The sequence below is a fragment of the Novosphingobium sp. FG137 genome (assembly GCF_057809735.1).
Genome location: NZ_JBMDKN010000002.1, coordinates 273,901 through 730,216 on the forward strand (window position 1 = coordinate 273,901; position 456,316 = coordinate 730,216).

Below are 456,316 nucleotides of genomic sequence, written 5' to 3' on the forward strand. Positions count from 1 at the left end.
CCCTTCCCCGCCGCCGCGCCCGGGATGGCATCGGTGCCATAGAGCGCATCATAGAGGCTGCCCCAGCGCGCATTCGCGGCATTGAGCAGGAAGCGCGCATTGAGGATCGGCACGACCAGCTGCGGCCCCGCCGTTACAGCCAGCTCGGCATCGACATTCTGCGGCGCAACGGTGAACGGCGCCGGTTCGGGCACCAGATAGCCGATCTCGCTCAGGAACGCCTTGTAGGCCTCGACATCCTGCGGCTGGCCAGCGCGCGCCTTGTGCCAGGCATCGATCTTCGCCTGCAGGTCCTCGCGCTTCGCCAGCAGCGCGGCGTTGCGCGGCGCGAACTTCCCGAGGATTTCCGCCGTCCCGGCCCAGAAGGCATCTGCCGCCAGCCCCGTCCCCGGCAGTGCGCGCGTTTCGATGAAGTCCGCAAGAACTCCCGCCACCTGCAGCCCCGAACGCTCGACATATCCGCTCATCGCACCGACTCCCAAAATCCGATGCCCCTCCCCTAGGCCCCGCTGCCGTCTTCCGGTAGAAGGAAATAATTCAATGCAGCTTCTCCCACAGGGAAACAATGTTCGATCCCGATTACGATCTCTTCCTCGCCATCGTCGAAGCCGGATCGATCTCCGCCGCAGCGCGCGCGCAAGGAGCTTCCACCGCCGCGCTGTCCAAGCGCCTAGCCCGGCTGGAAGAGCGCCTTTCCGCCCGCCTCGTCCACCGCACCACGCGCCGCCTCGCGCTCACCCCGGCGGGGCAGGATCTGCACGATGCGCTGCTCCCCCTGCGCTCCACCCTCAAGGCCGCCGAGGAACGCGTCAGCGGCCGCCACACCCATGTGCGCGGGCCGCTCGCGGTCACCGCGCCAACTTCGTTCGGCCGCATGCATGTCGTACCCCACGTGCCCACGTTCCTCGCCGCCCACCCGGACGTGCGCCTCCAGCTCGATCTCTCGGACGAATTCGCCGACCTCCTCGATGGCTCCTGCGATCTGGCGATCCGCATCGGCGCCAAGATCGGAACCGGTCTTGTCGGACACCGCCTCGGCACCAGCCATCGCGTGCTCTGCGCCGCCCCCGCTTATCTTGCCCAATTCGGCACGCCCGAAACGCTTAGCGACCTCAAGCACCATCGCCTTCTGGCCACCACCAGCCAGCTCCCCTGGCAACTCGATGGCCCGGAGGGCACAGTCACCCATCAAGGCCAGAGCCACGTGCGCACCAATTCCAGCGAAGTCGTGCGTGAACTCGCGCTCGGCGCCTGCGGGATTGCGTTGCGCTCCTTGTGGGATGTGCATGAAGCGCTCGGCTCAGGCGCGCTCGCCCGCGTCCTGGCGCACTATCAAGGTTCGCAGGATGTCGGCATTTATGCCGTCCATGCCCCCACGCCCGCGCTCCCTGCGCGGATCGAGGCCTTTATCGCCCACCTCGGCACCCACCTCTCGGCGGGCAGCGGTCTCGTCTAGGCGCTTACCCGGATGCAAGCGATGCCCCGCGCCGCCAGCCGTCCGCAGATCGCATGGGCATCCGGCCCCGAAGCGCGCAAACGGTAGACCTGCATCTGCCGCACCACCGCCGGGATGATCACCGGCTCCAGCGCTTGCAGCTCGGGCTCGCTCGCCGAAAGCTCCTGCCACAGCGCATCCGCCCTGGCGACATTGGTTGCCGCCGCCAGCTGGATCGTCTGCACAGCGCCCGGCATGGGCAACTCCATGGACATTGCGGATGGCGGCGGGTGCGGCGCATAGGCCTGCCGCACCGGCGCCGTTTGCGCGGGAGCAGGCAGCCCCAGCGCCGCGCTTTTCGCCGCCTCGGCATAGTCCAGCGGCTGGCGCAGGATCACCACCGAGGTCGAAGCCGGATTGGTCAACGCATAAAGCTGCCGCGCGAAATCCCACGGCAGGCGGATGCATCCATGCGAGGCCGGCGCTCCCGTCACCCGTCCGGCGTGAAGCGCCACACCGCTCCAAGTCAGCCGCTGCATATAGGGCATCGGCGCGTTGTCATAAGTGCGCGAGCGGTGCTTCACGTGCTTCTGCAGGATCGTGAAGGTGCCCGCCGGCGTGCCATAGCCGCGCCGCCCGGTCGAAACCGTCGTCGATCCCCATTCGTCGCCGTCCCGAAACACCCAGAGCCGCTGAGAGGGGATGCTCACCACGATCAGCACGCCCTTGCGGGCAGCTGAAACGGGCGTGGGCGGGGGTGGCCCCTCCGGCTCACCATCAAGCGCCGGATCGGGCGCACATTGCGCCGCGGCCGAAGCGAACTGGACCGGCGCAGGGGTTGGCGCCACCCGCTCGGCAAAGGCCGCACGGGCGAGCACGCCGCATCCCAGCAGCGCCAGCACCATTCCCGCCAAAACAGAGACTCGTCCCGAAGCCCAACCCATGCAGTATGGTTAACGGATCGTTACCTAACGTGACACTGCTTTCTGGTCCGTGATGAGCCGCAACAGGCGTCCCTCAACGGGACGCTGCGAGCCGCTCGCCACCCGCCTGCCAGCCGCCGCCCAGCGCGCGAAAGGCAGTGACGCCCGCGCGCGCCGCCTCGGCACGGGCAGCAATCGCCTCATCCTCGGCATCGAGCCGCTGCCGCTCGATCGCCAGCGCCTCGATCCGGCTTACCACACCGGCCTGAAACGCCGTCTCGATCCGCTGGCGGCTATCCGCCAGCCGCGCCGCGACCGTGGCCGCCGCGTCCGCCTGCTCGCTACGCTTGGTCAGCGCGAGCAGCGCATTCTCGCCCTCCGCCGCGGCCTGCAGCGCGGTCTGCCGCCAGTTCGCGACAGCTTCCTTCAGCCGCGCTTCCGCCGCCGATTGCTGCGCCCGCAGCCGCCCGCCCGTGAACAGCGGAACGTTGAACCCGCCGCCTGCACCGGCCTGCACCGCGCCGCCGGTGAACAGGTTGCCCATCCCGTTGGCGAGGAACCCGGCAAACCCCGAAATCGTGAAGCGGGGATAGCGCGCCGCGATCGCCTCGGCCACACGCGCATCGCTCGCCGCTACCAGCCGCTCGGCCGCCACCACATCGGGCCGCCGCGCCAGCAGCGAGGCCGGGCCATCGGGCACCGCAGGCGCGCGCACGGCCGGAATGCCGCCCCCACCCATTTTGGCCCCTCCCATCTCGGCCGCGACGTGCCCGGGCGCACGGCCCATCAGCACATCGAGCCGGTTGCGCTCCACTTCCAGCGCGGTCTCCAGCGCCGGAACGGCCAAGGTTGCCCCGGCCAGCTCCGCCCCGCTGCGGTCCGTCTCGGTCAACGCCGCCACGCCGCGTTCGGCCCGCTGGCGCAGCAGGGCGTCAGCATCGCGCGCTGCCGCCACGCGCGCGTGCGCCACCACGAGCCGCGCCTCGATCGCGCGCACGTCGATATAGGTGTTCACCACTGAGGCCGCGATTGTGAGCCGCGCGCCGGCCAGCCCCGCATCCGCGGCGCCCGCCTCGGCCCGCGCCGCGCGGGCGCCTGCCGAAAGGCGCCCAAACAAGTCGAGCTCCCACGAGGCCGCGCCGTTCAGGCCATATTGCTCGACCGTCCGCTGGAATCCGGGAAAGCGCGAGAAGGCTCGGCCCTGCACATCCTCGATCGATTGCCGCTTGATCCCGGCCGAACCATCAAGCGATGCCTGCGGCATCAGCGCGCCCTTGGCTGCCTTCAGCCCTGCCGCAGCCTGCTCCAGCCGCGCCGCAGCCGCTGCGAGATCGAGATTGCCGGAAAGCGCCGTGTCCACCATGCGGTCCAGCACCGGATCGTCGAAGCCCTTCCACCAGCCCTCGGTCAGCGGCGCGGCATCGGCCGCAGCCGGCGCATTGCGGAAAGCACCGGGCAGCACCGGCGCAGTAGGCCGGGCATAAGGCGTGGCCTGCGCGGCCTGCGCTGCCCCGCCGAGCACGAGAACGGCCGCAGCTCCGGCAAGAAAGGTCCACATCGGAAGAGTCCTTGACCTATGAATGATGAAAGAATATATCCTTTTTCATGAAAATCAACCCAGCCATTTCAGAAAAGCGAAAGGCAGGCCGGCCCAGCGTGGACCGGCGGGACGAGATTCTCGACGCCGCCGAACGCCTCTATGACGCGCTCGGATTCGAAAAGGTTACGGTGACCGACGTTGCCCGCGCGCTCGGCATGTCGCCCGCCAATCTCTATCGCAGCTTCGCCAATCGCCAGGCCATCGACGAGGCGGTGACAAGCCGCGCGTTGACCGGCGTGGAAGACGCCGCATGGCGGGTCGCGCGCGGCGCCTCCGCCGATCCGATCCGCACCTTCGAGCTGCTTTGCATGGATATCGCTCTGAAAATGCGCGATCTTCTTTTCAAAAGCGGACGCTCCAGCGATCTGTGCCTCGCCGCCACGCGCGGCAATTGGCCGCCAGTGCAGCAGTTCATGGATACGCTGCACGGCCTCATCCGCCATGTCATCGCCGAAGGCCAGCGCCAGGGCGTGATGCGCGCCGATCTGCCGCTCGAGGAAACCTCGGCCGCCACCTTCACCGCGATGGCCAAGGTCTGGCACCCGGTCATGCTCGATACCTTCGGCGTGGCCCACCTTGAAAGCGAGACGGCGGGGATCACGCGCTTGGTGCTTGAGGCGCTCAAAACGAAAAACTGAAAACAGAAAGTATTTTTCATCTTTTCTGAAACGTCAGCCGTGATTATAGGGGAGTCGAAAGTCCCCCCAGGGGCTCGGAGGCTGACATGCAACGCCGCGCCATTTCCCGTTTCCCGCTCCTCGCCGCGCTCGCCGGCACCGCGCTCCTCAGCGGCTGCTCCGGCACCGCGTCAGACCAGCCGGCCGAGCCGCTCGTCGCCGCCGCGCTGGTGCAGGGCGAAGGTGGTGGCGAAAGTGGGGGCGATGCCTATACCGGCACAGTCCACGCCCGCACCGAAAGCACGCTGGCCTTCCGCGTCCCCGGCAAGATCACCGCCCGCCTCGTCGACGCTGGCTCGCAAGTCCGCGCCGGGCAGCCGCTGTTCCGGCTCGATGCCCGCGATCTCGGCCTCGCCGCGTCCGCTGCGGCAGACAAAGTGCGCGCTGCCGAGGCCGATGCCGCACGTACCGCAGCGGACGAAGCGCGCCTGCGCCCGCTCGTCGCCACCGGCGCCATCTCCCCCTCCACTTACGACGGTGCCCGCGCCGCGCGCGATGCCGCCGCCGCCACGCTCTCCGCCGCGCGCGCCGCCGCCGCCAATGCCGCCAACGAACGCGGCTATGCTGTGCTCGTCGCCGATGCAGACGGTGTCGTCACCGAAGTGCTGGCCGAGGCGGGCCAAGTGGTCGCCGCCGGCACGCCCGTCCTGCGCCTTGCCCGCAGCGGCGCGCGCGAAGCGCTCGTTGCCGTCCCCGAAACAGCGCTCGCCGCGCTCCCCAAATCAGCGCAGGCCACCGTCTATGGCCGCGCCGCGCCCGTCACTGCAACCTTGCGCGAAGTCGGCGGGGCCGCCGATCCGCTGACTCGCACGTTCGCTGCGCGCTATGTCCTGTCCGGTGCACCGGAAGACGCCCCGCTCGGCGCCACCGTCACCGTGCGCCTGCCCGGCACCAGCGTCGGCAGCAGCCGCGTCCCGCTCGGCGCGCTCGTCGATCTCGGCAAAGGGCCGGGCGTGTGGGTGATTCAGCCGGATCGCAGTGTCCGCTTCCAGCCCGCGCAGCCGCTGCGCCTTACCGAGGAGGAAGCGTTCCTCCCCGCCGCGGCGCTGCCCCCCGGCACCCGCGTCGTCGCGCTCGGCGGGCAGTTGCTCCACGCCGGCCAGAAAGTCCGCCCGGCTGAAGGCGCGGCCCGGTGAAGGGCCCCAACCTCTACGCGATCGCGGTCAAGGAACCCTCGGTCACGCTGTTCCTGCTGCTCGCCGCGATGGCTGCGGGCATCTTCGCCTTCTTCCAGCTCGGCCGCGCCGAAGATCCCAGCTTTACCTTGAAGGTGCTGACGGTATCCGCCGCATGGCCCGGCGCCACTGCGCAGGAAATGCAGGATCAGGTTGCCGATCGGCTGGAAAAGCGCCTCCAGGAACTGCCCTACTACGACCGGATCGAAACCCAGACCCGGCCCGGCTTCCTCACCATCACCATCCTGTTCGGCGACAAGGCCTCGCCGAAGGACGCGCCGGAGCTGTTCTATCAGGCGCGCAAGAAGATGAGCGACGAGGCGATCAATCTGCCGCGCGGCGTGATCGGCCCGATCGTCAACGACGAATACTCCGACGTCTATTTCTCGCTCATCGCGGTGCAGGCAAAAGGCTTGCCCCACCGCGCGCTGGTGCAGCGCGCCGAAGCCATCCGCAGCGAGCTCCAGCGCGTCGAGGGCGTCAAGAAGGTCGCGCTGTTCGGCGAACAGCGCCCGCGCATCTACGTCGAGCTTTCCAACCGCAAGCTTGCCACGCTGGGGCTGGGCGCCGATGCCGTGCTCGGCGCGCTTGCCAATCAGAACCTGATCCAACCCGCCGCCCAGTTCGAAACTTCCTCGCGCCTCGTGCCCGTGCGGGTCACGGGCGGCTTCGACGATCTCGATGCCGTGCGGGCCACCCCGATCAGCGCAGGCGGGCGCGTGGTGCGCGTCGGTGATATCGCCGAGGTCCGGCGCGGCTACGAAGACCCGCCCAGCTTCCAGGTCCGCCATGAGGGCGGCGAGGCGGTCATGCTCGGCGTCGTCATGCATCCGAACTACAACGGCCTCACCCTCGGCCGCTCGCTCAATGCCAAGCTTGACGAGATCCGCACCCGGCTCCCCCTCGGCATTACCGCCGCCGAAGTCGCCGATCAGGCCGCCAACATCGCCGAGGCCTACGGTGAGTTCATGCTCAAGTTCGCGGTCGCGCTCAGCGTGGTCATGGTCGTCAGCCTCATCGCGCTCGGCTGGCGCGTGGGCATCGTCGTCGCGCTCTCCGTTCCCCTCACGCTCGCCGCCGTGTTCGTGATCATGCTGATGACCGGCCGCCAGTTCGACCGCATTACGCTGGGCGCGCTGATCCTCAGCCTCGGCCTCCTCGTTGATGATGCGATCATCGCGATCGAAATGATGGTGGTGAAGCTCGAGGAAGGGATGAGCCGGATCGAGGCCGCCACCTTCGCCTGGGGCGCGACCGCCGGGCCAATGCTCGCGGGCACCATCGTCACCATCGTCGGCTTCCTCCCTGTCGGCTTCGCGCGCTCCACTGCGGGCGAATATGCCGGTAACATCTTCTGGATCGTCGGCTTCGCGCTCCTCGTCTCGTGGATCGTTGCGGTCTATTTCACCCCCTATCTCGGTGTGAAGTTGCTGCCCGATATCAAGCCGGTGGCTGGCGGGCATGATGCGATCTACGCCACGCCCCGCTATGAACAGCTGCGCGGATGGATCACCCGCAGCGTGGCGCAGCGCGGCCGCCTCACCCTCGGCGTGCTCCTCGGCATGGTGCTCGCCGCCGTGCTGCTCGTCGTCGCGATCCCCAAGCAGTTCTTCCCGATCTCGGACCGGCCCGAGCTGCTGATCGAGGTCTACAACCCGCACGGCTCCAGCCTTGTCGCAACACGCAGCGTGGTCGAGAAGATCGAGCATGATCTGCTCACCCGGCCCGAGATGAAGGCCGAGATCCGCTACGTCGACAGCTACCTCGGCGGCGGCGCCCCGCGTTTCTTCCTCTCGCTCAATCCCGAGCCCGCCGATCCCTCCTTCGCCAAGCTCATCGTGCTGACCCACAGCCCCGCCGCGCGCGACCGGCTGCGCCTGCTCGTCCAGAAGCTCGCCGCCGAGGGCCACTACCCCGGCGCCCGCGTCCGCGCGCTCAGCCTGCTGTTCGGCCCGCCGGTGCCCTATCCCGTCGCCTTCCGCGTCACCGGGCCGGAGCCGGACCAGTTGCGCCGCATTTCAGCCCAAGTCGCCGAAGTGGTCCGCGCCAATCCCAACACGGTCGCGGTCAACACCGACTGGGGCGACCGTACCCCCGCCGTCACGCTCCAGTTCGACAACGACCGCCTGCGCCTGCTCGGGCTCGATCCCGCCAGCGTCGCCCGGCAGGTCTCCGCGCTGATCTCCGGCACCACGGTGGCACAGGCCCGCTACGGCGACCGTACCACCGATGTCGTCGTCCGCACTCCGGGGGCTGAACGCCACGCGCTCGGCGATCTCGGCAGCCTCGTGATCGGCACCGTGAACGGCACCGGCGTGACGCTTGCGCAAGTCGCAAAGATCGTGCCTTCCAGCGAAGACCCGCTGCTGGTGCGCCGAAACCGCGTGCCGACGATGACCGTGCGCGCCGATATCACCAAGGGCATCCAGCCCGCTGACGTGACTGCCGCGATCCTGCCCAAGCTGCAGCCCGTGATGGACAAGCTGCCCGCAGGCTATGCGATCATCGCCGCCGGCTCGGTCGAGGAAGCCGGCAAGGCCAACGCTGCGCTGGCGCCGCTTTTCCCCATCATGATCGGGATCATGCTGCTCGTGCTCATGCTGCAAACGCGCTCGTTCCGCATGACCGGTCTCGTCTTCGCGACCGCGCCGCTGGGGCTGCTCGGCGCAATCCCCTCGCTGCTCATCACCGGCTTCCCGTTCGGCTTCAACGCGATCCTCGGCCTGATCGGGCTTGCCGGCATTCTCATGCGCAACACGCTGATCCTTGTCGACCAGATCGATTCCGAACGCGCCCGCGGCCTCGGCCTCGAAGCCGCGGTGATCGAGGCGACCGTGCGCCGCGCGCGCCCGGTGCTGCTCACCGCGCTTGCGGCGGTGCTCGCCTTTTTGCCGCTCACGCTGTCCAGCTTCTGGGGCCCGCTTGCGGTCGTGCTGATCGGGGGCACGCTCGTTGGCACCGCGCTGACGCTGTTCTTCCTCCCTGCGCTCTACGCGCTGTGGATGGTGCGGCGCGCGGCGTAGGAGGTTTCTCGCAGAGCACGCAGAGGGAAAGAAGATTGCAGAGAGGCTGTACCTTGTGGCGCAGTCGCTTTCGATCTGATCGGGAGGGCATCAATTTCCGGCTCTGCCGGAAGCGACCTCTCTGCGATCTCCGCTTCCTTCCTGATCTCTGCGAGAAACCCCTTCTTCAAGCCCTCACCAGGTCCCGGTGTTCTCCATGCTCGCCCACGGTTCGGCCGGTTCAAGGTGCCCGTCCTGCAGCAGCTCGATCGAGATGCCGTCCGGGCTCTTCACGAAGGCCATGTGGCCATCGCGCGGGGGGCGGTGAATGATGTGGCCCGCCGCCTGAATCTTCGCGCAGGTCTCGTAAATATTGCTCACCCGGTAGGCGAGGTGGCCGAAGTTGCGTCCGCCGGTATAGACTTCGCCCGCGCTGCCATCCTCTGGCGGCCAGTTATAGGTCAGCTCCACTTCCGCGATGCCCTCTTCGCCGGGCGCCGCGAGGAAGATCAGCGTGAAGCGGCCCTTGTCGCTCGAAAAGCGGCGCACTTCCTTCACCCCGAACAGCTCGAAGAAGGCGATCGTCGCCTCGGGATCGGTCACGCGGATCATCGCGTGGAGAAACTTGGTCACGGGGAGCAGCTCCTTTGGCTATTCAAACTCAGTTCATCGACAGAATTGCACATTTCACCGCAGGGCGAAGAGCCCGACAGGGAGACCATGCCGTGACGACTACCGATAGTGAGCCTGCCGCCGATTCCCAATCGTTTCTTGCCCGCCTGACCCCATCGGGTCTTCAGCGCCCCCTGCTTGCGGCCGCTGGTGTGCTCGCCCTTGGCATGGTCGCGGGCGGCTATCTCCTCGGCGATGGCCTCAGGCGCAGCCGCGAGGCGGACCGCGCCGTGACCGTGCGCGGGCTGGCCGAACGCGAAGTGACCGCCGACCTCGCCACCTGGACCATCGCCTATTCCGCCACCGCCGAAGACATGGGCAGCGCGCAGGCCAGCGTCGATCACGACAGCCAGGAAATCCGCGCCTTCTTCGCCGGCCTCGGCTTCCCCGCAGAAGCGCTCCAGCCCACCGGCGTCAATGTCAGCACCAGCACCGATAACGGCGTGACGCGCTTCACCGTTCGCCAGCGCATGGCGCTGCGCACCACCGACATCAAGCGCGCGCAGGATGCCGTGCGCCGCCAGTTCGATCTCGTGCGGCGCGGCGTGATGCTCGAGGAAGGTTCAGGCATGGCCTACACTTTCACCGGGCTCGACAAGATCAAGCCCGCGATGGTCGCCGCCGCCACCAAGGACGCGCGCCGGTCCGCCGAACAGTTTGCGCAAGATAGCGGCACCGGCGTCGGCGGGATCAAGAACGCGACGCAAGGCTACTTCGAAGTGACCGCGCGGGACGGCGATGGGGGCGGCGGCTGGGGTGTTTCGGACACGCCGTTCAAGAAGGTCCGCGTCGTGACAACGATCGACTTCTACTTGCGGTAAAGGTCTTTGCGCTGCGTCAGCGGCAAGAAAGGGCGCACCGCTCGGCGGCGCGCCCTTTCCTCCTGCAACAGGATGGGATCAGAACGATGCGGTGAGCGAAACCACGCCGACCGGCTTGGTCGTGCGGTAGAACGAATTCGCGCACACATCGACCGCCGTCAGGCTTTCGCCGCCGCCGGCGCCGCTGCACAGGCCGCTCTGGGCGAAGTCGCTGCGGTGCATATTCGTACCGACCACTGAGGCATCAAGCGCAAGGTTCTTATACTTCGCGGTAATCCCCACGTTGTAATCGAAGAACGGCTTAGGAAGGTCGAAGCCGCCGCCGGTGTGCGCGAGGTGCGAATGGATGCTCAGCGGAGTGCCCGGGATCGCCCCCCCCAGTTCGCCGTAAACGTAGAGATTGCTGCGATGGGTCGAGGTGAAGTTGTAGTTGAACACCTTCTGCGCTGGCGCAAAGTTCGCGCCAACCTTGGCCGTCACCGGGCCCAGCGTCTTGGCCACCGAACCGTAGACTTCCCAGTAGTTGCCGATCGTCGCGCCCGGATAGATGTAGCCATAAAGGCCGCCGTCGATCGTGAAGCCGGTGTTGCCGATGCCGTGGGTGTAGCCGCCGTAGATGTCGATCTCGGTGCCGCCGATGTTGATCGGGCTGTTGCCTGCCGAGGCGCTCGAACCCCAGGTCGAGATGTAGAAACCGGATTTGTGCGCGATCGTGAAGGTGCCCTGCACGACGGGCTTGTTGTCCGACTGCGCGACGCCGCGGAACCGGTACTGGCTGGCGATCGTCGCCGCGCCCGTCACCGTGATGTCGCTGGGCGGGGCAGTTTCGTCGGCAAGCGCGGGTGCAGCAGCGGCGAAGCTAAGGGCAGCAAAGGTTGCGGCCACGAAGGCCTTGCTGGACGTACGCATGGGGAATCCTTTGTTTTTGGGTTCGCGTCGTCCCACCTGCACAGGCCGTGGCGACTCGATTTTTGCGGTCAGCCTTCGTTCTGTAACTTTTTGTTGCCGGATTATGTTGCGTCGCACAAGAGCGTGCCAACGGCTGGTCGCGGCTTTCCCACGCTCTGTTGCAATTCCGCACCATCCATGCCGCGCGCCTTGTAATGGACGCTGTCAGGCCCATATTACTTTGGTAAGGCCCCTCTTTGATGCTGAAGCTGCTGCGTTCCTTTCTTGAATCCCGGTCCGAGCCAGAGGTGATTCCCGCGGTTCCGGAGGGTCAGCGAGTCTATGCCATCGGGGACATCCATGGCCGATACGACCTGTTGTGCCGCATGATTGCGCGGATCGAAGCGGACGAAGCGGGCCGTTCCCCTGCCGATACCACCGTCATCCTGCTGGGCGATCTCGTCGATCGCGGCCCGGACAGCGCGAGCGTCATTGCCACCGCGCGCGAATGGGCAAAGCGCCGCCGCGTGCGCATGCTGGCCGGCAACCATGAGGAAATGTTCCTCGGCAGCTTCGAGCGCGACGATACGCTGCGCCATTTCCTCCGCCATGGCGGGCGCGAAACATTGCTGAGCTATCCGATCGAGCCTGACGTCTACAGCCGCGCCACGCTCGAGGAGCTGCGCGCGATCATGCATGATGCGGTCCCGGCCGACGACATCGAATTCATGAAGTCGATGGAAGACAGCATCCAGATCGGCGACTACGTCTTCGTCCATGCCGGGGTGCGCCCGGGTGTCCCGCTCGAGGATCAGAAGATCTCGGACCTGCGCTGGATTCGCGGTGAGTTCATCGAAGGCCCCGAAACCCGCGATTTTGCGGTTGTCCACGGCCACACCATTCTCGAAAGCCCGCACGTCTCGCCGCTGCGCATCAGCCTCGATACGGGCGCCTATGCCTCGGGCCTGCTCACCGCGATCGGCCTCGAAGGCACTTCGCGTTGGCTGATTTCAGTGCAGGGCGAACCGGCCGCCGAAGCGGCCTAATCGTCGAACAGCACCGTGCGCATCGCGCCGTCCTCGCGGTAGACCGGCCCATCGCGGCCGACCTCATACATCCGGTTCCACAGCGCAGTCGGCCCCAGCCCCACCATCGTGTCACGCATCGCGGCGTAGCAAGGGTGCTGGAAGTGCGCGACGAGCGAGGCGTGATCCTCCCACAGCTCGTGGATGGTTACCCGGTGCGGAATGCAGGGATCGGCGGCGAAGCAGTACTCAAGGCAGCCCGGCTCCTCGGTGCGCGATGTCCATTGGATCGGCGCCGCGAGCCGCACCGCCTCGTCCCGCACGGCTTGATCGGCAAATTCGATCCAGGCGTGAATGATCACCTGCGGCATGGCTGGCTCTCCCTTGGCCCCGCTCATGCCGGGCTTGATTGACCAAGCCAGTCAAGCACACCCCGTCGCGGGGCGCCCCTATTGATAAACGCAGGTGTCGTAATCCGCGCGCACCGTGTTCACCCGCGCCGCGATCACGTTGCCGTGCCTGCGGGTAGAACCCGTCGCACCCGTCACCGCGCGCACCTTGGGCTGCGGGAACGCCGCCGCGATCCGCGCCGCCTCGACCCGGCTCAATTGCGCCGCCGATTTCTTGTAATAGCGCTGCGCCCCCGCCTCGACGCCATAGGTGCCGATGCCCGTCTCGGCGACATTGAGGTAGACTTCCATGATGCGCCGCTTGCCCCAGATCGTCTCGATCAGCACGGTGAACCAGGCTTCCAGCCCCTTGCGCAGATAGCCGCCGCCTTGCCACAGGAACACGTTCTTGGCGGTCTGCTGGCTGATCGTGGAGCCGCCGCGGATGCGTCCGCCTTCCTGATTGCGCTCCCACGCCTTGAGGATCGCATCCTGATCGAACCCGTGATGCTGGCAGAACTTGCCATCCTCACCCGCGATTGCTGCGTCCACCATGTTGCGATCGATCTTCGAAAGCGGCACCCATTCCCGGGTGATGCCGTTGGGATCGAAGATCATCGACAGCGTCACCGGCACCGGCACGAAGCGGTAGACCACCACCATGAACACGCTCAAGAACAGGAACGCCGCGACCAGCCGCGCCAGCAACCAGCCCGCCTGATGCAACAGGCCGGGCCGGCGCGCCCGCATCACTTGCGGGTTCTTGAGCTTGAGCAGTTCATCATCCATGCGCCGACGATATTACTCGGCGGCGCGCGGCTGGCAATCGGGAGCTTGAAACCTTGCACCGGTCCCTTCGCGCCTTCCCTGCGGGCCGCGTAGTTGCCGCGATCCACCGCAAACAGGAACGGCCGGGAGATCACCCCCGGCCGCCCGTACATTCACCAGGAACCGGCCGTTCAGGCCGTCAGCAGATGCCGCTCGCCGGCAATGCGCTGCATCGCCTTTTGCAGCTTCTCGAAAGCGCGCACCTCGATCTGGCGCACGCGCTCGCGGCTGACGTTGTAGACCTGGCTCAGTTCCTCGAGCGTCTTGGGCTCGTCGATCAGGCGCCGGTCGGTCAGGATATGCCGCTCGCGGTCGGAAAGGCCGTCCATCGCCTCGACCAGCAGGGCGTGGCGCAGATGCGCTTCCTCGGCGTCGGCCACGGTCTCATCCTGCAGCGGGCTGTCATCGACCAGCCAGTCCTGCCACGAACCCTCGCCGTCCTCACGCACCGAGACGTTGAGGCTGGCATCGCCGCCCATCATCATGCGCCGGTTCATGTTGACGACTTCGGTCTCGGACACGCCAAGATCGGTTGCGATCTTGCGCACGTCTTCCGGATGCAGGTCCGAATCCTCGAATGCCTCGAGGTTCTTCTTCATCCGCCGCAGGTTGAAGAACAGCTTCTTCTGCGCCGCGGTGGTACCCATCTTCACGAGGCTCCACGACCGCAGGATGTACTCCTGGATCGAAGCCTTGATCCACCACATCGCATATGTCGCCAGACGGAAGCCGCGATCGGGCTCGAACTTCTTGACTCCCTGCATGAGGCCGATGTTGCCTTCGGAGATCAGCTCGCTCACGGGCAGGCCATAGCCGCGATAGCCCATGGCGATCTTCGCCACGAGCCGCAGATGGCTCGTCACCAACTGCGCAGCGGCCTGCGGATCGGCATGCTCCTGATAGCGCTTGGCGAGCATGTATTCCTGCTCGGGCGCCAGCACCGGGAACTTGCGGATCTCGGCCAGATAGCGGTTCAGCCCCGCCTCACCGCCACCAAGGGCGGGGACCAGCGCTGTCGATTTCTTCTCAGACACCTGAACACATCCTTTCGCCGCGCCCGATTGCAGGGGGCGCGAACCTCACAGGCCTGTGTCGCGAGACGTTCGCGGCTTGTTCCGGTATATCGGAGAGCCCCGAGTCTTGCCACACAGCAAAACTATTCGCCCACGTAGCGCCATTCGATACAGCGCGTTTTTGGGGCATTGCACCTTTTATCCATAGGCTGCCGTCAGCCACCATGCCCTCCCAGTTCGATAATGAGCGTCCTGAGATCGACGGGCGTCGGGCTGGCAAAGCGCACCGACTCGCCGCTCGCCGGATGGATGAAGCCAAGCTCGGCCGCGTGGAGCGCCTGACGGCCGAAGCCGAGCCGGGCAAGCAGGGGCCGATGCTGGGATGACGTGCGTCCATAGACTGGATCGCCCACTAGCGCATGACCGATTGATGCAAGGTGAACGCGCACCTGGTGGGTTCGCCCGGTCTCGAGCCGGCACTCGATCAGCGCGGCGCCCTGCAGAATCTCGATCGTGCGGTAATGCGTGACGGCATGCTTGCCGCGCCCGTCAGCGACCAGCGCCATCTTCTTGCGATCCCGCTCGCTGCGCCCGATCGCGCCGCGCACCGTGCCCGCCGCAGGCACCGGCACGCCTGTCGTCACCGCCTGATAGACGCGGTGGATCGAATGGTCGGCAAACTGCCGCGCCAGCCCCTCGTGCGCCGCATCGGTCTTGGCGACGACCAGCAACCCCGAGGTATCCTTGTCGATCCGGTGCACGATCCCCGGCCGCGCCACGCCGCCGATACCCGAAAGCTGGCCCCGGCAATGGTGCAGCAGCGCGTTGACCAGCGTCCCGTCGAGGTTCCCAGCCGCCGGATGCACCACCAGCCCCGCCGGCTTGTCGATCACGATGAGATGCGCGTCCTCATGGACCACGCGGAGCGGAATATCCTGCGCCGCGGCTTCAGCCGGTACGGCCTCCGGCACGCGGATGGTGAAGGGCGTGCCTTGCGCCGGCTTGAGCGAAGCCTGACCGGCAGGCTTTCCGGCGAGCGCCACGCGCCCATCGTCCAGCAGCGCCTTGATCCGCTCGCGCGAGAGGCCGGAGACATCGGCAAGCGCCCGGTCGAGCCGCAGCCCGCCGGTCGGGATGATCCCTTCGATGATGGTCTCGCATGCCCCCATGGTCGGTTGGATATGGGAACGGCGCGGCGGGGCGGCAAGGGTGGGGCACTGGTCATCGTAGCGCCAGCATCCTTCGACCAAGCTCAGGATGAGCGGGGTTAGGAGATTACACAAGTATCCGGACAATCTGGCTAAGGAATTCCGCTCGTGCTGAGCTTGTCGAAGCACCGCGCACCACGCTAGCCCAGCACCATGGACTTTAACGCTTACCTGCTACGCTGCTCCGATGGCTCTTACTATGTAGGCCACACGGACAACCTCGAGCAGCGCATAGGACAGCACCAGACAGGTATGTTGGGTGGCTACACTGCGCGCCGCAGCCCGGTCACTCTCGTTTGGACAGAACGCTTCGCCACCCGCGACGAAGCCTTTGCTGCCGAACGAAAGCTAAAAGGCTGGAGCAGAGCCAAGAAAGAGGCTCTGATCGCAGGCGATTGGATGCGGGTGTCAGAACTGGCCCGCAATCGGCAAGGCAGCGCCAGCATCCTTCGACAAGCTCAGGATGAGCGGGGTGGGGATGTGAACTCGATTGATATGCCGGACCCAGGCAACAAGGAAACCGCTCGTGGTGAGCTCATCCTGAGCCCGTCGAAGGGCGAACCACCAATCACAGCGTCAGCGACACAACGAATGACCCTCACCCCACGGGCCCACGCCGCCATCCTCGCCGCCGCCGCACAGGCCGCGCCCCACGAAGCCTGCGGCCTCCTCTTCGGCTCCGGAAACCACATCGAAACCGCCCAGCCCGCCACCAATGTCCACCCCGAACCCACCCGCCATTTCGAGATCGATCCCGCCGCGCTCATCGCCGCGCACAAGGCGGCGCGGGCGGTCAAGGCTTCGGGCGGGCCGCAGCTGATCGGCTATTTCCACTCGCATCCGAACGGCCTTGCCCGCCCTTCCGCCACCGATGCTGCCAGTGCCTCGGGCGATGGCCGGATCTGGGCCATCGCCGCTGCCGGCGCGGTCAGCTTGTGGCGCGATGCGCCATCAGGGTTCGAAGCGCTTTCCTACGCGATCAAGGAGAGTTAAGGCAGGTTGGTGACGTCACGCCCGACCCTTCCTTGTGTGCTTCGCGACCGCTGCGGCAGGGCCCCATCCCGGGCAGCGCAGGTTTCCCTCAGGACTGTGTCAACTGTGTCAACTTATTCAGCGAAAAGGCCTGAATTCTGAACATGAACACCGATTCGCTCGATCTCGCCAGCCTGCTCTGCTCGCGCCTGTGCCACGACATGCTCTCCCCCGTCGGCGCGCTCACGAATGGTCTTGAACTCCTCGCCGAGGAGAAGGACCCCGAGATGCGCCAGAAATGCTTCGAGCTGCTTGAGCAGAGCGCACGCATTTCCGCCGACAAGCTGCGCTTCTTCCGCCTCGCCTTCGGCGCCGCTGGTGGCTTCGGTGAGATGGTCCCGCTTGCCGAGCCGCGCGCGCTCATCGATGCGCTGGTCGGCAACAACGGGCGCATCCAGGCCAACTGGGCGCTCGCCGGAGACAGCCTGCCCAAGCCTGCGGTCAAAACGCTGCTCAACCTCGCACTCATCGGGATCGAGGCGCTGGTGCGCGGCGGCACGCTCGATATCGCGGCCGAACTCAGGACGGATGGCGCAAAGCCCTGCAGCGAGATCGTGATCCGCGCGACCGGTGCCCGCGTCGTGTTCGATCGCAACGTCGGCCTCGCGCTCGAAGGCGCGCTCTCGGGCGAGGAACTCTCCAGCCGCACCGCGCCCGCCGCCATGCTGCGCCAGCTGGTCGATGGCCTCGGCGGCACGATCCAGTATCACGCCACGCCCGAGGCTCTCGTCATGGGGGCCATGCTGCCCGTGTCTGCCTGAAGTGTCGGGGCCTGATCTGCCATGAACCGCTGGCTGGTCCACCGCGAGGTTCCCTCGCCCAACTGGAACGAGCGCAAATCGCGCGTCTCCATGGTGGTCCTGCACTACACCGGCATGCGCACCGCCGCCGAAGCGCTCGAAAGGCTGTGCGATCCGGCGGCCGAAGTTTCGGCGCACTACATGATCGACGAGGATGGCACCGTCATCCGCCTCGTCGATGAAGCCAAGCGCGCCTGGCATGCGGGCCGGTCCTACTGGCGCGGCGAAACCGACGTGAACTCGGCCAGCATCGGGATCGAGCTCGTCAATCCCGGCCACGAATTCGGCTACCGCCCGTTCCCCGAAGCGCAGATGGAAGCGCTGATCCCGCTGCTCGCCGATATCGTGAAGCGCCACGATATTCCCCGCGCCAATGTCGTCGGCCATTCGGACGTCGCTCCGGCGCGCAAGCAGGATCCGGGCGAGCTGTTCCCCTGGGACCTCCTCGCGCGGTACCGCATCACGCTGCCCAAACCGCAGCTCACCATGCGCCTGATCTACGACAACCCAAGCGCCTTCTACCTCGCGCTAGAGCGTTTCGGGTATGACATCACCGATCCCGAAGCCGCCGTCCGCGCCTTCCAGCGCCGCTGGCGCCCCGCGCGCATCGATGGCGAAATCGACGGACAGATCGGCGCACTGCTGTTCGAGCTTTTGTTGGAACGCGACACCGGGCGTGCTAGGTGACCCCTCGCCAGGGGGCCGGGCAGCCGCGTTCCCGCTCATCCTGAGCTTGTCGAAGGGTGGCGGGACCGAGGAAAGTCCGGGCTCCACGAAACAAGGGTGGCGGGTAACGCCCGCCGAGGGAAACTTCAGGGAAAGTGCCACAGAGAGCAGACCGCTAACCCAGCGTGTTGAAAGACATGGGGGGCAGCAAGGGTGAAAGGGTGCGGCAAGAGCGCACCGCGCGACTGGTAACAGAAGCGGCAAGGCAAACCCCACCTGGAGCAAGACCGAATAGGGACTGCGCGCTCCTTTACGGAGCAGGCCTGTTTCGGGCCAGCAGTCCGGGTTGGTCGCTTGAGCGCGCCCGGCAACGGGCCGCCTAGAGGAATGGCTGCCGACGCGGATACGGTCCACAAGTGGGATACCGTCCGCGCCACAGAACCCGGCTTACAGGCCCCCTGGCAATTCGGGCCCCAATTCGGGTACTGCAATCAAAGCGTTTTCCTACCCGCCATGAAGGCGCTAGGAAGCGGCGCATGTCCGGCGCGCACCACCATCACCATGGTCACGACCACAGCCATGCGAGCACGCATGGTCACGGGCACAGCCATGCGCACTCGCATGGCCACGGGCACAGCCACGCCCCCGCCAGCTTCGGCCGCGCCTTTGCCATCGGTATCGTGCTCAACAGCGGCTTCGTCCTGATCGAGGCGGGCTACGGTATTGCCGCAGGCTCGATGGCGCTCGTCGCCGATGCGGGGCACAACCTCTCGGACGTGCTGAGCCTTGCCGTCGCCTGGGCGGCCAGCGTGCTCGCCGCGCGCCCGCCTTCGTCGCGCTTCACGTATGGCTACAAATCGAGCTCGATCCTCGCCGCCCTGTTCAACGCCGCGCTGCTGATGCTGGCGCTCGGCGCGATCCTCGTCGAGACGATCCACCGCCTGATCGCGCCGGAACCCGTCGCAGCCGGCCCGGTCATGGTCGTTGCGGGGATCGGCATCGCGATCAACACGCTCACCGCGCTGCTCTTCCTGCGCGGGCGCGAGCACGACATCAACATTCGCGGCGCCTATCTCCACATGGCGTCGGACGCAGCGGTTTCCGCCGGCGTGGTCGTGGCTGGCGCGCTGATCGCACTCACCGGCGCGTGGTGGATCGATCCCGTTACCAGCCTGGCGATCGTCGGCGTGATCGCGTGGGGCACCTGGGGCCTTGCCAAGGATTCGCTCAAGATGGGCCTCCACGGCGTTCCGGCCTCGGTCGATGGGCACGCCGTCGAACACCACCTTGCCGCTATGCCGGGCGTCAGCGCGGTCCACGACCTTCACATCTGGCCGATGAGCACCACCGAAACCGCGATGACCGCGCATCTCGTGATGCCCGGCGGCCACCCGGGGGATGCCTTCCTGCACGACCTATCCCAAACGCTCGCCCAGCGCTTCGCGATCTGCCACGCCACGGTGCAGATCGAGACCACCGATCTTGCCGAACTTGCCCACCATGGCTGCGGAAACGGACGCTAAACTGACGCACCAGCCATTTGGCCCTTAGGGGTGCCTGCGCGCGACCATCGATGACCCCTATAGCGCTGCCAAGAGCGCTCCTGAGGGGAATCGATATGCTTCGTACGGAATTGAAGATTGCCAGCATTTCGATGGCCGCCGCCGCCGCTATTGCCGCCACTGCCCTGGCTTCTGGCCTCGCTGCGATTATCGTCCCCGGCACCGCTCCTGCCTCAGGCTTCACGGTGGCCAGCGGCAAGATCGTGCTGACCGACGCCAGCTCGCGGCCCAACTGATCGCAGGGACTCACAAAAAGGGGGCGGCGGCCGGACACGGCCACCGCCCCCTTTTTGCGACCTGCCTTCCCGGCAGATGGACAGCGCTGATTTCCTGACCACAATGGCCGAAGCCAGTTCAAGGAGTCGCACCCCATGCAGATCGATCGCCGCACCGCCCTTACCGCTGCCATGACCGCTGCCGCGGCCGGAGCTATCCCAGCCGCCGCACAGACCGCCGCCGCGCCTCCCGCTCCCTCGGGCCCGGTCTTCGCGCCCGCCCCGGCGCCGCTGCCCTTCGATCCCGCCACGATCCCCGGCCTTTCCGCCAAGCTCCTCACCAGCCATCACGACAACAACTATGTCAGCGCGGTGAAGCGCATCGGCGCCATCAAGGGCGAACTGGCGAAGCTCGACATGGCCACCGCTCCCGGCTTCATGCTCAACGGCCTGAAGCGCGAGGAACTCATCGCGTGGAACTCGATGCTCCTCCACGAAGTGTATTTCTCGTGCCTCGGAAGCGGCGGCAAGCCGGGGGCCAAGCTCGGCGCTGCAATCGAGCGCGATTTCGGCAGCTTCAGCCGCTGGGCCGCGGAATTCTCCGCGATGGGCAAGGCGCTCGGCGGCGGCTCGGGCTGGGTGCTGCTGCAATGGTCCCCGCACGATGGCCGCCTCACCAACCAGTGGGCGAGCGACCACACCCAGACCCTCGCCGGCGGCACCCCGATCCTTGCCATGGACATGTACGAACACGCCTATGCCATGGACTACGGCGCGAAGGCCGCCGCCTATGTCGACGCCTTCATGGCCGCCGCGACATGGGGCGCGGCAGACGCACGGTTTGCCAAATTGGCGGGGTGATAGGAGTCCTCCACGAGAATAGCGCGGCGCAGTTTGGGCAGCGAAGCCCGGTGCATACCGGGCCGACTTGCGCAAGCTTGTCTCGGCACCTCGACGGGGTAATCTGCAGCTGTAACTCGTGGTCTCTATGGGAGCGGACATGCCGGTAATCGCCTACCAGTCGTTCAACGCCAATTCGAGCACGACGCACGGCCTCGCCTCGATGTGGCAGCAGCCGTTGACCCGCGCTGCGGCGCGGCGGGTGGCCGGCGCCGGGCATCAAGCGCTCGTCCTGCCTTCACTCGATAGCGAGTTCTCCCTGCCCGTTGAAGGGCCGGCGAATCTGCGCCCGATCCAGGCGCTGGGCGGCGCACCGACCCAGGTCGCCTTCGGCACGCAGATCGCGCTGATCTATCAGAACATCTACCGCGCCATCGGCACGATGCCAGACCTGCTCGTGTGCGGCGAACTCGATGTGAGCAATGCCGACTTCGCAGGCCTCCGCCAGAGTTCGGGTCTGCTCGCGAATGTCACCGGCAATGCCAAGGCATGCCAATGCTTCACGGCATTCGCTCAGGCTGGCGTCGCGGGGCAGATCAAGCTGCTGGCCGAGGGGCTGGGCTTCGTGATCTACTCGATCAATGGTCTTTCCGTGCTATTCGTCCATGTGCCGAACGCCATCGCGACCAACGCGGCGAAAGTGCAGGACTTCTACGCCCAGCTCAACAACCACCTCGTCACGATCGGAAGCGGCCCGATTGATCTGGTGATCGGCGATACCAACCAGAGTTCCAGCAATTTCACCCAGAATGCCCTGCCCCAGGGCTTTGCCAACGCGCACACCAGCACCGTGGTCTCCCCTTTTGATAACTGGAACGTCAAGCAGGGGGGAACCAACAGCGCGGGCTCGAAGATGTTCGATGTCGCGGTCTACAACACCACGACGATCAATCTGGAGGCCGGACCGGTCTATCTTTCCCAGTCCTCTGGCGCGGTGACCGTGACGGACCACTGCGGGCTAGCGGTCAAGGTCAGCCGCAAGGTGGGGTGAAGCCCAAGGAAACGGGCCCGGAAGTGCGCTTCCGGGCCCGCTTTGTTTCAGTTCCGAAGCGGTGCCTTGCTCAGGCCGCTTCTTCCTTGCCCTTCAGAACCTGAACCGGCTCCTTGCGGCCGTCGACGACATCCTTGTCGACCACCACTTCGGTCACGCCTTCCAGCGTCGGCAGATCGAACATCGTATCAAGCAGCAGCCCTTCAACGATCGAGCGCAGGCCGCGCGCGCCGGTCTTGCGTTCGATGGCGCGCTTGGCAATCGCTTCAAGCGCGTCATCAGTGAAGGTCAACTGCACGTCTTCGAGGTCGAACAGCTTCTGGTACTGCTTGATCAGCGCGTTCTTGGGCTCGCGCAGGATCTTGACCAGCGCCTCGATATCGAGGTCATTCAGCGTGGCAATCACCGGCAGACGACCGACGAATTCGGGGATCAGGCCGAACTTGAGGAGGTCTTCCGGCTCCGCCTTCTGGAGCAGTTCGCCTACCTTGCGCTTGTCCGGATCCGCGACATGCGCGCCGAAGCCGATCGAGCGCTTCTGCAGGCGGTCCGAGATGATCTTTTCAAGGCCGGCAAACGCACCGCCGCAGATGAACAGGATGTTGGTCGTGTCCACCTGCAGGAATTCCTGCTGCGGATGCTTGCGCCCGCCCTGCGGCGGCACCGAAGCCGTGGTGCCTTCCATCAGCTTGAGCAGTGCCTGCTGCACGCCTTCGCCCGAAACGTCGCGCGTGATCGAGGGGTTCTCGGCCTTGCGGCTGATCTTGTCGATCTCGTCGATGTAGACGATGCCGTGCTGCGCCTTTTCGACATTGTAGTCGCTCGCCTGCAGCAGCTTGAGGATGATGTTCTCGACATCCTCACCCACATAGCCGGCTTCGGTCAGCGTCGTCGCATCGGCCATCGTGAAGGGCACGTCGAAGGTCTTGGCCAGCGTCTGCGCGAGCAGCGTCTTGCCCGAGCCGGTCGGCCCGACGAGCAGGATGTTCGACTTCGACAGCTCTACATCGCCGCCCTTGCCGCTGTGCTTGAGGCGCTTGTAGTGGTTGTGCACCGCGACCGAGAGCACACGCTTCGCGCGGTCCTGACCGATCACATAGTCGTTCAGTGTCACGAAGATATCGCGCGGTGTCGGTACGCCGCCATCCTTCTTTCCGGCGAGACCAGCCTTGGTCTCTTCGCGGATGATGTCATTGCACAGTTCCACGCATTCATCGCAGATGAACACGGTGGGGCCGGCGATGAGCTTGCGCACTTCGTGCTGCGACTTGCCGCAGAAACTGCAGTACAGCGTGCTCTTGGTATCCGATCCGGAAAGCTTGGTCATTCTTACATCCCAGACGCCCCTCCACGAGGGGCGGGCCCGGTTATCCTACTACCCGGAGGGCATTAATCAACCGGACACGAAAATAGCGAACAAATCCTGATCCAGCACCCTGCCATTTTAGGGCAAAATGCTGGGATCAGGCCGAAATCATGCCGATGGCGCGCCGCCTGAACCTTCTTCGCCGCCCATCTGGTCACCTTCTGGACGCGATTCGTACACCTTGTCGACGAGTCCGAACTTCAGTGCTTCGTCGGCTTCGAGGAACGTGTCACGGTCCATCGCCTTCTCGATTTCCGCGAGCGTGCGGCCGGTGAACTTGACGTAGAGGTCGTTCATCCGCGCACGCATGCGCAGAATCTCGCGCGCCTGGATCTCGATGTCGGAGGCCATGCCGCGCGCGCCGCCCGAAGGCTGGTGGACCATGATGCGGGCATTGGGGAGCGCGATGCGCATGCCCGGCTCACCCGCAGCGAGCAGGAAGCTGCCCATCGAGGCAGCCTGTCCGATGCACACGGTCGAAACGCGCGGGCGGATGTACTGCATGGTATCGTAGATCGCGAGACCCGCCGTCACCACGCCGCCGGGCGAGTTGATGTACATGGCGATGTCCTTCGACGGGTTCTCGGATTCGAGGAACAGCAGCTGCGCCACGATCAGCGAAGCCATGTTGTCCTCGATCTCGCCCGTCACGAACACGATGCGTTCGCGCAGCAGGCGCGAGAAGATGTCGAAGCTGCGTTCACCCCGGCTGGTCTGCTCGACCACAACCGGAACGAGCGCCCCGGTGATGGGATCGTGGCTGAATTTACCCTGGTTTCCGTAAGCCGATGCGCCGTGGCCGCCATAAAGATCGAGCATAGTGTCCTCTTGGATGTGCAGGGCCTATGTCGCGTGCCACGACGGGATGTTCAAGGGCGTTAACCGCGCATCCGCGCTGTCAGCCATGAAAAGTGGTGCAATATCGGCAAAATCCGCCTTGTTTGCCCATCGATGCGCTTGCGCGGCGTCAAGCTTGGCCGCAGCTTCCTGACAAATTCATCAGGGGGTGATCCATGTTCCGCCGTGCCGCCAAGTCCGTTTCCGCCGTTCTGCTTGCCGCGACAGCGCTCCCCGGCAGCGCTTCCCATGCGCAGGAAAGCGTCGCCACCTATCTCGCGCGCATCAAGGCGCTCGACAAGGCGGGGCCGAAGATCAACGCCGTGATCGCGCTCAATCCTGATGCCGCAAAGGCCGAAGCCGCCGCGAAGGGCGTTGCCGGGCCGCTCGCAGGCAAGGTTATCCTCGTCAAGGACAACGTCGAGACCGCCGATCCCATGCCGACCACAGCGGGCAGCCTGTTGCTCAAGGACAACCGCGCCGGCCGCGATGCACCCTTCATGATCGGGCTGCGTGCGGCAGGCGTCGTCGTGCTCGGCAAGACCAACCTCTCCGAATGGGCCAACATGCGTTCGGGCCAGTCCTCCAGCGGGTGGAGCGCGGTCGGCGGGCAGACGCGCAATCCCCATGCGCTGGATCGCTCGCCCTGCGGCTCCTCCTCGGGCAGCGGCGCGGCGATTGCCGCCGGCATGGCCTGGGGCGCGATCGGCAGCGAGACCGACGGCTCGATCACCTGCCCCGCCTCACTGGGCGGCATTGTCGGCTTCAAGCCCACCGTCGGCATGATCAGCCGCACCCATGTCGTGCCGATCAGCCACAGCCAGGATACCGTCGGCCCGATGACGACGAGCGTGCGCGATGCCGCGCTGATGCTCACCGCGATGGCCGGCAGCGACCCCGCCGACCCGGCCACCGCCGAAGCGGACGCGCACAAGACCGATTTTTCCGCCGATCTTTCCGCCGCCAGCCTCAAGGGCGTGCGGCTCGGCGTGCTGCGGCGGGCCGTGGGGAACAACCCCAAGGTGATTGCCCTGTTCGAGAAGGCCCTCGCCGATCTCAAGGCCGCGGGCGCCACGCTAGTCGATGTCGATTACACCCCGCCAGAAGAGATGGGCCGCGATGAATACACCGTGCTGCTCTACGAGCTGCGCACCGATCTTGCCGCCTATCTCCAGTCGGTGCCCGCGTCCTCGTTCAAGGATACGCCGCCCGCGCGCACGCTGGCCGATGCGATCGCCTTCAACAAGGCGCACCCCGAAGAACTGAAGTGGTTCGGGCAGAACGAGTTCGAAGAAGCCGAGGCGATGACCGACACAGCGGTCTACAGGAAGGCGCGCGCCAATTCGCTGCGCCTTGCCGGCGTGGAAGGCATCGACAAGCTGCTGGCGGAGAACCGCGTCTCGTTCCTGATCGCCCCCACCGCGCCGCCCGCCTGGGCGATCGACCTTGTTACCGGCGACCACAGCATCGATGTCGGCATGGGCAGCCTCGCGGCAATTGCGGGCTATCCGCACCTCACCGTGCCGATGGGCGCGGTCGAGGGGCTGCCGATGGGCCTCTCGTTCATGGGCACCAAGTGGGACGACAAGCGCGTGCTTGAAGCCGGCGCGGCCTACGAACGCGCGCGGACGGTTCCGGTGCCCAAGCCCTCGCTGAAGCGCTGGGGGGAGTAAAGCCGTCTAGACTTCCGCGCGCCGCAGCGCGTCGAGCGCCTCCAGTTCGCGCTGCAGATTGATCTGCTGCGCTTCAGCCTGGCGCAGCGCGGCGTGTTCGGCGCGGGTCTTGTGGCGGCGTGCCGACCAGCGCGCCAGCCGCCGCCCGGAGTCGCGCAGCAGGAAGGCGATCACGTCGATCAGCCCCTGCCGCCGCGCCGGAACCAGCGCCCGTGCGCGCGGCAGCGGCGTTTCGGCCAGCGCCGGGGCCGTTCCTGGCTCTAGCGCGACCACGGGTTTGATGGGCTCTGCAAGCGTTTCGACTCGCGGCTCAGACCGAACGGGCAGGGTTGGTGGCGGTGCGGCGAGCAGCTTGACCGGCGAACTGTAGGTCCCTCGCACCGCATTCGCGGCGGGGATGGCGGGAAGCTGCTCGGGGCGGGGAACCTCGGGAGGCTTCGGACGCGCCTTGCCCTTTTTCGCGGGCGGCTTGGCACGCCGCGTCGGGACGGCGACGCCGTACCCTGCGGGTTCCACCAGCGCTTGGGCTTCTCGGGCAGAAGCGAGCCGCGCGGCGGCCTTGCGCGCTTTCTTGCCCTTGGCATTGCGCCGCTTCTGCGGACGCTCCTCGATCAGGCCGCTTTCATCCTGAATGACCAGTGGCACGGCCATCGAGCCGCGCCCGATATATGCCGTATCGTGCCGCTTGGCGGCAAGGCTGGGTACTTTTGGCAGGGCCGCAGGGGGCACAGCCACCGGAGGCCGCGAAGCTAAGCGATTGCGAACGGTATGCATCGGGTGTCCCTCCCAGGAGCCGATCCTGCCCGAATGTCTCATGCACCGATTCGTGGGGTCAATTGCGGGCGAATACGGATGCCGCCCACATGCAAGAAGGGCGCCCCGTTGCCGGAGCGCCCTTCTGCGTTTTCAATGCCTTGCGGCTGGAATCAGGCGTCAGCGGCCTTCTTCTTGGCCGGGGCCTTCTTCTTGGGAGCAGGCGCTTCTTCGGCCGGAGCAGCTTCGGCGGCCGGGGCTTCCTCAGCAGCCTTCTTCTTCGCCGGAGCCTTCTTGGCGGGCTTCGCTTCGGCTTCAGCCGGAGCCGCTTCCTCGGCCGGAGCCTCTTCCGCGACTTCAGTCTTCGCCTTCTTGGCCGCCTTCTTCGGCGCCGCCTTGGCAGGCGCGGCCTCAGCAGGCTTGCCGGTCTCGTCGGCTTCGATCACTGCCTGCAGTTCCTCGCGGGTCACGCTGCGCTCGGTCACTTCGGCCTTGTCGAACAGGAAGTCGACGACCTTGTCCTCATAGAGCGGCGCGCGCAGCTGGGCAGCGGCGAGCGCATCCGAACGGATGTAGTCGATGAAGCGCTGGCGGTCCTGCTCGCGGTACTGCTGCGCGGCCTGGCGCATCAGCATTTCCATTTCGTTCGCATTGACCTGCACGCCGTTGGCCTGGCCGATTTCGGAAAGCAGCAGGCCCAGACGCACGCGGCGCTCGGCGATCTTGCGGTAATCGTCCTTCTCGCCCTCGATCTCGGCCAGTGCGGCGGCGGGATCTTCTTCCTTGGCCGCTTCGGTGGTCAGCTGCTGCCAGATCTGCGCGAACTCGGCTTCCACCATCGAGGGCGGAACCGCGAAATCGTGGCCGGCGGCGAGCTGATCGAGCAGCGAGCGCTTCATCGCGGTGCGCGTGAGGCCGCCGTTTTCCTGCTCGATCTGGCCCTTGATCAGGCCGCGCAGCTGCTCGATGCTCTCGAGGCCGAGCGACTTGGCGAAATCGTCGTCCGCGGTGAATTCAGCGGCCTGCTTGACCGCCTTCACGGTGCACGCGAACTGGGCGTCCTTGCCGGCAAGGTTCTCGGCCGGATAATCAGCCGGGAAAGTCACGGTGATGGTGCGCTCATCGCCCGCCTTCACGCCGACCAGCTGCTCTTCGAAGCCGGGGATGAAGCGGCCCGAGCCAAGCTCGAGCGGCTGATCGGTGGCAGTGCCGCCATCGAAGGCAACGCCGTCGACCGACCCTGCAAAGTCGATGATCAGCTGATCGCCATCGGCGGCCACAGTGCCCTCGGGCGCGTCGTTGTAGCGCTTCTGCCCCTGCGCGATGCGGCCAACGGCCTCATCCACTTCGGCATCGCTCACTTCGACGATCAGGCGTTCCAGCTTGATGCCGTCGATGGCGGGCGCGGTGATCTCGGGCAGCACTTCGAGCGCGACGGTGAGCTCGGCGTCCTTGCCTTCCTCATAGCCCTCGGCCAGCGAGACGTCGGGCTGGGTCGCGGGGCGCAGGCCCTTTTCGGCGACGAGCTTGTCCATCGCCTCGCGGATCGAGGTTTCCAGCGCCTGCTGGTGCAGCGCGGGCCCATGCATCTTGCGCACGAGATTGGCAGGCACCTTGCCGGGGCGGAAGCCGGGCATGCGGACCTGCGGCGTGATCTTCTTGACCTCACCCTCGACAAGCGCGGCGATATCATTCGCGGCGATGGTCAGGGCATAGGCGCGCTTGAGGCCCTCGTTGCTGGTTTCGACGATCTGCATCTGTGATCCAACTTTCTCGTACGACGTCGTGGTGCCCATGCGGGCTTCATCAACAATTCTGGCCGCACCATGGGAATGGTACGGCCAAGCTCCCGGTCGGGCCGGGCGGGTCTGGTGCGGGCGAAGGGACTCGAACCCCCACATCTTGCGATACTGGAACCTAAATCCAGCGCGTCTACCAGTTCCGCCACGCCCGCGTCCGGCGAAATGCGAGCGCCGCCCCTATCGCAGCGCTGGGCAAAGGGCAAGCCTTGCCAAAAGGTGTTACCGGGAAGCGGTTGTCCCTATCCGGCAATCCGCCCGAGCAGCGCCAGCCAGGTGTTAGCCGGAGGGGTGGCCACCGGCTCCGCAGGCGGCGCCATCCCGGCACATTCAAGGCAGTATACCTGCGCCCCGGTCCCGCCGAGCAGCCGTGAAAGATCGCCCAGAAGCTGCTGCGCGAGTGCGCCCTGCCGCTGGGCCGCGAGCGCTGCAAAATCGCTGGCGCCGCCTTGCGTGCCAAGCACATGCGCGCTGTCCGCCTCGCTGTCGGCCAGTTGATCGAGCAGCGCGCCGAACGGATCGGCTGCGGTGCCGAGGTAGACGGGATGCCAGCTCGTCGCCCCCGCCGCCTTGGCCGCCCAGGCCAGCGCCGCATCGATCCCGCCGAACTCGTCGACAAGGCCAAGCTGCCGCGCGGTGCCGCCGTCCCACACGCGCCCCTGCGCGATTTTGTCGATCTCCGCCGGGGTCTTGTGCCGCGCCTCGGCAACGAGCCCGACGAAGCGCGCATAGCCCGAATCGATCTGCTGCTGGATCACCGCCTCGGCTGTGGGCGAAAAGCCGCCGAACACATCGGGCTGGCCCGAAAGCGCCGTGGTCCGCACGCCATCGGTGCCGATCCCGGCCTTGCCCAGCGCTTCCTCGAAGCTCGGGATGATCGCGAAGATACCGATGGAGCCGGTGATCGTCGCCGGCTCGGCAAACACGCGGTCCGCCGGTGTCGAAACCCAGTAGCCGCCGCTCGCCGCAAGGCCTGCCATCGAAACTGCGACAGGGATCTTCTTCGCCTTCATCCGCGCGATCGCGGCGCGGATACGCTCCGCCGCAGTCACCGATCCGCCGGGCGAATCGACCCTGACGACAAGCGCCGCGTAGTCCCCGCTAGCCGCTGCCTTGTCGACAAGCTCGGCGATCCGGTCACCGCCTGCGCTGCCCGGCCCTGCATCGCCGTCGACGATATCGCCCGCAATCGTCACCACGGCGATGGCCTTGCCATCGGTCGAGGGCGTCTGGTCGGCGAGATAGGTGGCGAGGGCGGTGCCCTTGAACGCGCCTTCACCGCCAGCCGTATCCTTGCCGACGATCTCGGCCACGCGGTTGCCGAACGCCACCTTGTCACCGATCCGGTCAACCAGACCGGCGGCCACTGCCGCCTTGGCCGCATCGCCGCCCGATGCCGCGATCCACTTCACCGGATCGCTTGTCACCAGCTGGATGTCGGCTTTGGGCCGCGCTTTCTTCACATCGACCTGCCAGGCCTCCCACAGCGCGGAATAGACCGCGCCGAGTGCTTCTTTCGCCTCGGGCGAGGCGTTTTCGCGGGTGAAGGGCTCCACCGCGCTCTTGTAGGTGCCGACCTTGAAGACGTGCGCCTTGATCTTGAGGCGGTCGAGCAGCGCCTTGAAATAGAGATTGCTGCCGCCCGGCCCCGCCACCAGCGCGCCGCCCAGCGGATCGACCCAGGCCTCGCTCGCATGCGCCGCGATCTGCACGCTATCGTCGGTATAGAGTCCCGCTCGGACCAGCACCGGCTTCTTCGCCGCACGCACCTTGTCCATCGCCGCGCCAATGCGCGTCATCGCCACCTGGCTGCCGCCGCCAAAGCTTTCAAGATCGAGCACGACGGCCTTGATCCGCTCGTCACCCGCTGCCGCCTCGATCGCGCGCACCACATCGCGCTCCTGCACCGCCTTGGAGGGCCCGCCGCCCGAAATCAGCTGCATCGGCTTCAACCGCGCACGTTCCTCCACCACCGGGCCTTCCAGCGCGAGGTAGAGCGCGCCGGATTGCACCGCGCCGGGCGTCGGCCGCAGCGTCAGCAGCGCATAGAGCGCGCCAAAGAACAGCAGGAGCAGGAGCAGCACGAGGCCGTCCTTGATGGCGACGAGGATCTTCCAGACCGAGCGGGCGAATTTCATGGGGGATATCTAGGTCTCACGAGGGGCGGATGCCAGCCGAAACACTTGAGCGACCCCAAGAGGCGCACTAGGGGCATGGTTTCGATGATGGAATCGAACCAAGTGGCCAGCCCAAGCGCGTATGGCCGATACCCCGCAGGCGGCCTCGCCTTCCCGCACCGTGATCTCACCGGCATTGCGCACCTCGCGCGGCACGAGATTCTCTACCTGCTGGACGAGGCCGAACAATGGCTTGCGCTCAACCGCCAGCGCCACAAGCGCGCAGAGGTGCTTTCGGGCCTCACCATCATCAACGCGTTCTTCGAAAACTCGACACGTACGCTGCTGTCGTTCGAGATCGCGGGCAAGCGCCTCGGCGCCGACGTCGTCAACATGCATGCCGCCACCAGCAGCGTGAAAAAGGGCGAGACGCTGATCGACACGGCGATGACCCTCAACGCCATGCGCGCCGACGCCATCGTGATCCGCCACGCCAGTTCCGGCGCGGTGCAGCTCATCGCCGACAAGGTCGATTGCCCGGTGCTCAATGCGGGCGACGGCAGCCATGAACACCCGACGCAGGCGCTGCTCGATGCACTGACCATCCGTCATGCGCTGGCCCTCGCGCCCAGCAGCGATCTCAATGGCCTCAAGGTCACGATCTGCGGCGATATCCTCCACAGCCGCGTCGCGCGTTCGAACATCCTCTCGCTGACGGCGCTCGGTGCTGACGTCACCGTCTGCGCCCCGCCCGCGCTGATGCCCGCCGAAATCGCCGCGATGGGGGTGACGCCGAGCCATGATTTCGACGCGGCGCTCGAAGGCGCGGACGTCGTGATGATGCTGCGCCTCCAGCAAGAGCGCATGTCCGGCCAGTTCATCCCCTCCCCGCGCGAGTACCGCCACCTCTACGGCCTCACGCTCGAACGCTTCGGGAAGCTGCCGCCCCATGTCTTCGTCATGCATCCCGGCCCGATGAACCGGGGGATCGAGATCGACAGCCAGGTAGCCGACCATCCGACGCGCAGCCTCGTCACACGCCAGGTCGAAAGCGGCGTCGCAATCCGCATGGCCTGCCTCGATGTGCTCACCCGCCGCGCGCGGGGCGTGCCCGGCTGGGCTTCGGCGGAAGGAGCCGCGACATGACCCCCGGTCCGCTCACTATCACTGGCGGCAGGCTGGTCCTCCCCACCGGCGCACCGCAGGCAGGTGCCTTGCGCGTCGCGGATGGCCGCATCGTCGCACTCGGCAACATCAGCCCCGAACCGGGTGACGACGTGCTCGATGCTCGGGGCGCACTAATCACCCCCGGCCTCGTCGATCTGGGCGTTTTCGCCATCGACAAGCCCGCCTTCCACTTCGGCGGGATCACCCGCGCCGCGCTGATGCCCGATCAGGGACCGCCGCTCGATCACCCGGCGCGCGTCCGCTTCGCGGCGCAATCGGGCAAGCCCGATATGTGGGTCCACCCCCTCGCCGCCGCGACGCGCGGGCTTGAAGGCATCGAACTCGCCGAAATCGCGCTGATGCGCGATGCCGGGGCCAGGGCGGTCGCCACCGGGCGGCGCTGGATCGCCGATTCGGGCGTAATGCACCGCTTGATGAGCTACTGCGCGATGCTCGGCCTCGTGCTCGTCACCCATGCCGAAGACGCCGGGATCACCGGCCACGCCGTCGCCACCGCCGGTGAAATGGCGACCCGGCTCGGCCTGCCTTCCGCCCCCGCCGAAGCCGAGTCGCTGGCGGTCGCCCGCGATATCGCGCTCGCCGAACTCACCGGCTGCCGCCTCCACCTCAGGCAGGTCACGACCGCCGCCGCGCTCGACCTTGTCCGCGCCGCCAAGGCACGCGGGGTGCGAGTGACGGCTGGCGTCACCCCCGCGCACTTCATGCTCTCCGATCTGGAACTGGCGCATTTCCGCACCTTCTGCCGCCTTTCACCGCCCTTGCGCAGCGATGCGGACCGGCAGGCGGTGATCGCTGCGGTGGCCGATGGCACGATCGACGTCATCGCCTCGGGCCACGATCCGCGCGGGGCGGAAGACAAGCGCCTGCCTTTCGCCGATGCGGAACCGGGCATGGCGGGCGCGGAAACGCTGCTGCCGCTGACGCTCACGCTGGTGCGCGATGGCAGGATCGATCTGGCACGCGCCTTCGCGCTCCTCGCGGGCAATCCCGCCGCGCTGCTCGGGGTTCCAGCCGGGCGGCTGGAGGTCGGCCTTGAGGCTGATCTGGCGCTGGTAGAGCCCGAGCGGCCGTGGATCGTTGATCGCAGCAAGATGGCGGCCACCGCAGGCAACACCCCGTTCGATCGCCGCCCGGTCGAGGGCCGCGTCACCGCGCTGTTCAAGGGCGGCAGCCGCATCGCCTAAAAGGAAACCGGGCCTAAAGCGAACCGGGCCTGAAACGCAACCGGCCCGCCCCCGGATGGGGAGCGGGCCGGCAACAACGCAAATGCGTGACGGTCAGCGCTGCGCCATACGCGTCGGCGTCGGGCGGCCCTGCGGCGAAACCATCGCCGGGTCGGCCATCACGAGGCAGACGCCGCCCTTGGCCTTGACCGACTGGCACATCTGCCGCGCCGACGCGAAGCCGGTGAAGCCCACCGCCTGCACCCGCCAGAATTGGCGGCCGTTGACGGCAACCTGCGTGACCTGGCTGTGATAGCCGGCCAGGCTGCGGTTGCGCGCGGTGAAGTGACGCCAGGCGCGCTGGGCGCCGTCGGAGGAGGCGAACGAACCGAGCTGGACGACATGGCTGCCCTTTGCGCTGGGGGAAGCCTGCGCGCTGCGAGCAGCATGCACCGGCTGGACCACCGGGTGCGAAACCACTTGCTGCGGCGCCGGGGCAGCAACAGAAGCGGCCGAAGGCGGCAGGTCGATTGCAGCGATCTTCGCCTGCGTCGGCGCGCTTGAGGCATCGGCCAGCGTCGGCTGGGGTGCCGCGGCATCGGCCTGGGGCGCAGGCATTTCCGTCGCGGCTGCCTTGGCGAGTTCCGCCGCATCACCGCTTGCCGCCTGCTGGGTTGCCGACATGGCCACCGCTTCCTCGGCCAGCTTCTGCGCCTCGGGGAAGTTTGCCAGTGCGAGTGCAGTCGGCTGGCCGCCATCGGCATTGACCGGCGCGCCGAGCAGGCTCGCCACGCGGCGGCGGGTGTCTTCGGGGCGCGCCATGAAGGCCCAGGTCTGCAGGCGCTCAGCCAGCTTGTCCGCCGGGACATCCTGCTGCGCCATCAGCTTGGCTTCGCTCCAGCTGCCATCAAGCGCATAGGCATAGGCAAGGTTCTGGCGCACCTTGGGGGTGTTCTCGCCGCCGCGCAGCGCATCGGTCAGCGCGGCGATGCCGGTCTGGGTCTGCCCGGCCATGGCCATGGCAAGGCCGTAGTCCGATGCCGGAATGCTGTCGCGATAGGTGTTGAGCGTATCGACCGCCTCGGTGCCGCGCCCGAGCGCGATATCGGCCAGCGCGAGGCTCAGCGCAGCCTTGCCGCCGTCCTCACCAAGCTGCATCGCCTCGTCGAACGCCTGACGCGCTGCCTCGAAGCGGCCCGCGCGCAGATAGGCAGAGCCCAGCAGCGTGCGGTAGGCCGCATTGCGCGGGCTGGCGAGCACGGCCTGTTCGGCCAGCCCGATCGCCTTTTCCGTGCTGCCCTTGCCAAGCGCGGTCTGCGCATTGGAGGCGAACTTGGCGTGGTTCGGTCCGCCTGCGGCGCAACCGGAGAGAAGACCGGCCGCCAACGCGGTGGTCACGCAGATCCGGGCCATCCTATAGGCGGATTTCCGGTCAGTCTTGCTGTCGTGTGCGGTGGTCATGGCGTGAAGTCCCGGTTGAAATGCTTGCGTCAGGAACGAAGGGCACGGCGAGCAAGGTCGTCGAGACCGGGCTTCGCTTCGAGGAAACGGTCGAGAGCCTCGACCACGATTTGCTGGGCGCTGCGGTTATCCAGCGTGCAGGCAAGGCGCAGGCGCAAGTGGCGCGCCGCATCGAGCCGCAGCGTAAAGGCCGCCTTGCGCCCTTCCTTGAGCGCAGTGCCGCGTTCTCTGCGGTGTGCGGAGGCCGCCGGAGCCGGCACCTTCAGCATGTCGGCCAGCGTTTCGATCTGCCGCAACACTTCGGGCTGCGAAGGCTCGGGAACCGCATCAGCGGCAATCGCGACAACTTCGCCAGCCGGCGCAGCCGGGGCGAAGCCCTCGCCATGATCGTTCCAGCCCAGATCATCGGCATCAGCGGCCGGGCCGAAGCCCATCCACTGGCGGTCTTCCGCTGTCAGGGGGAGGAGTTGTGGACGCATCGCAGGACGGGCCGCGCCCTTGCGGGCAAGCAGGCTCGGGCTCAGCGAGGCGAAAGGCTTGGGTTCGCTCATGCTTCGGCGTCCTTCGCTCAGGAGCCGATCACGCGGCGGCCGAAACCACCTGCGCCGCGCGGTGCGCCGGACATGGAGTGCGCGGCATGGCCGGGCTGCGGCACCGCGAACACGGTGCGGCGGAAATTCTTCTCGAGCCGTTCGGAAACATAGGTCCACAGCGCCTCGACTTCGGCGGCCGATTTGCTGCGCGGATCGACTTCCATCACGGTGCGGCCATCGATCATCGAAGCGGCGAAATCGGTGCGGTGATGCAGAGTGATCGGCGCGACGGTGCCGTGCTGCGAAAGCGCGACAGCGGCTTCCGATGTGATGCGCGCCTTGGGCGTTGCAGCATTGACCACAAAGATCAGCGGCTTGCCCGCACGCTCGCACAGATCAACTGTAGCACCCACGGCGCGCAGGTCGTGCGGGCTCGGCCGCGTCGGCACGACAATGAGTTCGGCGACCGAGATCACCGACTGGATCGCCATGGTGATCGCGGGCGGGGTATCGATCACCGCCAGCTTGAAGCCCTGCTGGCGCAGAATGGCCAGATCGCTGGCCAGGCGCGCCACGGTGGTCTGCGCGAAAGCGGGGAATTCGGCCTCGCGCTCGTTCCACCAGTCAGACAGCGAACCCTGCGGATCGATGTCGATCAGGACGACGGGGCCGGCGCCCGCGCGCTGCGCCTGCACGGCAAGGTGACCGGACAAGGTCGTCTTGCCGGACCCTCCCTTCTGCGATGCCAAAGCCAATACGCGCACTGTACCCCCCTATGGGCAAGACGAACAAACGGAACGGTCTCTTGCCCGGGGATCGCAGAAGACCCTCAAATTTTGGTTAACATCGCGGCATCCGATGCACGTGATTTTGCGCAAGGCACCCCCTGATCCGGCGCCAAGATGCTGTCTTTTCTGTATTAACCATCTACGCTAATTACCTTAGATGCAGTAGGGCGTGATGAGCATCCGCGGTTGTTCTTGCGCACTGCAATGCAGCACGGCATCGTTAACCCTGCTTTTCAGGCAACGAGTTCCTAGGGAGAATCGACCGGACATGCGCGGATTTGCTCTCCTTGTGGCGGCGACACTCGGCTTCTCGGGCATGATGCAGCCCGCTTCGGCTGCGCCCGCCGCGCAAGGCCTGCCGCAAACGGCGCCGACGCCGCCCGATACGGCCAGCGCGGCGGCGGTGCGGGCCGGAGTGGATGCGTGGTCAGCCGGAAATTACGAAGCGGCGGTAAAAGCCTGGCAGGCCCCTGCTGCCAAGGGCGATGCCGATGCGCTGTTCAACCTCGGTCAGGCCTACAAGCTCGGCCGCGGGGTAAACAAGGATCTCGTCAGGGCTGAGGCCTATTATGGCAAGGCCGCCCGCCTCGGCCACATCGCGGCGGCAGACAACTACGGCATCCTGCTGTTCCAGACGAACCGTCACGAGGCAGCGATGCCCTGGCTGGAGTCCGCCGCAGATCGAGGCGAACCGCGCGCGATGTATGTGCTCGGCATCGCCGCCTACAATGGCGACTATGCGCCCAAGGACTGGGTGCGCGCCTATGCCCTGATGACGCGGGCGGCTGCTGCCGGTCTCGCGCAGGCGACCGGCAGCCTTGCCACGATGAACCAGACGATCCCGCTGGCACAGCGCCAGATGGGCGTCAGCCTCGCCAGCGAGCTGGAACGGAAGGCCGCCGATGCGCGCGGGCGCGAACTCGCCGCAGCAGACCTTGGCGGGCAAGGCGCACCGGTGCGGACGGTGCCTGCGCCAAAGGCCCCGCCGGGCGCCATCGAGAAGGTCGATCTTCCGCCCTCTTCCCACTCCGAACCTTCGGTGGCTTATCTGCCGCCACCGATGGAGCCCGCCGCCACGCCAAAGCCAAAGCCGGTGCCGGTGAAACCCGCTGCGCCAAAGCCCGCGCCGCCCAAACTGGCGCCGGCTGCTGTGGCATCTGCCTCCGGCAATGGGGCCTATCGCATCCAACTCGGTGCGTTCGGGGTGAAGGCCAATGCCGATGCGCTGTGGGCGCGCGTGCGGGGGCGGCCCGAGATTGCCGGCCATGCCCGGCAGGATCTGCCCGGCACAGCGACACGCCTGCTGGCCACCGGCTATTCACAGGACGGCGCGGTGCGCGCCTGCGCCGCGCTCAAGGCCGGGGGTTTCGCCTGCCTCGTGGTGGCGCCCTGACGTCACATGCCCGAAAGGATCGGCGCACTTGATTTCGTGCGCGGGGTTGCCGTGCTCGGCATCCTCGCGATCAACGTGACCGGGTTCTGGGGCCCGCTGCTTGCCACCTTCAGCCCCGCGATGCCCCACTTCGAAAGTGGCGGCGCATTGTGGTTCATCGCTGCCTACGTCCTGTTCGAAGGCAAGATGCGCGGCCTTTTCACGCTGCTGTTCGGGGCAAGCATGATGCTGTTCGCCGATGCGGCGGAGCGGCGCGGTGCCAATCCCGACCTCATGCAAGTGCGCCGCCTGATCCTGCTGATGCTGTTCGGCTATGCACACTACGCGCTGCTGTGGTGGGGGGATATTCTCCTGCCCTATGCGGTTTGCGGCATGCTCGCCTTTGCCTTGCGCCGCCTCGCGCCCGAACCGCTGGCAGCGAGCGCGCTCCTCCTCTTCCTCGCGAGCCATGGGCTTGAAATGATCGGCGATATCGCCGCAATCGCCACCGAAGGCCGCGTGCTGGCGGGCCACGGCTCCCCCGCCGAAGCCGCCGAACAGACCGCGATGATGGGCCGCATCGCCGCCTCGATCGCCGCCGACAACCAAGTGCTCCACGCCCCTTTCCTCGAAGCGGTGCGGCTTCGCCTCACCACTGCTCCGTTCTTCCCGCTCGCGAACCTTGGCGCGACCTTCTTCGAAACCTTCCCGCTCATGCTGCTCGGCATGGCGCTGCTGCGCATGGGGCTGTTCACCGGCGAATGGACGCAAGCCACGCTGCGCCGGATGGCGGTGATCGGCATCGGCGGCGGCGGCACGATGAGCGCCGTGCTGATCGGCTGGGCCGCGCTACACGGGTTCCCGCCCGGCGCGATGTTCGCCATCATGGGCTCGCTCGCCGCGATCCCGCACCTTGCGATGACGCTGGGTTATCTCGCTGCCTTGCTGCTGCTGTGGCCCCGCCTGTATCAGAGCGCTGCCGGCACGCGCCTCGCCGCTGCGGGCCGCTGCGCCTTCACCAACTATCTCGGCACCACTTTCGTGATGAGCGCGCTGTTTGCCGGCTGGGGCTTCGGCCTTGGCGGCGTGCTGCCCCGCGGCGCACTGCCGCTTGTGGTGCTGGCAGGCTGGGCGCTGATGCTCGCGTGGCCGCGCTGGTGGCTCGCCCGCTTCGGGCAAGGCCCGCTCGAGGCGCTGTGGCGCAGGCTTACCTGGCTGGGGGTTCCTCGCTCGCCGATTCCACCTGCGGCCGATGCGGCGTAAGGATCAGCACGCCGTCTTCCACCCGCCAGCCCTTGAGGCGCGTGAGGAAGTTCATCCCCAGCACGTTTGGCCCGCCCTCCGCTGGCATGACGATGGCATCGAGATCGCGCGCCACCACTGATCCGAAACGCAGTTCATCGATCCGTGCGGGAGACGCGGTGACGCTGCCGTTCGCGGTTTCCACCGACGCTTGCGGGCGCATCATATCGGGCTCGACCCCCGCTGCCGCCGCCACATCGCCCGAAAGCGCCGTCACCGTAGCGCCGGTATCGACCATCAGCCGCAGCGGCACCCCGTTGAGCTGCGCCTTGATCCAGTAGTGCCCATCGGCGGCGAGCGGAATGCGCGTCTCCCCGCCTGATACGGTCTGAGCCGGCCCGCCGATGCTGTGGAGCGCCGCATCGAAGCTGGGGTCCATCCGCACGAAGCGCATGACCGCGAGGGCGAACACCGCCAGCATCAGCAGGTTGCCCGCAAAGCGCACCGCCCCGCCGATCCTCCCCCCGCGCGAGGCCAGCGCACCGCCCACGGCCACCAGCGCAAGCGCCGCACAGGTCGCGGCAAACAGCGGCGAAAGCTGCCCCAGCCAAGGGGCACCCCGCTCCAGCCAGGCATAAATCTGCGTCATGCGGAACCCATTACCCACGCGAACCTTTCATCATGCTGAAACCCGTCCTAACCACCAATGCGCTGCGGCCATCACGGCCTCGCCCCGGGCACCCCATGCACCTTTCCATCACGACCCTTATGACCTGGCACTGCGCAGAGCCGACTGACAGCCTTCTCCAGATCGAAGCCGCCGCGACGGCCGACCAGCGGCTCCTCGCGAGCACGCTCGATAGCACACCTGCGGGCCATTTTTCGCGTGTGCCCGCGCAGGACGGGATTGGCGAACGGATCTGGCTGCATCAGGAAGGCGATTGCACGGTGACCTATGCGGCTCAGGTCGAGGTGCTGGGCCGCCCGGTGCCGCTGGAAACGCTCGCCGCGCTGCCACCGCACCGCCTGCCGGGCGAGACGGTACCCTATCTGATGGACTCGCGCTATTGCCCGGCCAACCGCTTCTCACCATTCGTTGACGAGGAATTTGCCGCGTTCGAAGGCGGCGCGAAAGTGGCGGCGATGCGCGACTGGATCGCGGCGCACTTTCGCTATGTGCCCGGCGTGAGCAATGCCTCGACCACCGCGATCGACAGCTTTGTCGAGCGGCGCGGGGTGTGCCGGGATTATGCGCATACGCTGATCTGCTTCGCCCGTGCCGCCGCAATCCCGGCGCGCTTTGCCAGCGGATACGGGGCCTGGGTCAAGCCTCAGGATTTCCACGCGGTGGCGGAAGTGTGGCTGGCGAATGCGGAAGGCGCGGGGGGCTGGCATATGGTTGATCCGACCGGCATGGCCGACGCCGCCTCGTTCGCGCGGATCGCGGTGGGCCGCGATGCGGCGGACACCAGTTTCCTCACCAGCTTCGGCCAGGCCGATCTGCGCCAGCTGGCGATCGAAGTGCGCGCAGTAACGGCAGGTTAACCACACTCCTTAAGGGCGGCAGCCTGCGCCGTCCCTAGGCGGGACGCGGCTGGAATGGCGCTCGCCAACCCCTTCGTTTACGCTATTTGGGGACGCGAAAGGAGCGTTGTCCCAGATGCCTGCGTCGTCGTCCGCCAAGAGCCTGATCGATCTGCTGCGCTCCCGCTGGGTCAGCGCGCCGCTCGGCTTCATCGCGATGTCGCTCGCCTCGCTGCTCGCATTCCATGTTGGCAAGGACGTGGCGCAGGTTCTGTTCGGCGGATCGCAGGCCGAAGCCCATGTCGCCGCCGCCCCGGCAACTGCGCCGCTGGCCAAGCCCGCCACGCTCGCCCCCGCACCGGCTCCCGCAAACAGCGCTTTCGTCGTCAAGTCGATCCTCAAGATCGATGAACCGATCAAGTTCGGCCAATATTTCTGGGACGAACGCGCCGCCGCGACCGGACCTGTCGTCGTCACCGTCGATCTTGAGGCGCGCACGATCTCGGTCTTCCGCGATGGCCACGAAATCGGCGCTGCCGCCATCCTCAAGGGCTATGGCAACAAGCCCACCCCCACCGGCGTGTTCCCGATCAGCGAGAAGGACGCCGACCACGTCTCCAGCATCTACGATGCGCCGATGCCCTGGATGCTGCGCCTCACCAATGACGGCGTCTCGATCCACGGTAGCAAGGTCGAACGCGGCTATGCCACCAACGGCTGCATTGGCGTGCCCGATGGCTTCGCCAAGCGCCTGTTTGGCGTTGCCACCCTGGGTGACAAGGTGATCATCACCGATGGCAAGCGCCTCGGCGTTGGCCAACCGATCATCGAGAACCAGGCCGCTGCGCCGACCGGCCCCTCCGTCGCCGCGAGCCGCGATTCTTGATCTGAATCGTTTTTCTCCTGTCCCAGCAGGTCCATGAGGGCCATGGACGGGTTAAGGAGAAAGCGCATGCGACCCCACGATGAACGCCACCTTGTCAGCCGGATCGGCTGGCTGCGCGCCGCCGTGCTCGGCGCCAACGACGGGATCGTCTCTACCGCCAGCCTGATCCTCGGCGTCGCCGCCTCGGGCGCGGAACGGCAGGCGCTGCTGGTCGCAGGCGCAGCCGGCCTTGTCGCGGGCGCGATGTCGATGGCGGCGGGGGAATATGTCTCGGTCTCCAGCCAATCCGATACCGAAACCGCCGACCTGGCGCGCGAACGCGCCGAACTCGCTGCCGATCCGGCGAGCGAACAGAACGAACTTGCCGCGATCTACGAGGCGCGCGGCGTCGATCCGGTGACCGCGAAGGAAGTCGCCCGCCAGATGATGGCCAAGGACGCACTTGGCGCCCACGCGCGCGACGAACTGCACCTCAATGAAACGACCGCCGCGCAGCCCGTTCTCGCCGCGATGGCCTCTGCGGCCATGTTCACAGGCGGCGCATTCCTGCCGCTGCTGCTGGCCGCATTCCTGCCGCTGGGGCTCATGGTGACCGGCACGGCCGCCGGTTCGATCCTGTTCCTCGCGCTCCTCGGCGCGTTCGGCGCGCGCGCGGGCGGCGCGGCGATGGGGAGACCGGTGCTGCGCGTCGTCGTGTGGGGCGCGCTCGCCATGGCGATCACGGCGGGGATCGGCCGATTGGTGGGCACGGCTGTCTAGGTGGCAGGAACACTCGACCTTACCGGCTTCGCGCTCGCGGTCCTGCTCATCGAGCTGACCCCGGGCCCCAACATGGCATGGCTCGCCGGCCTCGCCGCGACTGAAGGCAGGCGCAGCGGCCTCTCCGCCGTCGCTGGCGTCGCGCTGGGCCTCCTTGCCAACGGGGTGCTCGCCGCACTCGGCCTCGCGACCTTGCTCACCGCCATGCCCGCGCTGCTCCACGGCCTGCGCATCGCCGGGGCGGCGATGATGGTCTGGCTCGCGATCGAGGCCTGGCGCGGCGCGGAGAAGGCCCCGCCGCCCACCGCCACGCGCCGCGCCTTCGCCACCGGCGCGCTGCTCAATCTGCTCAACCCGAAGGCCTACCTGTTCTTCGTGGTCGTCGCGCCGGAGTTCCTCGGCGGCCGCACGCTTGGCCTCACCGAAGCGTTGACCCTTGCGCTTGTCAGCACCGGCATCGCCACCGCGATCCACCTCGCCATCGTGCTCGCTGGCAGCCACGCGCAGGCCTGGCTGGCAGACCCCGCACGCACCAAGTGGGTGCGGCGGGGCTTTGCCGTGGTGATGCTGGGCGTTGCGGCCTCGTTTCTGGCGATCAAATCAGGCTAGGCCACAACACCTCCTCACCTTCGCCACGTGCTCGACACGAGGTTGGGCTCTTCTTCCAGCGCCGCGCCCGAAAAGGAAGCCAAGGCCCGTGTCAAGCACGGGCCGACGGGGAGTAGCGGGTGGGTTAGCGGTGCCTTAGCGGGGCGCCATGCGGATGCCGCCATCCAGCCGGATCGCCTGCGCGTTGAAGTAGGAATTGCGCACCAGCTCCATCGCAAGGCTGGCGAACTCTTCCGGCAGGCCAAGCCGCTTGGGGAACGGCACCGAAGCGTTGAGCCCTGCGCGCACCTTCTCTGGCACGCGGCCCAGAAGAGGCGTATCGAAAATGCCCGGCAGGATCGCGTTGACGCGGATGCCAAGGTCCATCAGATCGCGCGCCATCGGCAGCACGAGGCCGACCACGCCCGCCTTCAGCGAACCATAAGCCACCTGCCCGATCTGCGCATCCTGCGCCGCGACCGAACCTGTCAGGATGATCGTCCCGCGCTCGCCGTCCCCTTCAAGCGGCTCGGCATGCGCCATGCCCAGCGCCGAAAGGCTCGCCACCCGGTAGCTGGCGATCAGCACGCCGTTTGCGGCAAAGGCATAGTCCTCGGTCGAAAGGCGGGTGAACTCGCCAGTTTCCTTGTTGCGGCCCACGGTCTTGCCCTTGCGGTGCACCACTGCGCAGTGGACGGTGATCCGCTCCTGCCCATGCGCCCCGCGCGCCTTGGCAAAGCCTTCGACCACCGATTCCTCGCTCGTGATATCGACATGGCAGAACAGCCCGCCAATCGCCTTGGCCACTTCCTCGCCCGCCTCAGCGTTCACATCAAAGATGGCAACTTTCGCGCCCGCAGCCGCCAGCGCATAGGCAGTCGCCCGCCCCAGACCCGAAGCCGCGCCAGTCACGACGGCAGCCATACCCTGTTCGATCTTCATGGCATCGTTCTCCTTTAACCGCGCGATTAAGCCGCTGTGGGAGACGGTGCAAGTATCACAACCGCTAAAAGCCCTCTCCCCTTCAGGGGAGAGGGTTGGGAGAGGGGAATGGCGGGCTTGGCCGCGCAGTCGTTGACTCGCTGAAGGCCCAGTGCCCGGATACGCCCCATTCTCCCCGCTCGTCATTGCGAGCGCAGCGACGCAATCCAGAACCGCGCAGAACCGCCCTGGATTGCTTCGCTGCGCTCGCAATGACGAAGCAAGGTGAAGCGTTTACGGCACATGCTGGTTCGGGAATGCACTGGGCCGCCAAGACAATTTTGAATGACGAATTGCGCCCAATTGCAGACATTGTTGCGCGCGCTGTATGCTAGGCCGATGAAAACAATCGCCCAACCGATTGATCGATTCTGGATAGCTCCTTTTGTCCTCGACGGTGAGTTGCTGGGCGTGGGCGAATGGCGGTTTGAGGACCTGTCTTCTCGCTGGATCGAGGTCTGCACGTCTCTCATCGAACATTACGGCCCGGTCTTCGATGAGCATCTTCAAGGGCCACTTAGCCACATTCGTATTCGGTGCACGGCTACCGGTAGTGGAGCTATGGTTATCCTCTATGCCCACGATTTAGCCGCCTCATCGTCCGTAGTCGTGTTAGGAACGGCACCTGCTGCTGAGGCTCAAATGTTGGCGATGTTCGCCGAGAATATTTGCGCTTCAACCCTGCGCTATCAAGTGTCGGGTTTAAGCAAACCTTTCGATGAAATGACCACACTGCCTCAACGTCCAATAGCCATGGTCGTGCCTTGGGCACAGTCTTCGATTTCGGAGCAAGACCACGATCTTGTAACTGAGCTTACGCGGCATCTCGCCGCCGCGCTCATACTAAAACTAAGCGAATGACTGCGTCCCACCAATTCCGGCGATCAACCGCAAATCGCGCGCCCCCCCCCTAAAGCACATCAAACTCATCCCCCAGCGCCGCCCGCAGCTTATCCAGCGCCTGCGCCTTCAGCTGGTGCACGCGCGGCACGCTGACGGAGAGGACCTCCGCGATCTCCGCAAGGTTCAGCTCCTCCACAAAATAGAGTTGGATCACCATCTGCAGCCGCTCCGGCAGGCCTGAAATCGCCGCCACCACCGCCCCGCGCGTCTGCTCGTCGGCCAGCAGTTCGAAGCTGTCGGGCCGGTCGTCGGCGAAGGCCATGTCGCTGTCCGTATAGGTATCGTCGATGGGCTCGAAGCGCATCGGCTCGCTCGCGGCGCGCAGTTCGCCGAGCGCGGCGGTGGTCATGCCCATTGCTTCGGCCAGTTCGTCCTCGCTCGGCGGGCGGCCCAGCGTGGTTGTAAGCGCCTGCGCCGAGCCTGCCAGCAGGCGCCGCCGGTCGCTGGCGCTGCGCGAGAGCGGGGTGGAGCGCCGCACCAGATCGACCATCGCGCCGCGTACGCGCAGCTTGGCATAGGCGGCAAAGCCGTCCTCGGTCGGCGCGCTATGCTTCTGCGCGCATTCGGTGAGCGCGACGAGCCCGGCTTGCACCAGATCATCGATCTCGATCCCGGCGCGGCCCGATCCGTGAACGTGCCAGGCAAGGCGGCGCACCATTGGCAGGAAGCGGCGGATGCGGTCCGCCGTGCCGCCCTGATAGGCGCGCGCGGCGGCAAAGCTGCGGTGGTCGTGGCTCATGCGGCAAGATCCTGTGGGGGATGTGCGGATGGGTCTTCAGCGGCGCCCACCACTTCGATCACTTCGATCGGCTGGCTGGGCGGCAGTTCGGAAATCGAAAGCACCGCGCAATGCGGCGCGCGGCTGCGCAGCAGCGCGGAAAGCGCGCGGCGGGCGCGCGGCTGGACGATGAGGGCAACGGGCGCGGCGGCTGGCCCCCGCTCCGCGATGATCGCGGCGATCCGCTCGCCGATGGAGCGCGCCAGATCAGGCTCGATCACCGGCTGCCCGGTGACGGGATCGTGCATCCCGCCCACGATCATCTGCTCCAGCCCGCCATCGAGCGTCAGCACTGCAAGCCGCTCGCCCGGCCCGCAGATGCGCGCCACCAACAGCCCGCCCAGATCGGCGCGGACAAGGTCCACCAGCCGCTCGTGATCGGTCGTCTGCAGCACCGCTTCGGCGAGCGCGGACAGGATCGGCAGCGGGTGCGCGATGCTCACCCCGTCTTCCAGCAGCGCATGCAGCAGCCGGGTCATCGCCCCCAGCGTGATCGGCGCGGGATGCACCGTCTCGACCAGCCCCGGCGAACGCTCGCGCACGCCTTCGAGGATCGCGCGCACTTCATCCGGCCCGAGCAGCGCCTGCGAGCGTTCGCCCAAAAGCTGGTTGAGATGCGTCGCGACGACCGTGGAGGCATCGACGGTGAGGAATCCCTCGGCAATCGCGTGGTCGCGCTGGCCAGGTTCGATCCACAGCGCGGGGCAGCCGAAGCTGGGATCGGTGGTCGCCTCGCCGCGCAAGCTGTGATCGGGATTGGCCTCGCCCGCATCAATGGCGAGGACCTTCTCGGCCTTGATGCTCGCCCCGCCCAGCGCCACGCCGCCCAGCACGATGCGATAGGCATCGGGCATCAGATCGAGGCTATCGCGCACGCGGAATTGCGGCACCACGAAGCCGAAGCTCTGCGAGAGCTGCTTGCGCACTCCGGTGATGCGCGCCACCAGCGGCGCACCGCGCTTCTCGTCGACCAGATGGACTAGGCCGTAGCCCAGCTCGATCGTCACCAGCGTGTGGTCGGATACCTCCTCCAGCGTGATCTTCGCCGGGTCCACCGCTTCCACAACCACCGGCGGCGGCACGGCAAGACGCGCCTCGCGCTTCTTCAGGCTCCACCAGATATATCCGGCCAAGCCGGCAGCGGGCAGGAACACCATCTGCGGCATAGCCGGGATCGTCCCGATGGCGCCCATGATCACCGCAACCGGCAGCCAGGTGCCGGGCGCGGCAAACTGGCCGCCGATCTGGCCGGCAAGATCGCGCGTATCCGAAACGCGGGTCACGATCACAGCAGCGGCGATGGAGAGCAGCAGCGAAGGCACCTGTGCCACCAGCGCATCGCCCACCGCGAGGGTGATATAGCGCTGCGCTGCTTCCTGCGCGGTCAGCCCGTGGCTCAGCATGCCAAGGCAGAAACCGGCGATGATATTGACCCCAAGGATCAGCAGCGCGGCGACCGCATCGCCCTTCACGAACTTGCTGGCACCATCCATCGAGCCATAGAAATCGGCCTCGGTCGCCACTTCCCGCCGCCGCGCCTTGGCTTCGTCGGCGGTGAGCAGGCCTGCCGCGAGGTCGGCGTCGATGGCCATCTGCTTGCCGGGCAAGGCATCGAGGGTGAAGCGCGCCGAAACTTCCGAAACGCGGCCCGCGCCCTTGGTCACCACCATCAGGTTGATGATCATCAGGATCATGAACACGAACAGCCCGACCGCGAAATTGCCGCCGATCAGGAACTCGCCGAAGCTTTCGATCACATGCCCCGCCGCCGCGCCGCCTTCGTGCCCGCGCACCAGCACGATGCGGGTGGAGGCGACATTGAGCGCGAGACGCAGCAGCGTCGCGAAGAGCAGCACCGAGGGGAACGAGGAGAAGTCGAGCGGCTTCAGCGCATTCATCGCCGCCATCAGGATCGCGACCGAAAGCGCGATATTGAGCACGAAGAACCCGTCGAGCAGGAACGAGGGGATCGGCATGATCATCAGCGCGATCAGGATCAGGATGCCGCCGGGAAGCGCCAGCGCGCCGGGCTGGCCGAAGCGTTTCAGCATGGCCGGTCAGATCCCCAGGCTGCGCAGCTGGCCATAGGCCGCGCGGACATGGGCGGGAGCCGCGCCCGGCTGCGCAAGCGCGAAAGCCTCGCGCAAGGTATCGGCCATCGAGCGCGTTTGCGGGCCATTTGCCGCATCGAACGCCTGCTGGATCGGCCCGCCGCGCGGTGCTTCGGATGCGGTGGCATAGGCGGGCAGCGGGCCATCCGGCGCGTTCATCGCCGCTGTCATCCGCCCGCGCAGCAGGTCCATCACCTCGCCCACCGAACGCGCGCCGGCAGGCCCGAAGAAGATGCCCCGGTTGGCCGCCGCCGCCTTGGGCAGCAGCGCTGCCGCGCTCTGCGCCGGGTTGCTCTCCAGTGCGCCGAGGAACCGCCCGGCTCCTTCCGCGCCGAGAAAGTGCGCCAGATAGAGTTCGCTTGCATCGGGATCGCGGCCGAGCATGCCGGAGAGGAAATCGCGATTGTCATTGGCAAGCTGCCCCGCCATCAGCGCGGAAAGTTCGGGGTCGGAGCGCAGCGCAAGGAGCTGCGCGCGCGAGGACGCATCGCTCCCGCCGGAAATCCCCAGCGCAGCGCCATGCTTGTCGAGCATCGAAAGCCAGGTCTGGCCGGTGAACTGGTAGAGCCCCGCCGCGCTCGAAGTCGCCGCGCGCGCCTGCGGATCGAGCCCGGATTCGAGCCGGGCCTGCGCCATGAGATAGGAGAAGTCGGTGCCGGTCGCCGCCGCCGCACGCGCAATCGCGCCCCTCACATCGGGCGCGGGACGCGGCACTGGCGTTGTGGCAATCGTCGAAGGCTCGCTCACTTGGGTCCCTTTCCGCACTGCCGTCACACGGCAGCCGGAAGGTCTTAAGCAAGCTGCGTGCCAAATCAGCGCGCGCGGATGATCCGCGCATGGGGCGCCTGCGCACGGTAGAGCGCCGGCTGGCCAGTCAGCGCATCCAGCCGCGCCGAAACGTTGGCCGCAATCAGGTTGCGCACGCGGCGATTGGCCTCGTTCACGCGGCGCGCGGCTTCCAGCAGGCCCCGGCATTCCTCGTCGATCGCCTCGGGCGCGGTCGTGTCGAGGCGTCCGCACAGAGCGTTCTTGTCCACCGCGCAGCCCATGATTGCGTCGACGTCGAGCCCGGCAAGCGCCTGCCGCTCGTCCTCCAGAACGGCCAGCATCTGCCGCAAGGTATCGCGCAGATCGATCGGACGACGGATCGGCTGCACCGTATCGACAACTGCACTCACTTGGGGCTCCTCAGCAGCATCCCGGCCGCAATCATCGCATCGGCTATCTTGGTCGGGAGCACGGGGTATGTACCGGTCTCGATGGCATGGCGGATCGTCGAGACCCGCTCCTGGTCGACCGGGGCAGCGCCCGCCTTCACCGCATCGCTGGTTTCCACCTGCGGCGCAGCTGCGGCGGCAGCCGATGCCGGTGCCCTGGGGCTTTCAGCCGTGGCTTCGGTCTGGACGGGCTTGCTGCCGGTCCCAACACTAGTGACCTGCCCTGCAACTGGCACCGCGCTGACCGGGCGCGCTGCACCGATTTCAAAGGATGACATGGTCCGCTCCTCGCGTTTCCTGCAAACCAGAACGGCCGTTGCAGGGAGAGTTTAAGCGGGGGCGGAAAAATTTTGCAGGATGCGGCAGCAAGCGGCAGCGCTTCGCCGCCTCGGCCCTCAATCCACCGGCAGCTCGACCAGCCCCGGCCGCACCACCCGGGCGCGCAGCGGATCGGCCTTGGCTGCGGTGCGCACGCGAATCCACGCGCCCACCGCACCGGCTTCGAGCGCCTCGCCCGGCTGCGAGACGGTGAAGCCATCGCCCTGCACGCTCACCGTCACGCCCTCGCCGCGCATCACGGCCATGGCTGCGGGCGCCGCCGTCGGCACCGCCCGCGCCGCGCTTACCGGCACGAAAACGCGCCAGCCGCCTGCGTCGGGGCAACGCACCAGCACGCTCGTTTCCGCCGAGCCATACCAGGACAGCGCCAACGGAGCGCTGCACGCCGCCAGCCGCAGCCGCCGGTCCACCGGCTGCGCCGCGCCGCCCGGCACGCCGATCTGCTGCCCGGTAAAGGCTGCAACCGCCATGTCGATCGCAGCAAGGTCGGTGAGCGGTGCCGCGAGCGCCGGAAGCGGGGCCAGCATCAATGCGGCAAGGAGAGCAGGTCGAAGAGCGGCCATCGCAGAGGGCTTTCGCAAGAGGGAGCAAGGCCCCCATCGCTGCAATCATCATGCCACCTCACTCCGCATCATAGGCCAGCACGACGCTTGCGCCGTCCTCGCCGCCCGGTTCGATCACGATCCGTGCCCCCGCGCCGCGCGCACCCGCCTTGGCCATCAGCGCTTCGGCCCGCGCCAGCGCTGCCCGCTCGTGACCCGGCACATGGCGCACGAGGATTGAAACCCTCAGCCGAGGGTCGCGCGCCTGCTGCGCCAGCCATTCGGTGAGGCCGGGCGATCCCGGCCCATCGCGCCACACGCCGACTGGCTCACCGCGCGCAGACGGCGCAGGCGGGCGCAGCTGGGGCACCGGCTTCGGACCGTTCGGCAGCAGCGGCCCATCGGGCGCATTGGCCAGCGCGGCCGCCGTCATCATGAACAGGATCAGCGCCAGATCGGCGAGGATCGTCTGCCACGGCATCGCAATCGGCGCGCGATAAAGCCCGTGCGGTGGTGCAGTCATGGCACCTCGCGCAAGTAGGCGCGCCTGGCTGCGCCGCCACCCGCCTGCACCGGCGGACAAGCCGGGGCGAACTTCGCGATCAGCCAGTCGGCGATCTCGCGCCGCGCCGCTTCCTCCGCTTCGACCCGACGCTCCACCGCGCGCGAGAGCGGCGCAAGCACCAGATTGCCGAGCAAGAGGCCATAAAGCGTGGTGAGAACCGCCATCGAGATCGCGCCCATGAAGGCCCCGCGCGCGAGGCCCTCGGCCGGCAGCTGGCTGAGCGAAACGAGCGTTCCGGCGAGGCCGAACACCGGGGACAGCTCCGCCCCCAGTGCCAGCGTGCGCACGGCGCGCAGCGCGCATGCCACGCGGGTTTCGCGCGCGGCATCATCGCTGCTCACGAAGGCGGCAAGGCTGCGGGTCTGGATGAGCGCGGCCAGCGCCGCATCGATCGCGCCATCGCCGCTTGGCCTCAGGCTTGTCCGCAGCAAGCCCTCGCGCTCGGCCTGCGCGACCGTCGGCGCGAGCGCGCCGCGCACCAGATCGCCGCGAAAGCGTGGTCGCTGCAGCGCGCCCAGCGCCGCCAGCGCGGCCTGGCAATCCGCCACGCCGCTGCGCAGGGCGGTCGCCCCCAGCGTTCCGCCGATGACAATACCCGCCGCCACGGGGTCGAGCATATGCGCCAAGTCCATCGCTGCCTGCCTCGCTCCTTCGCCATCCCAGAACGGCAGCCCGCGTCCGGACTTCAGAGCGAGGGGAAGCATTTTGCCGCCACCCGGCAAGCGCTTGCCGGTCAGGCACCGGCTGCCCCCGCCAACCGCCAGCATTTGCGCGGTTGGCACGCCCCTTGCTGATCCCATGGCAGGAAAAACCGTCTTCTAGGCCACAGACCATGAGCGACACTCTCTTCGGCATCCACGGCGCGGCGCTGACCTTGCGCTCGCAGCGCATGGGCCTCCTCGCCTCCAACCTCGCGAACGCGGGCACCCCCGGCTACAAGGCCAGGGACATCGATTTCACCGCCGCGCTGAAGGCGCGCACCGGCGGCGCAAGCGAGACCCAGGCCCTGTCGGCCGCCACGCGCTACCGCATGCCGGTCATGCCCAGCCTCGATGGCAACACGGTCGAGATGGCCACCGAGCAGACCGCCTTCGCCGAAAACGCAGTGGGCTATTCCGCCACGCTCTCCTTCATTCGTGGCCGGGTCGAAACGCTGACCCGCGCGATCAAGGGCGAATGACGATGGCAGCAAGCGGTCAGCCCCTCTCGCTGTTCGACGTCACCGCGCGCGCCATGTCGGCGCAGCTCGTGCGGATGAACGCCTCGGCCTCCAACCTTGCCAATGCCGGCAATGTCGCCGCCAGCCAGGACGCGGCCTATCGGCCCTTGCGTCCGGTGTTCGCAGAGGAACTGGACCGCTCGAGCGGCCTCGCCACCGTGCGCGTTGCGGGCGTCTACCGCAGCGATGCCGCCCCGGTGCGCATGCACGATCCCGATCACCCGCTCGCCGATGCCAACGGCGATGTCTGGGAAGCTCCAGTCGATGAGAACGCCGAGCTGGTCGAGATGATGGAAAGCGCCCGCCAGTACCAGAACGTGGTCGAGGCCATGCAGACCGCCAAGCAGCTGATGCTCGAAACGATGAGGATGAAGTGATGACAGCCGTGAACCCCTACGCCGCCGCAAGTGCGACCACCTCCGCCGCCAAAGCCACCACGACCACTGCCAAGAACTCGTGGGGCTCATTGGGCGCCAACGATTTCATCAAGCTGCTCACCGCGCAGCTGCAGAACCAGGACCCGACCGCGCCGGTCGACAACAGCCAGATGATCGCCCAGCTCGCCCAATTCTCCAGCCTTTCGGCGGCGAACAGCACCAGCGACACGCTGAAATCGATCGAAGGCAAGCTCGACAAGCTCAGCGGCCTGAAGCTCTGACCCTGCCAACCGAAAGGACCCTGTAAATGTCGTTCTACACCTCGCTCAACGGCCTCAAGAACGCCCAGACGGATCTCGGCGTGATCAGCAACAACATCGCCAATGCCGAAACCAACGGGTTCAAGAAGAGCAGCGTCGCCTTCTCCGATATCGTCGCGGGCAGCGCCTTCACCAATCCCAAGCTTCTGATCGGCATCGGTGCCACGGTTGAGGCGATCAACCAGAACTTCAAGCAGGGCCCGGTCGAGCAGACCGGCAACGCGCTCGATCTCGTCGTGAGCGGTGACGGCTTCTTCACCACCACCTCGGCGGTCTCGGGCGATACGCTCTACACCCGCAACGGCAGCTTCGAGATTGACGAGAATGGCTATCTCGTGCGCGGCAATAGCAACCGCCTGCAGGCCTTCCCCACCGACGCCGCCGGGGCCGTTACCAGCACCACCCCTGGATCGGTGCAGATTCCGGCCGCCAACACCGCAGGCGCGCAATTTGCCGGCGTCGCTGTCGGCAAGAACGGCGTGATCACGGCCTCTTACGCCGATGGTAGCAACGTTGCAGTCGGCAAGCTCGCGCTTGCCACGTTCCTCGCACCGGGCGGCCTTCGCCAGGAAGGCTCGGCGAGCTGGAGCGCCACCGGCATTTCCGGCACCGCCACCTATGGCGAACCTGATTCGGGCTTCTACGGCGGCATCCTTTCGGGCGCGCTCGAACGCTCGAACGTCGATCTCTCGGAGGAACTGGTCGGCCTGATCACCGCGCAGCGCAATTTCCAGGCCAATGCCAAGGCGATCGATACCGCCACGCAGATCTCGCAGACCATCATCAACCTGCGCACCTGAGGCTGATCTGAAATGGACCGCCTGATCTACACCGCCTACTCCGGCCTCACCGGCTCGATGGTCACGCAAGCGGTGATCGCCAGCAACATGGCCAACGCGCAGACCATCGGCTTTCGCGCCGAGATGCTGAACGCCGATCCGATGACGCTGAAAGGCCCCAGCATCGAAGCGCGCGCGATGACGCGCGGCGAAGTGCGCGGCGCCAGCATGAAGCAGGGCGCGGTGATCGAGACGGGCAATCCGCTCGACGTCGCGCTCACGGGCCGCACCATGCTGGCCGTGCAGGGCGCGGACGGCGAGGAAGCCTATACCCGGCGCGGCGATCTTGCGGTCGATGCCACCGGCGTGCTCACCAATGGCGATGGCCGTCCGGTTGTCGGCGATGCGGGGCCGGTCACCGTGCCGCCCGGCGCGAAGATCACCATCGCTCCCGATGGCCGCGTGCTGGCCGCCTTGCCCGAAGCACCCGACCAGCCGCCGCAGGAAGTCGGCCGCCTCAAGCTCGTCAGCACCGCTGGCTCGCGCATCGAGAAGGGGCTCGACGGCCTCTTCCGTGTGCCCGGTGGCGGCGCGCTTCCGGCGGATGAGGAAGCCCGCCTCCAGCCCGGCAGCCTCGAGCAGTCCAATGTCGAGCCTACCCGCGTCCTCGTTGAAATGGTCGAGGCGCAGCGCCTGTTCGACATGCGCACCAAGCTCATCTCCACCGCGCGCGAGCTCGATGAAGGCGGCGCCGGCCTCATGCGCCTCACCTGATAGCCCCCGCAAAACCAAGGACCTGACCCAATGCCTTCTTCCGCCCTTCACGTCGCCCGCACCGGCCTCGAAGCCCAGGACACGCGGATGCGCGTGATCGCCAACAATCTCGCGAACGTCGGCACCACCGCCTTCAAGCGCGATCGCGCCAACTTCGCGACGATGGCCTATCAGGATGCGCGCACCGCCGGGCAGCAGTCCTCGGGCGAGACCGCCTATGCCACCGGGCTCAATCTCGGCACCGGTGTCGGCATCCAGTCGACCACGCGGATCGCCACGCAGGGCCAGCTGCAAACAACCAGCAACGCGCTGGATCTCGCGCTCGATGGCGAAGGCTATTTCCAGGTCACGCTGCCGGGCGGCCAGCTCGCCTATACCCGCGCGGGCAATTTCAGCCGCTCCGCCGAAGGCCAGCTCGTCACCGCGCAAGGCTATGTCGTGCAGCCGCCAGTCACGATCCCCGAAGGCGCGGGCTCGATCACCATTGCGCCCGATGGCACTGTCTCGGCCACGTTGCCCGGCGCGGCGGAACCCTCGCAGCTCGGCCAGATCACCATCGCCAGCTTCGCCAATCCGGCGGGCCTTGCGGCGGGCGGCGACAACTTCCTCACCGAAACCGCCGCCAGCGGCGCCGCGCAGATCGGCGTGGCCGGCGAAGTCGGCCGCGGGCGCATCCGGCAGGGCTTCCTCGAAAGCTCGAACGTCAATGTCGTCGAGGAACTGGTCGACATGATCGAGACCCAGCGCGCCTATGAGGTCAATTCCAAGATGATCTCGGCGGTCGACGAAATGCTCAAGAACGCCAACCAGACTCTCTGACGGACAACCTCATCATGATGGACTCTCCCTTCGAAGCTGCCTTCCGCGCGTCTGTCGATGGCAAGCCGCTCGGCCTGCGCCTGCTGGTGTGCCTGCTGGTGCCGCCCGCCGTGGTGATCGCCGCCATCGCACCCGCCAGCCACGCGCATGGCCGCCCCACGCGCCCGGCCGAAGGCTTCGCCCCCGCGCTGCCCCAGGCGCCCGCACCGCGCCCGGCAGACGGTGCGATCTTCAACGTTTCGACCGGCTATATCGGTCTCGTCGAGGGCCGCCGCGCGCATGCCGTGGGCGATCCGCTGACGATCATCCTCACCGAAAACCTCAATGCGTCGAAGACCGCCGCTTCGAAGACACAGAAGAACGGCGCCTTCAACGTGGTCCCGCCCAGCGCCGGGCCGCTGTCCTTCCTCGATCCCAACGCCCTTAAAGCTTCGGGCGGTTCGTCGTTCAACGGACAGGGGAATGCCACGCAGACGAGCACGCTCGGCGGTGAGGTATCCGTCACCATCGCCGAAGTCCGCCCCAATGGCACGGCGCTCGTTGTAGGGGAAAAGCGCTTGCTGCTGAGCCAGGGCCAGGAATGGGTGCAAGTTTCCGGCATCGTCCGCCTCGGCGATATCGATGCGGACAACCGCGTGCGCTCCACGCAGGTTGCCGATGCGCGCGTGACCTACACCGGCAACGGCTCGATCGGCCGCGCCAGCCGCGAAGGCTGGCTGTCGAAGTTCTTCAGCGTGATCAATCCGTTCTGACCATGGCGCGCGCCTCGCTCCTTCGCGGCCTCGCAGCCCTCCTCGCGGCATTGCTCCTCGCCCCCGTCCCTGCGCATGCAGACCGCGTGCGCGATCTCGGCGCGTTCCAGGGCGTGCGCACCAACCAGCTCACCGGCTACGGCGTCGTCGTCGGCCTGCCCGGCACGGGTGACGACAACCTCGAATACATCACGCAGGCGATGCGCGGCGTTTCGGGCCGCCTTGGCGTGCAGCTGCCACAGGGCATCTCCCCCGGCCTCAAGAACGCCGCCGCCGTGATGATCACCGCCGATCTCCCCGCCTTTGCCAAGCCCGGCCAGCGCATCGACGTCACCATCTCGACCATCGGCAAGGCCAAGTCCTTGCGCGGCGGCGCGCTGATCCTCGCCCCGCTCTACGGCGCGGACGGGCAGATCTACGCGATGGCGCAAGGCAACCTTGCCGTCGGCGGCCTCGGCATCACCGGCAAGGATGGCAGCCAGCTCACCGTCAACGTCCCCACCGTGGGCCGCATCGCTGAAGGCGCCAGCGTCGAACGCGCGGTCGCCACCGGCTTCGACAGCGGCGACGTGCTGCGCTGGAACCTGTTCAATGCCGATTTCCTCACCGCCAGCCGCGTGCGCGATGCGGTCAACGCGCGCTTCCCCGGCGCCGCCACGGTGGAGGATGGCATCACCCTCGCCATCCGCCTCCCCGCGGCGACCGATACCCGCGCGACGATGATGGCCTCCATCGAGATGATCGAGGTCCAGCCGGCCGAAACCGCCGCCAAGGTCATCGTCAACAGCCGCACCGGCACGGTCGTGATCAATTCAGCCGTCCGCCTTTCCCCCGCCGCGATCAGCCACGGCAAGCTCGTCGTGAAGATCGACGAGAAGCCGCAGGTTTCGCAGCCCGGCCCCCTCAGCCGCGGCCAGACCGTGGTCACCCCCGCAAGCCAGATCAACGCCGAGGAAGGCCAGGCCCACGTCGCGCTGTTCAAGCCCGGCGCCTCGCTCTCCAGCCTCGTCGATGCGCTCAACAAGCTCGGCGTTACCCCGTCCGATCTCGTCGCCATTCTCGAGGCGCTCAAGCAGGCTGGCGCGCTGCGCGCCGAGATGGAAGTGATATGAGCCCGCTCACACCTGTCACCGCGCCCCAACCGGCCTCCGCCACTGACCACGCTGCGCTCAAGAAGGCGGCGCAGGGCTTCGAGGCGATCTTCGTGCGCCAGATGCTCGCCGCCGCGCGCTCCACCAGCCTCGCTGGCAAGGACGACCTGTTCGGCGGCCAGGCGCAGCAAACCTTCGCCTCGATGCGCGACGAACGCTTCGCGGACATCGCCGCGCAGACCGGCGCCTTCGGCCTCGCCAAGCAGCTCGAAGCGCAGTTCGCGCGCCTGCTGCCGTCTACGAATCCGGCCGGAAAGGACTAAGCCAGATGGCTTCCGATCTCCTTTCCATCGGCCTCTCCGGCGCCAAGGCTGCACGCACCGCGCTCGATGTCACCGCGCAGAACATCACGAACGCGGCGACGGAGGGCTATGTCCGCCGTACGATCGGCCTCACCGAAGTCGCCTCCACCGGCTACAACCAGAACGTGCGCGACGTCTCGCTTTCGGGCGTACGGGTGGAAAAGATCCTGCGCAACGCCGATGCCTTCCGCCAGAGCGAAGTGCGCCGCACTGGATCGGACACCGCGCGCGCCAATGTCGAGGTGAACGGACTCGGCAACATCGAATCCGCGCTCGAACAGTCCGGCGTCTACCCCGCGATCACCGGCTTTGATGCCGCGCTGCAGAAGCTGCAGGAAGACCCGGTCGATACTTCGCTCCGCGCCTCGGTGATAGAGGCCGCGCGCACGATGGCTGCCACCTTCCAGATCGCCTCCAAGGAGCTGGACGCAGTCGGCAAGGGCCTCCAGTTCCAGGCCGCAGACGGCGTCACGCAAGTGAACCGCATCGCCGGCGAACTCGCGCGCACCAACTTGCGCCTTGCCCGCGCGGCGGACGCGAGCTCCGACCAGACCGCGCTCCTCGATCAGCGCGACAAGCTCCTCGGCGACCTCAGCCAGTACGGCGATGTGAACACGACCCTCGCGCCGGACGGCAGCGTCACGGTCACGCTCGGCAGCACGGCCACCAATGATCCGCTCGTCAGCGGCGGTGCCACCCGCACCCTCGCCATGACCACGGCTTCGGACGGTACCGTCGCCTACACGCTCGATGGCGCGGCGCTGACGCTCGCGGGGGGCTCGCTCGCCGGCCAGCAGCTTGCGCTCGGCAAGCTGGCCCAGCTTCACACCGATCTCGATGATCTTGCCGATACCATCGTGACCAAGGTCAATGCTGCGAATGGCGGCGGCACCGATCGCACCGGTGCTGCGGGCGCCGCTCTCCTCTCCGGAGGCAGCGCCGCGACCATCGCGCTTGCCACCAGCGATCCCGCAAAGATCGCCACCGCCCCCGCCAGCGCGCCGAAGAACAGCCGCGATGCCAGCAATCTCGATGCGATGCGTTCCTCGCTGGCAGCTGCCGATCCGGCGGGCCGGATGGATGCGATCCTCTTCGATATCTCGGCCACCGTCTCCGGCCGCACCGTCACGCGCGATGCGCTCGCCACGATCTCGGACGCAGCCAAGACCGCGCTGTCCGCCCAGACCGGCGTCGATCTCGATGCCGAAGGCGTCAATCTCGTCCGCTACCAGCAGGCGTTCCAGGCCTCGGGCCGGGTCATGCAGGTAGCCGCTTCGATCTTCGATTCGCTGCTCCAGATCCGGTAGGCACCTCATGAGCATCTTCGCCACCAGCACCTCGGCCTTCTATGAACGTTCGACGCAGAACCTTTCGGCGCTGCGCGGACAGGCGGAAGAGCTGCAGAACCAGATCAGTTCGAACAGCAAGATCACCCGCTCGTCCGACGATCCGCTGGCGGCCTCGCAGCTGCGCGCGCTCGCCCGCGCCGAAGCGATCGGCACTATCGATGCCGACGCCACCAACCGCGCCACGACCGATCTCAATCTTGCGGATACCGCGCTGAACCAGTTCGCGACCTACGTCTCGCGCGCGCAGGAACTGGCCACGCAGGCCGCCTCCACGCTCCTGCCTGCCGCGCAGCGCGCCAGCATCGCCTCGGAGCTTGGGCAAATCCACAAGGGCCTCGTCGGCCTCGCCAACTCGCGTGACAGCGCGGGCCGCGCCCTGTTCGGCGGTGACAGCGCGGGCGATGCCTACCAGATCAACGCCTCCACCGGCGCCGCGCAATATATCGGCAGCGGCAGTGCCGGGCAGCTTTCGCTCGGCGATGGCCAGACCGTCAGCCGCAGCCTCACCGGCCCCGAATTCCTCTCGTTCAAGGACCCGGCGGGCAACCAGACCGACCTCATGACGGTCATCAAGTCGCTGTCCGATGCGCTTGCCGGGGGCGCGGCCAGCACCGCCGCCACCGCGCAGACCGCGCTGGGTTCGCTTGCCAATGGCCTTGATGCCATCACCACCGCGCAGACCGTGGTCGGCTCGCGGCTAAGCTGGATCGACATGTCGACCGAACGCCAGCAGGCGATGAGCGAGGCCCGCGCCTCGCAGCAAGAGGATATCGGCGCGCCCGAACTGGGCTCTGCGCTTGCCCGCCTGCAGCAGCTCTCCACCGTGCTCGAAGCGAGCCAGGCCAGCTTCTCCAAGCTCGCCAATCTCTCGCTGTTCGATTTCCTGCGCTGATCTTCAGCTCTTCGGGACCATAAACCGCCATGTATGCTGCCATCGGTATCGTCATTCTCCTCGTCATGGTGTTCGGGGGCTTCGCCATCACCGGCGGCGCGCTCGGCCCGGTCATGGAGGCCATCCCGCATGAAATGCTGATCATCGGCGGCGCGGCGCTCGGTGCCGTGGTAGCCGGCAATTCGCTCCATGAACTGAAAGCCATCGGCGGCGGGCTCGGCAAAGTGTTCAAGGGGCCCAAGCACACCAAGCAGGATCACGTCGATGCCATCGTTCTGTGCACGCGGCTCATGAAGATCCTGCGCAGCGACGGCCCCGTCGCGCTCGAAAGCCATGTCACCGATCCCGCCAACTCGCCGATCTTCGCCGAGTTTCCCAGGATCCTGGCCAACAAGCCGCTCGTCGGCCTGATCTGCGATACGCTCACGCTCATCGTCGTGTCCTCGGGCACGCTGGAGGTCCACGCTGTCGAGGATGTGATGGACCACGCGATGAAAACCCATTTCCACGAAATGAGCGAGCCGCAGCACGCCCTGCAAAACCTGGCGGACGCGCTCCCCGCACTCGGCATCGTCGCGGCGGTGCTCGGCGTGGTGAAGACCATGGGCTCGATCGACAAGCCGCCTTCGGTCCTCGGCGCGATGATCGGCTCGGCGCTCGTCGGCACGTTCATGGGCGTGCTGCTCGCCTATGGCATCGTCGCGCCGCTGGCGGGCCGCCTCAAGCAGGTGCTCGATCAGGATGAGATGATCTTCCAGGCGGTCAAGCAGGTGATCATCGCCAGCTTGCACGGCTGGCCGCAGCCCCTCGTCGTCGAAAGCGCGCGCTCGGGCCTCGGTCATTCGTTCCGCCCCGGCCTTTCCGAACTGCTCGACGCGCTGCGCGGAAGATAGCCCGTGGCACGATCTCCCAAGGGCAAGAACGAGCCGGTTCGCCCGATCATCGTCAAGAAAGTCACCGTCGTCGCGGGCGGCCACCACGGCGGCGCGTGGAAGGTCGCCTATGCGGACTTCGTGACCGCGATGATGGCGTTCTTCCTGCTCATGTGGCTGCTCGGCGCGACGACCGAGAAGCAGCGCAAGGGCATCGCGGATTACTTCACCCCCACGCTGGTGACGATGAAGAAGGGCAGCGCGGGTTCCTATGGCCTGCTCGGTGGTTCCTCGCTCACCGAAGCCGACAGCTACCAGTACCGCGCCGGCCAGACCGGCACCAAGACGCTGACGATCCCGCGCGATGCCACCGGCGGCCCCAAGGATGGCGGCACCAAGGCCAAACGGACCGCCAGCCTTCAGCAGCGGCTCCAGCAGAAGCTCGCGGCGAACGCGAACTTGCGCAAGCTCGCCAAGCAGGTCCACGTCAGCCAGACGCCCGAAGGCATCCGTCTCGATCTGATGGACGATGCCAATTTCTCGATGTTCCGCCTCGGCACCACGATCCTCACCCCCGAAGCCGCCGAACTCGTCCGCGCGATCGGCCAGGCGCTCGGCCCCGACGCGGGCGGCCTCACCGTGCGCGGCCACACCGATGCCCTGCAATGGCGCCCCGGAGACCCCGCCAACAACTGGTCCCTCAGCGCCGGCCGCGCCGAAGCCACCCGCCTTGCCCTGATGAAAAGCGGCGTCACCGAAGGTCGCTTCCGCCGCATCGAAGGCGTCGCCGATCAGGAACCCCTGATCGCGGATAAACCCACCGACCCGAGGAACCGGCGGATGAGCATCCTGCTGATGAACTGAAAGGTCCTCCCCATTTTTGCGCAGCACAAATGGGGAGGTGGCATAGCGAAGCTATGACGGAGGGGTAATTCCTCCCAGCGCTTGCAGGCGAATTCGTCTCGTTCGCTTGCAACCAGCATGCATGAGGCGCAATACTTGTGAATGCTCGCCCGATCCCTACGCGCAGTTGCAATCCTTTTCGGGGTGCTTCTCTTCGTTTGCGCGGTGATGTTCTTCCACAATCGGCCAGCGCTTTACTACGCGGCATGCAAGGTCGGGCTTCCCAATGCGACCCGCCCGGCCGAGTTGTCCGCGAGCCAGCTCGACTGCACGATACTGGGCGACAAAAAGGTTTATTCTGGGGTGCTCTTCTCTGGATACCATGGCAGGGCAGTGCGCCTTGCGGACGGAAGCGGCGCCGCATTCCATTGCGCGGAAGGCGGCTGTGGCCCATTGACCGAGAGGCAGCTTGCACGCCCGAAGGTGCCTAATTGCCCCAAGTTTCCTTATCCAGGCATGGCCAGCGTAGAAGTCGAAGGCTGGCGATCCTTATACCCAACCGGATTTGGGGAGATGAATAGGCAACCAACGGAAATTTACGCGAGTCGAATTCTGAAGGTTGGCCCACCACCCACGAGTGAAGTCGATGGAATGGAAGCAGCTCTGAGAAAAATGCACATGTGCGACTAGCATCGCATGGTGACGAGAACTGGTGTTGACCCGACTCAACTGACATCCACCCCCAAACCCCTTGCACCCCGGCCCCCACCCCGCCTAGCCTGTACCGGGGCTCAGCAGGGGGAACATGGCAATGCGGACAGGATTTGCGAGGGCAGCCATCGCCGCCCTACTGGCGCTGGCATCGCCCGCCGCCGCATCCACGCTCATCACCGGCGCGGCCGTATATGACGGAACCGGCGCGCCAGCCCGCAAGGTCTCCGTCCGCATCGATGGCGACCGCATCCTCGCTGTCGGCGCGCTGAAGCCGCGCAAGGGCGAAACCGTGATCAAGGCACAGGGCCTCGCCCTCGCGCCCGGCTTCATCGATGCGCACAGCCACCACGATAGCGGTGACTACAAGGATCGCAGCATGCCCACGCTGCTGGCCCAAGGCGTCACCACCATCGTCGTCGGGCAGGACGGCGGCAGCCACGGCCCCTTTGCCGAGCTCGCCGCCAAATACGCCGCCCGCCCCGCCGCGATGAATGTCGCCGCCTACACCGGCCACGGCTGGCTGCGCGATTCTGCCATGGGCGCGGACTACAAGCGCACCGCGCGCCCGGCCGAACTCGCCAAGATGCAGGCCCTCCTCGCCGCCGATCTCAAGGCCGGCTCGCTCGGGCTTTCAAGCGGGCTTGAATACGATCCCGGCATCTATTCCGATCACGCCGAACTCGTCGATCTCGCCCGCACCGCGGCAGCGGGCGGCGGGCGCTACATCAGCCACATGCGCAGCGAGGACGTCGCCTTCGATGCCGCGCTCGATGAACTGCTCGATATCGGCAAGCAGACCGGCATCCCGGTGCAGATCTCGCACATCAAGCTCGGCATTGCCGACCGCTGGGGGCAGGCCAAGGCCGTTCTCGCCAAGCTCGACGCCGCCCGCGCGCGCGGGATCAACGTCACCGCCGATATCTACCCTTACGAATACTGGCACTCGACGCTGACGGTGCTTTTCCCCAAGCGCGATTTCACCGATCTTGCCGCCGCGCGCTTCGCGCTCCAGCACCTCACCACGCCCGAGGGGATGCTGCTCGATTACTACGCGCCCGAACCCGCGTTCGAGGGCAAGACCATCGCCCAGATCGCCGCCCAGCGCGGCGAGGAACCCGCCGTCACCTACCTCTGGCTCATCAACCGCGCGCTCGATTGGGAAAAGGCGCACCCCGATGCAGGCGGCGGGGAATCGGTGATCGGCACCGCCATGGCTCCGGCGGACGTGGCCGCATTCCTCGCGTGGAAGCACAGCGTGGTCTGCTCTGACGGCATGATCGGCTCACGCCACCCGCGCGGCGCGGGCGCAATGGCCAAGATCCTGCGCCAGTATGTCCGCGAGCAGCATGTCCTGACGCTGCCCGAAGCCATCCACAAGATGACCGGGCAGACCGCCGAGCAATTGGGCCTCGCCGGGCGCGGCGTGATCCGGGCTGGCTACAAGGCCGATCTCGTGCTGTTCGATCCCGCCACCATCACCGATCATGCCAAGGTGGGCGATTCCGCCGCGCTCGCCACCGGCGTTTCACGCGTCATCGTGAACGGCAAGCTTGTCTACGCCGATGGCAAGCCCACCGGCACCTGGCCCGGCCAGTTCCTCAAGCGGGGTCAACCCTGATGCAACGCCGCGCTTTTCTTGCGTCCGGCCTCGCCGCCGGAGCCGCCGGCGCCGTGCTTGCCGCCACCCGCGCCGCTGCCGCGCCGATCCTCTCCGCCACGAACTTCGGCCTCACCCTTGCGCAGGCGCAGCGGCGCAATGGGTGGATCGAAGTCGATGCAGCGGCTTTCACGGCCAATATCGCCACCTTGCGCAAGATCGTCGGCCCTTCGCGCATCTGCGCGGTGATGAAGGCGGACGCCTACGGGAATGGCATCGCGCTCCTCATCCCCTCGGTCATCAAGGCCGGGATCACCGATGTCGCGATCACCTCCAACGACGAAGCCCGCGTCGCGCGCCAGCTGGGCTATCGCGGGAGGCTCTACCGCATCCGCCTCGCCGCGCCGGAGGAAATGGAAGATGCCATGGGCACCGGCCTTGTCGAGCTGATCGGCAATGCCGAAGCCGCCGCCCGGCTCGAAGCGCTCTGGCGCCAGCGCCGCCCGCGCTTCCCGCTCCCCGTCCACCTCGCGCTCAATGCTGGCGGCATGTCGCGCAACGGGGTCGAGCTTTCCACCGATTACGGCAAGGCCGATGCCCGCGCCATGCTCGCGCTCAAACGCCTGCGCATCGCGGGCGCGATGACGCATTATCCCAGCGAGGAAGCGGCAGACATCCTTGGCCAACTCGCCCGCTACAAGGAAGACCTCGCCTGGTTGCAAGGCGAAGGCCTGAAGACGGAAGGGTTCACGCGCCACACCGCCAATACCTTCGCCACGCTCACCCAGCCCGATACCCGGCTCGACATGGTCCGCGTCGGCGGCGCGCTTTATGGCGATCTCGGCTCGGTCAAGACCAGCGCTTTCGTCCCCGTCTCGACGATCAAGTCGCGCATCGCTGCCGTAAACCATTATCCTGCCGGCCAGACCGTGGCGTACGATCGCACCTTCCGGCTGGAGCGCGAGAGCTGGCTGGCGAACGTGCCCATCGGCTATTCGGACGGCCTTCGCCGCAGCTTCAGCCATTCCAACCGGCCCGAATTCCCGGCGGAAGGCAAGAACCACACCGAAGTCCTCATCCGCGGCCGCCGCGCGCCCGTCGTCGGGCGCGTCACCATGAACACGCTCATGGTCGACGTCACCGAGCACCGCGACGCGCGGCTGGACGATGAAGTCGTCCTCTTTGGCGCGCAAGGCGCAGACCGCATCACCCACGCCGAGTTCGAAGCCAATTCGAGCACCTACATCTCCGAAATGCTCAACGTGCTCGGCGCTGCGCTGCCACGGGTGCTCAAGCCCCGCTGAACACCAAGAACCCGGCGATCCGCGCAGGGATCGCCGGGCAAGGTGCGCACCCGGTGGAGAACGGGCGTGCTGGAAGAGCGCAAGCTTAACGCAGCAACGAGAGCACGTTCTGCTGGCTCTGGTTGGCCTGCGCGATCATCGCGGTCGAAGCCTGGCTCAGGATCTGGGCCTTGGCCATCGCGGTCGTTTCAGCCGAATAGTCGGTGTCCTGAATGCGCGAACGCGCGTCCGACAGGTTGGTGATGTTGTCGTTCAGGTTGTTGACGGCCGATTCCAGGCGGTTCTGGCCGGCACCGAACGTCGCACGGGTCGAGTTGACGTTGGCGAGCGCGGCATCGACGTTGTCGATCGTGGTCGAAGCATTGGCCGCCGACGAAACATCGAGCGCCTGGGTCGTCGAGGCCGAGTCGTAGGACGTATCCGTGCCGCCAAACAGCTTGGTGCCATCGAATGCCTTCGAAACGATGTCAACGGTGTCGGAGGTATTGGCGCCGGTCTGGATCGAGACCGTCTTGTCGTCTGAACCGTCAGCTGCCGGCGCTGCGCCGACCACCGAGAACACCGCGTTGCCGTTGAACTTGGTGTTGTTGAGCACGTCCGAGATCTGGGCGTTGAGGTTGCCGACTTCCGACTGCATCGCGTCACGGTCGGACTGCTGGTAGGTGCCCGACTTCGACTGCACCGCCAGTTCGCGGACGCGCTGCAGCATGTTGGTCACTTCGTTCAGCGCGCCCTCTGCGGTCTGCGCCATGCTGATGCCGTCGTTGGCGTTGCGCACGCCCTGGCTCATGCCCTTGATCTGCGAGGTCATCGTCGTTGCGATGGCGAGGCCTGCAGCGTCGTCCTTCGCGCCATTGATGCGCTTGCCGGTCGAAAGGCGCTCCATCGCCTGACCAGCCATCTTCGAGGCGCTGTTCGAGGCGTTCGCCGCCTTGATCGCGCTGATGTTGGTATTGATAACCGCCATGGTCTGTCTCCGTTAAGAGGGGTCGTTCCCCGGTTGACGCCGGTCGGGGATCGACGCGGCAGCCACGGCAAAGACCGGCAAAAGCCTGCCGGGTTTAAGGGGGGCGTCGGCAGCGATCTGCCGGATCCAAGTAGTAGCCCTTAGGGCGTGCGCGGAGCTTAAAGTTTCGCAGCGCTTGACGTTTTCGCGCGAAAAACAGCCCATCACGATGGTTAAGACGCCAGCACGAACAGGGTTTGGAAACATGAACATTCAGCAGGCAGCGCGCAGCAATGGAGGAAGCGCCGCCATCACGCCCGCCCCGCACGCAGCCTTGCTTGCACGGGCCCGCTCGGTTCTGGGCAGCTTCACCCCTGCCGGAACCTTCACCCTGCGCGGCGCGGAAGAGCCGCCCGCCCCCGGCCTGTTCGATCGCACCGTGCTGCTCTCGCGCGCTGCCGGCAATGCCATCACGCGCGGCCACGGCGGCCGCCACGATCTTGCTTATGCAGACAGCGCCGATCCTGCCGTGCTGGCCGCGCTGATCGCCTGTGCCGCGCCCGTCGGCAGCCCCGTCGCCGCCGATCCCGAAACGCTCTCGGTCCTCGCGCTGGCCGAACGCCTCGCCCAGGCCGAGATCCCGGTGCTCATCAACGGCCCCACCGGCACCGGCAAGGAAGTGCTCAGCCGTTTCATCCATTTGCGCTCGCCGCGCGCCGCCGCGCCGTTCATCGCGATCAATTGCGCTGCCATGCCCGAGACGATGCTCGAGGCCATGCTGTTCGGCCACCAGAAGGGCGCGTTCACCGGCGCGAACGCTGCGGCGGAAGGCTTCTTCCGCGCCGCGCATGGCGGCACGCTGCTGCTCGACGAAATCGCGGAAATGCCCCTCGCGCTGCAAGCCAAGCTCTTGCGCGTACTGCAGGAAGGCGAAGTCGTGCCGCTCGGCGCCACCAAGCCGGTCAAAGTGGACGTGCGCGTGATCGCCTGCGCCAACCGCGATCTGCCGAGCGAAGTCGAGGAAGGCCGTTTCCGCGCCGACCTCTACTACCGCCTCAACGTCTTTCCCTTGGAACTCTCCGCCCTGCGCGATCGCCCCGCCGACATCGCCCCGCTCGCGTTTGCGATGGTGTTGCGCCATGTCCCTGCGGGCCGGACAGTTCCGTGGATCGGCGAGGCTGCGCTGGCCATGCTCGAGGCTCACGCCTGGCCCGGCAACGTGCGCGAACTCGAAAACGTCATGCGCCGCGCGCTGCTTCTGGCGGGCGACGCCCCCGAGATCGGCATGCAGCACATCGTCTTCGATCGCCCGGTGCGCGTGGCAAGCGATCCCGTCGCCACCGACCCAGCACCCGGCATGACGACAATTCCGGGCGGCAAGCTTTCCAACATCGTCCAGCTTTCCGAAACCCGCGCCATCCTCGCCGCGCTCGACAGCTGCGGCGGCAGCCGCGTCGCCGCCGCGCGCAAGCTCGGCATTTCGGAACGCACCTTGCGCTACCGCCTCGCCGAATTCCGCGAGAACGGCATCGCCGTGGCCGGTAGCCGGCGATGAGCGGCATCGGGGGCATCAATGGAGCTGGGGGGCTCCAGCAGATCATGGCGCTGCGCCAGCAGATCATCGATCGCTCGCAGCTTCTCCAGCAGGTCCGTACGCCCGCGGCCAGCGCGCCCGAAACCGTGCAGGAAGCGCCTGCAAACGGCTTCACCTCGGCGCTCAAGTCCGCGCTCGATAATGTGAACGCGTCGCAGGAAAACGCCTCGAAGCTCAGCGAAGGCTACGACAAGGGCGAGGTGACCGACATCGCCAAGGTCATGCTCGCCAGGCAGGAAGCCGGCGTCGCCTTCGAGGCCACGCTGCAGGTGCGCAACAAGCTGCTCACCGCCTACCAGGACATCATGAGGATGGGGGTCTGATAGATGACCGATCCAACCGCACCCAGTCTCTCGCTCTTCGCCCCGCTGACCGATCCGGCGGGCGGCGGCATGCTCGCGCGCACCGGCGCGTTCCTTGGCCAGCCGCCGATGCGCCGCGCGCTGCCATGGTTTGCGGGCGTCTCTGCCGCCGGCCTCACCGCGCTGCTCTACATGACCATGGCCCCCGCGCCGCAGCGCATCCTCTATAGCGATCTCAACGACAGCGAGCGCGCGCAAGTCGTCGCCGCGCTGGACAAGGCCTCGATCGCCTACACTATCGACAACGCCACCGGCGCGGTCACCGTGGGCGAGAACGACCTTTACAAGGCGCGCATGGTCGCCGCCTCCGATGGCGCGCTCGCCACGCCTGAAACCGGCGCGCAGATGCTCGACAAATTGCCGATGGGCGCCAGCCGCACGCTGGAGGGCGAACGCCTCCTCGCCGCACGCGAACGCGAGCTTGAACTCACGGTCATGCAGATCGACGGCGTGGAGGCCGTCCGCGTCCACCTCGCCGAACCGGAAAAGTCCGTTTTCGTCCGCGATAACGCCGCCCCCACCGCCTCGGTCATGGTCAAGCTCGCGCGAGGACGCCAACTGGCCGACAGCCAGGTCAGCGCCATCGTCAACCTCGTCGCGGGCTCGGTGCCTTCCCTGTCGGTCGATGCGGTCAAGGTAATCGACCAGCACGGCCGCTTGCTCTCCTCGGCCAAGCCCGGCGAGACCGACCGGCTCGATCTGCAATCGCGCATGGAGGAAAAGCTGCGCAGCCAGGTCTCGCAGCTGCTCACGCCGATGCTCGGCGAAGGCAACTTCTCCAGCGAGATCCAGGTCGATCTCGATATGGACCAGCTCACCTCCGCGCGCGAAAGCTATGACAAGCAAGGCGTGGTCCGCTCCGAAACGCAGTCCGCCTCACAAGGCGCGGGCGCGGGCACCGCAGTTGGAGTCCCCGGCGTCCTGTCCAACACTCCGCCGCCGCCGACCACCGCCCAGCCCGGCGCGCCCGGTGCCACGCCCACCCCGGGCGCAAGCCCCACGCCTGCTCCCTCACCGTCCGCCACCGGCGAAAGCTCCTCCGCGCGCACTTACGAACTCGGCCGCGAAGTCGCCGTCACCAATCAGACGCCCGGCAAGATCAAGCGCCTCTCGGTCGCCGTCGCGCTTTCGGGCGCGATCATGGCCAAGGCCAAGCCTGCCGAGATCGACCAGATCAAGCAACTCGTTGCCGCCGCCGTCGGTGCCGATACCGCGCGCGGCGATCAGGTCGCGGTCGTGGTGCGCAATTTCAGCCCTGTCGCCGTCACCCCGCCCGCCTTCTGGGAAACCCCGTGGTTCGCGATGATCGTGCGCAATGCCGTGGCGCTCCTCGCCGTGCTGCTCACCCTGCTGCTCGGCGTGCGCCCGCTGATCAAGGCGCTGAAGCGCGATCCCGCGCCCGTCATCGTCAAGGATAACGCAGACTCCGCCGGCACCAGCGAAGGCGAGGAAAGCGAGGCCCTCGAAGAGGGCGACAACGCCGAAAGCCCCGCCCGCCGCCGCCGCAAGAAGATCCAGCGGATCGAACCGATCGTCGATCCCGAGACCGGCGAGATCGATCCCGATGCGCTCAGCCGCCAGGTCGGCGTCGCCCAGCGCATCGTGGTCCAACAACCCGAAAACGCGCTCAACGCGCTGCGCCAGCTGCTCAACGAACCCGCACCCGAGGGAATGGAATGACCACCGAGGCCCAGGCCCAGACCGGCGGCGAAATCAGCGGCCCTACCCGCGCTGCCGTCATGATGATGCTGCTCGACGATGATCATGCCGCCGCACTGCTTGCCCAGCTCGAACCCGCCGAGCTGCGCCTGCTCGGCGCGAAGATGTGCGAGATCGGCGAGATCGACGCCGATGCGATCACGCAGGCCCTGCAGAGCTTTGTCGACAATGCCGCGCAGGTCACCATCGGGGCCAACGACCGTGTTGGTCAGGTGCGCCAGCTGATGATGCATGCGGTGGGCGACGTCAAAGCCGACAACCTCATGCAGCGCATCGCCCCCGATGCGCCGCGCCCCGGCTCCAGCCTCGAACTCGCGCGCTGGCTCACTCCGCATGCGCTCGTTCCGCTGGTGCAGGGCGAACATCCGCAGGCGCTCGCGGTGCTCCTCGTCCAGCTCGATCCGGATGTCGCCGCCGGCGTGCTCCATGCCCTCCCCGAAGCGCTCCAGCCGCAAGTGGTCCAGCGCATCGCCACGCTCGGCCCCGTCGCGCCCGAGGCCATCGCCATGCTCGAAGACCTCCTCGCGCAGCGCATCACCGAATGCCACGGCAGCGCCGCGCTCAACATGGGCGGCCCGCGCGAGGCGGCAGACATCATCAACGCTTCGGCCCGCACGGTCGAGAAGCGGGTCATGCCCGAGATCGCGCGGGCAGACAAACAGCTCGCCAAGGCCATCGAGAACGAGATGTTCAAGTTCGAGCACCTCTTCGTGCTCGACGACAAGTCGATGGGTTCGCTGCTCCGCGAAGTCGATTCCGATACGCTCATCGCCGCGCTCAAGGGCATCGGTGCCGAACAACGCGAGTGCTTCTTCCGCGCCATGTCGAGCCGCGCTGCCGAAGGCGTGCGTGATGAGATCGATGCGCGCGGCCGCATGAAGATGGCCGAAGTGGTCGAGGCGCAGAAGGCCGTGGTCACCGCCGCCCGCCGCCTTGCCGCCGAAGGCACGATCGTGTTCGGCGCGGGCGACGACGACTATGTCTGAGGCCGCCCCGGGCACGATGGTCCGCGCGCTCTCGCTCGCCGAACTCGGAGGCGGGAGCACCGGCTTCCTGCGCCGCAGTAAATGGGGACAGTCCCCCATTTTTGCCGAGCCATCCGAACCGCCCCCAGCCGAGCCCGAGGAAGATCCCGAAACGCGCGCTTTTGCCGCGGGCTATGCACAAGGCGCCGCCGATGCCGAAGCCGCCTTCACCGAAGCGTTCGCCGCGCAAGATGCCGCCCGCGCCAAGCTTGAGCTCGCCTTCGGCCGCCTCGATGCAGACCTCACGCGCGAGCTCGAAGCGCGCCTGCGCGATACGGTCCTCGCGCTCTGCGCCCCGCTGCTGGGTGAATATGCCGCCGATGCCGATGCCCTCGCCGCCCGCGTCACGGTTGCCGCCGGCATGCTCGCGCGCGCGGCAGACGAGCGCGTGATCCGCCTCCACCCCGAAGACCTCGCGCTGCTCGCCGCGCGCCTCCCCGAAGACTGGCACTTCGAGCCCGACCCCGCCCTCGAACGCGGCGCGCTGCGCATCGAGGGCAGCGCGGGCGGCGTCGAGGACGGCCCCGGCACATGGCAGCGCGCCCTCAGCGATGCGCTTTCCTCATGCTAAGCACCATAGTCCCCCTCCTCGCCCGCTGCGAGGAAGCCCAGCCCGATTTCGCCCCGCGCCGCTACGGTCTCGTCACCGCCTGCGATGGCGGCCTGCTCGAAGTCAGTGGCCTGTCGCTCCCCATCGGCGCGCAATGCCGCATCGCGCACGGTTCCGGTTCGCTCCTCGCCGAAACAATCGGCTTCAGGGCCGGGCGCATGCTGATGATGCTCCTCGGCGATACCGTACTCCTCCGCCCCGGCGCGCGCGTTCGCCCCGAAGGCAAGCCCGGCATGCTCCCGGTCGGCGAGGCCTTCCTCGGCCGCGCGGTGGACGGCGAGGGCCTCCCCATCGACGGCGGCCCGCCCATCGCCGCCCGCGCCGAATGGCCTTCGGGCGGCGTGCGCACCAGCGCGCTGGACCGCGCCCCCGTGCGCGAAACCTTCGATGTCGGCGTCCGCGCGCTCAACGCGCTCACCACCTTCGGCGTCGGCCAGCGCATCGGCGTGATGGCCGGCTCGGGCGTCGGCAAGTCGGTCCTGCTCGACATGATCGCGCATGGCACCGAAGCGGAGATCGTCATCGTCGGCCTGATCGGCGAACGCGCGCGCGAAGTGAGCGATTTCGTTGAAAAACACATGTCCGGCCCCCGCCGCGCCCGCAGCGTTGTTGTCGCCGTGCCCGCCGATCATGCGCCCAACTTGCGCATTCGCGGCGCCATGCTCGCCACCTCGATGGCCGAATACTTCCGCGCCGCCGGGCATCAGGTGCTGCTCATCATGGATAGCCTCACCCGCGTCGCCCACGCGGGCCGCGAGATCGCGCTGCTGCTCGGCGAACCCGGCGCCGCGCGCGGCTACCCGCCTTCCGCGCTCGCCACGATCACCAAGCTGGTCGAGCGCGCGGGCAATTCGGCGGCGAGCGGCGGCTCGGTCACCGGCCTCTACACCGTGCTGGCAGATGGCGACAATCAGGACGACCCCGTCGTCGATACCGCCCGCGCGATTCTGGATGGTCATGTCGTGCTCTCGCGCGATCTCGCCCAGCGCGGGCAATACCCCGCCATAGACATCGCCGCCTCCCTCAGCCGCGTGATGAACGATATCGTCGATCCGCTGCACCAGGCCGATGCCCGCGCCTTTCGCGCGCTGATCGCCAACTATGAGGCGAACCGCGATCTCGTGCTCATGGGCGCCTACCGCGCCGGGGCCGATCCGCAGCTCGATCGCGCCATCGCCATTCACGGCGCGCTCACCCAGTTCCTCAGCCAGCCCCAGCGCGAGGTCGTCCCCATGGACCGCAGCGTGGCTGAACTTGCCGAACTGATGGCCGCGTGAGCAGCGCCGACCGCGCCAAGCTCAAGCGCCTGCGCAGGCTCGAACGCCTGCGCGGCATCGCCCGCCAGACTGCGCTCGGCGAAGCTGCCCGCGCCGAAAGCGCCCTCGCACAAGTCGCCAGTCTCGAAGCGCGCACCGCCGCGCTGATCAAGGCCTATCGCCTGCGCAGCGATGCGCGCGATGGCGGCGAACTGCGGCAGACGCGGCAATTCGTCGCCGGCCTCACCCGCATCGCCGATGCCACTGCAGCCGATCTCGTCCGCGCGCGCGAGGCCGCCGATGCCCGCGCCGCCGAAGCCGCCGAAGCCGAACGCCGCCGCGCTGCGGTGGACGACCGGATCGAGGCCGCACAGCAGCGCATGGCCCGCAAGGCTGCGGAAAATGCGCATCCCTCAGCACCGTCCGGTCCGCTTGGCACGCCTCTTGAATAGCAGCCGTTAACCAAGCCTCTCGCCAAGGACCGCCGCCCGCCATGACCGCGCCTGCCTCCGCCCTGCCTTCCAGCGTCGCAGCAGCAGTCCCCACCCACGGGGCCGCTCCGGCTGCAGCAGCATCCGGCGCGCAGGGCGCCGAAACGCCCGGCTTTGCGGCGCTTCTAGCGCGCGAAGTGCCAGCTTCCGCCGATCCGCAGCTCACCGCCTCGCTGACCCTCACCGCTCCTGTCCAGGCCCCCGCATTGCCAACCGAGGTGGCCATCACGCCGGATACCCCGGCAGAACCCGGCAAGACCTTGCCGCCCGCCCGGCAGGCGCTTGCCGTATCGCCACTCGCGTTCACGCTTGTCGCCGCGCAAGTCCTCAGCGCAGCCAAGCCCGCCGCAAGCGAAGCACCAGAGCCTGCGGAGAAGACCGCCAGCGACCAGCCCCAGACTGTAACCACCACACTCGTCCTCGCGCTGACCGGCGCGGCGTTTCCCCAATCCGCTCCTGCCGCTGCTCCCGCCGCCGCGGCAGCATCGACCAAGCCCGCTCAAACCGTCGTGCCCGCACAGGGCCTCACTCCAGCCACCCCACGTGCCGCCGATGCCGCAGCGGCTCCGGTTCCCGCCGCGCAAACCACCCACCCAGCGGCCTTCGCCGTCGCCAGCCTCGTGTTCGAAAGCGAAGCAGCAGCCGTCCCCGCGCCGCAGCAGCCCGCCAGCCCGGATCAAGCCGCGCCTGAAACCGCCGTGCAAAACACCGCCCGCGCGCAGCCCTCGACGCTCGCCGCGCTGACCGGCACCCCCACGCCTGATCGCCCCGCAGCGCGCAAGCTCCGCGCCGAGGCCGAGCCCGCGCTCCCTGCCGCAAAGATCGCGGCCCTCCCGGCGCCTGAAACCGCCGCCGCGCTCGCGCAGGCCCAGCCCACGTTCGCGCCCGCCGCCACACTCACGGCGCCAGCCGCCACCGGAGCGCAGCCGATCAGCTTCGACCAGCTCGTCGATTCCATCGCCCGCGCGCGCGATGGTCTGGAGCCCGCTGGCCCTGTCGCTGTCGCCATGCGCCACGCCGAATTCGGCCGCATCTCGCTTCGCATCGAGGGCGATGCCACCGGCCTCTCGGTCGCGCTGGCGAGCCCCGATCCCGCCTTCGCTCCTGCTGTCGCCGCTGCTCATGCCGCTGCCTCGGCGGAACCCGCGCGCGTGGCCTCCGCCCCCGAAACGTCCGGCCAGACCCTGACTCAGGGGCAAGGGCAGGGGCAAGCGCAGGGGCAGGGCCAGCCCGGCACCGGCCACCAGCGCCAGAGCGCCTACACCTCCGCCTCCCAGCGCCCCGCCGCCAACCCGGCCCGCTCGCCCGCATCCACTGACGAACGCCGCGGCGGCATCTTCGCCTGACCCCATTCAAGAGACCCGTAAGGACCACCGATGAGCGAGAAGAAGGACAAGGACGCCAAGCCCAAGAAGAAGGGCGGCGGCATGATGCTGAAGATCGGCGCTGCCGGCGCGCTGCTCGCCGTGGGCGGCGGCGGTGCCTACGGACTCGTCGCTGCCGGGATCATCGGCGGCAGCGGACACGAAAACGAGCATGAGGACAAGAATCCCAAGCTCATCAAGAAGGGCGAGGAAGACCCCTATGCCCCGGCCGCCAAGGAAGGCGAGCACGGGGGCGAAGGCGGCGGCGGTCACGAAGTCGATGGCGAAGGCGGCAGCGAATACCGCACCGCCTATTTCAGCTTCACCGATGATTTCACGTCGAACATGAAGGATTCGGACATGCTGGTGCAGGTCAGCATCGCCTGCTCCACCCACCGCGATTACCGCGTGATCCTCTGGTTGCAGAAGCACGAGCTCGCCATACGCTCGGCCCTGCTCACCGCAATCGCCGATACGCCGGGCGCGGACGTCCAGTCCGCCGAGGGCAAGACGCACCTGCAGAAGCGCCTCGTCGCCACGATCAACAAGGTGCTCACCGATACCGAAGGCTTCGGCGGGGTGGATGCCGTCTACTTCAAGACCTTCATCGTCCAGTAACGTCGGCCCGCTGCCATGAAACCGCAACGCCCTCTCGTCGCCCAGCGGCCGCTTGCCCGGCACAGCGAGGCGCTGCTCCGCCCGGCCCCCGCCGCGGCCGAGCTGCTGCCCGTGCTGGCACGCGCGGGTGAGAGCCTTGCGCGCAAGCTGCGCCTCGCGCTCGCGCCGATTCATGGCGGCGAGGCGGCCATGGTCGAATGCAGCCCGCCGGCAGAGATGACCGCAGGCGCGTTCGCACCGCCCGGACTGGTCGCGATCAGCCTCCTTGCCGCAGGCGCGGCAGGCCACCCCCTGCTTTCGGCGATCGAGGGCGATACGGTCCTGCGCCTGCTCGACCTCGCGTTCGGCGGCCCCGGCGAGGCACCCTCACCGCTCCCGCGCGAACTCCCGCTGTCTGCCGAACTCATGGTCCAGCGCATCGAAACGCTGATCGCCGCCCCACTGGCCGCTGCGCTCGGGCTGGAAGGCGGCATCCGGCCATCGCACCGCGCCGCCACCATGGCCGAGCTTGCCGCGCTGGCCGAGGATACCCCGCTCGCCGTCCTTACTTTCGCGATCCGCGAAGGCGCGCGCCCGGCGTGGTCGCTGCGGCTCGGCTTTCCCATGGCCTCGCTCGCTGATCTCACCGGCGCTGCGCGCCCGGCCCTCGGCCCCGCGCGGGCTGCTGCCCCTGCCGATCCGCGCGATCCCCCCTTCGCGGACATGCCGCTCACCGTGCGCGCAGTGCTCGTCGATGTGCCGCTCCCGCTCGCAACGCTCTCCGCGCTCGAAATCGGGCAGGTCCTCGCCGTCCCGGTCGCCCGCAGCGTGCCCTTGCGCATCGGCGAGGCGCTCGTGGGCCACGGCACCGTCGGCGCGGTGGACGACCGCGTCGCCCTTCAGTTCACCCAGCTCGCCTGATCCGGCGACCCATCCCAGGATGCCCTCATGACCTTCCAGACCCGCGGCTTCGAATTCCTCAAGGATGTCGACGTGCGCCTCACCGTCGAACTTGGCCGCACCGAGATGAAGCTCAAGGACGTGCTCTCGCTCAGTGAGGAAAGCGTCGTCATGCTCGACCGCCTCACCGACGAGCTGCTCGATGTCATGGTCAACGGCAAACTCATCGCGCGCGGCGAAGTGGTGGCGCAGGGCGAACGCTTCGGCCTGCGCATCGTGGAGCTCGTCGGGCAGGAGGCGCAAGTCTGATGCTCTGGTACCTCCTCAAGCTCGCCATCGTCCTGCCGCTGATCGCCGGGCTCGCCTGGGCCAGCCTCAGGTTCGCCCGCCGCATGGAAAAGCGCTTCAGCCCCACCGGCGGGCAGCGCAGCGTCAAAATCATCGAGACGCAGTGGCTCGGCCCCGGCCAGCGCATTGCCGTGCTCGAGTTCCGGGGGCGCGAGATCCTCGTCTCGGCCTCGAAGCAAGGCCTCGTGCGGCTGGCCGAAGTGCCCGCGCGTGCAGCCGGCGAGGATTGATCCGGTGAAGCTCATCCACCTCCTGATCCCCGCTGCGCTGGTCGCGCTGGCCATGGCCCTCCCGGCCCACGCCGCCGATCTTGCCGCCGCCGCGCCCGCTGCCGCCCCCACTGGAACCGCCATCCCCGGCGCGCTCGATCGCGCGTTTGGCCAGATCGCAGGCGCGCAGTCGAACGGCAGCCTCTCGCTCTCGCTCCAGCTGCTCCTCATCATGGGGCTGCTCACGATCCTGCCCAGCCTCCTGCTGATGATGACGAGCTTCACCCGCATCCTCGTCGTCCTCGCGATCCTGCGGCAGGCGCTTGGCCTTCAGCAGTCGCCGCCCAATCAGGTGCTGATCGGCCTTTCGCTGTTCCTCTCGCTGTTCATCATGGCCCCCACGCTCGACAAGGTGAACGCGAACGCGATTGCGCCCTATTCCGCCGGCACCATCAACGCCGAGCAGGCCGTCACCGTCGCCGGGACCGAATTCCACGCCTTCATGATTCGCCAGACGCGCGAGCACGATCTCCAGATGTTCGCCGCCATGGCCAAGGCCCCCAAGTTCGCGAAGACCGCCGACGTCCCCTTCTCGATCCTCCTCCCCGCCTTCGTCACCAGCGAACTCAAGACGGCATTCCAGATCGGCTTCATGCTGTTCCTGCCGTTCCTGGCGATCGATCTCGTGGTCTCGTCGGTGCTGATGAGCCTCGGCATGATGATGATGTCCCCCACCATCGTTTCCCTGCCGTTCAAGCTCCTGCTGTTCGTCCTCGTCGATGGCTGGGCGCTGCTGATGGGCAGCCTCGCCGCGAGTTTCGGCTGATGAACGACACCGCCGCCCTCCTTGCCCTCGCCGACCGGATGCTCTGGGTCACCGCGCTCGTCGCCGCCCCGGTGCTGCTCGCCAGCCTGGCCGTCGGCCTCGTCGTCGGCGTGGTGCAGGCCGCCACCTCGATCAACGAGCAGACGCTCACCTTCGTCCCCAAGCTCGGCGCGATCGCGCTTGTGCTGGTGCTGCTCGGCAGCGCGATGATGGGCCTGATCGGCGATTTCCTCGTCGAGATCTTCGCCCAGATCGCGCAGACCGGGAAGTGAAGGCCGGGAAATGATCGCCACCGCCGTAAGCCCCATCTGCAAAAGCCCCTCCCCGATGGGGAGGGGTTGGGGAATGGTATCCCCCGCCAGCGCTGTACCCCCTCCCCCAGCCCCTCCCCACTGGGGAGGGGGGGAAGCCACATGATCGCCCTCCACTTCGGCTTCGGCGCGCTGGAGGCCGAATTCTGGCGCATGATCTTCGTGATGACGCGCATCGGCGCCGCGCTCCTCGCCGCGCCGCTATTCGGCGCGAACTCCGTCCCCATGCAATTGCGCGTCAGCCTTGCCGGTGCCGTCGCGGTGCTGGTCTGCGCCTGGACCCCGGTCGCCGCGCCGCCCGCGCTGTTCACGCTCTCAGGCCTCCTCATCACCGCGCAGGAAATCCTCATCGGCCTCTCGCTCGGCTTTGTCCTGCAGTGGAGCTTCGCCGCCCCGCTCATCGCCGCCGAAATGATCGGCGGCTCGATGGGCCTCAGCATCGCCTCAGCCGCCGATCCCGTCAGCGGCGCGCATTCGCCGGTGCTCGGCCAGTATTTCTCGGTGCTGCTCACCGTGCTGTTTCTCGGCCTTGGCGCGCACCTCACCTGGTTTGCGCTGATCGTCGAAAGCTACAGCGCGTTTCCTCCCGGCTCTGCGTGGTTCACGCCTGATCGCATGATGCTCGTCACCAGCTTCGGCGCGCAGATGCTCACCGCCGCCATCGCCATCGCGCTGCCCGTCACGCTGCTGCTGCTCCTCGTGCAAGTGATGACCGGAGTGATCAGCCGCTCGGCCCCCAGCCTCAATCTCTTTTCCTTGGGCCTGCCCGCAGGCGTCCTCGCCGGCATCGCCGCGCTGATCCTCACCGCCCCGCTGCTGACCGACCGGCTGAGCGACCTCTCGCTCGCCGCCGTCACCCAGGCCGCCCAGCTCGTAAGCGCCAAGCATGGCTGAGGAAACACCGGGCGAAAAGACCTTCGCCCCCACCGAAAAGCGCCGCACCGACGCCGCCAAGAACGGCGACGTCCTGCGCCCGCGCGAACTCGGCATCGCGATCAGCGTGCTGGGCGGCGCGGCCTGGCTGCAATTCGCCGGGCCGTGGGTGCTCACCAGCCTCCAACGCATGGCGCGCATCGGCCTCGTGTGGGACCGCGCCAGCCTCGAACGGTTCGACGCTGCCCCGCTGATCCACGCCGCGCTGCTCACCGCGCTGCCCCCGGTGCTCACCCTCGGCGGCCTGCTCATGGCCGCCGCATTGATCTCGCAGCTCGGCCTTGGCGAGGGCCGCTGGGTCGGCGGCAACCTCGCGCCCAAGGCCTCCCGCCTCGATCCCATGAGCGGCCTCAAGCGCATGTTCGGCCCGCAAGGCTGGATCGAACTCGCCAAGGGCCTCGCAAAACTCGTGCTCCTCGGCGCGATCGCTTACGTCTGGATCAAAGGCCGCATCCCCGCCATCGTCGGCCTCGGCGGCGGAGAGCTGCGCGGCCAGCTCGCCTATAGCTGGGACACGCTCCTCGCCCTACTCTACGCGCTCGGGGGCGGCCTCGTCGTCATCGCGCTCGTCGATTATCCCGTGCAGTGGCTGCGCCGCATGATGCGCCTCAGAATGTCGCTGCAAGACCTCAAGGACGAGAGCAAGGAAAGCGAAGGCTCGCCCGAACGCAAGGCCGCGATCCGCCAGCGCCAGCGCCAGATCGCGATGGGCGGCCTCGCTTCGGCGATGAAGGAAGCCCAGTTCGTCATCACCAACCCGACGCATTTCAGTCTCGCGCTTGCCTACGATCCGGAAAAGGCCCCTGCCCCCGTCGTGCTCGCCAAAGGGCGCGGTGAAAAGGCGCTCGCGATGCGCGAAATGGCCGCCGAAATGGCCGTCCCCACGCTCTCCTCGCCTGCGCTCGCCCGCTCGGTATACTTTACCACGCGCGAGAACCAGATGATCCGCGAGGAGCTCTATGCCGCCATCGCTGCCGTGCTCGCTTTCGTGCTGGCCCTGAAGCGAGGCGACGCCCCGCCTCAGCCCCAGGTCGATGTCCCGCTAGAACTTCGTTTCGACGCCGAAGGCCGCCCCGAGGCGGCTTAACCGCGCGCCCTTTTCGCCGTTCTGGAAAGCATGGCTACCACCTCCGCCACCTCCTCGAACTCGGCCACCTCCAATCTGGTGTCGACGCTCGGCGGGGGCAGCGGAATCAACATGACCCAGCTCGCCGAGCAGCTGGCTGCCGCGCAATACGCCGCGCGCCTCGATCAGATCACCGCGAAGACGGACCGGATTGCCTCCCAGATTTCCTCCGCCTCCACGCTGAGAAGCATGATCACCAGCCTCGCCTCCTCGCTGGGCGACCGCGTACGCACCGGCGATCTGGCCGCCACGCCGCAGATCGCAAACAGCACCGTCGCACAAGTCAGCAAGGGCGCCGCCACCGGGCGCGGCACCTCCACGCTCGAGGTCACCTCGCTCGCCAAGGCGCAGACCCTCGTCACGCCTCCGCTCGCGTCCAGCACCACCCCCGTCGGCGCGGGCACGCTCACCCTGCGCTTCGGCACCGTCAGCGGCGGCACCTTCACCGCAGATACGGCCCGCGCCGCAGTCGATATCACGATCCCCACCGGCGCCACGCTCGATACCGTCGCCGCCGCGATCAACGGCAGCGGCGCGGGCGTCACCGCCTATGTGGCCACCGGCACCAGCGGCGCGCAGCTCGTGCTCAAGGGGCAGGACGGCGCAGCCAACGGCTTCGTCCTGGAAGCCACGGAAAGCCCGACAGAACCCGGCCTCGCCGCCCTCGCCTGGAGCCCTTCGGGCGATGCCACCCGGCTCAAGGCCCCCGCGACCGACGCCGCCTTCGTCCTCGATGGGGTCGCGCGCACCTCGAAGACGAACACCATCGCCGATGCCGCCCCCGGCCTTTCGCTCAAGCTCACCGGCACCAACCCGGGCACCCCCACCACGATCAGCTACAGCGAGCCGGGCGGCGCGATCACCACCGCGATGCAGGATCTCACCGCCGCGCTCAATGAGATGGTATCCGAACTCAACAAGGATACGGATCCCACCACCGGCGCGCTCAGCAACGATCCCGGCGCGCGCGCCCTGCGCCGCCAACTGACCACCTTGGCCAGCGCGGAGGTCATGCCCGCCAATGCCACCGGCGCCCCCACCACGCTCGCCGATCTCGGCCTCAAGACCAACCGCGACGGCACATTCGCGCTCGATACGACGCGCCTCGCCGCCACGGTGAAGCGCGATCCCATCGGGACGGCTGCGATGTTCACCACCGGGCTCTACGGGGTCTTCGCGACCTTCGACAAACTTGCCCGCACCGTCAGTTCCAGCACCGACACGTCCACGCTCGGCGGCTCGATCGCGCGGCTCACAAAGCTGCAGACCACGCTCGGCACGCAGAAGAGCACGATGGAAACCAAGCAGGAAGACCTGCGCCAGCGCCTCGTCTCGCGCTTCGCCAAGCTCGATACGAACATCAATGGCTCAAAATCGACGCTGTCGTTCCTGCAGCAGCAAATCGACGCCTGGAACGGGAAGAACAACTGATGCAGCTGCGCAAGGACCCCGGAGAAACCTACCGCCGCGTCGATTTCGACGCACGGGTCAAGGGTGCCAGCTCGCTCCAGCTCGTCGCGCTGTGCCTCGAACAGGCCGCAGGCTCGCTCGGCCGCGCGATTTACGCGCAGGAGCATGGCGACAATTCTGCCAAGAGCGCCGCGCTCACCCGCGCCGTCGCCGCGATCACTGCGCTCGAACTCGGGGTCGATACCGCAAACCCCGTCAGCCAGCCGCTGCTCCAGCTCTATCAGGCCGCGCGCCGCACCATACTCGACAATGCACTACGCTTCGATGCCCGGCAGCTGGAAACGATCCGCACCGATCTCCTCGATATCCGCGAGGCGATGCTCGGCACCGCGAACTGAACCTTAGTTCGCGGTCTTCAGCGCCATTTCGTCAAACAGCTTCTGCGCCATCAGCACCGCCGCCGGCGCATTGATCGCCGTGCCGTCTGCGCCCACTTCCAGCGCCAGCGCGGGGTTGGCAGTGAACACCGGGCCGCCGACCATGACGCCGATCATCTGGTTGCGCGATTCCCGCCTGATCAGCCGGATCGTTTCCTCCAGCGCGGGGAGCGAGCGTTCCGAACCGACGGTCAGCCCCGCCACGGCATACCACTGCGCGCTCGCCGCCTTGGCGATTTCGGCGGCGCTACGGTCGAACGCGGATTCCACGTCCCAGCCCGCACCTTCCAGAAATCGCCGGACCATGCTCGCACCGAACGAGTGCTGGTCCCCCGGAGTCATCGCCATCAGCACGGTGCGGCGCGTGTCGAGCCCCGGCAACAGGTGCGATCCGTTGAACATGGCCAGCAGCTTCTGCAGCCGCGCCACGCCCAGCGTCACGTCGATGAAATCGCACTCGTCCTGGTCCCACAGCTGGCCCAGATGGCGCGCTGCCGGTTCCAGCAATTCGAGGAACAGCGTATCCAGCAAAAGGCCGCGGTCGCGCAGCACGAGGATGTAGGAAACCGCCGCCTCCAGATCGCTCCCCAGCACGATATGCGCGAGGCCCGAGATATCCGAACTGCTGGGCGCCAGCACCTCGACCACCAACTCAACCGGCGGTGCATCGGGCAGAACTTCGGTGTGGAGCCGCAGCAACTGCGGAATGATCCGCTCCGCCACAACCTCGGCCAGCCGCGCCTGCCGGATGGCAACGTCATCGCGGCGATAGACTTCAGGCGAGACGAAATGCGCCTCGAGCCTTTCAATTCCCCGCCGATCAATTGCCGGCATTGCAACCCTGGCCGCCCGTCCCATGGCGAAAATTCCCCCAACGCTCACAACCGCTTACGAGTCGTTAAGAGCTAAGACACCACATCCGCCCCACCCTGTCGAGGGATGTTTCAGGCTATCCCCCGCCCTTAAGTGTCAGAGATTCTGTGCTTCGTCGCGTCGGGCGGGGCGGCGGGCCGCCTTAGGCACCGGAGTCCGCAGGATACCGGGCCTCTCGAAGGATGGAGGAGCCGTCAGGCCCCTCCATCCGACCTTTGCGCAGTCGGGGGGGAGTCTGCGCATCGAAAGGTTTTCCCGGCTAGATCAGAAGTTGATCGATGCCTGCACGCCGAAAGTGCGCGGCGGGTTGAAGTTGGCGTAATCCCCCAGCACGCCGGAATAGTTCAGCGAACCATCGTTGTTCACGGTCGGGGCGCTGTTCGCGTTCGAGCGGCGATAGATGTGGTCCTCGTTGAAGAGGTTGCGCGCCCAGGCGCTGATCGTCGCCTTGGTGCCGTTCGTGGTCAGCGGAATATCCGCCAGCGCCAGCCGCGCGTTGACGATGAACGCCGATTCCGTCTGCACGTTCTCGTTCTGGAAGCTGTAGGTCGGATCGGAATAGTTGGCATCCATGTGCAGCATCACCGCCATGCCGCCGGACCCGATCGGCAGTTCATAGTCGAACGAACCCGATGCGGCGTTCTTGGGCGTGTAGACCGTGAACACCTGATAGGGGATCCCGAACAAGGGCCCCGCCAGCGGGTTCGGCGTCGCCGGCACCTTCACATCGGTATAGGCATAGCTCGCGCCCAGCGTCAGGCCCGCCATCGGCTTTACGGTGAGTTCAGCCTCAAAGCCCCGGATCGGCGAATTGCCCGGCGCGTTGGCGGTTTCCTCGGTGTGCTTGTTGAAGAACGGATTGGGCGTCACGCCGTCGCTGAGGAACCGGTTGGTATCCACGAAGTCGAAGTCGATCTGGGTGCCCTTGCGGTCCATGATGTACCCGGCAAGGTTCAGGCGCACGTGGTGATCGAAGAAATCGGTCTTTGCGCCGATTTCGTAGGACTTCACCGCTTCGGGCGCGAACTGGCGGAACGAGCCCGAGCGTGAGTTGGCACCGCCCGCGCGGAAGCCGGTCGAGTACTTGGCGTAGAGGTTGATCCCCTCCGCCGCGTCCCATGCCAGCGTCACCATCGGATCGAACCGGCTGTTCTTGTAATCGAGGTTGCCGCCAAGGAACGGCGCGTTGTTGATCACCGTCAGCGCGCCCTTGCGGGTCTCGTGCGTATAGCGCCCGCCAGCCGTCAGGTGCAGCACATCCAGTCCGGCCGGTGTCCATGTCGCCTGCCCGAACGCGCCATAGCTCTTGCCCACGGCCTCGCTGTCACGCTGGATGAACCAGTAGGCCCGGTCCCAGCCCTGATTGCCCGAGGTGATCGGCGCGTTGGGATTGGCCGGAACCTGATTGACGAAGGTGTAGCCGGTGCCATCCGCGTTCCACTGCATCGGGTTCGGCGTCGCCGCGCGTTCGTTAACATGCTCGTTGAAGTAGTACCCGCCGAGCACGAAATCGATCTGCGGAATGCTGCCGACGAGCTGCAACTCCTGGCTGAACTGGTGCTGGAACAGCTCGGACAGGCTGTAGCGGCCAAACTGGCCGTTCGGCGCGAACGTGCTGCGATGCGCACCGGCCGAACCGTCCCACTGGTGCGTCTCGACCCCGCGCCACGCGGTGATGGAGCGCAGCTCGATGTCGGGGGTCAGCTTGTACTTGATGTTCGCGCTGAAGCCGTGCGTCTCGTCGATGCTGGGCTGCTGGATCACGCCGAGGTCGGCGACCGACACGCGGTGGTTCCCGCTCACCTGCACCAGCGGTGCCTTGGGGGCGATGCAGGGGGCGCTGCCCGGGCACACCAGCTTGCTGCCGACGAAGCTGCCGACATCGTATCCGTTCGGATTGAAGTTGATCAGCTGGCTGTAGAACGGCGTGTTCTCGTCCTTCGCCTGATCATAAGTGAGGTCGACCGTCAGGCCGTCGATCGGCTTCCACTCGCCGGCAATGCGGCCGCCCACGCGGTTGTGGTAGTTCCAGCCGTACTGGCCGCTGGCCGGGTTCTTCGTGGTCGCGTCCTGATGATCGATCAGGCCGTCCACCTTCACCGCGAAGTTGGCAAACGCCGGCAGGTTGATGTGGAACGCGCCGTTGTACGAACCATAGTTGCCCACACCGGCCTCAACGCGCCCGCCGAATTCGCCCGTAGGTGCCTTGGTCACGATGCTCAGCGCGCCGCCTTCGGTGTTGCGGCCAAACAGCGTTCCCTGCGGCCCGCGCAGCACTTCGATCCGCGCAACATCGAACAGCGCGGCATTGAGCCCCTGCGAGCGGCCAAGATAGACACCGTCGATATAGACGCCGACGCCCGGCTCGCGCGCCACCTGGTTCTGGTCGAACGGCACGATACCGCGGATGCCGACCGTCAGCGCCGACTGGCGGGCTTCGAACGTGGCGACGCGCAGCGAAGGCACGCCGCCATCGGCAAGGTCCATCAGGCTCTGGACATGGCGCTTTTCGACAATGTCGGCGCCGATCACCGAGATCGAGATGGGCGTCTTCTGGAGGTTCGTCTCGCGCTTGGTGGCGGTGACGACGATCTCGGTCAGGCCCGAGCTGGTGCTGCCTTCAGCAGCGGGTTGGTCGGCTGGCGCGGGGGCCGCAACCGGCGCGGTTTCGGCCGCATGGGCGGAACTCGCCAGCGCCAGACCGGAAGCAGCCAGCATGAGCGTCCATGGCTTGCAGATCATCATTCGTAAGGTCCTCCCTGGAAACGGGCGGAGCCGCAATGATCGCTGCCCCATGCACCGTCTGACCGGGGCGGACTTGACTTTAGTTAGTTACAGAACCGAGACATATTACAGATTTTTGATTAACTTTTGTACATGTCAACCTCATCACGCCAATCCAGGACGCCTGTCGGTCAATGCGCGTTGCGAGCCTTCACCCGATGGCCTCAGGCTGGTTTCGATCCGCGATCGCCCTTTGGCCTTCGCCAGAAACAGTGCCAGTTCGGCCTGCTGGACGGTGTTGTCTGCCGATAGCGAGATCCCGGCGATGCCGACGCTGGTCGAAACGGCGTAGGTGCCGCCCAAGGTCGCGCGTCCCGCCTCGGCAAAGGTTTCCACGATCGGCGCGCAGGCTGCCGCCGCCGCCTCAGGCAGGAGTCCCGGCATGATCACCCCGAAGCGCTCACCCGATACGCGCGAGATGATGTCGTCGCTGCGCGTCATCGCCCGCAGCAGCCCGGCGAAAGCCACCAGCAGATCATCCCCCGCATGCTGCCCGAAGCGCATGTTCAGCCGCATGAAGTGATCAATGTCGAACAGCGCAAGCGTGGCCTGGTGCGGCTTGGAAACCACATGGTCGAGCATCGCGACGAAGGCGATGCGGTTGGTAAGGCGAGTCAGCGGATCGGTGAACTCGGCAGCGAACAGCCGCTCTTCCAGCGATTTGCGCTTGGCGATGCAGCGCATCACCACCAGCGCGCCATCGATCCGGCCGCTCTGATCGGACATCGGCCTCACCTGAAACTCGAACCACCGCCCCTTGCGCTCCTCGCGGGCCGCGCGGATTTCAAGCCACGCGTCGCTGCCCTGCCCGGCTATCGCGAAGCGGTGTTCCTCTTCGATCAGATCACGGTAGTCGGGGTGAACAAGGTCCCGCACATGGGGCCCGATCAGCATCGCCGGCAGCGCCAGACCAAGCTGTTCAAGCGCTGGCGAGGCGGCGAGCACAAAGCCCCGGCAATCGGTCTTGAGGATGATATCCGTCGAACGGTCGGCCAGCAGGCCATAGGCCGCCAAACGTTCTCTCGTCGTGAATTCCGCCCGCATGCACCCTTGCCCCGTCAGGACCGCACACCCGGCCGCGCAGCCAAGACCCCCCTGACCCGCCCGAGCGAAACGATCGCCTCAATCCATGATCCGCCCCCTCGTGAGCGGGCGGCCAAAGTTAGGCGAGTTAGCTAACAGGACTAATTTTTGGCCGTTAATTCAATTAGATAACGGCGAATCATCACGATGAAAAGTGGTTAATTCAGGGTAAAGCGAGTCTTTCGTGCACTCCCGCGCCTAAAGCTCGATCGACACTTTCACCCGCGCCGGATCGACGCCAAACGCCTCGGCAACCACCTGGCGCGCCTGGTTCAGCGCCTGCGCCAGCGCATCGCCATCGCGCCCGGTCAGGAGTTCGTCCTCATCCACCCCGAGCAGCTTGGCGAGCGCGGCGATTCGTTCGGGAGTCGGCCGCGTCTTGCCTTGCTCCCACGCCCAGACCGTCGGCTTGCTGACATTCACGAGCGCGGCCAGCGCTTCGAGCGTCAGCCCCTGCTCCTTGCGCAACCGCGCGATCCGGACCGGCAACGTATCAGCCGACTCGCTGGGGGGGGCCTTGCTGATTACCCTTGAGAAGAGTTCCAGTGTGCCCAGTGCGCTCGCGGGCAGCGGCGTTTCGAACCGGCACCCATAGAAGCTCTCGCTTATCCAGACGACATGGGCCGCGGCATTGCCAACTTCGGGCAAGGCCAGCTCGATCCGTTCGTCCTCGGCCAGCAGAACGGCGCTTTCGATCAGCAGTCCGGTGGTCGAGATGTTGTGGATCAGCACCCGCGCTGTCTCGCCGGAGGCGGTGGAACCTTCCGATTCCAGCCGCAATTGCCGCCGCGGAGCGCGCGGGCGCTGCGGATCGAACGGAAGGTCTTCGAAATGGGCAGGGATCGGCATGATGGGGGGCATTCTCCTCGTGCCCAGATCGCTGCCAAAGCCGTTAAGATCGGGTTACCGGCGCAGCGCCATGCGGTGCTCCGGGCAAATATTCCGGCATAATCTCTGCGTCAGGCTCACGCTTGCAGACCCGGTCGCCACAGAAAAAAGCCCGGAACCGCACGCAGCGGCTCCGGGCCACAGTCAGGCATTCCAGGGGGGAGCGGGAACGCCTCAGGGGAAACAGGCAAGGCGCCTCAGCCGATGCCGCAGGCTTTCAGCACGGCGGCGCCAAGATCGCTGAGGCCAACCTCTCGCGCGGCGGCGCCCAGTTCGATCGCGGCGGAGGGCGCTTCGGCCACCATCGCGGTCGCACGGTCCTGCACCAGAGTATGCTGCCCCGCGTCGCGCATCAGTTTCAGGCCGCGCGCGCCGTCGGCGCCCATGCCTGTCAGCACCGCGCCCACCGCTGGCACGGCACCGCGCGCAATCGAGCCGAACAGGAGGTTCGCCGAAGGCCGCACGCCGTCCACCGGATCGCGCTCCATCAGGCGGATGCGCGCGGGCTGGCCGGGTTCCACCACCACGTGGCGATCGGGATCGGCGGCAATGTGGATCGTGCCCTGCGCCAAGTTCGCGCCGTCCCTGGCCGCGCGGACGTTGCACTTGAGATCGGTATCGAGCCGCTTGATGAAGGTCTCGACCACCATCGGTTCGGCCTGCAGGCACACCACCGTCGGCGGGCAATTGGCGGGAAACTGCGAAAGGATCGTCGTCAGCGCGTCGATCCCGCCCATCGAGGCGCTGAATGCCGCAATATGGCCGTTCCACGCGAAGGGCACATCAGCCGTCGCCTTCTGCTCCGCCCGCGCCTTGCGGTCGTGGACGTTGCTGTTCGCGGCGGCGAGCACGATCTTGCCGAGCTTGCCCACCGTCTTGCTGAACTGTTCCGGCGTCGCTTTCAGCGGCTTGGGGAAACATTCCACCGCGCCCAGTTCATAGGCCTTGAGCGAGGTTTCGGTCCCCGCCTGCGTGAGGCTGGAAAGCATCACCACCGGCAGCGGATTGGTTTCCATGATCTCGGCCAGGAACTCGATCCCGCTCATCCCCGGCATCTCCACGTCGAGCGTGATGACATTGGGTTTGAGTTCGGCGATCTGATCGCGCGCGGCGCCGGCATTGGCCGCTACACCCACGACGCGGACGTTCTTCGCCTCGTCGAGGATATCGGAAAAGAGCGCGCGCATCGCGGCGGAATCATCGACCACGAGGACCCGGGCTTCGTGCATGGGGAGGCTGACCTTCCTGTTGGCGCGCCGCCAGTGGGCGCTGCTTGAGCGGGTTGATACCTTCCAGTCTCCCTGAAATTTCTCCTCGCGCTGTTAGGTATCTCACCTTAAGTCCCGGGCAAGGCGACCTTTGCCGCTTCCCCGCTAAGCCAGCGGTGAAAGCGTGCCCCCGGATGCGGGGCCAGCGAGGGAAGCCGCCTCTATGCCAACGATCACCCTGCCCCCCCGGTGCGACCGCGCCGCAGCCGAGGCCCTGCTGCCTGAAATGGTGGCCGGGCTCGGCTCGGGCGCGCTCCATATCAATGCGCGTGATTGCACCCAGATCGGGCAGGCCATGCTCCAGCTCCTCGTCAGCGCGCGCCGCACCGGCGATGGCGCGGTGATCGAGCCTTCCGCCCACTTGCGCGAAACCGCCCGCCAGCTCGGTCTCGAAGCCGAACTCTTTGACGGAGGTCCGGCATGACCTCCGAGGAAATCCAGGCCATCTTCTTCGCCGAATGCGAAGAATCGCTGGCAGCCGCCGAATCGGGCCTCGCCGCCTGCAAGGCCGGCACGCAGGACGGCGATACCGTCAACGCCGTGTTCCGCGCGGTCCACTCGATCAAGGGCGGCGCAGGTGCATTTGGCTATGTCGCGCTTCAGGCCTTCACCCACACGTTCGAAACGCTGCTTTCCGATGTGCGCGAAGGCGCAGTCCCCATCACCGAGCCGCTGGTCGACCTCCTCCTGCGCGCGCTCGATACGCTGAGCGATCACGTCGGCGCCGCGCGCGGCCTTGCCGAAGTGCCCGATGACGTCGGCCTCCTCGCCGAACTGACCGCCGCGCAGGCAGCCAATGCAGGCGCATCTCCGTCCCCCGCGCCCACCGCGCCCGCCGCGCCCGAACCCGTCGCCACCGCCCCCGCTACCACCTCCGCAGACGAAGACACCGGCGGCGATCCCTTCGATCTCGATGCCATGCTCGATGACATCACCGGCGCGATGGATGCCCCCAAGCCCGCGCCGGACGCTGCCACCGCTCCCGCGTGGCTGCTCAAGGTCCGGCCCCACGCCGGTGCCATGCGCAATGGCGGCGAGCCGCTGCTGCTCCTGCGCGAACTCGCCGCACTCGGTGCGCGCTGCATCGAATGCGATTGCGGCGCCGTCCCCCCGCTCGATACGCTCGATCCCGGCACCGGCTATCTCGGCTGGGCATTCGCGCTCGATGCCGATGTGAGCGAAGCCTCCGCGCGCGATATCTTCGAATTCGTCGGCGATGATTGCGGCCTTGCCATCGGCAGCGATGCGCCGATGCCCGCCGTGCGCCCCGCCCCGCCTCCCGCCCCGGTGGCCGCCCCGGCCGCGCCTGCCCCCGCCGCCGCGCAGCCTGGCGCCGCAGCCACCCCGGCCGCCGCCCCCCCTGCCCCGCCCGCGCCCCCCGCGCTCGGCCAGTCGATCCGCATCGAACTCGGCAAGCTCGACAAGCTGATCGATGCGGTCGGCGAACTCGTCATCGCGCAGGCGATGATGGCACAGCGCCTTGCGGGCGATGGCCTCGCGGTGAAGGAAGAACTCACCATCCTCGAAGGCCTGACGCGCGATATCCAGGAATCGGCGATGTCGATCCGTGCCCAGCCGATCGGTTCGGTGTTCAGCCGCGTGCCGCGCATCCTGCGCGAGCTCACCACCTCCACCGGCAAGCATGTCCGCCTCGAAGTCTCGGGCGAAAGCACCGAGCTCGACAAGACCGTGATCGAACGCCTCGGCGAACCGCTCACCCACCTCATCCGCAATGCGGTCGATCACGGCATCGAAAGCGCCGAAGCGCGCATCGCCGCAGGCAAGCCCGCCGAAGGCACGCTCACCCTTTCCGCCGAGCACCGCTCGGGCCGCATCCTCATCCGCATTGGCGATGATGGCGCGGGCATCAATCGCGAGCGCGTCTTTGCCAAGGCCGTCGAAAAGGGCCTCATCGCCCCCGATGCCCAGCTCTCGAAGGAAGAGATCGACCACCTGATCTTCGCCCCCGGCTTCTCCACCGCTGCCACGATCACCAATGTCTCGGGCCGCGGCGTGGGCATGGACGTGGTGCGCCAGAACGTGAAGGAACTCGGCGGCCGCATCACCATCGACAGCGAGCCCGGCAGCGGCACCACCTTCACGCTCACCCTGCCGCTCACCCTCGCCATCTCGGATGGCATGGTCGTCAACGTCGGCGATCAGACGCTTGTCGTGCCGCTCGCCAACGTCGTCGAAAGCCTGCGCCCCACGCAGACCGAAGTGCAAGGCCTCGGCGCCCACCGCGCGATGATCAACGTGCGCGGCAAGTTCATTCCCGTCCTGCCGCTCCACGCCGCTGTCGGCGCGCAGGGCGCGATCGAGCAGGCGCATGAAGGCGTGCTCATCGTGGTCGAAACCGAAGGCGCCGGCCGCGCCGCGCTTCTCGTCGATGCGATCTGCGATCAGCGCCAGGTCGTGATCAAGAGCCTCGACACGCACTACCGCTCGGTCGAAGGCGTCTCGGGCGCCACCATCCTCGGCGATGGCATGGTTGCGCTCATCGTCGATGTCGACAGCTTGGTCGCGCGCAGCCTTTCCGGCCAGAGCCCCAGCCCCTTGTTGGCCGAGGCGGCATGAGCGCCACGCTCGCCCTTCCCGAAACGCTGCCCGGCATCAGCCCCGGCGTTTACAGCGCGGCCGATTTCGCTGCGGTGAGCGAGATCGCGCACCGCGAGGCAGGGATCGTGCTCGCCGAAGGCAAGGCGATGCTGGTCTATTCGCGCCTCGCGCCGCTGGTGCGCGATTCGGGCTGCGCCACCTTCGGCTCCTACATCCTGCGCATCCGCGAGGACGCCGCCGAGCGTAACCGCGCGATCATGGCGCTGACCACCAACCACACCTTCTTCTACCGGGAGGCGCACCACTTCGAGCATTTCGCAAGCGCGGTCCGCCCCGGCCTGATCGAAAACCTCGCACGCGGCGGCAAAGCACGGCTGTGGTCCGCCGGCAGCTCGAGCGGCGAGGAAACCTGGTCGCTGCTGATGACCCTGCTCGGCTCTGATCGCGCAGCGGGCGATCGCATCGCGCGCGGCGATGTGCGCCTGCTCGCCAGCGACATCGCCGCGCACGCGCTGCGCAAGGCGGAGGCCGCACGTTATCGCACCGAAGAGCTCAAGGCCGTGCCCGAGGCGCTCACGCGCGCCTGGACGGTGCCCGGGGGCGAGGAAACCGAAATCGCCCCCACCGTGCGCTCGCTCGCCCGCTTCCGCACGCTCAATCTGCTTGGCCAGTGGCCAATGCAGGGCAAGTTCGATGTGATCTTCTGCCGCAACGTGATGATCTATTTCGACAATCCCACCAAAGAGCGCCTCGTCGCGCGCTTTGCCGAAGCGCTTGTTCCCGGCGGCTGGCTCTATGTCGGCCACAGCGAACGCGTGACCGGTCCCGCCCTCCAAATGCTCGCCACTGCGGGCCCCACCATCTATCGTCGGAGCGAGGCATGAGCCGATCAAGCAAGCCGATCCGCGTCGTGATCGTCGAGGATTCGCCAACGATGCGCGCCATTCTCCAGGCGCGGTTCGAGCGCGAGGACGATATCGTCGTCGTCGGCGCGGCGGCCAATGCGGCGGAAGGCCGCCAGATGATCCGGGAGCTCGATCCCGATGTGGTCACGCTCGATGTCGAGATGCCCGGCATGAACGGGCTCGATTTCCTCGAAAAGATCATGGCGCTGCGCCCCACGCCCGTCATCGTCGTCTCCGGCTCCACGCACGAGGGCGCCGAAACCACCGCCCGCGCGCTCGCGATCGGCGCGGTCGGCTGCTACGCCAAGGGCGGAGGCTCCAACGGCTACGCGTTCGATGACGAAGGCAAGCTCGCCGATCTCATCCGCGATGCCTCCAAGGTGCGCTTCGTCACCCGGCCTGCACCACCTCCCCCCACGCCGCCGCGCACCTCGACCGCGCCCCGCAGCCCGGCGCTGATCGAACGCCCGCGCCTGATCGCTATCGGCTCCTCCACCGGCGGCGTGGAAGCGCTGCAGGTCCTGCTTGGCGGCTTTCCCGCCGATTGCCCGCCCACCGTGGTCGTCCAGCACATTTCCGCACGCTTCGCCCCCGCCGTCGCGCGCACGCTCGATCAGTCCTGCCCGCCGAAGATCGTGATGGCCGAGCCGGACCTGCCGCTGCTCGATGGGCACGTCTACATCGCGCCGGGCGATGACCGCCACTTCTCCGTCGGCGGCCGCAGCGGCCATCTCTACCAGCGCCTGCGCCGGGGAGAGCCGGTGTCCGGCCACCTTCCCAGCGTCGACGTGCTGTTCCATTCGGTCGCCGAAGTGGTCGGCGCCGGTGCGGTCGGCATCCTCCTCACCGGCATGGGCACCGATGGCGCAGAGGGTCTGCTCGCGCTCGCCCGGTCAGGCGCGCGCACCATCGCGCAGGACGAGGCGACCAGCACCGTGTTCGGCATGCCGCGCGCTGCCATTGCGCTCGGCGCCGCCGGGGTTGTCGCGCCGATCGGCACGATCGCCCGCCACGCCTTCAGCAAGGCGGCCTGATCCGATGTTCGAACGCCGCATCCTCGAATCCCTTGATCGCCCGATCGAACGCGTGACCGTGATGCAGGGCCAGGCGCTGGTCAGCTGCGATTTGCAGGTCGAATTCTCGACCGTGCTCGGCAGCTGCGTTGCCTCGTGCCTCTATGATCCCGAAGCGCGGGTGGGGGGCATGAACCACTTCCTGCTGGCCGAGCCGCCCGCCGGGCTTGCCGGCACCACCGCCGTCGATGAACACTACGGCGTCTATCTCATGGAATTGCTGGTCAACCAGATGCTGGGCATCGGCGCGCGCAAATCGCGCCTGCGCGCCCACCTCTATGGCGGGGCCAACGTCAACCGCAACATGATGCGCATCGGCACCGCCAATGCCGAGTTTGCGCAGGCCTTCCTCCAGCGCGAAGGCATCATCGTGATGCGCGAGGACCTTGGCGGCACCAACGCCCGCCGCGTCGATTTCCGTCCGGCCTCCGGCCAGATCCGCTGCCGTACGGTCGAGGATCGCCTCGCCCCGCCGGTCAATCCCACCACTCGTCCGGAACGCGCGTCCGGCGATGTCGAACTCTTCTGATTGCAACAAGCGAGCCCCAGCATGACCCAAACCACCCGAATCCTGACTGTAGACGACAGCCCGAGCATGCGGGCGCTGCTGAACCATGCCCTCTCGACGCAAGGGTTCGAGGTGGCGCAGGCCGAAGACGGCCTCGCCGCGCTCGATTGGCTCGCGCTCAACGAGGTCGATGTCGTCATCACCGATATCAACATGCCGCGCCTCGATGGCTTCGGCCTGATCGAGCGCCTGCGCGAAGGCACCCGCCATCGCGACCGGCCGATCCTCGTGCTCACCACCGAAAGCTCCGACGAGAAGAAGGCCCGCGCCCGCGAAGCAGGGGCTACCGGCTGGATCGTCAAGCCTTTCGATGCCGCAAAGCTCGTCGCTGCGGTGCGGCGCGTCGCGCACTGATCCCCTTCGCTCCCAAGGAACCCCCACGATGATCCGCGAACTCATCACTTTCGAGGTCGAGGGCCAGGTTTTCGGGCTCGACATCATGTCGATCCGCGAAATCCGCGCCTGGACGCCAACGACACGCCTCCCGCGCGTGCCGCATTATGTCGCGGGGGTCGTCAACTTGCGCGGCACCGTGCTCCCGGTGGTCGATCTCGCCGCCCGCCTCGGCTGGCGCGCTACCGAGCCGACGCCGCGCCACGCGATCATCGTCACGCAGCTTGGCGCCCAGGTCGGCGGCTGGATCGTCGATTCGGTCAGCGACATCGTCACCGTGCCCGATCAGACCCTGCAGGCCCCGCCTCCGGGTGTCGGCAACGATAGCGTGGTCCCCTTCCTCGAAGGGCTTGCCGCGATCGAGGACAAGATGGTGATGGTGCTCAACCTCTTCGCGCTCAGCGACGGGGCGCAGCTCGCCGCCGCCGCCTGATCCCGCATTTGTCCTCCATCAAGGGAAACGCCGCAATGGCCTCCACGGCCCCCGCCAATACGGCCTCGCATCGCCAGATCGCGCTGGTGCTCGAGGAACTGTCGCAGGAAGTCGAGGCGCTCGGCGCTTCGCTCTGCGGCGATATGGACGTGGCCATGCGGCACATGGACAGCCTGCAGGCCATCGATCTCATCGCGCAGAAGCAGCGCAGCCTCGCCAAGTTGCTCCACGCCGATTGCCTCGAAACCGAAGTCGAACGCATCGGCCTCGATATCCTGCGCGAACGCATGCGCCTGCTGCGCTGAGCACAAAAAATAGGGACAGTCCCCATTTTTCGCAGTCCCTATTTTTCGATGTCCCGGCGCGAGACGGCCGAACGCCGCAACACAATTGGGTTTGCCATTCTCGCGCGCTTCCGCACAATGCAAACGGTCGCGAAGGAAATGCAGCAAACATGGCGGTCATCGCAGTCTACAGCGTGAAGGGCGGCGTCGGGAAAACCACTCTGGCGGTCGACATGGCCTGGCGCGCCGCCGCCTGTTCCCATCATGCCACGCTGCTCTGGGACCTGGATCCGCAAGGCGGCGCGGGCTGGCTCCTCGGCTTGCCTGACCGCGCCGAAAGCAACGCCGCCGCTGTGTTCCGCAAGGACAACAAACCCGCCGATCTCATCGTCCCCAGCCGCTATCCCGGCCTTGCCGTGCTGCAGGCCGATGAAAGCATGCGCAGTCTCCCCGCCACGCTCGCGCGCATCGGCAAGCGCAAGCGCATGGCCCGCACCGCAGCCCTGCTCTCCGCCGATTACGCCCGGATCATCGTCGATTGCCCGCCGGTGCTGAACGAGATCAGCGATCAAGTTTTCGCCGCCGCCGATCTCCTGATCGTGCCGCTGCCGCCCTCACCACTCTCGGCGCGCGCGCTGCCGATGATCCAGGCCGAAATTCTCGAGCGTCACCCGCGCCATCCGCCGATCCTGCCGGTGCTCTCGATGTACGATGCCAGGCGCAAGCTGCACCGCGAAGTCCACACCGGCTTTGCCGCCGGCTGGCCGGTGATCCCCATGGCCAGCCAGATCGAGCAGACCGCAGCCCGCCGCGCACCCATCGGCACCTTTGCCGCATCGAGCGATATCAACGCCCGCCTCCAGCGCCTGTGGGACGGGATCGAAGCCAAGCTTGCGATGCAGCAAGCGCTCAGTTCATGAAGGCGTCCAGCTTCTCGCCCGCCTCGATCCAGCGCGCTTCCGCCGCCGCAAGCTGATCCGCCACCTCGCGCCGCTGGCGCCCCAGCTCGGCCATGCCCAGCCCGGCCAGATCAGCCGCCGGCTTGCCGGCACCTGCCAGCGCCGCATCGATCGCCGCCAGCCGCGCTTCCGCCTTGCCGACCGCGCTTTCGGCCTCGCTCACCGCCTTTTGCAGCGCCTTCATGTCCTCGCGGCTCTTGGCACCGCCCTTGCCGGAACCCTTGCCACCCTTGCCCGCATCGCCCTTCGGCTGGTTCCGCCCCAGCACGAAGTCGATGTAGTCCTCGATGCTCCCCGGATAGTCCTTGGCCGTCCCGCCATCGACGAGCACCAGCCGGTCCGCCGTCAGCTCCACCATATGCCGATCATGGCTGATCAGGATCACCGCACCGGCATAATCATTCAGCGCCTGCACCAGCGCCTCGCGTGCATCGACATCGAGGTGGTTGGTCGGCTCGTCGAGGATGAGCAGATGCGGCGCATCGCGCGTCACCAGCGCCAGCGCCAGCCGCGCCCGCTCGCCGCCCGATAGCGTCGCGGTCTTCGATTCGGCGCGAGGACCGGAAAAGCCGAAGCGCCCCAATTGCGCCCGCACCGCCGCCGGGGTCTTGCCCGGCATCGCCCGCGTCATCAGCTCCAGCGGTGTCGAATCCGAAGGCAGTTCCTCCACCTGATACTGCGTGAAATAGCCGATCTTGAGCTTGCCCGAAGCGGTCATCCCGCCTTCGCTCGTTGCCAGCTGGCCCGCCAGCAGCCGCGCCAGCGTGGTCTTGCCATTGCCGTTGCGCCCCAGCATCGCGATGCGGTCGTCCGGATCGATGCGCAAGTTGAGCCGCCGCAGGATCGGCTTCTCCGCGCTATAGCCCGTCGCCGCCAGATCGAGCGTGATCAGCGGCGGGCGCAGTTCATCAGGATCGGGAAATCCGAAGCTCAGCGTCGGGTCTTCCATCATCGCGGTTACCGGCTGCATCTTCGCCAGCATCTTGGCGCGCGACTGAGCCTGCTTGGCGGTCGAAGCCCGCGCCGAATTGCGCGCCACGTAGTCCGCCAGCTTCTTGCGCTGTGCATCCTGCGCGGCCTTGGCCGCCGCCATCTGCGCCGCCCGCTCGGCCCGCTGCCGCTCGAACGCATCAAACCCGCCCGCGTAGAGCGCGATCTTGCCCCCCTGCAGATGCAGGATCGTATCGACCACATTGTTGAGCAGATCGCGCTCGTGGCTGATCACCACCATCGTGCCGGGATAGCTCTGCAAAAAGCTTTCCAGCCACAGCGTCGCTTCGAGATCGAGGTGGTTCGAAGGCTCGTCGAGCAGCAGCAGGTCGGGCGCGGAAAACAGCAGCGAGGCGAGCGCCACGCGCATCTTCCACCCGCCCGAAAAGCTGTCGAGCGGCATCGCCTGCATCGCCTCGTCAAAGCCCAGCCCGATCAGGATGCGCGCCGCCCGCGCATCCGCCGTATAGGCATCGATCGCTATCAGCCGGTCATAGACGGCCCCGAGCCGGTCAGGGTCCTCGCAGCTCTCTGCCTCCGCCATCAGCGCCGCGCGCTCGGTATCGGCGGCCAGCACCGTCTCGAACGGCGTTGCCGCCCCCGCCGGGGCAGACTGCGCGATATAGCCCAGCCGCGTGCGCTTGGGCATCTCGATCGCGCCGTCGTCGGGCTCAAGCTCGCCGATGATTGCCTTCATCAGCGTCGATTTGCCCGCGCCGTTGCGGCCGATCAGCCCCACCTTGGAGCCCGGCTGGATCGTCGCACTGGCGCGGTCAAGAATGGTGCGCCCGCCCAGCCGCACGGTGAGGCCCTGAATTGTCAGCATGGCGCGCCCCTAGCAGGCCAGGGCTGTGCGCGAAACCCGGCGAGTAAGAAGAAGAGGGTTTCGCGCAGAGAGCGCAGAGGCCGCAGAGACGCGGAGGGGTTGTGACGGCGGCGAAGCCGCTCTCTTGCGGATGACGGTGTGCGAAACGCGTCATCAGGATCCGAAAGCGGCTTCGCCGTGATCACTCCATCTCTGCGCTCTCTGCGCTCTCTGCGCGAAACCCCTCTCCGCGCCTCTGCGCGAAACATCCTTCCCTCCCCGACTTTCCTCCGGAAAATCAGCCAGCCCGCAGCCGCCCGCACTGGACTTCGCCATGCCCCGGCGTACATGCAAGCGAACCATGTGGCAGATTTATCAATTCCCGCTGTGCCCGTTCAGCCGCAAGGTGCGCCTGCTCCTCGCTGAAAAGGGCGTGGCCTATGAACTCATCCGCGAAAACCCGTGGGAGCACCGCGACGAGTTCGGCAAGCTCAACCCGGCGGGCCGCACGCCCGTGCTGCACAACCCCGAAAAGCAGATCACCCTGATCGACAGCCGCGCGATCTGCGAATATTTCGAGGAAACGGTCGACAAGGCCCCGATGATCAACGGCACCGCCGCCGGCCGCGCCGAAATCCGCCGCCTCGTCGCGATGTTCGATGAAAACTTCTTCGCCGCCGTCACCCAGCCCCTGCTGGAAGAGCGCATGAAGAAGCGCCTCGTCTACCGCCAGTCGCCCGATAGCCGCGTGCTGCGCGATGCGATGCGCCTCGCCAACGATCACCTCTACTACATCGACTACCTGATCGATAACCGCCCCTGGCTCGCGGGAAGCACGATGAGCCTCGCCGATCTCACCGCCGCCGCGCAGATCTCGGTGGCCGATTACCTCGGCGGGATCGATTGGTCGCTGCACGAACAGGCCGCCAGCTGGTACTCCGTGTTCAAGAGCCGCCCCAGCTTCCGCCCCCTCCTCACCGAACGCATGGACGTGATCCAGCCGCCCTCTCACTACGCGGATGTAAACGCGTAAGTCGGGCCAAAATCGATCGACAAGATGCCTGACAACGCACGAGCGGCGTGGTAATCACACGCCAATGCTCGCGCAGTTGCTTTCGCCGCCCTATCTGCCGTTCGCGCTCGCCTTTGTCGTGATGATCGGCATCGGCCTCATTGAAGCTTTCGGGCTCGGCCTCGGGCATCTTGATCTCGGCACCGATATCGATGGCGATGCGCATGTCGGCCTGCTCGATTGGCTCGGACTGGGTGAGGAGATGCCGGTGCTGATCTGGCTCACCTCGCTGCTCGCCTGCTTCACGCTGGTCGGCCTTGCAATCCAGCAGACCGCGGGCTCGCTTGCCGGATCACCCCTCCCATGGTGGATGGCCTGCGCGGGGGCCATCGTCGCCGCAATCCCGCTCAACACCGTGGCCGCCAATGGCCTCGCGCGCGTGATGCCCGGGTTCGAGAGCACTGTGGTCTCGGCCGACGATCTTGTCCGCCTGCGCGGCACCGTTCTCGAAGGCACCGCGCGCCGCGATGCCCCCGCACGTACCAAGGTGGTGGACGCGCACGGCCAGGCCCATTTCATCCTCGTCGAACCGCACGACGCATCCGAAGCCATCGCGGCGGGAGAAACCGTGCTGGTCGTCCGCCGCGAAGGCCCAGTCTATTTCGTCCTGCCCGAGCGCAATACCCTTCTGCGTTCGATCTGATACACCACACCGCTCAAGCAAACCGGAGCTGACCGTGCCTGATTCCCTGATCAATATCCTGATTTACGCCGGCATAATCCTGCTCGCGTTCGTGGTGATCGGGATCATCCTCACCCGGCTCTACCGCCGCGCGACCAAGGACGTCGCGCTGATCCGCACCGGCTTCGGCGGCGAAAAGGTCGTGCTCAACGGCGGCATCATGGTCATTCCCGTGCTGCACGAACTGATGCAGGTGCGCCTGACGACGGTGAAGCTCGAAGTCTCGCGCCTCAACAAGGATGCGCTGATCACGCTAGACAAGCTGCGCGTCGATGTGGTCGGCCTGTTCCACATCAAGGTGAAGCCCGATGCGCAGTCGATCGCCGCCGCTGCGCAGACGCTGGGCGATTCGGTCAACAGCCCCGATGCGGTGAAGTCGCTGCTCGATGGCAAGCTCGTCTCGGCGCTGCGCTCGGTCGCCGCAACGATGACGATGGAACACCTCCACGCCAACCGCGCCGATTTTATCCAGAAGGTCCAGGAAGCGCTGATGACCGATCTGGATATGAACGGCTTCCAGCTGGAATCCGTCAGCATCACCCATTTCGACCAGACCGCGTTCGAACATTTCAACGAAAACAATGCCTTCGACGCCGAGGGCCTGACGGTACTGACCCGCACCATCGAAGAGCGCAAGAAGATCCGCAATGATATCGTCGCCACCAACCGCGTGGAGATCGAGCAGCGCAACCTCGAGGCGAACAACCAGTCGCTCGAAATCGCGCAGGCCGCCGAGCAAGCCCGCCTGAGCCAGGAGCAGACGCTCGCCGCGCTCAGGGCCGAGCAGGCGACCGCCATCGCCACGGCAGAGGCTGAGCAGACCCGGCTTGCCGAGATCGCCCGCATTACCGCGCAGCAGGCGCAGACCGTCGCCCAGACCGAGGCGGACAAGATCATCCAGACCGCCACCATCGCGCGCGATGGGGCGATCCAGACTGCGACCATCGAACGCGACCGCACGATCGAGATCGCCCGCATCACCACCGCAGTGCAGACCGCGCAGAAGTCGGAAGAAGAATCAACCGCCACCGCGGCGGCCAACGAAGCGCGCGCGCTCGCAGTGCGTGCGGAGGAAAGCGTTGCCACCGCCAAGGCGACCGAAATCGCCAACCGCAACAAGAACGTGGCCGTGATCGCCGCCACGCAGCGCGCACAGGAAGAGGCCGTCGGCATCACGGTTTCCGCCACGGCCGAAAAGGAAGCCGCCGAAGCCCGCGCCGCCGCGCTGCGTACCGAAGCCGCCGCTGCCGCCGAGGCCGAGAAGCTGCGCGCCGATGGCCGTGAGGCCGCGTTCCGGGTCGATGCCGCGGGTCAGGCCGCGCTGAACGAGGCGACCAATCTCCTCGGCGAAGCGCAGACCAACCTGCTGCTGCGCAAGGCCATCCTCGAAGCGCTGCCTGCCATCATCGCGGCGGCCGGCAAGCCGATCGAGAATATCGACAAGATCAGCATCGTCGATGCGCGCGGCCTCCACGGCAATGCGGCAACTGCCGAGGGCGGCAGCGAACCCGGCAATCTCGCGGACGCGGCCGTGGCCGCCGCGCTCCGCTACCGCGTGGGCGGCCCGCTGATCGATCAGCTCCTCGGCGAACTCGGCATGAACGGTGCATCGATGGGCGGCATGCTCGCCGGCGGCGCCGCACTCGAACCGGCCCCTTCAGCCCCAACGAATCCCGACTGAGTCCTCACCCGGAACCAAAGTTCGCCAGATTTAGCCGCCATCAAGCGCAACGCATGGCTCCCGTCGCAAAGAGCCACAGCGCAATCTCGTTCCCCTCGCGAAAGGTCTGGCCCTCCGTGAAATTCCCCGTCATCTGCCTTGCGCTCGCAGCCATCGCCGCTCAGCCCGCACCAGTCTGCGCCGAAGCCGCTGCCCTGCCCGGATCAGCGCCCGGATCAATGAGCGTGGCCACCTTCCTCGCCAAGGTCGAAGCGCTGAAAGCCAAGGGCCTGATGGCGGCGTTCTCGTCGGATGTCGGCCTGCTCAAGGGCGAAGTCACCGGCTCTGCCCAGGCTTTTCGCCGCCAGCTCAAGGCAGAGGCCGCCACCGGCAAGCCCAGCGCCTGCCCGCCAGAACGCGCCGCTCTCAACAGCGACGAGCTCATCGCGCATATGCAAAGCTATCCCGTTGCTGCGCGGCCCCGCATTCCGGTTTCGGCAGCAGTCGGTGATCTCTTCCGCAAGCACTTCCCCTGCCCGGCGCGTTGACCGTTCCCCCTCTCAAGGCGCAAACCCGTAAGGCGTGAACCGCTCCGCTATCTCCGCATCGACTGCCTTTGCCGCCGCAAAGTCCGCCTCCGCCTGCTTCAGCTTCTCGGCATCCCCGTTCGCGGCGGCGCGCCGCGTCCAGCCGCGCATATAGAGCGAGGCCGCCTGCTTTGGTGCCTTGGCCAGCGCATCGTCATAGTCGGCCAGTGCTCCGGCAAGGTCGCCCTGCCGCACTTTCACCATGGCCCGGCTATCGATGAAGGCGGCAATCGGGCCATTGCGCTTGATCGCGCTGTTGCAGTCGGCCAGCGCCTTGGCGAGTTCAATGTTGGCGAGTGCCCGACTGTAGCAGCGCGTATTGAGCAGATTGCCCAGTTCGTTGTCGCTCTTGTGCAAGGCGATGATCGGGTCGATCAGCGCCAGCACACGGTCTGCCCGGTGGAGCCGGTCGAACAGCGCCACCGCCGCCAGCCGCTCGAGCGAGCCTTCGTGATAGCCGGCCAGCGCCGCTTCCGCATCGGCCAGCGCGCCTTTCTCGTCGCCCTCCCGCAGACGCAGGAAGCCGCGCTGGATCACCAGATCGGCGTCATTCGGTGCCAGCGCGATCGCCTTGTCGAAATCGGCCCGCGCCCCGGCATCATCGCCAGAACGCCACCGCGCATTGGCCCGGCTCTGCCAGTACGCCGCCTTGCCGGGTTCGAGCTTGATCGCCTGGTCATAATCCGCGCTCGCGGCCTTCCAGTCCCCGCGCGAGGCGCGGGCGCTGGCGCGCTGGGCAAAGCCTGCCGCGTCCTTGGGCGCTTCGGTGTTGTCCATACCCCAGCCGCCCTCCGCCCGCGTCGAACGTGCACCGATCTCGCCATCGGTCGTCATCGAGAAGATCGGCCCGCCGTTGTATGTCAGAAAAACGTGCCGCCCCGCCGGTGAGACGAACAGGCGGTGCGAGAGGAAAAAGTCCACCCCCACCAGCACATCGTAGTTCGGGCTGTCCCCCTTGTTCTCGATCACGCGGATCGGCGTGTTGCGGATTTCCTCGCCGCCGATCCCGAAGGTCTTCAAGGTCACGATCCAGGTGCGGCGATAGCTCTTGCCGAAGCCCGATGTGGATTCCGATTGCACCACGCCGGGCGCGCTGAAATCGATGCCGATCCGCTCGGCAGCGGAGCGATTGAGGTAGCTCGCCGTGGCACCGGTATCGAGCAGAAGCGTGACCGGTTTGCCGTTGATCTCGCCCTTCACGCGGATGTGGCGATCGAGCTCGTTATCGGATTTGAACATGTCCGCCATGGCGACGGGCTTGCCCTCGGCCCAATAGGCCAGGTTCACGTCTCGGCAGTCCTTGGTCTGGATCAGGTTCACGTGGCCATTGGCAAGATCGTACTCGGTATCGAAGGCTGAAAGAATGTTCTGCCCGATCAGGGCGTTGCCCGCATCGCTGCCGCCGACAAGGAACTCCAGGTTCTTGAGCTCCTGCCCCACGATCTTGAACGATTTGACCGTGGTCACTCCGGCAGTCGCATCGCCGCCGATGCCGCTGATATAGAAACCGGGCGGCATGCTCGTCGTCTTGAGCCCCAGTTCGGCCGCCCGCGCCTTCGACATGATGCTGTAGAACGCCCCGCTGTCGAGCCAGAAGTTCGTCGTCCTGCCGTTGACCTCGACCGGGACAGTCGCGCGCGGCCCCTCCATCGTCACCGGAAGCCGCGCCACCATGCCAACCGTGCACTTGGCGAAAACCGGCTGCGCCAGACCGCACAGGCCTGCGATTGCTAGGCCCCAAAACATACGCCCGATCCGCTGCACCGCTACCCCCGGACAAGATTGCCGAACCATCAGGTCGCCCCGGCGCAGGCTGCCACACTTGGCCGCCTAGGATAAGCCCATTCCGCTCCATGATGGCAGCTTCACGGGATGCGGGGGTGCGCGGCGCTTTCCTACATCGCGCATATCTGCGACTCTCGGCGGTCAGCTCCCCTTCAGCGAGATCAGCCCCAATGCCCGGAACCGCAGACACACGTCCGCTGCCTTTTAATCGGCCCAGTCGATCAAAAGCGTGAAACTGATCGAATGCAGTTATTCCTCAGGACAGTGTCAACTGTGTCAACCGTAAGGAATCCCGACAGGCCATGCCCGCCGGCTGCGGCAATCGATCAGGCTGCCTTGGTCCGCGTCCCGAATCGGCCATGCTTGCGGAAGCGCACCATCCAGCGATCGAGGAAAAGCCCCAGCGGCCGCGCCTGCACGCCCAGCTCGGCAAGGCCCGGCAGCGTCCCGCTCGCCACATTGCCCTGGCGCAGCAGGGTCCACTGGTCAAGGCTCATCGGAGCGCCGGGCAGCCAGCCGGTCAGCGCGGCAAACGCCGCCGAGATGCCGTCGGGCAGTTCGAGGAACCGCGGCGAACGGCCAGCCGCCTTGGCGATGCGGCGGTTGAGATCGCCGATGGTGATCACGTCCGGCCCGCCCAACTCGAAGGTCTTGCCCGCAAACTGCGCCGGAGCCGCCAGCGCATTGCCAATGGCATCGGCCACATCGTCGACAAACACCGGCTGGAAGCACGAATCGGCGGCGAACACCGGCATGACCGGCGCGCTGGCGATCAGCCCCGCGAAAAGATTGATGAAGGCGTCATCCTCGCCGAACACGACCGAGGGGCGCAGCACGACTGCTTCGGGAAACGCGGCGAGCACCGCCACTTCACCCGCCGCCTTGCTGCTGGCATACCCCACCGAAGATGCCGCATCGGCCCCGATCGCGGAGACATGGACGAAGGCCTTGGCCCCCTTGGCCCGCGCGATTTGCGCGATCCGGCCCGCGCCGCTCCCCTGCACCGCGTCGAGCTTGCCCTTGAACACGCCGACAAGGTTCACGACCGCGTCGCAGCCGGTCAGCGCGACTTCGAGCGTATGCGGCTTGGTCACGTCGACCGCCACGAGCTGGATCTTGCCCAGCCCGCCCAGCGTCTTCAGCCGGTATCCGCGCTCGGGATGCCGGCTGCACACGCGCAGCCGCGCACCGCGCGCCAGCAGCGCCTGAGCGACATGCGTGCCGATGAAGCCGCTGCCGCCCACGAGCGCGATCAGCTGCCCTTCGAGATCGTGCGCGATGTCCTTGCTCATGCGTCGGGTTCCATTTCCAGTCCGCGCGCCCCTTGCCACACCCGCGCCCTCCGGTTCAATGGTTTACGTGCAAATGCAAACCCCCGGTTGACTCGCGCCAGACCGTGCCTTATCGGCGCCCTCCTACCCGGCGAACGGCGCACTTGTCGCTCGCTACCGTGCCCAGATGGCGGAATTGGTAGACGCACCAGCTTCAGGTGCTGGCGCTCGCAAGGGCGTGGAGGTTCGAGTCCTCTTCTGGGCACCATTTTGCCTTCCGCGGCGGTCCGCGGAAGGTTGTTAAACCCCTCAAAAACTGCGATAAATGGCACTCCGGCCTCCGCCGGGGTTCGCTGCTGTTCACCGCATTCCGGTGACCATTGGGGGCCAAGAAGGGGGCCAATCGTTTCAGCACCAGTTTGTGGCCCCCAAGACCATGCCTTTGACCGATGCCAAGATTCGCGCTCTCACACCTGGCGACAAGCCCATTAAGGTGGCCGATGAAAAGGGTCTGTTCCTGCTCGTTTCCCCTGCCGGCGGGAAATCCTGGCGACTGAAGTACAGGATCGGAGGCAAGGAGGGAAAACTCGGGCTTGGCCGTTATCCCGATGTATCACTCAAGGAGGCCCGCAGGCGCCGGGACGAAGCTAGGCAGAAGCTGGCCAACGGTATCGATCCAAGCGAGGAAAAGAAAGCCACCCAAGCTGCGGCTGCGCTGGCTGCCGCAAACAGCTTCGGCGCGGTGGGGGTTGAGTATCTCGACAAGATCGAAAAGGAAGGCCGAGAGGCGGTCACCATCAAAAAGTCGCGATGGCTCCTTTCCCGATTTGGCGACGCCTTCAATGATAAGCCATTGGACAGGATAACACCCAGCGACCTTCTCGCGCCGCTAAAGGTGGTCGAAACTGAAGGGCACTATGAAACCGCTCGGCGGATGAAATCGCTGGCAAGCAGGATCTTCAGGTATGGCGTTGCTACGGGCCGCGCGACCTCTGATCCCTCCACCCTGCTAAAGGGGGCCTTAGTGGCCCCCAAAGTAAGGTCCCACAGCGCAATTCTGGCCCCAAAGAAAGTCGGCCAGCTTCTGCGCGCCATCGACGCATATGATGGGCAACCTTTGACCAGGCTGGCTCTACAGCTGACACCACATGTGTTTGTCCGACCGGGAGAACTGCGTCAGGCCGAATGGCCGGAATTCGATCTGGAGGCCGGAAAGTGGACCATCCCAGCCGAAAAGATGAAAATGCGGCGCCCTCATGTCGTGCCATTGTCAAGACAGGCGATTGACCTGCTCAAATCAGCCCACGTACTGAGCACCGGGCAAAAATATGTATTTTCATCACGCTTCCCAGGGACGCGCCCGATGTCAGAGAATACGATCAATCAGGCACTACGGCGCATGGATTACTCCGGCGAAGAAATGACGGCCCACGGCTTTAGGGCAATGGCCAGCACATTGCTGAATGAGTCAGGAAAATGGAGCCCGGACGCCATTGAGAAGGCCCTTGCCCACGACAACAGCAGCACCGTGCGTGGGACCTATCATCGGGGCGAACATTGGGTAGAACGTGCAGCTATGGCTCAATGGTGGTCGGACTACTTAGACCAGCTTCGCGCTGGTTGAGAGCAAACGAGCGGCACCATCGCTACTCATCACACCGGTTTGGTAACAGTCGCGCCCATTATCTTTTCAAGCACTAAGTTGATCAAATGGGCGCCTCTATGAAGGTTGAATTGTACGTCGGCGCACTGTCCCTCTCGTTCTCGGGCGTTAGGCCGCTCTCGAGACCACGTGCATGCTCTGGCTTAAGTGGTTCGGTGCGAAGGTCAGCTGGACGACAAATTACAGCAGTTCCCAGTTGTCACACGAACGTCCGGATCAGACAGGTACTGCCATCAAGCGCGATTAAGTAGTCAGAAGGTAGCCGCGCCTTACATGCCGTTCAATCAATTAACATGGATTCCCGAGATCAGCCTTTCCGGGAATGCGCGACCGTCCCATATCTCAATCTCCGCTTTGGCTAGAAGCCAAGCGCACCAGTAGCGTGGCAGGAAGTGTGCAAAAAGGGGGTGCTGGCGGAGGGAAGCTCGCTCACCTCGGGCGTCGCGGACATTGCGCCCTAAAGCAATTTTATCGGGCTCTGCTTTCCGCAATGGCGGTCGGCAAAGGATTGGATTTTCAGAGCGGATGAAGAACCCGATCGCCCGGTTCGCCGCCTTGGAGAAATGATCCATGACCACCTTGGAAATTCTGCTGCAGGGCGAGGCCATCCAGGATGTGCAGCTCGTCGTGCTCCCGGACGGCGCCGGCCATGTCGAGATCCTCGCGGCCGCCGCTCAGTTCCGCGCGCCCGGTCTCGAGGGCGAGTTCCTGATCTTCGTCCAGGAGAGCGACGCTCCGCTGAAGTTCGGGCAAACTCTGCCGCACCCGCCCCGGGGCGGGCCTCTCGGAGTTCACGTGCATCGCTCGCGCCTGATCAAGGTCGAGACCAACTTCAACGGCCGGACCAGGGATATCAATCTCAGCCCCGCGCGCATCGTCGGCACGGTGAAGACGCTGATTGCGACTCGGCTGTTCGGCATGACACCCCATGATGCCGCCGAGCATGTGCTCCAGGTGTCGGGCACGACCGACCGTCCGGACATCGACACCCATCTAGGCACCCTCGCCCATCATGGGCGGGTCTGCTTTGACCTGGTTCCCCTGGTTCGGGTGGAGGGCTGAGCGCATGACGGCCCTCGACCCGCTTCGCCCTGACGAGGTCGCGCTCAGGCGCGACCTCGGCTCCGGTCGCTTCATGCTCGGTATTGTGTCGGGACGCTGGCGTCTCCTCGACGCAGCCTTTCCTTATACGCTCATCGCCTTGACCGCCTCAGATGGGACGGAGCTTGCGCTTCGCTTCGAGTGCGGCGGCTATCCGCGCGTCGCTCCGACCGCCCAGCCGTGGGACCCGTCGACCAACCAGCCCCTCGCTCGCGGACAGTGGCCGCGGGGCCGGTCGCTCATTCCGCTGGCGTTCAACCCGGACTGGAAGGGTGGGACCTGCCTCTACATTCCCTGTGATCGTCAATCGATCGAGGGCCACGATCACTGGCATAGCCAGCATCCGGCGCTGCTCTGGGAGCCGGCGAAAGGGATCACGAAATATCTCGGCATCGTCCACCAGCTCTTGAACAGCGCCGACTATGGAGGGCGCCTTGCTGCTGCGGCCTGATCCCGAATTGCATTTCGCTGCGCGGACATGGGTCACCATGTGCGACGCCCTTCATGCCCGGACGGAAGGTCACCACGAAAGCGGCGCCTTTCTTCTGGGCAAGGTCGCCGGACGCAGACGACTGGTGGAGGAGATCGTCTATTATGACGAGCTCGATCCCGATGCCTATGCGTCCGGTGTCGTCATTCTTCATGGCGCGAGCTTCAGCGTGCTCTGGTCCCGCTGTCGCCAGGCGGGTCTCGAAGTCGTAGCCGACGTCCATCTCCATGGAGGAGACGCCTTCCAGAGCAAGGAGGATCGCGAGCACCCGATGATCGCGCAGCCGTGCCACCTCGCGTTGATCCTGCCGGGCTTCGCCGCTCCTTCAATGGCGACCGAAACGATCGGCATGTTCGAATATCGGGGAAGCCACCGCTGGCGCAACCTCGGTCACTGCAGCATCCGCCGACACCTCAAGATTGGGATCTGACCCATGACCTTCCTCGACACTAAATCGCTGGGCGATGGCCTTCACCGGCTCGCCAAGCTCGCACTCGACAGCGGCGAGGCCGCCTCCATCGAGGACGCGCTCGCGCTGTTCCAAACCTACGCGCTACACATACATGTCGGTGACGAGATCGCGGACGACACCAGCCAGCAGGCTGCTTTACTCACCGCCGCGAACTGCGCGCGGCGAGCCCTGCTGGGCGGCGTCACCGTAAGCGGCGCACTCGATACGCTGTGCTGCCTCCCAGGCTGGCGAGGACGTGACCTCGCCAATGCCATGCTAACGCTGGGTGCCCGCATCACACCAAGTAGCTCCCACACCCCCATGATCCAGATCGGGGCGGGTTCGGCACCGGACAATGTGATACTCAAGACGATTACCAGCGGCTGGAGTGGCGGCTGCGTCCCTGGCTACGTCGACATGCCGCCTGACCGCGACGCGTTCGTACTGGCTGGCGTTGTCGCCGGCGCGCTTGCGGTCTCCGAGATCTTCCAGCGCCTGCGAGGTAGCAACCCTGCTGCCGGGCGGCGCAGCGTCGGGCTCTCGCTCTGGGATCTCTCTGCCGATTGGGACGATGACATCCAGTCCCACCGTCTGCCCGGCCTCCTGCCAAACTCCGTTTGGCTCATCGGACTTGGCAATCTTGGCCAAGCTTATCTCTGGTCGCTCGGCCTTCTCCCCTATGCCGAGCCCGCCGAGGTCACCCTGACCTTGCAGGATTTCGATCGCATAACCCCCTCCAACGACAGCACCTCTCTCCTCACCAGCCTCGACATGGTCGGGCGGCCCAAGACACGCGTGATGGCTGGATGGTCCGAAAGCCGCGGCTTCCAGACCCGGATTATCGAGCGCCGCTTCGCCGCCGATTTCAGCGTGACGTCGGAGGAACCGGCAGTCGCTCTATGCGGCGTCGACAATGCCCTTGCCCGCGCCGCCCTTGAGGACGCCGGCTTCGAATATGTCATCGAGGCCGGGCTGGGCGGTGGCTCCGACTTCCTTGCCATCCGCCTCCACTGCTTCCCCCAAGTCCGGCGTGCGCGCGATATCTGGTCATTGGTGCCCCAGGCGGAGGCCGATCTCCTCGACATGCCGGCCTATCGACGGCTTCTCGCCGATGGCGCCGACAAATGCGGACTGGCGCAGCTCGCCGGACGAACCGTGGGCGCGCCGTTCGTGGGAGCAATCGCCGGCGCGCTGGCGATCGCGGAGCTTGTCCGCCTTGCGAACGGATGGTCGACCTCCGCCGTCGCCGATCTTCACCTGCGCAGCCCCGGGCAACGCACGGTGATCTGGCAGCCCGACGGGCTCGTTTGCAACCCGGGAGCATGCGCCAGCCGCTAGCGCCGTCTCCCGCTCCGTCGCGATAGCCTGCCCGGCATTTTTGCTGGGCAGGTTTTTCGGCGTCTGGCAAACGAGGATGCAAGCCGCTTCAGGGTTCTATACTCCCCTGACGGGATCGTTCGAGGAAAACCATGACCGGCAGCTATCCGCAGATCACCGCGCATGTCACTGTCGCCGAACGCGAGAAGTTTGAGGCCTATGCTCGAAAGTTCGGCCTCGACGCTGGCAACCTTCTCCACCTACTCTGGCAGCGAGAATTGCGAGTCGGTAGGCTCGATGTAATCGACGGCGCCTTCCAAGAACCGGGCGGCATGCACAATGGCAAAGGACTGAATTCAAAGGTGACGACCCATCTCAGCGCACCATATCTTAAAGATCGCGTCAAGGAACGAGCGGCCGCTGCCAATCTGCCAGTTTCGCGGGCCGGCGCCATGTTGCTGCGCGACGAAATGAAGACGCGCTGGCTGCAAAGCGCACTCGATCTTGGTGACTCAAATTGAGTCGCATGGGAATCAACGCTGTGTTAGGTTTCTTCCAGCAGAATGGCTGGCTCGTGGGGTGGAGCATATGACTATCGGAGCACGACTCTCGAAATTCAAAATCGGCGACCTCGCCCTCCGCTCCGCCTGGGAGATCGAACGAGGTCGATCGAACATGGCGTTCGATCCGACGCCGCTTCGCGATCTCGCCCAGGCGCTTGAGAGTTCCTCCGACATCGGCGCTCCTCAAGGTAGCGTGACCTACATGCGGCCAGGCTATTTCGAGCCGCTTGAAAAGGTCTACCATCTTCGGCACCCGCGCGATGCCGACACGCCAGAAAGCGTCAAGGAGTTCATCAAGGAAGCCACCGTCCGTCTTAAGTCTGTGGCAGACATCGGCACTAGCGAAAGGGACAGCGAGTTGGTAGGTTTCTGCCTCGAGCTGCATCGTGCGTTCATTCGTCGCATGCCGGCGGAGGGGAGGCATGAGCATAATATCCGCAGCATCCCGGCTAAGGCTGGCGTCCGCTAGACGCCGGATCGCCTCCTTCATTGAGCAGATCGATCTTCTCGCAGAGTCTAGTTTTCCGCACGATGACGGAAAGCAGGTTCTGGAGAAGATCAAAATGCAGTTCGAGGATCTCCGTAAGCTTCTCGAACTGCCTCCCACGGCCGATGATGACTACGCCGACCAGGTTTGCACCGACGTTGCATGGAAGATTTCGGATTATACCGATATCCTCGGCTTAGTCCTGCGCTCGACAAATGTCCGCAATGCCTTCGAGCTCCATCATGTGCTCAAGGGTTTGGTCGAGCGCATCTTGGGTCAGCCGACCGACCTGCTGATCTCGTCGGAATGGGCCTTTGTCCCGTTCACCTATCCCGTAGGCATCGACCTCCTTCCGAGTGTCGTACTGATCGGAAGTCCGGCGCCTGAATCTGAGAATGCTTTAATCGTCCCGCTCGCAGGGCACGAGATTGGTCATTCAGCCTGGCGCGTCGCCGACGTCGCCCAGGCGATGACTGCCGATCTCTATACCGCCGTCGATGCCGCCATCGCCGCCAACAGCGCGATCGCGCCGGGCGACGACGATCTCTTCGTGCATTCGAGTGCGAACGTCTATCGAGACCGATGCGCCGAATATGCGATGCGCCAGCTCGAAGAAATCTATTGCGACCTTATCGGCCTCTACATGTTCGGTCCGGCATATCTCTACGCATTCGATTACCTGCTCGGGCCCGGAGGTTTTGACCGCTCGCTCGACTATCCCAGCGATGCGCAGCGGATGGCCATTCTCGCCGATATGGCGGACCAATTATCGATCCACGTCGATCCGGCACTTCGTCATCAGTGGAGCAAGCCGACGATCGACTTCGAGTACAAGCGGCTAATAGCAATCGTCGATAAGGCGGTCATGGATATGGTCGAGCCTTTGAAACGCGTGGTCAGCGACTTTGTCGCCAGTAGCGGTCTGAGCCCGCCGGCCGCCGCCGAGATCGACAGTATCTTTGTCTCGTACGAGCGAGGCCAACCCTATGCGGGGAGCGCCTCACTGGGTGCGATCATCTCTGCGGGGTGGAAGCTGCTGCGCGAGAAGGAAGATCTTTGCACCGAGGCACAGCGCGACGAATTCAAAGTGCTGTGCGATCTCATCTGGAAAACGATCGAGGTGACAGAGTATCTCGAAAAGGGGTCGCTTCCGGATGCTTAACTGTGATGAGATTGCACGCCGTATTGATCTTAATCCGAAGGACGCAAAGCGGATTTCGATTGTTCCTAAGCCGGAGCTAGATCAGCTCCGGCAACGAGGTGGCACATCCATCGACTTGCGTCTCGGGCGGTGGTTTCGCTCGTTCAAGCAGTCGAAAACCAGCCATTACAGCCTTGTTGACGAGCTCGTTGCGGGCCATGGCCAGCAGACCCAGATCAAGACCAACGAGCATTTCGTCCGATTCGGTGCCGATTTCATCCTTCATCCCGGCCGCTTCGTGCTCGGGGTGACGATGGAATGGCTTACCTTGCCGAACACGATCTCTGGCTATGTGACCGGAAAATCCTCTCTTGGTCGCCATGGCCTGGTGATCGAAACGGCGGCAGGTCTGCACCCAAACTTCACCGGCTGTCTGACGCTGGAGCTCGCCAATGTCGGCGAGGTCCCGCTGGCAATCTCGCCGGGCATGAAGATATGTCAGATCTTCCTCCACGAGGTCGAGGCATCCGGAGCGATGGACCGAGGCACGTTTTCAGGGCAGCGCAAACCGACTGTCGCGCTCGGCAAGGTCGATCCGATATTTGCCCGCCTGAAGACCAAGAGGCCCTAGGACCTAGCCCGCTTGGCCACATGGAATGTAGCTGGCCGGCAGTTCGTTGGCACCTCTGATCAGACGCGCCCCAGCAGTTTTTGCCGCTCCTCAGCCGTCAGCGTGGATTGCGCGACTGCGATCTCGAAATGCTCTTGATGCGGCACGACCGGTGATCGACGCGCATGAAAGGAAAGGGCGAGCGCGTGCGGTGCGCCGCTCCAGCTCGCCGCCACCTGATCATCCGACAGTCCGAGGAATTGCGCTATCACATGCGTGACCCGTGAGGGGATGGAGTCCGACCGAATCCGCTTGGCATTGAGCTTCGTGATCAGGCCATGATCAAGTCCCGCGGCCAGCATGACATCGCTTAGCGTTTTGCCGGCGCGCTTGGCTAGGTCGCCGAGTGAAATGGGCGTGCCTGCGACGGCAATCGGGCGCATGTCCTCGTAGGCTAGGCTCTGGAATGCGCTCTGGGCACGCGTGAAAACGAGATCCTCCTGCTCACCGCTCAGCATCGCCGGTGCCGGCAAATGCGCTTCCTCGGCCCAGTCCGAGGCAAACTCCATCAGTTCGGAGCGATAGGCAGGAAAGCACCCGGCATATTCGGCGACCGCATCGGAAGTGGGTTCACCGTATGCGACGAGCATCATGTCCAGCACATCCTCCAACGTGGGCTGATTGGGATGGGTCATTGATCGTCCTTCCAGGTTTCAAACATCATTGCGTAAGCGCGAGCAAGCCGGTTTTGGATCGTCCGCGGCGTGACGTCGAAGCGCTTCGCGAGCGTCATGCGCGTCTCGTCGCTGCTCTGATTGCGCTCGTCACCGATCTGCCAGCCACCAAAATAGCGCAAGATGACCAGTTCACGAAGCGCCTCGGGAAGCGCGGCAACAAGCTCGCGGACGCGCGCGCGGTCCGCGGCCGCCAGATCCTGCTCGTGGCGGTGGTTTGCGACGAAGGCATCGGCGGCGTCATCATCCACGGCGATGTCGCCGATGAGCGGAGCGCGATACAGTTTCTGGCGCATCCGCCCTCGCGCCAGAGCCGTCTCCCGCTTGAGGTAAGTGAAAAAGCGGCACTCCAGAAAATCACCGCGGTCGTCGTCCACCAGCAAGAGACGGGCGAGGTCCATGAGCACCTCCTGCTGAACGTCCATCCGCGCCTGCGGATCAAAGCCGCGCACCGCTCCGCGGAAATAGACCTGGCAGCGCGCCGTCAGCAGCGCGAACAGGCGATCCCTTGTCGACGTCTCGCCACGGCGGTGGGCCAGACGAGTGAAGAAGACGAGCGCCTCGGCGGTCCGATAGCCGGGCTGTCCCTCCCCTACAGCAAATGCGGCCAGCAGGTCCGTGGGTCCTGTCCCGATGAGCGCCAGAATATCGCGTTCGGCCGCTTCGCCACGCGTGTAGCCGTTGTGAGTGAGCGCCGGCAGGAACCCGCTGCTGTCGCAATCGCGCGGCTCGGCGGTATTGGATTGCGACAACTCGACCTCCTGAGAATCTGTCTCTCACTAAATCGACTCCCCGTCACCCGAACAATGCTGAAAGCCTACCCAAAATTTTTTTCAGAAAGCGCGCAGAATCTGTTTCCTCAGATGGGTGGCGGCTCGTTGGCGGCGCGCGCGTTCAAGATCGAAATATAGCTCAACCTCGCCTGAGGGTGTCAGTTCGCAAGCCACCGCTCGCACCTGGCTTAGAACTAAAGTACGAACGCCTGCTCTCACTAAATGGGGTTTTCGCCAATACCATCGTCTATATCCGCTAAGTCCCATTTGGCACCCTTCGGGAGAGCTGGCAGCAGTCGACCAGATATTGCCATTCACCAAATGTGGCGTGAACGTCCTGATCGGACTGAACCTGCCGGACAGTCAGCGATCAAAGCCAGTCGTTCGCTGGTTAAGAACGAGCGCGATTTTCGGTCGCCGTTGCAGGGTCATCTGCTAAGGCCGGTCATTACATGTGCGCTCGAGCGCTTCTAAAAAGAGGGGGACACTCTGCCTGCGAATTCCGTAAACCAGACAATGGGTCTCCTGAAACGTTGGGCGGTCGGCATCAGTGATGAGCTTGCTCCCGCAGGCGTCTACGTGTTCGGAAGTCTAATCTATCGCGAAGGAGAACAGTTCGGCGAGAAAAGCGATGTCGATCTCCTCGTGATCATGCCTGAGTTGCCGGACGCGGTAGATCGGACTGAATGGGTTGAGCGGCTGCTGGCGAGAAAGATCGAGCTAGAGGATCAGCTTGGGCGGGTCTTGCGGCGGGATCGCAAGGAGTTGATCTGCAGCGTAGTCGCGGCGACAGCGCTTGAGGTCGCGGCAGACGCGCATAAGGACGGGGCTCCAAATTTCTTTGCCTCTAACTCATTTTACAACCTCCTTTCGGGCGACCGCGTTGACGGTCTTCCGAGTGCTGGCAGCCGCGCGATTGCCGAGCGCCTCGTCCTAGGATGTGTCCGCTTCGCGCAGAAGCAGCGCAACACATACCTGGGAGCGAACGCGTTGGGGGATGAGACGCTCAAGCCTTTTGAAGATGAGGACGATCCCGCTCCCAAGGCTATCATGCGTCACGCGGCGATGGTGCAATATCTCGAGGATGACGGCGACGCTGACCCCGGAGCAGAGTTCGACGTGAACATCGGCGCCGACTTCTTGACCGTTATGCTTCGCGACCGTCGTGCTCGTCTCGGCGAGCTTAGTCGGCGCTTCGCAATTCGTCGCGGCGGTCGCGGCGAGCCGGCGCCGCTAACATCGAAAGATCAGCTGATTCTCTCCGAGTTGATACTCGACGCTGCCATTCAGCTCGAGGCAAAGGCAGCTGCTGTGATAGCCGAGCCCAAGCGACCTTCGCTCAAGGGGGAGCACAGCACCGTTCTCTTCGCGAAGAGATTTTCCGCCGCCTTTCCCGGGGTCAGAGGTATCAAGTGGTTCGAGGATCCGGATGACATCCGCGACCGGCTCGAAGTTCTGCTTGAGGAGCCTCTCGAGTACGAGGACGGAGTGCCGATCTGGTGGACGCGCGGGCGGGCCAACTTGCAGATTAGTAGCGCCTCAATGTCCAAGGGTGTGCTGGAGATTAACGACGACGAAATGAAGATTCGGCGCATAGCTGCGGTCAGTCCGGGCTCATACAAGTATAGTTTCGTCATGCTGGACGTCGCGCCGCTACCACCGATCGGAATCTATGAGCACACCGAAGGCCGCATAGCCGAGGTAACGCGGGGCGAGGGCCCATTTCCCTATTATTGGGAGGAATTCGGTCTCGTCGATGGAAAGCATGTGATTACACGCGGCGAACTAGATGATGGCTCCGCAAAGATTGATGGAAAGCTTCAGTCGGTCGCAAACCGCGTGTCTTATCGTGGCCGCTACGTAACGGATTACAACTGCATCATTGCTGGAGGCGGCTCACCGGTCATGAATTCCGACTACGATGAAAGGTTGGAAACGCATTTGAACGCAATGCTGCATGGTGAAGATCGACTTGAGGATATTGCCAAAGAGATCGTCCGACTTCCCACAGGTCGGTTCTAAATTGTTGCTATCTAAATAATGTTGTGGCCAGTCGCTTACAGCCCATTTCTGTCGATTTGCGATGATGGCCAAACGACCGTTGAACGTACGCTCTTGGCGAAAGCTACCGTTCGAATCATCGCGCTGGAAAGGCAGCTAAGTCCCAAACCCAGTCGATCATTGCACCTGCTAGTTTGATGATAAGTGGCCAGGTCCGTGGAGGCTAATTTTGCCATTAAGTGGCCGCATTGATCGCTTTGGGTGAATTGGCAGCCTTGCATGCCGATTTTGCAGTCATTGTGGGCGTCGAGCTCCAGTACACGGTTAAGTTGTTTTTCGATCTTGTGCCAACGATTGATCTGCGCGCCGTAAATTTATATTATCGTAAGACCTATATCTCTCTCGAATGATAGCGTTGAGCCCTTAGCCAAATGAAATAGTAAAATAATGGCAAATATTCAGCTTCCGCCGCTCAATAAGTTATTCTGTCAATTTATTGGTTAGAATTTTCTTCACAATGTCGTCGCCTTGAAGATATCAACTTTGGTCTCGAGACACTTACGCAAGTTGAGATCATGGGCCCCTACTTCGAACCACGTTGACGGCCTTTGGTAAAAGTCTAGACCCCGCCCAATCTTTATGACCCAGCCATTGTCTATCCTGATCTCTCGGTCATGGATGGTGGTGTTGAGCACAATTTCAAGCTCGGTGTCTAACTCGAGGAGGCTTTGTTTGAGCTCATCAAGCTTTTCAGACATTTCGGCGATTTGGGTTTTCTCGTCATATCCAGTAACGAGAGTAATTTTTCGAACTGATCCTGCCTTCAGCACAGTTTCGCAAAAGCGAACGAAGTTTTGGATCTGGTGGTTGGCCCGAATGTACGGGTCCTCGATTATTACACTTTTGGCACCTCGCAGGTATGGACCTATAATCGACTCATAGCTGTGGCCCGTATCGCCATATAGGATAGTGAAGTGTTGTTCTCTCAGGCCAGCCACATCTGGCATGCTCGGAACAGGTGCCGCAGAATGTGGGACTTCAGGCGCTGCACCTGCGACTGAAACCGGCGCCACCCGCTGCTCAACAGGCGGCACATGTTCGCTGTCGCCAGATTGCGCCCCCGGCCCGTCCAGCTTTCTGCGTGCCGGCTCTTGTGTCGCAATCGCATCTTTCGATTCCGGGCAATAAACAACGACCTCTTCGCCACCGACATTGAAGTAGGATAGCCCGATGCGCGCAAACTCATCATCCGGCTTGCGCTTGTTCATCTGCTCTTTGACGCGTCGCCGGCACTCAGTGGCATATGCCACGTACTCTTCGAACTCGGCGTCGGTTGGCGCGCCGTTCGGGTGCAAGATCTTCAGGAATGCGCAGACGGTTTTCTTGATGCCCTTTTCATCACGCCCCTCGATGGCGGCCCCTAGCCGGATGCGCTTGCTGACTTCCTCATACCGGTTGGTGTGCTTGAACTGGTAGTGGAATGCCTCGGCCAGATAATCGGTGATGAAACCGTAGTTGCTCGTCAGGAATTCACTGCTGTTTTTCGGCATCTCCCAGCCGGGGATATAGGCCGCGAAGCGATCCATCACGGCCAGGTCAAGCTCTGCCGGCAATGGCTGAAACAGGTCAAACTCGCGCGAATTCACCACATCCTGCACAGAGACGTCGATGTTGCCGACAAAGCTAAGGCTGGCATCAGCGATCACCTCGGCGCCTCGTGAAAAGCGCCCGTTGGCCATGAAGTCCTTCATGATCTGGATGGTGTCGGGATCGCGCACCTTGATCCCACCGACCTCGTCAAAGGCAACCGTGTCCCAATAGCCCACCAACCCGACCTTGCGTCGGGCGTTGTTGTAAAACAGAGTGGCCTTGGTCGCCTGGCCGCCGGAAATCAGCGTGGCGTAGGGCGAAAATTCGCTGAAGAAATAAGATTTCCCGGTGCCGCGAGGGCCCAGCTCTATGTAATTGTAGTTGGGCTCGACCAGAGGGGCCAACCGGGCGATGAAGTGCATCTTTACCCGGTGCAACAGCTTCGTCGGCTCCAAGCCGACAGACCGCAATACTGCCGCCAACCAGTCATCGCGGGTGAAGGCTGCTCGCCCCTCGGCATACCGACCGAAATCAAATCGCGTGAGCTGGATTGGCCGAAGTTCCTCGATCAAAAATGCATAGTCGTCTTCGTCGATATCGTTGTGCGCCAGGGTCACTTCGGCCCAGATGCCGCCCTCTAAAAGCCGCTCGTTGTCGCGATAAAACTTCTCGCCGATGGCGATGCGCTGGGAGTTAAAGTTCTCCAATGACGCCCAGTGGCGCTTTTCCTTTTCGACATAGCGAACGTGAACTTTGTCGATGAAGCGGTGCTTGCCCACCGTCGCGACTTTGGATTGCGCCGCGTTGGCCTCGTCGGGGCGGACATAGTTTTCCTGCAACGACGACAGGACCGCTTCCATGCCGGCATCAAGCTCGGCCTGGTCATTGCTGGCGCAATATTTGGCGAGCAGGAACTCCAGGACAAATGTCGGAACGTTGGTGCCCTTTTTGATCCGATGGAGCAGATCCTTGCGTAACACCTTGCCATCGAAGGTCTCGTTCAGCTTTTTGTCGAGTTCGTCCATCTGGTTCACTCTGTGTAATCGGTTTCGAGCGACAGCTCACTGCCCTTCGATGCCAGGGCAAGCGTCGTCGGATTGAGCGCCTTGATGGTAAACTTGCCGCGAAACGCATCATCCATGCGCAACGCGATCTGCTTGCGCTGCCCGGGCGCCAAGGTGAGCGTCCGCGTTGCGGGATTGACCTCACCGCCGGCGCGCGGCTCGCCCACGACGTTGCCCTTGCTGTCCTGCGCTTCCAGCAAGATTTCCAGGCTGATGTCTCGCGAAAACATATCGTCAGAAATGAGCGTGACTTCGATCACCGGCAGCATTGTCGTGATCCGCTTGGCGCCGTTCTTGTAGGTCAGCTCTACCGTCACTTTGCGCGGATCGGCATTGGCGGCGTTGTCGAGGCGAGCCACCAGCACCGGGACGACAGCTTCCGCCAGCGACGCACCGCCATGAAAATACAGATGGCCAGAACGATAGGGCGCCATGCTGCGCGGCATGGCTGCTTGCGTAAAATCGCCCCGGATGCCTACCTTTTCCGCACCGATCACCAGGCTGTGGCTGTCGGCAGAACCATAGCCCAGCATCAAGCGGTCATGCGCATTGATGGTCCATGCGCCCTGGGGCTTCACGCAGACATCGCCCGCCTCTGCGTGGGCGTTCAAGAAGAAGCCGTGGTCCGTAACAATTACAGCGTCATTGAATCCCAACCCGCGCAGCTTATGGAGCGCGACGCGGATTAGCTTCAGGGTGTCAGGTATAAGGCCAAGTGTGGTCTCTGGATTGCTTTCGAGTTGGCTGTCGATCTCGGTTGACCGCAACACCAGCAGATCGACGGTCTCCGCGATCTTTGGCTTGCCGCGAACAAAGTCATTCAGCAGCATTTCCGCAAACCGGTCGCCGTATCGCTTGGACAGAACACTCATGCGCTGTCCAACGTTGGCCACCGACACGCCACCTAGTTTGGGCACCAGCGCATCGTTCTCTAACGACAGCGTCAGATCGGTACGCGCTCCAGGCAACAGGCTCGCCATGCCCACCAGCGTTATGGTTGGCAGTTGGGCGTAGGCAGCTTGCAGCTCAACGGGACCGTCCTCAGCCAGCTGCCTTTCAAGCGACACACCAAGTTCGTAACGCAGCGCATCGACCAGCAAATAGGCGACTTTGCGACCACTTTCCTTCAGGCGATCCGCGACCAGACGATCGAAAACGTCTGCATTGGCCAGGCGGCCAGTGGGGGGCCAGCCGACGGCGTCGATGTGCTTCACAAACACGCTTTGAACCTTTTCGGCCAGTCGCCGATAGCGCGCTCGGGCTTGCCCAACCAGATCATGCATCAAACCATGCTGATCGAAGAAGTCACCCGCGGCCTGTTCAAATTCGCGCTGCAGGCGATCCGCTTCGCGCAGGCTGCTCAGGTAGAAATCGATCAGATCTGTCTGCGATCGAGAATGGTCTGGCAGCTGGCGGTCAAAATCATCGCAGGCCTCAACCAAGTTCAAGCCGGCTCGCACCAGATCCCATTGCGCCTGGCTTTCACCCATCCCCAGCCATATGGAGTCAATCTGTCGAGCCAAGATACGTCGAGTAACATCCGTATCGCCGTTCGCAATTCCCCTGATTGCCGTGCGCAACACGGTTCGTTCTTCAAAGGGGAACGTGTCGCGTTCGCCAAGATCATCGATAGCGCCGCAGAGATCAGGCAAATCGAGCTCCGTCTCAATCGCTGCGGCACGTTCAATATAAGTAGCACGCGACTGATACGCGGTGCGCAACCGGTCACAAACGTCATCCACGACCTGTCTGGCCTCTGGCGGCGCATGCGGCACACCCTTTAACGAGTCCGGTACATCCCCTGGCAGATCAAACAGGAATTCACTGAAGAGGACAAAGCGCCACAGCTCATCTGCCAGGGCGGACCAGGTTTTGCCCCGGGTCTTCAGATTTAGACCTAACGTTGCCCGTAGGAAGTCGCGCGCCTCTTGCACCCAACCTTCCTGCGACTTCAGCGCGTCAGCTTGATAGGCGTTCGGCGCCAGCAGCGCGGTCAAAATCTCGCGCCCGGATTCAACATCCAACGTCGCGCGCAACTGCGGCCACCGCACACCGCCACCGATGGCATCGATCACTGCAAATGCCGGACTACCGGCCGAAGCGGCAAAAACTTGACGGATTTGGGTCGTATGATCTGGCTTAGCGCGCAGACACAAGCTTAGATATTCATCCCCGTCGTCTTGCGGAAACACCGCCCCGCATGCGGCATAGATGGCAAACGGATCCGCCTGTTTTTCCTCGTCGGTTACAGGCATTGGGGCTGGCACATAGATCAAGAGCCCCGCCAGCGACGCATTGGGCTGCCCCACTTCTCGCAGCGCAGAAAGTGCTGCTTCACGGCTTTCGATGCTGCTAATCGTCGCGTCGACCACGCGGACATTATCTGCGGCAAGGTCAAAGCATTGTTCGCGATAACGTTGGTCTCCGTCATAGACGACCAGCGCACCAGCCTGCTGCAAGCGCGGGCGCAGTACACTTTCGCGAATGAATTCAGCAATCGTCATGCGTTCGCGTCCGTCTTGCGGCCGCGCGCCTTCGCAGCCTTCGGTTCGGGCTCGATGTAAAGCGCCTCCAGGTCATGGGCGATGGCAAGCGACTTATCGGTCTTGCACTTCTCGCGCACACGGTCGGGCCAATAGGACAGGGCCAGATGCGCCCAATCGTAGTCGCCCTTTTCCAGCTTGGCCCAAGTGTCCCTCAGGATCTTCTGCCAAGGCTTGTGCCGGAAGAGCGGCCAGAGCGGGGCGGCAGTGATCTGAACGCCGTCGTCGTGGTTGGGCTGATACGTCGGGGCAATGTGCAGCAGGGTGTCGCGCAGCTCGATGAGTTCCAACTCAAGCGCCTGGAGTGCCTCGAACGCTTTCTCGTCGTCGCTCGAGCGAGCGCTACCCTTGTCGCGCAGCGTGGCGGCGTCGCGGCCTACTTGCTCCAGCTTCGGCTCTACGAAGTCGTTGACGGCGGTGTAGAGCGTTTGGCTGGTTAGGCTGGGGTAGTAGAGCCATAGGGTGTAACTACCCGAACTGGTCGAGAGCGGCCAGTAGATCGGGGCCTTGCGACGGCTCTTGCAGTACTGTTTCAGGTGTAGGGGGAAGAAGTCACGCTTAAGCCAGCGGCGGACGTCGCTGGGGGCCTCGGCATCGACGCGCGTAAGAACTTCTTCGATCAGCCGGGGCAGATCATGTGGGTAGCCTTGATCATCCACAAGGATGCCATCGTGCGCATGGAACGGTGCAGCGCCTTCTGGCAACATGCCGGGGCTTTGGGTTGGGAGCGGATCGAAGGGGGCTGGCTCCGGTGGAGCCTCGCGCTCGCCGGTGGCGAGACGCCAGTCGAAGCGAGAGAATGCGACGCCGACTGCCCAACTGAGAAGGCTGTCAGTCTGCTCGATCGCTTCGACGACATCGTCGTCTTCGCTATCGTCAGCACCCTCGGCGTCGTCGCTGTCATCTTCGTTGTCCGTCAAACCAGACGACTCGAGCGCTGCAGCGCGGTCTGAGCCGCTGAATCCGTAGAGATCAAATGCTAAATTATCGATCTCGATCTGAATATTAGCCAAATCTTCTACAATCAATGTTTGATCGTAATCTTCTAGACGTACACGAAGTGCGGCCGGCAATAAAAAGGCGTGGGAGATTTCATCGACTGAATTGAGTCTGCGCTGCAGCGACCAGCCGCGTTTTGCCAGGTTGCTCAGCTCTTTCGCGTCGCTATCACTTAAGTCAGGGATCGGAACCTTGTTTAAGGTCCCAACCAAAAATTCAGGGTAGCCAAATCTACCGAGCGCAACTTTGAATAGGTAGTCAACTGCTGCACTATTTAGAACCGCCAAGCGAGACGCGAGCTCCTTTGCCGGAAAAAAAGCTGCGAACCCCCTGTCGGAAAAGATGCACCCGCCTGGCATTGCTTGCGGCGCAAAACGGCGCGCTCGCTTTGGCCATGAGACGCCCGCATCGAAATAGTAGTCATGTCCATTTAACGCTGCGCTCCACTGGTAGCCCCATCCGCGAGATCCGCGATATTCGCTTATGGCTGCCTTGAGCTCTGCGCCATCATCTTTCCAATTGAGCACTACTCCAACGTCTCGATAGTACGGCGACTCATTTCCACCCATTGCGAATGGTACCCACGGATATTCAAAAGTTAACTGCCTTGACCCACAAGTGCGGTTTCTGTCTACTTCGAGCCAGAGCCTGGTGTACCTGAAGTTGTCTTTTGTGGATACTCCCACACTCGCCGTACCAGTGTTGTAGAAAAGGCTTCCCTCATTAGAAAAAAGGGAACGCACTTCATCACTTACCCAATACGAGAAAGGACTTCCTGGAACTGTTCTGAAGGACTCCGGATCCAAGATATAGATATCTTGACCTTTCGCGTGCACGCGAATTCTTGCGCATGCTTCGCTCAGCGCGAACCCTTTATCTTGCTTGGCCAGCAACCGTAAAAAGGTTGTCACGTCCTCTTCTCCAGAACGTAGGCAGCAGCCTCAACCATAGCATCGTCCATCACTCCCAGGCCAAGATCGGCAATGACTTCCGGTGGAGCATTTTGAAGCAAGATTTCTTCCCGCCATTTTCGAAAGCTCGAAAGAAAGAAGCAGGTGCGCGACGTAATCGCGCCCATTCTGCCTTCCTTACGCAATACCTCTAATCCTCGTTCCACAAAAATCGCTAAGAGGTCACTTTTGCTCCTGGGATATGCTTTGCCCAATGGTGTCTTGGTGTTCGCAGGCAGAGCGCCAAAAGGAGGATTCATCACAACCACATCGAAAACCTCGCGGCAGTGGTCGATCATCCGCAGCCCCTGCAGCGCATCACCAGCAAAAAGGCGCCCCTGATAAGAAGAACGTGCAGCGCCCGCAAAGTGTGTCAGAGCTTCACGTAGCCGCACTTCAGCCTTTTGCCACTGCACCAGATCCTCCTCCCGGAAAAGATCACCATGTTCGCCGAAGACCTTGCGGATCAGCGCGGGCAGTTCCTTTTCGATCTGCAGCAGCACGCCAAGCTCGGGCAGGCCTTTGAGCAGAAACAGAGTCTGCTCGAACAACTCCGCATCGAGGAAATCGAGTTCCTCCATAAACTGCTTGCGCAAGTCCACCTCAGCCGGGGGTGCGACTGCTGCCACAACCTGGCCCTGGCCCACTTGTGGCCGATCCTTGGCCTTCAAGCCCGCCAGATGCCAAGCGCGCTGAGCCCGCAGCCACAGTGCCAGTGATGCGATCTGCGCCGCACGCGGGTCGATATCGACGCCGTAGATGTTATTCTCGACAATCAGTCGCGGCACATCGCACAGAAAGGCGTCCTGATCGGCATAGGTTTCCAGGAGTGGCTTCAGGTCGGGGCTGACCCCGGTTTCGCGGTCCAGCGCCTCGGCACCCTTCGCCTGCTCCCAATCCCAAGCCTCGCGGTAAATCACCTCGAATAGATCGAAGGCGTAGAGCCCAAAATGCATCGAACCGCAGGCAGGATCGAGCAGCTTGATCGTCCGCGGATCGCGCAGGCGCGGCGCGGGTTCGGGCTGCTCGTCCGGCTTGACCAGCAGATACTGGCAGCGATCGCGCAGCGTAGTCTGCCCGCCCATCCAGTTGAACCAGAGGCGCCCGAGCGTGTTATCGACCAGAAACTCGACGACATAGCGCGGCGTGAAGAACTGGTTGCGTACGGCCAGTTCGCGGCTGTTGCGCGGCGCCTGCGACGCATCGCGCATCGCTTTGCGCTCTTCCTTGGAATTGAAGTACTGATAGATCCAGCCGATCGTCTCGTCCTCGGCCCAGAGCGGATCGATCTCGCCGTGGTTGATTAGGGCCAGGACCTGAAGCAGCGCTGTTTCGCGAGGGAAAAGACGTCCTTGCGGGGAAAAGCGATCGAACAAGCCTGGAAGATCGAGCGAGAATTCGTCGAACACGCTCTGCAAATAGACGCAGTAAGCATCGCCTGTTTCGCCATGGCCCGCTCCGGCAAGGCGGGCGTAGAGCTGAAACCCCTTTGCCTGATAGCCGCTGCCGACGGATTCGATCAGCAAGCCGCGCGCCTCTGCCATACGCAACGCAGCTAGGCGGTTGAGTACGGTAAACGCCTGTTCGCGGACAATGCGATCAAGCCCCTGGGTAGCGTTCGTGTCACCTCTGGCGGTGTAATGCGCCAAGGTGTCGCGGAGAATGCGCGCGGTTTCACGCTGCGCGTCGTTGATATGTCGCAGGGTGGCCAGATCATCCACCCTGCCCGAAGAGGGATCCATGCCATAGTCGTTCTGGAGCTGGCGGGTGAACTCTTCCTCCAGCACGCGGCGGGCGTCGTTGACAAAGCGCTGCAGGCGATTGCGAGTGGATTGGTCAAACGCCATGATTATCGGGCACCGTCTTGATCGACCTGGAAGGTCACTTCCATTTCCGCATATAGGCTGAGCTGAGCCTTGATCTCGTGCAGTTGCTGAATGAGGGCATCGATGTCAGCTGCCGTGGTCATTTTTGCCGGCACAGCGATCGATCGAGATAGCCTGGACGGGCCAGTGTCGCCACCAACCTTACGCTGTTCCTCGATCCGCTTCCGCAGGCGGTCCTGGCCTTCGCGCTGGATTGAGCGCTTCAGATCTTCAATCGTGCTGTTGATGTCGTAGTCGCGGGCGATCAACTTTTTAAGGCCGCCAATGTCCTGTGCAGCGTCTATCAGCAGCCCATCCAGACGGCTCGCAGCATTGCCGCGTTCCTCCTGGGTAAGCTCCTCCCACTCTGGGATGCGCTGGAGGTCTTCAACACCCTCTTTCACACGCTGCTTTTGCTGATCCGAAAGAGTGATGACGGCTTCGCGCACCCTGCCCTTCACATGAGTAAGCTGCGTGTTGAAATCCGCGACATGCCTATAGAAATCTTCGGTCGCGAGGCGATCTGACATTGCGGCAAGATCTCCGGCCAGTTCGCTACGCAATGCGCCAGGAACACCGGTATCGGGCAAGGCGCCAATATCGCGACGATGCGCCTGAAGATCGCGCAAGGTTATCTCGAGTCCGTTTTCCAGCGCACGCTTGACCTCCAATGCCCATCTCAGGTTGTCATAGATCGCGGACGTTTCTGCCCCCAGACGTTGGGGCGCATCAGAGGCATCGGTGAACAAGACGGCAGCAAGGTCTAGATTCAAAGCGGTCACTCGGTCAGCCCCCGCCAGGCCAAGCCCATGCAGCTTCTCAGACAGCGCACCATAGTCGTGTTGAAAGCGCGAGAAATGCTTGGCGGCGGCCTTGCTGATCTCTTGCTCCAACGGAATGACCAGATCTCCGACCAATTCGGTCAATCGTTCCGCTGCACGAGCAAGGGTGTCCATCGATGGACGCCCATCGCGCAAGGAAACGCCGATTTGCTTGAAGGAATTGTTTGTTTTCAGCGCATCGATCGCCTGCTGACCAGCGGTCGTAACTTCCCGGCCTGATACCTTGAGCTTGATTTCGCCCGCGACCAACATGGCTGCGACGATGTAGCGCGTGGTATCCTGTGACCATCCGAATGGCGCGCTGTTGAAATCGTCGAGGAGCTTCTTTCCATCAACCGTCCCGCGGCGATCGATGTAATCTCGGATGCTGATTATCGCCTTGTGGTCGGTGTTGAATGTTGATCGCCCAGCCACGGTTTGGACTAGGCCCAGAGGGTCCAGGCTGCTGTTGATGGCGGCTGGATTTGCGACCTTGAGGAACCTTTCTGCAACGTCGGTAGCGGCACGCACGGGAGCCTCAGAATACCGATCGAAGACTTGATCTGCCACGTCGGACAAAAGCTTCTTTGCGGCCTCGAGTAGATCCGGGCTGAGCGCGGTGACCGCAGTCGCCTGCCCGCGGAACACGAAGGAGCCTGCCTGTAGGGTCTGCTTGATCTTGCTTTGCAGCTGAGCCGCAATCTTGGCTGCGCGATCGAGCTGGCTCGAGCAATAGTCTTTGACCTCTTGATCGGGTTCGTTGCGATGCAGCTCGGCAATGCGTTGGCAGCGATAGATCTCGCTCGCCAGGTCATCAAGCTCTGTGCTCGTCCGCGCCAGCAGCCCAATGATGTTGCCGCCAGCACGGCTGCGCGATTCATCGAGCATACGGTTCTTGGTAGCCTCGTAATCGCCGGCTGGGACCAGTTCGACAACCGTCTGAACGGGGTTTTGATCGCCGGCCAAACTGGTGGCGGTGCTGCCCGTCTGAGCCTTCAGCCCGGTCACAACCGCCATTGTACCGTGCAGACTGACTCGCGGCAGCGGGTCATAAGTTTCGCGAAGCGCCTCGTTGAAAATGCGCTTCACATCAACCGAACGCAGCGCGATCGCTCCACGTTCCTGCTCAATATCGCGCAGCCGTTCGCTGAGGAAGACGAGGCTGCCGTCCTTTTCGCCGAGAGGTACGAACTTATCGGCCAGCATCTCGTCGACGGCCTTCCGCACTGACTCAAGCTTCGATGTGGCCGTGATTGAAGGATGCATCAAACTGGCCACATTCTGCACAGTCACCGGCAGGTTGCCGAGGATTTGCAGCACCGCGATCGTCTTTGCGATGTTCAAATGCAGCGCGGAATCGTGGAACCGGTCTCCAACTCCCCTTGCCACGGACTGGTGGATTGAAGGGAATGCTCGGCGGATGTCCTTTTCGAGCTCGTCATAGAGCGTGACAGTTGTGGCGAGCCAGCCAACGGGCTGATCTGCCATCGCCCTTGAGCCGCCCTCACCCTTCAAAACGTCCTGAATCACCTTAATTGCAGATCGCAAGCCGATGCCGCCAGTTGATTTGGCGAGGGCGCCTAGCAGGTGGAGCAAAATGTCGAAATGCGCTGGGAGGAACGGGTAGAGGTTGGTGAAGCTCTCTTTGCTGAAGTCCGCATCGTAGTATTTTGCATCTTGGAGCTTGGTATTATGGCGTAAGGCCTGGCCGTAATCGTCAAACAGATTGCCCAGCTCAGCTTCGCCCGTAGGTGATTTGCCCAACAAGCGTCGATAGCAGATCTCTTTGATATCGCTGGATTCGAGATCGATTTGGATCGGGAAGCGGTCTTTGAGCTTAAACAGCTTGCCCGAGTTCAGCGCAGCGCGGGGATCATCCTCGGTCAACGTCTGCTGAGCTGTTGAAATGATCCAGACCTTGCCGTCACCCAAACGTTTGAGATTTTTGGCAAGGCCATCGATGTTGAGAATCAGATTGTCGCGTGAGGCAACGTACTGCCCGACCTCGTCCACGATGAAGATGATGTTTTGTTTGCCGCTTTTTTCTCGAACGATATCGATCATTTCCTGCACACGCTGGTCTTCGAATTGAAAGAACCCATCGGTGCTGGACGAAAAGGCTTTGGCTTCCGGGAACAGCGCCGGATACATCTCGTGTGCGATCTTGGGAATCAGCCCGTCAATCGCCAGCGGATTGTTTTGAATGCGACTCCAGGTCACGCCAGGCATTGCGTTCGCCACACGATCATGCAGATCGGCTGTACGCCCATCTTTTTCGACCATTCGTTCGAAGGCTGCGACTTTCAGATTCCGGGAGTACCCGGCCCATTGCAGCACTTTGAAATAGAGAACGGTGGAGACGTCCTCCATAGAGGCGCCCGCAAGCATTTCGCTGGCTAGATCAAGCATGACCACCGCGGCTGGAAACCGTTGCGCTACAGTTCGCAGCAGAGCCTTGGTCTGAGACTTGTGCAGGCGATCTTGGAGATGGGTAATAAACGGTGTGCCGTCGATCGTGTGCCGATCATCAAATGCCAGCCCCAGGTATTTTGTGAACGAGCTTTTCCCCGAACCGTAGAACCCCGAAACCCACACGCCGATTTCGTTTTCTCCGCCGGCTTCCATCGCATGCTGCATGCGGTCAAGGAGCTTGCGAAACTGCTCCTCAATGCTGTCTGTTACCACATACTCGGAAATCTCTGCCTTCAGGCGACCTTCCTCTGACGCACCATAAGTGATGACCTTCTCGATCGTCCGGTAGATGTCCTTACTGGGGTCGAAAAGTGAGCGGATAAGCATCAAATATTTCCTGCGTTCTCAGATTGGTCAGCCGCCGACGTGGACCGAGCGATAGTTGCCGTCTTCCGGATAAAAGCCCAGAAATTTCAGGCGCGTTTTCCCGGTTCTGACGCCGGGATAGAGAAATATCGTAGGCACGTGAAATTTGCCCTGGAGCTGGCTTTCGATGGCGCCGATCCGCATAAATGGATGCAACGCCTCAACATCGGTGACCAGCAGCAACGCGTTGTGCCGGCCCTCTAATTCTTGCAAGGCACACTCTAGCCGCGTCAGCAGGCCGCCTTCCGAAGTCAGAATGTCAGCCAACGCCTTGTTCGTCCGCGACCAGTTAAGCGGTGCCGTCTGATCTTCGAGAACGCAGAGCGACCAAAGCGGGTCAGCTTTGAGCAAGCTCCAGATATGCTCGGCGATCGAGAAGGTTTCGACGTTCCAGCCCTCCTGATGCAGCTTTGAAATCCAGGCGGGCGTCTGACGTTTGACCTCGAGGATCTGCTGGGGTGCGAAGACCAGATAATAGATCGGTTCAAAACTCGCATGGCCGAGTTCGCGCCCATGACGAATGCGTTCCCGCAATTCGTCAAAGTCAGCCTTGAGCGAGGACATCGCAGAGCGCCTCCAAATCTTTTAGCTTCCAACTGATCGAAACCACATCACCGGCAGCCTGCACAATGAGCATCCCGCGTAGCGACAGACGTTTGATTTCATCGAGCACGTCTTCACGCGCAAGGCCAAAAAGTTGCCAATCCGTATGGCCGAGCAAGGCGTTGTCGCCGATGCCTGCGAAGTGCAGTTCATAGGCTAGATAGGCAGTAGCCACGGGGGAAATGCGGAATGGGATGATCCGCCGGGTTGTTCGCAGGCCACGCTCAAGCAGCCCATAATCGGCACAACATCCGGTCAGATATGCAGACACTCGCCTAACAGTGGCCTCAGCCCAGCGCTTTCCTGTCCTGCCGTCGTCGATGGCACGCTCCACGAACGCTCGCGCGTCCTCACTTGTGATCTGGGTATATCCGCCAGCGTACCGAGCCCAATATATTTGGCGTAGAAAATCGCCAAGAATGGGGTTGGCGCGACAGGTGAACACCAGGAGCAATTGCTCCAGATCCGCAGTCGGAATTTTTCCAACCAGGTGTTTCAGATGCCGAGCAGGCAAACCCCCATCAACCAAATACCGCGGCGCGAAGCATTCGACGATAATGTTACGGAGCCGGCGAGCTGTGACAGACGGAAACCGGCCCGATTCCAGTGCAACCTGATGAAGCTGACTTGCTGTCATGCCAGGCAGCCACAGCTCCAGGAGGGTCTTGGTCTCATTAACTAGGCCAAGGCCAGCCTGGAGCTGCGTCGTGTAAGTCCTTCCCTCGGGCACGCTCAGGCCACCAGGTACGGATAGGTTTTGACGTCGTGTTTGAACGCCCAATTATAGGCCGCGGCAATAGATTGCACAGTTTTTGGTGCATTTATGGAAGCCAACGCGCCAACCCCAATCGGCCCCACACCATTTAATAGGACCCCGCCAGCCAACTCCCCCAGTGCGTTTAGCGCGGCATCTCTGCTGCTCACCGACTGAAGCAGATATTCGGCCGCCGAAGAGGCTTGCGCTAGGATATGCAGATCCTGCTCCATCTCCTCCGGCAAGCGGAATAGATGGTAACTACCAACGCTCAGGTGCTCATCATGAAGCCGACGGGCGGCCTCGAGAACGCCGTGATATTGCGCGAGATCGGAGGTCTTGGCTAGCACAGGCTCGAGAAACAGACGGCTGGAGGCCTCATAAAAAGCGGTCGGCCACCAAGCAAATTGCGCTCGCTCGCCGAGATAGCCGACGAGCAATCGAGCTTCTAGGATCGGATACAAACTGCGTTCGGCCATGAAGATTCCCAGTTTTCAGCGTTAGTGGTCGACTCAGAAGTCCCGGCATTCAGATTGCGACAGACATCGAAACCTGAGATTCAAAGGGGTCAAATGCATCCATCCCTCGTTGGCGACACCCTATCGCGGCATAGCGTTCAGGTTCTGGATTTGCACGAGTTGAGCCGAAAAATCGGTGGGTTAGCAAGGCGGCGCAAGCTTCGAATCCTGATAAGTAGCCAGGTGCCTTGCAAAAAGAGCCGGCGAGTTACTAGACCAAAATCAAGGGCAGCAGGCCGGACTCGACCGCAACATCAAGCCGAACCGGATATTGAATGCGCCAACCAGGTCGAACTCGCACGCGGCTATGGCTCTCTGCAGGCAATCATTAAAGTTCAGTGCATCACTATCGCAAAGTTTGTCGCGGGCAGTCATCCTCTCCGGCCAGCTCCGAGCTCAGCCGACAGGGGCTTCGAAGGCAAACTTTTATGACTTTCTGCTGTTTCTTAAAGTCTTTAGGTGAGAAATGAAAAACACAGCGACCACATTATAGTCAGGGCTTCGGTTCTGTTGCGGGTTAGCTTTGGCCCCAGTACCAAACGGATCGACAAAATTCTGGTAAAAGTAGATAAATGGATACGCCACGGATCGCTTCTGTTCGAAATGGTTCGTGGGGGTAAAATATGTCTGGGCTTGCGAGCTCAATGCTACGGATTGGCGGATAAAATGAGCCGCCACATTTTTGACTTTCGCTCACCGGTTAGAAAATCACTCCCAGCTGGCAGGAGGGCAATGCCGATGAATCGCGGCTTCGATCCACTGTTTGGTCAGCCAACACCTTCTGGTTTCCATTTTTCTGGCGAGCCTGCGTGGGCGAGGGCCGCAGCAACGCATCACTGGCCGCATCGGACCAAAATAGGACTTGACATTGACAGATATTCTGGCAATATAGAGACATCTTAAGTGTCAGAAGGCTAATATGAACTCAAACCCAGCACCCACCTCCGCAAAAAACGGGCCTACGCTTGTCCCTCACGACCGCCTTATCCGCCTGTCTCAGGTCAAGGAAATCGTGGGCTTCGGCAAGACCTGCATCTACGCCATGATTAAGGCTGGCAACTTCCCTGCGCCATGTAAGCCCTGCGGAGCCGCCTCGCGCTGGAGTGAGAATGCCGTGATGGCATGGGTGGCAAGTTATACAAGCCCTTCAGTTCACTGAGGGATTTTGTGAAAACATAGGCGCCGATATCAAAGGGTTATCCAACCTATTCGAATTTACAAAGGGTTGCGACTAACCGACCCATTACATCAATGCTGCCAGATTTGATGGTTCGTACTGCACCGTGACCGTCAATTATCTCCAAATCCGCTTCGTCTCGCACCAGAGATGGCTGGCCACGAACTAGCATTGACCCAGCAGAGCCATTTACGGCGTAAACTTGGCCGTCGGGCTGAATAATTTGCGCTCCAACATCAAGCAGTAGGAAATCCAACGCACGAAAACCAAAATGAGGCGCATCGACTGACAATTGGACAAGGCTAAGTGGCATTCCGTTGGCTGAGAATGCCGCTAGCATGCCCCTCGGCAAAACAGCGTGCTCGATCACGTTAGGTTCGCGAGGGAAATATACTGGAATATGTTGCCCCTGCGCTGACTGGACCAGCGGGTCCTGGCTCCCCCCAAAGGCAAGATATCGAGGATCCTCACCCAAAATTAGAGCAAGGTCTTCGATGACCTGCAGTGGTGGTAAGTTCCCGTTTTCCTTGTCTTCATATTGAGCGATCGCACCACGGGTCTTCCTGCGCTCAGCAGGCATCGCGTTGGCTAGCTCCTGCTGGGACATCCTAGCACGCTTCCTAGCGTACCGAATTCGCCCGCCGACATACGTCAGGTCGCGATCTTCCTCAGCATCAGCGTCCCACTCCGCCATTCGGCCCATTTACCCACTCCAAATGTAACAGAGGATCTCATAGCATGTAATTTAAAGTGACATCAAGCCCTAGCTGCTGAACGTGCAGCTTCGAAGGCACGCAAATCTCCGCGCTCAGCCGTAATCGCCGATCAGGCGCCGTTCGCGAGCCCATACTCTCCCTCAAAGCCTAAGGCCTTTCCATGCTCCAGAATGCCTTGTCGCGCCTGTTTGCAAACACGCACGGTGACATCTACACCTATGACCCCAAGCTGAATGTCGCGCTTGAATGCCGTGATTTCGACGCTTTGGCGTTATTCATTGAACACGCTGAATGTCCGCTTATCGATCTTGTCACTTCTAAGGGTGAGGCTGCTGGCACCTTTATCTCGGGCTATGGCCTTGCGATGTTCCCGCCACCGAGTATTCCATTGGAAGAGGGCGGGATTTACTTCACTGATGGCAACCCGATTTTGGGCAAGGCTCGTGACCGGCACCATATTACCCCAGAACTTCTGAACTATTTTGACGATCTTTTTAAGTATGCGCTTGACGAACTCGACGTGAAGCACATTCCTGCGCTGGCTAAGCCGAATAAGTCCCGTGGACCTGTCGACGCTTCATTGCTTTTTGATAGGACTGAAGAGGAGAAAAGGCACTTTCGCGAATTGAACGAAAGCTGTGCTGTCACTTTCATGGGGAACCAGCTTCGCGTTATCTGGCAGCCTGACAAGACGAAGCCCGCTAAGTTCATCACTGTTAAAGATGCTGCCGCTCGGGAATCTACTCGCATCGTTGAAGTGAAGTCCGATGGGGGTGGCACGAAGAAGGTGCCAGCGTTTACCCGTTGGATGCAGTGGCCCGGCCGCATCGCCTATGATGAAGTTGGATTCGCGCCCGGCAGTCGTGACCCCCGCATTTTTAATCTTTTCGATGGATGGGCAGTTACGCCAAGGGCTGGCAATTGGTCGCGCCTTCATGACCATATCCGGGATGTGATCTGCAGGGGCGATGATGAGCAATTTTGCTGGCTGATGACGTGGCTGGCGCACATGTTCCAACGTCCCGGTCAAAAGCCTACGGTTGCGATTGTGATCAGGGGCATGAAAGGGACCGGCAAGTCGATCTTATTCGATTTCATCCAGCGCCTGATGCCACACTATTTCTATAAGGTTGCTGACGGGAAGCGGGCCCTTGGAAACTTCAACGCACAGTATGAAAGCACGCTGTGCTTGCTGATGGAGGAGGCGCTCTGGGCTGGTGACCAGCCGAAAGAATCGATCCTCAAGGATATGATCACGAGCCCGACCATCGCGATCGAGCGCAAGGGCATCGATCCTTACATGGCCAAAAACTACATGCGCGTTGCCATGGTATCGAATGAGCGTTGGGTTGTGCCGGCGACGCATGAAGAACGCCGCTTTGCGGTATTCGACTGTGGGAATGAGCATCGTGGAGACACAGATTATTTCAATGAGATGAGTGCGCAAATGAACGCTGGCGGCCTCGCTGCAATGCTATTTGACTTGCTGACATATGTGCCCGCACAGGGCTGGGATATGCTCCGCAAGCCTCCCATTACCTCAGGGCTCAAAGAGCAGGTTGTTGATTCGTTGCGTGGCGCGGAGCGTTTTATGCATGAACTGCTTACTACCGGCGCCTATGAGTGCGAACAGCTCGATGAAGGCGGGATTTTCCTCTCAGAAGATCGGGAAACGCACGTCAGCATGAGGGATCTTCGCATCGCTGCAAAGGACTACCTCGCTGACCATCATTCTAGCCAAAAGGCCGCCAACTACGGACTTCTCCGCCGTGCGGTGACGGAGTGGTTCGGCGCCGAGATCGAGACCCGGCGTACCAAGCAGAATGCGGTTTCATGGGTGGTATTCCCGTCGCTGCGTGAGTGTCGGGAGCACATTCGCCGCACCAAGGGCATCGAGATCACCGCACCGACTGCGAACTGAACCACCCCGCCATCGCAGCAAATACGAGGGGCTCCCGTCAGGGGGCCCCTTTCACACATATGCCCCTGGCAAACTGACGCTCTCTGGACCTACCAACTGCGAGCGGAACCTATACTCTATTGCGTTCGCACCATGCGCTGTGTTTTCAATCGCCGAGGGATACCCCCTCTGGGTCCCCCCTCCCATCTAGGGAATATTCGAACACCGCACCCACCGCGGGCCAAAATGACATCGGCTGTTCACTTAGTTCCATGGAAAATGGGGCTGGCCGCAAACGGCATCAAATCCGACTGGCTGGACGGACGCTCTACGCACCTAGGCAGCGACAAATTTCGACGCGGACAGCTCGCTTTCGCCATCAAACCGATAGCACGCCAACGGACCACCTTTGCCGGCGCTGTAATCGACACAAGCCACACGATTGGAGCGCGGCTTCATAGGTTCGCGGGGGTTCAGCCAATAATGGCCGATGAAAGTTGGCCGGTCTGTCTCGGGGATTACTTCCCGCCCAACGATCGCAACATCTGGCACATCCTCAGGGCGCAGCCCGATGCTGGCATCCCGATATGTCGTCAAATGCGGGTTCCACCACTGCGTGCGAATTTCGTGGCGCTCGTGCCCGTCCTTGTCGTGGAATGACACCCCTTCTGGCAGAGCGATCTCCTCACCCTTCAGCAGCGTCTCGAGCGCAACGTAAGCGTCAGTACCCCGCTGGCTGGCGTTCTCAATCAGTTCTTCGGTCAAACGAGCACCATCTGCGAGGTGGGGCTTGAGCGCTTCGGCATGTCGCGGGCTCCAGCACGCATGAACAACCCGCATTCCTGGCTCTTCAATCCAGAGCGGCAATTGCTTCATCCATTCGATCCACGCCTTGTGCTCGGCCGAATCCTCTCCGACATCGGCAAGGAAGGCGTGATGCTGGCGTCGGTTCTTCTGCCCTGTATGGCCAGTCCTTCGCCGCAAATGCTCGCCTGGTTCGTGCCTGTCGGGCGTGGCCCAGGCGATTGCGTTGAATTCATGGTTACCCATGATAGCCCTGGCTGTTCCAGCCTCAACCATGGCCCGGACAATCCGGAGAGTCCGAACTTGGTGCTCCCCCCGATCGACCAGATCCCCAACAAATATCGCCTGCCTTTCAGGATGGCGCCGGACACCGGCCCGATGGCTATAGCCGAGCTTGTGCAGCAGTGCCTCAAGCCGATCGGCGTGCCCGTGGATATCGCCGATTATGTCGTAGGCTACGTCCATTCCTATCTCCTAACCGTCTGCACCGTTTACTTTGCACCATCAGTCATCATCGGGCCCGAATGCGCCTACCACCGAGCAGCAAGCGCACGAGTCTGATTTCTCTAGACTTCTTAGCAAAATGAAAAAGGGGCGTGGTTGCCCACGCCCCCACATCCGGACTGCCGATGCCGATCAGGCGTGACGGCTCGGCAGGCCAAGCTTGAAGCGGATCATATCCGCGATTACCGGGTAGACGTCGTTGTGCTTCACCGAGAAGGTGAACCGGCCGTTCTGGTACGAGCCCAGATCGCGTTCGAGCACCTTGCCGTTTTCGTCCTTGGCCAGGTACGCCTCGATCCCGTTGAAGATTTTGAGCTGCGAGCGCTCTTCCTCAGGCATCAAGAAGTACTGCCACAGCTTGTTCTCGTGGCTGAAATCGACGTCGTTGAGGTTGTTGAGGATCGTCTGCAGGTGTTCTGCGTCGCTGGGCTGGATCGACCGGGAGAAGCCGAAATCGTAGACCAGCTTGGCCACGGCCTTCTGCACCACGATCTGCCGGATGACGGTCGCTTCCATGTCGGGGTAGCCTTCCACCTCGCGGATCGCATCCCACATCATCTTCACCACGTCCTTGCGCTCGGCGACCTGCGTGGGGATGGCGCCCCTCACGTTGGTCTTGTTCTGGAAGGCAATGGCGTTGACGCTGGCCAGTTCGGTCAGGGACAGACCGCCATCGTCTTCGACACCGACAACGCCGGCGAGTTCGTCCTGGATGAAGACGATGATCGGGTTGGCCCGGTCATACTGGTATGACAGGTCCGTCGCGACCTTGCGGGCCTTGTTGTTCAGGTCGGCGAAAATCTGGCGCTCTTCCTCGACAGACAGGCCGATGTGCAAATCGATCGTTACGGTCATGCGGAGCAAGGACTCCCGCGCATCACTCCAAAACTGCTTCTGGGCATCAGGGACCGTGCCCTTCAGGCCGAAGAAGGAGCGCTTCCCCTTTCCAGAGGGGTAGGTCCCAGTCGTCGCGACATAATCGAGAAACGCCCGGGCACGGTCCAGGCCAGCCCTACGGTGCTGGCCGTCGAGGAGAGACCAGTTGACCGAGGTCCGCAGCCAAGCCTTGACCACATTGACGCCGTTGATCTTCGCCAGCGGCTCGAACCGGAGGGCGTTCGCGTCATTGCGATCGACGCCGCGCAGATTCGCGGTCCAAGGCGCAAGTGCGAACACTTCCTGCGGCCCCATCAAATCGATGAGATGCTTGTACTCTGCGGGGACGGGCAGCTTGCGGCGCTCACGATCTTTCAGCCCCGCAACAGCCGCCGCCTGAAGGACATAGGCGGCCAGGCCATTTGCGTGTGCTTCACTGAGTTCGCGCTGGGCAGTCTCATCTTCATCGTTCGGGTCATTGTAGACCGTAGTGGTTTCCACGGCTTCGAACGCGGGCAAGTTGATCACGAGAACAGGGTGCCCGGAATTGCTGCCCAGCAGGCAGGCAAACTCCCGCGTGACACTGTCGGTGCCGGCGAGAAGATCGTCGAGGCTGGTCATATCGGTCTCCGTGGGATGGTCGAAATTGAACATGTGTGAACTCCTGTAACTGAGAAAAGTGCCTGATGGAACCCAGATACCGACTCGAATCGATTCGAGTCAATAGCCTGGATTCTTTTTTTATCTCCCTGGGATGTATATTTCTATTCCTGGATTAACGTTAACGCCGTGTCGGTGGCCTGCTCCCAGTTTTCCGCTGCTGCCTTGTAGCGTGATGCATGGAATCAATCCGCAGGCCGGCGCGGCGCCGCGTGCAATCGAAAGTCTGGGCTGAAGTGATAGAGCTCGCTGGAATTCTCGGACGCGTGCCTGAAATCGAACGAGGCAAACTGCCGGCAGCGCATTTTACTCAGGCCGCGCGGCCATCGATGATGGTGCGCCGCCCAACTGAAGCGCGGTCAGATGTCCAGAAAATGCACTAGTGCCGCCCGACTCGCACAGCTGGGGGTCGCCCGAGCGTTGCGGGGCCGGGGCACACACCATGCGCCCAGACCCTGAAAAGGATGAGCGCCTTGGCCATCATTGCGATAGAACCTTGCCAGGGATTGCATGACGCTCGATTCGGCATTTTCGATGCTAGTGGCCGCCATCGGCCACACTAGTTCGCGCCAATCCACACCACTTCGGGGGCCATTTTGGGGGCCATTTCATTTTTCGAATTCAGGTTCTCTTTATTTTACAGCCGTATGGTGGCCTAAATTGAGTCCTCTTCTGGCACCATTTTCCTGTATCAGATTGCCCCTCGGGGCTCGCCAAACCCCCAGAATTCTGGCATTTATTGTCCCGCGTTGTCGCTGGACGGTTTCTGGCATTCCCCCACAATCCGCGGGAATTGGGGGCATCAATGGGGGCACTTCAGGCATTCGGCATCGCTTTGACGAAAGGCCTTGCCCCCAGATGCCTCTGAAGGACGCAGAGATTCGCGCGTTTCGAGCGATAAACAAGCCGTTCAAGAAGCCCTCGCCACCGCTCGTCTTGGTTGCGCCCTTTTCGAAGGCGAACCATTCCCCCTTGGGATCGGCGGTGATCGGATCGAGAATGCCGAGCAGCGCGCACAGATCGTTGAAGTGGCTCTGCGATGCAGAGCGCTCTTTCAACTCGGTGTTGCGCCACTTTGCAATGAAACTCTGAGGGGTCATGTACGGCCTTGATGTCTAGGAGAGTGTGGTTGGGCTTCGGTTTCAAGCCGCTTCCTCAAGCTCCTCTTCGCCGTAGTACTCATCTTCCTGCCCCATAGGCTGGGTGCTCTCGCGGACAGCTTCCTTGCCCATGGCGGTCTCAATCAACGAGAGCAGTCTGGCACGGCGAAGCTCCATGAAACCATTGAAATCGTCCGCAGCGAGCAGATCTTCATCGATCTCATGGCTCGTCAGGATGGCTGACAACCGATCGGCAGCTATCGGCGGGTTGCTGTCATTCCCCTTCGGCAGGCGACCAAGGTACGTTGAAGGTGCAACCCCGCCGAGCATCCGATTGGTAGCAGAGGCGAGCCGCGTCTTGTTGACAATGCTGTTGTAGATCGCGGGTTCGATCTTCTGGTTCTTGCACCAGGCCTCCGGGAAGATGTGGTGGATATCGACGTTTTCGTCGAAGAACACGGTCTGGTCGTAAGGCTGACCAGATTTGAAGTCCTCCGCACCAGACTTCATAAGCAGGGCGTGGACGCCCTTGTAAGCGGCGGATAGACGCGATCGCAGGGTGCGAAGTCGCTTCTCTTCAAAGCTGGAGCGCTGAACAGTCTGCGGTTCTGTTCCGCCGCTGACCCATGGCGAAAAGTCCCGAATATCGAGCGCGAAGCGGCTCTCGACGGCGGACCCGTAAAGTTCGCCAAAGACCCCGCACCAGTACCACTTCGCCAGCTTTTGCCGGATCGCATCATTTTCCCATGCCGGGCCAAGCTCCGCGAGGATCGCAACGAGTGGAGCCGTTCGAGGGTCGCGCGAACATCCATGGCATTGCGGCCTAGCCGGTCGAGCTTGGTGACGATCAGGACGTCATCCCAGTCGAGCCGATCGATCAGCTTGCGGAAGCCTTGTCGCTCCATCGCTGGCGTCGAGCCCGATACCTTCTCGGTGATGACCCGTCGTGGTTCAAGTTGGAAGCCTGCCGCTTGGATTTCGAGGACTTGGTTTTCGGGGGTTTGATCAACTGTGCTGACGCGGCAGTAAGCAAAAACTCGTGGCATGGCGCACCTGTATCGAAACCGTGTACCAAATTCTGTACTGTATCGAAAACGACCGTTTTCAATGCAAGCAGACGTTCGAGTCTGGTGAGGAGCACGTAGTCGGTTTGCTTGATTGCAGCCGGCGAAAACCGACCAAACTAGGTCAATTCAGCCATTCCAACCTTAGTCTGCTTTCGCCGATAACGGTCATCAACGAATGGCGCCCTTATGACCGCAGGCCGTCCATCCGCCGTTGCCGATGGAGAGATCGTCGCTCAAGAAATGAGAACACCCATTCTAATAGACCCGGATCATGTAGCATCACGTCACGGACGTTCCCCCAACGATGCGAATCCGTTTGCCCTCAAACTGCCCTGTCGGCATCGCATTCCTACTTAATGGATGAGTGTAGCTCCTATCCGGGCACCCATGCCTTGCACGTAGGCCAACTGTACCAACAGCATGCCGAGCGGCTCGATATAGCGGCCGAGCGAAAGCGGTCCGGCGTCCACAGCGGCAGCTGGAATGTCGCCGATCAGGCCGACGATAACCGAGCGGGCTTCTGCGTCGTCGCCGCAGACGAACACCCCGGGCAGCTGACCGTCGATTTCCATTGACTGGGAATGCAGCATCTCGGCGAAGGGAGGCACGGCTTTGACGACACGTGCACCAGACGCGACATGGGCGACCTCCTCGCCGCCACTCGTCGTGGTGCCGATTTCCAACCCACTCATGTCAGCCTTGAGTGGATTGGTCGTATCCCACAGGATCTTTCCGGCAAGCAGCGGAGCGATCACGCGTACCACAGCAAGCGTCGCGCCCCAAGGCGTGGCCATGATGACCACGTCACCATGCCGAGCCGCCTCTTCCGGCGAACCGGCCCGGGCGCCAAAGCCGATCGCCGCGGCTGCAGACTCGACCTTGTCCGGGCTGCGGGCGAAGCTGACCACGATGTCGTGGCCTTTGGCCGCCAGACGCTTGCCAAGTCCGGTTCCGACATTCCCGGCACCGATGATTCCGATCTTCATGCTCGTGCTCTTTCAGATGGTCCCGGCCGAAAGGCCAAGTGTTGCGCGCACGGCTGCCGCCGTCATGGATTTTGCATAGATCGGGCTGCCGGGATCGAGGTCGATCGAGCGGTCGAGGCCGCCGACCACGACCGGATCGAACCCGGCGTCTCGAGCAAGACCTGCGGCAATCACCACTGCTTCGGCATGATCGCCCGCGATGGGCATGGCCAGCTTCTCGCCCGCCCTGCCAGCCTGGTCGCGCAGGTCGATCAAGTAGATGGTATTGAACGCCTGCACTACGTGGCTGTCCGGCAGCAGTTCAGCGACATAGGTGGCCGAACCCTTGCCAGCCGCAACCACCTCCTGGGCCATCGGGCCATCACGGTCCGGATAGGGATTGGAGGCATCGATCAGGACTTTGCCCGCTAGTGTAGCAGCGTTGTCCCGCGCGAAGTCGGGCCAAGCTCCGAACGGCCCGGCGAAAATGACCACTTCGCCGAAATCCGCCGCTTCGGCGGCGGTTCCACCCGCAGCGCCGACTGCGGCGGCGCTGCGGGTGCCATAAAGGATCTCGTGCCCTGCACCTGATAGTAGATGGCCAAGCGTTCCCCCGATGTGGCCTGCACCGATAATGCCTATTTTCATGACTTGTACTCCGTCTGTCGGAATGACGGGCCGTGTTCGGCACCGCGCGGGTTGGCGGACATGGCGCTGCCCTTCATGATTGCTGCAGGCTGGTTCGGCGTGTCTCGGCATCGTCGACCGGATAGCCGTAGTCGCCCCAACGCTCCTTCACCTGCGCCTGAAGCTCGGCCGGGTAGGCGAAGCGGAACGACGAGCGTTTGGGTAGCTTGCCGCCAAGATGCTCGGGATCGAGGCAGTTGTAAATGACCTTGGTGGTGCGCAGCGACGCCTTCTCGGCATTGTCGATATAGGCCACCAGTGGATTGGTGTTCTCGTCGTTGTAGACAAGCGCGCCCCGGCTGCCGGGATGGTTGCGCGTGGCGAATGCCCAGACGAGCTCCTGCGTGTTCGAGATGTCGATATCGTCGTTGACCACCAGATACTTGGGTGTGCCCATTCCGCCTTTCTTCTCGAACAGGATCTCGGCAACCCGGCGGCACAGCTCGGAGGAGCGCAGGCCGGTCTTGGCGCGCCAGTCGCGTTCGACGCTGATCGCGAACCAGTGGTTGGTGCTCTCGAACGGCGACCAGGCGGTCGCCACCGGGAATCCGGCCTCACGAAGCAGGAAGACGATCTCGCCGGCATTGGGAATGCCCCACGCGGTATGGTTCTCTTCCGGCGGCTCACCAGCAACGCTGATCGGCAGGATCGGATTGTCGCGATGAGTGACTGCGGTCACATTGTAGACGGGCTTGGGGCTGGGAGGGCCTTCCCAGAGATAGCCGGCGTATTCACCCATCGGCCCTTCCGGCGCGGTCTCCGTCTGCGAGACATGGCCCTCGACGACGATCTCTGCCGTGGCGGGAACCAGCACATCGACCGTCTCGGCGCGCACCACCTCCATGCCTTCGCCCAGGATAGCACCGGCAAATTCGACCTCGCTCATGAACTCGGGAAGCGGCATGCCGCCCACGTAAGGGAGCACGGGTGGTCCGCCGAGGGCGAGCGCGAACGGCATGTCCTTTCCGATATCGGTCCAGGTCTTGCGGACCATGCCGATGTGCTGGTTAGGCGCGATGATCCCGGCCATGCGCTTCCCGTCGATCACCATGATCCGCGCGATCGACCAGCTGCGCCAGCTCTTGTCCGGCGTTTCGCAGCAGATGATGCCGAAGGTGTTGAGATAACGCCCGCCGTCGCCGTCGTGGAGGAGCGGTGCGGGCAGTTCCATCAGGTCGACATCCGTGCCGATGTGGATGTTCTCCTTGCACAGTCCGGTCTCGGTGATGCGGGGCGGCACGAGTGGGCGGGCGCGGGCGGCTGCAAAGGCCTCGACGATGTCGCGGCTGCTGGCCTCTGCCGGCAGCCCGACCGCAGTGGCGATGCGCGCTAGCCATTGGCCCGGGCGCGAGGACACGCCGCCGGGTGCGCCGAGCACGCGCATGCCCGGGCGCTCGGGAATGTTCTCGAAGAGCGGCGCGGCCTGTCCGGTCTCGCCTGCGCGCCGGCTGACAGCGCCGATCTCGAGGTCGAGTGCGACCGGGCGCGTGATCCGCTGCACTTCGCCGATCGATTCCAGCGCATCGAGATAACTGCGCAGGTCCATATGGTGGGTCATGCCTGTTGCTCCGCCAGTTCAGCGGCCAGTGCCGCCGCATTCATGTCGACAAGGGCTTCGAGCGGCCAATCCTCACGTCCGGCGAGCGTTGCTGCACGGACCGCGGCAAGGCCAGCCGTGTCGAGGACGCCGCCCCGCGCATGCTGCGCGACAAGGGCCTGCTGCTCGCGAATGTAGCGGCGTTGCAGGTCGAACAGCGCTCGGCCGCCGGCAATCCCGTGGCCGGGGAATATGTGAAGCGTATCGGGGAACATGCTCTCGACCCGATCAAGCTGATCAAGCCAGGCATCGCTGCGATGTTCTGCCAGCCAAGGGTGGCAACCGTGATAGACAAGATCCGATACGATCAGCGCATCGGCATCAGGCACATGCAGCACCGTGATATCACTGCTCTCGCCCGGCCCAAGATCAACGACGCGGATCACGATCCCGCCGATGGTCCATGTCTCGTCGCTGCCCGTCACCTGATCCGGTAGCGCATCCAACGACGGGTAGTCGTCGCCGTAGATAGGCGTCCAGGTGGCCCGCTTCGACGCCTGCGTCTCGGCGATCCCATCGATCGTCGTCCTGGTGGCATAGACAGGGACACGGCCCAGCCGATCGAGCAGGATCGGAAGACCATTGAAGTGATCGGGGTGCGGATGCGTGATCACGATACCGGCGAGCGGCTTGCCGAGGCCAGCGACCTTGTCCGCCAGTGCCTCGGCGGTTGAAACGAGAAACTGGGTATCGACGAGCACCAATGCCGCTTCGCCCTCGATGATGAAGCTGTTCACGAAGAACTTGTCTTGCGGAGCAGCGAAGACGTGAATGAGGGGAGTCACTCTGAGCTCCTTTCAAGGGGCACGACGTCTGCAGACGGGCGGCTGGGCAGTTCTCCGGTCCAGCGGTCGACGAGACCGGCGTCGAGATCGAACAGGTCGAGCACGCGGCCGATGGTGTGATCGACCATGTCGGCCAGGCTCTGCGGCCGGGCATAGAAGGCGGGCACCGGCGGGAACATGATGGCACCCGCCTCGGTCGCGGTGAGCATCGCTTTGAGGTGGCCGATATGCAGCGGTGTCTCGCGCACCATCAACACCAGTCGGCGCCGTTCCTTCAGGCAGACATCGGCGGCCCGGGTCAGCAGATTGGATGATGTGCAGGCCGCGATCTCGCCCACCGTGCGCATCGAGCACGGCGCTACCACCATGCCCATCGTCCGGAAGGAACCCGACGAGATCGCGGCGCCGACATCGCCGATCGCATAGCTGAAATCGGCCATGGCCCGCAGCTCGCGCGTGGCGAGCTCCGTCTCATAGGCCAGCGTCATCTCACCCGGCTTGCTGATGACGAGATGGCTCTCGATGCGGAGATCGCGGAGCACCTCAAGCAATCGAATGGCGTAAACAACTCCGGTTGCACCCGAGACCCCGACAATCATGCGACGGGGGGGCGTCATGATCCGGCCCTTGCTCGCTCGTTGGCGATCGCGAGGGCGAGGGCGTGTGGCTCGGCTTCGGGCAGGACCTGCGACCAAGGGCGGATGGTAACCTCCTCGAAGACCTTGCCCGACGCGTTATAGGGCTCCGCCGCGATGAAGGCCTCGGCATGGGCGGCGTCGGTATCGCTCAGGACGATCATCATTGTCTCGGGCTGACCCTGCCCGTCGCGGGTCGGGCCGCCGAACAGGATGCGATCTCGATGCGCCGCGATGTATTCGAGATGAGCGAGACGCAGCGCCATGAGATGAGGTAGGGCGCCGGCTGCGATTCTGCAGGCAACGAGGTGGCTCATGACGGCCGCCTGCCGGCTTCAACCAACCCGATGAACGCGCGGCCTGCGGCAAGGCCGGACTGCGGATTCTGGCCCGTGACCAGCAACCCGTCGATCTCAACATGCGGCTGATGCGCGGGGCTCGACACGAAGTTCGCGCCCTCTTGCTCCATTCGGTCTTGCAAGGAGAAAGGCATGTGCGCGAACAGCGGGTCTTGCGCATCCTCCTCGCGGGTGAAGCCCGTCACTCGCCGCCCGCGCAGAAGGGTCGTTCCACCGGGCAGGACCACGTTGAGCAGCGATGCCGGGCCATGGCAGACCGAGCCGACCGGCTTGCCCGCGCTCCAGAAAGCGGCGATCAGCGCTTTCAGCTCTGCATGGGTGGCAAGGTCGAACATCGGCCCGTGTCCGCCGGGCATGAAAATACCGTCGAACCCATCGTGGGTGATCCCTGCCAGTCGCTGGGTAGCGTTGAGACGTTCAAGCGCGTCGCGATACTCGGTGATCTCCGCAGCCGCCGGGTAGCCGCGCGGATCGACCGGCGCGGGGCCGCCGCGTGGGCTAGCCACCACCACATCCATCCCGTGCGTGATGCAATGCGCATAGGGTTCGGCGAACTCGCTGAGCCAGATGCCGGTGGTGGGCATGCCGCCGACATCGCCATGGCTGGTGGTGACAAACAGGATTTTCGTCATGCCGGTTCCTCGGGAAAAAGGGGCGCGCCGGTTGCGCCAAGGGCAAGGCGGACAAGCCGCGCCGGTTGCAGCGCGCCGCCGACCGGGCCAATAATACCGCCAGTCGTGGTTACGTAGAGCGCGCCCGCATCGGCAGGGGTGATACCGAAAGCGCAGGCGGTGGAACCGGCTAGGCCGTGGTCAGCACCAGCGAGCGTCACCCGCGTGCCGTTCTGCGCCAGCCGGTCGAGGCTGTGGCCGATATGCGTCGCGATATAAGCATTCCCGGCAGTGTCGAAGGCGAAGTCGTCGCCCCGCAGCCGCTCGGCGACAACTTCCAGTATCCCCGCTCGGTCCCCGACTATTGGTGCGCGGCAAAACAGGGCGCGGCCGTTGGAAGTGATCCATGCGTAGCCGTCGTGCAGTTTGAGCCCGTTCGCCCCGGGCAGGAAAGGCGCCTTCGGCGCTGGCAGAAGACGCTCGTCCTCAAGCCAGATTGTGGAGGCGCGAGCGCCGAGATCAACGCGCAGGACGCGCCCATGCACCGATTCGTTGGCAAGCAGGACACTCTTGGAGAGCGCTGCCATCCCATTGAGGAACACCGCGCCCGCGACCTCCAACAACTGGGTCGCCGCACCGCTCGCGAGGTCGATCGTCCAGATCGACCACGGTGCCTTCTCGGGTACGCCGACCGCCGCGAATAGCGTGCTGCCGATCCGAACGAGGCCGGTGACCGGGAGCGTCAACTGAACCAGTGTCGCGCGCCGCCCGTCCGGCCAGACGCGGTCGATCCGCGCCTCGCTCAGCACCGAGACTGCGAAGGAACCGTCGGTCAGCGGCACCAAATTCTCGACGAAGGTGCCTACCGGCCATTCGCAGATTGTTCGAGCCGGAACATAGTGGGGCGGCGCCGGATCGTGTGGCGGCAGGTCAGCGGGAAGATCTAGGATCGGGTCCATGCCGGTGCTCTCCTTAACCTTAATTCGCCCGGATCGTTGTGTACCGGCTGCAGTTCTCGAGAGGCTCGGCCCCCTGTTCGCGGCCGTGGCCCGAGATCCGGTAACCACCGACGGGCACGTCAAGATCGTATTTGTGCGAGGTGCTGAGCCAAACCGTGCCCGATTTGATGTGGTCTGCCAGACGCAGCGCGCGGCCGTTGACGATCCAGCGATCAGCGCTGGCCGCGTCGAACTGCGAAACGAAGGCGCCAACCTCGTCCATGTCCAGCCCGGTGCAAAAGGTCTCCCCGGTTCCATCGACGATCACGACCGGTGTCTCGCGGTCAGTCGCGACATCGCGCATCAGCCGCGCAAGCGTATCCTGCGAATTCTGGTTGAACGCCCAGTCGCCGCCGTTGGTATGGAGTTTGATGGTCAGAACCCCGCCCCCGCGGGGCAACGCGGCATAGGGATAAGCGTCGCAATAGGCTTCGAGTGCGGGCATTGGCGATCTCCGTTTTTGTCCTCTGGCGGCAGGTATTGCGGGCCGGGCGTGAAGCGGGCGTCGGTGCGCCTGATGTCCGGAAACCAGATCAGATTGGGTCGCGAAATGGCCTGGGGTACGTGGCGGCTCGATGCTCACCAGTCATGGCAAGACTTGCCGCTTGATCTCGTCAGAGTAGATCATCTCCCATTGGAGAGGATTCAGGGCGCCGACATAGTTCTCAACGATCTTGCCGCCGCGCACGCACATCAGGTGGGTTTCCGCGAGCGTAAGTCGGCGATTGGTCGCAGGCACGCCATTCAGCGAACCGACATGGTCCGCATGGGCCACAAACCGCACGATCACCCTGCCGTCCTGCGTCACCAGGACTTCCTGAATATCCAACGTGGCGTTTGTCGATGAAAGCGCGACACCCAGCGTGCCGGCGACGACGCGTTTGTATTCCTCCCGGCTCGTTATCGGCGCGTCCGGCTTCAGGCCTGTCGAGACCCAGACATCGGGGGCCACGTATCGGTCGAAGGCCGTCAGATCGCCGCGGCCCAGACCTTGCTCGACAAAACTGCGGACCACGGCTGCATTGGCCCTTTGCACAGCCCGCGACACCGGCATTCCGTTAGTGCAGGCCGCACGCCGGAAGCGATCGCCGACCGTTTCCTGCGCGCTGGCCAAGGTCGCCGGAAGCGCTGCGAGCGCCAAGACTACAAGAGCTGCATATCGTCTGCCGGTGCTCATCTGCACATGCCTTGCTTGAGGGAAAGTGTAGCGGCCCCCTGCGGGGAGGGGGGTGAGGTACGGAGGGGGCCGCAGATCCGGGCTGGCTGCAGGGTCAAGCCAAATTCGCCCAGATCGTCTTGTACTGGCTGTAGTTTTCGAGAGCCTCGGCTCCTTGTTCGCGGCCGTAGCCCGACATCCGGTAGCCGCCGAAGGGCGCGTTCGGATGGTATTTGTGCCAAGTGTTGAGCCAGACGGTGCCCGCCTTGATGCGGTCTGCCAGACGCAGCGCGCGCCCGATGTCGCCGGTCTGAATGCCTGAGGCGAGGCCGTAAGGCGTGTCGTTGGCCAGGCGGATTGCCTCGTCCTCGTCTTCGAACGGGATCACCGGTACGACCGGACCGAAGATCTCCTCGCGGCTGATGACGAGATCGTTGGTGGCGTGCGCGAACACCGTCGCCTCGATGAACAGGCCCTTGCCGTCGATCTGGCGGGTGCCACCACCGGCGGTAAGGCGCGCCGACGAGTTCTTGCCCGCCTCCACATATCGCAGCACCTTGTCATATTCAGCGCGGCTGGCAATCGGACCGATCTGGGTCGCGGGATCGAGCGGATCGCCGAGCACGGCCTCGCGCGCCATGCGCGAAAGGCGCTCGACGAACTCGTCGTAAATCGCCCGCTCGACCAGAATGCGGCTCCCGGCGACGCAAACTTCTCCCTTGTTCCAGAAGATACCCCAGAACGCAGCCTGAAGCGCTGCCTCCATGTTCGCATCTGCAAAGACGATGTTGGGCGACTTGCCGCCCAGTTCCATCGTCAGGTGTTTCATCGTCTTCGCGCCATTGCGCATGATGCCTTGGCCGACACTGGTCGAGCCGGTGAAGGCGATCTTCTCGACCTTGGGGTTCTTGACCAGCGCATCGCCGAGGCTGCCACCCGGACCGGTTATGAGGTTGTAGACCCCCTCCGGCACGCCCGCATCCAGCGCCACCTGGGCAAGCGCAAGCGCGGTCAGGGGCGTGTCTGATGCGGGCTTGTGAACGATGGTGTTGCCTGCCGCCAGCGCCGGTGCGATCTTGGAAGCAGACAGAGCCAGCGGAAAGTTGAACGGCGTGATCGCTGCCACCACGCCTAGCGGCTCGCGCCGGGTGAGGATGCGGACGTCATGCTCGTAGCTTGACCGGTAGCCGCCGTTCATCGCGCTCATGGCAAGCCCGCCGAAAAAACGGAACAGGCCGGAGCAGTGCGGCATGATGATCTCGCGGAAGTCCTTGTAGGGCATCCCCATATCCATCGCCTCGCGGATCGCGAAGTCATCGGCGCGCTCGTCCATGAGGTCCGCCATACGAAACAGGATCTTGGCCCGTTCTTCGTGATGCATGCGGCCCCATGGGCCATCCTCGAAGGCTTCGTATGCGGCATCGACGGCTTCGTCAGCTTCGGCGACGTCCGCCTTGGCGATGGTCGTGGTGATATCCTCGGTAGTTGGATCGATATTATCGATCGTCTCGCCCGATGCGCTTTCACGCCATGCACCACCGATCAAGAGCTGGCCCTTCGGCAGAACCTTGCGGCGAGGAGCTGTGGTCGCAGATGTGTTCATTATACGGACCTCGCCAATTGCTGACTGCGTTGCAAAGTTAGGCAGAGATCCACTGGCGGCGTTAGGACGCGATTATGTAACTTGGACGGGATTGATGCGGAAGTTGGCGGGCGCTGCCGCTCACCCGAAGCGGGGATTGAATTGCCTTGCCTGCACCGCCTGCGTCGCTGGCCTTGTCTGTCACGACAGCCCGCCAACGCTGAATTCTTATTCTCGATACATTCCCCGCAAGCGCAACATCAATTCGTCACGAAGTGTGTCCATCATCGTTTAAGCTAGGACTTGAACAACAAAGTTGGTAAGATCGAACGTATTGAAATACTTTGGATTAAAACTGAATTCTGCGGTGCTGGCGCATTCCGGTCGGTACCTCTGGATGTAGGCAGGGATCAGCGTGACGACGCCGGAACATCGTGCAGCGCCCTCAACCGAGATGGCATCGCATAACAACGGACCTGTCGACTGGTTCGGACTGGAACCAGCAGCTTGGGCTCGATCACCGGAGCGAGAGGCATCCATTGCGCTCTGGCGTCTCGAACAGAGCAAACCCACCGGCTTCAGAGCAGAGCCTTTGGCCGATGCACATATGATCTGCGTACATCTCAGCGGATCAATGGAATGGTCGTTGAAGGCCAATGATCGCAGCTATCAGGCACCATGTGACCCGAATACTTTCTGTCTCGCACGCGCAGGTGAAGCGGCAGATGTTGAATTCGCCAACGCCCGTGTGAGCTTCGCACATTTCTATCTTCCAGTGCGTTGGTTCGAAAGCGACATGGTCGACGCGGCGAGCTCGCGCCGCGGTAGCACCATCGAACTCGTCGATCCCATGAATGCGACATCGTTCAAGGTTGCCGGCATCGCCCGCAGGGCAATCGGCGCGATGCGGAGTGGAGGACCATCTGCGCGACTGACGATCGATGCTGCTTTGATTGAACTCGCTGCAACCCTTGTGAAACACCATTCGACAGCTGTGTCGGCACGGATTGCGAGGGGCGGACTTGCCCCGGCCATAATGCGCCGCGTAGTGGACTATCTCGTCGCCAACCTGGCTGAACCGGTGTCGCTTGCCGAACTGGCAAGCCTTGCCGGAGTCTCGGCGCCGCATTTCTGCCGCGCCTTTGCTGAATCGTTTGGCGTGCCTCCGCATCACTATCAGATCGCACTTCGGATCGATAAGGCTGCGCAGCTTCTGGCCTCGTCAGACTTATCGATAGCAGATGTCGGCATCGCCGTCGGTTATGATGACCCAGCCTACTTCAGCCGTATCTTCTCACATCAGACTGGTCTTTCTCCCAGAGCCTGGCGTGCGGTACGAACTACCTAGACACTGATGTGAGGTCGTGGACGACCTCACGCTTGTGAACCGCGCCGGGATTGCCGAAGGCCCTGACTCCTGAGAGGAAGAGTCTACGATAAGCAAGACGACGAACAAGTTTGCGCCGAAGGTTCGTAAGGCGGTCCGCATAGTGCTGGGCCACGATAACGATGACCGTATCCCACGCGCGACCCACAGTTTCAGCCTAATCAGCGTTTGAGCGCGTAAACGAGACTTGTGATATTGGCTAGAGGCTGAGGCGAGTTTCATTCGAGCCCGCTCGGCCATCAATGATGAGATCATCAAGCGGTTCGCCGAACGCGGCATCTAGCGTCTGAACTGCACTGCGAATTCAGTTGGCGGCGTTTCACCCTGTTTTTTCTCAGTTAATGCGAACGGAAGTGAGGAAGGTTGATTGTGGCGTTGCGCCGACTCTCGCCTTAGGCGCCACGCACCGGGAGCCTGCGGTTTCCGTCTGCGGGTGGCAATCGGCTATCGCTTGAATGAACTGCCTCCGCTTTTGGCTCGCTGCGACGCTCCTGCCGTCCAGCTCACATCACTTCATGCGCACAGCCGATTGCCCGCGAACGACTTGCCTGGCTGCTCTGCGGCTGTGATCGACGGTTCGCTTTGCCTTGCAGAGTGCCCGAAGGCCGACTGTCTGTTTTCTGCCCAATCTCTGCAGTTCTGAAGTCTCGCTTGGGCAAATGCCAAATGTCCGCAGTTGGCAAGACCTGCCACTCAGCCAGCCGCGAGGGAACGGCATAAAAGTCCCATAATGCGGCCTTTCGCTTCCGTCGGCAATCGACCAGACCTGGTCGTTGGCGGCCACCGCGTTGAACGACTGGTTTCGCCAAAAGCCGCCGGGCTGCTATTGGGATCGCCGATCGGCCACGCTTATGACCGAAGCTGGGTGGTATGCTGTCCGTCCGCTGTCTGCCCGGAAAGTGGCAAGCTCGGCAAAGAAGCTTGGCAAGGCTGAGCTGAAGTGCACCACCTTCGGCTGCTCAACATGGCACTTCAGTGGCGTGGAAGCGGCCAGTCAGTCAGCATGGGTTCAAGGCTCGGATCCATTAGCGCAACACGCGCCGATTTTCCGACCGGCGTCGTGAATGAGGGACCAAGCAAGAACATCGTCTGTCGAGCAGGGCGTTGCGATTTGCCTCGACCAGCGGCAATCTACCGTCCGGAGAACACTGGATTGCGGCGTTGCATCATGGCCGTTGCACCTTCCAGAGCGTCGGCACTCCGCGCAAGAGCAGCTTGTGCAGACGGAAGTGCTTCAAACGCCTCCCGTTCGCCGTCCGCCAAGTAGCGCAACGCGGATGCTTTCGTAGCTTGCACGGCCAGCGGGGCGTTATGTGCAATGGCTGTCGCGATCGCTGAAGCGCGCCCAAGTTCCGAGCCCGAAGCTGTGACCTCCTGCACGAGCCCTATCCGGAGGGCCTCCTCGGCACTGAATTTCTCGGCCGTAAGCAGATAACGCATGGCGTTGCCCCAACCGACTTGCTGAATCCAGCGGACCGTGCCGCCACCAGACACCATGATCCCGCGCGACGTTTCGAGCTGGCCGAAAACACAATTGTCCGCAGCGACCACGATGTCGCAGGCGAGCAGAAGCTCAATGCCGACGGTGAATACGAAACCCGACACGGCAGCGACAAGCGGTTTGTTCAGCCTCGCCTTCAGCTGGAGCGGGTCGATCCCTTGGTAGCTTGGCGCAGGCTCAGCGCCCGACATGATTGGCACAAACTTCAACAGATCAAGACCGGAAGTGAAGTTTCCGCCCTCGCCATAGAGAAGGCCGACGCGCAGTTTGGGGTCCCCTTGCAAACGATCAAAGGCATCCGCCAGCCCGCGCATCATCGCCGGGGTGAGACTATTCCGCTTGTCGGGCCGCGATATGCCGATGTGCAGCACATGCCCGTCCACGGTCTGGTTGATCTGTCCGTCTTCCATCATATTGCTTCCATTTTCGTATCGATACGGCGCTACTACAGTGATATGAATTTGGAAGCAAGATGCCGGAGCACGCAAAATGACTCAGCCGCCACGTATCGCCCATCTCGATCCACCCTATGGCGAAGCCGAGGGGCAGGCGCTCGGCCGCATGATGCCAAAAGACAGCCCGGTCGAACCGCTCAAGCTTTTCAGGACTTTCGCCCGCAACCTTCCCTTCGCGACGGCCATGGGACCGCTGGGCGGATACATGCTGTCACGCGGCAGGGATGGCGGCGCGGGCTATGATGTCCGTTCACGCGAGCTGGTGATTGATCGCGTCACTGCGCGCTGCGGATGCGAGTATGAATGGGGCGTCCACATCGCCAGCTACGCACGCCGGGCAGAGCTGACTGACGAACAGATCTACGCCACCGTGCATGGTGAACCGGGCGAAGCCTGCTGGGACGATCGCGACCGCACTCTCCTGTCGATGGTGGACGAGCTCCATGACACCGGCTCGTTGACTGACGCTACCTTCGATGCGCTTCGGCGTCACTTCGATGAGGATAAGATCATCGAGCTCTTCGCGCTCGCCGGATGGTATCATGCGATTTCCTATATTGCGAACGGCTCCCAGACCGAACTGGAGGACTGGGCGCCGCGCTTTCCGGTGCGCCGCGCATGACACCAGCGCACACGCCGCTCGCTGGGGTGCGGGTGCTCGACTTCGGTTGCTACATCGCAGGGCCACTCGTGGGTATGTTGCTCGCCGACCAGGGTGCCGAGGTGATAAAGGTCGATCCACCCGGCGGCCCGGTTTTCGAACACGACGTGAACGCCGTATTGAATCGCGGAAAGCAGCGCGTTTCTGCAGATCTCACCGACCCGGCAGACCAGGCGCGCATCGCCGATCTGATCAGGGGCGCGGACATCGTGATCGAGAACTTTCCGCCAGCGACCCGCGAAAAGCTGCGGCTGCGGGCACAGGACGTGCACGCGATCAATCCTGATGTCATCCACGTTTCCCTGCCGGGCGCGGCCGCAGACGATGACCTGCTTGGCGGCGCTGACGCCTTTGAAGGGATCGTGGCGGCGGTTACGGCGCAGTTCACCAACATCCACGCCGTTCGCGAGCCTTTTGGTCTTGACCCGGTCTACACGCCTTTACCGATCGCATCGGTCTACGCTGGCGTTCATGCCGCAACGGCTGTGGTGGTTGCGCTAACCCGGCGAGCAGAGGGCTACGCAAGTGCATCGATCGAGGTGCCGCTGGTCAACGCGGCCCTTTCTGCGATGTCGAGCCTGCATCTCAGGGTCGAGCGCCAGCCGGAACGCTATGCGGCGCTGCGATTGCCGACGGCACTTCGGTCAATCGCCTTGCCCATGATGCGGAGGTGGGCCCAGATCGGTGGCGAGCCCGCACAGACCAAGCTGCTGGCGATCGCTCGCAAATCGTATCCAGCGTTGATGACCAGCTATGAATGTGCCGACGGAAGACATCTGTATCTGTTCGCCATTGATAACGGGAAGATCGCGCGCGCTGCGCTTGAGGTGCTCGGCTTGCTCGATACGGTGTTGGCTGAAGGTTTCGTATTCGCCGAGCCCTATGCCGCCGGAGACCGGCGCGACAATCTGAGCGAGGCCAGTAACCTGTCGCGCACCCGCCAAGCGCGGCTCAAGGCGCTGATCGCCGGGGTGCTGCGCTGCCGCTCAGCGACCGAGTGGGAGGCCATGCTGAACGCGCGCGGCGTGACCTGCGCTGTGCAGCGAACCACGTCGGAGTGGCTGATGCTGCCCCAACTCGAAGCGGCGGGGTTGGTATGCCAGCTGGATGATCCTGAACTTGGCCAAATGCGGCAACCGGGACCGCAGGCGATGGTGACTGCCGGTCCGCGCCGCACGCGCGCGCCGCAACCCCGCTATGCAAGGGTGGAATTGGCGCAAGCGCGCTGGTCGGATCGTTTCTCAACGCCAGGACCTTCATCACACAGTCTGGACGAGATGCCGACAGCCAAGTGGCTCCAGAAACTCCTCGTCGTTGATCTGTGCTCGATGGTTGCAGGGCCAGTCGCTGGGCGGGTTTTTGCTGAATATGGCGCGCGCGTGATCAAGGTGGAGCCGCCGCTACCGAACCACGGCCCGCGCCTGACCGCTTGGTATGGGCTCGACGTCAATCAAGGCAAAGAGAGCGTGTGCCTTGACCTCAAGAGCCTCGGCGGACGTGACGTGCTTCGCCGATTGCTTCAGCGCGCCGATATTCTGGTCACCAATCATTCGCCCGAGGCAATGAACGTCCTCGGCTTTGCCGAGGATGCGCTGCGCGATCTCAACCCACGCCTGATCACCTGCCGCATCGGTGCATATAGCGGTCCATACGTCGGGCCGTGGGAAACGCGCGTCGGCTACGATCCTGTGCTTCAAGCAGCTGCAGGGATCATGATGCGTTATGGCGACCCGAATAACCCTGAACTCCATGCGATCGCCTCCTGCGTTGATGCACTGACAGGTTACTCGGCGGCATTTGGGGCGGCGGTGGCGCTGTATGCAGGCGGCGGATCGGGTTGTTCAGTCAAAACGTCGCTCGCTGCGGCGGCGACGCTGGTTCAGCTGCCCTTTGCTTTCGAACACTCCGCCCTGACGCGCGCGGAGGCCGCCGGACAAACCGCGAAGGGCGAGAGCGACGCCTACCGCCTGTACCGGGCCAAGGATGGTTGGATATTTCTTGCCGCCCCACGCTTCGGCGCTCGTGCAGTGGCAGCGGCACTGGGCGTGCCAGACACAAACCTTGTCACCATCGAACGTGCCGTGGCCCGCAGCTCGGTCGAAGCTGCGCTCGAAGTTCTGCAAGCCGCCGGAATATCGGCCGTCCGAGTGGAAACGATCGCTTCGCTGGCGGCAAGGATTACCGGCAGAATCGGTCAAGGCATACGATTGGAAAGGCATGACCTCCCGGATCTGGGCGCAGTAATCGTAGCGCAGGGTCAGCAGGTAACGAGCGGTGGTGGGCTAGCTCGGCTTTCGCCCGCGCAGAAGCCTGGCACCAGCACCGAACGGATTATCCGCGAAGTTGGTCTCGATCCGCACGTGCTGTTCGCTTGCGGGGCAGCTGCTCGCGAGATCTCACGTGATTATCTCCCGGCTTGAGGTTAGTGCGATGGAATTCGTCATCAGCAAGGTTGCCCATGTCAGAGAAGCAGGCGGACGAACATCTCGGGGCGAGTGTCCGCCGCCGCACCCCGATGCCCGGTCAAGCGGTGCGAGGATCGCAGAGCGGACGGCCGATCATGGCTGCGCTCGACCTCCTCAGTCGCCGTTGGGTGCTGCGAATCCTCTGGGAGCTCCGACGCGGCCCGCGCGGCTTCAGGGAAATGCAGGCCCTTTGCGACCAGATGTCGCCCAACACGCTTTCCACGCGACTGGCCGAGCTCAAGCAGGCGGGCATCGTCGCCCACACCCCCGAAGGCGACTGGGCCTTGACGCCCCTCGGCCACAAGCTCAGCCCTGCCCTTATGGCTCTGGACGATTGGTCGAAAGCCTGGGAGCGAACGCTCAGGGCTGGAAACAAGACCGACTGACAACGGATGGTCTGCTAGCAGGGGGAAGCGCGGATGCCGCTTGATCCCGCTCAATTGAAGAAGCTGCACGTCCGGTATCCGTTGCGGCGTGCCGTGATCACCGGGGCGGGAAGCGGTCTAGGTCAGGCGTTAGCACTGGAGCTTGCCGGTCAAGGCTGGACCCTCCTCCTCAACGACAATGACGAATCCAGGCTTGAGTCGATCGTGACGCGCTGCAGAGCGCATGGTGCAACAGTCCATGCAGCGCTCTTCGACGTCGCCGACCTCGATGCCCATCGCTCCTTTGCCGAAGCGTTCCTCCACGACCACGGAGGCTTCGATCTGGTTTTTACCTGCGCCGGGATAGGCGTCGGAGGCAACTTTCTCGATGCAGCGCCTGGTCATCTGCGGGAAGTTGTCGATGTGAACCTGATCGGAACGATGTGGGCGGGGAAGATCTTCCTGCCGGCGATGACCGCGGCCCGTGCAGGACACTTCATCACCATCGCAAGCGCGGCAGCCTATCATGGCCTGCCGAGCATTGCAGCCTATGCCGCAACCAAAGCCGCTGTAGTCCAGCTCTCCGAAACTCTCCGCTCTGAACTGAGATCATCAGGTGTCGATGTGACCGTCAAGATGACCACCTTTTACACGTCCAACATCGCCGACTTTACAAGGGGCACCGTTGCCGATCGCGAGAAAGCACGCTCCCTTGTCGAAATGGCGCCATGGACAGCGGAAGCTGTAGCGGACGCGCTGCTTCTCGCTGTCCAGAGACGCAGATTCTATATGGTTGCGCCGGGCCAGGCTCGCTTCCTGTGGCGCTTCAAGCGCTATCTGCCGGATCTCTACCTTCGCCTGGTCCCCGCTCTGTTCCCAAAACTCGAAGCCAAGTTGCTGGCTAAGGCAGCCATGCGAGGATCGCTGTGATGGCCGTTTTTGAGCGTGGTCCAGACGCCAGTCATTATGCAGCAACGTCGGCCGCCGCTGGCCCCTGGTCGCGAGATGCCTGCCATGGCGGCGCCCCTTCAGCGCTCATCGTGCACACAGCGGAAGCTGTTCCGACATTGGCCCCGATGGACGTGGCGCGGGTCACGGTCGAGCTACTCAGGCCCGTCCCGATCGGCGCCCTTGCAGTTCGCTCGAACATCCTTCGGGAGGGCAAGAAGCTCCAGCTGGTCGAAATTGCGATATCAGCAAACGACGTCAATGTCGCCAAAGCAACGGTGCTGAAGCTCCGGCGAGTGCCCCTGTCGCTTCCGGCCGGAGCCCAACCGCCGCCGTTCGATCGGGCAATGCCGGACGCCGGACAGCCGACCTCGAGCCGTGTCCGCGATGGCTTTGTGGATGCTCACACCACGCTGGCCGTAAAGGGAGGCTTCTTACAGCCCGGCCCTGCCGCGGTCTGGTTCAAGCTTAATCACCCCTTGGTTGAAGGCCAACCGACCAGCGGAGCAATGCGGGCTGTTGCAGCGGCCGATTCCGGCAATGGTATTTCCGGCGTGCTCCCGTTCGATCGCTGGAGCTTCATCAACGCCGATCTCACGGTGAGTTTCTTTCGCAACCCGATCGGCGAATGGATCCTTGTCGATGCGGAAACAGCGTTCGGGCCAGACGGTCGTGCCCTGACACGCTCCCGGCTCGCAGATCGAGACGGTTGGTTTGGGGAGGCCAGCCAGACGCTGCTCATCGAGAAGCGATCAATCTAGACGGGCAACTAGCTGGGCTTACGAGGCAGAGGCGATAAGCGCTTTGTGGATGGTGGCCAGCTAGTAGCTCATTGGTTTGCAATCGGCGGCCGTCGACCGATGCTGAGTGCTTTCGGCCCACAGCTGGAACGGATCATTAATCTGTTCCACCAAGCCGGAACCGCGCCTTCAATGGAGCGGTTACTTCAATGAGTGGGTTTACTGCGGTGAAAGCATGCCAAAAGGCCGCCGCTACAACTCGGCGATCTTCAACTCGATCTGTCTGATTTCATTATCGAGAGATCTGTCCTGAGCCTCATCGAGTGAATCCCTTGCCGTCAGCAATTCAGTTTCTGCAAGCTTTTTCAGGGCTTTGGATTGAAAATGGGGATCTTGGAATTGCTGAATCTCGATCTTGAGCAGGTAGGCGCGTGCGCGTAGCAGCCGTGCGCTGCCCGTTGTGGGGCCGTAGCGCAGATGCTCTGCCCGTTCCGCGCAGTCCAATGCGTGTGCCAAGGCGGCGTCCACATCGCAGATAGCCTCGCGGAACCTTTCTTCCGCCAGATGATCTGTCGCGCATCGGATTCGTATGCTGGCCAGTGCTGCCAGCACCTCAATTCGCCCGCTCGAACTCACACTGCCAGTGAATGCAAGCTCCTCGGCGCGCTCGGCCGACTGCAAGGCAGGTCGGGTCTTCCCGACTGCAAGCTTCAACTTGGCATGATCAACTAGAACCCCGACCCTATCTCCACCGGAGAAACGGCGCAGCCGCGAGGCATTTACATCCAGTAGGGCGAGAACCGTCGCGATCGCCTGGGGGCGGATCAGGTTGCCGGGATCGTCAGATTCCAGATTTCTGGTGCTCAACAGAAAATGGATATAACGTCGGGCGACACGCCCGCTGAGCACAACTGGATCATGATCACTGATCTCACCGATGATTGCGTCATCAGATTCTTTGTACTCGATGGCTTGGTAGAGTGTGCGCGCGTTCGCTGGATCCGGATCGGTCATGCTCACCAGCTCTGCCTCGCGTGCCAGAAGCCGCAACCGCCCCTTGGCGTTCCTGAACCGGTCTGTTGCATGTTGATCGACTGGCTGATCGTTAGACTGCGCCGAGGGGTCCGTAAACTCGTGCTTGCTCAGGAGAAACCGGACGTAGTCGAGCGCACCCAGCAGGCCTGCACGCAGTTCGGGGGCGGCGGTTGCGATTGGTTTCGGCGCATCGCCGCCCGGATTGGCGGCATCGCTGGGGGCAGCCATACCGATCGGCACCGGCGCCTCGCCGCGCAGAACGGCTGCATCGATGAGGCAGCAATAAATGCGAGCAAGCCTGTTAGCGTATTGGACACGTGCCGGATCGCGCACGTACCTGTCCGCGAGGCTGGCCACCTCCTCGACAACATCGTAGCGTTGAGCGTGAAACGCGGAAAGTGCCACCGTCGTCATCAGTTCGATGACTTCGACAGGAGAGAACGGCCCATCCGAATCCAGATGCCGGGGCAATTTGTTCGGGAACTCCAGCACGCCCAGCACTGGTTGATGCACGGTGCCCAGTTCGAGAAAGATGCGTTGGTAGAGTTCAAGCCGCAAGGCATCTTCATCGAAAACCATAGTAAGCCGGAAGTCTCTATCGATATCCTCTTGAAGCAAGCACTTCACCGCAAACTTCAGCGCACGCTTTCCTGAAAAGATGTCATCATCAGTGCTGAAAATCTCCTCCTCGCTCAGCCGAAGCGGTGGTCCGTGAACACCGATTTCTTCACTCCCGTTGTAATTGATCCCAGCCAGAAGCGCGACGAATGCCTGAATATCCCTAGAGGCATCTTCGGACACCCGATTGCCTATGGGTGAGCTCATTTTGGCCTTTTTGATCTGGGCGCGATCCCGCGCGAGCCTTGCAACAAGCCGGTGGCTGCCAAGCGCAAAAGCAGGGTGCAGTTCGCGCAGCGCGCGCTGGAAGCTGGCGGCGATCGGCGCGTCCATCTGCCAGCTTTTCTCATCCTTGTCGGCATCCTCGTCGAAATCGAACTCGTCCGGATCGAACCGCACGACCGGAAGCCGGCGCAGAAATCGTGTGCCCACAATCGTCATGAAGTTGATGAGCGCGCTATCGATGTCCTCAGGCATGTCGATCGTGTCGCCAAGGGTTTGACGCCAGCTCTTGAGCAGCCGACGCAAGCTGTCGGTCCGCAGGCCATCTCCGCTTGCTGAAACAAGGGCTATGGCTGGCAAGAGGTGCGCATCCTTGATGGCGGTGAACAACCTTCCATAGAGGGTCAGACGCTTTTTCTGGCGTTCGGCTTTCGGTGCCCGGAGGAAGGTGGTTATCTGATCCTCGGCCAGCGGACTTTTTTCGTGCAGCAGACTGACAAGGGCGGCGAGTGCAATCAGATCATCCGAGCGCATCCCGGTCTTGGCAAAGCTCGGCTTGAAAGTGACTGACGAAGAGCGATGCTTGATCGAGAGGAATTGCCTGAGATCACCCAGCTTGGGCTCTGGAATGAAGTGTACGTCAAACTCCGGAAGATCCAGTGATATTGGAATATGCCCTGCAACATCTTCGGTGATCGAAGTGGTTATCAGGATACGCGTTTCGGGACAGGCTCTTACGAGGGCAGTGATCAGCCTCGTGATGCCGGAATCGCGCACAGCCTTTCTGCTTCGGTCGACATTGTAGATGTCTACGTCGTTGAAAATGAAGAACGCCGGCAGGTTCTGGTAGTTTTCCTGGATGAACGAGATCGTGCGGTCCAGCGTCATGTTGGCGGGCGGCGTCCGCCGTACCGGGCGATCGGCCAAGCCGGAACCAGCTGCTCTTGCATCGACCTTGCGTTGATATTCATCGAGGAAAGCGAGCACGTCCTGGGCGAGCGCCAGATAATCCATGTCGCTGGCCATCCAGCTTCGCACCGGCAGGTGGATACTCTCGCCGTCGATGCGGCGCCTCACCGGGCTCCTGCGCACCAATTCGAGAGCAAGATTCTCGAAGCCGAGTGAGAGCTGGACAAGGAGCTTTCTCACTGCGCTCTTCTTGCCATGGAACGGTTGGCCCGCAACGATGGTGAGCGGTTTGCGATTCTGGACGAGGTCGAGCAATTCCAGCACCGCTTCATCGGGCTCGGCGATTTCTTCTCCCGCGCTCAGCAACGTGTTGCCAGTGCCCGGCTCGATCACGCGCAGGCCAAGAAGGTCGTCGATCTTGCTGAGCGATGCGGCAAATTCCCTCTCGTCGAGGGAGACAAATGCCGCGTCCGGATCTGGATCGACTGCCAGAAGGGCCACGATCTCGCCATAAGCCGTCGCGAGGTTGGTCCAGGGCCTCGCGATGATGGTGCTGAATTGCTCCAGCTTGTGGGCCGGCAGGCCGTTATCCATCAGATGGCTAGCTGTGTAGCTCTTCATGATCTCCAGAAGGGCTGGCGCTTCGTCGACGTCCTTGGGGCATCTACGCTTCTGCTGACCCGAAATCAGATCGCCAAGATTGGTCTGAAGAGTTGCATGACGCTTGTCGTACCATTGAATGTAGATTTCGGTCTGGTTATCGCGAGCCCAAGCACTGACCTTTATCGCAATCTTCGACGCCCTGCCTTCGATCCCCGCTCGGCAGACCAGCAGGAGCGCCATGACCCAGATCTTGCCCCTGATGCCGACAACCGCCATCTCGCCAGATGTGGAGCCGGACGGTGGAGGCTCTCCCCAGAATTCTCTCCACCGGTCCTTCCCGAAGATCGAGAATAGCACCGGCCGCCCATCCACAAACGCAGAGTAAGTAGTATGCAGTAGCTGCAGGGCGGCGTCAGAATCGCCGTTTGTCAGGTAAGATTGTTCCTTTGCCACGCCCACCCCTGTGCGCAAGGGTCAGGCCCGGGGTCGATCCCCGGCAGCCCCCACCAGCAGTAAAAGGATGGCAGGTGCACTCGCAGTGCACTAGCGGTTTTTTGCAGTGCACTTGCCGACAGCAACGCTGCAGTTGACTGCACCTTGACCGCCGCTTGCTGCCGCAGATTAACGCCGGATTCACCACATATCGCTCGCTGCACCGGCGGGCTTTGCCTCATTCTGGGCCAGCAGAACAGCGATCCAGCTGCTCCGCGGAAGGAGGCCGTGCCGACGTCTCCTTCGCGTGATGCTTCGGCATTCGACAGGACTCTGGTATGGAACACTCGACTGGCACGCAAGGCGCCGACCGTCCCGCTCGCATGTGGCAGCGTGGCTGGTGGACCTCGGCTTCCCGCCGACATGTCTACATCGTTTTGGTTGGCGCAGGCCTGAACTTCACGTTTGTCTCGATCGGCTTCAATGGTGCATTCGGCGCCAGTTGGCCGCTGGCGTTCGCGATCGCGCTTATCGCCATTTCCATCCAGACCGTGCTTTATGAAGAGCTCTTGAACAACGGTCTCCTCGGGTTTGTCTTCGGCATTGGCTTCTGCCTTGCCGCGATCAGTGGCAATGTCGTGCTCGCCGCAGGTGGCATTACCGCAGCCTTCGGCGCCGACAACCTCGGCAGGGCAAGCTTCACGCAGGCCGTTGGTGAGCAGCGGCGCGCAATTCAGGCCTTTGTTTCCAGCATCAACGCATTCGCCCAGGCTGCCGATGGCGTGGCGCGCCACAGCAGCGAACAGTATCTTGTCGAGGGCCGGCAAGGCGGCACTTGCGATGCGAGCCCGCCCGGCTCCAACGGTCCCTTCAGCCGTCTGCGCCAGCAAGACGCCGAGCAGACGAAGCAGGTAAACGCCGATCTGATGGCCGTCGTGGCGGAAGCGAATGCGCTTGATTCTGCGATCGATACGGCAATCGCGAACTACCGCGCGTCGCAGCATGCTAAGTCCGTAAAGGTGATTGGCGATGCCACGATCCGGGCTGGCATGCTCGCCGGCGATGCTCGCGTTGCCGCCGCACGCCAGTTCTTCGAGACGCGTGCGGCACAAGTCCGCAACGGCCGCCCCGATAGCAAGAATCCGGTACACCTTGTGTTCTGCCCGCGCGATCAGGCACTGGCTGGCTATCTGAAGGCAGCACTTGATCAGCCTCTGCCAGTCGCGCCGCCGCGCTTCGAGGCTCCGCCGGTTCCGACCGATGCCACCTCGGTGCAGGGACTGTTCTCCGCCCTTGCCGCGAAGGCGCAATGGAAAGAAGCCGATCTCGGTCCGTGGCTTGCATCGCTGTGGATCGCGCCGGCGCCCGATGGTCTGTTCCTCTATGGGCTTTACCTGCATCGTCGCCGCCGGAATCGGGAACGAACGTTGCGCGGGCGCCAGGCCGAACGACTGGGGATCGATGGCGATTTCGATGCGACCATGCAGCGCGTGCGTGACGATACGCGGCTCAAGGACCTGCACGCCAGCCACATCCGCGAGCACTACTGGTTCGTCGTGAGCAGCGACTGGCTCGCCATCCCTGCATCGGACTGGCAGCGTTGCCACTGGGCCAGTGGCCTTGTCGATATCGGCGAAGCCTTTGATGCGGGTTTCCGTCTCGGCCGCGAATTGCCGAAGGGCGCGCAGGGTTTTGATGCCGCCACGACCTACCGGGTGTTTGCACTGCGCAAAGAGGTGTGGAGCAAGCTCGAGATCGAGACGATCCGCAGCATCATCGGGAACCTGAATCCTGAATCGCCCCCGCCCGAACAGCCTACGTCCAACCGCCCCGAACCCGATCAGGCAAAGGATGCAGCATGAACACCTTGCGCTTCATTCGCGTGGACTCAAATCTCGCGATCCAGCTTAGAGTGGCACTCTTGCGGCGCTCGTGGCTGTCCTCGAGCAGCACAGCAGCGACAGAGGCAGCGCGGCAAGCGGCCAACGACCAGAACGAAACCGCGCAGCCGGGCGCCGAAAATCATCACGCTGCGCCGCAGGATTCTGCGGCGCACCCTGTGCGGCAACCAGAAACGCGCCCCGCAGGAGCACAAGGCGGCCTGACGCTCGCTTGGAGCAGCGATGCAGCGTCCGACCGGGCTGAGCTGGTACAAGACGATGGGCAGCAGTCGTTCGACTTCGGGGATCACGGGGTCGTGGTTCCGATCTTCTCCCGGAGCGGCCCGGGCGGCGACAATCTTCGCAGCGACGGCATCAGCAAACCGGGCACGGCGCCGGTTCAGGGAGCGCCGTATGGGAACTCCCGGCGTTTCGCGCTTCGCTTCGGCTTTTGGACCGGTCTCACGCTGACCGGGCTGGCAGCGGCTGCGACGATGGCTGTCCCTGCCTACTCCCTGGCGACCAAGGACGCTGCCGAACGCAAGATGCAAGAGTTGACCGCTGCCCGCACCGGCGTGATCGTCCTCGATGCTGATGGAGCTGAGCTTGGTTTGTTGCCGCAACCTCACGGTGATCCGAATCACGTCGCCTGGCCGCAGGAAGGCCGCAATCGCGACTTGATGAGCGGTCTGACGAGGCTCGAAAGCAACTGGGAATACTTCGGGATTTCGCCGCTGCGCGCTGCGATGGCCATGGGCTGCTTTGCGACCGTTGCACCGCTGCATGGCAGCAGCGCCGCAAAACGTAGCTGCGGCGGCGGCTCGACCTTGCTCATGCAGGCATCCACGCTCGCGCGGGGCGGCAAGCGGGGGCGCAGTCTGGGCGAGCGCAAGGCGACCGAGCTCTCCGACGCGGTCGGCCTCAGCTGGAACATGACCCCCGGGTCCGAGGCACGCGAACGCTTCCTGCTGACCAACCTGCCATTCGGCGATGCTGGCCTGCCGATCGCGGGTGTTGTCAACGCCGCGCATGTTCTGACTGGGCGGCGGTTGGAGGATCTCGAACTCGCCGATTCCCTGATTCTTGCAAGCGCAGTCAAGCGCCCCATGGCATTCTATTGCCGTGATGTGACCTCGGCGGAGCGAGAGGATATCCGCATGCGGTGGAGGCAGCTGCGCAACCGCGCCATCTATGCGCTCGACAGGGAGTTCTCTGCCCGGCCAGACTACCGCACGATCCGGACGAAGCTTCTGTCGATGCCGGATCGTTTTCGTCCGGCAGATTTGCCCGCGAACCTCGGCACAGGGCTTTCGCCGCGCAAAGCCTGCCTCGCCTCGGCCAACCCGTTGCAAAAATTTGAGATTTTGGACTCAAGCATTCGTAACGTTGCTGTCGATGAAATCTTGGCGCTTCCGGTCATTGCGGGGCACCCGATCACCGGCGTGCGTCTGGGGGCGCGGCTTGCCGACCAGCGCGGTTTCAAGGCCGACGTTGAACAGACGCTCGCCGGCATGCAGGCAGCTAAAAACGAGGGGCAGTGGTTGCGCAATCTCGTTCCCGGCAACAATCCATCGTTGCCTGGAGCAGGCCCCGCCGATGTGCTGGCGTTTACAACCGACAAGGCGGGGGTTCTCCAATCGCTCTACACCTCCAATGGCCGCCCCCTGCTGTTCGAACAGCGGCGACTTGGCTCGGTGTCAAAGCTGGTGGCATTGCTTGCGCTGGCACGTGCCGGACGAACCGTCGACACCGTCTTGTGCAACCATGCATACCGCGGGCTTCAGAATGCGGGCGGCGACAGGGGCTTTGCGGACTGCAGGGATCCGCGCGCGAGGACTAAGATTGTCGATGCCTTTGCCGAATCGAAAAGCCTTCCGATTCTTGACGAACTGCGCAAGGTCGATCCGCGGCTCCTTGCCGAGACCGCCAGGCTCGCCGGTTTGCGCGATCCAGGGAACGACTTGCCCTATGCGCTGGCCTTCGGAGTGGCCGAAGGTCGGCCTGCAGAGCTTGCCGCATTGGCATCCGCAATGGCCAATGGCCTTGCAGGGCAAAGTCCGGCAGACGCGCAAGCTGCGGTGCCACATGCCATCAGCAGCTATCGCCGTGACGGCAGCTGGCATCGCTTTCCGGCAAGGACAATCGATCTTTCAAACTATTTCGCCAGCTCGACGGCCAGGACATTGATAGCTGCGGCGGGAGGTGCGGCGCTTCGCTCTGGCCGTGGCACCTTGCGAGCGGCGGTCGGAAATGTGCCTGCGGGCCGCTTCGAGATTGCCAAGTCGGGCACAGATGCACGTGAGGGCTTGAGAACCTACGCAAAGACTGCGTTGGGCAGTCGAGACGGGTTCGGGTGGATGGCTATGGTTGCAGCGGACAAGGGACCCGTCGGCGAATCCAGGGTTCAAGCGATTCCATTAGTCAAGCTTACCCGCGATCGTGCAGCACGCATGCAGGGCGATTCGCCATCAACGGTACTTAAGCGATCGACTGCCAAGACCACCGAATGATCCCCCAACCTGGCACACCCAAGGGCTGAGTCTTCCACATGTTATGGATGCAGAGACTAAACGCTGCCCCAGTATCGGGACAAGACATTTCCTTATTTCAATTAGAGCCAGCCGTTCCCGTTTGCTACAGAAAGTGCCGTGTCCTGCCGAATGCAGTCATTCAAGCGGCGAACCGGGAACGGCAGCTTAGTCCCAGTTCGCGTCATTCGTAATGCAGCGTTGGCACAGTAGCGTACAGGGTTGCGACAACGCGTCGTACCAGCAACCCGACCGCTCTGCTGAAGGGCGCACTGATCACGCCCAAGTCCAAGCACCATTCCGCAATTCCGGATCCCAAGGAACTTGGGGGTCTGCTACGCAACCGTCCCAATGGCGCTCGCAATCCGTGCCCAGCGCGCAGGCGGCCCAACGGCGGGGTTTGGGAAGACTCGCAGGCCTGGCGGTCATTCGTCTGGCCGTCCCGGCTAACCAGCTTCTGACCCAGAGGCGTTCGTCGCGTGAGCAAGTTGTCGGCCTCAGCGCGGACGTGCCATGCGGCGTATAGCCTGTGGTGGCTGCCCATAGCGGGTCACAAAGGCCCGCCTCATGCGCTCCGTATCGTTGAAGCCGACGGCCCGTGCGATGACATCCACTGGCTCAGAACCGTCCTGCAGCCGCAGATAAGCCGCTTCGGTGCGCAGTCGCTCGATCGCCTTGGCGGGCGTCTCCCCGGTCTCCTTCCGAAACGCGCGCCCGAACTGGCGCGGGCTAAGCCTCGCGGTCTCGGCCAGCCTCTCGACCGGCAGCGGCTCCGACAGGTGCTCGCGCGCAAAGGCGAGAGCGATCCGAATCCGGTCTGAGTCGGGCTCAAGCTGCGACAGTGCAGAAAACTGCGATTGGCCGCCCGGTCGTCGATGATAGACGACCAGCTCGCGGGAAATCTGGCGCGCCAACTCAACGCCGTGATCGGCCTCGATCAACGCCAGTGCCAGGTCAATGCCGGCAGTAATGCCCGCCGAAGTCCAAATCCGACCATCGGCGACATAGATGCGATCCATCTCTACCGACACGGCCGGGAAGCTCTCCTGCAGGTCGCGCGCGCGTGACCAATGGGTCGTTGCCCGCCTGCCGTCCAGCAACCCTGCCCCGGCGAGCAGGAAAGCACCGGTGCATATGCTCGCGATCCGGGTGAGGCCGCTTGTCAACCGCCGCACAGTCGCGATCTCATCCTGACAGCGCATGGCGTCGATCGCTCCGCCGATCACCAACAGCGTGTCGAATGCGGTATCGTCGGCTGAGGCCGTCTCGATCCGCAAGCCCGCACCGCTCGTCATCGGCCCGCCCGTCCGCGACAGAATGAGCCAGCTGTAGAACTGCCGCCCAGCCGCAGCATTGGCCGCCTGGAAGGCGTCCAGCGGCCCTGCCAGGTCGAGAAGCTGAAAGCGGGGAGGGATATAGAAGCCGATGCGATGAGCCATGTCTCTTTTTAAGGGATCATTGTCCTTTGCGCCAGTGGCGCCGTCGCTAAGATCGCGCGCATTACCTTTTCGAGGGACAAACCAAATGCTGCCGACCAATGCCACCCTGCTCGTGATCGACGTTCAAAAAGGCTTTCTGGAGGCGTCTTGGGGACCGCGCAACAACCCGGACGCTGAAGCCAACATTGCAGCGCTGATAGCGGCTTGGCGCAATGACGGCCGACCGGTCCGGCACATCCACCACGCGTCCCGATCGCCTGCGGGTTCCTTCTTCCGCGGCACGCCCGGCCATGATCCCAAACCCGATTTCGTGCCCGCGACTGGGGAGCCGATACACGTCAAAGATGTCAACAGCGCGTTCATCGGGACGAGCCTGGAACAGGATCTGCGCGATGCCAGCGTAGACACGCTTGTCGTGGTCGGATTAACGACGAACCATTGTGTGTCTACCACGGTTCGCATGGCGGGTAATCTCGGCTTCACCGTCTACCTAGTCGAGGACGCAACCGCGACTTTCGACCGGATCGGGCTGGACGGGAAGATGCGCCCTGCAGCAGAGGTCCACGCCGCCGCGCTCAGCGACCTGTCAGAGGAATTCGCGACGATCGTCAAGACCGATACTGTGTTGCGCGCCTTGGGCGCAAGCGAGCCGCCTGTCGCTGCTTAGCTTCGTGACAATCAACCTCTACCTTGCCTTTGTTGCCACGAACGCTGTCAGGATCGTGGCCCCTGGCTCGACTCGTGCTTTCCGACTTGCTGCTAAGGATCGCGATGAGCAAGGTCCGAAGCCACTGATGCGCAGGGTCCGATTTCAGCCGCGAATGCCAGGCAGCGCTGACAGGGAGCTCAGGCAACTCCAACGAAACCGCGAACAGCGCAAATCCAACATGACTGCAAGATCTTGCACTATGACACTTGGCGCACAAGCAATCAGGTCTGAACGCTGCGTGGCGATGGCAGTGGAAAAGATACTCGGCGTTTCGAGGCGAATTTCTCGCGCCTGACTTACAGCTGCCAGAGCCCGGCGCTTTGTTGCTGGAACCTGAGTCTCGCAGATGGTCTGCGATTTTTGGAACGGCGGATCACGCAGCGACCATCGCTTGAACAGGCGACAAAGTGAAAAACCGATATTGATTCTGTTTTTTGTTGACCACCTCGGGGGATGACGTAGCTTGCCATGGTTTGCGGCCGCAAAGCGCAAGCCTGCAAGGAGGTACCCCTGCTCATCCCGCCATCTGAAGAACCCGCTCGGCTCACTGGATCCCTCGGCCCGTGGCAGTATTTTGCCCTTGGCTTCGGCTGCATTGTCGGTTCAGGCTGGCTGATCGTCGTCGGGCAATGGCTTGCGCTTGCCGGCCCGGGGGGCGCGGCGCTGGGCTTTCTGATGGGCGGCGCGATGATCGCCGTGATTGGCTGGAGCTATGCAGACCTGACGCGCGCGATGCCCGAAGCCGGTGGCGATTTTCTATATGCGCTCAACAAGCTCGGCCGTTTTCCGGGCTTCCTCGTCGGCTGGTTCCTGCTGCTTTACTATGTTGCCACCTGCGCATTCGAAGGTGTCGCCTTGGGCAGCGTGGCGCAGATGTTGGCCCCCGGATTGCTGGCGGAGCCGCTTTACACCATAGGCAAGACCGGGGTCTCGCCTATGGCCATCCTTGTGGGCCTGACAGCGGGGTCCTCGATCTTCATACTTAACAGCTGGGGCATCCGCGCTGCTGCCCGGTTTCAGGCGATCGCAACATATGGCTTTCTCGCAGTCGCCATATGCATTCTCGCTCTTGTCGGCCTACACGGGCACGCGGCCAATCTTTCGCCATTTATCGTAAGCCAAGCAGCAGCCGAGCCGTGGCAGGGCGTCCTGACGGTCTTCGTCATCAGCATCTTCATGATGGACGGCTTTCAGGCCGTCGCGCAGGCGGTCGAGGAACGGTCGCCCCATGCCCCGATGCATGTCGTCAGCCGCGGGATTGCCCTTTCGATCCTTGCAGGGACGCTGTTCTACGTCTTTGCCATCCTCGCGAATGGCCTAGCCCTGCCCCGCCCCCAGATTGCGGGAAAGCCGCTTGCGACCGCCATCGCCGCCCACGCACTGCCCGGTGGCTCGCTTCTGGTAACGGCATTGCTGCTCGCCGGCATGGCATCGCTGCTCAAGACATGGAACGCGATGACGATCATGGCCGTGCGATTGCTGGTGGCGATGAGCCGGCATGGCTTCACGCCGCGTGTCTTTGCCCGGCTTTCTGGCCCCGGCCAGGTTCCCTTCGCAGCGATTGCCGTGGTTTCAACCTGCAGCCTGGCAGGCCTCATGTTCGGACGAGCAGCGATTGATCCGATCATCGCGATGGCATCGATCACGCTGGGGTTTGTCTACGGCGGGACGTGTCTGGTCGCGCTGCGCCTTCGCTTTCACGCAGGTCCCCGGGCCTTTGCGATGCCGGCCGCCGGTATCGGCGCATCAACGTTGATCATCGGCATCGCCATTCCCGAGCCGTTCCGCCACAGCAGCGGCCTTCCCGTGGAATACGCAATCCTCATTGGCTGGCTGATTGCGGGACTGGCCTACTGGATCATGGTGCAGCGGCGTCGGCCCGGATGACACTGGGGCGCTTTTGGCGGCGCTGCACGATAGCGATCGTCAGCAGCGCGCCGGTAAAGCCTATGGCCGCGTTAAGCAGCAAGGGCAGCACCAGAGCCGGCATGCCGAACGCAGCAACGACGATGAAGATGCCGGTCTCCTCCTGCCGCACCTGATGGGCCATCAGGATGGCCACACGCCGCTCTGCCGAAGCGCGGGTCAGTGAAGCGATCGTGAGGCCGAGAGCTGCTGCGGCCACATTGTAGGCCAGCACCGGCACGAAGGCATTGCCCAGCGCGGATATGAGGGAGGCGCGTTCGGACAGGATGAAGCTGCTGAAGATGAGCAGCACTACGATCCCGCCGACTGTCTTGACGCGGCGATGCCACACCAGCGCCCGCAAACCAATGGCACGGCGCACCACCATGCCCAGGCTCACGGGCGCGGCAACGACCAATCCGACCCGCGCCACAGTCTGTCCCCATGGCAGTGCGACTGCCGTCTCATGCACTCCGGCAATGGGGCCGAGCACTTCGAGTGCAGCGGGTGTCACCAGCACAGAAAGCAGGCTGGTCATTGCCAGCAACAGCACCGAAAGCGCGAGATCAGCTCGGCCCTGCGCCGCCAGGACAGTCGAAATCGCACCGGCCGGGCACGATCCGATCAGCAGCAACGCCAGCCGGATATCGAGCGGCGCCTGGCACACGCTACCCACCACGATGGCGACAAGCGGGAGGCCCACCGAAACGGACATCAGGTAGCCCAGCATTCGCACGGGCTCCTGCCGCAAGGCCGCAAAGGCTGACGGGGTAAGCGCAAGCCCCATGCCGAACATCAAGGCCGCGAGTGTCAGCGGCAGTGCAAGCGCGGCTAGCACCGTACGGCCTCAGCCGGGCAGCCGTGGTTCGCAATTTCGCTTTTTCTCATTTCGGGCGTGCTTTTCCCGATGCGAGCCGTGCCAGCGTATGAGACGGATCCGTGCCGATGACCGCCCGGTACCACAAGGTCGCCTGCTGACGGACAAAGACGTCCGGCCCTGCGGCAACTTCGGCGAGATCCGTATTGCCCTTCGCGATGAACACCGACCAGACGAAGTCCTCTAGGCTGGAGAGGAGCCAGTGTGCGGTGAACACTGCCGTCGGCCCGTTGGTAACTTCGCCTGCCAAACTGCGCGCGCGCTCGATAGCCTTTTCGAGGCTGCCGCGCAGGATCTCACGGTTCTCGCGCCATGCACGATAGGCCGTCGATCGGCGCATGATCACGGTATAGATCAGCCGGGTCAGCAGCGGATTGCGGACGTAGCTCTGATAATAATTTTCGATGATCTTGTAGGAAATCTCGAAGAAATCGCTCTCCCAATCGATATTCCCGACAATTTCCTCGTGATAGCTGCTGCTGGCTTCCGCGGCCATCTCCTCAAGCAAGGCATCCTTGCTCTCAAAGTGGAAATAGAACGCGCCGATCGTCAGGCCGCTCGCCTGGCAGATCTCCTCGAGCGTGATGCCCTTCCAACCAAGCCGACCGTATAGCCCAAGGGCGGCATCCTTGATCGTCGCACGGGTGCGGATGCCCTTGGGCAGCATGCGTTTCTTGCGGACAGGTTCATTCATGCAACGGCGGCCTTGATTCAAAGACGGGAGCGCACAGCGTCACGGCAAGTCTGCCGCACGCAGGCGTAGCGCAGCGCGATCAACCTTGCCAACGGGCAAGATCGGCAGTTGATCGGTCAGTGTGTAGGATTTCGGCAGTTTGTAATTGGCTAGATACCTGCGGGCATGCTCCCTGAGCATGGCTTCGGTAAGCACGGCCCCGGGCACAGGAACCACGAAGGCATGGCCGACTTCGTGAAACATGGGATCGGGCCTGCTGACGACGACCGCCACGGCGACGCCGGAGTGTGCTTCGAGCGCGGCTTCGATTTCAAGCGGATAGACATTGTAGCCACCCGATTTGAACATTTCCTTGGCCCGACCGTGCAAGTGGAAGCGCCCCTGCTCATCGCGCAGGGCGAGATCGCCGGTCTTGAACCAGCCATCATCGGTAAAGGCGGCCTTCGTGGCCTCGGGCGCATCGAGGTAGGAGTGCAGCACGCCGGGCGAGCGGGTCTGGATTTCGCCGATCTGGCCCTCACCGCAGATCGTGCCATGATCGGGATCGGCGATCCTGACCTCGTAGCTCGCTTCGGCATGGCCGACTGTCTCGACCAGTTCGTCAAGATCGGCATCGGGCGCGGTGAAGCAGATGCTGCCGGTGGTTTCGGTCATGCCGTAGAAGTTGTGCATCGGCAGCCCAAAGTCGGCCAACTGCTCCGCAACGGCGCGCGGCATCGGCGCGCCGGACCACAGGATGCGGCGCACATGAGCAAAGCGCGCCGGATCAAAATCGGGATGCGCCATCAGCATCTGCAGCATGGTCGGCACGCCGCCCCAGACCGTGATCCGCTCGCTTTCATAGGCCGCGAGCAGGCGATCCGGATCGAACGAGTCGACGAAGATCTGCGTTCCGCCCTGAACCAGAATCGTCGTCGCCGTATCGCAGATAGAACCGACGTGGTTGATCGGGAGCGGATTGAGTGAGCGCCCCGCATCCATGCCATAGTGGTGCGCCTGAACCCGAGAGCAGGCAATGAGGCCCGATTGCCGCAGCAATGCCCCTTTCGGCTTGCCTGTCGTGCCCGATGTATAGACCAGCAGGCAAGGCTCGGCCGGGTCCGGATCAGGGCCAGAGAGCCGCGCGCGTGATTTGAGCAAGACATCGTGGCCCGGGAACGAACCACGCGGGCCATCAAGCAGATACGCGCCGCAAGGTGCAGGAAATTCGGCCTGCAACTGCTCCAGTTCGGGCAGGAAATCGCGATCGCCAATCGCGCCGCGCGCGAGGATGAGTGCGGGTCGGGCGTGCCCGACAAGATAGCGCAACTCATCCATCGTATAGCGAGGGTTGAGCCCGACCCAAACCGCCCCGGCCTTGACCGCGGCGAGGAAGGCGATCCATGCGTCGGTATGCGGCGGCGCGAGCGTCGCCACCCGGTCACCCGGCTTGACCCCGGCCTCGCGCAGCCCCGCCGCCAGCATATGGACCCGCTGCGCAAGCGACGCATAGCTGTAGCGCGCACCGCCGAGATCGGCGGCCGCTTCTCGATCGGGATCGATTTGCGCGAAGTGATCCAGATAGTCGATGAGCCGCGGGAAATCGGGGACGGCCGCGCGCTGGGTGGGGTTCCAGGTGGGCAGTCTATTCATAGACGAGCACCAGCCACTGCGCTGTCATGGCCGGCTTTTCGTGGCCTTCGCTTTCGAGCGTCACGTCCCAGGTCAACATCACACCGTTATCAGGGCGAACCTTGGCATCCTGCAACACAAATGCAGCACGGATCGTTTCGCCGACCAGCACCGGACGGATGAAGCGGACCTTGTTGAGACCATAGTTCACATGCTGCGTGATGGCGGGATGGCGCGGCATCTGCTCGATGAAGTGCGTGAGCAGCGATAGCGTCAGGAAGCCCTGCGCAGCGGGCTTGCCGAACGGACCATGCTGCGCCTGCCGGGGATCGATGTGGTGCGGATCGAAATCGAGTGTGACCCCGCCAAATGCGGTGATGCGGTCCTGCGTCATGGTGAACCACGTGGTGTGCCCCACGGTTTGTCCGATCTGGCCGGCGAAGTAGTTGGCAGCCTGCATTACAATATCTCCGCGAATGATGACTTTGAAAGGATCTGACGGCCTGCTTCAGCGCGCGGCCAGCTTGTGTGCCGGCTCAAGGCGCAGACGCTGCATCAGGAACGCGGCCTTGAGCGCTGCCGAACCGTCGTATCCGGTTGGCACGTCAGCCGTGTAGCGATTGACCGCGATAGAAAGCTGCTGCGCGGGGCAGTAGTACATGCTCGAACCCCAGAAGCCCGAGTGGCCCCAGCATTCCACGTCATCGACCACCACCTTGTGGATGCCCAGCGCATAGGACGTTGGTGTTCCGTCCAGATCGTTGACCGCCGGAATGGCCTTCATCAACTCCAGCGTCCTGGTCTTGTGGAAGACCTTGCCGGTCATCAGCGCGCTGATGAAATGGGCCTGATCTTCCAGCGTCGAGATGAGGCCGCCGCCGCCATAAAGATCGAACGAGGGATCGACGCCCGAGACATCCTGCCCGCCGATCGATTGCCCGGCCCGCGGCGGAGCGCCGGCGGGTACAGGTTCCAGCGTTTCGAACCAGGTATTGCGCAGGCCAAGCGCGGCGTAATCGATCAGGCTGGCGTAGGCCGCAGCTTGCGTCTTGCCGGTGGCGCGCTCGATGATATCGCCCAGCAGCACATAACCCGTATCGCTATAGCCATACTGCGCGCCGGGCGCGCCGAGGGGCTTCATCTTCATGCCCCATTGCACTTGCTCAAGCCGGGTCCAGCGCTTGCCCGGCTGGGCTGCGACTGCGCCCTGGTAGGCCGGATCCATGGCGTAATCCGGCATGCCGGACGTGTGATCGAGCAGTTGGCGGACCGTGATCTGGCCCGCGGGGTAGCCCGTGCCGGTCAATGCCGCCTCGAGTTCGGGCGAAATCAATCCCTTGATCGGCTGATCGAGTTGCAGCTTGCCGTCTTCGACAAGGCGCAGGATGGCAACGGCCGTGAACGTTTTGGTCTGGCTGGCGATGCGGAAGGTTTCGCGCCCATCAAGCGGCTCGGGCGAACCCAGCTTGCGCGTGCCGGCTGCCACAACGCCCTCGACGCCGATCTGCGGCGCCATCACATAAGCCGCGCGCGCGGGCAGGCCGAACTTGTTGACGGCATTAGCCACAGAGGCCTGGACAAGCTCAAGACCCGGTGCCGCACCCTTGGTATCGGGAACCCAGACGGGCTCAGGCACCGCCAAGACGCAGCGCTCATCAAGCTTGGCGCCCGGCGCGCTGACGAACTGCGCGAGCAGATAGGCAAAGCAATTGGTCTGATCGAGGCTGACCGCGTGCTCGGTCCACGGGAACACAATCATGTGCGCCTTGCTAAGGCTGTTTTCGGCAATCCGCCCGTGGAATGGCGGCGCAACCGAGTCATGCTCGCCATAAAGCAGCAAGGTCGGCGCATCGCCCTTGGGCGGTTGCCCCTGCGCGGGATCGACACGTGCGAAACCCCATTCCTTGCACACCTTGCGCTCGAGCAGTTCCTCACCGCGAACAACGCCGATTGTCGTCTTGCCCCAGCCATCGCGGATTGCAGCCTTCATCGCCGCATCGCCGGGATGAGTCGCCACCTCTTCGGCGCAGAGCATGCCGACCTGCTGCGCAATGTGGCCGCTGGTGCCCGGATACCGCGGATCGTGCGCCTCAGCCACGGGCGCCGACTTCGCATAAATCTCGCGCGTGGCGAGGATCGGGCCGAAATCGCCTCGGCCGGCCGCCATCACAGCCGCCGGCACGCGCGAGAACCCGTCGATGCCGGGATGATAGAGCGACCATGCAACAAGGCCCATGAATTCACGGGCGTCGAGCGTGTCGGGCTTGCCAACGGTGGTGATCTGCACCGGCTTAGCCGCAAGGCGCGCGATGGTGGCCTCATAAGTCGCGCGCAGATCCGGGAACTGCTTGCCGCACCGCTCGGCCGCACGGCACCGCGCGAAGAAATCGCTCACTGCGCGCAGGCGGTCCCAGCCGGAAAAATGTGCGCCGGTGATCTGTGCGGAATCGAGAATCATCGAGCGCATCGCACCCGGATCCTTGCGGAGCAGCGTGGTCGCGACCCGGCCGCCGTAAGAAACGCCATAGACGTTCCAGCTCGCGACCCCGAGGGCCTTGCGCAGATCAATCAGGTCATCCGCCGCCGCTGGTGTCATGTAAGAATTGAGATCGGCGCCCCGCGCCCGGATCTCGGCCTTGCAAGCCGCGACCGATTTGGGTCCGGTATATTCGGGCACCGAAACCCAAACGAGATGATGCGGCTGGTCGGTATAGGACGGCACACTCTCACACCCGAAGAAGGGCTTTGCCAGCGGATTGCCGCGCTGCTCGACCACGATCACATCACGGCCCAGGACCATCGGTAGCGCGCCGAGGCCGCTGACAACCGAAAAGCCGGCCCCGGTCCCGCCCATGAGGAAGAGGAACGGATCCTTCGCCTTCTTGGCCTGATCTGGCGCAGGGATCACGGCGACCGGCACACTGATCAATCGCGTTGCCCCACCGTCACGGCGTTCGGGCACCTGCAGTTCGGCGCAGCGCGTACCAGCCGGAGCGCTGACCGGGCAGGCGTCCAGCCATTTCAGCGATGGAGCATGAACCTGGGCAGGAGCGGCAGACGCAGAAAAGCCGCCCGTCAAGGCAAGCAGGCTGGCGCCGATCCAAGCCCCGACTCGCGTACTGTAATTCGTCATTCGCTTCTCCTCCGGCATCGGGATCGACCTGAATTTTGCAACGCGAACGCCGCTTAGCCGCCCGAGTATGGACGAGTCATATTCCGAACCTAATTCGGTTACAAGTGTTCTCAATCTGATGACGCACCCTGATTACCGGGCATAATTTGTCTGTTTTTCAATATATAAGACATATTTTTGACCGGGCATCGCTTTCTTGACAGTTTAAAAATTCTAGATAGATTATCTTTTTATCCGCTCATCCCTGGGGGTAGCGGAGCAAAATTCCAGACAAAGGGGGGCTTCAAAGATGGGTGGAAAGTCATGGGCGCGGCAGCGGACGATTTATCTGGTGGGCGTTGCCGCGATCGCACTTGGTTCAACACCCGCCCTGGCGCAGGCGCCGGCAGTTGACGCACCGTCCTCAGCGGGAAGCGAAAGCCCAGAAATCGTGGTCACGGCGGCCAAGCGCGCCGAGAACATTCAGGATGTGCCCATGGCAGTCTCGGCCATCAGCGGCGATGCGCTGGCCGCAACCGGCATAACCGACGTCACCGGGATTGCGACCAAAGCTCCTGGCCTTTCCTTCCAGCGTGCTGACCGTTCGCAGAACCGCCTGTCGATCCGCGGGCTCACCAGCCTTTCCGGCACCGTCTCGGAATTTCCGATGGTCGGCGCCTATGTCGATGAAGTGCCGATCAGCGAAAACGCCATTCCCGATGTCGGACTCGTCGATCTGGAGCGTGTCGAAGTGCTGCGCGGACCGCAGGGCACGCTTTATGGCGAAGGCTCGATGGGCGGTACGGTGCGCTTCATCAGCCGCAAGCCGAACCTGACCAAGATTGAAGGCTTTGCCACGGGCGAAGTTTCCGGAACCCGCGGCGGCGGAACCAGCTACTCAGGGTCTGCCGCGATCAACCTGCCGCTGGTGACTGACAAGGCAGCGCTGCGGGTCAGCGGCTTCTATCTCGATGATGGCGGCTTCGTCACCAACGTGGCGAACGGCGCGCGCAACGCCGATGCCTTCCACCGCTACGGCATGCGCGGAACCCTGCTGCTGAACCCGGTCGAACGCCTCTCGATCACGCTGTCGGGCGCCTATCAGCTCTTCAAGGGCGGGCTCGCACCGGCGGTGTTCCTCGAAAAGCTCGACGGCGTCACTCCGTCACTGCTGACCACTTTTGGCGGCAACGTAGCCTATCGGCAGGCCCCCACCTTCTCGCGCGACGAACTCTACATCGCCAATGGCGTGGTCACCTACGATCTTGATTTTGCGACGATCACGTCCTCGACTTCGTACTACAACCGCAAGAACAGCGGCGCGCTCGATGAAACGCAGACGGCGCGGATCGTCGAAGCGGGCTTTTCCCCGGTCACCCAGGCGCTTGGGCTGGGGCCGCTGAAACTGACCCAGGGCGTGCAGACCAAGTATACCGGCCCGAACGAAACCTTCGCGCAGGAACTGCGGCTGTCGTCGAATGGGAAGACCCGGCTGCGCTACACGCTGGGCGCCTATTTCCGTACCCGCAACGTGAGCTTCGGCAACGACACGCGGGCGCCGGATATGATCGCGCTCAACCAGATCCTGCTCAATGTCCCGCCCGCCTTCGGTGGCCCCCTCTCGTCCAATCCCACCTATCAGGGCGAATTGCAGATCGCGAACGCCGATGTCGCCTATCGCCAGATCGCCGTGTTTGGCGAGGCGACTTACGGGCTGACGGACAGCATCGATCTGACCGCCGGCCTGCGCTACGCCAACGAGCGGGTGCGCGGCAGCCAGTCGCTCACCGTCCCCAACTTCACGTTCGGGCCGGGGTTCCTTGTCCTCAATTCGGTGAGCTTCCCGAATATCAGGAAGACCGAGAGCAAGGTGCTCTGGAAGGTCGGCGCATCCTACAAGCCGTCGAAGGACGTGCTGCTCTATGCGCAGGCGGCTACCGGGTTTCGGCCGGGCGGCGTGAACGCCCGCGCCAATCCCGCACCTGGCGCGGATTCGCCCGTCACGTTCGGTTCGGATTCGGTGACCAGCTATGAAATCGGCGCCAAGACCGAGTGGCTGGACGGCGCGCTGACGATCAATCTGGCTGCCTACCTGTCCAAGCTCAAGGACGCGCAGTTCAGCGATGTCCGCAACACGCTCTTCCCCGTCATCCGCAATTCGGGCGGCGCGGATACCAAGGGCATCGAGCTGGAACTGACCGCGCGTCCCACCCGCAACCTGACGTTCGGCGTCGCCGCCACGGTGATGAAGGCCACCTTCTCGCAGAACGCGCTGCCGTTCGATCCGGGCAATGGCACCACCGCCTACGTGATCAACGACGGGCAGCGCCTGCCGACGGCGCGGGACAACTCGCTCAACGCCTACGCCGAATGGCGCTACCCGATGACGGATACGCTGCGACTGGTGACCTATGCCGATGTCACCACTGTCAGCGATACGCCCGCCAACACCGTTCGGCCCGATACCGGCGCAGTCGGCACCTTCTATGTGCTGAAGGGCTATACGCAGGCCAACGCCCAGATCGGGATCGAGGCAAGCCGCTTCGCGATCACCGCCTTCGTGCAGAATGCGTTCGATACGCTGGCCCAGTTCGGCGGAACGCAGGCGTTCGGCATTTCGCGCAACAAGCCCAGAACCTTCGGCCTGCGCGCACGCTTCGATTTTTGATCAAGCCAGAGCGCAGACGCTCGGGGATCGCACTCCGAGCGTCTGCGCCGCGCCTTTTGCAGCGCCTGTCAGACACTGGAGTATTCCCATGCAAATTCTGAGGACGCCGGACGACCGCTTTGCGGATCTGTCCGGCTGGACCTTTGCGCCGCATTACGCGGCAATCACCGATCCCGATGGGACGGTGCTGCGCCTCCACTATGTCGATGAGGGGCCGTCCGATGGCCCGGTCGTGCTGCTGATGCATGGCGAACCGACATGGTCCTACCTCTACCGCAATATCATCCCGGGCCTCGTGGCCCGAGGCTGCCGGGTGCTGGCGCCCGATCTCATCGGTTTTGGCCGCTCCGACAAGCCGGCCAGCCGGTCAGACTATACCTACGAACGCCATGTCGCGTGGATGAGCGACTGGTTGACCGGCCAGAACCTGAACAACGTGACACTGTTCTGTCAGGATTGGGGCGGACTGATCGGCTTGCGGCTGGTCGCAGCCTTTCCCGATGTTTTCTCCGGCCTCGTGATCTCCAACACCGGCCTTCCCATCGGCATCGGTTGGAGCGAGGATTTCGCGGCCTGGCTCGAATACAGCCAGAATGCGCCGGAGTTGCCGATCGGCAGCATCGTGAACGGCGGGGCGATACGCGAGCTGAGCCCGTCCGAAGTCGCCGCCTACGATGCGCCCTTCCCCGATGAAAGCTACAAGGAAGGGGCACGGCAGTTCCCGGCGCTGGTCCCCGTCACGCCGGAACATGCCTCGGTGGCGGAGAACATCGCCGCATGGAAAGCGCTCGCCGGCTTCCACAAACCGGTCCTCACCGCTTTCAGCGATAGCGACGAAATCACCCGCGGCGGTGATGCCATCTTCCAGTCGCGGATGCCCGGTGCCGATGGGCAGGCCCACGTGACCTTGCGCGGTGGCCATTTCGTGCAGGAAGACAGCCCCTACGAAATCGTCGATCTGATCCTGAGCCTTGCCGCGCGCTGAGCGCGCCTGACCGATTGGCTTATCCCGGCCCCCGAACAGTCGTGACTGTTCGGGGGTTTTTCTTGCATAATGTCAGCCGCGCCAACCTTTCGATATGATTTCAGGATCGAAGACCGCAAAATATTATATTGGACCAAATCAGTGCACTCGGTCACCTCTCAGCCGGCGGCAGACAGGTTGCCGTGCGACCAGAGGAGCGAGAGGAATTGCGCCTGACGGACGGGACCACGGCGGCAGACCAGCGTGCGGAGCGCGCGACACCCCTCGCCTTAATCGAAGACCTTTGCCGGTCAGCGTGGGGCGTCGAGGGGCGCTTCACGACCATCGCATCGGAGCGTGACGAGATCTACCGCGTGGATCAGGCTGATGGCAGTACTCTCCTCCTCAAGCTTACCAATCCGCAGGAATCGGCCGAAGCAACTGCGTTCCAGACCGCAGCCATGCTGCACGCGGGCGCGCGTGATCCAGCCTTGCCGATCCCGCGACTGATCCCCGATCGCCTCGGACGTCATGCATTCCGGCCGGATTGGGATGACGACCACTGCCCCACCGCGCGCCTGATGACCTGGCTGCCCGGGCTGCCGGCCGCATCGGCGCAGACCGGGCCGTCTATGGCGGCCGAAATGGGCAGATTGCTCGCCCGGCTCGGTCTGGCGTTGGCCGATTTCGATCATTCCGGTGCGGATCACGATCTCGTGTGGGACATCTGCCGCGCATCCAACCTAACGGGAACGCTTTCCGGCATTCCCGATCCCGCAATGCGCGCGATTGCGCAGAACGCCTTCACCCGGTTCGAATGGGAAACCGCGCCGTGCCTTGCGGGGATGCGCCGGCAGATCCTCCACAACGACTTGACCCCGCACAACACGCTCGTCGATCCAAGGAACCATGGCCAGGTGGTCGGTATCATCGATTTCGGCGATCTGGTGCGCACGGCGCTGGTCTGCGATCCGGCCATCGCTGCATGCTATCTAATGGGTGAAGGGGACGATGCCATGGCCCTGCCCCATGCGCTGGTGGCCGCCTATCACGCGGTACGACCGCTGGAGCGAGCGGAGATCGAGCTCATCCCGCTGCTCATGGAAGCGCGCCACGCGATGACCGTGGCGATCACCGAAAACCACGCGGCGCGGCGCCCCGAGGCGCGCGACTACATCACCAAGAACACCGCCACCGCCCGGCGGGGATTGAACCTTTTTGCAGGAAGGCCGCCCGAAATGTGGGTGCCCGGCTTCCTGTCATGCTGCGCAATGGAGTCCTGAAATGCCGAACCAGCCTTTGATGGTGAATGCCTTCGATCCTGCACGGGTCGACGGCCTGAGCGAGGGGATCGCAACCCTGATCGCACGCCGCAATTCCCTGCTAAGCCCCTCGTACAAGCTATTCTACGAAAAGCCGGTGCACTTCGTCCGCGGCGAGGGCGTGCGGCTCTATGATGCGGACGGCGCTGCCTATCTCGATGTCTACAACAACGTGCCCACCGTCGGCCATTGCCATCCCCGCGTGGTGGAAGCGCAGGCGCAGCAGGCCGCGCTGCTCAACACCCATACCCGCTATCTGTCGAACGTCGTGCTCGATTATGCCGAGCGGCTGCTGGCAACCTTTCCGCCGGCTCTTGCGAATGTAATGTTCACCTGCACCGGCAGCGAGGCCAACGATCTCGCGCTCAGCATCGCGCGGTTCCACACAGGCAATACCGGCGTGATCGTGACCGCGAATGCCTATCACGGCAACACGTCGGCCGTGGCAGCGGTCTCTCCGTCGCTTGGCCGGGGCATGCCGCTGGGGCACCATGTCCGCACCGTCCGCGCACCCGATGCGGCGCGCGCCGGGGAACAGGGCGCAAGCCAGCAGTTCCTTGCCGATGTCTTGGCCGCGATCGACGATCTGGCCCGCCATGGCTTCGGCACCAGCGCGATCCTGTTCGACACGATCTTCTCGAGCGACGGGATCTTTGCCGATCCGCCGGGCTTCATCCATGATGCAGTCGAGGCTGTGCGCAAGGCTGGCGGCCTTTTCATCGCCGATGAAGTGCAGCCGGGCTTTGGCCGGACCGGTGATGCGATGTGGGGCTTTGCCCGCCACGGCGTGGTCCCTGATCTCGTCACTGTGGGCAAGCCGATGGCCAATGGCCTGCCGATTGCCGGCCTTATCGCGAAGCCTGAACTGCTCACGGAATTTGCGCGATCCACTCGGTATTTCAACACGTTCGGTGGCAATCCAGTGTGCTGCGCTGCCGCTCTCGCCGTGCTCGACGTGATTGCGGACGAAGGCTTGCAGGAAAATGCCCGTATGGTCGGCGCTTGTCTGCAGGACGGCTTGCGCGCGCTGGCCGCCAAGGACGCACGCATTGGCGAAGTGCGCGGCGCCGGGCTGTTCATCGGCGTCGATCTTGTGCGCGACGGGGCCTCGCGCGAGCCCGATGCCGCGCTTGGCCTTGCGCTGGTCAATGCGCTGCGCGAGATGCACGTGCTGATCAGCGCCTCGGGCCCGCATGGCCATGTACTGAAGATCAGGCCGCCCCTGCCCTTCTCGGTGGCGGATGCCGACGCGTTTCTCGATTGCCTCGGCCGCGCGCTGACGAAAGTCTAGCGCGGGCCGACCACCGGCAGGATCACACGAGAGGGATAGCGTACGTCCAGATGGACCGCATTGTGCGCGATCCGGGGCTTCGCTTCGCTGACGTTCGGGCCGCCGGTATTCAGATTGCGGTCGAAGCGGGGGAAGTTGCTGCTGCTGATTTCAAGCCGGATCCTGTGCCCCGCAAGGAACCGGTTGCTGGTCGCCTGCAAGTCGATGCTCACCTTGTAGACCTTGCCCGGCATGAGCCGCGGGGCCTGCCGGGCATATCCGCAGCGCCAGCGCATGCGGGTGATTCCTTCGACAATGTTCCAGGCCCGGCCCTCGGCATCCACGTCGACCAGCTTGGCGGTGAAATCGGTATCAGGCGCATCGGACGACACGAAGAGCTCGGCGCGGATCGGGCCGGTTACATCGACGGCCCGCTTGAGCGGAGCGGTGGAATAGACCAGCACATCGCGCCGATCCTCTACCGCGGTCTGATCGAATGAGCCTGCCGGCGATCTGCCGTCGCTGGTGGGCAGGCAGCACAGCGGGCCTCCGATCGAGGGAACCGGAGCGGCCGGGTCATAAACGAAACGATCCGTCCGCCCACCACGCTGCGGCTGGGCTTGCAGAACGCCATCACCAGCGCGCGATTGCGCACCGCGCCGGCTGCCCAGATAGTACGATATCTCGCGGCTGCCCGGAACCGGCCAGGCGGAGGCATCGCGCCAGCGGTTCTCGCCCATGTTGTAGTATTGCACGAGCGGCATGCGCTCGGCGCCGGTATCCTCGCCGCGCAGCCAGTGGTCGAACCAGGTGAAATAGAGCTGCCAGAAGTCGAACCGCGCATCGCCTACAGTGCGGTCGCCGACCACTGTCGGATTGCCCTGGAAATGCTGATCGCAGTGGGTCGACGGATCGATGACAATGCGGTGCGCGGCCCCGAATTTGCCCGAATGCCGCTGGAAATAGGCGAGCTGCGAGAAGGCGACGGCGGGTGCATAATCGTACCAGCTATCGATGAACAGCGCCGGCACGGCGACGGCATCGCCTTCCTTCAGGTAGGGAAACTTCGCCCAGAAGGGATCGCCCGGGGGGTGCTCGATGAAATCCCGGTAGTCCGATGCCGGGATCGCGGGATCGTCCAGGGCGGCGTTGACCGGCAGATGCTGCATCGTCCGCCACACCTCGCCCTTGTAACCGGGCTTGCCATCGCTGCGCTCGGGCACTTTGCGGCCGAACTGGGCGAACCAGCCAGCGCCGCTCGCCAGTTCGAAGGCGCCGCCGTTCCAGAAGGCGAATGGCAGGTTCCGCCCGGCCGCGCCGCCACTTGCCCCGGTCGAGGCCATCGGGATCGCGGCCTTCCACGCGGGATGGCGCAGGCGCGAGGCAATGACCTGCGCCTCGCCCAGATAGGAACAGCCATATGTCCCGATCTTGCCGTCGGACCATGGCTGCTTCACGATCCACGACATCGTGTCGTAGCTGTCGATATCATCCGTAAGGCTGGGGACGAACGTGCCATCGGAGCCGAACTTGCCGCGAACGTCCTGCACGGCAACGGCATAGCCGTGGCCGACAAAGGCGCCCACACTGCCTTGAAGGGACCGTTCGGGCGAAAACGAGGCCCTGTCGTAAGGCGTTCGCATGAGGATCAGCGGCTGCGGACCGGGTCTGTCGGGCAGGTAGATATCCGTCGCGAGCTCGGTGCCATCCCGCATCACGATGCGCTGCGTGCCAAGGCGAACAATCCCATACGTGCCCTTGGGTCGCGGCAGGGGCTTGTCACCGGCGAAGGGCCCGGAAAACCGGCTGGCCTGCGCATTGAGCGGGCCAAGACTGTTGCCGCACATCGCGATCGAAGCGGCCACGCCGAGCGCGAGGCGCGCGCGAGATCGGTTCCGAAACAGGGTCATGCGGGTCGCGCTCCAGACCGGATTTCCACCCGGCGGTGGCTTGATCCATCAGCCGTTTTTCATGTCTCTTGCAGATGTTTGTCTAATATATTCTTCGGCTGCATCTGATTGCAAAAGCCTATGAAAAGCGGGCTGCTCAGGGTGCCAGGATCGCTTGAACCAGACGCTCGAGCGCAGGGGGCAGACGGCGATCATGGTGCACCAGCGTGTGTTCGAGGCAGTAGTCCCCCGCGAAGGGAATGGCCACCAGTCCGGCCAAGTCCTTGCTAACCGAGAACTCGCTGACAACCGCGATCCCCATGCCCTCGCTGGCAAGTCGGATCGCGATCGAAGTGTCGACAGTCTGATGCCCGGCGCGCAAGGAAACGCCCGCGTCGCTGAACAGACGGGCGATCACCCGCGTGAAGGGCAGGCTGGTGGTGAGCGGCATGCAGATCAGCGCTTCATCGGCAAGGTCATGCGGGGTCAGGCTGATATGCGCGGCAAGCCGATGCCCTTGCGGCACCAGCGCCAGAACGCGCGAGGGCGGCAGCGCGTGCTGCACCAGCGCGCCCTCATGCGGCGCGAGCGGCAGGTTGGTGAGGATGAGATCGAAGGCATTCTGCTCAAGCTTCACCACAAGGTCGCTCGATGTGCCGACATAGGTTTCGATCGAGATCTGCGGATTGTCCCGGCTGAACTGCAGCACGCGCGCAAAAGTGGGGCCGAAGATGAAATCGTCCGCCAGCCCGACGCGGATATTGCCGAAGAGGCCACGCCCCACGGCCCGTGCCCGTTCAAAGCTGCGGTTGGCTGCGGCAATGATATTGCGCGCATCGTCCAACAGTTCGAGCCCCGCCGCGGTCAGTTCGATCCGCCGCTTGCTGCGATCAAACAGTTCAACACCGAGCACGCGCTCCAGCGCCTGAATCTGCTGGGTCAGTGGCGGCTGCGACATATGCAGCGCCTCAGCCGCGGCGCGAAAGCTGTTCGCTTCGGCCACGGCGATGAAATAGACCAGTTGGCGCATACTGACAGCAGCGATCAGCCGGGACATTAGCGGATTCTCCCTTCCCGACGTTCGATACGAAAACCATATCAAAATGCAAAGTAATTAATAATGGACATATTGATCCGCGCGGTCATTTGCTAAGCTTCACCGCGTGGGGCGCATGATGCAGGTTATCCGGTTTTTGTTGTTCTGCCTCTTGTTGCTGTCCCGCCCGGCCCTGGCTGCGGACTTCAAGCGGACTGATCTGGCCCAGCTTGGCGCAGCCGCCGTCGCCAAGGAAGCCTGCTCGGCGGTCTTCATCTCCAAGCGCAGCGTCAAGGACTATCTCGCGCTGGCCTCGAAGTTCTGGATGCTGCCCGAAGACCGGAACCGCATCGCGAAGGTTGCAGTAGATGCAAGACATCGCCGCCTGACGCTGACCATGGCCACCGGGGTCAAGGGTGTCGCCGTGTTCAACGGCGCCAGCGGCTGTGTAGCGCTGGGCCCCGATGGCGCCGAACCCCGCATTCCCTACACGCCACTGCCGCCGGTCACGCTCCGGTCCGGGCTTGCGTGGCCGCTCGGCGATGCGCTTCCGGCGGATGCCTTGCCTGCGGACGTCGATCAGGCCGCGCTGAACCACGCAGTCGATCTCGCCTTTGCCCCCGATGCGCATACGGCGGCCTATCTCGTGCTCTACAAGGGCCGCATTCTTGCGGAGCGCTACGGCGCCGGCATCAGCGCGACGACGCGGCTGCAAGGCTGGTCGATGACCAAGACCGTGCAGGCAACGATGGTCGGCGCGCTGGAGCAGGAGCGGCGCCTCAATCTCTTCGCGCCGGTCCCCATTGCCGCATGGGCGGGCCCGAACGATCCGCGCCGCTCGATCACGCTGGCGGACCTGCTGCGGATGTCGGCCGCCATTTCCTGCGGCAACAGCCAGAAGGGCTGGTTCGATTATGCGGCATGGCGGCGGGATGGCTATCCCGAAAGCCTCTACGTGTTCAACGGCCCCGACGATGCCTATGCGTGGTCGGTCGCCCGGCCGCCGCTCGCACCGGGCGAGCCGCGCGGCGTCTACACCAATTGCCAGCCCCACATAGTCGGGCAGGTCGTCGCGCAAGAACTTGGCAAGACCGGTGAGACGATGGCCGGCTACCTGCACGCGAAAGTGCTCGCGCCGCTTGGCATGCATTCGATGGTGGTCGAGCCCGACCGCGCCGGCCATCTCGAGACCGCAGCCTACAGCTACGCCACGGCGCGGGACTGGGCCCGGCTGGGGCTGCTCTATGCCGATGACGGGGTCTGGCAGGGCAAGCGAATTCTCTCTCCCGAATTCATGGCCTTTGTGCGCGCCCCGGCGCCGTGGTGGTCCGCGCCTGCCTATGGCGGCCAGGTCTGGCTGAGCCAGGCGACTTGCGATCCATGGCCCTGCGATACCTTCCAGATGCAGGGCATCGAAGGCCAGCGCGTGACGATTGTCCCCTCGCTCGATCTGGTCGTGGTGCGCCTTGGCCATGGCATCGGCGATGATCCTGCCGATCCGAATGTGCCCCACGCCGCGACGCGCGCGATGGCTGCTGCGGCCAAGGCGCTGGTAGGCGCCATTCACCGGCCGGTGCCGCCCGAGAACAAGGCCGTCGAAGCGGTGCTGAAGGGCTTCTTTGCAGCGCTGGGCGCGCATGATCGCACCGCGCTCAAGGCCACCGTCTCCCCGGATTTCGTCCTCTATGAAGATGGAAGACTGATGACGGCGGATCAGATTTTCGATCTCGTTGCGGGAACGCCCGTTAGCCGGCGTTGGACATTGACGCAGGCCAGAATCGAGACCGGGGGCGATCTCGCCACGATCACCTATCGCAACACCGCCTCGTTCGGCGAAGGCGCGGAGCGCCGCGTGCCCGAATGGACCGAGACGGCGATCCTTCGGCGCAGCGGTGAAAGCTGGCGGCTGATCGCCCTGCATTCGACCCGCATTTCCCAGCTGGCACCCTGATCCCAGAGCAGGAGCAAAACCCCATGACCGTGCTGTCCCGACTGATCCTCACGGCAACGCTGCTTGCCCCTCTCACGGTACAACCGGCGCGGGCGCTGGACCGGCCGCCCGAGAGCGCGGCGGCTCAAACCGGGCCTGCAGAGGCCGGCGACATACCGCCCGACTTCGATTTTCCCGCCGCCACACGCGATTTCGACAAGCGCGATGTGATGATCCCGATGCGCGACGGTGTGCGGCTGCATACGGTGATCTACGTGCCCAAGGGCGCGAAAGACGCGCCGATCCTGTTCACCCGCACGCCTTATGACGCGAACAAGTCCGCTTATCGGTCAAAGTCTCCGCACATGCTCGCCGCCTTGCACCGCGCGGATGAAGGCTTTGTTCGCGCAGGCTATATCAGGGTCTATCAGGACGTGCGCGGCAAGTATGGCTCGGAAGGGGTCTATGTCGTCACACGCCCGGTCACCGGGCCGCTCAACCCCGCCCCGACCGACCATTCGACCGACGCCTGGGATACGATCGACTGGCTGGTCAACAAGGCCAACCTGCCGGAATCCAACGGACGCGTCGGCATGATCGGGTCATCCTACAATGGCTTCGCAGTGGTCATGGCCTTGCTGAAGCCGCATCCCGCGCTGAAGGTCGCAGCGGCGGAAAGTCCGATGGTCGATGGCTGGATGGGAGACGACTGGTTCCACTTCGGCGCATTCCGGCTCGCCAATATCGACTGGATCGGCTCACAGACCGGCTACAAGGGCGATGGCAAGTCGCTGCCGACCGGGGGCTGGGACGACTACGACAACCTGCGGACCGGAACGCTTGCCGACTGGGCGCAGCGCACGGGTTACATTCAGCTGCCGTTCTGGCGCACGCTGACCGAGCATCCCGCCTATGATGCGTTCTGGCAAGGGCAGGCGCTCGATCGGCAGGTCGCCGCCAACCCATCGAATGTGCCGACGATCTGGCTGCAGGGCCTGTGGGATCAGGAGGATATCCGCGGCGCGATCACCACGTGGGAGGCGCTCAAGGCAAAGGGCCGGGCGCAGAACAACGTGCTGGTGATCGGTCCGTGGCGGCACAGCCAGATCGTGGGCGATGGCCGCAGCCTCGGGCCCTTCAACTGGAACGGCGATACTGCGCAGCAAGCCCGCGACACCATGATCCTGCCGTTCTTCAACCGCTATCTGAAGGACGGCCCGGCGTTTGAGCCCGCGCCTGTCACGCTTTACAACAGCGGCGAAAACCACTGGGACCGCCTCCGCGAATGGCCGCTGGCCTGCGAAAGCGGCTGCGCAAAGCCGCTCAGCCCGCTGTTTTTGCAGGATGAAGGCGGCCTAGCTCTGGCCAAGGGCAAGCCGGGCGAGGACAGCTATGTTTCCGATCCGGCAAAGCCCGTGCCCCACCTGCCCCGCCCCATCAATCTGACCGACGGACGCTGGCGCGAATGGCTGGTGCAGGACCAGCGCTTTGCCGATGGCCGCCCCGACGTGATGACCTATCAGACGCCGGTGCTTACAGAAGCGATGCGGGTTTCGGGCATCCCGATGGCGGATATCTACGCGCGCACCACCGGCACCGACGGCGATTTCGTGGTCAAGCTGATCGACGTCTATCCGCCCGAAGACCCGGTCGATCCCAAGATGGGCGGCTATCAGCTGGCCGTCAGCCTCGACATTTTCCGCGGGCGCTATCGTGAAAGCTTCAGCGCGCCGACCGCCATCCCTGCGGGCAAAGTGCAGCGCTACAAGTTTCGCCTGCCGCCGGTGAACCATGTGTTCCTCCCCGGCCACCGCGTGATGGTGCAGATCCAGTCGTCGCTCTATCCGGTCTATGACCGCAATCCGCAGACGTTCGTGCCCAATATCTTCGCGGCGAAGGCTGCGGACTTCCGGAAGGCAACGATCACACTCCAGCGCGGCGGCGATGCAGCCAGCGCTGTCTGGCTGCCTGTCGTGACGAGCGAAGCGGTGGCCGCGGCCACCATTGCGGGGCAATAAGGCATGTCTGGCCCAGACCGGCGCCTCGTGCTGAAATCTGCGCTGGCCGCGATGGTTTCCAGCCCGGCCCTGGCGCAAGGCTATGGCCAGGCCGGGAATGTAACCGCCCTGTTTCCGCCGGTCACTGCGCGGACCGTGTGGCTGCACGGCGATGATGCGCCCCCCGATCCTGCAGCCATGGTTCGGCAACTCGCGGGCCTGCAAGGGACGGCAGAGGCAGGCGGAGGCTATCTGGCGGGTGGCGCGGTGGCCGAGCTCGAACGGCGCTTTGCCGTCCTGCTCGGCAAGGAGGATGCGGCGTTCTTCCCCACCGGTACGCTCGCCAATGGGGTCGCCATCCGCCTGCTTTGCGGCGACGCGCGGCGGGCCATCTGCCAGTTTGACAGCCACGTCTACCGCGATGAGAGCGACGCGGTGCAGCGGCTATCCGGCATCAATCTGGTGCCGTTGACCGAAGGGCGCATTCCCCAGCCCGATGACCTGGCGAAGGCCATTTCGTTCGCAAAATCCGGCCCCTACCCGGTGGCGACCGGCGCGATCACACTGGAAAGCCCGGTGCGCCGCCTCAAGGGCGCGATGATTCCGCCTGAATCCATTGCGGCCATGGCGTCGCTGGCCGCGAAGGAGGGCATTCCCATGCACCTCGATGGCGCGCGGCTGCTGCTGGCGCGGCCTTCGCTCGATATCCGGGCTTATGCGGCACCGTTTCGGACGGTCTATGTCTCGCTCTACAAGTACCTTGGCGCGCCGTTCGGTGCGGTTCTGGCCGGCCCGCACGATCTGATCGCAGAGGCGCGCGAGCTGCGGCACATCTTCGGCGGCACCATCTATCAGGGCTGGGCCCCAGCAATGCTCGCCCTGCGCTCGCTCGACAGTTTCGCGGCCGAAATGGCCCGCGCCCATGAGGCTGCCGATGCGCTGGTGGACGGGCTGATCAGGCGCGGCGCCGTTCTGCGCGGACCGGACATGCCATCGAACATCCGCCTCATCGAGATGCCGCGCGAACACGCCGATGCGGCGTTCGAGCGTTGCCGGGCCGCGGGAGTCCATCTCGCACGCTGGGCGGACGGAGTTGTGCCGATCGCGGCCAACCGCACGATCCTGCGGCGGCCGGTAGCCGAATATCTGCAGTTGATTGCCGGGTGAGCATTGTCGGTGGGGCAAGCGTGACCCGCTGAGAGGCAACAAACTGATTTGGAAGGGAGTAGCGAATGTCGGTGACCGCGTATGATGAAAGCCAGGCAGCCAAGCTGTCCGAGCCGCAGGGCTGGATCAGGCATTGGCCGTTCCTGCTTTATGTCGCGCTGGCTTTCGGCATTCCCATTGCGCTTGTTGCCTCAATGCTGGCGACTCCGGGCTTCTGGAATTGGTTGCACGGCGGCCCGCTCGATTACTGGACCGAGTTTACGGCGATCAAGGAAGGCCTCGGGCTGGCGGACTTGCCAGCCAGTTCGCTGTACCTTTGGGTCCGAGTGGCCCTCGTCGATCCGATCTTCCTGACCGGCCTTGTCTATGCCGCAGCGCCGCTCATTGCCGGCCTGATCGTCGCCGCGGCCAGCGGCGTGAACGGCGGACTTCGCGGCTATGCCCGGCGCGCGCGGATCAGCAATGGTGTAGGCTTGCGGGAAACACTCGGCTGGTACGCCGCCGCATTTGCCTTGGTGGGAGCCTGCAACCTTCTCACGCCGCTCCTTGCAGGATGGCCTGCCCAGCCGCTCAGCCACTATACCGCCGCTGCCTTCCCGCTGATGCTCCTGAGCGGCATGTTCCTCGATCAGGGCGGCACGCTCGAAGAAGGCGGCTGGCGCGGATTTGCGCTGCCCTATCTCAGCCGCTTCATCGATAGTCCGCTCAAGCTCAATATCCTGCTCGGCGTGATCTGGAGCGTCTGGCACATCCCGCGTGACATCGCCGGCAGCACCGACATGCAGAATTATCTGGTCGATGCCCTCCTGCCATTCACCCTGATCTCGATCGGCCTTGGCACGATCATCGCGTTCTTCTTCTACCGCGTTGGCGGCAGCCTCTGGATCGGCATCATGATCCACTGCCTTTCCAACAACACCGCCGCGGTCGGCTGGTCCCAGACGATGTTCGCGCACCAGCAAGTGTCCAGCTTTCTCTGGACACGTGCCGCCATCTACATCGGCATCGTGATCGCAATCCGGCTCTATTTCGGCAAGGATATGGGCCTGCGGCGCAACAGCGAAGGCAAGCCGCAGGTCTAGAGCCTATAGCAGTCCGTCGCGCAGTGCCCGCAGGACAGCCTTGGTCCGGTCGCTGGTTTGCAGCCTGGCGAGGATTACGGAGACGTGGTTCTTGATCGCCCCTACCGAGAGGCCGAGGGCATCGGCAATGGCGAGATCAATCGCATCGCCCGCTTCACCGGGACCGCTGCGCAAGCCGCTGACGGTGGAGCGGAGCGGGGGAGCATCGCGGCTGCTTCGCTCTTGATCGCGGCCACTTGCCCACGCGATATGTGGCGACCTTGCCGAACGGAAGGTCGAAGCCGTCAGCCCCGGCAGATAAAACCGCCGGGTGAAGATCGAACATGACCGCGCCCTCTACAAGCAGCGCAACCGCATCGAGCGCATGTTCGGCCAGCTGAAGTTCAACCGCGCCGTAGCAACCCGATACGATCAACTGGCGAATAGCTTCCCCGGCATGGTCCATCTCGCCACCGCCAGATACTGGCTCAAATTTGTCTACGCCGCCGAGCAATTGCGCCGCTTGTGCGAAGTTCAAGCCCCTAAAAACACATTGAACCAATAGCTTAGGTTTCTAGTCGGGCCTTTTTGCGGGCCTGGCTAAACACCACATCGATGAGCACCATGATATAATTGTACAAAATTTTCCGATGTGGGTCCTCTTCTGCGCCGCAGCCCATTAAGCATCTGAAATGATAGGATATTTTTTGCGAGAGCGCTCGACCTCACTCAACAATCGTGTCTGGGAAATCGGCGTCCGGCCCTTCCATTCCTGTGGGATAGCCGGGCCCACAGGAAACGGCACCTCAAGCATTGGCTCTTCTCGTCGATTGCCAGGGCGTACCCGATCGACACCCCCCAGCCTCTTGCGCAATCCCGTATACTTGTAATCGACAATCTCCTACCGACCATGCGTTTGCTCGGTGGAGAAGTGTGATGGCGCTGACGGATAGTGTACCTGGTCTCCTCAACGGAGAAGTGGCCGTTGTAACGGGCGGGGGCCAAGGAAATGGAAGGGCAATTGCGCGCGGACTCGCACGGTCCGGTGCGTTCGTGTGGGTCGGGGATATTGATCTGGCAATGGCGCAGGAGACGGTAGCGTTGATCCAGCAAGACGGACACCGTAGCGCCGCGCTTGCATGGGACATCAGCGATCCTGACCAATCAATAAAGGCGGCAAAGGCAATCCGAGCCGCTGGATCGCCAGCATCCATTCTGGTGAACAACGCCGGGATCGAAGCGCGCGGAAGTTCTGGCGAAGGCGATTATAAGGACGTCTGGGCCAAGGTGCTGGATGTCAACCTCAATGGCACGATGCGGGTAACTGAAGCGCTTGTCGATCAGCTGGCCGAGCGGCGGGGTAGCATCATCAATATCGTTTCAGTGCAGGCGCTTGTAGCTTTGCAAGCGCATGCGTCGGCCTATGCCGTATCGAAGGGTGCGATTGCGCAATACACTCGCTCACTTGCGATCGAGCTCGCGCCATCAGGCATTCGGGTCAATGCGATTGCGCCTGGCTTTTTTGAGACCCGGATGACCGCGGGCGCACGGTCAAATCCGGAAGCGATGTCGAAATTTCTGGCGCGTATACCCATGCAGCGGTTTGCTGATCCGGCTGAGTTGGCAGGCCCGGTGCTGTTTCTGGCATCCGCTCTATCCAGCTATATGACCGGCACAGTGCTCGCTGTGGACGGCGGGTTGCTGGCAAATTGAGGGCATGATGCCGCCAATGCCCTGACCGCCAATGATTGGCAGACCTATCCGAAAACAGTCCTGTGTGGTTATCCTGCGTAACAGTCCGTTGCGAGCGGATTCGTCCATGAAGAAAGGGAAGCAGCCTTGGCCAACGTAACGCGGGAACCGAAAGGATCGAAGCCCCGCTCCGCCCCGCGATCCGCAACGACGCCTGGCGACGGGCCTTCACGCGGCTTTAGTTCGGTCAAGGTCTACGAGGCTTTGCGCAAGGATATCCTTGAGCTGAACATCCAGCCAGGCACCCTGCTTGACGAGACCGAGCTTGCGGAGCGTTTCGGCTTGTCGCGCTCACCGGTGCGCGAGGCGCTGGTGCGGCTTTCGGCCGAAGGTCTGGTCAAGGTCCTGCGCAATCGCAGTTCGATTGTGGCACCGTTCGATATCACCACCGTGCAGCATCACCTGACCGCCATCGACCTGCTCTATCGCGCTACGGCGCGGCTTGCAGCACTCAATCGCACGCAGGCTCAACTCGAAGCCTTGCAGGCGATGATCAAGCGGCATGCAACGGGCTTTGGCAGCTCCGATGGCCTGCAGCTTGTTCAGAACAATCGGGAGTTTCATGTCGCAATCGCGGAAGCCGGCGGCAATTCCATCTTCGTCACCTGGATCGCAACGCTGCTGGACCAGGGGCAGCGCCTTATGGGAATGTACGCGACCGATGTCGGGCCTGAGCGCCCGGATGCCCTGCTGGACGATCACAGAGCAATCGTTGCAGCAATCGCGGCCGGCGATGCCGATGGCGCGGAAGGCGCCGCGCGCCAGGATGCGGCCGTCCTTTCAAGCCAGCTGAAGGCGCATATGTTCCGCCAGCAATTGGCCGAACTCGACGTCGGCAAGCGCTAGCCGCACCTCCCAAGGAACCGCTTGGCCGACTGCGGCCGCGTCGCAATTTTTTGCGAATTGGCCCTATCCATAACGCATCCAGAATTGTATTTATGTTGGATGCAAGTTGTCGACAAATGCTCAACGACCAGTGAATCTGCCACGTCGGATCGCTCGCTCCGGGGCCGGGTGAACTGCCATGGATGAGGCGTTCGACGTCCTTGTGGTGGGATCGGGCGCTGGCGGGCTGGCGGCCGCTGCCACCGCCGCGCTGATGGGCGCGCGCGTGCTTGTGCTCGAAAAGGGAGACCGGATCGGGGGAACCTCGGCGACATCCGGTGGGGAAATCTGGATACCCCGCAGCCGACAGGCCATCGCAGCCGGCATCGCGGACGGCGCGGACGCCGTGGAGACCTATATCCGGTCGGTAGCGGGAGACGGCTTCAATCTCGCGCGCGCGCGCCGCTTCATCGACGCCGCGCCCGATGCCTTGGCCTTCTTCGAGCGCCATGCCGATCTCCGCTATGCCCTGATGCCCGGCTCGCCCGATTATCATTCCGAACGCCCCGGCGCCTGTCCTGGCGGGCGCTCGCTCGCGGCGGAGCCGTTCGATGGGCGGCGGCTCGGCGCATCGTTCGAACTGGTACGCAGGCCGCTCGAGAACGCCTTGATCGCGGGCGGAACATCCGTCTGCACGCGGCTGGATGTTCCGCGCCTGATCATGGCGGGAAAGCGGCCCCGCGATGCGATCTATGCGGCGGGGCTTGTCGCACGCAGTTGGCGTGATCGAGTGGCGGGCTACAGTCGCGGCACCCGGATGACCAATGGCAATGCGCTGGTAGGCCGATTGCTGCTGAGCTTGCTGGAAACCGGAGTCGAAATCCGGCTCGGCCATGAAGTGACAGGCTTGCACATGGTGGACGGCCGCGTGGATGGCGTGGACGTAAGCGCAGGCGGGCGCATGGCAAGTCTGCGCGCCAAGCGGGGTGTGATCCTCGCTGCCGGTGGCTTTTCCCATAGCGACGTGTTGAAAACGCAGCTCTTTCTCCATGTTGCGCGGGGGCAGGACCATGAATCCCTCCCCCCCGCGACCAACACCGGCGATTCCATCAGGATCGCAAAGCGTGTCGGAGCGGGCGATCCCGCCAGCATGAAGCAACCGGCGGCGTGGGCCCCCGTTTCCCGCGTTCCCACTGCCGAAGGCCGCACCGCGCCATGGCCGCACTTCGGCGACAAGGGCAAACCCGGTGTGATCGCGGTAGACTGGCAAGGCCGGCGCTTCGTCAACGAGGCAGACTCCTACCACGCCTTTGTCGCCGCCATGCTCGCTGCAAGTAACGCATCATACGCCCCCGCCGCGTGGCTGATCGCCGATCACCGGGCCTTGCGCGCCTATGGGCTTGGCGCGGTCAGGCCCTACCCCTGGCGCCTTCAGCCTCACCTCCGGTCCGGCTATCTGCAGCAGGGCGGAACGATCGCGGAGCTCGCGTCGCGGATCGGTATCGATGCTGCCGCGCTCGGGAGAACGATTGCCGATTTCAATCGCCATGCCGCCGATGGTCGCGATCCGCAGTTCGGGCGCGGAGAAAGCCTGTTCAATCGTCGCAGCGGTGATCCTGCATGGACCCCGAACCCGTCCCTCGCCCCCCTGGACAAGGCACCCTTCTACGCGCTGCGGGTCTTGCCTGCCGATATCGGAACCTTTGCGGGCTTGCCGACCGACGAACATGCCCGCGTTCTGGGCACTTCGGGCGCACCGGTCGATGGCCTTTACGCAGTCGGCAACGATGCGGCGACACTGTTCGGCGGTGATTATCCCGCCGCCGGGATCACGCTGGGGCCAGCCCTGACATTCGGCTATGTCGCCGCCCGCCATGCGCTCGGGGCCGGTTGGCCGGCGAACGACGATTGGGGCTGATCGGGGCCCTTCAGGCGGTCTGACCGGCAACCCAGCGATCAACACTGGCGGCGAGGACCGCAAGCGGGGCGGGCCCGACTGCCATGAGGCAATCATGGAAATCACGCAGGCGAAACCGCGATCCCAGCCGCCGCGCGGCATCATCGCGCATCTGGCGGATCGACACATTGCCGATCTGGTACGACAGCGCCTGCCCCGGATAGCCGATATAGCGATCCACTTCTGTGGCGAGCGTTTCCTCCGGCAAGTTCAGATGGCCCATCATGTAGGCGACCGCCACCTCGCGGCTCCAGCCTTTCCAATGAATGCCCGTATCCACGACCAGCCGCACGGCGCGCCACAGCTCTGACTCGTAGACGCCGTAGCGCCGCGCGGGTGTGTCATAGAGATCGATATCGTGGCCAAGGCTCTCGCTATAGACCGCCCAGCCCTCGACCGAGGCCATATTGCGGTATGCGCCGTGGCGGCGGAACGCGGGCAATCCGGGAATCTCCTGCGCTAGCGCCACGTGCATGAGATGGCCGGGCCACGCCTCATGCAGCGCGAGCGGAATGTGCATATAGGCCGGCAGCCGCTCCGGCAGCGAGGTCACCCAATGGACACCCGGTGCGGACCGGTCCGCGGGCGCGGGCTGCGCATAAGCAGGCGGGAGGCGCACCGAGAGCGCCTCGGGAATGCTCTTCACACCGTAAGTGGAGCGGGGCACTCGCCCGAACAAGTCCGGAATGCGGCCGTCGATCTGCTTGGAGAGGCATTCGATCCGCTCCCTCAGCGCGTCGGCGCTCGGCGCGATCTGGGCCGGGTCTGCCGAAAGCGCCTGTCGAAACCCGGCGAGATCACCCGCAAACCCTGCATCGCTGGCGGCCTCAGTGCAAAGTGCGGTCAGGCGGGCGACTTCCTCCAGCCCCATCGCATGGATCGCATCGGGCTCGGCATCGGTCGAAGCGAAATGCTCGATCAGATAGCGATACCAGCCTTCACCCGCAGGCGCGTCGGTACAGGCGATCGTCTCGCGCGCGAAATCGCCGCCAAGCTCGTCCGCCATGAACCGCGCGAGGTTGGCGAGCGCCGGGTGCACACAATCCTCAACCGCCGCGAGCGCCCGCGCTGCTTGCGACGTGCAGGGGTCTGGCCGGCGTTCAATCCGGCGAAACGGGGCCATGTAGCTACTGTCACCCGGCGCGGCGGAAATGGTGCCCGCAATCTGGGCCATGGCCCGGTCGATCACGATGCGCGGCCAGCGAATGCCGAGGTCCCGTCCCGCCCGGAGCGACTCCTTGATCCCCTCCAGCGCCGCTTCCACGCCCAGCAGGCGGTCTACGTACCGCTCGGCGCTGTCACTGTCCGAAAGCGAGGTGGCGCCCAGCGCAGACCCCAGCGTAAATTCGATGCCGAGAGGATAGAGCGAGGGCCTGAGATCGGCATGAACGGCGAGCGCATCGTCCAGCGCTTTGAGATCGCGGGCCAGCATGTCGCGCGTGGCCTGTTGGGTCGGATCGAGCTCGTCCTGCGGAATGGCGGCCAGTTCGGCTAGCATCGCTCGCGCCGTACTGGCGCGGCGCACATGATCGGCAGGAGCCTCGCGGAAGACGATGTCGCTTTCGACCGTCGCGCCGCCCATCACGGCGGCGAGCGGGCGTTCCTCGCACTGGAAATCCCAGTATCGCGCGCAGAGACTGTCGAGCGCCTGCGGGGCGTCGGTTTGCTGGGAATCAGGCAAGATGTCCTCCGGCGACCCCGGTCCGGCGCGGGTCGGTTGTCGCGGCCAGCCTGTCGCCTTCGCGCCAGCAGGCTTGAATCGACCCGGTGTGCCATTCGAGCCCCGCCATGGCGCGCATCCGCACGCCCATCGCTGCCAGCCCCGAAACTGCGTCGCTACTGATCCGGTCTTCGGCCACGAAGCTCTCCTGATCGTCCATCATCGAACAGCGCGGAGCATCGATCGCGGCCTGCGGATCGAGCCCGAAATCGAGCATGTTGGAGAGGATCTGCGGCACCACCAGGCAAGGCGCACCCGGCGTGCCGAGTCCCATGCGGGGTTTGCCATCCTCCAGGATGAAGGTGTGACCGACAACCCCGCGCGCCCGCACCCCGCTCACGAACTTGGCATGGAAAACGGGCTGCAGCGCGCTGAAGCCATAAGCCGAGCCATGCATCGGTACGCCGCCGATAACCTGCCCGGGAATGCCCCCCGCCGCGCAAGTGGTCATCAGTTGAAGCCAGTTGCCTTGTGCATCCACGATCGAGAGCTCGCAGCTGCCGGAACGGGGGCCGAAGGCCGCCGCCTCATGGGGCGTCGGTTCACCGATTGCGTTGGTGAAACCCAGCGGAAGATCGCCGACAGGTCCGCGCAGCGCGGTATGGCGGGTGAGGTCGATCTTTGGCCGCAGCCCGTTCAGCAGGCGCGCGAACTGGGCCTGCATTGCGCCATCCAGCAGGGGCGCCCAATCATAACCGCACACATCGGGATCGCCGATGTAAACGCATTGCTGAAAAGCATGCCGCAAAGCGTGCGACAGGTGAAAGAGATGGTCGGCGGTGAGGTAACCGCCCGATTCAACCTGCTGGTGCCGCATGATCCCCAGCGCCAGAGCCGACATGACCCCGCTCATCTGCGGCGGCGCAGGCGCGACGATCTCGTGGCCGCGATGGTTGAAACGCAGCGGTTGCAGCCAGCGCGCGGGCACCGCCATATCGGCAAGCGTGATGCGCCAGCCGATGCGGTTGGCCTGCTCCACAAATGCGCGCGCCCAATCGCCGCTGATCATGTGCTCGGGGCCGATCTCGGCGAGTTGGCGCAGTGTCTGAGCGAAGGCGGGATTGCGCAGCCGCTCGCCAACATTGACCGGCAGCCCACCCGGACGGAACAGCGCGCGCCCCGCAGGCGATGCGGTGATGACGCTCTGATATTCGACCAGAACGCCATATTCGAAGCTGGAGACGACATGCCCCTCCTCGCTCCAGGCAATCGCATCGGCGCACAGTTCCGCCCAAGGCAGCGTGCCGAACCGCTCGTGCAGCGCTTGCAAACCGGCAATCGAACCCGGGATCGAGGCGACCGAGCGCGCCCCTTGCGCCGGCAAGGGGCTGAACGCGGGCAACCCTTCCGGCATGGTGCCGGTCGATTCCAGCTGGTGGTATTCCCCGGTGCGGGCAACGTAGAGCAGCCCAGTCAGCGCACCGGCGAGGCAGGTCAGGTGCGGGCTCACCGCGCATTCGGTCAGCGCCCCCGCAATCCCGGCATCAAAGGCATTGCCGCCCATGTCCAGAATGCGCCGCACAGTCGCGCCGACCGCGCTATGGTCGACGCTCCACGCGGCTGTCAGCCCGGTGACCGGCCGGCGCGGGCCGGGATTGATGATCTGTTCCGCACCCGGCACCATACGCCTGCTCCCCAGCCTCTTGTCCGCCGCGCCGCGCGATATCAGTTCGCGGGAGCGGCGGGCGCCACATCTTCGGGACCGTAGCGCGGGCTTTCGACTTGCGCACCGTGCGCCTTGAACCAGTCGATCATGGCGACCGTCACCTGTGCCTGATGGCTGGGATGCACTTCCAGCCCGTGCGGCTCGTTGGGGAATGTGACCAGCCTTGCATCGACGCCGTTCATCCTGAGCGACGAATAGAAGGCGACAGCCTGATCCGGCGGCGTGATGCGATCATTGTCGCCCACCATCACGATCGTTGGCGTGTGCACGTTTCCGGCAAATGTCAGCGGCGAGCGCCGGGCGTAATCCTCCCGATCTTCCCACACCGGTTTGTCAAACAGGAACGGGCGCATGTACGAGATACTGGTGACATAGTATGTCCCCCAGTCGATCACCGGATAGAGCACGGCCGCCGCCTTGAACCGGTCCGAATGCCCCACGGTCCAGGCGGTCAGAGTGCCGCCCGCGCTGCCGCCCGCCAGATAGACCTGATCCGGATCAGCCTCGCCAGCCGCGACCATCGCATCGATGGCGGCCACGGGATCGGCCTCCACCCCGATCGGGAACTTGCGATTGACGATATTGGAGAATGGCTCGCCATAGCTGCCGCTGCCGCGATAGTTGATGTAGGTCACGATGAAGCCGTGAGCGGCGAGCGTCTGGTAGCCCAGATCGAACCCCGGCCCGAAGTCGCTGCTCACGCCGCCATGCACATCCACGATCATCGGATAGCGCTTGCCCTTCTGGAAATTGGGCGGGCGAACAACCCAGCCCGCAATGTCCATGCCATCGGCCGCCTTGAAGCTGATCGGCTGCACGCTGCCCAATTGGCGCTGCGCGAGGAAGGCGGTATTCAGGTTGGATACGACCCGCACCGGCTTGCCGGGTTCGGCAATCGCGATCTCGCTAGGCTGGTCGCCTTTCGACTGGGTGAAGGCCACCGTGCCGTTGGCGGCAACCGAGAAGCCGCCCTCATCGGCATAGGCGGTGAGCCTGCCGCCCATGGTATCCGCCAGGATCCTGCGCGAGCCATCAAGGCCGAACAGGCCCAGCTTGTGGGCACCGCGATCGACATAGGAGGCCACCACCGCCTTTTTGCCGCTCCACGCGACATGCGAGAATGGCCGGTCCAGATCCGCGCCGAGCACGCGGACATTGCTGCCCTCGCGGTCGCTGATGGTCAGTTCCTGCCTGAAATACCACTGCGCCTTGCGCACCTGGTCGGAGATATAGGCCAGCTTGGTGCCGTCCGGCGATACGCTCATGCCATAGTCAGAGCCGCTGGGCGCAGTGAGGGCGCGGATGGCCCCGGTGTCGATGCGGATCTCGTAGAGCGTATACTGCCAGATGTTGCGCCAGAATTCGGTCGCGCGGTTGGCCGAGACAATCAGCGAGGACCCGTCACGTGACCACTGCACGCTCGCACCGCGCGGCGGCATCGCGTCCTGGCTGAAGGCGATGCCGGCAGGATCGCCCACCGTGGGCTTCGCCGCATCGATAACCAGTGCCTCGAGATGGGCGGGCCGGTTCTGGCCATCGGAGGGGCCCTGAAAGTCCAGCCGGTCAGCAATCCTGGCGGGCGGTTGCCGTTCGGCTCCGGCCGGGCCCTTCAGCACGACAGTCTTCTTTTCGAAGACCTGACGCACCGCCGCAAGGCGCGAACCATCGGGCGCCCAGGATAGTGCCATCAGCGGCATCCTGCTTGTGCGCAAGGTGCGCTCCGTGCCGTCAGCCAGATTGCGCACGATCAGCGAAAAGCCCTCGGCCCCGGCGGCCTGATAAGCGAGCTGCTTGCCGTCAGGCGACCACCGCGGCAACGAATCGTTGCGCGAACCGGTCGTCAGTTCGCTTTCGCGCCCTTGCTTCAGGTCGATCAGCTTCAGGCTCGAATGGCGCGCGTCGGTCTTCGCATCGGCCGTCTCTGCCACATAGACCACGCGCGATGCATCGGCGGAAATCTGGGGGTCGGATGCAAATGCGATTTGATAAACGTCGGTAATGCGCAAGTTTTCACGCGCCGCCAGCGGCCCTGCGAAAACCATGGCCGCCACCACGAGGGTAGCTCCGCCGATGCGGCCGGCGCTGGCGATCCCGCGGTCCCAAACCAATCCTGCCTTCATCTTGATCTCCCTATCCAGCCAGCGCGTCATTCAGCGAAGGAAATGCGACGGCTTCTGCGTCCGCCCCGTCCGGAGCGAGTCGGGAAACAGCTGCACCAAACCCTTATCTTCCTTCTTGAACTTTGCTTCGATATTTGCATACAACTTGTCGGCAAGTTTCGCAATCCCTGCGAAAGATGGCGCCCGAAATGTGTTGCCACTCGCGCGCAACAGGCTCTTTGCAGGAGATTTCGTGACCGATCAGATTGACCGGATCCTCTCGGACACCGAATTGCGGCAGGATATGCAAGCCTGGCGCCACGATCTGCATCGCCACCCGGAGCTTGGCTTCGAGGAATCCAGAACGGCGGACCGGGTCGCGGACCTGATGCAGCAATGGGGCATCGAAGTGCATCGCGGGCTCGGCGGGACCGGGGTGGTTGGGGTCATTCGCGGAGAGCAGGGCTTTGGGCGCCGGATCGGGATCAGGGCTGAGCTCGATGCCCTGCCGCTCGAGGAAGCCAACGGCTTTACGCACGCCTCGATCCATCCCGGGGTGATGCACGCTTGCGGCCATGATGGCCACGCAGCGATGCTGCTAGGCGCGGCCCGCTGCCTTGCGGCGGATCGCAGGTTCAGTGGCACGGTCCATGTGATTTTCCAGCCAGCCGAAGAACTGCTGGCAAGCGGTGCGCGGCGCATGCTGGCCGATGGCTTGCTCGATCGCTTTCCTTGCGATGCCATCTATGCCGTCCACAATTTCCCCAGCCTCGCGCCCGGCACTGCCGGCATCCGAACCGGGCCGATCACCGCCGCGGTAGACAACTTCGAAATCCTGATCCGGGGGCGCGGCGGCCATGGCGGGATGCCGCACTTGTGCATCGATCCAGTCATTCCGGCCTGCGAATGCGTGCTAGCGCTGCAACGGATCGTATCGCGCTCGATCGATGCGACCGACGCCTGCGTGCTCAGCGCAACCATGCTGCAGGGCGGCGATGCGCCCAATGTCGTGCCCGATATGGTACGGATCGGCGGAACGGTGCGGACGCTGCGCGAGGAAGTGCGCGATCACGCGGAAACCGAACTGCGCCGCATCGCAGGCGCAGTGGCGCTGGCGCATCGGTGCGAGGCGGACGTCCGCTATGTGCGAGGCCACCCGGCAACCACCAACAGCCCCCACGAAGCCTCGCTCGCCGCCGCCGCGCTGGAACGGGTGCTGGGGCATGGCCAGGTCGACACCCAGTTCGGGCCGGTCATGGGCGGGGAGGATTTTTCCTACTTCCTGCAGCAGATGCCGGGCGCCTATGCGGTGCTGGGCCAGGGTGGCAGCGCGATGATTCACAATCCATCCTATGATTTCAACGACGCCATTCTCCCTCTTGGCGCAGCCTTCTTCGTGGCCGTCATTCACGCGGAACTGAGCGGAACGCACGCCCCATGACCCAGCACGCCACTAACCCGACCACCAGCGCAGCCGGGCGGCTTGCCATCGGCACGCTTGTCCTTTTCGCCCTGCCCTCGATGACCCTGCAACTGATGCGGGGCCCGGCATTTGGGATTCTGCCGTCGCTCTATGCCGAAAAGTTCGGTCTCTCGCTCACCTCGATTGCAGGTCTCCTGCTGATTTTGCGACTGATCGACGGGGTTACCGACATCGGGATAGGCTATGCCTCCGATCGCACCCAGGACGGCTTTTTCGGACGCAAGGCCTGGATGCTGATCGGCACGCTGCTGACAGCTGCCTCGATCTTCATGCTCTATGTGCCGCCCGCCGGAGCAACGCTCACGTACCTCTCCGTCTGGTTCTTCCTCGCTTACCTCGCGTGGACACTGATCGAGGTGCCCTATAGCGCCTGGGGCACCGAACTGACCCGCGACTACCGCGAGCGGTCTCGCCTTGCAGTTGCCCGCCAGGTGTTCACGGTCGGCGGGTCGGTGCTGCTGATCGTCATCCCGCTGCTGCCGTTTCTGCCCAGCCGCAGGATCACGTTCGAGACGTTGCATGTGGTCGCGTGGACCGTCGCCATCATCCTGCCGCTGTCGGTTCTGGCGGCTGCCCGGTTCGTCCCGCGCGGGCAATCGCTGGAACGCAACCACTCCCACACTCTGCGGGAGTTATGGCTCAGTGCGCGCGAAAGCCCCGCTTTCCAGCGCTATCTGGCTGCCTACGCAATTCAGGAGTTCGGTGTCGGCGCGTTCGGCGCGCTGGCCTTCATCTATATCGATTCCTACCTGGGGATCGGAATCTACATATCAGCTGCCTATGCCATCACGATAATCGGCGGATGGGCCGGTCTGGCCTGGTGGGGGCGCGCGCTCGGCAAAGGAGAGAAGCACCGGATCTGGGCGCTCACCGCCTTTGCGGCGGGCGGACTGCATATGCTCAATGCGCTGCTGACCCCGGGCACGGCGCTCATGTTCATGGCTATCAGCCTGGTCTTCCAGTTCTTCGTCATGGCCTGCGAGGCGGTGCCGATGGCGATCATCGGTGATCTGGTCGATCACAATCTGATGCGGCGCGGTGCAAACCGGGCAGGGCAATACGCAGCGCTGGCCATGGCCGCGCGCAAGGCCTTCCTCGGTCTTGGCGCTGCGGCGGGCCTCGCGATCGCGGGTTGGTTTCATTTCGCGCCCGGCCAGAAGCTCTACTCGCCCGAAGCCGTGATCGGCGTCAAGCTTGCCTATGTAGCCCTGCCTGCCCTCAGTCTGTTCGCTACCGGGCTGATCATGTGGAACTTCCCCCTCAACGCTCGGCGGCAGGACATCATACGGCGCCGCATCGCGCGGAGGGGATGACTTGGCGGTTGGTCGCCTCGTCAGGCCGGGTTGACGACCGCGATTTCGATTTCCCGCACGATCAGCCGTTCCAGCCGTGAAACGTGGGCCAGCGTATCCTGCCGCACACTGCCTGCCACGGGGCGGCTATAGGCCGCGTTGAGATCGTCCTCATTGGCAAACCACTGCTCGGCCACACCATCCCATTCCGTGTCGCCTGCAGGCTTGCCTGCGAGCAGATCGGGCTTCTGCGCAATGTTGACGACATAGCGGACCAGCCGGGGCGCTGCTGCGGCGATGGGCGCGTGGCTTTCCAGCCACCAGCGCTGGAACTCTGCATCGCTCAGATGCTCCGCCTTCCGCAAGAGCCAGACGATCTTGACCATTTTCTACCCCTGTACAGCTTCCCGGATGCAATACGATGTCGACAATTTGAATGCAATGACATCCATATCCTCGGGAGTAGGCCGCCAGAAACAGCCATATAGCTGGGAAATGGCAGGACATAAGGTCGTAGCTTGTTTTATTTTGCACACAGCTTGCATCCAAGATGAACAATCAGCACTATGGGGCAATGAGGGAAGACGCTTCGGCAAAAGCCGGCGATTCGAACGGAGAAGCATGATGCAGAACATCAGGGGGCAACGACGCAGCCGGCTCGCAGGTCTTTTCGGATCTACCGCTGCGGCAGTGGCAGTGCTCGGCGGAGTTCCGGCCTACGCACAAGATCGACCTGCAACGGCCAGCGCGACGTCTGCGGCAGCAGGAGAAGGCCAGGACGCGGCTATCGTGGTGACAGCGCGCCGGCGTGAGGAAAGCCTTTTGGCGGTTCCCATCGCAATCAGCGTCGTCGGCGGAGCCCAGCTGGACCAGGACCGCATCACCCGCGCTGAGGACATTCAGTTCCTGGTCCCCGGCCTCAGCGTCGTTTCCTTCCTTGGCGGCGCGAATCCGTCGCTGCGCGGTGTCGGCACCGGCCAGAACGTCAGCGGCACCGACGAATCGGTCGGCGTCTATCTCGACGAAATCTATCAGGGCGTCGGCAGCTCTGCCTTCAGCCGGGTGTTCGACGTGTCGCGGGTCGAAGTGCTGAAGGGTCCGCAGGGCACGCTTTACGGTCGCAATGTCACCGCCGGCGCCCTGAGCGTCGTCACGAACGCGCCCGTTCTGGGCAAGCTCACCGGTAACGCCGATCTCTCCTACGGCACTTATGAAACGGTGCGCGCCAACGGAGCGATCAATGTGCCGGTCGGCGAAAAGGCAGCGCTGCGTCTTTCCGGCACGTTCGGCAACAGCCGCGGCTTTGTCAAAAACGTTGATACGGGCCAGTATCTCAACGGCGACGATTTCTACGGCCTGCGCGCACGCCTGCTGGTCGAGCCCAGCAGCGACCTGACGATCGACGCCGGCATCCAGTACATGAAGGACAACACGCCCTTCGTGTGGGAAGCGATGGACAACAGCCCGTTCTTCCTCGGCTATGGCAAGGTGATCACGCCGAAGGGATTTTTCTATTCCAACGACGAAACCATCAACGCCAATGTGCGCATCACCGCGCGCCTGAGCGACACGCTCTCGCTGCGCTCGATCACCGGCTATTTCCGCCAGAAGGGTGAGACGGGGCAAGGCGGCCCCCCGGAAACGCGCGATCCGCTGAACGCCGGGTTCGTTCAGGTCGACATGACCAACTACAAGCAGTTCTCGCAGGAAATGCAGCTGCAATGGCAGAGTGGCGGGAACAACGCGGTTCTGGGAGCGTACTACCTGGACGCCAAGAACAACAATCAGCGCCCGACGAGCGCCAACATCTACGGCATCCCGGTCTATCAGAACGGGATCTATCGGGATACCAACAGGGCCGTGGCCGTGTTCGGAGAAACCCAGATCGGCCTGACCGATCGCTTGTCGGTGATTGCGGGCCTGCGCTACAATCACGAAAAGCGCAGCCTCGCCGGCCGGGCTGGCGATCCGCCTGGGCTGATCGATCCGGTCGCACCCTATTTCGGCGAGCGGAACTTCTCGGCGGTTTCGGGGCGCTTTGGCCTCACCTACAAGGCAAGCGCGGACACATTCCTGTTCGCCACCGTTTCCAAGGGCTTCAAGTCCGGCGGCCTGCAAAGCCTGAGCGACGGGACAGTCGGATCGTTCGAGCCGGAAACCTTGTGGTCCTATGAAGTCGGCGCGAAGCAGGCCCTTCCCAAGGGCGGCAGCCTTGAGCTGTCCTTGTTCAACTACAACTACAACGCGCTGCAGGTTCTGCAGGTCATCAACATCGCCGACTTCCAGGTAGTGAACGCGGCCAAAGCCCGGATCCGGGGTGCAGACCTGAATGTCCGCCTGCGTGCAGGCAACAATTTCGGCTTCAATTTTGCCGCGACCTACCTCGATGCCAAGTACCGGAATTTCAACTTCCGCGGGCTCGGCGGAGCAGATGTCAATCTGAAGGGCTTCCGGCTGGCGCGTGCGCCGGAACTGAGCCTGACCACCCAGCTCGTCTATGACCGTTGGGCGGTGGGCAGCCGCTGGGAAGGCTCTGCGCGGGCCGAACTCAACTATCGCACCAGCCAGCTGACCACGGTCGGCGCGCCGGCTGACATGCTGCAAGGCCAGTTGGCCGCACAAGCGCTGGCCAATTTCGTGCTCGATTTCACCCCGGTCGACAAGAAGGGCTTCGGGCTGTTCCTCAACGCCCGCAACCTGTTCGACAAGCGCTACTACGAATACCGGGGTGACGGCGGGCTGCTGGGCGGCACCATCGCGCGCGGGCGGACCTTTGAGGTAGGTATCCGTGCCAGCTTCTGAGGTTGGCAGCTCCCTTCCCGGCCATACGGCCACGCATCGCAGGCCGCGGGGTTTTCCCCTGCGGCCTGTCGCATTCGTGGCGGTGCTGGCCTGCACGCAATCGGCCATAGCCGCCGACAAGCCAATCCGGCCTGATATCCTCGCGGTCAGGGCGCAGCACCCGGGCCTCGCCGCCCAGATCGACAGCCCCGCCTATCGCGAGGCGATCCCCAATCTCCCACGCCGCCCGCATGCGCGCTGGACGATCCACGATTTCGCCCGGCCACAACCGCCAGTCGTAACGCCCCCCGCTGCGGCCTGCGCCGAGCCGCTGACCGCGCCCTCCGATGCCGTGGATCTGCTGGCAGGCGGCCTCAAGGATTGGACCGGCGAGCGCATCGCAGACTGGACGTTCGCGGGCGGCATCCTGCAATCGGGTGGCAAGGCGCTCAACATGATCGCCACGCGCGCCGCATTCGGGGATATCCAGCTGCACACCCGTTTCCGGACCCCCGATGGCCCGGACAAACCCTATGGCCAGCACCGCGGCAACAGCGGCATCTTGTTCATGGGGCTCTACGAACTGCAGATCCTCGATTCCTTCGACAACCCCACGTATCCAGACGGCATGGCCGCCGCGATCTATGGCCAGACCCCGCCCCGCGCCAATGCCGCGCGGCGACCGGGCCAATGGCAGTGCTACGATGCCGTATTCCGCGCGCCGCGATTTTCCGGCGGCAAGCTCAAGAGCCCGGCCCGCATCACCGTGTTCTGGAACGGGGTGCTGGTCCAGGACGCGCAGCCCATCTTTGGACCGACAGCAGCCGCCGCGATCCTGCCTTACAAGCCGCATGCCGCGCAGGCGCCGTTGCTCTTGCAGGATCACGGCGATCCCACTGGACGAGTGGCGTTCAGCAGCCTGTGGGTGCGCCGATTGAAGCCGGAGCCCAAGTGACCGCCAACGACAGATTGCTGATGAGCGAGCACGACGTGATCGTCGTGGGGTCCGGGGCCGCCGGCGGCATGGCGGCCTATGCGCTGACCCATGCCGGCGCCAAAGTGCTCATGCTCGAGGCCGGGCGCGATTACGATCCGCTGACCGAAACCCCGATGTTCAACCCTCCCAGCGATGCCCCGCTGCGCGGTGAGGCGACGCCAGACAAGGAGTTCGGCTTCCACGATGCAACCGTGGGCGGGGGCTGGGAGGTCCCGGGCGAGCCCTATGTCGTGGCCAGCGATGCCAAATTCAAATGGTGGCGCGCGCGCATGCTGGGGGGGCGGACCAACCATTGGGGCCGCCTTGCGTTCCGCTTCGGGCCGCATGATTTCAAGGGCTATTCCGCCGATGGTCTGGGCGTCGATTGGCCGGTCACTTATGAGGAGATGGCGCCGTGGTATGACCGGGTCGAGCGGCTGATCGGCGTGTTCGGAGCGGCCGAGGGCATCGAGAACTCTCCCGACAGCCCGCCCGGCATTCTCCAGCCGCCACCAAAGCCGCGCGCCTATGAAGCGTGGATGCAGATGGCGATGGGCAAGCTCAACGGCATTCCCGTCGTGCCCGCCCATGCCGCCGTGCTGACCAGGCCCTTGGGCGATAGACCGGCCTGCTTCTATGCCACCGACTGCTGGCGCGGCTGCGCGATCCGGGCCAATTTCCAATCGACCACGGTGCTGCTTCCGCCTGCCCGCTCGACGGGTCGTCTGACCGTCAGGACCGAGGCGATGGTGTTCAAGGTGCTCCGCGACAGTCAGGGCAAAGCGGCAGGCGTTCAGTTTGTCGATCGCAAGACCGGCGCCATCCATCAGGTCCGCGCCCGCGCGGTCGTGCTGGGCGCCAGCACGGGCGAGACGGCCCGCATCCTCTTGCAGTCTGCCGATGGCGGGCTGGCAAATGCTAGCGGACAGGTTGGCCGCAACCTGATGGACACCGTGGCCGCTGTGGTCGGAGCCGAAGTGCCGCAGCTGCACGATCTGCCGCCGTTCAACGATGACGGGGTGTCCATATCCCATGTCTACGCGCCGTGGTGGCTGCACCGCGAACAAGTTGCGGGGAAGTTGCCCTTCGCGCGGGGCTACCACATCGAATTCGGCGGCGGACGCGGCATGCCCTCCATCGGGAGCATGAGCGAGCTGGTTTCGCTTTCGCAAAAGCGGGGTGCCGACCTGCATGAAGACATGCGGCGCAAGTTCGGCTCCACCGTCTACATGGGCGGACGCGGCGCGATGTTGCCCAATGCGCAGAGCTTCTGCGAACTGGACAAGGACGTAAGGGATCGCTGGGGGCTACCTGTCCTCAAGTTTCACTTCCGCTGGGGCGCCGAGGAGATTGCGCAGGCGGCCCATCAGCGCGACACGTTCCACGATGTGTTCGAGGCGATGGGCGGGCGCGTCCTGACCGACCGATCGGTCCCGATCGAGGATGCCATGGGCAAGGGCGGCGAGACGAACCATGAAGTCGGCACGGCACGGATGGGGTCCTCGCCAGCCGTTTCGGTGCTCGATCCGTGGTGCCAGACCTGGGAGGTGCCCAATCTCTACGTTGTCGACGGCGCGGCCTTCGCGACCAGCCCGGACAAAAACCCGACCCTCACGATCCTTGCGCTGGCCATGCGGGCGATGGACCATCTGGCAAACCGCCTGAAGCGCGGTGACGCATGAGCAGGTCGCCCGACTTGACAGAAACGGACCGGCGCGGCGCGATGCGCCTTGCGGCGATCACCGCGGTTGGCGGTGCAACCGGGCTGGGTTCGATCGGCTCGGCGCACGCGGCCGAGATTCGCGGCTACGGCAAGGATCCGGACTTGCTGAAGCCGGCCCGCTATTGGCCGCCAACATTGACCACGCAGGAGCGCGAGAGCCTTGCCTTGCTGGCTGACCTCCTGCTGCCAGCACAAGCCAACCTCGCTGCGCCCTCCGCCCTTGGATTTGCCGATTTCATCGATGAATGGATGAGCGCGCCCTATCCCGCACAGCAGAATGATGCCCGCCGGTTTCGCGCGCTGCTCGCGGCGCTCGGCAGCGAAGTGGGCCAAAGCGGCTGGCTCGATGCCGATCCCGTGGTCAGGGCCCAGGCATTGCTGCGGATCGAGCAGCGCGAGCCAGCCAACGAAGCACTGAACGATCTGCGCAAGCTGGTGGTTGGAGCCGTCTACACGACACCCGAGGGCATGGCCGCCATCGGCTATCGCGGCAACGAGGCGTTGGAAAGCTTCGCGGGGCCTCCCGACGAGGTACTCGCCCGGTTCGCCGCAGAACTCGCCAAGCTGACCAACGCATAGCTCCGGTATGCTGGCACCCGGTTTACCGGGCGGGCCACCTGGGGCGGAGCACTGGGCGCGCTGCGCGATCTTTAGAGGTTCTGAGTCCCCCCAAAAGGCATCGAACCAACATCTTGACTGCGGCTAGCGGGCATTTTTGCGGGCCTGGTCCGCCCCGAGCCGCGCGATCCGGTGGAGCCGGGTCACTTCCGCGCCGAATGCGGCAACGATCGCTGCGAGCCCGGCTTCGGCATCGACATCCTGTCCGCACACGAACAGATCCACCGCGGCCACGGCGGTTTCAGGCCAAGTGTGGATGGAGATATGCGATTCGGCGAGCAGCGCCACGCCCGTTACGCCCATGCCCTCGCCAAAGCCGTAGACGTTGACGCTCAGCAGCCGCGCGCCCGCCGCTTCTGCCGCACGCCGCAGCGCCCCCTCAACCCGCGCGACATCGTCGAGTCCGCTCCCGCCTTGGAGATCGGCGATGAGGTGGATGCTGGTGCCGGGAAGGTGCGCCATTCAGACAAGGCTTTCGAAACGGTGGCCAAGGTGGGCAAGCGCCGCCTCCGCCGCCACGACGCCGCGATAATGCGCTTCCTCGAACAGCGACAGGCCCGACAGATCGGAATGCGCGAAGAGCACCGGGGGCCTTGCCGCAATGGCCGCCAGCCGCGCCGGATCGCTGAGGAAACCGGGCGCCGGGCTCACCATCGCATGGCCCCAGCGCCACACGTCGATCCGCTCGATCGCACCGGCGAGATCGGGGTTCATCGTCAGGAGATCATCCGCCACGATGCGTTGCCACTCCGCCAGCGGCCGCGTCGCCAGCAGCTTGCGCGCGGCCACGGGTTCCTCGCGCGAGAGGGCCATGTACCAGGTGAGCACGGTCGGCCCCTCCCCCGCGCTCGCGCTTTGGTGCGTGGCCACGACATAGCCGAGGCTGTCGCTTCCGGTGGAGACGTTGTCCCACGCCAGCGCCGAGCCACGCCCGCGCGGCTGGCGATTGACCGTCACGTTGGCGACGACCCACGGCGCATAGCGCAGCGCCCCCTTGATCGTCTCCGCCGGCGCGACGCGCGCTGCCACGAAATGCGGCATGGCCATGATCACGGTGCGCGCACGCCACTGCCTGCTCGCTCCCGCGCCGTGATCGAAGGCCGATACCAGCGCGCCCGCATCCCCCTCGCGCGCCACGCCGAACACGGTGTGGCCAGAGCGGACATGCGGCGCGACCGCCTTGCCCATCAGCGTGACGAGGCGGCCATTGCCTTCGGGCCAGGTCAGCTCGCGATCGCCGTCGTCGTGCGCCGCCCAGCCGCGCCGGCCGGCGAAGTAATGCACCCCGGCCCAGGCCGAGATATGCTCCGGCTCGGTGCCGTAATCATCCCGGCAGCAATAGCGCAGGTAGGCCCGCAGCACCGGCGAGGTAAAACCGCGCCCATCAAGCCAGCGCGCGAAGGACTGGCCATCGAGCGCGGTAAAGCGGGGATCGGCGCTCGATCCGGCGCGCGGGATGGCAAAGGCAGGCTTGCCATCAGCACCAACCGCGCCGCGATACTCAGCCATCTCGCGAAAGAAGCGGTCGCGCTGCACGATGTCCGCCGCGCCCAGACCACTCGAGGGATAGAGCCCTTCCTGCCAGCTGCCACGCCACAGCAGGCGTTCCTCAAGATCGGCGCAGAGCTGGTAGGGATCGTAGACCGGGACGCCGTCCTCCTCGCCCGTGATCATGCCGAAGCCCTGCAACATGTGGCGCAGCGCCCGCGCTTCGCGGTTTGGCACGGGCAGATAGTGCGCGCCGAGCGGATAGGCGCTCACCGCATTGCGGCCTGAGCGTGCGTTGCCGCCCACCGTGTCCTCAAGCTCAAGCAGCACGAAATCCTCGAAGCCTGCGTCCTTCAGCCGCCAGGCCGCTGCGAGCCCCGCCGCGCCGCCGCCAGCAATCACGATTGCCGCTTCCTCGGCCCTGCCCTGCGGTGCCGGAAACCCGCCGTCGCGCACGCGGTGGCCACGCTGCCAATCTGCTCCGCCGAGCGTGCCGGGAAAGCTCTGCGCCGCGCAGCCCGGCAGCGCCAGCGCCCCTGCACTGGCGGCGGCAGCGCCTTTCAGCACCTCGCGCCGGGTCGGCTCAGCCATCGTAGCGGCCCCACTCCTCGGCAAAGCTGCGCACCAGCGCCTGGTTGTCGAGCCGGTTCACCGGCGTCGGCCGCCGCGCCATGTCGGGCGGGAAATCGAACATCGCCCGCTCGCTCGCCTGGCTGAGGAAGCGTAGCCCCGCCGGCAGCCGCACCGCATCGCCCGGCGGCTGATGCGCGGCCATGGTAAAGCCCCATTCGCCAAAGCTCGGCACATAGGCATGATACCCGCGCGCCTTCAGCCCCGCCGCCTCCAGCGTGCTCGCCACCGTCCAGTACGAGCGCGGCGCAACCAGCGGCGAAGTGCTCTGCACCGTAAGCACGCCAGCCGGCCCCAGCAGCCGCGCCACCTCGCGGTAGAAGCTTTCGGTATAGAGCTTGCCGAGCGAGAACTCGGTCGGATCGGGAAAGTCGATCAGAATCGCATCATAGCGCCCCCGCGCCTGCCGCACCCAGCGGAAGGCATCGCCGTTCACCACCGTCATCCGCCGCGAACCAAGCGAGCCGCCATTGAGCCGGGCGAGCGAGGGCTCGTCGCGGAACAGGTGGGTCATCTCGGGATCGAGATCGACCAGCGTGACATGCGCGACGCGGGGGTCTTTCAGCACCTCGCGCGCGGCCAGCCCATCACCCCCACCCAGGATCAGCACCTCGCGCGGGTTCGCCACCCGGCCCAGCACTGGCCAGACCAGCGCCTCGTGATAGCGATACTCGTCGCGGGTCGAGAACTGGAGGTTGCCGTTGAGATAGAGCCGCAGATCCTCGCCGCGCCGGGTGATCACGATGCGCTGATAGGGCGTGGAGCGCGCATAGATCACCGGCTCGCCATAGAAGGCGACCTCGGACCAGCGCTGGATATGGTCCGCCCCGGCCAGCCCCGCGACCAGCGAGAGCATCACCGCCAGCGCCGCCGCCAGATCGGCGCCGATCTTCTGCCGCCCGCGCAGCACCAGCAGCAGCGCGATGGCCACCGCCACATTGGCGAGGCCAAAGGCGAACCCGGTGCGGATCATGCCCAGCCGCGGCACCAGCACGAGCGGAAACAGCAGTGAAGCGATCAGCGCGCCGATATAGTCATAGGTCAGCACATTGGAGACGAGATCACGAAAGGCGAAGCGATAGCGCAGGATGCGGATGAGCAGCGGAATCTCGAGCCCGACCAGCACGCCGATGGCCACCACCAGCCCATAGAGCGCGATGCGGAAATCCTCGACCAGCGGGAACAGCAGAAACAGCCCGGCTGCCGACCAGCCGCCCAGCGCCGCGATCAGGATCTCCACCCGCACGAACACGCCGATCTCGTTCGAACGGACGTGGCGCGAAAGGTAGCTGCCCACCCCCATCGCGAAGAGATAAGTGCCGATGACAGTCGAGAACTGGGTGACGCTGTCACCAAGGAGATAGCTGGCAAGAGTTCCGGCCAGCAGTTCATAGACCAGCCCGCAGGTGGCGACGACCAGCACCGAGACCAGCAGGATCACCGCCAGCGATGCGGGCGTGCCGTCCTCGCCGCCGCTGACCGGGACGCCCTGCACGCCTTCGGGTTCAACCATGCACGGCAGCGGCGATGATATTGGAAATGCCGATGGCAACCGCGCCCGCCAGCAGCGCCACCGCCACGTTCTTGCGCTCGATGATCTCGCGCCACAGCTCGCCCGGAGTCAGCCGGTCGACCAGCACGAAGCTGAGGATGAAGATGACAATGCCAAGGCCCGCATAGAGCACGGTGGCAAGGAAGACATCGAGGGTGATCATGGGCGGAACTCCTGCGGAAGCGGTGGGATCGTTCGGTCAGCAAAGGCAATCATTGGCGGGCCTCACTTGTGGGTTGGCCCGCGATAGGACGTGGATGAGGAACGCTCCTCGTCGGAGAATGGCGTCCAGGCAAACCAGGTCGAGACGGCGGAGGTCATCACCAGCAGCATGCACCAGGCGGCAAACAGGATAAGGCGCTTGGTCATGTCAGCCCTCGTGCCTCCACCAGACGATGATGACCGGCACACTGAACAGCAGCGCAGCCATCAGCCAGAACATGCCCCACGAGAAGCCGCCGGTGCAGGAGCGAAACCACAGCGCCACCGTATCGGTATTGCCCCAGGGGTTCGCGGGGTCGATCGATCCCGGCTGGGGGTCGCTGGGCCAGCCATGGGCCCCTACGTCAACGAAGACGTCATATGTACCCTGCGGCACGCTGGAAAACAGTGTCTCGGTGTGGTGGCTGCCTTCGCTCCACGGGCCGTCGCTGTCCGTGCCAGTGTAGAACTCGACGATCCCGTAGGCATCGATCGATTGCTGCGTCTTGCGGTTGACGAGGCTGTAGTCGAGATCGACCCAGCGGTTGTGGAAACTGTCACTGTCCACCGCGATCGTGACGAACTGCCAAGGGCGCCGCACCTCGATCGTGCCGATGGGCTGCGTGCTGGTCGGTGCCCCGACCTCCACAGTGGCCCTGCCGTCGGCGCAGACCTGAGGGCCGCTCAGAAAGGTTTGCACCGCCATGATCATCAGCAGCGCAGCGAGCGCCATGAGCAGCATGGCCGGCAAGTCGCCCTCGTCCATGGTCGGGGCCTTGATGAAGCCTTGCTTCAGGCCCTGCCCGCGCAGGCGCGGCGGTCGCGACCGGTTCTTCTGCTTGACCACGAACGCGTCGCTGATCCACTCCGCGCTGACCGCGATGAGCTGGGTCCAGGTCACTTCATCGGCGCTCGTCTCGCGCGAGAGCACTTCCCGGCCGCGCATGAACGTGGCGCCCTGTACCTTGTCCCCCCGCCCGGCGCGCCAGTAGAATTCGCCGAGCACCGTCGTCGTCTCGATCTGGACATCTTCATCCAGCGCAAAGGACTGGCCGCGCCATGTCACCGAAAGACCGTCATCCTCCGGCCGGTCGAGCAGCATCGTGCCGAACTGCCACTCGCCCTCCGCCTCCACCAGCCAGCGATAGCCGGCATAGGGATTGAACAGCAGGAACTCCTGCCAGACGGCGCTGCCACTGCGCCGCCGCATCGCCCCGAGAACTTCCCACTCGACATCGAACAATGTCCCGCGCGTGCCGAGCGCAATCGCCAAGTCCTTCGCCACGCGGCGATAGGCCTTGATCAGCCGCACATCCTCGTGCGCGACATCGAGCACCGAGCCGCAATAGCGGCACGCCAGTGTGACGGTATAGCCCGCCGCGCGGATCTCGATCGATCCGCCGCAAGAGGGACAAGTGACCGCGCGCGGCTGCGTCACGCGAGAGCCCCCGGCTTGGTCCAGCCTTCGATCTGCCGCAGGTTTCCGGGCTTGAGACCGGCGAGATCGCTCCACTCGCCGAGCCAAGCGGTGGTGCCATCGGCATCGCGCTGGACGGACAGGGCATCCCCGGCGGCGTTGCGTAAATCGACGTTGGTCATCGTCCAGCCGGGCAGCGTCGGGAACGGCAAATCACCTTCACTACCGAGGCATGCGGCCTCCTTGATGTCGGTCGCCGTCAGCCATTTGCCCCCGGCCTTTACGGTGCAGTCCCTCGCCATCGGGTTGCCATCGGCAAAATTGCGGACAGCTGGCACGGCAAGCACCGCCGGATACGCGCTGGTGAGCATGAACATGCCCATCGCCTCGCCCAGCCAGAACGCCTGCCCGTCCGCCGCGCGCAAAAACCATTCGTTCCACGATCCATCGGACCAGCCCCAGCGCACCCGCCCGACCACGGTGCCTGCAATCCCGCCGCGGTCCACGGTGGTGCCGATCTGGATGGGCGATACGTCGGCCGGCAGCGCCGCAACCGTTCCCACCGCTTCCACGCTGCCCGCCGCGCGCCGCACCAGGGTCTGGCAATAGGCGCAGGTCGAATAGGGCAAGCCCGGATCGCGCACAGGCAGCGCCGCCCCGCACGAAGGACACGTCAAGCTCTCCATAGCCCCGATCCGCGCGCGATCAGCGAATGCGGCCGAGCAATTCGGCTTTCTTGGCGTCGAACTCTTCCTGACTGAGCGCGCCGATCGTCACCAGCTTGTGCAGCTTCTCGATCATCGCCACCGGATCCTCGGCGGGCGTGGCAGCCGGGGCCGCTCCCAATCCCTGCGTCCCCAATCCCTTCGCACCCAATCCCTGCGCCCCCAAACCCTGCGCCATCGCGCCACCCAGGGCAGTCGCTGCGGCCATGCCCGCGCCAATGCCCGCCATGCCGCCATCGTTGCCCGCCGCCTGTTCGATCGCCTCGGCCGCCTGAAAGCGGGTGTAGGTGCCAAGATCGCCCAGCACGCGCATCGAGCTAGCCTTGTCGAGGTGCGCCTGCACTTCGTCCGGCAGCGAAATGCTTTCGACGTAGAATGACAGGCAGGTGAGGCCCCACTGCGCAAAGGCCTTGTCGACCTCAGCCTTGATGCGGTCAGACAGTGCCTGCTGGTTCGCCGCCAGATCGAGAAACGCGATCCCGCTGCTGCCAAGCGCTGCCGCCAGCGAGGTCTGGATCGCGGCGCGCAGCTGCGGCTCGAGCGAGGCGGCCGTCACCCCCGGCATGGTGCCCAGCACGCGCGAAGCGAACGGTGCCACTTCGTTCAAGCGATACGAGCACGAACCGAACGCCCTCAGCCGCAGCGCCCCGAATTCGGCATCGCGCACGGTGACCGGCTGCGCGGTGCCCCACTTCAGCCCCGGCTGCTCCTTGAGCGAGAAGAACACGACATCGGACTTGAAGGGTGACCGGAAACCTTTGTCCCAGTTCATCAGGTTGGTCAGCAGCGGCAGGTTCGCGGTCTCGATCGTGTGCAGCCCCGGCCCGAAATAATCCGCCAACGTGCCTTCGTTGAAGAACGCCGCGATCTGCCCCTCGCGTACCGTCAGCTGCGCGCCGTGCTGGATCTCGTGATCGGCGAAGGGCACCCGCCACGCGATGTCACCCGGCTGCTCCAGCCATTCGATGACATCGACGAACTGCTTCCTCAGAAAATCGAACATGGCTGCCAGCCTCCCCGCGAAGGAATGCACACTACTACAATCAGCGCCGGCAACAACGCCTTGGGGCCGATGTGGCCGGAAAGCTTCAGGGGCCCGAGGGGATCAGGGTCAGGCTGGTCTGGCGTCCATCGATGAAGCGCACGGTTTTGCCATCGAAGAAAGCATTCTCCTCCGCCCGGAAATCGACGCGCTGGCCGCCCCATTCGGGCACGGCGGCATAGGACGTCAGTTCGATCGACCACGCCGTGTTCGCATGGATCGCCGCATCGCCGCGCGGATCGGCGTTCTGGTTGTCCCAGAAGCCGATCGATGGCCCCGCGCCGTGCCCATGCAGGCCGATGGGATGCGAGTAGATCGAGGGATCGAGGCCCGCCGCAATGGCCTCCGCACGCGCACGGGCAAGTGCCTCGTTGCCGCTGCGACCGACTACGAACTGGCGGGTGAGGAAATCCTGCACGCGGTTGGTGTTCGCCAGCCCCTGCCTGAGGCCCGCCGGTGCCTCCGTCTCGCCCGGCTTCAGCACATAGGCGAGATGCTGGGTATCGGTGTTGAGCCTGAGGTACGTGATCCCGAAATCGGTCCACAGCAGATCACCGGGCCGGATCACTTCGGCGCCTTCGAGCATGCCCTTCGCGCCCTGCCGCTGGATGGCGATCGAGGGGTGAAACCACGCATCGAGGCCAAGCTGCAGCAACCGGTCGCGGTACCACCACTGCACCTCCTCGGCCGTGGTGACGCCGGGCGTGATGACCTTGCGCGAAAACGCCTCGCCGATAACGGCATGGGCGATGCGCTCGATCGTCGGGTAAAGCGTCATCTCCGTGGGCGTGCGTGTCTCCAGCCAGCGGATGGCGAGCCCTTCGCCGCTGACCACGCGCTGGCGCAAGGCCGCCGGCAGCGCGGCGGTAAACTTGTCGTACTGGCTCACCGTCATGCCGTCGGCAAATTGGTGTAGGTCGGAAATGTTGACCGCGATCTTCGCCGGATTGCGGGCAGCGATGATCTCCGCCACCGCCTGCCACTGGTCGGGCTGCTTCGCCGGATCCCATGCCGGCTGGAACAACCCGCCGAGGCCATAACGGCTGACCGTGAGCCGCTCGACCGGCTTGCCGCCGCCCGGATCGTGGCAGATCAGGATCGTCCGCCGCCGCGCATGCATGTTCTCGGCATCGAGCATCGAGGCGACCACTGGCTCCTCGAAATACTCGCGCGCCACCAGCAGCCACAGGTCGATGCCTTCCGCGCGCATGATCGCTGGGATCACCGTATCGAGCCGCTCGGCGAGAATGCGGTTCTCGGCCTCCGCCCGCTCGCGCGCCGAGAGAATGGGCGGCACGGCAGGCGCCTGCTGCTCGGTCTCGCTCATGCCGATGGGCGCGGCTGCTGCCGGTGCCGCACATAGCGCCGCCGCAGCGGCAAGCAGATACCTCATCCCGCCCGTTCCAACGCAGCGCGGATCGTTTCGGCAATGCGGCCCATATGGTCGGGCTCGATGATCAGCGGCGGAGAGAGCGCGATGATATCGCCCGTCACGCGGATCAGCAGGCCGGAACGGAAGCAATCGGTGAACACGTCATAGGCCCGCGCGCCCGGTGCGCCATCGCGCGAAGCGAGCTCGATCGCGCCGACGAGGCCGATGGTGCGCACGTCGATCACATGCGGCGCATCGCGCAAGGCATGCAGCGTATCGGCCCAGAGCGGCGCAAGGTCGGCCCCGCGCGTCAGCAGCCCCTCGCGGGCATAGATATCGAGCGTGGCGAGGCCCGCCGCGCAGGCGACGGGGTGGCCGGAATAGGTGTAGCCGTGGAACAGTTCGATGAGGTTTTCCGGCCCCTGCACGATGCCATCATGCACCGCGCGGCTGGCGAAGACCGCGCCCATCGGGAGCGTGCCGTTGGTGATGCCCTTGGCGGTGGTGATAAGATCGGGGGTGACGCCGAAGTAATCCGCGCCGAACGGTGTGCCGAGGCGGCCGAAGCCGGTGATCACTTCGTCGAAGATCAGCAGTATGCCATGCCGCGTCGCGATTTCGCGCAGGCGTTCGAGGTAGCCCTTGGGCGGCGGCAGCACGCCGGTCGAGCCCGCAACCGGCTCGACAATCACCGCAGCGATGGTCTCCGCACCGTGGAGTTGCACCAGCCGTTCGAGATCGTCGGCCAGCTCCGCGCCGTGATCCGGCATGTCGCGGGTGAAGCGGTTGCGCGCCGGATCGTGGGTGTGGCGCATGTGATCGGTGCCGGGCAGGCTGGTGAACACGCGCCGGTTGTTGAGGATGCCGCCGACCGAAACGCCGCCGAAGCCGACGCCGTGATAGCCCCGCTCGCGCCCGATGAAGCGGGTGCGCGTGCCTTGTCCGATCGCGCGCTGATAGGCGAGTGCGATCTTGAGTGCGGTATCGACCGATTCCGAACCGGAGCCGGTGAAGAACACGCGGTCGAGCCCGGCGGGCGCGATTTCGGCGAGGCGGGTCGCGAAATCGAAGCCGATGGGGTGGCCCATCTGGAAGGCGGGCGCGAAATCCATCGTGCGGATCTGGTGCGAGACCGCGTCGGCAATTTCCTCGCGCCCGTGGCCGGCGTTGACGCACCACAGGCCCGCCGTGCCATCAAGGATCTCGCGGTCGTCGGCCGAGCGATAGAACATGCCGCGCGCTTCAGCGAGGAGGCGGGGCTGCGATTTGAACTGGCGGTTGGCGGTGAAGGGCATCCACCAGGCGGCAAGATCGGGCGTATTCATCGGGCGAGGCTTTCCGGACGCGGTAAAACAGACCTGTGCAGCGTGGCACGTTCGGCGCGCTGGGGAAAGCCTCAGACCAGCTTGAAGATCGAGAGGTGGACGGAAGGAACCTTGCCATCGCCCGGCGTGACGGTGCCGGCGAAGATGAACTGGTTCAGCCAGCCGTACTGGCCCATCGGCGCCTCGAAGCGCGGTGTCGTCATCGCATAACGCCTGCCGTCTGCCGCTGGCAGGGTCTGAATCAGGCCGCGGTTGGTGACCTTGATGAGCACCTTGTCGTCGGTTTCCATGTAGTAATCTGCGACGAGTTCGAGGTAGCTGTCAGCGCGAAGGAGCTGCCAGTCCGCACCACCGGGAAGGATGCGGCCGCGCAAGTCCGGCCCTTCGAAACTGCCGCCGATGATCGGCACTCGAAACCGCTCACCATAAGGCGTGGTGCCGTGGGGGACGCGTTCTTCCAGCAGGGCGACGGCGGTGTAGGCAAGGACCGAGCGCGGGCCGGCGGGCGGCTCGGCAGCGGAGGCCGGAGCGCCCGCCGCCAGCGCTGCTCCGCCTGCCGCCAGGGTGCCAAGCAAACCTCTCCGATCCATCAGGCCACTTCGCGCAGCGCCGGCAAAGCGCAGACCGCATCGAGACCGAGGACGTGGGCCACGCGCCCCAGCCCCATCCACACCGCGACGCAGAAGGCGAGATCGACGATCTCCTCATCCGTGAGCGCGGCCTTGTAGCGCGCCCAGAAGTCCTCATCCGCCGCGAGGCCCTGCGGATCGAGGCCAACTTTCTCGGCATATTCGATGGCGAGCTTCTCGCGCTCGGACAGGACGGACGAGGTGCGCCATTTGTGGACGGCGGCATAGAACGCCTCGTCCGGCGCTGGGCCATTGTTGTGCTCGATATCGGGCCGATCGCGCAGCACGCGGAAGTTCTGGCAGAGCTGGCATCCGTTGATCAGCGCCGTGCGCATCCGCGCGCCTTCGAACAGGCGGGTGGGCAGCTTCGACATGCGGTAGGTGACATCGGAAAAGCCGAAAGCGGCGTTCACGATCTCGGGCGCATAATGCTCGGACAAGTGGCCGAGCGGGTTCTGGTGGTGAGCCTCTGGCAGAGCAACACGCATGGCATTCTCCCTATCTTATCCCGCCCATGAAACGCGCGGGGGCGCGGCTTGCCCACTCCTCAATCTGACAGGCGGCGCGGGGTGAAGTTGACACAGTTGACAGTGTCCTGGGGAATAATTGCAATCGATCAGTGCGGCGGATTTGATCGACTAGGGCGATCAATGACTGGCGGGACAGGGCGGTGCATTGCAGCAAAACGGACGATTCCGGCTTGGGGAGTGGACGCGCCGCATCTTGCCGCATGGAGGTGGCTGTAGGACAGCGATTTATAAATAACAGACGCGTCTGTTATTTATGCGGAAGATTGGGAGATGGCGTAAGCGCGACGAGGTTAAGCGTACGGCGCACTAGCGCATTTCTCCAACCTAAACCGCGACCAGCCCGTTGTCCTAAGGCATACTTCTGATATCCACGGCGACCTTACCGGGGAGCGTGATAGGCATGGCGAGAGGTCTCTTCGTCCACCGGACTGACTCGATATACGATGACAGCCCGGCTGAACGATATCAGTTCCCTCGTCAGTATCTCAGTCGCGTCAGCGCCTGCGTAGGTGACTGGGTCATCTATTATGAGCCGAGCAAAGTCCGTGAGTCGCGAGGATACTTTGCCACGGCCAAGGTAATGCAAGTAGTGCCCGATCCGACTGCCAAGGACATGTATATCGCCCTGATTGAGCCCGGCACCTACCTCGACTTTCCTAATCGTGTTCCTTTCAATGGCCCTCTAGGGCTTGTCGAACGGGGCGTTCTGAACGCTCAAGGCAAAATCTCAGGCCGGGCACAGTCCGCAGTCCGGCCCTTGTCGATCGAGGACTTCAATCGCATCATTGAGCTTGGACTAGCGGAAGATGACAACTTTCTTCCACGGATCGACGAAACTTCCGAAAATGCGCTGCGCGAAGAGCGCATCCCATTTCAGTTCGAGATTGAACGGGCCCGAGCGGCAAATCTAGGTTCGCGGCTTATCCGAGACCGATTGTTCCGCCGCCGGGTGGTCGACGCCTACGATGCTCGCTGCGCAATAACTGGTCTGAAACTGATAAATGGTGGAGGCCGGGCGGAGGTGGAAGCAGCCCACATAAGGCCGGTAGACCGAGGTGGACCCGATATTGTCACAAACGGAATAGCCCTGTCAGGAACAGTGCATTGGATGTTTGATCGGGGACTAATCGGCCTCGATGATGATTTGGCAATTCTTGTCAGCCGGCAAGCCAATGACCCCGACAGTATCCGCTCCATGATCAATAAGACAGGTTACGCCATCCCACCGAAGCGTCCGCTTGAACGGCCGCATCCGGCGTTCCTGGCATGGCATCGCGAGCACTGCTTCAAGGGGTGACAGTACCTGCGAAAGTATCGCTCTGGATTGCTGCCTCCGGCAGAAGGCCTGGCTCGGGATGCTAGCCCCTCTCCCGACCCATCTCCCTGAAGGAGAGAGGGCTTTTGGGAGCTGGGCCGGCAGCCCCTGCACCGCCCTCTTTCGTTGGGGGAGGTTTTTTGCCCCTCCGTCATCAACTTTATCAATGCCCCCCATTTGTGTCCCCCAAAAATAGGAACGAGGGTTTAGAGCACTTCACTCAATCCCAGAATTCCAAACGGCCGGACAAGGCGGTCACATCAAGGGCGACCCGGCATGTTTTCCATCATATCGCCGTGACGCAGACAAGGTCTGAATCAGCTAGATCGATATCAAGACTGGACTGACATGCCGCCGTCGAACACGCCGTTGTTTTCGGTCAGGCTGCCCTTCTCATCCCATCTGTTGAGAACCTTGAGCAGCGCATTGCGCTTCTTGTTCGACATGCCCGATTCCAGCGTGGGCCGCTGGCGCAAGTGCATTTCTACCAAGGTCAGATTCGACTTGAGCAGGCCGTGGTTCGAACCTGCACCGCCGCCGCCCTGGTTCGTCTCGGGAATCTTGTCGTTTGGCGCGCCGACCCAGTACCAGGTCTTGGTGGTCGGGTTTCTGTGCAGAGTATAGTGCCAGTAGTGCGAGCAGGCCTTGCCAAATTCCGCCTTGAAGTGAAAGTTCTTGGATCGGGTCGAATTGCGATCATCTTGCGGGCTCATCATGGTCAGATGCCAGTTTGGCGGCGTGCCACCGCCCGATGCATGCTCGTGATCCCTCCAGACGTCCTGGACAAGAATGGCCACGATCTGGAACGGATTAGCCGAGTCAATGCTCGTTGCGCCGCACGCTTTCATCCACTTCTTGAACAATTCGCCGGTGATCTGAACGAGAGCGGCACCTTGCGGTGCAGCAGGATTGTCGAGCATCGCCAAATCCCCTCTTCAAGACAATGCAGTCAGCCGTTCATCAGAACAGACTCGCACTTTTCTGTTCGAGAGTACTGGACGCCGAGATCCGGTCGCAAGCAAAATAATCGTGGGGCACGGCGGAAAAGGCACCATAGTCGTTTGTATTTACTGGCCTCTACCCTGCCAGAGTGCGGGTCGACGCGACACGAAGATTGGCTGCGTTAACCGCTCTGAATAACGGCGACAGTTGGGATGACGGTGACAGTCGCAACAATCGCTAAACTCCGGGGCATTTAGCAAGGTTGTTTGTTCTCAGCGTGTGCGTTGGCAGGATGGACCGCGCGTATGGCAGGAGAAGGGTTTGCGAGTTTGGGGGTTGCCGCAACTATAACCACAATGGCGCAATATTGGCACCGTAATTGCATCCGCTTAACTGTCGCCATAATGGCTTAATCTGCAATAGTATCATCTTGATGCAGCCCTTATCAGCCCCTCCCGAGTAACGATCCGCTCCTGGATCGCGGTTGTTGGAAATAGGCACATGGTGGGTGTTCAGAAGCTGGGCGGTGAGACTTTGGTCAACACGCAGACGCGGGGTGGCCAGTTTGTCGCGGCGCTCAACAACCAGTCCAAGTTTCTCGCGGCGCCGACCGCCGGCAGCGCGCCCGTGATCACGTCCGACGGCGGCGGCGGCGTGGCGGCGGTCAGCATTGTCGAAAACCGGAAGGAAGTGACGAAGGTCGTCGCGACAGATCTCGATCCGGGCAGCGTGATCAGCTACAGCATTGCAGGCGGCGCGGATGCGGCGCTGTTCACCATCGATGCCGCGACTGGCGTGCTAAGCTTCAAGGCTACGCCCGATTTCGAAAGGCCCACCGATGTGGGCTCAAACGGGATCTATGATGTGATCGTCCGCGCGAGCGACGGATCGCTGACCGATGATCAGGCGATCGCGGTAACGATCACCAACGTCAATGAGGCGCCGGTGATAACATCGAACGGCGGCGGGCCCACGGCGACTGTGAAAGCGGACGAGAACCAGACGGCGGTGACGACGGTGGCGGCGACCGATGTCGATAAGGGCACCGCGTTCACCTACAGCATCTTCGCTGGCGCGGATGCTGCAGCGTTCACAATCGACGCCCGGACCGGCGTGCTGAGCTTCAAGGCCGCGCCCGATTATGAAAAGCCCACCGATGCAGGCGCGAACAATGTCTATGACGTGATCGTGCGCGTGAGCGACGGCACGCTGACCGACGATCAGGCGATCGCGGTGGCAGTCACCAACGTCGTCGAGGTCCCGACCAAGAGCTACCTTGGCACCGCTCTGGGGGACACCTTCACGGTCACCGATGGCAATGGCTGGAGGTTGTCGGGGCTGGACGGCAACGACACGCTGACCGGCGGCGCGCTGGAAGACGTGCTGATGGGCGGCAGGGGCGATGACAAGCTGGACGGCGGCGCGGGTGACGATATCTTCCGCGTCGCCCTAGGCGAAGGGATCGACAGCTTTGTCGGTGGCGCGGGCTATGACAGGATCATCGCCAACAGCAATGGCACGCAGATCGGCATCAGCTTCATGTCCGGCATCGAGGAGATCAGCGGCAATGACCTTTCGGGTGTCGCGCTGATTGGCACCGCGTCTGCGGATGTGATGAACTATACGGGGATCGCGCTGACCGGCATCGCGGCGATCAATGGCGGCGCGGGCAACGACACAATCACCGGATCGGCGGGCAATGACATCATTGTTGGCGGCACCGGCGATGACGCACTGGCCGGCGGTGCTGGCGCGGACACCTTCCAGGTCTCCACCGCTGGTGGCACGACGAGCAATGGCGACGGAGCCGACCGCTATGATGGCGGGGCCGGCATCGACAGGATCGTCGCCACTGCCGCCAACACGCAGATCGGCATCGCCACCATGACCGGGATCGAGCAGATCAGCGCGGGCGGGTATGTGGGCGTCGGGATTGTCGGCACGGGGTTTGCTGACACGCTCAATTTCTCGGCTGTAACGCTGACCGGGATTGTCAGGATTGATGGCGGTGCGGGCACTGACACGATCACCGGATCGGCGGGCGCGGACACGATCATCGGCGGCGCGGGTGCGGACAAGCTATGGGGCGGGGCCGGCGCGGACCAGTTTGTCTATAAGAGCACGGCCGATTCGACGACGGCGGCGGCCGCGGCCGACGTGATCGGCGATTTCCAGACTGGCGCTGACCGCATCGACGTGTTCGCGATCGATGCGAATACCGCCGTGACGGGCGATCAGGCGTTCACCTTCGTCGGCACCAGCGCGTTTTCCAAGGTGGCGGGCCAGTTGCGCATCGATAGCAGCGTCGCAGGTGTCACCGGCATCATGGGCGATGTCAACGGCGACGGCGTGGCCGATTTCCTCATCAAGCTCACCGGCAACATTAACATTGCCCAGACTGATCTGATCCTGTGACGCGTCGGGATTGCGCATTGCGGTAACAGTTGCAACAAACCCAACGCCCTCATCCAGAGAGGAGGGGGCTTTTCTGCGCTGGTGGTGTTTCTTGCGTCAGGTGTGCGGCAACCTGCCCCTCCACCATTCGCAAAGGCCCCCCTTCCCGGTTCGGGGAGGAATTACCCCTCCGAACCGCTGCTCGGGCAACCTCCCCATTTGTGCCTCGCAAAAATGGGGAGGATCAAGGGCGATCAGGCGCGGGTTTTCAGGCGCAGGCTGTCCCAGCTGATATCGCCGGTCCAGCCGCCGTCTACGGGGAGGCTGACGCCGTTGATGAAGGAGGCGGCGTCGGAGGCGAGGAAGGTGATCGCTTCGGCGATGTCTTCGGGCTGGGCGAAGCGGGCCATCGGCACGCGGTTCACGATATCGGTATCGTCATAGGCGCCCGAGCCCATGTCCTTCACGTCCATCTCGGTCTTGATCCAGCCGGGGCAGACGGCGTTGACGCGCACGCCGCGGCCGCCCCATTCGCCCGCGAGGGTGCGGGTGAGGCCGACGAGGCCGTGCTTGGAGGTGTTGTAGGCCGAGCGGTGGATCACGCCGCCAAGGCCGGCGACCGAGGCGACGTTGACGATGGAGCCCTTGCCCGCGCCGAGCATCTGGCGGCCGAAGGCGCGGCAGAGGAGGAAGGGCCCTTGCAGGTTGACGGCCATCATGCGCTGCCACTGATCCAGCGTGGTATCTTCGGCGGGCTGGATCAGGCTGATCCCGGCGTTGTTGACGAGAACCTGCGCGCCGCCGAAGTCGCTGGCGATCCGGGCGGCCATGTCTTCGACGAAGGCTTCGCTGGATACGTCGCCGCTGATGCCGATGGCCCCCGCGCCGATGGCGGCGGCCTGCGCGGAAACATCCTGCATATCGGTCAGGACGACGCGGTAGCCGGCGGCGGCGAGGCGGCGGGCGGTGACAAGGCCGAGGCCCTGCGCGGCGCCGGTGACGATTGCGGTGTTCATTGGGGTTCCTTTGCAGGTGTGCCGAAGAAGGCGGGATACTCGGCGCGCCAGAAATCGCACTGGTATTCGGACCAGAGATCAAGCGGGCGGACGGCGCCGGGTTCGAAGCGTGTGACCCTGGCTGCGGACCATTCCCTGCCGAGCGGCTTGCCGCGGATGAAGGCGGCCCATGTGGCCAGGATGCGGTCTGCCAGCGCTTGCGAGGCGGGGGCGAGATCGGGGGCGTCTATGGCCGAGGTGTTGGAGAAATTGGGGAAGAGCGCGTTGAGTTCGGCCGAATGGACCGCGCCGAGGTTGAAGCCGGGTTCGGGGCTGATGGGGATCGAGACGCCGCGCACGGGTGCGGTGCGGTCCGCGTATTCCCACTGATATACCGGTGTGTATGCCGCGAGCAGGCGGCCGCTTTCGATTTCGAGGCAGTGGGTAATGCCAAGGCCAGGCATGAAATCCGTCATCAGCGAGCCGAGCGTTTCGGCCGGGTGTTCGCCGGGTTTGAGGGGGTAGCGGGCGAGGACCTTGTCGGCCTTGTTGCCATAGATGGCGCGGACGGCGGCAGAGTAGGTTTCGGGCGTGACCTTTGCGCCGGCCTGCACATCATAGCCGACGTAGAGGCGCATCTCGTCACGCGTGAAGCCATTGAGCACGGGGACGCGGAGGAAATCACCGGCAGTGAGGGCATCGAGCGTGGGGCGCGGGACCGTCGGGTTGCCGGTGAAGGGGGCGAAGGCGAGGAGTTCGCCGCTGGCGGCGCGGGCTCCGGCGGCGATCAGAGCTTGGGGCGCGATGGCCTTGAGGCAGGTGAGAGCGTTCGCAGGATCGGGGCAGCCCGCTTCTTTCGCGACTTTGGCGGCGAACATTTCGGCCTGCGGGAGGGTGCGCAAGGGGGTGCCGCAAGCGCCGCTCTGGATGATGGCGCGGCGGAACAGGCCTTTGTTGGCCTCGGGCGCCATGAGCTGCATGCAAACCGAGGCGGCGCCGGCAGATTCGCCCGCGAGGGTGATGTTTTCCGGATCACCGCCAAAGGCCGCGATGTTGGCCTTGACCCAGCGCATGGCGAGGCGCTGGTCTTCGAGGCCGAGGACGTGGCCCGCGCCGGTGGTGCCTGCGGGCGGGGCCATGAAGCCGAACACGCCGAGGCGGTAGTTCACGCTGACGATGACGGCGTCCACGCCCTTGGCAAGCCGGTCCAGCCGATAGAGCGAGGCCGCGCCGCCGACGAAGGCGCCGCCGTGGAGCCAGACGAGGACAGGGCGCTTGGTGGCGGTTTTGGCGGTGGGGCGGCTGATGTTGAGCGTGAGGCAGTTCTCCTCGTCGCTGCGTTCGGTGAGGCCGTAGCGCGCGGCCTGCGGGCAGGCACCGCCGAAGTGCATGGCGGGCAGGACGCCAGTCCACGCGGCGGCGGGCTGCGGCATGCTCCAGCGCGCGTCGCCAGCGACGGGGGCGGCATAGGGGATGCCGCGAAATTCGAGCGCGCCATTGCGGACAAAGCCTTCAACCTTGCCCGAGGCGGTGGTGACGACCTCACCCTGCGGTGCAGATTGGGCGGCGAGGGGAGCGCCGAAAAGGAGTGCGGCGGCGGCGAGGAAGGCGCGCCAGATGGTCCGGTTCATGTGCTGCTGTTCCCCCTTGGCGCGGCCTGGCCTGTTCGTACGCGAGGGGGCCGGAGTTGCAAGCCTTGGCGGTTTCGCCAGCAGACGTGCTCTCATTTTTGAGGGCCGCAAAATTGAGGCAGGTCAAAGCCCGCGCGGGGTGTGCTGCTTCATCATCCATATCGGATGAAGATGGGCTGATGGGAGACCCCGCAATGGAAGCGCTGGAACGGATCGACGCGACGAGCCCGGAGACTCTCCAGAACCCCTACCCCTACTACGACCGGCTGCGGCGCGAGGCGCCGGTGTTTCGCGATCCCAAGACGGGGATCGTCTCGGTATCGACCTACGAGCTGGTGCTGGAGGTCAACAAGAAGCCCAAGGTCTTCTCGAGCGACTTTTCGACGCTGCTGAGTTCGGGCGGTTCAGGCGCGTTCGATGCAGAGGAGACGGCGATCCTCAATCAGGGGATGCCGCGCCGGAACACGATGCTGACCGCCGATCCGCCGCAGCACACGCGCTACAAGCGGATCGCGATGCATGCGCTGCCGCTGAGCCGGGTCAATGCGATGGCGCCCTATGTGGCGGAAGTGACCAATGGCCTGATCGACCGGTTCATCATGGACGGAGCGGTCGAGTTCAAATCGCAGTTTGCCGAGATGCTGCCGGGTATCGTGATCGCCGACGTGCTGGGCGTGCCGCGCGATGATATTCCGATGTTCCAAAACTGGGTGCGCGCGGCGATCCTGCGGCTGAACGGCAACGCGAAGCCTGAGCAGCGCGCGGACCTCGCTCGCAGCGAGATCGCGATGCAGGGCTATTTCCGCAATATCATGGCGGAGAGGCGGGCGGAGCCGGGGACGGATGTGATTTCCGACCTCCTCGCCGCTCGGCTGCCGGAGGATGACGGCTCGGAACGGCCCCTGGACGATGCCGAAATCTATTCGATCGTGCAGCAGATCTTCACCGCCGGGCAGGAAGCGACCGCCCATGCGCTGGCCTATGCGCTGGCGCAGCTCCTCGCCAATCCGGAGCAGATGCGCGCGATCATAGCGGACGAGAAACTTGTGCCGAACTGGGTGGAGGAGACGGCGCGGCACCTCTCACCGTCCCACAACATGTGGCGGGTGGTGAAGGAAGACACGGTGCTGGGCGGGGTGGCGCTGAAGGCAGGCGAGCCGATGCTGCTGCGCTATGGCTCGGCCAACCGCGATCCGGCAGTGTTCGAGAGCCCCGACAGGTTCGACGTTGCGCGGGCCAATGCGAGCAAGCATGTCGGCTTCGGCGCGGGGGTGCATACCTGCCTTGGCATGCATCTGGCGCGGGTGGAGATGGTGACGGCGCTGCCGATCATCCTGCGGCGGCTGAAGAACCTGCGCTTCGCCAATCCGGACAATCCGTTCCAGTTCGCCGCCAGCAATATCCTGCGCGGGATGCAATCGCTGCCGCTGCGCTTTGATCCCGCCTGAGCAGACACAGGGAGAAGACCCATGGTCGAGACACTTACCGGCACCAACCGGTCCAAAGGCATTACTTATGACGCACTGCTGGACATGGATACGCACCGCGTGCCGCCGCGTCTGCGCGAGGAGTGCCCGCTGCCGCCGGGGCCGACGATTGTCGATCCGAGCATCTACCATTCGCGCGATTTCTTCGATCTGGAGGTCGAGCGGCTGTGGAAGCGGGTGTGGCAGATGGCCTGCCATGAGGACGACATCCCGAACGTGGGGGACAGCCATGTCTATGACATTGCGCACCTTTCCTACATCGTCGTGCGCACTGCGCCGGACGAGATCAAGGCCTTTCCCAACGCCTGCCTTCACCGCGGGCGCGCGCTGCTGACCGAGGACAGCAAGGGTCTCCACGGGTTCCGCTGCCCGTTCCACGGCTGGAACTGGGGCATCGACGGGGCGCTGAAGGAAGTGCCGTGCCAGTGGGATTTCCCCTCTGTCAGCGCGAAGACGCACAGCCTGCCGCCGGTGCGCACGGGGCGCTGGGGCGGCTGGGTGTTCATCAATCCGGATGACAACGCCGAACCCTTCGAGGACTTCCTCGGCGATATCGACCGGCACTTCCAGCCGATCCCGTTCGAGCGGCGCTACAAGGCGGTGCACGTGGCGAAGAAGCTGCGTTGCAACTGGAAGGTGGCGCAGGAGGCCTTCATGGAGGCCTATCACGTGGTGGCGACGCACCCGACGCTGTTGGATGTGATGGGGGACGCGAATTCGAAGTATGACGTGTTCGGCAACATGTCGCGCGCGATTTCGCCAAATGGGCTGCTCAGCCCGCATGTGAACCCGGCGTTTGTGGCCGAGCCGCTGGAAGGCGCGAAGACTTATGCCAAAGTGCGCCACGCGCTTTCGGGCAATGTCTATGAGCGGCTGGGCGAGGACCGCGTGAAAGTGACCGCGCGCGATGGGCAGACGGGGATCTTCGATCACCAGGCGCACCATATCGAGGGCGCGCTCGATCATGCCGATGTGCAGCTGTGCGACTGGGTTGGCGGGCGGCTACCCGAAGGATGGGAGCTGGAGGAAGACCGCACCTCCACCGGCCCGGTGCAGGACCGCCGCAAGGCCATGGCGAACGAGGCGCGCGAGCGCTGGCGCAAGGTGCTGGGCGACGAGGTTGACGGCATGTCCGACGCCGAATTCGTCGACACGATCTACTACAACCTCTTCCCCAACATCAGCCCGTGGGGGTGCCTCAACCCGATCTTCTACCGGTTCCGCCCGCTGGGCGACAATCCGGAGGAGTGCATCCACGAGACGATGTTCATGATGCCGGTGCGGAAAGGTGAGCAGCGCCCTGCCCCGGCCAAGGTCCACTGGCTCGATTTCGACGACGACTATTGCGACGCCGAGGAGCTGGGCATGCTGGCCAAGGTGTTCAACCAGGACGTGGTGAACCTGCCGCACGTGCAGAAGGGCATGAAATCGATCAAATCGAAGGAGATCGTGTTTGCCAACTATGGCGAGACGAAGATCCGGCATTTCCATATGCTGCTCAACGCGCAATTGTCGCGTTAGGCCGCACCAAGCAAAAATGACAATTGCAGGCAGGGCTGCCGGGGATCACTGTTGGCCGGAAAAGCCCTGCACCGGGAACCGAGGATACAACCATGTCACGTGAACAGCTGATCGAAATGACCCGTTCGCTTATCGCCCATGGCGATGCCGGGACGATGGAACTCGCGGACGAAGTCGTGCGCATTCCCGCCTCGACATATACCGACGAGGCGCTGTTCGAGCGCGAGAAGAAGCAGATCTTCCGCCGCCTGCCGCTGATGGTTGCGCCTTCGTGCGAAATCCCGCAGCCGGGCGATTACAAGGCGATGGACATTGCGGGGGTGCCGCTGCTGCTCACCCGCCAGCGCGATGGCTCGGTCGGCGCGTTCCTCAACATGTGTACGCACCGCGGCAACCCGGTCGCCTCCGGCAGCGGCAACGCCAACCGCTTCACTTGCGGCTATCACGGCTGGACCTTCAAGAACGACGGCGACCTGATCGGCGTGGCGAGCCCGCAGGATTTCGGCGCGGTGGACAAGGCGGCGCTCTGCCTGACGCGCTTCCCGGTCTATGAAAGCGCCGGGCTGATCTGGGCGACGCTGGACCCCAATTCCAAGCTTTCGATCGCGGATTACCTGTGCGGCTATGACAGCCTGCTGGAGGCCTTCGGGTTCAAGGACTGGTACCTTTTCAGCCAGCGCACGCTTTCGGGGCCGAACTGGAAGACGGCCTATGACGGCTACCTCGATTTCTACCACCTGCCGGTGCTCCACGCGAACACGTTCGGTTCGGATTTCTACAACCGCGCCAACTACTTCGAGTTCGGGCCGCACCAGCGCCTGTCCACGCCTTCGAAGTTCGCGATCAAGGTTTCCTCGGGCGATGACCGCCAGATCGACCTCAGCCAGCTGAACGACGACGAGATTTCCGACGACGTGCTGGTGCAGGGCGTGTGGACGATCTTCCCGCACATCTCGATCGCCAGCTTCTACGGCGGCGGCCTGCGCGGGGCGATGATCAGCCAGCTTTTCCCCGGCGACAAGGTGGGCGAAAGCTATACCACCCAGTTCTACGTGATGGAGAAGAAGCCGAGCGACGAAGTGGCGATCAAGGCCGCGCACGAGCAGTTCGACTTCCTCGAGATCGTGGTGCGCGACGAGGACTACAAGACCGGCAAGCGCCAGCACGTGGCGCTGCAGAGCGGACTGATGAAGGATGTGCTGTTTGGCCGCAACGAGCGCGGGGGCCAAGTCTTCCACACCTGGGCGGCCAAGCTGCTCGAAGCCACCGACGACGAACTGGTCGAGATGTTCGCCCGCGAGGCACAGCGCGAAGCCGCAGAGTGAACCTGATGGCTGCGGCGTGATTGCGCCGCAGCCGATGCAGGCATAGGCTGCCCCTCCTCGGCGGACGAGGGGGGGATATCATGCGCATGTATCGGGTGCTGGCACTGGCCTTGCTGGCGGGCGGGGCGGCGACGGCGGCGACCACGCTGCACCGCGCGCCTTCATCCGATGTGGCGGCGCTGGCCATGCTCGATCCCTCGCGGCTGGCGGCGGCGGCCTGTGCGGAGAAGGCGCGGGCCAGCACGCCGATCCTGCTGCGCCGCTTGCAGCAGGCGGCAGCGCTGATGGGGCCGGTGGTGCCGGGCAAGTTCCCGCTTTATGGCGGCGTGCCGCGTTCGGCGCTGGAGCCGGGCGGGCTGACGGCAGAGGCGCGGCCGTGGTTCGATCAGGGCATCGAGATGGCATACAACTTCAACCATGCGGCAGCGGTTGCCTCGTTCCGCAAGGCGCAGGCGCTCGCGCCGGGGTGTGCGCTATGCTTCTGGGGTGAGGCCTTGGTGCAAGGGCCCAACATCAACGCGCCGATGGAGGCGAAGGCGTTGGCGCCGACTTTGACCGCGCTGGAGAAGGCGCAGGCTTTGGCGGGGAATGCGCCCCCGCTCGACCGGGCGCTGATCGGGGCGCTGGCGGCGCGCTATTCGGCTGATCCCAAGGCGGACCGGGCGGCGATGGATGCGGCTTATGCCGATGCCATGCTGGGGCTGGCGGCGGCGCATCCGACCAATGACGAGTTGGCCGTGCTGGCCGCCGAGGCTGCGATGGACACGAGCCCGTGGAACTACTGGCAACCGGGCCGCAGCGAACCGCGTGCGCGGATCGACAAGGCGGTAGCGCTGGTGGAAGACGTGCTGGCGCGGCATCCCGGGCACCAGCAGGCAGCGCATCTCTACATCCACCTGATGGAAAACTACGTCAGCCCGGAGCGCGCGGAAAAGGCGGCGGATGCGCTGGCGCTGAGCGCGCTGCCCGAGGCGGGGCACCTCGTCCACATGCCGGGGCACATCTATTACCGCATCGGGCGCTACAAGGATTCGATCCGGGCCAATGTGGCCGCCGCGAAATCGGACGAGGCCTATCTGGCGCGGGTGCCGGACGACGGGATGTATCGCTACGGATACTATCCGCACAACGTCCACTTCATCGTGACCTCGGCGCAGCAGGCGGGCGATCTGGAGCTGGCAGTGGCGCAGGCGCGCAAGCTCTTGCGGATCATCCCCGAGGACAAGGCGGTGGAACTGGGCTGGATTCAGGCGGTGGTCGCCGCGCCCTCGTTCGCCTTTGCGCAAGGAGGGACGCCGGCGCAGATCCTTGCCCTGCCGAAGCCGACGGCGCGGCTGCCCTATGTGCTGGCGATGTGGCACTATGCGCGCGGGGTGGCCTTTGCGCGGCTCAACCGGCCCGCCGCGCTGGATGCAGAGTTGAAGGCGATGGACCAGCTGACCGCCGATCCGGGGATCAAGGTGCTGGAGGGCACGGGTGTGCCGGGGACGGACCTCATCCATCTCGCGCAGCACGTGATGCGCGGGCGGATGGCCTTTGTGCGTGGGGACTTTACGGCGGCGGCAGAGGCCTATCGCAAGGCGCAGGCGATCGAGGGGACGATCCCTTATCAGGAGCCGCCCTATTGGTACTACCCGGTGGGCCAATCGCTGGGCGCGGCGCTGCTGGCAGGCGGCAAGGCGGCGGAGGCGCGCGATGCGTTTCATCAGGCGCTGCTGGTGGCGCCGGGCAATGGCTGGGCGCTGTGGGGGCTGGCGCAGAGCGAGGCCGCGCTGGGGCATAAGCTGGAAGCGCGCGCGGCAGAGGCGGCGCTGGGGCGGGCGTGGCTGGGGGATCGGCGGTTGTTGACGCTGGATCGGTTGTAGGCCCCTCCGACCCGCCTGCGGCGGGCCACCTCCCCATTTGTGCTTCGCAAAAATGGGGAGGATCAGAAGGCTCTAACCGTCCTTGTAATAGTAGCTGTAGCCGTTGATCGCTGGGGCGCCGCCGAGGTGGGCGTAGAGGACGCGGGAGCCCTCAGGGAAGAAGCCCTTGCGCGTCAGGTCGATCATGCCCTGCATCGACTTGCCCTCGTACACCGGGTCGGTGATCATCGCTTCGGTGCGGGCGGCGAGGCGGATGGCCTCGTTGGTTTCGTCTGACGGCACTCCATAGGCCGGGTAAGCGTAGTCCGGGTTGATGACGATCTCGTCTTCGCGGATCTTGCGGCCGAGGCCGACGAGCTGCGCGGTGTTGTCGACGATCATGCGCACCTGATCGCGGGTCTGCTCAAGCGTGCCGGAAGCATCGATGCCGATGACGGTGTGGGCGCGGTCTTGCGCAGCGAAGCCGACGATCATGCCGCCCTGCGTGGAGCCGGTGACGACGCAGACGACGATGTAATCGAACTTGAAGCCGAGTTCGGCCTCTTGCGCCGCGACTTCCTCGGCGAACCCGACGTAGCCGAGCGCGCCGAACTTGTGGACCGAGGCGCCGGCGGGGATCGGATAGGGCTTGCCGCCGGCGGCCTTGACGCTCTCGATGGCGTCTTCCCAGCTCTGGCGGATGCCGATGTCGAAGCCGTCTTCCACGAGGCGGCTGTCTGCGCCCATCAGGCGGGTGAGCAGGATGTTGCCGACGCGGTCATACACGGCGTCATAATGCGGCACCCATTTTTCCTGCACGACAACGCACTTCATGCCGAGCTTTGCGGCGGTGGCGGCGACCATGCGGGTGTGGTTGGATTGGACGCCGCCGATGGAAACCAGCGTGTCGGCGCCCGAGGCGATGGCATCGGGGACGATGTATTCGAGCTTGCGCAGCTTGTTGCCGCCGAACGCGAGGCCCGAGTTGCAATCATCGCGCTTGGCCCAGATCTCGACCTTGCCGCCCAGCGCCTCGCTGAGGCGGGGGAGATGCTCGATTGGGGTGGGGCCATAGGTGAGCGGGTAGCGTTCGAACGGGGTGAGGAGGGACATGCGGGCTCCGGCTTCGGGTGTGATTCGCTGCGGAAGCTAATGCAAACTGCGTGGAAGGTGCTTGCAATCTTGGGGGCCTGACTGGCTTTGATCGTTACTGAATGCCTTTCAGTTTCATTGATCATCCGGTAGATCGATATCCTATGAAAGAACCTTCCATCGAGCTTGACCGCATCGACCGCAATCTGCTGCGTCTGCTGCAGGCGGACGGGCGGCGGTCCAACCAGGAACTGGCCGAGGCCGCGAACGTGAGCCCGGCGACTTGCCACCGGCGCGTGGCGCGGCTGGTGGAAGCGGGCGCGATCACCGGGTTCAGGGGGGCGGTCGATCCGGGCGTGGTTGGGCTCGGCACGCTAGTGATGGTGGGCGTGGTGCTGGACCGCTCCACGCCCGAAAGCTTCGCCGCGTTCGAGGGCGCGGTGGTGGGGATGAAGGAAGTGCTCGATTGCAATCTGGTCGCGGGGGACTTCGATTACCTGCTGAAGATCCGCGTGCGTGATATTGCCGATTTCAACGCGCTCCACGGCCAGCGGCTGCTGACCTTGCCGGGGGTGCGGCAGACGCGGACGTTCTTCGTGATGAAGGAAGTGAAGGAGAACGCGCCGCTAGGGTTTTGACTCTTACCCCTCCACCACCCGCTACGCGGGCGGTCCCCCTCCCCATTTGTGCCTTCGGCAAAAATGGGGAGGATCAGGGAAGCACGTGGGGTTTGACAGCACCGCAGCGCCGCTTATCCCTACGCGGGGTCAAGCAAAGGGGAATGGCGTGGGCGCAGTGGGGATCGCAGAGGCAGGACAGGCAGGCGGCGTGGAGCTGAGCCGTACGCTGTTGCCGCGCCACGTTTCGATGATTGCGATTGGCGGGATTATCGGTGCGGGGCTCTTTGTCGGATCTTCGACGACGATTTCGCTGACCGGGCCGGCGGCGGTGATTTCCTATCTGATCGCGGGGCTGCTGATCCTGCTCGTCATGCGGATGATCGCCGAAATGGCCATCGTGCTGGAAGGCGTTTCAAGCTTTCCGGACTTTGCGCGCGCAGGGCTCGGGCATCTGGCCGGGTTCCTTTCGGGCTGGCTCTACTGGTATTTCTGGGTCGTGGTGGTGGCGGTTGAGGCGATTGCCGGGGCCAAGATCATCGGCGGCTGGCTGCCGGGCGTGCCGGAGTGGGCCATCGGCGGGGCGCTGACGGCGCTGATGACCGGGGTGAACCTGCTATCGACGCGCAGCTACGGCGAATTCGAGTTCTGGTTTTCCTCGATCAAGGTGGCCGCGATCCTCGTGTTCAGCCTGATCTGCGGGCTGTGGGTGTTTGGCATCACGGCGCCGCAGGGTTTCTCCATCGGCAACCTGACCGCGCATGGCGGCTTTGCGCCGCATGGCTGGGGGCCGGTGCTGGCGGGCGTCGCCTCGACCATCTTCTCGCTCTGCGGCGCGGAGATCGCGACGATTGCGGCGGCGGAATCGCCTGATCCGGCCAAGGTCATCGCGCGGATGACCGTTTCGGTCGCGCTGCGCATCGTGATTTTCTACGTGCTCGCCATCGGGCTGATCGTGGCGGTGGTGCCGTGGACGCAAATCGTGCCGGGGCATTCGCCCTTCGCCACGACGCTGGCGGCCATGCATATTCCGGGCGGCGAGACGATCATGAGCGCGGTGGTGCTGGTGGCGGTGCTCTCGTGCCTCAACAGCGGCCTCTACGTGACGAGCCGCGCGCTGTTCGGCCTTGCGCGGTTTGGCGATGCGCCGGACTGGCTGGTGCATGTGAACGGACGCGGGGTGCCGGCGCGGGCGATCATTGCCGCGAGCCTCTTCGCCTATGGCGCGCTGGCGGCGCAGTGGCTTTCGCCGGGGACTGTGTTCAGCTTCCTCGTCAATTCCTCGGGCGTGACGATGATCCTGCTCTACATGCTGGTCGGCATCGCGCAGCTGAGGGAGCGCAACCGGGCCGAGCGCGAGGCCCCGGAGAAGCTGACGCTGAAGATGTGGTTCCACCCCTATGGCACGCTGGTGGCGCTGGCGGCGATGCTGGCGGTGCTGGTGTTCATGGCGCTGCAGCCGGATCTTGCTTCGCAGCTGTGGATGAGCCTGCTGGTGGCGGGGCTGTTTGCCGCAGCGTTCTGGCTGCTGCGGACGGGAAAGCGCGCCTGATATGCCGCAACTGATTACGGCAGAGGAAGCCGCCAAGCTGGTCAAGTCCGGCATGTGGCTCGATTACGGATTTGGCGCGACGCAGACCGAGGCGTTCGACAAGGCGCTGGCTGGGCGGGTGCACGAGCTGACGGGCGTGAAAGTGCGCAGCTGCCTGACGACGCGGCCGCGCGCGTTTCAGGAGGCCGATCCCGAAGGCGCGCACATGCTTTCGGCAAGCTGGCATTTCAGCGGATACGACCGGCGGCAGTTCGATGCGGGGCGCTGCACTTATATCCCGCTCAATCTGGGCGAGTGGCCCGATCTCTATCGCCGCTTTGTGGAACGCGTGGATATCGCGGTGTTCCAGGTCTGCCCGAAGGATGCGGACGGCAATTACAACTTCTCGATTTCTGCCTCCTATTTGCGATCACTGGTGGAACGCGCTGACGTGGTGATCGTCGAGGTCAATCCGGCGCTGCCATACTGCTTCGGACCGGATAACGCGGTGCACGAGAGCGAAGTGGACTTCGTGATCGATGTGCCCGCGCTGCCCGCTCCCGAACTGCCGAGCGCGATTTCGAACGAGGTGGACCTTGCCATCGCGCAGCTGGTGGCGGCGGAAATCCGCGACGGGGACTGCCTGCAACTGGGCATCGGCGGACTGCCCAACGCGGTCGGGCGCGCGATTGCCGGTGCCGGGGTGAAGGACCTTGGCGTCCACACCGAGATGATGGTCGAGGGCCTCGTCGAACTGGTGAAATCCGGCGCGGCAACCGGCGCACGCAAGCAGATCGATCCGGGCAAGGCAGTCTATGCCTTCGCCATCGGGACGGCGGACATCTACGCGGCGCTCGATCGCAATCCGGCGTTCGAGGCACGGCAGGTGGACTATACCAACCTGCCGAAATTCGTGGCGCGCAACGACAACGTGTTCTCGGTCAACAGCACCGGGCAGATGGACCTGCAGGGGCAGGCGGCATCCGAAGCCGACGGCTACCGGCATTTCAGCGGCACAGGCGGCCAACTGGGTTTCGTGCGGGCGGCCTATGAATCGGAAGGCGGGCGCGGCTTCCTGTGCATGCCATCGACCTACGAGAAGCACGGGGTGCGCAAGAGCCGCGTGGTTGCGGGGCTGGCGCCGGGGACAACCGTGACGGTGCCGCGCACCGACGTGATGCATGTGGCGACCGAATACGGGATGGTCTGCCTCAAAGGCCTGCCGGTGGCGGAGCGCGCCAAGGCGATGATTTCCGTCGCGCACCCCGATTTCCGCGAGGCGCTGGAGCGCGAAGCCTATGCAAACGGACTGATTCCGAAGCATTATTTCTGAGTGTGAGGCTAAGCTTGAAAGCGGTGTTCAAATGGACCGGCCTGTTGGTGCTCGGCCTTGTGCTGGGGATCGTGCTTGCCGTCTGGCAGATCAGGAACAGCGGCCTCGGCAACGATGTGCGCGTGGGGCCATGGACCACCGGCCGCGACATCGGCACCGCCCATGCGGACATGAAGACGCGCGCGGTTGTCGCGCTGCGCGGCTTGCTGGCGCTGCCGGCGCAGGAGGCCCGCTATTTCACCGCAGCGACAGATAGCGCCGGTGCGCCGCTTTCAGGCAAATGCCGCTATGCCTTGACCGGCGGCATGATAGAGGCGCGTTGGTGGAGCGTGACCCTGTATGATCCGGGCGGCTGGCTGATCCCCAATCGGTGGAACCGGCATTCGATCGGCAGCGGGCGCATTCCGGTGGGTAGGGCGGGCGGCTGGGCAGTGCTGATCGGCCCGGAGGAGCAGCCCGGTCTGTGGATACCGACCGGCACAGACGGCGCGTTCGAGCTCACGCTTCGCACCTATCGTCCGCATGGGACACTGGCGCGCGATCCCGCGCGAATCAGCCTGCCGACAATCACAAGAGGGGAGTGCCGCCCATGATCCGCCGCCTCGCCTCCCTCGCCGTGATCGTCGCGGCAGCCCTCGGCAGCTACTACGGGACGCTGGCGACGGCGCCCTACGGCCTGATGTGGCTTGCCGAAGCGAAGCTGGCGAAATCCGGCCCCGTCAACCACTTCACCCACACGCCGCCGGTTCGCGCCGAGCGGCAGTTCGTCGTGCGCCCCAGCCCGGACCTGCTCTATTCCGTATGTCCTTACGACCTGACTGCGGGGCCGCTGGAAGTGACCGCAGTGCCGGTACCCGGGCGTTACAGCTCGATCAGCGTGTTCGATGCGCGAACCGATGTCGCCTTCGTTCGCAACGACGAGCAGATGGGCGGTGAGCCGATGCGGGTGGTGTTGGCGCTGGAAGGGCAGCAGACGCCGGCAGGGATCGACACCGTGCGGGTACGCTATGCGACGGGGATCGTGCTGCAGCGCGTCCTGCTGGCCGATCCATCCGAGGCGGCCGCGATCGATCCGATCCGCAGCAAAGCGCGGTGCCGGACGCTGACCGGGTAGAACCGCGCGCTGGTGCTGGCCACGACCCGGGCTGGCGGCCTTGGCGGTGATCGCGGCGCGGCGGAGATCCTCATGATGCCGGGGATTTCATCACGTCGGAGCGCGCGGGAACCCGCAAATTCCTGCGCAGTTCAGCAAACGGGCTTGCGCGCCTTGTAGAATACCGTCCGGAAGGGAGAGCGGCCGGGCATTCGCAGCAGGAGCTGGCCGCGCAGGGCGTGTTTCACCGCTGTCTTGAGGCACCAGACCAGCCCATCGACCGGCTGTTCCTCATAGCGTTCGAGGTTGAGGCCGATCCTTTCGAAGGTCATGCGCATCTGGGGCGGGGCGGCGAAGACCAGGTGATCTGGAAGGTAAAGCATGTCCGGAAACGCATCCCGGCTGGCAAGATCGGCTGCGTTGCCGGTCTCCAGAAACAGCACGCCGCCGGGCCGCAGCCGGGCCGCCAGCGCGGCGCCGAAGCCCAGGAAATCGGGCACGTGCGAGTAGACGTTGATGAGCGAGATCACGTCGAATTGCCCCGGAATGTCGTCCAGCGACTGGCTCGTGACGGGCAGGCCCAGCTCCTGCGCCTTGCGGACCTTAGGCTGCATCGGTTCGATGCCGTGGACCTTGCTGCCGGCTGGTGCGGTCTGGCGAACGGCGGCCACCACCTCCCCGTAGCCGGCGCCGACATCAAGCCAATGGATCGGCTTGCCATCGGCCCAGTCCGCGCCGAAGAGTTCGCGTATAACTTTCGAGTAGTGTGCGGTCTTCGACGCCTTATACCGCGTGCGGACATCGAGCGCGCCATCTTCACCGCGGTGGACACCGACCTTGTTGGCATCGCTGATATCGGCATCCGAGGGCCGTGGATTCACATAAAGGAGCCCGCAAGCACGGCATTTTCCCATCGCGAAACCATTCTCTCGCGCCCAGGGGGCGGCGTCATCGTTTCCACACAGCGGGCATGGCGTCTGCATCGCGGCTTACCTTCGTGGCTGACAGCTCGGATAAGGCGGGTTAGGCGGAAAATCTGATCCGGAGCATGGCCGGAATATTAACTTACTGTAGTTCTTTTTATAACGTTATGATAGGGTCTGCTCTGGCAGATCGAGGCCGGAATGCGCGGCGGCAGGGAGTGAGACGGGGTCTTGCGGAAATGCATCCAGCGGCGGCGGCGGCACTCTGCGCCAAGCGGGCCGCGGCATAGGCAAGGCGGCAGGCAGGGTGCGAGTTTGACAACGCCCTCCGAACACGGAAAACGTCGCGCGCCGCTGTTGGCCGAACTGGCACGCCGCGGCGTGGATGGTGGCGCTGGTCAGCGCGCGGCCTTGGGAACGCGGTTCGTGAAAGTGCTTGTTGTCGAAGATGACACTGCCTTGGGCGAGGCCTTGCAAGCGGCCTTTGCCGGCGCGAACTTCAATGCCGAAATCTGCGCATCGGGGCGCAGTGCCGCCGAATTGCTGGCGCTCTATCCCTTCGACGCTGCGGTCATCGATCGCGGGTTGCCGGACATGGACGGCCTGGATCTCGTCAGCAGCCTGCGCCGCAGCGGAAACCGCATTCCCGTCATCATCCTCACGGCCCAATCAGATGTCGGCTCGCGGATCGACGGGCTGGATGCGGGTGCCGATGACTATCTGGGCAAGCCCTTCCTCTTCGCCGAACTGAAGTCCCGCCTCAACGCCGTGGTGCGGCGGGCGGAGCACCGCATTTCGAATACGCTGGACTGCGGGAATCTGTCCTACGACGTGACCAGCCATGTCGTGAGCATCGATGCGGCGCCCATCAGCCTTTCGCCGCGCGAGCGCAGCCTGCTCGAGATCTTTCTGCGCTCGCGCGGGCGGCCCATCGATACGGCTCGCATGGAGGATCTGCTCTGCGCAGCGTCACAGGCGCTTTCGGCCAATGCGCTGGAGGTGAGCATTCACCGGCTGCGGCGCAAGCTGGCGGCAGCGGGCAGCACGGCCGAGATCGTGTGGCTGCGCGGACAGGGCTATTGCATGAAGGCCGACACCATGAAGGCGGGCAGCATGAAGGCCGGGCGGGCGTGATACGCAGCCTGTGGCTGCGGCTGGTCCTCGCGCAGGTTGCCATCGCGTTCGTTCTGGCGCTTGGCCTGCCCTTCATTGTCAATCGCACGATCCGCGAGATCGGCGATGACCTGACCCAGCGCCTGCTGAGCGGCGAGGCGGCGGAATACCTCGCCGCGCAAAGGGCGGGTACTGTGCAGCGGGCGAACAGCCCGAAGGCAGGCGCGATCGCGCTCTACATGGCGCAAGGCTCCCGCCTGCGCAGGCTTTCCGGGCCGGATATTCCTGACCTCTCCGCGCTCACGCCGGCACGGCTATCGCGGGAGGGGTTTTACCACGGCCCGCATTCCGATTTCCTGACACGGCCGATCGGGCCCGGCCAGACGCTTGTTGTCGCGGAAGACCGGCAGCATCCGGCGGTGCTGCACGACGATATCGTCGCGTACTTCCTCGACCGCTTCATCGTGATCGTGCCGATTGCGCTGGTCTGTTCGACCCTCGCGAGCCTGTGGGCGCTGGCGCGGGCGATCAGGCCGATCAAGCAAGCGGCGAGGGATGCGCGGGCGCTCGATCCGATCCGCCCCGGGACGGCGCGCCTGCGCGAGGATATCGTGCCGACCGAGATCGAGCCGCTGGTCCACACCGCCAACGAACTGCTGGACCGCGCCGTTTCCGGCTACGAGCGCGAACGCGTGTTTGCGGCGACAGTTGTCCACGAACTGCGCACCGCGCTTTCGACGATCAGCCTGCGGACCGAGCTGCTGCCGGGCGGAGAGCCGCGCGACAAGGTGGTCGAGGCGGTGGCGCACGCCAACGAGGTGGTGACCCAGATGCTGGGGCTCCACGGGCGCGAGGAAGAACTGATCCGGGGGAAGCCGCGCGCGGTCTCAGCCGCAGCGCAGGATGTAATCGACGATCTTGGCGGGCTGATCCGGTCTTCCGGCCATGGCCCGGTCAGCCTGCGCAGCGTGGACAGCGGACCGGCCCGCCTCGCACCGGATGCGCTGGTCCGGATCACGGTTGCCAACATTGTCGAGAACGCCTTGCGGCACACGCCGGCAGGCGCCGGGATCACGATCCTGTGCGATGATGCGGCTGGCACGGTGGTTGTGGCCGATAGCGGCCCCGGCATCCGGATGCGCAGCGGATCGGACGGGCGCAAGATCTATTCACGCGCGGACGGATCGCCATCGCGCGGTTCGGGTCTGGGCATCGCGATTGTCACGCGGCTGATCGAAACGGCGGGCGGCTCGATCGCATTCGGGACGAGCGAAGCAGGCGGAGCGGCGGTTACCCTGTGCTATCCGGCGGCGCAGGAGCGAGGCTAGCGGACCTTCTGGCCCTGCACATCATCGGATTGGCCATCATCGGACTGGCCATTGGCCTGATAGAGCGCAACCGTATCGACCAGCCGCGATGCCCATGCTGCCGTGCGCTGCAGACGGGCCTGCTGGAGCGCCGCCTGTGCCTGCAGGAGCGCGAAGGTGCCAACCTCGCCAAGCTGCTGCTGGCGCTGCGTGAAGACATAGGACTGTTCGGCTGCGGCAAGCGCCCGCACCGATGCGTCTTCGGTCCGCGCATCGGCCTGCAGGCCGTTGATCGCATCCGACACATCGACAAAGGCCTGCAGCACCACCGAGCGGTATTGCGCCTTGCTTTCCTCGAGCAGGGCCTCGGCAGCCTGCTGCTGGCGGCGCAGCGCACCGGCATGGAACACCGGCGCCGTCACCCCGCCGACCAGCGACCAGAAGGCGTTCCCATCCTGAAACATGTTGGAAAAGGTCTGCGCGGCGCCGCCGGCGCTCGCCGTCAGCAGGAACGAGGGAAACCTTGCGGCGACCGCGGCGCGGGCGTCTGCGGCGGCGCCTTCCACGGCGGCAGCGGCGGCCTGCACATCGGGCCGGGCCTGCACGACAGCGGCTGGCAGCGCGACGGGGACATGCGCGGGCAGAACGAAGCAGGTGCTGGAGGGCAGCGCGGGCAGATCCTCGCCCGGGGCGCGGCCGAGTAGCGCGGCAACCAGCGCGCGCTGGTGTGCTTCGCTGCGCTGCAAGGCCGGGAGCGTGGCTTCGGCGGTGGCGAGCGCGGCTTCCTGCGCGGCGACGTCCGCATCACCGGCTTCCCCCAGCGCGCGGCGCTTGCGCGTCATCTCCAGCATCTGCCGGGCCGATCCGATCGAAACTTCGGTCGCCGCGATCTGATCGGCAAGGGCCGCGCGGCTGACCACAGCGACCACGAGATTGGCGGCAAGGCTCTGGCGCGCAGCGAGGAGGTGCGCGGCGGCGACCTTGGCCGCAGCCCGCGCCGATTGGCGCCGCGCGCGCAGACCGCCGAACAGATCGAGCGGGTAGCTCACCGTCACTTGCGCGGTGTGCAGCGAGTAGAGCGTCTGCGAAGCATCTGCGAGGGGCGATTGCAGCGAGGCGGGGCTTTGCGCGCGCTGCGCGGAATAGGACACGTCCACCCCCGGGGCGAGCGCCGCGCCGGCCACCCCCGCCTGTGCCCGCGCCGCGCGCAAGGCGGCATCGGCGGCGGCGATATCGTTGCTGCCCGCGAGGCCTTGATCGACGAGCTGGTCCAGATCGGAGCAGCCGAATGCCTGCCACCACGCGCGCGGGGTCGTCTCGCCCACGGTGAAGGTCTGGGCCGGAACCGCATTGCCGACCGTGGCCGACGTGGGGGCGCCGGCACCGGCCACCGCAGGCAGGCGGGCGTGGGGATCAGCATCACCGATCCCCGTGCAGCCAGCCACCAGCGTGCAGACGGCCACAGGTAGGGCAAATCGCAGGCGGGCGTTCATGCCGGCTCCCCTTCTTCGGAGTAGTGGCCGATATCGCGCCCGTGCGGCCCGCGATCCTCAGGCGGCAGGTGGAGTGAGAAGCGCTCGACGAGGGCGGGCAGGACCAGCAGGATCAGCAGCGGTGCAAGCGCCATGCCGCCGACGACCACAAGCGCCAGCGGTTTCTGCACCTGGCTGCCGATCCCGTTCGACAGCGCCGCTGGCAGCAGCCCGATGGCCGCGACAAGGCAAGTCATCAGGACAGGCCGCATGGCGTTTGCCGTGGCGCGACGGACCGCGACGTGCCGTGTCGCACCATCATCGACGACCTGGTTGAAGGTCGTGACGATGAGGATCCCGTCCATCACCGCGATCCCGAACAGCGCGACAAAGCCGATCGCCGCAGAGATGCTGAACGCGGTTCCCGTGAGCGCCAGCGCGAGGACGCCGCCAACGATCGCCATGGGGATGGCGGAAAAGGCGAGCAGCGTATCGCGGATCGAGCCGAAGTTGGCGTAGAGCAGGATCAGGATGAGGATCAGGCTGATCGGCACCACGATTTCGAGCCGGGCAATCGCGTTCTGCAGATTGTCGAGCTCGCCCGCCCATTCGAGGTGGTAGCCCGGCGGGATCGTGACATGCGCCTTGATCCGCGCCTTCGCCTCCGCAACCACGCTGCCGAGATCGCGTCCGCGCACGCTGAACTTGATCGGGATGTAGCGTTCCTGATGCTCGCGGTAGATGAACGAAGCGCCGGTGGTGAGGTGGATGTTCGCCACTTCCGACAGGGGAACCTGGATCATGCCTTTCCCATCAGGCGATGGTGCGCCCACGGTGATCTGGCGGATGGCTTCGAGCGAGTTGCGCTGGTTGGCACGCAGGCGGACGACAATCGGGAAATGCCGGTCGGTTCCGGGCTCGTAGAGCTGGGCCGTGCTGCTTCCGCCGATGGCGGCGGCCACGGTCTGGTTGATATCGTCGGGCGTCAGGCCATAGCGCGAGGCGCGGGCAAGATCGACGTCGATCCGTACCGTAGGCTGGCCGAGGGACTCGAACACGCCGAGATCAGCGATGCCCTGGACCTTCGCCATTTCGGCCTTGATCGCCCCCGCCGTCTTTTCGAGCGTGGCGAGATCGGGGCCATAGAGCTTGATCGAATTTGCGCCCTTCACGCCGGAGGCGGCCTCTTCCACGTTGTCTTCGATGACCTGCGAGAACGAGAAATCGACCCCCGGAAAGCGGCTGTGGAGATGGCCCGACATGTCTTCGACCAGCTTTTCCTTGGTCATGCCTGCAGGCCATTCGCTGCTCGGCTTGAGCGGGACGAAATACTCGGCGTTGAAGAAGCCGGTGGCGTCGGTGCCGTCGTCGGGCCGGCCATGGGCCGAGAGAACCGATTCGATTTCAGGATAGCGCGCAAGATCGCGCCGGATGGCGTTGACGACCGGCTGCCCCGCCTCAAGGCTGATCGAGGCGGGCAGGCTGGCGCGGATGTAGAGGTTGCCTTCCTCCAGATGCGGCAGGAACTCGACGCCGAGCGCCCTGACGCCGAACCCGGCCAGCAGCAGCGCGATGGCCGCACCGCCGAAGGTGAGCACGCGGTTGGCCTGGGCAAAGGCCGCAGCCGGTTCGTAGATTCGCCGCAGCCACGCGACCAGCTTCGTCTCGACCTCGGACAGGCGGTCCGGCAGCAGGATGGCGGCGAGGACCGGGGTGACCGTGAACGTGGCAATCACGCCGCCGGTGATGGCGTAGGCATACGTCTTCGCCATCGGCCCGAAGATGTGCCCTTCGACGCCGGTGAGGGTGAACAGCGGGATGAAGCTGGCAATGATGATCGCGGCGGCAAAGAAGATCCCCCGGCTCACTTCGGACCCGGCGTGGAGGATGGCGCTCAGCCGGCTTGCAGGGCTGAAGTGGCCTTGGCCGGCTTCCACCGCGACGGATCGCTCCACCATGTGGCGGAAGATGTTCTCCACCATGATCACGCTGGCATCGACCACGAGCCCGAAATCGAGCGCGCCAACCGAGAGCAGATTGGCGCTTTCGCCTTGCGCGACGAGGATCAGGACCGCGATGGCGAGCGCGAAGGGAATGGTCGCCGCAACGATGAGCGCGCTTCGCAGGTTCCCCAGAAAGATCCACTGCAGCGCGAAGATGAGCACGATCCCCGCCATCAGGTTTTCGAGCACGGTGTGCGTGGTAAGGCGGATGAGGTCCGACCGGTCGTAGACCCGTTCGAGATGCACGCCGGGCGGAAGCACGCCCGAGGCATTGATCTCGGCCACTTCCTTCTGCACCGCCTCGATCGTCGGCATGGACTTGGCACCGCGCTGCATCAGGACGATGCCTTCCACGATATCATCGAGCCCGTTGTACCCGGCGATGCCCAGCCGGGGCTGATTGCCGATGGAAACCCGCGCCACATCCTTGAGCAGGACCGGCGCCGAGCCCGCCATGCCGACCAGCACGTTCTCGATCGCCGAAGGGGACTGGATCAGCCCGACGCCGCGAACGATCGCGGCCTGCGACCCGAAATTGATCGTCTGCCCGCCGACGTTGCTGTCGCTCTTGGCAAGAGCGGACATCACTTGCGCCAGCGTCACGCCGTGGGCGACCAGCCGGTCGTTATCGACGGTGACATCATAAGTGCGCAGCTTGCCGCCCCAGCCGGTGACGTCGGCAACGCCGGGAATCCGCTTGAACCGGCGCTGGAGGATCCAGTCCTGCAGGGTCTTGAGGTCCATCGGCGAATAGCCATCGGGCGCGACGATGCGGTAGCGGTAGATCTCGCCGATCGGGCTCGTGGGCGACAAGGTCGGCTGGGCGCCGCCGGCCAGCGGGGGCAGCTGGGCCAGCCGGTTGATCACCTGCTGCTGCGCTTCCTGATAGGTCAGATCATAGCTGAACTGCACCTTCACATCGGACAGGCCGAACAGCGAAATCGCCCGCACGGTGGTGAGGTGCGGAATGCCCGCCATCGCCACTTCGATGGGCACGGTGACGTTGCGCTCCATCTCCTCGGCCGAGAGACCCTGTGTCTGGGTGACGATCTCGACCATCGGCGGGACCGGGTCGGGATAGGCCTCGATATTGAGCGCGGCGAAGGCAAACCCGCCCGCGACCAGCACGGCCACGAACACCGCAACGATCAGCAGCCGCTGCCGCAGCGCGAAACGGAGCAGCCGGTTCATTGCCCCAGCCCCGCCTCGTTCACGAAGATCGCGCCGGCCGTGACGATGGTCTCGCCCGGGCGCAGACCGCGCAGGACTTCGACGCGGCCGCCGAGTTCCTCACCGGTCTGCACCTCGCGGCTCGCCAGGCGCCTGTCCGGCCTGCGCACCCAGACGCGCGCGGTGTCTCCCTCATGGATCACCGCCGCCGCCGGGACAATGATGCGCGTACCGGGGCTGACATGATGGATCGAAAAGCTCGCGAACATCTGCGGCTTGAGCGCGCCATCGGGATTGGCGATGGTGGCGCGTACGGGCAGGCGATGGGTGGTGGGATCGAGCCCGGCACCGACCATGTCGATCACCGCCGTGAACCGGCGCCCCGGCCAGGCCGGCGTGACCACATCGACCTTGTCGCCAACGTGCACGCCCGAAGCATCGCTTTCCGCGATCTGCGCCTGCAGCCAGACGCGCGAGGCATCGGTGATCGTGAAGAGGGGCTTTTCGCCGCCAACGCCGACATATTGGCCGGGGGAAACATCGCGCAGGGCAATCGTGCCGCCGATGGGCGCGTGGAAGGTGGTAACCTCGTGCAGCCCGCTGATCTCTCGGGCGGTCTCGAGCCGCCGAATCTCGCCAGCCGATTTGCCGAGGATCGCCAGCTTGTCACGCGCGGCGCCCACCGCCGCTTCGGCGCTGCGCGCCTGCGCTTCGCTGGCTGCCAGTTCGGTCTGAGCCTGCTGGTAATCCTTCCGCGCGCCGCCCGCCGTCTCGGCCAGAGCCTTGGCACGTTCAGCGTTGCGGCGCGCATTGAGCAGGGCGACCTGACTGGAGCGCATGTTTGCCTCGGCCGAAAACAGGCTGTTGCGCGCATCGACGAAATCGCTCGTCCGGATTGTCAGCAGCGGCTGGCCGGCGGTGACGATCTGGCCGGCATCGACCAGCACCTGCATGACCTGCCCCGAATAGGGCAGCAGCACCGGCGTGCTGAGATCGCCGTCCGCCTCGATCGAACCGGAAGCGGTGGTCACCTGTTCGGCCTGACCCGCACCCACCTGCTCGAACGAAAGGGTCGCCAGCTGCGCATCGGTGGGGCGGAACGTTCCGGGCGGATCGGCGGGCAGCTCGTGCGGGACCGGCCGGAGGAGCCACGCCCCAAGCCAGCCGGCGAGCGCCAGTGCAGCCAGCGCTGCCAGCGCGAAAGCCAGCAGGCGCGCCTGTTGGCGGACTGTAAGCCTCGGCACAGGCGGATGAGCGTTTTGGGGATCTGTATCAGCCATGTTTGCGTTACCCGATTGCGGGCCGCGCCTATAAGCGACGGCGCTTACATGCGCCTTACAGGTCCCACTTTGGCTGCAATCGGCCGGATATCTCACCACCGATGGCCCCATCCCGCAGATGGAGGCTAAGGGAAGGAAACACCTCGACAATGATAGAGCTGGTGCAATCCCGGACGGAGACCGCAAGGCCGCGCCTCATTCACCGGGCGCGGCAGAAACTGGAAACATCCAGAAAGATATGGTGAGCCCTGCTGGGTTCGAACCAGCGACCTACTGATTAAAAGTCAGTTGCTCTACCGACTGAGCTAAGGGCCCCCCGCAGACGGGTGAGCCTCACCTAGGGGTGGGGCGGGGCCGGGTCAAGCGGGCGTGGAGGTGGCGGATGGTGCAGGTTCCTGGTGGATCGCGCCAGTCCGGGGTGACCGTCGCGGCGGGGCCGAGGACGAATGGGCGTGTCCGGAAGCGGGGGTGGGGGACGGTGAGCGTCTTGCTGTTCCAGGGGCCGCCGCTCCACAGCACGATGTCGAGATCGAGTGTGCGGGCGCCCCAGCGCTGGCCGCGGCGGACGCGGCCGAAGCGGGTTTCGAGGGACTGGAGCAGGGCGAGCAGCGCGGGCGGATCGAGCGGTGTGGCGATCCGTGCGGCGGCGTTGGCATAGCGGCGGCGCGAGGGGCCGATGGGGGCGCTGGCGATGATCGGCGAGATGGCTTCAACGACAAGGCCCGCCCCCGCTATGGCGGCGAGCGCGGCGCGCAGGACCTGCGGAGGAGGACCGTGACGCGGATGGCGCTGGTTGGAGCCAAGCGCGATCAGGTAGCCCCACTCCAAACCGGGATTCGGTTCAGATATCTTCGGCAAGGCGGGTGTAGAGCTGCGGGCGGCGATCGCGGAAGAAGCCCATGCCGGCGCGGTGGCGGGCGGCTTCGGCGAGATCGAGCGTGGCGGTGAGGATACCGGTTTCTTCCGCGCCATATTCAGCGAGGAAATCGCCCCATTGGTCGGCGATGAAGCTGTGGCCGTAGAAGCGCTGGGGCGGGGTGCCGCCCACGCTTTCGCTGCCGATGCGATTGGCAGCGATCACCGGCATGCAGTTCGATACCGCGTGGCCGATCATCGCGCGGCGCCAGACGCGGCTGGTATCGAGGCCGGGATCGTAGGGCTCGCTGCCGATGGCGGTGGGATAGAACAGGACTTCCGCGCCCATCAGCGCCATCGCGCGCGCGCATTCCGGGTACCACTGGTCCCAGCAGACGCCGATGCCGATGCGGGTGCCGAAGACATCCCATACCTTGAAGCCGGTGTTACCGGGGCGGAAATAGTACTTTTCCTCATAGCCCGGGCCATCCGGAATGTGGCTCTTGCGGTAGGTGCCCATGATCTCGCCGTCGGGGCCGATCATCGCGAGGGTGTTGTAGTAGTGATGCCCCTCGCGCTCGAAGAAGCTGTTGGGAATGGCGATCTTCAGGCTGCGCGCGAGCGTCTGCATGGCCTTGACGGAAGGGTCTTCGGCCAAGGGATGCGCGAGGGCGAAGAGGGCTTCGTCCTCCACCGTGCAGAAATAGGGGCCGGCGAAGAGTTCGGGCGGGAGGACGACCTGCGCGCCCTGCTGCGCGGCCTGTTCGACCAACGCGCTGACGGCGGCGATGTTGGTCTGCGCATTGGGTGCGCCGAGCGCGAGCTGGAGGGCGGCGACGGTGAGCTGGGTCATGGGCGGGAAGTGGTGGGTCTTTGCGGGAATGTCAAAGGGGAGCGCCGGAGTACCACCACTGCCAACCCCCTCCTCTGAAGAGGAGGGGGCTTTCAGGATCAGGGCCGCTTGGCGAAGAGCAGCGTCATGCGGTCGCTTTCGCCGATGGCTTCGTACTTCGCGCGGTCCTTGTCCTTGAGGGTGAGGACGGGGGGCAGCGTCCAGACGCCGTCGGGCCAGTTGGCGGTGTCTTTCGGGTTGGCGTTGACTTCGCTCTTGCCGACAAGGCGGAAACCGTGGGCTTCGATGAGCGCGATGACATCGGCCTCGCGCATGTAGCCCATGGTGCCCTGGGTGTAGGACGCAGGGGCATCGGCCTTGGCGCGGTGCTCCTCGATGCCGAGGAGGCCATCATCCTTGAGCAGCGAACGGATCGCGGCGAGATCGTTGAAGAGGTAGCCATCGGGCCACATGTTGTGAACTTCGCGCATGATCATCACGCGGTCGACCGTGCCCTTGCGCTCGGGCGGGATGGCATCGAGCGTGTAGGCGGGGATGCGCGCTTCGGGAACGCCGGTGCAGCTGGCGGCCTTGGGCGGGAACTGGGCGGGGAAGGCAGCGAGGCGGGTCCTGGTATCGCCCGAGGCAGCGGCGAGGCCAGCGGTGATGCCGATGTACTGGCCCTTTTCGCCCAGATAGGGGACGAGGATGCGCGTGTACCAGCCGCTGGAGGGCATGTAGTCCGCCACGGTCATGCCCGGCTTGATGCGGAAGAACGCCAGCGTTTCGGCCGGGTGGCGGAAGGCATCGCGGACGCGGTCCTTGTCGCGCCGGGGATCGGCGAGCGCCGTGGCCATGGCGGGATCGGCGGCGGTGGCGGCTGGGCCTTCTGGCGCGGCATGAAGCACTGCGGGAACGGACGCAGCGGCAGCGAGCAGGAGGGCGGAGAAAAGGGCAGCTTTGCGCATGAAGTAACTCCGGGGGCGATTCGAGCGAAGGATAGCCTAAGCGGGCAGGAGGCGATGACAACCGGGTCATTCGTTCCTATCTGGCCCTCATAGCTGACTGGGCATGACATCGGGGGCATTTCCCCCGGAAGCAAGGAACAAGTGAATGGCGCAGGCAATCATGGCGGGCGGGTGCTTCTGGTGCACCGAAGCGGTGTTCCGCGACGTCGTAGGCGTGATCGAGGTAGAGAGCGGCTATATCGGCGGGACGGGCGCGAACCCCACCTACAAGCAGGTGTGCAGCGGGACGACCGGACACGCCGAGGCGATCCGGGTGACCTATGATCCCGAACTGCTCTCGCTGGACGACCTGCTCGATATCCACTTTGCGACGCATGACCCGACGACGCTGAACCGGCAGGGCAACGATGTCGGCACGCAGTACCGCTCGGCGCTGTTTCCGGTCGATGACGAGCAGCGCGCGGCGATGGGGGCGGCAATTGCGCGGGCGGCTGCGGCCAATCCGAAGCCGGTGGTCACGACGATCGAGGGCCCGGCCACGTGGTATCCGGCGGAGGACTACCATCAGGAGTATTGGCAGGGCGAAGGCCAGCGCAATCCCTATTGCCTCGCGGTGATCCCGCCCAAGCTGCAAAAGCTGCGCAAGAGCTTTGCGGCGAAGGTGAAGGGGTAAGCGCGGGCCCCTCGTATTTGCATCCTTCGACAGGCTCAGGATGAGCGGGTTGGGGATGTGGGCGCGGGAAGAAAGGGGACTGTCCCTATTTTTCCCACATCGCGGCGAAGAAGCCGTCAATGCCGCCGGATTCGGCGAGCATGCCGGGATCGCTGCGGAACCAGCCTTCGGGCGTGGGCGTGAGGCCGGCGGGAAGCTGATCGGCGGTGATGGGGACAGGGCCGAGCGCCTTGACCCATTGCGCCTGCGCCTCCCCTTCCCCTGGCTCCAGCGAGCAGACCGCATAGACGAGGCGGCCATCGGCGCGAATCGCGCCCGAAGCCCGCTCAAGCAGGCCGCGCTGGAGTTCTTCCAGGGCGGTCTGGTCGATCAGGCGGTGGAGCACGTCCGGGTGGCGGCGGCAGGTGCCGGTGGCGCTGCACGGCGCATCGATCAGCACGGCATCGTAGAGTTCGGACGGGCGCCACTGCATGGCGTCTGCGGTGACGACTTCGACTTCGAGGCCGACACGCGCAACGTTTTCGCTCAGGCGTTCAAGACGGCGGGCAGATTTGTCGAGCGCGGTGACGCGCCAGCCGGCGGCGGCGAGCTGCATCGTCTTGCCGCCGGGCGCGGCGCAGAGATCGAGGACGCGGCGCCCCTCACCCGGCCCCAGCAGGCGCGCAGGCACCGAAGCGGCGAGATCCTGCACCCACCACGCGCCTTCGGCGAAGCCTTCGAGGCTTTCGATCGGCCCGCCACGCGCAAGGCGCACATGACCGGGCGCGAGCGATGTGCCGCCGAAGCGTGTCGCCCATTCATCGGTGCGCGCCGGATCGCGCAAGCTGAGATCGAGCGGCGGGGGGACGGCGAGTCCGGCGGCGATGGCATCGACGCGGGTGGGCCAGGCACTGGTCCACCGTTCGAGCGTGGCGGCGGGAAGCGTGGGTCTGTCCGGCAAGCCCTCTGCGCGCAGCACGGCGGAAAATACGCCGTGGGCGAGGCGGCGCGGGCCGCCGACAAGCAGCGGCAGCCCGGTGGCGATCACCGCATGCGGCGGCAGGCCGAGGCGCAGCGCCTGCGCGAGCATGAGACGCAGGACGCTGCGCGCCTTGGCATCCTCGGGGAGAATCTGGCGGGTGGCGCCATCGATCAGCCGATCGAGATCGGGCAGCCAGCGCAGCGCTTCGGCCGCGATGGCCAGCGCGAGGGCGCGGTCATCGCCGCGCTCGATGGCGCGCAGCACCGGCGGAGCAGCCTGATCGAGCGGATCGCCCCGGCGCAGCACGGCATCGAGGAGGCGCAGCGCAGCGCGGCGGGCGGGAACACCGGGAATATCGGCTTCGGCAGCTTGGGGAGAACGGGCCATTGGCCAGCCTATCGCGCGTGGTGCCCATCTTGGCAATTGCGCTTGCGCGCGGACTTGGGCAGGCAGACCTGATGGACAAGCCGATCCCCCGCGCGACAACCCGCCCCGCAGGCTTTACCCGGCCCGCGCACTGGACCAACGAACCCGCCCCCGTGCCCGCCCCGGCCAAGCAACGCGACGATCCCGACGGGCTTGATCCCACGCGGTTTGGCGATTGGGAGAAGAACGGGATCGCGATCGATTTCTGAGGGTTTGCTGCGGAGGCCCCTCATCACTTAGGCAGCGCGGCCAGCGGCGGCAGCGGGTGCCAGCCCCAGACATTGAGCGCGAAGCCGCTGACGCCCGAGCGCACGAGCGACCAGCGCAAGGGCCGCGCGATGGGGATATAGGCATTGGCGGCGGTCATTTCGGCCTCGGCCTGCCCCAGCAGGCGCGCGCGCTCGCGCAAGTCCGCGGTCTGGCGGGCATCGGCGAGCAGCGCATCGCCGGCCGCGTTGCAGGCGGGCTTGTGGACCGAACAGGCGAGCTGGTTCAGGAACCACGAGGCGCGGCCATAGCGCGCGGTGGTATCGACCAGGCGCAGGTCGGCGGGCTTGTCTTCCGCAACTTGCACCGCGACCACGCCGATGGCCTTGAAATCGGCTGCGATCAGATCGATCACCCGCCGCGTGCCCGGTCCGTTGGGCGCGGCGATCCGCACCAGCGGGGCGGAGTTGCCGCTGGCCATGAAGCGCGTGACACGCTCGGCCGCCAGCGCCCGGCGCGCATCGAGCGCGACGCCGACCCAGCGCTCGCCCACGGTGCCGGCATCGCCTTCGACCCCGGCGGAGACAACGCGGGTGGTGGGCTGCCAGCCGGCGATGTTGAAAGCGGCGATGATCGCATCGCGATCGATGGCGAGCGCCAGTGCTTCGCGGTTGGGCGCTTCGGCAAGGAAGCCTGCCTCACTTTCGATGAGGAGCCCGAACATGCCGATCACCGGATCGAGCTGGATATTCCCGCGCGCGAGGCCGGTCTGTTCGGTGAGCGGGAGCGAATCGATGCGCCCGCCAAGAACAAGATCGGCGGCGCCATCGTTGAAGCGGTCCACCGCCTTTTTCGCAGGCAAGAGTTCGACGACAAGATTGCGCGCGCGGCTGGAAAAGCCTTCCTCCGGCACGAGGCCGCGCTTTTCCGGGGGGATGAGAGACAGTTCGAGCCCGCTGCCGCGCCGGGCAAGGCCCATCGGACCGGAACCGCGGCGGGCATAGGGCAGGCCGAGCTCGGGCTGGGCCAGCAGCGTGAGCAGATCGGGGACGGGCGCAACGAGATCGATCTCGATCACCCGGTCCGCCATGACGCGGACCTGCTCGATCGCGGCAAGATCGAGCCCGAGCGCGGTGCCTTTCAGCAGCGCGAGCGACTTGCGCAGCGCGGCGGCGGCGGTTTCTGCGGTGATGCGCGCGCCGCCCGGCCAGGTGCCGTCGCGGAGGCGGAAGATGTAGCTCTGCCCATCATCGGTGATAATCCAGCGATCCGCGATGGCGGGGACGACATGGCCTTCGGCATCGAAAGCAACGAGGCCCTCAACCGTTGCGCCGCGTATCGTGCGTGCTGCGGGCGACAGGCGCAGGCTGCTGGTATCGAGCGCGGTGCGATCACCGATGAGGGCGATGGGAAGCGGCCCCTCGCTACGCCGTCCGCAGGCAGAGACGCCCAGCACCAGAGTACCGAGCCCGGCGAGGGCCAGGGCGGCAGCCATGGAAAGGCGGGAGGCACGCACCATCAGGAGCCGTGCTAGCACGCAAGGCCGCAGCGGTCAGCGCCGGAAGGGCCGCATGACCGCGAGAATCAGCAGAAATTTTTGCGTTTGATCAGATCTTGCGCAGGCGGGTCGGGTCAACCATCGCGAGCACCGGCTTGACGAAGCGCGGCGTCTCGTCGGACCTGGTGACGATCGGTTCGCGCGCGAGCTTGGGATCGATGTCCTCGACGAAGGCGATGCCGAAGCGGTTTTCCTGAATCCAGGCGACGACGCCTTCGACCCAGCCGATGTTGCGCAGATTGATTTCAAGCTTGGCGCCGCGGGTGACCTTTACATGGCCTTCGGCCATCATCCCCCCGCCCGAAAGGTTGCGGACCTTGACGCGGTGCTCGTCGCCCGCCCCGGCCAGACGCACGTCTGCCATGAGAAACAGGCTGTCACGCCCTACTTGCCGATGATCGAGTTCAGTCACGCCCGGTTTCCGTCTCATCTGCCAAAGAAGGCCCCAACGATCAGCGCGATGAGCCGCACTGCACGCCACGAGGAAAGTCGCAAAACTTTCTCGCGGATTGCTAAGCGAGGCTGGCTAACGGAATCTTAAATCGGCGCGGCGTTAACGTGTTTTTGCTTAGGCTGTGCCGGAGCGGGACACTCTCCGGACAGAGCGTTTAACGCTGCCGATCCTACATATCGCGCGAGATTTTCTCACGCCGTTCATGTGCTTCCTGCGCTTCAACGGTCATCGTGGCGATCGGACGGGCGATCAAACGGCCCAGCCCGATGGGTTCGCCCGTGACTTCGCAATAACCATATTCACCTTCATCGATCCGGCGCATTGCGGAATCGATCTTGGCGATCAACTTGCGCTGGCGATCGCGCGTGCGCAGTTCGATGCCCCATTCGGTCTCGCTCGAAGCGCGGTCGTTGAGGTCGGGCTCGCGGATCGGGCCATCCTGCAGCGCGGTGAGCGTGCCGGCCGATGCCGAGAGAATCGATTTCTTCCATTCGAGCAGCAGGCGGCGGAAATAGTCCTGCTGCGCCTCACCCATGTAGGGCTCATCATCGGAAGGAATATAATCGCCGGGCATAGCCCGACGCGCTTTGGCCAGAACGTCGATCTCGTCACTCAAAACCCCAGCCATCCGGCCCTCCAAGCTCATGCTCTTGCGACCCCCGGCCGCCGCGACGCCCGCGGAAGGACACCTGTGGCTCCCGGTTTGGCGGGCCTATAAGCAAGTGGCGGAATCCGCACAAGGTTTTCCTAAGGGGCAATGCCAAGTTGTACCCAACCCGGACAAATGCCGCCTTTTCTTCGACGTTAACCAATTGTTGACCAAGATTGTTGACTTTGTCCCTGCCCGGCCAAGCGTCATCACGGTTCGGGGGGACAGGGGAAACGTTTATGGCACAGACATGGATCAAGCTGGTTTCCGAAACCGAAGCTTCCGCCGCCGCCGCCCTCGCAGGCAGCGACAGCAATGCCACCGATACGCTCGTCGCGATCTGCCTTGCTGCTGCGGCGGCAGGCGACATGGATGCGCTGTTCGACCTTGGCGTCGCCTATTCAACCGGCAGCCACGGCGCGCCATGCGACCTGATCGAGGCGCACAAGTGGTTCAACCTGGCCGCAGTGGGCGGGCACGAGGAAGCGGCGAACTGCCGCGCCGAGGTTTCGGACGACATGACCGCGCGCGAGATCGCCGAAGCCCAGCGCCGCGCCCGCGAGTGGCTGCGCATGATGCGGACCGACAGCCGCGCGGCCTAAGTATCGTCTGGAAGCGAGCTCGGTTTGGATTGTGAACTCGGTGTCGCCACAGTCCGCTTGTAGCGCGCAATGATATCATCGGCGGTCAGCGTAACGTAGGTATCGGCTGGAGCTGCGAAGGCTTGCTGCAAGATAGCCTTCAAACGTTCGAACTGACTTTCCGTACGTTCTCCAGTGAAGGCGCGAGCCAGCGCCTTTTTACCCCTCCACCACCCTTCGGGCGGTCCCCCTCCCCATTTGCACTTCGCGAAAATGGAGAGGAACTGCCGCCCTACCCCTTCTTGAACGGCGTCCTCTCGCCCAGCCACATCTGTTCCTGCGCCACGCCGCGACGTTCGCGTTCGAGGAAATCGGCGATGGCACTGCGGAAATTGGGGTCCGTGATGTAGTGCGCCGACCAGGTCGGCACCGGTTTGTAGCCCCGCGCCAGCTTGTGCTGGCCTTGCGCGCCCGCCTCCACCCGCTTGAGGCCCAGTGCGATCGCGGCGTCGATTGCCTGATAGTAGCACAGCTCGAAATGCAGGAAGGGCTTGTCGACCACGGCCCCCCAGTAGCGCCCGTAGAGCGCTTCCGAGCCGATGAAGTTGAGCGCGCCGGCCACCGGTTGATCGCCGATGAAGGCCATGACCAGCAAGATGCGGTCGGCCATGCGCTCACCCATCAGGGTGAAGGCCTCACGCGTGAGGTAGGGGTGGCCCCATTTGCGTGCGCCGGTATCCTGATAGAACACCCAGAACGCGTCCCAGTGCTCGGGGCAAATAGCCTCGCCGGTGAGCTGGCGAATCTCCACCCCGTCCTGCGCCTTGGCGCGCTCCTTGCGCAGGTTCTTGCGCTTTTCCGAGGAGAGCTGGCCCAGGAAATCGTCGAAGCTGGCGTAGCCCTGGTTGTCCCAATGAAACTGCGTATCGGTGCGCAGGAGCCAGCCCGCTTCCTCGAACAGCGGCAGCTGCGCAGGCTCGATGAAAGTGGCGTGGGCGGAGGAAAGCTGGTTCTGCGCGCAGATCTGCTCGGCAACGCGCAGCAGGGGCAGCCCAAGGGCCGGATGATCGCCCGTCAGCAGGCGCGGTCCGGTGGCGGGGGTGAAGGGCACGCTGATCTGGAGCTTGGGGTAATACTGCCCGCCCGCACGGTGCCAGGCATCGGCCCAGTTGTGATCGAAGACATATTCGCCCTGGCTATGGCCCTTGAGATATGCGGGCAGCGCGGCGGCGGCGATTCCGGCGGCATCCTCGATCACCAGCGGAAGCGGCGACCAGCCGCTGCGCCCGCCGACACTGCCCGATTCCTCGAGCAGTGTGAGGAAGGCGTGGCTGGTGAAGGGGTTGCCGGCACCGGCCAGCGCGTCCCACTCGGCGGCGGGAATCTCGCCGACAGCGTGGTGGACGCGCGCGGTCACGCTCACGGGCGGGCGGCCTTTGCCAGCCCTGCTCCTTCCGCAATCGGACCATCGCCGTGCTTGAGAGCGCGCTCCATCAGGCCGGGCGTGTTGACCGTCCACGTGAGCACGGGGAAGCCCCGGCGGCGCTGCGCGCCGGCAAAGCGGCTGGGCATGTCGGTAATGTCGTAGGCGAGGAAATCGGGCTGCGCGCGCCAGAGTGTGATGTGGCGGCGGGTGCGCGCGAAAAGTGTGCGATTGCCTTCTTCCATCATCACGATACCGCGGACGATGTGGCTGGAATGCCGCGCGAACCAACGCGAGACGCGCGGATCGAAGCTCATCACCGCAACCGGGCCGCGATAGCCTTCGAGCATGCGACGCACCGCGAGGCAGATCGCGGGAATGCGCGTAGAAGGCCGCGTCTTGACCTCGATCAGCAAGGGCACGCGGCCCGCGACGAGATCGAGCAGTTCGCGCAGGGACGGGATCGTATCCGCATCATTGCCGATGATGCGGATCTGGCCCAGCTTGGCCGCGCTGCGTTCGATCACGAGACCGGTCTCGGCGGTCAGCCGGTCCAGCTCCCAATCGTGGAAGACCATGGCCTGCCCGTCGCTGCTGCGCTGCACATCGCATTCGATGCCGAGCCCGGCCTCGATCGCAGCGGCGAAGGCCGAAAGCGCATTCTCGGGAAGCCCGGGGCCGTGGAGCCCCCGGTGCGCATAGGTCACGCCCTTGAGCCAGGCCACCTTATCGGCCTGCGGGGGCGGCGCCAGCAGGCGATCAAGCAGGATGGAGAGCAAATACAGCATCGATTTCCACTGCGCAGCCGAGGGGGAGCGAAGGCACGCCGACGGCGCTGCGACTATGCTTGCCGGTTTCGCCGAACACCGCGACCATGAGTTCCGAGGCGCCGTTGGCGACCTTGGGCTGATCGGTGAAATCGGGGGTGCAGGCCACGAACGCACCGAGCTTCACGACGCGGGCGACCCGGTCCAGCGAGCCGAGCGCGGCCTGGGCCTGGGCGAGCAACATCAACCCGCAGCCCTGCGCGGCGGCAAAGCCCTGCTCGACCGAGAGATCCGCGCCCAGCTTGCCCTTGACCAGCGCGCCATCGACGAACGAGACCTGCCCCGAGACATAGAGAAAGCCGCCGGCCTCTACCGTGGGGACATAGGCGGCGACCGGTGCTGCCGGAGCAGGCAGGGTGAGGCCGAGTTCGGCAAGCCGTGTGGCGGGGTTCTCAGTCATCGTCGTTCACTCCGTGGATACGATCCATAAGCCAGGGCAGCGCGTGCTCCCACTGGTCGATACGGGCATGGGCGTGGCCCTTGACATGCGCGCAATCGATGTGGCGCGCGATCATCGGTTCGCCGCACAAATGCAGGCGGCCGACATGGGGGGCAATCTCCATGACCGAGCCGTGGTGCTGCGGCAGATCATCGATGAACACCGCGCGGCTGGGCTGGTATTCATCGAGAATGGCCTTGAGCGCAGGCCCCTTCGGCCCCTGATTGGTGAAGACGCGCGCGTTGATGCCGACATCCATGAGCTGGCGGGCGCGGGCATCGCGGCGATCGTCGTTGAGGTTGGTGAGGATCACCACATCGGCATGCCGGGCGAGCGCGTTGATTCCCTCGACCGCGCCCGAGATCGCCTGCTGGCGGTGCATCTCGGTATCGAAGAACAGGCCGAGCAGGCGCCAGATTTCCGGCCCGGGGACGGGATCACCCGTTCCGGCGTAGCGCATGGCCTTGCCGAAATCGCTGTCCTCCATCACGAAATCGATACCATGCTGCTCGCCCAACCAATCGCGATATGGCGCGACCATGTGCAGCAGCACTTCATCGCAATCGCTGATCACCAGCGGCTTACTCATCACAATCTCTCCCGGGTGGCGGCGAGCGTGGCCGGGGCGAGGCCCAGCGCATCTGCCGCTGCAATCAGATCCGCCTCATGCCCGCAGAGGAATTCGAGCACCGCGCTCTGCACCGCCGGATCGCCGAGACCGGTCCGCAGCTCGTCAGGCGTCAGACCGGTGAGGGACAGAAAACGCTCCGCACGGCCAGCATCACCGAGCACCCAGCCAAGCGCCTGCAGCGCCGTGGCGGCAGGATCGGGCAGGGAGGCGGATGCGCGGGCGATTGTCAGGGCCTTCCGGGGTGACTAGGCAGGTGTCTGGGGTGGTATGAGGATAATGGGGCTCAGTGGCAAAAAGAATACTGGTTGTCGAGGACAACGACCTCAACCGTAAGCTGTTCTGCGATGTGCTGAAGGCAGGCGGCTTTGCGGTGGAGCCGCTGGCAGACGGGCGCGATGTGCTTGTTCGCGCACGCGAATTCGTGCCCAACCTGATCATCATGGATATCCAGCTGCCCAACATTTCGGGCCTCGAGCTGATCGAGGCCCTCAAGGGCGATCCTGGCCTGAGGCCCATCCCGGTGCTGGCGGTAACTGCCTACGCCGGCAAGGGCGACGAGGAACGCATCCGCGAGGCGGGGGCGGAAGGCTATCTCGCCAAACCGGTATCGATCGGGCCGTTCATGATGGCGGTGAAGGCGCTGGTTTAGGGGCTTATCCAGAGGCCAGACCCATGATATGATTACACCTGATTGCAGGAGGTTTCAGATGGCATCAACAGAGCCGATCACCGTCAGGACCAGCAAGGAAATGGTTGCGCGGATCGATGCACTTGCCGCCGCAATGGACCGCTCGCGCAACTATCTCGTCGGTCTGGCCCTTGAGCAGTATCTTGAGCGCAACGCCTGGCAGATCGAGCGGATCGAGGCAGGCATAGCTGCGGCCCGCGACGGTCAGGTTGTTCCGGCTGATGCCGTTTATTCACGCATTGCCGCAAGGCAAGGCTGGAACCAATAGGTGCGCCTCGTCTTTGCCGAACCGGCAGCGAATGATCTGGAAGATATTGTCGAATACGTCGCGCTTGACGACCGGCGCGCAGCGGAAGCAGTCTATCGTGCTATCGTGGCGGCGACAGAACTGTTGCTTGCGTTTCCGGCGCTTGGCCATCCCGGTCGACTGCCAGGAACGCGGGAATACTCCATCACCGGGCTGCCCTATATCGTAGTCTACGAAGCCGACACCGCCGCGGTTACCGTGCTGGCAGTATTCCATGGCGCGCGCGATCTTCGCCGGGCGCTGGCCACGCGGCGCAAGGACAGCAAGGGCTAGCCGGAACGTCGTCGGACTTTGATCTGGGGCATGATCTCGATGCACGAAAAGCCAGCCGCGCTTGACAAGCGGCGCAGCTGGCCGCTTTTCAGCCGCATTCTTGGGGCAAGGGCGCCTCAAAGCCGGAGAACACATACCATGGATCGCGCCGCTATCGCCGCCCGCATTGCCGAAGTGATCGAACCGTTCAACAAGAACGCGGTTCCGATCACCGAAACCACCTCGTTTGCCGGGGATCTCGAATGGGACAGCCTCACGGTCATGGATTTCGTGGCCGCCATCGAGGACGAATTCGACATCATCATCAGCATGAACCAGCAGGCCGAGATCGAAACCTATGGTCAGCTGATCGATGCCGTGACCACGATGCAGGGCTGAAGCCATGAACGACATGACCCCTCCTGAGATGCCGACCACCGACCTCTTCTCGAAGTTCGACCCGCTGATCGAGACGCGCCGTTCGCTGCTGGCGACGGGCGTGACCGATCCGTTCAGCCTCGTGATGGAGAAGGTGCTTTCGCCCACGACGGCAATCTGCAGCGGGCGTGAGACGATCCTGCTCGGCACCTACAACTACATGGGCATGACCTTCGACCCCGACGTGATCGCGGCGGGCAAGCAGGCGCTCGACGATTTCGGCGCGGGCACCACCGGCAGCCGCGTGCTCAACGGCACGTATGCAGGCCACCGCGCGGTGGAAGAGGCGCTCAAGGAATTCTACGGCATGGACCATGCCATGGTCTTCTCGACCGGCTATCAGGCCAACCTCGGCATCATCAGCACGATCGCGGGCAAGGGCGATTACATCGTGCTCGATATCGATAGCCACGCCTCCATCTGGGACGGCTGCAAGATGGGCGACGCCGAAGTCGTGCCCTTCAAGCACAACGATATCGAAGCGATGGAAAAGCGCCTGAAGCGCATTCCCGAAGGCGCGGGCAAGCTGGTGATCCTCGAAGGCGTCTATTCGATGCTGGGCGATATCGCGCCGCTCAAGGAAATGATCCGCATCGCCAAGGAAAACGGCGCGATGGTGCTGGTGGACGAGGCCCATTCGATGGGCTTTATCGGACCGAACGGACGCGGCGTGGCCGAGGATCAGGGCGTGCTGGATCAGGTGGATTTCGTGATCGGCACATTCTCCAAATCGGTCGGCACGGTGGGCGGCTTCTGCGTTTCGAACCATCCTAAGTTCGAGATCATGCGGCTGGTTTGCCGCCCCTATGTCTTCACCGCGAGCCTGCCGCCGAGCGTGGTGGCGACCGCGGCGACCTCGATCCGCAAGCTGATGCACGCAGGCAACAAGCGCGCGCACTTGTGGGAAAACTCGCGCACCTTGCACAAGGCGCTGACGGACCTGGGCTTCAAGCTGGGCACGGCGGAGCCGCAGAGCGCGATCATCGCGGTGATCATGCCCGACCTCGAGCGCGGGGCGATGATGTGGGAAGCCCTGCTGCACGAGGGGCTCTATGTAAACCTGGCCCGCCCGCCCGCAACGCCTGCGGGGATGACCCTGCTGCGCTGCTCGCTCTGCGCCGAACATACTGCCGAACAGGTGGGGATCATCACCGGCATGTTCGAACGTGCGGGCAAGGCCGTGGGGATCATCTGATGCGGCGGGGCATGGCGGCAGCGCTGGCGATCTGGGCCGCGCCCGCACTGGCCCAGACGGCAGCGGCGCCGAGCTTCCCGCCCCCCTCCCCGCCCGTCACTGCGCCGGGCGACGGGATGCTGGACAAGCCTTGCCCTGATCAGACCGGCCTGTGGTTCGGCCACCCTTATGTGAAGGCCAACGACTGGGCCTGGGAATGCAAGTACGCCGAGGCGGAAAAGCAGGTGGCCGCGCCGCCGCGTGTGGTGTTCATCGGCGATTCGATCACCGAAGGGTGGGTGCCGCTTGCGCCGAAGCTGTTTGCCGGGGGTGCGGTGGGGCGCGGGATAAGCGGCCAGACGAGCCCGCAGATCCTCGTGCGGTTCTATCAGGATGTGGTGCGGCTGCGCCCGCGCGTGGTGCACATCATGATCGGCACCAACGATCTGGCAGGCAATACCGGACCCAACAGCCCGGAGATGTACAAGAACCACGTGATGGCGATGGTCGACATCGCGCGCGCCAACGGGATCGGCGTGGTGCTGGCAAGCATCCTGCCCGCCGCGAAGTTCCCATGGAAACCCGCGCTGGCCCCGGCCGGGCAAGTTGTCGCGCTCAATGGCTGGCTGCATGAACTCGCGCGGGTGCGGGGCGCGGTCTATGCCGACTATTATGGCTCGCTGGTCAACGCCGAAGGCGGCATGAACCCCGACGTTGCGCCCGATGGCATCCACCCCAATGCCAAGGGCTATGCGATCATGGAGCCGATCACCCGCGCCGCAATTGCCGAAGCGGAAAAGACCGCCGCACCGCAGCGCTAAAGATTGCCAGACTGGGCCGCCCGTGCCAGCCTTGATGCTGGCAAGGGGGGCAAGTCTTTGAACAAGGCCGTATTCCATTCGATCGTCAGTGCGGTTCTGCTGGGACTGGCTGGACCGGCGCTCGCGCAAGCGGGCCACGATATGGGCAGTCATGACGTGTCTGGGCACGACATGCCGGCGCCCTCCACCGGCAAGCCGCTGAGCGAGGCGCAGACTGCCGAGGGCGCGGCCAAGGCGGCCCAGCCGGGGCATGGCGATCATGGGGGCGATCATGGGGGCGATCATGCGGACCATGCCTCGCATGACGACAACACCGTACCCAAAGTGCCGACGCTGCTCACCGGCTATGGCAACGGCGGCTTTACGATCAGCACCACGGTCCCGGCGGCGCAGGCGTTCTTTTCCAACGGGTTGGAACTGGGCGCAGCCTTTGCGCACAAGGCAGCGATCGCCGCGATGGGCGAGGCGGTGCGGCTCGATCCGGGCTGCGCGATGTGCCTGTGGGGCGAGGCGCTCGTTTCAGGCCCCACGATCAACTATGGCAGCGACGCCAAGGAGCGCGCGCCGCTGCTCGTGATGGTGCGCAAGGCCAAGGCGCTGGCGGCGAAGAATGGCACCGCGCGCGAGCGGGATCTGATCGACGCACTGATCCTGCGCTATCTGCCGGACAAGAACGTCCACGCACGCGATGTGGCCTACGCCGCAGCGATGCGACACGTGGCCGCGCGCTACCCGGCGGACAACGAGATCGCGGTGCTGACGGCGGATGCGCTGATGGTGTCCTCGTTCGTGGAGGACGCCGAGGATTTCGACCACGGTGCCATCGATGCAGCTATCACGCTGCTGGAGCAGGTGCTGAAGCGCGCGCCAGAGCATACCCCGGCGATCCATTTCTATATCCACGCCACTGAAGTTTCCGGCGAGCCGGCCAAGGCCGAGCGCTATGCCGACAAGCTGGCGGACCTGGCGCCCAATGCCAGCCATCTGGTCCATATGCCGAGCCACACGTTCTTCTGGGTGGGCCGCTATCAGGATGCCGCCGATACGAACTGGCGCGCGGTGGAGATCGGCAAGGCCAATGCCAAGCGGCTGGGCCTGCCCGAGCCCAAGGGCGTGTGGGATCTGCCCTATCACGCGCACAACGTGATCTTCGGGCTAGGCGGGGCGATGATGGCAGGTGACGCGCGCACCGCGCTCAATCTGGCACGGCCACTGGTCGAACGGTCCGCCGAGCGCGAGAAGGCGGAGCCATTTTCGCAGATGCTGGCCGCAGCGGGATACTTCGCGATGGCGCGCTTCGATGATCCGGCGGCGGTGCTGGCGCTGGCCGAGCCGAAACTACCCTACCTCAAGGCGGCGCGGCACTATGCGCGCGGCGAGGCGATGGTCTGGCTGCGCGATCTTGCGGGGGCCAAGGCGGAGCTGGCGGCGATCCCGGCGCAAGTGGCGGAGGGCAAGATAGACCGCGACCACCGCGCGCCCGAGCAGATGCTGGGCATCACGCGCGGCGTGCTGGAAGGCCGCATCGCCATGGCAGAAGGGCGCTACAAGGATGCCGTGACGGCATTCACAGCGGCGGCGGATATCGAGGAAACCAAGGATTTCATGCAGTTCTCCGACCCGCCCGCGTTCTGGTATCCGGTGCGGCGCGATGTTGCGGCGGCGCTGCTGGCTTCAGGCGATGCGGCAGGCGCGCGCACGGCAGCGGAGGAATCGCTACGGCTTCGGCCGAGGGATGCGGCGGCGGAGGATGTGCTGCGGCGCGCCGAGGGGATGGCAGTGCGGGTGCATTGAGGGTTTCACCCCTCCACCACCCGCTGCGCGGGCGGTCCCCCTCCCAATTTGCCCCTTCGACAAGCTCAGGGGAAAATGCGGAGGAATAAGAAGATCCTCCCTGTTTTTGCGAAGCACAAACGGGGAGGTGGCAGCCCGAAGGGCTGACGGAGGGGTTCTTCAGCCTTTCACCAGCATCAGCGCATCGAGCGCGACGACGCCCTGGCCCTTGGCATGCAGGATCACCGGGTTGAGATCGACTTCTCGGATCGACGGTTCGGCGCGCAGCACGCGGCCAAGCGTGACGATCAGCTGCGCGAGCGCGGGGACATCGAGCGCCGGGGCGCCGCGATAGCCTGCCAGGATCGCCGCGCTCTTGAGCTTCATCAGTTCGGCCTCGACCGCCTCCGCCGTCATGTCTGCGGCGAGCAGGCGCACGTCGCCAAGGATTTCGGCGGTGACACCGCCAAAACCGGCGAGGAGGACCGGACCCCATTCGGGATCGTTCTTCGCGCCGACGATCATTTCCACCCCGCGCGCGCCCATGCCCTCGATCAGCACGCCATCGAGCGTGATCGCGGCGGAATAGGCGGCGACGCTGGCGTGCATCTTGTCCCACGCGGTGCGCACCGCGGCGGCATCGGCCAAGTTCAGGATCACACCGCCCGCATCGCTCTTGTGGCTGAGCGCGGCGGCCTGCGCCTTCATCGCGACGGGATAGCCGATCGCTTCGGCAGCGGCGACGGCGGCATCGGCACTTGCCGCAAACGCCCCCGCCGGGAAGGGAATGCCGAGTGGGCCGAGCAGCGCCTTGGCCTGATATTCGGGGATGACGCCGGCGTGATCGGCAAGGCCGGGCACGGGTAGCGGCGCCTGCGTTGTGGTGGTGGTATCGCGCGAAGAAAACTGCGTGAGGCGGGTGATCGCCCGCAGCGCGCGCTCGGTGGTGGGGAACCACGGAATGCCGGCGGCGCGCAGCGAAGCGATCCGCTCGGGCGGAACGGCGGCCCCTTCGTCGAGCCCGGCGAAGATCAGCGGCTTGGTGAGGGTCTTCGCAGTGGCAGCAGCAAGGATCGGCGGGAACTTGATGGCACAAGTCACCGCCTCAGCCTGGATGATCCCCGCGAGCACGGTGCCGACGCGCGGATCATCCAGCAGGGCTTCGAGGCAGCGGGTGTAGATCGCCGGTTCGGAAAGGCCCTGTGCGGTGATATCGAGCGGGTTGCTGACCGGCACGAACGGCGGCAGCGCAGCGCGCAGGGCGGGCGAATCCGCATCGTGCAGCGGCGCAAGCGGGAGGCCGAGCGATTCGGCCAGATCGAGCGTGAGCGCCTTGAACGCGCCCGATTCGCCCAGCACCGCCGTGTGCCCCGCAGGCAGTGCCGGGCAGCGCAGCGCGATCTCGGCGATGTCGCCCAGTTCTTCCAGCGTTTCGGCCATGATCACCCCGGCGCGGGTCACCTTGGCGCGCATCAGGGCATAGTCGCCCGCCATGGCGCCGGTGTGCGTCGCGGCGGATTCGCGCGCGGCGCTGGAGGTGCCGGGGTGGAGCAGGACGATCGGCTTGCCCGCAGCCGCCGCCCGCGCGGCAGCGGCAAGGAAGCGCTCCGGCTTGCGAAATTGCTCGACGATCATCGCGATGACTTGCGTATCATCCTGATCAATCAGCCAATCGACATAGTCCTCGACACCGCTCGCCGCCTCGTTACCGGTCGAGACCGAGTAGGACACGCCGCAATCGCGCGCGAGGAGCATGGTGCCGAGCACGGCGGCCATCGCGCCCGATTGCGAGACGACCCCGATCGCGCGCTTGCCCGCCGGGGGCCGTGCGTCGGTCTCGACGAAAGTGAGCGGGATGCGGTCGACGTAGTTGACGAGGCCGAGGCAGTTGGGGCCTTCGACGACCATGCCGGCCTCGTGGGCAATGCGCGCGATCTCGCGCTGTTCGGCAAGGCCTTCCGGCCCGCCCTCGGCAAAGCCCGCCGCGAAGATGACCACACCGCCAACCTTGCGCGCGGCCAGCGCCTTTACCGCATCGAGCACCCCCGCGCGGGGAATCGCAAGGACGGCAGCATCGACGCCCTCGGGCAGCGCCTCGATCCCGGGCAGGCAGGTGCGGCCGCCCAGGGTCTCGCGTTTGGGGTTGATCGGATAAACCGCCCCGGCAAAGCCATTGGCATCGAGATTGGAGAGCAGCGTGGTGCCGAGCGCGCCCGGCTTGTCCGAAGCGCCGACCACCGCAACCGAGCGCGGACGCAGCAGTCGCTCGAGCGCCGGAAGGACAAGGGCAGTGTTGGCGGTATCGGGCACGGCGCTCTCCGGATTAGGTTATACTATATAACAATAGCCGCTGCAGGCGCACAGGGCAAGGCTGCCCGGATGGACAGCTACTGGAGAGACTGACCAAAGCCTGGCAGGCCAGAGGTTGACGGGCGGGAGGACGGCGTGGCAATGCGAGTGCGCGACGCGGGTATAGCTTAGTGGTAAAGCACCAGCCTTCCAAGCTGGCTATGCGGGTTCGATTCCCGCTACCCGCTCCAGTCCTCCCGCAGAGTCAGCCCAGCAGATCCTCGATCTGGCTGAGGCGTTCCTTGCCGAAGAACATCTCGCCATCCACGAAGAAAGTGGGGATGCCGAAGGCGCCGCGATCGACGGCGGCCTGTGTGTTGGCAGCGAGGCGGTCCTTTACGGCAGCGGACTGGGCGCCCTCTGCCAGCGCGGCGGCGGGGAGGCTGGCGGCGGCGATGACGGCATCGACGGCGGCCTGGTCCGCAGGATTCAGCCCGTCTTCCCAGATTGCGCGCAAGAAGCTGTCCGCAAAGGCTTCACCGCAGCCGAGATCGATGGCGGCAAGGAGCAGGCGCAGGAGTTCGACCGAGCGGAACGGGAACGCCGGGTTCATGCGGAACTTCGTGAGGCCGTGGCGGGCGATGAAGCGCTGCATTTCGAGCTGGGCATAGGCGTTCTTGCCCTTGATTTCGGCATCGCGCATGAACGGCGGAGCGTTGCCGGTGAGTTTGTGCATGCCGCCCAGCAGTGCGGGCGTCAGCGTGATCGTTGCGCCCTTGCGCGCGGCTAGAGCCTTGAGCGGCCCCCACACGAGGTAGCCATTGGGGCTGACGAAATCGAAGATGAACTCGATAGTCCGGGTCATATCAGAAGCGCTCCTGCCATGGGCGTAAATCAAGCTCGTGCGTCCAAGCCGAGCGGGGTTGCTGGTGCAGCCAGACGAAGGCCTGCGCGCGATCGTCCGCCCGCGAGCGCGCTAACACGCCGTTGGTGGCTGGTTCGCTCACCCTGCTCTCCCTCTGCTTTGCTGGCGCACCTCGTACCGCGCCGAGCGTGCAGTTAGCAATCGCCCGAGCGCAGGGGCGCTGCTAGGCTCGGCGCATGAGCAGTTCTCCCTTTCGCGCCGCCGTTGTGCAGGCAGCATCCGACCCCGCCGGCAGCGCGGCTTCCGCAGCCAAGGCCGCCCGCCTGATTGCCGAGGCCGGCGCCGCCGGCGCAAAGCTCGCCGTGTTTCCCGAGGCCTTTATTGGCGGCTATCCCAAGGGCGCACGGTTTGGCGCGCCGATCGGGCTGCGGCTGCCGGAGGGGCGCGAGGCCTATGCGCGGTACTACGCGGCGGCGGTGGCGCTGGACGGCCCGGAAATCGTGGCGGTGCGCGAGGCTGCTGGCACTGCGGGGATGGTCGTGGTGATCGGGGTGATCGAGCGCGTGGGCTCAACGCTCTATTGCACCGCGCTGATTGTCGACGGGACGGCGGGAACCATGGCGCACCACCGCAAGCTTATGCCGACTGCGGCCGAGCGGCTGGTCTGGGGCTTCGGCGATGGTTCCACCCTGCCGGTGGTGGAAACCGCGCTCGGCACGGTGGGCGCGGTGATCTGCTGGGAAAACTACATGCCGATGCTGCGCATGGCGATGTATGGCCAGGGCGTGACGCTCTATTGCGCGCCGACAGCGGACGACCGCGACGGCTGGGCCTCCTCGATGCGGCACATCGCGCTGGAAGGGCGCTGCCATGTGCTTTCCGCCTGCCAGTTCCTGCAGCGGCGCGATCTGCCCGAGGGGCAGGAATGCGTGCTGGGCGATGACGCGGACACCGTGCTGATGCGCGGCGGGAGCCTGATCGTGGGGCCGCTGGGCGAAATGCTGGCAGGACCGGACTACAGCGGCGAGACGGTGCTCTATGCCGAGATAGATCCCGCCGAGATCGCCCGCGCGCGCTATGATTTCGATGCGGTGGGGCATTATTCGCGGCCCGATGTCTTCCGCCTCACGGTGGACCGCCGCGCCAAGCCGGCGGTGGCGTGGATCGAGGACGACGCCTGATGCACCTCAGGATGGACGAGCTCAGCGGAGCCGAGCGCTACAAGCTGCTGGCCGGGACCGTGGTGCCGCGGCCGATCGCCTGGGTATCGACGCTTTCGGCGGCAGGCGTGGGCAATGTCGCGCCCTACAGCTTCTTCAACATGATCTCGGCCGCGCCGCCGCTGGTGGTGCTGGGCGCGATGCGCAGCGCGAATGGCGGCCTCAAGGATACGGCGACCAACATTCTGGAAACGAAGGAATTCGTCGTCAATCTGGTGAGCGAGCCGATGCTCGAGGCGATGAACGTGACTTGCGTGGATGCGCCGCCCGAGATCGACGAGGCGATGCTGGCCGGGCTCGAGATGCTGCCGAGCGAACTCGTCGCGCCGCCGCGCATCGCGGGCGCGCCGGTGAGCCTCGAATGCCGGCTCTATCAGGCGATCGACGCGCCGCCGGGCAGCACGATCATTCTGGGCGAAGTTCTGGCGTTGACCATCGACGACCGGTTCGTCGATGCCGCTAGCCTGCGGCCCGATCCGGTGGCGATGCAGCTCATGGGCCGGGTTCACGGCGTGGGCGGCTATACCCGCATCCAGACCGACCGGACGCTGGAGAGGCCCGTCTATCGTCCCGGAACAAATTGATTCACTCGATTGAATCATTCTGTCACCTAAGCTAGACGGGCACAAAGGCTCCAGCGAGAGTCGTGCGGGAGAGAACCGTTGGACGTGACCAAGCCTCAAGGAAACGAGCGGACCCCGGCGAAGCACAAGCCGATCCTGTCGCTGATGCGCGTGATCGAGATGAATCTCGGCTTCCTTGGCCTGCAGTTCAGCTTCGGCCTGCAGCAGGGCAACATGGTGCCGATTTATTCGTGGCTCGGCGCGGATGAATCGAATCTCCCTATCCTGCAACTGGCCGGGCCGATGACCGGCCTCCTCATCCAGCCGCTGGTCGGCGCCCTGTCCGACCGCACCAGTTCACGGTTTGGCCGCCGCACGCCCTATTTCCTGATCGGCGCGGTGATGTGCAGCCTGGGCCTGCTGTTCATGCCGTTTTCCGCGAGCATCCTGATGGCGGCGAGCCTGCTGTGGCTGCTCGATGCCGGCAACAACATCACGATGGAGCCCTATCGCGCCTATGTGAGCGACCGGCTGGACGAGAGCCAGCACGAGATCGGCTACCTCAGCCAGAGCGCGTTCACGGGGCTGGCGCAGTGCCTTGCGTTCCTTTCGCCCTCGATCCTCGTCTACTGGGTGGGGATCGACCGCAATGCGGTGGATGCGCACAATATCCCGACGATCACGCATATTTCATTCATGGTAGGCGCGGTGCTTTCGATCACCACGATCCTGTGGTCGATCTGGCGCGTGCCCGAATTGCCGCTGAGCGAGGACGAAAAGGCGCGCATTGCCGCTGCGCCCAAGTCTGCGGGCGCAACGCTGGGAGAGATCGGCCGCGCGATCGTGGAAATGCCCCAGGCAATGCGCAGCATGGCGTGGATGAGCCTGTTCCAGTGGTACGGCTTCTCGATCTACTGGTCCTACAGCGCGCTTTCGATCGGACGATCAATCTATGGCACGGCCGACAAATCGAGCGAGGCATTCCGCGCGGCTGTGCTGACGACGCAGCAACTGGGCGCGTTCTACAACCTTGTCGGCTTTGCCGCGGCGCTGGCGATGGTGCCGATCTCGCGCGCGCTGGGGGCATCGCGGGTGCATATGGCATGTCTTGCTGCGGGTGGGCTCGGCATGGTGGCGATGGCGCATGTTGCGGGCGCGCCGAGTGCGCCCGGGCCGGTGTTCTCCGCGCTGGCGATGCCCGACCTTGGCAGCCACACGCCGCTGCTGCTGATCGCGGTGACGCTGGGCATGTGCTGGGCGAGCATCATGGGCAACCCCTACATCATCCTTGCCGGCTCGATCCCGCCGGAGCGGACGGGGGTATACATGGGCATTTTCAACATGATGATCGTGATCCCGATGCTGCTCAATGGCCTGACCTTCGGCTGGATCTACAACCATGTGCTGGGCGCAGACCCGCGCAATGCGCTGAGCTTTGCCGGTGCGCTGCTGGTGATGGCGGCGATCACCATGCTGCGCGTACGCGATCCGCGCCGGGCGGCGGAGCTGGTGCATGCCTGACATGGGCGTTCCTGAAATCATCGCGCTGGAAAGCCCGGGCTGCTCCGCCGTTTGGGAGCTGCCCCCCGGCGAGGCACCGCTGTGGCGATACTGGGGGCCGCGCCTGCCCGAAGGCGCACGGCCTTCCGCAAGCCTGCGCAGCGAGCGGCCCGAGCCCAGCTTCTCGCTCCACTTCGATCAACCGCTGACGGTGTTTCCCGGCTTCGGCATGGGCTGGTTCGGGCAGAGCGCGCTGCTGGCCGACCGGGGCGGGCGCGACTGGTCGTTTCAGGCGGGCGAATGCAAGGTCGAGCGGCCGGATGCACAGACCGTGCGCTTCGTGCTGCATGATGCCGTGGCCAGAATCGCAGTGACGACGAGCTTCACGCTCGATCCCGCGACCGACGTGATGACCGTGCGCACCGCGCTTTCCAACGAAGGCAATGCGCCGCTGCATGTGCACTGGCTGGCCGCCGCCGCGCTGCCGCTGCCCGAAGATGCGGCGGAGGTACATTCGCTGGCCGGGCGGCACAATTCGGAATTCGTTCCGGTGCGCGACCCCCTCACCCGCAGCATATGGCGGCGCGAAAACCGGCGCGGGCTGACATCGCACGATTGCTTCCCCGGCGCGGTGGTGACCTGCGGCGATGGCAGTGCCTATGGCGCGCAGATCGCTTGGTCGGGCAATCACGCGCAGACGATCGAGTGGATCGACGACGGGCGCTGGCAGTGGCAGCTGGGCGAATGGCTGGCGCCGGGCGAGGCGATCATCGCACCGGGCGGCGTGCTGCAGAGCCCGGAAGTGCTCGCGACAGCTTCTGCCGAAGGCCCCAACGGGGTGGCGCATGCGTTCCATCGGGGCATCCGGGCAAGGATGACCTGGCCGGGCGGAGCAGAGGGCGCGCCGAAGCGGCCCGTGCACATCAACACGTGGGAAGGGTTCTACTTCAAGCACGACGAAGCCGCCCTGATGGATCTGGCGCGGGCGGCCGCCAGCATCGGGATCGAGCGTTTCGTGCTGGATGACGGCTGGTTCGGCAAGCGCGACGACGATACCTCCTCGCTGGGCGACTGGACCGTCGACAAGCGCAAATACCCGCGCGGGCTGGGGCCGCTGGCGAAGACGGTCACGGACCTCGGCATGGAATTCGGCCTGTGGGTCGAGCCCGAGATGGTCAACCGCAACAGCGAGCTCTATCGCCGCCATCCTGATTGGGCCTTGCACGTGGATGGCCGCCCGCTGCTCGAGGCGCGCAACCAGCTGGTGCTCGATCTCGCGCGGCCCGAGGTGAGCGCCTATCTGTTCGATGCGATTGCCGCGCTGCTGCGCGAGCTGCCGATCGGCTACCTCAAGTGGGATCACAACCGCGATCTGGTCCATGCCGGGAACCTGCCGCACTACCGCGCGCAAGTGCTGGCGACATATGCCTTGATGGACCGGCTGCGGGCAGCGTTTCCGGCGGTGGAGATCGAAGCCTGCGCCGGCGGCGGCGGGCGGATCGACGCAGGGATCATCAAGCGCACGCACCGCTTCTGGACCAGCGACTGCATCGACGCGGTTTCGCGCGCGGGCATGCAGCGCGGGTTCCTGCAATTCATGCCGCCCGAGGTGATGGGGAGCCATGTGGGCGCAAGCCCGGCGCATTCGACCGGGCGCTCGCAATCGATGGCGTTTCGCTGCGGGGTGGCGCTGCCGGGGCATTTCGGCGTGGAGCTCGATGCACGCAAGCTGGGCGAGACCGAGCGCCGCGAGCTCATGGCCGGGATCGCGCGCTACAAAGCCCTGCGGGAACGCCTGCATGCGGGCCGCGTGTGGATGGGCGAAGTGGGCGACGGGGTGGTGTGGCAGGCGCATGGCTCGGCCGAGGATATGGTCGTGCTGGTGACGCGGACGCAGCCCACGACAATGCGCCACCAGCCGAACCTCAGGCTGCCGATGGCGCTGCCGGGGCGCACGTATACGATTGCGTCCGAGAACGGCGAGCTCGCGCGGATGGACGGTGGCTGGCTCGCGCGCGTAGGCATGGCCGTCCCGCCGCTACCGGGCGAGGCTGTGCTGGTGCTTGAGGTGCGTTCATGAGTTTCGATCCTGCCGAACATCCCCATCGGCGTTACGATCCACTGAGCGATACCTGGCTGCTGGTTTCCCCGCACCGCGCCAAGCGGCCGTGGCAGGGGGCGGAGGAAGAGCCGGACAGGGCGCGCCCGCCTGCGCATGATCCCGGCTGCTATCTCTGCGCCGGGAACACGCGCGTGAACGGCGAGCGCAACCCGGACTACACCGGGCCTTACGTGTTTCAGAACGATTTTGCCGCGCTGCTGCCCGATACGCCGGCACCGGAGGCCGGAAACGGATTGTTCCGCGCGGAACAGGCGACGGGCGAAGCGCGGGTGATCTGCTTCTCGCCCGATCATGGCCGCACCCTGCCCGAGCTTTCCACCGCGGAACGGCGCGCGGTGATCGACACCTGGTGCGCCGAGGCAGCGGATCTGGGCCAGCGCTACAGCGTGGTTTCGATCTTCGAGAACAAGGGCGCGATGATGGGTTGCTCCAACCCGCATCCGCACGGGCAAGTCTGGGCGACGAGCCATGTGCCGCGGCTGATCGCGACCGAAGACCGCACGCAGGCGGCATGGCTGGCAACCACGGGCCGACCCATGCTGGCGGAACTGGTGGAAGCCGAGGCGGATGGCCCGCGCGTGGTCTGCGCCAGCGAGCACTGGCTGGCGATCGTGCCGTTCTGGGCGGTGTGGCCGTTCGAGACACTGCTGCTGCCGCGCGGCGATGTGGCGCGCCTGCCCGACCTTTCGCACGATCAGCGCGCCGATCTCGCCGCGATCCTTGGCGATCTCACCACGCGGTACGACAACCTGTTCCAGTGCTCCTTCCCCTATTCGATGGGCTGGCATGGCGCGCCCTTCGGGCATGAGCCGAGCGAGCACTGGCGTCTGCATGCGCATTTCTATCCGCCGCTGCTGCGCTCCGCTTCGGTGCGCAAGTTCATGGCGGGTTTCGAGATCCTGGCCGAGACGCAGCGCGATCTGACGGCCGAGCAGGCGGCAGAACGGCTGCGCGCCTGTGGCGGCCCGCATTTCCGGAGCGCCGCATGACCCTGGCAGAACAGTTCGCGCAAGCCTTTGGCGCAGCTCCCGCAGTGGTCGCGCGGGCGCCGGGGCGGGTGAACCTGATCGGCGAGCATACCGACTACAACGACGGCTTCGTGCTGCCGTGCGCGATCAGCGTGGAAACGCGGATCGCAGCCGCGCCGCGCAGTGATGGCCGGATTCGCGTTGTCGCCTGCGATTTCGGCGGGGCCGTGGCGGAATGGCCGCTCGATGCGCCCCATGCCGCCGATCCCGCCAATCCCTGGGCCGATTACGTGCGCGGCATGACCACCGCGATGATCGAGCGCGGCCACGCCCTGACCGGAGCGGACATCGCCATGACCGGGACCGTGCCGAAGGGCGCCGGGCTGTCCTCCTCCGCTTCGCTGATGGTCGGCATCGGCACGGTGCTAGCGGCGCTGGCAGGGCTGGCGATTACCCCCGCCGACATCGCGCGCATGGCGCAGGCGGGCGAGTGCGATCACGTGGGCATGCGCTGCGGGATCATGGACCAACTGGCCTCGGCCGCCGGGGTTGCCCGCCACGCGCTGATGATCGATTGCCGTTCCCTGGCTGTGACGCCGGTGGCGATGCCGGGGGACGTGCAGATCCTGATCGTCCATTCGGGCGTGGCGCGCGGGCTGGTCGAAGGTGCCTACAACGAGCGGCGCATGCAGTGCGAGGTGGCGGCGGCAGCGATCGGCGTGCCCGCGCTGCGCGATGCGGACATGGCGATGCTGAACCGTGCCGGGCTCGATCCGCTGACCCTGGCGCGGGCGCGGCATGTGGTGACCGAGAACGCGCGGGTGCTGGCGGCGGCGCAAGCGCTGGCGGCCGGCGACCTCAGAGCGACCGGCGAACTGATGGCGGCATCGCACGCCTCGATGCGCGACGATTTCCAGATCACCGTGCCGCCGGTCGATGCGCTGGCGGCAGAATTGCAGGCGCTGATCGGCCGCGAGGGCGGCGCGCGGATGACCGGCGGCGGCTTTGGCGGCGCGGTCGTGGCGCTATGCCGGGCGGACCGCGCCGACGCGGTGCTGGACGCCCTCACCTACCGTAGGCCCGACGGCAGCGCGCCGCTGGTGCTGCGCGAAGCGGCCTGCGACGGGGCCGGCCTCATCATGAGGTAAGCGCGCTGTTCGTCCCTTTTTCGATGGCCGTGGCCAATTCCAATCGATTGCTTCAGGATACTTGTTCGATGTCCGTACTCACTTCCCCGACAACGCTCTGGACCCGCGAGCACCTGCGCGCGCTTAGCATCGAGCCTTGCCACCAGATTCCGCTCGTGGATGGCAAGCGCCTGCAGCACCCGCTGCCGGGCTTTGACCTGTGGGATCTCTGGCCGCTGCAGCTGGCGGACGGCACCACGGCAGTGGTCGAAGGCTGGACGCTATGGTTCGTGCTCTCCGCCCCGGCGGGCGAGGACCCCGAGGCGCGGCATGACTTTGTGCGCATACGGCTGATGGCGGCACGCGGGGGCGAATGGCGCGATCACGGCAATGCCCTGCCTGACGACCTCAATCCCGGCAGCCGCGAATGGGCGGGCTCTGCGCTGTATGATCCCGAAACCGGCACGGTGACGCTCTACTGGACCGCATCGGGGCTGCGCGGGGAAGAGCCGCGCACGTTCGTCCAGCGCATGTTCGAGACGACCGGCGCCCTGACCGGGGACGCCAGCGCCTTTGCCGTGGAGGACTGGAGCGAACCGCGCGAGATCGCCGGCGGGCCGATCCCGCACTATGTGCTGGTGACGGCGGCGGAAGGCGTGCCAGGCATGATCAAGGGCTTCCGCGATCCGGCGCATTTCCGCGATCCGGCGGATGGCGCGGACTATCTGCTGTTCACCGGATCGCTCAAAGGTTCGGCGAGCCCGTGGAACGGCTGCATCGGTCTGCTGCGGCGCGAAGGTGAGAGCTGGGCGGTGCTACCGCCGCTGCTGAGCGCGGACGGGCTCAACAACGAGCAGGAACGGCCGCACATCGTCTTCCACGCAGGGCGCTATTACCTGTTCTGGTCCACGCAGCGGAAGGTCTTTGCGCCGGGCGAGCCCAATGGCCCCAACGGGCTTTACGGCATGGTCGCTGAGAGCATGGACGGCCCGTGGCTGCCGCTCAACGGCAGCGGGCTGGTTGCGGGAAATCCGCCCGAAGCACCAGTGCAGACCTACAGCTGGTGGGTGACGCAGGAGCTCACCGTGCATGGCTTCGTCGACTATCCGAACTCGCTGAAGGGCAACGACCATGGCGATGCGGCCTGGCGGCGGGCGCATTTTGCAGGCGTGCCGGCGCCGGTGTTTCGCCTTGTCCTTGACGGCGCGCGCGCGGGGATTGCGGCATGAGCGCGGCGCGCTATGGCCTGATCGAGGCGGGCGGCACCAAGTTCGTGCTGGGTGTGGCGGATGAGGCACGCACGATCTATGCGCGAGAACGCATCCCGACGACGACGCCTGAGGAAACACTGGGCGCGGCAGTGGAGTGGTTCGCGGCGCGGGGAACTGACTATGCCGCGTTCGGCATCGCCTCGTTCGGGCCGCTCGACCTTGAACCCGCCTCGCCCGGCTATGGCTGCGTGCGCCCCACACCCAAGCCGCACTGGAGCGGGGCGAGCCTGATCGCGCCGTTCAAGGAGCGCTTCGGCGTGCCGGTGGCGATCGATACCGACGTCAACGGCGCTGCGCTTTCCGAAGCGCTTTGGGGCGCGGGAGAAGGCCACAGTTCGGTGCTCTACCTCACCATCGGCACTGGCATCGGCGGCGGTTTCTGCAGCGATGGACAGCTGCTGCGCGGGCTTTCGCACCCGGAAATGGGCCATATCCGCATGCCGCGCCATCCGGAGGATCTGGACTTTGCGGGCACCTGCCCGTTCCACGGTGATTGCCTCGAAGGCCTTGCCTGCGGCCCGGCAGTGATCGCGCGCTGGGGCAAGTCGCTTTCGGAGCTGCCCGAGGGGCACCCCGGCAAACGCATCATCGCCTGGTACATCGGCCGCGCGCTCGCGACATTCCAGACGGTGATGGAACCGGCGCGCATCGTGCTGGGCGGCGGAGTGACCGCGACGCCGGGGCTGCTCGACCTGATCCGCGCCGAAGCACTGGCGGCGAACGGCGGCTATACCGTGGGAAAGATCGACGAACTGATCGTGGCGCCGGGGCTGGGCGACAACGCGGGGCTGCTGGGCGCGCTGGCGCTGGCTCTGGCGCTCAGGTAGATTCCCGGATCAGCAAGCGCGGCTGGAGGATGACCGAGTGGATCTCCTCCCCGGCGATGCGCTGGATCACGCTGCTGACGAGGTTCTCCGCGCCCTGTTCCAGATCCTGCGCGATCGTGGTGAGCGGGGGCATGGTGTGTTCGCCCAGCGGCAAACCATCGTAGCCAATCACCTTCACGTCGCCGGGCACCGCGAGCCCCTGTTCGGCCAGCACGCGCATGGCGGTGACGGCGATGACGTCTGACGCCGCGACCACGCCGTCCGGCCGATTGGTCTCGGTGCGGAAATACTTGCCGATCTCACTCTGCGCTGCATCGGCAACAAGGTGCGTGGGCACGACGCTGAACCGCGCGCCGGAACGCTCCACGACCGAGCGGCACCCTTCGAGGCGCTGGCCGATCTCGATCGCGCGGGCATCGCCGAAGAACACGATGTTGCGGCAGCCGCGCTCCAGCAGGTGCTGCGCGGCGAGCGCGCCGCCGCGGAAATTGTCCGAACCGACCGAGCAATGCGCCTGCCCCGCAATGTGCGAGCCCCACGCGACGAGCGGGCGGTAGAGTTCGGCAACGCGGTCGAGCACGGCGGACTGGTCTGACTGGCCGATCACGATGATCCCGTCCGACTGGCCGGAGCGGGCAAGCTTGAGCAGCCAGTCCTCGTCCGTCGGCACGACGCGCGAGAGGAGGAGGCTGTAGCCCCGGCCTGTCAGCTTGTCCGCTAGCAGGCCGAGCATGGTGATGAAGAACGGATCGGAAATGTTCTGCCGCACTTCATGACCGAGCGGGATGACCACGCCGATCGTGTTCGTCTTGCGCATGCGCAAGTTGCGCGCGGTGGCATTGGGGGTGAAACCATGCTGGCGCGCAAGGGCGACGATCATGTCGCGCGTGGCAGGGGTGACGAGGCTCGAACCCGAAAGCGCGCGCGAGACAGTGCCGCTGGTGACACCGGCGATCTCGGCGAGTTCCTTGAGGGTCTTCGGGGCATTCATGGTTTCGAGGTGTCCTCAGGCAGAGGTGGGAACCACATCGAAGGCGATGTTGAGCCGTTCACCCGCCGCGAACGGATGGGTGCCATGCCACAGGATCGACGGGAAGACCACAAGCTGCCCTACACGCGGTGGTATTACGGCATATGGGGGAAGGGCAATTCCCAGCTCCGGCGGCGGTGCGCCGAGCTGCAAAGCACCCGCCGGAGCCGGGCCGGGATCATCCGGCAGTGCGACATAGAGCACGGCTGAAAGCCAGCCGACGGGATGGCTATGCGTGACGTTGAAGCCCCCTGCCCCGAGCCGTACGGACCAGCTGCCGGAAATCTGCAGGCCGCCGCGCGGCTTACCGAGGAGCGGATGGCGCGGATCAGGCGGCGGCAAAGTGCTTACGAAATCGCGCAGCGCTTCCATCAGCCGCGCGCGGACGGTGCCCAGCAGCGGTTCGTGACGGAGGAGGACCGAGCGATCGGTCTGCGTGCCGTGGCGCACCGATTGTTCGGCATAGGGCAGCGAGGCCGTGTGCAGGTGGCGCAGCAGTGCGGCGAGTTCGGCAAGCTCGGTGGTCGAAAGGCCGGGATCGAGGACGCCGTGGAGAACCGGATCGCCGTCCAGCCACGCGGCGAGTGGATCGCCAAGCATGCGCCAAGCCGTCGAGAGATAGGGCCAGACCTGCCCGGCCAGACGCGTGGCGGTGAGCGGCAGGGCGAGGTCGCGCGCCGCAGCGGCATTACCGGCGCGCAAGGCCGTGCGGATGCGGCACAGGACAAGGAATTCGTCATCCGCGCCGGTCAGCGCGGCAAGGCGTGTCTGCGCTTCGGCGAGGTTGCCGCTTTCACTGGCGAGGAAGGCGCGGGCGACGGCCAGCGGGCGGGTTTCGCCGAGCTGCGCGGCGGCGGCATCGAGGATGCGGCGCGCGGCGAGCCAATCGCGCTGCTGCGCGCGCAAGGTGAACCAGCCGAGCCAGAGGCCCTGATGGCGCGGCTGGCCCCGCACCGCCTCCGCAAAGCCTGCGTCATACGTTTCCGCATCGCCATGGCTGAAGCGCAGGCTGGCGAGCACGCGCTGGCCATCGAGCCAATCGGGCCTTGCCGCCAGCGCGCGGGCGAGCACGGCTTCCGCCTCGGCCAGCTGGCCTTCGGACGCCAGTGCGAGGGCGTGGTTGCGCAAGGCATCCAGGTTTTCGGGCCAGAGCCGCACGGCTTCGGCGAAGAGCGTGGCGGCCGGGTGGCCGAGTTCGTAGGCCGATTGCGCGCGCAGGAATGCGGTCAGCGGATCGGTCGGAGCAAGGCGCGCGGCTTCGGCGATCGCGCGATCGGCTCCAGCCATATCCTGCACGGCGCGCGCGGCGCGGGCGCGTTCGCGCCAGACCTCGGCCTCGAGCAGATCCGACACCTCTTCAGGCCGCAGCTGCGTTGCCGGTGAGGCCGGCGATATAGGCCTCATGGCTGGGCAGCTTGGCCGCCTCGGCCGCCATCGCGGCGCGCAGCTTGGCAAGGTAATCGCGCGCGTCGATCCCGCGGTGCTCAATGAGGGGATCGAGGCCTTCGGGATAGTTGTGCTGGCCGATGTGGACCGCAAGCCATGAGGGGGGTGCGAACAAGTCCATCTCGCGCGCGATTAGCCGGCCGTGGCGGCGGAAGTGATCCATTTTCAGCGCGAGCGTATCGGGCACGTCCATCGCGGAAACATAGCGCCAGAGTTCGTGATCCTGCCGCTGGGTGAGCTTGTAGTGGAGGATCAGAAAATCACGGATGCGGTCGGTTTCGGCGTGGGCGATGCGGTTGAATTCGGCGATCGTGGCGGGATCGAAATCGCGGTCCGGGAACAGGCCGATGAGCTTGGAGATATTGGCCTGAATGAGGTGGATCGAGGTCGATTCGAGCGGTTCGAGGAAGCCGCTGGAAAGCCCGACCGCGATGACGTTGCGGTTCCAGTGCTGCTTGCGGCGGCCGGTGCGGAAGCGCACGAAGCGCGGATCGCCCAGCGCCTCGCCATCCAGCCGCGAGGCGAGCAGGTCTGCAGCTTTCCCGTCCTCAATGAACTGGCTGGAATAGACGTAGCCGTTGCCGATGCGGTGCTGCAGCGGGATGCGCCACTGCCAGCCAGCCTCGCGCGCAGTGGAGCGGGTGTAGGGCGTGGGCGCACCCGCGCTGGCGCAGGGCATGGCCACCGCGCGGTCGCAGGGGAGCCAGTGGCTCCAATCCTCGAACCCCGTTTGCAACGCGCCTTCGATGAGCAGCGCGCGCAGGCCCGAGCAATCGATGAAGAGATCGGCCTCCAGCTTCTGCCCGCCTTCCAGCGTGACGCTTTCAACGAAGCCGGTTTCGCCATTCAGCGTAACGTCGTCGATCTTGCCTTCGACGCGAGTGACGCCCCGCGCCTCGGCATGGCGGCGGAGGAAGGCGGCGTAGAGCGAGGCATCGAAATGGTAGGCATAGTCGAAGGTGGAAAGCAGCGAGCGCTGATCGGGCACCGGGCGCGCCATGCGGCCGGCGCGCGCGATCTGCCAGGCCATCGAGAGGTCTTCGAGCGGGAAGGCCCCGGGTTCCTCGCGCGTCTTCAGCCAGTACTGGTGCAGCGGCACCATATCAAAATTGCGCCCGTGCGGGCCGAAGGGATGGAAATAGCGGGTGCCGACGCTGCCCCAATCGACGAATTCGATGCCCAGCTTGAAGGTGCCGCGCGTCTCGCGGATGAAATCGGCTTCGCTGATGCCCAGCGTCTCGTTGAACAGGCGGATCGGCGGGATCGTCGCCTCACCCACGCCGACGATGCCGATTGCGTCGGATTCGACGAGCGTGACCTTGCAATCGCGCTTGAGCATCGTGGCCAGCATCGCCGCCGACATCCAGCCGGCCGAGCCGCCGCCGACGACAAGCACCGAACGGATCCGCCGATCGCCTTCGTTCACGCTGCAAACCCCTTCCACAGTGCCCTGCCGTTTTCGGCCAGGGCTGATCCTTACGCAAAAAGGGGCGGGTGCGGAACCATCCGGCCGCGCCCCCCCCTCTTGCATGTGCCTGCCCTTTGGGGGCTGCTCAGCCCATCAGAAGCTGAAGCGGACCGAGGCGTTGATGTTGCGGCCCAGAACCGGCGAAATACCGCCGACGAAGGTGCCGTTGCCCGGCTGGAAGTCCGTTCCGGCCGGCCCGAGCGGGGTCAGCTTGTTGAACAGGTTGTAGGCATTGAGCCCCAGTTCGAGGTTCTTGACCGGGCGAACCTTGAGGTTCGCGCCGAACACGCTGCCGCCCGGCCACTGGTTGCCCGCACCATCGAGCGTGCTGGTCACACCGGTGATGTTGGCACCCAGCGCGATCATGTCGCTGAAGTCATAGTTGGCCGCGAAAGTGTACGACAGATCGGGAATGTTGTTCGAGCGCGAGAACACCGAACCCGGCGCCGAGGGCTGCTTCTTCGATTTGTTGTACGTCATGTTGGCAAGGAGGCTGAAGCCGCCCGCGCTGAGCGTGCCGTAGAACTCCGCACCGGTCGTCTTGTACTTGTCCGAGATGATGCAGGTGAACTGCGTCGGATTCCCGGTCACGATCGGGCAGATCGTCTGGCTGAGCTCGAAGGTCGTGATGTTGAAGTGGCTGTGATAGCCCGTCAGCTCGACCGTGTAGCGCGCGCCGCCGATGTTGCCGCGGTTCTTGAGGCCGATTTCGTACTGATAGACGTTGTTCGAAACCGCCGTGTTGCCCTTGGCGTTGAGCGTGCCGTCAGCGTTGAAGTAGCCGCTGAAGGTAAGGCGATCCGCGTTGGCGCGAACACCCTTCGAAGCGCGGACGAACAGGTTGAGGTTGTCCGCCGGCTTGAAGCTGGCACCCACCGACCACGAGGTGGTTGCCTTGGTGTAGTTGATCGTCTCCCGCGCGCCATCGGGCAGGTAGTAGGGCAGGCTGACCGACTGCGAAGCGCCCGTAACCGGGTTCACCGCGTTGGTGGTGATGAAATGCGTCACCGCATCGCCCACTGCCGGGTTGGCGTTGATGCCCGAGCCGGTGCCCTTGTTGATATCGTGGCGGACCGATGCGTCGAGCTCGAACTTGCCCACATCGAAGATGAAATCGGCATAGGGCGCGTTATCGGTGAAGGTGTAATCGTAGGTGCGGGCGCAGCAACCGCCCCAGTTGTTGTTGTAGCCGGTGAAACCGTTGGCGCTGAGCAGGTTGCCGGCCGCATCGAGCAGGTCGATCGGCGAGGCCGCCGGGGTCAGCGAGCCGTTGAACTGGTTCGGATGCCAATCCATCGCGACCTTCTGGTTCATGTAGAACCAGCCGGCGGTGAGGTTGGCCTTGATCCCGCCGAGATCACCCTGCCAGTTGAGCTTGGCATCGTTGACGAAGCTGCCGACGTCGCGGATCCGCGTGTAGACCGAGACGTTGTTGTTATAGAACGCTTCGGCGACGTCCTTGCCCTTGTTCGGGCCAGCCGAATAGACCGCGCGGGCGACCACGCCGCCGTTCTTGGTCGAACCGATGAGGCCCGAGAGCGGCGAGACGCTGAGGAAGTTCGACGAGAATCCGCCGCTCATGTTGGTGTAGCGGGCGTTGTTGTCGACGGTGATGCCGTTGTCGAACTTGTAGTGCAGCTGCGCCTGGAGCGACTGGGCATTGGTGGTGATGCCATTCAGCGGCGTGCTCGCCAGACCGCGGCTGTTGAAATCGACATAATTCACGACCGGGTTGAACGCCGAGAAGTTGGACGCGCGGCGCGGATCGAAGCCCGGGCAGGCCGTGAGGCCGGAGACCTTGCCGCCGCTGAGGTTGCCGCAGGCGATGCCGCCCTGGGTGTTGGGCTCCTGCGTGTCCTGCGCCTTGAAATAGAGGCGGAAGAAGCCGCGGTTATCGTCGAACTCGCGGGTGATGTTGCCCTTGATCAGGTACGACTTGCTGAGCTGGTAGCCCGAGTGCCACGGACCATCGCCGGCGCCGTAGTAGCCGCCGATGTTGAAATAGGTCTTGTCGTCGATGCCGCCCGAGTAGCGGAAGCTGGCGCGGGTGTAATCGTAGGTGAGATTGCGCTCGACCTGGACATAGCCGCCTTCGCTGCGATCGGTCTTGCTGATGTAGTTGATCACCGCGCCGGGGGCCTGGCTGGCGAGCGTGGCAGCGGTGCCGCCGCGGATCGCATCGACGCGGGCGTCGATCGGGCTCGACTTGGTCCAGTAGTCGTTGTTGCCGAACTGGATATCACCGAACAGCACGGTGGGCAGGCCATCTTCCTGCAGCTGGACGAAAGTGGCGCCGCCGGTGGCGACGGGCAGGCCGCGAACGGCGAAGTTGCCGTTGCCGCCCGGGCCCGAAACGTTGGGCTGGAGACCCGGCAGCAGGCGGAGCAGATCGCCTTCCGACATCGGGCGGAAGTTGGCGATGATCGCCGAATCGACCGAGGAGATCGAGACCGAGCTGTCGAGCTTGCTCTTGGTGCCGGTCGATGCGGTGACGACGATTTCGCTGAGGGTATCGCCTGCGGCGGTATCGGCCGTGGCGGCATCGGCAGGCGCGGCGGCTTGCGCGAGAACCGGCGTCGAAAGACCGGCCATGGCCAGCGCGATGACCGATGCACACGATTGAATTGCGGTGAGCTTCACAGATATCCCTCCCGATTGCGAGCACTTTTGTGCGTACGACAGCAGCGAATCGAAGCCTCGAAGCGCCTGCATGCCCGTTCTCTGGCAAAAGGGCGGGCCAAGCGCAAGCAAGAATTCAAGCGATTGAATCGGGTATGGCTCGAGAGTGGAGGAACTGTGGCTTCTGTGCATCGCGCTGCGGTGCATGGCTTCGCGCTGGCATGGAGGCGTCTTGCAGGCACTGCTGGACCAATGCCCCTCTTGACGTTTACGTAAAGTGGAAGGATGGAGGGATCAAGAGAACGCCTTCGTCCGCGATGGCGAGTCTCACCGCGTCAGGGCCGCAAAAAGGCCATGAACTCAAACGGAGAGCCCCATGCATCTTGATTTCAGCCCCGAGGATCTGGCCTTCCAGCAGGAAGTCCGCGCCTTCATTGCCGAAAACTATCCGGCCGAACTGCGCGGGAAGCAGGACGAAGGCGACGAGCTTTCGAAGGAAGATTTCCTCTCCTGGCACAAGGTGCTGGCGAAGAAGGGCTGGGTCGCCCCGGCATGGCCTGTCGAATACGGCGGCACCGGCTGGAGCGCGACGCAGCGCTACATCTGGTCGGAAGAAACCGCGCGTGCGGACTGTATCCGCCTGATGCCGTTCGGCCTCTCGATGGTCGGCCCGGTGATCTACACTTTCGGTACGCCTGAGCAGAAGGCCAAGTACCTCCCCCGCATCCTTTCGGGCGAGGACTGGTGGTGCCAGGGCTATTCGGAGCCGGGTTCGGGCTCTGACCTCGCCTCGCTGCGCACCAAGGCAGTGCGGGACGGCGATCATTACGTCGTCAACGGCCAGAAGACCTGGACGACCATGGCGCAGCATGCCGACTGGGGCTTCTTCCTCGTCCGCACCGATCCCGATGCCAAGCAGCAGGAAGGCATTTCGTTCCTGCTCATCGACATGAAGACGCCTGGCATCACCGTGCGCCCGATCATCACGCTGGGCGGCGAGCACGAAGTCAACGAAGTGTGGCTCGAAGACGTGCGCGTGCCGGTCGAGAACCGCGTCTATGAAGAGAACAAGGGCTGGACTTGCGCCAAGTTCCTGCTGGCGCACGAGCGCACCGGGATCGCGGGCGTGGCCGCTTCGAAGCGCGGCGTCGAGAAGGTCAAGTCCATCGCGCGCGCCGAAATGGACGGCGACAAGCCGCTGATCGCCAACGCTTTCTTCAAGCGCAAGATCGCCGAGCTGGAAATGGACCTCACCGCGCTCGAATTCACCGAGCTGCGCAGCTTGGCCGGTGAAAGCGCGGGCAAGGGTCCGGGGCCGGAATCGAGCCTGCTCAAGATCAAGGGTTCTGAAATCCAGCAGCGCCTGACCGAGCTGACGCTGGAAGCGGTGGGCCACTACGGCGCGCCTTATTTCCGCGGCTTCGGTGAGGGCGACAACGAGCACCCGATCGGGCCGGACTACGCGCACCGCGCTGCGCCGACCTATTTCAACACCCGCAAGACGACGATCTACGGCGGTTCGAACGAGATCCAGCGCAATATCATCGCGAAGATGGTGCTGGGGCTCTGAGTGAAAATGGAGGCCGCCGCGCGGAAGGTACGACGCGGCGGCCCTGACTGGGATTTGAGGACAATGGATTTCAGCTACACCGAAACGCAGGACATGCTGCGTGATACGCTCGCGCGCTTTCTTGCCGACACCTATGACTTTGAAACGCGCAAGAAGATGCTGCTGCGCCCCGAGGGCCGCGATCCGGGCGTGTGGAAGGCGCTCGCCACCGAGCTTGGCATTCTGGGCGCGCCCTTTGCCGAAGAGCACGGCGGCCTTGGCGGCGGCGCGCTTGAGAACATGATCATGATGGAAGAGCTGGGCAAGGTCATCGCGATCGAGCCTTACCTGCAGACCGTGGTAATCGGCGGCGGCGCCCTGAAGCGTGCGCCCGCAGCGATGGCCGATGCGGTGATCCCCGAGATCATCGCGGGCAATGCCGTGATCGCGTTTGCCTATGCCGAGCCGCAGGGCCGCTACGACCTTGCCAACCTGCGCACCACCGCGAAGGCGGACGGCGCAGGTTATGTTCTCTCGGGCCACAAGGCGGTGGTCTATGCCGCGCCGTGGGCGACGCACCTGCTCGTCACCGCGCGCACCGGCGGGAGCCAGCGTGAGCGTGAGGGCGCCGAGCTGTTCCTGATCGATGCCACCCTCCCCGGCATCGTGCGGCGGGATTACCCCACCGTCGACGGCTTCCAGGCAAGCGAGATCTATTTCGAGAACGTCGCCATCCCCGGCGATGCGCATATCCCGGGCGGCATCGGCCTGATCGAACTGCTGGTGGACGAAGCCACCGTGGCGATCTGCGGCGAGGCCTGCGGGGTGAGCCGCAAGCTGCACGAGGGCACGCTCGACTACATCAAGCAGCGCAAGCAGTTCGGCCAGCCGATCGGCAAGTTCCAGGTGCTGCAGCACCGCATGGCGGACATGTTCGTCGAGGTGGAGCAAATCGCCTCGATGGCGCTGATGGGCACGCTGAAGCTCGACCTTCCTGCGGACGAGCGCAAGGCGGCGGTGAGCCTCGCCAAGGCGAAGGTTTCGCGCTCGATCAATTTCGTCGGGCAGAACGCGATCCAGACGCACGGCGGCATCGGCATCACCGTGGAGCTCGCCATCGGCCACTACTTCAAGCGCGCCACGATGATCGAGAACCAGTTCGGCTCGGCGGACTTCCACCTTGGCCGGTTCGAGGATCTGACGCTGGCGGCTTGAGGCTGCCAGCTTTGTAAGCCCCTCCCCGCTCGGGGAGGGGTTGGGGAGGGGGTTCCGCTGCTTCCGGCAGACGCTGCGCACCCCCACCCGGCCTCCCCCGAACGGGGGAGGGGCAAGTAGCGTTGGTTGCGATGTAGCGGCTCAGACCATCCCGGCTAGCCGTTCGCGGATGATCGTGTTGGCCTGCGCCATGATCCGGTCGACCAGCTCCTTGCACGTCGGGATATCGTGGATGAGCCCCGCGACCATGCCGCAGCTCCACGCGCCGGCTTCCATGTCGCCCTCCATCATGATGCGCGGATAGACGCCCGCGACTTCCTCGATGATGTCCTCGAACTTGATATCGGGGCCGAGGCGCCGCTCCTTTTCGAGCAGGCGTTCGACCGCCGCGTTGGTCAGCACACGTTCGGTGTTGCGCAGCGGGCGCATGACGAGGCGGGTATCGAGCTCGGACGCGGCGAGCAGCGCCTGCTTCACCTTTTCATGCACCGGCGCTTCCTTGGTCGCGATGAAGCGCGTGCCCATGTTGATGCCTTCCGCGCCCAGCGCCAGCGCGGCGACGAGGCTGCGCCCATCGGCCATGCCGCCCGAGGCGACGAAGGGAATGGTGAGCTCCTCGGCCGCGCGGGGCAGCAGGATGAAGTTCGGGATATCGTCCTCGCCGGGATGGCCGCCGCATTCGAAGCCATCGACCGAGATCGCATCGCAGCCCACGTTCTGCGCCTTCACGCTGTGGCGCACCGAGGTGCACTTGTGGATCACCTTGATCCCGGCGTCCTTGAAATAGGGGAGGAACGGCGCGGGGTTGTTGCCTGCCGTCTCGACGATCTTCACCCCGCCTTCGATGATCGCGCGGATGTAGCCCGGATAATCGGGCGCGTTGACCGTGGGCAGGAAGGTCAGGTTCACGCCGAAGGGCTTGTCGGTCATGTCCTTGCAGCGCGCGATTTCATTGGCGAGATCGGCGGCGGACTTCTGCGTGAGGCCGGTAATGATGCCGAGCCCGCCCGCGTTGGAGACGGCGGCGGCCATTTCGGCAAAGCCGACGTAGTGCATGCCACCCTGGATGATCGGGTGCTCGATGCCGAACAGTTCGGTGATGCGGGTCTTCATGGCTGGCTTTCTCTCCCGTTTGTTGGTCTTACGGCTGCGCCGTCGTTAACATGTTACCCAGTTTCAGGCCCACTGCCATGTCTGGGAGGGGCAGGCGCGAGAGATCGAGCCCGACAGTCTGGCCCGCCTGCTGGGCGAGGAAGCTGATCGGGAAGTGATTGACGCTGCGCTGCACATCTACCCCCGAATACCCGGCGGTTGTCAGCACCTTGGTCATGGTTTCGGGATTGTAGAGTTCGGGATGCTGCAGGCAGAACGGTGGGAACGTGCGGCCCATCACCGTGCGCAGCAGCGACTTCTCGTTGTGCGTGACAATGAGGATGCGCCCCCCCGGCTTCAGCTTGGTGCGGATCTGGCGCAGGATCGCGAGTGGCTCGGTAATGTGATCGAGCACGTGGATCATCACGGCCAGGCTGATCGTGCCATCGGGCACGTCGCTGAAATCGTCCATGGCCGCACTGATGGTGTGCGAGAGGGTTCCGGCCGAGCGGGCCAGAACATCATGCACCGCGCGGTTCGGCTCGAACAGCCAGGCATGGCCAAACTTGCCCGAAGCCGCCGCGGGCGTGACGATATGCCCGACATCCGGGCCAATCTCCATGTAACCGCCCGGAACGACGCTGTCTGCCACCGCCGACCAGTAGCCGCGCTGGGTTGCGGCGATCGCGGCGGAAGGCACAATGTCCATGTTTGGCGCGAGATTGGCGTAGAGCTCGCTCAGTTGCGCGCCGGTGAAATAGCGCGGGCAATAGAGCAGGCCGCAGCTCTGGCACCGGGCATAAGTGAAGAACATGCGCTCCTTGCGCAGCCCCTCCCAGAAGGGAACGAGGCCTTCGAGGCCCACGTCTTCCCCGGCCGGCTTGCTCTGCATTTCGGGAATGGCCTGCGCGCTTCCGCAGCATGGGCAGGACCGCTCAAGAAAGGCTGCCATCGGTCATCAAGTCCCTGTATCAGAAGGTGTATCAGCACGAAATGTCACGGCCTGGTGCCAGAAATAGCTGCCCGCCAGCGTCATCAGCGAGAAGCTGAACTGCGCTGGGATCGGATGCAGGCCGAAGCCTTGCACCAGAAGCGGCAATGCAATCAGATTGGCCCCGAATACCGCGTACGAATATGAGGCAAAGTAAGCAAATTCGCGAAGGATATTGTTGCGGGTGCGAAAGACGCCGATCTTGTAGGTGCTGAAGGCAAAGACCACGCAGACGACCTGCGAGAGCAGCAGCGCGACCATGTAGTTGTGCGCGAACCAGGGCGAAAACCAAAGGAGCGCCGGAAAGAACGAGAGCCCGAACGCGGTGTTCGCCGCGCCGGCGAGCAGATAGCGCACCGGGCGCTCCCCCCGGCGCAATCGCGTGCGAACGCGTTCGATGAGGCGCACGGCTTACTCTTCCAGCAGCGGAATGCGCATGTTCTCGCGCAGGACCTCACGCGGTAGGAACGGCGAGAGGTCTTCGAGCGGCGGCGAAGTCATCCGCCCATCGGGATGGACCTTGGCTCCCAGCTTGGGGGCGAAGGCGGCATTCTCGTCGATCATGATTTCGCAGATCGTCGCGCCGGGTGCCTCGATCGCCTCACGCAGCGCGCCGAGGTTTTCATGCCCGTCGACCCGCCAGTAGCCATAACCGAAGGCCGCTGCGAGCTTGGAGAAATCGGGGAAAGTCACGTTGCTCTTGGGCCCGCCGCCCACTTCAACGCCGTTGAAGTAGTTGCGGTGGGTCTGGAAGATCGAGACATAGCCGTTGTTGTTGAGCAGGATGATCTTCACCGGCATGCCGTAGCCGATGATGGTCTGCAGTTCCTGCAGGTTCATCATGATGCTGCCATCACCGGCCACGCAGATCACGCGGCGCGGATCGCCCTTCCCCGCGCTGGCAAGGCCAACGCAGGCACCGATCGCCGCCGGCAGATCATAGCCCATCGTTGCGCAGCCGGAATTGGTCCACAGCCGCAGGCCTTCCTTGATCTGTGCGGTCTGGAACCCGACCACGCAGGCGCTGCCATTGCCGCACACGACGACATCTTCGCCGTCCAGCACCTGGAACAGCGCATCGAGCGCGACATAGGGATTGCACACGGCGTTCTGGTTGTACTCGGGGAGCACCACCGGGAAGTTGCGCCGCCGCTCAACCGCCCAAGCGAGCCATTCGCGCTGCTCGTCCGTGGCCCCCTCCGGCGCGGCGGCAAGCAGCGCCGGGATGAAATCCTTGAGATTGGCGACGACCGGCATGTCCGGCTTCACATTGGGCTTCTGCAGTTCGATCGGATCGATATCGACCCAGACCTTGTAAGCCTCGCGCGCAAAGCTGTCCCAGTTGTAGCTGACCTGCCGGATGTTGAGCCGGCTGCCGAGCACGAGCAGGAAATCGGCGCTCTGGTTGACCATGTTGCCGCCGCGATCGCCCACCGTGCCGGGGCGGCCGCAATAGAGCGGATGATCGTCCCAGATCACATCGTGCGCATTCCAGCCGGTGACGACCGGGACGCCCAGCTTTTCGACCAGCTCGATGAATTGGGCGTGCGCGCCGCTGAGCCGCACGCCGCCGCCAGCGAAGACGACAGGGCGCTTGGCGGTCTTGAGCCTGGCGATGACGGCCTCTGCCGCCGCAGCAAGGTCGGTCTTCGTCCAGTGCTCGTCGAGCTCGGCCGGATCGAAGCCGGGATCCAGCGTATCGGGATCGATCCGCGCCGCCTGCACATCGAGCGGAATGTCGAGCCAGGTCGGCCCCGGACGGCCCGAGCGCGCGAGGTAGATCGCTTTTTCGAGGTGGTAGCGGATCGTCTGCGGATCGGTGACCATCTCGGCATACTTGGTGATCGTCTGCACGATCGGCGCGATATCGAGCTCCTGATCGCCATACTGGCGCAGCGGCAGGCCAGTGTGGCGCACCGTGGTCTCATTCTTGACCTGTCCGGAGATGACGAGCACGCCGACCGAATCCACGAAGGCGCCATAGATGCCGGTGATGGCGTTGGTGCCGCCGGGCCCCGAAGTGACGTTGACCACCGGCAGGCGCCCGGTCAGCCGCCCGTAGGCTTCCGCCGCAATCGCGAGCGCCTGCTCGTGATGGCAGAACGTGGTGCGGATCCCTTCGTGCGTGCCGATCGAGTGATTGAGGTGCATCGCCCCGCCGCCGGTGAGCATGAACACATCGCCGATGCCATGCGCCACCAGTTGCTGCGCCACCCAGTCTGAAAGCTTGACCTTGCTCATCGCATCCATCCATTCGAGGCCGCAGTGCGGCGAATAGCTTCATCCAGATCGACCGTGGAGACCACGCCGAGTTCGCTCCGGATCTTGTGGGTTGCCGGGACATAGCGCCCCGGGTTCCAGCCGGCATCCGGCTTGCCGAGAATTTCGAACTTGCCGCTGCCCAGCAGGGTCGCCGCGCGTTCGGCCAGTTCGCCGATCGAAACCGCCTGCTCCGACCCCAGATTGTAGGTCGCACCAGCCGGAGCCCGCAGCAGCACGGCCCACATCCACGCGGTAAGATCGGCGAGATAGAGATAGGAGCGCACCGCGCGCCCGTCGCTGTTCACGGTTACCGTGCGCCCGGCCATGGCATCGCGGATGAAATTGCCCGCAGCGAAGTGGATATCGAGCGCCAGCATCGGCCCCAGCAGCGCGAAGATGCGGGTGGTGACGATGTCGAGCCCAAACTGGCGGCGATAGATCGCGCAGAGCATTTCCGCCGCGCGCTTGCCCTCGCCGTAGCTGGAGCGGTGGGTCAAGAGATCGGGCGCGCCGCGATAGTCCTCGTTCACATGCGTCACGTCCCACGGCTGCGCGCCGTAGACCGCGCCCGAGGACATGAACAGCACGCGCCCTGCCCCGGCTGCCCGCGCGAAATCGAGCGTATTGCGCGTGCCTGCCACGATCGTATCGAACATGCGGAGCGGGTCGTTCTCGTTGAGATCGGCGCTGGCATCGGTCGCGCCGTGGATCACGTGGGTGTAGTGCTGTCCGTCCGGCTGCAGGGTCAGGACATCGCCCGCCACCAGCCGCAGCGCGGGCCACGCCGCCAGCGTCGGGGCTTTCGCTGCGAAGGCGGCCGGATCGCGGGTAAGCACCGCCACGTCGAGGCCAAGGCCATGCGCCTGATCGGCAAGCCGCAGCGCCTCCAGCATCCAGCGCCCGATCAGCCCCGTGCCGCCGGTGATGAACAGGCGCGCACCCTTGAGCGCGGACCAGTCTCCCGCGAGGCGTTCGACCACGCCCGCGAGGTCTTCCGCAAGGATGGGATGCATGCTCATGCCAGCGCCTCCCGGGGCGGGCCGAACGAGAGCTGTGGCCGATGCTGGCGATAGGCCAGCGTCGCCTCGCGGATCGTTTCCAGCGAGAGCAGCATGAGCACCAGCAGGAGGCCGATAGGATGGGTGAACTGACCAACCGCGATGCCGAACTGCGCCGAGACGGCCTTGCCGCTGAGCCACGCCGTGGTGTGGGCCACCGGCAACGTGGAGATCTGCCAATCCACATTGAGCGCATTGAGATAGATGATCGTGATCGAGGCGATCCGGGCAAAGCCGCGCCACGGCTCCATGAACACGAGGAACATCAGGAACATTTCGGTGTAGCCGCCGGGGGAGCGGTTGGTCAGCGAAATCAGCAGCGCGATGCAGGCAAGGCGCGTGAGCGGCACCGCGCGCGGCTGCAGCCACGCGAGGAACAGGGCCACGACCCCGGTCAACTGCGCGACGGCCATCGCCGTCTTCAGCACGAAGCGGAACTGTTCGTAGGTGTCCGAACGGAAATAGCGCAGGACCGGAAACGCGCCCCGGTCGATCACGCCGAACAGGCCGTTGAAGCTGGTCGAATAGTAGATTTCGCCGACAACATCGCCGCCGGTGAACGTGATCCAGTTGAGGGTGTTGTCGAGCAGTTCGGCGATGCTGCCGCCGCCCACGAAGGCCCAGGTCGCTAGGTAGATGAGCACCGTGGCGACCGCGGCGAGTTCCAGCTGCCGCCATTCGCGGCGGATGCCCCAGCCAATGGTGGCCACCAGCATATAGGGCTTGAAGTTGATCATCAGACCCGCCGCGATCGCCCGCACCGGGCGCGAGGCGGCGAAGAAGCCGAAGGCGATGACCATGGCGATATAGCACATGATCAGCAGCTGCCCCCGCTCCAGCGCGTAGAGCGAGCGATAGCCGAAGGCGAGCGCGAGGGTGCGCATGACCGCCGTGCGCGGATCGTTGCGGCGCAGGGCCAGGTACGACACCGCAATCGCTGCGACATAGGAGACAAGGATCGTGGTGATCGAAAGCCAATCGCAATCCCGGGCCGCGAACGACGAGGTCACATAGCACGACGAGATCGTGAACATGCGCAGGACGAAGAACGACAGCGGCGGATAGATCGAGCGCCAGACCGAATAGGCGCCCCAATGGTTCGCCCAATAGGCAGTGTTGAACCAATCCATGAAGGTATCCTGCGGATCCCAGATGAAGGGCTGCGGCAGGTAACCGGTTTCAAGGAACGCGTGGACCAACGAGACGAACGAGGCGAGGACAAGCAGCAGCAGCACGAGTTCGGGCAGCGTGGCGCGCAAAGCCAGCCGCAGATTCTCGCGCCGACTCCGGCTGGGGTCCGCTCCCGTGCCGTCAGGCATCTTCGGCCACGACGAACGGCTGGCGTACCGGCCGGGTGCGGCTGGCCGGGAAGTTCAGCCGCTCCTGCTCGATCACCAGCGGCACGCGCCGCGTCCGTTCGGCGATGATGCGAACCTGCTCGCCCAGCAATCCGGTAAACAGGAATCCGAAGCCGAACAGGCCGAACTGGCTGGCAAGAATGATCCACGGCCATGCCGGGGCACCTGTGAAGGCGGCCGCCACTGCAGCCGCCGCGAGCACGAGCCCCAGCGCCATGAAGCCGAACGACCACACGATTGGCCGGCGCAGCAGCGCCTTCGATGAGCCGGCAAGACCCGAGACGGCAAAATCGAGCAGGGCGAAAACATCGTTCTTGGTCTGGCCGCCGCGCCGCTCCGGACGGTCATAGGGGACAAGACCGATCGAAAAGCCGCTTTCGACGAGCATGCCCCGAAAGAACGGTTCCGGCTCGTGCCAGCGCGCCAGGGTATCGACCACGCGCCGGTCATAGAGGCCGAACCCGGTGGCACCGGGAATGACGGCATAGTCCGCGTTGCGCGCGAGGAAGCCGTAGCCAGCCTTGCGCGCGGCGGTGAGCAGCGCGCCCGCTTTTTCCTCGCTGCGGCGAACGCCCAGCACGATCATGCGGCCATCGCGCCACTGGCGGATGAATTCGCCCAGCAACTGCGGCGGGTCCTGGAAATCGGCACACATGCCGATCACGGCCGCGCCTTCGGCCTGATAGATCGCGTGGGTGGGCGAACGCATCTGGCCGAAATTGCGGGTGTTGAAGATCGCCCGCACCTTGGTATCGGCACCGCAGATCGCGCGGATCAGCTCGCGGGTCCGGTCGGTCGAGCCATTGTCGATGAAGAGGATTTCCCACGAACGCGCATGCTGCGCGAGCTCAGCGCTGACCTCGTCATAGATGCCCTGAACATTCTCCTCCTCGTTGAGGCAGGGAATCACGACAGAGACTTCGATATCGCTCATCGTCCGGGCGCCTGTATCATTCTGCCTGCGGACCGGCCTCATGGCCGGCACGGCGGGGTCCGGCTCCCGGATCGAACAGGCCGGTCGCCGGCGCATAGACTTCGACGAACACCACCAGCGCAGCCAGCAGCGCGAGGAGGGCGACCGCAGTCGTGTTGAAATAGCGGTCCGAATCGACATGCGGCGCATCGATCACCGAAAGCTGGGCCCGGTCTTGCGAGACGATTTCCTGCACCGCAATCTCTTCCGCCGCGCGCGAATAAACGTCCGAGACGCCCTGCGCGAAGACGTAGGTGCGATAGAGCCGTGCATAGGTGAGCGAGACCGCCGTGATCGCGCCGACGTTGGGGCTGGGCTGCCCTTCGGTCGCCGTTGCGGCGCGGGCAATCTGCGACTGAAGCGAAGCGACTTGCCCGGCGACAACCTTGAGGCGGGGATTCTCCGGCCCCGAAATGGCGCGCAGCGTGGCCAGTTCGACCTGCTTGGCCTGCAACTGGCCTTCAAGGCCGGCCCGCACGGTCAACTGCTCGCCAAGCTGGGCACCGGGATCGGCGATGCGGTTGGCCTTGCGGAAAGCTTCGAGCTGAGCCTGCGCCTGTATCAGGCGTTCCTGCGAACTGCCGAGGCGGTCTTCGACGATCCGGCGCTTGCGTGAGACCTGGACGCGCACGTAGCTGCCCATCCGTTCGCTCATCGCATCGACATAGGCCTTGGTCACGGCCAGCGCCCAATCCTGATCGTAGGCCCGCGTCTCGAACTCGATGATGCCGCCCAGCAGCGAGTGGATATCGACCCGCTTGCCCAGCGCCACCAGCGCGGTCCGCTCGTCCGCATAAGGCCGGCCCGGACCCGCAAGGTTGAGGCGGGCGACGACCTCACGGCCGACGGCATCGCTTTTCGCCAGTTGCAGCGTCACCTCGGTCGCGCTGCGATCACCGAACAGCGAGGCCAGATTCTGCAGCTGCGATCCGGCGCCGGACATGCTGAACAGCGAAGCCGCGTTGTTGTCGCCCGGCACGACCTTGGCGCGCGCCATGAACGGGCGCGGAAACAGGCACAGCACCGCCAGAACGGCGCCCAGCACGAGGTAGATGATCAGCCGCACACGACGTTCGCGCAGCCGGCCGATCCGTTGCAGCATGGTCACTTGGTCACCGCCACGATCGACGCGGTGGCGAGTGCGCCCTGGAAGCCGAAGTTGAGCAGATCCTTGAAGCGCGCCCAGAATGCCCCGCGCTGCGAATCAATCGGAACGAACACGAGATCGCCGGGGAGCGCGGTGGCGGAGAGCGTGCTGCGCCCGCTCAGCAAGGTTCCGTTGGCGCGCACGACGAACACGTGCTTGCGATCGGCGAGCCGGTTGAACCCGCCGGCGAGCTTCAGATAATCACCCACCTTGGCGCCGGGCTTGAACCGGAAATCGGCCGAGCTGTTGACCATGCCGTAGACACCGACCGCGAGCGAGCGCGTGGGGATCACCAGATTGTCGTTGTTCTCGACGAGGAAGCCTGCAGGCAGGCTCTGATCGCCGGGCGCAACCGGCAGCACGAGGCGGCCTTCGATCCGGCGTCCGTTGAGCTGGCTCACCAGCGCATCGACGGCCGAGAGCCGGGCAGTCAGGTCCTTGTCCTGGTTTTCATAGCGAACCAGCGGTTCCGCCGTGAGCGTGACCTTCAGTTCATCAACCGCCTTGCCGAAATTGTAGGTCTGCTGGCGGCGCAGGCTATCGCGCACGAATACGGCGCCAAAGGGATAGGCCTGCGCGGTCAGCCCGCCCGCCTTGGCAATGACTTCTTCCAGGGTGGTGCCAGGCTGCACGAAATAGCGCCCGGGGTTCTGCACTTCGCCGCCGATCGTGACGAGCGAGGGCAGCCGCTGCGACGGCTGCGCAATGCCGACAGCCGAGAGCACGCGCAGCACGAGCCCGCGCCGGGCGGGGGTCGTCGCGGCAATCTCCGGCGTCAATTCCTGCCAGCCCTGATCGCTCATCGGATCAAGCACATGCAGGCGGCGAATATCAGCCACGGTGTTGACCCCGCCGGCATAGACCAGCACATCCTTCAACGTGTCCCCGGCCCGGGCTTCGTAGATCGCTTCGTTGTTCACGCTGCCGATCGTGGCCACTTGCGCACCGGCGGGCGCGATAAAGATCACATCGCCATTCTGGAGCACGACATCGGCGGACTTGTCGCCCTTCAGCAGGAAATCATAAAGATCGAAATCGGATATAAGTTTGCCGCCGCGCCGCACCTGAATCGACCGGAAGCTGCCGCCCGCTGCCGGTCCGCCAGCCGCAAGCACGGCGTTGACCACGGTCGACAGGCTGCTGACGGTGTAGGAGCCAGGGACAGCGGCAAAGCCGGTGACATAGACGGTGATGCCGTTGAGCCGGGTCACCCCCACGGACGCAGAAAATTCCTTGTACTGGCGCGAGACGGCGCGGCCGATCACCGTCTGGAGATCGCGGTAGGCAACACCGGCCACCTGAATCGCGCCGACTTCGGGAACGAAAATCCGCCCCTCGGTATCGACCTTCAACCGCAGGTTGGTGGCCTGCACGTTGCCGGTCAGGCCAAGGCGGATCTCGTCGCCCGGATTGATGCGGTAATCCGCCGGCACGGAAACAACCGGCGGGGCCGTGAAATCACGCGCATCCGGCGTGAGCAGATCGGCGCCGAAGCGGCGGACCGGCTTGCCCACGATCTCGGACACGAAGGCTTCGAATTCGCCCGGCGGACCCGGCTGCTGGCGGCGCGTGCGCGCAGGCTGATCGGCAGCGGAGCGAGGCTCGGCATTGGTCTGGCCCTCGGCCGGGACGACGAGCTGCGTCGGGCGATATTCGGGAATGGCGGAGGACTGCACGCTCGGCGAAGGCTGCATGCCCCGGTTGGTGGCGTTCTGGGATGCGGCAGACTGCGAACCGCCGGCGGAAACCTGCCCGCTATACGTCGAAGAAACCTGCCCGGGATCGACGACCTGGGCCTGACCGGGCACGACCGCAAGACCGCAGCACAGCGCGAGCAGCGCCGCCATGGCGCAGGTTCCAAGCTTGGTGATTTTCAACGGCTGACCCATCAATACCTGTGCACCACTGCGCCTGATCCCGCACATGTCGGGCCATCGCAGCATGGGCCGAAATGGCCCGGCACAAAACCCCTTAGCACGCGGCAACAAGCCTGCCGACTTGGAATATCCCCAAGAGACGCGGCCGCCTTCATCGCATTCGGGGACTAAGGCGAACCACCCCCGGACGGCCCCCGCACGGCCCTGCCGCCGGGGGCCCGATCGGATCAGCGTGCGACCGCGAGCTGGACGCGCGAGGCCTGACGTTCTTCCATCATGCGGATGCGGGCAAGGTCTTCACCGGCGATCTGGCTGTAGTACTCGTGCTTGTTGCGCAGCCAGGTCAGCTCGAACTCGACCGCGGTCGCAATGCCGTGCGTGATCGAATCGCTCATCGCAGCGGCACCGTCGAACACGACCTTGCGCGTCTCGAACCGGTCGAGCCGCACGCTGCGGAAGCGTGCGAGATTAGGCACGGCTTCCGCCGCCACCGATCCGCCCACCACGAGCCCGAGATCATTTTCGGCGCAAACATTGGCGACATCGAGCACAGCCTTGGTCACCGAAGGATCATTGATCGCGCCGCGCGGCATCCCGCGTGAAAGCGTGAAATCGACCCGGCCGAACACGATGCCATCAATGCCGCCCTGCTTGGCGACCGGGACCATTGCGGCAAGGTTTTCGAGTGTCGTCTGCGTCTCGAGGTTGAACAGGAATTCGGTTTCCTGCTCGTTCTTGCCATAGACCTTGTTCTTGGCATCGACGAACTTGGACAGTGCGTAGGGCGTCTCCACCATCGGCGCGATGATGTAATTCGCGCCGTAATTTCGCGATTGCAGCAGATCGGAAACCGCCTCGCAGCCGCCGATCTTGATCGCCACCTTCAAATCCGCCCGATGCGCAATCTCCAGCAGCCGAAGAAGTTCGTCCGCGCGCGTGCCTTCAGCCTCGAACTCTGCCTTAACAGCGACGAAGCCACTGTAGTCACGGCCGCGCTTCAGCAGGTCCAGCATATGGCGTTCAGCAAGGTTCACGCAATATCTCCATTTTGGATGTAAAGTCTGGAAAACTAATGTTACACAAAAAATGCGTTATTCTGATATGTCAGCTCGCGTCACTTCACAAGCTGCCAGATGGTCTCTCCGGCACACTCTATAGATATTGGCCTATAAAACTTAACATCAGATTAATCATTAACCCCAGCTTAAGGGGGGTTTGTTACGTAGTGGTAACGGCCGGATCCACCGTCCGTTCCCAAGGCCAAGAATGATGGTACGCAGACCCCTGCTGGTGTTCGATCTTGATGGCACGCTGGTCGACAGCAATGCGGCCTGCGTCGCCATTCTGCGCGCAATGCTGCAAGCGCGAAGCAGCGCGCACATGATCGATGAGCGCAGCGCAAGACGCTACATGAGCCGCGGCGGGCGGGAGATGGTCCGGGCCCTGCTGGGGGACGCCTGCATCGATCCGGACGAGGACCTGCGCGAATTCCGCGCGCGCTATGCCGATCACACCACCTCGCGCGAAACGCTTTTTCCGGGAGTGGAAAGCGGGTTGCAGCGGCTGGCGGAGGCAGGCTTCGCGATGGCCATCTGCTCGAACAAGCCGCAGACGCTTTGCGAGAAGGTCCTCCACGATACCGGCCTGGCGGTGCATTTCAGCACGGTCGTCGGCGGCAGGGCCGATCTGCGCCCCAAGCCGGAACCCGATTTGCTCGATTGTGTGCTTTCCGCGCACCAGTTGGCGCGGGGCGAAGGCGTGTTCATCGGCGACAGCGAAATCGACCACGCGGTGGCTTCTGCCGCCGGCATGCCGTTCCATTTTCTCAGCTGGGGCTATGCCGAAGCCGGATGGTCACCGCCCGAAAGCACCGTGCACCACAGCTTCGATACGCTTGTCAGCGCGCTCAGCGAATAGCAGGTGCAGGCAAGGCATCGGCCATGCCATCGGTCGTCCACGACCAGCGCGGCGCAACTTCCGCTGCAGGTTCCATCGCGGGCCATGCCAGATCCGGTGCCATGCCGGCGGAAACCTGCATCGCCGCCCGCATGGGATCGATGGCCACCCCGCCCTTGCGCACTTCGTAGTGCAGGTGCGGTCCGGTCGAGCGGCCGGTCGAGCCGACCTCGCCGATCTTGTCGCCCGTGCCGACCGGTTCGCCCGCAGCCACCAGCACGCGTTCGAGATGACCGTAGCGCGAGCGCAACCCGGCACCGTGATCGATCACGACAAGATTGCCGTAGCCCCCTGCCCAGCCCGCAAACACCACCCGTCCGGCCCGGACTGCGCGCACGGCGGCACCCGCATGGGCCGGGATATCGACTCCGGCATGAAACCGTGTGCCGCCCTCCACCGGATCACCACGCCAGCCGAACCGCGATGACAGTGGCAAAGCGCCGGGCGACAGCGAAATCGCGCGATAGGCGCCGGACGGCGGCGGAGGTAGCGGCGAAGGCACCTCTGGCGCATCCGGTGCGGCAGGCAGAAGCAGGCCTTGCGGGCGCGCTTCCTCGCCCGTGGGCAGCATGGCCGCCGCGCTGCCATCGGCCGCGCGGACCGCTGGCGCTGCGGCCATCCCGAGCAGCAAAAATGGCAGCAAGACGGCACGACGCGGCATGCTGCAGCCTCTGGACCAGCCGCGCGATCACTGCAAGCGGGCCGCGCTGGCCCGTGCTTGGCATGGTCACGGTTTATGCTAAGCGCGGGGGAAGACGGCAATCAGGCAGTGTGGCCGAGCAAACAGGGACAGGCGATGGCAGTTGATCGAGGCCGAAGCTGGCCCCGCTCCCGCTCGGTAACACTTGCGATCGCGGGCATCGTCGGTCTGGCGCTGGTTCTGCGGATCCACGGTGCCGGTTTCGGCCTGCCGGCGCTGAACGATCCCGATGAACTGATCTTCGAGCTCGGCGCGCTGAAGATGCTGCGCAGCCTGTCCCTTAATCCGGGCTGGTTTGGCCATCCCGGCACGACCACCATGGAAGTGCTCGCGCTGGTCAATCTCACCGTGCTCGGCCTTGGCCGGGCGATGGGCTGGTTTGCCGATATCAAGGCCTTTGCCGGCGCGGTCTATGCCAATCCGGCCTGGATCATCCTGCCCGGGCGGCTCGCCATGATTGCCTTCGGCGCCGGCACGGTCTGGCAGACCTTCCGGCTGGGCGAGGAACTGGGTGACAATCGCGAACAAGCCGGGCTGGCGCGCCATGCCGGACTCGCCGCTGCCGCGCTGGTCGCCATCGAACCGGCCAGCGTCGCCTGGTCGCAGGTGATCCGCACGGACATCATGGCGACCTTCTTCATGCTGCTCAGCCTGCGCGCGGCAATGCGCGCGATGCGCCAGGGTCGGCTCAGGGACCACATGGTTTCCGGCCTGTGGCTGGGGGTGGCGATCGCGACCAAATGGCCGACCGGCATAGCCGGAGTGGCACTGATCGGAGCGGCGGCAGTGCGGCTTGTCACTGACCGGACGCGGCCCCTGCAAATCGCGGCGCACCTCGCGGCCGGTGCGGTCGCCACGGTCATCGGGCTCCTTGCCGTCTCGCCCTACATCGCGCTCGATTTCGCCACCGTGGTCCACAACCTGCACGGCGAGGCTCAGAGCCATCATCTCGGCGCGACCGGGGGCAGCCCGCTCTACAACCTCGGCTGGTATGCCGGCGGACCAGTCCTTTCGGGCCTCGGCGTGATCGGCTGCGGTCTGGCGCTGTGGGGAGGGTTGTGGCTGCTGCGCCACCGCGCCGGCGCGATCGTACTGCCCGTTCTGGCAGCCTTTGCCGCCACGATCTGCAGCCAGACGCTGGTCTGGGAACGCTGGGTCCTGCCGCTCATCCCGCTGCTGGCGATTGCGATGGGGCTGGGCTGGGCCCAGCTGATGGCGCGAATCGAGAAGACGCCAGCCTTGCGCCTTGGCGGATTCGCCCTGCTGGCAGCAGCGCTGATCCAGCCCGCGATGGCCATGACGACCCGCAAGATCGAGCGCCAGACCGATGCGCGGCAGCTCGCCACCAGTTGGGCCAAAGCGCATATCCCGCCCGGCAGCACCGTGCTGGTGGAGCACTTCGCCTTCGATATCCTGCCCCAGCCATGGCACCTGATCTTTCCGTTCGGCACAGTGGGCTGTGTGGACGTGCGCGCCTATCTGGGCGGCAAGGTGCAGTATGACACCGTGGACGCCGGGCGCGGCGGCCGTTCCAACATCGACTATGGCACCGTTGCGCCCGACAAGCGCGGCACCTGCCGCGCCGACTACGCCATCATCACGCAATACGACCGCTACGCGGCGGAGCGCGGCACCTTCCCGGAGGAATATGCCGCCTATCGTGCCTTGCTGGGCCGGGGACGGATCGTGGCAACCTTCGCCACCGTCCCGGGCCGCATCGGCGGCTGGACCACGCATGTCGTGGCGCTGGACCAGCCGACGGCGAACCAGACACCAAGCAATCAGCTGAGCGCGACGCAGCGCCCCCGGTAGTCCTGCAACTGCGCCTGCGTGACCGCGCGCGCATCCTCACCCGCGCCGACGGCCTTGTGCCAATCGACGATCATGCCCAGCGCGTCGTGCAGCGTAAGCGCCGTGCGCCAGCCGAGATCGGCGCGCGCCTTCGAGCAATCGAGCCGCAGCAGGCGGGCTTCGTGCACGGCCTCACCGCCGGAAACGTCCTGCCAACCCGCACCCGGTGCAGTGCCCGACCATGCCGAAATCAGCCGGTCGGCAATCCACGAGACGGGGCGGGCGTCGCTTTCGGCGGGGCCGAAGTTCCAGCCGCTGTCGATCCCGGCATCCCCCTGCGCCAGACGCTGGGCGACGAGGAGATAGCCGCTCAGCGCCTCCAGTACATGCTGCCAGGGCCGCACCGACCGGGGGGCGCGGATCTGCGGCGCATGGCCGCCGAGCAGCGCGCGGACGATATCGGGCACGAGCCGGTCTTCCGCCCAGTCTCCCCCGCCGATCACGTTGCCGGCGCGGACCGTGGCCAGCCGCGGCCCGGGCGCCTTGCTGAAATAGCTGCGGCGATAGGCGGCCGCGACCAGTTCTGCCGCGCCCTTGCTGCTCGAGTAGGGATCGTATCCGCCCATCGGATCGTCCTCGCGGTAGGGCCAGACCCATTCGCGGTTCTCGTAGCACTTGTCGCTGGTGACGCAGACGATGGCCTCCAGCCCGGCAGTGCGGCGGCAGGCATCGAGCACGTGGACCGTGCCCTGCACATTGGTCGCATAGGTTTCGACCGGCTCGACATAGGACTTGCGGACCAGCGGCTGCGCGGCGAGATGCAGCACGACCGACGGCCCGGCGGCCTGCATTGCGGCCTCGACCGCCGCAAGATCGCGGATATCGCCTTCGATGTGCGTGACCAGTTCACCGATGCGGGCCTGGTTGAACAGGCTGACCGGTTCGGCGGGCAGCGCAAAGCCGGTGACTTTCGCGCCCATCGCATGGAGCCAGAGCGCCAGCCAGCTGCCCTTGAACCCGGTGTGCCCGGTGAGAAAAACGCGCCGTCCGCGCCAAAAGGCCTCGCTCACCAGATTTGGGCTAACCAGATTTGGGCTCACCAGATTTTCCACGGCGCGCCTTCCTCCCACAGCTTTTCGAGGTAGAGCTTGTCGCGCAGGGTATCCATCGGCTGCCAGAAGCCTTCATGGCGCCAGGCGGCCAGATCGCCCGAAGCGGCAAGCTGCTCCAGCGGTTCGCGCTCCCAGATCGTCGCCGGTCCCTCGATCAGATCGATCACGGAAGGGTCGGCGATGAAGAAGCCGCCGTTGATCATGTTGCCATCGCCGGCGGGCTTTTCCTGAAAGCTGCGCACCAAATCGCCCTCGATCTCGAGCGCACCGAAGCGGCCCGGCGGCGTGACAGCGGTGATGGTGGCGCGCTTGCCGTGCGCCTTGTGGAAATCGAGCAGCGCGGTGATGTCGACCGTGGCGACGCCATCGCCATAGGTGAAGCAGAAGGGTTCGCCTTCCTTCAGATAGGACCGCACCGCCTTGAGGCGGCCGCCCGTCATCGTGTCAGCCCCGGTTTCGACCAGCGTGATCCGCCACGGCTCGCTCCAGTTCTGGTGCACTTCCATGCTGTTCTTCGTGAGATCCAGCGTCACGTCGGCCATATGCAGGAAGTAGTTCGCGAAGTACTCCTTGATGATATAGCCCTTGTAACCCAGGCAGATCACGAAATCATTCACGCCGTGCGCGGAATAGATCTTCATGATGTGCCAAAGGATCGGCATACCGCCAACTTCAACCATCGGTTTCGGGCGAACCGATGTTTCCTCACCGAGCCGCGTACCAAGGCCGCCGGCCAAAATCACCGCGATGGTCAAGCCACACTCCTGCATATTGCCGCGCTATGCGGACAAAAAGAGCGCATCCCGGCAAGGCGGGTGCGCTGACGTTACTCGACGCTAATCAGACGACGCGCCGAGTTCAATGTGGAAGCTGATCCGACATGAACAGAACCTGTCAGAGCCGCTGGCAGTGGCCGCAAAAGAACGTCGAGCGCCCCCCCTGCACCACGCGGCTGACCGGTTTGCCGCAGTGGCACGGCTCGCCTTCCCGCCCGTAGACGCGCCAGTCCTTGGCGAAATAGCCAAGTTCGCCATCGGGGCGCACATAATCGCGCAAGGTGGAGCCGCCGGCGCGAATCGCTTCCTCAAGCACCGCTCGGATTTCGGGCACAAGGCGGCTTAGCGCGGCGCGGCTGACTTTGCCCGCTTCGCGCTCCGGGTGGATTTTCGCGCGGTGGAGCGCCTCGCAGACGTAGATATTGCCGAGCCCCGCGACGATCTGCTGATCGAGCAGAAGCAGCTTCACCGCGGCGAAGCGGCCAGCGAAGGCCTTGGAGAGGTGGCCGGTGGTGAGGCCGGGGCCGAGCGGCTCCGGGCCCATTGCGGCGAACTGCGGCCATTGTTCCAGCGCGGCGGTATCGACCAGATCGACCGAGCCGAAGCGGCGCGCATCGTTGAGCGCGAGGGTGCGCCGTCTTCCAGCTAAATCTGGCCCGGTCTGCATCACCAGATGGTCGTGCTTGCCGATCTCCTCGGGATCGATTCGCCAGCGCCCGCTCATGCCGAGGTGGAAGACCATGGTCTGCCCGCGGTCCACATGGATCAGGCCATACTTGGCGCGCCGCGAGAGGCCCGTGATGCGGGCACCTGTCAGCGCCTGCACGAGATCTGGCGGAAACGGGCGGCGCAAGTCTGCACGGCGGGTCTCGATGCGTGCGATGACCTGTCCATCGAGGACATGGGCAAGGCCGCGAACGGTGGTTTCGACTTCGGGTAATTCGGGCATCGTGCTTTGCACCTAACAGGCTTTGCGGTCGCGGCAATTCCCACGTAAAGGCGCGGGGTATGACTGACGCAACTGCTGCCGAGCCCGAAACCGTCTCCTTCGGCTATGAGGAGGTGACCCCGCAAGAGAAGACCGAGCGCGTTGGCGCGGTGTTTTCCTCCGTCGCGAAGAACTACGACCGGATGAACGACGCCATGTCGGCGGGGATGCACCGGCTGTGGAAGGACCGCTTCGTGCGCCGGGTGAAGCCGCGCGAGGGCGAGACGATCCTCGACATGGCGGGCGGCACGGGCGACATCGCCTTCCGGATGGCGCGGCATGGCGCGGCCATCACGGTTTCGGACATCAACCAGGACATGCTCGATGTCGGCATCGAGCGCGCGGAAAAGCAGGGCATTCAGGGCCTCACATGGTCGCGCCAGAATGCGGAGGAGCTGACCTTCGGCGACCGCGAATTCAACGCCTACACAATCGCCTTCGGCATCCGCAACGTGACCCGGATCGACAAGGCACTGGCCGAAGCGCACCGCGTGCTCAAGCCGGGCGGGCGGTTCTTCGTGCTCGAATTCTCGACCACCGAATGGCCGGGCTTTGCCGAGGTCTACGACCTCTATTCGCACAAGGTGGTGCCGCAGCTGGGCCAGATGATCGCCGGCGACGCGGATTCCTACCGCTACCTGATCGAATCGATCCGCCGTTTTCCCAAGATGCGCGAATTTGAAGGCATGATCCGCGCAGCCGGCTTCCGCCACACCAAGGTCGAGGCGATTCTGGGCGGGGTCGTTGCGATCCATTCGGGCTGGAAGATCTAGGTCCAGCACTTTGACCCGGCACATCACGCATATTCGCCGCCTGCTCGGCTGGGGCATCACGCTTGCCCGGCACGGCGCGCTGATCGGCATCGAGAACGACGCCAACACGCCCGCGCCGGTGCGGCGGCTGGTGAAGCTCGCGCGCTGGATTTCGCTGACCGGCAAAGGGCGGGATCGCGACTACGCAGGGGCCTTCCGCGCAATCGGCCCGGCGGCGATCAAGCTGGGGCAGACACTGGCGACGCGGCCCGATCTGGTGGGGCCGGGGCCGGCGGAAAACCTCCTCAAGCTGCAGGACAAGCTGCCTCCTGTCGATTTCGCGCTGATCCGCCGCGAGATCGAAACGAGCTTCGAGCGCCCGCTCGAATCGCTGTTTGCCGAGTTCGAGGTAGAACCCGTCGGCGCGGCTTCGGTGGCGCAGGTGCACCGCGCGGTGACGACCGATGGCCGCAAGGTTGCGGTCAAGGTGCTGCGCCCGGGCGTGCGCGAGAAGTTTGCCGCGGATATCGCGACCTACGAATGGGCAGCGGCGCATCTCGAGGCGGTGGGCGGCGAGGCCTCGCGACTGCGCCCGCGCATGGTCATCGCCAACTTCAAGCGCTGGACCATGCGCGAGCTGGACTTGCGCCGCGAAGCAGCCTCGGCCTCGGAGCTTGCCGAGCAGATGCATGCCTTCCCCGGCTACCGCGTGCCGAACATCGATTGGGACCGCACCAATGGCCGGGTGATGACGCTCGACTGGATCGACGGCATCAAGATCAGCGACAACGATGCCATCGATGCCGCCGGCCACAACCGCAAGGAACTGGCCGGACGGCTGGTGATCGCGTTCCTGCGGCAGGCGATCAGCGGCGGTTTCTTCCACGCGGACATGCACCAGGGGAACCTGTTCATCGAAGCCGATGGCACGATCACTGCGATCGACTTCGGCATCATGGGCCGCATCGACCGGCGCGCGCGGCAGTGGCTGGCCGAGATCCTCTATGGCCTGACGACCGGCAACTATACCCGCGTCGCCGAGATCCATTTCGAGGCGCAATACGTGCCGAGCTACCATTCGGTGGCCGAGTTCGCGACGGCGCTGCGTGCGGTGGGCGAGCCGATGCGCGGGAAGCCGGTGAGCGAGCTTTCAGTCGGCCAGATGCTCGACGGGCTGTTCGCGATTACCCGCGATTTCGACATGCAGACCCAGCCGCACCTGCTGCTGCTGCAGAAGACCATGGTGATGGTCGAAGGCATCGCCACCCAGCTCGACCCCTCGATCAACATGTGGGACGTCGCCGCGCCTTTCGTGCGCGACTGGATCCGTGACGAACTGGGGCCAGAGGCTGCGATTGCCGACCGCATTCGCGAGAACGTGAAGACCTTGTTTGGCCTGCCCGAACTCGTGCGCCGGGTGGAGGAGCGCTTCCCGCCCAAGGGCGGCGCGCCCGAAGATCCGCCGCTGCCGCCGATCGCACTGATCAGCGATGGCGGGGGGCTCAAGTGGCTGGGCTATGTCATGGCGGCGGTTGTCGGCGCGGCGGCAAGCGCGGGGGTGATCCTGCTCGGCCCGTGGAGCTGAGGTGGGCAAGCCGCCCCCTCTGCCCGGGCTGCGCCTGCCCAAGCGGCACTTCAATGCGCTCGATCTCTCGCGCCTCCTCGCGGCCTGCGCGGTGCTCTTCTGGCACTACCAGCATTTCTTCGTGCCGCCGGTGGACTACCAGTTCCATGTGAACCGGGCGAAGGTCTCGCCGCTCTATCAGGAACTGTGGTGGCTGTTCGATTATGGCCACGTCGCCGTGCAGTATTTCTGGGCCGTTTCGGGCTTTGTCTTCGCGCATGTCTATCTGGCTGATAGCGGTGCGAGAGGGCGTTTCTGGCTGGCAAGGGTAGCACGGCTGTGGCCGCTTCATCTGCTGACGCTGGGTCTCGTGGCGGTGATGCAGGCCGCCTACAACGGGGTGAATGGCACCGAGTTCATCTACCACCATCAGGATGCAAAGCATTTCGTGCTCAGCCTTGGGCTGGCGCATTACTGGGGCTGGCAGGCGGACCAATCGTTCAACGGACCGTCGTGGTCGCTATCGACCGAGATCCTCGCCTACGCCGCGTTCTGGCTGCTGCTGCCGGGGCTGCGCCGGTCGCCCACCGTGCTGGCGCTGACGGCGGCGGCGATGGCGCTTACGCTGTTTTTCCTCAAGGCCCCCGATGGCCCGGTGCTCACGTGCATCGGCTATTTCTTCGGCGGAGCGGCGGTCTATGGCGCGGCGCTCAAGGGCGGGCTGCGCACGGGCGTGCTCGCCGCGCTGGCGGCGCTGCTGGCCCTCGCGGCGCTGTGGCTGGGGCTGAAACTGCACTGGGGCGATGCGGCAACTTTGGCGGGCACGTTTGCCGCGCTGCTTGCCGTGCTGGCGATCGACACCGCCGACCGCGGTGACCGGCTGGCGGTGGCAAGGCACCTCGGCGACGCGTCCTACGGGGTCTATCTGTGGCACTTCCCGATCCAGCTGGCACTGGTGCTCCTGATCGATTGGGCGCTGGGATCGCGCGGCATCGCGCGGCAGCCGGTTTTCCTGCTGTTCTTCGTGGGCACGAGCGTGCTGGCGGGCTTTGCCTCGCACCGCTGGGTTGAACGGCCGGCGCAGCGTCTGGTGCTGAAGCTGGCGGGCAAGCGGCGCGCGGCCAGTGCGGTCGCCGCCTAGCCGGCGATCTCGGCAATCTTGTGGTGCGGCAGCAGGCGCCACGCCGCGAGCGCCAGGACGACATGGCCTGCCTCGACCGCCATCGGCATGGCCCAGCCGGGATAGGCGCCGACCACGGCCAGATTGACCGCGCGGCCGAAGAGTGTCGTGCCGAACAGCATCGCTGGGACAAGCAGCAGATCGGCATTGCGCCGCCACGCACCCCACATCATGCACACCGCGCCGACGGCAAAGAACGAGGTCATGTCGCCGCGAATGGTCGATAGTCCGGCGATGCCGATGGGCGCGAGGCCGAAGACCGGGCCTGAGGCCGTCGATTGCGGGGTGAGCAGGAACGAACCGGCCATCGAGAGGTCGAACATCCCGACGAGGAAGATCAGGGCGGTCAGGATCAGGCGCATCGGCAGGTTTTCCTTATGTTTGTTTCAGCGTGGGCCAGCCCGGACGCGGACGCAAGGGCGGTGCAAGCAAAACCATTGCGCGGCGCGGCGCGCCAATGCACAAGCGCGGCCATGCAGGGCAAGCGCATCCTCCTCATCATCGGCGGCGGCATTGCGGCCTACAAGGCCAGCGAACTCGTGCGCCTGATCCGGCGCGAGGGCGGCGCCGTCACTTGCGTGCTGACCAAGGGCGGGAGCCAGTTCGTCACCCCGATGACGCTCGCCGCGCTGAGCGAGAACGCCGTGCACACGACGCTGTGGGATCTGGATGCCGAAGCGAAGATGGGCCACATCCAGCTTTCGCGGCAGGCCGATCTCGTGGTCGTCTGCCCGGCGACGGCGGACCTGATGGCCAAGATGGCGGCGGGGATCGCGGATGATCTCGCGACGACCTTGCTGCTCGCGACCGACAAGCCGGTCCTCGCCGTGCCCGCGATGAACGTGCGGATGTGGGATCATCCCGCGACCCGGCGCAACGTGGCGACGCTGCGCGCGGACGGGATCGAAGTGATGCCCCCCGACGAAGGGCCGATGGCCTGCGGTGAATTCGGCCCCGGACGCCTGCCCGAGCCGCCCGCAATCCTCGCAGCGATTGCCGCAAAGCTCGGCGGAAGCCCGACCGGGCCGCTGGCGGGCAAGCATGTGCTGGTGACCGCAGGGCCGACGCACGAGCCGATCGATCCGGTGCGCTATATCGCCAACCGTTCGAGCGGAAAGCAGGGTTTCGCGATTGCCGCTGCTGCCGCGCGCGCCGGGGCGCGGGTGACGCTGGTGGCAGGCCCGGTGACCTTGCCGACGCCGCCCGGGGTAACACGCGTGGATGTCGAGTGCGCGCGCGACATGGCGGCTGCGGTGGCCGAGGCGCTGCCCGCCGATGCTGCAATCATGGTCGCGGCCGTGGCGGACTGGCGGGTTGCGACCGAGGCGGATCAGAAGCTCAAGAAGGACGGTTCGGGCGTGATCCCGCCGCTGAACCTGACCGAGAACCCCGACATTCTCGCGCGGCTGGGCGCTTCGCCCGATCGCCCGCGTCTGCTGGTTGGCTTTGCTGCCGAGACCGAGAACGTGGTGCCGCACGCGCAGGCCAAGCTCATCAGGAAAGGCGCGGACTGGATCGTGGCGAACGATGTTTCGGGCGATGTGATGGGCGGCCACCTCAACGCAGTGCACATCGTGCGCGCCGACGGGGTGGAGAGCCTTCCGGAAATGCCCAAGGACGCGGTGGCCGCCGCGCTGGTTGAAAGGATTGCCGATGAGCTTGCCTGACCCTGTTCCCGTGATGGTCAAGCGCCTGCCCGGCAACGATGATCTGCCGCTGCCCGCCTATGCCACAGCCGGGGCGGCAGGCATGGATGTCGTTTCGGCAGAAGATGTCGATATCGCGCCCGGCGCGCGCCATGCGGTGGCGACGGGGCTCGCGATGGCCATCCCCGAGGGCTTCGAAATTCAGGTGCGCCCGCGTTCGGGGCTGGCGCTGAAGCACGGCGTTACCGTGCCGAACACGCCGGGCACGATCGACAGCGACTACCGCGGCGAGCTCAAGGTGATCATGATCAACCTGGGGGCGGAGACATTCTCGATCCGCCGGGGGGACCGCGTGGCGCAACTGGTGCTGGCACCGGTCACGCAGGCAAGCTGGCTCGAAGTCGACACGCTGGACGAGACCGCGCGCGGCGCGGGCGGGTTCGGCTCGACCGGGGGCCTTGCGGCGCTACCCGGCTGAGCCGAACCGGACCTCGTTCAGGTCTTCTTCTTCTTTTCCGGTGCGATCGAGATCTTCACCGTCTCGCCGTTATGGCCGGGGAAGCCGGTGAACATCGCCTCGACCAGATTGGGCACGAGGTAGGGCAGGCGGTTCGACGTGGAGGCAGCCTCTGCCTTGCCTTCGAACAGACGCTTGCCATCGGCACGGCGGTCGATCTTCATGTCGATGCCGCTGGTGTACAACGTCACCACATCGACGTTGTTGAACCCGCCGGCACCGCCGAAGAAGAACGGATCATACATCCCGTAGCCCCAGGGCCCGCCGAAACCGCGGCGGCCCCAGCCGCCACCCCAGCCGCCCCAACCACCAAAGCCCGGGCCCCAGCCCGGACCGTACCAGCCGCCCCAATAGGGATCGCCGATGCCGCTGGTGCGCAGCTTATCGCGGCCCTTGTCGACGCCGTAGTCAAACTGGACAACGAGATCGGCGGCCTGTGGGCTGGTGGCGGGCACATAGCCCACCTTCTGCAGCTGCGCGGCGACGAGGCTGGCGTACTGCGAAAATTCGAGGCCGCCGGCATTGCGCGGATCCTGCGGAACGATCGCGAAGCTCTGGCCGGCGGGTGCGGGCAGCTCGGCCTGGAAGCGCGAGACATTGGCATTGAATGGCGTGGCGCACGCGCCAAGCGAAAGCAGCAGGGGCGCTGCCAGCATGGCGAAGCGATTGCGCATGGGATTAAGGTTCATTTCCAGCGACTCCTTGGTGCGGGACCGGCTCCCCTGTCAGCCAGCACCGGCGCATTGGTAGCATGGGAATTGGATGCGCGTCAGGTGCTGAATGCTGGTTGAACGATGAGGCAAAAACCCCGTGTTTCCGGGCCATTTCGGACCTTGCGCGGCAATGTGATGCAATTTGTTACACCCCCGCATCACCCCATCAACACAGCAAGGTTGTTTAACCCCTGAGCAGGCCAAGCGCAGCATAAGCGCGTGCCAGAGTGGGCTCGGCGAGCGTGCGAGCGCGCCGGGCCCCATCAGCCAGAATCGCATCTAGCGCGGCGGTATCGGTGCGCAGCTCGCGGTAGCGCGCGGTGATCGGGGCGAGCTTTTCGACCAGCAGCTCTCCCAGCGCGGGCTTGAACGCGCCGAAGCCCTGCCCGGCGAACTGCGCCAGCACTTCGGCCTGGCTGATCCCCGCCATCGCGGCATAGATGCCGACAAGGTTGGCCGCTTCGGGGCGCTCCTTGAGGCCGTCCATCTCGCCCGGCAGCGGCTCGGGATCGGTCTTGGCCTTGCGCACCTTCTGCATGATCGCGTCGGCATCGTCCGTCAGGTTGATGCGGCTCATGTCCGAAGGATCGGACTTCGACATCTTGGCGCTGCCATCGCGCAGGCTCATGATCCGCGCGGCTTCGGGCGGGATGATCGGCTCTGGCAGGGTGAAGACAGGCGCGTCTTCAGACGCGAAGTCGTTGTTGAACTTCTGCGCGATGTCGCGCGCGAGCTCGAGGTGCTGCTTCTGGTCCTCGCCCACCGGCACGTGGGTCGCCTGATAGAGCAGCACGTCCGCCGCCTGCAGCACCGGATACGTGAACAGGGCAACAGAAGCGCCTTCGCGGTTCTTGCCGGCCTTGTCCTTCCACTGCGTCATGCGGTTCAGCCAGCCCATCCGCGCGGTGCCCGTCAGCAGCCATTGCAGCTCGGCGTGCGCGGGAACCTGCGTCTGGTTGAACACGATCGAGCGCGCGGGATCGATCCCGCAAGCCACCAGCGCGGCGACCATTTCGCGCGTGCCCGCAGTCAACGCAGCGGGATCATGCGGCATCGAGATCGCGTGGAGATCGGCGAGGAAATAGAGGCACTCGCCCCCCTTCGCGGTCCATTCGTCCTGCATCGCCACCCAGTTCCGGATCGCGCCCAGATAGTTGCCGAGGTGAAGATTGCCGGTGGGCTGGATGCCCGAGACGATACGCATGTGGGTAGCTCGCTGTTAGTTGGCCTTGCCCCTGCGCCGCAGGAGCAGTTTGAGATCATCCCGCGAGAACGCGCCCAGCAGGATGGCGCTGAGCCCATAGACGAGGCCGCCCGCCGAGACCAGCACGGCGAGCGTCAGAAAGCGGACGAACCAGGTGCCGTGGACATAAGGCATCAGCTGGCCCTGCCCCGCCCAGAGCACCACGCCCATGGCGAGCGCGGCCAGCGCGAGGCGCGGCACGCGGCGCTTGAGGCGCGCATCGGTGGTGAACTGCCCGCGTGCGACCAGCGTGCGATAGAGCATCGCGACGTTGACGGTGGAGGCAATCGCGGTCGCCAGCGGCGGGCCGACATGCTGCAGCGGCACGATCAGCGCCAGATTGAGCGCGAGGTTCACGCCCATCGAGATCGTGGCGTAGCGCACCGGGGTGACGGTATCCTGCCGCGCATAGTAGCCGGGGGTGAGCACTTTCACGAGGATGTAGCTGGGCAGCCCGATCGAAAAGGCGGCGAGCGCCTGCGCGGTGAAGTGCGCATCCTGCGGCGTGAAGCGGCCATAGCCGAACAGCGCGGCGGCAATCGGTTCCCCGCAGAGCACCAGCGCGACCGTGGCGGGGAGCGTGAGCAGCAGCGCGAGCTCAAGCCCGCGGTTCTGGGTTTCCATCGCGGCCGCCTCATCCCCGCCGCCGAGTTGGCGCGAGATCGTGGGGAGCAGCACGGTGCCAAGGCCGATGCCGATCAGCCCGAGCGGAAGCTGGTTCAGCCGGTCCGCCATGTAGATATAGGTCACCGAGCCATGCGCGAGGAGCGAGGCGGCGAGCGCGGTGGAAATGACGAGGTTGATCTGCACCGCGCCGGCACCGGCGGCAGCGGGCCAGATCAGCGCCATCAGCCGCTTCACATCGGCATCGAGCCGGGGCACGCGCAGCCGCAGGCTGACCCCGGCGCGGCGGCAGGCCCAGATGAGCCACAGGAGCTGGAAGGCGCCTGAAACCGAAACGCCGATGGCCTGATTGCGCGCGGTGATCATCGGATCGGCCGAATGGAACAGCAGCAGCGCGGCAATCAGCGTCAGGTTGAGCAGGATCGGCGCGGCGGCGTTGACCCAGAACTTGTTCAGCGAATTGAGAATGCCCCCGCACAGCGAGACGAGGCTGATCAGCATCAGGTAGGGGATCGTCATCCGCGACAGCGCGACCGCGAACGCAAACTGATCGGCGCTGACCCCGTTGAACTGGCCCGAAAGCACCAGCGTGACGGGCCAGGCAAAGATTTCGAGCAGTGCCGTCATCACCACGAGGACAGGCAGCAGAACGGCCAGCGCGCGCTCGGCGAAATCGAGTCCGTCGGGCAGGCCCTGCCCGTCCGGATCACCCACCTTGCGGTTGAACATCGGGATGAACGCGGAGGCAAACGCCCCTTCCGCAAAGAGGGCGCGGAACATGTTGGGCAGGCGGAAGGCGACAAGGAACGCATCGGACGCGAAGCCTGCGCCCACATAGCGGGCAAACAGGCTATCGCGCACCAGGCCGAGCACGCGGCTGGCGAGCGTGAGCCCGCCGATCGTGCCGGTCGCCTTCAGCAGGTTCATGGCCAAAGGCTCATGGGATTTGCTTCATGGCTGGATTGGCCATGAAAGCGCCCGGATCAGGCCTGCCCGGCTGTGCCGGCGGCCAGTTCCTCGGCCTGACGGGCCTGAAGCTGCTGCAGGTAGAGGCCGTTGAAGTCGATCGGTTCGAGCAGCAGCGGCGGGTAGCCTGCATCGCGCACGGCATCGGCGATGATGCGGCGGGCGAAGGGGAATACGAGGCGCGGACCCTCGGCGAAGAGGAACGGATGGGCCTGCTCGTCGGTCACGTTACGCATGCCGATCAGCGCGCCATAGAGCAGCTCGACCGCGTACTGGGTGCCCTGCGACGTCTTCGAAGTGGCGGTGATCTTCATCTCGATCTCGTGCACATCGGGGCCCAGCGGGCGGGCGCCGATGTTGAAATCGATCGAGACTTCCGGGGCTTCGGCCCACTGATAGCTGTCCGGCGCGTTCGGGTTCTCGACCGAGAGATCCTTGATGTACTGCGAGATCAGGCCGATCGCGGGGCTGGTATCCTCGCCGTTGGGAACGGGGCCAGACGTGTCGAGATCGAGCGGGGTGATGATATCGCCTTCTTCGGCCATGATCGTGCTTTCATGCGAATGAGTTGAAACGGTTAAGCGCAGTTTGGCGGGCGACTAGCACCTGCCGCCGAACGGGGCAATCGCGCTTGCGCGGCAGGGTCGGGAACGTCGGTTGCGACGGAGTGCACCTTGAGGCAGGCGAAAAACTGCCTCAGGAGGCCAATCCGGGTGCCGTCCACGCGTTGTTCATTTGTATTTCGTAACCACATAGGGCACGATGAAGTGTTGGCGGCGACCGGGACCCGCAGGCCCGGCCACCGCCCTGATCAAGCAGGATATGGCCTTGTGATTGTTGAAATTGTGATTCTCGCGATGATCGCAGCATTCCTGGGCCTGCGACTCTATGCCGTTCTTGGCCGCCGGCCCGAGCAGAACGATGAGCCGCTCCGCCGCCGCGTGGAGCAGCCCGATCCGGCCAGCGCACCGCGCACCCTGGCGCCGCGCCTGCCGGAAAAGACCACCGGCGCGCCCCGCACTCTGCCGCTGCCGCAGGACAACCAGCTCGATTCCCGCGCCGAAACAGGCATCCGCGCGATTGTCGCGGCGGACCGCCGCTTCGATGTCGGCCAGTTTCTGGCAGGCGCGCGCGGTGCCTATGGCATGGTGCTCGAAGCCTTCTGGCGCGGCGACAAGGAAGAGCTTTCGCAGCTGTGTGACAGCGACGTGTTCGACGGTTTTGCCGCTGCGATCGACGCGCGCAGCGCTGCCGGTGAATCGGTGACCGCCAAGCTGATCCGAATCGAGGAAGCGCGCATCGTCGATGCCAGCTATGCTGCGCCGCGTGCGCGTATCTCGGTCAGCTTCGTCGCCGACGTGGCCTCGGTCACCCGCGATGCGAACGGCGCAGTCGTGGCAGGTTCGCTCGACGATGCGATCGAAACCCGCGATGTTTGGACCTTCTCACGCGATATCACCTCGCGCGATCCAGACTGGATTGTCGACGAGACCGACGAAGGCTGACCCAACGTGGCGGTATGGCGGGCAAGACGGGCCGGCAAGCTGGCCTGGCTTGCCGTTTTCGCGACCGCTTTCCTTTCCGGCTGCATTCCGCTGATTCCGCAAGGCGCGCCGGTGCCCCCGGTGCCGCCCACCGCACCGAATGCCGCGCTGGTCGGCACGCGCCCGGGACCAACGCCGGCCGGGTTGGGCTTCAGCGATTCCAACGCCCGCGCGGCGCTTGCCGCTTTCGTCACGAGCTGCCCGCGCCTGACACGCCGCACCGACGCGAGCGGGCTGACCCGCCCGGAGGATTGGACCCCCGCTTGCGCTGCTGCGGCGGGCTGGCCACCGGAGGATGCGCGGGGCTTTTTCAGCCGCTATTTCGAGACGGCAACCGTCGCGCGCGGCGAAGCGCTGGTCACGGGCTATTACGAGCCGGAGATCGCCGGGGTGCGCGTGCGCCAGCCGGGCTTCGACGTGCCGGTCTATGCCCTTCCCCCCGATCTGGTGCGCGCAAGGCCGGGTGATGCGCCGCCCCAGCCCGATGGCAGCCAGCCTTTGGGCCGCTATGACGAAACGGGGCGCTTCGCCCCCTACTTCGACCGCACCGCTATCGAGAACGGCGCGCTGGCCGGCCGGGGGCTGGAGATCGGCTGGGTGGCGGACCGCGCCGAACTGTTCTTCCTGCAGGTGCAAGGTTCGGGACGCCTGCGCGCGCCCGACGGAACGGTCGTGCGGCTCGGCTTCGCGGGGCAGAACGGCTATCCCTACACCGGGATCGGCAGCGTGATGCGCGCGCAGGGGCTGATCGGCAGCGGACCGGGCCAGTATCCCGGTTCGATGCAGGGCATCCTGCGCTACATCCACGAGCATCCGGTGGAGGGCAGCGCACTGATGCGGCAGAACCAGAGCTATGTGTTCTTCCGCGAACGGACGGGGCCAGACACGGTGGGCGCGCTCGGCGTGCCGATTGCCCCGCGCACGACACTGGCGGCAGACCCGGCTTTCGTGCCGCTCGGCGCGCCAGTGTGGTTGCAGGGTGATGGCGGGATCAGCGGCAAGAATATCAGTGGACTCTGGGTGGCGCAGGATACCGGCGGTGCGATCAAGGGCCCCAACCGCTTCGACAGCTTCTGGGGCGCCGGTGCCGAGGCGCGCACCATCGCAGGCGGGATGCGCGCGCAAGGGCAGGCGCTGATCCTGCTGCCCAAGGGCACGCTGGCCCGGCTGAACGGACAATGAGGGCGCCCCCGCGCGGGCTCAGCCCGGAAGAAGCCGCCTTGTGGCGGAGGGTCGCCGCGACGGTGACCCCGCTGCACCCCAGGCGGCCAGCAACCGCTCCCGTAGTTGTCGCGCCAAGTGAGCCCCTTCCTCCACCCCCCAAGCGCGTAAAAGGCCGCATCCCGCCGCCGAAGCCCGAGCCGGTGCCGGTGGCAAACCCGGTGCGTCCGCTCACTGCTGGCGGGCTCGATTCGAGCTGGGACCGCAAGCTGGGGCGCGGGCCCATCCAGCCTGATGTGACGATCGATCTCCACGGCCTGACCCTTGCGATGGCGCACGACCGGCTGAACGGCGGCATCGCACAGGCGCTGGCGATGGGCGCTCGGGTGATCCTGCTGATCGCGGGCAAGCACCGCCCGGTGCCGGAGAACGACTTGAGAGGCGAGAAGCGCGGGGCGATCCGTGCCAAGCTGCTCGACTGGCTGGCGGCGAGCCCCCACGCCGGGCGCATCGCCTCGGTCCGCCCCGCCCAGCCGCGCCATGGCGGGGACGGTGCGGTCTATATCGTGCTCAGGAAAGCGCGCTGACCAGAACGCTCAGAGGAACTGGAACGCTGCCTGCTCCGCATAGGGGCCGGAGGTTCCGATCAGCCTGGCCTTGCGCATGAAGGCGCCGCAATAATCGTTCCAGGCGCGGAATTCGTGCATCGGGCTGGCGAACTCGTCAAAGATGATCACGCTGCCGGGCACCAGCAGATTGTTCAGCATGGCCAGTGTGTAGTGCGTCGAGGAATAGAGATCGCTGTCGTTGTGGACGACCAGCCGCTTGTCGCTGACGAAAGTTTTCAGGAACCCCGGCAGAGTTTCCTGAAACAGCCCGGCATGGAAGCTCGCCCGGTCGTCGTTGACGACCGGGATCTGACCATCGACGTTGAAATGGCCCGCCGGACGATGCTTGTTCCATTCCACCGGCAGTCCGCTGAACGTATCAAACCCCGCGAAATGGCTCTCAGGATGCGTTTCGATCTGCAGCCAGCGGCGAAAGGATTCGCCCTGATGCACGCCGAATTCGAGATAATTGATCGGTTCATTGCCGAGGCAGGTGGCCTTGACGTGGTCATAAAGCTGGAACCGGTGCTCGAACACCGGGGCATTCTCGCTGCTAAGCCATCGCTTGAGCCGGGCATGCCCATTGAGCGTATCGAGCGCGGGCACGGGTCGCGGATAGAGGACGCTGGCGACCTTGCGCATCATGCGCATGCGCCGTTCGATCGGTGTAACAGTTATCACCAGCCCCCCGGTCTGAATGTTTGACACAGCGTCGGTAGCAGCGCCGGAACGCAGGTCAACGCAAGATGTGTCCGGAATTGCAGTCCTGCGGGCCCCCGTGCTCTGCAGGTCGCGCCTCAGCCCGCTAGAGTGGTCTCTGCAATCCGCCGGTAAATCCGTGTCAGCAAGTGCAAGTCCTCCACCGCCACCGCTTCGTCGGTCTTGTGCATCGTGGCGTTGGTGAGGCCAAATTCGATCACCGGGCACAGCGCCCGCAGGAAGCGGGCGTCGGAGGTGCCGCCGGTGGTGGAAAGCTCCGGACTGAGGCCTGTTTCAGCCTCCACAGCCGCGGCGACTAGCGCCGATTGCGCGCCGGGCAGCGTTATGAAGGCCTCGCCATGCAGGGTGGCGCGCACCTCGGTGCGGTGCTTGGCCGCGATTTCGGTCACGCGGTCGACCAATGCCTGCCCGGTGTGGTGATCGTTGTAGCGGATCGAGAGGCGCGCGCGGGCTTCTGCCGGGATCACGTTGGTAGCGCGGTTGCCGACTTCGAGATCGGTGATCTCGAGGTTCGAAGCCTGAAACCACGCGCTGCCTTCATCGAGCACCAGCGCATCGAGTTCCGCAAGCAGCGCAACAAGGCGGGGGATCGGATTATCCGCAAGGTGCGGGTAGGCGACATGGCCCTGCGCGCCCTTGGCAGTGAGCCACACATTGACCGAGCCGCGCCGGCCGATCTTGACCATGTCACCCAGCCGGTGAACCGATGTCGGCTCCCCCACCAGGCAGAAATCGGGGATCGCGCCGATCTCGCGCATGTGCGCGATCAGCGGGACGGTGCCGTATTTCGCGGGGCCTTCCTCATCGCCAGTGATGATGAAGCTCACCGTGCCGGCCTCGGCGGGGATCTGCTCCACCGCGCAGACCATCGCCGCGATCGCGCCCTTCATGTCGACCGCGCCGCGGCCGTAGAGCATCGTGCCGCCGGGCACATCGCGCAGGTCCGCCAAGAACGGCGCGCTCGACCAGCCTTCGCCCGGGGGCACGACATCGAGGTGGCCGGCGAAGGCGAAATGGCGCGAGCCTGCCGGGCCTTGGCGGATCGCAAAAAGGTTCTCGACCGGGCCTTCGGGTGGCTCGCCCGCGAGGAAGCGGTGCACCGCAAAGCCCAGCGGAGCGAGCATGGCTTCGAGCACATCAAACACCGCGCCGGTGGCGGGGGTAATGCTGGGTGCCTCGATCAGTGCGGCGGTGCGGGCAAGGACATCGGAAGAAACGGTCATGATCTGCAGTTAACCGAGCGCGGCGCAGGAGGGAAGCACTGCTCAGCCTGGTGCCGCTGCATCGAAGCGCGGGATCGACCATGGCTCCTCGGCAGCGGCAGCGCGCCAGGCTTCGAGCCACTCGTGCTCCCACACCGCGTCCATGTAGGCGGCGGCAAAGCCCGGCACGGGCACGCCATACTGGCGCAGCCGCACCACGACCGGCGCGAAGGCGATGTCCGCCGCGCCGAACGTGCCAAACAGGTACGGGCCGCCCTGCCCGAACCGGGCGCGGGCCTGCGCCCAGAGCGTGAGGATGCGGGTGGCATCGGCGCGGACCGCATCGCTCAGGGGCTTTTCGAAGGGATCCATGCGCAAGTTGAACGGCAGTTCGGCGCGGAGCGCGGCGAAACCCGAATGCATCTCCGCCACCATCGCGCGAGCCATGGCGCGGGCATCATCGGCCTTGGGCCAGTAGCGATCGCGCCCGACCTTGTCGGCAAGGTATTCGAGGATCGCGAGGCTATCCCAAACGACGGCATCGCCGTCCCACAGCACCGGCACCTTGCCTGCCGCTGGGGCGAGTTCGGGCACGGCGCACTTGGTCTCTTCCCAGTTCTCGCCATAGAGCGGGATCACCAGCGTTTCGAACGCGAGGCCGGATTGGCGCGCAGAAAGCCAGCCGCGCAGGGACCAGCTGGAATAGGAGCGATTGCCGATGACGAGCTTCATGCGCAAGCAGGCCTAACCCTTCCGCGCGGCACTGTCGAGGGAGCCTTCAAGGTTAGTTTTTTCATCACATACCCGGCGCATTTGCGCGGATAGGCTGCGCAACCCGGCGACAAGAGCGCATCGGCGAGTAAGCGACATGGCATCGCAAGCTGAACTCTCCGCTGCGCCCTTCATGGCGGCAGTCGGCCCCCTGGACGTGGGGTCCGCACGGCGTCCGCTGCCCGTTGAGCAGTTCCTGCGCCTGCGCAGGCAATTGCCGCCGATGTATTTCATCCTCACGATGAATGCGGCGGCGCTGGCCTATACCCACCACATTGCCGCACCGGCTTGGCTGTCGATCAACGTGCCGATGGTGCTGATCATCGCCTGCGCGGTGCGGACGCTGCAGTGGATGCGGCCGATCGACGAGGCCTGCGTGACCGAACGGCAAGCGCAGCGCGTGCTGCGGCGCACCGAGATCATGGCGGCGGCAATGTCCGTGCTGTTCGTCTCATGGGCGCTTTTGCTCGATCAGTACGGCGATGGCGACGAACACGGCCATGTCACCGTGTTCGTGGCGATCACCGTGATGGGCTGCATCTTCTGCCTGAGCTATTTGCCGCGGGCCGCCCACCTCGTCAGCTTCGTCGTGCTCGGGGTATTCCTCACGTACTGTCTTGCGTGCGGGACGGTGACGATGGCCTCCATGGCGCTCAACATCCTGCTGGTGAGCGTCGTCGTGCTTAAGGTGCTGCGCGATTCGTATGGATCGTTCACCGCGCTTGAGGATTCGCAGGCTGCGTTGCACCATGAACGAGCGCAAGCGCAGCACCTTGCCGAGGAGAACGCCCGCCTCGCACATTCGGACCCGCTGACGGGCCTGCCGAACCGGCGCTATTTCTTCGCCCGGCTCGATGCCTTGCTGGCGCGCGGAAGCCGAGGCGCCCCCTTCGCGATCGGGGTGATCGATCTCGACCGATTCAAGCCGATCAACGATATCCACGGCCATGCGCAGGGCGATCGCCTGCTGCAAGTGATCGGCGAAAGGCTGCGCGCGGCAAGCGGACCTGACGCGGTGATCGCGCGGCTCGGCGGGGATGAGTTCGGCCTCATCATCGAAGGCTCGATGGAAGCGGCTGAAGCGATGGGTGCGTGGCTCTGCGAGCGGGTACAGCAGCCGGTGCCGCTGGGCGATATCGTGGTCTCGGTCGGCTGCTCGGGCGGGCTGGCCGCCTGGCCTGAGGCTGGCACCCGCGCGCATGACCTGTTCGACCGCGCGGACTTTGCGCTCTATCACGCCAAGAAGGCCCGGCGCGGCGGGATCGTCCGCTTTTCCTGCGAACTGGAGCGGATCATCCGATCGGAACAGGCACTGGAAGCGGCCTTGCAGAGCGCGGACCTGGGGCGCGAACTGGCGATGGCCTACCAGCCGATCGTCCGCACGCGTTCGATGGCGATGGTCGGGGTGGAGGCACTAGCGAGGTGGGAATCGCCAACCATCGGCGCGGTGCCGGCCGAACAACTGTTTGCAACGGCGGAGCGGCTCGGCATGGCGCGCACGGTTACGCTCGCCGCGTTCGAACGGGTGCTGGCCGATTTCACGCAATTGCCGCCCGAGCAGCGCCTGTCCTTCAATCTCGCCCCGACCGACATCGCTGATCCCGGCACGGTCGCCGCGCTGATCGAGCGGATCGCGCGCAGCGGCATCGATGCCCAGCGGCTGGTGTTCGAGATCACCGAAACATCGCTGATCGGCGACTTTGCGGGCGCGCGCACCGCGCTGGAGCAACTGCGCACTTGCGGGGCAAAGATCGCACTCGATGATTTCGGAACGGGCTATTCGAGCCTCAGCACGCTGCATATGCTGCCGATCGACATCATCAAGATCGACCGCAGCTTCGCGGTGCGGCTCGACGATGGCGAGGGCCGCCGGCTGGTGCGCGCGATCTTCAATCTGACGCGCTCGCTGCGGTTGGAATGCGTGTTCGAGGGGATCGAGACCGAAATGCAGCTGATGGAAGCAACGCTTGCAGGCTTCCACTACGCGCAGGGGTACTTCATCGAGCGGCCGGTGGCGTTGGATACCCTGCTGGAGCGGCGGGCGAGCCGCAACGCCGCGTAATCCGTCAGATCGCGGCGTCTGCCAGGATGGCGGCGCGCAGCTCGGGGATGCCCATCTTGAGCTCCGACGAGGTGACGTGGATCTGCGGGAACGCGGCTGTCCGCTTGCGCGCGGCGGCCTCGGTTGCGGCCACTGTTGCGGCAAGGTCGCTGGCCTTGATCTTGTCCGCCTTGGTGAGAACGACGCGGTAGCCCACGGCGGCCTCGTCAAGCATCTGCATCATGTCCTGATCGACCGCCTTGATGCCGTGGCGCGCATCGATGAGCAGCAGGGTGCGCTTGAGCACGACGCGGCCGCGCAGGAAATCGCGCACTAGCCGCCGCCACTGCTCGGTCACACTGGGCGGCGCCTTGGCAAAGCCATAGCCGGGCATGTCGACCAGCCGCATCTGGATCGGCTCGCCAAGATCGAAGAAATTGAGCTCCTGCGTGCGGCCGGGGGTGACCGAGGTGCGCGCCATCGAATTGCGCCCGGTGAGCGCATTGAGCAGCGAGGACTTGCCGACGTTCGAGCGGCCCGAAAACGCGATCTCCGGCACCGTGGGATCGGGCAGGAACTGGAGCGCGGGTGCGGACTTGAGGAAGGTCACGGGGCCTGCGAACAGGCGCCGGGCACGCTCCTCAAGTGCGGCGCGCGCCGCGGTTTCCTCTTCGGTCGGTGCGGTCATCGCGGCGTCACTCACCGGGTCTTGGGCTTGCGCGGAGTGGTCTTCTGCTCACGCAGCGCCACCCGGTCGATATCGAGCTGGTCCTTGCTCGCCTGCGCCTTGAGCTGCGGGTGCTTGCTGTAGAGGTACTTCTGCTGCGCGATGGTGAGCAGGTTCGAGGTGATCCAGTAGATCAGCAGGCCGGCCGCGAAGGGTGCCATCACGAACATCATCATCCACGGCATCAGCGCCATGACCTGCTGCTGCGCCGGGTCCATCGCCGCAGGCTGCAGCTTGAACTGCGCCCACATCGTGATGCCGAGCAGGATCGCCAGCACGCCGATCGCGAGGAAGGCGGGCGGGGTGAACGGCAGCAGGCCGAACAGGTTGAGCACGTGCAGCGGATCGGGGGCCGAGAGGTCCTTGATCCAGAGGTAGAAGGGCTGGTGGCGCATCTCGATGGTCAGCACGAGCACCTTGTAGAGCGCGAAGAACACCGGGATCTGCAGGAAGATCGGCAGGCAGCCGGCGAGCGGGTTCACGCCTTCCGCCTTGTACAGCGCCATGATTTCCTGTTGCTGCTTCTGCTTGTCGTCCTTGAAGCGTTCCTGGATGACCTTCAGCTTGGGCTGGATGGCGCGCATCGCCGCCATCGAGGAGAACTGGCGCTGGGCGACCGGGAACATCATGCCGCGCACGATCAGCGTGAGCAGGATGATCGCGAGGCCAAAGTTGTGCACCGCGCGGAACAGCGAATCGAGCAGCCAGAAGATCGGCTTCTCGAACCAGCGGAACCAGCCCCAGTCGATCGAGAGCGAGAGGTTGGTTGCCCCCTGCTTCTCGTAGGCCTCGAGCACATTGTTTTCCTTGGCCCCGGCGAAGAGGCGCACGGTCTGCGTCGCGGTCTGCCCCGGCGCGACGGTCGCGACGGGATAGATCAGGTCCGCGCGGAAGATATCGGGCGCGACACTGCGGAAATCCCCCTTGGGCTGAACCGCCCCGTTCGCCGTGTCCGGGACCAGCGCCGAGAGCCAGTAGATATCGGTGAAGCCGATCCAGTTGGCGGAGCCCGCCGGGCTGACCGTGCCGGCGGTCTTCACGTCGGAATAGTTGTTATCAAACGTCACCGCGCCATCGAAGGCCGCGATCGGGCCCGAGTGGACGTTCCAGGTATCGAGGCTGGCGGTGCGGTCGGTGCGGTTGACCAGCGCGAAGGGCTTGACCGCAACGGGCGCGCCGGCCGCATTGCTGACCGACTGGGTCAGCGTGATCATGTAGTTCGCATCGATCGCATAGCGGATCGCGAAAGTCTGGCCGGTGGGGTTGGTCCACTTGAGCGTGACGGGCGTCGCCGGAGTCAGCTTCGCGCCTTCGGCCTGCCACATCGTGTCCGGTCCCGGGGCGGCAATGCCGTTCTGGCCGATCCAACCGACCTGCGCATAGTGCTGCGCGGGCGTGCCGGCGGGCGAGAACAGACGCACCGGCGGGCTGTTCTTGTCGAGCGTTTCGCGGTGGCGGGCGAGCGTGAGATCATCGACGAGGCCGCCGAGGAGATTGATCGAACCCTTGAGGCCGGGCGCATCGACCGGAATGCGGTGGCCGGCGGCGAGGGTCTGGGCAAGGTCCTGCTTTTCGAGCGCGACATCAGCCGGGGCCTGCAGGCCGCCTTCGCGGGTCGGCTTGAGCGTGGGCGCGGGGGCAGGTGCGTTGCCGGCGGGGGCGCCGGGTGCAGTGGCAGCACCGCCGACAGGCTTTGCAGGCGCAGGGTAATAGTACCGCATGCCAAGGTCCCAGCCGACCAGCATGAGGGCCATGAGCACCATCGCCAGAATTACGTTGCGCTGATTTTCCACTCTGCCTCGCGTCGAAAAGTCATGTCTGCAGGATACGCTGTCACGGCACCGGCACTAGGGGACGGGGTCGTAGCCGTGGCTACCCCAAGGATGGCAGCGCAATAGCCGCTTCACCGTCAGCCAACCACCCTTAATCGCACCGTGTTTGCGCAGCGCCTCGATCGCATAGTGCGAACACGAGGGGCTGTAGCGGCACGAGGGCGGCAGGATCACCGAGGGACCGAGTTGCCAGAGGCGAACCAGGACGATCAGCAGGCGGCGGATCACTTGCCGCGTCCCTTGGGCTTGCCCTTGGTAGAAGGTCTGCGCGGCGGATCACCCTTGCCCGCGGCCACGCGGGAAAGCGCGGCTTCGAGTTCCTGGCGAAGTAGTGCGAAATTGCGTTCGATCCCGTTTTCGCGGCCGATCAGCACATGGTCTGCCCCGGCAATGCCCTGAGCTGGAAGGATTTCCCGCGCGAGCGCACGCAAGCGCCGCTTCATGCGGTTGCGGGCAACGGCATTGCCAATGCGCTTGGTGACGGTGACCCCGAAGCGGCGCAAGCCATCGGGGCGTGCCAGCGGGTTCACCAAAAGCACGAAACCGGGCCTTGCGACCCGGATTCCGTTGTTCGCGGCGAGGAAATCGGCGCGCTTCGCAATGATCTCCAGCCGAAGCCCCGTCGCCGCAGCGTCCGGGGCGGCTGGCGCTTCGGGGATCAGGCCGAAAGCTTCTTGCGACCGCGAGCGCGGCGGGCACGGAGGATCTTGCGACCGCCGACAGTGGCCGTGCGGGCGCGGAAGCCGTGACGGCGGGCACGCACGAGGTTGCTGGGCTGGAAAGTGCGCTTCATCGGTTTGCTCTTTTCGTTCGAATCGGTTTGACCGTGGCCAGCGCAAAACGCGGCCCGGAATCAGGAGCGGGCCACTACGCTGCGATGCTCTTGCAGTCAAGCACCGCTAGGATTGCGGCGCCTTCCTGCCCCGTGCCCAAGGCCGAATGGCTCGGGCAGAAAAAAGGCCCGGTCGTTGCCAACCGGGCCTGAAAGTTTTGGGAGAGGATGCCTGAAAGGCCATTTTCATATGCAACTATCCCCCCGTTCTCGCAAGTGCGAAATGGGCCATAATGGTTGCACTTTTTGCAATCGAAACAGTATAATCGCCGGGGAACCGCCAATTTCCATCGCCATTACAGCAGTATGACTCCCGGATATGGCGACAATGCCAAAATCGGATAGCGCTTTCGTTGCGTCGCAACATGCCCCAAGGGGAAGGTCACGGCGTTCAGTGCGCCAGGAGCAGCGGGACCATCGACTTGTCGAGCAACTCGCGCGAGACTCCGCCGAGCAGCAGTTCGCGCAGCCTGCTCTTGCCGAACACGCCCATCACGATCAGTCCCGCGCCAAGTTCGTGCGCCTTGTCGGCAATCATGGTGCCGATCGCGCCGTGCTTTGCCACTTCATGGACTTCGGCGTGGATATCGTGCCGCGAGAGGTAGCAGGCCGCATCGCGCGCGGGGAAGCTGTCTTCCTTTTCGCGCACCATCAGGATGTGGACCGCGCTGGCGAGGGCCAGCAGCGGCAGCGCTGCGTGCATGGCAGCAGCGGCTTCATGCCCGCCATCCCAGGCGAGCAGCACCGGCTTGTCGAACACGACCAGCGGCACCCCGCGCGGCAGCGCCAGCACCGGGCAGCGCGAGCCCAGCGCCACTTCCTCGAGCGCGGGATCATCGAGGCTGGCGACGATGCAATCGGTGAAGCGCGCGGCGGCGGCCACGCTTTCGACCCGGCCTTGATCGGTGAGCACCACGTCGAAGGGCACGTCTTCGTTGGCGAGCCGCTTGTCGAGGTCCGTGGCAAGCTGCTCGTCCGCTGCGCGCACCTCGTTGATCACTTCGGCCGAAAGCGCCGCCCCGCCGAAGGGCTCCCACAGCGCCATCTGCGCGAAGGGAGTCGCGATCTGGAAAGACACGTGGCCGCGCATCGCCCGCGCCAGCGCGAGCGCGGTTTCGACCCTGTCGTTCAGCGTTTCGGCGTTGTCCGCCGGGCAGAGAATCGAGCGCATGGGGTACCTCCTCGGGTTGGCTAATGCACCAGAGGTAGACCCGATCCGGACTTAAGCCCAATGATCCATGTCAATTCGCCAGTCCCGGCCCGGGGCCTGTTCGCCGCCCTTGCGCGCGCCGCGCCGCCCGCTATGCCGCCTGAACGAGTTAACCGGGAGCGGACATGGTGGCGGAGCGGACAATTGCGGCAGTGATCTTCGATTTCGGCGGCGTGATCACCTCGTCTCCGTTCGAGGCGTTCAACCGGCTGGAAGCCGAACGCGGGCTGCCGCAGGACTTCGTCCGCCGGGTCAACGCGCTGAACCCCGATGACAACGCCTGGGCAAAGTTCGAGCGGGCCGAAATCGGCGCGGCCGAATTCGACGCGCTGTTTGCCGCCGAAGCCCGCGCGCAGGGCCATGACCTTGCCGGCGCCGACGTGCTGGCGGTTCTGGCCGGCGCAGTCCGCCCGGCGATGGTCCGCGCGCTTGATCAGCTGAAGGCCGCCGGATACCGCCTCGCCTGCATCACCAACAATGTGCCGACGGGACACGGTGCGGGTCTGGCAAGGAGCGAGGACCGCAGCGATGCGCTGGAGCAGATCTTCGCGCGCTTCGAGCACGTGATCGAAAGCAGCAAGGCGGGCGTGCGCAAGCCCGATCCGCGCATCTACCTCATGATGTGCGAGAAACTGGGGCTCGATCCCGCCGCCTGCATCTACCTCGACGACCTTGGCGTGAACTGCAAACCGGCGGCGAAGCTGGGGATGCATGCCATCAAGGTGACGAGCGGCGAGCAGGCGCTGGCCGATCTTTCCGCGTACCTCGGCCTCTCGCTGGGGTGACAAGCCGTCCCTTCCCGCTAGATAGGCGCTGGACAGCACAGGAGCCGGATTCGCGTGGCCAAGAAGCTTTATCCCGATGCCGCCAGCGCCCTTGACGGGCTGCTCAAGGACGGCCTGCTGATCGCCTGCGGGGGCTTCGGCCTGTGCGGCGTTCCCGAGCGGCTGCTGACCGCGGTGCGCGAAAGCGGGGTCAAGGACCTCACCTTCGCCAGCAACAACGCCGGCATCGACAACGAAGGCATCGGCATGCTGCTGCGCACGCGGCAGGTGAAGAAGATGATCTCGTCCTACGTGGGCGAGAACAAGGAATTCGAGCGCCAGTATCTTTCGGGCGAGCTCGAGGTGGAGTTCTGTCCGCAGGGCACGCTGGCCGAGCGCATGCGCGCGGGCGGCGCAGGCATCCCCGGCTTCTATACGAAGACGGGCGTCGGCACGCTGGTGGCCGAGGGCAAGGAAGTGAAGACCTTCCGCGGGGAGGACTACATCCTTGAAGAAGGCATCTTCGCCGATCTCGCGCTGGTCAAGGCGTGGAAGGCGGACGAGACGGGCAACGTCGTGTTCCGCAAGACGGCGCGCAATTTCAACGTGCCGGCGGCCACTTGCGGCAAGGTCTGCGTGGTCGAAGTGGAAGAGATCGTGCCCACCGGCAGCCTTGATCCCGATGCAATCCACCTGCCGGGCGTCTACGTCCAGCGGATCATCGTGGGTTCGCCCTACGACAAGAAGATCGAGTTCCGCACTGTTCGCAACACGGATGTCGGCTGATGTTCGGGCGTGCCCGCCCCCACAAGGGTGAGCTTTCCCTTAGCGGCCATGGGCAACTGCGCGATGATGCATGGGAACTGGCAAGATTCTGGATCAACGGAGAGCGGTCGTACGTGATGACGGCGGTGAACAAGGCATGGTCGCCCGAACTGGTCGGGTCCCTGCTAATGGAATCCGCCCGAACGGTGGCCGCAGCCTATGCTCACTCGGGAGCCATGAGCGAAGCAGAAGCCTGGACACGTATCCTTCAGGGGCTTGACGAAGAACGTAGCCGCCTAACAGCGGCAGGAGACCAAGATGACCAAGCATGATGGACTGACCGCAGGCTGGACCCGCGACCAGATGGCCGCCCGCGCTGCGCGCGAGCTTCAGGACGGCTTCTATGTGAACCTTGGCATCGGCATCCCGACGCTGGTGGCGAACCATATTCCGGAAGGGATGACCGTCACGCTGCAGAGCGAGAACGGGATGCTCGGCATCGGGCCCTTCCCGCTCGCGGGCGAGGAAGACGCCGACCTCATCAACGCCGGCAAGCAGACGATCAGCGAACTGCCGCAGTCCGCCTATTTCGACAGCGCGCAGAGCTTCGCGATGATCCGCGGCGGCCATATCGACCTCACCGTGCTGGGCGCGATGGAAGTCGCTGAGAACGGCGACATCGCCAACTGGATGGTGCCCGGCAAGATGATCAAGGGCATGGGCGGCGCTATGGACCTCGTCGCCGGCGTCAAGAAGATCATCGTGGTGATGGAGCACTGCGCCAAGGACGGCAGCCCCAAGTTCATCCCCGCCTGCACCCTGCCGCTGACGGGCAAGGGCGTGGTCGACATGATCGTGACCGACCTTGCCGTCTTCGCGCGGGCAGATCACGCCTCGCCGTTCCGGCTGATCGAGCTGGCGCCGGGCGTCAGCGCGGAGGATGTCAGGGCCAAGACGACGGCGCACTACGTGGAGTAAGCCCTTGGCCTATACCCTGATCACCGCAAACCGGAACTATTCAAGCTGGTCACTGCGCCCCTGGGTGCTGATGAAGGTGCTGGGCATTCCCTTCGAGGAACGCATCGAGCCTTTCACCAAGCCTTCGAACTATGACGAGTTCCGCGCGTTCTCGCCCACGGGCCAAGTGCCGGTGCTGCTTGATGGCGAAACGACCGTGTGGGATTCGCTCGGCATCGCGCTCTATCTGGCGGACCGGCACAAGGGCGTGTGGCCGGTGGATGCAGCGGCCCGGGCCTTCGCGCAGAGCGCCGTCACCGAGATGCATGGCGGCTTTTCAGCCTTGCGCAATGATTGCCCGATGAACGTGGGCGTGCGGGTGCAGCCGCGACCGATGCGCGATGCGCTGGTGCGCGATGTGGCGCGGGTGCGCGAGATCTTCGAGCAGGGCCTCGAACGATTCGGCGGGCCGTGGCTGGCAGGCGAGGCCTTCACGGTGCTCGACGCTTTCTACGCGCCGGTCGCTTACCGGGTGCGCACCTATAGCCTCGACGTTGGGAAGGGTCAGGCCTGGGTCGACCACGTGATCGCGCATCCCGCCATGCAGGGATGGGAAGCAGTCGCACTCGCGGAAACCTGGCGCGAGGTGAGCCACGAGGAAGAGCTTGCGGCCAGCGGTGCGATCACCGCCGATTACCGCAAAGCCTAAGGCTTCTCGTCCGCCTTCTCGCGCGCGTTGAGTTCTGCCCAGAGGCCTTCGGTGCCCGCTTCGACCGCGTGATTCACGTATTGCGAGGCGGCGAGCCACCCTTTGAACGGGCGCAGCGTGGCAACGCAGCCGAGGACGAGGATCGGCATCGAGGTGAACACGTGGACCCACCACGGCGGATCGAACTTCACCTGCACATATACCACTACGAAAACCAGCGGGAACGCGGTGATGCACAGGGCGAAAAAGGCGGGGCCATCGTCCGTCTGCGCATAGCCGAAATCGAGGCCGCAGTGATCACAGGTCTTGGCGAGCTTGAGCCAGCCGGCAAACATGTGCCCCTTGCCGCAGCGCGGGCATTTGCCTTGCCAGCCGCAGCGCAGGATCCATGCGAGCTTCGGATTTGAAATCAGAGCCATGGGATGGCCGTTAAACCTCGGCGAGGCCGCCAGCAATAACTTTAGTGATCCGCTGCCGCCGCCTGCATCGGCGGGCCGCCCATGGCGGGCTTGCCGGCCTTGACGAAGAAAAGCACCGGGATCGAGGCCCAGCACAAGAGGCCCATCATGTAGAAATCGTTGAGGTAGCCGATCATCGCGGCCTGCTTGTTGACCATGCCATCGACCACCCGCATCCCGGCCTCGGATACGCCGCCATAGGCAGTGATACGATCGAGATCGAACGGCACGCTCATCCGGGTGATCTGGGCGCCCATTTCCGCGTGGTTCACCTGCATGTTGCGCGCAAGCATGAAGGTGCACACCGCGATGCCGATCGAGGCGCCGATAGACCGCATCAGGTTGTTGAGCCCGGCGGCATCGGTGCGCAGTTCGGGCGGCAGTGTGGCGAAGGCGATCAGGTTGATCGGCATGATCGTGAAGCTGATGCCCACGCCCTGGATCAGGCCGGTCAGGAAGATCGGGGTCATCGGCATATCGGGCGACCAGCCCGCCATGAGCCATAGCGACCAGCCCGAAAGGCCCATGCCGATGGTGAGCGCGATGCGCGGATCCATCTTCGTGATCCAGCGCCCGAGCAGCGTGATCGTGGCCAGCAGTCCCAGCCCGCGCGGGGCAAGCAGCCAGCCGGCATCGACCGCAGGGTAGCCATAGATGCCCTGGAGCAGCCCCGGCAACAGCGCCAGCACCGCCATCATCACGCAGCCGATCAGGAACATGAAGATGAGGCTGGCAACGAAATTGGCATCGGCAAACATGCGGCCCGGAAACAGCGGCTTCTCGGCGGTGACGAGGTGCACAACCGCCATCCACGCGCTGCAGGCCCAGATCACGGCATAGGTCACCACTTCGGCGCTGCCGAACCAGTCCTGCGAGGGCCCGCGATCGAGCATGAGCTGGAACGAGGCAAGCGCGAGCGCCACCAGCAGCCAGCCGGTGAGGTCGATCGGGCGGCGGATCACATCCTGGCGCGGCAGCAGCCACCACAGTACAAGGCCGGACGCGATCCCGATGGGCACGTTGATGAAGAACACCCAGCGCCACGAGTAGCTTTCGGTGATGTATCCGCCGAGCAGCGGCCCCGCGATGGGGCCAAGCATGACACCCTGCGTGAACAGGGCCATCATCTTCGGCCGCTCTTCGGTCGTGCTGGAATTGAGCATCACGGTCTGCGCGAAGGGCGAAAGGAATGCGCCACCGATCCCCTGCACCACGCGGAACGCCACCATCTGCCCAAGGTTCTGCGCAAGGCCGCACATGATCGAGGCGGCGGTGAAAGCCACGACCGAAAACGTGAAGACGAGGCGGATTCCGAACCGGTCGACCAGCCAGCCACCGAGCGGCAGCACTACGGCAGAGGCAAGCACATAGCTCGTCAGCACCCAGCTGATCGTTTCCTGCGTGGCCGAAAGCGAGGCTTCCATGTGCGGCAGCGCGACGTTGGCAATCGTGGTGTCGAGCACCTGCATGACCATCGCCGCCATCACCGCAGTGAACAGCAGAGGGCGATGCTTTACCAGCCAGGCAGGCTGCTGGGCATCACTTGCCGTCGACATGGACCGTCACGTTCGCACTAAGGCCGGCGATCAGCGGGCGGTCACCACTGGACGAATCGATCGCGATGCGCACCGGCACGCGCTGGGTGACCTTGACCCAGTTGCCGGTGGCGTTCTGCGCCGGAAGTACCGAGAATTCGGAGCCGGTGCCTGCGCCGATGCTATCGACATGGCCCTTGAGCTTGAGGCCCGGATAGGCATCGAGCTTCACATCGGCGGGCTGGCCAGAGCGCATGCGGGCGAGATCGGTTTCCTTGAAGTTTGCCTCCACGCGGGCACCGCCTTCGCGCACGATCGAAAGCATCGGCACGCCGGTGAAGACCATCTGGCCGATCTGCAGGCGATTCACCTGCGTGACTCGGCCCGAGACCGGCGCGCGCACCACGGTGCGGGTGAGATCGAGCGCGGCCTTGGCACGGGTGGCCTGCGCCGCAGCGACCTGCGGGTTCTGCCCGGGCACTTGCGCGCCGGTGGCAAGCTGCGCACGCGCTTTCTCGACTTCGGCGGCGACCGAAGCCAGCCGATCCCGCGCAGAGGCGACGGCGTGCTGCGCCTCGTCCATCCGGGCGCGGGTGTTGAAGCCGCGATCAAGCAGCGCCTTTTCACGGGCATACTGCGCTTCCGCGAGGGCGAGATCATCGCGCGCGCCGGCAATATTGGCGGCATTGGCGCCGACATCGGCCGAAAGCGCGGTGATGTTGGCCTGCGCGCTGGCGATCTGTGCATCGGCCTGGCGCATCGCGACTTCGTAGCTGGTGGGATCGATGCGGAAGAGGACATCGCCCGCTTTGACTTGCTGGTTCTCGTGCACGTTCACGGCAACGACGAGACCGTTCACCTCACCCGCGATCGAGACGATGTCCTGCTTCACGTAGGCGTTGTCGGTCGAAACCTCGCCGGGACTGCCGAACCACCAGGCGAGTGCGCCGCCGACGATAAGGGCGGGGACGATCAGCATGGCAGCAAGACGCAGCCGCTTGCTGAGGGTGGCCTTGCGCCGCTCGCTCGCCGCGGCTGCCGCTGCTTCGGCGGGCTTGAAGGGATCCGCTTCAGCCATGGGCGAGCGCTCCTTCCGCCAGAGAACTTTCGGGCGCCTTTTCCGGCGGAATATCCTCAAGGAGATTGGCCCGCACCCGTTCAAGAAGGGCAAGGAGCAGATCGCGCTCGGCCGCCGAAAAGCCTTGCTGCGCTTCCTCGAACACATCGGTCGCGCACACGAACAGTTCGTCGAGCAGCGGGGTGGCGGCCTCGGTGAGGAACAGCCGCCAGGCGCGGCGATCATTCGGATCGGCGCGGCGCTCGACCATGCCGGATTTTTCCAGCCGGTCGATCATGCGCCCCGCAGTGATCGCTTCCACTTCGAGCCACTGCGCGAGCGCGCCCTGGTTGATGCCGGGGGTGCGGCGCAGCGCGGCGAGCATGCGCCACTGCGGACCGGTGACGCCGAAGCGGCGGCTCACCACGTCGAAACGCTTGCGCAGCAGGCGGCTCACGTCCGAGGTCAGGAAAGCGATGTTGTTCTGCATAGGCACGCACATAATAATCGTGCTTATTATAGTCAAGACAGGCTAAAAGGGTAGTCTCGCCGACGCGGGTTCCCCTTCGACAAGCCAGCTCCGCCTCGCTAGAAATACTGCGGGGGAGAGAGGCGGATGGACGCAGGTACTTTTGCGCGGGAGCTGGAGGAAAGGCGGGCAAGCCTGTCCTCGCGCGTGGTGAAGCGCGCGTTGCTGGGCTTTTACCGGATGCAGGGATGGAAGGCCGTGGGCACGCCGCCGCCGGGTGGGCGCTATGTGATCATCGCCGCGCCGCACACGTCAAACTGGGACTTCGTGTACTTCCTCGGCCTCGTCAACGAACTGGGGCTCGATGCGCACTTCATGGCCAAGGACAGCCTGTTCCGCTGGCCGATGGGCGGCTTCATGCGCGACATGGGCGGGATATCGATCGACCGTTCGGCGCGGCACAACGTGGTCGATGCGATGATCGCCGAATTCGCGCGGCGCGACCGCTTTGCGCTGACGATTGCGCCCGAAGGCACGCGCAGCGCGGTCAACCAGTGGCGCACGGGCTTCTATCATATTGCGCTGGGCGCGGGCGTGCCGCTGGTGATCGGGATGATGGACTATAGCCGCAAGGTGGGCGGGCTTGGCCCGGCGATCATGCCGACGGGGGACTACAAGGCCGACATGCAACAGGTCGCCGAGATCTACCAGAGCGTGACCCCGCGCCATCCGGAGCGCGGGATCAAGGACTTTGCGGGGATGTTCGATGCTTGAAGGGCTGATCGTCAATGCCATCGCGCTCGCCGTGCTGATGGCGCTGCTGGCGCGCGCCGCGGCGAAGATCGGCGATGTGAGCTTCATCGATGCTGTGTGGGGCGCGGCGATGGCGGCGCTCGCGGTTTCGGCCTGGGCGCAGGCGGCGGACAAGGGTCCGCGGGCCAGCCTGATCGCAGCGATGGCGCTGATCTGGGGCGCGCGGCTGGGCTGGCATCTCTACACCCGCTGGCGCGCGCATGGCGAGGACGTGCGCTACGCCCGGATGTTGGGCAAGGCGCGCAAGACCGGCAAGTATGGCAGAGCGGCAGCGCAAGTCTTCGCGCTGCAGGCCGTGCTGCTTTACGTGACCTGCCTCCCCGCGCAGTTGGGTGTGCTCGCCGCTGGCAGCGAAGGCATCGGGCCGCTGGCCATGGCGGGCGTAGCGCTCTGGCTGATCGGCTTTGCGTTCGAGACAATCGGCGATGCCCAGCTCACACGCTTCCGCGCCGATCCTGCCAGCAAAGGCAAAGTGCTCGATACCGGGCTGTGGCGCTATACCCGCCATCCCAATTATTTCGGCGACACGTGCGTGTGGTGGGGGATCTGGCTGGCGGCAAGCGAGGCGGGGCCGCCGGTTGCGCTGGCCTCGCTGGCGGGGCCCGTGTTCCTGACCTTCACGCTCACCCGCTGGTCGGGCAAGCCGCTGCTCGAAAAAGGCCTCGTCCAGCGCCGACCGGATTATGCCGACTATGTGCGACGCACATCCGGGTTCATTCCATGGCCACCGAAGCATTAACCCGCCCGCAGCCGCTCGCCCCCGACCTGCTTGAACGCGTGCTGGGTTGGGCCGCGCTGGCCCTGCTCGCTGCGGCGCTGGCCGCCATCATGCGCGGCCAGGCGAGCTGGGGCGCGGTGCCGCCTGCGATATGGCTTCACCTCGGCACGGTCATCGTGGCTTTGACGCTGACCCCGGTAATCCTGTGGCAGAGGCGCGGCACGCGGCTGCACCGGCGGCTGGGATATGTCTGGGCGAGCGCGATGTTCATCTCGGCACTGGACAGCTTCTGGATCCTTGAAACCAACCACGGCCATTTCAGCGTGATCCACCTGCTCTCCGCCTTCGTGGCGGTGCAAACCCCGCGCCTCGTCCTCACCGCCCGGGCGCACAACCATGCCGCACATCGGCGCACCGTGCGCGGGTTGGTGATCGGCGGGCTGCTGACCGCCGGCGCGCTGACGTTCCCGTTCCACCGCCTGCTGGGGCGCTGGCTGCTGGGCTGAGCATCAGCCGCCGGTAACGCGCTCCTCCATCGGAACATCGATGCGCGGAGCGGCGCGGAAATACGCTTCGAGCGCATCGATGTCGGTCGGCCCGGTCACGGCATCCTGCCCTGCCTTGAACACGGTGAAGCCATCCCCGCCAAGCGCGAGGAAGCCGTTCATGGCCACCCGGTAGCGCGCAGCGGGATCGAGCGGCTTGCCGCCCAGTGTGATCGCGGTGATGCGGCTGCCCACCGGAGCACGGCGGTCGACCCGGTAGGTAAAGCCGGTCGAGGGCGCGAGCGCCTGTTCCGGGCCGACATCATCGAAACCCTGCTCGAGCACTGCCTTGATCTGCGCCCCGGTGAGCGTTTCGATGGTCAACGCGTTGCCGAAGGGCTGGACGAGGTAGATATCCCCGAAGGTGACCGTGCCATCTGCGGCGGGAGCAATCGCGGCGCGGATGCCGAAGGGGTTCATCAGCGCGATCTGTGCACCGGCGGACCGGCTGGCGGCGAGCTGCGCATCGGCGATCAGGTTGCCAAGCGGGCCGCCCGTGGCCCCTTCGCCCTTCACCGCCGGCCCGGAAAGCTTGCCGACCGGGCGCGTCGCATAGGCCTTCGAGGCATCGACATAACGCTGCACATAAGCCGCGATATCCGCGCGCGGCGAATAGAGCGGTGCCAGCGGCGAGAGGGCGACAGGCCCCTTGGCCGAGGTGAACGGCTGCGACTGCACGATCAGGTTGCGCGCACTGCGGCTGATCACGCGGTGCGCGGCGGGATCGATGGCAAGCGTGATCTCGGTCAGTTCCTTGCCATAGAGCCCCGCGCTGGTGAGCAGCACCGGGCGCGCCGGATCGCTGGTGGGCAGTTCGCAGATATAGTCTGCATGGGTGTGGCCGGAGACGATCACATCGACCGCGCCCGACAGGCGGTGCAGGATGGGCAGGATTTCGCCGTCGAAGCCCGCGCAGCCATTGGGATCGGGGGCGGCCGCCTGCTTGCCGCCCTGATGGATCAGCACGATGATGGCGTCCGCCCCCTGCGCCTTGAGCTTGGGCACTTCGGCGTTGATCGTGTCCGCCTCGTCGGCAAATGTCACGTCCGCAATGCCCGCCGGATTGACGAGCGTGGGCGTGCCCCGCAGCGTCAGGCCGATCACGCCGACCTTCACCGTGCCGGCACCGCTGCCGAAGGTGCGAATCGCGTTGGCGGGAAACAGCGGCGTGCCGCTGGCCGTCAGCGTGCTGGCGGCGAGGTATCGGAAGCGCGCCCCGGCAAACTTTTCGAGCTGGCACGGCTCGCGCGCGGTGAGCTTTTCGCAGCCGCCTTTCTGCATGCGCAGCAGTTCCCGCGTCCCCCGGTCGAATTCGTGGTTGCCGACGGCGGCATAATCGAGACCGAGGCGGCTGAGCGCTTCAATCGAAGGTTCATCGAGGAACAGCGAGGATGCGAGCGGGGACGCACTGATGAGATCGCCCGCCGCCACGGTCATGGAGTGGGCGTGGCGTGCGCGCAGCGAATCAAGCGCGGCGGCAAGCCACGCGGCGCCGCCGGCGGGGACTTGCGCGGTGCCTCCCTGCCCGTCCGGCATGCCCACGCTCTGGCGCGGGGGTTCGAGATTGCCGTGGAAATCGTTGAAGGCAAGCACGGCAACCTCGACCGGCGCCGACGATACTGGGGCCGAAGCGAGGCTTCCTGCCGCGTGCGGCGCGGCGCAGGCGGAGAGCAGCGCCGTGAGGGCGAGAGCCCCGGCGATGGCGCTGCGATGGTGTGGGTTGCCAATCTTCGTCATGCCGTACGCTTCCTTGCCCATATCAACACCATTCCTGACTCGATCAATTACCTGAAGCGGAATTGAAACCGGCGCAGGTAATCCCTAAAATGGCGCATAGCCCTCTCAGGCGACAGGATCATAACATGCCGCGCGCGCAGCCCGATATTGAAGCCGGCCAGGAGCGACTGGTCGCACTCGCCTGTGCGCTCATCGAAGAGCGCGGCGGGCAAGCGCTGACAATGCAGGAAGTTGCAGCGCGCGCGGGCATCTCGCCAGCGCAGGTGCTGCGCTATTTCGATAGCCGGGAGGCCTTGCTTGAGGCCGTGGCGGAATACTGGTTCCGCCCCAAGGTCGCGATCATGGAAGACGTGGTCGCCAGCGAACTGCCGGCCCGCCGCAAGATGTACGAATTCTTCGCGCGCCGCTTCGAGATGATGCGCGATGCCTACCGTGCCGATCCCGTGGCTCACGAGATGTATGTCGAGCTCGGCAACGAATACTTCGAGCAGGTGCGCAGCTACGTCGACCTTGCCGACCACTATCTCAGCATGATCATCGCCGAGGCGATGGGCGAAGGGTTCTTCCCCGGGCTCGAGATCGACATGACGCTGAGCCTGATCAACCAGATGGTCTCGCCCTATTGCAACATCGGCGTGATGGGCATCCTGATGGACCGGCTAAGCGAGGAAAAGCTGGCGCGCATCATCGATGCGGTGTTCGACGGGCTTTCGGCCCAGGACCGCGGCGCGATGGGCGTAAGCGGGCTCAGGGCAGCCTAAGCCACACACCAGTCTCCGCGCCGGCCGTGCCAATGTTCGGCAAGGCCCTCGCGCTCCAGCACCTCGCCCAGACTGCGCCCTGCGCGCAGAACCACCCGCAGCGCGCGGCCGTAGCGGTCGGTCTCACGCCCTTCGACCGAAAGCGTGAAGGGGCCGGCATTGAGCAGGTCCGTCAGCCGCCGCGTGGCCGTCTCCGCGAGCCGCGCTTCGTAGGCGCAGGACGGATGGCCGAGCTCGGGCGCGTTGATATCGGCAATGCGGATCTTGAGGCCGCGATACCAGAACGTATCGCCGTCCACGACGCAGGTGACGCGCGCCGGTCCGTCGCAGCGGGCAAAGGCAGCAGTCTCGCGATCGTCGGAGGCTGCACCGGACGCGCTCGACAGCGGGAGGGTGAGGGAGAAACCTGCGATCACGGCGAGCGCGGACAGGGAGCGGGCGGAAGGAAGCTTGATCATGCCGCCGGACTGACGGATTTTCATGCTTTGTTCTATTTCAAAAAATACTGATAGGACAGTATCTTAGGATGATCACTTAGCTAATTTCTGTCCGGTTCGGACTGCTTTGGCCTTTCTTAACCACGGCGGCTGCAAGCTTGCCAAAGCGCTATCAACCGGACCGCCCGACCCGTGTACAAACTGCTCTTCCGCAGCCGCTGGTATGCCCTTGCCTGGGCAGTCCTCACGGCGGCCAGCGCCGTCATATTCGCGACCACAGGTGCGGGTGCTTGGATCACTTCGGGCAAGCTCGAAGCGCGCGCGGCCCGGGAAGCCCGCGAGAACGAGTTCCGTGCCTGGGCGGAAGATGACAAGCGCCGGATGGACGACGAGACGGGGTTCGATCCCTCAAGCCCCGAGCACGTTCGCGACGGCATGCCGCCGCGTCAGGATGCAGGCACCACAAATGGCCAGAGCGCGCCCTTCACCCGGGGCGATGCCGACGAGGATCTCGAAGACGAGCCGGACAGCCAGTAGCTCAGCGGGTCGGGACGGGTACCTCGCCGCTATAGTCATAGAAGCCTCGGCCCGATTTGCGACCGAGCCAGCCGGCCTCGACATACTTCTGCAGCAGCGGCGCGGGGCGGTACTTCGGGTCGCCGGTGGAGGCGAGGTAGATCTTCATGATTTCGAGCAGGGTATCGAGCCCGATGAAATCCGCGAGTTCAAGCGGGCCCATCGGGTGGTTGAGCCCGAGCTTCACGCCCTTGTCGATATCCTGAATCGAGCCGGTGCCGCTGCCCAGCACGAAGGCCGCTTCGTTGATGAAGGGCACGAAGATGCGGTTCACGATAAAGCCCGGCTCATCCTGCGAGAGCACGATTTCCTTGCCGATATCGGCGACGAAGCCGCGCACCGCTTCGATGGTGCTCACGGAAGTGGCCAGGCCGGGGATGACTTCGACCAGCTTCATCAGCGGCACGGGATTGAAGAAGTGAATGCCGATGAAGCGCGCCGGATCGGGCGAGGAAACCGCCATGCGGGTGATCGGGATCGACGAGGTGTTGGACGCCATGATCGCGCTCGGCGCGAGGTGCTTGCCCGCCGCTTCGAAGATCTTGTGCTTGATGTCCTCACGCTCGGTCGCGGCTTCGATCACGAGATCGGCCTCGCCGAGGCGGAGGAAATCACCAACCGGGGTGATGCGCGAAACGGTGGCGATGGCATCCTCTGCGGGAATCTTGCCGCGCTCGGCAAGCTTCATCAGCCCCTTTTCGATCTTCGTACGCGCCGCTTCGGCCAGGCTCAGCGAGACGTCGGAAAGCAGCACCGTCTTGCCCGAAGCGGCCGCGACCTGGGCAATGCCCGAACCCATCTGACCGGCACCGATGACTGCGATTGTCTGCATGACTTGAACCCCGCGTGATTGCACTTTGGGGCGCTGCCTAGTGAGGTTTGACGCGCGTGGGAAGCCGCAGATTTGGGAGTGGGGTCAGCGCGAGCCGCCGGGGACCCAGAGCGGATCGTTCCCGGCATTGAGCGCACGGGCGAGCACGAAGAAATAGTCCGAGAGCCGATTGAGATAGGCGAGTGCGGAGGGGTTCACCGGCTCCGACGCGGCCAAGGCGGTGGCGGCGCGTTCGGCACGTCGGGTGATCGCGCGTGCGAGGTGGACGCGGGCCGCGCCCTCGCTGCCGCCCGGAAGGATGAAACTCGTCAGCGGCGGAAGCTGCGCATTGAGCGCGTCAATCTCGGCTTCGAGCCGTTCGGGCTGGGCCGCGACGACACGCAGCACCATTTCGGAGGGCGTGAAATCGGCACCGCCCACATCGCCCAGCGGCGTGGCCAGATCGGCGCCGAGATCGAACAGGTCATTCTGGATGCGGTGGAGCGGAGCGGCGCGGTCTGCCTCCAGCGCGAGGGCGGCGAAACCGACCATGCTGTTGAGTTCGTCGACCTCGCCGATCGCTTCGAGCCGGAGATCGTGCTTGGGGCGGCGCGAACCATCGACGAGGCCCGTCGTGCCTTCATCGCCGGTGCGCGTGTAGATCTTGTTGAGTTTGACCACGAGAAAAGCTGAGCCGACTCAGCGACCGCCGTGGGTGAACAGCAGCAGCACCGCGACCACAGCCACGGCGAGGCCCTGGTACTTGATGCGGTTGAACATCATCTTGTTCTGCAGCAGCTGCATTTCAGTTGCCCGCGTGCCGTCGCCTTCCAGATCAGCCTTGGTGGTGCTGAGAAAAGCGCCGATGCCGCGAAGGAGCGACCAGACCGTCAGTGCCATCAGCACAAGGATCACGGGAACAAGGAGCATCGTCATGGCGCAAGGTCTAGGCCGTCATGAAGTGAAACGCCAGTGTCAAAGCGGGTAAGCCGCAGTGCATCGGCAAGCGCGCGGCCATCCTCGCCCGCGCGGCGGCGATCCCCGAGCGAAGGCGCATCGCGGCGCTTGGCAAGCTTGCGGCCATCAGGCCCGGCAAGCAGGCCGTGATGATGCCAGCGCGGTTCTGGCAGGCCGAGCAGGACTTGCAGCAGGCGGTGGATATGCGTGGCAGCAAAGAGATCGGCGCCGCGGGTAACGACGGTCACGCCGTCCTCGGCATCGTCGAGCGTGGCGGCCAAGTGGTAGCTGGCGGGCGCATCGCGGCGCCAGATCACTACATCGCCGAGCATGGCCGGGCGCCCGCTCTGCGGGCCGCGACGTTCATCGAACCAGGTGAGCGGACCGGCCAGTTCCGCTGCCTGCTCGACATCGAGGCGCCAAACCGGATCGGGAGCGGAAAGCGGCGGATTGCGCAGGCAAGTGCCGGGGTAGATCGGCCCGTCCGGTCCGTGGAGCGTGGCGGCGGCGGCCACTTCGGCGCGGGTGCAGCGGCAGGGATAGAGCAGGCCCATCGCGCGCAAGTTGTTGGCCGCCTCGCGGTAGCTGTCGATACGGGTGGACTGGGCGGGCACTTCCTCGAACGAAAGGCCAAGCCAGGCGAGGTCGGCGCGAAATTCGTCGGCAAGGTCAGGGCGGCTGCGCGCGCCGTCGATATCCTCGATCCGGAGCAGAAAGCGGCCGCCGTCTTGCGCTGCGCGATCATGCGCGACAATCGCGGCATAGGCGTGCCCCAAGTGAAGCGGGCCGTTGGGGCTGGGGGCAAATCGCGTGACGGTCGGCAGGTCCATGAAGACCGTCCATAACCGTGTGGCCGGAAAACAAAAACGGCTGCCTCAAAGTGCAAGGCAGCCGCTTTTATCTGGAAGACCCGCATGGTTCGCCCCGCGGGAGGGGGCAAGTGCTTCGTGCCAGCTCAGACGAGCGTGGCGCCGAAGAACATGCTGCTGATGCCAGCAGCCAGAACCAGCGAAAGGATCGCCGAAGTGTAGTTACGCATAATGTCCTCCTGTTTTGGGAACTTTCAGGGGACTCTCCCGTTCGAGCCGCGCCGGCAGGGTGGTGGATTGCGCAGAGCGTTCGGAACGAGGGCGCAAATAGGCCTTCCCCCGCCTGCTGCAAGTGCGAACAAGGCAACCATGGTTGCATTCTTTGCAATCAATTGCGATACGCTACTGATATACTGAAAAATCAGGATTTTCCGGACATATGCCCTTTGGTGAAGCACGAATGTTTCAAAGGAAAAACATTTTATAAACCAGATGCACACCGCGCAATCGTGTGATCTGCCTTTTTTCGCGCCTCGCTGGACAGCGGATACCGAGATCATTATCCGCCTGCCATGAGCATTCAGCCTTCAGAATCGATCCTCATCGTCGACTTCGGCAGCCAGGTCACCCAACTGATCGCACGCCGCGTGCGCGAAGCGGGCGTCTACTCCGAAATTGCCCCCTTCACCCAGGCCGAGGCAGCGTTCCACCGGATGAAGCCGAAAGGCATTATCCTGTCGGGCTCACCTGCCAGCGTTCCGGCAGACGGCAGCCCACGCGCGCCGCAAGTGCTGTTCGACAGCGGATTGCCGATCCTTGGCATCTGCTACGGCCAGCAGGTGATGAGCCAGCAACTCGGCGGCGAGGTCCTGCCCGGCGACTCGGGCGAATTCGGCCGCGCTTTCCTTACCGTGACCGAGCCTTGCGCGCTGTTCGACGGCCTCTGGCAACCGGGCGAGCGGCATCAGGTGTGGATGAGCCACGGCGACAAGGTGACGCAATTCGCCCCCGGCTTCCGCATCGTCGCGGTATCGGACGGCGCCCCCTTCGCGGTGATCGCGAACGAGGAGAAGAAGTACTACGGCACCCAGTTCCACCCCGAGGTGGTCCACACGCCCGATGGCGGCAAGCTCATCGCCAATTTCGTGCGCCACGTCTGCGGCTGCACCGGCGAATGGACGATGGCGGAGTTCCGCAAGACCAAGATCGCCGAAATCCGCGAACAGGTGGGCGATGCCCGCGTGATCTGCGGCCTTTCGGGCGGCGTCGATTCGGCGGTGGCGGCGGTGCTGATCCACGAAGCGATCGGCGACCAGCTCACTTGCGTCTTCGTCGATCATGGCCTGATGCGCATGGGCGAGGCCGAGCAGGTCGTCAGCCTGTTCCGCGGGCACTACAACATTCCGCTGGTCCACAAGGACGTCTCGGCGCTGTTCCTTGGCGGCCTCGCGGGCGTCACCGATCCCGAGGCCAAGCGCAAGTTCATCGGCAAGACCTTCATCGACGTGTTCGAGGCAGAGGCCAAGCAGGTCGGCGGCGCGGACTTCCTCGCGCAGGGCACGCTCTATCCGGACGTCATCGAGAGCGTCTCGTTCACCGGCGGACCTTCAGTCACGATCAAGAGCCACCACAACGTGGGCGGCCTGCCCGACCGCATGAACATGAAGCTCGTCGAACCGCTGCGCGAGCTGTTCAAGGACGAAGTCCGCGCACTGGGCCGGGAACTCGGACTGCCGGATGTGTTCGTCGGCCGCCACCCCTTCCCTGGCCCCGGCCTTGCCATCCGCATCCCCGGCGAAGTGACGCGCGAGAAGTGCGACATCCTGCGCAAGGCCGACGCGATCTACCTCGAAGAGATCCGCAACGCGGGGTTATACGATGCGATCTGGCAGGCCTTCGCGGTGCTGCTGCCGGTGCGCACCGTTGGCGTGATGGGCGATTTCCGCACCTATGACGCGGTCTGCGCGCTGCGCGCCGTCACATCGACCGACGGCATGACCGCCGACATCTACCCCTTCGACGCCGGGTTCCTGAGCCGCGTGGCGACGCGCATCGTCAACGAGGTGAAGGGCATCAACCGCGTGGTCTACGACTACACCTCGAAGCCGCCCGGCACGATTGAGTGGGAGTAAGCGCACCCCCGGCTAGCCGGTGATCCGCACCCGCATGAACAGCATGAAGCTCGTCGGGCTGGAGCCGTAGGCGGGCTGGATCGCTTCGGGCAACGCATACTTGCTGACCAGACCGCCGAGATCGAACGCGACCTTGCCCACGGGCAGCGAGTGGTAGCCGCCGAGGCTGAACTTGCTGACGTTGAACACCTGGCCCGCCAGCGGATTGCCTTCCGCCTCGTCGCCGAACAGCTCGTCCTTGTCGACATTCTCGGCCCGGCCGAACAGCGTCCAACGGCCCAGTTGCAGCGCGCTGTCGAGCAGGAAAGCATCGGCGGGGTGGGAATGGTCACCACCCAAATGGGTGTTGCGGCCCCAGGCCAGCGTTGACTGCCAGTTGCGCCCGGGCCCGAGCGCGCGGTTCCAGGTGATCGAGGCAGTGGTGCGGCGCACGTTCTCGTCCGGGTGCAGACCTTCGGGGCTCTTGAGGAAGCCATGGCTCACCTGCATCGAAAGGTCTGCCGTGGGGTTCCACGTGGCGCGCACGGACCAGCTATCGAAGCGCGGCCGCTCAAAATCCCAGCGGTTGGCATCGGGTTCCCGCCCGGTAAACACCGAGCCTTCAAGCTTCACCCCGCGATAGACGAGGCCCGCGGTCGCGACGCCGAACGTCACGTGCGTGCTGTCGAGCCAGTGGTGCGAGATCGGCGCTTCGGGGTTCGCCATGCCGGGGAAGCGGTGCATGAAGGTGGCGGGGCCGAGCGCGGGTTCGCCGGGCAATCCGAAGTAGACGAAGCCCGAAAGCTGGTCGGTGATCGGGTGGCTGTAGGTGGCCGAGAGCTCCATGAACGCATCATGTGGATGCTGCCGGTCGATCAGTTTGGTCACGCCGTCCGCGCTTTCACCGCTCGCCAGCAGCAGCGGATAGCCGCGCTTGCCCATCAGCGGATCGAGACTGACCATTCCTTTCAGCGATAGCGTGCCCCCACCAAGTGGGCGCTGCGCCATGCCCATGAGCATCGAAGTCGAGAAGGTCTTGGTATCGCCGCGCGGCCCGCCCTGGTTGTCGTAGATGAGCGTGGCGAAACCGTGGACCATGGTGGACCAATCGCCAGCGCGGCCCATGATCGCCCACATTGGCGCGCTATCAGGCTGCCAAGCCGTGCCGGAGGCATCGCGCATCATGCTGTAGGAACCGAGTGCGCCCACCATGCCTTTCATGTCCATGCTCTTCATGTCCATGCCGTGCATGCTGTGGTCCATGGCCGCATGATCGACCGGGGGCGCAGCGGGTGCTTCAGCTTCAGCCGGGGGCATGGGGTGCGCTTGGTGGTCCATGCCAGGCATGGAGTGCGCTTGGTGGTCCATGCCAGGCATGGACTGGGCCGCAGCGGCGAGCGGCATGGCCAGCGCCGTCGTGGCAAAAAGGGTCCTGATCATCGGGGTTCCTGAAAAGGGCTGCATGCTTGTGGTTCATCGAACCCCGGCCCATATAGCCTCCGTACCATAGTACGGAGTCAACCCATACCGGTGATGACAATTGCAAAACTCGCCAGCGAGGGCGGTGTTGGCGTCGAGACGGTGCGTTACTACCAGCGCCGCGGCCTGATGCCTGAGCCTGAGCGGCCGTCCGGCACAAGCGCGAACGGGCGGGTGCGCCGTTATGGTTCGGACGATGTGCGCCGCCTGCGCTTCATCAAGGCGGCGCAGGGTGCAGGCTTCACGCTGGAGGAAATCGGCCAGCTGCTTTCGCTCGATGCGACGGACGATCGCGCGCGGGCGCGCGAACTGGCGCGGGCCCGCGTCAACGCGCTCGACGAACGGATCCGGGAACTGCAAGACGCACGAGACGCGTTGAGCCGGCTGGCGCAGGTTTGTGAGCAAGGCTCGACGCGGCTCTGCCCGATCCTGACAGCGTTCGAACCCTGAACGTCGGTCGAAACGCCGCCGGGGCGCGGATCAGGCAGCGAGGCTCTGCGCCGGCCTCGCCTGCCAGCGACGCGGGCTGCGTACGGGATTGGCATGGCGATCTGCTGCGGTCGTGGCGATTTCGTTGATACCCATGAAGCGCAGCTGGGTATCGATGCAGTGCACCTGATAGTCTGTCATCGCCTCGTTGTGCCATGACCCGGTCCGGGCGGCGAGCACGATCGCCTTCTTGCCGGACAGCAAGCCGCGGGGCCCTTGCGCGGTGTAGCGGAACGTGCGGTCAGCCCGGATGACGTGGCTGAACCAGGCCTGCAATTCAGGATTGAGCCCCATGGCATAGATCGGCGCGCCATTGCTCTTGCTGCCATGGGCGCGGCGATACCACTGGGCCAGCGCGGGGGGCACCGGATGGTGACCGATCGGCGCACCGATCACCACCAGATCGGCAGCTACCAGCTCTTGCACCAATTCGTCCGACAGGTTGCCGGCGGCACCATGCGGCGCAAGCCCGGTGAGATCGCGCTCCGTCACCAGAAGATCGGGCACGGCCCCGGCGACACGGCCCAGCATGGCGGTGATGTGTTCATGGATCCACGCCTTGTTCGGTGCGGCGGCCGGATAGAGAGCAAGCACGTTCATCGGGAATCGTTTTCCGGTAGGCGCAAGAGCCGAAAGGGTATTGAAACGGAAAGGTTTCAGCCTGCATCCGCAGCAGATGCGGGTTGATTTGCCCAGTCGGAAAGATGCCGGTTTGATGACAAGTGCCGATCGGATGGTGCCAGAATGGCCACAAAAACGCCCGGCCGGCTGCGCACCGACCGGGCTCATGCCAAGTCCCGAAAAGATGGCGCTTTATCAGCGCCGGGACTGGGCCATTTTCCAGATCGGATTGTCCAGCCGGGGAAGGTCGCGGTACATCACCGAAGCGCTGTTCCAGAGCACCAGATCGCCGGGCTGCCAGGTGTGGCGATAGACGAATGCCGGCTGCGTGACCCACTTGCGCAAGTCACCGAGAAAAGCCTCGCTTTGCGTGAACTCCACGTCTGCGAGCTGGATCGCGGTATCGTCGATGAGCAGGCCGTGGCGGCCACCGGGCAAGCGCTGGACGAGCGGAAGCTCAGCGCTTTGCCGCGCCATCCACTGCATCAGGGCTTCGTGGCGCGGCTCGCGCTCGTGATAGAGCCGGTCGTGCCAGAAACCATGCAACACGCGCAGCGAAGCCAGTTCGCGCTGCTCGGTCGGCGCAAGGCCATCCCAGGCGGCGGCGGTGCAGGCAAATTCGGTCGGCGTAGCAATGCTGCCCTCGCCGGGGATCGCCATGATCGAAACCCCGCCGGGCGCGCGCGCCATCACATGGTCGTTTTCCCACACGCGGCTGTTCTGGAGATATTCGGCGAGCGCGGAAACCTGGCGATCGCCCACGATGAGGGAATCCTCCGGCACCGGCAGACGCGTGGGCGCCAGCGGGCCGTGGAGCGTGGCTTCCAGCCGCTCAGCAAAGGAACGCAGCGGACGCACCGGACAGAACGCCTGCCGGACGACGATGACCTCCCTGTCTTCCAGTCGCGTGAGCAACCAGTCCCGGTCTCCGATCAGAAGATCGGCCAGGCCGTGGCGATCGAGAGTCATGACAGCTTCATCAAGACCTGCACTCGAATGCAGCTCTGCATCATTACCGACCATAGTAGGTAGACCTCCTATGGAAAGAGATGGGATTTATTTACCATAGTTCCAAGGGTAATTATTTTATTATTATTTTGATCTGTATCAATTTTAACTTAGAGGCAATTTGCAATCATAGTTGGGGGCTTTGTCAGAAACCTGAGATGAATGCTGCCTGCCCGATCAGCCACGCAGCCGTCAGGCATGGTCGAACCGGTCGCGCATCGCCCGGTCGATCAACTGGCGTACCACCGGATTGGGAAAGCGCCGCCGGGTTGTAACGGCGAGGAACGTCTCGGCAATGCCGGGCAGCCCCTCGGCCTCCACCAGCGTGCCGGCACCCAGCTCATCGCGCACGACAATGGCGGGGAGAACGCCCAGCGCATGCCCTTCGCGCACCATCAGTCGCATCATCGCCATGTCGTCCACTTCGGCAGCGATCTGCGGCCTCAGATCAAGTCGGTCGACCAGCGCATCGAAACCGCCGCGCACGCCGCTGCCCGCGATCGGCAGAATCACCGGGTGCATCCGCAGCAGGTCCGCCACCGCGCGCGTCTCGCCCAGCAGCGCGGGCGTGCCGATCAGGCTGACCGGCTGTTCCGACAACCTCTGGACGATGAAGGGGGTCAGGGCATCGCTCGCGGGCGTCTGGTTAGTGAGCACCACGTCGAGGGCGAGGGATTCCAGCGCACCGAGCAATTCGCCCTGGCTTCCCGATCGCAGCACGACTTCGATATCGGTCCGCGCGAGCAGGGGTTCCACGAAGCTGATCTGAAAATTGCGCGAGAGCGTGGCCAGTGCGCCGATCCGCACCGCCTGCCGCGCATTGCCGGTCTCCTTGAGCGTGCCGAGCAGTTCCTCGCCGGTGGCGAAGATCGCCTCGGCATGATCGAGCGTGATCCGGCCTGCCTCGGTGAGGTGGAGCGCACGACCGCGTCGTTCGAACAGCGCATGGCCAAGCCGGTCTTCCAGTTTGCGGATCTGCACCGAGAGCGCGGACTGCGAGACATTGAGCCGCTCCGCCGTGCGCGAAAGGTTGCCATCCTGCGCGACGGCCCAGAAATAGCGAAGGTGGTTGTAATTGAGATCGGCCATATCGTTCACTTAAAGCGAACGGTATCAGCTAAACAATGAATTTTTTGCTGATCCGCAGTTTCGCTAGGAGCGAGGCAACTTCGAAAGCCCCTCCTGCGGAGCGCCGATCATGCCACTTTCTCTTCTGGTCCTTGCCCCACCCGCCCTGCTGCTGATCGCTGCCGCGCTCGGCTTCGCGCAGCCCGGCCGCATCGCGCGCGGCCCGCTGGCCCTGATCGAGCTGCTTGCGCTGCTTGCGGTGGCGATGGCCGGGGGCGCGATGGCAGCACTGGCAATCAGCGGTGCCACCACCCTGACCCTTGCCGCTGCCGGCCCTGCCCTGCCGCTGCTGGCCTTCCGGCTCGATCTCATCAGCGCCACGATGCTGCTCCTCGTCAGCTTCGTCGGCTGGATCGTGGTGCGCTATGCCCGCGTCTACCTCGATGGCGAGACGCGCCACGGCGTGTTCATGGCCTGGCTGGCAACGACGCTGGTGATGGTCATGCTGTTGGTGACGGCGGGCTCGCTCGTCCAGTTGCTGGCAGCATGGATCGCGACCAGCCTCGCGCTGCACAAGCTGCTGCTGTTCTATCCCGAGCGGGTCGCCGCGCAGCGCGCCGCGCGCAAGAAGTTCGTGACCGCCCGCGCGGGTGACGCCGCGCTGCTGGGCGCCGCACTGCTGCTCTTCAGCGCCTATGGCACAACCGACCTGCACGTGATCCTTGCCGCCGCGCAAGCCGGGATGGGCGGCTACGCAACGATGGCCGCCGCCGGGCTCCTCGCGATTTCCGCGCTGCTCAAGTCCGCCCAGTTCCCGCTGCACGGCTGGCTGACCGAAGTGATGGAAGCGCCCACCCCGGTTTCTGCGCTGCTCCATGCCGGCGTGATCAACGCGGGCGGGTTCCTGCTCATCCGCTTTGCCGATGTCATGCTGCTTGCCCCCGGCGTGCTGGCGGTGCTGGTCATGATCGGCGGGTTTACCGCGCTGTTCGGCGGGCTGGTCATGCTCACACAGCCGGCAATCAAGACCTCGCTCGCCTGGTCGACTGTCGGCCAGATGGGCTTCATGATCATGCAGTGCGGCCTCGCGCTGTTCCCGCTCGCGCTGCTGCACATCGTGCTCCACTCGCTTTACAAGGCGCATGCCTTCCTCGCCTCGGGCGGCGCGGTTGAGCAGATCGCGGCGGCACGGCGGCCCGGGCCGGTGGCGATCCCCCGTCCCGCTGCGGTTGGCCGTGCGTTCCTTGCGGCGCTGGCGATCTACGCGCTGATGACCTTCGCCTTCGATGCCATCCCGGGCTTCCACCACAAGTCGCCCCAGGCGGTTGCACTGGGCGCGATCCTCATCTTCGGCGTTGCCTACCTCTTCGCCCAGGGCCTGGCTGACAGCGCTCCGCGCGCACTGACCCGCAAGATGGCGGTTTACGCGGTGGCGGCCTCGATCGGCTACTTCGCGCTCCATGGCCTCGCGCTCTGGCTCACCGCCGGCACGCTGCCCGCCACCCCGGCGCCGGGTCCGCTCGAATGGACCCTGATGGTGCTCGCGGTGCTGAGCTTCGGCCTCGTCGCGGTGGCACAGTCGATGTTCCCGCTCTGGGCCTACCACCCGGCGGCTGCAGGCCTGCGCGTCCACCTCTCCAACGGCCTCTACGCCAACGCCCTGTTCGACCGGATGCTTGGCGGCTGGACCCTCAAGCGGCCCGCCTGACCCCTCCACACGTCTCCCGAAGGATCACTCCCATGCTCATGATCCCCACCGATAACAGCCAGACCCTCGCGCAGCTCAAGGTCGCCGCCGATGGCGCGGCCCGTGCGATCCCGCCGGTCTGGCCGCTGGCCTCCAGCGTCGCGGTCAATCCGTACCTCGGCCAGACGGGGCTGACGCTTGCCGAAACCGCCGCGCTCATGGCGCGGGTTTCGGGCACCCCCGTCACCATGCCGCGCCAATGGTACCGCGACCGGATCGCCACCGGCGCGATCACCGAGGCCGATCTTGCCGCGGCGCTCGCCGCTTCACCCCATGCCGGCAAGCCCAGCTCGCTTGCCGCGCTGCTGGCTGCGATCGCGCATGACCCGGCACCGATCAAGGCCGTGCCGACGGTCGCCGATCTGGCCGCAAAGGCTTCGGGTATCGACTGGCCCGGCGTGATCGCCGAGCGCTTCGGCGCCTGGGCGGGTGGCTACTTCGATCAGGGACAGGCGCTGTGGGCCGCCCCGCGCGGCAAGGGCGCCTATACCGCGTGGCAGGCTGTCGCCTCGCACGACCTGACGCCTGAGATTGCCGGGCTTACCGGCTTCGGCAGCTTCGTGGCCGATGCGCCCGAACGCGCGGCAGAAGCGCTGGCGAGCGCCGTTTCCGGGCTCGAGCTGCCACCTGCAGCGCTCGAAACCTACTTCCACAGCCTGCTCGTCACACTTGGCGGCTGGGCCCATGTCGCGCGCTACGAGCTGTGGCAGGCCGAACTTGCCGGCAAGAGCGACGAGACGATCACCGACTTCCTCACCATCCGCCTGCTGTGGGAGCAGGCCTTGCTGAACCGCTATAGCGCCGAGATCGGCCGAGGCTGGCAGGCGACGCTTGCCGCGCACGAGGAACCGGTCGCGCCGAATGCCGACCAGATCATCGACGCGATCCTGCAGGAAGCCGCGGAGCGCGCCGGACAGTCCGCCCTTGCGGAGACGCTCAGCCAGAAGCTCCTCCGCAATGAACGTCAGCCGCCGGTGCTGCAGGCCGCCTTCTGCATCGACGTGCGCTCGGAAGTGTTCCGCCGCGCCCTGGAATCCGTCGACCGGCGGGTCCAGACCTTGGGCTTTGCCGGGTTCTTCGGCCTCACCGCCTCGCACCGGCGCTATGCTTCGGACGTTGCCGAACACCGGCTGCCCGTGCTGCTCAATGCAGGGCTTACCAGCCGCACCGGCAGCGCCAAGGGCAATGGGGACGCGACTCATGCCCGCCATTCCGCACGCGCGGAGCGGGCCTGGGGCCGCTTCAAGCTGGCAGCGGTGTCCTCGTTCGCCTTTGTCGAGGCGGCAGGGCCGATCTACATCGGCAAGCTGCTGAAGGATGCGCTGGGCCTCAAGGCCAACCCTGTGCCACGCGATCCCAAGCCCTTTGCCGATCCCGCGCCCGATGCTTCGACCCGCGTGGGCATGGCGGCCTCGATCCTCGGCGCCATGTCGCTCACCACCGAGTTCGCGCCGCTGGTCCTGCTGGCTGGCCACGGTGCCAATGTCGTCAACAACCCGCATGCGAGCGGGCTCCACTGCGGTGCCTGCGGCGGTTATTCGGGCGAAGTGAACGCGCGGCTGCTGGCCGGGCTGCTCAACGATCCCGAGGTGCGCGCAGGCCTGATCGACAGAGGTATCGTGATCCCGCAGTCCACGCTGTTCGTCGCGGCGCTGCACGATACGACGACCGACGCGGTGACGCTCTACACCGAGGACCAGCCGATCGATGCGCACCGCGAGGCAATTGCGCAGGCCCAGCAGTGGCTGGCAGCGGCCGCCGTGCTCACCCGCAGCGAGCGAGCGCTGCGCCTGCCGCGCGCCACCGGCGATGCCAGCGTGATCAAGCGCAGCCGCGACTGGTCGGAAACGCGGGCCGAATGGGCGCTCGCTGGCTGCAAGGCCTTCATCGCCGCACCGCGCGCACGCACAGCGGGCCGCAGCCTCGAAGGCCGCGCGTTCCTGCATGACTACGTCTGGCGGCGGGACGAAGGCTTCGGCGTGCTGGAACTGATCATGACCGCGCCGGTCGTCGTCGCGAGCTGGATCAGCCTTCAGTACTATGGCTCGAGCGTGGCGCCACAGTTGTTCGGGGGCGGCAACAAGCTGCTCCACAACGTGGTCGGCGGGATCGGCGTGATCGAGGGCAACGGCGGCCCGCTGCGCGCCGGTCTGCCATGGCAATCGGTGCATGATGGGAACAAGCTGATGCACGAGCCGCTGCGCCTCTCGGTCTGCATCGAGGCCCCGCGCGAGGCGATGACCGCAGTGCTCGAAAAGCACGCCGGGGTGCGCGCGCTATTCGACAACAAGTGGCTGCACCTCTTCGCGATCGACGACGAGGGGCGGATGGCCTGGCGCTATGCGGGCGATCTCCGCTGGGAGCCCACGCTGGAGGCATTCCCTGCTCCGGCAGCCACGGAAATGGCGATCTGAGCCATGGCTGGCACGCCGCCGCCCCGGGGCGCAGAGTGCAACGGGGCGCGGGCCGTGCTGGCGACGATGCACGGCAAGGAGCGGGCGATTGCCCCCCTTGCCGCGCGTTTCCTGGGTCTGGACCTGCGTGTGGCCGAAGGTCTGGACACCGATGCTTTCGGCACTTTCAGCCGCGAGATTGGCCGCGTTGGCACCCCGCGCAAGGCTGCGCAGGCAAAGATCGCCGCGGCCTTCGCGCTGGCGCCTGATGCGCGCATCGGGCTGGCCAGCGAGGGCAGCTTCGGTCCGCATCCCAGCGTGCCGTTCTGCGCGCTGAACCGCGAACTTGTCCTGTTGGTAGACCGGGAGACCGGGCTGGAACTGGTCGGCCACCATGCGGCAATGGACACCAATTTCGCGCATGCGGTGGTGACGAACCCTTCGGCAGGCATCGACTTTGCTGCAAAAGCGGGCTTTCCCGCGCACGGCGTGATCGTGATGGGGGTGCTGGACGGCCAGCCCGCGCCGCACCTCGCTCTGTTCAAGGGGATCGATACCGAGGCAGAGCTGATTGCGGTGATTGACCGGACCATCGCCCTGACCGGCGCGGCGCATATCGAGACCGACATGCGTGCCCACCGCAATCCACGCCGCATGCGCGCAATCGAGCGGGCCATGATCGACCTTGTCCGCCGCGCGCGCAGCCGCTGCCCCGCCTGCACGCGGCCCGGCTTTGCGAAGACCGGGCGAATTCACGGTCTGCCTTGCGCGTGGTGCGCGAGCCCCACGCATCTCACCCGCGCCGAAATCTGGACCTGCGAGGGCTGCGGCCACCGCGAAGAACGCCCAGTGGCCAAAGCGAGCGCAGATCCGATGCACTGCGAGGAATGCAATCCCTAGGGTTAGGCCCTAGGGTTAGGCCCTAGGGTTAGGCCCTAGGGTCAGGCCCTAGGCGGCGAGCTTGTCGAACCCGGTCGGCGTCACGTCCTCACCGAAGCGATAGGCCGAGGCGGTGATTCCGCCGCGCAGGTCGTTCTCGGAATAGATGCACACGCCCGGGTCTGCGCCCGCCGCACCGACCGCGACCATCAGCGGGATCAGGTGATCCTCGCGCGGGTGAGCCACACGGGCGGCTGGAGCCTGATCCCAGCGGAGCAGCGCGGCAGCGCGCGCGGCGGGGTCCAGATCGAGCAGGCTGTGGCGCAACCAGCCGTCGAACTGGCGCGAGGGCTCGGCCGCGCGCGCATCGAACATGCGCAAGTTGTGATAGGAGAGGCCCGAGCCCATGATCACCACGCCTTCATCGCGCAACGGCGCAAGCGCACGGCCGAGTGCAAGATGCGCGGCGGGATCATAGCCGATCTTCATCGACAGGCTGACGACGGGCAGGTCCGCCTCAAGGCGGATCGGCTGCATCATCGAGAACGTGCCGTGATCGAACCCGCGCGCGGGATCATCGCCGACAGTGATCCCTGCTGTTGCTGCCAGTTCGCGCACCCGCGCCGCCAGCGCTGGATCACCGGGCGCAGGGTAGCTGATGTGGTAGGTATGCTCGGGAAAGCCGTAGTAGTCATAGACCATGCCCGGCTGCGCGGCGCTGGAGACCGTGAACTCGGGCTCCTCCCAGTGGCCGGACACCGCGAGCACCGCGCGGGGTGGTTCGGGCAGCTGCGCAGGCAGCGCCTTCAGCGAGGCCTCCAACCAGGCGAAACCGTCGCGAAACGGACCATCGAGCCAGGGCCAGGGGCCGCCGCCATGCGAGAGGAAGAACACGGGCTGTTTCATGCTCTCCATTTAGGCTGGCTTGGACAAGCGCAACAGATGCAAGTTTTCCGGGCGACCGTTCGAAAGAATGGAACAATCAAAGCCTCGCCAACACCGCCGCCGCGCTTTCCGCAATCCGTGCTTTTTCCGCATCGGCGAACTTGTCGTAAGTCCGCACCATCTGCGCCATGCGCGGATTGCCGCCGATCTTGCCGCGATGACGGACGATGAAATCCCAATAGAGCGGGTTGAACGGGCAGGCATTGGCGCCCGTCCGCTGCTTCACGTCATAGCGGCAGGTGCCGCAGTGGTTCGACATGCGGTTGATATAGGCCCCGCTCGCCGCATAAGGCTTGGAGGCGAGCATTCCGCCGTCCGCAAACTGGCTCATGCCCACGGTGTTGGGCAGTTCCACCCATTCATAGGCATCGGCGTAGACGCTGAGATACCATTCGTGGAGCGCGTGCGGATCGATCCCCGCCAGCAGCGCGAAGGTGCCCGTGACCATCAGGCGTTGGATGTGGTGCGCGTAGGCATGCTGGCGGGTCTGGGTCACGGCAGCGCGCACGCAGGCCATGTCCGTCTCGGCGGTCCAGTAGAATTCGGGCAGCGGGCGCGTGTGGCCAAGGAAGTTGCGCCGTTCGTAGCCCGGCATCGTCAGCCAGTAGATCCCGCGCACATATTCGCGCCAGCCGATGATCTGGCGGATGAAGCCTTCCGCCGCATTCAAGGGCACCCGGCCCGCGCGCCATTCTGCTTCCACCGCGCGGCAGACCTCAAGCGGATCGAGCAGGCCGCAATTGAGATATTGCGCGATCACCGCGTGATAGAGGAACGGTTCACCCTCCAGCATCGCATCCTGATAGTCGCCGAAGCGCGGCAAGGCGCGCTGCACAAAGGCGCCGAACGCGGCTTCGGCATCGGCGCGGGTGACGGCGAACTGGAAGGGTTCGAGATCGCCGAAGTGATTGCCGAAACGCGCTGCAACCAGCGCCATGACCTCCTGCGTGATCGCATCGGGCGCAAACACTGGCGGGCGCGGCATGAAGAGATCAGGCGCGGCGGCCTTGCGGTTTTCGGCGTCGTAGTTCCACTCGCCGCCAGCGGGCTTGTCGCCATCCATGAGGAGGCCGGTGCGCCGCCGCATCTCGCGGTAGAAATACTCCATGCGCAGCGCCTTGCGCCCCTCGGCCCAGGCGCGGAACACCGGCAGCGGGCAGACAAAGCGCGTATCGGGGCAGACTTCGACAGGGATGCCGAACGCTGCCTCCCAGCCCGCGAACATCTGCGCCACGCGCCATTCGCCCGCCTCGGTGACGAGGATGCTGGCAGGCCGGTGCATTGCAACCGTGCGGGCGACTTCGCCGGTGAAGCTGCCGGTGTTGCCCGGATCATCGAGCTTCACGTAGTCAACCGTCCAGCCAGCCCCGCGCAGTTCCTCGGCAAAGTGGCGCATGGCGCTGAACAGGAAAGCGATCTTCTTCTTGTGGTGGCGCACGTAGGTCGCCTCCTCGCTGACTTCGACCATCAGCACGCGGTCGCGCGCCTTGTCCGCCGCCATGAGCGAGGAGAGCGTGGGGCTGAGCTGATCGCCCAGCACGAGGACGAGGCGGTTCACAGATCCAGCGCCAGTTGCGCGGTGGGCGCATGCTTGCGCGATTTCTGGCCCGTCATCGGCATGCCCGCCTTGCGACTGCCGTGTCTCTCGGCAATCCGGCTCGCGGTGGTGCGATGCCCCGATCCCTTGCGCACGGCGTGCAGCGCCTCGCGCGCGGCCGCGGCGGCCTTGGCATGATCGACGATGGGCGGCGGATAGGCGAGGCTAGCCGCACCCTCCCAGCGCCATGGCTCGTGAATCAGCGGCGTGGGCACATCGGCCACCTCGGGCACCCATCGGCGCACGAACGCGCCCTCAGCGTCCTGATCGTGGCCCTGTTTGACCGGGTTGTAGACGCGCATCGTATTGATCCCCGTGGTGCCCGATTGCATCTGCACCTGGCTCCAGTGGATGCCCGGCTCGTAATCCACGAACTGGCGCGCCAAGTGCAGCCCGGTGGCCCGCCACGGCAGCCAGAGCTGGTAGCTCGCGAAGGAGACCAGCATCGCGCGCATGCGGAAATTGAGCCAGCCGTGGGCCGCCAGCGCGCGCATGCAGGCATCGACGAAGGGAAAGCCCGTGCGCCCCGCTACCCAAGCCGCCAGACGATCGGCATCAGGCACATCGGGGCGCAGGCCGTTATAGGCGGGATGTAGGTTCTCGAACTCGATGCGCGGCTCGTCCTCCAGCTTCTGCATGAAATGGCAGTGCCAGTGCTGGCGGCCAGTGAACGAGATCATCGAGGCGCGCCAGCTGCGCGCGGCTGCGCTTTCATCGCCGCGCAGGCCCTTGAGGCGCGTCTGGCTCGCCTGCGCCACTTCGCGCAAGCTGAGCGTGCCCCAGGTGAGATGCGGCGAAAGGCGCGAACTGGCATCGAACGCGGTGACCGGGCTCGACATCTGCCAGCGATAATCGCGCCCGCGCCGCTCCAGAAAGCTGGCCAGCGTGGCAAGGCCTGCGACGCGCCCGCCCTTCTGGCGCTGCGGGCAGGGATCGGGCGCAAGGCCCAGATCGCGCGCGCCCGGAATGCGCGCGGGCCAATCGCGGCCCAGCGGTTCGAGCGCGGCGGGCGGGGCGGCTACCGGTTCGGCCATGCGGCGATCCCACGCGCGCGCCCAGCCGTGGCGGGTCTTGAGGCGGCGGATCACGCCGGTCTGCGGCAGTTCCTGCCACGGAACGCTGGCTGCGCGCGCCCATGCCGCCACCGCCTTGTCGCGCGTATAAGTCCAGCAGCCTCCGGTCTCCTCATGGCTCCACAGCGCGGCGATGCCATGGCGTTCGTGAATGCGGCTGAGGACCGCGACGGCATCCCCGCGCACCACGCAAAGCGGCTGGCCGAGCGCGCCCAGCGCAGCCTGCAGTTCGGCGAGGCTTTCGGCGGCAAAGGCCCATTGCCGGGCCGAAGCATCGTCCTGCGCCCACAGGTCCGGCTCGGCGATATAGAGCGGCAGCACCGGCCCCTGCTCCGCTGCGAGCGCCAGCGGGCGATGATCGGCAAGTCGCAAGTCGCGCTTGAACCACACGACCTGCAGCGGCCGCTTCACAGCATCCCCTCGGCACGCAGATGTCCTTCGATCTCGGCATCGAAGGCGAAGAAGCCGCGCCGCGCATGGGGCCAGAGGCCGGAATCCCAGCGGCGTCGCACCGGCCGAAGTGCGATACCTTCGGCGGCGAGCGCAGGCGCCAGCGCCGCGAGGGCATCGGCTACGGGCCCGACCGGGGCATAGGGTGTCAGCACTTGCCGCGCGCCGGCGGCCCCTGCTGCGGCGATCATGTTTTCGGCATCGAGCGTATCCGCCAGCGTCGAACCGCAGCGGCAATGCGCTGCGACGCGCGCTGCCGCATCAGCCACAGCGGCCCCGGCATAGCGCCGCGCCGCATCGCCCCAGAGCAGTGCGGGATCGCATACAGCCAGCACGCCCAGCACCGGCGCATCGGCGGGCAGCAGCGCTTCCGCGGTGAGGTCCTCATGGTGCACCAGCAGCAGACTGGGCGCGGCGGGATCGAAAGCGGCGAGCGGTGCCAGTGTGCCTGCGGGCCCGACCGGCGCTTCGGCGAGCGCTTCGGCTTCCTGCGCAAGGCCGCGCGGCGCAAAACGGCCCTCGGTGTAGCGCGCGATATTGTCGGCGCGGGCGAGGTAGGTCTTGCCAGCCGTCTGCAGCCCCGCCACCCAGCGCCATGAGAGCGTGTTGCTGGCGGCATCGGCATCGATCAGGTGGCGCAGGAAGAAATCCGCGCCCAGCGTCCACGGCAGCCGCAGCGTGAAAATCCAGATCGAGGCAAACCACATCCGCGCGTGATTGTGGAGATACCCGGTTTCGACCAGCTCGCGCGCCCAGGCATCGAAACAATCGATCCCGGTACGTCCCTCCTCCGCCGCCTGCAGATCGGCGCTGCCCGCCATGGCCTCTCGCGCCGTATCGCGTTCGGACAGGAACCGCTGCCAGACCGCAGGCCGCAGTTCGAGCCAGCCCTTCCAGTACGTGCGCCAGCAGACTTCCTGAATGAATTTTCCCGCTGCATTGAAGCTGTGGTGCGCCAGCACTTCGGCGACAACATCCTGCTCGGTCACCAGCCGGTAGCGCACTGCCGGCGAAAGCCGCGATACTGCAGCAGGCCGCCCCGGCCCCGGATCGGAATTACGACCAGCGGCGTAGGACGCGCCCGCGCGCGGCACGAACTGGCGCAAGTGATCAAGAGCAGCGCGTCGGGTCGGGGCGGGCAACATGGCCCAGGTCCTTGGCCCTGCATGCCGCTCCGGCCCAGATGGTCATGCGGGCAAGCCGCAGTCGCAGCAGGAAATGCGAAAATGGCCAAAGCGTAATGTTCTGCTCACACCTCGGACGGGCGTGCCCCCCTAGAACGGCTTTCGACGATGGGTGCCTGTCACGGGAATCGTGACGTGACGGTCCCCTGTTCCGATTGCCGGTCCGGCATCCATCGTCACCCAGCCGGCTGCCGCAAACCCAGCCCGCGCGAGAGCAATGACTCCAGCGCGCGCCTTGTCGTCTCCGGCGACTGCAATGGGGAATTGTCACGTGTCTCGTCCGATCTTCTTCGATCCCACCGGTCGCCGCCGCCGCCTGACCCGGCGCGGTGCTTTCATCGGGCTTGTCGTGCTGCTCTTGGCCGCAGTGATCTTCGCGACGACCGTGGTGGCGGTTCCGCCCCCTGCCGCGCCGCTCAGGCTCGGCTTCGAGCGGCAGGCGCCGTTCCCGCTGAAAACGCAGGTCAGCCGCATTTCGCATCGGATCTCTCAGCAACTGGGCCAGCTGTTCGGCCGCCACACCGCACCGGCCGCGCATGGCGGCGGCCAGTCGCTCAGCGTGGGTTTCTACACTTCCTGGACCGACGGCAGCGCACAGACCTTGCGCCGCCATATCGGCCAGCTCGATTGGGTCGCGCCGACGCTGTTCTCGCTGGGACAGAACGGCAATCTGGTCGTTACCGACGATGCGCCGATGCGCCGCGTGCTGACCTCGGCGCTGCGCCGCCCGCTGGTAGTCCCCGTGCTGCAGAACGCCGCCAACGCGAAGTGGGACGGCGCAGGCGCGACCGCCGTGATGGAGAGCCCCGCCCGCCGCGCGGCGCTCGTCAGCCAGATCGATGCCGCGCTCGACAAGTCCGGCGATGGCGGCGTGATGATCGACTTCGAGAACCTGCCGAAGCCCGGCATCGCCGCGCTGCGCGGCTTCGTTGCCGATCTTCATGCGCGGCTAGCCCCCAAGCACCGCGTTGTGGCGGTGACGATGCCGATCGACGACGCCGACTGGTCGGCCAAGCACCTCGCCGAGGTGGCCGACAAGGTCGTGCTGATGGCCTATGACGAGCATTGGCAGGGCGGCGAGCCCGGCCCGATTGCCTCGAACGGCTGGTTTGCCGGCCATCTGGCAGACCAGCTCAAGGGCCTGGCCGCGAACAAGGTCATCGTCGCGCTCGGCAACTATGGTTACGACTGGTATCGCGGTCATGCTGATGTGCAGACGGTGGAAGAGGCCTGGCTTTCCGCGCACGATAGCGGGACCACGCCGACATGGGACAAGGCCAGCGGCAACACCGGCTTCGGCTACCTCGATGACGAGGACAGCAATACGGCGACCGCGCCCGAGCGGCATCAGGTGTGGATGCTCGATGCTGCCTCAAGCTGGAATCAGATGCAGATGCTCTCGCGCCTCGGCGTCGGCTCGGTCGCGCTGTGGCGACTGGGGTCGGAGGATCCGGGCTTCTGGGATGTCCTCAAGGCCTGGCGCAATCCGCACGGCCTTGCTCCGGACCTCGGCCGGATCAAGGAGGCGAACAACGTCGATGTCGAAGGCAATGGCGAGATCCTGCGCATCGACGCGACGCCGGAGGAAGGTACCCGCCAGATCCACTATATCGCCGCCCAGCCTGGCCGGCCCAGCCTGATCGACGACGAGCAGTACGGTAACCTGCCGACGCCCTATGTCGTGCGCCGCACGGGCGACCGCCCGAAGCTGGTCGCGCTCACCTTCGACGATGGCCCGGATCCCAAGTATACGCCCGAAGTGCTTTCGGTGCTCGAACGCTACCACGTGCCCGCGACCTTCTTCATCATCGGCGAAAACGGCGTGGCCGGGCGCAGCCTGCTCCAGCGCATGGTCGCCGATGGGGACGAGATCGGCAACCACAGCTACACCCATCCCAACATGGCTGAAGATTCGGCGACCGGCGTGAAGCTGGAACTCAATGCAACCCAGCGCCTGATCGAGGCCTATACCGGCCGCTCCACCCGCCTGTTCCGTGCGCCCTATTTCGGCGATGCCGAACCCACCACGTCGGACGAGCTCTGGCCGGCGCTGATCGCGCAGCAGGAAGGCTACACCGTCGTAGGGCTCCATGCCGATCCGGGCGACTGGATGAAGCGCAGCGCCGACGACATCGTGAATCGCACGGTGGACGCGGTCGAGCATGCGACGCCGGACCGCAGCGCCAATGTCATCCTGCTGCACGACGGCGGCGGCGACCGCGAGCAGACCGTGCTGGCATTGCCGCGCATCATCGAACGGCTCGAGGCAGACGGCTACCGGCTGGTGCCCGCCTCCACGCTGGCAGGCCTCAAGCGCGATGACGTGATGCCGCAGGTGAGGGGCTGGGATCTTGCCGCAGTGCGCGTCGACGTGGCGATCTTCTCCGTGCTCGCGGTGCTGCTGGCCGGGCTCAACTGGAGCTTCTTCTTCGCGATCGCGCTCGGCGTGATCCGTGCGCTGGGGCTCACCGGGCTCGCGCTCGTGCCGGACCGGCGCCAGGTGCCCGCGCTCGATAACGGTTACCAACCGCTGGTGAGCGTGATCATCCCGGCGTTCAACGAAGAACGGGTGATCGAAGCTTCGGTGCGGCGGATTCTGGCGAGCGACTATCCGCACATGGAAGTGATCGTGGCCGATGATGGCTCGAAGGATCGCACCAGCCCGATCGTCGAGGCCGCCTTCGGCAGCAATCCCCGCGTGCGCCTGATGACCATGGTCAACGGCGGCAAGGCGTCCGCACTCAACCGCGCGCTGGCGGTGGCCAAGGGCGAGATCGTCGTCGCGCTCGACGCCGATACGCAGTTCGAACCGCAGACCATCGCGCGGCTTGTGCGCTGGTTCGAAAACGAACGCGTCGGCGCGGTGGCGGGCAATGCCAAGGTGGGCAACCGGGTCAATCTCGTCACGCGCTGGCAGGCGGTCGAATACACCACCGCGCAGAACATCGAACGCCGCGCGCTGACCCGCTTCGGGGCGATCATGGTCGTGCCGGGGGCAGTCGGCGCGTGGCGGCGCAGTGCGCTCAGCGACGTCGGCGGCTACCCGGAAGACACGCTGGCCGAGGATCAGGACCTCACCATCGCGATCCAGCGCAAGGGCTGGAAGGTCTGCTACGACGAAGATGCGGTCGCCTGGACCGAAGCCCCCGAAACACTCGGGAGCCTTTCGAAGCAGCGCTTCCGCTGGGCCTTCGGCACGCTGCAGTGCCTGTGGAAGCATCGCTCGGTGCTGTGGCAGCGCCAGCCCGCCGGCCTCGCCTTCGTCGGCATGCCGCAGGCGTGGCTGTTCCAGATCCTCTTCGCGCTGATCTCGCCGCTGATCGATCTCGCGCTGGGTGTCTCGATCTTTGGCACGGCTGTCAGGGTCATGCAGCATGGCTGGGCGCAGACGCAGACCGACGTGCTGCGCATGGCGCTTTACTGGGCCGTGTTCACCGTGATCGACCTCCTGTGCGGCTGGGTCGCCTTCCGGCTCGACGTGCGCGAGCGGCGCTTCCCGCCAATCCTGCTGCTCAGCCAGCGCTTCGTCTATCGCCAGTTGATGTACGGCGTGGTGATCCGCGCGGTGGGTGCGGCGCTGCAGGGGCTGGGGATCGGCTGGGGCAAGCTGGAGCGGACCGGCCGGGTATCAACTGGGCCAACCTCAGGCGGGAAGCCGCAAGGTGGCGACAAGGCCCTTCCCGCCTGAAGCCCCGCCGGACGCCGGATCGCCGAGCGCGAAACTGCCGCCATGGAGCCGCGCCACCGCCGCGACCATGGCAAGGCCCAGCCCCCCACCTGGCCGCGTCCGCGCGTTGTCGAGCCGGACAAACCGCTCGACCACGCGGGCCCGGTCGGCCGGGGAAATGCCGGGGCCGTTGTCTTCCACGGCGATCTCTGCCCAGCTGGTGCCGTCCGCATCCAGCACGGAGCGAGCGGTCACGACAATCGCCTTGCCGCCATACTTGAGCGCATTGTCGATGAGGTTGGCCAGTGCGCGCGAGACGAGTTCGCGGTCCGCTGGTGCGGTTACGGGGTCAAGCCGCGCTTCGAGCGACACGCCCGATTGTTCGGCCAGAGGGTCGTAGAGCTCGACCAGATCCTCCGCCACTGCGGCAAGATCGAGCGGGCGCCGCCGGTCTTCGACCGCGCCGCCTTCGATCAGGCTGATCTCCAGCGCCGTCTCCAGCATGGCACGCAGGGCATCCGCATCGGCGCGCGCGGCCTGCAGCGCCTCCAGCGCGCGTGGCTCCTCCACTCGCGCCAGCGCAAGATCGATGGCCGCCGAAAGCCGCGTGACGGGCGAGCGCAAATCATGCGCCAGCGCGCCGGACACGGCACTGAGCTGCCCGACAAGCTCACCGATCCGCTCGGCCATGAGGTTCATCTGCTGGCGAAGGTGATCGAAGCCGTCCCCTGTTCCTTCGATCGGCACGCGCGCGCCGAAATTGCCCGAAGCGAGCTCGGCCGCAGTTTCGGCGATGAGGTGGGTGCGGCGGCTGATGACAAACCCCGCGACCACCGCGCTGAGCAGCGCCATGAGGACGGCAACCGCGATGGTCAGTTCGGCAGTGGAAGCAAAGGCGACATCGATGCGCCGCTCGGTCAGGCTGACCACCCCGACGACCAGCCGCTCGCCATCGGGCAGCAGGCCGACGAGCGCCAGCCCCTCGCTCGGCGGTTGATCCGGCCCGCGCCGCACGACGACGGGCTGCGGCCGTGCCGCTGCCCGCATTTCGGGCACCCGCACCAGATTGCTGAGGACCGGCGGACCCTTGCCGATCAGCGCAATGAACACGGCGGGATCGGCAGCGCTGCCACGGCGGGCGGTAATGAATTCCGCCAGCTCCTCGCGTCCGCCGTCGTAATAGGCCGCCAGCAGGTCGTCGCGCACGTCGGTGACCTGGCGTTCGCGATCGAGCCGCACCACATCGAGCATCTGCCCGCGCAGGAACAGGATCACCAGCGCGCTGGAGAGGATCTGCAGCACGAAAATCGCGGTCACCAGCCGCAACATCGTCGGCGAGAGGCCGCGGCGGGCGGTCCGGCGGAATGGACGCAGCGCCATCGCTCCGCTCAATCGGCGGCGAGCCGGTAACCCGCCCCGCGCACGGTGTGGAACAGCGTCTGCTCCTCGCCATCATCGATCTTGCGGCGCAGGCGGCTGATGTGGACATCGATCACGTTCGTGCCGGGATCGAAGTGGTAGTCCCACACCGCCTCGAGCAACATCGTGCGGGTCACGACTTCGCCCGCGTGCATCAACATGTATTCGAGCAAGCGGAACTCGCGCGGCTGCAGCGCGATCTTGCGGGTGCCGCGGCGCACCTGCCGGGTCAGCCGATCAAGCTCGAGATCGGCGCAGCGGAGCATGGTTTCCTGCGCTTGCCTGACCCCGCCCGCCGCGCGGCGCAGCAGCGCATGTATGCGGGCAAGCAGCTCGCCGAACGAAAACGGCTTGCCGAGATAGTCATCCGCTCCGGCAGTCAGGCCGGCAATCCGGTCATCGGTGCTGGCCAGCGCGGAAAGCATGATCACCGGCGTCGCCAATTCGGCCGCGCGCATGGCCTTGAGCAGCGCCAGGCCGTCCATCCCCGGCAGCATCCGGTCGAGCACGACGAGATCGAACTGGCTGTCGGTCGCCAGAAACAGCCCGTCTCGGCCATTATCGGCGCGATCGAGGGTAAAACCTTCCTCGGCAAGCCCGGACATGATGTAGTCCGCGATCTGGGGATCATCCTCGACGAGCAGAATGCGTCCTGCCACTGGGCCATTTCCATGTTGCAACAAAAACGAAGACTTGGCCGCGCACAATGGACACCCCGGCATCGCGCCGCAAGTGCTTTCCCGCGCGCGCCGAAGCCCTCCTCCCCGCTCACCACAGGCCTGACCTGAACGCGGGCTTTACCGCTACGAATTGTTGCTGAAATTTTCCGCTAAGGCATGACGAAGAATCGCGTTAAGACGCGCGCAAATCGCACGAGGCAACCTGCCGGAAAGGGAGTGTGCGCGGCGATTTTGCACTGATCAATGCCGGCCCGCGATCACGCGGCACACCGGACGGAGTACCACACGGGCGCAGTCTGCCGTTTTGGCGATGCACCCCATGCCGGATGACGAGATACCGATGGACAGCTCAACCCCGATCGCCCGCACCGTTAAGAACGCGGCCAAGAATGTGGCAAACCTCCTCGCCACGGCCGCACCGGCTGCCCTCATGGCAGGCGTGAGCCCCGCATTTGCCGACACCACCGTCAGCACTGCGACGACCACCCCGCTGGTAACCTCGACCGCCGGCGCGGTGACCGTCGCAAGCGGCGGCACGATCAAGCTCGACACCGGCACGGCCGTGACGGTCGATGCATCGAAGGACGTGACGGTCCAGTCCGGCGGCACGCTCGACATGGGTGCGGGCAACGGCGCTGCGGGCGTCGTGGTCCAGAGCGGCACCACTTCTAACGTCTCGAACGCCGGCACGATCCAGGTGCTGGAAAGCTTCACCCCGCCCGATACTGACGGCAACGGCATCCCAGAGGGACCGATCGCGCAGGCGACTGGTCGCTACGGCATCCGCGTCGCCCCCGGCGGCACGGCCACCGGCACGATCTCGAACACCGGCACGATCACCGTCGATGGCCTCAACTCGGCCGGTATCGCGGTGGATTCGGCACTGACCGGCTCGGTCACCAACACCGGCACGATCAAGATCAAGGGCGACAATTCGGTCGGCATCCGCACCGGCGCGGTTTCGGGCAACGTTGCGGCGGGCGGCACCATCGGCGTGGTCGGCAGCGGCACGCAGGCGCTGGTGGTGGACGGCGATGTCGGCGGCCTCGTCAAGATCAACGGCTCGCTCTCGCAGTCGGCAAGCTATACGGCAGATAGCGGAGCGACGCAGACCCTGCCGCGCAGCGCACTTTCCACCGGCAAGGCTGCTGTCGAAATCAACGGCAACGTGGCTGGCGGCGTGATCGTGACGACCGCTTCGGGCAGCGGCACCACGGCGGAGACCACCGGCTCGATCCAGTCCGTGGGCAACGCCCCGGCACTCCAGATCGGCGGCACCCGCGATATCACCATCGGCGGCGGCACCACCACAAATGGTACCTATTCGCTCGGCATCGACGGCAGCGTGGCGGCAACGTCCACGTTCAGCTCGACCAACGCCTCGGCGGTCGTGATCGGCGGCAAGGGCGGCAACGTCACGCTGACCAAGGGCATCGCCGTCAACGGCAGCGTGACCGCGACCACGGTTGACGCGGGCGCAGTCGGCATCCTGATCAACTCGGGATCGACTGTCGGTACGCTCTACAACAACGGCACGATCAGCGCCGTGATCAGCCAGCCGGGCATCGGCTCTTCGGCGGCGATCAAGGACCTTTCGGGCACGCTCACCACGATCAACAACAACAAGACCATCTCGGTCACCGGTTCGAGCGAGGACCAGCTGGCCGCGATCGACGTCTCGGCCAACACCTCGGGCGTGACGATCAAGCAGTACCTCAACAGCACCGATGCGACCTCGCAGACCGCCGACAAGGCGGCCACCGGCTACGATCCCGATACCGCCAAGGTCTACACCTCGATCAAGGGCAACATCTACACCGGCAGCGGCAACGATACGCTCGACATCGGTTCGGGCACGGTCACCGGCAACAGCTTCCTGGGTGCCGGCAACGACACAGTGAAACTGGCGGACGATGCCAAGTACACCGGCAACATCGATTTCGGCACCGGCACGGGCTCGCTGGCGATGGCCGGCAACTCGCGCTTCACCGGCACGCTGATCCTGAACGATCAGGTCGGCACGCTGACCCTTGCCGACAAGGCAATCTATCGCGGCACGGTGACCGGCGGTTCGCAGCTGGCCGTCGCCGTGAACGGCGGCACGTTCGGGGCCAATTCGGCGACCACGACCACGATCAAGTCGCTCGATGTCGGCGCGACCGGCACGCTGGGCGTCTATGTCGACGGCGCGACGGGGACGGCCTCCAAGCTCGTGGCGAACACGGCGAACTTCGCCAGCGGCGCGAAGATCTCGGCCCGGGTCACCTCGCTCGCCAAGGCGGAAGGCACCTACACCGTGCTCAGCGCCGGTACGCTGACGGGCGGCGCCAATGTCGCCAGCTCGGCGCTCAACCTGCCGGTGCTGTTCAAGGGCACCGTGGCGGCGGCAGGCAACGACGTGACGCTGACGATCGCGCGCAAGTCTGCCAGCGAAATCGGGCTCAATGTCCCGCAGTCGCAGGCCTACAACGCGATCCTCGCCAACGCCGCGAAGGACACGCTGCTGCAGTCGAGCCTGCTGCAGGCTGCCGATACGGCCACCTTGCAGACTCAGTTCAACCAGATGCTGCCTGATTATGCGGGCGGTTCGCTCGATCTGCTCACGCGCGGCACGCGCCTCGCGGCACGACGGATCGATGACGATTCGAGCTGGTTCACCATCAGCAATGCCGGTGCGTGGGTCGAACCGATCTACTTCAAGGGCAAGAAGACGGCCGGCACCACCCAGGGCTACAGCAACAGCGGCGGCGGTCTCTCGCTCGGCTTCGAGAAGGCGCTGGGCTTCGGCCACGTCGGCGGCTCGTTCACCTACTTCACGGGCAATTCGACCACCGATGCCACGCAGAAGGTCAAGGTCAGCGACATCGAGCTGGCGGCGTTCTGGCGCCTCGCCTCGGGGCCGCTCTATGCCTACGCGCGCATCGGCTATGGCCGTCCCTCCTTCACTTCGACGCGCACCTTTGCCGGAACGGTCGATAGCCAGGCGTTCAGCTACGGCGCGGGCGGCAAGTGGAAGGGCACGATGATTTCCGGCGCGGGCGGCATTTCCTATGCCGTTCCGATCGGCGATCATTTCAAGATCAAGCCGCGCGCGACGATCGAATACTTCCGCCTCAAGGAAAACGGCTACACCGAAACCGGGAGCGCTCCGCTGGCGCTGACGGTGGCGGGCCGCACCAGCCAGGTGGTGAACGGCACGACCACGCTGGTCGCCAGCTGGAGCACGGCGCCGGGCGACTACGAAAACCGTCCCTTCACTGTCGAGGTCGAAGGCGGTCGCCGCAGCCGTATCTCGGGCGAGGTGGGCAACACCATTGCGACGTTCAATCGCGGCGCGACCAGCGGCGGCGATACCTTCACGCTCACCGGCCAGCAGATGCCTTCGGCCTGGACCGGCGAAGTCAGCCTGATCCAGGGCGGGCTCGACTACACGTGGAAGATCAGCGGCGGCTACGAAAAGCTTGAAGGCGGCGGCACCGGCTATTCGGCCCGCGCGTCGCTCGCGATCGCGCTGTGATCGCTTGATCCGGAAAAAAACGGGGGCAGTCTCTGGGCTGCCCCCTTTTTTGTTGCGGGATCAGGCCGGCGCCAGCGCGTTTTGCGCCTGGAACCAGGGCACCATGCGCGCGATGGCTTCCTCCACCAGCGGGGTTGAGACAGCAAAGCTGAAACGGACGAAGCGGTGTCCATCGACCGGGTCGAAGTCGATCCCCGGCGCAGTTGCGACGCCGGTTTCCTCCAGCAGGCGAATGCAGAAGGCCATCGAATCCTGCGTCAGATGGCCGACATCGGCGTAGACATAAAACGCACCGTCCGGCGGAGCGATCCGCGCGAGGCCCATGGCCGGCAGCGCCGCCAGCAACAGATCGCGATTGCGTGCGTAAGTGCGCACATGGCCATCGAGTTCCGCGCCGCAATCGAGCGCCGCAAGGCCCGCGTGCTGGCTGAGCGAGGGCGGCGTGAGGAACAGGTTGCCCATCCGCGCGCGCGCCTGATCGACGAGATCCGGCGGCACGACCAGCCAGCCCAGCCGCCAGCCCGGCATGCTGAAATACTTGGAGAAGCTGTTCACCACGATCGCCTTGCGGTCGAACGGCAGCATCGAGCTGGCCGGCGCGCCATAGGTGATGCCCTGATAGATCTCGTCCGAGACAATGCGGATCCCGCGCGCGCGGCACACCTCTGCAATCGCAGCCATTTCCTCGGGCGCGATCACGGTGCCGGTCGGGTTGGCAGGGCTGGCGATGATCACGCCATCGGGTGCGGGATCGAGCGCTTCCAGCGCGGCGGCGGTGATCTGGTAGCCAACTTCGGGACCGCAAGGCAGCTCGACCGGTTCGATATGCAGCGCGCGCAGCGTGTTGCGATAAGCGACATAGCCCGGCCGCGCGATGGCGACGCGCGCGCCGGGGCCGAAGCGCAGCGAAAGCGCGATGACCAGCGCAGGCGAGGCTCCGCAGGTGAGCACGATCTGTGATGGCGAGACCGCAACCCCGGTGGTCCCCTCCACGTATCGTGCGAGCCGAGCCAGCAGTTCGGTGCTTTCCCAGTAGCCCTTGTCGTCCTCGTCCAGCACGGTGCGCGCACGGGCGAGCGCTGCGGCCGGCGCGCCGGTCGAGGGCTGGCCATATTCCATGCGGATGACCGAGCGGCCCTCGGCCATGAGGCGCTGGGCGATGGCGGAAATCGTGATGGCGTGAAACGGATCGAGCAGAGCGGTCATGGCACTTGGCCTAGCACCGGCACGCAGCAGCGCAAAGGCGGCACAGTTGACAAGGACCGGCGCGCGGGCGAGCCTTCGCGGCAGATCCGGGCGGGAGAGCCGCACCGGGCACCGTGGGAGAGCCAGATCATGTCGACACCAGCCGGGGCGGCACCGCCGCATCAGATGCCTTTGGGCCAAGCCGCGATCATCACGCTGGGCGTGATCGTCGTGATCGCCGGTTTCGTTGCGCTGGGCGCGTGGCTGCATGTCACGCCGCTCTATGCGGGGTTCCTGCTGCTGTGGGCCTGGTCGGCGCTCCACGAACTGTCATTGAAGGCGCTGCCCGGCGCGCTGATCGGCGCGCTTACCGGGGCGAGCCTCAGCTTCATGCTGCAAACGGGCGCCGCAATGGGCAGCCCGCAGCTGATCATACTGGCACTGCTGCTGATGATCGTCGCAGTTTTTCTGGTCGTGGCCGGCCGCGCTGCGCTCTTCTGCAACCAGAGCACGATGTTGTTCATCACCGTGCTCAATGCACCTGTGATTCAGGCTGGCGAGAACTTCCGCCAGGTCATTGTGGCGATTGCGCTGGGCGCCGTGTGGTTCGGTTTCGTGGCCTGGGTGATCAGCCGATTTGTACCCGCTCCGGCAGCCGCGCCTGCCTAGCAGGTGGCGACGGTCTGTACGGGTGAGGGATTGTAGATCTGGGTCAGGTCGCGATCATCGCGCACATAGAGCGCGGCTTCCTTGCGGATCAGCTTCGAGGGAAGCACGCTGCCGAGGAAGAACGGTTTGTAATCATAGGCGATCTCGACGAACATGATCGCGGTCCCGGAGTCGGCGGTCATCTTCGTGGTCGTGTAGCCCATGCCTGCAAACGAAGTGCCCGTGGCGCCCGTACCCTGCGTTCCATAGCGCGAGGCCCATGTATTCTTGCCCCAACAGCGCTGCCAGGCAATCCACTGGCCGCCCGAACTGTTGACCTGAAGGCTGGAGACAATCACCCGGCCGCGCGTCGGGATCTGCAGGTCCTCGGCCTGCAGCGCTGCGGCACGAAACACCTGGTTCATGTCGTATTCGCGGAACTGCGGCGCACCGTTTACCTGCGTCTGCTTGGCGCGGCTCGCGTTGTCTGCAACGGTGATCGCGAGCTGGTTGAGCCGCACGTGGATCAGCGCCAGATTCACGACCTCGACCCCGGTCAGCGACAATCCCATGAGGAATGGCATGGCAAGGCCAAGCTCGACGGCGCTCACCGCGCTCGTGCTGCGCGCAAGGCGCCGCAGGAAGCGCCGCAGGGGCTTCTTGGACCGGCGATCCGTGCTGCGCGGCGGGATGATCATGGGCATTTCGATGTCCCCGTGCGGGTAGCCTGCGTCGCGAAGGGCTGGTTCTTGAGGATCGTCGTCTGCGGAACGGTCTGGTATTCGGGCAGGCCGAACATCTTGGCGAACCCGAACCACTGCTTGTAGGAAACGGTCACCGTATAGACGACGACATCGTTCGCGCCGCCAAGGCCGCTCTTGCCCATATCGGCATCCCAGACACCATTGCCGTTCATGTCGACAAAGCATTCGGTCGAGTCGTACGTGCCGTTCTTGTTGGTATCGGTAAAATCCTCCGGCATGCCGACCGCGGAGAATTCGGCATAGTTTTTCCGCGTGAACGTGACGCTCGCCGTGGGCATGACATACTTGATGCTATTCGAAACCAGCGTGTCGAGCGTCGTCGAATTGGTCTGGCCGCTCTGCAGCGACGATTTGCGCGCCGCCGCATTGATCGATCCCGTAAGCACCGTGCGGACGTAGTAGCCCTGTGCGATCTGCAACGTGCCGAACACGACCAGAAACAGGATCGGCGCTGTCAGGCCGAATTCGACCGCGCTGACACCGCGCCGATCACGCAGCAACGCGCGCTCGCGCAACCGGCGGAAGAAGTGGTGCATGGCGCGCAGAGCCATCACTTGTTGATCCGCAGGTCGGCCACCTGGCCGGCGATGAACTTGAAGGTGTTGTTGAGCGCGGTCGTATCGCTGGCGTAATAGGCACGGCCAGCAGTCGCGCAGCTGGTCATCTGCGTGGTGAGCGAGGTGCCGAAGCCGATCAGCCAGACGGTATAGCCAAGGTTCTTGGCCTTGGTGCAGGCCGCCAGGAAGCGGTTGTTGTGATAATTCTTCAGCGTGGTGCTCGAGGTTCCTGAAGGCGCCACGCGGTTGTCGTAGAGTTCCTCGCCATAGGCGCTGTAGCTGTCGATCGTCGGCGCCATTTCACCGTCGGTCATGAAGATGATATGACGGCTGACCGACGGAAACTTGACGGGATCAGCGTTGACATTGGACTGGAAGAGCCCGGTCGGGCTCGCCAGACGGGCGCCCCAGATCATACCGATATCGTGATAGGTGCTGCCCGACGCCACCAGCGTGTTGACATAGGTTTCGAGCCAGGTCGGCACGACTGTCGGAGCCGAGGTGTCGACATCGGTGAAGAGCATCGCACGCGGCGGGCACTGCGAGCTTTCGCGGCCGTAGCCATTGGGAATAGTGGAAGAGGTAACGGAAGCCACGTTGGTGGAGCCACGATACCACAGCAGATCGTTTTCGTAGATCTTCCAGCGGGTATCATCGTCCGTCGGCACGGAATCGATGTCGAGGTCGGTCGCCCCGCTCGGCACCGGATTCATTGCGAGGTTCTGGACAGTCTTGCGCTCTTCGATGCAGCCGTCCCACTTGGTGTTGGTGGTGGTGAGCCCGGTCACGCCGGTGGTGCCGTTGAGGGCTGCCAGCGAGGGCATGTCGTAGGTGCCTTCGTTGGGCACCGTTGCGGTCGCCGAGATGTTCGTGACCACGGGCACGTTGCCCATGCCCTTGAACGCGGCCATGTTGATCGTCGCGGCCTGGAAGGTCCAGTTGGTGAACTGATAGCGCGTGGCATAGGTCGTCGTCGTCACCGACTTGTTGCGAACGCAGGTACCTGTCGTGGCATTTTTGCCGCTGTCCTTGGTCCACGACCTGTATGAATAAGTCGTCCGGACGGTATCTGCAGGGGCTGGACCGCCGGTGTCCACGGGATTGCCGCCCGCGCTGGGATAGGCGTTGACGCCGTAGTTGTTGCAATCCGTCTGCGTGATGCTCGATCCGAACGTTTCTGTAGTCGCCACAGGCGAGCCGGCCGTGGGGACAAAGACCTTGGTCTTGAAGTTCGCGAGCGCCGTCTGGAACGGCTGGGTGTTGGCGAAATAGCTCGTCGGCATCTGCCCGGCGGCGATGATGCCACCCATGTTCACCGTTGCCGTATAGGGCACGAACCCGAAGCGGATGCGCGTATTGGTCTTGTCGACCACCGCAGCGGCAACGGTCTTGTAGAAATCGCGGAGCGCCTGGCGCAGGCCAATGATCTTGGACGTGCTGCTGCTATTGCAGTTCGACCCGTCCGGATTGCAGGCCATCGAGCCGGTGGTATCGAGCACGAACATCACGTCTGCGCTCGCCATCTGCAGTTCGGCGCTGCACGCAACCGTCAGTGTGATCGACTTGAAGCCGAAAATACCCATGATCACCGTGGGCATGACCGTCGATGCAGTCCCGCTCACCGCGCCGGTGCCGGATGAGGCCGTGGTGAAGTTTACGCTCTGGGAATTGGTGGCGGACGGGTTGAAGTTGAAGTTGAACATCTTGTTCGCCTTCGCCGTCTCCGTGGTCCCGTAAGTGCCCGTGGTCGCCATGGCCTTGCGGCCTGCCAGCACGCCCGCATCACAAGCATTCTGCAGGCTGGTCTTGGTCATGTAGGCGCGCGCCATATCGGTGCCGCTGCCTGCGAGGCTGACAAGGAGAATGATCGTGGCAAGGACAATGCCCAGCGTGTTGCCTGCCGTATCGCGCAGCAGGCTCCCGATCAGTGATCGCATCGAGGCGCGGAACTGGCCTCCCGTTGCTTTCGACCGACGCGGCATGTGGCGACATTCCTCCAACAGACTGGCCGAGCCCGGAGCCCGGGGGTCTTTCGCGATAGGACGCAACGCCGCCGCAAATGGCGGATCGCGGGCACGAGAATGACCCAAGCTCCGTCCATGCAGGCAAATCGCCTTCCAAATCGTAAATTTGCGGAAAAATTTGCCACGGGAAGACTACGCAGGAAGCGCTGATGCCGCAGGATCGATGGTAAATGGGGTGGTAGCTCTCGGCCCGCGACGAGGCCGCCGGCGCGTTCGATGGGGCCGGGGCTGCATCAAAGACGCTTCACCAGACAATTGGAATGCACACGACAATTCGCATTCACTGCCGGGTTCGCAGGCCTCACCCCGGAAGTATTGATTGCTGGCTTTCGGTCACTGTTTGCCAGCCCGATCGCTGTTCGAGGACTTACCATGCGACCAAATAGACCTACGACTCCTGGCCAAAATGGATGTATTGTTCCGATCATGGGGGGAGGTGCACTGTTGTGCTTGGCGTTGCTGTTCACGCGAGGGGGTACAAGCGCCTTGTGGCAGCCGTTTCGGGTGCATTGATCGCCAGCCCGGGCGGGGCCTCGGCGCAGCCCGTCGGTGCCGAAAGCGAGCCAGGCCTTGCAGCGGCCTCCGATGAACAGCCGGACACGCCGATCCTCGTCACGGGGCTGCGCTCCACCCTGCTCGAAGCACTGGAGCGCCGGCGCCGGTCGCCGGAGTTGATCGAGACACTGGCACTGGATGACATTGCGAGGACATCCGGCGCGAACATCGCCGAGACGCTGGACCGCCTGCCCGGCGTGCGGCTGGGCCGTGATATCACCGGCGAAGGCGTGCAGCTTTCGATCCGGGGGCTGGGATCGGAGTTCGCGCGGGTCCTGCTCAATGGCGCGTCGCTGCAGGTGGCCTCCGATGGCGGCACCAATGGCGGATCGCGCGGACGCGGGGTTGATCTCGATATCCTGCCCTCGGAATTCTTTGCCCGGGGCGATGTGCTGCTGGCGGCTTCGGCGGGGATGCCCGAAGGCGGGATCAACGGCACGCTGGACTTGCGGACCCTGCGGCCTTCCGACCGACCGGGCCTGACCATCACGCTGAGCGGGCAGGCGCAATACAGCGCCGCGAACCGGAAAACTTCGCCGCGCGGCACGGCGATCGCCAGCTGGGCGGGCAGGCGGATCGGCGTGCTGGCAGGCGTTTCGGTGCTGGAAGCAAGCCAGCGGCTCGACGGGTTCGAGACGATCGGCTGGACCGATGCCAATGTGCCCGCCTGCGGACCAGACTGCCGGCTCCCCGGCGATAGCGGCAACGGCTTCAGCTATGCCTCGGTCGTGCCTGCCAATGCAGGGCACGGCCTCAACGCCGGCGATCAGGTCGACCTCGTCGCGACGTCCGGCCTGTCGCTCCCACAGATCAGCGCGGCCCTGCTCCCGCGTCTCGCGCGCCAGCTTGCGCTAAGCGGCAAGCGGCGGCGAACGGCGGCCATGGCTTCCATCGAATGGCAACCGGCGGACCGCATCCATCTCGTGCTCGATGGACTCTATGCCCACGCGGCGCGGCGGTATGAGCGGCTCGGCATGCAGTGGTATGTCCGCAATTCCGGGCCGGGCAAGACGCCGCAATCGACCGGTGGCATGGTGCCCATCGGGCTCACGGTCGATGCCAACAATGTGGTCACCTCGGGGCTCTTCGCCAATTCCGCCTTCCTCGCCGAGGAGACGCTGACCGATCAGGACACCCGCTTTCACGCGCTGGGCGGGGCGCTTTCGTGGCAGGCGGCAAAGCATCTGCGGATCGAGGCGCAAGCCCGCCTCAACCGCAGCACCTTCGGGCGCGAGCAGCCGACCTTCCTGTTCCAGACGCCGATGCAATCGGGGATCGACCTGCGCTTCGACAATCGGAGCAATCCGCGCCAGCCGGTGATCACCACCAACCGCGATCTCGGCGAGCCGGGGCTCGGCTGGCAGTGGTCGCGGCTCAACATCCAGAACATCGCGCGCGAGACACAGACTGACAGCGCGCGGCTCGACATGGTGCTCGGAGGCGAAGGGCTGAACCTGAAGATCGGAGGGGCCTACGATCTGGCGCGGCGCAGGATCCGCTCCTTTGACAACAGCGCAGCGTATCAGCTTGCGGTCTGCGGCGTGAACTGTGCGGGGAAGGACGGCAGCGTGCCCAATGCCGCGCTCGAAGGCCTTCTGCGGCGCGCGCCGATCGGCGATTTCGCCCGCCTCGCCAAAGGCCCGGTGGGATACACCAGTTTCATTGCGCCCGATTTCGCCGCGCTGAAGCAGGCGACCGGCTATCAGGCCTTCAGCGCTGCCGCACCGCTCGCGACGACACAGGTCGGCGGCAATCCGCCGGGCGATATCGGCGAGCGCGTCCTTGCCGCCTATGGCGAGGCCAATGGCCGGTTCACGGTGCTGGGGCGCGAGGTCGCGTTGAGTCTCGGGCTGCGCGGTGTCGATACGCGGCAGACCGTGACGGGCGTGGCGCTGCTGGACGGCAAGGTTGTCGAGATCCCGGCGCAGCGGCGCTACGGGAACTGGCTCCCCTCCGCTAATATCCGCGCCGCGCTGACCCGGCGCCTGACGCTGCGGTTTGCCTTCGCGCGGACGCTGACCCGGCCCGATCCCGCGCTGCTGCTGCCGAGCACGGTCTTCACCGATTCCTCCGCCCAGATTGCGGCGGCAGGCAATCCCGGCCTCCGGCCTTATACCTCGAGCAACTTCGATCTGGGGTTGGAATGGGCGACCGGCGGCATCGGCTCGGTCCGCCTCGCCGCGTTCTCGCGCAGCATCGACGGGTTTACGGTGGTGCAATCGGAGCAGGTTGCTTTCGCCTCGCTCGGCATTCCTTTTGCCGCGCTTTCATCGACCCAGCAGAATGTGCTGAGCGACCGCTCGTTCCAGACGGGTGTGCCGGTGGCACAATTGCCGGTCTCGCTCACCCGCCCGGTCAATCTGGAGAGCCTGCTGATCCGGGGGCTCGACTTCGCCTGGACCCAGCCGCTGGACCGGCTGCTGGCGGGCGTGGGCCTGACAGTCACGGCAAGCTGGCTCGACCAGCGCTCGGCCACCGGCCTTGTCGCGCCGGGCGTGCCGCGCTGGTCGGCTTCGGGCGAGCTGTTCTACGAACGCGGCCCGGTTTCGGCGAGTGCGCGCTACGACTGGACCGGGCGGTTCATCGCCGCCAATGGCCCGCTCAACGGGCTCGACCTTGCGCAATACGCCGATCCGCGCGGACAGCTCGATCTTTCGCTGATCTACCGCGTGCCGAAAAGCGCCGGGCGTTTCCAGTTCACCGTCAGCGCGCTCAACATCACCAACACACCGCTGCGCACCACGCTGGGCTACGCCAATGCGGCGTTCGCGGTCTATTATCCGGGGCCGCAATATATGCTCGGTTTCGGCGCGCGCTATTGAGCGTTCAGAACTTGAAGGCGGTTTCGAGACCGGCCATGCCGATGGTCCGCGAAGGCCCCGTATCGCGCAGGAAGGCACCCGGCGTGAACAGCGAGAGCGAGGCGCTGCAGGAGAGTGTGGGGTTGATCTGCCAGCTCGCGACAACCTCGACCTGATTACCGATATGCCGCGCCTTGCTGCCGCTGGAAGCGCGGATCAACTGGCCAGGTATGTCATAGATGCCGTCGCCCGTCGTCTCGCGCCAGAAGGCTGCTCCGGAAAGTTCGAGGCTCACGTTGCGGGCGATGGTCACATCAATGCTGGGGTGCAGGTTGATGATGTTGCGCGGCCCGATCGGGGTGAGTTCGCCGAAATAGCGGCCCTTGGGAAACAGGGCATTGAAGGTGCCGAGCGTGCCATCCTGCGGATCGCGATCCCCGCTTGCCACATTGGCGCGCAGGCGCAGGCGCGGCTGGAAGCGCAGGTGCGGAAAGCTGAGCGCCGTCTCGGTCGCCTGCGACCAGGCCCGGATGCGCTTGCCGGCAAATGTTCCGCGCTGGATCATCGTTTCCCAGTTCCATGAAAGCCGCCCGCGCTTGCCGAAAAGGCGCAGGCCGAAGGTGTCGCGCGCCTCGCCGCCCGTCACCCCGCCGAAGCGCGCGGCGTGGTTGCGATAGCCCAGCCAATAGAGATCGGCGCTGGCCCCGCCCCCAAGCGCCGCCGTGGCATAGATGCCATCGAGCCGCCGCGTATCGGAGGTGCGATCATCAAAATCGCCCAGACCCACCTGCACCGGCCGAACATGGAAGGCATCGAGCCGGAAGCGGCCCTGGCTGGCAATCACGCGCACGCCATCGAAGGCTTGCGGGATATTGGGCCCATAGCGCAGCCCGACCAGCCGTTCCGAGCCGAGCCCGATCAGGCCGCGGCCCCCGCGCAGGGTGATCGATCCCTCCCCCGGCAGGGCAAGGCGCAGATCGGCAAAGCCCTGCAACAGATCGACGCCCGTCTCGTCCGCCTGCCCCTTGCGTCCGGAAAGGCCCCGGACATAGCCGGCGATCGGCTGGACAAAGGCCCGCACCGGCCCGGCCTGCAGATCAACATAGGGCATCGCGCGCAGCCAGAGGTAGCCCATATCCGGATCATCCCCCCACAGCGGGTTGTCGAAGCCTTCGTAGCGCGCGCGCAGTTCCAGCCCGAAGGTGGCATGGGCCGCGCCCGCATCGTCGAGCTTCAGGTATTTGAGCCCCTCGAGCCCGGGCTTGCCCGCATTGGCCGACCAGTCTTCGTCGTAGCGCAGGTTGGTGCGTTGGGGCGGCTCGGCGTGGGCGGGCGTGGCTGCCAGCAGCGCCGCCGATCCGACCGCCGCACGCAGGACCAGCCGCAGCCTCACCGCTTGAGGTCTGCCATCAATGGGTGACGCGCGAACACCAGCGTGCCGACCAGCACCAGCGCCGCCGTCAACGCGAGTGTGGCGGCGAGGCCGGCATGAAGGACCAGCAGCGCGCCCACCACGGCACCGGCGAAGATCGCCACGACGGCACCGAGGCGAGCAGGGAGGTTCGGCGACGGCCCCGCCGCCAGCCGCGAATCCGAAGCGATGCCGGTGATCGTCAGTGTGAGCACCGTCGTCGTGAGATCGGGCACCTTCAGCTGGCGCACCACCGCGTTGCGAAAGCCCATTGCGGCGGACACGAGCGCAAGGATCGTTGCCAGCTTCCACAGCGGCTCGCCGCGGGCGATGTCGAACCGGGCGGCGACCAGCGCGGCGAGGAGGAGCAGCACGGTTTCGATGCCGGCAGCGACCACCAGCCAATCGCGCAGCAGGTGCGAACCGCGCGTGCGCCAGATGCGCCCCGCCACCATCGCGCCGCCAATGAACGCGGCCAGCGCCACGATGAACGGCAGCGGCGAGAAGCCCGGAGCGCCGGCCACTGCAAAGGCCAGGAACACCACATTGCCGGTCATGTTCGCGGTGAACACCTTGCCGAGGCACAGGATACTCGCCGCATCGAGCATGCCGGTCGTTGCAGAGAGCAGGAGCAGCAATCGCAGCAGCGGGGCGGGGGTCTTGAGTGAGACGGTGGGCTGGCTGGCCATGGTGCTAGAGCCGCCCCTCACGCCGGGCATGTTCGGCCACCAGCGCCGCGAGGATGAAGCCGCCGATCAGGCCAAGATGCTCGAAGAAGGCATTGGTAGCGGCGAAGCGCGCCGGGCCGGCCATGGTCCAGAAGGCATTGGCCTTGATCGCGGCCAGCAGCGTGAACACGCCGAGCATACCCGCCCCCAGCCAGACCAGCCGCCCGGTGAGGATCAGCAGCGGCCCCGCTATCTCGACCGCGATGGTGAGCGCAGCCCACAGCGCAGGCGGGCTCATCCCGAAATGCGCCTGCTCGGCAACCGCGCCCGGCCAGTCGGTCAGTTTGGCAAGAGCGCCCACCGCGTAGGCACCCACCAGCAGCAGCCGGGCGGCAAACCACACCGGCGGCCAATCGAGCAGCGCGTGGACCGCGCGCGGTTCGGGATCCATCATGTCAGACCGCCCAGCACCCGCAGCCGAGCGCGCCCCAGAAACCCTGCACATTGGCTGCCGGCGCTGCGGCACCCAGTGCGCGGGCATGATCGTGGCCGTGGACCTGGCAGGCCGAGGCGCAGCCGCAGGCAGCTGCCAGCTTGGCAGCGGTTTCCGGTTCGCGGTGATAGCCGCCAACGGTCCGCACCGGCGACCAGTCCGGCATCGGCGGCGGCAGCGCAGGGGCAAGCCCGGTGAAACTGCCCTCACCATGCACCACGCGGCCGCCCAGCAGCGTCAGCACCGAACGGATATGGGCGATTTCATGCTCGGGCACGGCGAAGTAATCAGCCGAGAGCAGGACGAGATCGGCGAGCTGCCCGGCCTTGATCTGGCCCTTCTTGCCCGTTTCGCTGGAAAACCAGGTGTTCTCGTGCGTCCACATTGCCAGCGCCTTTTCGCGGCTCACGCGGTTGGCGCCGGGATAGAGCGAGAGGCCGCCCACCGTCCGCCCGGTGACGAGCCACGAGAGCGAAACCCAGGGATTGTAGCTTGCCACCCGCGTCGCATCGGTGCCCGCGCCGACGGGGAGGCCTGCCGCAATCATCCGCGCGATCGGCGGGGTGCGCTCGGCAGCGCGGCGGCCATAGCGCTCGACGAAGTATTCGCCCTGATAGGCCATGCGGTGCTGCACCGCGATCCCGCCGCCGAGCGCGGCGATGCGGTCGATGTTGCGGTCGCTGATGGTCTCCGCATGGTCGAAGAACCAGTTGATCCCGGCGAGCGGAATGTCGCGGTTGACCTTCTCGTAGACATCGAGCGCGCGGCCGATGGTCTCGTCGTAGGTCGCGTGGAGCCGCCAGGGCCACCGGTGCTCAGCCAGCAGGCGGATCACCGGTTCGAGATCGCCTTCCATATGGGGCGGCATGTCAGGCCGCTCGACGCGGAAATCCTCGAAATCGGCTGCGGAGTACACGAGCATCTCGCCCGCGCCGTTGTGGCGATAGGTGTCGTCGCCCTGCCCCGGGCTGACCTGCTTCACCCAGCCGGCAAAGTCCGCCAGCTCCTCCTTCGGCTTCTGCGTGAAGAGGTTGTAGCTGATCCGCACGGTCATCTGCCCGTCCGCATGGAGCTTTTCGATCACGCGGTAGTCGTCGGGATAGTTCTGGAAGCCGCCGCCCGCATCGATCACGCTGGTGACACCGAGCGAATTGACCTCGCGCATGAAGTGGCGGGTGGAATTGATCTGGTAGTCCTCGGGCAGCTTCGGCCCTTTGGCGAGCGTTGAATAGAGGATCGTCGCGTTGGGCTGGGCCAGCAGCAGCCCGGTGGGATTGCCAGCGGCGTCGCGCACGATCTCGCCGCCCGGCGGGTTCGGCGTATCCTTGCCATAGCCGACCACGCGCAGCGCCGCAGCATTGAGCAGCGCGCGGTCATAGAGGTGGAGGATGAACACCGGCGTATCGGGGGCGACCGCGTTGAGCTCGGCGAGCGTGGGCAGGCGCTTCTCCGCGAACTGGTGCTCGGTAAAGCCACCGACGACGCGCACCCATTGCGGCGCAGGCGTGCGGTCGACCTGCGCCTTCAGCATGGCCATCGCGTCCGCCAGCGTCGGCACGCCGTCCCAGCGCAGCTCCATGTTGAAGTTCAGCCCGCCGCGAATGATGTGCATGTGGCTGTCGATGAGGCCGGGGATCAGCCGCCGTCCGCCCGCGTCGATCAGGGTCGCCTCGGGCGCGGCGGCGCGGACTTCGGCCTCGCTGCCCACGGCGAGGATGCGCCCATCGCGGATCGCCACCGCCTCGGCGCGCGGATTGGCGCGATCGAGCGTGGTGATGAGCGCGTTGTGGATGATGAGATCGTCGGTCATCGGTGCAGTCCTCATGGACGCGGCTCGCAGGCGGCCGGGCAGAAGCGAGAGCGCAGCCGTGCCGGCAAGGCCGGAGAGCGTGCCGCGCCGGGTCGCGCTCATGGCTGGTGCGGTTCGGCGGAGGAAGAAGGCGCCGCAGCAGGTGGCAATCCCGTCACCCGCGCGGCGCAGTTGGTCCTCCAGAAAGAAGCGACCTCCTGCCCATGCCATACCCGTATCGCCAGCGGCACAGCCTGTTCGCCCAGCAACATGCCGAGCAATCCGAGCAGCGCGATCGCGGGAGGGGCAGGCGATCGCGTACCGAGCAGGCTGTAGATCGCGCCGACAAGCAGCCCGATGCCTAGAGCGACAAGATAGGGTTTCATGGGCAGGAGGTCTCCCGGTCAGGCCTGCGGGCGGGTTCAGTGCCCTGCCGGGTGGGGTGCCTCATGCGGGAATGTCCCGCGCTGGGGGGCTTTGTGGACCATGGTGTAGGCGTAATCGACGCCCATGCCGTAGGCACCGAAGTGCTCGCGCACGATGTCCATCACGCCGTTGTAGGTATCCCGGTGCGCCCAGTCGCGCTGGAGTTCGAGCAGCGCGTTGATCGTGGTCAGCGGGTGCGCACCGGCCTGCTCCATGCGCCGGATCGCGGCCTCGTGCGCTTCAAGCGACGTACCGCCTGAGGCGTCGGTCACGAAATAGATCTCGAAGCCTTCCTCGATCGCGCAGAGTGTGGGGAAGAGCAGGCAGGCCTCGGTCCACAGCGCGGCGATCACCAGTTTCTTGCGCCCGCTGGCCTTCACTTGCGCGACGAGCTCGTCCGAATCCCACGAGTTCATCGAAGTCCGCTCGATCGGCTTCTGCTGCACCACGTCCATCAGTTCGGGCCAGATATAGCCCGAGAAGGCCTCGGTCTCGACCGCGGTAATGATCGTGGGGACGCCGAACAGCTTGGCTGCCTTGGCGAGCGCGACGGTGTTGTTCTTGAGCAGCTGGCGATCGATGCTGGTGACGCCGAACGCCATCTGCGGCTGGTGATCGATGAAGATGAACAGCGTGTCGTCGGCGTTGATCAGTTTCTGAGATCGGAAGGACATGGGATGCTCCTTTCGGGAGAGGGTTGGTCCGGTTCAGTGCGCCTGGAGATGCGCTTCGAGGAACCAGAGCTGCTTGTCGGTCTCGCGCGAGATCTGGGTAAACAGGTCTGCGGTATCGGCATCGCCCGCGAGGCTGGCCTGATCGATGGCATCACGCGCCGCCTTTCCGAAGGCACCGAGGCTGGCGGACAGCGCCTTGAGGTGCGCCTCGCCGCCACTCGCCTCGATCGGATAGCCATAAAGCGTGGAATTGGCGGCGGTCGTCGCGATGCGGCCATCGGCGACGTGGCCGAGCGTGGTGATCCGCTCTGCCAGCATGTCCACGAAATCCTCGATCTCGCCGTGGAGGCGGTCGAACAGTTCGTGGAGCTGGAGGAAGTGCGGGCCCTTCACGTTCCAGTGCGCCTGCTTGGCCTGCGCTTCGAGATCGAGCGCATCGGACAGGCGGGCCTGCAGCAGCCCGCAGGCCTGCTTGCGGACATGCTCGGAGAGGTCGAGGCGGCTGATGTAGCTCATGTCCGCCTCACGCCTTGAAGAACGCAAGGAGATCGGCATTGATCACGTCGGGATGCGTGGACGCCATGCCATGCGGCAGCCCCGGATAGGTCTTGAGCGTGCCCTTCTTCACAAGCTTGATCGCAAGCTGCGCGGAATCGGCAATCGGCACGATCTGGTCGTCCTCGCCGTGCATGATCAGCACCGGCACCTGGATCGCCTTGAGATCCTCGGTGAAATCGGTTTCCGAGAAGGCCTTGATGCAATCATAGTGCGCCTTGGCACCGCCCATCATGCCCTGCCGCCACCAGTTGTCGATCAGCCCTTCGCTGACCTTCGCGCCCGGCCGGTTGAAGCCGTAGAACGGCCCTGTCGGCACATCGCGGAAGAACTGCGCGCGATTGGAGACAAGCGCCGCGCGGAAGCCGTCGAACACCTCCATCGGCAGGCCGCCGGGGTTGGCCGGGGTCTTGAGCATGATCGGCGGGACAGCGCCGATCAGCACCGCCTTGGCAACACGCCCGGCCCGGGCACGTGCGACATAATGCGCCACTTCGCCGCCGCCGGTCGAATGGCCGACATGGATCGCATTTCTGAGATCGAGATGATCGGTCAGCGCCGCGACATCGGCGGCGTAAGTGTCCATCTCGTTGCCGGTATCGGTCTGGGTCGAGCGGCCATGCCCGCGCCGGTCGTGCGCGATCACGCGGTAGCCATGGAGCAGGAAGAACATCATCTGGTTGTCCCAGTCGTCCGCGCTCAGCGGCCAGCCATGATGGAACACGATTGCCTGCGCATCGCGGGGGCCCCAGTCCTTGTAGAAGATGGACGTGCCGTCCTTGGTGGTCACGGTACCCATGGTGCGGTCTCCTGATGTGGGGGGTGTGGTGGTAGCGGCGGCCAGCGCAGGGCCCGGTAGGGTCGCAAGGATCGCTCCGGCCGATGTGGCCGCCATGAAATCCCGGCGGCGGAGCGCGGGGCCTGCGGCTGGTGCCTGGTCGTCGGTCACGGCGTGTTCTCCCCTGCTCAAATCCGCTGTGAGAGTGCGCTTCCCGTGCCCAGCCGGGAACACCCGGACGGGGGCACGTGCCGCCCACTTTCGAGTGGGTTTCAAGCCCTTGCGCGGCATGATATTTCAGCAGGACCGAATGCGAGCGAACGGCATCCGCATTTGGCCCAGTCCTTTCCGGAGCCCGACATGCCTGCCGCGCCTGCCATGCCGATCCGCATCCTGATCGCCGACGATCACCCCATCCTGCGCGAGGGCGTGGGCTCGGTGATCGCGCTGCAGGATGACATGGTGATCGCCGGAGAGGCGGAGACCGGCGTGGACGCGGTGCGGCTGTTCCGCGAACTTCGGCCCGATATCGTGCTGATGGACCTGCGCATGCCCGAGATGGGCGGTGTGGAGGCCATCGGGGCGATCCGCGCCGAAGCACCCGATGCACGGATCATCGTGCTGACGACCTATTCGGGCGATGCCAAGGCGCTGGAAGCGATGCGTGCCGGCGCATCGGGCTTCCTCCTCAAGAGCAGCCTGCGCCGCGAGCTGCTCAGTGCGATCCGCACGGTTCACAAGGGCCAGCGCCATCTGCACCCCGATGTGGCGCATGAGATCGCGCTCCACGCCATTCAGGATGCGCTGAGCGCGCGCGAGGTCGAGATCCTGCAAATGATCGCGGGCGGCCAGTCCAACAAGCAGGTTGCCTGGCGGCTTGGCGTCGCCGAGGAAACGGTCAAGTCGAACATCAAGAGCATCTTTTCCAAGCTCAATGTCAGCGATCGCACCCATGCGGTGACCACCGCCGCGCGACGGGGCATCATTGAGCTTTAGCAGTTGCCTGCCGCGCCGGGGGGCGATGGCCTGCAGGTTGGTGGTTCAGTGCCTCGCGGCCCTGATCCTCCTGATCGGCGCGCGTGCATCGGCGAATGACCGGGATGCCTTGCAGGGTTTCCGGATCACGCATTGGTCGCTGGAAGAAGGTGCCCCCAGCCGGATCAATTCGATCACCCAGTCGGTTGACGGCATGCTCTGGATCGGCGGCGTGGACGGCCTGTTCCGGTTTGACGGCGTCACGTTCGAGCAAGTCGAGGATGGGCAGCGGCTGGTGGTTTCGCAGGTCCTGGCCGCGCGCAATGGCGATGTCTGGATCGGGCTGGCGCGCGGACAGGGCCTGCTCGTCTGGCGGCAGGGCCGGCTCCGACCTTCAGGCATGCCCAATCCCTCGCGCGAGGTGAACGATATCGTGGAAGGCCCCGATGGGGCGATCTGGGTCGCTCGCGGTGGGCGCACCGTCCGCTCGCTGGCGCGGTTTTCCGGCGGCCACTGGCAAGAGTTCGACAGCGCCTCGGGCTTGCCCGAACAGCCGATCTGGAACTTGCTCTTCGCGCGCGACGGCACGCTCTGGGTCGTGCTGGAACGCACCATCTACCGCCGCCTTCCCGGCAGGCAGACGTTCGAGGCGACCGGCTTGATCGTGCCCCCGCGCGCAAGCCTCGCGCAGGATGCGAAAGGCGGTATCTGGCTTTCTGACCGGGCGGGCACGCAGCAGATCGCGCAAGGCGGATCGGAACCCATCAGAACCGGACCGCAGCACAGCCATGCCGACCCAGCGGGGGGCACACGCACCCTGTTCGACCGGCGCGGCGATCTGTGGGAAGCGACATGGAGCAGCGGCGTCGTGCGCGTCGTGGCACCGCTCAGTCCGGCTGGTCGCACCGAAGTGACCCGGCTCGACATGACGACCGGCCTGCTCTCAAACCAGACCCGCGCGATCTTTCAGGACCGGGAAGGCAATATCTGGATCGGCACCGAACTGGGGCTGAACATGCTGCGGCGGGTGCCGATCACGGTTGCGCCGGGCATTCCGGTCAATTCGGCCAACACGTACCGGCTCACTGTGGACCAGGCCGGAGTGGTCTATGCCGCCGAAGGCAGCGGAATCTACCGGATCGCGCCGGGAGCGGATCCCGTCCGGATCCTTGCCACCCAGGACGCGGTCGAGGCGCTTTGTCCCGCGCGGGCCGGTGGTATCTGGGCCGTGCTGGCAGACAAGGTCGTTCGGCTGGATGCCAAGGAAGACAGCGGCACGCGCAGGGCCAAGCATGCGACGTTCACCGCGCAGGCCTGCGCCGAAGATGCCGCTGGCAGGTTGTGGTTGCCGGCGCTCGATCACGGTCTTTTCGTGCTCGAAGCAGGGCGCTGGCACGCTTGGCCGGGGCTTGGTCCCAACACCGGCGTTCCCAGCAATGCCGCGCTGCTGCCGGATGGACGCGCGGTGATCCAGTTCCGCGCCGGGGCGCCGCGCGGCCCCACGCCGTTCCTCGCGCTCGACAATCGCGCGGTGGCGAGCGGCGGCATCGAGGGTCTGTTGCGGGCGCAGGGCACGCTGCTCGTCAGCGGCTCTGCAGGCCTGTCCGCGCCGTTCCTGCCCGGCCCGCCGCTGCTGGACAAGCAGCGCTATCCCTGGGCGGCTTCGCTCAACGGGCTTGCGCAAGGGCGTGGCGGCGAAAGCTGGGGCATCGGCGATATGGGCATCGTGCGCCTGCGTTCCGCCGATGTGGCGCATGCCCTCGCCCGGCCCGGCGCTCCGGTTTCCGCGCGCGTGTTCGATTTCCGCGATGGGCTCAACAGCTTCGTCCAGAAAGGGGGGGGCGATCAGGTCGTGATCGGCGGCGACGGGCGGGTGTGGTTCGCCACCCGGCGCAACATCCTCTTCATCGATCCCGCTGCCATCACCGCCAATACCCTGCCGCCGACCGTGCTGGTGCGCGATATCATGGCCAAGGGGCTACGCCTCGCTGCGACCGGCGGAATGGTGCTTCCGGCCGGCACGACGCGGATCGAGATCGGCTATACCGCAACCAGCCTTGCGGTGCCCCAGCGGGTTCGGTTCCGCTACCGGCTGCTCGGCGCGGATGCGGCATGGACCAGCGTGCGCAACGTGCGCGAAGCCGTGTTCGCCGATCTCCGCCCCGGCGACTACACCTTCGAAGTGCTCGCGGCCAACGAGGACGGAGTGTGGAGCCCCACCCCCTTGCGCCTCTCCTTCACCATTGCCCGCGCCTGGCACCAGACCTGGTGGTTCACGGTCCTTGCCGCCCTCGCCATCTGCGGCGGGCTCTATGCCCTGTTCAGCTTGCGCCTCAGCCAGGTGAGCGGCCAGATCCGGGACCGCATGCTGGAGCGCAACCGCGAGCGCGAGCGCATCGCGCGAGAACTCCACGATACGATGATCCAGGGCGTGCAGGGCCTGATCCTGCGCTTTCAGGCCGTGGCAGACCGCTTCGCGCACGATGCCGATGCGCAGGCGATCCTGGTCCCCGCGCTGGACCGTGCCGAGGAAATGCTGGTGGAGGGCCGCGACCGCGTGACCGGGCTGCGCCGGATGGACGAGCGCAATATCCTGACCGAGCTCGCCCGGATTGCCGCGCAGGAAATCTACCCGGCCGGGCTGATCGGGCCGCTGCAGGTTCAGGGCAAGCCGCGCCGTCTGCTGCCCGAACTGGTCGATGAAGTGCTCGCCGTCCTCGGCGAAGCGCTCAACAACGCCGCCTGCCATTCCGAAGCCACGCGCGTCGATATCGGCGTGGTCTTCAGCCGGCTCCATTTCAGCGCCTTCGTGCGCGACAACGGCAAGGGGATCCGCCGCGACTTCGTTTCGCCGCGCGGGCGACCCGGCCACTTCGGCCTCCTCGGCATGTACGAACGCGCCCGGGCCATGAAGGCCAGACTGCGCATAGAAAGCGCCGAAGGGTTCGGAACGGAGATCCGCCTGATCGTGCCGGCCCGCTTCGCCTATCTCTCTGGCCACGCGGTCCATGCGGGCGTGGCTTCAGAACCTTGGTGACTGACGCTGAAACGAACCGAGCCGGAATCAAGAATGGTTCCTCCGAGCGCAATCATCTGGCGCCGGGGAAGACTTTGGTACTTTGTGGTCGTTCCCGCGTCACCTGTTGAGCGGCAGGGGTCGCCAAAAGCAAACGTCCGTGGGAGTGAACTTCGCCTCCATGAACAGCATGGCGGTCTGCACAAGATGAATTCCCTGGCCTAACAAAACTCAGCGACCAAAGCCTGAGCTATGGTCTGCAGGCGTAACCTACTGCGTCTGAGCCGCCTGCCGTGAAGCACAATCTGCAATCCGCGCGGCAAAGAGAAAGCGTTCGTCAATCCGCGTCCGATTGGCGCAGCCTACAGGCTCTGGTCCAGCGAAAGTGCGTGCGCATGAAGAGGTCAATCAACAGACATCAAATGCCCGCTCCGCGCGTGGTAGGAAGGGACGGCGTCGAGCGCTTCGCCGCATACGACAAGCAGCCGGTGATCAACCAACTGCGCACGTTCGGCGCGTCGCTCATCTCTGACTGTTCGGCGCAACACCGCCCAAGCCGAACGGATCGAGGACAGACCGCGTGCTGCTGAACCATGCTTGCAACATCTCGGACCTCCGCCGTACGGCGCGACGCCGGCTGCCGAAGCCGATTTTCGATTACATCGATGGCGGCGCAGAGGATGAGGTTTCGCTGAGGCGCAACAGCACGGCCTTCGATCACTACGAGTTGGTGCCCGATGTGCTGGTCGATGTGTCGCAGATCCGCACGGCGACAAGCCTGTTCGGCCAGCCGGTGCGGTTGCCCCTGCTGCTGTCGCCGACCGGCCTGACCCGCATGTTTCATCGCCAAGCCGAACTTGCCGTGGCTCGCGCGGCGTCCGATCATGGCCTGTCCTATAGCCTGTCGACCATGGGCACGACGCGCCTCGAAGACTTCGCCGCGGCCTTTGCCGGACCACGCCTTTTCCAGATCTATATCTTCCGCGACCGCGGCCTGACATCAGAGTTCGTTGCGCGCTGCAAGGCGGCAGGTTTTCACGGCCTCGTGCTCACCGTCGACACCCCGGTGGCTGGCAATCGCGAGCGCGATCGACGCAACGGGCTTTCGATCCCACCGAAGCTCAGCTGGCAATCGCTACTGAGCTTTGCGCTGCATCCGGGCTGGTCGTTGCCGGCGCTGATCGCGCCGCCATTCGATTTTCCTAATGTCAGCCACCGCGTCGGTGCGCTCTCTGGCCCTTCGGTAAGTCTGCTCGATTACATCAACGAGCAGTTCGACCCTGCCATCAGCTGGAAAGATGCCGAGTGGCTGGCGCGAGAATGGGGCGGTCCGCTGAGCATCAAGGGCGTCATGACCCCGGAAGATGCAAAGCGCGCGATAGATTCCGGCGCAACGGGTGTGATGGTGTCCAACCATGGCGGGCGTCAGCTTGATGGTGCCCCGGCGCCGGTCGACCAACTCGCCGCGATCCGCACGGCAGTGGGAACCGGTCCCGAAATCATTTGCGATGGCGGCATTCGTCGCGGTTCGGACGTGGTCAAGGCGCTCGCGCTGGGCGCGACAGCCTGCTCGATTGGCCGGCCCTACCTTTATGGACTGGCTGCCGGCGGTCAGGCTGGTGTCCACCGTGCACTGTCCATTCTCAAGGATGAGTTCGACCGCTGCCTCGCACTTATGGGGATAAATGACGTGGCCAACATTCACGCAGGGCACGTTCGGCGTTCATCGATGTAATCCGTTCCGCCGGCAGTCCGCTCGGCACCTCCTCACCGAACCTGGCCCCGGGGCGCGCGATCGGCATCGAGCAAGTGCGGCACTGCAAATCCTTGACGGTAGCGACAGGTTGTTCAGCTGCTAGATTGGTGGCCCATCCTGCACCAAGATTGGCCTGCTCCATGACTCAAACCCGCGTCATCGCCAAACTAGCAGCCGGCTCGATCGCCGGGATCTGCTCTGCAGGCGTCCGCACATTCCTGGGCGTGCCCTATGCCGCACCGCCGGTCGGCTCTGCCCGCTTTGCCGCCCCCCAGCCTGTTGCGCCGTGGAACGGCATCCGGGAAGCGGTGGTGCCCGGCCCCAGCGCGCCGCAGCGTGTTGCGCCGTTTCCGGCGCTCGACGTAGCGGCATTGGTCGGACAAGGCACAGAGCGGGGCGACGACTACCTCACCTGCAACATCTGGGCTCCCAAAGATAACGAGCCAAGGCCAGTGATGGTGTGGATCCATGGCGGCGGATTTCTGGCCGGCAGCAAGGACGCGCCTGTCCAGCAGGGCGAGAATTTTGCCCGCTCCGGAGTCGTCTGCGTTGCGATCAACTACCGCATGGGCATCGACGGTTTCCTGCCGATCCCGGGCGTTCGGACCAATCTCGGGCTGCGCGACATGATCGCCGCGCTCGAATGGGTGCGTGACAACATCGCAGCGTTCGGCGGCGATCCCGGCAACGTCACCGTGTTTGGCGAATCCGCAGGCGCAATGGCGATCGCCAACCTGATGGCGTCACCGCTCGCCAAGGGGCTTTTTCACCGCGCCATCATCCAGAGCGGACATGGCGCGATGGTCCGCAGCATTCCCATCGCGGAGCGCGTCACGACCCGCCTGGCGAAAGAGCTCGGCATTACCGCTACGCGCGAGGGGTTTGCCGGAGCGGGCATCGATGCGGTCATGGATGCGATCGAGCGCATCGCCAAGCCGGGCGCAAAGCTCGATTTGCGCGATGAGCAGGGCTACGAGCCAGTGTTCGGCATCAGCCGGTTCATCCCGGTTTTTGGCGATGATGTTCTGCCGGATCACCCGCTCGATGCACTCACGAAGGGCGCCGGCTCGGATATCGATCTGTTGATCGGCACCAATGCCGAGGAGATGAACCTCTACTGGGTGCCTACCGGCGTAAAGGCCAAACTGAACGGGTGGCTTGGTCGCATCATTGGCAAGTACCTTGCGCGCAAGGTCTTCGGCATGGCCCACGCCAAGGCGCGCGAAATCCTCGCAACCTATGGCCTGGGCGCGCGCGGAACCTCTTCCGGTGAGGTCTTTTGCCGCGCGACGAGTGATTTCGTGTTCCGCTGGCCAGCGCGGCGGTTTGCCGAAAGCCATCGCGGCCGCACACATATGTACGAATTCGACTGGCGCTCGCCCGCTTGCAGCGGCGATCTCGGCGCGTGCCATGCGCTCGATGTGCCGTTCGTGTTCAACGCGCTTGGTGCGGCGACGGGGCCGCGCGGCATAGCCGGGACCGCACCTCCACACGATCTGGCGCAGCGCATCCACGCGCTTTGGGTCGGCTTCGCGACCGATGGCAGCCTGCCGTGGGCCGAATTCGATGCGGAAACGCGGCAAGTCTACCAGCTTGCGCAAGGCAAAGCTGTCCACGAGCCACCTATGCCGGTCGCACCGTTTCTGGCCTGATCCGGAAGGAACTCCCAGCGATGTATCTCGATCGATTCCGGCTCGATGGCAAAATCGCGTTCGTCACCGGCGGCGCCCAAGGCATCGGCCTGTGCATAGCCGAAGCGCTGGCCGAGGCCGGCGCGAATGTCACGATCGGCGACCGGGACGAAGCGGCGCTGGCGGATGCTTGGAGGGTGCTCGCCGCAAAAGGGTATGAAGTCGGTCACGTGGTCCTTGATGTGACCGATCCCGCTGCTGTCACGCGCGTCGCCGACGACCTCGTGGATCAGGCCGGCCGCATCGACATTCTGGTCAACAACGCCGGCATTGCACGCAGCGATACCCCGGCCGAGGACGTGACCGACGAGCACTGGCGCACTGTGCTCGACGTCAATCTGAATGGCACGTTCTGGTGCGCCCGTGCGTTCGGTCGGCACATGTTGGCAGCCGGGTCCGGCAGCATCGTCAACGTGGGATCGATGTCCGGGTTTATCGTCAACCGGCCGCAGCCGCAAAGCTACTACAACGCTTCCAAGGCGGCGGTGCACCAGCTGACCCGTAGCCTCGCCGCCGAGTGGGCCGGCCGCGGCGTGCGTGTCAACGCGGTGGCGCCGACCTACATCGCCACCCCGCTCAACGCCTTTGCCGATCGGACCAGCGAGATGTACCGCCGATGGATCGACGGAACGCCGCAGGGCCGGCTGGGCGAGCCGGAGGAAGTTGCCGCCGTCGTGCTGTTTCTGGCATCGGAGGCAGCCAGCCTGATGACCGGGAGCGTGGTGCTCGCCGATGGCGGATACACCTGCTGGTAACAGCGCCTGTTCCGCGCGGCCAACTGAGCGTGCCGATCAGCACAGCCTCGAACCTTTCAGATAGGTCACCTTTCCGATAGGTCGGACGGATCACCATGACCGGGCGCGTCCATGCCCGGCATAGCGGGGAGAGGAACCCACATGCGCCTGATCTCGATCCTTGCGGCAGGGTCCGCCCCACGCGCCATGGCGGCCGCCGTGGCCGCACTTGCCATCACCACTGCCTTGCCGGCACACGCTGCGGATGCGGCACCGCAAGGCGCCGCCTCGACCGATGGGACTTCCGCCGATGACGGCGCCATCGTCGTCACCGCACGCAAGCGCACCGAGACGCTGCTGGATGTGCCGGTCGCCGCGACTGCGATCAGCGGCACTGTGCTGGAGAACCGCGGCATCGCCAACGTGCGCGAAGCCGCGGCCCTTTCGCCGGGCCTCAACATCAACTCGGACGGCACCGGTCGCGCCTTCGTCGCCATTCGCGGCGTCGGCGTCACGCTCGTCCAGAGCGTCCAGCCGGGCGTCGGCCTGTTCATCGACGGAATTTATCAGCCCAACACCAGCTATCTCAACAATCCGCTTCTCGATGTGGAGCGCATTGAAGTGCTGCGCGGACCGCAAGGCACGCTCTATGGCAAGAACACCCTGGGCGGCGCGATCAACGTGATCACCCGCGCTCCGTCGAGCACGCTCGAATTCCGGGGGCAGACCAGCTTCGCCGGGCCCGACAATTCCTGGGTGGCAGCCGGTGCCCTGTCCGGGCCGATCGTGAAGGACGTGATCGAAGCCCGCATAGCCTATTCCCACCGCGAGCAGGACGGTTTCCAGACCAACAGCGTGGTCGGCGGCAAAGCCAATGCGTTCAGGAGCGACGACCTCAACGGTACGGTGCGCATCGCACCCAGCAGCGACGTGACGCTGACTATCAAGGGTTACTACGACTGGATCCACGGCGTGAACACGCCCTATTCGCGCGTCACCGGCCCGCAGGACTACCAGTACACAGTGCCGTTCAACTCGCTCAACCGCGTGACCTACCGCTACCGCGGAGTGAGCGCCCGGATCGATGCTTCGCTCAGTGCTTCGCAGAAGCTTTCGCTGATCGGCTCCTACGATGCCCGCGACGGCGATACGCCCGACGGTGAGGGTGATTTCGGTCCGCTGGACCTCGTGCGCACCGCCGGCACCGACACGCTCCGCACAAAGACGACCGAACTGCGGCTCGACAGCACGTGGAGCAGCCAGATCTCGACCCTTTTCGGGCTGTTCTACAGCAACGAGAAAACCAGCGCAGTCGCGGTCACCAAGATCAACATCTTCCCGCCCTTCCCCTTGGTCAACACCGCGACCAACGGGACGAATGCCGATACTTATGCGGCGTTTGGTACGGTGTTCTGGAAGCCGAGCACCGCGTGGGAAGTTGCGCTCGGGCTGCGCTACGATCACGAGAGCCGCCGCGCCACGGGCGGGATCAACGGCATCGAACTGCCCTCGGCCCAGATCAAGTCCAACCAGTTCGAACCGCGCCTGACGGTGACTCGGCACTGGACGAACGAGTTGATGACGTATGCCTCGGTTTCGCGCGGCTATCGCGGCGGCGGGTTCAATGCCGTTACCGCTCCACAGCGCACCTATCAGGGCGACTCCGCCTGGACTTACGAAATCGGCAGCCGCTACGTGTCCGCCGATCGCCGCGTCACCTTGTCCGGCAACGTGTTCTTCAATGATTACAAGAACTACATCGGGCTGAACTCGATCGCGCCCTCGGCCACCGGCGGTCTCGTCACTGTCGATCTCAACTCCGGCGATGTCCGCAGCTACGGCCTCGAGCTCGAAGGTTCGTTCCGTCCGCTGCCGCACTGGACGATCTCGGGCGGGCTGACGCTGATGCACGCGCGGCTGACCAATACCGACGCCTATACCGCGACAACCGGGCGGGTGCTTTCCTCCGACCGACTGACCTTCCAGCCAGACGTGAGCTTCAATCTCAACACCGATTATACCATCCCGGTCGGCCGCGACAGCGAGGTGCGCCTTTCGGCCGGGGTGATCGGCAAGGGCAAGCGGCTGGCCGGAACGCTCAATCAGACGACCCCGACGTTCCTCGACGGCTACACGCTGGTCAACGCCTCGATCGGCTTCCGCACCGGTCCGGTCGAGATCAGCGGCTTCGTGAACAACCTGTTCCAGAAGCAATACTTCGAGTCCTACATCGAGAAGACCACGCTGCAACTCGCCGGGCTTCCGGCATCCGATCTCGGCATTGCCGGCGATCGCCGCCGGTACGGCGTGCGCGCCAGCCTGAAGTTCTGATCGTGACGGCGCCCGCTCCCGCGCCCGAGCGGGCGCCGCTGCCAACCGCGTTTCTGGCGGCACTCGAGGCCCGCTTCGGTGCGAGCCTCCAGCTTGGCGAGGCGGTCAGGCGGCAGCATGGCAGCAGTGAGAGCCACTACCAGTCGATGCTGCCCGATGCCGTCGTTTACGCGCGTTCGACCGAGGACGTGGTGGCGCTGGTCCGGCTGTGCACCGCTGCCGGAGTACCGCTGGTGCCCTTCGGCGCAGGCACCTCGATCGAAGGAAATGCTGCGCCGGTCCATGGCGGGGTTTCGCTTGATTTGTCCGAGATGCGCGCGATCCGCGAAGTGAACGCCGAGGACTTTGATTGCACGGTCGAAGCAGGTGTCCGCCGCGTGCAGCTCAACGAGCACTTGCGCGATTTGGGTCTGTTCTTCCCGATCGATCCCGGCGCCAACGCCACGATCGGCGGCATGGCCTCCACACGTGCCAGCGGCACCAATGCCGTGCGCTATGGCACGATGCGTGAGGCCGTGCTGTCGCTGCGCGTGGTCACACCTGACGGCCGCGATATCCGCACCGCAACCCGCGCGCGCAAGTCTGCGGCGGGATACGACCTCACCCGGCTGTTCATTGGCTCGGAAGGCACACTCGGCATCATCACCGAAATCACGCTGCGGCTTCATCCGATCCCGGAACAGATCTCCTCGGCGGTCTGCGCTTTCGATACGCTGGCAGGCGCGGTCGATACCGTCGTTCAGTCGATCCAGATGACCGTGCCGCTGGCGCGCGTCGAGATCCTTGATGCGATGCAGATGAAGGCGGTCAACGTCTGGTCGAAGCTCTCCTACCCCGAGCTACCGACCTTGTTCTTCGAGTTCCACGGCTCGCCCACAGGCGTTGCCGAACAGGTCGCGACGGTGCGCGAGATCGCGGCGGGCAATGGTGGCGGCGAATTTGCGTGGTCGAACCTGCCTGAAGAGCGCAACCGGCTGTGGAAGGCACGACACGAGGCCTATTATGCCGCAGTAGCGCTGCGCAGCGGTGCGGTCGGCTGGGCGACCGATGTCTGCGTGCCGATCAGCCGACTTGCAGAATGCATAGCCGAAACCCGGCTGGACCTCGACCGATCCGCGATCCCTGCGACGATCCTCGGCCATGTCGGAGACGGCAATTTCCACGTGGTGTTCTCCATCGATCCGGATGCGCCAGACGAGATGGAGGAAGTCGAGGGGATCAATGCACGGCTGATCGAGCGCGCGCTTGCCATGGACGGCACGTGCACGGGCGAACATGGCATCGGGCTTGGCAAGCAGGACTGGCTGGTGCGCGAGCTGGGTGAGGACACGGTGGATCTCATGCGCACGATCAAGCGCGCGGTTGATCCGCATGACCTGTTCAACCCCGGCAAGATCTTCCAGCTCACACGACCGAGCGAGGCGTGACCAAGGTAGACCTGCCCTTGGGGGCGAACGCTGCATCCCCGTTCGGCCGAGCGCTTCCCCCGCTGCTCATCCTCGCACTGATCATGGCCACCGGCTTCACCGCGATGGGTTCGTTCGGTGTCGTGCAGGAGGGGGCGAAAGCCGAACTGCACCTCAGCGACACCGCGTTGGGGCTGATCCAGGGCCTTGGCGCCGCGATCCCTCTCGTGGTCTTCTCGATCCCCATCGGCATTATGGTCGACCGCGCGCACCGCGTGCGGCTGATCGCGGCCATGGCGATCCTGTGGACGCTCGGCACTGCCTTGACCGCGCTGGCACCGAACGTGCCGCTGCTGTTCATCGCGCGCATGCTCACCGGTATCGGCACGACCGGCGCGCTGACCGCCGCGCTGTCGCTCGGCGCAGATCTGTGCGCCGCGCCGCAGCGCGGGCGTGCGCTGCTGATCGTGAACCTGGGCAAGAGCCTCGGCGTCGCGGCGGCTTTCGGGCTTTCGGGCTGGCTTTACGGCCGGTTCGTGGGCGCGGAGATGCCGGCGTGGTTGGGCACAGGCCAGCCCTGGCGCAGCACCCACCTTGCCCTTGCGCTGCTCAGTGCGACGTTGCTCGTTCCGATCGCTGCGCTGCGTGAGCCGGAGCGGCGCGATGTCGAGGCGGGGCCGCGCGCCCCGTTTGCCACCCTGGCTCGCGAACTGCTGGCGCGATGGCGGTTTCTCGTGCCGCTGTTTGCGGGGCAGGTCGCTGTCGTGATGGCCGACGTGGCCGCCGGCGTGTGGATTGCGCCCGTGCTTTCACGCGGCTTCCACCAGCAGCCGCAGGAGTTCGGCGCATGGCTCGGTGCGGTGGTCTTCGGCGCGGGTCTTCTCGGCGCAGTGCTCGGCGGGCTGTCGGCTGACTGGGGGCAGCGCAGCGGCCGACAGGGCGGCCTGTTGATCGGCGCGGTCGTTGCCGCAGGGCTCGGCATACCAGCGGCTCTGTTTCCGATCTTGCCGACGGTTGCCGGGGTCGGCGTTGCGCTTGGCGTGCTGATCGCCTGCGGGGCGGTGACCGGTCTTGTCATCTCGGTCGCGCTCACTGTCTACATCCCCAACGAACTGCGCGGGCTTTGCATTGGCGCGTTCATCGCGGTGGCCGGTCTGCTGGGCTACGGGCTGGCCCCGCCGCTGGTGGGCTGGGTGAGCACGCTGCTCGGCGGTGAAAGTCATCTTGCCATGGCCCTGGCCCTGGTCGGGGTCGTCGTCTCCACGATTTCCTTTGCGACCTTCATCGCAGCGATGCGCAATGCGCCCAGACCGGTCGAACACCAACCTGTCTGATAGCTCTTGCCAAAAGCTATCTGACAGGTTAGCGAAGAACGCATGAGCAACCCTTTCCCCCGCAGCGTGATCGTCTCGCCGGAAATGACCACACTGCTGGGCTGCGGCAGCGTGGACGGCGTTTCGCTCCCTCCCGACTCCGCGCTTCTGGTTTTCGGTCTCAGAGACCAACCGAGCGTGCGCGTGGCCGCCGATACCACTGCCGAGCCGCTCGAAACGCCCGTCGAAGGCGAAGCAAGCGTCTCGTTTGTTGTTGCGCGCGCCGCGCTGGCACGCGTGTTCGGATGGGAACCAGACGATCTCGACGGCGAGCGCTTTCATCTGAGCTCGGATGTCCGCGCCATCGCGTTGCGCCTGTTCGATTGTGCCCTGCCAGGCGAACTGGCGCAGACCTATCGGCTGGCCAAGAGCATCGAGCTGCTCTGCGAAGTTGTGCCGCTGCTGGCCTCGGGAGAGGCGGTCCCGATCGAAGGGGCGCTGACCCGCTCTGACAGCGAACGGATCGTGGCAGCGCGCCGCCTCATCGATGAGCGCTGGTCCGAGAAGCTTACCCTCGCCGGACTTTCGCGCGCCTGCGGGATCAACCGCGCCAAGCTCACCCGCGGGTTCCGTCTGCTCTACCGGTGCACCGTGGCCGAAGCGCTCGCTGAGCGGCGGCTCGCTGAAGCCAGCCGTGCACTGCTGACCACAGACCTGCCCGTCTCGTCGATCGGCTTTGCCAGCGGATACCTCAACAACGCCAGCTTCAGCCGCGCCTTTGGCCGCCGCTACGGCGTGTCGCCGAGCGAATTTCGCAGCTGCCGGATGGCCGCCTGATGGCAACGCAGGCGGCTCCCGATCAGCGTCCGCGCGAGACGGGTGGATCGACACTGGTCCAGCGTGCGGTTGATGCGGTCAACGCGCATATCGTCGAGAATCAACTCAAGGTGGGGGACACCCTGCCGGGCGAAGGCCATTTTGCGGCCAAGCTCGGTGTCAGCCGGGCCGTAATGCGTGAGGCGTTCGGCGCGCTCGCGGCGCTGCGGCAGATCGATGTCGGCAATGGCCGGCGCCCGCGCGTGGGTGCGATCGACGGCTCGGTCATGGCGGCCTCGCTCGATCACGCGATCGCGACCGCGCAAGTCTCGATGGCCGAAATCTGGGAAGTGCGCCGCACGCTCGAACTGCGGACCGCAGAACTGGCCGCGCTGCACCGCAGCGACGCCCAGGCAGAGCAAATGCGCACGTTGGTCGATGCCATGGGCGAAGCGGGCGATGCCGGAGATATGCCCGCGCTGATCCGCCATGACATTGAATTTCACCAGTGCGTTTCAGCCGCGAGCGGCAATGCGCTGTTTCACCAGATCATCCGCTCGTTTGAAGCGATGATGAGCCTTGCCGTACCCACCGCCTGGCAGACCCGAACCAGCGTGGAGCAACGCGCCGCGATCCTGGGGCACCACCGCGCGCTGGCAACAGCGATTGGCGAACGTGATCCGGTTGCCGCCGCGATGGCGATGAACGTGCATTTCGACACGTCGATCGGTGACATGCTGCGGCAGAGTGAGCGCGGAGGCGGCTAGCCGCTCGTCGCTTCGTGGGCAATGGCCGCTGGCAGAAGCCCTTTTTGCGCAGAGTCGCGCACGGCAGATTGCAGGTCATTCAGAACCATGATCGACCTCAGGCTGCCGAGCGTGTCATCTGAGTCTTCGGACTGGCCCATTCACTGAGCAGTGCGGCACGCCGTGCTTCGGCTTCGCGCATTGCAGCCTCCTTGACTGCACCGAAGCCGCGAATATCCCGGGGCAATGAGGCCAGTGCGGTGGCAATCTCAAGGCCATCCGGGTGCAATTCGTCGCAAAGCTGGCCGATCATCGCGATATAGTCGTCGCGCCAGCGGCGCTCTGCACGGCGCTCGACCGTCCGGCCGAATGGATCGGCCCAGCTGCTGCGCACGCGCCTTGCCGACGCGAGCAGCCGGAAGGCGGTGAATACCCAAGGGCCGAACTTGCGCTTGGCTGGCCGAGCCGTGCGTGGATCCACCTTGGAGAGGAATGGCGGTGCCAGCCACACACCGATCGAGCGGCGATCCGAGAACTGCGCGGCCAGGCTGCGCGCGAAGTCCGGGTCGGCGTAGAGCCGCGCAACTTCGTATTCGTCTTTGTAGGCCATCAGCTTGAAGGCGTTCTCGGCAACCGCGCGCACGAACCTCTGCCCGGCCTCACCGTGGGGCGAAGCGGCTTGCAACGCGCGCGTGATCAGGGCCCGATAGCGATCGGCGTAACCGCGATCCTGGTAAGCGACCAACTCGGCCTCAAGCCGCTCGGCAAGGGCAGTCGTGGTCTCGGCCTCGAGCGACGGCGCTGCGAGACCCGCAACGACCTCCACTACGGGCATATCGAGGGCCGCGAGTCGCCCCCAAGCGAAAGCCCGTCGGTTGGCGGCGAGTGCCGTGCCCAGGGCGACAAGGCCGCCGTCTATCGCCTCGAGAGACAGAGGCAGCAATCCGTTTTGCCAGGCAAAGCCCACCATCATCACGTTAGCGGCCACAGTATCGCCGAACAGTCCGCGAGCGAGCGCCGATGCGCGGAGCGGGAACGCGCGGCCCGCCCGGTCTGTCAGGGTTTCGAGGATCTGCTTGGTCGGCAGTGTAGCGTCGCGATCGGTCACGACGTCGGACGTCGGCGTTTCATCGGTGTTGAGCACCACGGCCGTCCGGCCCTGCGCAAGCTTCTGCAGCCCGTCGGGAGCCGCCGCGACTGTGCTGTCGGTCGCGATCATGAGATCGACCGTGCCCTCGCCGATCCGCACCGCGTGGATCGGCTGGCTGGCAGGCGCAATCCGCACCTGGCTGACCACCGCACCGTTCTTCTGCGCCAGCCCGGTAAAGTCGAGCACCGTCGCGTTCAGCCCTTCGAGATGCGCTGCCGTCCCGATCAGTGCGCCCAAAGTCAACACGCCAAGCCCGCCGATCCCGGCGACGTAGACGTTGATCACGCCCTGCAACGCCGGGATGTCTGGAAGGGGCATCACCGGGAACCGCTCGGCCTCGATTGCCTTGAGCCGGTCGTCATCGGGTTTGCGCAACACCGGCCCGTCGATTTCGACGAAGCTTGGGCAGAAGCCCTTCACGCAGGAAAAGTCCTTGTTGCAGCTCGACTGGTTGATCTGCCGCTTGCGGCCGAAAGGCGTCTCCAGCGGCTCAACCGCGATACAGTTGGATTGCACCGAACAATCGCCACAGCCCTCGCAGACGCGCTGGTTGATAAACAAGCGGCGATCGGGATCGGCCAAAGCCTTCCGCTTGCGGCGTCTGCGCTTTTCGGCGGCGCAGGTCTGGACGTAGAGAATGGCCGTGACCCCCGGCACTTCGCGTAGTTCGCGCTGCAACGCATCCATGGCATCGCGGTGGTGGACGGTTGTTCCGGGCGCAAGGTCGCTGGCCGCACGCCAGAACTCGGGCTCGTCGCTCACCAGATGGATCGCCGCTACGCCTTCTGCTGCAAGCTGCCGCGAAATGGCGGCGGGGTTCAGGGTGCCTTCGGCGGCCTGGCCACCGGTCATCGCCACGGCATCGTTGTAGAGGATCTTGTAAGTGATCGCGGTGCCTGCCGCGACGGCAGCGCGGATCGCGAGCAGCCCTGAGTGCTGATATGTGCCGTCGCCAATATTCTGGAAGATGTGCCGTGTCCGGGAAAAGGGCGCTGCGCCGATCCACTGCGCACCTTCACCGCCCATCTGGCTGAAGGTCGCCGTTTTCAGCGCGGGCTGCGCCAATGCCATGACATGGCACCCGATACCGCCGCCCGAGATCGAGCCTTCCGGCGTTTTGGTTGACGTGCTGTGCGGACAGCCCGAGCAGAAAAAGGGCTTGCGCGCCGGAAACGGAATGACCGTGGAACTGTCGGCGCGTGCATCAAGAACCTCGATCCGCTCCGCGAGGCTTTGCTCGAGTTCGCTCCCCGCCAGACGCCGCAGCAGCGCGCGCGCCACAACCAGAGGGGAGAATTCCATGGTGGCGCGGAGCAGCGGCTGACCGGCATGATCGACCTTCCCGGTGACGCGGGGGCGCCGCTCGGCCGGACTGCGATACAGCGCGGCCTTGAGCTGATCCTCGACGATCGGCTGCTTTTCCTCGACCACAAGGATTTCGTCGAACCGCTCGGCAAATCGCATCAGGCTAGCCGTATCCAGCGGCCAGCTCATGGCCACCTTGTAGACCGACAGGCCAAGGCGTTCGAGATCGGTACTATTCAGCGCAAGGTCCTCAATCGCCTGCATCAGGTCCTGGTGGGCCTTGCCCACGGTGACCACACAGAGGCGGCGGCGACGGGGATTGTCGATCACCGGGCTATCGAGGCGGTTGAGCCCGGCCCATGCGATGGCTGCCGGCAGCCGTTCGTCAAGCAGACGCCGTTCAAGTTCGGCGCGTTGGGCGGGCCAGGCAATCCGAGGATCCCAGTTGAGGCCATGCAGCGGAACGTTGCGCTCGGGGTGCAGAAACGCCGGATAGGGATCGGGCAGTTCGAACGACGCCGCGCTTTCGACCACCTCGGCGATTGTCTTCATCGCCACCCACAGCCCGCTGAACCGTGACAACGCCAGCCCGGCCAGACCGAGCGTGAGAATTTCCGCCACGTTCGCCGGCTGGAGGACAGGCATCATCACCGATTGGAAAATGCCGTCGGTCTGGTGCGGGTACATCGAGGATTGGGCCGCATGGTCATCACCTGCAACGGCCAGCACCCCGCCCAGCGCAGATGTACCGAGCATGTTGCCTGCACGAAAGGCATCCCCCGAACGGTCGACACCGGGGCCCTTTCCGTACCAGATGCCGAACACCCCATCGACGGACGTCTCGCCAAACGCCCGGTGCATCTGGGCGCCCCATAGCGCGGTCGCGGCGAGGTCCTCGTTGAGACCGGGCTGGAAAACAATGTCGTGCGCGCCGAGGTAACGCTCGGCCTTCCACAACTGCTGGTCATAGGCCCCGAGCGGTGAGCCCCGATAGCCCGAGATCAGTCCGGCGGTGTTGTGGTCGAGATGCCGGTCGAGCCGACGCTGCATCATCGGCAGGCGCACCAGGGCCTGAATGCCGGTCATGAACGTCGGCCCCGCTTCGCCGAGATAGATACTGTCGAGATCCGTTACCCGCCGCGCCATGCCTGCTCTCCCAATAAGGCCTTCAACCTATCAGAGAGGTTGTGGTAAGTGGGACCAAAGGTGCCTGCCTGACTCCGCGATTTTGGCACGTTTGCGCTATCAAAACGGGGAATCATGGCTGAAACGCACCAAAAGCTCGACAGCCTCGATCGGCGGATCGTCAATGTCCTGCGCTCCGACGGCCGAATCAGCTGGCGCGAACTTGCCGAGCGGATCGGGCTTTCCCTGACCCCAACGTTGCGACGCGTGCGGAGGCTGGAGTCAGCCGGGATTGTCAGGGGCTATGCGGCGCAGATCGACGACGAGCGGCTCGTCAACGGGATGACAGTGTTTGTTTCGGTCACGATGGAGCGTCAGGTCGAAGACATTCTGGCGAATTTCGAGGCAACGGTTGCCACCATGCCCGAAGTCTTGGGCGGCTTCTTGATGAGCGGCGGCGCCGACTATCTGCTGCAGGTCGTTGTCACGGGCCTGGATCATTATCAGACGCTGCTGGCGCAATTGACGCGGACCAAGGGTGTTGCCCATATCCAGTCGAGTTTTGCGCTGAGACACTTTGCTCGTGGCTAGCTATCGACGGTGCCTATACGCTTTCGAAACCGTTCAAGATCTGAATTGGCTGGTGCTGCCTGCCTGGCTGATCGTTAGCGACCGCGGGCGTAGATTTCATGCCCTGACCGTGGTTCGGTCAGTGCCGTTGGCCCGGATGATATCGAACACGCTTGCGACTGGGATTGGCAAAAACAGACATTGAAGCGCCTTCTGCAGAACGGCGCGAACCGGTCGGTTGCCGCCGGACGTTGAAGCCTTCCCTTGGGACTTGTCAGTCGTTCCGAACCGCCACTTGAATGACGGCTTTCGGCGTAATCGGACATTTCGGCCACCCCAGGGTGCCGACAATGTCGTGCAGCTCGGCGGCCTAGGCACCGGCAAGAGCCATGATGACTCACTGGTTCCGTCAGGAATCTTCCGGAACCGGCGAGCGCTTGATCGGTTGAGCAAAGATGCAGCCTCATTCTGCGATGAACGACACCCTCGACTGCCTGATTATCGGCGGCGGCCCTGCCGGGTTGACCGCTGCCATCTACCTCGCGCGGTTCCATCTGCGTGTGCGGGTAGTTGATCGCGGCGGCGGCCGGGCGCAGTCAATTCCCAAGACGCACAATCATGCCGGCTTTCCTGACGGTGTTGTCGGGGCAGAGTTGGTTGCGAACATGGCGCAGCAGGCACGCAATTTCGGTGCCCGGATCGAATGTGGTACCGTCACCGCCCTACGCCGGGAAGCGGCCAGTTTTATAGCGACCATCGGCAATGCAGAACAGCGCGTAAGGGCTGTTCTGCTGGCAACGGGCGTGAGCAATATTGCACCGCCGGGCATGGACCAGCCGCTGCACGATCGCGCTGTCGCGGGCAATCTGCTGCGCTATTGCCCAGTGTGCGATGGCTACGAGGTGACCGACGCCGATGTCGGGGTGATCGGCACGGGTGCGCACGCGGTGCAAGAGGCCTTGTTCCTGCGCAGTTTCACTGCACGCGTTACGCTCATCGCGCCGCGCACGGGCCATGATCTTGGCGCTGCCGATCAGGCGATGCTCGAGGATGCCGGCATCGCGCGCGTCGATGGCCCGATCATCGGTTATGCTATCGAACAGGATCATCTCTTGCTGGCCACAGCGTCTGCGCGGCAGGCGTTCGAGGCGGTCTATCCAGCGCTCGGAACGATCGTGCACAGCGATCTTGCAGCCGCGCTGGGTGCAACGGTGACCGGCAGCGGGTCTGTCGAGGTCGACGCGCACCAGCGCACCACCGTTGCGGGACTCTATGCTGCGGGTGATGTTGTGCTCGGCCTGGACCAGATCAGCCATGCGATGGGTGAGGCCGGGATTGCGGCGACGGCAATTCGCAACGACCTCAATGCGCGCTGCGCATTGCGCCGCTGAAATGAGTGTCTGGCTCACCGCCGCGCAGTGGATCGCACCCGCCGCAACCATGATCGCCGCCATGATGACCGCGGCAAACCTTGGCGCGCGGACGACAGGCTGGGGTTTCCTGGTATTTACGCTCGGTTCGGTGTGCTGGGCCTTGATCGGCGCATCGACCGGTCAGCCAAGCCTGCTCGCCACCAACGCGTTCCTCACGCTGGTCAATCTGGTCGGCGTCTGGCGCTGGCTCGGGCGGGAAGCGAAGTATCAGGATGGTGCGAGGACGGCCGCCGACAATAGCAAACATACGCCAGGGCCGTCGCTTGTTGCCGCAAGCCGGCTCAATGGCCTGGCAGTCACTGATCGCGCCGGGGTGCCGCTGGGCAGGTGCGTCGAAGCGTTGATTGACCTCGAAAGCGCCGCGATCAGTTATATTGTCGTGGCATCGCGCAATTCGGTTGGGCTCGACGAGGAATTGCGAGGGGTCGCGCGCGATTCGTGCAACTTCGGGGCCAATGCCATCACCTTCACGCTTGATGCCATTGCTTTTGGGCGAATACCCCTGCTGGCAGATCGCAACTGGCCAGCCCGGCTTTGATGAAACTTGAGGAGAACCCATGATCAACCCCTTCACCGCGTGGTCGCGCTTGGTCGCAGCGCAGGCCATCATGGCCGGCTCGTCGATACGCGCGGCCGAAACTCTGGCCGCCTCGCTTAGCGTCATCGAAAAGCGCACGGCGACCATGCGTGCGGCGCTAGCCGATCCGCTGACGGCCGATCAGGCTGAACTCGGGCGGATGGTGCCCGAGAAGATAACCGCGTTCTCGCATGCGGGTGAAGCATTGGCGAGCGGGATGCTGGCGTGGAATCGGGCAGTGCTGACCGAGGCGCAGCATCTTGGCATGATAACATCGCGCGGCCGCGCACCGACACTTGGCGAATGGCTGGAGCTAGCAGCGCGCGCTGCCGAATTCACTGTCGCCGCGTCGGAGCGGACCGCGCGGGTCGGCGCTGATGCGCTCACGCCCGTGCACGCCATAGCAACCGCAAATGCGCGTCGCCTGAGGCGGAGGCAACGGTAAGCAGACGCCGCGCCGCCGGTGCAGAATCGCACAGCGCCGCATCGTGCCGGGATTGCCGGTCAGCTATGCAACCCGCATCAGCCAGGGCCAGGGGCTCCCCTTGGAAATCGCTGCGCTGATCCTGCAACCCTGCCGGCTTTTGCGCCTTATCGACGCCTTGCGGACGCTCCCTGAGTAGCCTTAAATCCCAACTGGCGTTGGCGGTTTGCGCACGAACAGCACAAGCAATACCGCGAGTGCGGTTAGGATCCCGATCATCAACCACGCGTCGTTAACCGCGCCGACAAGCGCCGCTTTCTCGACCAGAGGACGCACCATTTCCTGCGCAAATTCGTCTGGTGGTTGGCCGATCTGCTCGAGAAACGCATTGCGGGGAATGCCGATCGCAACTGCGGTGCCGACATCGCCAGATTGCAATTTGGCCACGATGGCGTCAGCATTTGCGGCGCTGCGGCTGAATATGACAGTGTCGATGAGCGCCAGTCCGACAGCGCCGCCTAGGTTCCGCATCAGATTGAACAGTCCGCTGCCGTCTGCAACCAACCGTTCGGAGAGTTGGCCCAGCGCGAGCCGGGTCGGCGGAAGCAGGCAGAACATGATCGCCGCGCCACGCATGATCTGCGGCACCATCATCTCAGCGGCATCTGTGGAAAGGGTCTGGCGGCTGCTGAGCAGCAAGCCTGCTGCAAAGAGCGCAAACCCGGCGAAGCTCAGCCAGCGCGCATCGACCCGGCGTTCGAGCATCACGGCGACCGGCGCGGCCAAAAGCTGGGCCATGCCCGTTGCCAGCATGATCTCGCCGATCCGCAATGCGCCGTGCTCGCGCACCAGCCCCAGAAAAAACGGCATGAGATAAGTCGAACCGAACAGGCCAATGCCAAGTGCAAAACTGAGCGCACAGCCGATCGCGAAGTTGCGGTCCTGAAAGCATTTAAGCTCAACCAGCGGCCAGGCGGAGCGCAATGTCTTGCCGACAAAGATGGCCGCCCCGATCAGGCTAACAGTCAGAAATCCCAGCACGCGTGGGGCAGTCCAGCCGAGCGCTGGCGCGTCCTTGAGCCCGATTTCGAACGCCGTCAGCGAGACTGCCAGCGCGGCAAGCGCCAGCATATCGAAGGCGCGGGGCGTCCGCTGGTCGGCGATCCCGCCGCGCAGTGTTATCGTCGCACCGATGGCCGCAAGGATACCGGGCGCGATGTTGATGCGGAACAACCAGTGCCAAGACCAGCTTTCGGTGATCCACCCGCCGACGATCGGACCGACGGTGGGCGCAAGTACGGCGGCAACCCCGGCAATGGTCGTCGCCAAGGCCTGCGACCGGGGTGGAAAAAGCAGGAACACGGCTGAAAACACGGCCGGTATCAACGTACCGCCTGCAAACCCCTGTACGATGCGCCAGGCAATCAAGGTCTCGAAACTCTGGCTCTGCGCGCAGCCCACCGACGCTGCTGTGAACAGACAGACAGCAGCCACAAACAGCCGGCGCATGCCCAGCAGTCCGGTGAAATACCCTGTCAGGGGAATGGCTACGATTTCTGCCGTGAGGTATGCGGTCTGCACCCAGACCATCTGATCCGGGGCAATCCCCAGCGCATTGCGGATAGCCGGGAGCGAGGCCGCGACAATCTGGATGTCCAGAATTGCCATGAACATTCCAAGGGACATGATCAGAAAGCCGATCCATGTCTTCACGGAAGCGTAAGGCATGTCATCATTGTTCATCTGGAAATAGTCCATGCGGCAACCTTGGTTTATCAAGGGCATTTTATGTTTGTGATCCGCCAAGGAACTAACGTGGCGGAGGTTCGTTCCTACTGCGATCAATAATACCGGTGATCCGGTCAGACAGGACGGACATGACTCGACCGGTAACGCTTCTTGCACTTGCGACGGCCACCCCTGCACATATCCTGACGCAAGACGTTGCCATCGAAACGGCACGCACACTGCTTGGAGGAAGTTTTCGCGACTTCGAACGCATGACATCGGTTTTTGCCAACGCGGGCATCGCACAGCGCCAGCTTGCAAGGCCGGTCGAATGGTATCTCACCCCGCGCGACTTTACCGAGCGGACCGCAGTGTACCTCGAGGTCGCACTCGATCTGTTCGTCATGGCAGCAGAGGCCGCGCTCGCCGAAGCCGGGCTTGGTGCCGAAGCGATTGACACGATCGTCACCGTCTCATCAACCGGCATCGCGACGCCGAGCCTTGAAGTGCGCGCAATGGCCCGGATGGGCTTTCGCAGCGATGTCGCTCGCGTCCCCGTCTTCGGGCTGGGCTGCGCCGGCGGCGTTACGGGGCTTGGTCTGGCGGCCAAACTGGCCCGCGCCGCGCCGGGTTCGACCATATTGTTCGTGGCCGTGGAACTGTGCAGCCTCGCCTTGCGCACCGACAATGTCGGCAAGGCCGATATCATCGCCACGGCGCTGTTCGGCGACGGTGGTGCCGCCTGTGTCGTCACATCCGGCGATGAAGGGTTTGTGCAGCTTTGCGGGAACGCCGAGAAAACCTGGCCCGACACGCTCGACATCATGGGCTGGGAGATGGAGTCCAGGGGCATGGGCGTCGTGCTCAATCAAGCCATCCCGGCGTTTACGCGGCGCCATATGCATGAGGCGATGAAGCAATTGCTGGAGCCGCAGGGTCTCCAGATCGGCGATGTCGATCGATTCATCGTTCATCCAGGCGGGGCCAAGGTGGTCGATGCCATGGAAACCGCCTTGGGGCTCGGCCAGGGTTCGCTGGATCACGAACGCGAGGTCCTGCGGCTGCATGGCAACATGTCTGCGCCGACCGCGCTCTTTGTGCTCGATCGCGCGCGCGACGCAGGCCTTCCGCCGCTTTCAGTGCTCACCGCGCTCGGGCCGGGGTTTACCGCCAGTACGTTGACATTGAAGCGCGCCGCATGAGCCTGCCTTATGCCATCATGGCCCTTGTGACCCTGCAACGGCTTGCCGAACTGGTGATCGCCGAGCGCAACACGCGCAGGCTGCGCTCGCAGGGGGCCATCGAAATCGGACGCGAGCACTATCCGGTGATGGTCTTGCTCCATGCGTCATGGCTGATCGTCTTGTGGCTGTCGGTGGGCGGAAGGCCGGTAAACCTCGTGCTGCTGGGTATCTTCGTGGTGCTGCAGGCGTTGCGGGTTTGGGTTCTGGCGACGCTTGGCGCGCGCTGGACCACACGGATCATCGTGCTTCCGGGTCTCCCGCTGGTGACCAACGGTCCCTTCCGGTTTCTGCGGCACCCAAACTACTGCGTGGTGATCGGCGAAATCGCGATCCTGCCTCTCGTTTTCGGGCTCACTTTGGTCGCGATCGCCTTTTCATTCCTGAATGCGGCGATGCTGATTGTGAGAATTCGCAGTGAGTCACAGGCCCTTTACGGGGCAGCCGCTTAGGCCCTCAGCGCCTTGTGGCAATCTCGCGTTCGGCCTTTATGCGCAACATGGCCGCATGACAGATGGGTGAGGTTTGCTCGATCTTCGCGATCATGCAAGCCTCCACCCGCTTCCGGCTGAGCGAGTTCATTTCTGCCGGACACAACTGCCTCGCTTCGTGCGCGCACGCCTTCTTGCCGAGGTCCGGTTCGGCATGCGCCGACGCCCCAGCCCCGCCCAAAGCAAAAGCGATGAGGATTTTCGCAGCGAAACCACGCAAATCAGACGTCATTCTGGTCGTCGCCATCAAAAACTCCTGAAAAATGCAGATCTTCGCGAAATGCATCATGTGATCCACTGCCAAGCCGCAACTCGTCATTACCGCCATGGAGCATGAACGACAGCTTGAGGAGAAAGGTTGCATCAAACCGATTGCCGCCAGCAAATTTTCCCGATGCCCTTCACATGGAACCCCTTCCCATTTAGCCGCCGCCCCCCGCCCCCGCGCTGTGGTCAGGGAACTGGGCCCGTGCTGGTCGACCACGATGTTTTGTCGCAAACTCCGGTGGCCGACGGACCGGCATTCAAGACGCGCCAGTGGAACCTCTGCCCCGCGCTGGCATTACCTAGGCATGCAAAACAGCCTGAAAGAAGCATCGCCGGCCGAGCTGGACGCCGAGTTGCGAGCGTTCATTGCCGACCGGACATTTCCTTGTGTCGGTGCGAAATCCGCAGCCGCGACAGGCGGCCTCGTCACGCTCGTCGCAAGCGACATCAACAGCGCCTCCGATGACGCTGCGATCGTCTGCGCACTAGAAGCGTGGGCGGACAGGCACGGCACGCAGCGGCAGGGGTTATACAGTCTGGCAGTGATCTTTCCAGAATCGCGAGAGATTGATGAAGCCGCGTTCGAGCACGCGATGTGGGCGCGGCTGCAAGCGCTGGCCGATCTGGATGCCAGATACGGCGAACCCTGTGACCCATTGGTCAGCGCCGATCCGGCAAATCCCGAATTTGCCATAAGCTTGGGCGGCAAAGCCTTTTTCATAGTGGGATTGCATGCCGCCGCAGCGCGTCCTGCCCGCCGGTTTGCTTACCCCACCGTGATCTTCAATCTCCATGCGCAATTCGAGGAGTTGCGTGAACGGCAGATTTTTGACCGCATGCGTGCGCAGATTATCAAGCGCGATATCGATCTTGCAGGATCGCCCAATCCGATGCTCGCGGGGCACGGCGAACGCAGCGCCGCGCGCCAATACAGTGGGCGTGAGGTCGGCGATGATTGGGTTTGCCCGTTCAGGGACCCTCGGCCATGAATACCTTGCACGTCATCGCACCGCGCAGCGGCACCGCATTCCTGCTGCGGCAGGGGGAGGTTCTCACCGTCATCGATCCGCTCGGCTCCCAGGTCGCAGATTGCGTCGCGTTTGCCGCGGCTGATGTGCGCGAGGTACTCTCAAACGGGCGGACCTTCGATTATGAGGAAACCATCCATTTGACCGCAGGCAACAAGCTCTGGTCAAACCGGTCGAACGTGATGCTGGAGATCATCGCGGATTCGGTCGGCCGACATGATTTCCTGCTGACACCTTGCAGCGAAGCCACTTTCCGCCACTTCTACAAAGACAAACCTGTCCACCCTGGGTGTTTTGGCAATCTTGCCGGGGCGCTTGAACCTTATGGGATAGGAGCGGACGCCCTACCGGTAGCATTCAACCTGTTCATGAATGTGCCAGTCGACGCCGCCACCGGTCGCCTCCGGGTTCTACCGCCCACCAGCAAGCCGGGCGATTCCATCCGCCTGCGCGCCGCGATCGACTGCATCATCGGCCTGACTGCCTGTTCGGCCTACGCCTCAAACGGCGGCAGCTTCAAGCCCATACATTACACGATTGCGTGAGGACGGGCGCGATCCTGATCGCCGGACCCTGGCTCGGAAACGGGCGGGACGGTGCGCACTTAGTGCGCGGCAACTGCGGGTGATATCGCCTCCGCCTGACAGTGTTGTGGAGCAAATACCGCACTTGCGCGTTTGATCTTGAAGTCCACGGTCGCAAAGGCGCGGCCAATGACAAGGAAATATTCCCTTGCGGTTCGTTGTTTTAAGTTTGCCGCTGCTGGCCTTGAGCGCTTGCAATTTCTGGACCGGCGGCGATCAGAGGGGGGAGGCAACAGGCGTGCCATCCCAGGCCGATGCACGAAGCGCCAGGGATGACGCAGGACTGGACCCGCTCGGATCTCGCGATCCGGCACAAGGAGCCAAGGCCGAGCAGCCTCACCCCGATTCCGAATCGCGCCCGATCATGCACGCGCAGGTCATTCTTGAGCGGCTTGGCTTCTCCCCCGGCGTGGTCGACGGCAAGATCGGCCTGTCGACAAGAAATGCTGTTTCAGGCTTTCAACAGGCCAGCCGATTGGCCCCGACAGGTTCATTCGACCAATCGACTTTGGCGGCGCTGGGCAAATTTACCAACATCCCCGCAACTCGCATCGTCAGGATTCCTGCCGATTTCGCGGCAGGGCCATTTCAAAAGCTTCCAAAATCGCCCAAAGATCAGGCGAAGATGGCCTCTCTGGATTATGAGACGCTTGATGAAAAACTGGCCGAGCGATTCCATACGACGATCGACACGCTCAAACTGCTGAATCCCAACGGCGTGCCTGCTGGGATCGTCGCACCTGCGTCATCGGCGGCAGGAAGCAATGTGGCAGGGCAGCAGACGCCCAGTTCAATTTTCCGCGCCGGCCAGCAGCTTCGCGTGCCCAATGTCGGCGCGGACGTGGTCGATCTGGGCGTCGTCAAAGACACGACTTGGGCGCAAACTCTGGTCGGACTTGGCGTTGGCACTGCGCAGCCGAAGGTTGCCAAGGTGGTCGTGAGCAAGTCCAAGGGCACGCTCTCGGCGTTCGATGATGATGGCAAACTGGTTGCGGTCTATACCGCGACAATGGGATCGACACATGATCCGCTGCCTCTGGGGCAATGGAAAATCCAGGGCGTGTCCCACAACCCCACGTTTCATTACAATCCTTCGCTGTTCTGGGATGCCAAATCTGGCGACAAGAAGGCGTTGCTGCCGGCGGGGCCGAACGGTCCGGTTGGCGTGGTATGGATCGATCTCAACATCCCGCACTACGGCATTCACGGCACTCCGCACCCTGAGACGATTGGCCGCGCCGAAAGCCACGGCTGCGTGCGGCTGACCAACTGGGACGCTGCGCGACTGGCGCTAATGGTCCATGTCGGAACGGCCGTTTCGTTTGAGGCTTGAGGAGAAGGAGGATGTCGCCAGACCGGCGCCCGGCTACGGGTTCGGCAAACGGCTCAAAACTGCCTTCGCGTCGGCGCTGGTCACATCGCTGTTCTGGGCCGTGTTCCTGTTAATGTATTGGCCACGCGGCGAAAAAGCAGAATTTACTCCCGCTGAAACCCAGCCAGCGCAGGTCCGCAATCAGCCTCTTTCACCGCCACAACCCGGCCAAAGGCCAACTCTTGATGCGCAGACGGTTTATGTTCCGCCGCGTGGGGGCTTGAAGCTGCCGGTGCAAGGCGTGACGCCTGATCAATTGACCGACACTTACGGCCAGACCCGCAGCAATGGCACACGCGGGCATGATGCCATCGATATCATGGCGCCGCTCGGCACAGCGGTGTTTGCGGCGGCAGAGGGTACTCTGGTGAAGCTGTTCTTATCCAAAGATGGCGGCAACACCGTTTATGTCCGCTCGCCCGAAGGCAAGGCAATCTACTATTACGCACACCTCGACAGCTACGCAGCCGGATTGGTTGAGGGCATGTCCGTCACGCCGGGTCAGGTGCTTGGATTCGTCGGATCGACCGGTGATGCCGATCCCGCTGCGCCTCATCTGCACTTTGCAATCATGGCTTTGGCCCCTGGCGAGGATTGGTGGAAGGGACGCCCCATCAACCCATATCCCTTTCTCGGCGGTCGCTGAGGGGGTGGATCAGCACCCAGGCATGCCCGCAGACGTCAATGCAAACCAAAGATGCTGGAGTTCCGATCGGCGTCGATCGGAACTCCAGCATCTTTACGAATAATTTCAAATGCGTACGGCTTTACAACCTTGCGGCGCGCAGATGACACGGCGCGCCGGATGGGTTTAGCGTACTGAACCTCGGCGGATAAGGTTCACGATCGCCAGAAGCACGATTGCGCCAAGCAGCGAGACAATGATCGACTGAATGTTGATCCCGCCTTCGGTGATCGACGCGCCGCCGATGAGCGGTGTAACCACAAAGCCCGCCAACATTGCGCCGACTATGCCGACAACGATGTTCAGAAATATGCCCTGCTGGGCGTCGGTCTTCATGATCATGCTGGCGATCCAGCCGATGATCCCGCCAACAACGAGAAGAATGATAAGTGTCATGGGAGGTTCCGTTGTAGTGTGAGGGATATGATCCAAACTGGGGACGCAAGGCAAAGTTCCTCAACTTTCTGAAAGTTGGCTAATTGGACAGTGCCGAGTTTGCCGGAAGCTCCAAAGCCTCGATGGTCGTCGACGAGAAGGCGAAACCGGCGACGCCGCTGTGCAACTTCGTCAGGCTCGCCGATCGACACCCGCATCAAGGAAGAGCGCCCGCGCGGCACCCCATGGTCGAGGATCTATGGACCAGGCTCAACTAGCGACGGCGGGACCGGACGCTTTTGCGTTCTGCAACCGACCCGTCGAAGGAACGCAATTGGGGCGCTTTTTCCCCATAGCCCCCTCCCAATGGCATCCCCCTCTGTCGAAAAGCGGGGGGCCTGCAGTGGATGTGAGACTCCTCACCACCCGGAGGCGGCGACTACCTTAGGCCTCAGCCCTCGGACCATGGAGGATATGCGGTGAAATGGAGGCCCGAGCCGGAATCGAACCGGCGTGCACGGATTTGCAGTCCGCTACGTAACCACTCCGCCATCGGGCCCCGATGCGCATCAGCGTGGAACGGCGCGGTTAGCCGAGCGTTGCCGTGCCCGCAACGGGATTCTTTGAGGCAAGCCGCCCTTCGCCTCAAGGATCGACGAAATCGCCCGCGCGCTTTTCCATACCGGCCTTCACAGCCTCGATCTGGTTGCGCGAATACATGACCTCGTGCTGCGCCACGCTTTCCGCCATGAGGATCTCGTCCTCGTTCAGATATGCGGTGCGACCGGTCAGCAGCTTGGCTCCGCGCACGGCGGTGGGGCTTTTGCTCGCGATCTCGCGCGCAAGAGCCATCGCGCGGCCGAGTGGATCGGGATCGGCATGGGTGGCAAAGCCGAAGGCGGCCGCCTCGGTGCCGTTGAACTCGCGGTGGGTATAGGTCAGTTCGCGCAGCACATCGTCGCGCACATTGCCGCGCCACAGCACATAGCCGGCCATGTCGGGCACGAGGCCCCACTTCACTTCCATCACCGCCAGACGCGCATCGGGGGCCACGATCCGGATATCCGCACCGCTCGCCACCTGCAGGCCCCCGCCGAAGCAGACGCCGTGGACCGCCGCGATCACCGGGACCGGCAAGTTGCGCCAGACCATGGCGGCATATTGCGCGCGGTTGGCGTTGCCATGGGTGCGGTCGGTCAGGTTTCCGCCACTCCCCCAGCGATCGGGGTTGCCCATGCTCGAAAGATCGAGCCCCGCGCAGAACGAGCGCCCCGCGCCCGAGAGGACCACGCTGCGCACGCCCTTGGCGCTGTGCAGATGGCTCCCGGCCGCAATGATCGCGTCGAACATGGCATCGTCGAGCGCATTCATCTTGTCCGCCCGGTCGAGCAGGACATGGGCGACGTGATCTTCGATGGTGACGCTGACGCGATCATGGAAATTCATGGCTTGGACGTGCTCCCGGTATTGCTTCAGGCGGCGCTGGCGTTGACGCCCATGCTGGAAAGGTAGCGGCGGATGTTGCGCGCGGCCTGGCGCAGGCGCTGCTCGTTCTCCACCATGGCGATGCGGACATAGCCCTCGCCGTCCTCGCCATAGCCCACGCCGGGCGCGACCGCGACTTCGGCGTGAGTGAGCAGCTGCTTGGAAAACTCGAGGCTGCCCATCTCGCGCAGCGCTGGCGGCAGCGGCGCCCACGCGAACATCGAGGCGCGCGGGGAAGGGATTTCCCACCCGGCGCGGCCGAAGGCTTCGACCATCACATCGCGGCGCTTTTGGTAGAGCAGGCGGTTGGTTTCGACGATGTCCTGCGGCCCGTTGAGCGCGGCGCACGTCGCGGCCTGGATCGGAGTGAAGGCGCCGTAATCGAGATACGATTTCACGCGGGTCAGCGCAGCGATCAATTGCTTGTTGCCCACTGCGAAGCCCACGCGCCAACCGGCCATCGAGAACGTCTTCGACATCGAGGTGAACTCGACCGCGACATCCTTCGCGCCCGGCACTTCAAGGATCGAGCGCGTCGGGTTGCCGTCGAAATAGAGCTCGGAATAGGCGAGGTCGGAGAGGACCCACACCTTGTTCTCCTTCGCCCACGCCACGAGGCGTTCGTAGAACGCAAGATCCACCGTCTCCGCCGTCGGGTTGGACGGGTAGTTGACGATCACCACCGAGGGACGCGGCACGCTGTAGCGCATCGCGCGGTCGAGCGCTTCCCAGTAGCGTTCATCGGGCGTGGTCGGCACCGAGCGGATCGTTGCCCCGGCGATGATGAAGCCGAACGTGTGGATCGGGTAGCTTGGATTGGGGGCGAGCACGACATCGCCCGGCGCGGTGATCGCGGTGGCGAGGCTGGCGAGACCTTCCTTCGATCCCATGGTCATCACGACCTCGTTCTCGGGATCGAGCTCCACATTGAAGCGGCGGGCGTAGTAGTTGGCCTGCGCCTTGCGCACGCCGGGGATGCCCTTCGACGCGGAATAACCGTGCGCATCGGGCTTCATCGCCACTTCGCACAGCTTCTCGATGACATGCGGCGGCGGCGGGAGATCGGGGTTGCCCATGCCGAGATCGATGATGTCCTGCCCGCGGGCGCGAGCGGCGGCCCGCATCGCGTTCACTTCGGCGATGACGTAGGGCGGCAGGCGCTTCATGCGGTAGAATTCTTCGGTCACGACGGGTTTACTCACTCCTTTGACGCAGCAAAAGCGCCGCGCCATCAGGCCCCTTACGACAATCGTCGGCCTGTGGAAACCGGAAGGGATCACAAGCGCCCCAATCGGCGCTATAAGGCTGCCTCAGCGCAACAGGGATTGGGATCACACATGGCCGACGCCGCCACGCCGCCGGAAAACCCGCTCGATACGGCAGTGATCGAGGATCTCATGCGCCAGCAGGGCGAGGCGGTGCAGGCGCTGTTCGCGCCGTTCCTGCCCACGACTTCGACTCCCCTGCCCAATCTGGCGTCCGATCCGGCGGCGATGCAGCACTGGGCGATGTCGGCCGCGAAGCTGCAGAAGATGTGGCTCGATTTCGGCGCCGAGCAAGCGGGGCAGATCGAGCCGGCGATGGCGCGCATGGCGGACCCGGGGCGCTGGACCTCGCTGTTCACTGACTGGTACGCCGCGCTGCCGCTGTCGCAGGCCGAAACGCAGGCCAAGCTGTGGGAAGACGGGCTGGAACTGTGGACCAATGTGCTGGGCCGCTATGGCATCGGGCCAGCCGCTGGCAAGGAAGAGCCGGCAGCGCTGCCGCGCAAGGACCGCCGCTTTGCCGATCCGCGCTGGGCGGATCAGCCGTGGTTCGCACTGCTCCACCAGACCTATCTGCTGCTCGCCGAGAAGCTCACCGCCATGGCTTCGGACGTGAAGGGACTGCCGCCCGAACGCCAGCACCAGGTGCAGTTCTTCACCAAGCTGGTGATCGCTGCGCTGAGCCCGGCCAACTTCCCGATGACCAATCCCATCGTGATCGAGCGCACGATGGAAACGCACGGCGAGAACCTGGTCAAGGGCGTCGAGCACATGCTGGCCGACGTGCGCAAGGGCCAGCTCACCCACACCGATCCGCAGGCTTTCGAACTGGGCCGCAACATCGCGGTCACGCCGGGCAAGGTGGTCTACGAGACGCCGCTCTTCCAGCTGATCCAGTACAGCCCGGCGACCGAAACCGTGCTCGCGGTGCCGCTGCTGATCTTCCCGCCGTGGATCAACCGCTTCTACATCCTCGATCTCAATCCCAAGAAGAGCTTCATCCGCTGGGCGGTGGAGCAGGGGCTGACGGTGTTCGTCGTCTCGTGGAAATCGGCTGATGCCGCGATGGCAGACGTGGTGTGGGACGACTACGTGATGGCGCAGGTCGAGGCGATCGACGTTGTGCGCGAACGGCTTGGCGTGCCGCAGGTCCACGCCATCGGCTATTGCGTCGCGGGCACCACGCTGGCGGCAACGCTCGCGCTGATGGCGCGGCGGGGCGAGGCGGACAAGGTGCGTTCCGCCACCTTCTTCACCGCGCAGGTCGATTTCGAGAAGGCGGGCGACCTCAAGTCGTTCATCGACGACAAGCAGATCAAGCTGCTGGAGAGCCTTTCGACCGATGGCTACCTCGACGGCCGCTACATGGCTGCCACGTTCAATCTGCTGCGCGGCACCGACCTCATCTGGAACTACGTCGTCAGCAATTACCTGCTGGGCGAGGACTATCCGGCGTTCGACCTGCTGCACTGGAACGGGGACACGACCAACCTGCCGGCCAAGTGGCACAAGGCCTATCTTGAGGACCTCTACCGCGACAACCGGCTGGTCATGCCCGATTCGCTGGAAATTGACGGCACGCCGATCGACCTGAGGCTGATCGCCACGCCTTGCTACATCCAGGCTGGGCGCGAAGATCACATCGCGCCGCCGGAAAGCGTGTGGAAGCTGACCCGCCTGCTTTCAGGGCCGTGGCGCTTCCTGCTGGCGGGCTCGGGCCATATCGCCGGGGTGGTCAATCCGCCCGATGCGGGCAAGTACCAGTATTGGCGCAACGACGGCGCGCCGACGACGCTCGCGGAGTTTGTCGGCGGAGCGCGCGAGACCAAGGGCAGCTGGTGGCCCGATTGGATCGAATGGATCCGCGAGTCGGATGCGGCCACCGTACACGCCAAGGGCAAGCGCGTGCCGGGTGGGCGCGGCGACCCGGTGATCGAGGATGCACCCGGCCGCTATGTGAAGACCCGCTGAGGTTTGCCGGCAGCGGGCAAAGCTCCTGCCATTCCGGGCGCTTCCAGCAATGGTGCAGTGCACAAAAGTACTTGACCTGACCCTGCCGACTCCCTATTTTGTGCACTGCAACACGGACCGCTGCTGATCCAACTTCTTGGATTTTGCCGATGGGGCGTGTGCGGCGCAGGAGCAGTCAGGTCATGGAAGACGACGTCAAGGACATCGCAAGCGCAGCAATTGCCGCGCCGAGTGCCGAGGCCGAAATCGCCCCGGCCCAGCCGCTCGTACAGCCGGAAGTGCTTGCAGCGGAGGCCGCCCCGGTGGTCGCTGCCAAGCAGGCTCCCAAGCCCAAGGGCAAGCCCGGTCGTCCCCGCAAGGTCGCCGTGTCTGCCCCCGCAAAGGCTGTCAAAGCGCCGGTGGCGCCGGCTGTTAAGCCGGTCCGGACGGTCAAGGCCAAGGCTGCAAAGCCCGAACCGAAGCCTGCCGCGAAAATCAGCACGAACCTCGTCAAGATCAACAAGAAAGAAGCCGTCTCCATGAAGAGCGCGGCTACCAAGCAGAAGGACTTTACCATCATGAACGCCATCCCCACCGAAATGACCGCGACCATCCAGACCGCGATGAAGGAAGCCGCCGACAAGGCAAAGGCCGCGCTCGAAAAGAGCCAGGCCGCGCTGGGCGACATGGGCACCTTCACCAAGGGCAACGTCGAAGCGGTCGTCGAATCGACCAAGATCCTCGCTTCGGGTCTGCAGGAAATGGGCAAGAGCTACGCCGCCGAGACCAAAACCGTGGTCGAGACCATGCAGGCCGAAATGAAGGAGCTCGCCGCCGTGAAGTCGCCGGCCGAATTCTTCGAGAAGCAGAACGCGATGCTCCGCAAGCAGTTCGATGCCGCGATGGCCGCGACCTCGAAGAACAGCGAAGCGATGCTCAAGCTCGCCAGCGAGGCTTTCCAGCCGATCTCGAACCGCGTCAGCCTCGCGGTCGAGAAGATCAAGCACGCCGCCTGATCGGTGCGCTACGCCTGCGCTGCGGCGCAGGCGGGCTATGACCACGAAGCGGGCCGGACGGGATTTCCCTCCGGCCCGTTTTCGTTTGCTGGCGGAAAATGTGGCTCACATGCTGGACTTTAAGGCCAAGTGTTCACCCGCCTCTTGTACGCGGGGGCCTGCAATGCGATATTCCCCCTACGCTATGAGCATGACATCCCATCCCGGCGCCCCCGAAGGCTCTGCCGCATATGCGGTGTGCATGCCCTTGCGCGCGGCCGATGACGAACCCAAGGGCCCCGGTGGCTCCGACAACGGCGGCGGTGATGATCAGATCGGCATCGCCACCAAGACGCGCACGCGGCCCAAGAAGCCCAGCATGTTCAAGGTGCTGATGCTGAACGACGATTACACGCCGATGGAATTCGTCGTGATGTGCCTCAAGCGCTTCTTCAACATGGACCTCGAACAGGCGACGCGGGTCATGCTTCATGTTCATCAGAAGGGCGTCGGCGTCTGCGGGATCTTCCCCTACGAGATCGCTGAAACCAAGGTGAATCAGGTGATGGATTTCGCCCGGCAGAACCAGCACCCGCTGCAGTGCACGCTCGAGAAGGCGTGATTCGCGCCTGACTGGCCGCCACGGTCGACAGGTTGCTCGGCGCTTCCAGCATTTTCGCCTTCCGCCGGCCTCTGAACCGGGCTAACCGGAACCGTTCACCCGGTCCAGCGAGCTGCCCCGCCCTTGCCTTTGCTTACCGCCACTGACCGATACATCGCCCGGCTCGTCTTCGTGCCGATGTGCGCGGTTTTCGTGATCGCGGCGTCGCTGCTCGTGCTCGACAAGATGCTCAAGCTGTTCGACTTCGTGGCGACGGAAGGCGGGCCGGTCAGCGTCGTGTTCAAGATGCTGGCCAACCTGCTGCCCGAATACGCGAGCCTTGCGATTCCGCTCGGGCTGATGCTCGGCATTCTGCTGGCGTTCCGCCGCCTTGCCACCTCCTCGGAGCTCGACGTGATGCGCGCGGTCGGACTGTCGTACACGCGGCTGCTGCGGGTGCCCTATCTCTTCACCGTGGTGCTTGCGGCGCTCAACCTGCTGATCGTGGGCTATCTCCAGCCGCTTTCGCGCTACTATTACGAACAGCTCCAGTTCGATCTGCGCTCAGGCGCGCTCGGCGCCTCGATCAAGGTGGGCGAGTTCAACACGCTGCAGGACCGCACCGCGCTGCGCGTCGATTCCAGCCGCGACGAGGGACGCGACCTGCGTGGAATCTTCGCGCGGATTGCCACCAAGGATGGGCAGGTCCTCGTGATCTCCGCGCGCGAGGGTCAGTTCTTCGCCAACAAGGAAAACCCGGACACGGTAATCCTGCGCCTGTCCGAAGGCCAGATCGTGCAGGACGGGCCGGGCATCACCTCTCCGCGCGTGCTCACGTTCGCGACGCATGATCTGCCGATCGACCTTCCCAAGATCGAACAGTTCCGCAGCCGCGGTGAGCGCGACCGCGAGTATTTCCTGCCCGAACTGCTGCGCATCGGCTGGAGCAAGGATTCAAGCCAGGCCGCGCGCTACCAGAGCATCGCGAGCCTCAACTACCGGCTTGTCGAGGTGGCAATGATGTTCCTGCTGCCGCTGCTGGCGGTCTCGCTGGCGGTGCCGCCCAAGCGGTCGAGCTCGGCACTGGGCGTGTTCGTCTCGATCGTGATGGTGGTCGCCTACCACAAGGTGAATGAATACGGGCAGGACGTGGCCAGCCTCGGCCGGATCGACCCGACGCTGGCGCTGTGGGGGCCGTTCGTGCTCTTCGCGGCGCTCATCGTCTCGATGTACTGGCGCCTTGCCTATGTGCCCGGCGGCCAGCCGATCGGTGGGCTCGAAACCGGCTTTGCCAAGATCTCAAGCTCGGTGGTAAAGCTGTTCGCCGCGCGCAAGCCTGATCGGGCACTTGCATCGGGAGCTGTCGATGCATCTTGAGTTTTTCCCTTCGCGCACAATCACGCTCTACATCGGGCGCCTGTTCGCGGTGCGCATCATCGCCGTGCTGCTGATGCTCGTGCTGGTGCTGCAGATGCTCGACCTGCTGAGCGAAAGCGGCCGGATCCTGGCTGCGCCCGGCAACGGGCAGGGCGAACTGCTGACGTATGTCGGCTTGCGCGTCCCGCAGCTGATCAGCCGGTTCCTGCCCTATTCGGTGCTGCTCGCCACGATCATCACGCTGATGACGCTCAACCAGAACAGCGAGGTCATCGCGCTCAAGGCAGCCGGCCTGTCCGCCCATCAGGTGCTCGCGCCGCTGTTCCTCGTCGCGGCGCTGACATCCTTGGTTACCCTGGGCTTCAACGAGCGGGTGGTCGTGCGCTCTTCCGCCACGCTCAAGGCCTGGCAGGCGGTCGATTACGGCCCGATCCCGCGTGACAGTGCGGTCAAATCCAACGTGTGGCTGCAGGATGGGGTCAACCTGCTGTTCGCGCGCTCGGTCACCGGCATCGGCAAGCAGACCCGCATGACCGACGTGAGCTGGTATCGCCGCGATCCGGCCGGAATGGTGACCGAGATCGTGCGCTCGCCCGAAGCGACTTATGCCGGGCCCGGCTGGCATTTGAGCCGTCCCACCGGCTTTGACGTGCAGAGCGCACGCCGCAACACCTATCCTTCGGGTCAAGTCTTCGCGAAAAGCGTCGACCCGGCGCAGGTGGTCATCCGCAAGGCCGATGCCGATGGCGAATCGATCGATCAGCTCTCGCAATCGATCGACGCGATCCGCAGTGCCGGCTATCGCACCAGCGAGCTCGAAGGCAAATGGTGGCACAAGCTCTCGGGCCCGCTTTCGGCTTTGCTGATGCCGCTGCTTGGCGCGGTGGCTGCGTTCGGGCTCGCGCGCTCGGGCATGCTGTTCGTGCGCGCGGTGATCGGCATGGCCTTGGGCTTCGCCTACTTCGTGGTCGATAACGCCGCGCTCGCTATGGGCAATTTCGGGGGCTATCCGCCGCTCCTTGCCGCCTGGGCGCCGTTCTTCCTGTTCCTGCTGATCGGCGAAACCGTGCTGATCAGGACAGAAGAGTAGCCGCCGCCGCATCGCCCGCGCGCAGCGGCAAGCGCAGCGCCTGCACCCCTTGCGCATCGGCGGGCGGCAATCGCCCGGCGCGAATGTTGACCTGGATCGAAGGCAGCAGCAGGCGCGGCGGTGCCAGCGTTGCATCGCGCGCCTGCCGCAGCGCGACAAACGCAGCCTCGTCGATACCGTCATGCGCCTGCACGTTGGCCCGCCGCTGCTCGCCAACCGTGGTTTCCCACGCAAACCCGGTGCGCTCAGGCCCCTTGTAATCGTGGCAGAGGAACATCCGGGTCTCGTCCGGCAGCGCCAGCAGGCGGCGGATCGAGGCATAGAGCGCATGAGCATCACCGCCCGGAAAATCGCACCGCGCGGTGCCATAGTCGGGCATGAACAGCGTATCGCCGACGAAGACCGCGTCATCGATGCGAAAGCTGATGCAGGCGGCGGTATGCCCCGGCGTGTGCATCACGGTGAAGGCCAGATTGCCAAGCGGGACCGTCTCGCCATCATGCAAGAGCCGGTCGAAATCGCGGCCTTCGGGCAGCAGATCATCCGCACCGAACATCGGCGCAAAGGTGGCCTGCACTTCGGTGATATGCGCGCCGATGCCAATCCAGGCGCCGGTCCGCGCGGCAATCAGCTTCGCCCCGCTCAGGTGATCGGCGTGGGCGTGGGTTTCGAGCACCATCTCGATCCGCCAGCCCCGCGCCGAGGCAGCTGCCAGCACGGCCTCGACCGAAGCCGAACCGAGCCGCGCGGCGGCCTGATCGAAATCAAGCACCGGATCGATCACCGCCGCTGTGCCCGTGGCGGGATCGGCGACGAGATAGGTCACGGTGAAGGTCGGCTCGTCGAAGAAGGCGAGAATCGCAGGCGCAGCGTCCATGGCAGGGTCCTTTCGAGACCTCTCTATATTAGCTCTTGCTAAATTAGCAAGTTCTTATATATAGGCTCCATGACGATCCACCCTCCCCTCGATACAGCGACGTTCGAAGCCAACGCCACGATGGTCGCTGGCATTCTGCGCGAACTCGCCAATCCGCACCGGCTGATGGTGCTCTGCTCGCTGGCCGAGGCGGGTGAGATGAAGGTGGGCGATATTGCCGAGCGCATCGGGCTCTCGCAGTCCGCGCTTTCGCAGCACCTCGCGCGTCTCCGCGAAGTGGGTCTCGTGGCCTTCACGCGTGAGGCGCAGGTGCTGCGCTACCGGATTGCCGATGCCCGGGTCGAGGCGCTGCTCGCCACGCTCTACCAACTTTATTGCGCTGAGGACTGACACAATGACCTTGCCCCGGATCACCCCCACCGAAACGCGCCGGTTGATGGCCAGCGGCGCGCGCCTGATCGATATCCGCTCGCCGGACGAGTTTGCCCGCGCGCGCATTCCCGGCTCCGAGAACCGCCCGATCGACGCGATCGGCCGCGTCGGAGATGCGCCGGCCGTGGTCTATCACTGCCGCAGCGGCATGCGCACCGCCGCCAACGCGGAGCTGCTTGCGGCGGCAAGCGATTGCCCGGCCTACCTGCTCGAAGGTGGGCTCGACGCCTGGCGCACGGCCGGACTGCCGGTGGCGAAAAACCGCAAGGCTCCGCTCGAGATCATGCGGCAGGTGCAGATCACCGCAGGCGCGCTGGTCGTGCTCGGCGTGGTGCTGGGCTGCCTGTTCAGCCTGCTCTTCCTCGGCCTCTCCGCCTTTGTCGGCGCGGGCCTGATGTTTGCCGGCACGACAGGCTGGTGCGGTATGGCCAAGCTCCTTGCGGCGATGCCGTGGAACCGGCGCGCGGCGGCCTGATGCCATGCCACTGGCGATGATCCTTGCCGCATTGGGTTCGGGCGCAGCGATCGGCCTGATCCTCGCCGGGCTCGGTGCGGGCGGATCGATCCTGATGACGCCGCTGCTGGTCTATGCCGTGGGCGTTTCGTCCGCGCACGCCGCAGTGGGCACGAGTGCTGTCGCCGTCACGCTCAACGCACTGGTCGGGCTGGCCGGACATGCCCGCGCGGGCACGGTCAAATGGCGCTGCGCCGGGGTGTTTGCGGCAGCGGGCGTCATCGGGGCGGGCCTTGGCGCGGAGCTGGGCAAGGCGCTGGATGGCAAGCGGCTGCTCATGCTGTTCGGCCTGCTGATGATCGGTGTTGGCCTTGCCATGCTCCGCCCGCGCCGCAGCGAGGAACGCGCCGACGTGCGGCTCAGCATGACGAGCGCAAGCCAGCTCCTGCCGCGCCTGCTCCCCATCGGGCTCGGTACGGGTCTGCTGGCGGGCTTCTTCGGGATCGGCGGCGGCTTCCTGATTGTGCCGGGGCTGATTGCAGCGACCGCGATGCCGATGCGCTTTGCCTCGGGCACCTCGCTGGTCATCGTCGCGGCGCTGGGCGCGACGACCGCCACGTCCTACGCGCTCTCAGGCTATGTTGACTGGCCGCTCGTGGGCGTTCTGGCCATTGGCGGTGCCGCCGGTGCTGCCCTCGGCATCAAGGGCACCGCGGCGCTCGCCAGCCATCGCGGCATGGTCGAAAAGGGCTTTGCCGCGCTGGTGATCGCAGTCGGCGCCTATGTCGCGCTGAGCTAGCGCGCCGCCATCGTGCTGCGCACCAGCCGCCCGAGCAGCGGGAACAGCCCGGAGTAGCTCGAACGGGTATAGGTCGACGCCAGACCCAGTTCGGCCGTCAGGCGGCGATGCGCCTCCCCCAAGGCGTGATAGGGCACGCTCGGCAGCAGGTGGTGCAGCGCGTGATAGCGCAGGCCGACCGGGGCCCACAGCGCGGTGGCCCAGCCCGGCGGCGGCACGTTGACCGAATCGAGGTACTGCCCCGTCACCGTCATCGTCTCGCCCTCGTTCTCCCAGAGGTGTGCGACCAGCGTACGCGCCTGATTGAGCACTGCGCCGAGCGCGATCACCGCAATGCCGATCAGCAGCGGCCGCCAGCCATGCGTGGCCGACCAGCCGAGCAGGAACCACGCCCAGGCCGAGGCGCCGAGTTCCTGCCAGAACACCATCCGCGCAAAGTCGCCCTCGGGCGGGCGGCGGCGGAAGGCCGGGTTGATCGCGAGCGCCGAGGCGCGCGCCCAGACCAGCCGCCGCAGCGGCGGGATCACCACACCCAACGGCACCAGCACCGCCGAACGCACCAGCAGCGCCACCGGCAGCAGAATGGCGGTGAGCAGGAACACCGGCAACGACCACGGCTTCATCAGCGCGAGCGGCAGGTATTCCGGATCCTCTGCCGTGCCATAGCGGGTGCGCGCATGGTGCAGCGGGTGGACGCCTTCATACATGAACGAGGGCGTGAGCATCGGGATGCCGACGATGAGGTTCCACGCGAAGCGGAAGCCCGGCAGCGCATTGCGATGGATGTGCGAAAGCTCGTGGATGAACAGCAGCGCGCGGTAGAACGCCAGCGCCGAAAGCACCCCGCAAGCGGCGGCGACCCACACGTTTCCGGCGAGGATCGCGCCCGCCAGCGCCGCATAACCCGTCAGCGCCGAGGCCAGCATATCGGGCCAGAACACCGCCGGCTTCGCTTCGCCCAGATCGCGCGTCAGCTCGACCGCCGCGCGCAGCATCGCCTTGTCGTCCGGCGTGCGGGCGAGGATCGCGGCCTCTCGGGGCGCGGCACCGGCGGGCTGGGGCTCCAGCATCGGCGGCGTATCGAGAGACGGAGAGGCAAGCATGCGATGATTCCTGATTGACCCGATGCGTTCATCCGGGGCCCTGCCAGCGCTGCGTCCGGCTTGACAATCCGGCCCGGGCCAACGCAGGCAAGCCCTTCGTATTTTCCGATACCTACAAACAAAGGCAATATCGTGGCCGGTACCCCAGACACCAAAGGCGAAGTAAGCATCACCCCGGTTTCCGGCAAGGCCGACCGCACTGCCTTTGTGGACGTGGCCTACCGCATCAACGCCAGTGATCCCGCCTGGGTCCCGCCACTGCGCATGGAAGCGGTGGAGCTTGTGACGCCGGGCAAGAACCCGTTCTTCGAACATGCCGATGTCCAGCTGTTCCTCGCCCGCCGCGGCGGAAGCGTCGTCGGGCGCATCTCGGCGCATATCGATCATCTCGCTGTTGCGATGGACCCGGTGCAGGGCATGGGTCCGGGCACCGGCAACTGGGGCCTGCTCGAGGCGGAAGACGAGAGCGTGGCCCGCGCGCTGATCACCCGCGCCGAGGACTGGCTGCGCGAGAAGGGCATGAACCGCGTGCTGGCCCCGATCTCGATGTCGATCTGGGAAGAGCCGGGCCAGCTCGTGAGCGGGTTCGAGCAATCGCCCACCGTGATGATGGGCCACCAGAGCAAGCGTTACCCCGCCTATATCGAGGCGCTTGGCTACACCCATGCCAAGTCGCTGCTCACCTACGAGCTCGATATCAGCAAGGAATTTCCCCCGCTCATCCAACGCATCGTCGCCTCGGGCGAGAAGAACCCGCGCATCCGCATCCGCGGGGTGGACAAGAGCAAGTTCGATGCCGAAGCCAAGCTGATCCTCGACATCCTCAACGATGCCTGGTCGGACAACTGGGGCTTCGTCCCCTTCACCGACACCGAGATCGCCTACGCCGGCAAGAAGTTCAAACCGATCGTCCGCGAGGACCTGATCATGGTCGCCGAGTACGACGGCGAGCCGGTAGCCTTCATGATGACGCTGCCCGATCTCAACGAAGTGCTCAAACCCATGGGCGGTTCGCTGTTTCCGTTCAATTGGGCCAAGCTGCTGCTGTGGCTGCGCAATCCGCGCGTGCGCACGATGCGCGTGCCCTTGATGGGCGTGCGCAAGAAGCTGCAGGCCTCGCGCCTTGCCAGCCAGCTCGCCTTCATGATGATCGAGTATATCCGCCGCAATTCGGTGACGCGCTATGGCTCCACGCGCGGGGAAATCGGCTGGATCCTCGATGACAATCAAGGAATGGTCGCCATCGCCGATGCGATCGACAGCAAGGTCAACAAGGAATACGTGATCTACGGCAAGGAACTGGCGGGATAAGACGGCGCACAGGCGCGCCAGAACAACTGGCAATCCTCTGTTCCGGCCTTGATCCCGCCACATGCGCGGTCCAGATTACAGCCCGCAATGGCCGACATGCCCGATCCCGAACTTGAAGCTGGCACTGCTGTGCACGGCCTGCCCGACGAATGGGCGGGTGATGCGCGCGCGCGGCTGCAATCGGCGATCGTGCTGCTCCTGATGGTCGGCCTGTTCCTTGCGCTGCCCTTCGTGCTGTCGATCGGTGCGGTGGTGTTCCTGCCGCCGGTCACCGCGCTTGTCATCACCATCGTCCTGGCTCCTTTGGCCGATCGGCTGAGCCGGATCGGTCTGCCGGGGATGCTCGCTTCGCTTCTGGCAATCCTGACCATGGCCGGCGTGATCGTCGCCGCGCTCGGCCTGATCCTCCAGCCGGCCTTCGCGATGGTCGATCAGGTGCCGGACATGCTCGCCGTCGTCAGCCGGCGCTTTGCCGAACTGCGCGGCAACCTTGCCTGGATCAACGATTTCAACCGCCAGCTTGCCCGGCTCATGGGCCACAGCCCGCGCGAAGTCGTGCTCGCCAGCCCTTCGGTGATCGAACAGGTCGCCTTTGCCACCCCCAGCGTCGTGCTGGAAATCCTCGTCACGCTGCTGATGACCTTCTTCATGATCGAGACGCGCCTGCGCGTGCAACGCCGCCTCGCGCAGAGCAGCCACAGCGCCAATGCTTCGGTGCGCATCGCCCGGGTGATGCGCGATGTGCAGGACCGCGTGGCGGGCTATCTGCTCACCGTCGCGCTGATCAACCTCGGTGTCGGCGTGATCGTCGCGGGCGGAGCATGGGCCTTCGGCCTCAGCGCGCCGATCATGTGGGGCGGCCTTGCCTTCGTGTTCAATTTCCTCCCCTACCTTGGCCCGCTCGCCATGATGGCGCTACTGGCACTCGTCGGGCTCGGCACGGCCAGCTCGGTCGCGGTGGGCGTGGTCCCTGTGCTGGCCTTCCTCGCCCTCCACGCGGTTGAGGCAAACTTCGTGACACCGGCGATCCTCGGCGCCCGCCTCACGGTCAGTCCGGTCTCGATCCTCGTCGCAATCAGCTATTTTTCGTGGATCTGGGGCGTGCCCGGCGCGCTGCTTTCGGTGCCGATCCTCATGATCATCGAGGCGCTGCTCGACAATCTGGGCCGCCCCAATGTGATCGGTTTCCTGCTGGGCGAGCCGCTGTTCCGGCCTGCTTCGGGGATCAGTCGCTAGCGACCTGCTCGTCATCGAGGCCGGGCATCGCATCGACCACGGTGGTAACCGCAACGTCGAGCGTCACGTTGCCCAGCGTGCGCATGAGATCGGGCAGCACTTCCACCGCCACCAGCAGCGCGAGCGGCCCCACCGGCACGCCCATGGCAAGCGCGATCGGTCCGCACGAGGTGACAAGGCTGATCGCGCCGGGCAGGCTCACCGCGCCGAAGCTCATCACGGAGGCAACCGCGAAGCCCGCCACCATGTGCCAGGTATCGACCGGAATGCCGAGCCAGTGCGCGAGGTAGATCGCAACGGCGAAGTTCATTGCGGGGCCGGTGCCGCGGAACAGCGCCACGGCCAGCGGCAGGGTAAACTCGGCAGCGCGGTCGCGGACGCCGAGCTGGCGGCAAGCGCCCAGCATCGCCGGGAGCGAGGCGAGCGAGGACTGCGTCGATAGCGCCAGTGCCTGCGCCGGGATGACCGCGCGGGCGAAGGCCCCCAGCGACTGGCGTCCAAACAGCACCGCGATCGGATAGGCGCTGAGGAACATCACCGTGCCGGTCAGCGTCACGATCAGCACATAGTGCGCCAGCGCCCCGATCGCCGCCGCGCCCGTATGCGCCGCGACAGCGAAGCTCAGCGCAAAGACGCCGACCGGCGCGGTCCACAGGATCCAGCCCACCACGACCAATGTCGCCCCGCCCACGCCCTCGAAGAACGTCAGCAGGCTGTCGCGCTGGCGCAGGCCAAGCCGCGCGGCGGCCACGGCGAAGGCCGCAGTGAACAGCAGCAGCGGCAGGATCGCGTCGTTGGCGGCAGAGGCAAACACATTGGCCGGCACGAACGAGGCGACGAAATCACCCGCCCCCGGCAGCGGCCCGGCGTTCTGGGTCGTGGCCGCAGACATGCTGGATCGCAGCGCTGCAGCCGCGCCCGGCGGGCTGGGGATCAGCACGAGGAGCGCCGGCACGACAAAAGCGGCCATCGCGGAGCCACCTGCGAGGATGAGGTAGAACCAGCCCAGTGCGCGCCGCGCCATGGCTCCGGCACGCGCCGCCGCCACGGTCTGCACCACGCCCATGAACAGCAGCGAGACGACGAGGGGAATGATCGTCGCCCTCAAAGCGCGCAACCACATGTCGCCCACCGGCTCCGCCACCGCCAGCAGCGGCGCAAGCGCACCTGGTGCCCGCATCGCCATGGCAAGGCCAAGGCCAAGGCCGCCGATCAGCCCGACGAACGTCCACAGCGTGGGAACCTTGGTGATTTCGGGCAAGGGACTTGGCGAGCGGGGTGCTTCGCTGGAGGATGAAGGATCGTTAATCGCTTGGTTCATGGGTCGGTGACATTAAGCGTGTAGGGGCATATGGCAATCCGCGCTGCGATAGCGCTTCTGCTAAGGGACTTGTTTCAGGCAATGGCACGCAAATTTTTCGGCACCGACGGCATCCGGGGCCGTACCAACGCCGGTGTGATGACCGCCGCCACCGCGATGAAGGTGGGCCAGGCCGCCGGGACCTATTTCCTGCGCGGCGATCACCGCCACCGCGTGGTGATCGGCAAGGACACCCGCCTTTCGGGCTACATGCTGGAAAACGCGATGACCGCGGGCTTCACCAGTGTCGGCATGGATGTCGTGCTGCTGGGCCCGATGCCCACGCCCGCCGTCGCGCTGCTCACGCGCGAAATGCGCGCCGATGTCGGGGTGATGATCTCGGCCAGCCATAATCCGTTCGAGGACAACGGCATCAAGCTGTTCGGCCCCGATGGCTACAAGCTTTCTGACGAGGACGAGCTCGCGATCGAGGCGATGATTGAGCAGGATCTGCCGCTCGCCGATGCGAACGACGTGGGCCGCGCCCGCCGCATCGAGGATGCGCGCGGACGCTATATCCACGCGGTCAAGGCTTCGCTCCCGCATAACGTCCGCCTCGATGGCCTGCGCATCGTGGTGGATTGCGCGAATGGCGCGGCCTATCATGTGGCGCCTTCGGCGCTGTGGGAACTCGGCGCTGAAGTCATCGCCATCGGGGTCGAGCCAAATGGCAAGAACATCAACGCGGGCGTCGGCTCGACCCATCTCGATGCGCTGAAAGCGCGCGTGCGCGAAGTGCGCGCCGATATCGGCATTGCGCTCGATGGCGATGCGGACCGGCTGATCGTGGTCGACGAGAAAGGCCAGACGGTTGACGGCGACCAGATCATGGCGCTGATCGGCGGCCGGCTTCACGCGGCGGGCGCGCTGCGCGGCGGCGGCGTGGTTGCCACCGTCATGTCCAACCTCGGCCTCGAACGCTACCTCAATGGCCTCGGCCTCGAACTCGTGCGCGCCTCCGTGGGCGACCGCTACGTGCTCGAGAAGATGCGCGAGGGCGGCTACAACGTCGGCGGCGAGCAATCCGGCCACATGATCCTGACCGACCACGGCACCACTGGCGACGGCACGGTCGCCGCGCTGCAGGTTCTCGCCGCGCTGGTCGCCTCGGGCAAACCCGCCAGCGAGACGCTGCACTTGTTCGATCCCGTGCCGCAGCTCCTCAAGAACGTGCGCTTTGCCGGCGGCAAGCCACTCGAGGCCGCCAGCGTCAAGGCGGTGATTGCCGAGGCCGAGGCCCAGCTCGCCGGCAAGGGCCGCCTCGTCATCCGCCCCTCGGGCACCGAACCCGTGATCCGCGTCATGGCCGAAGGCGATGATGCGCGCGAAGTGGCGCAAGTCGTCGATGCGATCTGCGACGCGGTGCGCAAGGCCGCCTGAGGAGAGTCCCTATGCTGGAAATGCGCCCCGATTGCGAACGCTGCGGCACCGATCTCCCCGCCGATGCGCCGGGCGCGTTCATCTGCTCGTTCGAGTGCACCTTCTGCGCCGAATGCGCCGAAGTGCTTGATGACCGCTGCCCCAATTGCGGCGGCGAACTGATGGACCGCCCGAGCCGCGCCAAGCCGCTGCATGCCAAGTATCCGCCTTCGACCGAGCGGAAGTTCAAGGGATGAACGCACCACGTGTGGCCCCCAGAATCTTGGCCATTGCCGGTTCGGATTCGGGCGGCGGCGCGGGCATTCAGGCCGATATCAAGACGATCACCATGCTCGGCGGCTACGCGATGACCGCCGTGACCGCACTCACCGCGCAGAACACGACCGGGGTCCACATGGTCGAGGCCGCGAGCCCCGCGATGGTCGCCGCGCAGATCGATGCCTGCACCGGCGATCTCGGCGTCGACGCGGTCAAGATCGGCATGCTCGGTTCGCCCGAAATCGCCGCCGTTGTGGCGCAGCGGCTTGAGCGGCTCGCTGTGCCGATCGTGTTCGATCCCGTGATGATTGCCACCAGCGGTGCGGCGCTCGCCGATGCCGCCACCATCGCTGCATTCGAACGGCTCATGGCGCTCGCCACGCTGACCACCCCCAACGTGCCCGAACTTGCCGCGCTGGGCGGAGAGGCAGCCCTGCGCGCGCGGGGCATCGCGTGGCTCGGCAAGGGCGGCGATGCAGAAGGGCCGGACGTGACAGACCGGCTTGCCGTGCCGGATGATGACGATGTCGTGTGGACCGCGCCGCGCATCCACACGCGCCACACCCATGGCACCGGCTGCACGCTATCGAGCGCCATTGCCACGCATCTCGCGCGCGGCCTCTCGCTGGCCGAAGCGGTCGGCGAAGCCCGCCGGTTCGTCCGCGCTGCCCTGCTCGCTGCGCCCGGCTTCGGTGCAGGCAGCGGCCCGCTCGGGCACTACGCCGTCCTGCAATCCTGAGACCAGTCCGCCGCGTCCAGCACCAGGTAGACGCTGTCGCACCATTCCTCACCTACCAGCCAGGTCCGCGCCTGCCGGTCCGTCTCGCGAAAGCCAAGCCGCGCCAGCAGCCGCAGCGAGGCACCATTGCGCGGATCGACGTCGGCCTGAATGCGCGGCAGGCCATGCACCGCAATGGCCCGCGCAATCACGGCCGTCAGCGCCTCACGCATCAATCCGCGGCCCCAATGGTCTGGATCGAGAATGTAGCCGATATCGGGAAAGCGATAGAGCCCGGCCTTGCCGATCATGCGGCCTTGATACTCGATCGCGAAGTCCTCGCCCTCACCCGGTGGGATCGTCATCATCCCATCGAGGAAATCGGCGGTCTGGGCGAGGGTGTCGTGCGGCGGCGTTGACCAATAGGCCATGGCGCGCGGCTGGCGCATGATCGCGTGCAACGCATCAAGATCACCGGAGCAAGCCGGCCGCAGGACCAGCCGCTCGGTGCGCAGTTCGGCCATGGGTCTTCAGTCCAGATCGAGTCCGTAGAATGCGGTGATGTGATCCCAGGCTTCCTCTGCCGTCTCCACGATGTGGAACAAGTCGATGTCCGCAGCGCTGATCACGCCCTCCTCGGCAAGCGCCGCGAAGTTCACCACACGGTTCCAGAAATCACCGCCGAACAGTAGGATCGGGATCGGCTGCATCTTGCCGGTCTGGACCAGCGTCAGCAGTTCGAACAGTTCGTCGAACGTGCCGAAGCCGCCCGGAAACGCCGCCACCGCCCGCGCGCGCAGCAGGAAGTGCATCTTGCGCAGCGCGAAGTAGTGGAACTGGAACGAGAGGTGCGGCGTCACATAAGCGTTGGGCGTGTGTTCGTGCCGCAGCGTGATGTTGAGCCCGATCGATTCCGCGCCGACATCCGCCGCACCGCGATTGGCCGCTTCCATGATCGAAGGGCCGCCGCCCGAGCAGATCACGAAGTGGCGCTTGCCATCCTCTACCACAGCGCTGCGACTGGCAATCTGCGCCAGCCTGCGAGCCTCCTGATAGTAGCGCGCCTTGGCGATCAGTCGCTCGGCGACCTTCTGCTGCTCCGGCGTCGCCGCCGCCGCGCGCACCGCGTCCGCTTCCTCGGGCGAAGGAATCCGCGCCGAACCGTACATCACGAGGGTGGAGCCGATCCCCGCCTCGTCGAGCAGCATTTCGGGCTTCAGCAGCTCAAGCTGGAAGCGGACCGGACGCAATTCCTCGCGCAGCAGGAAATCGGTGTCGCGGAAGGCGAGCCGATAGGCCGGGTCCTGCTGCTGCGGGGTGACATTATCGTGCGATTCGACAAAGCCGACTTCCTGCTCGGCCTTGTAGAATTTGCGGTGCGAAAGTTCGTGAGCTTCTTCATCGGTCATGACCGGGAGGTGTCGCAAGCGCGGCGCCAAATCGCAATGGGCGATGCTTCCGGTCTGGCAGATTGCTGATGTGAAATCGGTCTGCCGCGACAACCATAAACCGGCAAGTCCGGCTTTTGCGCAGTGCACGCAACCGGACGCCGGGCGTCGAATGTGGCGGAAAATGGATGCCCCGCGAGGATTCGAACCTCGATAAACGGAATCAGAATCCGTTGTCTTACCATTAGACGACGGGGCAATGAGGGCGGGCCTTTAGGCGGGGCGTGCGTTCAAGTCAAGGTGACGCACGCCCTTCCCGCGCCGTACTTGCCCGAAAGCCGCAGGAACGCTAGAGTGCGTGTCAAGTACCTGCCGGGCATTCCCTTGGCGGGAAAACATAAGCGATTGGTAGACATGGCGGAATTCGATCCGCCGGCGCAACAGCGCAAGACGCGGCCAGGCAAGCGGCGGGGGCGCAAATCAGCGTCCCGCGGCAAGCCAAAGGGAGCGCGTCCTGCGGCAGCAGCGTCGGCCAGCAACCCTGCCGGTCCAGTCTCTGGGCCCGAAGCGCGGCCCGCTAGCAGCCCCGCAGCCAACCTCGCCATGAGTGCGCCGGCCCCAGCAGTCTCAACTCCGCCCCCAGCCCAGCCCCCGGCCCCGCTGCCAGCCATGGAGGCACCGCGCGCGCCCTGGCAGAAGACACTGCCGTTCCATCGCCAGGCCTATGCCGCGATCGATCTCGGCACCAACAATTGCCGTCTGCTCATCGCGCGGCCTTCGGGTGATCACTTCATGGTGATCGATGCGTTCAGCCGCGTGGTGCGACTGGGCGAAGGGCTCGCGCAATCGGGCCGGCTTTCGGATGCGGCCATGGACCGTGCGCTTGGCGCGCTCCACATCTGTGCCGACAAGCTGCGCAAGCGCGGCGTGCACCTTGCGCGCTCGGTCGCCACCGAAGCCTGTCGCCGTGCCACCAACGGCGAGGAATTCATCGAACGCGTCCACCGCGAAACCGGCATCTGCCTCAACATCATCACCGCCGAGGAGGAAGCGCGGCTCGCCGTGCTCGGTTGCCACATCCTGCTCGAGCCCGGCTGCGGCCCCGCCATGATCTTCGATATCGGCGGCGGGTCGACCGAGATGGTCCTGGTCGATACCAGCGATACGGTGCCCCGCATCCTCGATTGGCAATCGGTGCCGTGGGGCGTCGTTTCGCTAACCGAAAGCATCGGCCCGATCGAACTGACCGCCGAAGCCCGCGCCGCCGCCTATCACGAGATGCGCACCCGCATCACCGATGGCTTCGCCCGGTTCTCCGAACGCGTTGCCCCGGCGCGCGAATCGGCCGCGGCGGACGGCGGCCTGCGCCTGCTCGGTACGAGCGGCACCGTCACCACGCTCGCCAGCCTGCACCTCGGCCTGCCGCAATATGATCGCAGCGCGGTGGACGGCTTGATCGTGCCCACCACCTCGATGCGCGAGATCAGCCAGCGCCTTGCGCATATCTCACCCGCCGAGCGCATCGCGGTGCCCTGCATCGGGCGCGAACGAGCGGACCTCGTCGTCGCGGGCTGCGCGATCCTCGAATCGATCTTCGACATCTGGCCTGCCGAACGGCTCGGCATCGCCGATCGCGGCATCCGCGAAGGCATTCTGCGCAGCCTGATGGCGGCGGGCGGGCTTGGCGACCGGCGCGCGGAAACAGCGCAAGGCAAGAGCGTTAACGGAGGCACTGCCGCATGAGCCGAAGCGGCCGCGACCCCGGCACGCGGGTCAAGAGCGCCAAGGGCCGCACGGCCTCGTCCAATCGCTGGCTATCCCGCCAACTTAACGATCCCTACGTCAAGCAGGCCAAGGCGGAAGGTTGGCGCAGCCGCGCCGCGTTCAAGCTGATCGAGCTCGATACGCGCTTCGGCCTGCTGAAGGACGCGCGCCGCGTGATCGATCTCGGCATCGCGCCGGGGGGCTGGGCACAAGTCGTGCGCAAGCAGGTACCGCAAGCCGAAGTGGTCGGCATCGATCTCCTGCCCGTGGAGCCGATCGAGGGCGTGACCATCTTCCAGATGGACTTCATGACTGACGAGGCCCCTGCGGCGCTCACCGGCGCGCTGGGCGGCGCACCCGATCTCGTCATATCCGACATGGCCGCCAACACGGTGGGCCACAAGGCGACCGACCATCTGCGCACCATGGGCCTCGTCGAAACCGCCGTCGATTTCGCGGTCAAGACGCTCGCCCCCGGCGGCGCCTTCGTCGCCAAAGTCTTTGCCGGCGGGACCGACGCCGAACTGCTCACGATCCTCAAGCGCAACTTCAAGACGGTGAAGCACGCCAAGCCCCCCGCCAGCCGCAAGGATTCGTCCGAGTGGTACGTGATCGCCCAAGGCTTCAAGGGGCGCGAGGAAGCCTGAACTTTCCACAGGCTGGGTTTTGCGCGAATCGGTCTCCCGGTCCTAACGGAGCCGATCTTATCTGACCGGAGACCCTACCCCATGGCCGATTCCGCCGACGACCGCCTGCGCCTCTTGATCGAGCGTATCGAACGCCTCGAGGAAGAAAAGAAGGGCATCGGCGACGATATCAAGGACGTCTACTCCGAGGCGAAATCGACCGGCTACGATCCGAAGATCATGCGCCAGATCGTGCGTCTGCGTAAGCTGAAGCCCGATGATCGCCGCGAAATGGAAGCGATTCTCGATACCTACAAGAACGCACTGGGTATCGAATAGGATCACTGGACGCGGGGTGACAAGGCGCTAGGCTGCGGTGAAACGTTCAGTCGGAGTTTGCCAGATGCGCCTTTCCCGCCCCGCCCTCCTTGCCGGTTTTGCCGCACTGGTCGCCATTGCGGCGCCCGCTGCGGCAGCCGAAGCACCCGCAAAGCCGCAGCCCAAGGTGGTCTATCTGCACGCCGGGCGGCTGCTCGATCAGCCCGGCAAGCCCCCGCGCGGGGTTTCCACCGTGGTGATCACCGATGGCGTGGTCACCAGCGTCAGCGATGGCACGCTGCCAGCGCCTTCCGGCGCCACGACCGTCGAACTCGGCGATGCCTTCGTGCTGCCGGGGCTTACCGACATGCACGTCCACTTGTTCAGCGACGGCGATCCGATGCGCGAGCGGCTGGAGCAGTCCACGCGCGACCGCGAGGATTCGGCCTATCTCGCCGCGCAACATGCCCTGCAGACGCTGGAAGCCGGCTTCACCACGGTGCGTGATCTGGGCGGTCCGCCGCGCGGTATCCGCGCGCTGCGCGATGCGATCAATGCCGGCGAAGTGCCTGGCCCCACCATCGTCAACGCTGGCACGATGATTTCGGTCTCGGGCGGACATGGCGACGGCGGCGGGCTCAACGAGGAGAGCTACGGCGCCTTCACGCCGCATGATTACAACAACCTCTGCAACGGCGCGGACGATTGCCGCCGCGCGGTGCGCGAGCAGATCCGGCTCGGCGCGCAAGTCATCAAGTTCGCCGCGACCGGCGGCGTGCTCTCGAATGTGGCGGGCGGTCTCGGCCAGCAGATGACCGACGAGGAAATGAAGGCCGTTATCGACACGGCGCACGGCTTTGGCCGGAAGGTGGCCGCGCACAGCCATGCCGCAGCCGGGACGATGGCCGCAGTCAACGCCGGCGTCGATACGATCGATCACGGCACCTTCCTTGATGAGCCGACGATCAAGGCCATGCTCGCACACGGCACATGGCTCGTGCCGACCATGCTCGCCCCGGTTGCGGCCCTTGCGCAGGCGCGTGCCGGTCTGCTGCCGCCCGCAACGATCCCCAAGGCCGAAAACGCCGCCGCCGCGGAACGCAAATCGCACGAGCTGGCAATCCGGATGGGCGTAAAGATCGCGTTCGGGACGGACACTGGCGTCTCGCGCCATGGGGACAACGCGCAGGAATTCGCGCTTATGGTCAAGGCGGGCATGACTCCGATGGCCGCCATCGCTGCTGCCACGGTGAACGCTGCCGAAGCGCTGGGCCGCAGCGATAGTGTGGGCCGGATCGCGCCGGGCATGCCGGCCGATATCATAGCGGTCCACGGCGATCCGCTCAGCGATGTCACCCGCCTCGAACACGTCGATTTCGTGATGAAGCGCGGCGCGGTGATAAAGCAGGTGCCCTGACCGATGGCGGAAGGGCTGACGATCCGCGATGCAGGCCCAGAAGACGCGGAGGCCTGCGCCGCGATCTACCGCCCCTACGTCACCGACAGCTGGGTGAGCTTCGAGCTGGAACCACCCGACGCGGAGGACATGGCCCGCCGCATCGCGGACTACGGCGCCAGCCACGCCTGGCTTGTCGCGACACGCGGGGGCGAGGTCGCCGGCTATGCCTATGGCAGCCCGCACCGGACCCGCGCGGCCTATGCCTCATCCTGCGATGTGGCGATCTATGTCAGCCCGGCCTTCCCGCGCGCCGGCATCGGCCGCGCGCTTTATGGTGAGCTGCTTGCGCGGCTCAAGGCCAAGGGCTTCCACGCCGCCTTTGCCGGAATCGCTCAACCCAACCCCGCCAGCGTTGCGCTGCACGAGGCCTGCGGCTTCACCCCCGTCGGCGTGTACCGCGAAGTCGGCTGGAAAATGGGCGCGTGGCGCGATGTGGGCTGGTGGCAGCGGGTGCTCTAAACGCCGAGGAGCGCCAGGCTGACCGATATGCCGTTGGCCGCCGCGTGGATCAGCATCGCGCCGAAAATGCCGATCCGCATGCGCGTGTAGCTCAGCGTCATCCCCGCCCAGAGCTGGGGCAGCACCATCGGCAGCAGCGCCCACGAAAAACGCGGATAGTTGCTGAGGTGCGAGAGAGCGAAGACCGCGATCGAGAGCCACACCAGCACCGGAAAGGCCCGTTCGAACCCCGGCACCACGCCGCGCCCGCGCAGCCACCACCAGCCCGCCGGCATGGCCAGCCCAATGCCGAGCACGGCAAAGCTCGCCGGCACTTCGTAGATGTGGAAATTCACCATCGCGAGAAAGCCAGCCGCCGCGAAACCGCAGCCGACCAGCCACACCGCGCGCACCCGCCCGGTCAGCCAGCCACGAAAGGCGAGCTCCTCGGCGACCGGTGCCAGCAGCACCACGAAGGGCACCAGCATCGCCTTGGACACCTGATCGAACGCCTCGGGCGAAGGCAGGCCCATCGCGGACTGCCACAGGCCCAGCAGCGGCAGCAGCACCAGCAGTAGCACGGCCAGATGCAGCGCCAGCATATACAACAAGGCCTGCCCTGCATGGCGCGCACGAAGCCCGGAAGGCGTCAGCAGGTGCGGACGGGCGAGCCATGCGGCGAAATCGTGATACAGCGCGGTCATCGCACCAAGCATGCCGCAGCGCGGGTTAAGACCGGGTATGCAGGCCCAATTGCCCAGCGCCGCTGTCTCGGCTAGGGGGGCGGCCAAAGCAATTTGCAGAAAGCCCTGAGCAGAAGACCATGGCAGGCCATTCCAAATTCAAGAACATCATGCACCGCAAGGGCGCGCAGGACAAAAAGCGCTCGGCGCAGTTCTCCAAGCTCTCCCGCGAAATCACCGTCGCGGCCAAGATGGGCATGCCCGATCCGGACATGAACCCGCGCCTGCGCGCCGCCGTCAACGCGGCCAAGGCGCAGTCGATGCCCAAGGACAACATTGCCCGCGCGATCGACAAGGCCACCAAGGGCGAAGGCGATAACTATGAAGAAGTGCGCTACGAGGGCTATGGCCCCGGCGGCGTCGCCATCATCGTCGAGGCGCTGACCGACAACCGCAACCGCACCGCCACCAACGTGCGCACCGCCTTTGCCAAGAACGGCGGCAACCTCGGCGCTTCGGGTGCGGTGAGCCACGGGTTCGAGCGGCTCGGCCTGATCGAATATCCCGGCAAGGTCGGCGACGAAGAGAAAGTCCTCGAAGCCGCGATCGAAGCGGGCGCGGACGACGTCGAATCCGATATGGGCGACGGCGACGAGAACCCCGGCAGCCACCAGATCTGGGTGTCGATCGACCAGCTCCACCCCGTCGCGCGCGAACTGGAAAAGGTGCTGGGCGAGGCTGAAGGCGTGAAGCTGGCGTGGAAACCCAGCCTGAAAACCACCGTCGATGCCGAAACCGCCGCGACCCTGCTCAAGCTGATCGACGTGCTGGATGACGACGACGACGTCCAGACCGTCTGGGGCAACTACGAGATACCTGACGACGTGATGGAAAAGCTGGGCTGATGCCCGGCAGCCGCCCATGATGCCACTTGCCATCAAGGCGCTGCTCTCGGGCCTGCTCATCGCGCTCATTTCGGAAATCGGGCGCAAGCTGCCCACGGTGGGCGCACTCGTCGCCTCACTGCCGCTCGTCTCGGTGCTCGGCATGATCCTGCTCTGGCGCGCGCGGCCCGATGCGGAGAACATGGCGATCCATGCCGAGGCGACCTTCTGGTACGTGCTGCCCAGCCTGCCGATGTTCCTCGTGATCCCCGCGCTGCTGCGCCACGGTGTGTCGTTCTGGATCGCGCTCGCGGCGGGCTGTGCGCTGACCGTGGCGCTCTACCTCGGCATGATGCACATCGGCCCGCGTTTTGGGCTGAAACTCTGACATGATCATCCTCGGCATCGATCCCGGCCTCACCTGCACCGGCTGGGGCGTGGTCGCCAAGGCTGGCAGCCGCCTGAGCCACATCGCCAACGGCCAGATCCGCACCAACGCCAAGACCTCGATGGCCGAGCGGCTAGTAGAGCTCGACGACGGCCTCGCCGCCGTGATCGCCGCGCACCGCCCGGATACCGGCGCGGTGGAGGAAGTCTTCGTCAACAAGAACCCGCAGTCCACGCTCAAGCTCGGGCAGGCGCGCGGTGTTGCCATGCTGGCGGTGGCGCGGGCAGGCCTGTCCGTCGCCGAATACCCCACCAAGGTCATCAAGAAGGCACTGGTCGGCACGGGCGGCGCGGAAAAGGCGCAAGTGCAGGCCATGCTCAAGGTGCTGCTCCCCGGCGTCACGCTCGCGGGCGAGGACGCTGCGGATGCGCTGGCGGTGGCGATCACCCATGCCAACATGATCGGCAGCCATCGGTAACCGGGCTTGCCGTGGCGGGCTTGCCCCGTACTGGGTTCGCTGCCATAGAACAAACCATGATCGCAAAGCTTACCGGCCTGCTCGATGATTTCGGCCCCGACTGGGCGATCATCGACGTGAACGGCGTCGGCTACCTCGTCCATTGCTCGGCCAAGACGCTGGAGCGGCTCGGCATTCGCGGCGACAAGGTCGTGATCCACACCGAGCTTCAGGTTTCCGAGAACGACCAGCGCCTGATCGGCTTCACCAGTGCGGGCGAGCGCGGCTGGTTCCGCCTGCTCACCGCCGTGCAGGGCGTGGGCAGCAAGGTCGCGCTCGCGATCCTCTCCGCGCTCTCTGTAGAAGACTTGCAACGCGCCTGCGCCAGCGGCGATGCCGCGATGGTCGCCCGCGCGCAGGGCGTAGGGCCGAAGCTTGCCGGCCGCATCGTCAACGAACTCAAGGACAAGGCGGGCGGCATCGCGCCGATCTCCGCCGGCGCCGGCAGCCCACCCATCGAAGGGCTCGGCGCAGCGCCCGCCGGTTCCGCCAGCGCCGATGCGATATCCGCCCTCCAGAACCTCGGCTTCAAGCCCTCCACCGCGAGCATGGCCGTGGCAGCAGCGGTCAAGGAACTGGGCGATGACGCGCAGCTCAACGATCTCGTGCGCGTGGCGCTGAAACGGGCGACGGGGTGATGGATGCCATCGCAAACGACCTTGCTGCCCCCGCCAAGTTGAAGGATAATCGAAAGATGACCGACCTCAGCTTCTCCCTCCCCTCCTCGCTGCAAAGCAAGCTCGACCAGCGCATCGCCGACGGCGGCTATCTTGATACCGCAGAGTACCTGCGCGATTTGATCCGGCGTGATCTGGCCGAAGCGGACGAGGATGCCGCATGGGTCCGGGCGCGATTGGCTGAAGGCGAAGCTTCAGGATACCTTGAAACCGATCCACGCGATGTGCTCAGGGAGATCATGGCGAAATTGCCTGATGCATGAAGTGCGAATTTCCAGGGAGGCTCGGGCTGACCTTGAGGAAATACAGCTGCGCGGCTTGACCGAGTTTGGAGTACAGACCACGCGTGCCTTCATGGCAGGCTTTGATGATATCTTCGCGAGACTGAAGATGTATCCGCTGATTGGCAGAGCGCGTCCGGAGTATGGCCACGCTGTCCGGAGTTGTCTTCACTCGCCCTACCTTGTCTTCTACCGCATTGGGGCCGACGTCGTGTCGATTCAGCGTGTGCTCCACACCTCAAGGCGAACCCAAGCTCTAGGCCGTGCGGAGCCATGACCGATAACCCCATCCTCACCCCCCGCCGCCAGGCCGATGATGCGGACGCCGCGCTGCGGCCCAAGACGCTCGCCGAATTCGTCGGGCAGGAGGGTGCGCGCGAGAACCTTCAGGTGTTCATCGAAAGCGCGCGGCAGCGCGGTGAGGCGATGGATCATGTGCTGTTCTATGGTCCGCCGGGCCTAGGCAAGACAACGCTGGCCGCGATCATCGCGCGCGAGATGGGAGTCAATTTTCGCGCAACCTCCGGCCCGGTGATCGCCAAGGCGGGCGATCTGGCAGCGCTGCTCACCAATCTGGAAGCAGGCGACGTCCTGTTCATCGACGAGATCCACCGCCTCAATCCCGTGGTCGAGGAAGTGCTCTATCCGGCGATGGAGGACCGCGCGCTCGATCTCATCATCGGCGAGGGCCCCTCGGCGCGATCGGTGCGGATCGATCTGCCGCCCTTCACCCTGATCGGCGCGACCACCCGCGCGGGCCTCCTCGCCACGCCTTTGCGAGACCGGTTCGGCATTCCCGTCAGGCTCCAGTTCTACACCGTGGCGGAGCTCGAGCGCGTCGTCACGCGGGGGGCCGGACTGCTCGGCATCGGCGTTGATCAGGGCGGTGCGGTGGAAATCGCCCGCCGATCACGCGGCACCCCGCGCGTGGCCGGAAGGCTGCTGCGGCGGGTACGCGATTTCGCGCAAGTCGCTGGCGCAGACGTGATTTCCCGCGAAGTGGCGGACAGCGCGCTGACCCGGCTCGAAGTCGATTCGCTCGGCCTCGATCTGCAGGATCGGCGCTACCTCGGCATGATTGCGGATATCTACAAGGGCGGTCCGGTGGGCGTGGAAACGCTGGCGGCCGGGCTATCCGAGCCGCGCGACACGATCGAGGACGTGATCGAACCCTATCTCATCCAGCTCGGCCTCGTCGCGCGCACCGCGCGTGGCCGATGCCTCAACGATCGCGGCTGGCGCCACCTGGGACTCACCCCGCCCTCGGCCGATCTCCCCGGCCTCTTCGGTGAGGGCTCCGCCGATTAGTGGTAAACGCTGATAGCGTAACGGAAGGGTCAATTCGGTTCCAGTTTGGTACAGACTTGTCCTGGCGGCCCGAAATGACCCAATTCGGGGCCCCGGAAGGGGGTGAAACCCGGTTAACAGCATTGCCGCCGCCGGTCTGATCTGCGTTGTTCGATCTGTCAGGAGAGGGTTTGTCCACCATTGGGTGGCTAGGTCCAGCTCCACGGGAACAGAGAGCAACGATCATGTCGGTTCGGATGGCATTGGCAAAACTGGCGGCCTGCGCAGCAGGCGGGGCTGTGCTGGGCGGTGGTGCGGTGCACGTTTCGGAAGCACCTTCGGCGGCCGAAATCCACCACGTGAAGCCGATCAAGGTCAAGCAGGTGAAGCGGCACTATGCCAGCGTGGTCAAGCCGCGGCCGGTCCACCGCCTGCGCCGCGTGGTCAAGACCACCGTCACCAAGTCCTGTGCGATGCCGCAGCAGCAGATGGCTTATGCCCCCGTGCCCTATATGGCACCGATGCCGCCGCAGGCGGCGGGTGGCGGCGGCGGTGCGGTGCCAGTGGTCGTCGGTGGCGGCGGGATCGGCGGCTTCGGCGGCGGGTTCTTCGGCGGCTTCTTCGGCGGCAGCAGCGGCGGCGGAAGCGTGGTGGTCTCCTCGACCAGCACCGGCTCCACCTCGACTTCGGGCGGCTCCACCTCCGGCGGCTCGACATCGACCTCGGGTGGCTCGACTTCGACATCCGGCGGTTCGACTTCGAGCGGCAACATCTCGACCTCGACGTCCAGCGGCAACGTCTCGACCAGTTCGGGCGCGGTGACGAGCAGCACCTCGACCTCGTCGGGCAACGTCAGCACCTCTTCGGGCAACGTCTCGACCAGCTCGGGCAATGTCAGCACATCCTCGGGCAACGTTTCCACCAGCTCGTCAACCTCGACCAGCTCGGGCAACGTGACGAGCAGCTCGTCAACCTCGTCGTCGACGTCGTCCTCGACGTCTTCTTCGACCTCGTCGTCTTCGTCTACATCGGGCTCCTCGTCGACGTCGAGCAGCACCAGCAGCTCGTCTTCTTCGAACGGCGGAAGCACCTCGACGACCTCGTCGAACGGCGGCACGCCGGTTCCCGAACCTTCGATGGTCCTGCTGTTCGGCGCTGCCGCTGCAGGGCTCGTCGGGCGGCGCCGCCACGGCCTCAAGGCGAAGGACCGAGCGGCAGCCTGAACAACCAACTTCCGTGGGCCGTCACGCATGATGAAAACGCGGGCAAAAGGAAAGGGCGGCTCCGGGGGGAGCCGCCCTTTCTGATTCCGGCAACTGCTGGCGGCGCTCAGGCCGCCAGGTTGCGCAGCACGTACTGCAGGATGCCGCCGTTGAGGTAGTATTCCAGCTCGTTGGCCGTATCGATGCGGCACAGTGCCTTGAAGGTGAAGGTCGAGCCATCGGCGCGCGTCACCTCGACCTCGACATCCTGACGCGGCTTGAGGCCGGCCACGCCGCGGATGGTGAAGGTGTCGTCACCCGTCAGCCCCAGCGTTTCCCGCGATTCGCCTTCAAGGAACTGCAGCGGCAGCACGCCCATGCCGACAAGGTTCGAGCGGTGGATGCGCTCGAAGCTTTCGACGATCACCGCGCGCACGCCGAGCAGGTTGGTGCCCTTGGCCGCCCAGTCACGGCTGGAGCCGGTGCCGTATTCCTTGCCCGCGATGACGACCAGCGGCGTGCCATCGGCCTTGTGCTGCATCGCCACGTCGTAGATCGCGCCGACCTCGCTGCCATAGCGGCTCATGCCGCCTTCGATGCCGGGCACCATCTCGTTCTTGATGCGGATGTTGGCGAAAGTGCCGCGCATCATCACTTCGTGATGGCCGCGGCGCGCGCCGTAGGAGTTGAAGTCCGCCTTGGCGACCTGGTGCTCCATCAGCCACTTGCCCGCCGGGCTGTCAGCCTTGATCGAACCGGCCGGCGAGATGTGGTCGGTGGTGATCGAATCGCCGAGGATCGCCAGCGGTTTGGCCTCGATGATGTCGCTCACCGGTGCCGGGGTCATGCTCATGCCCTCGAAGTAGGGCGGGTTGGCGACGTAAGTGCTACCTGCGCGCCAGCTGTAGGTTTCCGAGCCCGTGACGTTGATCGCCTGCCAGTGCACATCGCCCTTGTAGACGTCGGCATAGCGCGCCTGGAACATCGCGCGGTCCATGCAGCCGGCCATCGTCGAGTAGACTTCAGCGTTGGTCGGCCAGATGTCCTTGAGGTAGACATCCACGCCGTCCTTGCTCTGGCCGATCGGCGTCGAGATGAAGTCCTCGATCACCGTGCCCTTGAGCGCGTAAGCCACCACCAGCGGCGGGCTGGCGAGGAAGTTCGCGCGCACGTCGGGCGAGACGCGGCCCTCGAAGTTGCGGTTGCCGGAAATGACGGCGGCAGCGACGAGGCCGTTGTCGTTGATCGCCTTGCTGATCGGTTCGGCCAGCGGGCCAGAGTTGCCGATGCAGGTGGTGCAGCCATAGCCGACGAGGTTGAAACCGACCGCGTCGAGGTGCTCCTGCAGCCCGGCGCGGACGAGGTAGTCCGTCACGACCTGCGAGCCCGGCGCGAGGCTGGTCTTGACCCAGGGCTTGGGCTTCAGGCCCAGCTCGTTGGCCTTCTTGGCGACGAGGCCAGCCGCGACCAGCACGCCCGGGTTCGAGGTGTTGGTGCAGCTGGTGATCGCCGCGATCGTCACGTCGCCATCGCCGATGTCGAAGTCCTTGCCTTCAACCGGCACGCGCTGCTGCGTCTTCTTGTAGACGTTCGCCATGTCGGCGTTGAACACGTCATCAACGTCGGGCAGCGAAACGCGGTCCTGCGGGCGCTTCGGGCCGGCGAGGCTGGGCACCACGGTCGCAAGGTCCAGTTCGAGCGTCGAGGTGAACACCGGTTCGACCGAAGGATCGATCCAGAAGCCCTGCGCCTTGGCATAAGCCTCGGTCAGCGCGATCTGATCTTCCTCGCGGCCCGTCAGGCGCATGTAGTCCAGGGTCTTTTCGTCGATGCCGAAGAAGCCGCACGTCGCGCCATATTCGGGCGCCATGTTGGCCAGCGTGGCGCGGTCCGCCAGCGTGAGCGAAGCAAGACCGGGGCCATAGTATTCAACGAAACGGCCGACCACGCCGTGCTTGCGCAGCATGTTGGTGCAGGTCAGCACGAGGTCGGTCGCGGTGACGCCTTCCTTCAGCTCACCGGTGAACTTGAAGCCGACCACTTCGGGGATCAGCATCGAAACCGGCTGGCCGAGCATCGCCGCTTCGGCTTCGATCCCGCCGACGCCCCAGCCCAGCACGCCGAGGCCGTTGATCATCGTGGTGTGGCTATCGGTGCCAACGCAAGTATCGGGATAGGCGACGGTCGCGCCGTCCGGCCCCTCGCTCGTCCACACCGCCTGCGCGATGTGCTCGAGGTTGACCTGGTGGCAGATGCCCGTGCCCGGAGGCACCGCCTTGAAGTTCGCAAGGCTCTTGGAGCCCCACTTGAGGAAGTCATAGCGCTCGCCGTTGCGGTAGTACTCGATCTCGACGTTCTGTTCGAAGGCCTTGGGGTGGCCGAACTCGTCGACCATGACCGAGTGGTCGATCACGAGGTGCACGGGCACCTGCGGGTTGATCTTGCTGGTATCGCCGCCCAGCTTGGCGATGGCATCGCGCATCGCGGCAAGATCGACAACGCAAGGCACGCCGGTAAAATCCTGGAGCAGCACGCGCGCCGGGCGGTACTGGATTTCGCGGCTGCTGGAGGGATCCTTCTGCCAGTCGACCAGCGCCTTGATGTCATCGGTCGAAACGGTGAAGCCGCCGTCCTCGAAGCGCAGCAGGTTTTCGAGCAGGACTTTCATCGAAAAGGGCAGGCGGGAAACATCGCCATAAGCCGCAGCGGCCTTGCCGAGCGCGTAATAAGCGTAGTCCTTGCCACCGACGGTAAGCGTGCTGCGTGCGCCGAGCGTGTCCTGTCCGACCTGGGTCATGGCTTAGCGTAATCCCTTAAAGTTGATGCCGTTTGCCGCGCCGGAGCCGCCCCCGAGGGCACGGGTGCCCGATGCGCCGAGACAGCCCGCGCGTCAAGGCTTGGAGGCTGCGTGAAATGCATAGTTTGCATGCTGATCATGCGCGCGAACGCGGCCCTGCGTTGCCGGCCATCTCGCCCGGTCAGGCGCGCTCGGCGGCGGCTTCCGATGCGGGCTTGCGCCGCAGCGCGATCAGGCAGCCCGCCACGATCAGCACCACGCCGGCAAGGGTGCGCACCGTCAGCGGTTCGGAAAACACGATCCAGCCCGTCAGCGCCGCCCAGATGAACGCGGTGTATTCCAGCGGCACCAGCACCTGCGCTTCGGCGCGGGCATAGGCCCAGCCCAGCAGCATCAGCGATCCCGTCGAAAGCACGGCAGAGGCTGAAAGCACCAGCCACATCTGCGCCGGCGGCATCGGCGCAAACCACCATGCGCCAAGCCCGAGCAGGCAGAAGATGAAGAAGGTCTGGAAGAACGATATCTCCTCCGGCCCCGCAAGCTGCGACTGCCGCCGCTGCAGCACGAGGTTCACCGCATAGAGCACCGCCGACAGCAGGATCGCGATCAGCCCGTGGACGCTTTCGGTGTTGTATTGCCCGCCGAACTTGCCTGCCGCGATCAGGCCCACGCCGCCCAGCGCCAGCACCGATCCCGCCACCGCCCGCCGCGAAAGCTCCTCGCCCAGCGTTGCGGCCGCCAGATAAAGCGCGAGCAGCGGGGCGACGAACGACAGCGCCATGGCTTCGGCCACTGGGGTCCGCGCAAGTCCATAGAAGAACAGCACCGCCATCACCCCCGAAACGCCCGAGCGCATCAGATGGAGCCGCATGGCCTCGCGCCCCGGCAACCGGCGGCGGCCGTCCTTGTTGCCGCGCGCCAGCCAGACCGGCAGCATGATCAGCGAACCGACCAGATTGCGCCAGAACAGCGCGGCATAGGCCCCCACCGCCAGTGCGGCGATCTTCATGAACCCGTCCATCACGCCGAAGCAGGCTAGGCCGGTCAGGGCGGAAAGGATCGGGAGCAAGGGGGCGGAGCGCTTCATCGCCCGCCCATAGCGACCCCGCTGGCGGAGTGCAAAGGCGAGGCCCATCGCCCGACCCCGCCCCATGTCGCAATTCAGCAAACAGTCAGCCGCCTTGCTTGATTGGAACACCAGCTTGGGGCAGGAATTAGTGTGTAGCCGGGCGCCCAAACAGGGAAAGACATCAACGAATGCATATGATCCATCGGTCCAGTCTCAGCGGCATGCTCTGCACGGCAGCGATCGGCTGGGCCGTGCTTGGCGCCCCCGCCGCCGCCCGGCAGGGCCCGGTCGATCTGACCGCAGCGGCCCAGCCCGCCAAGCCCGCACCGAGCGCCAATGCGCCCAAGCCCGCGCCGAGTCCCGCGGCCACGGCACCGGCACCGGCACCATCAGCCCAGGCAACCCCGGCGCCTGCCGACGCTGCCACGGCAGCCCCCGTGCCGGTGTTTCAGCCGGTGCCGCCGCCGCTTGCGCACTGGACACTCGCCGATGCGCAGGCGCTGCTCGCATCGATCAAGGGAATCCGCACCGAGGGCCTGACCCCTGCCGACTACGAGCCGGCGAATCTGGCCGCCGCCATCGCCAAGGGTGAAGGCGACGATCTCGATGCGCTCGCCAGCCGCCTTTTCGTCTGGCTCGCCGAAGACCTGCGCGATGGCCGCACGCCGATGCCCGCGCGCGTGCAGTGGTTCGCGATCGATCCCGATCAGGATCTGCACCCCAATTCGCAGCTCCTTGCGCAGGCGACCGAGACGCACGACATTCCGGGCGTACTCGCCTCGCTCAATCCCACGCACCCCGATTATGCCCTGCTGCGCGACATGCTGGCCAAAGCCAAGGAGCCGCGCCAGATCGGCATGATCAAGGCCAACATGGACCGCTGGCGCTGGCTGGCGCGCGACATGGGGCTGCAATACCTCATCATCAACGTGCCGGAGCAGGAGCTCCGGCTCACGGTGAACAACAAGATCATCCGCACCTACCGCGCCATCGTCGGCAAGCCGGGCAAGACCGCGACGCCGCAGCTCGCCGAGCAGGTCAAGAACGTGGTGTTCAACCCGACCTGGACCGTGCCGCAGTCGATCGTGGTGGGTGAAGGTCTTGGCCAGAAGCTGATCGCCAGCCCCGCGCTTGCCAAGCGGCAGGGCTATGTCGCGACCAAGAACGCGGACGGCACGATCACCGTGGTGCAGCAGCCGGGCGACACCAATTCGCTCGGCCGCGTGAAGCTCGACATGCCCAACGAGCACGCGATCTACATCCACGATACGCCCAACCGGAACCTCTTCGCGCTCCCCACGCGCGCGCTCAGCCACGGCTGCATCCGCGCCGAACGTGCGACCGAACTGGCGATGACGATGGCGATCCTCGGCGCGGACCTGCCGCCCGAAACGGCAGTGCAGTACAACCTCTCGGGCAAGTACACCAAGGTGCCGATGACCAAGCCCTGGGCGGTCTACATCACCTACTTCACCGTCGCGCGCGACGTGAACGGCCTGATGCGCAGCTTCCCGGACATCTACAACCGCGACGCCCCCGTCATCGCCAGCTTCACCAAGCCCCGCGAACTCCACACCGACCAGCGCAAGAGCAACGAGGCGATCATCAAGCTGGATAATCCGCTGTAATCTGGCCCCTCACCATCGCCATTCGCGCACAGGCGGGAATGGCGAAGGGAAGCGGCACCCGGCGCCGTCCTGCGCATGTTGGATTTGGCGGCGCGGCGGCGCGGCTAGCGGGCAACAGGGGTGGATCGCGCGGCCGGTGCGGCGCCGTTTGAGGGCGCTGCGGGAAGGACGTCGCAGTGCTGCTTCGTTTGCGAACGGCTGGAAGGGGCAGTTGCCGATCCGGCTCGACCTGAAAGGGACCAGACCCGGATGCCAGGGGCGGCTCGCATACCAGCCGGCAACCGGCTTCACCGGGCTTTGGGGCCGGGCGAGGCGTGGGCAGTGATCCACTGGGCACGGCATCTGCCGGGCCGAGGCCTTGGGACGACGCCCCGCCTTGAACCCGCAGCCCGCACCGACCGCGTCGGCCTTTGGCGTGAGCCTCAGGCCTGAAGAGCGGGGGGAAGGCTGGCCTCGCCTGCTCCCGATCCGGGGCGGCGTTTAACCTAATTGGTTTGTTTTGTCAAGGTGTGGGGACAGGATTACAGATTCAAGCAACTTCATGGGTTGGTAGCTAAAAGAACTGAACGATGTCAGAATCCAAACCCGTCCTGCCTGTCATCTATTTGATGGACCTTATCGCGCTTTTGCTTAGGCTTTGTAAGGTGGAGACGCCACGCTTGGCGGAGGGAGGCAATACGACGGGTAAACTCCCTATCGGCCATCGGCGGCACAGCTTGGAGATCAACAAGATTCAGGCCCCGCACCGAACCATCAACGGCTTCAGTATCGACTATCCAGAGCTTAAATTCCTCAAAATACTCGATGTAAACTTCTTCCAACACACGCCGCATGAATGAAGGGCTATAAGCCCAGGGTGTCGGATTCTTGCGAGGCTGGAGAAAAATGAGGTTCGGCACGCCGTTCACGACTGCGACTGTCTCGGGTCTAAGACCAAGAGCAAAATCTCGATCGATGGGGTACAATATCTTCTGCAGTCGATAAAAAGTGCAGCCACGAAACCTGACACACGCAGATACAAGTCTCGCAACGTCAATATTGCATTTACGCGCAAGGTCGAACTTGATCTTCTCAAGACCGCCCAGAGCTACTACGAGCGGCATTGAACCTTCAAGCAAGACTGGCGTCAATTTCCTAACACTGCCATAGCTGAATGGGCCGGCGTCAGAAAAGTACTCACTCACTCGTGATGTTGTTTCCCGCGAAGTCGGCGCCGTCATCCGCGCCGCATCAATAATGTCTACCGTACGGGGCAAAACAATTCTCCTCAATGCAGCGTTACAACCGACTCTATGCGTCGGAAGTGATCGAGAATTATAGCATCAGGAATCTTCATCCCGGGAAAAACTGCATCATCTGCTTGCTGCCAGACGTACTCCCAAGGCCCGTCCTCAACGTGTGATGCTTCAACGAGCTGGCTGGCCGTGTAACTAGCATACTTCTCTAGAACAGATGAGATGATCTCAGCATGCTCCGGGTCAAGCTTAGTTGGCCTATAAACAGCTTCGCCAGTAAGTGGATCAATGTAAGTCGCACGAACGTCACGCAAAGCGCCGTCTCGAAACGACTTAAACTGATCATAAATCACTCTCTGAACTGGACCGTACTTCCAAGCTTCAAACTTGCTCTTTATAAGAGGCTGATCATACATTGCGTAAAACCAGCCATGTGAGAAATACAGTAGCTTTTGGAGAGCGAGATTAGTAATCTTGAGTCCGCGATTGTCTGCAAACTCGAGAATAAAATTCGCAATGTCTCTCACATCATACATTACGCGGTCCAGAGCGGCGAGGTGCCATTGTTCTCTCTTCGTTCTAGTCCATTCGGCCTTCTGAGTCAAATCACTCCGCCGCGATCCCCGCAGCCTTAAACATATCCGCCTCGGCCTCTTCCACCAGCTCGTTCGCCGGCTCTGCCGACTTCGCCTTGCGGCGGCTGTCGAAGCTCGACCACACGGTGTTCCAATCGCCGCGGGTGGCGGCCTTGGAGTATTCGGTGGCGCGGGTTTCGAAGAAGTTGGCGTGTTCGACGCCGTTGAGCAGCGGGGTGAGCCAGGGGAGGGGGTGTTCCTCGATCATGTAGATCGGCTGGAAGCCCAGCTGGCCGAGGCGCCAATCGGCGATGTAGCGGATGTACTTCTTGATTTCCTTGGGGCTCATGCCCGGCACCGGGCCTTGTTCGAAGGCGAGGTCGATGAAGGCGTCCTCGAGGCGGACGGTCTTCTGGCAGCAATCGATGATGTCTTCCTTCACCGCCTTGGTGAGGCAGCCGCGCTCCTGCACGAAGGCGTGGAACAGCTTGGTAATGCCTTCGCAGTGGAGCGATTCATCGCGCACCGACCACGAGACGATCTGGCCCATGCCCTTCATCTTGTTGAAGCGCGGGAAGTTCATCAGCATGGCGAAGCTGGCGAAGAGCTGGAGGCCTTCGGTGAAACCGCCGAACATCGCGAGCGTGCGGGCGATGTCCTCATCGGAATCGACGCCGAACTGCTGCAAGTAATCGTGCTTGGCGCGCATTTCCTCGTATTCGAGGAACATCGCGTATTCGCTTTCGGGCATGCCGATGGTGTCGAGCAGGTGCGAGTAGGCAGCGATGTGCACCGTCTCCATGTTGGAGAAGGCGGCGAGCATCATCTTGACCTCCGTCGGCTTGAACACGCGGCCATACTTGTCGTGGTAGCAATCCTGCACCTCGACATCGGCCTGGGTGAAGAAGCGGAAGATCTGGGTGAGCAGGTTGCGCTCGTGGTCCGAGATCTTCTGCGCCCAATCGCGGCAATCCTCGCCCAAGGGCACTTCCTCGGGCATCCAGTGGATCTGCTGCTGGCGCTTCCAGAAGTCGTAGGCCCAGGGATATTCGAAGGGCTTGTAGGAGCTGCGGGCTTCAAGAAGGGGCATGGGACGGATCCTGTTGGGCAAGGGATTGATATAGGAAGCGGGGTGCGGCGGGATAAGCCGCGCCAAAGGGTAAACGCGCGGAATCGCGCAAGGTCGCGGTGCGGCGCGTGGAACGTGTGGGTCGGCGGCGCGTTGTGCGGTTGAGGGCGCGCGGCCATCCGGCTGCGCGACCTGACCACAGCCCCGGAGAACCATCATGTCCAATGCCATCGCCGCACAAATCCGCGAGCACATGGAAGTCATCGGCGCAGACGGCGTGCATGTCGGCACGGTCGATCATGTCGACGGCGACCGCATCAAGCTGACCAAGAAAGACAGTAGCGCCGGGATCGAAGGGGAAACCCATCAGGGCCACCACCACTATCTCTCGCTCGGGCTTGTTGCCGAAGTGGAGGGCGACACGGTGCGCCTCTCCGCCAATGGTGACGTGGCCTACTCGATGGAAGAGGAAAACTAAGGCAGCAGATCCGGCCGCAACCCCGTTCGAGGTTGCGGCCGGGTGCTGCGCTATTTCCAGAACCAGCGCGGGGTCAGCTTGCGCTCCGCCCGATTGCGCCACATCTGAATGTAGAGCCAGAGCCCCGAGAAGCTGAAGAAGATCATCGCGAAGCCCGAAAGCGTCGCGATCACCACGCCGACCGGCCCGAAGCTCTCGCCCGAGTGCAAGTGGTGCAGCAGCCCGATGAGCGCGCGCGGATCGCCCGGCTTGGGCTTGGGTCGGCACGTGTAGTCCGGCGGGCAGGTGAAGGCCGGCTTGCCCTCCGCTTGCGCAGCCTTGGGCTTCCCGCCCTCGCCGCCCGCGAAGAGCGGCACGAGCTGGCTGAGTGTGCCGGTGATGGCGATCCACAGCAGGAACACGCCGAAGAAAACCGAAATCCAGCGATGAAACTTGCGCACGACGATGCCCCTTTTGCAATTGCGAATTATTCGCAAATGTAGCCTGCCCTTCATGCGAAGAGCAAGCGGGAACCGTGTCGCGGATTGTCGCAAATGCCCAGGCAGGGAAGCCGAAGGCAGCTGTTTTGTTGCCAGCCTGCATGCCCCTATCCCTCACGGAAGCCAACCAAGCCCGCGAGCAGGGCGAGCGCGATCGCACCTGCGACCAAAGCAACCGGCATCGCCACGAGCACTGCGCCGCATCCGACCAGGCGCTGGCCGAAGCTGTCCAGGCCCCGAACCGTCGCGCCGACGCGACTTGCCGAGATCGCCAGGAACAGGAAGCCAAGGGCCAGAAATGCGGCCGGGACCTTCCAGTACCAGCCGAAAGAGCGAAGGCCATACACGGCAGACTCGGCGATGTAGGCGAGGACGTCTTGCACCGTCATCTACCTCTCCCTCGAAGAGAGTTCCCTTCTGGCGAGGCTCACTGGCAGGCAAGGCATTCCTCGTAGTCGGTCGGGCTCGCCAGCTCGATCACCGGGGCGACGGCGGTGTTGTCCGCCTCCACGCCGCCGGCAAAGCCCGCGCGCTGCACCGACTTCGAGCGGAGGTAGTAGAGCGACTTGATGCCCTTCTCCCACGCCTGGAAGTGCAGCATCATGAGGTCCCACTTGTCCACATCCGCCGGGATGTAGAGGTTCAGCGACTGCGCCTGATCGATATAGGGCGTGCGGTCTGCCGCGAATTCGAGCAGCCAGCGCTGGTCGATCTCGAAGCTGGTCTTGTAGACGGCCTTTTCCTCCGGCGAGAGGAAATCGAGGTGCTGGACCGAACCGCCCCGTTCGAGGATCGAGTTCCACACGTTGGTCGAATCCTTCGACTTCGATTGCAGCAGCTTTTCGAGATAGGGGTTCTTGACCACGAAGCTGCCCGAGAGCGTCTTGTGGGTGTAGATGTTCGCCGGGATTGGCTCGATGCAGGCGGAGGTGCCGCCGCAGATGATCGAGATCGACGCGGTAGGGGCAATCGCCATCTTGCACGAGAAGCGCTGCATAACGCCCATGTCCGCCGCATCGGGGCACGCGCCGCGTTCCTGCGCGAGGAGCAGCGATGCCTCATCCGCGCGCGAAGCGATGTGCTTGAACATCTTGAGGTTCCACGCCTTGGCCATGGCGCTTTCGAAACCGATGCCCTTGAGCTGCAGGAACGAGTGGAAGCCCATCACGCCCATGCCGACCGAGCGTTCGCGCATGGCGGAATACTTGGCGCGGGCCATCTCGTCCGGCGCGCGGTCGATGTAGTCCTGCAGCACGTTGTCGAGGAAGCGCAGGACGTCCTCGATGAAGCGGTCGTCCTTGTTCCACTCGTCCCAGGTTTCGAGGTTGAGCGAGGAGAGGCAGCAGACGGCGGTGCGATCGTTGCCGAGATGGTCGCGCCCGGTGGGGAGGGTGATTTCCGAGCACAGGTTCGAGGTGGAGACCTTGAGGCCGAGATCGCGGTGATGCTTGGGCATCATGCGGTTCACCGTGTCGTTGAACACGATGTACGGCTCACCCGTGGCGAGGCGGGTTTCGACGAGCTTCTGGAACAGCGAGCGCGCATCGACGGTGCCGCGCACCGAGCCATCCTTGGGGCTGCGCAAGTGGAACTCGGTGCCATCGCGCACCGCTTCCATGAACTCGTCCGTCAGCAGCACGCCGTGGTGCAGATTGAGCGCCTTGCGGTTGAAATCGCCCGACGGCTTGCGGATTTCGAGGAACTCCTCGATCTCCGGATGCGAGACATCGAGATAGCAGGCGGCCGAACCGCGGCGCAGCGAGCCCTGGCTGATCGCGAGCGTCAGGCTGTCCATCACGCGGACGAAGGGGATGATCCCGCTGGTCTTGCCGTTGAGGCCGACAGATTCACCGATGCCGCGCACCTGGCCCCAATACGTGCCGATGCCGCCGCCGCGGCTGGCGAGCCAGACGTTCTCGTTCCAGGTGCCGACGATGCCTTCGAGGCTATCAGACACCGAGTTGAGGTAGCACGAGATGGGGAGGCCGCGCCCGGTGCCGCCGTTTGAAAGCACGGGGGTGGCGGGCATGAACCACAGCTTGGAGATGTAGTCGTAGAGCCGCTGCGCGTGATCCTGATCGTCGGCGTAGGCGTCGGCCACGCGCGCGAAGAGATCCTGATAGCGTTCGCCGGGCAGCAGATAACGGTCGTCGAGCGTGTCCTTGCCGAAATCCGTCAGCAGGGCGTCACGCGCGTGATCGGTTGCGATCGTGAAGCGGCGCGCGTTGATGGTCTTGGAATCGGACGCCGGCTTCGCCGCTGCGGCGAGCGCGCCTGCAGCGCCTGCGGCCATCGCCGCCACCAGCGCTTCGCTGCCCTTATCATCCGCACTCATGCCAATCGCCTTTCCATCTGCCGGGGCAGGGCCGCTGGTGAGGCCCAGCTCGCTCTGGCCGAAATCTTCACGACCCGTACCGTCCTGCTCAACGACGCCGTCACCAGTCCTGAAATCCACGCCGCAACCCCTGTTCATCTTTGAGCGGCCCCCGGATCAAACCGAATCGGGCCCTCGAAATCCATCATACGCCTTGCGGAACAAAAGGAGAATATTTCATTCTCCCAAGGCTTCGCGCGGGCGCCCGCTGCAAGGTCAAGACCAAGGTCGGCGGCGATACAGCCACCGTTGCCGCGAGCTAACTGCCCGCTGCGCCACTGAAACTAGGTTTAGAGGTTCCCCCGGGACCCGACCACTACCCATAGTGCCTCAACCGGAATCAGACACAAGAGGGTAAACACCGCATTACGGATTCGGCTCGTCGCACGTACGATTCGTTTCATCGTCATGACAGTCATGCTGCAGTGCAGCGACGCGCGTGGAAACGGCCATTTCAAGTCCCAATCTGAGCTTCCCGAAAATATTTCAGCACCGTCCACCGATCTTGTGGACAATATGGCTGTCCAGACCCTTCACCACGTTTGCCACCCGATTATCCACTGGCGCGTTGGGCACGGCGCGCGATATGCGTCGCAGCGGTTGCAAAAGCGGAGCGGCAGCGTGTTCAAGCTTATCTCGATCATTCTCAGCGGCTTGTTCGTCGGTCTCGCCGCGCGCTATCTCTATCCCGGCACGGTGCCGATGGGCCTTGGCCGCACGATCCTGCTGGGCATCGCCGGCTCGCTGGTGGCGGGCCTCGCGGCAGGCTGGGGCAGCAACGACGGCGGCCAGGTGAGCCGAGCCGGGTGCATCGCCTCCGTGCTGGGCGCGATGGTGCTGATCTTTATCGGGCGGCATTTGTAGGGACGCGGGCTGCGCCTGACCGCTCTGGATTCCCGCCTTCGCGGGAATGACGAAGGTGGGGTGGTTCGCGGAAAGGATGCAGGCGGGGTGGGCGCGCTGCGGCCTTCCGCCCGCCTTCAGCCAGGCACCAGCACCGTATCGCGCGCGGCGGGCTGGGTCTGGGGGTAATCTTCGGTGAAGTGCAGGCCCCGGCTTTCGCGCCGGGCCCGCGCGCTCTTCACGATGAGTTCGGCGGTCTGGAGCAAGTTGCGCAACTCGATCAGGTCTGCCGTCACACGGAAGTTGCCGTAGTAGTCATTGACCTCGCCATTGAGCAGCTTGATGCGGTGCGCCGCGCGTTCGAGGCGCTTGTTGGTGCGCACGATGCCGACGTAGTTCCACATGAAGCGGCGCAGTTCGGTCCAGTTCTGCTTGATGACGACTTCCTCGTCGGAATCCGAGACGCGGCTCTCGTCCCACGGGCTGAGCGCGGGCGGGGCCGGGAAGCTCTCCCAGCGGGCGAGGATGTCATTCGCGGCGGCATCGCCGAACACGAAGCATTCGAGCAGGCTGTTGGAGGCAAGGCGGTTGGCACCGTGGAGCCCGCTTTCCGAGCACTCGCCGACGGCATAGAGCCCGTCGAGATCCGTGCGGCCGGCCAGATCGATGAGGACGCCGCCGCAGGTGTAGTGCTGCGCGGGGACGACCGGGATCGGCTCCTTCGTCATGTCGATGCCGAGGCCGAGCAGCCGCTCGTAGATATTGGGAAAGTGGCCGCGGACGAATTCCGGGTCCTTGTGGCTGATATCGAGGTGGACGTAATCGAGCCCGAGCCGCTTGATCTCGTGGTCGATCGCGCGGGCGACGATATCGCGCGGGGCGAGTTCTTCGCGCGGGTCGAAGCGCGGCATGAAGCGCTCGCCGCCGCCCGGCACGCCCGGCGGCAGCTTGAGGTGCCCGCCTTCGCCGCGCACCGCCTCGGTGATCAGGAAGTTCTTGACCTCGAGGTTGTAGAGGCAAGTCGGGTGGAACTGCATGAATTCCATGTTGGAGACGCGGCAGCCTGCGCGCCAAGCCATCGCGATGCCGTCTCCGGTCGCGCCGCGCGGGGCGGTGCTGAAGAGATAGGTGCGGCCCGCGC

Annotated in this window: 419 protein-coding genes, 6 tRNA genes, 1 other RNA gene and 2 pseudogenes (2 of these 428 running past the window's edge); 226 read left to right on the plus strand and 202 right to left on the minus strand. The window is 64.9% G+C overall.

The window, feature by feature from the left end:
* Positions 1-467 carry the beginning of a malate synthase G gene (locus ACODS2_RS07000; protein WP_488998173.1) on the minus strand. The gene continues 1,630 nt to the left of window position 1, outside the view, so only the first 467 of its 2,097 coding nucleotides appear in the window; it begins with the start codon at positions 465-467; its stop codon lies beyond the left edge, outside the window.
* A 98-nt stretch (positions 468-565) separates the two neighbouring features.
* On the opposite strand from ACODS2_RS07000, the gene ACODS2_RS07005 reads away from it, so the two are divergent.
* The gene (locus ACODS2_RS07005; protein ID WP_488998174.1) at positions 566-1,456 is read left to right on the plus strand and encodes a LysR family transcriptional regulator; all 891 of its coding nucleotides are present in this window, start codon (positions 566-568) and stop codon (positions 1,454-1,456) included.
* Here ACODS2_RS07005 and ACODS2_RS07010 read toward each other — a convergent pair.
* Together ACODS2_RS07010 and ACODS2_RS07015 are read right to left on the minus strand one after the other, a co-directional pair.
* Positions 1,453-2,340, minus strand: coding sequence for a L,D-transpeptidase family protein (locus ACODS2_RS07010; RefSeq protein WP_488998175.1), 888 nt, complete (start codon positions 2,338-2,340; stop codon positions 1,453-1,455). The two genes, ACODS2_RS07005 and ACODS2_RS07010, sit on opposite strands and share 4 nt — an antisense overlap.
* A gap of 112 nt (positions 2,341-2,452) precedes the next feature.
* A complete protein-coding gene (locus ACODS2_RS07015; RefSeq protein ID WP_488998176.1) occupies positions 2,453-3,916 on the minus strand; it encodes an efflux transporter outer membrane subunit in 1,464 nt (487 codons plus the stop codon).
* A 47-nt stretch (positions 3,917-3,963) separates the two neighbouring features.
* Between ACODS2_RS07015 and ACODS2_RS07020 the strand changes: the two genes are divergently transcribed.
* The 3 genes from ACODS2_RS07020 to ACODS2_RS07030 all read left to right on the plus strand — a co-directional run bounded on the left by ACODS2_RS07020 (position 3,964) and on the right by ACODS2_RS07030 (position 8,833).
* The gene (locus ACODS2_RS07020; RefSeq protein ID WP_488998177.1) at positions 3,964-4,596 is read left to right on the plus strand and encodes a TetR/AcrR family transcriptional regulator; all 633 of its coding nucleotides are present in this window, start codon (positions 3,964-3,966) and stop codon (positions 4,594-4,596) included.
* 86 nt (positions 4,597-4,682) lie between these two features.
* Positions 4,683-5,771, plus strand: coding sequence for an efflux RND transporter periplasmic adaptor subunit (locus tag ACODS2_RS07025; protein ID WP_488998178.1), 1,089 nt, complete (start codon positions 4,683-4,685; stop codon positions 5,769-5,771).
* On the plus strand, positions 5,768-8,833 hold the full coding sequence (locus ACODS2_RS07030; RefSeq protein ID WP_488998179.1) for an efflux RND transporter permease subunit: 3,066 nt from the start codon (positions 5,768-5,770) through the stop codon (positions 8,831-8,833). Before ACODS2_RS07025 ends, ACODS2_RS07030 begins: the two co-directional genes overlap by 4 nt.
* A 174-nt stretch (positions 8,834-9,007) precedes the next feature.
* Here the strand turns inward: ACODS2_RS07030 and ACODS2_RS07035 are convergent, their stop codons facing one another.
* The gene (locus ACODS2_RS07035) at positions 9,008-9,445 is read right to left on the minus strand and encodes a VOC family protein (RefSeq protein WP_298164674.1); all 438 of its coding nucleotides are present in this window, start codon (positions 9,443-9,445) and stop codon (positions 9,008-9,010) included.
* 206 nt (positions 9,446-9,651) lie between these two features.
* On the opposite strand from ACODS2_RS07035, the gene ACODS2_RS07040 reads away from it, so the two are divergent.
* The gene (locus ACODS2_RS07040; RefSeq protein WP_488998599.1) at positions 9,652-10,305 is read left to right on the plus strand and encodes an SIMPL domain-containing protein; all 654 of its coding nucleotides are present in this window, start codon (positions 9,652-9,654) and stop codon (positions 10,303-10,305) included.
* Between the two features lie 78 nt (positions 10,306-10,383).
* On the opposite strand, the gene ACODS2_RS07045 is transcribed toward ACODS2_RS07040, so the two are convergent.
* Positions 10,384-11,214 carry a TorF family putative porin gene (locus ACODS2_RS07045; protein ID WP_298164677.1) on the minus strand — a complete coding sequence of 277 codons (831 nt, stop codon included), beginning with the start codon at positions 11,212-11,214 and terminating at the stop codon, positions 10,384-10,386.
* A 365-nt stretch (positions 11,215-11,579) separates the two neighbouring features.
* On the opposite strand from ACODS2_RS07045, the gene ACODS2_RS07050 reads away from it, so the two are divergent.
* Positions 11,580-12,239: a metallophosphoesterase gene (locus ACODS2_RS07050; protein WP_488998600.1), complete on the plus strand. Its 660-nt coding sequence runs from the start codon at positions 11,580-11,582 to the stop codon at positions 12,237-12,239.
* Here ACODS2_RS07050 and ACODS2_RS07055 read toward each other — a convergent pair.
* The 4 genes from ACODS2_RS07055 to ACODS2_RS07070 form a co-directional block, all read right to left on the minus strand.
* A complete protein-coding gene (locus ACODS2_RS07055) occupies positions 12,236-12,589 on the minus strand; it encodes a putative quinol monooxygenase (protein WP_488998180.1) in 354 nt (117 codons plus the stop codon). The genes ACODS2_RS07050 and ACODS2_RS07055 overlap by 4 nt on opposite strands.
* A gap of 78 nt (positions 12,590-12,667) precedes the next feature.
* On the minus strand, positions 12,668-13,357 hold the full coding sequence (gene mtgA / locus ACODS2_RS07060; RefSeq protein ID WP_488998601.1) for a monofunctional biosynthetic peptidoglycan transglycosylase: 690 nt from the start codon (positions 13,355-13,357) through the stop codon (positions 12,668-12,670).
* Positions 13,358-13,566: 209 nt separating this feature from the next.
* Positions 13,567-14,469: an RNA polymerase sigma factor RpoH gene (gene rpoH, locus ACODS2_RS07065; protein WP_298164687.1), complete on the minus strand. Its 903-nt coding sequence runs from the start codon at positions 14,467-14,469 to the stop codon at positions 13,567-13,569.
* Positions 14,470-14,663: 194 nt separating this feature from the next.
* Positions 14,664-15,617: an RluA family pseudouridine synthase gene (locus ACODS2_RS07070; RefSeq protein WP_488998181.1), complete on the minus strand. Its 954-nt coding sequence runs from the start codon at positions 15,615-15,617 to the stop codon at positions 14,664-14,666.
* A gap of 192 nt (positions 15,618-15,809) precedes the next feature.
* On the opposite strand from ACODS2_RS07070, the pseudogene ACODS2_RS07075 reads away from it, so the two are divergent.
* The 9 genes and pseudogenes from ACODS2_RS07075 to ACODS2_RS07115 all read left to right on the plus strand — a co-directional run.
* A pseudogene (locus ACODS2_RS07075) lies at positions 15,810-16,019 on the plus strand (GIY-YIG nuclease family protein); the annotation flags it as partial.
* Between the two features lie 228 nt (positions 16,020-16,247).
* On the plus strand, positions 16,248-16,649 hold the full coding sequence (locus ACODS2_RS07080; protein WP_488998602.1) for a Mov34/MPN/PAD-1 family protein: 402 nt from the start codon (positions 16,248-16,250) through the stop codon (positions 16,647-16,649).
* Positions 16,650-16,792: 143 nt separating this feature from the next.
* On the plus strand, positions 16,793-17,449 hold the full coding sequence (locus ACODS2_RS07085) for a histidine phosphotransferase family protein (protein WP_488998182.1): 657 nt from the start codon (positions 16,793-16,795) through the stop codon (positions 17,447-17,449).
* Positions 17,450-17,470: 21 nt separating this feature from the next.
* Positions 17,471-18,175 carry an N-acetylmuramoyl-L-alanine amidase gene (locus ACODS2_RS07090; protein ID WP_421837010.1) on the plus strand — a complete coding sequence of 235 codons (705 nt, stop codon included), beginning with the start codon at positions 17,471-17,473 and terminating at the stop codon, positions 18,173-18,175.
* 7 nt (positions 18,176-18,182) lie between these two features.
* Positions 18,183-18,620: RNase P RNA component class A (gene rnpB / locus ACODS2_RS07095), an RNA gene on the plus strand.
* Positions 18,621-18,690: 70 nt separating this feature from the next.
* Positions 18,691-19,677 (plus strand): cation diffusion facilitator family transporter, encoded by a 987-nt coding sequence (locus tag ACODS2_RS07100; protein ID WP_488998183.1) that lies wholly within the window; start codon positions 18,691-18,693, stop codon positions 19,675-19,677.
* A gap of 95 nt (positions 19,678-19,772) precedes the next feature.
* Complete coding sequence (locus ACODS2_RS07105) at positions 19,773-19,952, plus strand: hypothetical protein (RefSeq protein ID WP_488998184.1); 180 nt, start codon at positions 19,773-19,775, stop codon at positions 19,950-19,952.
* 135 nt (positions 19,953-20,087) lie between these two features.
* Positions 20,088-20,792, plus strand: coding sequence for a superoxide dismutase (locus tag ACODS2_RS07110; RefSeq protein ID WP_488998185.1), 705 nt, complete (start codon positions 20,088-20,090; stop codon positions 20,790-20,792).
* 139 nt (positions 20,793-20,931) lie between these two features.
* Positions 20,932-21,822, plus strand: coding sequence for a hypothetical protein (locus ACODS2_RS07115; RefSeq protein WP_488998186.1), 891 nt, complete (start codon positions 20,932-20,934; stop codon positions 21,820-21,822).
* A gap of 70 nt (positions 21,823-21,892) precedes the next feature.
* On the opposite strand, the gene clpX is transcribed toward ACODS2_RS07115, so the two are convergent.
* Entirely contained in the window at positions 21,893-23,149 is a 1,257-nt protein-coding gene (gene clpX, locus ACODS2_RS07120) for an ATP-dependent Clp protease ATP-binding subunit ClpX (protein ID WP_298164710.1), read from the minus strand.
* A 147-nt stretch (positions 23,150-23,296) separates the two neighbouring features.
* Positions 23,297-24,007, minus strand: coding sequence for an ATP-dependent Clp protease proteolytic subunit (locus ACODS2_RS07125; RefSeq protein ID WP_488998187.1), 711 nt, complete (start codon positions 24,005-24,007; stop codon positions 23,297-23,299).
* 194 nt (positions 24,008-24,201) lie between these two features.
* Between ACODS2_RS07125 and ACODS2_RS07130 the strand changes: the two genes are divergently transcribed.
* The gene (locus ACODS2_RS07130) at positions 24,202-25,698 is read left to right on the plus strand and encodes an amidase (RefSeq protein WP_488998188.1); all 1,497 of its coding nucleotides are present in this window, start codon (positions 24,202-24,204) and stop codon (positions 25,696-25,698) included.
* A gap of 6 nt (positions 25,699-25,704) precedes the next feature.
* Here the strand turns inward: ACODS2_RS07130 and ACODS2_RS07135 are convergent, their stop codons facing one another.
* From ACODS2_RS07135 to sppA, 4 genes are all read right to left on the minus strand, one after another.
* The gene (locus ACODS2_RS07135) at positions 25,705-26,433 is read right to left on the minus strand and encodes a hypothetical protein (RefSeq protein ID WP_488998189.1); all 729 of its coding nucleotides are present in this window, start codon (positions 26,431-26,433) and stop codon (positions 25,705-25,707) included.
* Positions 26,434-26,624: 191 nt separating this feature from the next.
* Positions 26,625-28,208, minus strand: coding sequence for a trigger factor (tig, locus tag ACODS2_RS07140; protein ID WP_488998603.1), 1,584 nt, complete (start codon positions 28,206-28,208; stop codon positions 26,625-26,627).
* Between the two features lie 112 nt (positions 28,209-28,320).
* Positions 28,321-28,405: transfer RNA gene (locus tag ACODS2_RS07145), tRNA-Leu, on the minus strand.
* 87 nt (positions 28,406-28,492) lie between these two features.
* A complete protein-coding gene (sppA, locus tag ACODS2_RS07150) occupies positions 28,493-30,388 on the minus strand; it encodes a signal peptide peptidase SppA (protein WP_488998190.1) in 1,896 nt (631 codons plus the stop codon).
* 87 nt (positions 30,389-30,475) lie between these two features.
* On the opposite strand from sppA, the gene ACODS2_RS07155 reads away from it, so the two are divergent.
* Both ACODS2_RS07155 and ACODS2_RS07160 read left to right on the plus strand, forming a co-directional pair.
* The gene (locus tag ACODS2_RS07155; RefSeq protein ID WP_488998604.1) at positions 30,476-31,513 is read left to right on the plus strand and encodes an aspartate carbamoyltransferase catalytic subunit; all 1,038 of its coding nucleotides are present in this window, start codon (positions 30,476-30,478) and stop codon (positions 31,511-31,513) included.
* Complete coding sequence (locus ACODS2_RS07160) at positions 31,510-32,739, plus strand: dihydroorotase (RefSeq protein ID WP_488998191.1); 1,230 nt, start codon at positions 31,510-31,512, stop codon at positions 32,737-32,739. Before ACODS2_RS07155 ends, ACODS2_RS07160 begins: the two co-directional genes overlap by 4 nt.
* Positions 32,740-32,832: 93 nt before the next feature.
* Here ACODS2_RS07160 and ACODS2_RS07165 read toward each other — a convergent pair whose 3' ends face one another.
* Genes ACODS2_RS07165 through ACODS2_RS07175 form a run of 3 tightly spaced genes read right to left on the minus strand, consistent with a single transcriptional unit; the run spans position 32,833 to position 35,476 of the window.
* On the minus strand, positions 32,833-34,179 hold the full coding sequence (locus tag ACODS2_RS07165; RefSeq protein WP_488998192.1) for an SPOR domain-containing protein: 1,347 nt from the start codon (positions 34,177-34,179) through the stop codon (positions 32,833-32,835).
* A gap of 29 nt (positions 34,180-34,208) precedes the next feature.
* Positions 34,209-34,730 carry a hypothetical protein gene (locus ACODS2_RS07170; RefSeq protein ID WP_488998193.1) on the minus strand — a complete coding sequence of 174 codons (522 nt, stop codon included), beginning with the start codon at positions 34,728-34,730 and terminating at the stop codon, positions 34,209-34,211.
* 17 nt (positions 34,731-34,747) lie between these two features.
* The gene (locus tag ACODS2_RS07175; protein WP_488998194.1) at positions 34,748-35,476 is read right to left on the minus strand and encodes an AAA family ATPase; all 729 of its coding nucleotides are present in this window, start codon (positions 35,474-35,476) and stop codon (positions 34,748-34,750) included.
* 292 nt (positions 35,477-35,768) lie between these two features.
* On the opposite strand from ACODS2_RS07175, the gene ACODS2_RS07180 reads away from it, so the two are divergent.
* Both ACODS2_RS07180 and ACODS2_RS07185 read left to right on the plus strand, forming a co-directional pair.
* Positions 35,769-36,893 carry an SPOR domain-containing protein gene (locus ACODS2_RS07180; protein ID WP_488998195.1) on the plus strand — a complete coding sequence of 375 codons (1,125 nt, stop codon included), beginning with the start codon at positions 35,769-35,771 and terminating at the stop codon, positions 36,891-36,893.
* A gap of 6 nt (positions 36,894-36,899) precedes the next feature.
* Positions 36,900-38,135, plus strand: a complete 1,236-nt coding sequence (locus ACODS2_RS07185) for a DUF418 domain-containing protein (RefSeq protein WP_488998196.1) — start codon at positions 36,900-36,902, stop codon at positions 38,133-38,135.
* On the opposite strand, the gene ACODS2_RS07190 is transcribed toward ACODS2_RS07185, so the two are convergent.
* The gene (locus ACODS2_RS07190; protein ID WP_488998197.1) at positions 38,080-38,763 is read right to left on the minus strand and encodes a retropepsin-like aspartic protease family protein; all 684 of its coding nucleotides are present in this window, start codon (positions 38,761-38,763) and stop codon (positions 38,080-38,082) included. The two genes, ACODS2_RS07185 and ACODS2_RS07190, sit on opposite strands and share 56 nt — an antisense overlap.
* Before the next feature lie 95 nt (positions 38,764-38,858).
* Here ACODS2_RS07190 and ACODS2_RS07195 point away from each other — a divergent pair, with 95 nt between their 5' ends.
* From ACODS2_RS07195 to ACODS2_RS07210, 4 genes are all read left to right on the plus strand, one after another.
* A complete protein-coding gene (locus ACODS2_RS07195; RefSeq protein ID WP_488998198.1) occupies positions 38,859-39,659 on the plus strand; it encodes a transglutaminase-like domain-containing protein in 801 nt (266 codons plus the stop codon).
* Positions 39,660-39,774: 115 nt separating this feature from the next.
* A complete protein-coding gene (locus ACODS2_RS07200; protein ID WP_488998199.1) occupies positions 39,775-40,524 on the plus strand; it encodes a L,D-transpeptidase family protein in 750 nt (249 codons plus the stop codon).
* A gap of 66 nt (positions 40,525-40,590) precedes the next feature.
* Positions 40,591-41,283, plus strand: a complete 693-nt coding sequence (locus ACODS2_RS07205) for a VIT1/CCC1 transporter family protein (RefSeq protein WP_488998200.1) — start codon at positions 40,591-40,593, stop codon at positions 41,281-41,283.
* Entirely contained in the window at positions 41,284-41,892 is a 609-nt protein-coding gene (locus ACODS2_RS07210; RefSeq protein ID WP_488998201.1) for a LysE family translocator, read from the plus strand.
* Between the two features lie 135 nt (positions 41,893-42,027).
* On the opposite strand, the gene ACODS2_RS07215 is transcribed toward ACODS2_RS07210, so the two are convergent.
* The gene (locus ACODS2_RS07215) at positions 42,028-42,813 is read right to left on the minus strand and encodes an SDR family oxidoreductase (protein WP_488998202.1); all 786 of its coding nucleotides are present in this window, start codon (positions 42,811-42,813) and stop codon (positions 42,028-42,030) included.
* A gap of 378 nt (positions 42,814-43,191) precedes the next feature.
* On the opposite strand from ACODS2_RS07215, the gene ACODS2_RS07220 reads away from it, so the two are divergent.
* Positions 43,192-43,713, plus strand: coding sequence for a hypothetical protein (locus ACODS2_RS07220; RefSeq protein ID WP_488998203.1), 522 nt, complete (start codon positions 43,192-43,194; stop codon positions 43,711-43,713).
* 49 nt (positions 43,714-43,762) lie between these two features.
* Here ACODS2_RS07220 and ACODS2_RS07225 read toward each other — a convergent pair whose 3' ends face one another.
* From ACODS2_RS07225 to ACODS2_RS07260, 8 genes are all read right to left on the minus strand, one after another.
* On the minus strand, positions 43,763-44,494 hold the full coding sequence (locus ACODS2_RS07225) for a sigma-70 family RNA polymerase sigma factor (RefSeq protein ID WP_488998204.1): 732 nt from the start codon (positions 44,492-44,494) through the stop codon (positions 43,763-43,765).
* Complete coding sequence (locus ACODS2_RS07230) at positions 44,491-46,584, minus strand: flagellar biosynthesis protein FlhA (RefSeq protein WP_488998205.1); 2,094 nt, start codon at positions 46,582-46,584, stop codon at positions 44,491-44,493. Before ACODS2_RS07230 ends, ACODS2_RS07225 begins: the two co-directional genes overlap by 4 nt.
* 6 nt (positions 46,585-46,590) lie before the next feature.
* Positions 46,591-47,391, minus strand: coding sequence for a lysozyme family protein (locus ACODS2_RS07235; RefSeq protein WP_488998206.1), 801 nt, complete (start codon positions 47,389-47,391; stop codon positions 46,591-46,593).
* A 65-nt stretch (positions 47,392-47,456) separates the two neighbouring features.
* Entirely contained in the window at positions 47,457-47,822 is a 366-nt protein-coding gene (locus ACODS2_RS07240) for a flagellar protein FlgN (RefSeq protein WP_421836987.1), read from the minus strand.
* Positions 47,819-48,139, minus strand: coding sequence for a flagellar biosynthesis anti-sigma factor FlgM (gene flgM / locus ACODS2_RS07245; protein ID WP_488998207.1), 321 nt, complete (start codon positions 48,137-48,139; stop codon positions 47,819-47,821). The genes ACODS2_RS07240 and flgM overlap by 4 nt, the downstream gene beginning before the upstream one ends.
* A 117-nt stretch (positions 48,140-48,256) precedes the next feature.
* Positions 48,257-48,727: a flagella basal body P-ring formation protein FlgA gene (locus ACODS2_RS07250; protein WP_488998208.1), complete on the minus strand. Its 471-nt coding sequence runs from the start codon at positions 48,725-48,727 to the stop codon at positions 48,257-48,259.
* Positions 48,728-48,821: 94 nt separating this feature from the next.
* Complete coding sequence (locus ACODS2_RS07255; protein WP_488998209.1) at positions 48,822-49,265, minus strand: hypothetical protein; 444 nt, start codon at positions 49,263-49,265, stop codon at positions 48,822-48,824.
* The gene (locus tag ACODS2_RS07260; RefSeq protein WP_488998210.1) at positions 49,262-49,939 is read right to left on the minus strand and encodes a MotA/TolQ/ExbB proton channel family protein; all 678 of its coding nucleotides are present in this window, start codon (positions 49,937-49,939) and stop codon (positions 49,262-49,264) included. The genes ACODS2_RS07255 and ACODS2_RS07260 overlap by 4 nt, the downstream gene beginning before the upstream one ends.
* Before the next feature lie 200 nt (positions 49,940-50,139).
* Here ACODS2_RS07260 and flgB point away from each other — a divergent pair, with 200 nt between their 5' ends.
* The 15 genes from flgB (at position 50,140) to alr (ending at position 63,371) form a co-directional block, all read left to right on the plus strand.
* Positions 50,140-50,487, plus strand: coding sequence for a flagellar basal body rod protein FlgB (gene flgB / locus ACODS2_RS07265; protein WP_488998211.1), 348 nt, complete (start codon positions 50,140-50,142; stop codon positions 50,485-50,487).
* 2 nt (positions 50,488-50,489) lie between these two features.
* The gene (gene flgC, locus ACODS2_RS07270; RefSeq protein ID WP_488998212.1) at positions 50,490-50,903 is read left to right on the plus strand and encodes a flagellar basal body rod protein FlgC; all 414 of its coding nucleotides are present in this window, start codon (positions 50,490-50,492) and stop codon (positions 50,901-50,903) included.
* Positions 50,903-51,184, plus strand: coding sequence for a flagellar hook assembly protein FlgD (locus ACODS2_RS07275; RefSeq protein WP_488998213.1), 282 nt, complete (start codon positions 50,903-50,905; stop codon positions 51,182-51,184). Before flgC ends, ACODS2_RS07275 begins: the two co-directional genes overlap by 1 nt.
* A 26-nt stretch (positions 51,185-51,210) precedes the next feature.
* A complete protein-coding gene (locus ACODS2_RS07280; RefSeq protein WP_298166835.1) occupies positions 51,211-52,023 on the plus strand; it encodes a flagellar hook-basal body complex protein in 813 nt (270 codons plus the stop codon).
* A 12-nt stretch (positions 52,024-52,035) separates the two neighbouring features.
* Positions 52,036-52,776 (plus strand): flagellar basal body rod protein FlgF, encoded by a 741-nt coding sequence (locus ACODS2_RS07285; RefSeq protein WP_488998214.1) that lies wholly within the window; start codon positions 52,036-52,038, stop codon positions 52,774-52,776.
* Positions 52,777-52,806: 30 nt separating this feature from the next.
* Positions 52,807-53,595 carry a flagellar basal-body rod protein FlgG gene (gene flgG / locus ACODS2_RS07290; RefSeq protein ID WP_488998215.1) on the plus strand — a complete coding sequence of 263 codons (789 nt, stop codon included), beginning with the start codon at positions 52,807-52,809 and terminating at the stop codon, positions 53,593-53,595.
* 14 nt (positions 53,596-53,609) lie between these two features.
* Positions 53,610-54,347, plus strand: coding sequence for a flagellar basal body L-ring protein FlgH (locus tag ACODS2_RS07295; protein WP_488998216.1), 738 nt, complete (start codon positions 53,610-53,612; stop codon positions 54,345-54,347).
* Positions 54,348-54,349: 2 nt separating this feature from the next.
* Positions 54,350-55,459 carry a flagellar basal body P-ring protein FlgI gene (locus ACODS2_RS07300; RefSeq protein ID WP_488998217.1) on the plus strand — a complete coding sequence of 370 codons (1,110 nt, stop codon included), beginning with the start codon at positions 54,350-54,352 and terminating at the stop codon, positions 55,457-55,459.
* On the plus strand, positions 55,456-55,761 hold the full coding sequence (locus tag ACODS2_RS07305; protein ID WP_488998218.1) for a rod-binding protein: 306 nt from the start codon (positions 55,456-55,458) through the stop codon (positions 55,759-55,761). Before ACODS2_RS07300 ends, ACODS2_RS07305 begins: the two co-directional genes overlap by 4 nt.
* A gap of 5 nt (positions 55,762-55,766) precedes the next feature.
* Positions 55,767-57,107, plus strand: a complete 1,341-nt coding sequence (flgK, locus tag ACODS2_RS07310; RefSeq protein WP_488998219.1) for a flagellar hook-associated protein FlgK — start codon at positions 55,767-55,769, stop codon at positions 57,105-57,107.
* A gap of 7 nt (positions 57,108-57,114) precedes the next feature.
* Positions 57,115-58,041 (plus strand): flagellin N-terminal helical domain-containing protein, encoded by a 927-nt coding sequence (locus tag ACODS2_RS07315; RefSeq protein WP_488998220.1) that lies wholly within the window; start codon positions 57,115-57,117, stop codon positions 58,039-58,041.
* A 29-nt stretch (positions 58,042-58,070) separates the two neighbouring features.
* Entirely contained in the window at positions 58,071-58,934 is an 864-nt protein-coding gene (gene motA, locus ACODS2_RS07320) for a flagellar motor stator protein MotA (protein WP_488998221.1), read from the plus strand.
* A gap of 3 nt (positions 58,935-58,937) precedes the next feature.
* Entirely contained in the window at positions 58,938-59,777 is an 840-nt protein-coding gene (locus tag ACODS2_RS07325) for a flagellar motor protein MotB (RefSeq protein WP_488998222.1), read from the plus strand.
* 790 nt (positions 59,778-60,567) lie between these two features.
* Entirely contained in the window at positions 60,568-62,088 is a 1,521-nt protein-coding gene (locus ACODS2_RS07330; protein ID WP_488998223.1) for an N-acyl-D-amino-acid deacylase family protein, read from the plus strand.
* Entirely contained in the window at positions 62,088-63,371 is a 1,284-nt protein-coding gene (gene alr / locus ACODS2_RS07335; protein WP_488998224.1) for an alanine racemase, read from the plus strand. The genes ACODS2_RS07330 and alr overlap by 1 nt, the downstream gene beginning before the upstream one ends.
* An 85-nt stretch (positions 63,372-63,456) precedes the next feature.
* Here the strand turns inward: alr and ACODS2_RS07340 are convergent, their stop codons facing one another.
* Positions 63,457-64,338, minus strand: a complete 882-nt coding sequence (locus ACODS2_RS07340) for a flagellin N-terminal helical domain-containing protein (protein ID WP_488998225.1) — start codon at positions 64,336-64,338, stop codon at positions 63,457-63,459.
* A 244-nt stretch (positions 64,339-64,582) separates the two neighbouring features.
* Here ACODS2_RS07340 and ACODS2_RS07345 point away from each other — a divergent pair, with 244 nt between their 5' ends.
* The 18 genes from ACODS2_RS07345 to ACODS2_RS07430 all read left to right on the plus strand — a co-directional run bounded on the left by ACODS2_RS07345 (position 64,583) and on the right by ACODS2_RS07430 (position 79,796).
* On the plus strand, positions 64,583-65,872 hold the full coding sequence (locus ACODS2_RS07345) for a sigma-54 interaction domain-containing protein (RefSeq protein WP_488998226.1): 1,290 nt from the start codon (positions 64,583-64,585) through the stop codon (positions 65,870-65,872).
* Positions 65,869-66,234, plus strand: a complete 366-nt coding sequence (gene fliE, locus ACODS2_RS07350; RefSeq protein WP_488998227.1) for a flagellar hook-basal body complex protein FliE — start codon at positions 65,869-65,871, stop codon at positions 66,232-66,234. The genes ACODS2_RS07345 and fliE overlap by 4 nt, the downstream gene beginning before the upstream one ends.
* Positions 66,235-66,237: 3 nt before the next feature.
* Positions 66,238-67,953 carry a flagellar basal-body MS-ring/collar protein FliF gene (gene fliF / locus ACODS2_RS07355; protein ID WP_488998228.1) on the plus strand — a complete coding sequence of 572 codons (1,716 nt, stop codon included), beginning with the start codon at positions 66,238-66,240 and terminating at the stop codon, positions 67,951-67,953.
* Positions 67,950-68,978, plus strand: coding sequence for a flagellar motor switch protein FliG (gene fliG / locus ACODS2_RS07360; protein WP_488998229.1), 1,029 nt, complete (start codon positions 67,950-67,952; stop codon positions 68,976-68,978). Before fliF ends, fliG begins: the two co-directional genes overlap by 4 nt.
* Positions 68,971-69,588 carry a FliH/SctL family protein gene (locus ACODS2_RS07365; protein WP_488998230.1) on the plus strand — a complete coding sequence of 206 codons (618 nt, stop codon included), beginning with the start codon at positions 68,971-68,973 and terminating at the stop codon, positions 69,586-69,588. The genes fliG and ACODS2_RS07365 overlap by 8 nt, the downstream gene beginning before the upstream one ends.
* Entirely contained in the window at positions 69,582-70,904 is a 1,323-nt protein-coding gene (locus ACODS2_RS07370; RefSeq protein WP_488998231.1) for a FliI/YscN family ATPase, read from the plus strand. The genes ACODS2_RS07365 and ACODS2_RS07370 overlap by 7 nt, the downstream gene beginning before the upstream one ends.
* Entirely contained in the window at positions 70,901-71,335 is a 435-nt protein-coding gene (locus tag ACODS2_RS07375; RefSeq protein WP_298166795.1) for a hypothetical protein, read from the plus strand. The genes ACODS2_RS07370 and ACODS2_RS07375 overlap by 4 nt, the downstream gene beginning before the upstream one ends.
* Positions 71,336-71,376: 41 nt before the next feature.
* Complete coding sequence (locus tag ACODS2_RS07380; protein WP_488998232.1) at positions 71,377-72,720, plus strand: hypothetical protein; 1,344 nt, start codon at positions 71,377-71,379, stop codon at positions 72,718-72,720.
* Between the two features lie 30 nt (positions 72,721-72,750).
* Positions 72,751-73,356 (plus strand): flagellar basal body-associated FliL family protein, encoded by a 606-nt coding sequence (locus ACODS2_RS07385; RefSeq protein ID WP_488998233.1) that lies wholly within the window; start codon positions 72,751-72,753, stop codon positions 73,354-73,356.
* A gap of 15 nt (positions 73,357-73,371) precedes the next feature.
* Positions 73,372-74,256: a FliM/FliN family flagellar motor switch protein gene (locus ACODS2_RS07390; protein ID WP_488998234.1), complete on the plus strand. Its 885-nt coding sequence runs from the start codon at positions 73,372-73,374 to the stop codon at positions 74,254-74,256.
* A 27-nt stretch (positions 74,257-74,283) separates the two neighbouring features.
* The gene (fliN, locus tag ACODS2_RS07395; protein WP_488998235.1) at positions 74,284-74,544 is read left to right on the plus strand and encodes a flagellar motor switch protein FliN; all 261 of its coding nucleotides are present in this window, start codon (positions 74,284-74,286) and stop codon (positions 74,542-74,544) included.
* Positions 74,544-74,813, plus strand: a complete 270-nt coding sequence (locus ACODS2_RS07400; protein ID WP_298166786.1) for a flagellar biosynthetic protein FliO — start codon at positions 74,544-74,546, stop codon at positions 74,811-74,813. The genes fliN and ACODS2_RS07400 overlap by 1 nt, the downstream gene beginning before the upstream one ends.
* Before the next feature lie 52 nt (positions 74,814-74,865).
* Positions 74,866-75,618, plus strand: coding sequence for a flagellar type III secretion system pore protein FliP (fliP, locus tag ACODS2_RS07405; RefSeq protein WP_488998605.1), 753 nt, complete (start codon positions 74,866-74,868; stop codon positions 75,616-75,618).
* Positions 75,618-75,890, plus strand: coding sequence for a flagellar biosynthetic protein FliQ (locus ACODS2_RS07410; protein WP_421836954.1), 273 nt, complete (start codon positions 75,618-75,620; stop codon positions 75,888-75,890). The genes fliP and ACODS2_RS07410 overlap by 1 nt, the downstream gene beginning before the upstream one ends.
* A 141-nt stretch (positions 75,891-76,031) precedes the next feature.
* The gene (gene fliR / locus ACODS2_RS07415) at positions 76,032-76,823 is read left to right on the plus strand and encodes a flagellar biosynthetic protein FliR (protein ID WP_488998236.1); all 792 of its coding nucleotides are present in this window, start codon (positions 76,032-76,034) and stop codon (positions 76,821-76,823) included.
* The gene (locus ACODS2_RS07420) at positions 76,816-77,949 is read left to right on the plus strand and encodes an EscU/YscU/HrcU family type III secretion system export apparatus switch protein (protein ID WP_488998237.1); all 1,134 of its coding nucleotides are present in this window, start codon (positions 76,816-76,818) and stop codon (positions 77,947-77,949) included. The genes fliR and ACODS2_RS07420 overlap by 8 nt, the downstream gene beginning before the upstream one ends.
* 30 nt (positions 77,950-77,979) lie before the next feature.
* Positions 77,980-79,419 (plus strand): flagellar filament capping protein FliD, encoded by a 1,440-nt coding sequence (gene fliD, locus ACODS2_RS07425; protein ID WP_488998238.1) that lies wholly within the window; start codon positions 77,980-77,982, stop codon positions 79,417-79,419.
* Positions 79,419-79,796, plus strand: a complete 378-nt coding sequence (locus tag ACODS2_RS07430) for a flagellar export chaperone FliS (protein ID WP_488998239.1) — start codon at positions 79,419-79,421, stop codon at positions 79,794-79,796. The genes fliD and ACODS2_RS07430 overlap by 1 nt, the downstream gene beginning before the upstream one ends.
* Positions 79,797-79,799: 3 nt before the next feature.
* Here the strand turns inward: ACODS2_RS07430 and ACODS2_RS07435 are convergent, their stop codons facing one another.
* The 5 genes from ACODS2_RS07435 to ACODS2_RS07455 form a co-directional block, all read right to left on the minus strand.
* Positions 79,800-80,669 (minus strand): cobalamin B12-binding domain-containing protein, encoded by an 870-nt coding sequence (locus ACODS2_RS07435; protein ID WP_488998240.1) that lies wholly within the window; start codon positions 80,667-80,669, stop codon positions 79,800-79,802.
* Positions 80,670-80,972: 303 nt separating this feature from the next.
* Complete coding sequence (locus tag ACODS2_RS07440) at positions 80,973-83,453, minus strand: TonB-dependent receptor (RefSeq protein WP_488998241.1); 2,481 nt, start codon at positions 83,451-83,453, stop codon at positions 80,973-80,975.
* A gap of 144 nt (positions 83,454-83,597) precedes the next feature.
* On the minus strand, positions 83,598-84,536 hold the full coding sequence (locus ACODS2_RS07445) for a GGDEF domain-containing protein (protein WP_488998242.1): 939 nt from the start codon (positions 84,534-84,536) through the stop codon (positions 83,598-83,600).
* Positions 84,537-84,773: 237 nt separating this feature from the next.
* Positions 84,774-85,424: a helix-turn-helix domain-containing protein gene (locus ACODS2_RS07450; RefSeq protein WP_488998243.1), complete on the minus strand. Its 651-nt coding sequence runs from the start codon at positions 85,422-85,424 to the stop codon at positions 84,774-84,776.
* 236 nt (positions 85,425-85,660) lie between these two features.
* Positions 85,661-86,692 (minus strand): chemotaxis protein CheB, encoded by a 1,032-nt coding sequence (locus ACODS2_RS07455; protein ID WP_298166765.1) that lies wholly within the window; start codon positions 86,690-86,692, stop codon positions 85,661-85,663.
* 202 nt (positions 86,693-86,894) lie between these two features.
* Here ACODS2_RS07455 and ACODS2_RS07460 point away from each other — a divergent pair, with 202 nt between their 5' ends.
* The 9 genes from ACODS2_RS07460 (at position 86,895) to ACODS2_RS07500 (ending at position 93,866) form a co-directional block, all read left to right on the plus strand.
* Positions 86,895-87,155, plus strand: coding sequence for a chemotaxis protein CheX (locus tag ACODS2_RS07460; RefSeq protein ID WP_488998244.1), 261 nt, complete (start codon positions 86,895-86,897; stop codon positions 87,153-87,155).
* Positions 87,152-89,308 carry a chemotaxis protein CheA gene (locus tag ACODS2_RS07465; RefSeq protein WP_488998245.1) on the plus strand — a complete coding sequence of 719 codons (2,157 nt, stop codon included), beginning with the start codon at positions 87,152-87,154 and terminating at the stop codon, positions 89,306-89,308. Before ACODS2_RS07460 ends, ACODS2_RS07465 begins: the two co-directional genes overlap by 4 nt.
* Positions 89,305-90,174, plus strand: coding sequence for a CheR family methyltransferase (locus ACODS2_RS07470; protein WP_488998246.1), 870 nt, complete (start codon positions 89,305-89,307; stop codon positions 90,172-90,174). Before ACODS2_RS07465 ends, ACODS2_RS07470 begins: the two co-directional genes overlap by 4 nt.
* Complete coding sequence (cheB, locus tag ACODS2_RS07475; RefSeq protein WP_488998247.1) at positions 90,171-91,229, plus strand: chemotaxis-specific protein-glutamate methyltransferase CheB; 1,059 nt, start codon at positions 90,171-90,173, stop codon at positions 91,227-91,229. The genes ACODS2_RS07470 and cheB overlap by 4 nt, the downstream gene beginning before the upstream one ends.
* Before the next feature lie 4 nt (positions 91,230-91,233).
* Complete coding sequence (locus tag ACODS2_RS07480) at positions 91,234-91,797, plus strand: chemotaxis protein CheD (protein WP_298166755.1); 564 nt, start codon at positions 91,234-91,236, stop codon at positions 91,795-91,797.
* A 21-nt stretch (positions 91,798-91,818) separates the two neighbouring features.
* Positions 91,819-92,190, plus strand: a complete 372-nt coding sequence (locus tag ACODS2_RS07485) for a response regulator (RefSeq protein WP_054121927.1) — start codon at positions 91,819-91,821, stop codon at positions 92,188-92,190.
* A gap of 28 nt (positions 92,191-92,218) precedes the next feature.
* Complete coding sequence (locus tag ACODS2_RS07490) at positions 92,219-92,662, plus strand: chemotaxis protein CheW (protein WP_298166752.1); 444 nt, start codon at positions 92,219-92,221, stop codon at positions 92,660-92,662.
* A 35-nt stretch (positions 92,663-92,697) separates the two neighbouring features.
* The gene (locus ACODS2_RS07495) at positions 92,698-92,967 is read left to right on the plus strand and encodes a hypothetical protein (RefSeq protein ID WP_421836939.1); all 270 of its coding nucleotides are present in this window, start codon (positions 92,698-92,700) and stop codon (positions 92,965-92,967) included.
* A gap of 149 nt (positions 92,968-93,116) precedes the next feature.
* Entirely contained in the window at positions 93,117-93,866 is a 750-nt protein-coding gene (locus ACODS2_RS07500) for a ParA family protein (protein ID WP_488998248.1), read from the plus strand.
* Here the strand turns inward: ACODS2_RS07500 and ACODS2_RS07505 are convergent.
* Entirely contained in the window at positions 93,856-95,721 is a 1,866-nt protein-coding gene (locus tag ACODS2_RS07505; protein WP_488998249.1) for an ABC-F family ATP-binding cassette domain-containing protein, read from the minus strand. The two genes, ACODS2_RS07500 and ACODS2_RS07505, sit on opposite strands and share 11 nt — an antisense overlap.
* Before the next feature lie 340 nt (positions 95,722-96,061).
* On the opposite strand from ACODS2_RS07505, the gene ACODS2_RS07510 reads away from it, so the two are divergent.
* From ACODS2_RS07510 to ACODS2_RS07525, 4 genes are all read left to right on the plus strand, one after another.
* The gene (locus ACODS2_RS07510) at positions 96,062-96,733 is read left to right on the plus strand and encodes a glutathione S-transferase family protein (RefSeq protein ID WP_421836936.1); all 672 of its coding nucleotides are present in this window, start codon (positions 96,062-96,064) and stop codon (positions 96,731-96,733) included.
* 64 nt (positions 96,734-96,797) lie between these two features.
* Positions 96,798-97,415 (plus strand): OB-fold-containig protein, encoded by a 618-nt coding sequence (locus tag ACODS2_RS07515; protein ID WP_488998250.1) that lies wholly within the window; start codon positions 96,798-96,800, stop codon positions 97,413-97,415.
* A 34-nt stretch (positions 97,416-97,449) separates the two neighbouring features.
* On the plus strand, positions 97,450-99,135 hold the full coding sequence (locus ACODS2_RS07520) for a flotillin family protein (protein ID WP_488998251.1): 1,686 nt from the start codon (positions 97,450-97,452) through the stop codon (positions 99,133-99,135).
* 116 nt (positions 99,136-99,251) lie between these two features.
* Complete coding sequence (locus ACODS2_RS07525; protein ID WP_488998252.1) at positions 99,252-99,662, plus strand: hypothetical protein; 411 nt, start codon at positions 99,252-99,254, stop codon at positions 99,660-99,662.
* Between the two features lie 12 nt (positions 99,663-99,674).
* On the opposite strand, the gene ACODS2_RS07530 is transcribed toward ACODS2_RS07525, so the two are convergent.
* A complete protein-coding gene (locus ACODS2_RS07530) occupies positions 99,675-101,375 on the minus strand; it encodes a retroviral-like aspartic protease family protein (RefSeq protein ID WP_488998253.1) in 1,701 nt (566 codons plus the stop codon).
* A 437-nt stretch (positions 101,376-101,812) separates the two neighbouring features.
* On the minus strand, positions 101,813-102,778 hold the full coding sequence (locus tag ACODS2_RS07535) for a complex I NDUFA9 subunit family protein (RefSeq protein WP_488998254.1): 966 nt from the start codon (positions 102,776-102,778) through the stop codon (positions 101,813-101,815).
* A 160-nt stretch (positions 102,779-102,938) separates the two neighbouring features.
* Between ACODS2_RS07535 and ACODS2_RS07540 the strand changes: the two genes are divergently transcribed.
* Positions 102,939-103,025 (plus strand) — tRNA-Leu (locus tag ACODS2_RS07540).
* 168 nt (positions 103,026-103,193) lie between these two features.
* Positions 103,194-104,381, plus strand: coding sequence for a tyrosine-type recombinase/integrase (locus ACODS2_RS07545; protein WP_488998255.1), 1,188 nt, complete (start codon positions 103,194-103,196; stop codon positions 104,379-104,381).
* Positions 104,382-104,704: 323 nt separating this feature from the next.
* On the opposite strand, the gene ACODS2_RS07550 is transcribed toward ACODS2_RS07545, so the two are convergent.
* Complete coding sequence (locus ACODS2_RS07550) at positions 104,705-104,992, minus strand: hypothetical protein (RefSeq protein ID WP_488998256.1); 288 nt, start codon at positions 104,990-104,992, stop codon at positions 104,705-104,707.
* Here ACODS2_RS07550 and ACODS2_RS07555 point away from each other — a divergent pair.
* From ACODS2_RS07555 to dcd, 8 genes are all read left to right on the plus strand, one after another.
* The gene (locus ACODS2_RS07555; protein ID WP_488998257.1) at positions 104,991-105,482 is read left to right on the plus strand and encodes a hypothetical protein; all 492 of its coding nucleotides are present in this window, start codon (positions 104,991-104,993) and stop codon (positions 105,480-105,482) included. The genes ACODS2_RS07550 and ACODS2_RS07555 overlap by 2 nt on opposite strands.
* A gap of 4 nt (positions 105,483-105,486) precedes the next feature.
* Complete coding sequence (locus ACODS2_RS07560) at positions 105,487-105,972, plus strand: DUF7665 family protein (protein WP_488998258.1); 486 nt, start codon at positions 105,487-105,489, stop codon at positions 105,970-105,972.
* Positions 105,973-106,009: 37 nt separating this feature from the next.
* Positions 106,010-106,441 carry an MPN domain-containing protein gene (locus ACODS2_RS07565; RefSeq protein WP_488998259.1) on the plus strand — a complete coding sequence of 144 codons (432 nt, stop codon included), beginning with the start codon at positions 106,010-106,012 and terminating at the stop codon, positions 106,439-106,441.
* A 3-nt stretch (positions 106,442-106,444) separates the two neighbouring features.
* Positions 106,445-107,800 carry a ubiquitin-activating E1 family protein gene (locus ACODS2_RS07570; protein WP_488998260.1) on the plus strand — a complete coding sequence of 452 codons (1,356 nt, stop codon included), beginning with the start codon at positions 106,445-106,447 and terminating at the stop codon, positions 107,798-107,800.
* A gap of 131 nt (positions 107,801-107,931) precedes the next feature.
* Positions 107,932-108,300: a hypothetical protein gene (locus tag ACODS2_RS07575; RefSeq protein WP_488998261.1), complete on the plus strand. Its 369-nt coding sequence runs from the start codon at positions 107,932-107,934 to the stop codon at positions 108,298-108,300.
* A gap of 67 nt (positions 108,301-108,367) precedes the next feature.
* Positions 108,368-108,811 carry a hypothetical protein gene (locus tag ACODS2_RS07580; protein ID WP_488998262.1) on the plus strand — a complete coding sequence of 148 codons (444 nt, stop codon included), beginning with the start codon at positions 108,368-108,370 and terminating at the stop codon, positions 108,809-108,811.
* A complete protein-coding gene (locus ACODS2_RS07585; RefSeq protein ID WP_488998263.1) occupies positions 108,765-109,991 on the plus strand; it encodes a hypothetical protein in 1,227 nt (408 codons plus the stop codon). Before ACODS2_RS07580 ends, ACODS2_RS07585 begins: the two co-directional genes overlap by 47 nt.
* Positions 109,984-110,601 (plus strand): dCTP deaminase, encoded by a 618-nt coding sequence (gene dcd / locus ACODS2_RS07590; RefSeq protein ID WP_488998264.1) that lies wholly within the window; start codon positions 109,984-109,986, stop codon positions 110,599-110,601. The genes ACODS2_RS07585 and dcd overlap by 8 nt, the downstream gene beginning before the upstream one ends.
* Positions 110,602-110,660: 59 nt before the next feature.
* Here the strand turns inward: dcd and ACODS2_RS07595 are convergent, their stop codons facing one another.
* Both ACODS2_RS07595 and ACODS2_RS07600 read right to left on the minus strand, forming a co-directional pair.
* Complete coding sequence (locus tag ACODS2_RS07595) at positions 110,661-111,275, minus strand: hypothetical protein (RefSeq protein ID WP_488998265.1); 615 nt, start codon at positions 111,273-111,275, stop codon at positions 110,661-110,663.
* Positions 111,272-112,066: a sigma-70 RNA polymerase sigma factor region 4 domain-containing protein gene (locus tag ACODS2_RS07600; RefSeq protein WP_488998266.1), complete on the minus strand. Its 795-nt coding sequence runs from the start codon at positions 112,064-112,066 to the stop codon at positions 111,272-111,274. The genes ACODS2_RS07595 and ACODS2_RS07600 overlap by 4 nt, the downstream gene beginning before the upstream one ends.
* 537 nt (positions 112,067-112,603) lie before the next feature.
* Between ACODS2_RS07600 and ACODS2_RS07605 the strand changes: the two genes are divergently transcribed.
* Positions 112,604-114,109, plus strand: coding sequence for a nucleotidyltransferase domain-containing protein (locus ACODS2_RS07605; RefSeq protein WP_488998267.1), 1,506 nt, complete (start codon positions 112,604-112,606; stop codon positions 114,107-114,109).
* Between the two features lie 218 nt (positions 114,110-114,327).
* Entirely contained in the window at positions 114,328-114,498 is a 171-nt protein-coding gene (locus ACODS2_RS07610; protein WP_488998268.1) for a hypothetical protein, read from the plus strand.
* Positions 114,499-114,600: 102 nt separating this feature from the next.
* On the opposite strand, the gene brxL is transcribed toward ACODS2_RS07610, so the two are convergent.
* The 8 genes from brxL to ACODS2_RS07650 all read right to left on the minus strand — a co-directional run bounded on the left by brxL (position 114,601) and on the right by ACODS2_RS07650 (position 128,594).
* Entirely contained in the window at positions 114,601-116,703 is a 2,103-nt protein-coding gene (gene brxL, locus ACODS2_RS07615; RefSeq protein ID WP_488998269.1) for a BREX system Lon protease-like protein BrxL, read from the minus strand.
* 5 nt (positions 116,704-116,708) lie between these two features.
* Positions 116,709-119,246 (minus strand): PglZ domain-containing protein, encoded by a 2,538-nt coding sequence (locus tag ACODS2_RS07620; protein WP_488998270.1) that lies wholly within the window; start codon positions 119,244-119,246, stop codon positions 116,709-116,711.
* A complete protein-coding gene (locus ACODS2_RS07625; protein WP_488998271.1) occupies positions 119,243-120,571 on the minus strand; it encodes a hypothetical protein in 1,329 nt (442 codons plus the stop codon). The genes ACODS2_RS07620 and ACODS2_RS07625 overlap by 4 nt, the downstream gene beginning before the upstream one ends.
* A 620-nt stretch (positions 120,572-121,191) precedes the next feature.
* Entirely contained in the window at positions 121,192-123,081 is a 1,890-nt protein-coding gene (locus tag ACODS2_RS07630) for an Eco57I restriction-modification methylase domain-containing protein (RefSeq protein WP_488998272.1), read from the minus strand.
* 2 nt (positions 123,082-123,083) lie between these two features.
* On the minus strand, positions 123,084-126,719 hold the full coding sequence (gene brxC / locus ACODS2_RS07635; protein ID WP_488998273.1) for a BREX system P-loop protein BrxC: 3,636 nt from the start codon (positions 126,717-126,719) through the stop codon (positions 123,084-123,086).
* A 27-nt stretch (positions 126,720-126,746) separates the two neighbouring features.
* A complete protein-coding gene (locus tag ACODS2_RS07640) occupies positions 126,747-127,322 on the minus strand; it encodes a BREX protein BrxB domain-containing protein (protein WP_488998274.1) in 576 nt (191 codons plus the stop codon).
* Positions 127,303-128,091 (minus strand): BrxA family protein, encoded by a 789-nt coding sequence (locus ACODS2_RS07645; protein ID WP_488998275.1) that lies wholly within the window; start codon positions 128,089-128,091, stop codon positions 127,303-127,305. Before ACODS2_RS07645 ends, ACODS2_RS07640 begins: the two co-directional genes overlap by 20 nt.
* A 2-nt stretch (positions 128,092-128,093) precedes the next feature.
* Complete coding sequence (locus ACODS2_RS07650) at positions 128,094-128,594, minus strand: BrxE family protein (protein WP_488998276.1); 501 nt, start codon at positions 128,592-128,594, stop codon at positions 128,094-128,096.
* 958 nt (positions 128,595-129,552) lie between these two features.
* Here ACODS2_RS07650 and ACODS2_RS07655 point away from each other — a divergent pair.
* Positions 129,553-129,792 carry a helix-turn-helix transcriptional regulator gene (locus tag ACODS2_RS07655; protein ID WP_488998277.1) on the plus strand — a complete coding sequence of 80 codons (240 nt, stop codon included), beginning with the start codon at positions 129,553-129,555 and terminating at the stop codon, positions 129,790-129,792.
* Positions 129,793-129,838: 46 nt separating this feature from the next.
* On the opposite strand, the gene ACODS2_RS07660 is transcribed toward ACODS2_RS07655, so the two are convergent.
* Positions 129,839-130,417, minus strand: a complete 579-nt coding sequence (locus ACODS2_RS07660) for a hypothetical protein (protein WP_488998278.1) — start codon at positions 130,415-130,417, stop codon at positions 129,839-129,841.
* A gap of 269 nt (positions 130,418-130,686) precedes the next feature.
* Here ACODS2_RS07660 and ACODS2_RS07665 point away from each other — a divergent pair, with 269 nt between their 5' ends.
* Entirely contained in the window at positions 130,687-132,447 is a 1,761-nt protein-coding gene (locus tag ACODS2_RS07665; RefSeq protein ID WP_488998279.1) for a primase-helicase family protein, read from the plus strand.
* Positions 132,448-132,762: 315 nt separating this feature from the next.
* On the opposite strand, the gene ACODS2_RS07670 is transcribed toward ACODS2_RS07665, so the two are convergent.
* From ACODS2_RS07670 to ACODS2_RS07745, 16 genes and pseudogenes are all read right to left on the minus strand, one after another.
* Positions 132,763-133,191 carry a metallophosphoesterase family protein gene (locus tag ACODS2_RS07670; RefSeq protein WP_488998615.1) on the minus strand — a complete coding sequence of 143 codons (429 nt, stop codon included), beginning with the start codon at positions 133,189-133,191 and terminating at the stop codon, positions 132,763-132,765.
* A gap of 276 nt (positions 133,192-133,467) precedes the next feature.
* Positions 133,468-133,695 (minus strand): annotated as a pseudogene (locus ACODS2_RS07675) (metallophosphoesterase); the annotation flags it as partial.
* Positions 133,696-133,866: 171 nt separating this feature from the next.
* Positions 133,867-135,264 (minus strand): DNA sulfur modification protein DndB, encoded by a 1,398-nt coding sequence (locus ACODS2_RS07680; RefSeq protein WP_488998280.1) that lies wholly within the window; start codon positions 135,262-135,264, stop codon positions 133,867-133,869.
* 1,148 nt (positions 135,265-136,412) lie between these two features.
* Positions 136,413-136,880 carry a hypothetical protein gene (locus ACODS2_RS07685; protein WP_488998281.1) on the minus strand — a complete coding sequence of 156 codons (468 nt, stop codon included), beginning with the start codon at positions 136,878-136,880 and terminating at the stop codon, positions 136,413-136,415.
* Positions 136,877-137,416, minus strand: a complete 540-nt coding sequence (locus ACODS2_RS07690; RefSeq protein WP_488998282.1) for a recombinase family protein — start codon at positions 137,414-137,416, stop codon at positions 136,877-136,879. Before ACODS2_RS07690 ends, ACODS2_RS07685 begins: the two co-directional genes overlap by 4 nt.
* A 374-nt stretch (positions 137,417-137,790) precedes the next feature.
* Positions 137,791-138,423 carry an NADPH-dependent F420 reductase gene (locus ACODS2_RS07695; RefSeq protein WP_488998283.1) on the minus strand — a complete coding sequence of 211 codons (633 nt, stop codon included), beginning with the start codon at positions 138,421-138,423 and terminating at the stop codon, positions 137,791-137,793.
* A 12-nt stretch (positions 138,424-138,435) separates the two neighbouring features.
* Positions 138,436-139,050 carry an NADPH-dependent F420 reductase gene (locus tag ACODS2_RS07700; RefSeq protein ID WP_488998284.1) on the minus strand — a complete coding sequence of 205 codons (615 nt, stop codon included), beginning with the start codon at positions 139,048-139,050 and terminating at the stop codon, positions 138,436-138,438.
* A 73-nt stretch (positions 139,051-139,123) separates the two neighbouring features.
* Positions 139,124-140,647, minus strand: a complete 1,524-nt coding sequence (locus ACODS2_RS07705; RefSeq protein WP_488998285.1) for a UbiD family decarboxylase — start codon at positions 140,645-140,647, stop codon at positions 139,124-139,126.
* Positions 140,644-141,471, minus strand: coding sequence for an MBL fold metallo-hydrolase (locus ACODS2_RS07710; RefSeq protein ID WP_488998286.1), 828 nt, complete (start codon positions 141,469-141,471; stop codon positions 140,644-140,646). Before ACODS2_RS07710 ends, ACODS2_RS07705 begins: the two co-directional genes overlap by 4 nt.
* Positions 141,468-142,088, minus strand: coding sequence for a UbiX family flavin prenyltransferase (locus ACODS2_RS07715; protein ID WP_488998287.1), 621 nt, complete (start codon positions 142,086-142,088; stop codon positions 141,468-141,470). The genes ACODS2_RS07710 and ACODS2_RS07715 overlap by 4 nt, the downstream gene beginning before the upstream one ends.
* The gene (locus tag ACODS2_RS07720; protein ID WP_488998288.1) at positions 142,085-142,372 is read right to left on the minus strand and encodes a YciI family protein; all 288 of its coding nucleotides are present in this window, start codon (positions 142,370-142,372) and stop codon (positions 142,085-142,087) included. Before ACODS2_RS07720 ends, ACODS2_RS07715 begins: the two co-directional genes overlap by 4 nt.
* A 47-nt stretch (positions 142,373-142,419) precedes the next feature.
* A complete protein-coding gene (locus tag ACODS2_RS07725; protein WP_488998289.1) occupies positions 142,420-143,097 on the minus strand; it encodes a type 1 glutamine amidotransferase domain-containing protein in 678 nt (225 codons plus the stop codon).
* Positions 143,094-144,035: an SMP-30/gluconolactonase/LRE family protein gene (locus ACODS2_RS07730; RefSeq protein ID WP_488998290.1), complete on the minus strand. Its 942-nt coding sequence runs from the start codon at positions 144,033-144,035 to the stop codon at positions 143,094-143,096. The genes ACODS2_RS07725 and ACODS2_RS07730 overlap by 4 nt, the downstream gene beginning before the upstream one ends.
* 19 nt (positions 144,036-144,054) lie before the next feature.
* On the minus strand, positions 144,055-144,519 hold the full coding sequence (locus tag ACODS2_RS07735) for an aldehyde dehydrogenase family protein (protein WP_488998291.1): 465 nt from the start codon (positions 144,517-144,519) through the stop codon (positions 144,055-144,057).
* Positions 144,520-144,660: 141 nt separating this feature from the next.
* A complete protein-coding gene (locus tag ACODS2_RS07740; RefSeq protein WP_488998292.1) occupies positions 144,661-145,188 on the minus strand; it encodes an ester cyclase in 528 nt (175 codons plus the stop codon).
* A gap of 157 nt (positions 145,189-145,345) precedes the next feature.
* Positions 145,346-146,833 (minus strand): aldehyde dehydrogenase family protein, encoded by a 1,488-nt coding sequence (locus ACODS2_RS07745; RefSeq protein ID WP_488998293.1) that lies wholly within the window; start codon positions 146,831-146,833, stop codon positions 145,346-145,348.
* Positions 146,834-147,227: 394 nt separating this feature from the next.
* Here ACODS2_RS07745 and ACODS2_RS07750 point away from each other — a divergent pair, with 394 nt between their 5' ends.
* The gene (locus ACODS2_RS07750; RefSeq protein WP_488998294.1) at positions 147,228-148,160 is read left to right on the plus strand and encodes a helix-turn-helix domain-containing protein; all 933 of its coding nucleotides are present in this window, start codon (positions 147,228-147,230) and stop codon (positions 148,158-148,160) included.
* A gap of 1,170 nt (positions 148,161-149,330) precedes the next feature.
* Here ACODS2_RS07750 and ACODS2_RS07755 read toward each other — a convergent pair.
* Positions 149,331-150,113 carry a crotonase/enoyl-CoA hydratase family protein gene (locus tag ACODS2_RS07755; protein ID WP_488998295.1) on the minus strand — a complete coding sequence of 261 codons (783 nt, stop codon included), beginning with the start codon at positions 150,111-150,113 and terminating at the stop codon, positions 149,331-149,333.
* Positions 150,114-150,189: 76 nt separating this feature from the next.
* On the opposite strand from ACODS2_RS07755, the gene ACODS2_RS07760 reads away from it, so the two are divergent.
* The 5 genes from ACODS2_RS07760 (at position 150,190) to ACODS2_RS07780 (ending at position 155,355) form a co-directional block, all read left to right on the plus strand.
* Positions 150,190-150,777, plus strand: coding sequence for a carboxymuconolactone decarboxylase family protein (locus tag ACODS2_RS07760; protein WP_488998296.1), 588 nt, complete (start codon positions 150,190-150,192; stop codon positions 150,775-150,777).
* The gene (locus ACODS2_RS07765) at positions 150,774-153,236 is read left to right on the plus strand and encodes a CoA transferase (protein WP_488998297.1); all 2,463 of its coding nucleotides are present in this window, start codon (positions 150,774-150,776) and stop codon (positions 153,234-153,236) included. Before ACODS2_RS07760 ends, ACODS2_RS07765 begins: the two co-directional genes overlap by 4 nt.
* A gap of 140 nt (positions 153,237-153,376) precedes the next feature.
* On the plus strand, positions 153,377-153,667 hold the full coding sequence (locus tag ACODS2_RS07770; RefSeq protein ID WP_488998298.1) for a winged helix-turn-helix transcriptional regulator: 291 nt from the start codon (positions 153,377-153,379) through the stop codon (positions 153,665-153,667).
* 33 nt (positions 153,668-153,700) lie between these two features.
* The gene (locus ACODS2_RS07775) at positions 153,701-154,576 is read left to right on the plus strand and encodes an SDR family NAD(P)-dependent oxidoreductase (RefSeq protein ID WP_488998299.1); all 876 of its coding nucleotides are present in this window, start codon (positions 153,701-153,703) and stop codon (positions 154,574-154,576) included.
* Entirely contained in the window at positions 154,576-155,355 is a 780-nt protein-coding gene (locus tag ACODS2_RS07780) for a thioesterase family protein (protein WP_488998300.1), read from the plus strand. Before ACODS2_RS07775 ends, ACODS2_RS07780 begins: the two co-directional genes overlap by 1 nt.
* A 231-nt stretch (positions 155,356-155,586) precedes the next feature.
* On the opposite strand, the gene ACODS2_RS07785 is transcribed toward ACODS2_RS07780, so the two are convergent.
* Complete coding sequence (locus ACODS2_RS07785) at positions 155,587-159,174, minus strand: hypothetical protein (RefSeq protein ID WP_488998301.1); 3,588 nt, start codon at positions 159,172-159,174, stop codon at positions 155,587-155,589.
* A 317-nt stretch (positions 159,175-159,491) separates the two neighbouring features.
* On the opposite strand from ACODS2_RS07785, the gene ACODS2_RS07790 reads away from it, so the two are divergent.
* Complete coding sequence (locus ACODS2_RS07790) at positions 159,492-161,015, plus strand: hypothetical protein (RefSeq protein WP_488998302.1); 1,524 nt, start codon at positions 159,492-159,494, stop codon at positions 161,013-161,015.
* Complete coding sequence (locus ACODS2_RS07795) at positions 161,012-163,543, plus strand: hypothetical protein (protein WP_488998303.1); 2,532 nt, start codon at positions 161,012-161,014, stop codon at positions 163,541-163,543. Before ACODS2_RS07790 ends, ACODS2_RS07795 begins: the two co-directional genes overlap by 4 nt.
* A 515-nt stretch (positions 163,544-164,058) precedes the next feature.
* Here the strand turns inward: ACODS2_RS07795 and ACODS2_RS07800 are convergent.
* Positions 164,059-165,105: a GlxA family transcriptional regulator gene (locus tag ACODS2_RS07800; protein ID WP_488998304.1), complete on the minus strand. Its 1,047-nt coding sequence runs from the start codon at positions 165,103-165,105 to the stop codon at positions 164,059-164,061.
* Here ACODS2_RS07800 and ACODS2_RS07805 point away from each other — a divergent pair.
* Positions 165,086-165,667, plus strand: coding sequence for a cysteine hydrolase family protein (locus ACODS2_RS07805; RefSeq protein ID WP_488998305.1), 582 nt, complete (start codon positions 165,086-165,088; stop codon positions 165,665-165,667). The genes ACODS2_RS07800 and ACODS2_RS07805 overlap by 20 nt on opposite strands.
* 510 nt (positions 165,668-166,177) lie before the next feature.
* Positions 166,178-167,596, plus strand: a complete 1,419-nt coding sequence (locus tag ACODS2_RS07810) for an APC family permease (protein ID WP_488998306.1) — start codon at positions 166,178-166,180, stop codon at positions 167,594-167,596.
* Here ACODS2_RS07810 and ACODS2_RS07815 read toward each other — a convergent pair.
* From ACODS2_RS07815 to ACODS2_RS07835, 5 genes are all read right to left on the minus strand, one after another.
* Positions 167,568-168,452 (minus strand): bile acid:sodium symporter family protein, encoded by an 885-nt coding sequence (locus ACODS2_RS07815; RefSeq protein WP_488998307.1) that lies wholly within the window; start codon positions 168,450-168,452, stop codon positions 167,568-167,570. The genes ACODS2_RS07810 and ACODS2_RS07815 overlap by 29 nt on opposite strands.
* Positions 168,453-168,498: 46 nt before the next feature.
* Positions 168,499-169,158: a TetR/AcrR family transcriptional regulator gene (locus tag ACODS2_RS07820; RefSeq protein ID WP_488998308.1), complete on the minus strand. Its 660-nt coding sequence runs from the start codon at positions 169,156-169,158 to the stop codon at positions 168,499-168,501.
* A gap of 66 nt (positions 169,159-169,224) precedes the next feature.
* A complete protein-coding gene (locus tag ACODS2_RS07825; protein ID WP_488998309.1) occupies positions 169,225-170,817 on the minus strand; it encodes a class I adenylate-forming enzyme family protein in 1,593 nt (530 codons plus the stop codon).
* Positions 170,810-171,256, minus strand: a complete 447-nt coding sequence (locus tag ACODS2_RS07830) for a MaoC family dehydratase (RefSeq protein ID WP_488998310.1) — start codon at positions 171,254-171,256, stop codon at positions 170,810-170,812. The genes ACODS2_RS07825 and ACODS2_RS07830 overlap by 8 nt, the downstream gene beginning before the upstream one ends.
* 48 nt (positions 171,257-171,304) lie before the next feature.
* A complete protein-coding gene (locus tag ACODS2_RS07835) occupies positions 171,305-173,929 on the minus strand; it encodes an alpha/beta fold hydrolase (protein ID WP_488998311.1) in 2,625 nt (874 codons plus the stop codon).
* Between the two features lie 289 nt (positions 173,930-174,218).
* Between ACODS2_RS07835 and ACODS2_RS07840 the strand changes: the two genes are divergently transcribed.
* The 4 genes from ACODS2_RS07840 to ACODS2_RS07855 all read left to right on the plus strand — a co-directional run bounded on the left by ACODS2_RS07840 (position 174,219) and on the right by ACODS2_RS07855 (position 180,153).
* Positions 174,219-176,576 carry a TonB-dependent receptor gene (locus ACODS2_RS07840; RefSeq protein WP_488998312.1) on the plus strand — a complete coding sequence of 786 codons (2,358 nt, stop codon included), beginning with the start codon at positions 174,219-174,221 and terminating at the stop codon, positions 176,574-176,576.
* Positions 176,577-176,664: 88 nt separating this feature from the next.
* Positions 176,665-177,561: a haloalkane dehalogenase gene (locus ACODS2_RS07845; RefSeq protein ID WP_488998313.1), complete on the plus strand. Its 897-nt coding sequence runs from the start codon at positions 176,665-176,667 to the stop codon at positions 177,559-177,561.
* Positions 177,562-177,767: 206 nt separating this feature from the next.
* Positions 177,768-178,823: a phosphotransferase gene (locus tag ACODS2_RS07850; protein WP_488998314.1), complete on the plus strand. Its 1,056-nt coding sequence runs from the start codon at positions 177,768-177,770 to the stop codon at positions 178,821-178,823.
* A gap of 1 nt (position 178,824) precedes the next feature.
* The gene (locus ACODS2_RS07855) at positions 178,825-180,153 is read left to right on the plus strand and encodes an aspartate aminotransferase family protein (RefSeq protein WP_488998315.1); all 1,329 of its coding nucleotides are present in this window, start codon (positions 178,825-178,827) and stop codon (positions 180,151-180,153) included.
* Here ACODS2_RS07855 and ACODS2_RS07860 read toward each other — a convergent pair.
* Both ACODS2_RS07860 and ACODS2_RS07865 read right to left on the minus strand, forming a co-directional pair.
* Entirely contained in the window at positions 180,150-182,042 is a 1,893-nt protein-coding gene (locus ACODS2_RS07860; protein WP_488998316.1) for a CocE/NonD family hydrolase, read from the minus strand. The genes ACODS2_RS07855 and ACODS2_RS07860 overlap by 4 nt on opposite strands.
* A 136-nt stretch (positions 182,043-182,178) precedes the next feature.
* On the minus strand, positions 182,179-183,078 hold the full coding sequence (locus ACODS2_RS07865; RefSeq protein ID WP_488998317.1) for a LysR family transcriptional regulator: 900 nt from the start codon (positions 183,076-183,078) through the stop codon (positions 182,179-182,181).
* Between the two features lie 154 nt (positions 183,079-183,232).
* On the opposite strand from ACODS2_RS07865, the gene ACODS2_RS07870 reads away from it, so the two are divergent.
* The 4 genes from ACODS2_RS07870 to ACODS2_RS07885 all read left to right on the plus strand — a co-directional run bounded on the left by ACODS2_RS07870 (position 183,233) and on the right by ACODS2_RS07885 (position 189,233).
* Entirely contained in the window at positions 183,233-185,008 is a 1,776-nt protein-coding gene (locus tag ACODS2_RS07870; RefSeq protein WP_488998318.1) for a serine hydrolase, read from the plus strand.
* 23 nt (positions 185,009-185,031) lie between these two features.
* Positions 185,032-187,005, plus strand: coding sequence for a CocE/NonD family hydrolase (locus ACODS2_RS07875; protein ID WP_488998319.1), 1,974 nt, complete (start codon positions 185,032-185,034; stop codon positions 187,003-187,005).
* Between the two features lie 3 nt (positions 187,006-187,008).
* Entirely contained in the window at positions 187,009-188,151 is a 1,143-nt protein-coding gene (locus ACODS2_RS07880) for a threonine aldolase family protein (RefSeq protein WP_488998320.1), read from the plus strand.
* 65 nt (positions 188,152-188,216) lie between these two features.
* Complete coding sequence (locus ACODS2_RS07885) at positions 188,217-189,233, plus strand: CPBP family intramembrane glutamic endopeptidase (RefSeq protein WP_488998321.1); 1,017 nt, start codon at positions 188,217-188,219, stop codon at positions 189,231-189,233.
* 3 nt (positions 189,234-189,236) lie between these two features.
* Here ACODS2_RS07885 and ACODS2_RS07890 read toward each other — a convergent pair whose 3' ends face one another.
* Positions 189,237-189,407 carry a LuxR C-terminal-related transcriptional regulator gene (locus ACODS2_RS07890; protein ID WP_488998322.1) on the minus strand — a complete coding sequence of 57 codons (171 nt, stop codon included), beginning with the start codon at positions 189,405-189,407 and terminating at the stop codon, positions 189,237-189,239.
* 136 nt (positions 189,408-189,543) lie between these two features.
* Between ACODS2_RS07890 and ACODS2_RS07895 the strand changes: the two genes are divergently transcribed.
* From ACODS2_RS07895 to ACODS2_RS07910, 4 genes are all read left to right on the plus strand, one after another.
* Positions 189,544-189,777, plus strand: a complete 234-nt coding sequence (locus ACODS2_RS07895) for a transposase (RefSeq protein WP_488998323.1) — start codon at positions 189,544-189,546, stop codon at positions 189,775-189,777.
* Between the two features lie 371 nt (positions 189,778-190,148).
* The gene (locus tag ACODS2_RS07900) at positions 190,149-190,925 is read left to right on the plus strand and encodes an SDR family NAD(P)-dependent oxidoreductase (RefSeq protein ID WP_488998324.1); all 777 of its coding nucleotides are present in this window, start codon (positions 190,149-190,151) and stop codon (positions 190,923-190,925) included.
* A 126-nt stretch (positions 190,926-191,051) separates the two neighbouring features.
* The gene (locus ACODS2_RS07905) at positions 191,052-191,810 is read left to right on the plus strand and encodes a GntR family transcriptional regulator (RefSeq protein WP_298165665.1); all 759 of its coding nucleotides are present in this window, start codon (positions 191,052-191,054) and stop codon (positions 191,808-191,810) included.
* A 178-nt stretch (positions 191,811-191,988) separates the two neighbouring features.
* On the plus strand, positions 191,989-193,707 hold the full coding sequence (locus ACODS2_RS07910; protein WP_488998325.1) for an FAD-dependent oxidoreductase: 1,719 nt from the start codon (positions 191,989-191,991) through the stop codon (positions 193,705-193,707).
* A gap of 10 nt (positions 193,708-193,717) precedes the next feature.
* Here the strand turns inward: ACODS2_RS07910 and ACODS2_RS07915 are convergent, their stop codons facing one another.
* Genes ACODS2_RS07915 through ACODS2_RS07925 form a run of 3 tightly spaced genes read right to left on the minus strand, consistent with a single transcriptional unit; the run spans position 193,718 to position 199,252 of the window.
* Positions 193,718-195,427: a DUF885 domain-containing protein gene (locus ACODS2_RS07915; protein ID WP_488998326.1), complete on the minus strand. Its 1,710-nt coding sequence runs from the start codon at positions 195,425-195,427 to the stop codon at positions 193,718-193,720.
* On the minus strand, positions 195,420-197,090 hold the full coding sequence (locus ACODS2_RS07920) for a gamma-glutamyltransferase (RefSeq protein WP_488998327.1): 1,671 nt from the start codon (positions 197,088-197,090) through the stop codon (positions 195,420-195,422). The genes ACODS2_RS07915 and ACODS2_RS07920 overlap by 8 nt, the downstream gene beginning before the upstream one ends.
* 41 nt (positions 197,091-197,131) lie before the next feature.
* Positions 197,132-199,252 (minus strand): S9 family peptidase, encoded by a 2,121-nt coding sequence (locus tag ACODS2_RS07925; RefSeq protein ID WP_488998328.1) that lies wholly within the window; start codon positions 199,250-199,252, stop codon positions 197,132-197,134.
* 232 nt (positions 199,253-199,484) lie between these two features.
* On the opposite strand from ACODS2_RS07925, the gene ACODS2_RS07930 reads away from it, so the two are divergent.
* Both ACODS2_RS07930 and ACODS2_RS07935 read left to right on the plus strand, forming a co-directional pair.
* A complete protein-coding gene (locus tag ACODS2_RS07930) occupies positions 199,485-200,672 on the plus strand; it encodes an amidohydrolase (RefSeq protein WP_488998329.1) in 1,188 nt (395 codons plus the stop codon).
* On the plus strand, positions 200,669-202,027 hold the full coding sequence (locus ACODS2_RS07935; protein ID WP_488998330.1) for an MFS transporter: 1,359 nt from the start codon (positions 200,669-200,671) through the stop codon (positions 202,025-202,027). The genes ACODS2_RS07930 and ACODS2_RS07935 overlap by 4 nt, the downstream gene beginning before the upstream one ends.
* 20 nt (positions 202,028-202,047) lie before the next feature.
* Here the strand turns inward: ACODS2_RS07935 and ACODS2_RS07940 are convergent, their stop codons facing one another.
* Complete coding sequence (locus tag ACODS2_RS07940) at positions 202,048-202,392, minus strand: EthD domain-containing protein (RefSeq protein WP_298165680.1); 345 nt, start codon at positions 202,390-202,392, stop codon at positions 202,048-202,050.
* A 403-nt stretch (positions 202,393-202,795) separates the two neighbouring features.
* On the opposite strand from ACODS2_RS07940, the gene ACODS2_RS07945 reads away from it, so the two are divergent.
* From ACODS2_RS07945 to ACODS2_RS07960, 4 genes are all read left to right on the plus strand, one after another.
* Entirely contained in the window at positions 202,796-204,808 is a 2,013-nt protein-coding gene (locus tag ACODS2_RS07945; RefSeq protein ID WP_488998331.1) for a TonB-dependent receptor, read from the plus strand.
* 76 nt (positions 204,809-204,884) lie between these two features.
* Complete coding sequence (locus ACODS2_RS07950; protein ID WP_488998332.1) at positions 204,885-205,742, plus strand: 3-keto-disaccharide hydrolase; 858 nt, start codon at positions 204,885-204,887, stop codon at positions 205,740-205,742.
* Positions 205,739-207,445, plus strand: a complete 1,707-nt coding sequence (locus ACODS2_RS07955) for a GMC family oxidoreductase (RefSeq protein ID WP_488998333.1) — start codon at positions 205,739-205,741, stop codon at positions 207,443-207,445. Before ACODS2_RS07950 ends, ACODS2_RS07955 begins: the two co-directional genes overlap by 4 nt.
* Positions 207,442-208,065, plus strand: a complete 624-nt coding sequence (locus ACODS2_RS07960) for a gluconate 2-dehydrogenase subunit 3 family protein (protein WP_488998334.1) — start codon at positions 207,442-207,444, stop codon at positions 208,063-208,065. The genes ACODS2_RS07955 and ACODS2_RS07960 overlap by 4 nt, the downstream gene beginning before the upstream one ends.
* A gap of 123 nt (positions 208,066-208,188) precedes the next feature.
* Here the strand turns inward: ACODS2_RS07960 and speD are convergent, their stop codons facing one another.
* The 12 genes from speD to ACODS2_RS08020 all read right to left on the minus strand — a co-directional run bounded on the left by speD (position 208,189) and on the right by ACODS2_RS08020 (position 218,973).
* Positions 208,189-208,566 carry an adenosylmethionine decarboxylase gene (speD, locus tag ACODS2_RS07965; protein ID WP_488998335.1) on the minus strand — a complete coding sequence of 126 codons (378 nt, stop codon included), beginning with the start codon at positions 208,564-208,566 and terminating at the stop codon, positions 208,189-208,191.
* Entirely contained in the window at positions 208,567-210,183 is a 1,617-nt protein-coding gene (locus ACODS2_RS07970; RefSeq protein WP_488998336.1) for an NAD(P)-binding protein, read from the minus strand.
* Positions 210,176-211,735 (minus strand): polyamine aminopropyltransferase, encoded by a 1,560-nt coding sequence (locus tag ACODS2_RS07975; protein ID WP_488998337.1) that lies wholly within the window; start codon positions 211,733-211,735, stop codon positions 210,176-210,178. Before ACODS2_RS07975 ends, ACODS2_RS07970 begins: the two co-directional genes overlap by 8 nt.
* Positions 211,728-211,937 (minus strand): DUF350 domain-containing protein, encoded by a 210-nt coding sequence (locus ACODS2_RS07980; protein ID WP_298165697.1) that lies wholly within the window; start codon positions 211,935-211,937, stop codon positions 211,728-211,730. Before ACODS2_RS07980 ends, ACODS2_RS07975 begins: the two co-directional genes overlap by 8 nt.
* A 62-nt stretch (positions 211,938-211,999) precedes the next feature.
* Positions 212,000-212,143: a hypothetical protein gene (locus tag ACODS2_RS07985; protein WP_298165699.1), complete on the minus strand. Its 144-nt coding sequence runs from the start codon at positions 212,141-212,143 to the stop codon at positions 212,000-212,002.
* A gap of 1 nt (position 212,144) precedes the next feature.
* Positions 212,145-213,413, minus strand: a complete 1,269-nt coding sequence (locus tag ACODS2_RS07990; RefSeq protein ID WP_488998338.1) for a DUF4178 domain-containing protein — start codon at positions 213,411-213,413, stop codon at positions 212,145-212,147.
* Positions 213,410-214,078: a DUF4178 domain-containing protein gene (locus ACODS2_RS07995; RefSeq protein ID WP_488998339.1), complete on the minus strand. Its 669-nt coding sequence runs from the start codon at positions 214,076-214,078 to the stop codon at positions 213,410-213,412. The genes ACODS2_RS07990 and ACODS2_RS07995 overlap by 4 nt, the downstream gene beginning before the upstream one ends.
* 19 nt (positions 214,079-214,097) lie before the next feature.
* Entirely contained in the window at positions 214,098-215,120 is a 1,023-nt protein-coding gene (locus ACODS2_RS08000; protein WP_488998340.1) for an SPFH domain-containing protein, read from the minus strand.
* 85 nt (positions 215,121-215,205) lie between these two features.
* The gene (locus tag ACODS2_RS08005; protein WP_488998341.1) at positions 215,206-216,552 is read right to left on the minus strand and encodes a M24 family metallopeptidase; all 1,347 of its coding nucleotides are present in this window, start codon (positions 216,550-216,552) and stop codon (positions 215,206-215,208) included.
* On the minus strand, positions 216,549-217,856 hold the full coding sequence (aptA, locus tag ACODS2_RS08010) for an omega-aminotransferase AptA (protein WP_488998342.1): 1,308 nt from the start codon (positions 217,854-217,856) through the stop codon (positions 216,549-216,551). Before aptA ends, ACODS2_RS08005 begins: the two co-directional genes overlap by 4 nt.
* 71 nt (positions 217,857-217,927) lie before the next feature.
* Entirely contained in the window at positions 217,928-218,431 is a 504-nt protein-coding gene (locus tag ACODS2_RS08015; RefSeq protein ID WP_488998343.1) for a DUF3237 domain-containing protein, read from the minus strand.
* A gap of 14 nt (positions 218,432-218,445) precedes the next feature.
* Positions 218,446-218,973 (minus strand): carboxymuconolactone decarboxylase family protein, encoded by a 528-nt coding sequence (locus ACODS2_RS08020; RefSeq protein WP_488998344.1) that lies wholly within the window; start codon positions 218,971-218,973, stop codon positions 218,446-218,448.
* A 622-nt stretch (positions 218,974-219,595) separates the two neighbouring features.
* On the opposite strand from ACODS2_RS08020, the gene ACODS2_RS08025 reads away from it, so the two are divergent.
* Positions 219,596-220,312, plus strand: coding sequence for an HNH endonuclease (locus tag ACODS2_RS08025; protein ID WP_488998345.1), 717 nt, complete (start codon positions 219,596-219,598; stop codon positions 220,310-220,312).
* A gap of 350 nt (positions 220,313-220,662) precedes the next feature.
* On the opposite strand, the gene ACODS2_RS08030 is transcribed toward ACODS2_RS08025, so the two are convergent.
* Complete coding sequence (locus ACODS2_RS08030; protein WP_488998346.1) at positions 220,663-221,256, minus strand: hypothetical protein; 594 nt, start codon at positions 221,254-221,256, stop codon at positions 220,663-220,665.
* Positions 221,257-221,773: 517 nt separating this feature from the next.
* Here ACODS2_RS08030 and ACODS2_RS08035 point away from each other — a divergent pair.
* Positions 221,774-223,687, plus strand: a complete 1,914-nt coding sequence (locus ACODS2_RS08035; RefSeq protein WP_488998347.1) for a cadherin domain-containing protein — start codon at positions 221,774-221,776, stop codon at positions 223,685-223,687.
* Between the two features lie 233 nt (positions 223,688-223,920).
* On the opposite strand, the gene ACODS2_RS08040 is transcribed toward ACODS2_RS08035, so the two are convergent.
* Both ACODS2_RS08040 and ACODS2_RS08045 read right to left on the minus strand, forming a co-directional pair.
* Positions 223,921-224,682: an SDR family NAD(P)-dependent oxidoreductase gene (locus ACODS2_RS08040; protein ID WP_488998348.1), complete on the minus strand. Its 762-nt coding sequence runs from the start codon at positions 224,680-224,682 to the stop codon at positions 223,921-223,923.
* Positions 224,679-226,292: a carboxylesterase/lipase family protein gene (locus ACODS2_RS08045; RefSeq protein WP_488998349.1), complete on the minus strand. Its 1,614-nt coding sequence runs from the start codon at positions 226,290-226,292 to the stop codon at positions 224,679-224,681. The genes ACODS2_RS08040 and ACODS2_RS08045 overlap by 4 nt, the downstream gene beginning before the upstream one ends.
* A gap of 179 nt (positions 226,293-226,471) precedes the next feature.
* On the opposite strand from ACODS2_RS08045, the gene ACODS2_RS08050 reads away from it, so the two are divergent.
* From ACODS2_RS08050 to ACODS2_RS08065, 4 genes are all read left to right on the plus strand, one after another.
* Positions 226,472-227,740: a cytochrome P450 gene (locus tag ACODS2_RS08050; protein ID WP_488998350.1), complete on the plus strand. Its 1,269-nt coding sequence runs from the start codon at positions 226,472-226,474 to the stop codon at positions 227,738-227,740.
* Positions 227,741-227,761: 21 nt separating this feature from the next.
* A complete protein-coding gene (locus ACODS2_RS08055) occupies positions 227,762-229,300 on the plus strand; it encodes an aromatic ring-hydroxylating oxygenase subunit alpha (protein WP_488998351.1) in 1,539 nt (512 codons plus the stop codon).
* Positions 229,301-229,392: 92 nt separating this feature from the next.
* The gene (locus tag ACODS2_RS08060; RefSeq protein WP_488998352.1) at positions 229,393-230,625 is read left to right on the plus strand and encodes an aromatic ring-hydroxylating oxygenase subunit alpha; all 1,233 of its coding nucleotides are present in this window, start codon (positions 229,393-229,395) and stop codon (positions 230,623-230,625) included.
* Positions 230,626-230,705: 80 nt separating this feature from the next.
* Complete coding sequence (locus tag ACODS2_RS08065; protein WP_488998353.1) at positions 230,706-232,490, plus strand: tetratricopeptide repeat protein; 1,785 nt, start codon at positions 230,706-230,708, stop codon at positions 232,488-232,490.
* 72 nt (positions 232,491-232,562) lie between these two features.
* Here ACODS2_RS08065 and ACODS2_RS08070 read toward each other — a convergent pair whose 3' ends face one another.
* On the minus strand, positions 232,563-233,582 hold the full coding sequence (locus ACODS2_RS08070) for a 1-aminocyclopropane-1-carboxylate deaminase (RefSeq protein ID WP_488998354.1): 1,020 nt from the start codon (positions 233,580-233,582) through the stop codon (positions 232,563-232,565).
* A gap of 143 nt (positions 233,583-233,725) precedes the next feature.
* Here ACODS2_RS08070 and ACODS2_RS08075 point away from each other — a divergent pair, with 143 nt between their 5' ends.
* The 5 genes from ACODS2_RS08075 to ACODS2_RS08095 all read left to right on the plus strand — a co-directional run bounded on the left by ACODS2_RS08075 (position 233,726) and on the right by ACODS2_RS08095 (position 238,156).
* Positions 233,726-234,199 carry an Lrp/AsnC family transcriptional regulator gene (locus ACODS2_RS08075; protein ID WP_421852714.1) on the plus strand — a complete coding sequence of 158 codons (474 nt, stop codon included), beginning with the start codon at positions 233,726-233,728 and terminating at the stop codon, positions 234,197-234,199.
* Between the two features lie 148 nt (positions 234,200-234,347).
* Positions 234,348-235,730: an amino acid permease gene (locus tag ACODS2_RS08080; protein ID WP_488998355.1), complete on the plus strand. Its 1,383-nt coding sequence runs from the start codon at positions 234,348-234,350 to the stop codon at positions 235,728-235,730.
* A gap of 1 nt (position 235,731) precedes the next feature.
* Positions 235,732-237,042: an acetyl-CoA hydrolase/transferase family protein gene (locus ACODS2_RS08085; RefSeq protein WP_488998356.1), complete on the plus strand. Its 1,311-nt coding sequence runs from the start codon at positions 235,732-235,734 to the stop codon at positions 237,040-237,042.
* A 23-nt stretch (positions 237,043-237,065) separates the two neighbouring features.
* Positions 237,066-237,635: a DUF1214 domain-containing protein gene (locus ACODS2_RS08090; RefSeq protein WP_488998606.1), complete on the plus strand. Its 570-nt coding sequence runs from the start codon at positions 237,066-237,068 to the stop codon at positions 237,633-237,635.
* Positions 237,632-238,156 (plus strand): DUF1254 domain-containing protein, encoded by a 525-nt coding sequence (locus tag ACODS2_RS08095; protein ID WP_488998357.1) that lies wholly within the window; start codon positions 237,632-237,634, stop codon positions 238,154-238,156. The genes ACODS2_RS08090 and ACODS2_RS08095 overlap by 4 nt, the downstream gene beginning before the upstream one ends.
* Positions 238,157-238,287: 131 nt before the next feature.
* Here the strand turns inward: ACODS2_RS08095 and ACODS2_RS08100 are convergent, their stop codons facing one another.
* A complete protein-coding gene (locus ACODS2_RS08100; RefSeq protein WP_488998358.1) occupies positions 238,288-239,016 on the minus strand; it encodes a class I SAM-dependent methyltransferase in 729 nt (242 codons plus the stop codon).
* A gap of 468 nt (positions 239,017-239,484) precedes the next feature.
* Here ACODS2_RS08100 and ACODS2_RS08105 point away from each other — a divergent pair, with 468 nt between their 5' ends.
* Together ACODS2_RS08105 and ACODS2_RS08110 are read left to right on the plus strand one after the other, a co-directional pair.
* A complete protein-coding gene (locus ACODS2_RS08105; RefSeq protein WP_488998359.1) occupies positions 239,485-240,192 on the plus strand; it encodes a response regulator transcription factor in 708 nt (235 codons plus the stop codon).
* Positions 240,189-241,499 carry a sensor histidine kinase gene (locus ACODS2_RS08110; protein ID WP_488998360.1) on the plus strand — a complete coding sequence of 437 codons (1,311 nt, stop codon included), beginning with the start codon at positions 240,189-240,191 and terminating at the stop codon, positions 241,497-241,499. The genes ACODS2_RS08105 and ACODS2_RS08110 overlap by 4 nt, the downstream gene beginning before the upstream one ends.
* Here ACODS2_RS08110 and ACODS2_RS08115 read toward each other — a convergent pair.
* The 7 genes from ACODS2_RS08115 to ACODS2_RS08145 all read right to left on the minus strand — a co-directional run bounded on the left by ACODS2_RS08115 (position 241,496) and on the right by ACODS2_RS08145 (position 250,058).
* Positions 241,496-242,971 (minus strand): efflux transporter outer membrane subunit, encoded by a 1,476-nt coding sequence (locus tag ACODS2_RS08115; RefSeq protein ID WP_488998361.1) that lies wholly within the window; start codon positions 242,969-242,971, stop codon positions 241,496-241,498. The genes ACODS2_RS08110 and ACODS2_RS08115 overlap by 4 nt on opposite strands.
* Complete coding sequence (locus tag ACODS2_RS08120) at positions 242,968-246,144, minus strand: efflux RND transporter permease subunit (RefSeq protein WP_488998362.1); 3,177 nt, start codon at positions 246,142-246,144, stop codon at positions 242,968-242,970. Before ACODS2_RS08120 ends, ACODS2_RS08115 begins: the two co-directional genes overlap by 4 nt.
* Positions 246,141-247,367 (minus strand): efflux RND transporter periplasmic adaptor subunit, encoded by a 1,227-nt coding sequence (locus ACODS2_RS08125; RefSeq protein ID WP_488998363.1) that lies wholly within the window; start codon positions 247,365-247,367, stop codon positions 246,141-246,143. Before ACODS2_RS08125 ends, ACODS2_RS08120 begins: the two co-directional genes overlap by 4 nt.
* Positions 247,368-247,642: 275 nt before the next feature.
* A tRNA-Lys gene (locus ACODS2_RS08130) sits at positions 247,643-247,718 on the minus strand.
* A gap of 18 nt (positions 247,719-247,736) precedes the next feature.
* Positions 247,737-248,231, minus strand: coding sequence for a 2-amino-4-hydroxy-6-hydroxymethyldihydropteridine diphosphokinase (folK, locus tag ACODS2_RS08135; protein ID WP_488998364.1), 495 nt, complete (start codon positions 248,229-248,231; stop codon positions 247,737-247,739).
* A gap of 13 nt (positions 248,232-248,244) precedes the next feature.
* On the minus strand, positions 248,245-249,111 hold the full coding sequence (aguB, locus tag ACODS2_RS08140; protein WP_488998365.1) for an N-carbamoylputrescine amidase: 867 nt from the start codon (positions 249,109-249,111) through the stop codon (positions 248,245-248,247).
* A 98-nt stretch (positions 249,112-249,209) separates the two neighbouring features.
* Positions 249,210-250,058, minus strand: coding sequence for a class I SAM-dependent methyltransferase (locus ACODS2_RS08145; protein WP_488998366.1), 849 nt, complete (start codon positions 250,056-250,058; stop codon positions 249,210-249,212).
* Between the two features lie 145 nt (positions 250,059-250,203).
* On the opposite strand from ACODS2_RS08145, the gene msrA reads away from it, so the two are divergent.
* Positions 250,204-250,731: a peptide-methionine (S)-S-oxide reductase MsrA gene (gene msrA, locus ACODS2_RS08150; protein WP_488998367.1), complete on the plus strand. Its 528-nt coding sequence runs from the start codon at positions 250,204-250,206 to the stop codon at positions 250,729-250,731.
* 85 nt (positions 250,732-250,816) lie between these two features.
* On the opposite strand, the gene ACODS2_RS08155 is transcribed toward msrA, so the two are convergent.
* Complete coding sequence (locus ACODS2_RS08155) at positions 250,817-252,079, minus strand: RsmB/NOP family class I SAM-dependent RNA methyltransferase (protein WP_488998368.1); 1,263 nt, start codon at positions 252,077-252,079, stop codon at positions 250,817-250,819.
* 29 nt (positions 252,080-252,108) lie between these two features.
* Here ACODS2_RS08155 and ACODS2_RS08160 point away from each other — a divergent pair, with 29 nt between their 5' ends.
* Positions 252,109-252,327: a DUF1674 domain-containing protein gene (locus ACODS2_RS08160; protein ID WP_488998369.1), complete on the plus strand. Its 219-nt coding sequence runs from the start codon at positions 252,109-252,111 to the stop codon at positions 252,325-252,327.
* Positions 252,328-252,350: 23 nt separating this feature from the next.
* Here the strand turns inward: ACODS2_RS08160 and ACODS2_RS08165 are convergent, their stop codons facing one another.
* From ACODS2_RS08165 to dksA, 3 genes are all read right to left on the minus strand, one after another.
* On the minus strand, positions 252,351-253,820 hold the full coding sequence (locus ACODS2_RS08165) for an ABC transporter substrate-binding protein (protein ID WP_298165762.1): 1,470 nt from the start codon (positions 253,818-253,820) through the stop codon (positions 252,351-252,353).
* Positions 253,821-253,932: 112 nt separating this feature from the next.
* Positions 253,933-254,295, minus strand: coding sequence for a PilZ domain-containing protein (locus ACODS2_RS08170; RefSeq protein ID WP_298165763.1), 363 nt, complete (start codon positions 254,293-254,295; stop codon positions 253,933-253,935).
* A 211-nt stretch (positions 254,296-254,506) separates the two neighbouring features.
* The gene (dksA, locus tag ACODS2_RS08175) at positions 254,507-254,965 is read right to left on the minus strand and encodes an RNA polymerase-binding protein DksA (protein ID WP_298165765.1); all 459 of its coding nucleotides are present in this window, start codon (positions 254,963-254,965) and stop codon (positions 254,507-254,509) included.
* Between the two features lie 260 nt (positions 254,966-255,225).
* On the opposite strand from dksA, the gene ACODS2_RS08180 reads away from it, so the two are divergent.
* A complete protein-coding gene (locus ACODS2_RS08180; protein WP_488998370.1) occupies positions 255,226-255,588 on the plus strand; it encodes an SEL1-like repeat protein in 363 nt (120 codons plus the stop codon).
* Positions 255,589-255,859: 271 nt separating this feature from the next.
* Here ACODS2_RS08180 and ACODS2_RS08185 read toward each other — a convergent pair whose 3' ends face one another.
* From ACODS2_RS08185 to ACODS2_RS08205, 5 genes are read right to left on the minus strand one after another with little or no spacing between them, the layout of a single operon-like run.
* Positions 255,860-256,990, minus strand: coding sequence for a GNAT family N-acetyltransferase (locus ACODS2_RS08185; RefSeq protein ID WP_488998371.1), 1,131 nt, complete (start codon positions 256,988-256,990; stop codon positions 255,860-255,862).
* Positions 256,987-257,778 (minus strand): glycerophosphodiester phosphodiesterase family protein, encoded by a 792-nt coding sequence (locus ACODS2_RS08190; protein WP_488998372.1) that lies wholly within the window; start codon positions 257,776-257,778, stop codon positions 256,987-256,989. The genes ACODS2_RS08185 and ACODS2_RS08190 overlap by 4 nt, the downstream gene beginning before the upstream one ends.
* Complete coding sequence (locus ACODS2_RS08195) at positions 257,750-258,217, minus strand: RidA family protein (protein WP_488998373.1); 468 nt, start codon at positions 258,215-258,217, stop codon at positions 257,750-257,752. The genes ACODS2_RS08190 and ACODS2_RS08195 overlap by 29 nt, the downstream gene beginning before the upstream one ends.
* Positions 258,210-258,845, minus strand: coding sequence for an HAD family hydrolase (locus ACODS2_RS08200; RefSeq protein WP_298165775.1), 636 nt, complete (start codon positions 258,843-258,845; stop codon positions 258,210-258,212). Before ACODS2_RS08200 ends, ACODS2_RS08195 begins: the two co-directional genes overlap by 8 nt.
* On the minus strand, positions 258,845-259,117 hold the full coding sequence (locus ACODS2_RS08205) for a DUF3572 family protein (protein WP_366886088.1): 273 nt from the start codon (positions 259,115-259,117) through the stop codon (positions 258,845-258,847). The genes ACODS2_RS08200 and ACODS2_RS08205 overlap by 1 nt, the downstream gene beginning before the upstream one ends.
* A 56-nt stretch (positions 259,118-259,173) precedes the next feature.
* Between ACODS2_RS08205 and ACODS2_RS08210 the strand changes: the two genes are divergently transcribed.
* The 7 genes from ACODS2_RS08210 (at position 259,174) to ACODS2_RS08240 (ending at position 264,361) form a co-directional block, all read left to right on the plus strand.
* Positions 259,174-259,536 carry a response regulator gene (locus tag ACODS2_RS08210; RefSeq protein WP_421836867.1) on the plus strand — a complete coding sequence of 121 codons (363 nt, stop codon included), beginning with the start codon at positions 259,174-259,176 and terminating at the stop codon, positions 259,534-259,536.
* 58 nt (positions 259,537-259,594) lie between these two features.
* Positions 259,595-259,843 carry a CopG family ribbon-helix-helix protein gene (locus tag ACODS2_RS08215; RefSeq protein WP_488998374.1) on the plus strand — a complete coding sequence of 83 codons (249 nt, stop codon included), beginning with the start codon at positions 259,595-259,597 and terminating at the stop codon, positions 259,841-259,843.
* Positions 259,844-260,155 carry a type II toxin-antitoxin system RelE/ParE family toxin gene (locus tag ACODS2_RS08220; RefSeq protein WP_488998375.1) on the plus strand — a complete coding sequence of 104 codons (312 nt, stop codon included), beginning with the start codon at positions 259,844-259,846 and terminating at the stop codon, positions 260,153-260,155.
* Positions 260,156-260,293: 138 nt separating this feature from the next.
* Positions 260,294-260,533 carry an acyl carrier protein gene (locus tag ACODS2_RS08225; protein WP_298165783.1) on the plus strand — a complete coding sequence of 80 codons (240 nt, stop codon included), beginning with the start codon at positions 260,294-260,296 and terminating at the stop codon, positions 260,531-260,533.
* A gap of 4 nt (positions 260,534-260,537) precedes the next feature.
* Positions 260,538-261,767 (plus strand): serine palmitoyltransferase, encoded by a 1,230-nt coding sequence (gene spt, locus ACODS2_RS08230; RefSeq protein ID WP_298165785.1) that lies wholly within the window; start codon positions 260,538-260,540, stop codon positions 261,765-261,767.
* A complete protein-coding gene (locus tag ACODS2_RS08235) occupies positions 261,767-262,567 on the plus strand; it encodes a GDSL-type esterase/lipase family protein (RefSeq protein WP_488998376.1) in 801 nt (266 codons plus the stop codon). Before spt ends, ACODS2_RS08235 begins: the two co-directional genes overlap by 1 nt.
* 57 nt (positions 262,568-262,624) lie before the next feature.
* Positions 262,625-264,361 (plus strand): hypothetical protein, encoded by a 1,737-nt coding sequence (locus ACODS2_RS08240; protein WP_488998377.1) that lies wholly within the window; start codon positions 262,625-262,627, stop codon positions 264,359-264,361.
* Positions 264,362-264,520: 159 nt separating this feature from the next.
* On the opposite strand, the gene ACODS2_RS08245 is transcribed toward ACODS2_RS08240, so the two are convergent.
* Entirely contained in the window at positions 264,521-266,650 is a 2,130-nt protein-coding gene (locus ACODS2_RS08245; RefSeq protein WP_488998378.1) for an acetate--CoA ligase family protein, read from the minus strand.
* Between the two features lie 156 nt (positions 266,651-266,806).
* On the opposite strand from ACODS2_RS08245, the gene ACODS2_RS08250 reads away from it, so the two are divergent.
* Positions 266,807-266,880, plus strand: a tRNA-Gly gene (locus ACODS2_RS08250).
* Between the two features lie 14 nt (positions 266,881-266,894).
* Here the strand turns inward: ACODS2_RS08250 and ACODS2_RS08255 are convergent.
* The gene (locus ACODS2_RS08255) at positions 266,895-267,494 is read right to left on the minus strand and encodes a 2-hydroxychromene-2-carboxylate isomerase (RefSeq protein ID WP_488998379.1); all 600 of its coding nucleotides are present in this window, start codon (positions 267,492-267,494) and stop codon (positions 266,895-266,897) included.
* 236 nt (positions 267,495-267,730) lie between these two features.
* Here ACODS2_RS08255 and ACODS2_RS08260 point away from each other — a divergent pair, with 236 nt between their 5' ends.
* The 8 genes from ACODS2_RS08260 to ACODS2_RS08295 all read left to right on the plus strand — a co-directional run bounded on the left by ACODS2_RS08260 (position 267,731) and on the right by ACODS2_RS08295 (position 277,092).
* On the plus strand, positions 267,731-268,675 hold the full coding sequence (locus ACODS2_RS08260; protein ID WP_488998380.1) for a carbon-nitrogen hydrolase family protein: 945 nt from the start codon (positions 267,731-267,733) through the stop codon (positions 268,673-268,675).
* Positions 268,675-269,298, plus strand: a complete 624-nt coding sequence (locus ACODS2_RS08265) for a flavin reductase family protein (RefSeq protein WP_488998381.1) — start codon at positions 268,675-268,677, stop codon at positions 269,296-269,298. Before ACODS2_RS08260 ends, ACODS2_RS08265 begins: the two co-directional genes overlap by 1 nt.
* 159 nt (positions 269,299-269,457) lie before the next feature.
* On the plus strand, positions 269,458-270,798 hold the full coding sequence (locus ACODS2_RS08270) for an MFS transporter (RefSeq protein WP_298166065.1): 1,341 nt from the start codon (positions 269,458-269,460) through the stop codon (positions 270,796-270,798).
* Complete coding sequence (locus tag ACODS2_RS08275) at positions 270,791-272,857, plus strand: alpha-galactosidase (RefSeq protein ID WP_488998382.1); 2,067 nt, start codon at positions 270,791-270,793, stop codon at positions 272,855-272,857. The genes ACODS2_RS08270 and ACODS2_RS08275 overlap by 8 nt, the downstream gene beginning before the upstream one ends.
* Positions 272,854-273,888: a UDP-glucose--hexose-1-phosphate uridylyltransferase gene (locus ACODS2_RS08280; RefSeq protein WP_488998383.1), complete on the plus strand. Its 1,035-nt coding sequence runs from the start codon at positions 272,854-272,856 to the stop codon at positions 273,886-273,888. The genes ACODS2_RS08275 and ACODS2_RS08280 overlap by 4 nt, the downstream gene beginning before the upstream one ends.
* Entirely contained in the window at positions 273,885-275,015 is a 1,131-nt protein-coding gene (gene galK / locus ACODS2_RS08285; protein ID WP_488998384.1) for a galactokinase, read from the plus strand. Before ACODS2_RS08280 ends, galK begins: the two co-directional genes overlap by 4 nt.
* Positions 275,016-275,083: 68 nt before the next feature.
* Positions 275,084-276,223, plus strand: coding sequence for a glycoside hydrolase family 68 protein (locus ACODS2_RS08290; RefSeq protein ID WP_488998385.1), 1,140 nt, complete (start codon positions 275,084-275,086; stop codon positions 276,221-276,223).
* Positions 276,220-277,092, plus strand: a complete 873-nt coding sequence (locus ACODS2_RS08295; protein ID WP_488998386.1) for an ROK family protein — start codon at positions 276,220-276,222, stop codon at positions 277,090-277,092. Before ACODS2_RS08290 ends, ACODS2_RS08295 begins: the two co-directional genes overlap by 4 nt.
* On the opposite strand, the gene ACODS2_RS08300 is transcribed toward ACODS2_RS08295, so the two are convergent.
* The 4 genes from ACODS2_RS08300 to ACODS2_RS08315 all read right to left on the minus strand — a co-directional run bounded on the left by ACODS2_RS08300 (position 277,085) and on the right by ACODS2_RS08315 (position 283,676).
* On the minus strand, positions 277,085-278,083 hold the full coding sequence (locus ACODS2_RS08300; RefSeq protein WP_488998387.1) for a LacI family DNA-binding transcriptional regulator: 999 nt from the start codon (positions 278,081-278,083) through the stop codon (positions 277,085-277,087). The genes ACODS2_RS08295 and ACODS2_RS08300 overlap by 8 nt on opposite strands.
* 15 nt (positions 278,084-278,098) lie before the next feature.
* Entirely contained in the window at positions 278,099-279,475 is a 1,377-nt protein-coding gene (locus ACODS2_RS08305) for a putative 2OG-Fe(II) oxygenase (RefSeq protein ID WP_488998388.1), read from the minus strand.
* Between the two features lie 4 nt (positions 279,476-279,479).
* The gene (locus ACODS2_RS08310; protein WP_488998607.1) at positions 279,480-280,931 is read right to left on the minus strand and encodes a tryptophan halogenase family protein; all 1,452 of its coding nucleotides are present in this window, start codon (positions 280,929-280,931) and stop codon (positions 279,480-279,482) included.
* Positions 280,932-281,129: 198 nt separating this feature from the next.
* Positions 281,130-283,676 carry a TonB-dependent receptor domain-containing protein gene (locus ACODS2_RS08315; RefSeq protein WP_488998389.1) on the minus strand — a complete coding sequence of 849 codons (2,547 nt, stop codon included), beginning with the start codon at positions 283,674-283,676 and terminating at the stop codon, positions 281,130-281,132.
* Between the two features lie 355 nt (positions 283,677-284,031).
* Here ACODS2_RS08315 and ACODS2_RS08320 point away from each other — a divergent pair, with 355 nt between their 5' ends.
* Together ACODS2_RS08320 and ACODS2_RS08325 are read left to right on the plus strand one after the other, a co-directional pair.
* Positions 284,032-285,225 (plus strand): acyl-CoA dehydrogenase family protein, encoded by a 1,194-nt coding sequence (locus tag ACODS2_RS08320; RefSeq protein WP_488998390.1) that lies wholly within the window; start codon positions 284,032-284,034, stop codon positions 285,223-285,225.
* Positions 285,226-285,288: 63 nt separating this feature from the next.
* Positions 285,289-286,419, plus strand: coding sequence for an acyl-CoA dehydrogenase family protein (locus ACODS2_RS08325; RefSeq protein ID WP_488998391.1), 1,131 nt, complete (start codon positions 285,289-285,291; stop codon positions 286,417-286,419).
* Positions 286,420-286,560: 141 nt separating this feature from the next.
* On the opposite strand, the gene ACODS2_RS08330 is transcribed toward ACODS2_RS08325, so the two are convergent.
* From ACODS2_RS08330 to ACODS2_RS08375, 10 genes are all read right to left on the minus strand, one after another.
* A complete protein-coding gene (locus ACODS2_RS08330) occupies positions 286,561-287,532 on the minus strand; it encodes an NAD(P)H-dependent flavin oxidoreductase (protein ID WP_298165821.1) in 972 nt (323 codons plus the stop codon).
* Positions 287,533-287,560: 28 nt separating this feature from the next.
* On the minus strand, positions 287,561-288,403 hold the full coding sequence (locus ACODS2_RS08335) for a class I SAM-dependent methyltransferase (RefSeq protein WP_488998392.1): 843 nt from the start codon (positions 288,401-288,403) through the stop codon (positions 287,561-287,563).
* Positions 288,404-288,469: 66 nt separating this feature from the next.
* On the minus strand, positions 288,470-288,910 hold the full coding sequence (locus ACODS2_RS08340; RefSeq protein ID WP_488998393.1) for a GtrA family protein: 441 nt from the start codon (positions 288,908-288,910) through the stop codon (positions 288,470-288,472).
* Positions 288,911-288,913: 3 nt separating this feature from the next.
* Positions 288,914-290,743: a thiamine pyrophosphate-binding protein gene (locus ACODS2_RS08345; RefSeq protein WP_488998394.1), complete on the minus strand. Its 1,830-nt coding sequence runs from the start codon at positions 290,741-290,743 to the stop codon at positions 288,914-288,916.
* Positions 290,740-291,783, minus strand: a complete 1,044-nt coding sequence (locus tag ACODS2_RS08350; RefSeq protein WP_488998395.1) for an NAD-dependent epimerase/dehydratase family protein — start codon at positions 291,781-291,783, stop codon at positions 290,740-290,742. Before ACODS2_RS08350 ends, ACODS2_RS08345 begins: the two co-directional genes overlap by 4 nt.
* Positions 291,780-293,141: a hypothetical protein gene (locus tag ACODS2_RS08355; RefSeq protein ID WP_488998396.1), complete on the minus strand. Its 1,362-nt coding sequence runs from the start codon at positions 293,139-293,141 to the stop codon at positions 291,780-291,782. Before ACODS2_RS08355 ends, ACODS2_RS08350 begins: the two co-directional genes overlap by 4 nt.
* Positions 293,134-294,114: a glycosyltransferase family 2 protein gene (locus tag ACODS2_RS08360; RefSeq protein WP_488998397.1), complete on the minus strand. Its 981-nt coding sequence runs from the start codon at positions 294,112-294,114 to the stop codon at positions 293,134-293,136. Before ACODS2_RS08360 ends, ACODS2_RS08355 begins: the two co-directional genes overlap by 8 nt.
* Before the next feature lie 16 nt (positions 294,115-294,130).
* Positions 294,131-295,255, minus strand: coding sequence for a capsule biosynthesis protein (locus ACODS2_RS08365; protein WP_488998398.1), 1,125 nt, complete (start codon positions 295,253-295,255; stop codon positions 294,131-294,133).
* Positions 295,256-295,257: 2 nt separating this feature from the next.
* On the minus strand, positions 295,258-297,147 hold the full coding sequence (locus ACODS2_RS08370; RefSeq protein ID WP_488998399.1) for an SLBB domain-containing protein: 1,890 nt from the start codon (positions 297,145-297,147) through the stop codon (positions 295,258-295,260).
* A gap of 257 nt (positions 297,148-297,404) precedes the next feature.
* Entirely contained in the window at positions 297,405-298,211 is an 807-nt protein-coding gene (locus tag ACODS2_RS08375) for an aldolase/citrate lyase family protein (RefSeq protein WP_488998400.1), read from the minus strand.
* A 235-nt stretch (positions 298,212-298,446) separates the two neighbouring features.
* On the opposite strand from ACODS2_RS08375, the gene ACODS2_RS08380 reads away from it, so the two are divergent.
* The gene (locus ACODS2_RS08380) at positions 298,447-299,094 is read left to right on the plus strand and encodes an HAD family hydrolase (protein WP_298165841.1); all 648 of its coding nucleotides are present in this window, start codon (positions 298,447-298,449) and stop codon (positions 299,092-299,094) included.
* Here the strand turns inward: ACODS2_RS08380 and ACODS2_RS08385 are convergent.
* Entirely contained in the window at positions 299,084-299,794 is a 711-nt protein-coding gene (locus ACODS2_RS08385; RefSeq protein ID WP_488998401.1) for a M23 family metallopeptidase, read from the minus strand. The genes ACODS2_RS08380 and ACODS2_RS08385 overlap by 11 nt on opposite strands.
* A 135-nt stretch (positions 299,795-299,929) precedes the next feature.
* Between ACODS2_RS08385 and ACODS2_RS08390 the strand changes: the two genes are divergently transcribed.
* Positions 299,930-301,645, plus strand: coding sequence for an ArnT family glycosyltransferase (locus tag ACODS2_RS08390; RefSeq protein WP_488998402.1), 1,716 nt, complete (start codon positions 299,930-299,932; stop codon positions 301,643-301,645).
* On the opposite strand, the gene rfbG is transcribed toward ACODS2_RS08390, so the two are convergent.
* From rfbG to mutM, 3 genes are all read right to left on the minus strand, one after another.
* A complete protein-coding gene (gene rfbG / locus ACODS2_RS08395) occupies positions 301,615-302,694 on the minus strand; it encodes a CDP-glucose 4,6-dehydratase (RefSeq protein ID WP_488998403.1) in 1,080 nt (359 codons plus the stop codon). The genes ACODS2_RS08390 and rfbG overlap by 31 nt on opposite strands.
* Positions 302,695-302,720: 26 nt before the next feature.
* Positions 302,721-303,506, minus strand: a complete 786-nt coding sequence (rfbF, locus tag ACODS2_RS08400; RefSeq protein WP_298165848.1) for a glucose-1-phosphate cytidylyltransferase — start codon at positions 303,504-303,506, stop codon at positions 302,721-302,723.
* Between the two features lie 124 nt (positions 303,507-303,630).
* The gene (gene mutM / locus ACODS2_RS08405) at positions 303,631-304,461 is read right to left on the minus strand and encodes a bifunctional DNA-formamidopyrimidine glycosylase/DNA-(apurinic or apyrimidinic site) lyase (protein WP_488998404.1); all 831 of its coding nucleotides are present in this window, start codon (positions 304,459-304,461) and stop codon (positions 303,631-303,633) included.
* A 59-nt stretch (positions 304,462-304,520) separates the two neighbouring features.
* On the opposite strand from mutM, the gene ubiE reads away from it, so the two are divergent.
* From ubiE to ACODS2_RS08420, 3 genes are read left to right on the plus strand one after another with little or no spacing between them, the layout of a single operon-like run.
* Positions 304,521-305,273 carry a bifunctional demethylmenaquinone methyltransferase/2-methoxy-6-polyprenyl-1,4-benzoquinol methylase UbiE gene (ubiE, locus tag ACODS2_RS08410; RefSeq protein ID WP_488998405.1) on the plus strand — a complete coding sequence of 251 codons (753 nt, stop codon included), beginning with the start codon at positions 304,521-304,523 and terminating at the stop codon, positions 305,271-305,273.
* A gap of 10 nt (positions 305,274-305,283) precedes the next feature.
* A complete protein-coding gene (gene ubiB / locus ACODS2_RS08415; protein ID WP_488998406.1) occupies positions 305,284-306,837 on the plus strand; it encodes a 2-polyprenylphenol 6-hydroxylase in 1,554 nt (517 codons plus the stop codon).
* Between the two features lies 1 nt (position 306,838).
* Entirely contained in the window at positions 306,839-307,957 is a 1,119-nt protein-coding gene (locus ACODS2_RS08420; RefSeq protein ID WP_488998407.1) for an acyltransferase family protein, read from the plus strand.
* On the opposite strand, the gene ACODS2_RS08425 is transcribed toward ACODS2_RS08420, so the two are convergent.
* A complete protein-coding gene (locus ACODS2_RS08425; RefSeq protein ID WP_421836828.1) occupies positions 307,954-308,358 on the minus strand; it encodes a hypothetical protein in 405 nt (134 codons plus the stop codon). The two genes, ACODS2_RS08420 and ACODS2_RS08425, sit on opposite strands and share 4 nt — an antisense overlap.
* Positions 308,359-308,469: 111 nt before the next feature.
* Between ACODS2_RS08425 and coaBC the strand changes: the two genes are divergently transcribed.
* Both coaBC and dut read left to right on the plus strand, forming a co-directional pair.
* Positions 308,470-309,663, plus strand: coding sequence for a bifunctional phosphopantothenoylcysteine decarboxylase/phosphopantothenate--cysteine ligase CoaBC (coaBC, locus tag ACODS2_RS08430; RefSeq protein WP_488998408.1), 1,194 nt, complete (start codon positions 308,470-308,472; stop codon positions 309,661-309,663).
* Positions 309,650-310,120, plus strand: coding sequence for a dUTP diphosphatase (gene dut, locus ACODS2_RS08435; protein ID WP_421836826.1), 471 nt, complete (start codon positions 309,650-309,652; stop codon positions 310,118-310,120). Before coaBC ends, dut begins: the two co-directional genes overlap by 14 nt.
* 17 nt (positions 310,121-310,137) lie before the next feature.
* Here dut and ACODS2_RS08440 read toward each other — a convergent pair whose 3' ends face one another.
* The 4 genes from ACODS2_RS08440 to secB form a co-directional block, all read right to left on the minus strand.
* Positions 310,138-310,848 (minus strand): DUF4136 domain-containing protein, encoded by a 711-nt coding sequence (locus ACODS2_RS08440; protein ID WP_298165862.1) that lies wholly within the window; start codon positions 310,846-310,848, stop codon positions 310,138-310,140.
* A gap of 208 nt (positions 310,849-311,056) precedes the next feature.
* Positions 311,057-312,076, minus strand: a complete 1,020-nt coding sequence (trpS, locus tag ACODS2_RS08445) for a tryptophan--tRNA ligase (protein WP_488998409.1) — start codon at positions 312,074-312,076, stop codon at positions 311,057-311,059.
* A gap of 15 nt (positions 312,077-312,091) precedes the next feature.
* Positions 312,092-313,666, minus strand: coding sequence for a murein biosynthesis integral membrane protein MurJ (gene murJ, locus ACODS2_RS08450; protein ID WP_488998410.1), 1,575 nt, complete (start codon positions 313,664-313,666; stop codon positions 312,092-312,094).
* Between the two features lie 56 nt (positions 313,667-313,722).
* Positions 313,723-314,250 carry a protein-export chaperone SecB gene (secB, locus tag ACODS2_RS08455; protein ID WP_298165868.1) on the minus strand — a complete coding sequence of 176 codons (528 nt, stop codon included), beginning with the start codon at positions 314,248-314,250 and terminating at the stop codon, positions 313,723-313,725.
* Between the two features lie 285 nt (positions 314,251-314,535).
* Between secB and ACODS2_RS08460 the strand changes: the two genes are divergently transcribed.
* The 3 genes from ACODS2_RS08460 (at position 314,536) to ACODS2_RS08470 (ending at position 316,997) form a co-directional block, all read left to right on the plus strand.
* A complete protein-coding gene (locus ACODS2_RS08460) occupies positions 314,536-315,210 on the plus strand; it encodes a Tim44/TimA family putative adaptor protein (protein WP_488998411.1) in 675 nt (224 codons plus the stop codon).
* A 6-nt stretch (positions 315,211-315,216) separates the two neighbouring features.
* The gene (mltA, locus tag ACODS2_RS08465; RefSeq protein WP_488998412.1) at positions 315,217-316,431 is read left to right on the plus strand and encodes a murein transglycosylase A; all 1,215 of its coding nucleotides are present in this window, start codon (positions 315,217-315,219) and stop codon (positions 316,429-316,431) included.
* Positions 316,432-316,619: 188 nt separating this feature from the next.
* Positions 316,620-316,997, plus strand: coding sequence for a Smr/MutS family protein (locus tag ACODS2_RS08470; protein WP_488998413.1), 378 nt, complete (start codon positions 316,620-316,622; stop codon positions 316,995-316,997).
* Between the two features lie 9 nt (positions 316,998-317,006).
* Here the strand turns inward: ACODS2_RS08470 and ACODS2_RS08475 are convergent, their stop codons facing one another.
* From ACODS2_RS08475 to ACODS2_RS08485, 3 genes are all read right to left on the minus strand, one after another.
* Positions 317,007-317,726 carry a TylF/MycF/NovP-related O-methyltransferase gene (locus ACODS2_RS08475; RefSeq protein ID WP_488998414.1) on the minus strand — a complete coding sequence of 240 codons (720 nt, stop codon included), beginning with the start codon at positions 317,724-317,726 and terminating at the stop codon, positions 317,007-317,009.
* 89 nt (positions 317,727-317,815) lie between these two features.
* Positions 317,816-318,961 (minus strand): succinyl-diaminopimelate desuccinylase, encoded by a 1,146-nt coding sequence (dapE, locus tag ACODS2_RS08480; protein ID WP_488998415.1) that lies wholly within the window; start codon positions 318,959-318,961, stop codon positions 317,816-317,818.
* A 42-nt stretch (positions 318,962-319,003) separates the two neighbouring features.
* Positions 319,004-319,672 carry a glutathione S-transferase family protein gene (locus ACODS2_RS08485; protein WP_488998416.1) on the minus strand — a complete coding sequence of 223 codons (669 nt, stop codon included), beginning with the start codon at positions 319,670-319,672 and terminating at the stop codon, positions 319,004-319,006.
* A gap of 136 nt (positions 319,673-319,808) precedes the next feature.
* Between ACODS2_RS08485 and ACODS2_RS08490 the strand changes: the two genes are divergently transcribed.
* Positions 319,809-321,773: a putative bifunctional diguanylate cyclase/phosphodiesterase gene (locus ACODS2_RS08490; protein ID WP_488998417.1), complete on the plus strand. Its 1,965-nt coding sequence runs from the start codon at positions 319,809-319,811 to the stop codon at positions 321,771-321,773.
* A 4-nt stretch (positions 321,774-321,777) separates the two neighbouring features.
* Here ACODS2_RS08490 and yihA read toward each other — a convergent pair whose 3' ends face one another.
* From yihA to ACODS2_RS08520, 6 genes are all read right to left on the minus strand, one after another.
* Positions 321,778-322,440 carry a ribosome biogenesis GTP-binding protein YihA/YsxC gene (gene yihA, locus ACODS2_RS08495; RefSeq protein WP_488998418.1) on the minus strand — a complete coding sequence of 221 codons (663 nt, stop codon included), beginning with the start codon at positions 322,438-322,440 and terminating at the stop codon, positions 321,778-321,780.
* An 11-nt stretch (positions 322,441-322,451) separates the two neighbouring features.
* A complete protein-coding gene (gene yidC / locus ACODS2_RS08500) occupies positions 322,452-324,272 on the minus strand; it encodes a membrane protein insertase YidC (RefSeq protein WP_488998419.1) in 1,821 nt (606 codons plus the stop codon).
* 54 nt (positions 324,273-324,326) lie between these two features.
* The gene (yidD, locus tag ACODS2_RS08505) at positions 324,327-324,539 is read right to left on the minus strand and encodes a membrane protein insertion efficiency factor YidD (RefSeq protein WP_488998420.1); all 213 of its coding nucleotides are present in this window, start codon (positions 324,537-324,539) and stop codon (positions 324,327-324,329) included.
* Positions 324,536-324,973: a ribonuclease P protein component gene (gene rnpA / locus ACODS2_RS08510; protein ID WP_366886092.1), complete on the minus strand. Its 438-nt coding sequence runs from the start codon at positions 324,971-324,973 to the stop codon at positions 324,536-324,538. Before rnpA ends, yidD begins: the two co-directional genes overlap by 4 nt.
* The gene (gene rpmH / locus ACODS2_RS08515; RefSeq protein ID WP_298165898.1) at positions 324,970-325,104 is read right to left on the minus strand and encodes a 50S ribosomal protein L34; all 135 of its coding nucleotides are present in this window, start codon (positions 325,102-325,104) and stop codon (positions 324,970-324,972) included. The genes rnpA and rpmH overlap by 4 nt, the downstream gene beginning before the upstream one ends.
* Positions 325,105-325,534: 430 nt before the next feature.
* On the minus strand, positions 325,535-326,314 hold the full coding sequence (locus tag ACODS2_RS08520; RefSeq protein ID WP_488998421.1) for a universal stress protein: 780 nt from the start codon (positions 326,312-326,314) through the stop codon (positions 325,535-325,537).
* A gap of 164 nt (positions 326,315-326,478) precedes the next feature.
* Between ACODS2_RS08520 and ACODS2_RS08525 the strand changes: the two genes are divergently transcribed.
* From ACODS2_RS08525 to ACODS2_RS08545, 5 genes are read left to right on the plus strand one after another with little or no spacing between them, the layout of a single operon-like run.
* Positions 326,479-327,138 carry an HAD-IA family hydrolase gene (locus ACODS2_RS08525; RefSeq protein WP_488998422.1) on the plus strand — a complete coding sequence of 220 codons (660 nt, stop codon included), beginning with the start codon at positions 326,479-326,481 and terminating at the stop codon, positions 327,136-327,138.
* 54 nt (positions 327,139-327,192) lie between these two features.
* Positions 327,193-327,903 (plus strand): CoA transferase subunit A, encoded by a 711-nt coding sequence (locus tag ACODS2_RS08530; protein WP_488998423.1) that lies wholly within the window; start codon positions 327,193-327,195, stop codon positions 327,901-327,903.
* Complete coding sequence (locus ACODS2_RS08535; RefSeq protein WP_488998424.1) at positions 327,903-328,214, plus strand: DUF5076 domain-containing protein; 312 nt, start codon at positions 327,903-327,905, stop codon at positions 328,212-328,214. Before ACODS2_RS08530 ends, ACODS2_RS08535 begins: the two co-directional genes overlap by 1 nt.
* A complete protein-coding gene (locus ACODS2_RS08540) occupies positions 328,201-328,860 on the plus strand; it encodes a CoA transferase subunit B (RefSeq protein ID WP_298165906.1) in 660 nt (219 codons plus the stop codon). The genes ACODS2_RS08535 and ACODS2_RS08540 overlap by 14 nt, the downstream gene beginning before the upstream one ends.
* A 4-nt stretch (positions 328,861-328,864) precedes the next feature.
* Positions 328,865-329,548 carry a glutathione S-transferase family protein gene (locus tag ACODS2_RS08545; protein ID WP_488998425.1) on the plus strand — a complete coding sequence of 228 codons (684 nt, stop codon included), beginning with the start codon at positions 328,865-328,867 and terminating at the stop codon, positions 329,546-329,548.
* On the opposite strand, the gene ACODS2_RS08550 is transcribed toward ACODS2_RS08545, so the two are convergent.
* The 4 genes from ACODS2_RS08550 to ACODS2_RS08565 are packed head-to-tail and all read right to left on the minus strand — an operon-like array spanning position 329,545 to position 333,088.
* Complete coding sequence (locus tag ACODS2_RS08550) at positions 329,545-329,967, minus strand: DUF983 domain-containing protein (RefSeq protein ID WP_298165910.1); 423 nt, start codon at positions 329,965-329,967, stop codon at positions 329,545-329,547. The two genes, ACODS2_RS08545 and ACODS2_RS08550, sit on opposite strands and share 4 nt — an antisense overlap.
* Before the next feature lie 41 nt (positions 329,968-330,008).
* A complete protein-coding gene (locus ACODS2_RS08555; protein WP_488998426.1) occupies positions 330,009-331,562 on the minus strand; it encodes a DHA2 family efflux MFS transporter permease subunit in 1,554 nt (517 codons plus the stop codon).
* On the minus strand, positions 331,546-332,619 hold the full coding sequence (locus ACODS2_RS08560; RefSeq protein WP_488998427.1) for an HlyD family secretion protein: 1,074 nt from the start codon (positions 332,617-332,619) through the stop codon (positions 331,546-331,548). The genes ACODS2_RS08555 and ACODS2_RS08560 overlap by 17 nt, the downstream gene beginning before the upstream one ends.
* On the minus strand, positions 332,612-333,088 hold the full coding sequence (locus ACODS2_RS08565) for a MarR family winged helix-turn-helix transcriptional regulator (protein WP_488998428.1): 477 nt from the start codon (positions 333,086-333,088) through the stop codon (positions 332,612-332,614). Before ACODS2_RS08565 ends, ACODS2_RS08560 begins: the two co-directional genes overlap by 8 nt.
* A gap of 126 nt (positions 333,089-333,214) precedes the next feature.
* On the opposite strand from ACODS2_RS08565, the gene ACODS2_RS08570 reads away from it, so the two are divergent.
* From ACODS2_RS08570 to ACODS2_RS08580, 3 genes are read left to right on the plus strand one after another with little or no spacing between them, the layout of a single operon-like run.
* On the plus strand, positions 333,215-333,841 hold the full coding sequence (locus ACODS2_RS08570) for a lysophospholipid acyltransferase family protein (RefSeq protein WP_488998429.1): 627 nt from the start codon (positions 333,215-333,217) through the stop codon (positions 333,839-333,841).
* The gene (locus tag ACODS2_RS08575; protein ID WP_488998430.1) at positions 333,834-334,619 is read left to right on the plus strand and encodes a DUF1295 domain-containing protein; all 786 of its coding nucleotides are present in this window, start codon (positions 333,834-333,836) and stop codon (positions 334,617-334,619) included. The genes ACODS2_RS08570 and ACODS2_RS08575 overlap by 8 nt, the downstream gene beginning before the upstream one ends.
* Positions 334,601-335,104, plus strand: coding sequence for a DUF2306 domain-containing protein (locus ACODS2_RS08580; protein WP_488998431.1), 504 nt, complete (start codon positions 334,601-334,603; stop codon positions 335,102-335,104). The genes ACODS2_RS08575 and ACODS2_RS08580 overlap by 19 nt, the downstream gene beginning before the upstream one ends.
* A 3-nt stretch (positions 335,105-335,107) precedes the next feature.
* Here ACODS2_RS08580 and ACODS2_RS08585 read toward each other — a convergent pair whose 3' ends face one another.
* The gene (locus ACODS2_RS08585; protein ID WP_488998432.1) at positions 335,108-336,880 is read right to left on the minus strand and encodes a bifunctional metallophosphatase/5'-nucleotidase; all 1,773 of its coding nucleotides are present in this window, start codon (positions 336,878-336,880) and stop codon (positions 335,108-335,110) included.
* Positions 336,881-337,005: 125 nt separating this feature from the next.
* Here ACODS2_RS08585 and ACODS2_RS08590 point away from each other — a divergent pair, with 125 nt between their 5' ends.
* On the plus strand, positions 337,006-337,641 hold the full coding sequence (locus ACODS2_RS08590) for a TetR/AcrR family transcriptional regulator (RefSeq protein WP_488998433.1): 636 nt from the start codon (positions 337,006-337,008) through the stop codon (positions 337,639-337,641).
* On the opposite strand, the gene ACODS2_RS08595 is transcribed toward ACODS2_RS08590, so the two are convergent.
* Positions 337,638-338,123, minus strand: a complete 486-nt coding sequence (locus ACODS2_RS08595) for a thermonuclease family protein (RefSeq protein WP_488998434.1) — start codon at positions 338,121-338,123, stop codon at positions 337,638-337,640. The genes ACODS2_RS08590 and ACODS2_RS08595 overlap by 4 nt on opposite strands.
* A gap of 147 nt (positions 338,124-338,270) precedes the next feature.
* Between ACODS2_RS08595 and ACODS2_RS08600 the strand changes: the two genes are divergently transcribed.
* Complete coding sequence (locus ACODS2_RS08600; protein WP_488998435.1) at positions 338,271-338,615, plus strand: hypothetical protein; 345 nt, start codon at positions 338,271-338,273, stop codon at positions 338,613-338,615.
* A gap of 1 nt (position 338,616) precedes the next feature.
* Here the strand turns inward: ACODS2_RS08600 and ACODS2_RS08605 are convergent, their stop codons facing one another.
* From ACODS2_RS08605 to gluQRS, 4 genes are all read right to left on the minus strand, one after another.
* Positions 338,617-339,486 carry a 3-hydroxyacyl-CoA dehydrogenase NAD-binding domain-containing protein gene (locus ACODS2_RS08605; protein ID WP_488998436.1) on the minus strand — a complete coding sequence of 290 codons (870 nt, stop codon included), beginning with the start codon at positions 339,484-339,486 and terminating at the stop codon, positions 338,617-338,619.
* 84 nt (positions 339,487-339,570) lie between these two features.
* Positions 339,571-340,146 carry a cob(I)yrinic acid a,c-diamide adenosyltransferase gene (locus ACODS2_RS08610; RefSeq protein ID WP_421836795.1) on the minus strand — a complete coding sequence of 192 codons (576 nt, stop codon included), beginning with the start codon at positions 340,144-340,146 and terminating at the stop codon, positions 339,571-339,573.
* An 18-nt stretch (positions 340,147-340,164) separates the two neighbouring features.
* Positions 340,165-340,401: an HIG1 domain-containing protein gene (locus tag ACODS2_RS08615; RefSeq protein ID WP_298165936.1), complete on the minus strand. Its 237-nt coding sequence runs from the start codon at positions 340,399-340,401 to the stop codon at positions 340,165-340,167.
* Positions 340,398-341,252, minus strand: a complete 855-nt coding sequence (gene gluQRS, locus ACODS2_RS08620) for a tRNA glutamyl-Q(34) synthetase GluQRS (RefSeq protein ID WP_488998437.1) — start codon at positions 341,250-341,252, stop codon at positions 340,398-340,400. The genes ACODS2_RS08615 and gluQRS overlap by 4 nt, the downstream gene beginning before the upstream one ends.
* A gap of 551 nt (positions 341,253-341,803) precedes the next feature.
* Between gluQRS and guaA the strand changes: the two genes are divergently transcribed.
* Positions 341,804-343,363, plus strand: coding sequence for a glutamine-hydrolyzing GMP synthase (guaA, locus tag ACODS2_RS08625; protein WP_298165940.1), 1,560 nt, complete (start codon positions 341,804-341,806; stop codon positions 343,361-343,363).
* 12 nt (positions 343,364-343,375) lie between these two features.
* On the opposite strand, the gene ACODS2_RS08630 is transcribed toward guaA, so the two are convergent.
* Positions 343,376-344,782: a hypothetical protein gene (locus ACODS2_RS08630; RefSeq protein ID WP_488998438.1), complete on the minus strand. Its 1,407-nt coding sequence runs from the start codon at positions 344,780-344,782 to the stop codon at positions 343,376-343,378.
* 93 nt (positions 344,783-344,875) lie between these two features.
* Here ACODS2_RS08630 and ACODS2_RS08635 point away from each other — a divergent pair, with 93 nt between their 5' ends.
* Positions 344,876-345,271 (plus strand): MerR family transcriptional regulator, encoded by a 396-nt coding sequence (locus ACODS2_RS08635; RefSeq protein ID WP_488998439.1) that lies wholly within the window; start codon positions 344,876-344,878, stop codon positions 345,269-345,271.
* A 30-nt stretch (positions 345,272-345,301) separates the two neighbouring features.
* Here the strand turns inward: ACODS2_RS08635 and ACODS2_RS08640 are convergent, their stop codons facing one another.
* The 3 genes from ACODS2_RS08640 to ACODS2_RS08650 all read right to left on the minus strand — a co-directional run bounded on the left by ACODS2_RS08640 (position 345,302) and on the right by ACODS2_RS08650 (position 348,028).
* Positions 345,302-345,910, minus strand: coding sequence for an NAD(P)H-dependent oxidoreductase (locus tag ACODS2_RS08640; protein ID WP_488998440.1), 609 nt, complete (start codon positions 345,908-345,910; stop codon positions 345,302-345,304).
* 216 nt (positions 345,911-346,126) lie between these two features.
* A complete protein-coding gene (locus ACODS2_RS08645) occupies positions 346,127-346,900 on the minus strand; it encodes a TauD/TfdA dioxygenase family protein (RefSeq protein WP_488998441.1) in 774 nt (257 codons plus the stop codon).
* 231 nt (positions 346,901-347,131) lie between these two features.
* Positions 347,132-348,028 (minus strand): LysR family transcriptional regulator, encoded by an 897-nt coding sequence (locus ACODS2_RS08650; protein ID WP_488998442.1) that lies wholly within the window; start codon positions 348,026-348,028, stop codon positions 347,132-347,134.
* Positions 348,029-348,137: 109 nt separating this feature from the next.
* Here ACODS2_RS08650 and ACODS2_RS08655 point away from each other — a divergent pair, with 109 nt between their 5' ends.
* Genes ACODS2_RS08655 through ACODS2_RS08665 form a run of 3 tightly spaced genes read left to right on the plus strand, consistent with a single transcriptional unit; the run spans position 348,138 to position 353,047 of the window.
* Complete coding sequence (locus ACODS2_RS08655) at positions 348,138-349,715, plus strand: proton-conducting transporter transmembrane domain-containing protein (RefSeq protein ID WP_488998443.1); 1,578 nt, start codon at positions 348,138-348,140, stop codon at positions 349,713-349,715.
* A 32-nt stretch (positions 349,716-349,747) separates the two neighbouring features.
* Positions 349,748-352,168 carry a YbcC family protein gene (locus ACODS2_RS08660; protein WP_488998444.1) on the plus strand — a complete coding sequence of 807 codons (2,421 nt, stop codon included), beginning with the start codon at positions 349,748-349,750 and terminating at the stop codon, positions 352,166-352,168.
* A 3-nt stretch (positions 352,169-352,171) separates the two neighbouring features.
* On the plus strand, positions 352,172-353,047 hold the full coding sequence (locus tag ACODS2_RS08665; RefSeq protein WP_488998445.1) for a DUF6671 family protein: 876 nt from the start codon (positions 352,172-352,174) through the stop codon (positions 353,045-353,047).
* A gap of 48 nt (positions 353,048-353,095) precedes the next feature.
* Here the strand turns inward: ACODS2_RS08665 and ACODS2_RS08670 are convergent, their stop codons facing one another.
* The 4 genes from ACODS2_RS08670 to ACODS2_RS08685 form a co-directional block, all read right to left on the minus strand.
* Positions 353,096-353,932, minus strand: a complete 837-nt coding sequence (locus tag ACODS2_RS08670; protein WP_488998446.1) for a DODA-type extradiol aromatic ring-opening family dioxygenase — start codon at positions 353,930-353,932, stop codon at positions 353,096-353,098.
* A 76-nt stretch (positions 353,933-354,008) separates the two neighbouring features.
* The gene (locus ACODS2_RS08675) at positions 354,009-355,529 is read right to left on the minus strand and encodes a cryptochrome/photolyase family protein (RefSeq protein ID WP_488998447.1); all 1,521 of its coding nucleotides are present in this window, start codon (positions 355,527-355,529) and stop codon (positions 354,009-354,011) included.
* Entirely contained in the window at positions 355,526-357,052 is a 1,527-nt protein-coding gene (locus tag ACODS2_RS08680) for an FAD-binding domain-containing protein (RefSeq protein WP_488998448.1), read from the minus strand. Before ACODS2_RS08680 ends, ACODS2_RS08675 begins: the two co-directional genes overlap by 4 nt.
* Positions 357,049-358,236, minus strand: a complete 1,188-nt coding sequence (locus tag ACODS2_RS08685) for an FAD-binding domain-containing protein (RefSeq protein ID WP_488998449.1) — start codon at positions 358,234-358,236, stop codon at positions 357,049-357,051. Before ACODS2_RS08685 ends, ACODS2_RS08680 begins: the two co-directional genes overlap by 4 nt.
* A gap of 310 nt (positions 358,237-358,546) precedes the next feature.
* Between ACODS2_RS08685 and ACODS2_RS08690 the strand changes: the two genes are divergently transcribed.
* Positions 358,547-361,963 (plus strand): trifunctional glycoside hydrolase family 18/polysaccharide deacetylase/glycosyltransferase family 2 protein, encoded by a 3,417-nt coding sequence (locus tag ACODS2_RS08690; protein ID WP_488998450.1) that lies wholly within the window; start codon positions 358,547-358,549, stop codon positions 361,961-361,963.
* Here ACODS2_RS08690 and ACODS2_RS08695 read toward each other — a convergent pair.
* Positions 361,919-363,322, minus strand: coding sequence for a sensor histidine kinase (locus ACODS2_RS08695; protein WP_488998451.1), 1,404 nt, complete (start codon positions 363,320-363,322; stop codon positions 361,919-361,921). The two genes, ACODS2_RS08690 and ACODS2_RS08695, sit on opposite strands and share 45 nt — an antisense overlap.
* Before the next feature lie 8 nt (positions 363,323-363,330).
* Positions 363,331-364,020 (minus strand): winged helix-turn-helix domain-containing protein, encoded by a 690-nt coding sequence (locus tag ACODS2_RS08700; RefSeq protein ID WP_488998452.1) that lies wholly within the window; start codon positions 364,018-364,020, stop codon positions 363,331-363,333.
* A gap of 361 nt (positions 364,021-364,381) precedes the next feature.
* On the opposite strand from ACODS2_RS08700, the gene ACODS2_RS08705 reads away from it, so the two are divergent.
* Positions 364,382-367,558, plus strand: a complete 3,177-nt coding sequence (locus ACODS2_RS08705) for an autotransporter domain-containing protein (RefSeq protein ID WP_488998453.1) — start codon at positions 364,382-364,384, stop codon at positions 367,556-367,558.
* Positions 367,559-367,618: 60 nt separating this feature from the next.
* Here ACODS2_RS08705 and ACODS2_RS08710 read toward each other — a convergent pair whose 3' ends face one another.
* Positions 367,619-368,764, minus strand: a complete 1,146-nt coding sequence (locus tag ACODS2_RS08710) for a pyridoxal phosphate-dependent aminotransferase (protein WP_488998454.1) — start codon at positions 368,762-368,764, stop codon at positions 367,619-367,621.
* Here ACODS2_RS08710 and ACODS2_RS08715 point away from each other — a divergent pair.
* On the plus strand, positions 368,738-369,412 hold the full coding sequence (locus ACODS2_RS08715; protein ID WP_488998455.1) for a hypothetical protein: 675 nt from the start codon (positions 368,738-368,740) through the stop codon (positions 369,410-369,412). The genes ACODS2_RS08710 and ACODS2_RS08715 overlap by 27 nt on opposite strands.
* Here ACODS2_RS08715 and ACODS2_RS08720 read toward each other — a convergent pair.
* The 3 genes from ACODS2_RS08720 to ACODS2_RS08730 are packed head-to-tail and all read right to left on the minus strand — an operon-like array spanning position 369,409 to position 372,694.
* A complete protein-coding gene (locus ACODS2_RS08720; protein ID WP_488998456.1) occupies positions 369,409-370,095 on the minus strand; it encodes a TadE/TadG family type IV pilus assembly protein in 687 nt (228 codons plus the stop codon). The genes ACODS2_RS08715 and ACODS2_RS08720 overlap by 4 nt on opposite strands.
* Positions 370,086-370,706, minus strand: coding sequence for a TadE family protein (locus ACODS2_RS08725; protein WP_488998457.1), 621 nt, complete (start codon positions 370,704-370,706; stop codon positions 370,086-370,088). The genes ACODS2_RS08720 and ACODS2_RS08725 overlap by 10 nt, the downstream gene beginning before the upstream one ends.
* Complete coding sequence (locus tag ACODS2_RS08730; RefSeq protein WP_488998458.1) at positions 370,706-372,694, minus strand: TadE/TadG family type IV pilus assembly protein; 1,989 nt, start codon at positions 372,692-372,694, stop codon at positions 370,706-370,708. The genes ACODS2_RS08725 and ACODS2_RS08730 overlap by 1 nt, the downstream gene beginning before the upstream one ends.
* A 530-nt stretch (positions 372,695-373,224) precedes the next feature.
* Between ACODS2_RS08730 and ACODS2_RS08735 the strand changes: the two genes are divergently transcribed.
* Complete coding sequence (locus ACODS2_RS08735) at positions 373,225-376,113, plus strand: TonB-dependent receptor (protein WP_488998459.1); 2,889 nt, start codon at positions 373,225-373,227, stop codon at positions 376,111-376,113.
* 4 nt (positions 376,114-376,117) lie between these two features.
* Here ACODS2_RS08735 and ACODS2_RS08740 read toward each other — a convergent pair whose 3' ends face one another.
* The 8 genes from ACODS2_RS08740 to ACODS2_RS08775 all read right to left on the minus strand — a co-directional run bounded on the left by ACODS2_RS08740 (position 376,118) and on the right by ACODS2_RS08775 (position 382,907).
* Positions 376,118-377,485, minus strand: a complete 1,368-nt coding sequence (locus ACODS2_RS08740; protein ID WP_488998460.1) for an alginate export family protein — start codon at positions 377,483-377,485, stop codon at positions 376,118-376,120.
* Complete coding sequence (locus ACODS2_RS08745; protein WP_488998461.1) at positions 377,482-378,192, minus strand: YoaK family protein; 711 nt, start codon at positions 378,190-378,192, stop codon at positions 377,482-377,484. The genes ACODS2_RS08740 and ACODS2_RS08745 overlap by 4 nt, the downstream gene beginning before the upstream one ends.
* 4 nt (positions 378,193-378,196) lie before the next feature.
* Entirely contained in the window at positions 378,197-378,625 is a 429-nt protein-coding gene (locus tag ACODS2_RS08750) for a DoxX family protein (RefSeq protein WP_488998462.1), read from the minus strand.
* A 1-nt stretch (position 378,626) separates the two neighbouring features.
* Positions 378,627-380,474, minus strand: coding sequence for an amidohydrolase (locus tag ACODS2_RS08755; protein WP_488998608.1), 1,848 nt, complete (start codon positions 380,472-380,474; stop codon positions 378,627-378,629).
* Between the two features lie 98 nt (positions 380,475-380,572).
* On the minus strand, positions 380,573-380,839 hold the full coding sequence (locus ACODS2_RS08760) for a DUF1427 family protein (protein ID WP_298165989.1): 267 nt from the start codon (positions 380,837-380,839) through the stop codon (positions 380,573-380,575).
* A 36-nt stretch (positions 380,840-380,875) separates the two neighbouring features.
* Positions 380,876-381,553 (minus strand): hydrolase, encoded by a 678-nt coding sequence (locus ACODS2_RS08765; RefSeq protein ID WP_488998463.1) that lies wholly within the window; start codon positions 381,551-381,553, stop codon positions 380,876-380,878.
* 33 nt (positions 381,554-381,586) lie between these two features.
* Positions 381,587-382,069, minus strand: a complete 483-nt coding sequence (gene dps, locus ACODS2_RS08770) for a DNA starvation/stationary phase protection protein Dps (RefSeq protein ID WP_421836765.1) — start codon at positions 382,067-382,069, stop codon at positions 381,587-381,589.
* A gap of 7 nt (positions 382,070-382,076) precedes the next feature.
* Positions 382,077-382,907, minus strand: a complete 831-nt coding sequence (locus tag ACODS2_RS08775; protein ID WP_488998609.1) for an alpha/beta fold hydrolase — start codon at positions 382,905-382,907, stop codon at positions 382,077-382,079.
* Positions 382,908-383,246: 339 nt separating this feature from the next.
* Here ACODS2_RS08775 and ACODS2_RS08780 point away from each other — a divergent pair, with 339 nt between their 5' ends.
* The 10 genes from ACODS2_RS08780 (at position 383,247) to ACODS2_RS08825 (ending at position 397,691) form a co-directional block, all read left to right on the plus strand.
* Positions 383,247-383,882, plus strand: coding sequence for a response regulator (locus tag ACODS2_RS08780; protein ID WP_488998464.1), 636 nt, complete (start codon positions 383,247-383,249; stop codon positions 383,880-383,882).
* Between the two features lie 25 nt (positions 383,883-383,907).
* Positions 383,908-386,898 (plus strand): sensor histidine kinase, encoded by a 2,991-nt coding sequence (locus ACODS2_RS08785; RefSeq protein WP_488998465.1) that lies wholly within the window; start codon positions 383,908-383,910, stop codon positions 386,896-386,898.
* A 559-nt stretch (positions 386,899-387,457) separates the two neighbouring features.
* On the plus strand, positions 387,458-388,612 hold the full coding sequence (locus tag ACODS2_RS08790; protein ID WP_488998466.1) for an alpha-hydroxy acid oxidase: 1,155 nt from the start codon (positions 387,458-387,460) through the stop codon (positions 388,610-388,612).
* 161 nt (positions 388,613-388,773) lie between these two features.
* Positions 388,774-390,285 carry a carboxylesterase/lipase family protein gene (locus ACODS2_RS08795; RefSeq protein WP_488998467.1) on the plus strand — a complete coding sequence of 504 codons (1,512 nt, stop codon included), beginning with the start codon at positions 388,774-388,776 and terminating at the stop codon, positions 390,283-390,285.
* Positions 390,286-390,305: 20 nt separating this feature from the next.
* Positions 390,306-391,079: an SDR family NAD(P)-dependent oxidoreductase gene (locus tag ACODS2_RS08800; RefSeq protein ID WP_488998468.1), complete on the plus strand. Its 774-nt coding sequence runs from the start codon at positions 390,306-390,308 to the stop codon at positions 391,077-391,079.
* Positions 391,080-391,220: 141 nt separating this feature from the next.
* Positions 391,221-393,389: a TonB-dependent receptor gene (locus ACODS2_RS08805; protein WP_488998469.1), complete on the plus strand. Its 2,169-nt coding sequence runs from the start codon at positions 391,221-391,223 to the stop codon at positions 393,387-393,389.
* Positions 393,390-393,391: 2 nt separating this feature from the next.
* Positions 393,392-394,816, plus strand: a complete 1,425-nt coding sequence (locus ACODS2_RS08810) for an FAD-binding oxidoreductase (protein WP_488998470.1) — start codon at positions 393,392-393,394, stop codon at positions 394,814-394,816.
* On the plus strand, positions 394,813-396,129 hold the full coding sequence (locus ACODS2_RS08815; protein ID WP_488998471.1) for an MFS transporter: 1,317 nt from the start codon (positions 394,813-394,815) through the stop codon (positions 396,127-396,129). The genes ACODS2_RS08810 and ACODS2_RS08815 overlap by 4 nt, the downstream gene beginning before the upstream one ends.
* A 42-nt stretch (positions 396,130-396,171) precedes the next feature.
* The gene (locus tag ACODS2_RS08820; RefSeq protein WP_488998472.1) at positions 396,172-396,945 is read left to right on the plus strand and encodes a helix-turn-helix transcriptional regulator; all 774 of its coding nucleotides are present in this window, start codon (positions 396,172-396,174) and stop codon (positions 396,943-396,945) included.
* Positions 396,945-397,691 (plus strand): FadR/GntR family transcriptional regulator, encoded by a 747-nt coding sequence (locus ACODS2_RS08825; RefSeq protein ID WP_488998473.1) that lies wholly within the window; start codon positions 396,945-396,947, stop codon positions 397,689-397,691. The genes ACODS2_RS08820 and ACODS2_RS08825 overlap by 1 nt, the downstream gene beginning before the upstream one ends.
* Positions 397,692-397,788: 97 nt before the next feature.
* On the opposite strand, the gene ACODS2_RS08830 is transcribed toward ACODS2_RS08825, so the two are convergent.
* The gene (locus tag ACODS2_RS08830) at positions 397,789-401,271 is read right to left on the minus strand and encodes an indolepyruvate ferredoxin oxidoreductase family protein (RefSeq protein WP_488998474.1); all 3,483 of its coding nucleotides are present in this window, start codon (positions 401,269-401,271) and stop codon (positions 397,789-397,791) included.
* Positions 401,272-401,385: 114 nt separating this feature from the next.
* Between ACODS2_RS08830 and ACODS2_RS08835 the strand changes: the two genes are divergently transcribed.
* From ACODS2_RS08835 to ACODS2_RS08850, 4 genes are all read left to right on the plus strand, one after another.
* Entirely contained in the window at positions 401,386-401,841 is a 456-nt protein-coding gene (locus ACODS2_RS08835) for an Lrp/AsnC family transcriptional regulator (protein ID WP_488998475.1), read from the plus strand.
* Positions 401,842-402,293: 452 nt separating this feature from the next.
* Positions 402,294-403,211 (plus strand): NAD(P)/FAD-dependent oxidoreductase, encoded by a 918-nt coding sequence (locus ACODS2_RS08840; protein WP_488998476.1) that lies wholly within the window; start codon positions 402,294-402,296, stop codon positions 403,209-403,211.
* Between the two features lie 49 nt (positions 403,212-403,260).
* The gene (locus ACODS2_RS08845; RefSeq protein ID WP_488998477.1) at positions 403,261-403,791 is read left to right on the plus strand and encodes a PRC-barrel domain containing protein; all 531 of its coding nucleotides are present in this window, start codon (positions 403,261-403,263) and stop codon (positions 403,789-403,791) included.
* A 19-nt stretch (positions 403,792-403,810) separates the two neighbouring features.
* Positions 403,811-404,275: a hypothetical protein gene (locus ACODS2_RS08850; protein ID WP_488998478.1), complete on the plus strand. Its 465-nt coding sequence runs from the start codon at positions 403,811-403,813 to the stop codon at positions 404,273-404,275.
* Positions 404,276-404,455: 180 nt separating this feature from the next.
* Here ACODS2_RS08850 and ACODS2_RS08855 read toward each other — a convergent pair whose 3' ends face one another.
* Positions 404,456-406,012 (minus strand): DHA2 family efflux MFS transporter permease subunit, encoded by a 1,557-nt coding sequence (locus tag ACODS2_RS08855; RefSeq protein ID WP_488998479.1) that lies wholly within the window; start codon positions 406,010-406,012, stop codon positions 404,456-404,458.
* Positions 406,013-406,254: 242 nt separating this feature from the next.
* On the opposite strand from ACODS2_RS08855, the gene ACODS2_RS08860 reads away from it, so the two are divergent.
* Positions 406,255-407,184, plus strand: coding sequence for a type III polyketide synthase (locus tag ACODS2_RS08860; protein ID WP_488998480.1), 930 nt, complete (start codon positions 406,255-406,257; stop codon positions 407,182-407,184).
* Positions 407,181-407,675 carry an isoprenylcysteine carboxyl methyltransferase family protein gene (locus tag ACODS2_RS08865; protein WP_488998481.1) on the plus strand — a complete coding sequence of 165 codons (495 nt, stop codon included), beginning with the start codon at positions 407,181-407,183 and terminating at the stop codon, positions 407,673-407,675. The genes ACODS2_RS08860 and ACODS2_RS08865 overlap by 4 nt, the downstream gene beginning before the upstream one ends.
* Positions 407,676-407,679: 4 nt before the next feature.
* Here the strand turns inward: ACODS2_RS08865 and ACODS2_RS08870 are convergent, their stop codons facing one another.
* A complete protein-coding gene (locus tag ACODS2_RS08870; RefSeq protein ID WP_488998482.1) occupies positions 407,680-408,042 on the minus strand; it encodes a hypothetical protein in 363 nt (120 codons plus the stop codon).
* Positions 408,043-408,286: 244 nt separating this feature from the next.
* Between ACODS2_RS08870 and gntA the strand changes: the two genes are divergently transcribed.
* From gntA to ACODS2_RS08890, 4 genes are all read left to right on the plus strand, one after another.
* A complete protein-coding gene (gene gntA / locus ACODS2_RS08875) occupies positions 408,287-408,970 on the plus strand; it encodes a guanitoxin biosynthesis heme-dependent pre-guanitoxin N-hydroxylase GntA (protein ID WP_488998483.1) in 684 nt (227 codons plus the stop codon).
* Complete coding sequence (locus tag ACODS2_RS08880; RefSeq protein WP_488998484.1) at positions 408,967-409,554, plus strand: DUF1989 domain-containing protein; 588 nt, start codon at positions 408,967-408,969, stop codon at positions 409,552-409,554. The genes gntA and ACODS2_RS08880 overlap by 4 nt, the downstream gene beginning before the upstream one ends.
* Before the next feature lie 187 nt (positions 409,555-409,741).
* Positions 409,742-410,926 carry a L,D-transpeptidase family protein gene (locus ACODS2_RS08885; RefSeq protein ID WP_488998485.1) on the plus strand — a complete coding sequence of 395 codons (1,185 nt, stop codon included), beginning with the start codon at positions 409,742-409,744 and terminating at the stop codon, positions 410,924-410,926.
* Positions 410,895-411,611 (plus strand): M23 family metallopeptidase, encoded by a 717-nt coding sequence (locus tag ACODS2_RS08890; protein WP_488998486.1) that lies wholly within the window; start codon positions 410,895-410,897, stop codon positions 411,609-411,611. Before ACODS2_RS08885 ends, ACODS2_RS08890 begins: the two co-directional genes overlap by 32 nt.
* 165 nt (positions 411,612-411,776) lie before the next feature.
* Here ACODS2_RS08890 and ACODS2_RS08895 read toward each other — a convergent pair whose 3' ends face one another.
* The 4 genes from ACODS2_RS08895 to ACODS2_RS08910 all read right to left on the minus strand — a co-directional run bounded on the left by ACODS2_RS08895 (position 411,777) and on the right by ACODS2_RS08910 (position 414,697).
* Entirely contained in the window at positions 411,777-412,046 is a 270-nt protein-coding gene (locus ACODS2_RS08895) for a GlsB/YeaQ/YmgE family stress response membrane protein (RefSeq protein WP_488998487.1), read from the minus strand.
* Positions 412,047-412,510: 464 nt separating this feature from the next.
* Positions 412,511-412,584: transfer RNA gene (locus ACODS2_RS08900), tRNA-Cys, on the minus strand.
* An 86-nt stretch (positions 412,585-412,670) separates the two neighbouring features.
* A complete protein-coding gene (locus ACODS2_RS08905; protein ID WP_488998488.1) occupies positions 412,671-413,471 on the minus strand; it encodes a crotonase/enoyl-CoA hydratase family protein in 801 nt (266 codons plus the stop codon).
* A gap of 26 nt (positions 413,472-413,497) precedes the next feature.
* A complete protein-coding gene (locus ACODS2_RS08910; RefSeq protein ID WP_298166014.1) occupies positions 413,498-414,697 on the minus strand; it encodes an LL-diaminopimelate aminotransferase in 1,200 nt (399 codons plus the stop codon).
* A gap of 150 nt (positions 414,698-414,847) precedes the next feature.
* Between ACODS2_RS08910 and ACODS2_RS08915 the strand changes: the two genes are divergently transcribed.
* The 5 genes from ACODS2_RS08915 (at position 414,848) to lptG (ending at position 420,788) form a co-directional block, all read left to right on the plus strand.
* Positions 414,848-416,746, plus strand: a complete 1,899-nt coding sequence (locus ACODS2_RS08915) for a PHA/PHB synthase family protein (protein WP_488998489.1) — start codon at positions 414,848-414,850, stop codon at positions 416,744-416,746.
* A 182-nt stretch (positions 416,747-416,928) separates the two neighbouring features.
* Positions 416,929-417,741: a phasin family protein gene (locus tag ACODS2_RS08920; protein ID WP_488998490.1), complete on the plus strand. Its 813-nt coding sequence runs from the start codon at positions 416,929-416,931 to the stop codon at positions 417,739-417,741.
* Between the two features lie 241 nt (positions 417,742-417,982).
* Positions 417,983-418,342 carry an ATP-dependent Clp protease adapter ClpS gene (gene clpS, locus ACODS2_RS08925; RefSeq protein WP_298166075.1) on the plus strand — a complete coding sequence of 120 codons (360 nt, stop codon included), beginning with the start codon at positions 417,983-417,985 and terminating at the stop codon, positions 418,340-418,342.
* Positions 418,343-418,465: 123 nt separating this feature from the next.
* A complete protein-coding gene (gene lptF / locus ACODS2_RS08930; RefSeq protein WP_488998491.1) occupies positions 418,466-419,698 on the plus strand; it encodes an LPS export ABC transporter permease LptF in 1,233 nt (410 codons plus the stop codon).
* Positions 419,688-420,788 carry an LPS export ABC transporter permease LptG gene (gene lptG, locus ACODS2_RS08935; protein ID WP_488998492.1) on the plus strand — a complete coding sequence of 367 codons (1,101 nt, stop codon included), beginning with the start codon at positions 419,688-419,690 and terminating at the stop codon, positions 420,786-420,788. The genes lptF and lptG overlap by 11 nt, the downstream gene beginning before the upstream one ends.
* Here the strand turns inward: lptG and ACODS2_RS08940 are convergent.
* Positions 420,772-421,665 (minus strand): MBL fold metallo-hydrolase, encoded by an 894-nt coding sequence (locus tag ACODS2_RS08940; protein WP_488998493.1) that lies wholly within the window; start codon positions 421,663-421,665, stop codon positions 420,772-420,774. The two genes, lptG and ACODS2_RS08940, sit on opposite strands and share 17 nt — an antisense overlap.
* Before the next feature lie 69 nt (positions 421,666-421,734).
* Between ACODS2_RS08940 and ACODS2_RS08945 the strand changes: the two genes are divergently transcribed.
* The 3 genes from ACODS2_RS08945 to ACODS2_RS08955 are packed head-to-tail and all read left to right on the plus strand — an operon-like array spanning position 421,735 to position 423,350.
* Entirely contained in the window at positions 421,735-422,055 is a 321-nt protein-coding gene (locus tag ACODS2_RS08945) for an ArsR/SmtB family transcription factor (protein ID WP_488998494.1), read from the plus strand.
* A gap of 4 nt (positions 422,056-422,059) precedes the next feature.
* Positions 422,060-422,572 (plus strand): rhodanese family protein, encoded by a 513-nt coding sequence (locus tag ACODS2_RS08950; RefSeq protein ID WP_488998495.1) that lies wholly within the window; start codon positions 422,060-422,062, stop codon positions 422,570-422,572.
* A gap of 4 nt (positions 422,573-422,576) precedes the next feature.
* Positions 422,577-423,350, plus strand: coding sequence for a sulfite exporter TauE/SafE family protein (locus ACODS2_RS08955; protein WP_488998496.1), 774 nt, complete (start codon positions 422,577-422,579; stop codon positions 423,348-423,350).
* On the opposite strand, the gene ACODS2_RS08960 is transcribed toward ACODS2_RS08955, so the two are convergent.
* Positions 423,347-424,420: a fatty acid desaturase family protein gene (locus ACODS2_RS08960; protein ID WP_488998610.1), complete on the minus strand. Its 1,074-nt coding sequence runs from the start codon at positions 424,418-424,420 to the stop codon at positions 423,347-423,349. The two genes, ACODS2_RS08955 and ACODS2_RS08960, sit on opposite strands and share 4 nt — an antisense overlap.
* Positions 424,421-424,585: 165 nt before the next feature.
* Between ACODS2_RS08960 and ACODS2_RS08965 the strand changes: the two genes are divergently transcribed.
* Positions 424,586-425,764 carry a GNAT family protein gene (locus ACODS2_RS08965; RefSeq protein WP_488998497.1) on the plus strand — a complete coding sequence of 393 codons (1,179 nt, stop codon included), beginning with the start codon at positions 424,586-424,588 and terminating at the stop codon, positions 425,762-425,764.
* A gap of 87 nt (positions 425,765-425,851) precedes the next feature.
* Entirely contained in the window at positions 425,852-427,000 is a 1,149-nt protein-coding gene (locus ACODS2_RS08970) for an AI-2E family transporter (RefSeq protein WP_488998498.1), read from the plus strand.
* Here the strand turns inward: ACODS2_RS08970 and ACODS2_RS08975 are convergent.
* Positions 426,990-428,321: a dicarboxylate/amino acid:cation symporter gene (locus ACODS2_RS08975; protein ID WP_488998499.1), complete on the minus strand. Its 1,332-nt coding sequence runs from the start codon at positions 428,319-428,321 to the stop codon at positions 426,990-426,992. The genes ACODS2_RS08970 and ACODS2_RS08975 overlap by 11 nt on opposite strands.
* Before the next feature lie 81 nt (positions 428,322-428,402).
* On the opposite strand from ACODS2_RS08975, the gene glmM reads away from it, so the two are divergent.
* The 3 genes from glmM to thiD are packed head-to-tail and all read left to right on the plus strand — an operon-like array spanning position 428,403 to position 430,737.
* Positions 428,403-429,740: a phosphoglucosamine mutase gene (gene glmM / locus ACODS2_RS08980; RefSeq protein WP_298166037.1), complete on the plus strand. Its 1,338-nt coding sequence runs from the start codon at positions 428,403-428,405 to the stop codon at positions 429,738-429,740.
* An 11-nt stretch (positions 429,741-429,751) separates the two neighbouring features.
* Positions 429,752-429,976: a DUF1272 domain-containing protein gene (locus tag ACODS2_RS08985; protein ID WP_298166039.1), complete on the plus strand. Its 225-nt coding sequence runs from the start codon at positions 429,752-429,754 to the stop codon at positions 429,974-429,976.
* A complete protein-coding gene (gene thiD / locus ACODS2_RS08990; protein ID WP_488998500.1) occupies positions 429,973-430,737 on the plus strand; it encodes a bifunctional hydroxymethylpyrimidine kinase/phosphomethylpyrimidine kinase in 765 nt (254 codons plus the stop codon). The genes ACODS2_RS08985 and thiD overlap by 4 nt, the downstream gene beginning before the upstream one ends.
* Here thiD and ACODS2_RS08995 read toward each other — a convergent pair.
* The 3 genes from ACODS2_RS08995 to ACODS2_RS09005 form a co-directional block, all read right to left on the minus strand.
* Positions 430,716-431,240: a GNAT family N-acetyltransferase gene (locus tag ACODS2_RS08995; protein WP_488998501.1), complete on the minus strand. Its 525-nt coding sequence runs from the start codon at positions 431,238-431,240 to the stop codon at positions 430,716-430,718. The two genes, thiD and ACODS2_RS08995, sit on opposite strands and share 22 nt — an antisense overlap.
* Before the next feature lie 6 nt (positions 431,241-431,246).
* Positions 431,247-432,125 (minus strand): LOG family protein, encoded by an 879-nt coding sequence (locus ACODS2_RS09000; protein ID WP_488998502.1) that lies wholly within the window; start codon positions 432,123-432,125, stop codon positions 431,247-431,249.
* A 164-nt stretch (positions 432,126-432,289) separates the two neighbouring features.
* A tRNA-Gln gene (locus ACODS2_RS09005) sits at positions 432,290-432,363 on the minus strand.
* Positions 432,364-432,518: 155 nt separating this feature from the next.
* Here ACODS2_RS09005 and ACODS2_RS09010 point away from each other — a divergent pair.
* The 5 genes from ACODS2_RS09010 (at position 432,519) to ACODS2_RS09030 (ending at position 436,730) form a co-directional block, all read left to right on the plus strand.
* Positions 432,519-433,847, plus strand: coding sequence for a Ppx/GppA phosphatase family protein (locus ACODS2_RS09010; protein WP_488998503.1), 1,329 nt, complete (start codon positions 432,519-432,521; stop codon positions 433,845-433,847).
* On the plus strand, positions 433,844-434,515 hold the full coding sequence (locus tag ACODS2_RS09015) for an RlmE family RNA methyltransferase (protein ID WP_488998504.1): 672 nt from the start codon (positions 433,844-433,846) through the stop codon (positions 434,513-434,515). Before ACODS2_RS09010 ends, ACODS2_RS09015 begins: the two co-directional genes overlap by 4 nt.
* 81 nt (positions 434,516-434,596) lie before the next feature.
* Positions 434,597-434,833, plus strand: a complete 237-nt coding sequence (locus ACODS2_RS09020; RefSeq protein WP_298166052.1) for a DUF2312 domain-containing protein — start codon at positions 434,597-434,599, stop codon at positions 434,831-434,833.
* A 64-nt stretch (positions 434,834-434,897) separates the two neighbouring features.
* Complete coding sequence (locus tag ACODS2_RS09025) at positions 434,898-436,229, plus strand: metal-dependent hydrolase family protein (protein WP_488998505.1); 1,332 nt, start codon at positions 434,898-434,900, stop codon at positions 436,227-436,229.
* 3 nt (positions 436,230-436,232) lie between these two features.
* Entirely contained in the window at positions 436,233-436,730 is a 498-nt protein-coding gene (locus tag ACODS2_RS09030; protein WP_298166056.1) for an arsinothricin resistance N-acetyltransferase ArsN1 family B, read from the plus strand.
* On the opposite strand, the gene ACODS2_RS09035 is transcribed toward ACODS2_RS09030, so the two are convergent.
* Positions 436,727-437,500, minus strand: a complete 774-nt coding sequence (locus ACODS2_RS09035) for a CPBP family glutamic-type intramembrane protease (protein ID WP_488998506.1) — start codon at positions 437,498-437,500, stop codon at positions 436,727-436,729. The two genes, ACODS2_RS09030 and ACODS2_RS09035, sit on opposite strands and share 4 nt — an antisense overlap.
* A gap of 32 nt (positions 437,501-437,532) precedes the next feature.
* Between ACODS2_RS09035 and ACODS2_RS09040 the strand changes: the two genes are divergently transcribed.
* The 8 genes from ACODS2_RS09040 to ACODS2_RS09075 all read left to right on the plus strand — a co-directional run bounded on the left by ACODS2_RS09040 (position 437,533) and on the right by ACODS2_RS09075 (position 442,649).
* On the plus strand, positions 437,533-438,297 hold the full coding sequence (locus ACODS2_RS09040) for a YebC/PmpR family DNA-binding transcriptional regulator (protein WP_488998507.1): 765 nt from the start codon (positions 437,533-437,535) through the stop codon (positions 438,295-438,297).
* A gap of 16 nt (positions 438,298-438,313) precedes the next feature.
* Positions 438,314-438,664, plus strand: coding sequence for a DUF3147 family protein (locus tag ACODS2_RS09045; protein ID WP_298167944.1), 351 nt, complete (start codon positions 438,314-438,316; stop codon positions 438,662-438,664).
* A 1-nt stretch (position 438,665) separates the two neighbouring features.
* A complete protein-coding gene (gene ruvC, locus ACODS2_RS09050; RefSeq protein ID WP_488998508.1) occupies positions 438,666-439,142 on the plus strand; it encodes a crossover junction endodeoxyribonuclease RuvC in 477 nt (158 codons plus the stop codon).
* A 56-nt stretch (positions 439,143-439,198) separates the two neighbouring features.
* A complete protein-coding gene (gene ruvA, locus ACODS2_RS09055; RefSeq protein ID WP_488998509.1) occupies positions 439,199-439,819 on the plus strand; it encodes a Holliday junction branch migration protein RuvA in 621 nt (206 codons plus the stop codon).
* Positions 439,819-440,121, plus strand: coding sequence for a ribbon-helix-helix domain-containing protein (locus tag ACODS2_RS09060; RefSeq protein ID WP_488998510.1), 303 nt, complete (start codon positions 439,819-439,821; stop codon positions 440,119-440,121). Before ruvA ends, ACODS2_RS09060 begins: the two co-directional genes overlap by 1 nt.
* Positions 440,114-440,416, plus strand: coding sequence for a type II toxin-antitoxin system RelE/ParE family toxin (locus tag ACODS2_RS09065; RefSeq protein ID WP_488998511.1), 303 nt, complete (start codon positions 440,114-440,116; stop codon positions 440,414-440,416). Before ACODS2_RS09060 ends, ACODS2_RS09065 begins: the two co-directional genes overlap by 8 nt.
* Positions 440,413-441,447, plus strand: a complete 1,035-nt coding sequence (gene ruvB, locus ACODS2_RS09070; protein ID WP_488998512.1) for a Holliday junction branch migration DNA helicase RuvB — start codon at positions 440,413-440,415, stop codon at positions 441,445-441,447. Before ACODS2_RS09065 ends, ruvB begins: the two co-directional genes overlap by 4 nt.
* A gap of 224 nt (positions 441,448-441,671) precedes the next feature.
* Positions 441,672-442,649 carry a PEP-CTERM sorting domain-containing protein gene (locus ACODS2_RS09075; RefSeq protein ID WP_298167930.1) on the plus strand — a complete coding sequence of 326 codons (978 nt, stop codon included), beginning with the start codon at positions 441,672-441,674 and terminating at the stop codon, positions 442,647-442,649.
* Between the two features lie 106 nt (positions 442,650-442,755).
* On the opposite strand, the gene acnA is transcribed toward ACODS2_RS09075, so the two are convergent.
* Positions 442,756-445,425 carry an aconitate hydratase AcnA gene (acnA, locus tag ACODS2_RS09080; protein ID WP_488998513.1) on the minus strand — a complete coding sequence of 890 codons (2,670 nt, stop codon included), beginning with the start codon at positions 445,423-445,425 and terminating at the stop codon, positions 442,756-442,758.
* A gap of 181 nt (positions 445,426-445,606) precedes the next feature.
* Positions 445,607-446,512: a DMT family transporter gene (locus tag ACODS2_RS09085; protein WP_488998514.1), complete on the minus strand. Its 906-nt coding sequence runs from the start codon at positions 446,510-446,512 to the stop codon at positions 445,607-445,609.
* A gap of 170 nt (positions 446,513-446,682) precedes the next feature.
* On the opposite strand from ACODS2_RS09085, the gene ACODS2_RS09090 reads away from it, so the two are divergent.
* On the plus strand, positions 446,683-448,122 hold the full coding sequence (locus ACODS2_RS09090; RefSeq protein ID WP_488998515.1) for a L,D-transpeptidase family protein: 1,440 nt from the start codon (positions 446,683-446,685) through the stop codon (positions 448,120-448,122).
* A 572-nt stretch (positions 448,123-448,694) separates the two neighbouring features.
* On the opposite strand, the gene ACODS2_RS09095 is transcribed toward ACODS2_RS09090, so the two are convergent.
* From ACODS2_RS09095 to ACODS2_RS09105, 3 genes are all read right to left on the minus strand, one after another.
* Entirely contained in the window at positions 448,695-449,342 is a 648-nt protein-coding gene (locus tag ACODS2_RS09095; RefSeq protein ID WP_488998516.1) for a hypothetical protein, read from the minus strand.
* 47 nt (positions 449,343-449,389) lie between these two features.
* Positions 449,390-449,884 (minus strand): Panacea domain-containing protein, encoded by a 495-nt coding sequence (locus ACODS2_RS09100; RefSeq protein ID WP_488998517.1) that lies wholly within the window; start codon positions 449,882-449,884, stop codon positions 449,390-449,392.
* Positions 449,885-449,963: 79 nt separating this feature from the next.
* Entirely contained in the window at positions 449,964-451,022 is a 1,059-nt protein-coding gene (locus ACODS2_RS09105; RefSeq protein ID WP_488998518.1) for a ribonucleotide-diphosphate reductase subunit beta, read from the minus strand.
* 196 nt (positions 451,023-451,218) lie between these two features.
* On the opposite strand from ACODS2_RS09105, the gene ACODS2_RS09110 reads away from it, so the two are divergent.
* Complete coding sequence (locus tag ACODS2_RS09110) at positions 451,219-451,479, plus strand: DUF2171 domain-containing protein (protein WP_488998519.1); 261 nt, start codon at positions 451,219-451,221, stop codon at positions 451,477-451,479.
* A gap of 50 nt (positions 451,480-451,529) precedes the next feature.
* Here ACODS2_RS09110 and ACODS2_RS09115 read toward each other — a convergent pair whose 3' ends face one another.
* The 3 genes from ACODS2_RS09115 to ACODS2_RS09125 all read right to left on the minus strand — a co-directional run bounded on the left by ACODS2_RS09115 (position 451,530) and on the right by ACODS2_RS09125 (position 454,413).
* Positions 451,530-451,919, minus strand: a complete 390-nt coding sequence (locus ACODS2_RS09115) for a PepSY domain-containing protein (protein WP_488998520.1) — start codon at positions 451,917-451,919, stop codon at positions 451,530-451,532.
* A 146-nt stretch (positions 451,920-452,065) separates the two neighbouring features.
* A complete protein-coding gene (locus ACODS2_RS09120) occupies positions 452,066-452,347 on the minus strand; it encodes a hypothetical protein (protein WP_488998521.1) in 282 nt (93 codons plus the stop codon).
* Between the two features lie 38 nt (positions 452,348-452,385).
* Entirely contained in the window at positions 452,386-454,413 is a 2,028-nt protein-coding gene (locus ACODS2_RS09125) for a ribonucleoside-diphosphate reductase subunit alpha (RefSeq protein WP_488998522.1), read from the minus strand.
* 540 nt (positions 454,414-454,953) lie between these two features.
* Between ACODS2_RS09125 and ACODS2_RS09130 the strand changes: the two genes are divergently transcribed.
* Positions 454,954-455,196: a GlsB/YeaQ/YmgE family stress response membrane protein gene (locus ACODS2_RS09130; RefSeq protein WP_488998523.1), complete on the plus strand. Its 243-nt coding sequence runs from the start codon at positions 454,954-454,956 to the stop codon at positions 455,194-455,196.
* A gap of 116 nt (positions 455,197-455,312) precedes the next feature.
* On the opposite strand, the gene nadB is transcribed toward ACODS2_RS09130, so the two are convergent.
* Positions 455,313-456,316: the 3' portion of an L-aspartate oxidase gene (gene nadB, locus ACODS2_RS09135; RefSeq protein WP_488998524.1), read on the minus strand. 616 nt of this gene lie beyond the right edge of the window; the window shows 1,004 of its 1,620 coding nt (coding positions 617-1,620); its start codon lies off the right edge, out of view; it ends in the stop codon at positions 455,313-455,315.

Excerpts from the sequence above, each read along its gene's own strand:
- ACODS2_RS07005 (WP_488998174.1), top strand. The coding sequence starts at position 566 with ATGTTCGATCCCGATTACGATCTCTTCCTCGCCATCGTCGAAGCCGGA.
- ACODS2_RS07010 (WP_488998175.1), bottom strand. The coding sequence starts at position 2,340 with ATGGTGCTGGCGCTGCTGGGATGCGGCGTGCTCGCCCGTGCGGCCTTT.
- ACODS2_RS07015 (WP_488998176.1), bottom strand. The coding sequence starts at position 3,916 with ATGTGGACCTTTCTTGCCGGAGCTGCGGCCGTTCTCGTGCTCGGCGGG.
- ACODS2_RS07020 (WP_488998177.1), top strand. The coding sequence starts at position 3,964 with ATGAAAATCAACCCAGCCATTTCAGAAAAGCGAAAGGCAGGCCGGCCC.
- ACODS2_RS07025 (WP_488998178.1), top strand. The coding sequence starts at position 4,683 with ATGCAACGCCGCGCCATTTCCCGTTTCCCGCTCCTCGCCGCGCTCGCC.
- ACODS2_RS07040 (WP_488998599.1), top strand. The coding sequence starts at position 9,652 with ATGGTCGCGGGCGGCTATCTCCTCGGCGATGGCCTCAGGCGCAGCCGC.
- ACODS2_RS07045 (WP_298164677.1), bottom strand. The coding sequence starts at position 11,214 with ATGCGTACGTCCAGCAAGGCCTTCGTGGCCGCAACCTTTGCTGCCCTT.
- ACODS2_RS07050 (WP_488998600.1), top strand. The coding sequence starts at position 11,580 with ATGATTGCGCGGATCGAAGCGGACGAAGCGGGCCGTTCCCCTGCCGAT.
- ACODS2_RS07055 (WP_488998180.1), bottom strand. The coding sequence starts at position 12,589 with ATGCCGCAGGTGATCATTCACGCCTGGATCGAATTTGCCGATCAAGCC.
- mtgA (WP_488998601.1), bottom strand. The coding sequence starts at position 13,357 with ATGCGGGCGCGCCGGCCCGGCCTGTTGCATCAGGCGGGCTGGTTGCTG.
- ACODS2_RS07070 (WP_488998181.1), bottom strand. The coding sequence starts at position 15,617 with ATGGGGGCATGCGAGACCATCATCGAAGGGATCATCCCGACCGGCGGG.
- ACODS2_RS07080 (WP_488998602.1), top strand. The coding sequence starts at position 16,248 with ATGACCCTCACCCCACGGGCCCACGCCGCCATCCTCGCCGCCGCCGCA.
- ACODS2_RS07085 (WP_488998182.1), top strand. The coding sequence starts at position 16,793 with ATGAACACCGATTCGCTCGATCTCGCCAGCCTGCTCTGCTCGCGCCTG.
- ACODS2_RS07090 (WP_421837010.1), top strand. The coding sequence starts at position 17,471 with ATGAACCGCTGGCTGGTCCACCGCGAGGTTCCCTCGCCCAACTGGAAC.
- ACODS2_RS07100 (WP_488998183.1), top strand. The coding sequence starts at position 18,691 with ATGTCCGGCGCGCACCACCATCACCATGGTCACGACCACAGCCATGCG.
- ACODS2_RS07105 (WP_488998184.1), top strand. The coding sequence starts at position 19,773 with ATGCTTCGTACGGAATTGAAGATTGCCAGCATTTCGATGGCCGCCGCC.
- ACODS2_RS07110 (WP_488998185.1), top strand. The coding sequence starts at position 20,088 with ATGCAGATCGATCGCCGCACCGCCCTTACCGCTGCCATGACCGCTGCC.
- ACODS2_RS07115 (WP_488998186.1), top strand. The coding sequence starts at position 20,932 with ATGCCGGTAATCGCCTACCAGTCGTTCAACGCCAATTCGAGCACGACG.
- clpX (WP_298164710.1), bottom strand. The coding sequence starts at position 23,149 with ATGACCAAGCTTTCCGGATCGGATACCAAGAGCACGCTGTACTGCAGT.
- ACODS2_RS07125 (WP_488998187.1), bottom strand. The coding sequence starts at position 24,007 with ATGCTCGATCTTTATGGCGGCCACGGCGCATCGGCTTACGGAAACCAG.
- ACODS2_RS07130 (WP_488998188.1), top strand. The coding sequence starts at position 24,202 with ATGTTCCGCCGTGCCGCCAAGTCCGTTTCCGCCGTTCTGCTTGCCGCG.
- tig (WP_488998603.1), bottom strand. The coding sequence starts at position 28,208 with ATGCAGATCGTCGAAACCAGCAACGAGGGCCTCAAGCGCGCCTATGCC.
- sppA (WP_488998190.1), bottom strand. The coding sequence starts at position 30,388 with ATGAAATTCGCCCGCTCGGTCTGGAAGATCCTCGTCGCCATCAAGGAC.
- ACODS2_RS07155 (WP_488998604.1), top strand. The coding sequence starts at position 30,476 with ATGGAATCGAACCAAGTGGCCAGCCCAAGCGCGTATGGCCGATACCCC.
- ACODS2_RS07160 (WP_488998191.1), top strand. The coding sequence starts at position 31,510 with ATGACCCCCGGTCCGCTCACTATCACTGGCGGCAGGCTGGTCCTCCCC.
- ACODS2_RS07165 (WP_488998192.1), bottom strand. The coding sequence starts at position 34,179 with ATGACCACCGCACACGACAGCAAGACTGACCGGAAATCCGCCTATAGG.
- ACODS2_RS07170 (WP_488998193.1), bottom strand. The coding sequence starts at position 34,730 with ATGAGCGAACCCAAGCCTTTCGCCTCGCTGAGCCCGAGCCTGCTTGCC.
- ACODS2_RS07180 (WP_488998195.1), top strand. The coding sequence starts at position 35,769 with ATGCGCGGATTTGCTCTCCTTGTGGCGGCGACACTCGGCTTCTCGGGC.
- ACODS2_RS07185 (WP_488998196.1), top strand. The coding sequence starts at position 36,900 with ATGCCCGAAAGGATCGGCGCACTTGATTTCGTGCGCGGGGTTGCCGTG.
- ACODS2_RS07190 (WP_488998197.1), bottom strand. The coding sequence starts at position 38,763 with ATGACGCAGATTTATGCCTGGCTGGAGCGGGGTGCCCCTTGGCTGGGG.
- ACODS2_RS07195 (WP_488998198.1), top strand. The coding sequence starts at position 38,859 with ATGCACCTTTCCATCACGACCCTTATGACCTGGCACTGCGCAGAGCCG.
- ACODS2_RS07200 (WP_488998199.1), top strand. The coding sequence starts at position 39,775 with ATGCCTGCGTCGTCGTCCGCCAAGAGCCTGATCGATCTGCTGCGCTCC.
- ACODS2_RS07205 (WP_488998200.1), top strand. The coding sequence starts at position 40,591 with ATGCGACCCCACGATGAACGCCACCTTGTCAGCCGGATCGGCTGGCTG.
- ACODS2_RS07215 (WP_488998202.1), bottom strand. The coding sequence starts at position 42,813 with ATGAAGATCGAACAGGGTATGGCTGCCGTCGTGACTGGCGCGGCTTCG.
- ACODS2_RS07220 (WP_488998203.1), top strand. The coding sequence starts at position 43,192 with ATGAAAACAATCGCCCAACCGATTGATCGATTCTGGATAGCTCCTTTT.
- ACODS2_RS07225 (WP_488998204.1), bottom strand. The coding sequence starts at position 44,494 with ATGAGCCACGACCACCGCAGCTTTGCCGCCGCGCGCGCCTATCAGGGC.
- ACODS2_RS07230 (WP_488998205.1), bottom strand. The coding sequence starts at position 46,584 with ATGCTGAAACGCTTCGGCCAGCCCGGCGCGCTGGCGCTTCCCGGCGGC.
- flgM (WP_488998207.1), bottom strand. The coding sequence starts at position 48,139 with ATGTCATCCTTTGAAATCGGTGCAGCGCGCCCGGTCAGCGCGGTGCCA.
- ACODS2_RS07250 (WP_488998208.1), bottom strand. The coding sequence starts at position 48,727 with ATGCTGGCCCCGCTTCCGGCGCTCGCGGCACCGCTCACCGACCTTGCT.
- ACODS2_RS07255 (WP_488998209.1), bottom strand. The coding sequence starts at position 49,265 with ATGACTGCACCACCGCACGGGCTTTATCGCGCGCCGATTGCGATGCCG.
- ACODS2_RS07260 (WP_488998210.1), bottom strand. The coding sequence starts at position 49,939 with ATGGACTTGGCGCATATGCTCGACCCCGTGGCGGCGGGTATTGTCATC.
- flgB (WP_488998211.1), top strand. The coding sequence starts at position 50,140 with ATGAGCGACACTCTCTTCGGCATCCACGGCGCGGCGCTGACCTTGCGC.
- flgC (WP_488998212.1), top strand. The coding sequence starts at position 50,490 with ATGGCAGCAAGCGGTCAGCCCCTCTCGCTGTTCGACGTCACCGCGCGC.
- ACODS2_RS07275 (WP_488998213.1), top strand. The coding sequence starts at position 50,903 with ATGACAGCCGTGAACCCCTACGCCGCCGCAAGTGCGACCACCTCCGCC.
- ACODS2_RS07280 (WP_298166835.1), top strand. The coding sequence starts at position 51,211 with ATGTCGTTCTACACCTCGCTCAACGGCCTCAAGAACGCCCAGACGGAT.
- ACODS2_RS07285 (WP_488998214.1), top strand. The coding sequence starts at position 52,036 with ATGGACCGCCTGATCTACACCGCCTACTCCGGCCTCACCGGCTCGATG.
- flgG (WP_488998215.1), top strand. The coding sequence starts at position 52,807 with ATGCCTTCTTCCGCCCTTCACGTCGCCCGCACCGGCCTCGAAGCCCAG.
- ACODS2_RS07295 (WP_488998216.1), top strand. The coding sequence starts at position 53,610 with ATGATGGACTCTCCCTTCGAAGCTGCCTTCCGCGCGTCTGTCGATGGC.
- ACODS2_RS07300 (WP_488998217.1), top strand. The coding sequence starts at position 54,350 with ATGGCGCGCGCCTCGCTCCTTCGCGGCCTCGCAGCCCTCCTCGCGGCA.
- ACODS2_RS07305 (WP_488998218.1), top strand. The coding sequence starts at position 55,456 with ATGAGCCCGCTCACACCTGTCACCGCGCCCCAACCGGCCTCCGCCACT.
- flgK (WP_488998219.1), top strand. The coding sequence starts at position 55,767 with ATGGCTTCCGATCTCCTTTCCATCGGCCTCTCCGGCGCCAAGGCTGCA.
- ACODS2_RS07315 (WP_488998220.1), top strand. The coding sequence starts at position 57,115 with ATGAGCATCTTCGCCACCAGCACCTCGGCCTTCTATGAACGTTCGACG.
- motA (WP_488998221.1), top strand. The coding sequence starts at position 58,071 with ATGTATGCTGCCATCGGTATCGTCATTCTCCTCGTCATGGTGTTCGGG.
- ACODS2_RS07330 (WP_488998223.1), top strand. The coding sequence starts at position 60,568 with ATGCGGACAGGATTTGCGAGGGCAGCCATCGCCGCCCTACTGGCGCTG.
- alr (WP_488998224.1), top strand. The coding sequence starts at position 62,088 with ATGCAACGCCGCGCTTTTCTTGCGTCCGGCCTCGCCGCCGGAGCCGCC.
- ACODS2_RS07340 (WP_488998225.1), bottom strand. The coding sequence starts at position 64,338 with ATGGCGGTTATCAATACCAACATCAGCGCGATCAAGGCGGCGAACGCC.
- ACODS2_RS07345 (WP_488998226.1), top strand. The coding sequence starts at position 64,583 with ATGAACATTCAGCAGGCAGCGCGCAGCAATGGAGGAAGCGCCGCCATC.
- fliE (WP_488998227.1), top strand. The coding sequence starts at position 65,869 with ATGAGCGGCATCGGGGGCATCAATGGAGCTGGGGGGCTCCAGCAGATC.
- fliF (WP_488998228.1), top strand. The coding sequence starts at position 66,238 with ATGACCGATCCAACCGCACCCAGTCTCTCGCTCTTCGCCCCGCTGACC.
- fliG (WP_488998229.1), top strand. The coding sequence starts at position 67,950 with ATGACCACCGAGGCCCAGGCCCAGACCGGCGGCGAAATCAGCGGCCCT.
- ACODS2_RS07365 (WP_488998230.1), top strand. The coding sequence starts at position 68,971 with ATGTCTGAGGCCGCCCCGGGCACGATGGTCCGCGCGCTCTCGCTCGCC.
- ACODS2_RS07370 (WP_488998231.1), top strand. The coding sequence starts at position 69,582 with ATGCTAAGCACCATAGTCCCCCTCCTCGCCCGCTGCGAGGAAGCCCAG.
- ACODS2_RS07380 (WP_488998232.1), top strand. The coding sequence starts at position 71,377 with ATGACCGCGCCTGCCTCCGCCCTGCCTTCCAGCGTCGCAGCAGCAGTC.
- ACODS2_RS07385 (WP_488998233.1), top strand. The coding sequence starts at position 72,751 with ATGAGCGAGAAGAAGGACAAGGACGCCAAGCCCAAGAAGAAGGGCGGC.
- ACODS2_RS07390 (WP_488998234.1), top strand. The coding sequence starts at position 73,372 with ATGAAACCGCAACGCCCTCTCGTCGCCCAGCGGCCGCTTGCCCGGCAC.
- fliN (WP_488998235.1), top strand. The coding sequence starts at position 74,284 with ATGACCTTCCAGACCCGCGGCTTCGAATTCCTCAAGGATGTCGACGTG.
- ACODS2_RS07400 (WP_298166786.1), top strand. The coding sequence starts at position 74,544 with ATGCTCTGGTACCTCCTCAAGCTCGCCATCGTCCTGCCGCTGATCGCC.
- fliP (WP_488998605.1), top strand. The coding sequence starts at position 74,866 with ATGGCCCTCCCGGCCCACGCCGCCGATCTTGCCGCCGCCGCGCCCGCT.
- ACODS2_RS07410 (WP_421836954.1), top strand. The coding sequence starts at position 75,618 with ATGAACGACACCGCCGCCCTCCTTGCCCTCGCCGACCGGATGCTCTGG.
- fliR (WP_488998236.1), top strand. The coding sequence starts at position 76,032 with ATGATCGCCCTCCACTTCGGCTTCGGCGCGCTGGAGGCCGAATTCTGG.
- ACODS2_RS07420 (WP_488998237.1), top strand. The coding sequence starts at position 76,816 with ATGGCTGAGGAAACACCGGGCGAAAAGACCTTCGCCCCCACCGAAAAG.
- fliD (WP_488998238.1), top strand. The coding sequence starts at position 77,980 with ATGGCTACCACCTCCGCCACCTCCTCGAACTCGGCCACCTCCAATCTG.
- ACODS2_RS07430 (WP_488998239.1), top strand. The coding sequence starts at position 79,419 with ATGCAGCTGCGCAAGGACCCCGGAGAAACCTACCGCCGCGTCGATTTC.
- ACODS2_RS07435 (WP_488998240.1), bottom strand. The coding sequence starts at position 80,669 with ATGCCGGCAATTGATCGGCGGGGAATTGAAAGGCTCGAGGCGCATTTC.
- ACODS2_RS07440 (WP_488998241.1), bottom strand. The coding sequence starts at position 83,453 with ATGATGATCTGCAAGCCATGGACGCTCATGCTGGCTGCTTCCGGTCTG.
- ACODS2_RS07445 (WP_488998242.1), bottom strand. The coding sequence starts at position 84,536 with ATGCGGGCGGAATTCACGACGAGAGAACGTTTGGCGGCCTATGGCCTG.
- ACODS2_RS07450 (WP_488998243.1), bottom strand. The coding sequence starts at position 85,424 with ATGCCGATCCCTGCCCATTTCGAAGACCTTCCGTTCGATCCGCAGCGC.
- ACODS2_RS07455 (WP_298166765.1), bottom strand. The coding sequence starts at position 86,692 with ATGCACGAAGCCCGGGTCCTCGTGGTCGATGATTCCGCCGCGATGCGC.
- ACODS2_RS07460 (WP_488998244.1), top strand. The coding sequence starts at position 86,895 with ATGCCAACGATCACCCTGCCCCCCCGGTGCGACCGCGCCGCAGCCGAG.
- ACODS2_RS07465 (WP_488998245.1), top strand. The coding sequence starts at position 87,152 with ATGACCTCCGAGGAAATCCAGGCCATCTTCTTCGCCGAATGCGAAGAA.
- ACODS2_RS07470 (WP_488998246.1), top strand. The coding sequence starts at position 89,305 with ATGAGCGCCACGCTCGCCCTTCCCGAAACGCTGCCCGGCATCAGCCCC.
- cheB (WP_488998247.1), top strand. The coding sequence starts at position 90,171 with ATGAGCCGATCAAGCAAGCCGATCCGCGTCGTGATCGTCGAGGATTCG.
- ACODS2_RS07480 (WP_298166755.1), top strand. The coding sequence starts at position 91,234 with ATGTTCGAACGCCGCATCCTCGAATCCCTTGATCGCCCGATCGAACGC.
- ACODS2_RS07485 (WP_054121927.1), top strand. The coding sequence starts at position 91,819 with ATGACCCAAACCACCCGAATCCTGACTGTAGACGACAGCCCGAGCATG.
- ACODS2_RS07490 (WP_298166752.1), top strand. The coding sequence starts at position 92,219 with ATGATCCGCGAACTCATCACTTTCGAGGTCGAGGGCCAGGTTTTCGGG.
- ACODS2_RS07495 (WP_421836939.1), top strand. The coding sequence starts at position 92,698 with ATGGCCTCCACGGCCCCCGCCAATACGGCCTCGCATCGCCAGATCGCG.
- ACODS2_RS07500 (WP_488998248.1), top strand. The coding sequence starts at position 93,117 with ATGGCGGTCATCGCAGTCTACAGCGTGAAGGGCGGCGTCGGGAAAACC.
- ACODS2_RS07505 (WP_488998249.1), bottom strand. The coding sequence starts at position 95,721 with ATGCTGACAATTCAGGGCCTCACCGTGCGGCTGGGCGGGCGCACCATT.
- ACODS2_RS07510 (WP_421836936.1), top strand. The coding sequence starts at position 96,062 with ATGTGGCAGATTTATCAATTCCCGCTGTGCCCGTTCAGCCGCAAGGTG.
- ACODS2_RS07515 (WP_488998250.1), top strand. The coding sequence starts at position 96,798 with ATGCTCGCGCAGTTGCTTTCGCCGCCCTATCTGCCGTTCGCGCTCGCC.
- ACODS2_RS07530 (WP_488998253.1), bottom strand. The coding sequence starts at position 101,375 with ATGGTGGCGCGGCTTCCGGTGACGATGGAGGGGCCGCGCGCGACTGTC.
- ACODS2_RS07535 (WP_488998254.1), bottom strand. The coding sequence starts at position 102,778 with ATGAGCAAGGACATCGCGCACGATCTCGAAGGGCAGCTGATCGCGCTC.
- ACODS2_RS07545 (WP_488998255.1), top strand. The coding sequence starts at position 103,194 with ATGCCTTTGACCGATGCCAAGATTCGCGCTCTCACACCTGGCGACAAG.
- ACODS2_RS07555 (WP_488998257.1), top strand. The coding sequence starts at position 104,991 with ATGACCACCTTGGAAATTCTGCTGCAGGGCGAGGCCATCCAGGATGTG.
- ACODS2_RS07550 (WP_488998256.1), bottom strand. The coding sequence starts at position 104,992 with ATGGATCATTTCTCCAAGGCGGCGAACCGGGCGATCGGGTTCTTCATC.
- ACODS2_RS07560 (WP_488998258.1), top strand. The coding sequence starts at position 105,487 with ATGACGGCCCTCGACCCGCTTCGCCCTGACGAGGTCGCGCTCAGGCGC.
- ACODS2_RS07565 (WP_488998259.1), top strand. The coding sequence starts at position 106,010 with ATGTGCGACGCCCTTCATGCCCGGACGGAAGGTCACCACGAAAGCGGC.
- ACODS2_RS07570 (WP_488998260.1), top strand. The coding sequence starts at position 106,445 with ATGACCTTCCTCGACACTAAATCGCTGGGCGATGGCCTTCACCGGCTC.
- ACODS2_RS07575 (WP_488998261.1), top strand. The coding sequence starts at position 107,932 with ATGACCGGCAGCTATCCGCAGATCACCGCGCATGTCACTGTCGCCGAA.
- ACODS2_RS07580 (WP_488998262.1), top strand. The coding sequence starts at position 108,368 with ATGACTATCGGAGCACGACTCTCGAAATTCAAAATCGGCGACCTCGCC.
- ACODS2_RS07585 (WP_488998263.1), top strand. The coding sequence starts at position 108,765 with ATGAGCATAATATCCGCAGCATCCCGGCTAAGGCTGGCGTCCGCTAGA.
- dcd (WP_488998264.1), top strand. The coding sequence starts at position 109,984 with ATGCTTAACTGTGATGAGATTGCACGCCGTATTGATCTTAATCCGAAG.
- ACODS2_RS07595 (WP_488998265.1), bottom strand. The coding sequence starts at position 111,275 with ATGACCCATCCCAATCAGCCCACGTTGGAGGATGTGCTGGACATGATG.
- ACODS2_RS07605 (WP_488998267.1), top strand. The coding sequence starts at position 112,604 with ATGGGTCTCCTGAAACGTTGGGCGGTCGGCATCAGTGATGAGCTTGCT.
- brxL (WP_488998269.1), bottom strand. The coding sequence starts at position 116,703 with ATGGACGAACTCGACAAAAAGCTGAACGAGACCTTCGATGGCAAGGTG.
- ACODS2_RS07620 (WP_488998270.1), bottom strand. The coding sequence starts at position 119,246 with ATGACGATTGCTGAATTCATTCGCGAAAGTGTACTGCGCCCGCGCTTG.
- ACODS2_RS07630 (WP_488998272.1), bottom strand. The coding sequence starts at position 123,081 with ATGGCGTTTGACCAATCCACTCGCAATCGCCTGCAGCGCTTTGTCAAC.
- brxC (WP_488998273.1), bottom strand. The coding sequence starts at position 126,719 with ATGCTTATCCGCTCACTTTTCGACCCCAGTAAGGACATCTACCGGACG.
- ACODS2_RS07640 (WP_488998274.1), bottom strand. The coding sequence starts at position 127,322 with ATGTCCTCGCTCAAGGCTGACTTTGACGAATTGCGGGAACGCATTCGT.
- ACODS2_RS07650 (WP_488998276.1), bottom strand. The coding sequence starts at position 128,594 with ATGGCCGAACGCAGTTTGTATCCGATCCTAGAAGCTCGATTGCTCGTC.
- ACODS2_RS07655 (WP_488998277.1), top strand. The coding sequence starts at position 129,553 with ATGAACTCAAACCCAGCACCCACCTCCGCAAAAAACGGGCCTACGCTT.
- ACODS2_RS07660 (WP_488998278.1), bottom strand. The coding sequence starts at position 130,417 with ATGTCCCAGCAGGAGCTAGCCAACGCGATGCCTGCTGAGCGCAGGAAG.
- ACODS2_RS07665 (WP_488998279.1), top strand. The coding sequence starts at position 130,687 with ATGCTCCAGAATGCCTTGTCGCGCCTGTTTGCAAACACGCACGGTGAC.
- ACODS2_RS07680 (WP_488998280.1), bottom strand. The coding sequence starts at position 135,264 with ATGTTCAATTTCGACCATCCCACGGAGACCGATATGACCAGCCTCGAC.
- ACODS2_RS07685 (WP_488998281.1), bottom strand. The coding sequence starts at position 136,880 with ATGAAGTCTGGTGCGGAGGACTTCAAATCTGGTCAGCCTTACGACCAG.
- ACODS2_RS07690 (WP_488998282.1), bottom strand. The coding sequence starts at position 137,416 with ATGCCACGAGTTTTTGCTTACTGCCGCGTCAGCACAGTTGATCAAACC.
- ACODS2_RS07695 (WP_488998283.1), bottom strand. The coding sequence starts at position 138,423 with ATGAAGATCGGAATCATCGGTGCCGGGAATGTCGGAACCGGACTTGGC.
- ACODS2_RS07700 (WP_488998284.1), bottom strand. The coding sequence starts at position 139,050 with ATGAAAATAGGCATTATCGGTGCAGGCCACATCGGGGGAACGCTTGGC.
- ACODS2_RS07705 (WP_488998285.1), bottom strand. The coding sequence starts at position 140,647 with ATGACCCACCATATGGACCTGCGCAGTTATCTCGATGCGCTGGAATCG.
- ACODS2_RS07715 (WP_488998287.1), bottom strand. The coding sequence starts at position 142,088 with ATGACGCCCCCCCGTCGCATGATTGTCGGGGTCTCGGGTGCAACCGGA.
- ACODS2_RS07720 (WP_488998288.1), bottom strand. The coding sequence starts at position 142,372 with ATGGCGCTGCGTCTCGCTCATCTCGAATACATCGCGGCGCATCGAGAT.
- ACODS2_RS07725 (WP_488998289.1), bottom strand. The coding sequence starts at position 143,097 with ATGACGAAAATCCTGTTTGTCACCACCAGCCATGGCGATGTCGGCGGC.
- ACODS2_RS07730 (WP_488998290.1), bottom strand. The coding sequence starts at position 144,035 with ATGGACCCGATCCTAGATCTTCCCGCTGACCTGCCGCCACACGATCCG.
- ACODS2_RS07735 (WP_488998291.1), bottom strand. The coding sequence starts at position 144,519 with ATGCCCGCACTCGAAGCCTATTGCGACGCTTATCCCTATGCCGCGTTG.
- ACODS2_RS07745 (WP_488998293.1), bottom strand. The coding sequence starts at position 146,833 with ATGAACACATCTGCGACCACAGCTCCTCGCCGCAAGGTTCTGCCGAAG.
- ACODS2_RS07755 (WP_488998295.1), bottom strand. The coding sequence starts at position 150,113 with ATGATGGAAGACGGACAGATCAACCAGACCGTGGACGGGCATGTGCTG.
- ACODS2_RS07760 (WP_488998296.1), top strand. The coding sequence starts at position 150,190 with ATGACTCAGCCGCCACGTATCGCCCATCTCGATCCACCCTATGGCGAA.
- ACODS2_RS07765 (WP_488998297.1), top strand. The coding sequence starts at position 150,774 with ATGACACCAGCGCACACGCCGCTCGCTGGGGTGCGGGTGCTCGACTTC.
- ACODS2_RS07770 (WP_488998298.1), top strand. The coding sequence starts at position 153,377 with ATGGCTGCGCTCGACCTCCTCAGTCGCCGTTGGGTGCTGCGAATCCTC.
- ACODS2_RS07775 (WP_488998299.1), top strand. The coding sequence starts at position 153,701 with ATGCCGCTTGATCCCGCTCAATTGAAGAAGCTGCACGTCCGGTATCCG.
- ACODS2_RS07780 (WP_488998300.1), top strand. The coding sequence starts at position 154,576 with ATGGCCGTTTTTGAGCGTGGTCCAGACGCCAGTCATTATGCAGCAACG.
- ACODS2_RS07790 (WP_488998302.1), top strand. The coding sequence starts at position 159,492 with ATGGAACACTCGACTGGCACGCAAGGCGCCGACCGTCCCGCTCGCATG.
- ACODS2_RS07795 (WP_488998303.1), top strand. The coding sequence starts at position 161,012 with ATGAACACCTTGCGCTTCATTCGCGTGGACTCAAATCTCGCGATCCAG.
- ACODS2_RS07805 (WP_488998305.1), top strand. The coding sequence starts at position 165,086 with ATGCTGCCGACCAATGCCACCCTGCTCGTGATCGACGTTCAAAAAGGC.
- ACODS2_RS07810 (WP_488998306.1), top strand. The coding sequence starts at position 166,178 with ATGGTTTGCGGCCGCAAAGCGCAAGCCTGCAAGGAGGTACCCCTGCTC.
- ACODS2_RS07820 (WP_488998308.1), bottom strand. The coding sequence starts at position 169,158 with ATGCTGCCCAAGGGCATCCGCACCCGTGCGACGATCAAGGATGCCGCC.
- ACODS2_RS07825 (WP_488998309.1), bottom strand. The coding sequence starts at position 170,817 with ATGAATAGACTGCCCACCTGGAACCCCACCCAGCGCGCGGCCGTCCCC.
- ACODS2_RS07830 (WP_488998310.1), bottom strand. The coding sequence starts at position 171,256 with ATGCAGGCTGCCAACTACTTCGCCGGCCAGATCGGACAAACCGTGGGG.
- ACODS2_RS07835 (WP_488998311.1), bottom strand. The coding sequence starts at position 173,929 with ATGACGAATTACAGTACGCGAGTCGGGGCTTGGATCGGCGCCAGCCTG.
- ACODS2_RS07840 (WP_488998312.1), top strand. The coding sequence starts at position 174,219 with ATGGGTGGAAAGTCATGGGCGCGGCAGCGGACGATTTATCTGGTGGGC.
- ACODS2_RS07845 (WP_488998313.1), top strand. The coding sequence starts at position 176,665 with ATGCAAATTCTGAGGACGCCGGACGACCGCTTTGCGGATCTGTCCGGC.
- ACODS2_RS07855 (WP_488998315.1), top strand. The coding sequence starts at position 178,825 with ATGCCGAACCAGCCTTTGATGGTGAATGCCTTCGATCCTGCACGGGTC.
- ACODS2_RS07860 (WP_488998316.1), bottom strand. The coding sequence starts at position 182,042 with ATGACCCTGTTTCGGAACCGATCTCGCGCGCGCCTCGCGCTCGGCGTG.
- ACODS2_RS07865 (WP_488998317.1), bottom strand. The coding sequence starts at position 183,078 with ATGTCCCGGCTGATCGCTGCTGTCAGTATGCGCCAACTGGTCTATTTC.
- ACODS2_RS07875 (WP_488998319.1), top strand. The coding sequence starts at position 185,032 with ATGACCGTGCTGTCCCGACTGATCCTCACGGCAACGCTGCTTGCCCCT.
- ACODS2_RS07880 (WP_488998320.1), top strand. The coding sequence starts at position 187,009 with ATGTCTGGCCCAGACCGGCGCCTCGTGCTGAAATCTGCGCTGGCCGCG.
- ACODS2_RS07885 (WP_488998321.1), top strand. The coding sequence starts at position 188,217 with ATGTCGGTGACCGCGTATGATGAAAGCCAGGCAGCCAAGCTGTCCGAG.
- ACODS2_RS07900 (WP_488998324.1), top strand. The coding sequence starts at position 190,149 with ATGGCGCTGACGGATAGTGTACCTGGTCTCCTCAACGGAGAAGTGGCC.
- ACODS2_RS07910 (WP_488998325.1), top strand. The coding sequence starts at position 191,989 with ATGGATGAGGCGTTCGACGTCCTTGTGGTGGGATCGGGCGCTGGCGGG.
- ACODS2_RS07920 (WP_488998327.1), bottom strand. The coding sequence starts at position 197,090 with ATGGTGCCGGGTGCGGAACAGATCATCAATCCCGGCCCGCGCCGGCCG.
- ACODS2_RS07925 (WP_488998328.1), bottom strand. The coding sequence starts at position 199,252 with ATGAAGGCAGGATTGGTTTGGGACCGCGGGATCGCCAGCGCCGGCCGC.
- ACODS2_RS07935 (WP_488998330.1), top strand. The coding sequence starts at position 200,669 with ATGACCCAGCACGCCACTAACCCGACCACCAGCGCAGCCGGGCGGCTT.
- ACODS2_RS07940 (WP_298165680.1), bottom strand. The coding sequence starts at position 202,392 with ATGGTCAAGATCGTCTGGCTCTTGCGGAAGGCGGAGCATCTGAGCGAT.
- ACODS2_RS07960 (WP_488998334.1), top strand. The coding sequence starts at position 207,442 with ATGAGCAGGTCGCCCGACTTGACAGAAACGGACCGGCGCGGCGCGATG.
- speD (WP_488998335.1), bottom strand. The coding sequence starts at position 208,566 with ATGGCGCACCTTCCCGGCACCAGCATCCACCTCATCGCCGATCTCCAA.
- ACODS2_RS07970 (WP_488998336.1), bottom strand. The coding sequence starts at position 210,183 with ATGGCTGAGCCGACCCGGCGCGAGGTGCTGAAAGGCGCTGCCGCCGCC.
- ACODS2_RS07975 (WP_488998337.1), bottom strand. The coding sequence starts at position 211,735 with ATGGTTGAACCCGAAGGCGTGCAGGGCGTCCCGGTCAGCGGCGGCGAG.
- ACODS2_RS07980 (WP_298165697.1), bottom strand. The coding sequence starts at position 211,937 with ATGATCACCCTCGATGTCTTCCTTGCCACCGTGCTCTATGCGGGCCTT.
- ACODS2_RS07985 (WP_298165699.1), bottom strand. The coding sequence starts at position 212,143 with ATGACCAAGCGCCTTATCCTGTTTGCCGCCTGGTGCATGCTGCTGGTG.
- ACODS2_RS07995 (WP_488998339.1), bottom strand. The coding sequence starts at position 214,078 with ATGGAGAGCTTGACGTGTCCTTCGTGCGGGGCGGCGCTGCCTGTGCGC.
- ACODS2_RS08000 (WP_488998340.1), bottom strand. The coding sequence starts at position 215,120 with ATGTTCGATTTTCTGAGGAAGCAGTTCGTCGATGTCATCGAATGGCTG.
- ACODS2_RS08005 (WP_488998341.1), bottom strand. The coding sequence starts at position 216,552 with ATGAGGTATCTGCTTGCCGCTGCGGCGGCGCTATGTGCGGCACCGGCA.
- aptA (WP_488998342.1), bottom strand. The coding sequence starts at position 217,856 with ATGAATACGCCCGATCTTGCCGCCTGGTGGATGCCCTTCACCGCCAAC.
- ACODS2_RS08020 (WP_488998344.1), bottom strand. The coding sequence starts at position 218,973 with ATGCGTGTTGCTCTGCCAGAGGCTCACCACCAGAACCCGCTCGGCCAC.
- ACODS2_RS08025 (WP_488998345.1), top strand. The coding sequence starts at position 219,596 with ATGCAAGTAGTGCCCGATCCGACTGCCAAGGACATGTATATCGCCCTG.
- ACODS2_RS08035 (WP_488998347.1), top strand. The coding sequence starts at position 221,774 with ATGGTGGGTGTTCAGAAGCTGGGCGGTGAGACTTTGGTCAACACGCAG.
- ACODS2_RS08040 (WP_488998348.1), bottom strand. The coding sequence starts at position 224,682 with ATGAACACCGCAATCGTCACCGGCGCCGCGCAGGGCCTCGGCCTTGTC.
- ACODS2_RS08045 (WP_488998349.1), bottom strand. The coding sequence starts at position 226,292 with ATGAACCGGACCATCTGGCGCGCCTTCCTCGCCGCCGCCGCACTCCTT.
- ACODS2_RS08050 (WP_488998350.1), top strand. The coding sequence starts at position 226,472 with ATGGGAGACCCCGCAATGGAAGCGCTGGAACGGATCGACGCGACGAGC.
- ACODS2_RS08055 (WP_488998351.1), top strand. The coding sequence starts at position 227,762 with ATGGTCGAGACACTTACCGGCACCAACCGGTCCAAAGGCATTACTTAT.
- ACODS2_RS08060 (WP_488998352.1), top strand. The coding sequence starts at position 229,393 with ATGTCACGTGAACAGCTGATCGAAATGACCCGTTCGCTTATCGCCCAT.
- ACODS2_RS08065 (WP_488998353.1), top strand. The coding sequence starts at position 230,706 with ATGCGCATGTATCGGGTGCTGGCACTGGCCTTGCTGGCGGGCGGGGCG.
- ACODS2_RS08070 (WP_488998354.1), bottom strand. The coding sequence starts at position 233,582 with ATGTCCCTCCTCACCCCGTTCGAACGCTACCCGCTCACCTATGGCCCC.
- ACODS2_RS08075 (WP_421852714.1), top strand. The coding sequence starts at position 233,726 with ATGAAAGAACCTTCCATCGAGCTTGACCGCATCGACCGCAATCTGCTG.
- ACODS2_RS08085 (WP_488998356.1), top strand. The coding sequence starts at position 235,732 with ATGCCGCAACTGATTACGGCAGAGGAAGCCGCCAAGCTGGTCAAGTCC.
- ACODS2_RS08095 (WP_488998357.1), top strand. The coding sequence starts at position 237,632 with ATGATCCGCCGCCTCGCCTCCCTCGCCGTGATCGTCGCGGCAGCCCTC.
- ACODS2_RS08115 (WP_488998361.1), bottom strand. The coding sequence starts at position 242,971 with ATGAACGCCCGCCTGCGATTTGCCCTACCTGTGGCCGTCTGCACGCTG.
- ACODS2_RS08120 (WP_488998362.1), bottom strand. The coding sequence starts at position 246,144 with ATGAACCGGCTGCTCCGTTTCGCGCTGCGGCAGCGGCTGCTGATCGTT.
- aguB (WP_488998365.1), bottom strand. The coding sequence starts at position 249,111 with ATGACCCAGCTCACCGTCGCCGCCCTCCAGCTCGCGCTCGGCGCACCC.
- ACODS2_RS08145 (WP_488998366.1), bottom strand. The coding sequence starts at position 250,058 with ATGCGCAAAGCTGCCCTTTTCTCCGCCCTCCTGCTCGCTGCCGCTGCG.
- msrA (WP_488998367.1), top strand. The coding sequence starts at position 250,204 with ATGGCGCAGGCAATCATGGCGGGCGGGTGCTTCTGGTGCACCGAAGCG.
- ACODS2_RS08155 (WP_488998368.1), bottom strand. The coding sequence starts at position 252,079 with ATGGCCCGTTCTCCCCAAGCTGCCGAAGCCGATATTCCCGGTGTTCCC.
- ACODS2_RS08165 (WP_298165762.1), bottom strand. The coding sequence starts at position 253,820 with ATGGCTGCCGCCCTGGCCCTCGCCGGGCTCGGTACTCTGGTGCTGGGC.
- dksA (WP_298165765.1), bottom strand. The coding sequence starts at position 254,965 with ATGGCTGGGGTTTTGAGTGACGAGATCGACGTTCTGGCCAAAGCGCGT.
- ACODS2_RS08180 (WP_488998370.1), top strand. The coding sequence starts at position 255,226 with ATGGCACAGACATGGATCAAGCTGGTTTCCGAAACCGAAGCTTCCGCC.
- ACODS2_RS08190 (WP_488998372.1), bottom strand. The coding sequence starts at position 257,778 with ATGCTGTATTTGCTCTCCATCCTGCTTGATCGCCTGCTGGCGCCGCCC.
- ACODS2_RS08195 (WP_488998373.1), bottom strand. The coding sequence starts at position 258,217 with ATGACTGAGAACCCCGCCACACGGCTTGCCGAACTCGGCCTCACCCTG.
- ACODS2_RS08200 (WP_298165775.1), bottom strand. The coding sequence starts at position 258,845 with ATGAGTAAGCCGCTGGTGATCAGCGATTGCGATGAAGTGCTGCTGCAC.
- ACODS2_RS08215 (WP_488998374.1), top strand. The coding sequence starts at position 259,595 with ATGGCATCAACAGAGCCGATCACCGTCAGGACCAGCAAGGAAATGGTT.
- ACODS2_RS08225 (WP_298165783.1), top strand. The coding sequence starts at position 260,294 with ATGGATCGCGCCGCTATCGCCGCCCGCATTGCCGAAGTGATCGAACCG.
- spt (WP_298165785.1), top strand. The coding sequence starts at position 260,538 with ATGAACGACATGACCCCTCCTGAGATGCCGACCACCGACCTCTTCTCG.
- ACODS2_RS08235 (WP_488998376.1), top strand. The coding sequence starts at position 261,767 with ATGCGGCGGGGCATGGCGGCAGCGCTGGCGATCTGGGCCGCGCCCGCA.
- ACODS2_RS08255 (WP_488998379.1), bottom strand. The coding sequence starts at position 267,494 with ATGACCCGGACTATCGAGTTCATCTTCGATTTCGTCAGCCCCAATGGC.
- ACODS2_RS08260 (WP_488998380.1), top strand. The coding sequence starts at position 267,731 with ATGAGCAGTTCTCCCTTTCGCGCCGCCGTTGTGCAGGCAGCATCCGAC.
- ACODS2_RS08265 (WP_488998381.1), top strand. The coding sequence starts at position 268,675 with ATGCACCTCAGGATGGACGAGCTCAGCGGAGCCGAGCGCTACAAGCTG.
- ACODS2_RS08270 (WP_298166065.1), top strand. The coding sequence starts at position 269,458 with ATGAATCTCGGCTTCCTTGGCCTGCAGTTCAGCTTCGGCCTGCAGCAG.
- ACODS2_RS08275 (WP_488998382.1), top strand. The coding sequence starts at position 270,791 with ATGCCTGACATGGGCGTTCCTGAAATCATCGCGCTGGAAAGCCCGGGC.
- ACODS2_RS08280 (WP_488998383.1), top strand. The coding sequence starts at position 272,854 with ATGAGTTTCGATCCTGCCGAACATCCCCATCGGCGTTACGATCCACTG.
- galK (WP_488998384.1), top strand. The coding sequence starts at position 273,885 with ATGACCCTGGCAGAACAGTTCGCGCAAGCCTTTGGCGCAGCTCCCGCA.
- ACODS2_RS08290 (WP_488998385.1), top strand. The coding sequence starts at position 275,084 with ATGTCCGTACTCACTTCCCCGACAACGCTCTGGACCCGCGAGCACCTG.
- ACODS2_RS08295 (WP_488998386.1), top strand. The coding sequence starts at position 276,220 with ATGAGCGCGGCGCGCTATGGCCTGATCGAGGCGGGCGGCACCAAGTTC.
- ACODS2_RS08300 (WP_488998387.1), bottom strand. The coding sequence starts at position 278,083 with ATGAATGCCCCGAAGACCCTCAAGGAACTCGCCGAGATCGCCGGTGTC.
- ACODS2_RS08310 (WP_488998607.1), bottom strand. The coding sequence starts at position 280,931 with ATGTCGGCGGCGATGCTGGCCACGATGCTCAAGCGCGATTGCAAGGTC.
- ACODS2_RS08320 (WP_488998390.1), top strand. The coding sequence starts at position 284,032 with ATGCATCTTGATTTCAGCCCCGAGGATCTGGCCTTCCAGCAGGAAGTC.
- ACODS2_RS08325 (WP_488998391.1), top strand. The coding sequence starts at position 285,289 with ATGGATTTCAGCTACACCGAAACGCAGGACATGCTGCGTGATACGCTC.
- ACODS2_RS08330 (WP_298165821.1), bottom strand. The coding sequence starts at position 287,532 with ATGAAGACCCGCATCACCGAACTGTTCGGCATCGAGCACCCGATCATC.
- ACODS2_RS08335 (WP_488998392.1), bottom strand. The coding sequence starts at position 288,403 with ATGCAGAGCAAGCCGGCCGGGGAAGACGTGGGCCTCGAAGGCCTCGTT.
- ACODS2_RS08345 (WP_488998394.1), bottom strand. The coding sequence starts at position 290,743 with ATGAGCAAGGTCAAGCTTTCAGACTGGGTGGCGCAGCAACTGGTGGCG.
- ACODS2_RS08350 (WP_488998395.1), bottom strand. The coding sequence starts at position 291,783 with ATGAGCATGCATCCCATCCTTGCGGAAGACCTCGCGGGCGTGGTCGAA.
- ACODS2_RS08355 (WP_488998396.1), bottom strand. The coding sequence starts at position 293,141 with ATGCCTGACGGCACGGGAGCGGACCCCAGCCGGAGTCGGCGCGAGAAT.
- ACODS2_RS08360 (WP_488998397.1), bottom strand. The coding sequence starts at position 294,114 with ATGAGCGATATCGAAGTCTCTGTCGTGATTCCCTGCCTCAACGAGGAG.
- ACODS2_RS08365 (WP_488998398.1), bottom strand. The coding sequence starts at position 295,255 with ATGCTGCAACGGATCGGCCGGCTGCGCGAACGTCGTGTGCGGCTGATC.
- ACODS2_RS08370 (WP_488998399.1), bottom strand. The coding sequence starts at position 297,147 with ATGGCGGCGCTGCTCGCGCTGTGCTGCGGTCTTGCGGTCGTGCCCGGT.
- ACODS2_RS08380 (WP_298165841.1), top strand. The coding sequence starts at position 298,447 with ATGGTACGCAGACCCCTGCTGGTGTTCGATCTTGATGGCACGCTGGTC.
- ACODS2_RS08385 (WP_488998401.1), bottom strand. The coding sequence starts at position 299,794 with ATGCCGCGTCGTGCCGTCTTGCTGCCATTTTTGCTGCTCGGGATGGCC.
- ACODS2_RS08390 (WP_488998402.1), top strand. The coding sequence starts at position 299,930 with ATGGCAGTTGATCGAGGCCGAAGCTGGCCCCGCTCCCGCTCGGTAACA.
- rfbF (WP_298165848.1), bottom strand. The coding sequence starts at position 303,506 with ATGCAGGAGTGTGGCTTGACCATCGCGGTGATTTTGGCCGGCGGCCTT.
- mutM (WP_488998404.1), bottom strand. The coding sequence starts at position 304,461 with ATGCCCGAATTACCCGAAGTCGAAACCACCGTTCGCGGCCTTGCCCAT.
- ubiE (WP_488998405.1), top strand. The coding sequence starts at position 304,521 with ATGACTGACGCAACTGCTGCCGAGCCCGAAACCGTCTCCTTCGGCTAT.
- ACODS2_RS08425 (WP_421836828.1), bottom strand. The coding sequence starts at position 308,358 with ATGCGCCTGATCCTGACCGCCCTGATCTTCCTCGTCGGGATGTTCGAC.
- coaBC (WP_488998408.1), top strand. The coding sequence starts at position 308,470 with ATGCAGGGCAAGCGCATCCTCCTCATCATCGGCGGCGGCATTGCGGCC.
- dut (WP_421836826.1), top strand. The coding sequence starts at position 309,650 with ATGAGCTTGCCTGACCCTGTTCCCGTGATGGTCAAGCGCCTGCCCGGC.
- ACODS2_RS08440 (WP_298165862.1), bottom strand. The coding sequence starts at position 310,848 with ATGAACCTTAATCCCATGCGCAATCGCTTCGCCATGCTGGCAGCGCCC.
- trpS (WP_488998409.1), bottom strand. The coding sequence starts at position 312,076 with ATGCGTATCGTCTCGGGCATCCAGCCCACCGGCAATCTTCACCTCGGC.
- murJ (WP_488998410.1), bottom strand. The coding sequence starts at position 313,666 with ATGAACCTGCTGAAGGCGACCGGCACGATCGGCGGGCTCACGCTCGCC.
- secB (WP_298165868.1), bottom strand. The coding sequence starts at position 314,250 with ATGGCCGAAGAAGGCGATATCATCACCCCGCTCGATCTCGACACGTCT.
- dapE (WP_488998415.1), bottom strand. The coding sequence starts at position 318,961 with ATGACCGTTTCTTCCGATGTCCTTGCCCGCACCGCCGCACTGATCGAG.
- ACODS2_RS08485 (WP_488998416.1), bottom strand. The coding sequence starts at position 319,672 with ATGAAGCTCGTCATCGGCAATCGCTCCTATTCCAGCTGGTCCCTGCGC.
- ACODS2_RS08490 (WP_488998417.1), top strand. The coding sequence starts at position 319,809 with ATGGCATCGCAAGCTGAACTCTCCGCTGCGCCCTTCATGGCGGCAGTC.
- yihA (WP_488998418.1), bottom strand. The coding sequence starts at position 322,440 with ATGACCGCACCGACCGAAGAGGAAACCGCGGCGCGCGCCGCACTTGAG.
- rpmH (WP_298165898.1), bottom strand. The coding sequence starts at position 325,104 with ATGAAGCGCACTTTCCAGCCCAGCAACCTCGTGCGTGCCCGCCGTCAC.
- ACODS2_RS08520 (WP_488998421.1), bottom strand. The coding sequence starts at position 326,314 with ATGCGCTCGATTCTCTGCCCGGCGGACAACGCCGAAACGCTGAACGAC.
- ACODS2_RS08525 (WP_488998422.1), top strand. The coding sequence starts at position 326,479 with ATGGTGGCGGAGCGGACAATTGCGGCAGTGATCTTCGATTTCGGCGGC.
- ACODS2_RS08535 (WP_488998424.1), top strand. The coding sequence starts at position 327,903 with ATGTTCGGGCGTGCCCGCCCCCACAAGGGTGAGCTTTCCCTTAGCGGC.
- ACODS2_RS08540 (WP_298165906.1), top strand. The coding sequence starts at position 328,201 with ATGACCAAGCATGATGGACTGACCGCAGGCTGGACCCGCGACCAGATG.
- ACODS2_RS08550 (WP_298165910.1), bottom strand. The coding sequence starts at position 329,967 with ATGGCTCTGATTTCAAATCCGAAGCTCGCATGGATCCTGCGCTGCGGC.
- ACODS2_RS08555 (WP_488998426.1), bottom strand. The coding sequence starts at position 331,562 with ATGTCGACGGCAAGTGATGCCCAGCAGCCTGCCTGGCTGGTAAAGCAT.
- ACODS2_RS08560 (WP_488998427.1), bottom strand. The coding sequence starts at position 332,619 with ATGGCTGAAGCGGATCCCTTCAAGCCCGCCGAAGCAGCGGCAGCCGCG.
- ACODS2_RS08565 (WP_488998428.1), bottom strand. The coding sequence starts at position 333,088 with ATGCAGAACAACATCGCTTTCCTGACCTCGGACGTGAGCCGCCTGCTG.
- ACODS2_RS08570 (WP_488998429.1), top strand. The coding sequence starts at position 333,215 with ATGGACGCAGGTACTTTTGCGCGGGAGCTGGAGGAAAGGCGGGCAAGC.
- ACODS2_RS08575 (WP_488998430.1), top strand. The coding sequence starts at position 333,834 with ATGCTTGAAGGGCTGATCGTCAATGCCATCGCGCTCGCCGTGCTGATG.
- ACODS2_RS08580 (WP_488998431.1), top strand. The coding sequence starts at position 334,601 with ATGGCCACCGAAGCATTAACCCGCCCGCAGCCGCTCGCCCCCGACCTG.
- ACODS2_RS08585 (WP_488998432.1), bottom strand. The coding sequence starts at position 336,880 with ATGACGAAGATTGGCAACCCACACCATCGCAGCGCCATCGCCGGGGCT.
- ACODS2_RS08590 (WP_488998433.1), top strand. The coding sequence starts at position 337,006 with ATGCCGCGCGCGCAGCCCGATATTGAAGCCGGCCAGGAGCGACTGGTC.
- ACODS2_RS08595 (WP_488998434.1), bottom strand. The coding sequence starts at position 338,123 with ATGAAAATCCGTCAGTCCGGCGGCATGATCAAGCTTCCTTCCGCCCGC.
- ACODS2_RS08605 (WP_488998436.1), bottom strand. The coding sequence starts at position 339,486 with ATGCAGACAATCGCAGTCATCGGTGCCGGTCAGATGGGTTCGGGCATT.
- ACODS2_RS08615 (WP_298165936.1), bottom strand. The coding sequence starts at position 340,401 with ATGACGATGCTCCTTGTTCCCGTGATCCTTGTGCTGATGGCACTGACG.
- gluQRS (WP_488998437.1), bottom strand. The coding sequence starts at position 341,252 with ATGGACCTGCCGACCGTCACGCGATTTGCCCCCAGCCCCAACGGCCCG.
- guaA (WP_298165940.1), top strand. The coding sequence starts at position 341,804 with ATGAGCATTCAGCCTTCAGAATCGATCCTCATCGTCGACTTCGGCAGC.
- ACODS2_RS08630 (WP_488998438.1), bottom strand. The coding sequence starts at position 344,782 with ATGATCAGGACCCTTTTTGCCACGACGGCGCTGGCCATGCCGCTCGCC.
- ACODS2_RS08635 (WP_488998439.1), top strand. The coding sequence starts at position 344,876 with ATGACAATTGCAAAACTCGCCAGCGAGGGCGGTGTTGGCGTCGAGACG.
- ACODS2_RS08640 (WP_488998440.1), bottom strand. The coding sequence starts at position 345,910 with ATGAACGTGCTTGCTCTCTATCCGGCCGCCGCACCGAACAAGGCGTGG.
- ACODS2_RS08645 (WP_488998441.1), bottom strand. The coding sequence starts at position 346,900 with ATGACTCTCGATCGCCACGGCCTGGCCGATCTTCTGATCGGAGACCGG.
- ACODS2_RS08650 (WP_488998442.1), bottom strand. The coding sequence starts at position 348,028 with ATGGCCGATCTCAATTACAACCACCTTCGCTATTTCTGGGCCGTCGCG.
- ACODS2_RS08655 (WP_488998443.1), top strand. The coding sequence starts at position 348,138 with ATGCCACTTTCTCTTCTGGTCCTTGCCCCACCCGCCCTGCTGCTGATC.
- ACODS2_RS08660 (WP_488998444.1), top strand. The coding sequence starts at position 349,748 with ATGCTCATGATCCCCACCGATAACAGCCAGACCCTCGCGCAGCTCAAG.
- ACODS2_RS08665 (WP_488998445.1), top strand. The coding sequence starts at position 352,172 with ATGGCTGGCACGCCGCCGCCCCGGGGCGCAGAGTGCAACGGGGCGCGG.
- ACODS2_RS08670 (WP_488998446.1), bottom strand. The coding sequence starts at position 353,932 with ATGAAACAGCCCGTGTTCTTCCTCTCGCATGGCGGCGGCCCCTGGCCC.
- ACODS2_RS08685 (WP_488998449.1), bottom strand. The coding sequence starts at position 358,236 with ATGTTGCCCGCCCCGACCCGACGCGCTGCTCTTGATCACTTGCGCCAG.
- ACODS2_RS08695 (WP_488998451.1), bottom strand. The coding sequence starts at position 363,322 with ATGGCGCTGCGTCCATTCCGCCGGACCGCCCGCCGCGGCCTCTCGCCG.
- ACODS2_RS08705 (WP_488998453.1), top strand. The coding sequence starts at position 364,382 with ATGGACAGCTCAACCCCGATCGCCCGCACCGTTAAGAACGCGGCCAAG.
- ACODS2_RS08710 (WP_488998454.1), bottom strand. The coding sequence starts at position 368,764 with ATGACCGCTCTGCTCGATCCGTTTCACGCCATCACGATTTCCGCCATC.
- ACODS2_RS08720 (WP_488998456.1), bottom strand. The coding sequence starts at position 370,095 with ATGCCCATGATCATCCCGCCGCGCAGCACGGATCGCCGGTCCAAGAAG.
- ACODS2_RS08725 (WP_488998457.1), bottom strand. The coding sequence starts at position 370,706 with ATGGCTCTGCGCGCCATGCACCACTTCTTCCGCCGGTTGCGCGAGCGC.
- ACODS2_RS08730 (WP_488998458.1), bottom strand. The coding sequence starts at position 372,694 with ATGCCGCGTCGGTCGAAAGCAACGGGAGGCCAGTTCCGCGCCTCGATG.
- ACODS2_RS08745 (WP_488998461.1), bottom strand. The coding sequence starts at position 378,192 with ATGGCCAGCCAGCCCACCGTCTCACTCAAGACCCCCGCCCCGCTGCTG.
- ACODS2_RS08750 (WP_488998462.1), bottom strand. The coding sequence starts at position 378,625 with ATGATGGATCCCGAACCGCGCGCGGTCCACGCGCTGCTCGATTGGCCG.
- ACODS2_RS08755 (WP_488998608.1), bottom strand. The coding sequence starts at position 380,474 with ATGACCGACGATCTCATCATCCACAACGCGCTCATCACCACGCTCGAT.
- ACODS2_RS08760 (WP_298165989.1), bottom strand. The coding sequence starts at position 380,839 with ATGAAACCCTATCTTGTCGCTCTAGGCATCGGGCTGCTTGTCGGCGCG.
- ACODS2_RS08765 (WP_488998463.1), bottom strand. The coding sequence starts at position 381,553 with ATGTCCTTCCGATCTCAGAAACTGATCAACGCCGACGACACGCTGTTC.
- dps (WP_421836765.1), bottom strand. The coding sequence starts at position 382,069 with ATGAGCTACATCAGCCGCCTCGACCTCTCCGAGCATGTCCGCAAGCAG.
- ACODS2_RS08775 (WP_488998609.1), bottom strand. The coding sequence starts at position 382,907 with ATGGGTACCGTGACCACCAAGGACGGCACGTCCATCTTCTACAAGGAC.
- ACODS2_RS08780 (WP_488998464.1), top strand. The coding sequence starts at position 383,247 with ATGCCTGCCGCGCCTGCCATGCCGATCCGCATCCTGATCGCCGACGAT.
- ACODS2_RS08785 (WP_488998465.1), top strand. The coding sequence starts at position 383,908 with ATGGCCTGCAGGTTGGTGGTTCAGTGCCTCGCGGCCCTGATCCTCCTG.
- ACODS2_RS08795 (WP_488998467.1), top strand. The coding sequence starts at position 388,774 with ATGACTCAAACCCGCGTCATCGCCAAACTAGCAGCCGGCTCGATCGCC.
- ACODS2_RS08800 (WP_488998468.1), top strand. The coding sequence starts at position 390,306 with ATGTATCTCGATCGATTCCGGCTCGATGGCAAAATCGCGTTCGTCACC.
- ACODS2_RS08805 (WP_488998469.1), top strand. The coding sequence starts at position 391,221 with ATGCGCCTGATCTCGATCCTTGCGGCAGGGTCCGCCCCACGCGCCATG.
- ACODS2_RS08820 (WP_488998472.1), top strand. The coding sequence starts at position 396,172 with ATGAGCAACCCTTTCCCCCGCAGCGTGATCGTCTCGCCGGAAATGACC.
- ACODS2_RS08825 (WP_488998473.1), top strand. The coding sequence starts at position 396,945 with ATGGCAACGCAGGCGGCTCCCGATCAGCGTCCGCGCGAGACGGGTGGA.
- ACODS2_RS08830 (WP_488998474.1), bottom strand. The coding sequence starts at position 401,271 with ATGGCGCGGCGGGTAACGGATCTCGACAGTATCTATCTCGGCGAAGCG.
- ACODS2_RS08835 (WP_488998475.1), top strand. The coding sequence starts at position 401,386 with ATGGCTGAAACGCACCAAAAGCTCGACAGCCTCGATCGGCGGATCGTC.
- ACODS2_RS08840 (WP_488998476.1), top strand. The coding sequence starts at position 402,294 with ATGAACGACACCCTCGACTGCCTGATTATCGGCGGCGGCCCTGCCGGG.
- ACODS2_RS08845 (WP_488998477.1), top strand. The coding sequence starts at position 403,261 with ATGATCGCCGCCATGATGACCGCGGCAAACCTTGGCGCGCGGACGACA.
- ACODS2_RS08850 (WP_488998478.1), top strand. The coding sequence starts at position 403,811 with ATGATCAACCCCTTCACCGCGTGGTCGCGCTTGGTCGCAGCGCAGGCC.
- ACODS2_RS08855 (WP_488998479.1), bottom strand. The coding sequence starts at position 406,012 with ATGGACTATTTCCAGATGAACAATGATGACATGCCTTACGCTTCCGTG.
- ACODS2_RS08860 (WP_488998480.1), top strand. The coding sequence starts at position 406,255 with ATGACATCGGTTTTTGCCAACGCGGGCATCGCACAGCGCCAGCTTGCA.
- ACODS2_RS08865 (WP_488998481.1), top strand. The coding sequence starts at position 407,181 with ATGAGCCTGCCTTATGCCATCATGGCCCTTGTGACCCTGCAACGGCTT.
- ACODS2_RS08870 (WP_488998482.1), bottom strand. The coding sequence starts at position 408,042 with ATGGCGGTAATGACGAGTTGCGGCTTGGCAGTGGATCACATGATGCAT.
- gntA (WP_488998483.1), top strand. The coding sequence starts at position 408,287 with ATGCAAAACAGCCTGAAAGAAGCATCGCCGGCCGAGCTGGACGCCGAG.
- ACODS2_RS08880 (WP_488998484.1), top strand. The coding sequence starts at position 408,967 with ATGAATACCTTGCACGTCATCGCACCGCGCAGCGGCACCGCATTCCTG.
- ACODS2_RS08890 (WP_488998486.1), top strand. The coding sequence starts at position 410,895 with ATGTCGGAACGGCCGTTTCGTTTGAGGCTTGAGGAGAAGGAGGATGTC.
- ACODS2_RS08895 (WP_488998487.1), bottom strand. The coding sequence starts at position 412,046 with ATGACACTTATCATTCTTCTCGTTGTTGGCGGGATCATCGGCTGGATC.
- ACODS2_RS08905 (WP_488998488.1), bottom strand. The coding sequence starts at position 413,471 with ATGAATTTCCATGATCGCGTCAGCGTCACCATCGAAGATCACGTCGCC.
- ACODS2_RS08915 (WP_488998489.1), top strand. The coding sequence starts at position 414,848 with ATGGCCGACGCCGCCACGCCGCCGGAAAACCCGCTCGATACGGCAGTG.
- ACODS2_RS08920 (WP_488998490.1), top strand. The coding sequence starts at position 416,929 with ATGGAAGACGACGTCAAGGACATCGCAAGCGCAGCAATTGCCGCGCCG.
- clpS (WP_298166075.1), top strand. The coding sequence starts at position 417,983 with ATGCCCTTGCGCGCGGCCGATGACGAACCCAAGGGCCCCGGTGGCTCC.
- lptG (WP_488998492.1), top strand. The coding sequence starts at position 419,688 with ATGCATCTTGAGTTTTTCCCTTCGCGCACAATCACGCTCTACATCGGG.
- ACODS2_RS08940 (WP_488998493.1), bottom strand. The coding sequence starts at position 421,665 with ATGGACGCTGCGCCTGCGATTCTCGCCTTCTTCGACGAGCCGACCTTC.
- ACODS2_RS08945 (WP_488998494.1), top strand. The coding sequence starts at position 421,735 with ATGACGATCCACCCTCCCCTCGATACAGCGACGTTCGAAGCCAACGCC.
- ACODS2_RS08950 (WP_488998495.1), top strand. The coding sequence starts at position 422,060 with ATGACCTTGCCCCGGATCACCCCCACCGAAACGCGCCGGTTGATGGCC.
- ACODS2_RS08955 (WP_488998496.1), top strand. The coding sequence starts at position 422,577 with ATGCCACTGGCGATGATCCTTGCCGCATTGGGTTCGGGCGCAGCGATC.
- ACODS2_RS08960 (WP_488998610.1), bottom strand. The coding sequence starts at position 424,420 with ATGCTGGAGCCCCAGCCCGCCGGTGCCGCGCCCCGAGAGGCCGCGATC.
- ACODS2_RS08970 (WP_488998498.1), top strand. The coding sequence starts at position 425,852 with ATGGCCGACATGCCCGATCCCGAACTTGAAGCTGGCACTGCTGTGCAC.
- ACODS2_RS08975 (WP_488998499.1), bottom strand. The coding sequence starts at position 428,321 with ATGAACCAAGCGATTAACGATCCTTCATCCTCCAGCGAAGCACCCCGC.
- glmM (WP_298166037.1), top strand. The coding sequence starts at position 428,403 with ATGGCACGCAAATTTTTCGGCACCGACGGCATCCGGGGCCGTACCAAC.
- ACODS2_RS08985 (WP_298166039.1), top strand. The coding sequence starts at position 429,752 with ATGCTGGAAATGCGCCCCGATTGCGAACGCTGCGGCACCGATCTCCCC.
- thiD (WP_488998500.1), top strand. The coding sequence starts at position 429,973 with ATGAACGCACCACGTGTGGCCCCCAGAATCTTGGCCATTGCCGGTTCG.
- ACODS2_RS08995 (WP_488998501.1), bottom strand. The coding sequence starts at position 431,240 with ATGGCCGAACTGCGCACCGAGCGGCTGGTCCTGCGGCCGGCTTGCTCC.
- ACODS2_RS09000 (WP_488998502.1), bottom strand. The coding sequence starts at position 432,125 with ATGACCGATGAAGAAGCTCACGAACTTTCGCACCGCAAATTCTACAAG.
- ACODS2_RS09010 (WP_488998503.1), top strand. The coding sequence starts at position 432,519 with ATGGCGGAATTCGATCCGCCGGCGCAACAGCGCAAGACGCGGCCAGGC.
- ACODS2_RS09015 (WP_488998504.1), top strand. The coding sequence starts at position 433,844 with ATGAGCCGAAGCGGCCGCGACCCCGGCACGCGGGTCAAGAGCGCCAAG.
- ACODS2_RS09020 (WP_298166052.1), top strand. The coding sequence starts at position 434,597 with ATGGCCGATTCCGCCGACGACCGCCTGCGCCTCTTGATCGAGCGTATC.
- ACODS2_RS09025 (WP_488998505.1), top strand. The coding sequence starts at position 434,898 with ATGCGCCTTTCCCGCCCCGCCCTCCTTGCCGGTTTTGCCGCACTGGTC.
- ACODS2_RS09030 (WP_298166056.1), top strand. The coding sequence starts at position 436,233 with ATGGCGGAAGGGCTGACGATCCGCGATGCAGGCCCAGAAGACGCGGAG.
- ACODS2_RS09040 (WP_488998507.1), top strand. The coding sequence starts at position 437,533 with ATGGCAGGCCATTCCAAATTCAAGAACATCATGCACCGCAAGGGCGCG.
- ACODS2_RS09045 (WP_298167944.1), top strand. The coding sequence starts at position 438,314 with ATGATGCCACTTGCCATCAAGGCGCTGCTCTCGGGCCTGCTCATCGCG.
- ruvC (WP_488998508.1), top strand. The coding sequence starts at position 438,666 with ATGATCATCCTCGGCATCGATCCCGGCCTCACCTGCACCGGCTGGGGC.
- ruvA (WP_488998509.1), top strand. The coding sequence starts at position 439,199 with ATGATCGCAAAGCTTACCGGCCTGCTCGATGATTTCGGCCCCGACTGG.
- ACODS2_RS09060 (WP_488998510.1), top strand. The coding sequence starts at position 439,819 with ATGGATGCCATCGCAAACGACCTTGCTGCCCCCGCCAAGTTGAAGGAT.
- ACODS2_RS09065 (WP_488998511.1), top strand. The coding sequence starts at position 440,114 with ATGCATGAAGTGCGAATTTCCAGGGAGGCTCGGGCTGACCTTGAGGAA.
- ruvB (WP_488998512.1), top strand. The coding sequence starts at position 440,413 with ATGACCGATAACCCCATCCTCACCCCCCGCCGCCAGGCCGATGATGCG.
- ACODS2_RS09075 (WP_298167930.1), top strand. The coding sequence starts at position 441,672 with ATGTCGGTTCGGATGGCATTGGCAAAACTGGCGGCCTGCGCAGCAGGC.
- acnA (WP_488998513.1), bottom strand. The coding sequence starts at position 445,425 with ATGACCCAGGTCGGACAGGACACGCTCGGCGCACGCAGCACGCTTACC.
- ACODS2_RS09085 (WP_488998514.1), bottom strand. The coding sequence starts at position 446,512 with ATGAAGCGCTCCGCCCCCTTGCTCCCGATCCTTTCCGCCCTGACCGGC.
- ACODS2_RS09090 (WP_488998515.1), top strand. The coding sequence starts at position 446,683 with ATGCATATGATCCATCGGTCCAGTCTCAGCGGCATGCTCTGCACGGCA.
- ACODS2_RS09095 (WP_488998516.1), bottom strand. The coding sequence starts at position 449,342 with ATGACGGCGCCGACTTCGCGGGAAACAACATCACGAGTGAGTGAGTAC.
- ACODS2_RS09105 (WP_488998518.1), bottom strand. The coding sequence starts at position 451,022 with ATGCCCCTTCTTGAAGCCCGCAGCTCCTACAAGCCCTTCGAATATCCC.
- ACODS2_RS09110 (WP_488998519.1), top strand. The coding sequence starts at position 451,219 with ATGTCCAATGCCATCGCCGCACAAATCCGCGAGCACATGGAAGTCATC.
- ACODS2_RS09120 (WP_488998521.1), bottom strand. The coding sequence starts at position 452,347 with ATGACGGTGCAAGACGTCCTCGCCTACATCGCCGAGTCTGCCGTGTAT.